This is a genomic window from Pusillimonas noertemannii (assembly GCF_003096595.1).
GTDB lineage: Bacteria > Pseudomonadota > Gammaproteobacteria > Burkholderiales > Burkholderiaceae_B > Pusillimonas > Pusillimonas noertemannii.
On the sequence record NZ_QEKO01000001.1, the window covers coordinates 54373 to 511409 of the forward strand.

At 61.7% G+C, this 457037-nt stretch carries 416 protein-coding genes, 2 tRNA genes, 5 pseudogenes and 1 riboswitch (2 of these 424 only partly in view); of the genes and pseudogenes, 229 read left to right on the forward strand and 194 right to left on the reverse strand.

Annotation, left to right across the window (positions count from 1 at the left end):
• Positions 1 to 2363 carry the 5' portion of an excinuclease ABC subunit UvrA gene (uvrA, locus tag C7440_RS00305; RefSeq protein ID WP_116517010.1) on the reverse strand. Its footprint begins 484 nt before the window's first position, so the window shows 2363 of its 2847 coding nt (coding positions 1-2363); the start codon lies at positions 2361 to 2363; the stop codon falls past the left edge of the window.
• A 164-nt stretch (positions 2364 to 2527) separates the two neighbouring features.
• Between uvrA and C7440_RS00310 the strand changes: the two genes are divergently transcribed.
• Positions 2528 to 3727 carry an MFS transporter gene (locus C7440_RS00310; protein WP_243410792.1) on the forward strand — a complete coding sequence of 400 codons (1200 nt, stop codon included), beginning with the start codon at positions 2528 to 2530 and terminating at the stop codon, positions 3725 to 3727.
• Between the two features lie 17 nt (positions 3728 to 3744).
• On the opposite strand, the gene C7440_RS00315 is transcribed toward C7440_RS00310, so the two are convergent.
• The 3 genes from C7440_RS00315 to C7440_RS00325 form a co-directional block, all read right to left on the reverse strand.
• A complete protein-coding gene (locus C7440_RS00315; RefSeq protein ID WP_116517012.1) occupies positions 3745 to 4698 on the reverse strand; it encodes a helix-turn-helix domain-containing protein in 954 nt (317 codons plus the stop codon).
• Positions 4699 to 4858: 160 nt separating this feature from the next.
• The gene (locus tag C7440_RS00320) at positions 4859 to 5416 is read right to left on the reverse strand and encodes an SRPBCC family protein (RefSeq protein ID WP_116517013.1); all 558 of its coding nucleotides are present in this window, start codon (positions 5414 to 5416) and stop codon (positions 4859 to 4861) included.
• Positions 5417 to 5490: 74 nt separating this feature from the next.
• A complete protein-coding gene (locus C7440_RS00325) occupies positions 5491 to 6615 on the reverse strand; it encodes an FAD-dependent oxidoreductase (RefSeq protein ID WP_116517014.1) in 1125 nt (374 codons plus the stop codon).
• Between the two features lie 358 nt (positions 6616 to 6973).
• Between C7440_RS00325 and C7440_RS00330 the strand changes: the two genes are divergently transcribed.
• The 13 genes from C7440_RS00330 to ssb all read left to right on the forward strand — a co-directional run bounded on the left by C7440_RS00330 (position 6974) and on the right by ssb (position 18654).
• Entirely contained in the window at positions 6974 to 8125 is a 1152-nt protein-coding gene (locus C7440_RS00330) for an alpha/beta hydrolase family protein (protein WP_243410838.1), read from the forward strand.
• Positions 8126 to 8169: 44 nt separating this feature from the next.
• Positions 8170 to 8439, forward strand: coding sequence for a subunit of meta cleavage enzyme (locus C7440_RS00335; protein ID WP_243410794.1), 270 nt, complete (start codon positions 8170 to 8172; stop codon positions 8437 to 8439).
• A complete protein-coding gene (locus C7440_RS00340) occupies positions 8432 to 9262 on the forward strand; it encodes a DODA-type extradiol aromatic ring-opening family dioxygenase (RefSeq protein ID WP_116517017.1) in 831 nt (276 codons plus the stop codon). Before C7440_RS00335 ends, C7440_RS00340 begins: the two co-directional genes overlap by 8 nt.
• A complete protein-coding gene (locus tag C7440_RS00345) occupies positions 9259 to 10035 on the forward strand; it encodes an alpha/beta fold hydrolase (protein WP_116517018.1) in 777 nt (258 codons plus the stop codon). The genes C7440_RS00340 and C7440_RS00345 overlap by 4 nt, the downstream gene beginning before the upstream one ends.
• Before the next feature lie 24 nt (positions 10036 to 10059).
• Entirely contained in the window at positions 10060 to 12411 is a 2352-nt protein-coding gene (locus C7440_RS00350; RefSeq protein WP_116517019.1) for a xanthine dehydrogenase family protein molybdopterin-binding subunit, read from the forward strand.
• Between the two features lie 53 nt (positions 12412 to 12464).
• Positions 12465 to 13376 carry an ABC transporter substrate-binding protein gene (locus C7440_RS00355; RefSeq protein ID WP_116517020.1) on the forward strand — a complete coding sequence of 304 codons (912 nt, stop codon included), beginning with the start codon at positions 12465 to 12467 and terminating at the stop codon, positions 13374 to 13376.
• A gap of 30 nt (positions 13377 to 13406) precedes the next feature.
• On the forward strand, positions 13407 to 13874 hold the full coding sequence (locus C7440_RS00360; protein ID WP_116517021.1) for a (2Fe-2S)-binding protein: 468 nt from the start codon (positions 13407 to 13409) through the stop codon (positions 13872 to 13874).
• 12 nt (positions 13875 to 13886) lie between these two features.
• Positions 13887 to 14684 (forward strand): FAD binding domain-containing protein, encoded by a 798-nt coding sequence (locus tag C7440_RS00365; protein WP_116517022.1) that lies wholly within the window; start codon positions 13887 to 13889, stop codon positions 14682 to 14684.
• A gap of 9 nt (positions 14685 to 14693) precedes the next feature.
• Positions 14694 to 15515: an ABC transporter ATP-binding protein gene (locus tag C7440_RS00370; protein ID WP_116517023.1), complete on the forward strand. Its 822-nt coding sequence runs from the start codon at positions 14694 to 14696 to the stop codon at positions 15513 to 15515.
• Positions 15515 to 16282 (forward strand): ABC transporter permease, encoded by a 768-nt coding sequence (locus C7440_RS00375; RefSeq protein ID WP_116517024.1) that lies wholly within the window; start codon positions 15515 to 15517, stop codon positions 16280 to 16282. The genes C7440_RS00370 and C7440_RS00375 overlap by 1 nt, the downstream gene beginning before the upstream one ends.
• Entirely contained in the window at positions 16237 to 17046 is an 810-nt protein-coding gene (locus tag C7440_RS00380) for an ABC transporter permease (protein ID WP_243410795.1), read from the forward strand. Before C7440_RS00375 ends, C7440_RS00380 begins: the two co-directional genes overlap by 46 nt.
• 9 nt (positions 17047 to 17055) lie before the next feature.
• Positions 17056 to 18024 (forward strand): helix-turn-helix domain-containing protein, encoded by a 969-nt coding sequence (locus tag C7440_RS00385; RefSeq protein ID WP_116517026.1) that lies wholly within the window; start codon positions 17056 to 17058, stop codon positions 18022 to 18024.
• A 138-nt stretch (positions 18025 to 18162) separates the two neighbouring features.
• The gene (gene ssb, locus C7440_RS00390) at positions 18163 to 18654 is read left to right on the forward strand and encodes a single-stranded DNA-binding protein (RefSeq protein WP_116517027.1); all 492 of its coding nucleotides are present in this window, start codon (positions 18163 to 18165) and stop codon (positions 18652 to 18654) included.
• Positions 18655 to 18745: 91 nt separating this feature from the next.
• Here ssb and C7440_RS00395 read toward each other — a convergent pair whose 3' ends face one another.
• On the reverse strand, positions 18746 to 19237 hold the full coding sequence (locus C7440_RS00395; RefSeq protein ID WP_116517028.1) for a DUF2165 family protein: 492 nt from the start codon (positions 19235 to 19237) through the stop codon (positions 18746 to 18748).
• 247 nt (positions 19238 to 19484) lie between these two features.
• On the opposite strand from C7440_RS00395, the gene hmpA reads away from it, so the two are divergent.
• The 3 genes from hmpA to C7440_RS00410 all read left to right on the forward strand — a co-directional run bounded on the left by hmpA (position 19485) and on the right by C7440_RS00410 (position 21886).
• Positions 19485 to 20690: an NO-inducible flavohemoprotein gene (hmpA, locus tag C7440_RS00400; RefSeq protein WP_116517029.1), complete on the forward strand. Its 1206-nt coding sequence runs from the start codon at positions 19485 to 19487 to the stop codon at positions 20688 to 20690.
• Between the two features lie 165 nt (positions 20691 to 20855).
• Positions 20856 to 21278 carry a DUF3597 domain-containing protein gene (locus C7440_RS00405; RefSeq protein WP_017524057.1) on the forward strand — a complete coding sequence of 141 codons (423 nt, stop codon included), beginning with the start codon at positions 20856 to 20858 and terminating at the stop codon, positions 21276 to 21278.
• Positions 21279 to 21292: 14 nt separating this feature from the next.
• Positions 21293 to 21886, forward strand: a complete 594-nt coding sequence (locus C7440_RS00410) for a DUF937 domain-containing protein (RefSeq protein WP_116517030.1) — start codon at positions 21293 to 21295, stop codon at positions 21884 to 21886.
• 131 nt (positions 21887 to 22017) lie between these two features.
• Here the strand turns inward: C7440_RS00410 and C7440_RS00415 are convergent, their stop codons facing one another.
• Positions 22018 to 23406, reverse strand: coding sequence for an amidase (locus tag C7440_RS00415; protein WP_116517031.1), 1389 nt, complete (start codon positions 23404 to 23406; stop codon positions 22018 to 22020).
• A gap of 227 nt (positions 23407 to 23633) precedes the next feature.
• Here C7440_RS00415 and C7440_RS00420 point away from each other — a divergent pair, with 227 nt between their 5' ends.
• The 4 genes from C7440_RS00420 to C7440_RS00435 all read left to right on the forward strand — a co-directional run bounded on the left by C7440_RS00420 (position 23634) and on the right by C7440_RS00435 (position 28509).
• Positions 23634 to 24851: an amino acid ABC transporter substrate-binding protein gene (locus C7440_RS00420; RefSeq protein ID WP_116517032.1), complete on the forward strand. Its 1218-nt coding sequence runs from the start codon at positions 23634 to 23636 to the stop codon at positions 24849 to 24851.
• A 163-nt stretch (positions 24852 to 25014) separates the two neighbouring features.
• Positions 25015 to 25872, forward strand: coding sequence for a branched-chain amino acid ABC transporter permease (locus tag C7440_RS00425; RefSeq protein WP_040548778.1), 858 nt, complete (start codon positions 25015 to 25017; stop codon positions 25870 to 25872).
• A gap of 2 nt (positions 25873 to 25874) precedes the next feature.
• Positions 25875 to 27782 carry a branched-chain amino acid ABC transporter ATP-binding protein/permease gene (locus C7440_RS00430; protein ID WP_017524062.1) on the forward strand — a complete coding sequence of 636 codons (1908 nt, stop codon included), beginning with the start codon at positions 25875 to 25877 and terminating at the stop codon, positions 27780 to 27782.
• Complete coding sequence (locus C7440_RS00435; RefSeq protein ID WP_017524063.1) at positions 27775 to 28509, forward strand: ABC transporter ATP-binding protein; 735 nt, start codon at positions 27775 to 27777, stop codon at positions 28507 to 28509. Before C7440_RS00430 ends, C7440_RS00435 begins: the two co-directional genes overlap by 8 nt.
• A gap of 123 nt (positions 28510 to 28632) precedes the next feature.
• On the opposite strand, the gene C7440_RS00440 is transcribed toward C7440_RS00435, so the two are convergent.
• The gene (locus C7440_RS00440) at positions 28633 to 29571 is read right to left on the reverse strand and encodes a VOC family protein (RefSeq protein WP_017524064.1); all 939 of its coding nucleotides are present in this window, start codon (positions 29569 to 29571) and stop codon (positions 28633 to 28635) included.
• A gap of 65 nt (positions 29572 to 29636) precedes the next feature.
• Complete coding sequence (locus C7440_RS00445) at positions 29637 to 30476, reverse strand: fumarylacetoacetate hydrolase family protein (RefSeq protein WP_017524065.1); 840 nt, start codon at positions 30474 to 30476, stop codon at positions 29637 to 29639.
• A 187-nt stretch (positions 30477 to 30663) separates the two neighbouring features.
• Here C7440_RS00445 and C7440_RS00450 point away from each other — a divergent pair, with 187 nt between their 5' ends.
• Positions 30664 to 31341, forward strand: coding sequence for a GntR family transcriptional regulator (locus C7440_RS00450; protein WP_017524066.1), 678 nt, complete (start codon positions 30664 to 30666; stop codon positions 31339 to 31341).
• A gap of 93 nt (positions 31342 to 31434) precedes the next feature.
• On the opposite strand, the gene C7440_RS00455 is transcribed toward C7440_RS00450, so the two are convergent.
• The 4 genes from C7440_RS00455 to C7440_RS00470 all read right to left on the reverse strand — a co-directional run bounded on the left by C7440_RS00455 (position 31435) and on the right by C7440_RS00470 (position 36460).
• Entirely contained in the window at positions 31435 to 33042 is a 1608-nt protein-coding gene (locus tag C7440_RS00455; RefSeq protein ID WP_116517033.1) for a tannase/feruloyl esterase family alpha/beta hydrolase, read from the reverse strand.
• 299 nt (positions 33043 to 33341) lie between these two features.
• A complete protein-coding gene (locus C7440_RS00460; protein WP_116517034.1) occupies positions 33342 to 34523 on the reverse strand; it encodes an FAD-dependent monooxygenase in 1182 nt (393 codons plus the stop codon).
• Between the two features lie 133 nt (positions 34524 to 34656).
• Positions 34657 to 35685 carry an aromatic ring-hydroxylating dioxygenase subunit alpha gene (locus C7440_RS00465; protein ID WP_116517035.1) on the reverse strand — a complete coding sequence of 343 codons (1029 nt, stop codon included), beginning with the start codon at positions 35683 to 35685 and terminating at the stop codon, positions 34657 to 34659.
• Positions 35686 to 35752: 67 nt separating this feature from the next.
• Positions 35753 to 36460 (reverse strand): TetR/AcrR family transcriptional regulator, encoded by a 708-nt coding sequence (locus tag C7440_RS00470; protein ID WP_116517036.1) that lies wholly within the window; start codon positions 36458 to 36460, stop codon positions 35753 to 35755.
• 232 nt (positions 36461 to 36692) lie between these two features.
• Between C7440_RS00470 and C7440_RS00475 the strand changes: the two genes are divergently transcribed.
• Positions 36693 to 37685, forward strand: coding sequence for an ABC transporter substrate-binding protein (locus C7440_RS00475; RefSeq protein WP_116517037.1), 993 nt, complete (start codon positions 36693 to 36695; stop codon positions 37683 to 37685).
• A 459-nt stretch (positions 37686 to 38144) separates the two neighbouring features.
• Here C7440_RS00475 and ada read toward each other — a convergent pair whose 3' ends face one another.
• The gene (ada, locus tag C7440_RS00480) at positions 38145 to 39236 is read right to left on the reverse strand and encodes a bifunctional DNA-binding transcriptional regulator/O6-methylguanine-DNA methyltransferase Ada (RefSeq protein WP_017524945.1); all 1092 of its coding nucleotides are present in this window, start codon (positions 39234 to 39236) and stop codon (positions 38145 to 38147) included.
• A gap of 166 nt (positions 39237 to 39402) precedes the next feature.
• Here ada and ppc point away from each other — a divergent pair, with 166 nt between their 5' ends.
• A complete protein-coding gene (gene ppc / locus C7440_RS00485) occupies positions 39403 to 42276 on the forward strand; it encodes a phosphoenolpyruvate carboxylase (protein WP_017524944.1) in 2874 nt (957 codons plus the stop codon).
• A gap of 102 nt (positions 42277 to 42378) precedes the next feature.
• Here the strand turns inward: ppc and C7440_RS00490 are convergent, their stop codons facing one another.
• Positions 42379 to 43689: a short-chain fatty acid transporter gene (locus C7440_RS00490; protein WP_017524943.1), complete on the reverse strand. Its 1311-nt coding sequence runs from the start codon at positions 43687 to 43689 to the stop codon at positions 42379 to 42381.
• A gap of 91 nt (positions 43690 to 43780) precedes the next feature.
• Between C7440_RS00490 and C7440_RS00495 the strand changes: the two genes are divergently transcribed.
• A complete protein-coding gene (locus tag C7440_RS00495) occupies positions 43781 to 44341 on the forward strand; it encodes an MgtC/SapB family protein (RefSeq protein ID WP_116517038.1) in 561 nt (186 codons plus the stop codon).
• A gap of 6 nt (positions 44342 to 44347) precedes the next feature.
• Here the strand turns inward: C7440_RS00495 and C7440_RS00500 are convergent, their stop codons facing one another.
• Positions 44348 to 45325, reverse strand: a complete 978-nt coding sequence (locus C7440_RS00500) for a LysR family transcriptional regulator (protein WP_116517039.1) — start codon at positions 45323 to 45325, stop codon at positions 44348 to 44350.
• 114 nt (positions 45326 to 45439) lie between these two features.
• Between C7440_RS00500 and mdcA the strand changes: the two genes are divergently transcribed.
• The 12 genes and pseudogenes from mdcA to C7440_RS00555 all read left to right on the forward strand — a co-directional run bounded on the left by mdcA (position 45440) and on the right by C7440_RS00555 (position 58870).
• A complete protein-coding gene (mdcA, locus tag C7440_RS00505) occupies positions 45440 to 47095 on the forward strand; it encodes a malonate decarboxylase subunit alpha (protein WP_116517040.1) in 1656 nt (551 codons plus the stop codon).
• Between the two features lie 161 nt (positions 47096 to 47256).
• Positions 47257 to 48243 (forward strand): triphosphoribosyl-dephospho-CoA synthase, encoded by a 987-nt coding sequence (locus tag C7440_RS00510; protein ID WP_218940590.1) that lies wholly within the window; start codon positions 47257 to 47259, stop codon positions 48241 to 48243.
• Between the two features lie 49 nt (positions 48244 to 48292).
• Positions 48293 to 48589: a malonate decarboxylase subunit delta gene (locus tag C7440_RS00515; protein WP_017523851.1), complete on the forward strand. Its 297-nt coding sequence runs from the start codon at positions 48293 to 48295 to the stop codon at positions 48587 to 48589.
• A 64-nt stretch (positions 48590 to 48653) separates the two neighbouring features.
• Positions 48654 to 49439 (forward strand): annotated as a pseudogene (locus tag C7440_RS19925) (biotin-independent malonate decarboxylase subunit beta); the annotation flags it as partial.
• Positions 49440 to 49718: 279 nt separating this feature from the next.
• Complete coding sequence (locus C7440_RS20255; RefSeq protein ID WP_306669707.1) at positions 49719 to 50672, forward strand: biotin-independent malonate decarboxylase subunit gamma; 954 nt, start codon at positions 49719 to 49721, stop codon at positions 50670 to 50672.
• A complete protein-coding gene (locus C7440_RS00525; RefSeq protein WP_116517043.1) occupies positions 50672 to 51703 on the forward strand; it encodes a phosphoribosyl-dephospho-CoA transferase MdcG domain-containing protein in 1032 nt (343 codons plus the stop codon). Before C7440_RS20255 ends, C7440_RS00525 begins: the two co-directional genes overlap by 1 nt.
• Complete coding sequence (mdcH, locus tag C7440_RS00530) at positions 51703 to 52632, forward strand: malonate decarboxylase subunit epsilon (RefSeq protein ID WP_116517044.1); 930 nt, start codon at positions 51703 to 51705, stop codon at positions 52630 to 52632. Before C7440_RS00525 ends, mdcH begins: the two co-directional genes overlap by 1 nt.
• An 84-nt stretch (positions 52633 to 52716) precedes the next feature.
• Positions 52717 to 53772, forward strand: a complete 1056-nt coding sequence (locus C7440_RS00535) for an XdhC family protein (protein WP_017523847.1) — start codon at positions 52717 to 52719, stop codon at positions 53770 to 53772.
• Between the two features lie 385 nt (positions 53773 to 54157).
• The gene (locus tag C7440_RS00540; protein WP_116517045.1) at positions 54158 to 55327 is read left to right on the forward strand and encodes an ABC transporter substrate-binding protein; all 1170 of its coding nucleotides are present in this window, start codon (positions 54158 to 54160) and stop codon (positions 55325 to 55327) included.
• A gap of 110 nt (positions 55328 to 55437) precedes the next feature.
• A complete protein-coding gene (locus C7440_RS00545) occupies positions 55438 to 57357 on the forward strand; it encodes an ABC transporter permease (RefSeq protein WP_116517046.1) in 1920 nt (639 codons plus the stop codon).
• Positions 57354 to 58133 (forward strand): ABC transporter ATP-binding protein, encoded by a 780-nt coding sequence (locus tag C7440_RS00550; protein WP_017523844.1) that lies wholly within the window; start codon positions 57354 to 57356, stop codon positions 58131 to 58133. Before C7440_RS00545 ends, C7440_RS00550 begins: the two co-directional genes overlap by 4 nt.
• Entirely contained in the window at positions 58133 to 58870 is a 738-nt protein-coding gene (locus tag C7440_RS00555; RefSeq protein WP_017523843.1) for an ABC transporter ATP-binding protein, read from the forward strand. Before C7440_RS00550 ends, C7440_RS00555 begins: the two co-directional genes overlap by 1 nt.
• Positions 58871 to 59000: 130 nt before the next feature.
• Here the strand turns inward: C7440_RS00555 and C7440_RS00560 are convergent, their stop codons facing one another.
• Positions 59001 to 59681, reverse strand: a complete 681-nt coding sequence (locus C7440_RS00560) for a 2OG-Fe(II) oxygenase (RefSeq protein ID WP_116517047.1) — start codon at positions 59679 to 59681, stop codon at positions 59001 to 59003.
• Positions 59682 to 59838: 157 nt separating this feature from the next.
• On the opposite strand from C7440_RS00560, the gene C7440_RS20150 reads away from it, so the two are divergent.
• Positions 59839 to 59961: a hypothetical protein gene (locus C7440_RS20150; protein WP_017523841.1), complete on the forward strand. Its 123-nt coding sequence runs from the start codon at positions 59839 to 59841 to the stop codon at positions 59959 to 59961.
• 142 nt (positions 59962 to 60103) lie between these two features.
• A complete protein-coding gene (ddpX, locus tag C7440_RS00565; RefSeq protein ID WP_116517048.1) occupies positions 60104 to 60673 on the forward strand; it encodes a D-alanyl-D-alanine dipeptidase in 570 nt (189 codons plus the stop codon).
• A gap of 62 nt (positions 60674 to 60735) precedes the next feature.
• Here the strand turns inward: ddpX and C7440_RS00570 are convergent, their stop codons facing one another.
• Both C7440_RS00570 and C7440_RS00575 read right to left on the reverse strand, forming a co-directional pair.
• Entirely contained in the window at positions 60736 to 61434 is a 699-nt protein-coding gene (locus C7440_RS00570) for a LuxR C-terminal-related transcriptional regulator (protein WP_116517049.1), read from the reverse strand.
• The gene (locus C7440_RS00575; RefSeq protein ID WP_116517050.1) at positions 61431 to 63575 is read right to left on the reverse strand and encodes a sensor histidine kinase; all 2145 of its coding nucleotides are present in this window, start codon (positions 63573 to 63575) and stop codon (positions 61431 to 61433) included. Before C7440_RS00575 ends, C7440_RS00570 begins: the two co-directional genes overlap by 4 nt.
• A gap of 150 nt (positions 63576 to 63725) precedes the next feature.
• Between C7440_RS00575 and C7440_RS00580 the strand changes: the two genes are divergently transcribed.
• Positions 63726 to 66062, forward strand: coding sequence for an autotransporter domain-containing protein (locus tag C7440_RS00580; RefSeq protein ID WP_133244239.1), 2337 nt, complete (start codon positions 63726 to 63728; stop codon positions 66060 to 66062).
• Between the two features lie 9 nt (positions 66063 to 66071).
• Here the strand turns inward: C7440_RS00580 and C7440_RS00585 are convergent, their stop codons facing one another.
• The 3 genes from C7440_RS00585 to C7440_RS00595 all read right to left on the reverse strand — a co-directional run bounded on the left by C7440_RS00585 (position 66072) and on the right by C7440_RS00595 (position 69678).
• Complete coding sequence (locus tag C7440_RS00585) at positions 66072 to 67340, reverse strand: putative Na+/H+ antiporter (protein WP_116517052.1); 1269 nt, start codon at positions 67338 to 67340, stop codon at positions 66072 to 66074.
• 76 nt (positions 67341 to 67416) lie between these two features.
• Entirely contained in the window at positions 67417 to 68367 is a 951-nt protein-coding gene (gene ubiA / locus C7440_RS00590; RefSeq protein WP_116517053.1) for a 4-hydroxybenzoate octaprenyltransferase, read from the reverse strand.
• Between the two features lie 9 nt (positions 68368 to 68376).
• Positions 68377 to 69678 carry an aminotransferase-like domain-containing protein gene (locus C7440_RS00595; RefSeq protein ID WP_116517054.1) on the reverse strand — a complete coding sequence of 434 codons (1302 nt, stop codon included), beginning with the start codon at positions 69676 to 69678 and terminating at the stop codon, positions 68377 to 68379.
• 434 nt (positions 69679 to 70112) lie between these two features.
• Here C7440_RS00595 and C7440_RS00600 point away from each other — a divergent pair, with 434 nt between their 5' ends.
• The 3 genes from C7440_RS00600 to C7440_RS00610 all read left to right on the forward strand — a co-directional run bounded on the left by C7440_RS00600 (position 70113) and on the right by C7440_RS00610 (position 73209).
• Positions 70113 to 70442, forward strand: coding sequence for an FmdB family zinc ribbon protein (locus tag C7440_RS00600; protein ID WP_116517932.1), 330 nt, complete (start codon positions 70113 to 70115; stop codon positions 70440 to 70442).
• Between the two features lie 107 nt (positions 70443 to 70549).
• On the forward strand, positions 70550 to 72340 hold the full coding sequence (gene aspS / locus C7440_RS00605; RefSeq protein WP_116517055.1) for an aspartate--tRNA ligase: 1791 nt from the start codon (positions 70550 to 70552) through the stop codon (positions 72338 to 72340).
• Positions 72341 to 72357: 17 nt separating this feature from the next.
• Positions 72358 to 73209: an endonuclease/exonuclease/phosphatase family protein gene (locus C7440_RS00610; protein WP_017523823.1), complete on the forward strand. Its 852-nt coding sequence runs from the start codon at positions 72358 to 72360 to the stop codon at positions 73207 to 73209.
• On the opposite strand, the gene C7440_RS00615 is transcribed toward C7440_RS00610, so the two are convergent.
• Both C7440_RS00615 and C7440_RS00620 read right to left on the reverse strand, forming a co-directional pair.
• Positions 73206 to 74591 (reverse strand): MFS transporter, encoded by a 1386-nt coding sequence (locus C7440_RS00615; RefSeq protein WP_116517056.1) that lies wholly within the window; start codon positions 74589 to 74591, stop codon positions 73206 to 73208. The two genes, C7440_RS00610 and C7440_RS00615, sit on opposite strands and share 4 nt — an antisense overlap.
• Positions 74588 to 75613, reverse strand: a complete 1026-nt coding sequence (locus C7440_RS00620; protein WP_116517057.1) for a LysR family transcriptional regulator — start codon at positions 75611 to 75613, stop codon at positions 74588 to 74590. Before C7440_RS00620 ends, C7440_RS00615 begins: the two co-directional genes overlap by 4 nt.
• A gap of 143 nt (positions 75614 to 75756) precedes the next feature.
• Between C7440_RS00620 and C7440_RS00625 the strand changes: the two genes are divergently transcribed.
• The 9 genes from C7440_RS00625 (at position 75757) to C7440_RS00665 (ending at position 86087) form a co-directional block, all read left to right on the forward strand.
• Positions 75757 to 76797, forward strand: a complete 1041-nt coding sequence (locus C7440_RS00625) for an aromatic ring-hydroxylating oxygenase subunit alpha (RefSeq protein ID WP_116517058.1) — start codon at positions 75757 to 75759, stop codon at positions 76795 to 76797.
• The gene (locus C7440_RS00630) at positions 76794 to 77555 is read left to right on the forward strand and encodes an SDR family NAD(P)-dependent oxidoreductase (protein ID WP_116517059.1); all 762 of its coding nucleotides are present in this window, start codon (positions 76794 to 76796) and stop codon (positions 77553 to 77555) included. Before C7440_RS00625 ends, C7440_RS00630 begins: the two co-directional genes overlap by 4 nt.
• 8 nt (positions 77556 to 77563) lie before the next feature.
• Positions 77564 to 79039, forward strand: a complete 1476-nt coding sequence (locus C7440_RS00635; RefSeq protein ID WP_243410796.1) for an aldehyde dehydrogenase family protein — start codon at positions 77564 to 77566, stop codon at positions 79037 to 79039.
• 71 nt (positions 79040 to 79110) lie between these two features.
• A complete protein-coding gene (locus C7440_RS00640) occupies positions 79111 to 80166 on the forward strand; it encodes an ABC transporter substrate-binding protein (protein WP_017523818.1) in 1056 nt (351 codons plus the stop codon).
• A 139-nt stretch (positions 80167 to 80305) separates the two neighbouring features.
• Positions 80306 to 81535, forward strand: a complete 1230-nt coding sequence (gene clsB, locus C7440_RS00645; RefSeq protein ID WP_116517061.1) for a cardiolipin synthase ClsB — start codon at positions 80306 to 80308, stop codon at positions 81533 to 81535.
• A 170-nt stretch (positions 81536 to 81705) separates the two neighbouring features.
• Positions 81706 to 84123, forward strand: coding sequence for a 3-hydroxyacyl-CoA dehydrogenase/enoyl-CoA hydratase family protein (locus C7440_RS00650; RefSeq protein ID WP_116517062.1), 2418 nt, complete (start codon positions 81706 to 81708; stop codon positions 84121 to 84123).
• A 28-nt stretch (positions 84124 to 84151) separates the two neighbouring features.
• On the forward strand, positions 84152 to 85348 hold the full coding sequence (locus tag C7440_RS00655) for an acetyl-CoA C-acyltransferase (protein WP_116517063.1): 1197 nt from the start codon (positions 84152 to 84154) through the stop codon (positions 85346 to 85348).
• A 107-nt stretch (positions 85349 to 85455) separates the two neighbouring features.
• Positions 85456 to 85698, forward strand: coding sequence for an antitoxin (locus C7440_RS00660; RefSeq protein WP_116517064.1), 243 nt, complete (start codon positions 85456 to 85458; stop codon positions 85696 to 85698).
• On the forward strand, positions 85695 to 86087 hold the full coding sequence (locus C7440_RS00665; RefSeq protein ID WP_116517065.1) for a type II toxin-antitoxin system VapC family toxin: 393 nt from the start codon (positions 85695 to 85697) through the stop codon (positions 86085 to 86087). Before C7440_RS00660 ends, C7440_RS00665 begins: the two co-directional genes overlap by 4 nt.
• An 8-nt stretch (positions 86088 to 86095) precedes the next feature.
• Here the strand turns inward: C7440_RS00665 and C7440_RS00670 are convergent, their stop codons facing one another.
• Genes C7440_RS00670 through C7440_RS00695 form a run of 6 tightly spaced genes read right to left on the reverse strand, consistent with a single transcriptional unit; the run spans position 86096 to position 91183 of the window.
• Complete coding sequence (locus C7440_RS00670; protein WP_116517066.1) at positions 86096 to 86866, reverse strand: ABC transporter permease; 771 nt, start codon at positions 86864 to 86866, stop codon at positions 86096 to 86098.
• Positions 86863 to 87627: an ABC transporter permease gene (locus C7440_RS00675; protein WP_116517067.1), complete on the reverse strand. Its 765-nt coding sequence runs from the start codon at positions 87625 to 87627 to the stop codon at positions 86863 to 86865. The genes C7440_RS00670 and C7440_RS00675 overlap by 4 nt, the downstream gene beginning before the upstream one ends.
• A gap of 1 nt (position 87628) precedes the next feature.
• Positions 87629 to 88393: an ABC transporter ATP-binding protein gene (locus C7440_RS00680; RefSeq protein WP_116517068.1), complete on the reverse strand. Its 765-nt coding sequence runs from the start codon at positions 88391 to 88393 to the stop codon at positions 87629 to 87631.
• A 7-nt stretch (positions 88394 to 88400) separates the two neighbouring features.
• The gene (locus tag C7440_RS00685; protein WP_116517069.1) at positions 88401 to 89342 is read right to left on the reverse strand and encodes an ABC transporter substrate-binding protein; all 942 of its coding nucleotides are present in this window, start codon (positions 89340 to 89342) and stop codon (positions 88401 to 88403) included.
• Positions 89343 to 89375: 33 nt separating this feature from the next.
• Positions 89376 to 90158, reverse strand: a complete 783-nt coding sequence (locus C7440_RS00690; RefSeq protein ID WP_116517070.1) for a cyclase family protein — start codon at positions 90156 to 90158, stop codon at positions 89376 to 89378.
• A 32-nt stretch (positions 90159 to 90190) separates the two neighbouring features.
• Complete coding sequence (locus C7440_RS00695) at positions 90191 to 91183, reverse strand: fumarylacetoacetate hydrolase family protein (RefSeq protein WP_116517071.1); 993 nt, start codon at positions 91181 to 91183, stop codon at positions 90191 to 90193.
• A 266-nt stretch (positions 91184 to 91449) separates the two neighbouring features.
• Between C7440_RS00695 and C7440_RS00700 the strand changes: the two genes are divergently transcribed.
• Together C7440_RS00700 and C7440_RS00705 are read left to right on the forward strand one after the other, a co-directional pair.
• On the forward strand, positions 91450 to 92370 hold the full coding sequence (locus C7440_RS00700) for a LysR family transcriptional regulator (RefSeq protein ID WP_017523808.1): 921 nt from the start codon (positions 91450 to 91452) through the stop codon (positions 92368 to 92370).
• 163 nt (positions 92371 to 92533) lie between these two features.
• Positions 92534 to 92959, forward strand: coding sequence for a GlcG/HbpS family heme-binding protein (locus C7440_RS00705; protein WP_165832395.1), 426 nt, complete (start codon positions 92534 to 92536; stop codon positions 92957 to 92959).
• A gap of 182 nt (positions 92960 to 93141) precedes the next feature.
• Here C7440_RS00705 and C7440_RS00710 read toward each other — a convergent pair whose 3' ends face one another.
• The 5 genes from C7440_RS00710 to C7440_RS00730 all read right to left on the reverse strand — a co-directional run bounded on the left by C7440_RS00710 (position 93142) and on the right by C7440_RS00730 (position 100109).
• Positions 93142 to 94389, reverse strand: coding sequence for an amidohydrolase family protein (locus tag C7440_RS00710; RefSeq protein ID WP_116517073.1), 1248 nt, complete (start codon positions 94387 to 94389; stop codon positions 93142 to 93144).
• Positions 94390 to 94592: 203 nt separating this feature from the next.
• On the reverse strand, positions 94593 to 95519 hold the full coding sequence (locus C7440_RS00715) for an ABC transporter substrate-binding protein (protein WP_116517074.1): 927 nt from the start codon (positions 95517 to 95519) through the stop codon (positions 94593 to 94595).
• Between the two features lie 43 nt (positions 95520 to 95562).
• Positions 95563 to 97302 carry a CocE/NonD family hydrolase gene (locus tag C7440_RS00720; RefSeq protein WP_116517075.1) on the reverse strand — a complete coding sequence of 580 codons (1740 nt, stop codon included), beginning with the start codon at positions 97300 to 97302 and terminating at the stop codon, positions 95563 to 95565.
• 123 nt (positions 97303 to 97425) lie between these two features.
• Entirely contained in the window at positions 97426 to 98550 is a 1125-nt protein-coding gene (locus tag C7440_RS00725) for an amidohydrolase family protein (protein WP_116517076.1), read from the reverse strand.
• A 152-nt stretch (positions 98551 to 98702) separates the two neighbouring features.
• The gene (locus tag C7440_RS00730) at positions 98703 to 100109 is read right to left on the reverse strand and encodes a 3-deoxy-D-arabino-heptulosonate 7-phosphate synthase (protein ID WP_116517077.1); all 1407 of its coding nucleotides are present in this window, start codon (positions 100107 to 100109) and stop codon (positions 98703 to 98705) included.
• Between the two features lie 92 nt (positions 100110 to 100201).
• Here C7440_RS00730 and glcF point away from each other — a divergent pair, with 92 nt between their 5' ends.
• Positions 100202 to 101638, forward strand: coding sequence for a glycolate oxidase subunit GlcF (glcF, locus tag C7440_RS00735; protein ID WP_116517078.1), 1437 nt, complete (start codon positions 100202 to 100204; stop codon positions 101636 to 101638).
• Positions 101639 to 101657: 19 nt separating this feature from the next.
• On the forward strand, positions 101658 to 103202 hold the full coding sequence (locus tag C7440_RS00740) for an FAD-binding oxidoreductase (protein ID WP_116517079.1): 1545 nt from the start codon (positions 101658 to 101660) through the stop codon (positions 103200 to 103202).
• Here the strand turns inward: C7440_RS00740 and C7440_RS00745 are convergent.
• Together C7440_RS00745 and C7440_RS00750 are read right to left on the reverse strand one after the other, a co-directional pair.
• Positions 103169 to 104116: a helix-turn-helix domain-containing protein gene (locus C7440_RS00745; RefSeq protein ID WP_116517080.1), complete on the reverse strand. Its 948-nt coding sequence runs from the start codon at positions 104114 to 104116 to the stop codon at positions 103169 to 103171. The two genes, C7440_RS00740 and C7440_RS00745, sit on opposite strands and share 34 nt — an antisense overlap.
• Before the next feature lie 125 nt (positions 104117 to 104241).
• Positions 104242 to 105264, reverse strand: a complete 1023-nt coding sequence (locus C7440_RS00750) for an LLM class flavin-dependent oxidoreductase (protein WP_116517081.1) — start codon at positions 105262 to 105264, stop codon at positions 104242 to 104244.
• A gap of 215 nt (positions 105265 to 105479) precedes the next feature.
• Between C7440_RS00750 and C7440_RS00755 the strand changes: the two genes are divergently transcribed.
• Complete coding sequence (locus tag C7440_RS00755; RefSeq protein WP_116517082.1) at positions 105480 to 107009, forward strand: FAD-dependent monooxygenase; 1530 nt, start codon at positions 105480 to 105482, stop codon at positions 107007 to 107009.
• A 317-nt stretch (positions 107010 to 107326) separates the two neighbouring features.
• On the opposite strand, the gene C7440_RS00760 is transcribed toward C7440_RS00755, so the two are convergent.
• Together C7440_RS00760 and C7440_RS00765 are read right to left on the reverse strand one after the other, a co-directional pair.
• Positions 107327 to 107590, reverse strand: coding sequence for a Txe/YoeB family addiction module toxin (locus tag C7440_RS00760; protein WP_116517933.1), 264 nt, complete (start codon positions 107588 to 107590; stop codon positions 107327 to 107329).
• On the reverse strand, positions 107587 to 107832 hold the full coding sequence (locus C7440_RS00765) for a type II toxin-antitoxin system Phd/YefM family antitoxin (protein ID WP_116517083.1): 246 nt from the start codon (positions 107830 to 107832) through the stop codon (positions 107587 to 107589). The genes C7440_RS00760 and C7440_RS00765 overlap by 4 nt, the downstream gene beginning before the upstream one ends.
• A gap of 281 nt (positions 107833 to 108113) precedes the next feature.
• On the opposite strand from C7440_RS00765, the gene C7440_RS00770 reads away from it, so the two are divergent.
• Positions 108114 to 112190 carry an AAA family ATPase gene (locus tag C7440_RS00770; RefSeq protein WP_116517084.1) on the forward strand — a complete coding sequence of 1359 codons (4077 nt, stop codon included), beginning with the start codon at positions 108114 to 108116 and terminating at the stop codon, positions 112188 to 112190.
• Positions 112191 to 112404: 214 nt separating this feature from the next.
• Here the strand turns inward: C7440_RS00770 and C7440_RS00775 are convergent, their stop codons facing one another.
• From C7440_RS00775 to C7440_RS19935, 3 genes are all read right to left on the reverse strand, one after another.
• Complete coding sequence (locus tag C7440_RS00775) at positions 112405 to 118257, reverse strand: DUF3320 domain-containing protein (protein WP_116517085.1); 5853 nt, start codon at positions 118255 to 118257, stop codon at positions 112405 to 112407.
• Positions 118258 to 118497: 240 nt separating this feature from the next.
• Positions 118498 to 119112 (reverse strand): ABC transporter ATP-binding protein, encoded by a 615-nt coding sequence (locus tag C7440_RS00780; protein WP_116517086.1) that lies wholly within the window; start codon positions 119110 to 119112, stop codon positions 118498 to 118500.
• Between the two features lie 731 nt (positions 119113 to 119843).
• Positions 119844 to 120386 (reverse strand): hypothetical protein, encoded by a 543-nt coding sequence (locus C7440_RS19935; protein WP_207775362.1) that lies wholly within the window; start codon positions 120384 to 120386, stop codon positions 119844 to 119846.
• Positions 120387 to 120849: 463 nt separating this feature from the next.
• On the opposite strand from C7440_RS19935, the pseudogene C7440_RS00790 reads away from it, so the two are divergent.
• From C7440_RS00790 to C7440_RS00840, 12 genes and pseudogenes are all read left to right on the forward strand, one after another.
• A pseudogene (locus C7440_RS00790) lies at positions 120850 to 121599 on the forward strand (DUF3348 family protein); the annotation flags it as partial.
• Between the two features lie 3 nt (positions 121600 to 121602).
• The gene (locus C7440_RS20260; protein WP_423814294.1) at positions 121603 to 121956 is read left to right on the forward strand and encodes a DUF3348 family protein; all 354 of its coding nucleotides are present in this window, start codon (positions 121603 to 121605) and stop codon (positions 121954 to 121956) included.
• A 22-nt stretch (positions 121957 to 121978) separates the two neighbouring features.
• Positions 121979 to 124801, forward strand: coding sequence for a DUF802 domain-containing protein (locus C7440_RS00795; protein ID WP_116517088.1), 2823 nt, complete (start codon positions 121979 to 121981; stop codon positions 124799 to 124801).
• Positions 124798 to 125433: pseudogene (locus C7440_RS00800) on the forward strand (OmpA family protein); the annotation flags it as partial. The gene C7440_RS00795 and the pseudogene C7440_RS00800, both read left to right, overlap by 4 nt.
• Before the next feature lie 40 nt (positions 125434 to 125473).
• On the forward strand, positions 125474 to 126085 hold the full coding sequence (locus C7440_RS00805) for a DUF2894 domain-containing protein (RefSeq protein ID WP_243410797.1): 612 nt from the start codon (positions 125474 to 125476) through the stop codon (positions 126083 to 126085).
• Between the two features lie 294 nt (positions 126086 to 126379).
• On the forward strand, positions 126380 to 127459 hold the full coding sequence (locus C7440_RS00810) for an NAD/NADP-dependent octopine/nopaline dehydrogenase family protein (RefSeq protein ID WP_116517090.1): 1080 nt from the start codon (positions 126380 to 126382) through the stop codon (positions 127457 to 127459).
• On the forward strand, positions 127456 to 128454 hold the full coding sequence (locus C7440_RS00815; protein WP_116517091.1) for a 3-hydroxybutyryl-CoA dehydrogenase: 999 nt from the start codon (positions 127456 to 127458) through the stop codon (positions 128452 to 128454). The genes C7440_RS00810 and C7440_RS00815 overlap by 4 nt, the downstream gene beginning before the upstream one ends.
• Before the next feature lie 3 nt (positions 128455 to 128457).
• The gene (locus tag C7440_RS00820; RefSeq protein WP_116517092.1) at positions 128458 to 129441 is read left to right on the forward strand and encodes an ABC transporter substrate-binding protein; all 984 of its coding nucleotides are present in this window, start codon (positions 128458 to 128460) and stop codon (positions 129439 to 129441) included.
• A gap of 13 nt (positions 129442 to 129454) precedes the next feature.
• Positions 129455 to 130219 carry an ABC transporter ATP-binding protein gene (locus C7440_RS00825; RefSeq protein ID WP_116517093.1) on the forward strand — a complete coding sequence of 255 codons (765 nt, stop codon included), beginning with the start codon at positions 129455 to 129457 and terminating at the stop codon, positions 130217 to 130219.
• Between the two features lie 17 nt (positions 130220 to 130236).
• The gene (locus tag C7440_RS00830) at positions 130237 to 131013 is read left to right on the forward strand and encodes an ABC transporter permease (protein WP_243410798.1); all 777 of its coding nucleotides are present in this window, start codon (positions 130237 to 130239) and stop codon (positions 131011 to 131013) included.
• Positions 131014 to 131026: 13 nt separating this feature from the next.
• On the forward strand, positions 131027 to 131836 hold the full coding sequence (locus tag C7440_RS00835) for an ABC transporter permease (RefSeq protein ID WP_243410799.1): 810 nt from the start codon (positions 131027 to 131029) through the stop codon (positions 131834 to 131836).
• 48 nt (positions 131837 to 131884) lie between these two features.
• Positions 131885 to 132382 (forward strand): MarR family winged helix-turn-helix transcriptional regulator, encoded by a 498-nt coding sequence (locus C7440_RS00840; protein WP_017523782.1) that lies wholly within the window; start codon positions 131885 to 131887, stop codon positions 132380 to 132382.
• 31 nt (positions 132383 to 132413) lie between these two features.
• Here the strand turns inward: C7440_RS00840 and C7440_RS00845 are convergent, their stop codons facing one another.
• The 7 genes from C7440_RS00845 to C7440_RS00875 form a co-directional block, all read right to left on the reverse strand.
• Positions 132414 to 133280, reverse strand: coding sequence for an alpha/beta fold hydrolase (locus tag C7440_RS00845; protein WP_116517096.1), 867 nt, complete (start codon positions 133278 to 133280; stop codon positions 132414 to 132416).
• A gap of 32 nt (positions 133281 to 133312) precedes the next feature.
• Positions 133313 to 134149 carry an ABC transporter permease gene (locus C7440_RS00850; RefSeq protein ID WP_116517097.1) on the reverse strand — a complete coding sequence of 279 codons (837 nt, stop codon included), beginning with the start codon at positions 134147 to 134149 and terminating at the stop codon, positions 133313 to 133315.
• 2 nt (positions 134150 to 134151) lie between these two features.
• Positions 134152 to 134931, reverse strand: coding sequence for an ABC transporter ATP-binding protein (locus C7440_RS00855; protein WP_116517098.1), 780 nt, complete (start codon positions 134929 to 134931; stop codon positions 134152 to 134154).
• Positions 134931 to 135968, reverse strand: a complete 1038-nt coding sequence (locus tag C7440_RS00860) for an ABC transporter substrate-binding protein (protein WP_243410800.1) — start codon at positions 135966 to 135968, stop codon at positions 134931 to 134933. The genes C7440_RS00855 and C7440_RS00860 overlap by 1 nt, the downstream gene beginning before the upstream one ends.
• A gap of 111 nt (positions 135969 to 136079) precedes the next feature.
• Complete coding sequence (locus C7440_RS00865) at positions 136080 to 136763, reverse strand: RraA family protein (protein ID WP_116517099.1); 684 nt, start codon at positions 136761 to 136763, stop codon at positions 136080 to 136082.
• Positions 136764 to 136777: 14 nt separating this feature from the next.
• On the reverse strand, positions 136778 to 137563 hold the full coding sequence (locus C7440_RS00870) for an SDR family oxidoreductase (protein WP_116517100.1): 786 nt from the start codon (positions 137561 to 137563) through the stop codon (positions 136778 to 136780).
• A 14-nt stretch (positions 137564 to 137577) separates the two neighbouring features.
• Positions 137578 to 138393, reverse strand: coding sequence for an aspartate dehydrogenase (locus tag C7440_RS00875; RefSeq protein ID WP_116517101.1), 816 nt, complete (start codon positions 138391 to 138393; stop codon positions 137578 to 137580).
• A 174-nt stretch (positions 138394 to 138567) separates the two neighbouring features.
• Between C7440_RS00875 and C7440_RS00880 the strand changes: the two genes are divergently transcribed.
• Positions 138568 to 139533, forward strand: coding sequence for a LysR substrate-binding domain-containing protein (locus C7440_RS00880; protein ID WP_116517102.1), 966 nt, complete (start codon positions 138568 to 138570; stop codon positions 139531 to 139533).
• A gap of 87 nt (positions 139534 to 139620) precedes the next feature.
• Here the strand turns inward: C7440_RS00880 and C7440_RS00885 are convergent, their stop codons facing one another.
• On the reverse strand, positions 139621 to 140589 hold the full coding sequence (locus tag C7440_RS00885; protein ID WP_116517103.1) for a VOC family protein: 969 nt from the start codon (positions 140587 to 140589) through the stop codon (positions 139621 to 139623).
• 255 nt (positions 140590 to 140844) lie between these two features.
• Between C7440_RS00885 and C7440_RS00890 the strand changes: the two genes are divergently transcribed.
• From C7440_RS00890 to rfbC (C7440_RS00900), 3 genes are all read left to right on the forward strand, one after another.
• The gene (locus C7440_RS00890) at positions 140845 to 141174 is read left to right on the forward strand and encodes a YkgJ family cysteine cluster protein (protein ID WP_116517104.1); all 330 of its coding nucleotides are present in this window, start codon (positions 140845 to 140847) and stop codon (positions 141172 to 141174) included.
• Positions 141171 to 141869 (forward strand): DUF2238 domain-containing protein, encoded by a 699-nt coding sequence (locus C7440_RS00895; protein WP_116517105.1) that lies wholly within the window; start codon positions 141171 to 141173, stop codon positions 141867 to 141869. The genes C7440_RS00890 and C7440_RS00895 overlap by 4 nt, the downstream gene beginning before the upstream one ends.
• Positions 141870 to 142060: 191 nt before the next feature.
• Positions 142061 to 142627: a dTDP-4-dehydrorhamnose 3,5-epimerase gene (gene rfbC, locus C7440_RS00900; protein ID WP_207775363.1), complete on the forward strand. Its 567-nt coding sequence runs from the start codon at positions 142061 to 142063 to the stop codon at positions 142625 to 142627.
• Positions 142628 to 142701: 74 nt separating this feature from the next.
• On the opposite strand, the gene C7440_RS00905 is transcribed toward rfbC (C7440_RS00900), so the two are convergent.
• Positions 142702 to 143025 carry a type II toxin-antitoxin system RelE/ParE family toxin gene (locus C7440_RS00905; protein ID WP_116517107.1) on the reverse strand — a complete coding sequence of 108 codons (324 nt, stop codon included), beginning with the start codon at positions 143023 to 143025 and terminating at the stop codon, positions 142702 to 142704.
• Between the two features lie 19 nt (positions 143026 to 143044).
• Positions 143045 to 143275 carry a ribbon-helix-helix domain-containing protein gene (locus C7440_RS00910; protein WP_116517108.1) on the reverse strand — a complete coding sequence of 77 codons (231 nt, stop codon included), beginning with the start codon at positions 143273 to 143275 and terminating at the stop codon, positions 143045 to 143047.
• A gap of 75 nt (positions 143276 to 143350) precedes the next feature.
• Between C7440_RS00910 and rfbD (C7440_RS00915) the strand changes: the two genes are divergently transcribed.
• From rfbD (C7440_RS00915) to rfbB (C7440_RS00925), 3 genes are all read left to right on the forward strand, one after another.
• The gene (rfbD, locus tag C7440_RS00915; protein WP_116517109.1) at positions 143351 to 144496 is read left to right on the forward strand and encodes a dTDP-4-dehydrorhamnose reductase; all 1146 of its coding nucleotides are present in this window, start codon (positions 143351 to 143353) and stop codon (positions 144494 to 144496) included.
• Between the two features lie 169 nt (positions 144497 to 144665).
• On the forward strand, positions 144666 to 146033 hold the full coding sequence (locus C7440_RS00920) for a chloride channel protein (RefSeq protein WP_207775364.1): 1368 nt from the start codon (positions 144666 to 144668) through the stop codon (positions 146031 to 146033).
• Positions 146030 to 147058, forward strand: a complete 1029-nt coding sequence (rfbB, locus tag C7440_RS00925) for a dTDP-glucose 4,6-dehydratase (protein WP_116517110.1) — start codon at positions 146030 to 146032, stop codon at positions 147056 to 147058. Before C7440_RS00920 ends, rfbB (C7440_RS00925) begins: the two co-directional genes overlap by 4 nt.
• A gap of 38 nt (positions 147059 to 147096) precedes the next feature.
• Here the strand turns inward: rfbB (C7440_RS00925) and C7440_RS00930 are convergent, their stop codons facing one another.
• Positions 147097 to 147843, reverse strand: coding sequence for a TrmB family transcriptional regulator (locus tag C7440_RS00930; protein WP_116517111.1), 747 nt, complete (start codon positions 147841 to 147843; stop codon positions 147097 to 147099).
• 347 nt (positions 147844 to 148190) lie between these two features.
• Here C7440_RS00930 and C7440_RS00935 point away from each other — a divergent pair, with 347 nt between their 5' ends.
• The 6 genes from C7440_RS00935 to C7440_RS00960 all read left to right on the forward strand — a co-directional run bounded on the left by C7440_RS00935 (position 148191) and on the right by C7440_RS00960 (position 153631).
• A complete protein-coding gene (locus tag C7440_RS00935; protein WP_116517112.1) occupies positions 148191 to 149153 on the forward strand; it encodes a carbon-nitrogen hydrolase family protein in 963 nt (320 codons plus the stop codon).
• Positions 149143 to 149712 (forward strand): TRAP transporter small permease, encoded by a 570-nt coding sequence (locus tag C7440_RS00940; protein ID WP_116517113.1) that lies wholly within the window; start codon positions 149143 to 149145, stop codon positions 149710 to 149712. Before C7440_RS00935 ends, C7440_RS00940 begins: the two co-directional genes overlap by 11 nt.
• The gene (locus C7440_RS00945) at positions 149709 to 150989 is read left to right on the forward strand and encodes a TRAP transporter large permease (protein ID WP_116517114.1); all 1281 of its coding nucleotides are present in this window, start codon (positions 149709 to 149711) and stop codon (positions 150987 to 150989) included. Before C7440_RS00940 ends, C7440_RS00945 begins: the two co-directional genes overlap by 4 nt.
• A 58-nt stretch (positions 150990 to 151047) precedes the next feature.
• On the forward strand, positions 151048 to 152091 hold the full coding sequence (locus C7440_RS00950; protein WP_116517115.1) for a TRAP transporter substrate-binding protein: 1044 nt from the start codon (positions 151048 to 151050) through the stop codon (positions 152089 to 152091).
• Between the two features lie 42 nt (positions 152092 to 152133).
• Positions 152134 to 153156: a carbon-nitrogen hydrolase family protein gene (locus C7440_RS00955; protein ID WP_116517116.1), complete on the forward strand. Its 1023-nt coding sequence runs from the start codon at positions 152134 to 152136 to the stop codon at positions 153154 to 153156.
• Between the two features lie 64 nt (positions 153157 to 153220).
• Positions 153221 to 153631 carry a hypothetical protein gene (locus C7440_RS00960; RefSeq protein WP_116517117.1) on the forward strand — a complete coding sequence of 137 codons (411 nt, stop codon included), beginning with the start codon at positions 153221 to 153223 and terminating at the stop codon, positions 153629 to 153631.
• 17 nt (positions 153632 to 153648) lie between these two features.
• Here C7440_RS00960 and C7440_RS00965 read toward each other — a convergent pair whose 3' ends face one another.
• The 6 genes from C7440_RS00965 to C7440_RS00990 form a co-directional block, all read right to left on the reverse strand.
• On the reverse strand, positions 153649 to 154029 hold the full coding sequence (locus C7440_RS00965; protein ID WP_116517118.1) for a helix-turn-helix domain-containing protein: 381 nt from the start codon (positions 154027 to 154029) through the stop codon (positions 153649 to 153651).
• A gap of 2 nt (positions 154030 to 154031) precedes the next feature.
• A complete protein-coding gene (locus tag C7440_RS00970) occupies positions 154032 to 154334 on the reverse strand; it encodes a type II toxin-antitoxin system HigB family toxin (protein WP_116517119.1) in 303 nt (100 codons plus the stop codon).
• Between the two features lie 244 nt (positions 154335 to 154578).
• Positions 154579 to 154992, reverse strand: a complete 414-nt coding sequence (locus C7440_RS00975) for a VOC family protein (RefSeq protein ID WP_116517120.1) — start codon at positions 154990 to 154992, stop codon at positions 154579 to 154581.
• A 40-nt stretch (positions 154993 to 155032) separates the two neighbouring features.
• A complete protein-coding gene (locus C7440_RS00980) occupies positions 155033 to 156202 on the reverse strand; it encodes an enolase C-terminal domain-like protein (protein ID WP_116517121.1) in 1170 nt (389 codons plus the stop codon).
• Positions 156203 to 156223: 21 nt separating this feature from the next.
• Entirely contained in the window at positions 156224 to 156739 is a 516-nt protein-coding gene (locus C7440_RS00985) for an aromatic-ring-hydroxylating dioxygenase subunit beta (protein WP_116517122.1), read from the reverse strand.
• Positions 156736 to 158055 carry an aromatic ring-hydroxylating oxygenase subunit alpha gene (locus tag C7440_RS00990; protein ID WP_116517123.1) on the reverse strand — a complete coding sequence of 440 codons (1320 nt, stop codon included), beginning with the start codon at positions 158053 to 158055 and terminating at the stop codon, positions 156736 to 156738. Before C7440_RS00990 ends, C7440_RS00985 begins: the two co-directional genes overlap by 4 nt.
• Positions 158056 to 158232: 177 nt before the next feature.
• On the opposite strand from C7440_RS00990, the gene C7440_RS00995 reads away from it, so the two are divergent.
• From C7440_RS00995 to C7440_RS01020, 6 genes are all read left to right on the forward strand, one after another.
• Positions 158233 to 158826, forward strand: coding sequence for a TetR/AcrR family transcriptional regulator (locus tag C7440_RS00995; protein ID WP_116517124.1), 594 nt, complete (start codon positions 158233 to 158235; stop codon positions 158824 to 158826).
• 270 nt (positions 158827 to 159096) lie between these two features.
• Positions 159097 to 159558, forward strand: a complete 462-nt coding sequence (locus C7440_RS01000) for an SRPBCC family protein (protein WP_116517125.1) — start codon at positions 159097 to 159099, stop codon at positions 159556 to 159558.
• Between the two features lie 48 nt (positions 159559 to 159606).
• A complete protein-coding gene (locus C7440_RS01005; protein WP_116517126.1) occupies positions 159607 to 160782 on the forward strand; it encodes an ABC transporter substrate-binding protein in 1176 nt (391 codons plus the stop codon).
• 18 nt (positions 160783 to 160800) lie between these two features.
• Positions 160801 to 161676: an FAD binding domain-containing protein gene (locus C7440_RS01010; RefSeq protein WP_116517127.1), complete on the forward strand. Its 876-nt coding sequence runs from the start codon at positions 160801 to 160803 to the stop codon at positions 161674 to 161676.
• The gene (locus C7440_RS01015) at positions 161666 to 162148 is read left to right on the forward strand and encodes a (2Fe-2S)-binding protein (RefSeq protein ID WP_116517128.1); all 483 of its coding nucleotides are present in this window, start codon (positions 161666 to 161668) and stop codon (positions 162146 to 162148) included. Before C7440_RS01010 ends, C7440_RS01015 begins: the two co-directional genes overlap by 11 nt.
• Positions 162145 to 164526: a xanthine dehydrogenase family protein molybdopterin-binding subunit gene (locus tag C7440_RS01020; RefSeq protein ID WP_116517129.1), complete on the forward strand. Its 2382-nt coding sequence runs from the start codon at positions 162145 to 162147 to the stop codon at positions 164524 to 164526. The genes C7440_RS01015 and C7440_RS01020 overlap by 4 nt, the downstream gene beginning before the upstream one ends.
• A gap of 68 nt (positions 164527 to 164594) precedes the next feature.
• Here C7440_RS01020 and C7440_RS01025 read toward each other — a convergent pair whose 3' ends face one another.
• A complete protein-coding gene (locus C7440_RS01025; RefSeq protein ID WP_116517130.1) occupies positions 164595 to 165401 on the reverse strand; it encodes a helix-turn-helix domain-containing protein in 807 nt (268 codons plus the stop codon).
• A 166-nt stretch (positions 165402 to 165567) separates the two neighbouring features.
• Here C7440_RS01025 and C7440_RS01030 point away from each other — a divergent pair, with 166 nt between their 5' ends.
• From C7440_RS01030 to C7440_RS01065, 8 genes are all read left to right on the forward strand, one after another.
• A complete protein-coding gene (locus tag C7440_RS01030; RefSeq protein ID WP_116517131.1) occupies positions 165568 to 167871 on the forward strand; it encodes a xanthine dehydrogenase family protein molybdopterin-binding subunit in 2304 nt (767 codons plus the stop codon).
• Positions 167858 to 168733 (forward strand): FAD binding domain-containing protein, encoded by an 876-nt coding sequence (locus C7440_RS01035; RefSeq protein ID WP_116517132.1) that lies wholly within the window; start codon positions 167858 to 167860, stop codon positions 168731 to 168733. The genes C7440_RS01030 and C7440_RS01035 overlap by 14 nt, the downstream gene beginning before the upstream one ends.
• A 1-nt stretch (position 168734) precedes the next feature.
• Positions 168735 to 169211 (forward strand): (2Fe-2S)-binding protein, encoded by a 477-nt coding sequence (locus C7440_RS01040; protein WP_116517133.1) that lies wholly within the window; start codon positions 168735 to 168737, stop codon positions 169209 to 169211.
• Entirely contained in the window at positions 169201 to 169764 is a 564-nt protein-coding gene (locus tag C7440_RS01045) for an SRPBCC family protein (RefSeq protein ID WP_116517134.1), read from the forward strand. Before C7440_RS01040 ends, C7440_RS01045 begins: the two co-directional genes overlap by 11 nt.
• 43 nt (positions 169765 to 169807) lie before the next feature.
• Entirely contained in the window at positions 169808 to 170296 is a 489-nt protein-coding gene (locus tag C7440_RS19995) for a TRAP transporter small permease (RefSeq protein ID WP_133244240.1), read from the forward strand.
• Positions 170293 to 171576 carry a TRAP transporter large permease gene (locus tag C7440_RS01055; RefSeq protein WP_243410841.1) on the forward strand — a complete coding sequence of 428 codons (1284 nt, stop codon included), beginning with the start codon at positions 170293 to 170295 and terminating at the stop codon, positions 171574 to 171576. Before C7440_RS19995 ends, C7440_RS01055 begins: the two co-directional genes overlap by 4 nt.
• A gap of 87 nt (positions 171577 to 171663) precedes the next feature.
• Complete coding sequence (locus C7440_RS01060; protein ID WP_165832396.1) at positions 171664 to 172689, forward strand: TRAP transporter substrate-binding protein; 1026 nt, start codon at positions 171664 to 171666, stop codon at positions 172687 to 172689.
• 37 nt (positions 172690 to 172726) lie between these two features.
• Positions 172727 to 173101, forward strand: coding sequence for a VOC family protein (locus C7440_RS01065; protein ID WP_116517138.1), 375 nt, complete (start codon positions 172727 to 172729; stop codon positions 173099 to 173101).
• Positions 173102 to 173168: 67 nt separating this feature from the next.
• Here C7440_RS01065 and C7440_RS01070 read toward each other — a convergent pair whose 3' ends face one another.
• Genes C7440_RS01070 through C7440_RS01080 form a run of 3 tightly spaced genes read right to left on the reverse strand, consistent with a single transcriptional unit; the run spans position 173169 to position 175002 of the window.
• On the reverse strand, positions 173169 to 174023 hold the full coding sequence (locus tag C7440_RS01070) for an alpha/beta hydrolase (protein ID WP_165832397.1): 855 nt from the start codon (positions 174021 to 174023) through the stop codon (positions 173169 to 173171).
• Positions 174024 to 174066: 43 nt separating this feature from the next.
• Positions 174067 to 174669 carry a hypothetical protein gene (locus tag C7440_RS01075; protein ID WP_116517140.1) on the reverse strand — a complete coding sequence of 201 codons (603 nt, stop codon included), beginning with the start codon at positions 174667 to 174669 and terminating at the stop codon, positions 174067 to 174069.
• Positions 174670 to 174714: 45 nt separating this feature from the next.
• Entirely contained in the window at positions 174715 to 175002 is a 288-nt protein-coding gene (locus C7440_RS01080) for a helix-turn-helix domain-containing protein (RefSeq protein WP_207775365.1), read from the reverse strand.
• A 642-nt stretch (positions 175003 to 175644) separates the two neighbouring features.
• Here C7440_RS01080 and C7440_RS01085 point away from each other — a divergent pair.
• From C7440_RS01085 to C7440_RS01095, 3 genes are read left to right on the forward strand one after another with little or no spacing between them, the layout of a single operon-like run.
• Positions 175645 to 177087 (forward strand): CHASE2 domain-containing protein, encoded by a 1443-nt coding sequence (locus C7440_RS01085; RefSeq protein ID WP_116517142.1) that lies wholly within the window; start codon positions 175645 to 175647, stop codon positions 177085 to 177087.
• Between the two features lie 10 nt (positions 177088 to 177097).
• Positions 177098 to 177460 (forward strand): hypothetical protein, encoded by a 363-nt coding sequence (locus tag C7440_RS01090; protein ID WP_133244241.1) that lies wholly within the window; start codon positions 177098 to 177100, stop codon positions 177458 to 177460.
• Between the two features lie 2 nt (positions 177461 to 177462).
• On the forward strand, positions 177463 to 178995 hold the full coding sequence (locus tag C7440_RS01095) for a M48 family metallopeptidase (protein ID WP_116517144.1): 1533 nt from the start codon (positions 177463 to 177465) through the stop codon (positions 178993 to 178995).
• A 21-nt stretch (positions 178996 to 179016) separates the two neighbouring features.
• Here C7440_RS01095 and C7440_RS01100 read toward each other — a convergent pair whose 3' ends face one another.
• Positions 179017 to 179391, reverse strand: coding sequence for an HVO_A0114 family putative DNA-binding protein (locus C7440_RS01100; protein ID WP_116517145.1), 375 nt, complete (start codon positions 179389 to 179391; stop codon positions 179017 to 179019).
• Positions 179388 to 179723: a toxin-antitoxin system TumE family protein gene (locus C7440_RS01105; RefSeq protein ID WP_306669708.1), complete on the reverse strand. Its 336-nt coding sequence runs from the start codon at positions 179721 to 179723 to the stop codon at positions 179388 to 179390. The genes C7440_RS01100 and C7440_RS01105 overlap by 4 nt, the downstream gene beginning before the upstream one ends.
• 204 nt (positions 179724 to 179927) lie before the next feature.
• On the opposite strand from C7440_RS01105, the gene C7440_RS01110 reads away from it, so the two are divergent.
• Positions 179928 to 181094: a hypothetical protein gene (locus tag C7440_RS01110; protein WP_133244242.1), complete on the forward strand. Its 1167-nt coding sequence runs from the start codon at positions 179928 to 179930 to the stop codon at positions 181092 to 181094.
• 20 nt (positions 181095 to 181114) lie between these two features.
• On the opposite strand, the gene C7440_RS01115 is transcribed toward C7440_RS01110, so the two are convergent.
• The gene (locus C7440_RS01115) at positions 181115 to 182125 is read right to left on the reverse strand and encodes an Rpn family recombination-promoting nuclease/putative transposase (protein WP_165832398.1); all 1011 of its coding nucleotides are present in this window, start codon (positions 182123 to 182125) and stop codon (positions 181115 to 181117) included.
• Between the two features lie 572 nt (positions 182126 to 182697).
• Between C7440_RS01115 and C7440_RS01120 the strand changes: the two genes are divergently transcribed.
• Together C7440_RS01120 and C7440_RS01125 are read left to right on the forward strand one after the other, a co-directional pair.
• Positions 182698 to 184554, forward strand: coding sequence for a sensor histidine kinase (locus tag C7440_RS01120; RefSeq protein ID WP_165832399.1), 1857 nt, complete (start codon positions 182698 to 182700; stop codon positions 184552 to 184554).
• Positions 184551 to 185459 (forward strand): response regulator, encoded by a 909-nt coding sequence (locus tag C7440_RS01125; RefSeq protein ID WP_207775366.1) that lies wholly within the window; start codon positions 184551 to 184553, stop codon positions 185457 to 185459. Before C7440_RS01120 ends, C7440_RS01125 begins: the two co-directional genes overlap by 4 nt.
• Positions 185460 to 185510: 51 nt before the next feature.
• On the opposite strand, the gene C7440_RS01130 is transcribed toward C7440_RS01125, so the two are convergent.
• Entirely contained in the window at positions 185511 to 186635 is a 1125-nt protein-coding gene (locus C7440_RS01130) for a linear amide C-N hydrolase (RefSeq protein WP_116517149.1), read from the reverse strand.
• A gap of 248 nt (positions 186636 to 186883) precedes the next feature.
• On the opposite strand from C7440_RS01130, the gene C7440_RS01135 reads away from it, so the two are divergent.
• Positions 186884 to 193918 carry an autotransporter outer membrane beta-barrel domain-containing protein gene (locus C7440_RS01135; protein ID WP_116517150.1) on the forward strand — a complete coding sequence of 2345 codons (7035 nt, stop codon included), beginning with the start codon at positions 186884 to 186886 and terminating at the stop codon, positions 193916 to 193918.
• Positions 193919 to 194109: 191 nt separating this feature from the next.
• Here the strand turns inward: C7440_RS01135 and C7440_RS01140 are convergent, their stop codons facing one another.
• The 4 genes from C7440_RS01140 to pgi form a co-directional block, all read right to left on the reverse strand.
• Positions 194110 to 195060, reverse strand: coding sequence for an Rpn family recombination-promoting nuclease/putative transposase (locus C7440_RS01140; RefSeq protein WP_116517151.1), 951 nt, complete (start codon positions 195058 to 195060; stop codon positions 194110 to 194112).
• Positions 195061 to 195885: 825 nt separating this feature from the next.
• Positions 195886 to 196782, reverse strand: coding sequence for a hypothetical protein (locus tag C7440_RS01150; RefSeq protein ID WP_116517153.1), 897 nt, complete (start codon positions 196780 to 196782; stop codon positions 195886 to 195888).
• Between the two features lie 397 nt (positions 196783 to 197179).
• A complete protein-coding gene (locus C7440_RS01155) occupies positions 197180 to 197377 on the reverse strand; it encodes a hypothetical protein (protein WP_116517154.1) in 198 nt (65 codons plus the stop codon).
• 101 nt (positions 197378 to 197478) lie between these two features.
• Positions 197479 to 199026 carry a glucose-6-phosphate isomerase gene (pgi, locus tag C7440_RS01160; RefSeq protein ID WP_116517155.1) on the reverse strand — a complete coding sequence of 516 codons (1548 nt, stop codon included), beginning with the start codon at positions 199024 to 199026 and terminating at the stop codon, positions 197479 to 197481.
• 505 nt (positions 199027 to 199531) lie between these two features.
• On the opposite strand from pgi, the gene C7440_RS01165 reads away from it, so the two are divergent.
• The gene (locus C7440_RS01165; protein WP_165832400.1) at positions 199532 to 202504 is read left to right on the forward strand and encodes a phosphoethanolamine transferase; all 2973 of its coding nucleotides are present in this window, start codon (positions 199532 to 199534) and stop codon (positions 202502 to 202504) included.
• 126 nt (positions 202505 to 202630) lie between these two features.
• On the opposite strand, the gene C7440_RS01170 is transcribed toward C7440_RS01165, so the two are convergent.
• Positions 202631 to 204178, reverse strand: a complete 1548-nt coding sequence (locus C7440_RS01170; RefSeq protein ID WP_116517157.1) for an IS3 family transposase — start codon at positions 204176 to 204178, stop codon at positions 202631 to 202633.
• A 69-nt stretch (positions 204179 to 204247) separates the two neighbouring features.
• Here C7440_RS01170 and tnpC point away from each other — a divergent pair.
• Positions 204248 to 204787, forward strand: a pseudogene (gene tnpC, locus C7440_RS01175) (IS66 family transposase); the annotation flags it as partial.
• Between the two features lie 67 nt (positions 204788 to 204854).
• Here the strand turns inward: tnpC and C7440_RS01180 are convergent.
• A complete protein-coding gene (locus C7440_RS01180) occupies positions 204855 to 206048 on the reverse strand; it encodes an O-antigen ligase family protein (RefSeq protein ID WP_165832401.1) in 1194 nt (397 codons plus the stop codon).
• A gap of 338 nt (positions 206049 to 206386) precedes the next feature.
• Between C7440_RS01180 and C7440_RS01185 the strand changes: the two genes are divergently transcribed.
• On the forward strand, positions 206387 to 207682 hold the full coding sequence (locus tag C7440_RS01185) for an exopolysaccharide biosynthesis polyprenyl glycosylphosphotransferase (RefSeq protein WP_207775367.1): 1296 nt from the start codon (positions 206387 to 206389) through the stop codon (positions 207680 to 207682).
• A gap of 92 nt (positions 207683 to 207774) precedes the next feature.
• Here the strand turns inward: C7440_RS01185 and C7440_RS19690 are convergent, their stop codons facing one another.
• The 11 genes from C7440_RS19690 to C7440_RS01235 all read right to left on the reverse strand — a co-directional run bounded on the left by C7440_RS19690 (position 207775) and on the right by C7440_RS01235 (position 218990).
• Positions 207775 to 208773, reverse strand: coding sequence for a WaaS/CpsH family glycosyltransferase (locus C7440_RS19690; RefSeq protein WP_133244244.1), 999 nt, complete (start codon positions 208771 to 208773; stop codon positions 207775 to 207777).
• On the reverse strand, positions 208770 to 209327 hold the full coding sequence (locus tag C7440_RS01190; RefSeq protein WP_116517939.1) for a serine O-acetyltransferase: 558 nt from the start codon (positions 209325 to 209327) through the stop codon (positions 208770 to 208772). Before C7440_RS01190 ends, C7440_RS19690 begins: the two co-directional genes overlap by 4 nt.
• A gap of 25 nt (positions 209328 to 209352) precedes the next feature.
• Entirely contained in the window at positions 209353 to 210483 is a 1131-nt protein-coding gene (locus tag C7440_RS01195) for an NAD-dependent epimerase/dehydratase family protein (RefSeq protein ID WP_116517160.1), read from the reverse strand.
• A gap of 19 nt (positions 210484 to 210502) precedes the next feature.
• The gene (locus C7440_RS01200; RefSeq protein WP_116517161.1) at positions 210503 to 211741 is read right to left on the reverse strand and encodes a glycosyl transferase; all 1239 of its coding nucleotides are present in this window, start codon (positions 211739 to 211741) and stop codon (positions 210503 to 210505) included.
• 29 nt (positions 211742 to 211770) lie between these two features.
• On the reverse strand, positions 211771 to 212943 hold the full coding sequence (locus C7440_RS01205) for an O-antigen polymerase (protein ID WP_165832402.1): 1173 nt from the start codon (positions 212941 to 212943) through the stop codon (positions 211771 to 211773).
• Between the two features lies 1 nt (position 212944).
• Positions 212945 to 214210, reverse strand: a complete 1266-nt coding sequence (locus tag C7440_RS01210; protein ID WP_116517163.1) for a flippase — start codon at positions 214208 to 214210, stop codon at positions 212945 to 212947.
• A gap of 78 nt (positions 214211 to 214288) precedes the next feature.
• Positions 214289 to 214834 carry a dTDP-4-dehydrorhamnose 3,5-epimerase gene (rfbC, locus tag C7440_RS01215; protein WP_116517164.1) on the reverse strand — a complete coding sequence of 182 codons (546 nt, stop codon included), beginning with the start codon at positions 214832 to 214834 and terminating at the stop codon, positions 214289 to 214291.
• 2 nt (positions 214835 to 214836) lie between these two features.
• The gene (rfbA, locus tag C7440_RS01220; RefSeq protein WP_116517165.1) at positions 214837 to 215724 is read right to left on the reverse strand and encodes a glucose-1-phosphate thymidylyltransferase RfbA; all 888 of its coding nucleotides are present in this window, start codon (positions 215722 to 215724) and stop codon (positions 214837 to 214839) included.
• Positions 215725 to 215726: 2 nt separating this feature from the next.
• Positions 215727 to 216608, reverse strand: a complete 882-nt coding sequence (rfbD, locus tag C7440_RS01225) for a dTDP-4-dehydrorhamnose reductase (RefSeq protein ID WP_116517166.1) — start codon at positions 216606 to 216608, stop codon at positions 215727 to 215729.
• Positions 216605 to 217687 carry a dTDP-glucose 4,6-dehydratase gene (gene rfbB, locus C7440_RS01230; protein ID WP_116517167.1) on the reverse strand — a complete coding sequence of 361 codons (1083 nt, stop codon included), beginning with the start codon at positions 217685 to 217687 and terminating at the stop codon, positions 216605 to 216607. Before rfbB (C7440_RS01230) ends, rfbD (C7440_RS01225) begins: the two co-directional genes overlap by 4 nt.
• A gap of 208 nt (positions 217688 to 217895) precedes the next feature.
• Positions 217896 to 218990, reverse strand: coding sequence for a Wzz/FepE/Etk N-terminal domain-containing protein (locus tag C7440_RS01235; RefSeq protein ID WP_116517168.1), 1095 nt, complete (start codon positions 218988 to 218990; stop codon positions 217896 to 217898).
• A 322-nt stretch (positions 218991 to 219312) separates the two neighbouring features.
• Between C7440_RS01235 and C7440_RS20000 the strand changes: the two genes are divergently transcribed.
• On the forward strand, positions 219313 to 219501 hold the full coding sequence (locus C7440_RS20000; RefSeq protein ID WP_180064369.1) for a hypothetical protein: 189 nt from the start codon (positions 219313 to 219315) through the stop codon (positions 219499 to 219501).
• An 18-nt stretch (positions 219502 to 219519) separates the two neighbouring features.
• Positions 219520 to 219642, forward strand: a complete 123-nt coding sequence (locus C7440_RS20005) for a BrnA antitoxin family protein (RefSeq protein ID WP_116517169.1) — start codon at positions 219520 to 219522, stop codon at positions 219640 to 219642.
• Between the two features lie 281 nt (positions 219643 to 219923).
• Here C7440_RS20005 and C7440_RS20155 read toward each other — a convergent pair whose 3' ends face one another.
• On the reverse strand, positions 219924 to 220049 hold the full coding sequence (locus C7440_RS20155) for a hypothetical protein (protein ID WP_257215297.1): 126 nt from the start codon (positions 220047 to 220049) through the stop codon (positions 219924 to 219926).
• 305 nt (positions 220050 to 220354) lie between these two features.
• Here C7440_RS20155 and C7440_RS01250 point away from each other — a divergent pair, with 305 nt between their 5' ends.
• The 6 genes from C7440_RS01250 (at position 220355) to C7440_RS01280 (ending at position 225726) form a co-directional block, all read left to right on the forward strand.
• Positions 220355 to 221482, forward strand: a complete 1128-nt coding sequence (locus C7440_RS01250) for a glycosyltransferase family 4 protein (RefSeq protein WP_116517170.1) — start codon at positions 220355 to 220357, stop codon at positions 221480 to 221482.
• 62 nt (positions 221483 to 221544) lie between these two features.
• Positions 221545 to 221910, forward strand: coding sequence for a helix-turn-helix domain-containing protein (locus C7440_RS01255; protein WP_116517171.1), 366 nt, complete (start codon positions 221545 to 221547; stop codon positions 221908 to 221910).
• Entirely contained in the window at positions 221907 to 223172 is a 1266-nt protein-coding gene (locus tag C7440_RS01260; RefSeq protein WP_116517172.1) for a type II toxin-antitoxin system HipA family toxin, read from the forward strand. Before C7440_RS01255 ends, C7440_RS01260 begins: the two co-directional genes overlap by 4 nt.
• A 270-nt stretch (positions 223173 to 223442) precedes the next feature.
• Entirely contained in the window at positions 223443 to 223766 is a 324-nt protein-coding gene (locus C7440_RS19940; RefSeq protein WP_371743449.1) for a BrnA antitoxin family protein, read from the forward strand.
• A gap of 79 nt (positions 223767 to 223845) precedes the next feature.
• A complete protein-coding gene (locus C7440_RS20160) occupies positions 223846 to 223989 on the forward strand; it encodes a toxin-antitoxin system HicB family antitoxin (RefSeq protein WP_279305852.1) in 144 nt (47 codons plus the stop codon).
• Positions 223990 to 224118: 129 nt separating this feature from the next.
• Entirely contained in the window at positions 224119 to 225726 is a 1608-nt protein-coding gene (locus tag C7440_RS01280) for a Fic family protein (protein ID WP_116517174.1), read from the forward strand.
• Between the two features lie 57 nt (positions 225727 to 225783).
• Here the strand turns inward: C7440_RS01280 and C7440_RS01285 are convergent, their stop codons facing one another.
• A complete protein-coding gene (locus C7440_RS01285; protein WP_116517175.1) occupies positions 225784 to 226716 on the reverse strand; it encodes a LysR family transcriptional regulator in 933 nt (310 codons plus the stop codon).
• A 145-nt stretch (positions 226717 to 226861) separates the two neighbouring features.
• Here C7440_RS01285 and C7440_RS01290 point away from each other — a divergent pair, with 145 nt between their 5' ends.
• Both C7440_RS01290 and C7440_RS01295 read left to right on the forward strand, forming a co-directional pair.
• The gene (locus C7440_RS01290) at positions 226862 to 228067 is read left to right on the forward strand and encodes a thiolase family protein (protein WP_116517176.1); all 1206 of its coding nucleotides are present in this window, start codon (positions 226862 to 226864) and stop codon (positions 228065 to 228067) included.
• On the forward strand, positions 228064 to 229599 hold the full coding sequence (locus C7440_RS01295) for a long-chain-fatty-acid--CoA ligase (RefSeq protein ID WP_116517177.1): 1536 nt from the start codon (positions 228064 to 228066) through the stop codon (positions 229597 to 229599). The genes C7440_RS01290 and C7440_RS01295 overlap by 4 nt, the downstream gene beginning before the upstream one ends.
• Before the next feature lie 95 nt (positions 229600 to 229694).
• Here C7440_RS01295 and C7440_RS01300 read toward each other — a convergent pair whose 3' ends face one another.
• Together C7440_RS01300 and C7440_RS01305 are read right to left on the reverse strand one after the other, a co-directional pair.
• Positions 229695 to 230180 carry an RES family NAD+ phosphorylase gene (locus C7440_RS01300; RefSeq protein ID WP_116517178.1) on the reverse strand — a complete coding sequence of 162 codons (486 nt, stop codon included), beginning with the start codon at positions 230178 to 230180 and terminating at the stop codon, positions 229695 to 229697.
• Positions 230177 to 230755 (reverse strand): antitoxin Xre-like helix-turn-helix domain-containing protein, encoded by a 579-nt coding sequence (locus C7440_RS01305; protein ID WP_157787580.1) that lies wholly within the window; start codon positions 230753 to 230755, stop codon positions 230177 to 230179. The genes C7440_RS01300 and C7440_RS01305 overlap by 4 nt, the downstream gene beginning before the upstream one ends.
• Positions 230756 to 230990: 235 nt before the next feature.
• Here C7440_RS01305 and C7440_RS01310 point away from each other — a divergent pair, with 235 nt between their 5' ends.
• Both C7440_RS01310 and C7440_RS01315 read left to right on the forward strand, forming a co-directional pair.
• Positions 230991 to 231545: a peptidase associated/transthyretin-like domain-containing protein gene (locus C7440_RS01310; RefSeq protein WP_116517180.1), complete on the forward strand. Its 555-nt coding sequence runs from the start codon at positions 230991 to 230993 to the stop codon at positions 231543 to 231545.
• A gap of 486 nt (positions 231546 to 232031) precedes the next feature.
• On the forward strand, positions 232032 to 234911 hold the full coding sequence (locus C7440_RS01315; protein WP_165832403.1) for an autotransporter outer membrane beta-barrel domain-containing protein: 2880 nt from the start codon (positions 232032 to 232034) through the stop codon (positions 234909 to 234911).
• A gap of 60 nt (positions 234912 to 234971) precedes the next feature.
• On the opposite strand, the gene C7440_RS01320 is transcribed toward C7440_RS01315, so the two are convergent.
• The 10 genes from C7440_RS01320 to C7440_RS01365 form a co-directional block, all read right to left on the reverse strand.
• Positions 234972 to 235325 carry an HVO_A0114 family putative DNA-binding protein gene (locus tag C7440_RS01320; protein ID WP_116517182.1) on the reverse strand — a complete coding sequence of 118 codons (354 nt, stop codon included), beginning with the start codon at positions 235323 to 235325 and terminating at the stop codon, positions 234972 to 234974.
• Positions 235326 to 235335: 10 nt separating this feature from the next.
• The gene (locus tag C7440_RS01325) at positions 235336 to 235668 is read right to left on the reverse strand and encodes a toxin-antitoxin system TumE family protein (protein ID WP_116517183.1); all 333 of its coding nucleotides are present in this window, start codon (positions 235666 to 235668) and stop codon (positions 235336 to 235338) included.
• 142 nt (positions 235669 to 235810) lie between these two features.
• Positions 235811 to 236113: a copper-binding protein gene (locus tag C7440_RS01330; protein ID WP_116517184.1), complete on the reverse strand. Its 303-nt coding sequence runs from the start codon at positions 236111 to 236113 to the stop codon at positions 235811 to 235813.
• A gap of 64 nt (positions 236114 to 236177) precedes the next feature.
• The gene (locus tag C7440_RS01335; protein ID WP_116517185.1) at positions 236178 to 236480 is read right to left on the reverse strand and encodes a helix-turn-helix domain-containing protein; all 303 of its coding nucleotides are present in this window, start codon (positions 236478 to 236480) and stop codon (positions 236178 to 236180) included.
• A complete protein-coding gene (locus C7440_RS01340; protein WP_116517941.1) occupies positions 236464 to 236847 on the reverse strand; it encodes a type II toxin-antitoxin system RelE/ParE family toxin in 384 nt (127 codons plus the stop codon). The genes C7440_RS01335 and C7440_RS01340 overlap by 17 nt, the downstream gene beginning before the upstream one ends.
• Positions 236848 to 237022: 175 nt before the next feature.
• A complete protein-coding gene (gene hslU / locus C7440_RS01345) occupies positions 237023 to 238354 on the reverse strand; it encodes an ATP-dependent protease ATPase subunit HslU (RefSeq protein ID WP_116517186.1) in 1332 nt (443 codons plus the stop codon).
• A 162-nt stretch (positions 238355 to 238516) separates the two neighbouring features.
• A complete protein-coding gene (gene hslV / locus C7440_RS01350; RefSeq protein WP_017524833.1) occupies positions 238517 to 239050 on the reverse strand; it encodes an ATP-dependent protease subunit HslV in 534 nt (177 codons plus the stop codon).
• Positions 239051 to 239469: 419 nt separating this feature from the next.
• Positions 239470 to 239913 carry an RNA polymerase-binding protein DksA gene (gene dksA / locus C7440_RS01355; RefSeq protein ID WP_040549157.1) on the reverse strand — a complete coding sequence of 148 codons (444 nt, stop codon included), beginning with the start codon at positions 239911 to 239913 and terminating at the stop codon, positions 239470 to 239472.
• 59 nt (positions 239914 to 239972) lie between these two features.
• Positions 239973 to 241082 (reverse strand): CobW family GTP-binding protein, encoded by a 1110-nt coding sequence (locus C7440_RS01360; RefSeq protein ID WP_116517187.1) that lies wholly within the window; start codon positions 241080 to 241082, stop codon positions 239973 to 239975.
• A 194-nt stretch (positions 241083 to 241276) separates the two neighbouring features.
• Positions 241277 to 241786, reverse strand: a complete 510-nt coding sequence (locus tag C7440_RS01365) for a Fur family transcriptional regulator (RefSeq protein WP_116517188.1) — start codon at positions 241784 to 241786, stop codon at positions 241277 to 241279.
• Between the two features lie 78 nt (positions 241787 to 241864).
• On the opposite strand from C7440_RS01365, the gene C7440_RS19770 reads away from it, so the two are divergent.
• The 4 genes from C7440_RS19770 (at position 241865) to C7440_RS01380 (ending at position 244872) form a co-directional block, all read left to right on the forward strand.
• Positions 241865 to 242011: a hypothetical protein gene (locus tag C7440_RS19770; protein WP_165832404.1), complete on the forward strand. Its 147-nt coding sequence runs from the start codon at positions 241865 to 241867 to the stop codon at positions 242009 to 242011.
• Positions 242012 to 242017: 6 nt separating this feature from the next.
• Positions 242018 to 242737, forward strand: a complete 720-nt coding sequence (aztA, locus tag C7440_RS01370; protein ID WP_116517189.1) for a zinc ABC transporter ATP-binding protein AztA — start codon at positions 242018 to 242020, stop codon at positions 242735 to 242737.
• A 94-nt stretch (positions 242738 to 242831) separates the two neighbouring features.
• A complete protein-coding gene (locus C7440_RS01375; protein WP_116517190.1) occupies positions 242832 to 243731 on the forward strand; it encodes a metal ABC transporter permease in 900 nt (299 codons plus the stop codon).
• Positions 243732 to 243816: 85 nt separating this feature from the next.
• On the forward strand, positions 243817 to 244872 hold the full coding sequence (locus tag C7440_RS01380) for a metal ABC transporter solute-binding protein, Zn/Mn family (RefSeq protein WP_017524825.1): 1056 nt from the start codon (positions 243817 to 243819) through the stop codon (positions 244870 to 244872).
• A gap of 14 nt (positions 244873 to 244886) precedes the next feature.
• Here the strand turns inward: C7440_RS01380 and xerC are convergent, their stop codons facing one another.
• From xerC to C7440_RS01405, 5 genes are all read right to left on the reverse strand, one after another.
• Positions 244887 to 245876: a tyrosine recombinase XerC gene (gene xerC / locus C7440_RS01385; protein WP_116517191.1), complete on the reverse strand. Its 990-nt coding sequence runs from the start codon at positions 245874 to 245876 to the stop codon at positions 244887 to 244889.
• 107 nt (positions 245877 to 245983) lie between these two features.
• Positions 245984 to 246670, reverse strand: coding sequence for a DUF484 family protein (locus C7440_RS01390; protein ID WP_116517192.1), 687 nt, complete (start codon positions 246668 to 246670; stop codon positions 245984 to 245986).
• On the reverse strand, positions 246667 to 247560 hold the full coding sequence (gene dapF / locus C7440_RS01395; RefSeq protein WP_116517193.1) for a diaminopimelate epimerase: 894 nt from the start codon (positions 247558 to 247560) through the stop codon (positions 246667 to 246669). Before dapF ends, C7440_RS01390 begins: the two co-directional genes overlap by 4 nt.
• Before the next feature lie 82 nt (positions 247561 to 247642).
• Positions 247643 to 248533, reverse strand: coding sequence for a lysophospholipid acyltransferase family protein (locus C7440_RS01400; RefSeq protein ID WP_116517194.1), 891 nt, complete (start codon positions 248531 to 248533; stop codon positions 247643 to 247645).
• A 13-nt stretch (positions 248534 to 248546) separates the two neighbouring features.
• Positions 248547 to 249425, reverse strand: coding sequence for a lysophospholipid acyltransferase family protein (locus tag C7440_RS01405; RefSeq protein ID WP_116517195.1), 879 nt, complete (start codon positions 249423 to 249425; stop codon positions 248547 to 248549).
• 242 nt (positions 249426 to 249667) lie between these two features.
• On the opposite strand from C7440_RS01405, the gene metK reads away from it, so the two are divergent.
• The 6 genes from metK (at position 249668) to metF (ending at position 255319) form a co-directional block, all read left to right on the forward strand.
• On the forward strand, positions 249668 to 250834 hold the full coding sequence (metK, locus tag C7440_RS01410; protein ID WP_116517196.1) for a methionine adenosyltransferase: 1167 nt from the start codon (positions 249668 to 249670) through the stop codon (positions 250832 to 250834).
• A complete protein-coding gene (locus C7440_RS01415; RefSeq protein WP_026068001.1) occupies positions 250834 to 251031 on the forward strand; it encodes a DUF1289 domain-containing protein in 198 nt (65 codons plus the stop codon). The genes metK and C7440_RS01415 overlap by 1 nt, the downstream gene beginning before the upstream one ends.
• A 126-nt stretch (positions 251032 to 251157) precedes the next feature.
• A complete protein-coding gene (locus C7440_RS01420) occupies positions 251158 to 252390 on the forward strand; it encodes a CynX/NimT family MFS transporter (protein WP_116517197.1) in 1233 nt (410 codons plus the stop codon).
• 90 nt (positions 252391 to 252480) lie between these two features.
• A riboswitch (S-adenosyl-L-homocysteine riboswitch) is annotated at positions 252481 to 252579 on the forward strand.
• Between the two features lie 71 nt (positions 252580 to 252650).
• Positions 252651 to 254069 (forward strand): adenosylhomocysteinase, encoded by a 1419-nt coding sequence (ahcY, locus tag C7440_RS01425; RefSeq protein ID WP_116517198.1) that lies wholly within the window; start codon positions 252651 to 252653, stop codon positions 254067 to 254069.
• Between the two features lie 68 nt (positions 254070 to 254137).
• A complete protein-coding gene (locus C7440_RS01430; protein WP_116517199.1) occupies positions 254138 to 254473 on the forward strand; it encodes a phage holin family protein in 336 nt (111 codons plus the stop codon).
• Complete coding sequence (gene metF, locus C7440_RS01435) at positions 254474 to 255319, forward strand: methylenetetrahydrofolate reductase [NAD(P)H] (protein ID WP_116517200.1); 846 nt, start codon at positions 254474 to 254476, stop codon at positions 255317 to 255319.
• A 170-nt stretch (positions 255320 to 255489) separates the two neighbouring features.
• Here metF and C7440_RS01440 read toward each other — a convergent pair whose 3' ends face one another.
• A complete protein-coding gene (locus C7440_RS01440; RefSeq protein WP_116517201.1) occupies positions 255490 to 256131 on the reverse strand; it encodes a 5-formyltetrahydrofolate cyclo-ligase in 642 nt (213 codons plus the stop codon).
• A 75-nt stretch (positions 256132 to 256206) separates the two neighbouring features.
• Here C7440_RS01440 and C7440_RS01445 point away from each other — a divergent pair, with 75 nt between their 5' ends.
• The 3 genes from C7440_RS01445 (at position 256207) to C7440_RS01455 (ending at position 260017) form a co-directional block, all read left to right on the forward strand.
• Positions 256207 to 258300 carry a lytic transglycosylase domain-containing protein gene (locus tag C7440_RS01445; protein ID WP_116517202.1) on the forward strand — a complete coding sequence of 698 codons (2094 nt, stop codon included), beginning with the start codon at positions 256207 to 256209 and terminating at the stop codon, positions 258298 to 258300.
• A 17-nt stretch (positions 258301 to 258317) separates the two neighbouring features.
• The gene (locus C7440_RS01450; protein WP_116517203.1) at positions 258318 to 259466 is read left to right on the forward strand and encodes a tRNA nucleotidyltransferase/poly(A) polymerase-related protein; all 1149 of its coding nucleotides are present in this window, start codon (positions 258318 to 258320) and stop codon (positions 259464 to 259466) included.
• 155 nt (positions 259467 to 259621) lie between these two features.
• On the forward strand, positions 259622 to 260017 hold the full coding sequence (locus C7440_RS01455; RefSeq protein WP_116517204.1) for a RidA family protein: 396 nt from the start codon (positions 259622 to 259624) through the stop codon (positions 260015 to 260017).
• Positions 260018 to 260186: 169 nt separating this feature from the next.
• Here the strand turns inward: C7440_RS01455 and C7440_RS01465 are convergent, their stop codons facing one another.
• The 9 genes from C7440_RS01465 to C7440_RS01505 form a co-directional block, all read right to left on the reverse strand.
• A complete protein-coding gene (locus C7440_RS01465) occupies positions 260187 to 260552 on the reverse strand; it encodes a hypothetical protein (RefSeq protein ID WP_116517205.1) in 366 nt (121 codons plus the stop codon).
• A gap of 58 nt (positions 260553 to 260610) precedes the next feature.
• Positions 260611 to 261450 carry an IclR family transcriptional regulator gene (locus C7440_RS01470; protein WP_165832405.1) on the reverse strand — a complete coding sequence of 280 codons (840 nt, stop codon included), beginning with the start codon at positions 261448 to 261450 and terminating at the stop codon, positions 260611 to 260613.
• Between the two features lie 84 nt (positions 261451 to 261534).
• Positions 261535 to 262443 carry a fumarylacetoacetate hydrolase family protein gene (locus C7440_RS01475; RefSeq protein WP_165832406.1) on the reverse strand — a complete coding sequence of 303 codons (909 nt, stop codon included), beginning with the start codon at positions 262441 to 262443 and terminating at the stop codon, positions 261535 to 261537.
• A 34-nt stretch (positions 262444 to 262477) separates the two neighbouring features.
• The gene (locus C7440_RS01480; RefSeq protein ID WP_116517208.1) at positions 262478 to 264211 is read right to left on the reverse strand and encodes a hydantoinase B/oxoprolinase family protein; all 1734 of its coding nucleotides are present in this window, start codon (positions 264209 to 264211) and stop codon (positions 262478 to 262480) included.
• On the reverse strand, positions 264208 to 266304 hold the full coding sequence (locus C7440_RS01485; RefSeq protein ID WP_116517209.1) for a hydantoinase/oxoprolinase family protein: 2097 nt from the start codon (positions 266302 to 266304) through the stop codon (positions 264208 to 264210). The genes C7440_RS01480 and C7440_RS01485 overlap by 4 nt, the downstream gene beginning before the upstream one ends.
• 100 nt (positions 266305 to 266404) lie before the next feature.
• Positions 266405 to 267826 carry an MFS transporter gene (locus C7440_RS01490; RefSeq protein WP_165832407.1) on the reverse strand — a complete coding sequence of 474 codons (1422 nt, stop codon included), beginning with the start codon at positions 267824 to 267826 and terminating at the stop codon, positions 266405 to 266407.
• A 185-nt stretch (positions 267827 to 268011) separates the two neighbouring features.
• Positions 268012 to 268947 (reverse strand): DMT family transporter, encoded by a 936-nt coding sequence (locus C7440_RS01495; protein ID WP_116517211.1) that lies wholly within the window; start codon positions 268945 to 268947, stop codon positions 268012 to 268014.
• Positions 268948 to 269075: 128 nt separating this feature from the next.
• The gene (locus C7440_RS01500; protein WP_116517212.1) at positions 269076 to 270308 is read right to left on the reverse strand and encodes a class I SAM-dependent methyltransferase; all 1233 of its coding nucleotides are present in this window, start codon (positions 270306 to 270308) and stop codon (positions 269076 to 269078) included.
• Between the two features lie 12 nt (positions 270309 to 270320).
• The gene (locus C7440_RS01505) at positions 270321 to 270512 is read right to left on the reverse strand and encodes a hypothetical protein (RefSeq protein ID WP_017522464.1); all 192 of its coding nucleotides are present in this window, start codon (positions 270510 to 270512) and stop codon (positions 270321 to 270323) included.
• 292 nt (positions 270513 to 270804) lie between these two features.
• Here C7440_RS01505 and C7440_RS01510 point away from each other — a divergent pair, with 292 nt between their 5' ends.
• Positions 270805 to 271302, forward strand: a complete 498-nt coding sequence (locus C7440_RS01510) for a RidA family protein (protein ID WP_165832408.1) — start codon at positions 270805 to 270807, stop codon at positions 271300 to 271302.
• Between the two features lie 179 nt (positions 271303 to 271481).
• Here the strand turns inward: C7440_RS01510 and C7440_RS01515 are convergent, their stop codons facing one another.
• Positions 271482 to 273296, reverse strand: coding sequence for a DEAD/DEAH box helicase (locus tag C7440_RS01515; RefSeq protein WP_116517214.1), 1815 nt, complete (start codon positions 273294 to 273296; stop codon positions 271482 to 271484).
• A gap of 390 nt (positions 273297 to 273686) precedes the next feature.
• A complete protein-coding gene (locus tag C7440_RS01520; RefSeq protein ID WP_116517215.1) occupies positions 273687 to 274649 on the reverse strand; it encodes a LysR substrate-binding domain-containing protein in 963 nt (320 codons plus the stop codon).
• A gap of 114 nt (positions 274650 to 274763) precedes the next feature.
• Between C7440_RS01520 and C7440_RS01525 the strand changes: the two genes are divergently transcribed.
• Both C7440_RS01525 and C7440_RS01530 read left to right on the forward strand, forming a co-directional pair.
• Entirely contained in the window at positions 274764 to 275915 is a 1152-nt protein-coding gene (locus C7440_RS01525) for an ABC transporter substrate-binding protein (protein ID WP_165832409.1), read from the forward strand.
• A gap of 52 nt (positions 275916 to 275967) precedes the next feature.
• On the forward strand, positions 275968 to 276288 hold the full coding sequence (locus C7440_RS01530; RefSeq protein ID WP_116517217.1) for an antibiotic biosynthesis monooxygenase family protein: 321 nt from the start codon (positions 275968 to 275970) through the stop codon (positions 276286 to 276288).
• A 32-nt stretch (positions 276289 to 276320) separates the two neighbouring features.
• Here C7440_RS01530 and C7440_RS01535 read toward each other — a convergent pair whose 3' ends face one another.
• The 9 genes from C7440_RS01535 to C7440_RS01575 form a co-directional block, all read right to left on the reverse strand.
• Positions 276321 to 276773 (reverse strand): HIT family protein, encoded by a 453-nt coding sequence (locus C7440_RS01535; RefSeq protein WP_116517218.1) that lies wholly within the window; start codon positions 276771 to 276773, stop codon positions 276321 to 276323.
• Entirely contained in the window at positions 276773 to 277090 is a 318-nt protein-coding gene (locus C7440_RS01540) for a helix-turn-helix domain-containing transcriptional regulator (RefSeq protein WP_116517219.1), read from the reverse strand. Before C7440_RS01540 ends, C7440_RS01535 begins: the two co-directional genes overlap by 1 nt.
• Entirely contained in the window at positions 277080 to 277418 is a 339-nt protein-coding gene (locus tag C7440_RS01545) for a type II toxin-antitoxin system RelE/ParE family toxin (protein WP_116517220.1), read from the reverse strand. The genes C7440_RS01540 and C7440_RS01545 overlap by 11 nt, the downstream gene beginning before the upstream one ends.
• Before the next feature lie 173 nt (positions 277419 to 277591).
• Positions 277592 to 278380 (reverse strand): indole-3-glycerol phosphate synthase TrpC, encoded by a 789-nt coding sequence (gene trpC, locus C7440_RS01550; RefSeq protein WP_017522458.1) that lies wholly within the window; start codon positions 278378 to 278380, stop codon positions 277592 to 277594.
• Between the two features lie 118 nt (positions 278381 to 278498).
• Positions 278499 to 279524, reverse strand: a complete 1026-nt coding sequence (gene trpD / locus C7440_RS01555; protein ID WP_116517221.1) for an anthranilate phosphoribosyltransferase — start codon at positions 279522 to 279524, stop codon at positions 278499 to 278501.
• Positions 279525 to 279542: 18 nt separating this feature from the next.
• Complete coding sequence (locus tag C7440_RS01560; protein ID WP_040547910.1) at positions 279543 to 280109, reverse strand: anthranilate synthase component II; 567 nt, start codon at positions 280107 to 280109, stop codon at positions 279543 to 279545.
• Between the two features lie 2 nt (positions 280110 to 280111).
• Positions 280112 to 280294: a hypothetical protein gene (locus C7440_RS01565; RefSeq protein WP_116517222.1), complete on the reverse strand. Its 183-nt coding sequence runs from the start codon at positions 280292 to 280294 to the stop codon at positions 280112 to 280114.
• A 434-nt stretch (positions 280295 to 280728) separates the two neighbouring features.
• Positions 280729 to 281898 carry an ABC transporter substrate-binding protein gene (locus tag C7440_RS01570; RefSeq protein WP_116517223.1) on the reverse strand — a complete coding sequence of 390 codons (1170 nt, stop codon included), beginning with the start codon at positions 281896 to 281898 and terminating at the stop codon, positions 280729 to 280731.
• The gene (locus C7440_RS01575) at positions 281895 to 282146 is read right to left on the reverse strand and encodes a hypothetical protein (protein ID WP_116517224.1); all 252 of its coding nucleotides are present in this window, start codon (positions 282144 to 282146) and stop codon (positions 281895 to 281897) included. The genes C7440_RS01570 and C7440_RS01575 overlap by 4 nt, the downstream gene beginning before the upstream one ends.
• 27 nt (positions 282147 to 282173) lie before the next feature.
• On the opposite strand from C7440_RS01575, the gene C7440_RS01580 reads away from it, so the two are divergent.
• Both C7440_RS01580 and C7440_RS01585 read left to right on the forward strand, forming a co-directional pair.
• Entirely contained in the window at positions 282174 to 283301 is a 1128-nt protein-coding gene (locus tag C7440_RS01580; protein WP_116517942.1) for a cupin domain-containing protein, read from the forward strand.
• A gap of 137 nt (positions 283302 to 283438) precedes the next feature.
• Positions 283439 to 284473: an AraC family transcriptional regulator gene (locus C7440_RS01585; RefSeq protein WP_165832410.1), complete on the forward strand. Its 1035-nt coding sequence runs from the start codon at positions 283439 to 283441 to the stop codon at positions 284471 to 284473.
• A 15-nt stretch (positions 284474 to 284488) separates the two neighbouring features.
• Here C7440_RS01585 and C7440_RS01590 read toward each other — a convergent pair whose 3' ends face one another.
• From C7440_RS01590 to C7440_RS01610, 5 genes are read right to left on the reverse strand one after another with little or no spacing between them, the layout of a single operon-like run.
• Positions 284489 to 285199 carry an ABC transporter ATP-binding protein gene (locus C7440_RS01590; RefSeq protein ID WP_116517226.1) on the reverse strand — a complete coding sequence of 237 codons (711 nt, stop codon included), beginning with the start codon at positions 285197 to 285199 and terminating at the stop codon, positions 284489 to 284491.
• Positions 285199 to 285984, reverse strand: a complete 786-nt coding sequence (locus C7440_RS01595) for an ABC transporter ATP-binding protein (protein WP_116517227.1) — start codon at positions 285982 to 285984, stop codon at positions 285199 to 285201. Before C7440_RS01595 ends, C7440_RS01590 begins: the two co-directional genes overlap by 1 nt.
• Positions 285941 to 286939 carry a branched-chain amino acid ABC transporter permease gene (locus tag C7440_RS01600; RefSeq protein ID WP_017522450.1) on the reverse strand — a complete coding sequence of 333 codons (999 nt, stop codon included), beginning with the start codon at positions 286937 to 286939 and terminating at the stop codon, positions 285941 to 285943. Before C7440_RS01600 ends, C7440_RS01595 begins: the two co-directional genes overlap by 44 nt.
• Complete coding sequence (locus tag C7440_RS01605; RefSeq protein ID WP_116517228.1) at positions 286936 to 287817, reverse strand: branched-chain amino acid ABC transporter permease; 882 nt, start codon at positions 287815 to 287817, stop codon at positions 286936 to 286938. Before C7440_RS01605 ends, C7440_RS01600 begins: the two co-directional genes overlap by 4 nt.
• Positions 287818 to 289101, reverse strand: coding sequence for an ABC transporter substrate-binding protein (locus tag C7440_RS01610; protein ID WP_116517229.1), 1284 nt, complete (start codon positions 289099 to 289101; stop codon positions 287818 to 287820). It abuts the gene before it with no gap.
• Between the two features lie 362 nt (positions 289102 to 289463).
• On the opposite strand from C7440_RS01610, the gene C7440_RS01615 reads away from it, so the two are divergent.
• Positions 289464 to 290288 carry a sterol desaturase family protein gene (locus tag C7440_RS01615; protein WP_116517230.1) on the forward strand — a complete coding sequence of 275 codons (825 nt, stop codon included), beginning with the start codon at positions 289464 to 289466 and terminating at the stop codon, positions 290286 to 290288.
• Positions 290289 to 290412: 124 nt separating this feature from the next.
• Here the strand turns inward: C7440_RS01615 and C7440_RS01620 are convergent, their stop codons facing one another.
• Positions 290413 to 291171, reverse strand: a complete 759-nt coding sequence (locus tag C7440_RS01620; RefSeq protein WP_116517231.1) for a GntR family transcriptional regulator — start codon at positions 291169 to 291171, stop codon at positions 290413 to 290415.
• 120 nt (positions 291172 to 291291) lie between these two features.
• Between C7440_RS01620 and C7440_RS01625 the strand changes: the two genes are divergently transcribed.
• A complete protein-coding gene (locus C7440_RS01625; RefSeq protein WP_116517232.1) occupies positions 291292 to 292545 on the forward strand; it encodes an iron-containing alcohol dehydrogenase in 1254 nt (417 codons plus the stop codon).
• A gap of 905 nt (positions 292546 to 293450) precedes the next feature.
• Here the strand turns inward: C7440_RS01625 and trpE are convergent.
• The 3 genes from trpE to rpe form a co-directional block, all read right to left on the reverse strand.
• Positions 293451 to 294971 (reverse strand): anthranilate synthase component I, encoded by a 1521-nt coding sequence (gene trpE / locus C7440_RS01630; protein WP_116517233.1) that lies wholly within the window; start codon positions 294969 to 294971, stop codon positions 293451 to 293453.
• Positions 294972 to 295219: 248 nt separating this feature from the next.
• Positions 295220 to 295888 (reverse strand): phosphoglycolate phosphatase, encoded by a 669-nt coding sequence (locus tag C7440_RS01635; RefSeq protein ID WP_017525505.1) that lies wholly within the window; start codon positions 295886 to 295888, stop codon positions 295220 to 295222.
• Between the two features lie 134 nt (positions 295889 to 296022).
• Positions 296023 to 296724, reverse strand: coding sequence for a ribulose-phosphate 3-epimerase (gene rpe, locus C7440_RS01640; protein ID WP_116517234.1), 702 nt, complete (start codon positions 296722 to 296724; stop codon positions 296023 to 296025).
• A 115-nt stretch (positions 296725 to 296839) separates the two neighbouring features.
• On the opposite strand from rpe, the gene apaG reads away from it, so the two are divergent.
• From apaG to C7440_RS20020, 4 genes are all read left to right on the forward strand, one after another.
• Entirely contained in the window at positions 296840 to 297214 is a 375-nt protein-coding gene (gene apaG, locus C7440_RS01645; protein ID WP_017525507.1) for a Co2+/Mg2+ efflux protein ApaG, read from the forward strand.
• 74 nt (positions 297215 to 297288) lie between these two features.
• Positions 297289 to 298596 carry a murein transglycosylase A gene (gene mltA / locus C7440_RS01650; protein ID WP_116517235.1) on the forward strand — a complete coding sequence of 436 codons (1308 nt, stop codon included), beginning with the start codon at positions 297289 to 297291 and terminating at the stop codon, positions 298594 to 298596.
• Complete coding sequence (locus C7440_RS01655; RefSeq protein WP_165832411.1) at positions 298593 to 299774, forward strand: FAD-dependent monooxygenase; 1182 nt, start codon at positions 298593 to 298595, stop codon at positions 299772 to 299774. Before mltA ends, C7440_RS01655 begins: the two co-directional genes overlap by 4 nt.
• Positions 299775 to 300023: 249 nt before the next feature.
• A complete protein-coding gene (locus tag C7440_RS20020) occupies positions 300024 to 301106 on the forward strand; it encodes a DsbC family protein (RefSeq protein WP_243410804.1) in 1083 nt (360 codons plus the stop codon).
• Between the two features lie 316 nt (positions 301107 to 301422).
• Here C7440_RS20020 and C7440_RS01665 read toward each other — a convergent pair whose 3' ends face one another.
• Positions 301423 to 302115, reverse strand: coding sequence for a TetR/AcrR family transcriptional regulator (locus C7440_RS01665; protein WP_116517237.1), 693 nt, complete (start codon positions 302113 to 302115; stop codon positions 301423 to 301425).
• Between the two features lie 212 nt (positions 302116 to 302327).
• On the opposite strand from C7440_RS01665, the gene C7440_RS01670 reads away from it, so the two are divergent.
• Entirely contained in the window at positions 302328 to 303419 is a 1092-nt protein-coding gene (locus tag C7440_RS01670) for an aromatic ring-hydroxylating oxygenase subunit alpha (protein WP_116517238.1), read from the forward strand.
• A 111-nt stretch (positions 303420 to 303530) separates the two neighbouring features.
• Entirely contained in the window at positions 303531 to 304637 is a 1107-nt protein-coding gene (locus C7440_RS01675; protein WP_218940612.1) for an ABC transporter substrate-binding protein, read from the forward strand.
• Between the two features lie 563 nt (positions 304638 to 305200).
• Here C7440_RS01675 and C7440_RS01680 read toward each other — a convergent pair.
• The gene (locus tag C7440_RS01680; RefSeq protein ID WP_116517240.1) at positions 305201 to 306127 is read right to left on the reverse strand and encodes a LysR family transcriptional regulator; all 927 of its coding nucleotides are present in this window, start codon (positions 306125 to 306127) and stop codon (positions 305201 to 305203) included.
• A 336-nt stretch (positions 306128 to 306463) separates the two neighbouring features.
• Between C7440_RS01680 and C7440_RS01685 the strand changes: the two genes are divergently transcribed.
• From C7440_RS01685 to C7440_RS01750, 14 genes and pseudogenes are all read left to right on the forward strand, one after another.
• Positions 306464 to 307453, forward strand: a complete 990-nt coding sequence (locus C7440_RS01685; protein WP_116517241.1) for a 2Fe-2S iron-sulfur cluster-binding protein — start codon at positions 306464 to 306466, stop codon at positions 307451 to 307453.
• Positions 307454 to 307518: 65 nt separating this feature from the next.
• Positions 307519 to 308781, forward strand: coding sequence for an aromatic ring-hydroxylating dioxygenase subunit alpha (locus tag C7440_RS01690; protein ID WP_116517242.1), 1263 nt, complete (start codon positions 307519 to 307521; stop codon positions 308779 to 308781).
• A gap of 6 nt (positions 308782 to 308787) precedes the next feature.
• Complete coding sequence (locus C7440_RS01695; protein WP_017524096.1) at positions 308788 to 309258, forward strand: aromatic-ring-hydroxylating dioxygenase subunit beta; 471 nt, start codon at positions 308788 to 308790, stop codon at positions 309256 to 309258.
• Between the two features lie 46 nt (positions 309259 to 309304).
• Positions 309305 to 309616, forward strand: a complete 312-nt coding sequence (locus C7440_RS01700; protein WP_017524097.1) for a non-heme iron oxygenase ferredoxin subunit — start codon at positions 309305 to 309307, stop codon at positions 309614 to 309616.
• A gap of 102 nt (positions 309617 to 309718) precedes the next feature.
• Positions 309719 to 310636 carry a branched-chain amino acid ABC transporter permease gene (locus tag C7440_RS01705; protein WP_116517243.1) on the forward strand — a complete coding sequence of 306 codons (918 nt, stop codon included), beginning with the start codon at positions 309719 to 309721 and terminating at the stop codon, positions 310634 to 310636.
• The gene (locus tag C7440_RS01710; protein WP_116517244.1) at positions 310636 to 311643 is read left to right on the forward strand and encodes a branched-chain amino acid ABC transporter permease; all 1008 of its coding nucleotides are present in this window, start codon (positions 310636 to 310638) and stop codon (positions 311641 to 311643) included. Before C7440_RS01705 ends, C7440_RS01710 begins: the two co-directional genes overlap by 1 nt.
• Positions 311640 to 312395, forward strand: a complete 756-nt coding sequence (locus tag C7440_RS01715) for an ABC transporter ATP-binding protein (protein ID WP_116517245.1) — start codon at positions 311640 to 311642, stop codon at positions 312393 to 312395. Before C7440_RS01710 ends, C7440_RS01715 begins: the two co-directional genes overlap by 4 nt.
• 5 nt (positions 312396 to 312400) lie before the next feature.
• A complete protein-coding gene (locus tag C7440_RS01720; protein WP_116517246.1) occupies positions 312401 to 313117 on the forward strand; it encodes an ABC transporter ATP-binding protein in 717 nt (238 codons plus the stop codon).
• A 75-nt stretch (positions 313118 to 313192) separates the two neighbouring features.
• Positions 313193 to 314095 carry a LysR family transcriptional regulator gene (locus C7440_RS01725; RefSeq protein ID WP_116517247.1) on the forward strand — a complete coding sequence of 301 codons (903 nt, stop codon included), beginning with the start codon at positions 313193 to 313195 and terminating at the stop codon, positions 314093 to 314095.
• Between the two features lie 88 nt (positions 314096 to 314183).
• Positions 314184 to 315107: pseudogene (locus tag C7440_RS01730) on the forward strand (NAD(P)-dependent oxidoreductase); the annotation flags it as partial.
• A 66-nt stretch (positions 315108 to 315173) separates the two neighbouring features.
• Positions 315174 to 316103: a VOC family protein gene (locus C7440_RS01735; RefSeq protein ID WP_116517249.1), complete on the forward strand. Its 930-nt coding sequence runs from the start codon at positions 315174 to 315176 to the stop codon at positions 316101 to 316103.
• 81 nt (positions 316104 to 316184) lie between these two features.
• Entirely contained in the window at positions 316185 to 316562 is a 378-nt protein-coding gene (locus tag C7440_RS01740) for a YciI family protein (RefSeq protein ID WP_017524105.1), read from the forward strand.
• 15 nt (positions 316563 to 316577) lie between these two features.
• Entirely contained in the window at positions 316578 to 317516 is a 939-nt protein-coding gene (locus C7440_RS01745) for a fumarylacetoacetate hydrolase family protein (protein ID WP_116517250.1), read from the forward strand.
• 93 nt (positions 317517 to 317609) lie between these two features.
• Positions 317610 to 318782: an ABC transporter substrate-binding protein gene (locus C7440_RS01750; protein ID WP_116517251.1), complete on the forward strand. Its 1173-nt coding sequence runs from the start codon at positions 317610 to 317612 to the stop codon at positions 318780 to 318782.
• Between the two features lie 112 nt (positions 318783 to 318894).
• Here C7440_RS01750 and C7440_RS01755 read toward each other — a convergent pair whose 3' ends face one another.
• Positions 318895 to 319656: a GntR family transcriptional regulator gene (locus C7440_RS01755; RefSeq protein ID WP_243410805.1), complete on the reverse strand. Its 762-nt coding sequence runs from the start codon at positions 319654 to 319656 to the stop codon at positions 318895 to 318897.
• 334 nt (positions 319657 to 319990) lie between these two features.
• Between C7440_RS01755 and C7440_RS01760 the strand changes: the two genes are divergently transcribed.
• From C7440_RS01760 to C7440_RS01770, 3 genes are all read left to right on the forward strand, one after another.
• Entirely contained in the window at positions 319991 to 321319 is a 1329-nt protein-coding gene (locus C7440_RS01760; protein WP_017524109.1) for an aromatic ring-hydroxylating dioxygenase subunit alpha, read from the forward strand.
• A 9-nt stretch (positions 321320 to 321328) separates the two neighbouring features.
• A complete protein-coding gene (locus tag C7440_RS01765) occupies positions 321329 to 322777 on the forward strand; it encodes a glutamine synthetase family protein (RefSeq protein ID WP_116517253.1) in 1449 nt (482 codons plus the stop codon).
• Between the two features lie 216 nt (positions 322778 to 322993).
• The gene (locus C7440_RS01770) at positions 322994 to 323707 is read left to right on the forward strand and encodes a type 1 glutamine amidotransferase (protein WP_165832412.1); all 714 of its coding nucleotides are present in this window, start codon (positions 322994 to 322996) and stop codon (positions 323705 to 323707) included.
• A 644-nt stretch (positions 323708 to 324351) separates the two neighbouring features.
• Here the strand turns inward: C7440_RS01770 and C7440_RS01775 are convergent.
• Complete coding sequence (locus tag C7440_RS01775; protein ID WP_116517255.1) at positions 324352 to 324918, reverse strand: NADPH-dependent FMN reductase; 567 nt, start codon at positions 324916 to 324918, stop codon at positions 324352 to 324354.
• Positions 324919 to 325112: 194 nt separating this feature from the next.
• Here C7440_RS01775 and C7440_RS01780 point away from each other — a divergent pair, with 194 nt between their 5' ends.
• Positions 325113 to 325511, forward strand: coding sequence for a nuclear transport factor 2 family protein (locus C7440_RS01780; protein WP_116517256.1), 399 nt, complete (start codon positions 325113 to 325115; stop codon positions 325509 to 325511).
• 98 nt (positions 325512 to 325609) lie between these two features.
• Positions 325610 to 327448: a phosphoenolpyruvate carboxykinase (GTP) gene (locus C7440_RS01785; protein ID WP_116517257.1), complete on the forward strand. Its 1839-nt coding sequence runs from the start codon at positions 325610 to 325612 to the stop codon at positions 327446 to 327448.
• 281 nt (positions 327449 to 327729) lie between these two features.
• Here the strand turns inward: C7440_RS01785 and C7440_RS01790 are convergent, their stop codons facing one another.
• The 5 genes from C7440_RS01790 to C7440_RS01810 all read right to left on the reverse strand — a co-directional run bounded on the left by C7440_RS01790 (position 327730) and on the right by C7440_RS01810 (position 332799).
• Positions 327730 to 328794, reverse strand: coding sequence for a maleylacetate reductase (locus tag C7440_RS01790; protein WP_116517258.1), 1065 nt, complete (start codon positions 328792 to 328794; stop codon positions 327730 to 327732).
• Positions 328795 to 328869: 75 nt separating this feature from the next.
• Positions 328870 to 329724: an intradiol ring-cleavage dioxygenase gene (locus tag C7440_RS01795; protein WP_116517259.1), complete on the reverse strand. Its 855-nt coding sequence runs from the start codon at positions 329722 to 329724 to the stop codon at positions 328870 to 328872.
• Between the two features lie 9 nt (positions 329725 to 329733).
• Positions 329734 to 331419: an FAD-dependent oxidoreductase gene (locus tag C7440_RS01800; protein ID WP_243410806.1), complete on the reverse strand. Its 1686-nt coding sequence runs from the start codon at positions 331417 to 331419 to the stop codon at positions 329734 to 329736.
• 137 nt (positions 331420 to 331556) lie between these two features.
• Positions 331557 to 332078: a MarR family winged helix-turn-helix transcriptional regulator gene (locus C7440_RS01805; protein WP_116517261.1), complete on the reverse strand. Its 522-nt coding sequence runs from the start codon at positions 332076 to 332078 to the stop codon at positions 331557 to 331559.
• Between the two features lie 76 nt (positions 332079 to 332154).
• Positions 332155 to 332799 (reverse strand): nuclear transport factor 2 family protein, encoded by a 645-nt coding sequence (locus C7440_RS01810; protein ID WP_116517262.1) that lies wholly within the window; start codon positions 332797 to 332799, stop codon positions 332155 to 332157.
• Between the two features lie 328 nt (positions 332800 to 333127).
• On the opposite strand from C7440_RS01810, the gene C7440_RS01815 reads away from it, so the two are divergent.
• The 6 genes from C7440_RS01815 (at position 333128) to C7440_RS01840 (ending at position 338141) form a co-directional block, all read left to right on the forward strand.
• Complete coding sequence (locus tag C7440_RS01815; RefSeq protein ID WP_116517263.1) at positions 333128 to 333922, forward strand: isochorismatase family protein; 795 nt, start codon at positions 333128 to 333130, stop codon at positions 333920 to 333922.
• Positions 333906 to 334544 (forward strand): isochorismatase family protein, encoded by a 639-nt coding sequence (locus tag C7440_RS01820; protein WP_243410807.1) that lies wholly within the window; start codon positions 333906 to 333908, stop codon positions 334542 to 334544. The genes C7440_RS01815 and C7440_RS01820 overlap by 17 nt, the downstream gene beginning before the upstream one ends.
• A 61-nt stretch (positions 334545 to 334605) precedes the next feature.
• Positions 334606 to 335643 carry an ABC transporter substrate-binding protein gene (locus tag C7440_RS01825; protein ID WP_116517264.1) on the forward strand — a complete coding sequence of 346 codons (1038 nt, stop codon included), beginning with the start codon at positions 334606 to 334608 and terminating at the stop codon, positions 335641 to 335643.
• On the forward strand, positions 335640 to 336485 hold the full coding sequence (locus C7440_RS01830) for an ABC transporter ATP-binding protein (RefSeq protein WP_218940594.1): 846 nt from the start codon (positions 335640 to 335642) through the stop codon (positions 336483 to 336485). The genes C7440_RS01825 and C7440_RS01830 overlap by 4 nt, the downstream gene beginning before the upstream one ends.
• Positions 336482 to 337237 carry an ABC transporter permease gene (locus C7440_RS01835; protein WP_116517265.1) on the forward strand — a complete coding sequence of 252 codons (756 nt, stop codon included), beginning with the start codon at positions 336482 to 336484 and terminating at the stop codon, positions 337235 to 337237. Before C7440_RS01830 ends, C7440_RS01835 begins: the two co-directional genes overlap by 4 nt.
• Before the next feature lie 31 nt (positions 337238 to 337268).
• Positions 337269 to 338141 carry a polysaccharide deacetylase family protein gene (locus C7440_RS01840; RefSeq protein ID WP_116517266.1) on the forward strand — a complete coding sequence of 291 codons (873 nt, stop codon included), beginning with the start codon at positions 337269 to 337271 and terminating at the stop codon, positions 338139 to 338141.
• 63 nt (positions 338142 to 338204) lie between these two features.
• Here the strand turns inward: C7440_RS01840 and C7440_RS01845 are convergent, their stop codons facing one another.
• Positions 338205 to 339374 carry an ABC transporter substrate-binding protein gene (locus C7440_RS01845; protein WP_165832413.1) on the reverse strand — a complete coding sequence of 390 codons (1170 nt, stop codon included), beginning with the start codon at positions 339372 to 339374 and terminating at the stop codon, positions 338205 to 338207.
• Positions 339375 to 339734: 360 nt separating this feature from the next.
• On the reverse strand, positions 339735 to 340073 hold the full coding sequence (locus tag C7440_RS01850; protein WP_017524127.1) for a hypothetical protein: 339 nt from the start codon (positions 340071 to 340073) through the stop codon (positions 339735 to 339737).
• Positions 340074 to 340517: 444 nt separating this feature from the next.
• On the opposite strand from C7440_RS01850, the gene ggt reads away from it, so the two are divergent.
• From ggt to C7440_RS01870, 4 genes are all read left to right on the forward strand, one after another.
• Positions 340518 to 342248: a gamma-glutamyltransferase gene (gene ggt / locus C7440_RS01855; protein ID WP_116517946.1), complete on the forward strand. Its 1731-nt coding sequence runs from the start codon at positions 340518 to 340520 to the stop codon at positions 342246 to 342248.
• 158 nt (positions 342249 to 342406) lie between these two features.
• Positions 342407 to 343147 (forward strand): amino acid ABC transporter permease, encoded by a 741-nt coding sequence (locus C7440_RS01860; protein ID WP_116517268.1) that lies wholly within the window; start codon positions 342407 to 342409, stop codon positions 343145 to 343147.
• Between the two features lie 10 nt (positions 343148 to 343157).
• On the forward strand, positions 343158 to 343847 hold the full coding sequence (locus C7440_RS01865) for an amino acid ABC transporter permease (protein WP_017524136.1): 690 nt from the start codon (positions 343158 to 343160) through the stop codon (positions 343845 to 343847).
• A 17-nt stretch (positions 343848 to 343864) separates the two neighbouring features.
• Positions 343865 to 344602: an amino acid ABC transporter ATP-binding protein gene (locus tag C7440_RS01870; protein ID WP_017524137.1), complete on the forward strand. Its 738-nt coding sequence runs from the start codon at positions 343865 to 343867 to the stop codon at positions 344600 to 344602.
• Positions 344603 to 344915: 313 nt separating this feature from the next.
• Here the strand turns inward: C7440_RS01870 and C7440_RS01875 are convergent, their stop codons facing one another.
• The 4 genes from C7440_RS01875 to C7440_RS01890 form a co-directional block, all read right to left on the reverse strand.
• Complete coding sequence (locus tag C7440_RS01875) at positions 344916 to 345920, reverse strand: SDR family oxidoreductase (RefSeq protein WP_017524138.1); 1005 nt, start codon at positions 345918 to 345920, stop codon at positions 344916 to 344918.
• Positions 345921 to 346064: 144 nt separating this feature from the next.
• Positions 346065 to 347609 carry an FAD-dependent oxidoreductase gene (locus tag C7440_RS01880; protein ID WP_116517269.1) on the reverse strand — a complete coding sequence of 515 codons (1545 nt, stop codon included), beginning with the start codon at positions 347607 to 347609 and terminating at the stop codon, positions 346065 to 346067.
• 167 nt (positions 347610 to 347776) lie between these two features.
• Positions 347777 to 348934 carry an FUSC family protein gene (locus C7440_RS01885; protein ID WP_116517270.1) on the reverse strand — a complete coding sequence of 386 codons (1158 nt, stop codon included), beginning with the start codon at positions 348932 to 348934 and terminating at the stop codon, positions 347777 to 347779.
• Between the two features lie 131 nt (positions 348935 to 349065).
• Positions 349066 to 350091, reverse strand: a complete 1026-nt coding sequence (locus tag C7440_RS01890; protein ID WP_017524141.1) for a Bug family tripartite tricarboxylate transporter substrate binding protein — start codon at positions 350089 to 350091, stop codon at positions 349066 to 349068.
• 95 nt (positions 350092 to 350186) lie between these two features.
• Here C7440_RS01890 and C7440_RS01895 point away from each other — a divergent pair, with 95 nt between their 5' ends.
• Positions 350187 to 351062 (forward strand): EamA family transporter, encoded by an 876-nt coding sequence (locus tag C7440_RS01895; protein WP_017524142.1) that lies wholly within the window; start codon positions 350187 to 350189, stop codon positions 351060 to 351062.
• A gap of 128 nt (positions 351063 to 351190) precedes the next feature.
• On the opposite strand, the gene C7440_RS01900 is transcribed toward C7440_RS01895, so the two are convergent.
• A complete protein-coding gene (locus C7440_RS01900; protein ID WP_116517271.1) occupies positions 351191 to 351544 on the reverse strand; it encodes a DUF1428 domain-containing protein in 354 nt (117 codons plus the stop codon).
• Positions 351545 to 351697: 153 nt separating this feature from the next.
• Here C7440_RS01900 and C7440_RS01905 point away from each other — a divergent pair, with 153 nt between their 5' ends.
• Positions 351698 to 352141, forward strand: a complete 444-nt coding sequence (locus tag C7440_RS01905) for a MarR family winged helix-turn-helix transcriptional regulator (protein WP_116517272.1) — start codon at positions 351698 to 351700, stop codon at positions 352139 to 352141.
• Between the two features lie 30 nt (positions 352142 to 352171).
• Here the strand turns inward: C7440_RS01905 and C7440_RS01910 are convergent, their stop codons facing one another.
• The 3 genes from C7440_RS01910 to C7440_RS01920 all read right to left on the reverse strand — a co-directional run bounded on the left by C7440_RS01910 (position 352172) and on the right by C7440_RS01920 (position 355035).
• Positions 352172 to 352882, reverse strand: a complete 711-nt coding sequence (locus C7440_RS01910) for a tellurite resistance TerB family protein (protein WP_116517273.1) — start codon at positions 352880 to 352882, stop codon at positions 352172 to 352174.
• A 163-nt stretch (positions 352883 to 353045) separates the two neighbouring features.
• Positions 353046 to 353954 carry a DMT family transporter gene (locus C7440_RS01915; protein ID WP_116517274.1) on the reverse strand — a complete coding sequence of 303 codons (909 nt, stop codon included), beginning with the start codon at positions 353952 to 353954 and terminating at the stop codon, positions 353046 to 353048.
• A 13-nt stretch (positions 353955 to 353967) separates the two neighbouring features.
• Complete coding sequence (locus C7440_RS01920) at positions 353968 to 355035, reverse strand: ligand-gated ion channel (protein ID WP_116517275.1); 1068 nt, start codon at positions 355033 to 355035, stop codon at positions 353968 to 353970.
• A gap of 262 nt (positions 355036 to 355297) precedes the next feature.
• On the opposite strand from C7440_RS01920, the gene C7440_RS01925 reads away from it, so the two are divergent.
• From C7440_RS01925 to C7440_RS01940, 4 genes are all read left to right on the forward strand, one after another.
• Positions 355298 to 356320, forward strand: coding sequence for a 3-hydroxyacyl-CoA dehydrogenase NAD-binding domain-containing protein (locus C7440_RS01925; protein ID WP_116517276.1), 1023 nt, complete (start codon positions 355298 to 355300; stop codon positions 356318 to 356320).
• On the forward strand, positions 356317 to 357138 hold the full coding sequence (locus C7440_RS01930; protein WP_116517277.1) for a crotonase/enoyl-CoA hydratase family protein: 822 nt from the start codon (positions 356317 to 356319) through the stop codon (positions 357136 to 357138). Before C7440_RS01925 ends, C7440_RS01930 begins: the two co-directional genes overlap by 4 nt.
• Positions 357139 to 357169: 31 nt before the next feature.
• Complete coding sequence (locus C7440_RS01935) at positions 357170 to 358342, forward strand: acyl-CoA dehydrogenase family protein (protein WP_133244245.1); 1173 nt, start codon at positions 357170 to 357172, stop codon at positions 358340 to 358342.
• Positions 358343 to 358512: 170 nt separating this feature from the next.
• Positions 358513 to 359649: an ABC transporter substrate-binding protein gene (locus C7440_RS01940; protein WP_017524150.1), complete on the forward strand. Its 1137-nt coding sequence runs from the start codon at positions 358513 to 358515 to the stop codon at positions 359647 to 359649.
• 22 nt (positions 359650 to 359671) lie between these two features.
• Here the strand turns inward: C7440_RS01940 and C7440_RS01945 are convergent, their stop codons facing one another.
• From C7440_RS01945 to C7440_RS01975, 7 genes are all read right to left on the reverse strand, one after another.
• Entirely contained in the window at positions 359672 to 360682 is a 1011-nt protein-coding gene (locus tag C7440_RS01945) for an acyltransferase (RefSeq protein WP_017524151.1), read from the reverse strand.
• Between the two features lie 209 nt (positions 360683 to 360891).
• On the reverse strand, positions 360892 to 362052 hold the full coding sequence (locus C7440_RS01950; protein ID WP_116517279.1) for a CaiB/BaiF CoA transferase family protein: 1161 nt from the start codon (positions 362050 to 362052) through the stop codon (positions 360892 to 360894).
• 48 nt (positions 362053 to 362100) lie between these two features.
• Positions 362101 to 362517 (reverse strand): PaaI family thioesterase, encoded by a 417-nt coding sequence (locus C7440_RS01955; RefSeq protein ID WP_116517280.1) that lies wholly within the window; start codon positions 362515 to 362517, stop codon positions 362101 to 362103.
• Between the two features lie 19 nt (positions 362518 to 362536).
• Complete coding sequence (locus C7440_RS01960; RefSeq protein ID WP_116517281.1) at positions 362537 to 363712, reverse strand: M20 aminoacylase family protein; 1176 nt, start codon at positions 363710 to 363712, stop codon at positions 362537 to 362539.
• The gene (locus tag C7440_RS01965; protein WP_116517282.1) at positions 363709 to 364569 is read right to left on the reverse strand and encodes a VOC family protein; all 861 of its coding nucleotides are present in this window, start codon (positions 364567 to 364569) and stop codon (positions 363709 to 363711) included. Before C7440_RS01965 ends, C7440_RS01960 begins: the two co-directional genes overlap by 4 nt.
• Positions 364566 to 366380 carry an AMP-binding protein gene (locus tag C7440_RS01970; protein WP_116517283.1) on the reverse strand — a complete coding sequence of 605 codons (1815 nt, stop codon included), beginning with the start codon at positions 366378 to 366380 and terminating at the stop codon, positions 364566 to 364568. Before C7440_RS01970 ends, C7440_RS01965 begins: the two co-directional genes overlap by 4 nt.
• A gap of 3 nt (positions 366381 to 366383) precedes the next feature.
• Positions 366384 to 367391 carry a quinone oxidoreductase family protein gene (locus C7440_RS01975; protein WP_017524157.1) on the reverse strand — a complete coding sequence of 336 codons (1008 nt, stop codon included), beginning with the start codon at positions 367389 to 367391 and terminating at the stop codon, positions 366384 to 366386.
• A 166-nt stretch (positions 367392 to 367557) separates the two neighbouring features.
• On the opposite strand from C7440_RS01975, the gene C7440_RS01980 reads away from it, so the two are divergent.
• Genes C7440_RS01980 through C7440_RS02000 form a run of 5 tightly spaced genes read left to right on the forward strand, consistent with a single transcriptional unit; the run spans position 367558 to position 371901 of the window.
• Entirely contained in the window at positions 367558 to 368535 is a 978-nt protein-coding gene (locus tag C7440_RS01980; protein ID WP_116517284.1) for an ABC transporter substrate-binding protein, read from the forward strand.
• A gap of 17 nt (positions 368536 to 368552) precedes the next feature.
• Positions 368553 to 369329 (forward strand): ABC transporter ATP-binding protein, encoded by a 777-nt coding sequence (locus tag C7440_RS01985; RefSeq protein WP_165832472.1) that lies wholly within the window; start codon positions 368553 to 368555, stop codon positions 369327 to 369329.
• A gap of 4 nt (positions 369330 to 369333) precedes the next feature.
• Positions 369334 to 370236, forward strand: a complete 903-nt coding sequence (locus tag C7440_RS01990; protein WP_017524160.1) for an ABC transporter permease — start codon at positions 369334 to 369336, stop codon at positions 370234 to 370236.
• Entirely contained in the window at positions 370236 to 370994 is a 759-nt protein-coding gene (locus C7440_RS01995; protein WP_017524161.1) for an aspartate/glutamate racemase family protein, read from the forward strand. The genes C7440_RS01990 and C7440_RS01995 overlap by 1 nt, the downstream gene beginning before the upstream one ends.
• A gap of 25 nt (positions 370995 to 371019) precedes the next feature.
• Entirely contained in the window at positions 371020 to 371901 is an 882-nt protein-coding gene (locus C7440_RS02000) for an IclR family transcriptional regulator (RefSeq protein WP_017524162.1), read from the forward strand.
• Here C7440_RS02000 and metC read toward each other — a convergent pair.
• Entirely contained in the window at positions 371894 to 373087 is a 1194-nt protein-coding gene (gene metC / locus C7440_RS02005; protein WP_040548871.1) for a cystathionine beta-lyase, read from the reverse strand. The genes C7440_RS02000 and metC overlap by 8 nt on opposite strands.
• A gap of 224 nt (positions 373088 to 373311) precedes the next feature.
• Between metC and C7440_RS02010 the strand changes: the two genes are divergently transcribed.
• Positions 373312 to 373779, forward strand: a complete 468-nt coding sequence (locus tag C7440_RS02010) for an Lrp/AsnC family transcriptional regulator (RefSeq protein WP_017524164.1) — start codon at positions 373312 to 373314, stop codon at positions 373777 to 373779.
• 74 nt (positions 373780 to 373853) lie between these two features.
• On the opposite strand, the gene C7440_RS02015 is transcribed toward C7440_RS02010, so the two are convergent.
• Together C7440_RS02015 and C7440_RS02020 are read right to left on the reverse strand one after the other, a co-directional pair.
• Positions 373854 to 374312: a hypothetical protein gene (locus tag C7440_RS02015; RefSeq protein ID WP_116517286.1), complete on the reverse strand. Its 459-nt coding sequence runs from the start codon at positions 374310 to 374312 to the stop codon at positions 373854 to 373856.
• A 32-nt stretch (positions 374313 to 374344) separates the two neighbouring features.
• Positions 374345 to 376333: a S8 family serine peptidase gene (locus tag C7440_RS02020; RefSeq protein WP_116517287.1), complete on the reverse strand. Its 1989-nt coding sequence runs from the start codon at positions 376331 to 376333 to the stop codon at positions 374345 to 374347.
• Positions 376334 to 376616: 283 nt separating this feature from the next.
• Here C7440_RS02020 and C7440_RS19775 point away from each other — a divergent pair, with 283 nt between their 5' ends.
• Positions 376617 to 376784 (forward strand): hypothetical protein, encoded by a 168-nt coding sequence (locus tag C7440_RS19775; protein ID WP_157787563.1) that lies wholly within the window; start codon positions 376617 to 376619, stop codon positions 376782 to 376784.
• On the opposite strand, the gene C7440_RS02025 is transcribed toward C7440_RS19775, so the two are convergent.
• On the reverse strand, positions 376766 to 377407 hold the full coding sequence (locus C7440_RS02025) for a DJ-1/PfpI family protein (RefSeq protein ID WP_017524168.1): 642 nt from the start codon (positions 377405 to 377407) through the stop codon (positions 376766 to 376768). The two genes, C7440_RS19775 and C7440_RS02025, sit on opposite strands and share 19 nt — an antisense overlap.
• Before the next feature lie 127 nt (positions 377408 to 377534).
• Between C7440_RS02025 and C7440_RS02030 the strand changes: the two genes are divergently transcribed.
• Together C7440_RS02030 and C7440_RS02035 are read left to right on the forward strand one after the other, a co-directional pair.
• Positions 377535 to 378002, forward strand: a complete 468-nt coding sequence (locus C7440_RS02030) for a cupin domain-containing protein (RefSeq protein ID WP_017524169.1) — start codon at positions 377535 to 377537, stop codon at positions 378000 to 378002.
• A 149-nt stretch (positions 378003 to 378151) separates the two neighbouring features.
• Positions 378152 to 379516 carry an MFS transporter gene (locus C7440_RS02035; RefSeq protein ID WP_017524170.1) on the forward strand — a complete coding sequence of 455 codons (1365 nt, stop codon included), beginning with the start codon at positions 378152 to 378154 and terminating at the stop codon, positions 379514 to 379516.
• 90 nt (positions 379517 to 379606) lie between these two features.
• On the opposite strand, the gene C7440_RS02040 is transcribed toward C7440_RS02035, so the two are convergent.
• Positions 379607 to 380245 (reverse strand): helix-turn-helix domain-containing protein, encoded by a 639-nt coding sequence (locus C7440_RS02040; RefSeq protein WP_017524171.1) that lies wholly within the window; start codon positions 380243 to 380245, stop codon positions 379607 to 379609.
• Positions 380246 to 380279: 34 nt separating this feature from the next.
• Positions 380280 to 380930, reverse strand: coding sequence for a cysteine hydrolase family protein (locus C7440_RS02045; protein ID WP_116517288.1), 651 nt, complete (start codon positions 380928 to 380930; stop codon positions 380280 to 380282).
• 134 nt (positions 380931 to 381064) lie between these two features.
• Here C7440_RS02045 and C7440_RS02050 point away from each other — a divergent pair, with 134 nt between their 5' ends.
• From C7440_RS02050 to C7440_RS02060, 3 genes are all read left to right on the forward strand, one after another.
• Complete coding sequence (locus C7440_RS02050; RefSeq protein ID WP_116517289.1) at positions 381065 to 382018, forward strand: helix-turn-helix domain-containing protein; 954 nt, start codon at positions 381065 to 381067, stop codon at positions 382016 to 382018.
• Positions 382019 to 382130: 112 nt separating this feature from the next.
• On the forward strand, positions 382131 to 384092 hold the full coding sequence (locus C7440_RS02055) for a DUF4139 domain-containing protein (RefSeq protein WP_165832415.1): 1962 nt from the start codon (positions 382131 to 382133) through the stop codon (positions 384090 to 384092).
• A gap of 232 nt (positions 384093 to 384324) precedes the next feature.
• On the forward strand, positions 384325 to 385770 hold the full coding sequence (locus C7440_RS02060; RefSeq protein ID WP_116517291.1) for an NAD-dependent succinate-semialdehyde dehydrogenase: 1446 nt from the start codon (positions 384325 to 384327) through the stop codon (positions 385768 to 385770).
• Between the two features lie 32 nt (positions 385771 to 385802).
• Here C7440_RS02060 and C7440_RS02065 read toward each other — a convergent pair whose 3' ends face one another.
• Positions 385803 to 387152 (reverse strand): MATE family efflux transporter, encoded by a 1350-nt coding sequence (locus C7440_RS02065; protein ID WP_116517292.1) that lies wholly within the window; start codon positions 387150 to 387152, stop codon positions 385803 to 385805.
• Between the two features lie 111 nt (positions 387153 to 387263).
• On the opposite strand from C7440_RS02065, the gene C7440_RS19695 reads away from it, so the two are divergent.
• Positions 387264 to 388286, forward strand: coding sequence for a helix-turn-helix domain-containing protein (locus C7440_RS19695; RefSeq protein ID WP_165832416.1), 1023 nt, complete (start codon positions 387264 to 387266; stop codon positions 388284 to 388286).
• Here the strand turns inward: C7440_RS19695 and C7440_RS02080 are convergent, their stop codons facing one another.
• Entirely contained in the window at positions 388287 to 389156 is an 870-nt protein-coding gene (locus C7440_RS02080) for a VOC family protein (protein WP_017523596.1), read from the reverse strand. It lies immediately after the preceding gene.
• 200 nt (positions 389157 to 389356) lie between these two features.
• On the opposite strand from C7440_RS02080, the gene C7440_RS02085 reads away from it, so the two are divergent.
• The 12 genes from C7440_RS02085 to C7440_RS02140 all read left to right on the forward strand — a co-directional run bounded on the left by C7440_RS02085 (position 389357) and on the right by C7440_RS02140 (position 403445).
• The gene (locus tag C7440_RS02085; protein WP_116517293.1) at positions 389357 to 390835 is read left to right on the forward strand and encodes a carboxylesterase/lipase family protein; all 1479 of its coding nucleotides are present in this window, start codon (positions 389357 to 389359) and stop codon (positions 390833 to 390835) included.
• On the forward strand, positions 390832 to 392424 hold the full coding sequence (locus C7440_RS02090; protein WP_165832417.1) for an amidohydrolase family protein: 1593 nt from the start codon (positions 390832 to 390834) through the stop codon (positions 392422 to 392424). The genes C7440_RS02085 and C7440_RS02090 overlap by 4 nt, the downstream gene beginning before the upstream one ends.
• 94 nt (positions 392425 to 392518) lie before the next feature.
• Positions 392519 to 393742 (forward strand): ABC transporter substrate-binding protein, encoded by a 1224-nt coding sequence (locus C7440_RS02095; RefSeq protein ID WP_165832418.1) that lies wholly within the window; start codon positions 392519 to 392521, stop codon positions 393740 to 393742.
• 21 nt (positions 393743 to 393763) lie between these two features.
• A complete protein-coding gene (locus C7440_RS02100; protein ID WP_017523600.1) occupies positions 393764 to 394618 on the forward strand; it encodes a branched-chain amino acid ABC transporter permease in 855 nt (284 codons plus the stop codon).
• A complete protein-coding gene (locus C7440_RS02105) occupies positions 394611 to 395576 on the forward strand; it encodes a branched-chain amino acid ABC transporter permease (RefSeq protein ID WP_165832419.1) in 966 nt (321 codons plus the stop codon). Before C7440_RS02100 ends, C7440_RS02105 begins: the two co-directional genes overlap by 8 nt.
• The gene (locus C7440_RS02110; RefSeq protein WP_017523602.1) at positions 395573 to 396322 is read left to right on the forward strand and encodes an ABC transporter ATP-binding protein; all 750 of its coding nucleotides are present in this window, start codon (positions 395573 to 395575) and stop codon (positions 396320 to 396322) included. The genes C7440_RS02105 and C7440_RS02110 overlap by 4 nt, the downstream gene beginning before the upstream one ends.
• Positions 396319 to 397047, forward strand: a complete 729-nt coding sequence (locus C7440_RS02115) for an ABC transporter ATP-binding protein (RefSeq protein WP_116517296.1) — start codon at positions 396319 to 396321, stop codon at positions 397045 to 397047. Before C7440_RS02110 ends, C7440_RS02115 begins: the two co-directional genes overlap by 4 nt.
• Before the next feature lie 6 nt (positions 397048 to 397053).
• Positions 397054 to 397956 carry an MBL fold metallo-hydrolase gene (locus C7440_RS02120; protein WP_116517297.1) on the forward strand — a complete coding sequence of 301 codons (903 nt, stop codon included), beginning with the start codon at positions 397054 to 397056 and terminating at the stop codon, positions 397954 to 397956.
• A gap of 154 nt (positions 397957 to 398110) precedes the next feature.
• Positions 398111 to 398614 carry an RNA polymerase sigma factor gene (locus C7440_RS02125; RefSeq protein ID WP_116517298.1) on the forward strand — a complete coding sequence of 168 codons (504 nt, stop codon included), beginning with the start codon at positions 398111 to 398113 and terminating at the stop codon, positions 398612 to 398614.
• A gap of 87 nt (positions 398615 to 398701) precedes the next feature.
• Entirely contained in the window at positions 398702 to 399694 is a 993-nt protein-coding gene (locus tag C7440_RS02130) for a FecR family protein (RefSeq protein WP_116517299.1), read from the forward strand.
• Between the two features lie 184 nt (positions 399695 to 399878).
• The gene (locus C7440_RS02135; protein ID WP_243410808.1) at positions 399879 to 402284 is read left to right on the forward strand and encodes a TonB-dependent receptor; all 2406 of its coding nucleotides are present in this window, start codon (positions 399879 to 399881) and stop codon (positions 402282 to 402284) included.
• A 3-nt stretch (positions 402285 to 402287) separates the two neighbouring features.
• On the forward strand, positions 402288 to 403445 hold the full coding sequence (locus C7440_RS02140; RefSeq protein WP_207775368.1) for a PepSY-associated TM helix domain-containing protein: 1158 nt from the start codon (positions 402288 to 402290) through the stop codon (positions 403443 to 403445).
• On the opposite strand, the gene C7440_RS02145 is transcribed toward C7440_RS02140, so the two are convergent.
• The 5 genes from C7440_RS02145 to vapB all read right to left on the reverse strand — a co-directional run bounded on the left by C7440_RS02145 (position 403442) and on the right by vapB (position 407453).
• Positions 403442 to 403918, reverse strand: a complete 477-nt coding sequence (locus tag C7440_RS02145; RefSeq protein WP_116517301.1) for a YkgJ family cysteine cluster protein — start codon at positions 403916 to 403918, stop codon at positions 403442 to 403444. The two genes, C7440_RS02140 and C7440_RS02145, sit on opposite strands and share 4 nt — an antisense overlap.
• Positions 403919 to 404052: 134 nt before the next feature.
• Positions 404053 to 405291, reverse strand: a complete 1239-nt coding sequence (locus tag C7440_RS02150) for an MFS transporter (RefSeq protein WP_116517302.1) — start codon at positions 405289 to 405291, stop codon at positions 404053 to 404055.
• 148 nt (positions 405292 to 405439) lie between these two features.
• On the reverse strand, positions 405440 to 406576 hold the full coding sequence (locus C7440_RS02155) for a cupin domain-containing protein (protein WP_116517303.1): 1137 nt from the start codon (positions 406574 to 406576) through the stop codon (positions 405440 to 405442).
• Between the two features lie 239 nt (positions 406577 to 406815).
• Positions 406816 to 407220 (reverse strand): type II toxin-antitoxin system tRNA(fMet)-specific endonuclease VapC, encoded by a 405-nt coding sequence (gene vapC, locus C7440_RS02160; protein ID WP_116517304.1) that lies wholly within the window; start codon positions 407218 to 407220, stop codon positions 406816 to 406818.
• Positions 407220 to 407453 carry a type II toxin-antitoxin system VapB family antitoxin gene (vapB, locus tag C7440_RS02165; RefSeq protein ID WP_116517305.1) on the reverse strand — a complete coding sequence of 78 codons (234 nt, stop codon included), beginning with the start codon at positions 407451 to 407453 and terminating at the stop codon, positions 407220 to 407222. Before vapB ends, vapC begins: the two co-directional genes overlap by 1 nt.
• A 245-nt stretch (positions 407454 to 407698) precedes the next feature.
• On the opposite strand from vapB, the gene C7440_RS02170 reads away from it, so the two are divergent.
• On the forward strand, positions 407699 to 409282 hold the full coding sequence (locus C7440_RS02170; RefSeq protein WP_116517306.1) for a sensor domain-containing diguanylate cyclase: 1584 nt from the start codon (positions 407699 to 407701) through the stop codon (positions 409280 to 409282).
• A 178-nt stretch (positions 409283 to 409460) separates the two neighbouring features.
• Here C7440_RS02170 and C7440_RS02175 read toward each other — a convergent pair.
• Positions 409461 to 409536: transfer RNA gene (locus tag C7440_RS02175), tRNA-Phe, on the reverse strand.
• A gap of 251 nt (positions 409537 to 409787) precedes the next feature.
• Between C7440_RS02175 and hemA the strand changes: the two genes are divergently transcribed.
• From hemA to C7440_RS02200, 5 genes are all read left to right on the forward strand, one after another.
• Positions 409788 to 411062 (forward strand): glutamyl-tRNA reductase, encoded by a 1275-nt coding sequence (gene hemA, locus C7440_RS02180; protein WP_116517307.1) that lies wholly within the window; start codon positions 409788 to 409790, stop codon positions 411060 to 411062.
• Between the two features lie 60 nt (positions 411063 to 411122).
• Positions 411123 to 412202, forward strand: coding sequence for a peptide chain release factor 1 (gene prfA, locus C7440_RS02185; protein ID WP_026067773.1), 1080 nt, complete (start codon positions 411123 to 411125; stop codon positions 412200 to 412202).
• 28 nt (positions 412203 to 412230) lie between these two features.
• A complete protein-coding gene (gene prmC, locus C7440_RS02190) occupies positions 412231 to 413118 on the forward strand; it encodes a peptide chain release factor N(5)-glutamine methyltransferase (protein WP_116517308.1) in 888 nt (295 codons plus the stop codon).
• A 97-nt stretch (positions 413119 to 413215) separates the two neighbouring features.
• Entirely contained in the window at positions 413216 to 413548 is a 333-nt protein-coding gene (gene grxD, locus C7440_RS02195; protein WP_026067775.1) for a Grx4 family monothiol glutaredoxin, read from the forward strand.
• A gap of 9 nt (positions 413549 to 413557) precedes the next feature.
• Complete coding sequence (locus C7440_RS02200; RefSeq protein ID WP_017523618.1) at positions 413558 to 414142, forward strand: UbiX family flavin prenyltransferase; 585 nt, start codon at positions 413558 to 413560, stop codon at positions 414140 to 414142.
• Positions 414143 to 414277: 135 nt separating this feature from the next.
• Here C7440_RS02200 and ttcA read toward each other — a convergent pair whose 3' ends face one another.
• Positions 414278 to 415330, reverse strand: coding sequence for a tRNA 2-thiocytidine(32) synthetase TtcA (gene ttcA, locus C7440_RS02205; RefSeq protein WP_243410809.1), 1053 nt, complete (start codon positions 415328 to 415330; stop codon positions 414278 to 414280).
• A 45-nt stretch (positions 415331 to 415375) separates the two neighbouring features.
• On the reverse strand, positions 415376 to 415735 hold the full coding sequence (gene folB / locus C7440_RS02210) for a dihydroneopterin aldolase (protein ID WP_116517950.1): 360 nt from the start codon (positions 415733 to 415735) through the stop codon (positions 415376 to 415378).
• A 55-nt stretch (positions 415736 to 415790) separates the two neighbouring features.
• Here folB and C7440_RS02215 point away from each other — a divergent pair, with 55 nt between their 5' ends.
• A complete protein-coding gene (locus tag C7440_RS02215; protein WP_243410810.1) occupies positions 415791 to 416714 on the forward strand; it encodes an NAD(P)/FAD-dependent oxidoreductase in 924 nt (307 codons plus the stop codon).
• A 27-nt stretch (positions 416715 to 416741) separates the two neighbouring features.
• Here the strand turns inward: C7440_RS02215 and C7440_RS02220 are convergent, their stop codons facing one another.
• Positions 416742 to 418508 (reverse strand): M61 family metallopeptidase, encoded by a 1767-nt coding sequence (locus C7440_RS02220; protein WP_116517311.1) that lies wholly within the window; start codon positions 418506 to 418508, stop codon positions 416742 to 416744.
• Positions 418509 to 418540: 32 nt separating this feature from the next.
• On the opposite strand from C7440_RS02220, the gene C7440_RS02225 reads away from it, so the two are divergent.
• From C7440_RS02225 to C7440_RS02270, 10 genes are all read left to right on the forward strand, one after another.
• Positions 418541 to 419317, forward strand: a complete 777-nt coding sequence (locus tag C7440_RS02225; RefSeq protein ID WP_116517312.1) for an enoyl-CoA hydratase — start codon at positions 418541 to 418543, stop codon at positions 419315 to 419317.
• 372 nt (positions 419318 to 419689) lie between these two features.
• A complete protein-coding gene (locus tag C7440_RS02230) occupies positions 419690 to 420154 on the forward strand; it encodes an ATP synthase subunit I (RefSeq protein ID WP_116517313.1) in 465 nt (154 codons plus the stop codon).
• A gap of 80 nt (positions 420155 to 420234) precedes the next feature.
• Positions 420235 to 421119, forward strand: coding sequence for a F0F1 ATP synthase subunit A (gene atpB, locus C7440_RS02235; protein ID WP_116517314.1), 885 nt, complete (start codon positions 420235 to 420237; stop codon positions 421117 to 421119).
• Positions 421120 to 421230: 111 nt separating this feature from the next.
• Complete coding sequence (gene atpE, locus C7440_RS02240) at positions 421231 to 421473, forward strand: F0F1 ATP synthase subunit C (protein ID WP_017523626.1); 243 nt, start codon at positions 421231 to 421233, stop codon at positions 421471 to 421473.
• A gap of 132 nt (positions 421474 to 421605) precedes the next feature.
• Entirely contained in the window at positions 421606 to 422076 is a 471-nt protein-coding gene (locus tag C7440_RS02245; protein WP_116517315.1) for a F0F1 ATP synthase subunit B, read from the forward strand.
• A gap of 15 nt (positions 422077 to 422091) precedes the next feature.
• On the forward strand, positions 422092 to 422631 hold the full coding sequence (locus tag C7440_RS02250) for a F0F1 ATP synthase subunit delta (protein ID WP_017523628.1): 540 nt from the start codon (positions 422092 to 422094) through the stop codon (positions 422629 to 422631).
• Positions 422632 to 422666: 35 nt separating this feature from the next.
• Entirely contained in the window at positions 422667 to 424208 is a 1542-nt protein-coding gene (gene atpA, locus C7440_RS02255; protein ID WP_116517316.1) for a F0F1 ATP synthase subunit alpha, read from the forward strand.
• A 100-nt stretch (positions 424209 to 424308) separates the two neighbouring features.
• Entirely contained in the window at positions 424309 to 425220 is a 912-nt protein-coding gene (gene atpG, locus C7440_RS02260; RefSeq protein WP_116517317.1) for a F0F1 ATP synthase subunit gamma, read from the forward strand.
• A gap of 49 nt (positions 425221 to 425269) precedes the next feature.
• Positions 425270 to 426688, forward strand: a complete 1419-nt coding sequence (gene atpD, locus C7440_RS02265) for a F0F1 ATP synthase subunit beta (protein WP_116517318.1) — start codon at positions 425270 to 425272, stop codon at positions 426686 to 426688.
• A 12-nt stretch (positions 426689 to 426700) separates the two neighbouring features.
• Positions 426701 to 427123 (forward strand): F0F1 ATP synthase subunit epsilon, encoded by a 423-nt coding sequence (locus tag C7440_RS02270; RefSeq protein WP_017523632.1) that lies wholly within the window; start codon positions 426701 to 426703, stop codon positions 427121 to 427123.
• Positions 427124 to 427214: 91 nt separating this feature from the next.
• Here the strand turns inward: C7440_RS02270 and C7440_RS02275 are convergent, their stop codons facing one another.
• From C7440_RS02275 to C7440_RS02350, 16 genes are all read right to left on the reverse strand, one after another.
• Positions 427215 to 427607: a RidA family protein gene (locus tag C7440_RS02275; RefSeq protein ID WP_116517319.1), complete on the reverse strand. Its 393-nt coding sequence runs from the start codon at positions 427605 to 427607 to the stop codon at positions 427215 to 427217.
• 36 nt (positions 427608 to 427643) lie between these two features.
• On the reverse strand, positions 427644 to 428297 hold the full coding sequence (locus C7440_RS02280) for an SRPBCC family protein (protein WP_116517320.1): 654 nt from the start codon (positions 428295 to 428297) through the stop codon (positions 427644 to 427646).
• Between the two features lie 3 nt (positions 428298 to 428300).
• Complete coding sequence (locus C7440_RS02285) at positions 428301 to 428795, reverse strand: (2Fe-2S)-binding protein (RefSeq protein ID WP_116517321.1); 495 nt, start codon at positions 428793 to 428795, stop codon at positions 428301 to 428303.
• Positions 428792 to 431104 carry a xanthine dehydrogenase family protein molybdopterin-binding subunit gene (locus C7440_RS02290; RefSeq protein WP_116517322.1) on the reverse strand — a complete coding sequence of 771 codons (2313 nt, stop codon included), beginning with the start codon at positions 431102 to 431104 and terminating at the stop codon, positions 428792 to 428794. Before C7440_RS02290 ends, C7440_RS02285 begins: the two co-directional genes overlap by 4 nt.
• Positions 431091 to 431978 carry an FAD binding domain-containing protein gene (locus tag C7440_RS02295; RefSeq protein WP_116517323.1) on the reverse strand — a complete coding sequence of 296 codons (888 nt, stop codon included), beginning with the start codon at positions 431976 to 431978 and terminating at the stop codon, positions 431091 to 431093. The genes C7440_RS02290 and C7440_RS02295 overlap by 14 nt, the downstream gene beginning before the upstream one ends.
• Entirely contained in the window at positions 431975 to 432850 is an 876-nt protein-coding gene (locus C7440_RS02300; protein ID WP_116517324.1) for an alpha/beta fold hydrolase, read from the reverse strand. The genes C7440_RS02295 and C7440_RS02300 overlap by 4 nt, the downstream gene beginning before the upstream one ends.
• A gap of 50 nt (positions 432851 to 432900) precedes the next feature.
• Positions 432901 to 433656 (reverse strand): ABC transporter substrate-binding protein, encoded by a 756-nt coding sequence (locus C7440_RS02305; protein ID WP_116517325.1) that lies wholly within the window; start codon positions 433654 to 433656, stop codon positions 432901 to 432903.
• Positions 433657 to 433704: 48 nt separating this feature from the next.
• Entirely contained in the window at positions 433705 to 434790 is a 1086-nt protein-coding gene (locus C7440_RS02310; RefSeq protein ID WP_116517326.1) for an aromatic ring-hydroxylating oxygenase subunit alpha, read from the reverse strand.
• Between the two features lie 30 nt (positions 434791 to 434820).
• On the reverse strand, positions 434821 to 435525 hold the full coding sequence (locus tag C7440_RS02315) for an ABC transporter ATP-binding protein (protein WP_017523641.1): 705 nt from the start codon (positions 435523 to 435525) through the stop codon (positions 434821 to 434823).
• Complete coding sequence (locus tag C7440_RS02320) at positions 435518 to 436312, reverse strand: ABC transporter ATP-binding protein (RefSeq protein ID WP_116517327.1); 795 nt, start codon at positions 436310 to 436312, stop codon at positions 435518 to 435520. The genes C7440_RS02315 and C7440_RS02320 overlap by 8 nt, the downstream gene beginning before the upstream one ends.
• Positions 436305 to 437279, reverse strand: a complete 975-nt coding sequence (locus C7440_RS02325) for a branched-chain amino acid ABC transporter permease (protein ID WP_116517328.1) — start codon at positions 437277 to 437279, stop codon at positions 436305 to 436307. Before C7440_RS02325 ends, C7440_RS02320 begins: the two co-directional genes overlap by 8 nt.
• On the reverse strand, positions 437276 to 438148 hold the full coding sequence (locus C7440_RS02330) for a branched-chain amino acid ABC transporter permease (protein ID WP_116517329.1): 873 nt from the start codon (positions 438146 to 438148) through the stop codon (positions 437276 to 437278). The genes C7440_RS02325 and C7440_RS02330 overlap by 4 nt, the downstream gene beginning before the upstream one ends.
• Positions 438148 to 439332, reverse strand: coding sequence for an ABC transporter substrate-binding protein (locus C7440_RS02335; protein ID WP_116517330.1), 1185 nt, complete (start codon positions 439330 to 439332; stop codon positions 438148 to 438150). The genes C7440_RS02330 and C7440_RS02335 overlap by 1 nt, the downstream gene beginning before the upstream one ends.
• A 108-nt stretch (positions 439333 to 439440) precedes the next feature.
• Positions 439441 to 440634: an FAD-dependent monooxygenase gene (locus tag C7440_RS02340; RefSeq protein WP_116517331.1), complete on the reverse strand. Its 1194-nt coding sequence runs from the start codon at positions 440632 to 440634 to the stop codon at positions 439441 to 439443.
• Positions 440635 to 440762: 128 nt separating this feature from the next.
• Positions 440763 to 441809, reverse strand: coding sequence for a gentisate 1,2-dioxygenase (gtdA, locus tag C7440_RS02345; RefSeq protein ID WP_116517332.1), 1047 nt, complete (start codon positions 441807 to 441809; stop codon positions 440763 to 440765).
• Positions 441810 to 441832: 23 nt separating this feature from the next.
• A complete protein-coding gene (locus tag C7440_RS02350) occupies positions 441833 to 442690 on the reverse strand; it encodes a fumarylacetoacetate hydrolase family protein (RefSeq protein ID WP_116517333.1) in 858 nt (285 codons plus the stop codon).
• Between the two features lie 106 nt (positions 442691 to 442796).
• Between C7440_RS02350 and C7440_RS02355 the strand changes: the two genes are divergently transcribed.
• The 5 genes from C7440_RS02355 (at position 442797) to C7440_RS02375 (ending at position 450307) form a co-directional block, all read left to right on the forward strand.
• The gene (locus tag C7440_RS02355) at positions 442797 to 443744 is read left to right on the forward strand and encodes a LysR family transcriptional regulator (protein WP_116517334.1); all 948 of its coding nucleotides are present in this window, start codon (positions 442797 to 442799) and stop codon (positions 443742 to 443744) included.
• 143 nt (positions 443745 to 443887) lie between these two features.
• On the forward strand, positions 443888 to 444694 hold the full coding sequence (locus C7440_RS02360) for a hypothetical protein (RefSeq protein ID WP_165832420.1): 807 nt from the start codon (positions 443888 to 443890) through the stop codon (positions 444692 to 444694).
• Positions 444695 to 444724: 30 nt separating this feature from the next.
• Entirely contained in the window at positions 444725 to 445795 is a 1071-nt protein-coding gene (hemE, locus tag C7440_RS02365; RefSeq protein ID WP_017523651.1) for a uroporphyrinogen decarboxylase, read from the forward strand.
• Between the two features lie 319 nt (positions 445796 to 446114).
• Positions 446115 to 448226, forward strand: a complete 2112-nt coding sequence (locus tag C7440_RS02370) for a primosomal protein N' (protein ID WP_180064381.1) — start codon at positions 446115 to 446117, stop codon at positions 448224 to 448226.
• Positions 448226 to 450307: a UvrD-helicase domain-containing protein gene (locus tag C7440_RS02375; RefSeq protein WP_180064370.1), complete on the forward strand. Its 2082-nt coding sequence runs from the start codon at positions 448226 to 448228 to the stop codon at positions 450305 to 450307. Before C7440_RS02370 ends, C7440_RS02375 begins: the two co-directional genes overlap by 1 nt.
• Before the next feature lie 154 nt (positions 450308 to 450461).
• On the opposite strand, the gene C7440_RS02380 is transcribed toward C7440_RS02375, so the two are convergent.
• Positions 450462 to 450680 carry a hypothetical protein gene (locus C7440_RS02380; RefSeq protein ID WP_017523654.1) on the reverse strand — a complete coding sequence of 73 codons (219 nt, stop codon included), beginning with the start codon at positions 450678 to 450680 and terminating at the stop codon, positions 450462 to 450464.
• Positions 450681 to 450901: 221 nt separating this feature from the next.
• Here C7440_RS02380 and C7440_RS02385 point away from each other — a divergent pair, with 221 nt between their 5' ends.
• Positions 450902 to 452437, forward strand: coding sequence for a 3-hydroxyacyl-CoA dehydrogenase (locus tag C7440_RS02385; RefSeq protein WP_116517337.1), 1536 nt, complete (start codon positions 450902 to 450904; stop codon positions 452435 to 452437).
• 222 nt (positions 452438 to 452659) lie between these two features.
• Here the strand turns inward: C7440_RS02385 and C7440_RS02390 are convergent, their stop codons facing one another.
• Positions 452660 to 453610, reverse strand: coding sequence for a c-type cytochrome (locus C7440_RS02390; RefSeq protein ID WP_116517338.1), 951 nt, complete (start codon positions 453608 to 453610; stop codon positions 452660 to 452662).
• Positions 453611 to 453791: 181 nt separating this feature from the next.
• Between C7440_RS02390 and C7440_RS02395 the strand changes: the two genes are divergently transcribed.
• Positions 453792 to 453866, forward strand: a tRNA-Arg gene (locus C7440_RS02395).
• Positions 453867 to 453958: 92 nt separating this feature from the next.
• On the opposite strand, the gene C7440_RS02400 is transcribed toward C7440_RS02395, so the two are convergent.
• Positions 453959 to 457037 carry the 3' portion of an autotransporter outer membrane beta-barrel domain-containing protein gene (locus tag C7440_RS02400; protein WP_116517339.1) on the reverse strand. 3482 nt of this gene lie beyond the right edge of the window, so only the last 3079 of its 6561 coding nucleotides appear in the window; its start codon lies off the right edge, out of view; the stop codon is at positions 453959 to 453961.

Sequence of the window (457037 nt, forward strand, 5' to 3'; positions counted from 1 at the left end):
CCCCTGTAGCGGATGTCGAGGGTTTCGCGGTTGTAGCGCTTGCCCCCGCAGACATCGCAGGGCACGTACATATCGGGCAGGAAGTGCATTTCGACCTTGACCACGCCGTCGCCCTGGCAGGCCTCGCAGCGGCCGCCCTTTACGTTGAACGAGAAGCGGCCCGGGTCATAGCCGCGCGTGCGTGCCTCGGGCACGCCCGCGAACAGCTCGCGTATGGGCGTGAACATGCCGGTATAGGTGGCCGGATTGCTGCGCGGCGTGCGGCCGATGGGGCTTTGGTCGACGCTGATGATCTTGTCGAAGGCCGAGAGCCCTTCCATGGCCTCGTAGGGGGCCGGCTCAGCCTGGCTGCGGTGCAGTTCGTGCGAGACCGCGGTGGCCAGCGTGTCGTTGATCAGGGTGGACTTGCCCGAGCCCGACACTCCGGTGATGCACACCAGGCGTCCGGCCGGGATGGCCAGGTCGACGGATTTCAGGTTGTTGCCCGTGCAGCCCTTGATGCGCAGCCAGTGCGTGTCAGGCGCGATGAGCCGGCGCTTGGGAATTTCGATGCTTAGCCTGCCGCTGAGGTATTGCCCGGTCAGCGACTCGGGGTTGTCCTCGAGGGTGTCGGGCGCGCCCTGGGCAACCACCTGGCCGCCGTGCTCGCCGGCGCCGGGCCCCATGTCGACGACGAAGTCGGCCGAGCGGATCATGTCTTCGTCATGCTCGACCACGATGACGCTGTTGCCCAGATCGCGCAGGTGCTGCAGGGTTTCGATAAGGCGGTCGTTGTCGCGCTGGTGCAGCCCGATAGAGGGCTCGTCCAGCACGTACATCACCCCGGTCAGCCCCGAGCCGATCTGGCTGGCCAGTCGGATGCGCTGCGCCTCGCCGCCCGAGATCGTGTCCGCGCTGCGGTCGAGCGACAGGTAGTTGAGCCCGACATTGTTCAGGAACTGAAGGCGCGCCTCGATTTCGCGCGTGATGCGGTTGGCCACTTCCTTCTTGGCGCCGCTCAGCTCCAGCTCCTGGAACCACTTGAGGCAGGCCGCCAGCGACAGCGCCTCGACTTCATAGATGGCCCGGCCGCGGCGTTGCTGGGTGCCGGGCTCGTCGCCGATGAGCACATTGCGGGCTTCGACGCGCAAGCGCGACCCTTCGCAGGCCGGACAGGTCTTTGTATGGCGGAACTTGCCCAGTTCTTCGCGCACCGCGCTGGAGTCCGTCTCGCGCCAGCGCCGCTCGAGATTGGGAATGACGCCTTCGAAGGGATGCTTCTTGACCGTGCTGCGCCCCTTTTCGTTCAGGTACAGAAAGGCGATGTCTTCTTCGCCCGATCCGTACAGCACACATTGCTGCACGGCTTCGGCCAGTTCATTGAAGGGCGTGTCCAGGTCGAAGTCGTAATGGGCCGCCAGGCTGCTGAGCAGGGAATGGGTAAAGGCATTGCGGCGGTCCCAGCCGCTGATCGCGCCGCTGGCCAGGCTGAGCTCGGGGAAGGCGACCACGCGCTTGGGGTCGAAAAAGTCGACGTGGCCCAGGCCGTCGCAGCTGGGGCAGGCGCCCACCGGGTTGTTGAAGCTGAACAGGCGCGGCTCGAGCTCGGGCAGGCTGTGATGGCACAGGGGGCAGGCGTAGCGGCTGGAGAAGGCCAGTTCTTCGCCCGAATCCATATTGAGCGCAATGGCCCTGCCGTCGGCAAGCCCAAGGGCGGTTTCGAAGCTTTCGGCCAGGCGCTGCCGGCTTTCCGGCTTGATGCGCAGGCGATCCACGACGACGTCCAGGTCGTGCTTCTCGGTTTTCTTCAGGGGCGGGACACGGTCGATTTCAAGCATTTCGCCGTCGACGCGCAGGCGCACGAAGCCCTGGGCCTGCAGGCCGGCGAACTCGTCCTCGAAGCTGCCCTTGCGCGCCCGCGCCAGCGGCGCAAGAATGGCCAGCCGCGTGCTGGCGGCCCAGTTCATGGCCTGGTCCACCATCTGGCTGACGCTTTGCGCCTGCAGCGGCAAGCCGTGGTCGGGGCAGTAGGGCGTGCCCACCCGCGCATACAGCAGGCGCAGGTAGTCGTGGATTTCGGTAATGGTGCCCACGGTGGAGCGCGGATTGTGGCCGGCGGACTTCTGTTCGATGGAAATCGCCGGCGACAACCCCTCTATCAGGTCTACGTCGGGCTTGTCCATCAGCTGCAGGAACTGCCGGGCGTAGGCGGAAAGGCTCTCGACATAGCGCCTTTGGCCTTCGGCATACAGCGTGTCGAAGGCCAGCGACGACTTGCCCGAGCCCGACAAACCCGTGACCACCACGAGCTTGTGGCGCGGCAGGTCGACCGAAATGTTCTTCAGGTTGTGCGTACGGGCGCCCCGGATGCGAATCGCTTCCATCAGGTTCAAGTCTTTCAAAGGCCAACTTGTTACTATAGCGCGCCGAGCCAATTCGCGTGGCCCGCATGAACCGGATAGAGGCGTTAAGGGGGGCGTCAGGCCTGATTTCGCAGGCTTGTTTATACTTGACGGCTATGTCCAGCAACCCCCTTTCGTCGGGAACGATGCAACCCGCCAAACTGAAACTCACCCCCACCGAGCGGCGCGCCAGCCTCATGCTTTCGCTGCTGTTCGCCTCGCGCATGCTGGGGCTGTTCCTGCTTACTCCCATCTTTGCCGTTGCGGCGCTGTCGGTGCCCGGGGGCGATGACGCCGCCAAGGTCGGCATCGCGCTGGGCGCCTACGGCCTGACCCAGGCCTTTTTGCAGATTCCGCTGGGCATGGCCTCTGACCGCTATGGCCGCCGCGCCGTCATCGTATTCGGCATGCTGCTGTTTACGGCGGGCGGCATCATGTGCGCTCTGGCCAGCGACATCAACTGGATCATCGCGGGCCGTGTGGTGCAGGGGCTGGGCGCCGTCTCGGCCGCCATCACCGCCTGGATCGCCGACGCCACCCGCCCCGAGGTGCGCACCCGCGCCATGGCCATGGTGGGCGGCTCAATAGGTATCTCGTTTGCGGCTTCGCTGGTGCTTTCCCCCCTGCTGGTGGGCGAGTTCGGGCTTTCGGGCCTGTTCTGGGCCATCAGCCTGCTGGGCTTCGTCTGTCTGTTCATTGCCGTGGCCCTTGTGCCCTCGGCGCCCCGCGTCGAAAAACCCATCGTCCAGGCCAGGCCGCGCGACGTATTGCGGCATGCCGGCCTGCTGCGCCTGAATTTCGGCGTGTTCTGCCTGCATTTCATCCTGATGGCGCTGTTCATGGTGGCGCCGGGCCTGCTTTCCAGGCTGGGCGGCTACGATTCGGCCCACCTGTGGGAAGTCTACCTGCCGGTGATATTGCTGTCGTTCATATTGATGGTGCCAGCCGTGTTCTACACCGAGACCCGGCGCGTGCACAAGGTGGCCCTAGAGGTCGCCGTGGCGGGCCTGGCCGTGGTGCTGGCCCTGATGCCGCTGGCCAGCCACAACTTCTACACCCTGGTCGTGCTGCTGGTGGGCTTTTTCATTGCCTTCAACATTCTCGAGGCCCTGCAGCCCTCGCTGGTGTCGCGCGTTGCCCCGGTCGAGTACAAGGGCCTGGCCCTGGGCTTCTACAATACGGCCCAGTCGCTGGGCGTGTTTGCCGGCGCAACGCTGGGGGGCGTGATCAGCGCGCAGGGAGACACCAGCAAGGTGTTCCTGCTGGCCGCGGCGCTGGCCTTCGTGTGGTTCCTGACCGCGCGGGGCTTTCGCTCGGGGCCTTCGGGGCAAGAGGCGGGTGGCTGAGGGCCAGGCTTCGCCATTCAACCAGGCATCGTCGCCCGGCACTCTCTTGGGGTTTGTTTATAGGCGGCCTTGAAGACGCGGCTGAAATGCGCCGTATCCGAGAAGCCCCAGTCGTAGGCGATTTCACTGATGGACTTGTTGCGCAGGACCGGCGACATGATTTGCCTTCGGCATTGCTCCAGCCGTTGGGCCCATACCCATTTCATCAGGCTCATCGACTCGTCTTCGAACAGTTGATACACGTATCGGGTCGACAACCCCACTCCTTGGGCAATGGACGTTGCGTTCAGCGAAGGGTCATGCAGGTTCGCTTGTATGAAAGACAGTATTTTGCTTTTGTGAAAGGCGTTCATCCTGCTTGGGCCGACGCCGTCGAATTGCTCCTGGGATAGCAGCACCGTGGAGACCAGCTGCGGAAAAATGGAGGACAGGGGCGGGAGCGCCTGGGGCTTCAGGCTGGGGGCCAAGGAAAACAACTCGTCAAGCATGACGCGCAGCAGGGCGGCGGCGCCGGCTTTGCCGTCGATGCGGGTGGCGGTGAGCTTGGAAACATGGGGCACGTGCTCCAGTAATGCCCGGCGCGGTACATACATGGAGTACACATGGGTCGTACTGGACTCGAGCCTGAAAGGGCTGCTGGGATCAAAAATGAAGATATCGCCCGGTTGGGTGACGCATTCGCGATCCGCTTGCTTCAGATGGGTTTCCCCCTGCTTTTGTACCGAGACGAAAACCGCAGTTGATGGGGTGGGAGCGGATTCGGAACAAGAGGCGATGTGCGGTGTGAATTCCAGAGAAGAAAGGCTTAGGCTCGGACCATTGTAGGTAGTGATATTGCCATGTAACGGCCGGGTGTCGACGGCCCGATAATTGAAGTTGACGGCGAACAGCTTTTCCATCTTGTTTTCAAATACCTGGCAGGTATCGGCCCAGGGGGTCTCCTGGCTGGAAAACGTGAATTTATTGAGCATTGTCTTCCTCGGGCGGGTTACCGCCTGTCGAGGCGGTTTACACGTTTTTGCCTAAGGGAGCCCGCAGTTTTTTTGGCTGTCGCTTGAGTCTCCCCGACGAACTGTACCGTAGAGTATTTCAGGGAAATTCCATTTATCCATAAGGGTTTACGACAGTTCTTCATTTTTTCTTCCGGAACAGCCGCAGCCACCACTGCCTGAATCGCGCCGGAAGGCTGGGTTTGGCTTCGTTGGCGGCTGGCGGACTGGCCTGGACCGACTGCAGAGGTTCGCCCACCGGCTGCAGGGCCTTCTCGAAGTTGGAAAAAAACTCGGCCGCCATCCGCTGTGCAGCCATGTCCACCAATCGCTGGCCAATTTGCGCAATTTTTCCGCCCACCGTTGCCGTAGCGGTGTAATGCAGGATGGTGGTGTCTGGATCCTGAGGCTTCAACAGAACTGTAGCGGCCCCCTTGCCATGGCCCGCCGCGCCGCCCTGGCCTTCAAACTGTATGGTGTACGACTTGGGCGGCTGCAAATCTGATAGCTGCAGTTTTCCCTTGAATCTGGCCTTTACAGGCCCTATGGCTGCAAGAATTTGCAGCTCGTAGCGGTTGGCTTCCACAAGGGTCAGTGTTTCGCAGCCCGGAATGCAGGCTTGCAGGATGGCGGTATCGTTCAGTGCATCCCATACTTGTTGAAGCGGTGCGGAAAGGGTTTGTTCATTGGTCAGTTGCATAGTGGATTCGATGGTTGTGGCTTGAATGATGCGTTTGGCCGGTGGGATTCGGCGTCTTTCAACGCCCCGCAAGCCTAGATTGGGTCGGCCAATGCGATGAGCGACTCTTCGACGAGTTGAGTTTGATCAGAGGCAGGGGCGCCGCGTTGTTCCCGCCGACCAATTTCCATGGAGTTCTCTACGACCAGGCGACAGCGGTTGTAGCGTCGGCCCATGAAGCCTTCGAACAGGCTGGCTGCATCGGCGTGCCTGGCAGCCTCCTGGCCCAGCACCAAGGCGTCTTCAACCGCCATGCCCGCACCGGAGGCGAGATGGGGAGTGGTGGGGTGGGCAGCGTCGCCAATCAGCAGGCACCGGCCGACATGCCAGGGTTTGGGCAGAAAGAACGCTTCCAGAGGACGCATGACAATGCGAGACCGAGGGCCCAGACTCTTTCGTATGTGTTCCAGGGGCCCCCCATATCCTTCCAGCAGTGTGGCGAGCTTCCCCGGCAATGCCTCATCGGGCAAATGCGGTGGGCGCGGCGTGGTCTGCAACAAGAACATGTACATTTCGGTCTTGGAGACGGGACTGAGCCCGACCTTTACTTTTCCGCCGAGGAAAAAGGTTCTGCGCTCGATGGATGGCGGGCGCGGCGCGACCAGCCGCCAGCAGGTCTGCCCGGTATATTCGGGCTGAGGCGCGTTGGGCAGAATCAGGTTGCGGACGCGAGAGAACAGGCCGTCGGCACCAATTGCAATTTCATAGCTGCCCGACGTACCGTCGGAAAAACTGACATCGATTCGATCATCGCCCGACGCCAGCGTTTCGACGGTGACGCCGAGCCGCACCCGTATGGGACACCGCTTTACCCTGTCCGAGAGAATGCGGTGCAGCACAGGGCGCATGATTCCTCCGCAGCCAGGCAGGTTCCCTGCGCCGGCGCTTGGTGTGGGCACGAGATCGATGGGCTCTCCTTCGACATTGCAGATCTGTATTCCATTGCCGGTATAGGCGTGCTGCACGACCTCGTCGAGTATGCCCAGCCCTTGAAATGCGCGGAGCGTAGGCCCAGTGATGGTGATGCCGGCGCCGTAGACGCGCCAATAAGGATCCAGGTCGATCAAGTCCACCTCGAACCCTGCGTTATGCAACTCCAATGCAGCGGACATGCCCGCGATGCCTCCCCCTACTATCAGGGCCGTTCTGATACGTGTCATGTGCCTCTCTTCATCGGTTATTGGCGGCTTTGCGTCGATTGAGCGTATTAAGTCGGCAAGCCCGGGGACGCGTCAACAGGAGAGGGAGGCTTTCGCGCAATGGATCAAAAGATGGTGCGCGCAGGAGCAAATGAAGCGGCTTCAGCGATGGTTTCGGGCTTGGACGAAAGTGTCTTGAGCTTGCCGTCTGGAACGACAGACAAGTGGGGTGCGCAACCAGTCAAAAGATTGTGCGGAACGGGCACAGCATGATCGAAGAGGGCTCCCTATGATGACCAAACGTAATGCCGTGCAACGGCAGCCCGAGGCTCCCGGCCACGGCTGCGCAACAAGAGTCATGGAGACAAGAGTGAACGACATGCTGAAAGGCGCCAAGGTGTCAGGCCGTCCCAAGTCCCTGCAGGAAGCCAAGGAATGGATGTTGGCGAAGCTGGCTGCGCGCAACCACCCGATGAACGCATTGCCGGCGGATGAAGGGATTGAGTGGATACAGGGTGTTCCCGGGCTGGACGGTGAATCTTGGGGCAGCTACTGGGAACAGTTGGGTGCGCAGGTGAGCCTGCAGGCCGATGTCGCGGAGCAGGGCGGCGATGGGCGCCTGGCGTCGGCCCTTTATCAGAAAGCAAGCGGTCTTTATTTCATGGGCCGCTTTCCCTGCCCAAACCATCCTGCCAAGCAGCGTTGCGCGGCTGCCGAGCGGCAAGCCTACATTCAAGGGGCGCGGCATTGGAAAGAGCCGATACGAAGAGTCGTGATTCCCTTCCGGGGTCGCGAAGCGGAGGGCAAGGAAATTGTGCTTCTCGTGCGCATGCCCGCCGGTGTCGAGCGTCCGCCCGTCGTGGTGATGTGGGGGGGCGTGGATGCGTACAAAGAGCAGATGACTGCGGCATCGGACGCATTTCTTGCGCAAGGCGTGGCAACGGTAGCGATGGACAATGCCGGCACAGGCGAGTCACCCGTGCGGGGCGTGCCTGATGCTGAGCGGCAGTTCATCGCGGCGTTCGATTGGGTAGAGCGGCAGGCAGAGTTCCGGGGCGCGCGGGTAGGCTGTCTGGGACGCTCTTTTGGGGGGTATTGGGCCACCAAGCTCGCCCATCTCATGCCCGAGCGTCTTGCCGGCTGCGTGAACTGGGGCGGTGGCGCCCACCATATGTTCCAGCCAGAGTGGGTCGAGGCCTCACGATATCCGGACAGCTATCTTATGGAACTGGTTGAAACCCGCTCTTTGATGCTGGGGGCGACGGACGACAGTGAGTATCTGGGCGGTTTCAAACGTTTGTCCCTGTTGGACCAGGGTGTACTGGAGCAGCCGTGCGCACCTTTGCTGCTGGTGAATGGCAAGGAAGACCGACAGTGTCCGGTCGAGGACATATCGCTGCTGATCGGAAGCGGTTCGCCCAAGACGGTGCGCTTGTTTCCGGGGGGGCACATGGGTTTGACGCCGCAAACGCTGCCGACGATTGTCGACTGGCTATGCAAGCAGGTCAAGGGACAGGGTGTCAGGTCATGACACGAAACTGGCGCCATCCCGTTCCTACCCCCGATTGCTACGCCATGAGCCGCATTCTTTATGACATTCATCATCATGAAAGTGATTTGGAGCGATACAAAGCGGATCCGGATCAATACATGGCGAGCTCCCCGTTGTCGGCACGATTGAAAGCCGCGATACGCGATAACGATATCGGGGCGATGTACCTGGAGGGCGTGAACCCCTTGTTGCTTCGTGCGCATTGCCTGGGACTGAGAATACCCGAGAGCGAGTTCGTTGCGTCACTGCGGGCGATCGAGCATGTTGTGCAAGAGGAGAACGACCATGGCTGAAGTCGTAGGCGTGTATGCAACGAGCCATACCCCGGTCATGCTGAACTTCCCCAACGCTATCCCCGATGCGGACCGCAAGGAGATTTTCGACGCCTTTGCGACAGTCGGAGACGAGCTTCGCGCACTGCGGCCGGATGCGGTGGTGATCATCTCCGATGACCATGTCCATAATTTCTTCCTGAACAATTTACCCGCATTCTGCATCGGAGCCACCGACTTTTACCCGACACCGGTAGAGCACTGGCTGAAGGCGGAAAAGCGGGTTCTCGCCGGGCATGGATCTTTAGGGGCCTATCTGGTGACGATGGCCTTGCAGGAAGGGTTCGACCCGGCATTATCGATGGACCTGACGCTTGACCACGGTGTGCTGACCCCATTGGAACTTGCTGGAATCGCCGGCGAGGTCGCTGTCGTGCCCATTCTGGTCAATTGCGTGCAGCCTCCGTTGCCGACCATGAGCCGCGCTTTGCAGTGGGGCAGATTTCTGGCCAAGGCCTTGCGCAGTTTCCCGGAAGACCTGCGTATCGCAGTTCTTGCAACAGGGGGGCTGAGCCATGATATTTCTACGCCTCGCATGGGCATGGTCAACGAGGACTTCGACCGGAAGTTTCTGGCGCTTCTGGCTGGCGGAGATGACGCAGCGCTGGTCGATTATGCCGCCGGGCATGTCGATGAGGCCGGAAACGGCGCCGAAGAGGTTCGTACCTGGTTGATTGCGCATGGCGCGGCTCGAGGTGTATTCGAGCAAATCTACTACAAGCCCATGCCCGATTGGTACACAGGCATAGGTTTGGGGCGTTGGGCGTTGCAGGAGAAGGCATGACACGTTGTTCGTATCACACCGTAGGCCCCGCCGATGGCCAAGCTGTCGTGTTGTTGCATGCCATCGCGACCGACAGCAACTTATGGTCGGCGCAGGTTCCCGTCTGGGCCACTGCCTTTCGTCTGGTCTGCGTGGATTTGCCCGGCCATGGCGGCAGCCCCGATATCGATGCCGACCTGGACCTGGACGGATATGCGGATTGCGTCCTCGATGTGCTTGACGAGCTGCATATAGACACTGCTTCTCTAGTGGGCCTGTCCTTGGGCGGAATGGTTGCGCAGGCGTTTGCACTGAAGTATCCGGCTCGGGTTCGATCGCTGGTGCTTGCGCATACCAGTGCGCGCACAGTCGAGGTAGTGAAAGGAATCTGGAGCGGACGCATTGCGCGCTTCGAGCGGGAAGGCATGGCCGCCCAGGTCATGCCTACGCTCGAGCGCTGGTTTACGCGGTCATTTGCCGAAGCGTCGCCGTTGACGCTTGCTTGGTTATCCGAACAGATACTGCGCACGACGAACAAGGGTTATTTGTCGGCCATAAGAGCAATTCAGGGCCTGGATCACCTGGACAAGCTTGCCGCTATCGAGGTGCCGACGCTGGTGGTCGCCGGCGAAGAGGATTCATCCGTACCTCCCGCTGCCGCGGCGCAGATCGCGGAGCGGATGGCCAACGCGAAAATGCTGGTGCTGGCGGGTGCCGCCCACCTGGGAAATCTTGAACGGCCGGTCGAGTTCACCGAAGCGGTCGGGGCCTTCCTGCGCCAGGCGTCGCGTTAACCCATACCAAGAAAGGAGACAGACATGAACGATGCGAACCATCAGGGCCTTACCGGTATCGGGCAACCATTGAGCAGAACCGAGGACAAGCGATTTTTAACGGGGAAGGGCCGGTATGTCGACGATATCAGGCGTCAGGGCGCGGCGCATGGCGTTGCGCTGCTGTCCCCGTATGCTCATGCCCGCATTCTTTCCATCGACGCAAGCCAGGCTGAGTCCGCGCCTGGGGTGCTGTGTGTACTGAAGGGCGATGATGCATTGCATGACGGACTGGGCGGAATGCCGCCGCTGTTCATGCCCGAAGATGCCGGAGGGCCCAAGGGGTATCGCACTGCGCGTCCACTGTTGGCTCAAGGCAAGGTTCGTTTCGTGGGAGACAGGGTGGCTTTCGTGGTGGCCGAGACGGCGGCGCAGGCCCGTGACGCCTGTGAGCTGATCATGGTGGATTACGAACCTCTCGACGCCGTCGTGCATCTTGACGATGCGGTGGCCGAGGGAGCCCCGCTGGTCTGGGACGAGGCGCCCGCCAATAAATGTTGCATGGTGATGTTCGGCGACGAGGCCGCCGTGGAAAAAGCATTTCTCGAGGCGGCGCATAAAGTATCCATACGGCTTGAAAGCAACCGGATAAGCGCAAATTCCCTGGAACCCAGAGCCGCCCTGGGCGAGTATGACCCGCTGGAAGATTTCTATACGTTGCATACCAGTTCACAGAATCCGCATGGTGCTCGAACCATGCTTTGCGCCAGCGTGTTTCATATTTCCGAGAGCCAGATGCGTGTCGTGTCGCCCGATGTGGGCGGGGGCTTTGGCATGAAGGCGGATCCCTATCCAGAGGATGGCCTGGTGTTGTGGGCGGCGCGGCGCACAGGCAGGCCGGTCAGGTGGACGGCGACACGCAGCGAAAGCCTTCAGGGTGACACGCATGGACGAGACCAGGTGGTGCATGCGGACATGGCGCTTGACCCCGACGGAGGGATATTGGGCATACGCGTGCGCTCCAGGCACGGGTTCGGCGCGTTCGTGGTGTCGGCGGCGGTGGCGCCCCTGACCTTCGCGATGCGTTTTGTACCCAGTGTTTACGCCGTCAAAGCATATCACGCCGTCAACGAGGGCGTCTTTACCAACGCTTCGCCCACCGGGCCTTACCGGGGGGCGGGGCGGCCCGAGGCAACCTATCTCATTGAGCGCCTGCTTGACCGGGCGGCCACCGAGATTGGCATGGACGCCTACGAAATCCGCCGCCGCAACCTTATCCGCCCCGACCAGTTGCCGTACGCCACCCATACGGGCTTCGTGTATGACAGCGGCGATTTCTTCCATGCGCTCGATGAATGCACGGCGCGCTCCGACGTGGCAGGCTACGCGCAGCGAAAAGCGGAATCTGAAAGGAAGGGGCTGTTGCGTGGCCGGGGCATCGGCATGTTCATCGAGCAGGGGGGCATATTCAACGATCAGATGACCATACGCTTCAGCCCCAGCGGCCATGTGACCATACTTTCGGGGCTTCATTCTCATGGGCAGAGCCACGCCACCGTGTTTCCGCAGCTGGTTTCAGAGTGGCTGGGGGTTCCCTACGGCTTGATCAGGTATGTGCAGGGCGACACAGACAAGGTGTCGTTCGGGCGGGGCACCTACGCCGCCCGTTCTTCCATGATTGGCGGATGCGCCCTGCGCCTGGCTGCAGATGAAATCATCCAGAAGGTCCGTCCTGCCGCCGCCATGCAGTTGGGTGTGGGGCCCGACTCCCTGCTCTATGAGAACGGATTCTTCCAGATACAAGATGGTGAAAAACGCATTGCCCTGTCCGACGCGGCCAAGGCGTTTTTCATCAAGGCGGGGCCTTTGTCGAAATTCGGCGTAGGCCTCGAGGCGACGGGCACATGGAGCGCGGATGCGCCGAACTTCCCCAACGGCTGCCATATATGCGAGGTGGAAGTCGACCCCGAAACCGGCGTTGTGCGGATAGACCGGTACAACGCGGTCGATGATGTCGGAATCGCCCTGAACCCGCTTGTATGCGAAGGGCAGATGCACGGGGCGATCGCACAAGGCCTGGGGCAGGCGCTGCTCGAGCACGTGGTGTACGACCGTGATTCAGGCCAGTTGCTGACCGGCAGCCTGATGGACTACGGAATGCCCCGTGCCGATGACATGCCGCCCTTGAACCTGCAGCTTCTTGAGATTCCAAGTACGACGAACCCCTTGGGCGTAAAGGGAGTGGCCGAGTCAGGAACCATTGCGGCGCCTCCCACCATTATCAATGCGGTGATCGACGCCCTGAGGCCTTTGGGAGTCGAGCATCTGGACATGCCTGCGACACCGCTGAAAGTATGGCAGGCGATTCAATCAGCCAAGCAATCCCGGGCTGCTTGAGCGTTGCTGTTGTAAGCACAGTAGAAATATAACCATCAACGGAGACATCAATCATGAAAAAAATCATCAATTGGATTATCGCCATCGCGGGGTTTACCGCGGGTGTATCAAGTGCCCAGCCCGTGCCTGTGGCGGTAGGCTATCCGCCGGCGGCCGACTGGCTGCCGGCGCTGGTGGCCAAGGATACGGGAATCTTTGAAAAGCATGGGCTGGATGTCTCTTTATCCAAAATTGCCATTGTGTCCAACATTCCTGCGGCAATCATGTCGGGCAGCCTGAACATCGGGGCGACGACTCCGACGGTGCTGATCGACACTTCGACGTCCGGCCTTGACCTTGTTGCGGTGGCCGGCGCGACTCGTTTCGTCAAGGATCCCGCCATATTCAGCGTCGTTGCGCGCGAGGGTGTCGAAGTCAAGACAGCCAAGGATCTCGAGGGCAAGCGGGTTGGCGTGCCCGGCATCCGCAGCGTGGCGGACGTACTGTTCAGGAAATGGCTGATCGACAAAGGCGCGGATATGTCGAAGGTTGCCATTGTCGAGGCCTCGTTTCCCCAGATGAAAGACCTGCTCAAGGCGGGGACGATAGATGCCGTGCCGGTTCTCGAGCCATTCCGTTCCGCGATTCTTTCGGACAACACGGGCTATCGGGTCTCCGACTATATCGCGGAGGTCAATGAGGACATTCTTGGTGTGGTATGGGCGGGCAGCCGTAAATGGCTGGATGCGAATCCCACGGTCGTTCCCGCTTTTCGGCTGTCGTTGGCCGAGGCGTTGGATTTCATTCGTGACAATCCCGAGAAGGCGCGCGAGATCGAGAAAAAATACCTTGGGTTCACGACGCAGCTGAAAGTGCCGTACTCGTTAACCCTGAATCCCGCCGAATTCGATATTTACGCGAACATGTTCAAAGAGGTAGGGTTCGTGGATAAGGCCGCCGATACTTCCGGGCTGATTTATCGCTAAGCGAAATCCCTCAGACTAAAAGGAAGAACCATGCAGGTTTCACTGATTGTTAACGGGCGTTCAATTACGCAAGATGTCGAAGAGCGTACGCTGCTGTCTGATCTGCTGCGCGACGGCTTGGGACTGACAGGAACTCATCGAGGCTGCGACACGGCCCAGTGTGGCGCTTGCACCGTGCATGTCGATGGGCGGGCGGTGAAATCCTGCAATCTTCTGGCTTTGCAGGTCCAGGGATGCGAGATACTGACCATAGAGGGCCTGGCGGAAGCGGACGGAACCCTGCATCCGATGCAAGAGGCTTTCAAAGAATGCCATGGCTTGCAATGCGGGTTTTGCTCCCCTGGCATGGTGATGTCCGCCATTGACTTGCTGCGTCGAACGCCCCATCCAAGCGAAACAGAGATTCGCGAGGGCCTCGAAGGCAATATTTGCCGCTGCACGGGGTATGTGAATATTGTGCGTGCCGTGCAACACGCCTCTGCCCGGATGGAAACATAGGAGGTATCGGACATGTATTCATTCAGCTACCATCGTGCCGCCGATGTCGAAGACGTGCGTGCGCACCTTAACAACGGGTCTGACTCCAAACTATTGGGCGGAGGCCAAACCTTGCTGGCTTCCTTGAAGCTGCGCCTTGCCCAGCCCGATTGCCTGGTCGACCTGGCCGGCCTCCCCGAGCTGCGGGGCATACGGCAGGCGGACGGAAAGTTGCTGGTGGGGGCAATGACAGCTCATGCGGCGGTCGCGTCCAGCACGGAGGTCAAGGGGGCCATTCCCGCCTTGTCGTATCTGGCGGGCCAGATCGGCGACCCCATGGTTCGCAATTGCGGAACCTTGGGCGGATCATTGGCCAACAATGATCCGGCTGCCGATTATCCGGCGGCGGTGCTGGGTTTAGGCGCCGTAATAGTCACCGACCGTCGCCGCATCGCCGCGGATGAATTCTTCCTTGGCATGTTCGAAACAGCGCTCGAGGCGGATGAACTGATCGTGCGCGTTGAGTTTCCAATGGCGGAATGCGCCGGCTATATCAAGTTCAAGCATCCCGCTTCGCGTTTTGCGTTGGTAGGAGTGTTTGTTGCGAAAACGGTGGCGGGGGTACGGGTTGCCGTCACGGGGGCGGGCTCCGTCGTGTTCCGCGTACACGCAATGGAAGAGGCGTTAACGCGTCGTTTCGACCCGGAAGCGATTGCGCATATTCGCCTGGACGAGGCGGACATGAACAGCGACCTTCATGCGACGGCGGCCTATCGTGCGCATCTAGTCAATGTACTGGCCCGCAGGGCAGTGCGGGCAGCGCTCAACTAGGAAGCAAACATGCTCCATAAGGATAATTGTCACACCAGCAGCGAAGTGGGCCATGCAGTGCATGACGAGCCCGCGATTCAAGTCGAGCGCCTGGCAATGGCGTTCGGCGAGGGGCCGGCGCGGCGCACAATTATTGATGGCTTGAGCTTGACGGTGGCTCGAGGCGAGTTCCTGTGCATTGTCGGCGCTTCAGGCTGCGGCAAGACGACCTTGCTCCGGCTATTGGCCGGACTCGCCCGTCCTACCGAGGGCCGCATCGATTTTCATGGCAAACCGGTTAATGGGCCGTCCCGAGAGCGCGCCATCGTGTTTCAGGATTACGGCCGCGCCTTGCTGCCTTGGCGCACAGTGGGCGGCAATATCGCCTTGGCGCTCGAAACCTGCAAGGTGCCGAAGGTCGAGCATGCCGAGCGCGTGAAGCAATTGGCGGAAACCATGGGGTTGTCGCATGCCGTCAATCATTACCCGAGCCAGTTGTCCGGAGGCATGCAGCAACGGGTGCAGATTGCGCGTTGCCTGGCGCAGAATCCCACTCTCTTGCTGATGGACGAGCCTTTCGGGGCTCTGGACGCCATTACGCGGCAGGGGCTGCAGGACGAAGTGGCACGCCTGGCCCAGGTTCATGGCACCACGGTTGTCTTCATCACCCATGATCTCGAAGAAGCCATCTACCTCGGAGATCGGGTGGTCGTTCTGGCTGCCAATCCGGGCCGCATATTGCGGGATATCCCCGTTGATGTGCCGCGTCCCAGGCATCAATTGACTACGCGTGAAGATCAGAAGTTCCTGGCCTTGCGCCATGAGATCTTTGGCTTGCTGGAGGGTCACTGATGGGAAAAAGATGGCTTGGCGCAGTCATTCCCGTCGGGGTGCTGGTGTTGTGGGAGGCCGCCTGGCATATCGAGAATGTGCGCATGGAATCCCTTTCCCGGCCGTGGGACGTCGGGTTGGCCTTGTTTCACGGCCTGGCGGGCGGCGAGTTTCTCATCGCCACGGCTGAAACCTTCCAGGCAGCGTTATTGGGGTTTGCGATTGCAGCCGTAATTGGCTTGGTTGCGGGAGTCGTCCTGGGGCTGCTGCCATGGCTCGAAAGCGTGGTCGGGCCGTCTATCGACGCCATGCGTCCGGTGCCTTCGGTGGCTCTCATTCCCCTCACACTGATGATCTTCGGCTTTGGCGTGCGCATGGAGGCGGCCGTGGTGGCGTTCGCATGCCTTTGGCCCATACTCATCGTGACCATTTCCGCGGTTCGAGGCATTGACACGGCCTTGCTCAATGTTGCCCGTGTACTTGAAATGTCGACCTATGAACGCATGGTGAAGATCATTCTTCCCGCGGCGCTCAGCCGTATCGCGGTCGGGCTGCAGCTTGCCCTGGCCATATCGCTGGTCGTCGCTGTGACGGTCGAGATCGTCCTCAACCCCAGGGGGCTTGGACACGGCATGATGTCCGCGCAGCAAGCAATGAGATTCGATCAAATGTATGCGCAATTGTTATGGATTGGGGCAGTAGGCTGGGGTCTTAGCTATGGCAGCCAGGTGCTGCTCGACAGATGGTCGCCGGCCTGTCGAGCCGACCGCGCCAAGGAGCGATCATGACAAGAAACAGACGCTGGTTGAGCCGGTTCGGGGCAATCATTTTCGCCCTCTTTCTATTGGCCGTTTGGCAAATCCTTGCTGCACTCGAAGTCATTTCGCCTTTGTTCTTCCCATCCCCTTTGCGCACTCTTTCCGAACTCTGGTCACAGATCACAAGCGGCCGGATCTGGACTCCATTTTCGTCCACCGTGGTTCGCATGGTGTACGGCTGGCTCGCCGCATCATTGCTGGGCGTGGTGCTGGGCGCCCTGATCGCAGGTTCCAGATTCAGCAAGCTGCTGCTGGCGCCCATGCTTGAGTTCATCCGTCCAATGCCGGCATCGGCGATCATCCCGGTTGCCATATTGGCGTTCGGGCTAAGCAATCGGATGTCCACGGCAGTGATCGCGTTTGGTTCCATCTGGCCGGTGCTGCTGGCGGCTATCCAGGGGTTTTCAACCGTCGAGCCGCGGCTGTATGAAATGGCCGATGCCATGCGCATGTCCGCCTGGGATCGTTTCCGAAAGGTGTCGTTGCCGGGCGCCATGCCCGATATTCTCGCCGGCGCGCGCGTGGGCCTGGCTGTTGCGCTGATTCTTGCGGTGGTCACGGAAATGCAGGCTTCCCTTCCGGGGCTGGGGCAAAGCATACTTATGGCGCAGCGTTCGTTTCGTACGCCCGAGCTGTATGCGGGCGTGATAATGTTGGGGGCCATCGGGTTTGGCGCGTCGATGCTGTTGCAGTGGGTAGAGCGCCGCCTGTTGAGATGGCGGTCTGCTCAGTGAGGCCACGTTATGACTCAATTGCAGAATCAGGATATCGAAGGCAGGCAATATAACGCTCAATGTCCCTTAAGATTCCAGCAAGACATGGAAAAAATGTTTTCCGTCGGTCTTGTCGTTCGTTCAGAAGACGAAAACCCCTTCCAGGCGCAGGTTTCAGCGTATCGCGGGCGCAACTTGCGTTTTGCTGCCTTGCGCTTTTCACCTCATTCCACCTCATCGTTGGCGGTGGGCCCTCGTTCGAATCGTTTGCTGGTGACCTTGCAAAAAGAGGGTGTGGCGTTGGTCCAGCAAGATGGGCGAGAGTGCCGAGTAGAGGCCGGCGACATCTTCATGATCGATCCGCAGCGCAAATTCTTCATCGAAACGGGTGAAATCCTGACCCATTCGGTATACATGGAGCCCGAGGTGCTGCGAAATCTCTTGCCCGACTTCGATAGTTATACGGCGCGGGTCATCGACGGGCGCCACGGCACCGGGGCGTTGTTCAGCGGCATGCTGGACGGAATGTTTGGCTTGGCTCCCACATTGAATGAAGACACCGCCGATCGAATCGCCGAGTCGCTCCCCTATGTATTCTCTGCTGCGCTAAGCGGTCTTTCACTTGGGCAGCCCATGTCCCCGTCCCGCCTGAAGCAACTGCATAAGCAGAGGATCCAGCGGTACATACGGGACAATCTGCGCGACAGCGACCTTTCGGCATCCGGCATCGCCTCGGCCGTGAATTTGTCTACGCGGTATGTCTACGAGCTGTTTTCGGATGAAGAAGAGCCCTTGATGAAGCGCGTATGGAGCAGCCGGCTCGAGCGTTGCCGGGCCGAGCTTGCCTCCCCAGCCGCGGCGGGGCGTTCCATTGGCGAAATTGCCTATTATTGGGGTTTCAACGACGTGGCGCATTTCAGCCGGGCATTTCGCAAGGCCTACGGCGCTTCTCCTCGCGATTATCGCTACGATCAGACAAAGGGGTTTGGTAGTATGTAGACTGATATCGATACGCCCAAAGGGGCGGATTTTCGGGTATGGGCAAATTCGGCACGCGTAGTTGTGCCCGGAGGGCCCGAAACCACGACAAAATCGTCGATAATAGCGACAACGTGAATTCAAGTTAGGGATACTGTCATGGCCTCAGTCAACAAAGTCATACTCGTCGGCAACCTTGGGCGCGATCCCGAGGTGCGCTACAGCCCCGATGGGGCCGCCATCTGCAATGTCTCCATTGCCACCACTTCGCAATGGAAGGACAAAAGCAGCGGCGAGCGCCGCGAAGAAACCGAATGGCACCGCGTGGTGTTCTACAACCGCCTGGCCGAGATCGCGGGCGAATACCTGCGCAAGGGCCGCTCGGTCTATGTCGAAGGCCGGCTCAAAACGCGCAAGTGGCAAGACAAAGACACCGGCGCCGACCGCTACAGCACTGAAATCGTGGCCGACCAGATGCAGATGCTGGGCGGGCGCGGCGAGGGTTCCGGCGACGCTCCCATGGGCGGCGGAGACTACGGTTCTTCGGCCCCGCAGCGCAGCCAGCGTCCGCCGCAGCAGCAGCGCCCGGCCGCGCCGCAGGCCGCCCCGGCGGCCAACCTGGCCGACATGGACGACGACATTCCGTTCTAAGCCAGGCTGTTGTATAGGGCAGAAAAAGGCCAAGTGATGGTTTTCACTTGGCCTTTTTCATGCTCTTAGCCTGCGGCGACAGGCCGGGGCTTCAGGCATCGTCGTCGCGTTGCACCAGGTAGATCAGCACCACGCCTATCGTTATGAAGAAGCGGAACGCGTCGGGAACGCCATTCCACTGCTGGGACATCCACATTCCGAACCATTCGCCGCCTATCGACATGAAGCCCACCTGCCACACCAGGAAGCCCAGCGTCAGGCCGGCAATGGCGATGTTCTTTGCGCGGTTGAATTCCGCCCCGGGCGCGCGCACGTTGCCCAGCAGGCGCCCTGCGCCCCACCAGCACAATATTGCCGTGAGGGTTTCCAGCGCGATGATGATGATATAGGCCGCGTGATGCAGGAATACCGAGTCGATGGCGCGGTACTTGATCGTGGCGGTGGGGAAGATCGTGTCCATCAGCAGCACGTGATGCACGAAGGCGAAATTGCTGCCGTAGTCGGTGATGTTGCCAAAGGCGACCAGCGATGCGAACAGGGCGATGGAGGCGACGAGCAGGATTTTCGAGTAGCGGATGAGCATTTTTGGCCTCTGCAAAAAGTGAGGGGGGCGAGCCCCTCGAAGTATGCCCCAGCCCGCCCGCGCTGCAAAGTTTGATCTAGATCAAGGCCCGGTCAAAAACCCCATTTGAAGATATATTTTATTGGTATCATTTGGCCTGTCCGACGTAACGGACCAGGCGGAATATCGCCAGGCCGGCGCTGGATGCCGGTTGAATCGTTTTTTTTGAATTTAAAGATACATTTCAAATGTATCAAATGGAGCAAGCATGTTGTCTGCCGAAGCCCGCCCGTATATTGAAGCGAGCGTTCCCGTCCTGCGCGAGCATGGCGTTACCATCACCCGTACGTTCTACAAGAATATGTTCGCCGAACATCCCGAGCTGACGAACATCTTCAACATGGGCAACCAGGCCAACGGCGCCCAGCAGCAGTCGCTGGCGGCCGCCGTATTCGCCTATGCGGCCAATATCGACAACCCGGACGCGCTGGCGCCCGTGGTCAGCCGCATCGTCCACAAGCACGCTTCGGTGGGCATCGCCGCCCAGCATTACCCCATAGTGGGCCGGCACCTTCTGGGCGCCATCCAGGAAACCCTGGGCGAGGCCGCGTCCCCCGAGCTGCTTTCCGCCTGGGGCGAAGCCTACGGCATGCTGGCCGACGCTTTCATCGCCGAGGAAAAGCGGTTGTACGAGGCCGCCCAGATGCAGCCCGGCTATATGCGCGAGATGCGCGTGGTGTCGGTAAGGGACGAGAGCAGCGAGGTGCGCTCTTTCGTGCTGACGAGCGCCGATGGGTCTGTGCTGCGCTCTTTTGTTCCGGGCCAGTACGTCAGCGTGGCGGTGGTGCTGCCCAGCGGCCAGCGCCAATTGCGCCAGTACAGCCTGTCGGACGCGCCCGGCAATAACCAGGTGCGCATTTCGGTCAAGCGCGAAGCGCCGGGCGCAGAGACGCCGGCGGGCGTGGTTTCCAACTGGCTGCATGACAATGTGAAGGAGGGAGACCTGCTTCGCGTGACCCCGCCTTTTGGCGACTTCAATCCTGATACCGAAGGCGACGGCCCCATCGTGCTGCTTTCGGCGGGCGTGGGCGTAACGCCGATGATCTCGGCCCTGAACCGCATCGTCCAGGTGAACCCCGGCCGCAAGGTGATCTTTGCCCACGCTGCGCGCAGCTCGGCCTTCCATGCACACCGCAAGGACCTGGCCCGGGCGCAAGAGGCCATGCCGCAGCTTGAGGTCGTGACCTTCTACGAAACGCTGTCTGAAGGCGAAGCCGACGATTCGCAAGTGCACGAAGGACGCATGCAGGTCTCGCTGCTTCCCGAATGGGACCGTGCCGTTGCCAAGGTGTATATGTGCGGGCCGGTGGGCTTCATGCAGGCGCAGTGGCGCGACTTGGTGGCCGAGGGCGTGCCGCCCGCCCGCATCCACCGCGAGGTGTTCGGCCCTGACCTGCTGGACACGCTGCAGTAAGCAGGCGGCAGCACCCCTGGGCATTGTTCGACTTCCGCTTGCCGAACGATGCCCATGTAATCAGTTGTCAAGAAAGGTAAAGCCCTCTCCGGCGGCTGTGCTTTGAGCGCAAGCCGAGCCGTATACTCCAAATCGTTTCCGGCAACTTTTCCCGAGGAGTATGGCATGGGTTTCTTCAGCAAGATTCTTGACAAACTGGGCCTTGGCGACGCCAAGGCGGCTCCCGCCGCAGGCCAGGGCGTGGACCAAGGCGCAGCTGCCACGCAGGCCGGCACCACGGCCGCTCCCGCAGCCGCGGCGGCGGCATCCGCCCCTTCGGGCGCAGTGCCCGTCACTGATGTCGTGGCCCAGCTTGAGCAAAAAGCGGCCGCCAATCCGCAGAAGCTCAACTGGCGCACGTCCATCGTCGACCTGCTCAAGCTGCTCGACCTGGACAGCAGCCTGGCCGCGCGCAAAGAACTGGCAACCGAGCTGGGCTGCCCGGCCGAGCTCATGGCTGATTCCGCGCAGATGAACATGTGGCTGCACAAGGCCGTCCTGGCCCGCATTGCCGAAAACGGCGGCAACATTCCCCCCGATTTGCTCTGACCACGGAGGTCGACATGGGCGTTTCAGATCCTATTGCACAGACGCCGGAGTTCCAGGCCATGGCCGGCCGCTTAGGCCTCAGCAACGAGCAGGCGGCAAGCGCCGCCGATGCGTTGTTGCCGGCCATTATGGGCGGCTTCAAGAACCAGATGCAGGGCGGGGCAGGCGCTGGCGGCAGCCTGGGCGCGATGCTGGGCATGCTTGGTGGCAGCGGCCTGTTTGGCGGCGCGCAAGAAGAGCAGGCCCTGGATGCTGATCGCGGCAACGAGGTGCTGGGCCAGATTTTCGGCTCCAAGGACGTCAGCCGGGCGGTAGCCCAGGACGCTTCCACGCGAACCGGGCTGGATTCCTCTCTGCTGAAGCAGATGTTGCCCATACTGGTGTCGATCGTTACCGCCTATATGGCCCGCCAGGGCCAGGGCGGCTCCAATGCGGCGCAGGCGCCGTCGGGCGGCCTGGGCGGCATGCTGGGCGGTCTTCTTGGCGGGGGCGCGACGCAGCAGCAGGGCTCCAGCCCGCTGTCGGGCCTTGCTGCCATGCTTGATTCCAACGGCGATGGCAATGCGCTGGACGACATCATGCGCATGGCCGGAAAGACCTTGCGCTAGCCGCAGCCCGCTCGACGGGGCCAACCGCCGCGGGCAAGCCGCCCGCGGCCCCGCCCCTTGCCTCTGCACAAGCTGTTTCCAGCGGCTGTCGGAGGCTTTCAGCAAGCCCCCGCCTGCCGGCCTTGGCCAGTTCAGGCCTGCTCCCACGCCCGGCCCATCTGAAGCACAGGCCAGTCGGCGCCGGGCCGGCCGATGATCTGCAGCCCGGCCGGCAAGCCCTCGGCGTTGAAGCCGGCCGGCACGGCAAGCGCCGGGCAACCGACAAGCGAAGGCAATATCGTGACCTCCATCCAGCGATGGTAGGTGTCCATTGGACGCCCGCCGACTTCGCGCGGCCAGTTGATTTCGACATCGAAGGGAAAGACCTGGGTGGCGGGCAGAACCAGGAAATCCACCTTCTCGAAGGCCTGGACGACGGCGCGGTACAGGCTCGAACGGGCCAGCGAGGCGCCATACAGGCGCGCAGCCGGCATGTCCAGGCCTTGCTCGATTTCCCAGATGGCTTCGGGCTTGAGCTGTGTGCGGCGCTTGGGGTCGGCATAATGCACGCCCAGCGCGCCCGCCAGCAGGTAATGGCGCCATGTCAACCAGGTGTCCCACATCTGCTCGGGTGAAAAGGGCGCGGCAACTGACTCGACCCGGGCGCCCAGGGCATCGAACTTCTTCAGTGCCTGCTCGCACAGTTCAAGCACGCCGGGGTCGAAGGCCAGGTGGCCCCCCAGGTCGCCCAGCCAGCCGATTCGGCAGCCCTTGAAATCCCTTTCCAGCCCTTCGTCGGGCAGCGCTGCACGCATGGAGAGCGGGTCGTTCTCGAGATGGCCCGCCTGCGTGCGCAGCAGCATGGCCAGATCGGCGACATTGCGGGCCATGGGACCTTCGGTGGCCAGCTGCTGGCAGAAGAGATCGGGCGTGCCCGAGGGCACGCGTCCATGCGAAGGGCGCATGCCGTACACATTGTTGAACGCCGCCGGATTGCGCAGCGAGCCCATCATGTCGCTGCCGTCGGCCACCGGCAGCAGGTTCAAGGCCAGGGCCGCCGCGGCCCCGCCGCTGGAGCCGCCGGCGGTAAGGCGCGGGTCGAGCGCGTTGCGCGTGGGGCCGAAGAGGCTGTTGTAGGTTTGAGAGCCCAGGGCGAACTCGGGTACGTTGGTTCTGCCGATGAAGATGGCGCCCGCGGCGCGCATGCGCGCAATGGCCGGCGCATCGGCCTGGGGCAGGAAATTCCGCAGCAGCGGCGAACCATAGGTGGTAAGCAGGCCGCGCACCAGGGTGACGTCCTTGGGTGCTTGCGGCATGCCGTGCATCCATCCAAGGTACTGGCCGCGGGCCAGTAATTCGTCGTATTCTTTGGCTACGTTCAGCAATTCATCTTGCGGACGCAGCGAAACGATGGCGTTCACTGCCGGGTTGGCTTCTTCAATGCGGCGCAGGTACGCCCCCATTGTTTCCTGGCAGCTCAGCTTCTTTTCGCGTATGGCCCGCGACAAAGACAAGGCATCAAGTTCGGTAATGTCGGCCATGCTCGTATTCCATGTTGCGGGCTTTGCGTTATGCATGGAAACCCTGATTTCCTTTTCATCCTGACAATATATACTTTTGACAAGATTGTATATTTTGGTGCGGCTTGTCAATATAAGAAACACATGGCGCCCGCCGCATCCGGTACCTGACACAACGAAGCCGCCAGAGCTTCGCCGCTTTGAACAACGACTAATCGAAAGCAAGGCATTCCAACCAGGAGACAAACATGACGATCGATCGACGTGCCTTTATGGCCGCACTCAGCGCAATGGGCGCGGGGGCGCTCGTACCCACCGCTTTTGCGCAATCGGGCGGCAAGCCCTCGGGCGACCCCGTGCGCATTGGCGGCACGCTGGCCCTGACGGGCCCGCTGGCATCCACCGGTCTTGTGCACAAGCTTACCGGCGAAATCTATGTAGACAACCTCAACAAGCGCGGCGGCCTGCTTGGTCGCCCGGTCGAGTGGGTGCTTAAAGACGACCAGTCCAAGCCCGACGTGGCGCGCACGTTGTACGAGCAGCTCATCACCTCCGACAAGGTCGACCTGCTGATCGGGCCCTATGCCACCGGCAACATTCTTTCGGCAATGGGCGTGGCCCAGCGCTATAAAAAGATGCTGGTCCACCATACCTTCGGCATTCCCAAGCTGGCCAAGTACGAATGGCAGTTTCCCGCCTGGTCGTTGGGGCCCAACCCCGACATCACCACGCCCGAGCTCGTGTTCGACATGATGGCGCAGTCCCAGCATCCGCCCAAGCGCATCGCCATTGTCACCAGCAAGTTTCCCTCGGTGCACTTTGTGTCGATGGGCGCGCGCGAAGTCGCCAAGCAAAAAGGCCTCGAAGAAGTGCTGTTCCTCGAATGGGATTTCGGCAATCGCGACTACGCTCCCATTGCCGGCCGCATCAAAGAGGCCGATCCCGACTTCCTGTTTGTAGGCTGCCTGGGCCTCGAGGGCGCCCAGCTACTCGACGCGCTCAAGAAAATCGACTACCGGCCGCGCAACCACTTTCACCTGTACCCGGCGCCGGGGCCCATGGTCAAGTCGCCCGACGCCGATGGCGCGCTGGCGATCACCATCTTCGAATCGCATTCTCCCTTTACCGACAATCCGGTTGCCGCCGAGTTCGTCGAGCAGTTCCGCGAGCGCGCCACCAAAGCCAACCTGCCCGAAACCTCCGTTGAAACTCAGGCGGCCGCATCGTTCTCGGCCTGGCAGATCATCGAAGCCGCGGTGGCCGCAAACAAATCGCTCGAAGACGAAAAGCTGGCCACCTGGCTGCGGGCCAACACGGTCGATTCCATCCAGGGCAAGCTGCGCTTCAACGAGCAAGGCAACTTCGGCGACAACCTCGGGCGCGTCAAGCAGGTGCAGAACGGCCAGTGGCTTACCGTCTGGCCCAAAGACTGGGCGGCTCCGGGCGCCACGCTCAAGACTTCTTGATGGCAAGCAACACCGCCATGCCGGCCCTTGGCCCGCATGGCGTCCGGATCGGGGCACGGGCGCAGCCTGCGGGGGCTGCTCCGTGTCATGGTCCACCCCCAAGCGGGGGCATTCCTGCCTTGAAGCCGCCCGGCGGCCAAAAAAATTCATGTTTGCATAGCTGATGAATCTACCAAGCTCCACTTTATTGGCCCAATCCATTCTGGCGGGCATCTTCACCGGCGCGCTGTATGGGCTTCTTGGGCTTGGGCTGAGCCTTTCCTGGGGGCTGCTGCGCCAGATCAACCTGGCGCACTTTGCCCTGGCCTTCCTGGGCGCCTATCTTACCTACCAGTTCGCCAGCTACGGCGGCGTGGACCCCATGCTGACGCTGCTGATGATCGTGCCGCTTTTCTTCGTGCTTGGCGTCGCCGTGCATTGGGTGCTGGCGCGATTCAAGGTTACGCCGTTCAATTCGCTGCTGATCACCTTCGGCCTGACCATCATCATCGAGGCCCTGCTGCAATGGATCTGGACCGCCGACTACCGGCGGCTCGATTCCAGCTATGCCGAACACCGCTACCGCATCGGCGAGCTGTTCCTGCCCTTGCCCGAGCTCATCACGCTGGGCCTTAGCGTGGCCATTTCGGTGGCCATCTGGCTGGCGCTCAAGCGCAGCGACCTGGGCAAGGCACTGCGCGCGGCGGCCGAAGACGCGCCCATCGCCGCCGCCTTCGGCATCAACCAGCGGGCGCTGGCCCTGATGCTTTCGGGCCTGAACGCCTCGCTGGCCGGCATCGCCGGCGTATGCATCGCGCTCAGCTTCACCCTGGCGCCGTCGCAGATATACACCTGGATAGGGGTGGTGTTCGCCGCGGTCATGCTGGGCGGCCTGGGCCGGCCCATGGGGCCGCTTATCGCGGGCTGCATCATCGGCGTCTCCGAGGCCGTTACCATGGCGGTCGCATCGCCCTCATGGGCGCCGCTGGTGTCGTTTTCGCTGCTCATACTCGTACTGCTCGTGCGTCCAGGAAGGGCCTGATCATGCGCCGCTCCATCATTCTTGTGCTGTTGGCCGGCGTCATGCTGGCCGTCGTGCCCTACCTGGGTCTGCCGGCCTTCTACGAATCAGTGCTGTACCTGATCTTTCATTGGGTGGCGCTGGCCACTTCCTGGAACATATTGTCGGGCTACTCGGGCTATTTTTCATTTGGCCATGGCGCGTTCTACGGCATAGGCATGTACACCACGGCTACGCTTACCAGCCAGTTCGACATGCCCTTCCTGTGGACGCTTCCGCTGGCGGGCCTGTTTGCCGCGCTGTTCGGCGCCGTGCTGGGCGTGGTGTCGTTCCGGGTCAAGGCGGTGCGGGGCGAGCTCTTCGCGCTGCTTACGCTGGCCGCCACCTTTGTGGTGGCCACCATCGTGCTCAATACGCCCATCGACGGCGGGCAGGGCGTGTATCTTAGCGCCGTGCCCATGCCCGAGTTCGGCCCTTCGCCTTCCGGAACCTTTTATCTGCTGGCGCTGGCCGCCGCCGTGGCCACCATCGTTATCGCGCTCGTCATCTACTACGCCCGCTTCGGCCTTGGCCTGTTCGCCATTCACGACGACGAAGACGTAGCCGAGGTAATGGGCGTGCCCACCTTCAGGTACAAGGTGGCGGCCTTTGCGCTGTCCTGCGCCCTGGCCGGCGTGGTGGGGGGCATACAGGCGATGTTCGTGTCGTATGTCACCACGGGCGACGTCTTCACCGTGGCCATGCCGCTTACCGTGGTGCTGATGAGCGTGCTGGGGGGCACGCGGCACTGGCTGGGCCCCGCCGTGGGCGCGCTGGTCATCACGGTGCTGCTGTACAGCTTTACCGCCGGCGACAGCGCCGTGCTGGGCAAGGTGGCCATGGGCGTCATTCTGGTGGGCGTCATCCTGTTCATGCCCGAGGGCATCCTGGGCCAGGCGCTCAAGTACTTCGGCCGCAAGCCGCAAGACAAGGCGGCGGTGGTCTCGCTGCCTCCATCGGCCCTCAATGAACAGGCGCGGGCCGATGCCGCCAGGCAAGCCGACCAAACTGCGGCCCATCAGTCCGGTTCGCCCGTGCCTGCAGAGGCCTCCTTGGATACGCGTGTGCTGCCTGCGAGCCGAGGCGGCCTGCCCGGGGCGGATATCCCGGCGTCGTCCGGCGAGCCGCTGCTTGTCGCGCGCGACGTCGCCAAGTCGTTTCGCGGCGTCAAGGCGCTGAAGGGCGTCAGCCTCGAAGTGCGGCGCGGCGAAATCCTTGGACTGCTGGGGCCCAACGGCTCGGGCAAGTCCACCTTCATCAACGTGGCCAGCGGGCATTTCCCCGCCACCTCGGGCAGCATCGTGTTCCGCGGCCAGGAACTGGTCGGCATCAACGCCCACCGCATCGCCCGCTGCGGCGTTTCGCGCACCTACCAGATACCCAGGCCCTTCGCCCACCTTACAGTGCTTGAAAACGTGGCCCTGCCGGCCATGTTCGGGGGGCAACTGGTCGAGCGCAGGCAGGCCGAAGAAGACGCCTGGCGCTGGCTCGAGTTCACGGGCCTGGCGGCGCGCGCTCACGTACTGCCCGAAGACCTCAACCTGCACCAGCGCAAGTTCCTCGAGTTTGCCCGTGCCCTGGCCGCCCAGCCCCAGCTGCTGATGCTCGATGAAGTGCTGTCTGGCCTTACGCCCGCCGAGATCGACGAAGCCGTGGCCCTGATACAGCGCATACGCGCGCAAGGCACCACCATCCTGTTCGTCGAGCACGTCATGCGCGCGGTCATGGCGCTGTGCGACCGCATCGTCATTTTCAATCAAGGAGAAGTCCTGGCCGAAGGGCCGCCGGCCGAAGTCATGGCGCGCCCCGACGTGGTGTCCGCTTACCTGGGCAAGCCCATCGACGAAGGCCGAGATTCCTCCAACGCTACCGGAGCTCCCGCCCATGCTTGAGGCCCAGACCATCCGCGTGGCCTACGGCGCGGCAACCGCCCTGTGGGACGTTTCTCTCGATGTCGGCGCGGGCGAATTGCTGTGCGTGGTAGGCCCCAACAGCGCCGGAAAGACCACCCTCATCAACGCCATCGCGGGCCTGAACCGCATCAGCGCGGGCAAGCTGTTGTTCGACGGCAAGGATATCTCCCGCCTGCCGCCGCATCGCTTCTGCGCGGCGGGCATTGCGCTGGTGCCCGAGGGGCGGCGCCTGTTCACCGAAATGACGGTGCGCGAGAACCTCGAGCTGGGCAGCTACATCGGCCCGGCCCGCGCGCATCGTGCCGATTCGCTCGACCGCGTCTGCGCCCTGTTTCCGGCCCTGGTGCCCAAGCTCGAAGACCCGGCGGGTTCCCTGTCGGGCGGCCAGCAGCAGATGGTGGCCATCGGCCGGGCCCTGATGGCCAGGCCGCGCCTGTTGCTGCTTGATGAACCCTCGCTGGGCCTGGCGCCCAGCATCGTGCTCGACATGTTCCGTGTCATACGCGAGATCCACGCCGAGGGCATGGCGGTGCTGCTGGTAGAGCAGAACGTCACCATGGCGCTGCAGGTGGCCCAGCGGGCCGCCGTGCTTGAAGAAGGGCGCATCGTGGCTTCGGGCACGCCCGACGAACTGCTGGCCCGCCCGGAACTGCGGCGGGCCTATCTGGGGCTGGAAACCGAAGAGGCGGCTCACAGCGGCCTATAGCGCAGGGCCCGCCACGCAAGAACGTGGCACGTGGCAAGGCCATGCCTGTTCGGGGCGTGCCGGCGCCGGGGGCTTTCAAAGGGCGAAAAAGGCCGTGGAAGCGGCCTTTTCAGTTTGGGTGCATCAGGCCTGGACAGGGGCCTCGGTGTTGAAGATGAAGTCGCTGGGCACGTCGGGGCCCCACAGATACATCGAGTCTTCAGGCGGGTAGTCGCCCGCAGCCCAGGGCTTGTCGGCCGAAACATAATCGATGTCGGCCGAGTATTCTGAAAACGAGCCCCAGGGGTCTTGCACGTAGTGGAAATAATTGGAACCCAGTACATGGCGGCCTGTGCCCCAGCCGTGCTTGTAGCCCACGTCGTTCATCTGGCTGGCGCCGCGGCCCACGTCGTCAAGCGAGGCGACATCCCACGAGCAATGGTGCCACCCCTTGGCGGAGCTTTTGGCGAAGGCCAGCAAATGGTGGTCGCAGCCGTGCGGCGCATGGGTGAAGGCGATGATGTCCAGCGATTTGTCCGACAGCCGCAGGCCGACGGCATCGCCGTAGAACTGCACGGCGCGCAGTACGTCGGGCGTGAACAGCAGCACGTGGGACAGCCGCCGCGGCCGAACTGTTTTGCCTTCAGAGCGCGCATGGGCGCCGCGCTGGTTTGCGTCGGCAACAGGAACATGAAAGGGGGCCTTGCCGGTGGGCATGGTTCGCGGGCCTTCCTTGACCTGCACCAGATTGCCGTCGGGGTCATGAAACCAGATGCCCTCGGCGTTCTTGTGCGGCGAGGGCCGGTCGAAATCGGCGCCCGCCGCGCGTGCCTGGGCCTCGATGGCCGGCAGCTCGCCTTCAAAGCAGGCAAGGCTCAGGTAAGCCAGGGATTTATGGTCGGAGGCCAGCAGCCGGCCCCAGCGATGATTGTCGGCCGCCCGCATCTGGATTTCGTTGCCGCCGCGTTCGATCTGCAGGCCGAAGTTTCCGAAGAAATGTTCGGCCTGGTCCAGAGAGGGCACGTTGAGGGCGAAGTGGTCGATGGAATGGATGGCCGTGGTGCCGACGGGTTGAGCTGACATGTCTTCCTCCGTGCGTCGGAAAGAGGGGGCCTGTATGTAATGGGTTTCGGCCCCCTTGGGTTGTATTACGCTTCGTCTTTGATGGGGTTGCGCAGCGTGCCCAGTTTTTCGACCGTGACCTCGCAGACGTCGCCGCCGCGCATCAGCAGCTTGGGATCGCGCGCCCAGCCGATGCCGGCCGGCGTGCCCGAAACGATGACGTCGCCGGCCTCGAGGGTGATGGCTTCGCTGATGATGGAAATAAGAGTGGCCACGTCGAAGATCATGTCGGCGGTGCTGGCCGACTGAACCACCTTGCCGTTGAGGCGGGTTTCGATCTTGAGGCCCTTGGCGCCCGCGGGCAGTTCGTCGGCGGTGACCAGGTCGGGGCCGAAGCCGCCGGTGCCGTCGAAGTTCTTGCCCACTGTCCATTGGGGCGCCTTGAACTGGTATTCGCGTATGGAGCCGTCATTGAAAATGGAATAGCCGGCCACGCAATCGAGGGCGTTCTCTTTGGAGATATAGCGGCCGCCCTTGCCCAGCACCACGGCTACTTCGCCTTCGTAGTCGAGCGAGTCGGACAGTTTGGAGCGGATGATGGGCTGGTCGTGCGCCACCAGGCTGGTATGCAGGCGCAGGAACAACGTGGGATAGTCGGGCTGTTCGTAAGGGCTTTCGGCCGTGTGGTCGGCGTAGTTCAGGCCGACACAGATGATTTTGGTGGGCCGGGAAAGCGGCGGCAGCAGGCGGGCGTCGGCCGCCTTGACGGTTTGCGTTGCCTTGCGGCCCTTGGCGTAGCTGGCCAGGTCGGTGCCGGCGGCCAGCAGGGATTCCAGGCTTTCGGCGCCGATGACGTCGATGTCGCCTTGCTGGTTGCGCACGCCCAGGGCGGGCTTGCCGTTGAGTTCAATGGATACGTACCGCATGAAGACCCCTTTTCTTATGAGAACAGCTTCTGGTGGATGAGAAATTGAGAAATGCCGATGCGACAAATCCTATTCCAAAATATATACAAAATCAAGTTTTGTAGATTAATTTTGCGGGCATGGTTAAAATAGCCCCCATCCGCCCTGTGGCCGTGCCAGGGGCCTTCGACTTGATCCCAGAACCGAATTGAGCTCCGATCCCACTACCGCCCGCACCACGGCCTCGTCCTTGCAGTTCGCCATACGGCAAGACCTCATCAATGGCGTGTTTCCGGCCGGCGCCAAGCTGCGCATACGCGAACTGGCCGAGCGCTACGACGTCGGCACCATTCCGTTGCGCGAGGCCTTGTCGCGCCTGTGCAATACCGGCTTCATCGACGCCATCGACCAGAAGGGCTTTCGCGTCTCAGACGTATCCGAAGACGAGTTGCTCGACATCACCCGCACGCGCCAGCAGCTTGAATCGCTGGCCCTGCGCGAGGCCATCTCGCGCTGCGACGGCGCCTGGGAAGGCCGGGTGCTGGCCGCGTATCACCAGTTGAAGCGCCTGCCGCTGCATCTGCAGGGCCCCGGCAAAGACATCAACCCCGAATGGGAGCGCGCGCACGACGCCTTTCACGAAACGCTGATATCAGGTTGCGAGTCGAAGTGGCTCAAGCGCTTTTGCGCCACCATGCGCGAGCAAACGGCCCGCTACCGGGCCTTGTCGGCGGGCATCGGCCACGCCGAGCAGCGCGATGTCGACGCCGAGCACGCGGCCATTGTCGACGCCATCGTGCAGCGCAACGCCGATCGCGCCTGTCAGTTGCTGTCGGACCATTTTGCGTCAACCACCCGATTGGTGGCGCGGCTGTTGCAGGAATAAAAGTCGGCGTAGCGTCTGTCGGCTGTGCGTGTATCGTGATTCGGGCCGGATCCTGCGCAACCAGGATCCGGCCCGGCTTGAATCAAGACGCGCTCAGCTTGCTACGCAGGCGAAGCTCTCTGCTTTGGTTTCGTCGCCGCCCATATAGCGCGGGAAGAGCGGATACTGGCATGCCGGCCGTTGGGATGAAGGCTCGGTTGCGCCCTGTTCGAAATGAGAGCCGATGAGCTGTTCGGGCGCCTTCCCCGTTTCGACCCAGTCGTCGATGACTCCGACAAAGTCGATTTCTCCTGCGCCTGGGCCGTCCAGGTTGTGGCCTATTCCCGGGGAAGTCACGAAGCGGACGAACTCGCTGTATTCTATCTTGCCCAAAGCCTCTTCGACGGACTTCAGATAGTCGACGGTTCTGTAAAGGGAAACGCAAGTGTCGCTCAGACCGTACCACACAAGCAGTTTTCCGCCGTTTGCATGGAAGGCCGATAGATCCGGATTGGTGGCATCCAACTCTTTGGCCAGTCGCATGTACTCTGCCTGATAAAGCGTCGGATCATGGCTCATGAGCGTTGCATCGGGATCATTTTCGACGACTCTGGCGGCTTCGTCGCCCACCATGTAATCAAAGGATGCGGGTTCCTCGAACGAGCGGCCGAACAGATATGAGGCCCAGTCGGAGGTCGAGGCGCCACCGCGTCCAAAGCGGGGGTAACCTCGCTGGCCTTGTGTGAATTCGACGGACAGTTCTTTGTCTGCGTAAACGAGACGTATGGTTTCGATCTGGCCGGCGGTCAGGCAGCTGTCGTTGCTTGCACCCGTGCACAGCAGTTCGTCAGGCACGTAGTTGCACGCCTCGACGTTTCCGATGATGCCGTCTTCCAGCCCGTCCAGACCGTCGCAGGCGCGTGTTTCCGCTTCGGCGTAGAGTTTGATCTGCGCAGCGTTCAACCAGTTGTCGCGGTTGCTGAAGATATGCTTCATCAGGACGCCGCCGACGTTGACTTCGTGAGCCTGCTGGCTGATCGCGGGTTCTAAAGCAACGATGCCGTGATAGTCTTCTGGGAACATCTGAGCTGCTGCCAGACCTGAGCGGCCGCCGTTCGACTGACCGATCATATAGCGGTGTGTCGGTTCCTTCTTGAAGAAATCCTGGGCTACTTGCACGCCGACCTGCAGTGCCAGGTGGTTGGCCATATAGCCGTGATTTTTTAGCGCATCATCATCGACCGCCCATTCGAACCCTTGGGATTGGTGGCCCGAGTCTGAGCTGATCCGAACGAACTTATTGGCTGCAGGCATGGTGAATGCCTGGATATAGCCTTCGTCTGTGGGAATGAATCCGTCGAAAGCCCCACCCCCAACTGTCAGCGTTTTCCCGTTCCAGTCTTCGAACTCGGGCAGTTCTACGGCCCAAAGTATGGTGGATGTGTCCGAGGTGACGATTTCGCCGCGGACAATGCATGCCTCGGTCATGTTTCCTGTTGCGGCGCGGATCTCGGTAGAGGTGACCTTGGCGCCGTTGGGCAGTGAGTCGGACGTATAGCTGGGGCACGCCTGTGCCAGAGGCAGCGGCGTCTTAGAGTCTTTGTCATTTCCACTGCTGCCGCCGCATGCGGCCAGGCCAAGCAATACTCCTGTTCCAATGGTGGTCGCCAGGCTTTTACATATCCAGCCACGCCTGTCTGTACCAGTTCTGTGCTGATGCATGCTGTCTCCTTCCCTGAGGGGAGCTAATTTATAGTTTGGTTTTATTTCTTACGTGCAACTATAGTTGCACGCATGCGTAGTGTTAACCAGATAAACAATATTAAGAACCAGGGATTACCCGAACGCAGGCGGTCGTAGTTGATATGGACGCATAGCCGACACAGGGCGCCGCCGCATGACAAGGGGGCGCTACCGGCGTCAAGTTCGCACACGAGCAAGGAGATGTCGCGGCGCACAGATGTGCGTGCCCCGAGGTGTGATTCGAGGCGGTAAAAGAAGGGAGCTTGCTTTGGTGGCGGCTAGATAGCCCGCTCCTCTTCCCGCAGCGCCTGCAGCCGCGCGTAGAAATTGTCCACATGGGCCTGGGCGGTGTCGCGCATGGCCGCATTGCGGGCCTTGCAGCTTTCGGGGTCTTCGACCGCGCCCGCTTCGCCGACCTGGCGCGAGGCGTCTTGCACGAACTTGCACATGGGGTGGCGGCGTTCGCCGAAGCGCCGCAGCAGTTCGGGCACGCTGGGCGCGGTTTCGTCCAGCATGCGGCCCAGCACCACGGCGTCCTCGATGACCATGGCGCCGCCCTGGCCCATGAAGGGGGTGGATGCATGGGCGGCATCGCCGATTAACAGGGCGCGCCCCTGGTTCCAGGGCAGGGGCGCGGCCACCTCTTCCACCACGGTGTACAGCACTTCGGTTTCCGGCGAGACCTCGTCCAGGAAGCGGCGCACGGGCCCGCCGAATTCTGCGAACTTCTCGCGCATGGTCGCGGGCCAGTCTTCGCGCGCATACCAGTGTTCTTGGGGCTCGGGAACCGTGCCGAAGATATAGAGCTTGTCGTCGCTGATGGGCATGATGCCCAGCCGCTTGCCCACCCCCATCATCATGATCTTCGCCTCCACGTCGGCGGGCCGTTGATGCACGCTGCGCCATACCCCGAAGCCGGTGTTGCGGGGCTGGATGGTGGGGTACAGAAGGCCCCGCAGCTGCGAGCGTATGCCGTCGGCGCCGATGACCAGGTCGTACTCGCCGCTGCCGCCGTCAGACAGGACGGCGTGCGCGGCCTGTTCTTCGGATCCCACGTCCAGGTCGGCTAGGGTGGTGCCCAGCTTTATGCCGACGCCCAGCGCCTCTAGCCGGGTGGCGAGAATGCGGTGGATTTCGGCGCGCTTGATGCCCAGGATGGGCGGCACGTTTCCTCCGATAGAGGGGTAGTAGACGTCGACGATGGGCTCGCCCAGATGGTCCAGATAGATGTTCTTGCCGTCGCCTATGCCGAAGCCCGAGGCAAGAATCTCGTCCAGTACGCCCACTTCGCGTAGCGCTGCCAGCCCGTTGCTGTACACGAAGATGCCCGAGCTCTGAAAGCGCCATTCGTCCTGCTTGTCTACAAGGGTAACGGCGACGCCGCGGCTGGCCAGCGTGATGGCGGCGGAGCATCCGGCGATACCGGCGCCGCTGATGAGGGCATTCTTGATCTGGGGCATGATGGGGTGCGTCTGCGCGATGGATGGATAGTGGATAAAACGGCAACAGGCGTTGAGCGACAGGCCCCGGTGTGTTGGGCGGCAAGGGGAGCCTGCCGGTTAATGAAGCCGGCTCAATGAAGCCGACTTCGGGTTACGAAACGGATTCTGCCTGCACCGGCTCGTGGCCGCGGAGTTCGGCCGCCTCCAGCCGGGCCAGGATCTTGTGCGCCGCGGTCACGGCCTTGTCGGCCTTCAGCGCCATGTCGGGCGCGCCGCCCGTAAGGGCCTTCATGGTCTGCTGGGCTTCGGCGATTTCAACGTCTTCGCTGTGTACCTGGCGCGCGCCTTCATCCAGCTTTTGCGTGAGCGCTTCGTCGTCGATGCGGAAGTTTCGCGCCATGGCGATGAAGTAGTGATGCGAAGCCTCGGTTTCGGGTGTGATGAAGTGATCGGCGCGAAGGTCGACCTGGGCCTCGTCGTTTTCATTGCGGGCCAGCACATTGACGAAGCAGGGCGGCCGCCACTCGGCCAGCTGGGTGCGGTCGATGGGCTCCTTCAGCTCGCGCCAGGCCTTGTGGGCCGGGGCCTGCATGGTGTTCTTGAATACCCGCCGCGTGCTGACGTAGGCGTCTTCCACGGTAACCTGCAGCGGGTCGCCCTCGAGGCGCCTGGAGTCGAAGCCTATGGAATCGGCATGCAGGAAGGCCACGTGCGACAGGTCGAGCAGGTTATCGTTCATCAGCACATGGGCGCTTTTTACATGGAAATACTGGGCGATGTCGCCGTTCCAGCCTTCGTCTTCACGCCATGGCAGGCTGGGCAGGCTTGCGGCATCGGCCAGCGCGTGTTCGCCGGGCCAGATCCAGACCAGGCCGTAGCGCTCGGTACAGGGATAGCTCTTGATATGCGCCCGTGGCGGGATGACGTCTTGCGAGGGAATGTGCGTGCAGCGGCCTTGTGCATTGAACTCCATGCCATGGTAGCGGCAGCGCAGCACCTTGCCGTCGACCGAGCCCATCGACAGCGGCGCCTGCCGGTGCGGACACACATTGCGCAGCATGGCGACGCTGCCGTCGTCCTGGCGGAATATAACCACGGGTTCGCCGCAGATAATGCGCCCCAGGGGCTCGGAACCCAACTCGCGGCTGGTGCAGGCCACGTACCAATAGTTCTTCAGCATGCTTTCATCCCCGCCGTTGAAACGGCGTTCAAGGCCATGTTGCTCGATTAATTCACGATAGAGTGAATTATTGACCCTTGCGCCGGCCTTTGTCAATGCCGGTGGGGGCGGCGGGATCTGGGGCCGAGATGCCGTGCAGGATAAGGTCTGTCACGAAGGAGACGTAGCGCGACTTGAGTTCATCGATGTCGGCGTTTTCGCCAAAAAGCTCATGCAGCAAGGGCTTGGCTGAGACAAAGAATTCGGTCAGGCCGATCATGGCGACATGAAGCAGGCGCGGATCGATGGGCCGTATGGGTCGCGAAGGCTGGTCGTGCAGCATCGAGACGGTAAGCCGCATGCCCCGGGTGGCGATGCGGCCCAGCAGGTCTTCGCCGTCGCCGTCGTTGCCCTGGCCGTAGATCTTGTCCAGCACCAGCCTATGGAAATGGGGGTTGGACTGGATGACGCCGATCATGCTTTGCAGGCGTCCGGCCAGTTTTTCTTCTAGCGGAGCGCTGCTTTCCATCGTGGCGCGGGCTGATTCCTGCCCCCGGTCGACCAGTTGCTTCACCACTTCGCGCAGCAGATTGTCTTTGTTGCCGAAGTAGTAGCGAATAAGCGCGGGATGGACGCCGGCCCGCGCCGCCACGCCCGCCAGGGTAAGGGTTTCGGGCGACGAGACGCGCAGCTCTTCGACGGCCGCCGCCAGCAGGGCTTCGCGCCCCACCGTGCCTTCGGCGTCGGGGCGGCCCTTGGTTCGGGCCTTGGTTTTTCTGGTCGTTGCTGCGCTCATGATCGGAATGTCGGGTATTGGGCGCCGCCTTTTAGACAGTGTGGCTGCCCTTTTAGTGTTAACAGGCCCTAGGGGTTTACACGGAAGATGACGTATTGTCGGCTCGATGGCATAGACTCGCAAATATTATCTCCATATAATTCTCGCTCGAACGAATTAAATATGGAAGCTGTGATTCGACAGGCAGCATACGAAAAGCAGCCCGAAACAGAGCACTCATACGGGGACACATATGAAGAACATCAAGCGCACATTGGGCCGCTTCCTGAAGGCGACCGTCCTGGCGTCCGCGGCGGCCGTAGGCAGCGTCCAGGCCCAGGAAAAACCGGTTGAAATCACCTATTTATTGCCCGCTCCGGCGAATGCCATTGCCTTCGCGCCCTTGATGCTGGCCCAGCACAAGAACTACTATGCCGACGCCGGGCTGCAGGTCAAGTTCGTCTCGGTCAAGGGCGGGGCGGACGTCGGCAAGCAGCTGGGGGCGGGCAACGGCCAGCTGGGCGGCGCCCTGGGCGACACCCCCATCATCCTGCGTCAGAACGGCATTCCCGTAAAAGGCGTGGCGCTGCTGGGCGGCAAGGCCTTGCACCAGCTCGTAACGCGTGCCGACCGCCACATCGACAACCCCGCCGACCTGAAGGGCAAGACCATTACGGTCATGTCCTATCAAGACACCTCTTTCTTTGCCACCCTGGCCGTACTGGCCAAGGGCGGCCTTACGCGCGAAGACGCCAACGTCCAGGCGGCCGGCCCCACCGGAATCTGGCAACTGGTGGCAAACGGCAACGCCGACGGCATGGTCGGCGCCCCCGAAATGGGCGCCGTGGCCGAAGAGGCCGGCACCGAGCTCAAGTGGCAGTCAACCGGCGACTTCTTCCCCGGCATGGCCCAGGCCGTGCTGGCTTCCGAAGACATGATCAAGCAAAACCCCGAGGTCATACGCAAATTCGTCGCCGCCACCCTCAAGTCGCTGGCCGAAGTGCGCGACGACCCCGAAGCAGCCGCCAAGGCCTACATCGAGGCCCAGCCCGTCTACAAAGGCCGCGAGGAACTTGTCAGCAAGGTCATGGCCTACTACGCCAAGAACGTCTACCCCGGCCAGAAAGTGCTGGGCCAGTTCAACCCCGAGCGCGTGGCGGCCCTGCAAGAGTTCTATCTTCAGCAAGGCATCATCGACAAGAAGCTCGACGTGAACGACGTCTTCACCAACGAGTTCGTGCAATAAAAGGCGCTCGCAAAATTACCTGCGGCGCCCCGGCCTCATAGGCCCAGGCGCCACGGCCATGCGGTCCTCAAACGCAAGGGGAGATCGAAACTCGGCACCAGTATCGGGTGCCAAACGCTCGCTTAAGCTCCAAGGCAGCAAATTGCAGAAGCATCCAGGGCAAGGGGCGGGGCAGCCTTTTTCAGTCCGTCCAGCGTGCGCCGAATTTCTCTGCTTGGGTCGGGGGCTTTCGGCGCCAGCCTGTCTGAATCCCGAAGCGCGTAGCGCTGAGGTTGAGTTCTGCCGCCGCCCGGCCCAAGCAGAGAAATTCGGGAAGCCCGAAGGGCCGCATGATGCGGACTGAAAAAGGCTGCCCCGCCCCTTGACCGGGTCAAGAACTTGCACGCTCGAGGTGCCAAAGTAACGGGAAAGCGCTCATCCCTAACGCCACCTTCCGCAGTCCCTCGCCCAGCCAATAACTCAAGCCTCCGCCTCCCTCCGCAGCAACTCCCGCTTGCGCTCCACCCCCCACCGATACCCGGTAAGATCCCCATCCCGCCGCACCACCCGATGGCAGGGAATCGCCACCGCAATCGCATTCGCCCCGCAGGCCCGCCCCACGGCCCGCACCGCATTGGGCGCCCCGATGCGTCGCGCAATATCACTGTAGCTGGCCGTGTCGCCGGCCGGTATCTCGCGCAACGCCTGCCACACCCTTTGCTGGAACGCCGTGCCTCGTATGTCCAGAGGCAGGTCCAGTCCGATAGACGGCGCCTCGACAAAACCCACCACGCGGGCCACCATTGCCTCGTACTCCGCATCGCCGCCCACCAGCTCCGCCTTCGGGAACCGGTCTTGCAGATCGCGCACCAGAAAATCAGGATCATCGTCGATGAGTATGGCGCAGATGCCCCGCTGGCTGCTGGCCACCAGGATCGCGCCCAGCGAGCACTGCGCCACCGCAAAGCGGATCACCGAACCCGCGCCGCCACCGCGATACTCGCCGGGACGCATGCCCAGCAGGCTTTCCGAGGCCTCGTAGAACCGGCTGCTGGAATTGAACCCCGCATCGAACAGCGCGCGCGTAACCGAGGCATCGGGCCGCGCAAGCTGTTCGCGCAGCTTGCGGCCCCGATGGGCGGCTGCATAGGCTTTGGGCGTCAGCCCCGTCTGGGCCTTGAACACCCTGTGGAAATGGAAGGGGCTCAGGCCAGCCTGCCGCGCCAGCATTTCCAGCGTGGGCGGCGTCTCGGCCGACTCGATCGCTTGGCAGGCCCGGGCGATCAACAAGGCGCGCTGGTCGCGTTCGCCGGGAGTCGGCTCGCCGCTGCGGCGGCTGGCCCGGTAGCCGGCGGCTTCCGCCTGTGCCGGCAAAGAAAAAAACTCGACGTTCTCGCGCCTGGGCCGCCGGCCCGGCGCGCCCGGCCGGGCATACACCCCGGTGCTGCGCACCGCGTAGACGAAGTGCGCATCCGCATTCGCGTCGCGCTCAACCACGGCGCGCCAGCGGGCTTCGTCGGTGGCATAGGCGCTGCGGGTGGGGTTGGCGGGTTTCATGGCGATGTGTTCCATGGCTGTGGGCTCTTGGCCGGAGAAAGACACAGCTCAAGAGTAGTACAAGAAATCGAACAGGGATTCCGGATTCTTGCGGTCCAATTCGGGGGCCGCAAGGTCAATCCTGCTAAAGTTGTGGGCTGTGTCAGGCAACAATATTCCAAAACAAAACCAGGACGGGTTCATGAGACAGGTTTCGCCAGTTGGGTCATTCTTCGCCGATTCAGACGTTCCGCCGCTGCGCGCCTATGTGCGGCTGCTGGGCCGGACACTGGGCGAAGCCATCAAAGAATGCGAGGGCCAGCGGGCCTTCGACGTGGTCGAGAAGCTGCGGCAGGTGGCGGTGCGGCTGCGGCGCGAAGGCAATGTGCGCGACGGCCGCGCACTGGAACGCCAGATCGCCCGCCTGACCGACGACCAGGCCACCCAGACCGCGCGCGCCTTTGGATATTTCCTGCATCTTTCCAATATTGCCGAAGACCGCGACCAGATACAGCGCCGCCGCCGCCAGGAGCTCGCCTCGCATGCGCCGGGCCGGGGCAGCCTTCAGCATACTCTGGACGTGCTGCGCGGCCACGGCGTAGGCAAGGCGCGCATACGCCGCTATCTTGAAACCGCCGTCATCGCGCCCGTGCTCACGGCCCACCCCACCGAGGTACAGCGCAAAAGCACCCTGGACCTGCATCGCGCCATTGCCGAGCAGCTGGCCTTGTGCGACGAGGCGCTCACCGAAGCCGAAAGGATGCGCGTCAGGCAGCGCCTTACAGGCCTGGTGGCCACACTGTGGCAAACCCGCATGCTGCGCCAACAAAAGCTTACGGTGCTCGACGAGATCGACAATGCGCTGTCTTATTACCGCAGCACCTTCCTCGATGCCATTCCGCGCCTGTACCAGGATTTTGCCGACCGGCTGCAGCCGGCGCGCCGTTCCGTGTTCGACGTCGATGCGCGCATGCTGCCGCCTTTCCTGCGCATGGGCAGCTGGATAGGGGGCGATCGCGACGGCAATCCCAACGTCGATGCCGCCGCCCTCGAGCAGGCGCTGCTGAAGCAAAGCGCATGCGCCATGGAGCATTACCTGGCCGAGATCAAGGTGCTGGGCACCGAACTGTCGCTGTCACAGTCGCTGGCCAAGCCCTCGGCCGCCTTGCAGGAACTGGCCGGCCAAAGCGGCGACACTTCCGCGCACCGAAGCGACGAGCCCTACCGGCGGGCCTGCATCCACATCTATGCGCGCCTGGCCGCCACGGCGCAGGCCCTGCTGGGACGCTCGCTGGCGTTGTTTCCCACCTACGCGGCGCCTGCCTACGAGGGCCCCGAAGCGCTGCTGCACGACCTGGACGCCATGGCGCAATCGCTGCGGGCCCAGCACGGCGCGCTCATTGCCCGCCTGCGCCTTGATGGCCTGCGCCAGGCGGTGGCGGTATTCGGCTTCCACCTGGCCACCCTCGACTTGCGGCAAAGCTCGGACGTGAACGAACGGGTGGTGGCCGAACTGCTGCGGGCGGCGGGCACCAAGCATGGCGGCAAGGCCGTGGACTACGCCCGGCTGGACGAAACCGCCAGAATCGAACTGCTGCGCCAGGAAATCCGCCAGCCCCGGCCGCTGGTGTCGCCGTGGCTGCGTTATTCAGACGAAACCGAGAAAGAGCTTGCTATATGGCGCATGGCCGCCCAGTGCCGCCGCCGCTTCGGCGAGCGCTCCATTGGGCAGGCCATTGTGTCGCACACCGAAACGCTCAGCGACCTGCTCGAAGTATTGCTGCTGCAGCAGGAAACAGGCGTTTGCGCGCCACCCGGCCAGGCCCGCCACGACGACGGCGGCGGCCTGATGGTGGTGCCGCTTTTCGAGACCATCCCTGACCTGGAGCGCGGGCCCGAGATCATGGACGAGTGGCTGGGCCTGCCCGAAGTGGCCGAGCGCGTGCGGCGCGACCAGGCGGGCGTGCAGGAAGTGATGCTGGGCTATTCCGACAGCAACAAGGACGGCGGCTACCTTACGTCCAACTGGACGCTGTACTGCGCCGAGCGGCGGCTGGTCGAGGTGTTCAAGGCGCGGCGCACCCGGCTGCGCCTGTTCCACGGCCGTGGCGGCTCGGTGGGCCGCGGCGGCGGCTCCAGCTTCGACGCCATCGTGGCCCAGCCGCCCGGCACCGTCAACGGCCAGATACGCCTTACCGAACAAGGCGAGGTCATCCAGGCCAAGTACAAGGACGTCGAGGTGGGCAGCAGCCACCTCGAGTTGCTGGTGGCGGCCACGCTCGAGGCCAGCCTGACGCCTTCGCGCACCTTCGCCCATGCCGAAGAAGACTATATGGCCCGTTTCGGGGGCGGCATGCATCACATGTCGGACCTGGCCCAGGGCGCCTATCGCAGCCTGGTCTATGAAACCCCCGGCTTTGCCGAATACTTCTTTTCCGCCACGCCCATTCTCGAGATCGCGGGCCTGAACATCGGCTCGCGACCCGCCGCCCGCAAGCCCGGCCAGAAGATCGAAGACCTGCGCGCCATTCCCTGGGGATTTTCATGGGCCCAATGCCGTCTGCTGCTGCCGGGCTGGTACGGCATGGGCACGGCCTTGTCGCACTATGTCGAGCACGGCTGCGAAGGCGCGCCCGCGGGCGCCGAACAGCGGTTGGAGCTTTTGCGCGACATGGCCCGCTCGTGGCCGTTCTTTCGCACCTTGCTGTCCAACATGGAGCAGGTGTTGGCCAAGGTCGACCTCAGCATTGCCGGCCGCTATGCCGACCTGGTGCCTCAGAAGGCGCTGCGCGAGCGCATATTCGGCCGCATCCAGGCCGAGTTCGACCTGACGGTGGAGATGTTCAAGGCAGTGGCCGGCCATGAGCTGCTGGCCCATGACGAGGCACTGCGCGCCGCGCTTGACGAGCGCTTCGCCTATGTCGACCCGCTCAATCGATTGCAGGTCGAACTGCTGCGGCGCCTGCGCGGCAACACGCGGCGCCGTCGCAGTACCGAGGCGGTCGAAAGCGAGATCCAGAGTGGGATTCACCTGACCATAAACGGAATCGCCGCGGGCTTGCGCAACTCGGGCTAGGCGGGCAAATGGCGTGGCCCCGGCTGCGACCGGGCAGGGGCGGGACCACGTTTGCCGACATTGCAGGAAGGTTCTTCGTACGTACAGGAAGGTACGCGGAACTTACAGGAAGGTCAGGCCCAGCGAGATGATCACGCCCGAGACGAACAGCTGGATCAGGCAGTAGCCCATGATGTCCTTGGCCTTCAGCCCGGCGATGGCCAGCACGGGCAGGGCCCAGAAGGGCTGCAGCATATTGGTCCATCCGTCGCCCCAGGCCACGGCCATGGCCGCGCGCGGCATGTCGGCGCCCAGTGCTTGCGCCGAGGCAATCACCACGGGGCTTTGCACCGCCCACTGTCCGCCGCCCGAAGGCACGAAGATGTTGACCAGGCCCGCGCTCATGAAGGTCCAGAAGGCCAGCGTTTTGTCGGTGGCCAGGGATACTATCCATTCCGACAGCGTGGCGGCCAGGCCGGATTCGATCATGATGGCCATGATGCCGGCGTAGAAGGGAAACTGGATCACAATGCCGGCGCCGCCTCGTATGGCCTGGTTCAGGCTGTGCAAGAAATGTCGCGGTGTGCCATGCAACAGGCCCGCCAGCATCAAGAAAGAAAAATTGATGATGTTCAGGTTGAGGGTTCCGCTGCTGATGACGAAGTAGTGGAACATATAGGCCAGGCCCGCAAGGCCGATGACCAGGGCCAGGAGCCGGCTGTTCTCGAGCTTGTCCGCGGGCCGGTCGTTGGTGCTCTCTGCTTCATCCTCTTCGGCCAGCAGCGCGGGGTCGACATAGACGCTTTCTTCGGGGCGCGGAAGCATCAGGCGGTTGACCAGGGGCACGGCGACGAACAGCGCGATGACGATGGCGACGTTGAACAGCGCAAATATGGTGTCCGAAGTGGGAATGATGCCGATCTGGTCTTGCGAGAAATGGCCCTCTGTCGCGATGGTAAGGGGCACCGAGCCCGAGAGTCCGCCATGCCAGACCAGAAAGCCCGAGTACGCGCTGGCCACCAGCAGCCGGTAATCGACGCGCACTTGTCGGGCAAGCTCTTTGGCGAACAGCGCGCCGATGACCAGGCCGAAGCCCCAGTTGATCCAGCTTGCCGCCAGGGCAACGACGCTGACGAGGATGATGGCGCTTCCGGCGCCCCGCGCCAGCCGCGCCAGGCGGGTCAGCAGCCGGCGGATGGGCGGCGTGCTGGCCAGCATGTGGCCAGTAAGCAGCACCAGCAGCATCTGCATGGTGAAGCTGAGCAGCCCCCAGAAGCCGTCGCCCCAGATCTGGATGATCTGCATGGGGCTTTGCTGTTCTACCAGCATGGCCGCAAGCGCCGCTACAATGGTCAGCAGCAGTACAAAAATATACGGATCGGGCAGATATCGTTCTACGAGCTTGACCGAACCCCGGGTAATGGCATGGAACATCTTGCTTCTCCTATAAGCTTGCTTTTCCCGTCGCGCTGAATGCTGATCCAGCCCGACGGGGGGCGTCACATTGAAGGAACTCTTCCTCATTATGCACGACGCGTTCGCGACCATCTGGGTTACGATTGTTCAAGAGTTCTCCGACGTCGCCGACCTGGCCGATGCCACCCGCATCATGGTGCGCTTGTTGATGGCCGTGCTGCTGGGCGGGCTCATCGGCTACGAGCGCGAACAGCAGCGCAAGGCGGCCGGCCTGCGCACCCACATGCTGGTGGCCCTGGGGGCCGCGGTGTTCGTGCTGGCCCCTGCCGAAAGCGGCATGGAAATCGCCGACATGAGCCGTGTACTGCAGGGCGTGGTGGCCGGCATCGGCTTCCTGGGGGCGGGCGCCATCATTAAGCTCGACCAGGCCGGCATCATCAAGGGGCTGACTACGGCGGCCTCCATCTGGATGGCCGCCGCCATCGGCATCACTGTGGGCCTGGGCCGCGAAACCACCGCCATCATGGCCACGGCGCTGGCCTTGTTCATTCTGATTGTGCTGCGCTGGGCCGAAGACAACCGTCAGGGCCGCGACGAGCCCTCGGCATCCGGTCGCGGCGAACAGGCCAAGAGCGCATGGAAAGAGGGCCCGGCAGAGAAGGACCGCTAAGGCCGATCAGCAACGAGCCGTATCGGCGGGCGGATTGGGTGGCCGATCTTGGCGCACGCCGTCTCGGTGCCGATCGTTCCTCAAACCGTACGCTTTGCATTCCGCGGCCAGCGCCTGAAGATTTGGGTCGTGCTCGCGGCTGCCGGGCAGCATCAGGGCGATGCGCTGGCGCGAACGATAGCGGGGCTGCAGCGTCTTCAGGCAGACCCGGTCGCTGAAGGCCGCCACCCGCCCGGGCAGCAGGCTGCAGCCCATGCCCTGGCCCACAAGATTGATCAGCGAAAAAATATCGCCCACCTGCATCGCCACGTCGGGCTCGTAGCCGGCCAGCCTGAAGGTGTTCATAAAGCTTTCCGAGGTAACGAAACCGGCGCCCAGCATGACGAATTTTTCATTGCGGGCCGTGGCCAGGTCGATGTCTTTCGTGGCCGAGGCATAGCGCGACCCGGCCGGTGCGGCAAAGTACAGGGCGTCTTCGAACATCGGTACCGAGAGCAGGCCGGGGTGTTCGGGTGGTTCATTGGCGCCCACGATAATGGCGTCGAGCCTGCCGTTCTGCAGCGATTCGATCAAGCCCCGGCTCGAGTCCATGGAAAGGTCCACGTGCAGCTCGGGCCGGCGCAGCTTCAGGCCGATGATGACCTGCGGAATGCAGTGCAGGGTAAGCGAATAAAGCGAGCCGATGCGCAGCCGCGGCGTGTTGACGCCGGCCATGTCCCGCACTTTTTCCAGCCCCTGGCGGCATTCGTCCAGGCAGCGCCGCGCATGGCCGGCAAAGGCGTAGGCGGTGTCCAGCGGCTGCAGGTTGCGGCCTTCGCGGCGAAACAGCGGGCAGCCTACCGCGTCTTCCAGCGTATGCAGGGCGCGGTGCACGCTGACCGTGCTCAGTTCCATTTCTTCGGCGACGCGCGCCAGGTTGCCCAGGCGCATGAAGGCCAGGAAGATGTCGAGCTTGCGCAGGGTCAGGGTGTCTTGCGGGTTCATGCGGCCTCCGGCCTTAATTATTAGCATAAGCGTAATGAATATGCCATCAGCTTGATTGATGCCGGCCGCTTCCGCAACTAAGGTGGGAGTCTGCCGATTCTTTAAGAAGCCGTCATGAATACCCTGCCTGAAACGCGCTGGAACCGGCGCGCCATCGAAAAGCAGCGCCGCCTTGCCCGCGTGGCAGGCCTGGCCCGGGGCGCGGTGTTGCCCACCCACAGCATCACCCAGGCCCTGCAGCAGCTGTTGAACCCCGGCGACCGCGTGGTGCTCGAGGGCAACAACCAGAAGCAGGCCGACTTCCTGGCGCGCTCGCTGGCGCGCGCCGACCCTGGTGTGCTGCACGACTTGCACCTGATCATGCCCAGCGTCAGCCTGCCCCAGCATCTCGACCTTTTCGAGCGCGGCATTGCGCGGCGGCTGGACTTTTCCTTTGCCGGCGCGCAAAGCCTGCGCATCTCGCAGCTGCTGCAAGACGGCCGGCTCGAGATCGGCGCCATCCACACCTATGCCGAGCTCTACGCCAGACTGTATGTGGACCTGATTCCCGACGTGGTGCTGGTGGCGGGCTATATGGCCGACCGCCAGGGCAACCTGTACACAGGCCCCAGCACCGAAGACACGCCGGTCCTGGTCGAGGCGGCCGCCTTTCGCAACGGCATCGTCATTGCCCAGGTGAACCAGGTGGTGGACGATCCGGGCGAACTGCCGCGCGTCGACGTGCCGGGGTCGTGGATCGATTTCGTGGTGCAGGCCGACCGGCCCTTCTTCATCGAACCCCTGTTTACCCGCGACCCGCGCCTGATCAAGCCCGTGCACGTGCTGATGGCCATGATGGCCCTGCGCGGCATCTACGAGCGGCACGAGGTGCGCTCGCTGAACCACGGCATCGGCTTCAACACCGCTGCCATCGAGCTCATTTTGCCCACCTACGGCGAAAAGCTGGGGCTGAAGGGCCGTATCTGCCGCAATTGGGCGCTTAATCCGCACCCCACCCTCATTCCCGCCATTGAATCGGGTTGGGTCGAAAGCGTGCATTGCTTCGGGGGCGAATCGGGCATGGAAGACTATGTGGCGGCGCGCCCCGACGTCTTCTTCACGGGGGCCGACGGCTCCATGCGCTCCAATCGCCTGCTGTGCCAGCTGGCGGGCCAGTACGCCGTCGATCTTTTCATCGGCTCCACCCTGCAGATGGATGGCCAGGCCAATTCCTCCACGGTCACCAAAGGGCGGCTTACCGGCTTTGGCGGCGCGCCCAACATGGGACACGACCCGGGCGGTCGGCGCCACGCCACGCCGGCCTGGCTGAGCCTTGTCGAAGGGCAGGACGGCCTGGCCAGGGGACGCAAGCTTGTGGTGCAGATGGTAGAGACCTTTCAAGAGGGCGGCCGGCCCACCTTCGTCGAAACGCTCGATGCCGTGCAGGTGGGGCAAGACACCGGCATGCCGCTGGCGCCCGTCATGATCTATGGCGACGACGTGACCCATGTATTGAGCGAAGAGGGCATTGCCTACCTGTACAAGGCGCGCTCGCTCGATGAACGCAAGGCGATGCTTGCCGCTGTTGCGGGCGTTACGCCCACGGGCATGCGCAGCGATGCCGCCCAGGTGCGCCGCATGCGCAGCGAGGGGCTGGTCGCCTTCCCCGAAGACCTTGGCGTGCGCCGGGCCGAGGCCAGCCGTTCCCTGCTGGCGGCCAAGAGCGTGGCCGATCTGGTCGAATGGTCGGGCGGGCTTTATAAGCCGCCGGCCCGATTCCGGAGCTGGTGATGGACGGCATTTTTCGTTCCGAACCGTGGGGGGATGGCACTATTACCAATCGGGTGGCCCCCAAGGAACGCCATGTGCATAGGGCACTTCCCACCGGGGTGCATTTGGAATCGCGCCCATCGATGCCTTCTTCGGCACAGCGGATAAGGTTCCATGCCCGCATGGATTCCGCTGGGTCGACAGAGCGGTGGGCGCGCGTGCTGGCCGATGCCGCGGTGCGCGCACTGGTCGAAGAAGCGGCGCTGTCGCCCAAGCCCGGCCTGGCCGACAGTCGGGGCGGCGGCGCGCATGATGACCTCAGCTTCGCCTTGATGTGCCGCTCGGCCCATGTTCTGCACCCATTTTTCGTGGCCATGGCCCGGGCAGGTTCATGCGAAGTCTCGCTGCAGGCCCTGCGTGAACGCCTAGGCTTGCTGGGACGCTCGGCCGAGGCGGCCATGCTGGACGCGACAGGGGGCGTGAATACCCATAGGGGCGCCATCTGGGCGCTGGGCCTGCTGCTTGCGGCCGCGGGGCGGGGGGGCGACATCTCCGCACAGGTTCTGGCCGCGCGGGCCGGTGCGATCGCGCGCTGCGAAGACCCGGCTGCGCCCACCTGCACCGGCAACAAAGGCGAGGCCGCACGCCGCCGCTATGGGGTGGGCGGCGCCAAGGCCCAGGCCCAGGCGGGTTTCCCGCAGGTGGTGCGCGCCGCGCTGCCGCAGCTTCGTCGGTCGCGACGGCTCGGGGCCAGCGAAGACGCCGGCCGATTGGACGCCTTGCTGGCCATCATGGCCGGCCTGGACGACACCTGCCTGCTGTCGCGCGGCGGCAGGCAGGGCCTGGCCGGCATGCAGGCCAGGGCCGCGGGGGTGCTGTCCGCCGGCGGAGCCGGCACCGCCGAGGGGCAGCGTGCGCTGCGGCGCTTGAATGACTACGCGCTGGCCTGGCGGTTGTCGCCGGGCGGCGCGGCCGACCTGCTGGCGGCGGCATTGTTCCTGGATGGCCTGGAGCGCGGCAGGGATGGCGCCTTGGTTCATGCCGACTCATGGGCAAGCGACCCGGGCAATACTGAAGCGTGTCGGCCGGGCGGGGCTGGAAACTGGCGTGCGCGTGCGGCAGAGCGCGGGTGCCAGAGCGTTGGGTTGCTTCAAGAACCCAGCCGGTAAAGCAGTGCGGCGGGTTGTCATCAAGAAGGACATCGGATCAGGAGAAGCCATGGAAACCATCTCATTCAGTTACGCCGCCCAAGGGGCCGCAAAGGGCAGGGCCATTGCCGGTGTCGTGGCCTCGGGCGACTTGCAGGTGCTGCTCGAGCCGGCCGCTGGGCGCACCGAGATTCGCATCACCACTTCCGTGGACGGCAAGGCGGCCGTATGGTCGGCCGTGCTCGACCGTCTCTTTGCCTCGGCCGCCCTGCCCGCGGCGCGCATCGACATCGACGACTGCGGCGCCACGCCCGGGGTGGTGCGCCTGCGCATCGAACAGGCCTTCGAAGAGGCGGGGGCGGCATGAGCCCTTTCCGAAGCGAGCGCGCCGCAGCCGGTGCTATCGTGCGCCAGACACAAAAGGTATCGACATGACTTCATCGCTATTGCAGCGGGAAAGCTTCATCGAGCTGGACGCGCGGGCGCGGGCCCTGGCCTTGCTCGATGCGCACAGCGCCCGCGAACTGCTCGACCCCTTCGACCGCATCAAGTCGCCCTGGCTGCCCCGGCAAGGCATCGTGGCCCAGGCCGACGACGGTGTAGTGGTGTTCAAGGGCCGTATCGATGGCCGGCCCGCCGTGGTGCTGGCGATAGACGGCGCCTACCAGGGCGGCAGCATGGGCGAGGTGGGCGGGGCCAAGATTGCCGCCGCGCTCGAGCTGGCTGTAGAGGACAACCGGCGCGGCGTGCCCACCTGCGCGGTGCTGCTGCTGGAAACCGGCGGGGTCAGGCTGCAAGAGGCCAACCTGGGCCTGGCGGCCATTGCCGACATCCATGCCGCTATGATCGAATTGCGCCGCCACCAGCCGGTGGTGGGCATTATTGCGGGCCCGGTCGGCTGCTATGGCGGCATGGGCATTGCCGCCGGGCTGTGCAGCTACCTCATCGTCACCCGCGAGGCCCGGCTGGGTTTGAACGGCCCCGCCGTCATCGAGCAAGAGGCCGGCATCGACGAACTCGACTCCCACGACAAACCCTTTATCTGGAGCCTGACGGGCGGCGAGCAGCGCCATGCCCAGGGCCTGGCCGACGAATTCGCCGCCGACGACGTGGTCCAGGTGCGTGAGCGGCTGCTCGGTTGCCTGCGGCGCGGCTTGCCCTCCATTCATCGCAGCCAGCAGTGTTCCGGGTTCGTCCACATGCTGGCGGGTATCGAGCCTGTACCCGTGCCCGAACCGGCCGAAATGCGCAGCATGGTACGCGCCGCCCGGGGCGCCGCGCCGGCCCGGTCGGGGGCGGCGGCTCCCTCCGCCTCGCAACGCTCACCGTCAAGCCCTGGGCGGGAAACAAGAGGAAGCGCGGCAGACGCCGTGGGGCAGGCCATTGCACGGGGGCGGGCACGAGATCCGGTCTCTGGACACGAGACGGAACACGGCGAAGGGGAGCCAGCTGTACGGACAACGGGTCAGCCGTTCGAACAAGCATCGAGGCAAGCGATGGAGCAAGCCGCGTCGCGTGGCGCGGCCTGGCTGGGCGGCCTGACGGACAATGCGCCGGCGCTTGCGGGCTTTCCCGCCACGGTGCGCATTGTCGACGCCCCGCTGGGCAATGAGCAGGCGCGCTACATTGCCGTCGTGCCCGATGAAGCCAATCGCTTTCCTCGCGTGCGCAATGGCGAGATGGGGCTGGAAGAGGGCTGGCACCTGGCCCGGGCCATCAGGCAGTGGTGCGAGCGCGATCTGACCGGCGCCGGCCGAGCCTCTGGCGGGGCAACGCCTGTGGATACCGGCGGGGGTGCTACGGCTGTGGGCGTTGGAAAAGACGCTATGGCTATGAGCGCTGGCGAGGGCCCTACGGCTGGTGGGGGTGCTGGCAAGAGCGCTACGGATGCGGCGCTGCGGCCCATCGTCGCCGTGCTGGACGTGCCCAGCCAGGCATACGGCCGGCTCGAGGAAGGCCTGGGCCTGCACCAGGCGCTGGCGGCCGTTGTCGACGCCGCCGCCCAGGCCCGGCTTGCCGGCCACCCCTTCATCGGGTTGATCGTGGGCAAGGCCATATCGGGCGGCTTTCTTGCCTTGGGCTGCCAGGCCAACCGCCTGATCGCCCTGCGCGACCCGGGCGTGCAGGTGCATGCCATGGGCAAGGCCTCGGCCGCGCGCATCACCCAGCGCACCGTCGAGCAGTTGGAGACCCTGGCGGCCGCCGTTCCCCCCATGGCCTACGACATCGATAGCTACGCCGGTCTGGGCATGTTGTGGCAAACCATGCAGGCCCGGAACGCCGATCAGCCCACGGTCGAAGACCTGGCCGCCGCCAGGGTCTTGCTGTGCGAGGCTGTGGCTGACATACGCGCCGATGCCAGGCGCGATCTCTCCAGCCGTCTGGGCGCGGAAAACCGCAGCGCTTCGAGCCGCGTCCGGGAGCGCATGCGCGAGCTTTGGGGCGAGTGATGGGGGGCCTGACGCGGCGTTCGCGCACTCAGGATCAGTTGGGCGCGGCGTCTTCCGGTACCGCGACTTGCGCCGATCAGCTGGATGTAGCTTTTCCCGGCGCTGCGCCTTGCGCCGATCCGCATGGCTTTCGTCCGCACGATCTCATCTGGGTGGCCGAGCCGGCCGCCTTGCGCTGGCGCGGCAACTTGCCCGAGTGGTGTGCATACTGGCTGCAATGCGGCGCCCCCACCCCCGTCGTGCTGCGCCGCGAAAATACAGGCGACCCGGACCTGCTGCCCGTCGGCATACGAGGCGTCCATCGCCACCAGCGCCAGGCCGCCTACCTGGAACGGCATGCCGTCGCGCGCATTCTGCCGCCCGAGCAACTCGTTCGCTCAATCAAAATGATGGATGGCACGGGCACGGGCACGGGCACGGGCACGGGCACGGTCGGGCAGGCGCATCAGTCCAGGCAAGAGAGTGGGGCGCCGGAGTGGCTTCCCGGCACAGAACTGTCTGTCATCTTGCACAGTCTCTTGTCGGTCATGAGCGATATCGGCCTGCCCTGGGGGCCAACCGGCAGCCTGGGGTTCGCGCTGGCCACTGGCCTGACGGCGCTGCATGAAGGCAGCGACATCGACCTTCTTGTACGCGCGCCGGCGCCCTTGAGCCAGGATCAGGTCCGTGCATTGGCGGCCCTCGTAGAAGGCTCGGTGCGCCCCATCGACATGCAGATCGACACCGGTTTCGGCGGCTTCGCATTCAAGGAATGGGTAGCCTGTGATCCGGAACGGGCGGGTCGTGGTGCACGGCGACCAGGCAGTGAGCCACGGCGTGTGCTGCTGAAAACCGGCGCGGGTCCCATCCTCGTCCATGATCCGTGGCGGCGGGTGCCCATTGATCGCCAAATAACGAAACAGCCCTGGCCCGTGCCTACAAGTGATTTCGGCAAGGCGGAATCCGAGGACCCATTCGAGCAAGAAGAGGCTGCTTTGGCCAATGCGGGGCAGATGGCTGTAAACACCGGCGATCCGTCGCGGAGCGCTTGATGAGCGTGTTTTTCACTTTCCCCGGGCAGGGTTCGCAGCGTGCGGGCATGTTGAATCGGCTGGCCACCTTGCCCGAGGCGCGGCCCGCCATCCAGGCGGCCAGCCAGGCCTTGGGCGAAGACATGCTCGCATGGGACAGCCCGGATGCCCTGCGTTCCACCGTTGCCGCACAGATCTGCCTGCTGGCCGCCGGCGTGGCCATGGCTGCCGTGCTGGCCGCGCGCGACGCCCAGCCCGATATGGTGGCCGGATTGTCCATAGGCGCATATCCCGCCGCCGTGGTGGCCGGCGTGCTGGTTTACGAAGACGCCGTGCGCCTCGTCCATTTGCGCGCCACCCTCATGCAGCGGCGCTTTCCGTCGGGCTATGGCATGACGGCCATCAGCGGCCTGCCGGCAGACGCCCTGCAAGCGCTCATCGATGCAGTGCATAGCCCCGGCGAGCCGGTGTATCTGGCCAATTTCAACGCCCCCGCGCAACTCGTGATTTCCGGCAGCGATGCCGCCCTTGCGAAAGTGGCCGCGCTGGCCTTGGCCAAGGGGGCGGCCCGGGCCACACGCATCGACATCGCCGTGCCCTCGCACTGCCCCTTGCTGGATGAAGACGCCCTTGTCCTGCAACAGGCGTTTGACGAAGTGGCCGTGCACAACCCGCAACTGGAATACCTTAGCGCCAGCCGTGCCCGCGTGTTGCGGGACGGCCGCGAAATCGCCCATGACCTGGCATTCAATATGGCGCGGCCGGTGCTGTGGCACGATACCGTGCGGCTGGCCTGGGAGCGCGGCGCGCGCCTGGCGCTGGAAATGCCCAGCGGCTCGGTATTGAGCGGGCTGACCGCGCCCGTGTTTGCCGGCGGCAGGGTCGCCTGCAGCGACAACCACCGCCCCGACAGCCTGGCCGCTCTGGTCCGCCGCACGCGCCAGTTGTAACGTGTATTCGCCGCGGCGGGGCGCAAAACATGCCTCGCGGCCCGGAAGCTCTTATACTTAAAGAGAAATATACCGGTTACCGCCATGGACAATCTCGATCTCGTCGTTCTACGCACTCTGCGCGATTGGCGCCACAAAGGCCGCCGCGCCTTGCTGGCCACCGTTGTTCGCACCTGGGGCTCTTCCCCGCGCCCCATAGGCTCCATCATGGCCTTGTGCGAAGACGGAACCGTGGTGGGCTCCGTTTCGGGCGGCTGCATCGAAGACGACCTTATCTACCGCTTCACCCACGCCTATTCCGGCAAGGGCGAAGGCGGCGACATCCCGCAGGGCGCCCCCCAGCTTCTGAAGTACGGCATCCGTGCCGACGAGGCCCACCGCTTCGGCCTGCCCTGTGGCGGCACCCTGGAACTGCTGCTTGAGTTCGACCCCGAGCCCCAGCCTTTAAGCGAGCTGGTCGCCCAGCTTGAAAACGGCAAGCTCATGCAGCGCGAGGTGCGGCTGGCCGATGGCCACGTTTCGCTGCGCATGGCCGAGCAGCCCTCTGATCTCAGCATTTCCGACACTGTGCTGCTGAACAACTTCGGTCCCGAGTACCGCATGCTGCTTATCGGCGCCGGCCAGCTTACCGAGTACCTGGCCACCATGGCGCTTTTCAATGGGTTCACCGTTACGGTGTGCGATCCGCGCGAAGAGTACCGGGGCAACTGGTCTGTTGCGGGCGCCGAACTTACCGCCGAAATGCCCGACGACGTGGTGCGCGAATTCCGCGCCGATCGCCGCTCGGCCATCATCGCGCTTACGCACGATCCCAAGCTCGACGACCTGGCCCTGCTCGAGGCTCTTGAAACCGAGGCCTTCTACATCGGCGCCATCGGTTCGCGCAGCAACAACAACCTGCGGCGCGAGCGCCTTATCGAGTATTTCGACCAGACCGAAGAGTCGCTGGCCCGCCTGCGCGGCCCCATAGGCATATTCATCGGCAGCAAAACCCCCTCTGAAATCGCTGTCAGCATCATGGCCGAAGTACTGGCCGTAAAGAACGGCGTTACCTTGCCGCGCGACATGGACGTGGCCGCCGCCAAGAACAGCATGGGAGTGCCGCCCAACGACACCGACCTGGTGTGCTCCATCGGCTAAAGCCGCGCCTTCGGGCGCGGCTTTTTTTGGCTATGCCATGTCGTCCGCCTGTGTTTCGCACCCGGCCTCGATCTGGTGCTTTCCCTGGTGCGCATCCAAGGAAGCGCACCATATCGGCACAAATATTACATATAGTTACAGCCAACACAAAAAAAACCTGAATATAAGGGCTTACCCACATTGCGCCCTCCAAAATATTCCCTTAGTATTTTTCCAACAATTTAGTGACCACTACATTTAAATTAAGTGTTGGCTACATTTTTTAGGGCGGAATCGCGCTGGGCGCCCACCCAATAACAAGCAACCTACATCACAAGGCACGTCCTGGGAGACACCTATGAAGTCATGGAAATTTTTAGCCGTCGCCGCGGCTGTATCGATCGGAATGGCAAGCCTGGCGGGGCAAGCCCAGGCCAAAGACGACGACGTCATCCTCATCGGCGAGATCAACAGCTACAAGGCCCTGCCGGCCAATATGGGTCCGTATAAAAAGGGCTGGGAACTGGCCCAAGAGCAAATCAACGCGGCCGGGGGCGTGCTGGGTAAAAAACTTGAAACCATTTTCCGCGACGACAACGCCAACGCGGGCGAGGCGGTGCGCATTGCCGAAGAACTCGTCTCGCGCGAAGAGGTCGACTTCCTTACTGGTGTAACCCTGTCGCACGTGGGTCTGGCCGTGGCCGACTACGCCAAGCAGCGCAAGATCTTCTTCCTGGCCTCGGGGCCGCTGTCCGACAAGGTCATCTGGCAGAACGGCAACCGCTACACCTATCGCATGCGCTACGGCACCCACCAGTTGTCGGCATCGGTGGCGCCCGCCGCCGCCAAGCTCAACAAAAAGCGCTGGGCGCTCATCTACCCCAACTACGAATACGGCCAGGCCGCCGTCGAGGCGTTCAAGGCCGAGCTCAAAAAGCTGCAGCCCGACGTCGAGTTCGTGGCCGAGCAGGCTCCGCCTTTCGGCAAGCTCGACGCCGGCCCGGTCGTGCAGGCGCTTGAAGACGCCAAGCCCGATGCCATCTTCAATGTGCTGTTCGGACCCGACCTGACCAAGTTCGCACGTGAAGGCAAGACCCGCGGCCTGTTCAAAGACCGCGAAGTCGTCAGCCTGCTTACCGGCGAGCCCGAGTATCTCGATCCGCTGCGCAGCGACGCGCCCGACGGCTGGATCGTTACGGGCTATCCCTACACCAGCATCGACACGCCCGAGCACAACGCCTTCAAGAAGGCCTATGAAGACAAGTACGGCGAGTATCCGCGCCTGAACTCGGTCGTGGCCTATGCCACGGTCAAGGCCATCGCGGCAGGCATTGAAAAAGCCGGCTCGACCGATACCGAAGCCCTCATCAAGGCCTTCAAGGGCCTGGAGTTCGACTCGCCCTTCGGCCATCACCATTTCCGCGAAATCGACAACCAGTCCACTTTCGGGCTGCACGTGGGCCGCCTGGTCAACAAAGACGGCAAGAAAGGCTCCATGCCTACGGGCGAATACTTCGACGGCGGCGATCTGCTGCCCAGCGATGACGTAGTCAAGACGCTGCGCAAGGTCGACTGACGCAGCAGGCCGCGGCCACGCGGCCTTGAATTCAAGAACGGCAAATACGCCGGCCCGCGGGCCGGCGGTCCCGCCGTCTCTGGCTTTATCCTTACCTATAGCGGGTCGTCATGGACATCTCCGGTTTCATCGTACAGCTGCTCAACGGCCTGGCCGGCGCTTCGTCGCTATTCCTGGTCGCCGCGGGCCTGTCACTTATCTTCGGTGTCACGCGCATCGTCAACTTCGCCCACGGGTCGTTCTACATGGTCGGCATCTATGTCGCCTATTCGCTCGTGCTCACGTTTGAAGACAGCCTGGGTTTCTGGCCCGCCATATTGCTCGCCGCCATCGTGGTGGGCTTATTGGGCGCCCTGATCGAAATGCTGCTGCTGCGCCGCATCTACCATGCGCCCGAACTCTTCCAACTGCTGGCCACCTTTGCCATCGCCCTGGTGCTGCGCGACGTGGTGCTGTGGTACTGGGGCCCCGAAGAATTGCTGGGCCCCAGGGCCCCCGGCCTCGAAGGCGCCATCGAGATACTGGGCCGGCAGTTTCCCACCTACGATCTCTTCCTGATCGCCGCCGGCCCCGTGGTGCTGGGCCTGCTGTGGCTGCTGCTTACCCGTACGCACTGGGGCACCCTGGTGCGCGCCGCCACGCAAGACCGCGGCATGGTCAGCGCCCTGGGCGTCAACCAGGCCTGGCTCTTTACCGCCGTGTTCGCCCTGGGGGCTTTCCTGGCGGCCCTGGGCGGCGCCCTGCAACTGCCGCGCGAGCCGGCCAACCTCGAAATGGACATCCACATCATCGGCGCCGCCTTCGTCATCGTGGTGGTGGGCGGTATGGGCTCTATTCCGGGCGCTTATGTCGCGGCGCTGCTCATTGCCCAGCTCAAGGCCATCTGTGTATGGCTTGGTGTCGTCGAGATCCTGGGCGTCAGCGTCTCGTTCACCAAGCTCACCCTGGTCGTCGAGTTCCTGGTCATGGCGGTGGTGCTCATCCTTCGCCCCTGGGGCCTGTTCGGCCGGCCGCAACCGGTGGGCCACAAGGGACATCATGGCGAGAAGCCCATGGTTCCGGCCAGCATGCGCTTCAAGATAGGCGTGGGTATCTTCGCGCTGTTCCTGGTGGTGCTGCCGCTGCTTACCGTCGATTCGCCCTACATTACTGTGCTGCTCATCGACCTGCTGGTCGCCTCACTGTTCGCCGTCAGCCTGCACTTCATCATGGGTCCGGGCGGCATGCACTCGTTCGGCCACGCGGCGTACTTCGGGCTGGGGGCCTATGGCGCCGCCCTGCTGGTGCGCCACCTGGGCCTGCCCATGGAGATCACGCTGGTCCTGGCGCCGCTGGTCGCGGCCGTGGGCGCCTTCATCTACGGCTGGTTCTGCGTGCGTCTTTCAGGCGTATACCTGGCGATGCTTACCCTGGCCGTGGCGCAGATTACCTGGGCCATCGTCTTCCAGTGGGACGACTTCACCGGCGGCAGCAACGGCCTTACGGGTGTCTGGCCATCGGCCTGGCTGTCCGACAAGACCGTGTACTACTACCTGACCCTGGTCCTGGTCATAGCCGGCATCTTGTGGCTGCGGCGCGTGCTGTTCTCGCCCTTCGGCTACGCCATGCGGGCCGGACGCGATTCCTTCCTGCGCGCCGACGCCATCGGCATCAACGTCAAGCGCATCCACTGGTACGGCTTCATCCTGGCCGGCGCGGTCGCAGGCCTGGCGGGTGCGCTGTTCGCCTTCTCCAAGGGCAGCATCGCGCCTGAAACCCTGCACGTGAACAAGTCCATCGACGGCCTGGTCATGGTGCTGCTGGGCGGCATGCAAACCCTGGTCGGTCCAGTGGTCGGGGCGGTGTCGTTCACCTGGCTGCATGACACGGTGGCTCGTAACACCGACTTCTGGCGCGCCATGCTGGGCGGCATCATTCTTCTGCTTGTGCTGCTCTTCCCCCAAGGCATTGCCGGCACCATCAAACAGCTATACGACAGCCTTGCCAGCAAGAAGGCCGATCATTTGGGCGCGAAAGGAGTTCAACTATGAGCCTGCTCAAAGTAAGCGGACTGGGCAAATCGTTCGGCGGCGTCAAGGCCGTGGACGAAATCAGCTTCGACCTGGCGGCGGGCGAGCTGCTGGCCCTCATCGGCCCCAACGGCGCCGGCAAGTCGACCACCTTCAATATGGTCAATGGCCAGCTGCGCGCCGACCGCGGTTCCATCAAGCTTGACGGCCACGAGCTCATCGGCCTGCCTCCGCGCAGCATCTGGAAGCTGGGCGTGGGCCGCACCTTCCAGATCGCCGAGACTTTCGGCTCGCTGACGGTCGTCGAGAACGTGCAGATGGCCCTGCTCTCTGCCGACGGCAAGCTGCTGGCCACTTGGCGCAAGGCCGCGGGCCACAAGCGCGACGAAGCCGTCGAACTGCTCGACAAAGTGGGCATGGCCCAGCAGGCCGACCGGCCCTGTGCCGACCTGGCCTACGGCGACGTGAAGCGGGTAGAGCTGGCCATCGCCATTGCCAACAACCCCAAGCTGCTGCTCATGGACGAGCCCACCGCCGGCATGGCGCCCAAAGAGCGCAACGAGCTCATGGCGCTTACCAAGAAGTTGGTGGTCGAGCGCAGCATGGCCGTGCTGTTCACCGAGCACAGCATGGACGTGGTGTTCGCCTACGCCGACCGCATGATCGTGCTGGCGCGCGGCAGGCTCATCGCCGAAGGCAAGCCGCTTGAAATCCGCGACCATCCCAAGGTGCAAGAGGTCTATTTCGGCAGCGGCAAGACATTCGAGAAAAAAGCGGCAGACAAGGAGCTTGCATAATGAACACGGCGACGCAGACACTGCTGGATGCCAAGGGCCTGCGGGCCTGGTACGGCGCCGCCCAGATCCTGTTCGACCTTGACCTGCAGGTGGGGCGAGGCGAAGTCGTGGCCCTGATGGGCCGCAACGGCGCCGGCAAATCCACCACCCTCAAGGCCATCATGGGCATGCTCGACAAGCGGCGCGGCGACATCACCTTCCTGGGGCACGACATCTCGCGCAGCGAGCCCTACCACGCCGCCCGCCTGGGCCTGGCCTTCGTTCCCGAAGACCGCCGCGTCTTCACCGACCTTACCGTCATGGAGAACCTGGCGGTGGGCCGCCAGCCCGCGCGCCAGTGGTCTGATGGCAAGGGCGCGCCCGAATGGACGCCCGAACGCCTGTTCAAGCTGTTTCCCAACCTGGGCGAAATGCCGCAGCGGCCCGGTGGGCGCATGAGCGGCGGCGAGCAGCAGATGCTTACCGTGGCGCGAGCCCTTATGGGCAACCCCTACCTGGTGCTGCTTGATGAACCCTCCGAGGGCGTGGCCCCCGTCATCGTCGAGCAGATGGCCAACATGATCCTCGAGCTCAAGGCCAGCGGGGTCAGCATCTTGCTGTCCGAGCAGAACATGCATTTTGCCGAGTTGGTCTCCGACAGGGCCTACGTGCTTGAAAAAGGCCAGATCCGCTATCATGCCACCATGCAAGAGCTGGCCGACAACGACGAAGTACGCCGCGCTTATCTCAGCGTGTAGCCGGCGGGCAGCCGGCCAAGCCGCGGCGGGCGCTGTCTTGAAGCATCCCGCCCCTGCAACGGGGCCAGGCCGCCGCTGTTAAAGGCGCAGCGCATCGCTGCGGCCGCCGCCAGCGGGAAAGCCGCGCTGCTCACAGCGGGGCGTCGTCCCGGAACCATCCTGTGAGGCTCCAGCGCACGCGGCGGGCGGGCAGCACTTCATGCGGAACGCGGTCGCTCAGGAACAGCGCCAGCCGGCCCGACTCGGGCAACACCTTTGCCTCCAAAGCGGCGTTGGGCCCGGGATCAGGCTGGCGGTCGCCGCCGGATGGCGCGGGCGCATCGCGTCCAGGCTCGCCATCTCCTGTTTCAGGCCCATACAGGCACAGTTCGCCGCCGTCTTCCGCCTTCCAGTCCTCGTTCAAATACAGCACCAACGAAACCTTGCGCGCGCTCGTTCCACCGTGCTGGTCCATGTGCCGGGCATAGCCTCGGCCTGGTTCATAGCGCGCAAAATGAAATTCCTGCCCACGCAGGCTCAGGAAAAAATGCCGGTTCAGTTCCTGGCGCAGCGCATCGGTCCAGGCCAGGAACTCGGCGCAGGGAGGAAAGGGCGTGTTGTCGTCAATCCAGCAAATGGCGTCGCCCCGTATGTCGGGGTCGCGCACCAGCCCCGCTTGCCGGCCTATGGATGCGGGCTTGAAAAAACCCTGCTGCCACAACTGATGGGCGTGGTTGCGCAATGCCTGTGCTAGAGAGGGGGGAACGATGCGGTCGCTGACCGCCCAGCCGCGTTCTTCGAGCGACTGGAAAAGCACATCTTGAAAGCCCATCGGGTTTTATGCGCCTAAAGTCGAAATTGTGGCACAGAAACCGCCATCTCCAGAGCGCTTTCTGCGCCGGAAAGGCCCGCTGTTGCAAAGGGGCGCCATTGCGATGCCGATGGCGTTAACATAGCCGCATGTCCAAGCTTGAAAGTGCTCCTACGGTATGACCTCCGGTGAAATCATCGTCCTGCTGATCTTCGTGGTCGGCCTGGCCTGTTCCCTGACTCTTTTTTCCTGGCTCATCAGGCTGCTGCGCCGCGATGCCAAGAAAACGCGAGATTCCTGACATGGGGAAGCAGGCGGGCGGGCAGTGCGACACGGCGCTGCACGCTCAGACCGGTGCGCAGCTGCTGCCCGCCGACGCGGCGACCGAGTCTCGGCCAGCTTCTGATACAGGAAGCGCCGGCGTGAAGCGGACACCATCTCACTTGTCCCCCGCTGGCTTGGTCACGATCGATCCGGCCGAGTACCTGGTCGAGGTCGACCTGGCCTACGCCGGTTCCAATAATTTCGTGTGCCTGCCCATCTACGCCGCCGATGCGCCCTGCATGCTGCGCGCAGACGCGGCCGCCTGCCTGAAGCGCGCCGCCCTTGCCGCCCGGCGGGCGGGGCTGAGCCTGAAGATACTCGACGCCTATCGCCCGCCCGCGGCGCAAGAAGTGTTATGGCGCATATGCCCCGACCCCGCCTATGTGGCTGATCCGGCCCAGGGCTCCAACCATAGCCGCGGCGTGGCGGTGGACGTGACGCTGCTGGGTGATGACGGAACAGCACTGGACATGGGCACCGGCTTCGATGATATGCGCGAGCTGTCGCACCACGACCGGCCCGACCTGCCCGCCGCCGTCCAGCGTAATCGCCACCTGCTTCTGGGCATCATGTTGCAGGCCGGATTCGTTTCCCTGCCCACCGAGTGGTGGCATTATGAATTGCCGGGGGCGTCGGCGTATCCTTTGTTGGACGAAGCGGGAGTCTTGTTGATCGACAGGCGTTTATAGGCCGCTTTGCAGTACAAATTACGCAGGTCGTCAAGCGCCACGGGTATCGAAGGCCTGGGCTTTCATTTCCCTCGACGTTTTGAGCCTTGGCGATCAACGTCTGTTCTGGTCTTCTTTGTCTGCCCCGGTACCAGCCCCAGCATCGTGGCATGCCACGATGCCTCTGCGCGCGACGAGATTCCCAGCTTGCGGTAGACTGACTTGATGTGTGTCGCCACCGTATTGACCGACAGGGAAAGCTGTTCGGAGACATCCAGGTTTCTCATGCCGCGGCTGATCAGGGCGAGGACCTCTCTTTCGCGATCGGTCAGGTCTTCCTCGGGCGCGGCAGCTGGTCCGGTCAGCTGGAAATGCGCCATGATGCGGCGGGCGATGGCGGGCGAGAGGGCGGGAACGCCTTCGGACAGTTGGGCCAGTTGCCGAATGATCATGTCGGCCGGCTGTTCCTTCAGGAGATACCCGTTGGCGCCCGCCGAGAGCGCGGCAACGATATGGGCGTCATCGCCCATCACGGTTGTGACCACGCACAGCGTGTCCGCGTTCTGACGGCGTAACGCGCGCAGCACGTCGATTCCCGAGCCGTCCGGCAGCTTGAGGTCGATCAGCGCCACGGCGTAATCGTGACGCGAGGCGAACGCAAGACCGGACTGCACGGTCGCCGCTACGTCAATCTCTGGCGACGTGGGGAACGCTGCCTGGGCTATGCCATACAGCCACCTGCGTGCTTCGGCCAAGTCCTCGATAATCAAGGTTCTGCTCATCCGACCTCGCTCTCGTGCAGTGGGAAGCGGACGCGAACACGCAATCCGGGCAACGCATCCTCGACGACAAACGTACCCTGCAAAGCCAACATGCGAACCTGAACATTGTGCAAGCCATTGCCGTTACTCTGTCTGTCATCCGGCAGGCCGCGGCCGTCGTCACTCACGTCGAGGCTAATCGTCTCATCTTCTACCCTGACTTTCACGCACACCTTCCCCGCTCCCGAATGCCTGATTGCATTGCTGATGACTTCGCGCAGGACGGATCGCAGGGAATGTGCGACATTCGGGGCGAGCACGATTTCGCCGGCCTCGCACATATCCTGCCAGTCGAATCCTATCCCCGCCGCCGCCAGCCGTTCTGCCGCCTCGACCTTCAGATCGGCAAGCAGTTCATCGATGCTCTTGCCGCCTTGCGCGGCATTGTTGACGATATCGCGCAGGTCTGAGATGGTTTCACGGATCAGCGTGTCCTTGCGTTCACGGGTTTCGCTGTGAAGCGCGGACAGTAATTGTGCGCCCAAGTTGTCGTGCATGTCGCGCGCGATCCGCATTCGTTCCTCTGTCGCGCCTTTCTCGTGCGCCTCCCGGCTGGTAATCGCATGGGCAAGCATCGCGCAGATCTCTCCGGCAAGGCGCCTGTCCCGGGGGCTGAACAACCGTCGGCCCGAATGCGCATAGGACAGTTTGAGCGGGGCAAGGCCCGCAATACTGGGAAGCACTAACGACAAACCATCCGCGACAATCGTCGGTGTGTCCGGAGCATCCGTTATTTTCTTGGAAACTTGCAGCGGGCGAAAGGCATCTTTCAGCACTTGCCGCCAGCGGGTTGCTCGTGCGCCGCCCATCGCCAGCGCGACGTCCACGATCCGGCCGAAAAGCTCCTCGCGGTCAACTTCCCGCCGGAGCATCAACCGCCTTGCCAACCAGTCGCGGCAAGGCAGGTAAACAAGCGCCACGGCCAGCAGCGACACGGCGAAGGCAGCTGGGCGGTCCAACGTCACGAACGAGATCAACAGCGCGTCGAAAATGATGAGCAGCACCATTGCGCCGAAATAAGTGAGTATCGAAAAGGCCCAGTCCTCCAGTTCGAACAGGCGGTAGCGCGCGACGCCTGCTGCAACGCCCAGGAACAGCACCCCGAAAAGGACAAAAGCATACCCCTGTGAAACCGAAGGCTGTATACCGAAGAGGTTGGGCATGAGGACAATGGTGACGAAGGTGCCTGCGCAGAGGCCGACCGCAAGGGCGAACCACCTGACCGCAGCCCGCGCGGCCGGATCGTGTCGACTGGCCTTGTATTGCAGAAATGCGCCCAACAGGATTGCGATCATGAGGATCACTGTCGGTAGGTGATACCCTTCGGCGGGGCCGGAAAAGCCGGTCCAGCCCGTATCCATCGCCCAGATTGCGCCGTAGACAACAGGCATCAGCCACAGAGCGCGAACTGGAACCAGCCGGCGCGGATAGATTAGAAACAGGGATGCCATGGCCACGCCGAAAGCGAGCGCGCCGAAATGGTTGATGGCCGAGAGCGCGCGGAACAGCCAACCCGTCAGGGCGACTTCGCGCGATGAATAAATCGCCGCGGCCACGGCGGCGGCGAAGATGCCCAGGCCCGCGCCAGCAAGCAGCCTGGCTGCAAGCTCCTCTCGACGCAGGCTCCATACCCAGGCTCCCACCATCAAGCTGAAAACCCCAGTCACGATCTGTACCCAAAACGCCGGCGGAAGGCTGGCGACAGGACGACGGAGTGCGGGCGTCACCCCATGCGGGGCGGATGCGCCGCTGGTTTCAAGTATGACGTTCGGCCCCAGAAGAGCGGCATGGAGTTGGCTTTGTCGTTCGAAAAAGAGACCCAGCGCGGCATAGCTTTCGGCTACGTCGGGTTCCTCTACCAGGTCATTGGCCTGGAGTACGATGCCGCCGATTTTTGCCAGCGACGACCCGGGCGCCAGTGTCTTTGCAGGGCCATTCGAGGTGGTCTGGCCGACCCGCGCAAAGCCGGACTCTGTGTCCGCCACAAGTTTGACGCCAAGCCAAGGCTGGTTCAGAACAATAAACAGCGCGGCGGATGCGACAGCAAGGCAAATTATCGCCGTTAGCACGAGGATCGTGAAAGGGGTCAGACTTTTTAGCATCTACTTGGCGTCTCCGTGCGCGTTTTTTCTTGGTGTTATACAGCAGACGCACCCCCAATGTCCCTCACCTGTTCAGAGGATACCGCATGATGGCTTGCTTCAGTAGACTTGCGGTCGGTTCAATGGATTCACTGCAAAGGGAGCTACGCAATGAGAATAAAGAAGTATAAGCGGCTACTTCAACCTACTGCCTTGGCGTCTTTCTCGCTGATGGCGGCGCCGGCTTTTGCCCAGACGGCCCGTATCGAACAGGGAGTGACGCCCGCACAAGTCATCCGCGACTATTATGGCGACAATGATCCCGATGATGACGAGTTTTCTTCCAGCCTGGTCAATGCCGTATCCATCGGCGGCATGTCGGCCGATGGCGGCGCCTTCGTCGGCTCGGTGTTCCGCAGCTATTCCAAAAGTATCTATAGCGGCTTCGTCTGGACGGCGGATGGCGGCGTCAAGCCGGTGGGTGATCGTGACCCGAACGCGCCGCTTGACGGGAGCCAATACTATACTGCTACGGGCATATCCGCCGACGGCAGCGTCATCGTCGGCAAGGCCGCGCCCGGCATATCGGGCGGGGCAGCTGGTCAGCATGCATACCGCTGGACAGCCGACGGCTTCGTGCCTCTTGGTTCGCTTGACGGTAACTCCAATCCGTTTTCCGAGGCGACTGCGGTTTCCGGCGATGGAAAGGTCATCGTCGGTTATGTCGGCGCAACCGCCGGCGAGGCTTTCCGCTGGACCGAAGACGACGGGATGCAAAGTCTCGGCTGGCTTGAAGGCCGCGACAGCTACGGCAACGACAAGGCTCTGGCGGCTTCCTACGACGGTTCGGTGATCGTCGGATCGGCTTTGTCAAGCACCGATAAATTCCAGGCGTTCCGCTGGACTGAAGATACCGGCATGGTGGCACTGCCGACGCTTGCAGCATCTTCGGCAGCGCAAAATACCGCGACCGCGACCGGCGTTTCCTGGGACGGAACTATCGTGGCCGGCCATTCGCGACTGGGATATGCAAATCAGGCGGTACGCTGGGTCGATGGCGAGATTTTCTCGCTGGGCGGGCTGGATGGAGCCTCTAGTGCCCCCCTGTCCGTGGCGAATGGAATCTCCGGCAACGGTCAAGTGATCGTGGGCGATATAGGCGGCGGTAGTACCGCCCATGGCTTTCACTGGACAGAAAAAGACGGGATGCTGACCGTCGAAGACTGGCTGCGGGACAGCGGTGCGACGATTGTGGGGAGTCACCCGGGCGAGCCGGACCGATCGGATATTACCGCTAGCGCCAACGCCACCAATGAGGACGGTTCGGTCGTCGTCGGCCAGACGCGGAGTGGCGAGGTCTATATTGCGCGTGGCAAGGGGACAGGAGACACCACTGGCGGCGGTACAGGCGGTACAGGCGGTACAGGCGGTACAGATGGTACAGGAGGTACAGGAGGTACAGGAGGCAGCGGCACAGGGGGCAGCGGTACCGGCGGCAACGGTACCGGCGGCAGCGGCACGGGCGGTAGTGGCACGGGCGGTAGTGGCGCAGGCGGCCCCAGCGCGGGCGGTGTTGGCCTCATCACTCTTAAAGAGTTGGGAACCAGCCTTAGCGTAGCCGGGGCAGCCAATACCTCGGTCGTCAATGGCCTGGGACTGATCGCCAATGGGGCAGGTTCGCGTCCTCTCGACCGGCGCGTGTCCGAAGGGAAGTTCACGATGTGGGTCGGCGGTGATTGGGGCCGCGATGATCATGGCAATCGTGACGGCAAGCTCGGCCTGGGCGAAATAGGCATCGGCTACAACTTTGGCTCCGTGCAATTGAATGGAGTCGCCGGCTATACCCAGCTCCGCCAGAACACGCTCCTGGGCGGCGCGACCGACGTTCGCGCAGGCTATGCCAAATTCGAGTTGCTGGGGCGGCTCACGGGAAGCCAGGACAGCGGTCTGTGGGGCATCATCACGGGCACGGGCCTGTGGGGCAATACTACCGTTACCCGCAACTATCGCGTCAATGGCGGGCTGGTCGACAGCTCGGCAGGCAAGACGGATGTAAGCGGATATGGCATTCGCGGGCGCCTGCAGTGGGAGAACGCAGTCAGATATATTTCGCCGTATGCCGAGATCTCCTATGCACACACCTGCCTCGGCGCGTACACGGAATCAGGAGGCGCCTTCGCAGCGACGTTCGACAAATTATGCGACGACAGCACCGAGGCCCGCTACGGATTGGATGCCAAGTTCCCGGTGACCGGACAGTTCCGCCTGATTGGCACGCTTGAGGGTGTACATCGTTTCGAACGCAGTGGACGGAACGTCACCGGTCAGGTGGTGGGGCTTGGCGCATTCGATCTGGGCGGCTCGGACTACGAGCAGGACTGGCTGCGGGTCGGTGCGGGCGTTGAGGTCGACCTCCTTGGAGCGACGCTATCGGTAATGGGCAATGCCACTACAAAAGGAGAGTCGTCCAACGCATGGGTTGCCGCCAATTTGCGCCTGGCGTTCTGAACAAGGCACTCAAAACGAATTCGGCAGCAAGAACATGAAGGCCGCCACCAGTGTGGGTACGGCCGCCGACATCAGCAGCTTCAGGGGCGAGATGGCGCCGTCGGGAAAGCAGCCCTTCAATATCGCAAAGCCCGCCGGGTTGGGGGCATTTGCAATCACCGTCAGGCCTCCGCCGGTTACCGCGCCTGCCACCAGCATGTAGCGCCACAGGTCGCTGGTGCCTTCCACCAGCGAGCCCAGATAGGTAAGGGCGGCATTGTCGGTAACCGCCGTAAGCGCCGTGGCGCCCCAGAACAGCACGGTGGGCGAAAGCCCGCCCAGCAGGTCTTGCAGCCACCACTGCTGCAGCCCGCCCAGCACCACCAGCCCCGCCAGGAAGAAGCCCACCATCAGGCCCTCTTTGATCATCAGCCTGTCCTGGTAGCGCGAATACGCGTGCGCATAGCCGATGAACATCATCAGCAGGCCCAGGAAGACCACCGGATGATGGGCGCCGAGCACGATGCCGACGAGCACCGCCAGATGGATGGCGATGACGCTGAACGGCGTGGCGGCGCGGCGTGTTTCCGGCGCACCGCCGATGTCGCCCGACAGCAGGTATTTGCGGCAGATGAGGGTAAGCACGGCGGCGTTGATAAAGACCGCCGCCACCGCGCGCCAGCCGAAGTGGGTTGCCATGTAGGCGGAATCCCAGCCGAAGGTCTGCGCCACCATCAGCACCGGCGGCGCGGCATAGGCGGTAAGCACACCGCCGATGGAGATATTGACGAACAGCACGCCCAGCGTCAGGTACTTGAAGCCGACCTGCTCGGGCTTGTGGAAGTAGGCGTCGCGCAGCAGCAGGGCGGCCAGGGTCATGGCTGCCGGCTCGGTAATGAAGGAGCCGGCCAGCGGCACGATGGACATGGTGACGAAGAAGGTGGAAAGCTCGTTGCGCAAAGGCAGCGCCCGCGACAGCGCACGCACCATCATGCCCACAAGGTCGAGGATGGGCCGGCTGGCCGCCACCACCATGATGGCGAACACAAAGGCGGGCTCGGTGAAGTTGCGCGTGTCCAGGTAGGTGACGGCTTCATGCGTACCCGCCACCAGGCCGAAGATAATGATGAGCACAAAAGCCCATACACCGAACACCGCCTCGACCTCTGAAAGCAGATGCCAAAGACCGGAATGGGGGCCATTGCGATTGGCCAGGCGCGCGAACACGGGCACCGAAAAAGTGTGCACGATGGCGATGGCAAAGAGGGCGGTGGCAATCAGTTCGACAAGACCTGGCATAGTATTTATTTTCCAGCGGCAAGCGCGTTGCGCCTGCCTGGCTGTGTAAGCGAATGGTTGAGCGCGGCAGGCGCCATTATAAAAGCGTGCCCAGCAGGGTGGCGACAATAAGCATCACGCCCGCCGTCATGTTCGAGCGGAACAGCATGAAGTTGCGGTCGGGGCGCGCAAGGTCGAAGACCATCATCTGCCAGACGAAATGGGCGCCGATAAGGGCCAGCACCACAAAGTAGCCGGCGTGATGGCCCAGGGCCAGGCCGCCGTAAAGCCACAGGGCGAAGGTGGCGACGTAGAAGCCGCTGATCCACAGCTTGCCGTGCTCGGCAAAGCGCATGGCGGTGGATTTCACGCCCACCTTCAGGTCGTCGCGCACGTCTACATAGGCGTAGATGGAGTCATAGCCCACCTGCCACAGCACGGCGCCCACCCACATGGCCACAGCGGCCAGCGGTATGTGGTTTTGCGTATCGGACCACGCCATCAGCATGCCCCAGTTGAAGCCTATGCCCAGTACGATCTGCGGCCAATATGTAAAGCGCTTGCACAGCGGGTAGATGATGACGATGGGCACCAGCGCCACCGCCATCCAGCGGCTGTACTCATTGATGGCGAACAGCAGCAGGGCGCAGACGGCAAACTGCCCGAACAGAAAATACAGCGCATTGCGCAGCGTGATCTGGCCGCTGGTAAGCGGGCGAAAGCGCGTGCGTTCCACTTGGTGGTCGAGGTCGCGGTCGAAGATGTCGTTCAGCGTGCAGCCGATGCCGCGCATCAGCAGGGCGCCCAGTGAAAAAATGAACAGCCGCCACAGCGTGGGCCAGCCTTCGGCCGCCTGCACCAGCGCGGCGAGACAGGGCAGCAGCGTCAGCCAGGTGCCCACGGGCCTGTCCAGGCGGCATAGCCGCGCATACGGCCCCCACGACCTGGGCAGCCAGCGCTCCACCCAGTCGTCGTGGCGCATGTCGGACAGGTCGGGCAGGGGTCTGGGGGTTTGCTGGTCGGACGGTGGTGGCTGCATGGACGACATAAAGAAAAACTACAACGCCTGCGAACGGGCGGCTGCGGTAGTGCTCTCGGCGCCGGCAACAATGGCCCCAGGCACCGATTCCGCTGCTTCGGGCTTGACCGCCGTAGCGGCGCTGGTGGTTGCGTGGCTTTCGGCGATGAGCCGGCCCAAGATGGCGATGCCTTCGCGTATGCGGGCCTCGGGCACCGTAACAAAGCTGAGGCGCAGCGTATTGTGCCGGGCTTCGTCGGCGAAGAAGGGCGCGCCGGGCACAAAGGCCACGTTCTGCGCAACGGCGCGCGCCAGCAGTTCGTGCGCGTCGATGTGCTGTGGCAGTGTCACCCAGATGAACATACCGCCTTCGGGCTGCGTCCAGCTTGCCGTGGACGGAAAATGCGCCTGCATGGCTTCGAGCATGTAGCCGCACTGCTTGCGATAGATTTCGCGCACCGCGGGTAGGTGCTCGTCGAGAAAGCCGTCTTTGATCGTTTCGTACACGGCCATCTGCGTAAGCGTGGATGTGTGCAGGTCGGTGGCCTGCTTGATCTGCACCAGCTTGCTGATGATGGGGGCGGGCGCAACAATGTAGCCCAGCCGCAGCCCCGGCGCCAACACCTTCGAGAACGAGCCCAGCCGAACCACGGTTGCGCCGGCCTGGCGGCCCAGGGCCAGCAGGCTGGGCAGGGCCTCGCCCGCATAGCGCAAGTCGCCGTAGGGGTCGTCTTCGACGACGGGTACGCCCGCCTCGGCGCAGCGCTGCACCAATGCCTGGCGGCGCTCGAGTGTCAGCGTGCGGCCCGTGGGGTTCTGGAAGTTGGGCAGGGCGTAGATGAAGCGCGCATCGCGGACGCGCTCGTCGGTAAGCCCGGCCGGAATCAGCCCGCCTTCATCGGTGGGCACGGTAACGTAATTGGGTTCGTACAAAGAAAAGGACTGCAGCGCGCCCAGATAGCTGGGCGCCTCGACCAGCACATTGCTGCCCGGGTCGATGAACAGCTTGCCCAGCAGGTCGAGCGCCTGCTGCGAACCCGAGACGATCAGGACCTCTTCAGTGCCCACCTGCCCCGCGCCGCGGCGCTGCATGTCGCTCGCCACCCATTCACGCAAGGGGGTGTAGCCTTCGGTAGGGCCATATTGCAGCGCCGTGCGCCCATTCTGCCCCAGCACCCGGTCAAAGGCCGCGTTCATGTCGCGCAGGGGGAAACCCACCGGCGCCGGCAGGCCGCCCGCGAAAGAAATGATTTCGGGGCGTTCGGTAACCTTCAGGATTTCACGGATGGTGGAACTGGTGATTTTTTCTGCGCGCTGCGAGAACGTGTAGGGGGTGGGCATTGAGAAAGGTCCGAAAAAAGAGCGATCCAACCGCTTAGAATACTGCAGAACGCCGCGCGGCGCATGCCCGGCGGCCTTTGTGCCATATACGATTGCGGCCACAAGGGCGAAGCATGTGCCGGCGCCGGGCAGCCGCCGGCGCAGATGCCCCGCCCTTGAATTCGGACACGTCGAACCCCATCTATATAGCCGTTGCCGGCTTGAGCTGTGTGCCGCCGGCCAACGCGGCGCTGCGTTCAGCACTGGTCGAACCCGGCCGCCTTCCCGGTGAAAAACGGCAAAAACAGCTAAAATCACGCGTTATCCGTGATTTTCATAGTCTGATTCGGCCTATTTTTCTCCCCAGAGGGGGCTGCGCCGAAGCCTTGCCGCGCGCACTGCCCAAGCAGGCAGCCAGCGGCTTGCCTTGGATTATTTTTTCTTGGGATTTTTCCGTGCCTATCTATGCGTACAAGTGCAGCGCTTGCGGTCATGCGCAAGACGTCCTGCAAAAAATGTCCGACCCCGTTCTTACCGATTGCCCCGAATGCGGCCAAAGCACCTATGCCAAGCAGGTTACCGCCGCCGGCTTTCAATTGAAGGGTTCGGGTTGGTATGTGACTGATTTCCGCGACGGCGGCAAGAAAGCCGGGTCCTCGTCCTCGGGCGAGTCTTCCAGTTCTTCGTCTGCTTCATCGTCCGGCCCGTCGCCGGCTTCGTCCGACACGGCAGCGGCGGCCAAGCCCGCCGACACTTCTTCTTCGTCCACGGCGGCCGCCACCTGAGCCCGCCCGGGGCCTCGCTGGCGCCCCTGGCGCGCAGCACCGGCAGCCAGGGCGGCCGGTGCGGGCCCCACCGACATTTACCGACTCAACAAACGGAGCACTCCTTCATGCGTACCTGCTACACCGGCGAGGTCAGTCGAGAACAACTGGACCAGACAGTCACTTTGTTTGGCTGGGTGCATCGGCGCCGCGACCATGGCGGCGTCATATTCATCGACCTGCGTGACCGGGCCGGCCTGGCGCAGGTGGTGGTAGACCCGGACAACGTCGAAGCCTTCGCTACGGCTGAGCGCATCCGCAACGAGTACTGCCTGCGCATTACCGGCCTGGTGCGCCTGCGCCCCGAAGGCACCAGCAATGCCGAGCTGGCCTCCGGTGAAATCGAGATCCTGTGCCGCGAGATCGAGATCCTGAACACGTCGGTGACGCCCCCGTTCCAGCTTGACGACGACAATCTCTCGGAAACCACGCGCCTTACGCATCGCGTGCTCGACCTGCGCCGCCCGCAGATGCAGCAGAACCTGATGCTGCGCTATCGCGTCTCGATCGAAGTGCGCAAATACCTCGACAGCCTGGGCTTCATCGACATCGAGACCCCCATGCTGACGAAAAGCACGCCCGAAGGCGCGCGCGACTACCTCGTGCCCTCGCGCGTGAACCCGGGCGAGTTCTTCGCCCTGCCGCAATCGCCGCAGCTGTTCAAGCAGATGCTGATGGTCGCCGGCTTCGATCGCTACTACCAGATCACCAAGTGCTTCCGCGACGAAGACCTGCGCGCCGACCGCCAGCCTGAATTCACCCAGATCGACTGCGAAACCTCCTTCCTGAACGAAGTCGAGATCCGCGCCATCTTCGAAGGCATGCTGCGCCACGTATTCAGCGCTGTGCAGGGGGTTGAACTGCCTGCGGCCTTCCCCACCATGACTTGGGAAGAAGCCATGCGCCGCTTCGGCTCCGACAAGCCCGACCTGCGCGTCAAGCTCGAGTTCGTTGACGTGTCCGACCTGATGTCCGACGTTGACTTCAAGGTGTTCTCGGCTCCCGCCAACGACCCGGCCTGCCGGGTGGTGGCGCTACGCGTTCCGGGCGGAGCCGCCATGCCCCGCAGCGAAATCGACGCCTACACCAAGTTCGTCGGCATCTATGGCGCCAAGGGCCTGGCCTACATCAAGGTCAACGACGCAGCGTCCGTCCCCGAGGGCCTGCAGTCGCCCATCGTGAAGAACATCCACACCCAGGCGCTGACCCAGCTTATCGAGCGCACCGGCGCGCAAAGCGGCGACCTCATATTCTTTGGCGCCGACAAGACCAAGGTCGTGAACGACGCCATCGGCGCCCTTCGCGTGCGCATCGGCCATAGCGATTTCGGCAAAGAGCACGGCCTGTTCGAGGCCGGCTGGCAGCCGCTGTGGGTCATCGACTTCCCCATGTTCGAGTACGACGAGCAGGAAGGCCGCTACTTCGCGGCCCACCACCCCTTCACCAGCCCCAAAGACGGGCACGAAGAACTGCTCGAGACCGAACCCGCGCGCGCCCTGGCCAAGGCCTATGACATCGTGCTCAATGGCTGGGAAATCGGCGGCGGCTCGGTGCGTATCCATCGCGCCGACGTGCAGAGCAAGGTGTTCCAGGCGCTCAACATCGGCGCCGACGAGGCGCGCGAAAAATTCGGCTTCCTGCTCGATGCCCTGCAGTATGGCGCGCCGCCGCACGGCGGGGTGGCCTTTGGCCTCGATCGCCTGGTTACCATGATGGCCGGCGCCGAAAGCATTCGCGACGTCATCGCCTTCCCCAAGACCCAGCGTGCACAAGACCTGCTGACCCACGCGCCTTCTTCGGTCGACGAAAAACAGTTGCGAGAGCTGCACATCCGACTGCGTTCGCCCGAGGTAAAATAGGCCCCAAAGGGGGGGCAATGTCGATCCTTCGCATCGTCAGCTATAACATCCACAAGGGCCGGTCGGCGATCGGTTCTCGTGAATCCTTGTCGCAATTGCGCCTGGGCCTGTACGGCTTGCATCCCGACCTGCTGTTTCTACAAGAAGTGCAGGGCCGCAACGAGCGCGAAAGCATTCTGCACGCCCAGCACGAATCGCTGGGCGCGGCGCTGGGCATGGATTACTGCTACGGCTGCAACGCCATCCGTCCCCAGACCGATCACGGCAATGCGCTGCTTTCGCGCTACGACATCCTCAGCTACGAAAACCAAGACATCTCCGACCACAAGCTCGAGCAGCGCGGGCTACTGCACGCCACCATCATGGTCGACGAAACCCAGGTGCATTGCCTGGTGGTTCACCTGGGCCTGTTCGCCGGTGGGCGCACCCGCCAGATCATGGCCCTGGTCGAGCGCATCAAGCGCATGGTGCCCGCCGGCGCGCCCATGATCATCGCCGGCGATTTCAACGACTGGACCAACCGCCTGGCCCCGCTGTTCGTGCAGCAGCTTGGCTTGTACGAAGTGTTTGCAGTGTCGCCGCAGGGCCTGGCCACGCGTTCCATGCCGCTGCATCACACGGTAAGGCGGCTGGGCCGTGGCTTGCGCAGCCGCTCGGGGCTTGCGGGCTCGGTGCACGAGCTGGGCATCAATGGCCTGGCCCGCATGACCCCGCCGCCGCGCACTTTCCCTTCAGCCTTCCCGTGGCTGCGCCTCGACCGCATCTACCAGCGCGGCTTCGCCGTGCGCAAGGCCCGCGTGCTACACGGCACGCCGTGGCGGCAATTGTCCGACCACTCGCCCATATTCGCCGAGCTTGAACTGCCTTAGTCCACTGGGTCCGAACGCCGCTGGCCTTCGTGCAGTGCCTGTTTCAAGTTGGCGAAAATAACGGTAGAGGCCAGGGTTACCGATCCCAGCAGGACAAAGGTCAATTGAAAGGCCTCCACGGCGTCCATGCCGGCGTTCGAGAAGAGCTTGACCAGCGTCCCTCCCGCCGCCGCCCCCAGCCCCACGGCAAGCATTTGCACCATTGAGAACATGCCGTTGCCGCTGCTAGCGAATTTTGCGGGCAGGCCCTGCAGCGTCACGCTGTTCATGGCGCCGTTCTGCATGGAATTGAAAGCGCCAAACACAGACAATAAGCCCAGGAGCAGCCAAGACGGGGTTCCAGTGCCTATAGTGGCGAAAGCAATGATGGATAGGCCTGCGCATACGGTGTTCGCCATAAGAAAACGGCCGTAGCCATGCCGGCCTATCAGCAAGGGAATCATGCGTTTGACGGCCATCGAGGCTGCCGCAATGGGCAGCATCATCAGGCCGGACTGCAAGGGGCTGTAGCCCAGTTCCGTCTGGAAGAGCAGGGGAATCAGAAAGAATACCGCGCTGCCTCCGAGGCGGGCCGCCAGGTTGCCCGCCAGGCCGATCGAGAAAGCCCTTTCCCGAAACAGGGACAAGGGGAACAGGGGATGAGCCTTGCGGCGTGCAAGCTGCACGTAGAGCCAGATCGAGGCGGCGCTGCAGGCAAGCAGTATCGCCACCCGCCACGCCTCATACCTGCCGCCGTCCAGCGCCATGGAAAACGCCACCATGCCGCATGAAAGCAGCGCGAAGCCCGGGACGTCGAAGGGTGTCGCCCGAAGCGCTTGTGCCTCGCGCGGCAGAAAGAGCAGCACCGCCGCGCCGCATGCCAGCCCGATGGGAAGATTGATCAGAAAGATCCAGTGCCACGAGATCGATTGCGACAGCCAGCCACCCAGCAGGGGGCCCAGCAATATGCCCGCCTGGCCCGATATGGATGCCAGCGTGATGGCGGGCAAGTACATATCGCGCGGGAAGTTTCGCAAAATGACCAGGCGGCCGATGGGGAGTAGCATCGATCCCCCCAACCCCTGTATGACCCGCGATGCGATCAATTCGCTCAGGGTCGTCGACATGGCGCACAGCAGGGAACCCAACGCGAAAACAAGTATGGACAGGAAGTAGATCTTGCGCGTGCCGTAACGGTCTCCCAGCCAGCCCGACGCGGGCGTCAGCACGGCCATGGTGAAAGAATAGACAATGATGACCGGCTGGAGATCCAGTGGCCGCTCACGCAGGCTTCGCGCCATCGCGGGAAGGGCGGTGGTGACGATGGTCGTATCCAGCGTTTGCATGAAGAAGCCCGCCGAAATGACCCATAGTATTGCGGTAAGCGATAAGTCGGGCCTCACGCTTGGGGCTGCAGTATGCCGGAAAGATGGTCGGCCGCGACAGGGCTTGCCAATGGACCCAATTGTTCGAACAGCCTTTCCTGTATTGAAGCCAGCAGTTCAGCAAGGCCTTGCTCGTTGGCTTCGGAGAAGCGTCGTTCGGTACGCACCATGTAAAGCGTGCGCGTAAGTGGCGGGTCGACGATGCGGTGTGCTTTCAACATGCCTGTGCGAAGCTCGGGAAAAGCCAGGCCATAAGGCAGGATGCTGGCGACGGCATGATCGGCGATGAGTATCTTCAATGCCTGGGGCGACTGAACCTGGAAGGCGACATGCGGTTGCAGGCCCAGCGGACGCGCGGCGGATTCGATGATGTGGCGCACGCCGTCGTGCCGCAGCGGCAGCGTAAGCTGGCTCTGCAGCACATGCGCGAGAGTGATCGTTTCGGTAATGTCGGACGAAGTGCTTACGGGTTGTGCGCCGGATTCATTTGCCGTGACGAACAGAAGCTGTTCCTGCAGCCATGGGCTGCGGGTCAGACCTGGCGTATCAGGTACTTCGTGAGCCAAGAGCATGTCGAGTTCGCCTCGTTTGAGCGCATCCAGCAGCACCGAGCTGGTTTCTTCCACCAGACGCAGCATGACATGGGGCATGGCGGCATGGGCCCGCGCCAGCATGTCCGAGGCAGCCAGATGCACCACGCTTGGCGACATGCCGAGGGTCAGCGTTTCTTTCTGGTCGGCTTGCAGGGCGGCGATGTCCTGCACGGTGCGCGAAACCAGATCGAGTACCTGGCGCGCGCGTTCGTAGAGCACTTCTCCGGCTGGTGTAGCCGTGACGCCGCGTGAATGCCGGTGAAGCAGTGTCGTGCCGAGCTCTTGCTCGAGCTGGCGCATCTGCGAGCCCAGGGCGGGTTGCGCAACGTACAGCTGCTCAGCCGCGCGCGTCATGCTGCCGAGGTCGACGATGCTTACGAAATACTGGAACTGCCTGAGCGAGGGAATATGCGCCTCCGGAAAGGGTACGCGTACGCGCCGGACCAAACAAAACGCTTGGACAGGCAGAAGTAAATGCTTCTGGACCCATATATATGATATGAATATTATAGCCGCAGAGGCATTTGCCGGACCGTCTGCAGCCGCTCCGAAGTGCCGGATTCATTGTGATTCGATCATCGGAGGTTGACATGTTTGTCCGAAACGCATGGTATGTCGCGGCGACTCGGCAGGAAGTAAGTGATAAGCCCCTGGCGCGTACCCTGCTGAACGAGCCTGTGGTTTTGTTCTTGAACGGCCAGGCCGAAATATGCGCGCTGGAGGATCGGTGCTGCCACAGGGGCGCGCCCCTGTCGCTGGGCGAGGTCACGTCGGCGGGCGTGCGCTGTGGATACCATGGCATGGAGTTTGATCGCAGCGGCCGTTGTGTGGACATTCCGGGCCAAGAGCGCATTCCCGCCCGGGCTGCCGTCAGGTCCTATCCCGTGGTCGCCAAGGGCGACTACGTATGGATATGGATGGGAGCCGCGGACAAGGCCGATGCGGCCGACATTGTCGACTACCCTCCGGAAGGAGACGGCTGGCCGTGCGCCAACGACATGCTGCACCTGAAGGCCAGCTACATCATGGTGCTCGAGAACCTGATGGATCTGTCGCATCTTTCGTACCTGCACCGGACCAGCATAGGTAGCTCCGAGAACGACAGTGCAAAGGCCAGCATAGACGTGCGGCGCACCGATCGCGGCATGCGCTTCCTGCGGGTCATGCGCAACGCCGATGCGCCCGCTAACTGGACCAAGCGCTACCCAACCGGCCCGAAGGTCGACCGCTGGTCCGATTTCGAATATGTGGCGCCCAGCACCATCAAGCAATACAGCGGTGGCGTCAATGCGGGCGAATACGATGCAGGGGTTCGCGAAGGGGCCCACCTGGTACGTACATTGCACGCTGTCACGCCGGAAACCGAGAAATCCTGTTTCTACTTCTTCAACAAGGCCGACGGCTATGCCCGGTTCGAGCCCCCCGGCACTGAACGCACCTGGAAATCAACCACCGATGTCTTCAAGGAGGACGCGTTCATGCTCGAACAGCAGCAGTTGCGGATGGAAAACTTCGACGAGGGCAGGTTGATGGACATCAACACAGATGTAGCGCGCGTCCAGATGATACGCGTCCTGAAGGAAAGGCTGAGCCAGGAACAACCTTCTCAAGAGATGGCGGGCGCGAAATGAAGAACGGGGGAAGATTACAGGGACGGGTCGCTGTGGTTACAGGGGCGGCGCAAGGAATAGGGGCGCAATACGCGCGTGCCTTGGCCGCCGAAGGAGCATCGGTCGTGGTGTCCGACGTGCTGGACGCGGGCCCGGTGGCTGCGCAAATCAATGAAGGGGGTGGCAGGGCGTTGGCCGTGGCTTGCGACGTGACCGACGCCCAGGCGGTATTGGCCATGGTGAATGCCGCAGTGGCCAGGTTCGGCCGCCTGGACATACTGGTCAACAACGCGGCGCTGTTCGGCACTGTCTCACGCAAGCGCTTCGAAGATATCACGTCGGCCGAATGGGACCGGATGATGTCGGTGAACGTGCGGGGCGCGTTCGAGTGCGTCAAGGCGGTAGTGCCGGCCATGCGCGAACGCAAGTACGGCAAGATCGTCAATATTGCCTCGGGGACAGTATTCAAGGGCCAGACCATGCTGCTGCATTATGTGACCTCGAAAGGAGCCATCGTCGCCATGTCGCGCAGCCTGGCGCGCGAGTTGGGCGATGACGGCATCCGCGTCAATACCTTGGCCCCGGGCCTGGTGATGAGCGAGAATGTGCGCAGCAACTGGTCCGCCGACAAGGTAAGGGGCACGGTGGATTCCCGCGCCATCAAGCGAGAGGCCTTGCCCGAAGACATGTGCGGCACCCTCATCTATCTGTGCTCTTCCGAAAGTGATTTTGTCACGGGGCAAGTGCTGGTGGTTGACGGCGGCGCCGTGATGCACTGATGGGGGGCATGATGAAAGAAGCCTCACCCATGCAGCTTCCCATGTTGATCGATGGGCAGGCCGTTTCTTCGGATTCGGTGTTGCCGGTGCGTGATCCGGGCAGGTTGGACGACATAGTCGGCCTGGTCGCGCAAGGCACGGCGCAGCATGTCGACAAAGCGGTGGGCGCGGCGCTCGTCGCATTCCGGTCCTGGCGCAAGGTGGCAACTGCTCAGCGTGTTCAGTACTTGCTGGAGGCAGCCGAAAAACTGGATGCCATTGCGCCCGACCTGGCCGTCACCTTGGTACGCGAGCAGGGTATGCTGCTTAGGGAGACTCAGCGCGACGTGCGCAATGGCGCACGTGCCTTGCGCGAGGCGGCCGGCATGGCGGAAGACTTTCTGCGTGCCGAGCAGTACGAGGACGACGAGGCGCTGGTCCGTGTGGAAAAGGTGCCGCGCGGCGTAGTGGCCGCCTTGGTACCCTGGAATGCGCCCATGGGTTTGGCCATGGGTAAAGTGGGGCCGGCGCTGGCTACAGGCAACACCATCGTCGTTAAGCCGTCCGAGTTCGCGCCCCTTGGCGTCTCGCAGGCACTCATGGCGGTGGCGGCCTGCCTGCCGCCCGGTGTCGTGAACGTGTTGCATGGCGATGCGCAGGTGGGCGCCGCCTTGGTGCGCCATCCGCAGGTGCGCAAGGTCTCGTTCACGGGGGGCACGCGCACCGGCCGCGCCGTGATGGCGGCGGCGGCCGAAACCATCAAGAACATCGGCCTGGAGCTCGGCGGAAACGATCCGGCCATCGTCCTGGACGACGCTGATCCCGATGTGGTGGTGCCCGAGATCGTCAAGGGCGTGTTTCCCCGATCGGGACAGGTGTGCTACGCCATAAAACGCGTCTATGTTCCCAGAAAACTGATGCCTTCCGTGCTTGATGCCTTTGTGGGCATTGTCGGCCGCTACCGGGTGGGCCATGGCCTGGATCCCCGTGCCACATTCGGCCCCGTCAACAACCGCCCCCAGTTCGACATTGTGCGAGGCCTGATCGAACGCAGCCGTCAGGCCGGCGCAAAGGTGTACGAGCTGGGCACCGCGCTGGACCCGGACAGCTGGAACAATGGTTTCTACATGCTGCCTACCGTGGTGGCGGGCCTCGATGCCGGCGCCGAGCTGGTGGTAAGCGAACAGTTCGGACCGGTGATCCCGCTCGTTGCCTATGACGGCCTGGAGCAGGCCTTGCAGATGGCCAACGACACCGAATTCGGCCTGGCGTCCTCCATATGGACCGGCGACCCAGAGCGGGGGCTGGAGCTGGCCAGCCAGATCGAGGCGGGCGTCACCTTCGTCAACAGCCATGGGCGTACCGCCCTGGGCGACCGCCACATGCCGTTTGGCGGCATCAAGCAAAGCGGCATCGGCAGGGTGCGCACCCAGGTCGGTTTGTCCGAGTACATCGAATACCACGCGATCAGCATGCGCAGGCAGGTAAGTGGCGAGAGAGCATGAAAGGAGTTCGCCATGGGTGCCGAATGGATACGGCACTGTCGTCCAAAAACAATCTTCAAGGAAAAAGGAAAATGTTCAAATCACGCGTTAAATCCTGTTTGGCCACCATCGCCGCCGTGGTGGGCCTGGGCCTGGCCGCCGAGGCGTCTGCCGCTCAGGCGAACCTGGCGCAGTTGGCGGCGCTGCAAGGGGACACCCGCCAACAGTCTCTGGTGGATGGCGCGAAGAAAGAGGGCGAAGTGACGATTTATTTCGCCCATCCAAGCATACGGGCCATCGCCACCGCCTTCACCGAAAAGTACGGCATCAAGGTCAATCAATGGCGTTCGGGGTCGGAAGGTCTTCTGCAACGTGTCATGTCCGAGTCGCGCGGGGGCAAATACAGCGTCGACCTGGTAGAGAACAATGCGCCCGAAATGGAGGCCCTGCACCGCGAGAGCCTGCTGCAGCGCATGGAGTCCCCGCTTATGGCCCACCTGATGCCCGAGGCGGTGCCCGCTCATAAGGAATGGGTCGGCATATCCATTGACATGTTCGTGCTGGGATACAACACCCAGAAGATCAAGAAGGAAGAGCTCCCCACCTCCTGGCACGACTTGCTGGACCCGAAGTGGAAGGGAATGCTGGGTGTCGAGGCCGAGGACCACGCCTGGTTCTCCTACGTGCTGCAGCAGTTGGGTAAAGAAGAGGGCAGCGCACTGTTCCGTAAAATGGTGGCGACCAACGATATCGTGGTTCGCAAAGGGCATTCGCTGCTGGCCCAGACCGTGGCTTCCGCCGAGACACCCCTGGCGTTCAGCCTGTACAGTTGGGGGGCGGACCAGCTCAAGGACAAGGGTGCGCCCATAGAGCGTTTCAATATCGGCCAGCCTATCGCCCATTTTCAGGGCCTGGGCGTGATGAAAGAGGCCCCGCATCCCCATGCCGCGGTGCTGTTCTACGATTTCGTGCTCTCTGATGGGCAAAAAATCATTTCAGACTGGCATGCCATTGCCACGCACCGGGATTATGACCAGGATCAGAAGAAAGTGCCCATCCAGTTCATTGATCCGGTTACGGCCATGGACTTGAATGAAGAGAGGCTGCGCGTCTTCGAGGACATCTTTGTAAAGAGATCGGCCCAGTAGTCGCGGCAGGGATCTTCCTGCACTATGTCGCCCGGCCGCCGCCATTGCCGGGCTGCATGATTCGGCCCTTGCCATTCTAAATGGCCGGCGTTATGGCAAAATCGGCCCTAACCAAGGTTGATGGCAAGGCGGAATAGTCATGGCGCGCAAAGGGTCTCGCCTCGTCTGGCGTGACGGGAACTGCATCGAGCTGCTCGAGAACGGCGGCGAGTTCTTTCCTGCGCTGTGCAGCGACATAGACCAGGCGCAGGCCAGCGTTCATCTTGAAACCTACATCTTCAACCTCGACGACACCGGCCGCAAGGTGCTGGAGCATCTGCGCGCCGCCTGCCAGCGGGGCGTCAAGGTGCGTGTCGTCATCGACGGCTTCGGCAGCTACGAGAACGCCCCCGAAATCGCCCGCCAGCTCGAGGAAATGGGCGCGCAGGTGCGCATCTATCGGCCCGAGCCGGCCGGCCTGGGCCGCTTTCGTTTCCGGCTGAGCCGGCTGCGCCGCCTGCATCGCAAGGTTACCGTGGTGGACAGCCGCATCGGCTTCGTGGGCGGCATCAACATCATCGACGATCTAGAAGACGTGCCCGACGACGGCCAGGGACCCAAGCCGCGCTTCGACTTTGCCGTGCGGGTGCGCGGGCCCATTGTGCAAGACCTGGCCAAGGCACAGGGCCTTCTGTGGGTGCGCATGGCATGGCGCCGGCGCGATGACTGGGGCGAGTTCTACGAGCGCATCAAGGGCTGGCGCCAGCGCCGCGCCCGCGCTCTGGCCGAGGCCCAGCCCCGCTTCGAGCCTGGCATGCGCGCCACCGTCTTGCTGCGCGACAACCTGCGCTTCCGGCAGACCATCGAGAACGTCTACATCCATGCCCTGGAAACGGCCACGCACGACGCCCTGATCGCCAACTCGTACTTCTTTCCCGGCCGGCGCCTGAAGGCTGCGTTGCGCCGCGCGGCCCAGCGCGGCGTGCGGGTAAGGCTGCTGCTGCAGGGCAGGGCCGAGTACGCTCTGCAGTACCGGGCCTGCCGCAGCATGTACCAAAGGGTTCTTGCCGGCGGCATCGAGATTTATGAATACCAGCCCAGCTATCTGCACGCCAAGGTGGCCGTCATCGACGGCTGCGCCATGGTGGGCTCATCGAACATGGATCCGTTCAGCCTGCTGCTGGCACGCGAAACAAACGTCTTCATCAGCGACGAGGGCTTTGCGGCCGAGTTGAAGGACGCCCTGGAGCGCGAGCTGGCCAACAGCTGCAACCGGGTCACGGAAGAGACCAATGCCCGCCACTCGTGGCTGGACAGGGTGTGCGACGATGTATCGCATTTCCTGCTGAAGATAGGCGTGGCCCTTACCGGGCATGCGTCGGAATATTGATCGGCGGTTCAAGACCCGCGACGGGAACAGGGGCCAGCGGGTGAGCAGGGGGTCGCGCGTGCAGGGGCGGGCGGCAAATAAAGGTAATGCCACAAAGCGTTGCAGGTCGAACTGCGCTTCGCGTACTACACTAAAGCCATCCATTCCCCAGCTTGAACGGAGCGACGTCCATGCAAACCAGTCATTCAGGCCAGTTTCATATCCGCAAAGTAGCTGTATGTGGCGCGGGTGTCATGGGGGCGCAGATTGCGGCCCATTGCGTGAACGCCGGCGTGCCCGTGGTGCTGTTCGACCTGCCCGCCAAGCAGGGCGACCCCAACGGCATCGTCCACAAGGCCATTGCCATGCTGCGCAAGGCCAGCCCCGCGCCCCTGGGCGCGCCCGCCCTGGCCGAGCTTATTGAGCCGGCCAACTATCAAGACGACCTGCACCGCCTGGCCGAGTGCGACCTTGTCATCGAGGCCATTGCCGAGCGCATGGACTGGAAGCACGACCTGTACAAGAAGCTGGCGCCCACCATCAAGCCGGGCGCCATCGTGGCCAGCAACACCTCGGGTCTTTCCATTACCCAGCTGGGGCAGGCGCTGCCAGAATCGCTACGCTCGCGCTTTTGCGGCGTGCACTTCTTCAACCCGCCGCGCTATATGCCGCTGGTCGAGCTGATTCCCACCGCCGATACGCAGCCGGCCCTGCTCGACCAGCTTGAAACCTTTCTTACTTCGCGGCTGGGCAAGGGCGTGGTGCGCGCCAAAGATACGCCCAACTTCATCGGCAACCGCATCGGCGTGTTCGGCATTCTGTCGGTATTCGCGCAGGCCCAGAAGTTCGGCCTCAGCTACGAGCAGGTCGACGAGCTTACCGGCACCCGCCTGGGCCGGGCCAAGTCGGGCACTTTCCGCACGGCCGACGTGGTGGGGCTCGACACACTGGCCCACGTCATCCGCACCATGCAAGACCAATTGCCCAACGATCCCTTTCACAAGGTGTTTGCCATGCCGCCGGTGCTGGAGGCCCTTATCGAAAAGGGTGCGCTGGGCCAGAAGACCGGCGCGGGCTTCTATCGCAAGGAAGGCAAGGCCATACTGCGGCTCGATCCCGAAAAAGGCGAGTACGTGCCGGCCGATGCCAAGGTCGATGAAGAAGTGGCGGCCCTGCTGGCCGAGCGCGACCCCGTCAATCGCCTGCGAGGCCTGCACGAGTCGCAGCATCCGCAAGCCCAGTTCGTGTGGGCCGTACTGCGCGACACTTTCCATTACAGCGCTTTCCATCTGGCCGACATCGCCGATACGGCCCGGCAGGTCGATCAGGCCATGATCTGGGGCTTCGGCCACAGCCAGGGTCCGTTTGAACTCTGGCAGTCGGCGGGCTGGCGCGAAGTGGCGCAGTTCATCGCCGACGACATCGAAAGCGGCAAGGCGATCGCTTCGGCCCCGCTGCCCGACTGGGTCTTCAACGGGCCGGTCGACCAGGCGCAGGGCGTGCACACCGCCAAGGGTTCATGGAACCCGGCCGCCCAGGCCTTCGAGCCGCGCAGCGCGCTGCCGGTGTATCAGCGGCAGGTGGGTGCACCCCGTCTGGTGGGCGAGGCCAGCAGCCTGGGCGAAGACGTGGTGTTCGAAGACGATGCAGTCAAATGCTGGACCTTGCCCGCGCCGCATCCCACAGACGTGCTCATCGTGTCGTTCAAGAGCAAGATGCACACTCTCAGCCCCGAGGTGATGAAGGGCGTCGAGCATGCCGTGGACCTCGCCGAGGGCTCTTTCAGCGCCCTGGTGGTGGGCCAGCTTGCCGACCCCTTCTCGGCCGGTGCCGACCTGAAGTCCATGCTGCCCCTGTTCGCCTCGGGCGGCCCCAAGGCGGTTGAGCCGGTCGAGCGCGCCATGCAGGAAATGGTGCTGCGCCTGCGCTATGCCCAGGTGCCCGTGGTGGCCGCCCTGGCCGGCATGGCCCTGGGCGGCGGCTGCGAGCTGGCCCTGCACTGCGCGCGGCGGGTAGCGCATTTCGAGACCTATATGGGGCTGGTGGAATCGGGTCTGGGTCTGGTGCCGGGCGCCGGCGGCCTTACCTGGAGCGCCCGCCGGGCGGCCGAACTGCAGGCCGAGGGCGCGCCCGACGCGCCCCTGCTGGCCTATCTCAAGCGCTTTGCCTTCCCCATTGCGCAGGCCACCGTTTCCACCTCGGCTCTCAATGCGCGCGAGATCGGCTTTCTTCTGCCGTCCGACCCCATCGTGATGAATCGCAACGAGCTGCTGTACGTGGCGGTGCGCGAAGCCCATGTGCTGGCCGAGGCGGGCTGGCGCGCCCCCATGCCCCTGCCTTTTCCCGTGGCCGGGCGCGACGGCATCGCCACCTTGAAGGGCCAGCTCGTGAACATGCGCGTGGGCGGCTACATTTCAGAACATGACTTCCATGTGGCCTCTACCATCGCCCATGTGATGTGTGGCGGCGATCTCGACCCCGGCGAGCGCGTCGACGAAGGCTGGATGCTGGCGCGCGAGCGCGAGGCCTTCCTGGGGCTGCTGGCCCATCCCAAGACCCAGGAGCGCATCATGGGTTTTGTAAAGACCGGCAAGCCGGTGCGCAACTGAGCCTGTTGACCGTCGACGGAGACACAAGATGACCACACTGCAACAAGCGTATATCGTCGCCGCAACCCGCAGCCCCATCGGCAAGGCGCCGCGCGGCACCCTGGCGCACTACCGCCCGGACGACCTGCTGGCGACCGTGCTGCAAGGCGTGCTGGCGCAGGCGCCCGGGCTGGACCCGGCCGCGGTCGAAGACGTGATCGTGGGCTGCGCCATTCCAGAGGGCCCGCAGGGCTTCAACGTGGCGCGCCTGGGGCTGCTGCTGGCCGGCCTGCCCGACACCGTGCCGGGCGCCACGGTGAACCGCTTCTGCGCATCGGGCCTGACCGCCCTGGCCATGGCCGCCGACCGCATCCGGGTGGGCGAGGCCGACGTCATGATCGCGGCGGGCACCGAGTCCATGAGCCAAGTGCCCATCTTCGGCGTCACCACCACCTTCAGCCCGCGCATCTTCGAGCGCGATGAAAACCTCGGCATCGCTTACGGCATGGGCCAGACTGCCGAGCAGGTGGCCGAGCAATGGAAGGTGTCGCGCGAAGACCAGGACGCCTTCGCCCTGCAGTCGCACCAGCGCGCCCTGGCCGCGCAAAAGGCGGGCGAATTCAACGACGAGATTCTGCCTATCGAGGTCATGCGGCGCACCCCCAACCTGGCTTCCGAGCAGGTGGTGGAAACCCGCAAGAATTTTTCCCTGGACGAAGGCCCGCGGCCCGACACCAGCATGGAGGCCCTGGCCAAGCTCAAGCCCGTGTTCGCGGCCAAGGGCAGCGTCACCGCCGGCAACAGCTCGCAGATGTCCGACGGCGCCGGCGCCCTGCTGGTGGTGTCCGAGCGTGCCCTCAAGACGCACAAGCTGACACCGCTGGCGCGCTTCGTCTCGTTTGCCGTGCGCGGCGTGCCGCCGCAGATCATGGGCATAGGGCCCAAGTTCGCCATACCTGAAGTGCTGCAGCGCGCCGGCCTGAAGCTGGACCAGATGGGCTGGATAGAGCTGAACGAGGCCTTCGCCGCCCAGTCGCTGGCGGTCATCCGCGATCTCAACCTGAATCCCCAGGTGGTCAACCCCATGGGCGGCGCCATCGCCCTGGGCCACCCCCTGGGCGCCACCGGTGCCATCCGTTCCGCTACGGTGGTGCATGCGCTGCAGCGGCACAAGCTCGATTACGGAATGGTGACGATGTGCGTGGGCACCGGCATGGGCGCGGCGGGGATATTCGAGCGGGTGTAGCGGCCTAGCGGTTTTTGCGGCAGGGCGATTCCATCGCTCCCGCCTTGTGCATGAGCACTTGTCGATGGTATATTCTTTTGATATATACCATCTTGATGGAGGCTTCCATGGATACCGCCAAGGTTTTTTGGTCGGGCCGTTCCCAGGCGGTCCGCCTGCCCAAGGATTTCCGTTTCGACACCGATGAAGTTCGCATTCGGCGCCATGGAAGCGCTGTCATTCTTGAACCGATCGTTAAAGACTGGACGTGGCTTGACGACATCATCGGGCCGGTCGACCAAGATTTTGAATCGGCTGTTGCCGAGCGTATGCCGCAGCAAGAGCGCCCCGATCTGGACACTTTCAAGTGAAGTACTTGCTTGACACCAATGCCGTGATCGCACTTCTTAAAGGGCATCCGGGGTTTCTAGCCCGATTGCGCCGGCACCGGCCCGCAGATTTTGCAATGCCCTCCATTGTGGTGCATGAGCTTTTCTATGGCGCATACAAGGGGCGGCAAGTTGCACGGAACCTCGAGCGGGTGCAGGCATTGCAGTTTCAAGTGCTCGACTTCGACCGCGAAGATGCGCAGCGGGCAGGAGAACTGAGGGCTCTTTTAAGCGCAGCGGGCACGCCCATAGGTCCTTACGACGTCTTGATCGCCGGGCAGGCCTGGGCGCGCGGCCTGACGCTGATTACCCACAACATGCGCGAGTTCCGGCGTATAGCCCATATACGGGTTGAAGACTGGGAAGCCTGAGCGTCGTTCTACGGCCTTTGCCAGCGCAGCAGCTTTTTCTCGGCCAGAGCCAGCAGCGCGTTGGCGGCAAAGCCTATGGCGCCCAGCAGCACCACGCCTGCAAACAGTTCACTGGCCCGGAACGAGCGGGCGGCCAGCAGCACGGCCTGGCCCAGACCCGACTGCGAGGCGATCATTTCCCCGACCACGGCGATAATCAGCGACACCGTCATCGACAGCCGCATGCCGGCCAGGATGTCGGGCATGGCGCTGGGCAGGGCGATCTTCCAGCTGAACATGGTGCGCGACATCTGCAGGGCGTCGGCCACTTCGCGCAGCCGGGGCTGCACGGTGGCAAAGCCGTGCACCGTGGCCAGCAGCACGGGCCACATCGAGCCGAAGGCCACCACGAACAGCACCATCGAGGCATTCAGGCCAAATATGGAAATGGCCAGCGGCATGATGGCCGAGGCCGGCAGGGGCCGGATGAATTCCAGCGTGGGCTGCAGCCAGGCGCGGGCCGTGGCCGAGATGCCTATCATGGCGCCCAGGGCTATGCCGAACAACGAAGCCAGCAGCCAGCCCAGCAGCATGCGGTTGATGGTGTCCACGCTGTTGCCGACCAGGGCGCCGTCGAGCAGGCCCTCTTTCAGGCTGGCCAGGGTGGCTTCGGGCGTGGGCAGAAACACCTTGCTGACCCATTCCTGGTGGCTGGCCAGCCACCACAGGGCCATGATGGCCAGAAACACCAGCAGTGATTCGACCACGTCGGTTGCCTGGATGCGAGGGCGCGCGTTCATGGCCGGCCTCCCATGCGTTGGGACATGCGTCGCTGCAGCAGCAGGGCCAGCTCATTGATGGCATAGCCCACAATGCCTATCCAGAACAGCCAGGCCAGCATCAGGGCGGGCTCCATACTTTGCTGAGCGATCATGATGGCATAGCCCATGCCATGCGGGTTGGCTACGATCTCTACGGTAACCGCCACCACCAGCGCAATGGCCACCCCCTGGCGCAGCGCGACGAATAGCCGGGGCAGCATGGAGGGCAGGGTAATCTTCCATACCTGCTGAAAATAAGACAGCTGCAGGGCTTGCGAAACTTCGAGCAATATGGGTTCGACCTGCCGCGCCGCGGCCTGGGTCAGGATAAGAATCGGCCAGAAGGTGGCAAAGGCCACGACGCTCACTTCCATGCTGACGCCAAAGCCGAAGATCAGCATGGCCAATGGAATAAGCGCCACGGATGGTATGGGGCGAAACACTTCTATGGAAAAGAAGCTCATGCGGGCGGCGCGGGGCGACAGGCCCAGCACAATGCCAAGCTCCGCGCCCGCCACGAAGGCCAGGGCCAGGCCTATGCCTGCCGACATGAGGGTAAAGCCGGTGGCCGAAAGTATGTCGCCCTGGAACAGCGCATCGACGAACGCCCGCACCGCCGCCGAGGGCGGCGCCAGGGTATCGCTGTAGGCGGCGACGCGGCGTGTATAGAGTTCGAACGCGCCGATCAGAATGGCCGGAAACACAAAGGGGCGCAGCCAGCGAAGCAGAGTGGCCAGCATCTTAATCGTGCCCCAGGTAGTGGTACAGGTCGCGGCGCGGGCGCAGGAAATCGGGATGTTCCTTGGTAGAGAGCTGGTCGCGCGGATGCGGAATGGTCACGTCGATGACCGCCGCCAGGCTGGGCTGCTGGGGCGTGGGATTGCTGCGCAAGGCGATCACCCTGTCGCCCAGGTAGATGGCTTCTTCCAGGTCATGGGTTACGAACAGCACGGTCAGGCCCTGCTCGCGCACCAGGCGCAGCAGCTCGTCCTGCAGGCTTTCGCGCGTCATGGCGTCCAGCGCGCCGAAGGGCTCGTCCATCATCAGCAGCTCGGGTTCTTGCGCCAGGCAGCGGGCAATCTGCACGCGCTGCTGCATGCCGCCCGACAGCTGGGTGGGAAACTTGCCGGCATGCGCCGCCAGGCCCACGGTTTCAAGCACCTTGGAGATTCTTGCAGCCCGTTGGCCGGCGGGCACGCCGGCCGCTTCCAACGCCAGGCTGATGTTGCCTTCGACGGTGCGCCAGGGCAGCAGGGCGCGGCCGTAATCCTGGAAGACAAAGGCGACCTCGCGCGAGGGGCCGGTAATGACCTTGCCCTGCCGGCTGACAGAACCGCCCGAAGGCGTCACGAAACCGGCCGCCGCCCGCAACAGGGTCGTCTTGCCGCAGCCCGAGGGGCCGATGATGGAAATGAATTCACCCTTTTCCACCTCGAACCGGGTGGGCGAAAGAATTTCGCGTCCACCCAGGTGAATCGTGACGTCGTTGAAGCTGAGGATGGGCATGAGGCGGCTACGAAATAATCAGCTTGGAAAGATCGGGCTTGCTCTTGAGCATGTCTTGTTCGGCCATGGTTTCCACCCAATGGTTCAGCTGCTCGACCGTAATCGAGGGGCTGGGCGGATTGATCTCCATGGTAGCCAATACCGGCGGGGGCAGCTTGATGTACTTGCCCAGCTGTTCGCGCACGGCCTTGTCATTGGCGGCATCGGCCACGAACTCGGCGCTTTGGGCGATGGCTTGCTGGAAGGCCTTGACTTCTTTCGGGTGGGCTTCGGCCCAGTCGCGGCGCGTGACGAAGACCAGCGTGGGCATGCCCTCGGGCAGTTCGGCCAGAAAGTGCGACACAAGGCGGCCGCTGCCGCTGGAGACGATGCGTCCCATGAAAGGGTCGACCGTGACCACGCCGTCGATCGAGCCGCCGCGCAGCAAATCGTTGTGCTGCGGAAAGGCCGCCTCGACGAACTTCACCTTGGTGTCGTCGACGCCGTTCTGGCGCAACCACTTGCGGAAGGCGACGTGCAGCAGGGCGCCCAGGCCCGGCGCGCCGATGGTCTTGCCCACACAGTCTTGCGCGGTCTTGATGCCGCTGGCTTCGGTTGCCACGAAGCCAGCGCCGGTCGTGCCCTTGGAAAGCTGCGCCGCGCCCGCTATCACCACATGGTCCAGGCCGCCGTCGACCGACTGCAGGAACACCGAGGGTGTTTCCAGGGCGACCGTAAGCGATCCGGACTGGATGGCGGGCGGCAGCGAGGGGTTCAAGGGTATGAAGCGCGGCACGACATCCAGGCCCAGCTTGCCGAAGTAGCCTTGCTCGACGGCGCTGAACAGGTAGGCGGCGTCGGACACGGTGGTATAGCCCACCGAAACATCGGTGTTGGCAAACACGCGGCCGGGCAGGCCGGCACTGGCCAGCAGGGCGGCGGCGGTACCCAGGAATTCTCTACGTTTCATGGTGTCTCCAGTGGATTTATATGGAATGGGAGTTCAGTCGAAAATGGCCACGGCGCGGGTCCACCCGGCCGAAGCACCGCGAATCTTGTGCGGAAAGCAGCTAATGATAAAACCGTCGGCAGGCAAGGCCTCGAGGTTGTGCAGCTTCTCAAGGTGGCAGTAGCCGATGTCGCGCCCCGCCTTGTGGCCTTCCCACAAAAGGCTTGTGTCGCCGGTTTCGGCGAACTTCTTGGCGGTGTACGAAAAGGGCGCGTCCCAGCTCCAGGCGTCGGTGCCGGTAAGGCGCACGCCGCGCTCCAGCAGGTACATGGTGGCCTCGTAGCCCATGCCGCAGCCCGTGTTCACATAGTCGTCATGGCCATAGCGCGAGCCGGCCCGCGTATTCACCACCACGATCTCCAGCGGCGCAAGCGTGTGGCCGATACGCTTGAGTTCGGCTTCCACATCGGCGGCGGTAACCACATAGCCGTCGGGAAGATGTCTGAAATCAAGCTTTACGCCGGGCTGGAAGCACCATTCCAGCGGCACCTGGTCGATGGTGATCGAAGGCTTGGCCTCGCCCGTCTTGCCGTCCATGGTCGAGTGAAAATGCCAGGGGGCGTCAAGGTGGGTGCCGCTGTGCGTGGTCAGGCGCACCCATTCGGCGGCGGCGGCCTCGCCGTCGGGAAAGTCCTCGGGCCTGGTGCCGGGCAGCAGGTGGGTGAACTCTTCGATGGTGTCCTTGTGGGTCTGGTATTCGATCCGCGGCGCCAGCGGCGGCGGGTCGGACAAGACGTCGTTCTCGAGGTAGATGGAAAGGTCTACGAAGCGGCGCATGGGTTTCTTCAGGTTGAATGGGTTAACAGGCCCTAGACCGTGGGGGCGGGCGCCTTGACGATGCGCTGGTCGATGACGCCGAAGGGCGCCGAGCCGTCGGCGGCGGTGGCCTGCATGCGCACGCGGTCGCCGAAGTGCATGAAAGGCGTCGTTGATTTGCCCTTTTCGATCAGTTCGATGGCGCGGCGCTCGGCGATGCAGGCCGAGCCCGCGGCGCGGTCCGCGTTCGAGACCGTGCCCGAGCCGATGACGGTGCCGGCGGAAAGCTTGCGGGTCAGTGCGGCATGCGCAATCAGGCGGTCAAAGCCGAAGTTCATCTCGGCCCCGTTGGGGTGGCCGAACCACTGGCCGTTGTAGTCGATGTGCAGCGGCAGTTTCACGCGCGCGTCTTCCCAGGCCGGGCCCAGCTCGTCGGGCGTGACGGCCACCGGGGCAAAGCTGGAAGAGGGCTTGGCGTGCAGGAAACCGAAGCCGGTGCGCATTTCGCGCGGCCCAAAGCCGCGCAGGCTCACGTCGTTGATCTGCACCACAAGCGCGATGCGCCGCAGCGCCAGCTCGGGCGGGCAAGCCATGGGCACCTGCTGCACGATTACACCGAACTCGCCTTCGAAGTCGATGCCGTGGGCTTCGTCGGGCAGCGGAATGTCTTCGCTGGCGCCCAGGAAGTCGTCGGATGCCCCCTGGTACATGACGGGAATAGTGTCCATGTCGGGAATCGGGTCAGTGTTGAATGCCTTTTCCATCAGGCGACCGTGGTTCAGGAAGGCCGAAGCGTCGCACCATTGCGGCGCGCGCGGCAGGGGGGCGGCGGCCTGCGCGGGGTCGAAATCGAAGGCATCTTGAGCCTGGCCCGCATTCAAGGCCTGGTACAACTGACGCAGCAAGGGCTCGCAGCGGCTCCAGTCCTGCAGCGCGGCCAACAGGTTCGGCGCGATGGCCGAAGCTTCGGTGGCCCGCTCCAGATCGCGCGAAACCACGACCAGGCGGCCGTCCAGGGTGTCGTTCTTCAGTGTTGCCAGTTTCATTGTCCGAGCCTTTGCAAGCGAAGCCTTTGCCATTGCGGAAGCAACGCAGGGTAGCTGTTGCCCCTGCTGCCAGGAAACGCGGGTACCGGCCCCTCGGGCGCGAGCACCGTCTCCTGCTTATATTTGATCGTTGCCCTGGATAGTAGGAAATTGGCGTCTCGAGCGGAAATCGATTTTGCCGATAGCAGGTATTGGGCGGCCGGGCGCCGCCCTGCTATATCATCGAACCCTAAGACATATAAATTCACTCCGAGGGAATCCGGGTCATGCGCTACCAGCGAATCGATCTCAATCTGCTCGTGGCGCTCGATATTCTGCTGGCCGAGCGCAACGTTACGCGCGCCGCCGAGCGCCTGCACATCACGCAGTCCGCCGCCAGCGGCGTGCTTTCCAGGCTGCGCGATTATTTCGAAGACCCCCTGCTGGTGCAGGTGGGCCGCGACATGCGGCTTACGCCCCTGGCCGAAAGCCTGGTCGACCAGGTGCGCGACATTATCGTTCGCATCGACAGCACCATGGCCGCGCGACCCGAGTTCGACCCGGGCGAGGCCCAGCGCCACTTCGTCATCATCGCCTCCGACTACGTGTCGCGGGTGCTGATGGCCGACGTACTGCAGCGCATCAGCGCACTGGCGCCGGCCATTACCTTCGAGCTGCGGCCCACCTCGCCGCTGATGGTGCGCGACATCGAACAGGGCAGGGTCGACCTGCTTATCACCCCCGCCCATCTTGTCAGCGCCGATCATCCCAGCACGCCGCTGTTCGACGACACCTATACCGTCGTGGCGTGGGACCAGAACCCGATTTGCAAAAAAGGCCTTACCCTCGACACCTACCATTCGGCCGGCCACGTGGCGTATCGCTATGGCCGGGGCGGAAACCCCTGGTTCGAGCAGTGGTATGCCAACCAGCATGCGGAAACACGCCGGGTCGAGGTGATTACGCACGACTTCAACCTGATCTCGCGCTTTGTCATCGGTACGAACCGGCTTGCAACCGTGCAGACCCGCCTGGCGACGCAGTTCGAAGAGTCCATGCCCGTGCGCCTGTTTCCGCTTCCCATGAATACGCCGCGCCTGGTCGAGGTGCTGCAATGGCACAAGTACCGCGAAACCGATCCGGGCTGTATGTGGCTGCGCGAGCAGATCATAGAAACCGCCCGCCAGTTGCCTGTCATTTCTGATTGACGCCAACAGGGTGTTGCGAGTCGGCGGGCGGATTCATCGTTGCGGCAGCGCTTCGCAAAGGCCGTGAAGCCAGGGAGAAGCGATAAATCCATGTGGAAGGCGCAAACCCAAGAGGAAGCGTTGGACCCAGAACATGAACTTTGTCTTTTTTCAGGAGCAAAAAATGAGCAAACTCACCTTGGCGCAGGCCAACCAGATCATCGCTTCGGCCCTCGAGAACGCACGTTCCAAGGGCTACAAGCCCATGGCCGTCGTGGTCATCGACGAACACGGCAACACCCGCGCCGTGCAGCGCGATGATGGCGCCAGCATGTTCCGCATAGACATTGCCACGGGCAAGGCCTGGGGGGCGGTGGCCATGGGTTCATCCAGCCGTTCCCTGGCCGAGCGCGCCGCCGGCAACCCCAACTTCTTTGGCGCCCTGGCCTCGACCAGCGGCGGAAAGTTCCTGCCCCAGCCGGGCGCGGTGCTCATCAAGAACGCGCAGGGCGAGATCGTGGGCGCGGTGGGCGCCAGCGGCGGCACCGGAGATGAAGACGAAGAGATCTGCATCCACGGCGTCAACGCCGCGGGTCTGGACCACGCCTGATTCTCTTATGGGCGCATCGGGACTCTTTGTCCATCTCGCGGGATTTCAATAGAGCCCTGAGAGACGCCTATTGGCAAGCCTGCTTAAGCCAATAGGCGCCGGGCAATTCTCGTCACTCATGGGATTCCCTTCGCCGGCATAGCCGGGGTGCTTGACGGCGGCTCTACGCCTAGCAGTTGAGATCAGACGTTGGTGTGCGCGGCCGCCGGCGCCTTGTGGAAGCGGCCGTCCTTCATGATGGCCAATAGGCGCCGCTTGTCCTGCAAAATGGTGATGTCCTGCGTCGGGTCGCCGTTCACCAGCAGAATATCGGCCAGATAACCGGGCTTGACCAGGCCCAGCTCCGTTCCCATGCCCATAATCTGCCCGCCCAGCGCCGTGGCCGCGTGCAGCACCTCTGCAGGCGTATAGCCGAACAGCCGCACGAACAGTTCAAGGTCCCAGGCATTGCGGCCTGTGGGGTTATAGGGGAACCCGTAGTCGCCGCCCGGCAGCACCCGCACGCCGCGGCGCTTCAGCTCCGGCACCAGCTTTTGCTGCCGCTCGATTGTTTCGGCCGCAAAGCGCTTCATCTGGCCCAGGTCGACATTGCCGAAGGGCGTTGCATCCACCAGCGCCTGCATCATGCCCACCGCCGGCGCCATGAAGATCTCGTCGCGCCTTGCCTCCAGCATGTCCAACGCCTCTTCGTCGGCGAACGAACAGTGGTAGATCACCCGAAACCCGTTGCGCGCCGCCATCTTCACCGCTTCGGCCGCCTGCGCATGCGCGCAAAGCCACACACCCGACTCGCGTGCCTGTTCACCCGCCGCGCGGGCTTCTTCCTCGGTATAAAGCAGCTGCTGCGACGTACCCGGAACCAGCGTGTCTTGCCCCGAAAGCAAGAACTTCACCGACTTGGCGCCGATGCGCGCGCATTCCTTGACGAACTCGCGTATGGCTTCCGGCCCGCTGCCGTGGTCTTCCACATGGCCGGTGGAAAGCGCCTCGGGGCTGGGCGGTTCGCGTTCGATGGAAGAAGGCACCAGCCGCGGTCCGGGCAGGCCGCCGTCTTCAATATGCCGATACAGCGCGGCCTCGATCAGCTTGCTTAGCGAGCCGGCCGAGTAGGCGCTGGTATAGCCGTGATCGAGCAGAATACGGGCGTTGCGGGCGGTGCCCAGCACCAGCTCTTCGATCGGCAGCGACATGCCGGGCACAAAGCGCTCCACCGACGTGGGCCAGGAAAGATGGGCGTGCGCTTCGACCAGGCCCGGCATCAGCGTGGCGCCCTTGCCATCAATGATCTGATCGTTTTCTTTTGCAATGGATGCTTTGCCGGCCACGGCCACCTGCTCGATTCGGTTCTTTTTCACACGAACCTGGCCATCGAAAACGGGCGTGCCGCTGCCGTCAAAAATATGGACGTTGGTAAAGGTAATGGCTTGCACGAGGTCTCCCTAAACACTGTTTGCTTGAAGTTTAGGAAGGGCGGACAAAGAGCGGAAACCGTTTTTGGCGATACCTGCTATTTCCGAACGGGTGCCGGGTTCGCAGCAGGGGGCGTCGCCCGCCACCAGAGAGATGGGTTGTGGCGGAGCCCCGCGTGCGTTTCGCGTTCCGGGAAGGCGTCTTGGCGTTGTTCCGGCTTCCGCTACTTTGCGATGATCGCCCCGGCGTCAGGCTTGGCCCTGATCAGCTCCATGCCGTGCATGGTGTCGATCCAGAACGACAGCTGCTCGGGGCTTGCCTCAGCGCTTAGACGCGGAGTGGGTATGGAAGCCAGAACCGGTGCGGGCAGCTTGATGTACTTGGCAAGGTCTTCGCGCGCCGCTTCCGGATTGGCCTTCGTGAACTCGATCGCTTCGGCGATGGCGGCACGAAACTGGCCAACGGCGGCCTGATTGGCTTCTGCCCACTTGCGTGTGGTGGCATAGAAGACGCCGGACGTGTTCTCGGGAAGGAAGGCCGGAAAATAGGCCAGCACTCTTGCATTGCCCGCTTTTACCGCCCGGGGCAGGAAGGGGTCGGCGCTTACGCCCGCGTCGATCGTTCCGTTCTTGAGCAGATCACCCGTTTGAGGAAAATTGACCTCGACGAAATTCACCTTCCCGGTGTCGATGCCCTGGTCGGCTATCCATTTGCGGGCCAGCACATACAGCGAGCCGCCGATGGAAGGCACCCCCACTTTCTTGCCGACCAGGTCTTCGGGCTTGTGAATCTCCGATGGCGCCCCGGCAAGCAAGCCGAAGTTCTCGTCCGTCTTGGCGGTTACGCTGGTTCCCGCAACGGCGACCAGATCGAGTCCGCCATCTATGCCTAGCAGCATATTGGTGGGCGGCAGGGTGGCCATCTGCAGCGAGCCTCCCTGCAGGCCGGGAGCCAATGCGCCGCCGGCCACCTGCTGGAAGGTGACATCCAGGCCGTGCTTCTTGAAGAAGCCTCTTTCCTGGGCCACGAATGAGGCCAGGTAATCGGCCACCCCCGTGTGCCCGAGGGTTATCTTGGTTTGGGCGTGGGCGCCCGATGTTGCGGCAAATGTGAACGCCAGGGCGCAGCACGCCTTCTTGATCCAATGCATGAGGGTCTCCTTGAGTGGTATGAATGCTTTCTGGTTGGGGGCATCAAGCCGGAATTACGGGCAGCAGCAGATGCAACGGATGGTCTTCGCCCGAGTGGATCGTGATCGTGCCGTCGAAGACCTCTGCGGGCCTGTCTTGCGGATCGTCATGCAGGTGCAGCGAGCAGCCGCGCATTTCTATTCCGCCGTACGTTCGCGGCATCGGACCAGGCAGGCCGTGGTCGAAGTCTTGCCCCGCCACTGTCAGGGCAAGCCGCCATCCACGGGGCAGCACGATGGAAGTCGGCCAGATCTCTATGTCCAGTTCATAGATTTCGCCCGGCGTCAGCGGCTGGGCTTCGTCATGAGCGTGATAGGGGCGGTAGGGCAGCGATTTCCCTGCGTCGAGCTTGCGGTGCGAGGCCCGCAGCCATCCATAGGCCACCGGGTTATTGGGGTCGGAGGCGCCCGTAAAGAGCGCCTCCCGGCCGTGCGGGCCAAAGGCGCGCAAGGTCAGGAAGAGGTCCGCGTCGGCGGTGCTGGAGGACACGAACAGCTTCGCCGCCACGGGCCCCGTCAATTCCAGCTCTGTTTTTTGAGGCTCCGTCCAGAACGTGATGCCTGGCGAGAAGCCGCGGTAGTGCGCGCTGGCCGGCCCCGGAGGTACCTCGCGCAAGGTCTTGCCCGAGGCATCCAGATAGTGGCGCGTCCATTGGGTGCGGGCCAAAGGCCATTCCTGCTCTTCGCGTTTGATGAAGCGGTCGGGATGGCGCACATTGAGCTGGACGGGCGCCGTTTTCTCCCATCCGTTGTCTTCGCCCTTCAGGAAGTGATCGAAGAACTTGCGCATCATTGCGCGGCCTTCCCGCGTGTAGTATTCGGTCCAGTGCTCGTAGCCGTGCATTTCCAGCCACTTCTGCCTTGAGCCCGCCCGTTGATAGCCCTCGGTATTGCCCCTTAGATGCAAGCCCAGGCCGCCCCAGTTTCCGCGGGACAAAACGGGCACCTCGATGTTCTCCAGCGCCGGGGTGCGTTGCCTGAAGTAGTCGTCGTCAAGCGTATGGGCCCGCTGTTCGGCGGGCAGGTCGGCAATGCGGGCCGCCAGGGCCTCGGGCGGCTCGGTCTGGGGGCCGGCTATCAGCTCGCCGGTGTTGGGGTTGCTTTTGCCGCGTTCGCCCAGCCCGTTCTGTACTGCCGACACCTGCACCGGGTACCAGCGTATCCAGAACGTGCACAATATGCCCCCGTGACGTACGGCGTCGCGATAGAAGTCGGCCGCGCCCTCGAACGGGCAGATTGCGGCAAGGTGCTTGGGCCGTGTGGCCGCTACTTGCCACTGGTTCATGGCGTAGTACGAGATGCCGGTCAGGCCCACCTTGCCATTGCTCCAGCTTTGCGTGCCCGCCCACTCGATGCAGTCGTGGAAATCCTGGGTTTCCCGCGGGGACAGCACGTCGATGCGGCCGGGGGAACGCCCCGCTCCACGGGAATCGACGCGAATACAGACGTAGCCGTATTCACGCGTCCAGATTTCAGGGTCGGGCGTTTCCCAGGCCTGGTATTTGTTTGACGAATCCGCGAGCGCCTCGGGGTGGTCGCGTTCCAGGGCATTCCATGCAAAGGCATAGCCCGTCTGGAAAGGCAGGCCCTTGGCATAAGGGCCGTGGGTCATGAGCATGGGGTACCTGCCCTCGCCCAGCGGCCGATAAACATCGGCCCGCAGCACGGCGCCGTCGTCCATGGTGATGGGAACATCCCAGTCAATGGCCATGCCGTCGCGTACTTCCGTCTTGAAGTCGTTCACGTCTCCTCCAGAATGCGTCGATAGGACTGCTTATTTCTTTGCTCGAATCCTAGCCAGCATTCTGGGGATGGTGAAATCGTTTCTCGCGATACCTCGTATTTTTCTGTGCCGGGGGGCTCCGGCTCAAGCCTTTTTCACTGCGCGGTACTGGAGCGCCTGATCGATGTTCAGCCCCAGCAGATGACAGGCGTTGCCGCCCAGGATGCGGGCTTTCTCTTCATCGGAAAGCCCCTCCACACTGTCCACGAGACGGTGCAACTGATAGTCGCCCATGTCGAAGGGGTAGTCGGTGCCGGCTACGACCTGGCCCGCTCCCACGCGCTCGATCAGGTGGCGCAGTGAAACCGGGTCGTAAACCAGGGTGTCGAACCAGATGTTGTGCAGGTGGCCGGAGGGCGGCAGTGCCGGCGCAGAGGCCTCGGGGCGTACGCGCCATGCATGGTCGCTGCGGCCGCTGTAGGCCGGCAAGTAACCGCCGCCATGAGCGGCGACCAGCTTCAAGCCGGGATGTCGATCCAGTGTGCCGCTGAATATCAACGACGACAGCGCGATCGTCGTTTCCAGGGGCTGGCCTATGCTGTTGGCAAGATAGTATTGATCGATGCGGCTTCCCAGGCTTGTGCCGAAGGGGTGTATGAACACCACGCAACCCAGCTCTTCCGCTTTGGCCCAGAAGGGCTGAAGCGACGCATCGGCCAGTTCCCGCCCTGCGACCTGGGTCGATATTTCCACCCCCTTGAGGCCCAGTTCGCGTACCGCGTATTCCAGCTGCCGCGGCGCCAGCTCTGCATGTTGTGCCGCGACATTGCCCAAGCCGCACAGCCTTTCGGGATGCTGCTCGCAGAGGGCGGCGATGGATTCGTTCTGCAGGCGCACGAGCTCGATCGCAAGCTCTGGGTCGGCCCAGTAATAATATTGCGAAGGCGAGGGGCTTATTACCTGGACGTCAACGCCCATCGATTCCATGTCGGCAAGACGCATGTCAAGGTCGACCAGGCGGCGGCCCGCCGCCGGCAGCATTACCCGCTTGTTGTGCTCTACCGAAACAGCCCCCATGCCCAGCGCCTGTTCCTGAAGTTCAGCCGTCTTCTCGGGTCGGTCGTTCGTCATTGCTTCTATAGCCGGCACAATCACGTGGCAATGCATGTCCACGGTCAGCGGACGTTTATCCGGGTCGGCCCAGACCTTTGCGCTGGGCTGGGAAGGGCAGTTGGGCGGGCAGGCATCGCTGCAGGTATGCAGTTTCATCGCTTTGTCTCTTGGATGCCTGGCGCGGGCCGCTGCCGCATCGAGTTGATCGTACGCGGCCGGCACGGCGCCACCAGGCAGGTTCTTGTGCGTGGTTTGCCCAAGTGTAGGAAGGGTTGGCGGCCAGCGGAAACCGTTTTTGGCGATACCAGCTATCGATTCCTGATGGCGGCCATCAGGTCGTCCGCATGAACCATCAGTTCCCGCACCTGATGCAGCGCCTGGTACTGATGCAGCACGCCACGCCATTGGGAAGATTCCAGCAAGTCGTGCCAGATGGGCAGCAGCTCTTGTGGGCTGGCATCGTGCCCTTGTGCCAGCTTGTTGGCGAATTCCAGGCTGGCCTGCGCGGATAGCAACTGCATCCGGCTGGCCGGGCTGAGCAGGCGAGGGTTGGCTTCGGCGGGCGCGTCGCAAAAATAGAGTACGGTGCGCTTGAGCGGATCGGTGTTCTTGGCGTCGGCCGTGCCCATGGCTGCGGCCTCAACCGCCTTCAGTGCCGAAAGCGAAGCCCCGCGCAGGCGCACCGCTTCTTGCGTGGTTTCGAAAGTATAGATTGTGTCGCCATCGGCCTGCGACAACAGGCGCAGGCCGCGCAGCAATCGCGGAAGGTCGGTCGTGGCCGCCTCCACAGATGCCTTGGCCTCGACCAGCAAGAGCACATCCCAGCTTCCTTCGCCACTTTCCGCCCTGCGCAGCAACACCGCGTCCCATTCGCTTTTCGCGCGTTCGGCGTTGGTGGACAAGGAAGCGGGCACTCGCAGTGAGGTGACGACGTGATATGAGCCGGCGCTGCCTTCTTCCCTATCAAGCTTTTGGGCCAGCGCCTGAAGCGCTTGCATCGCCAGGTTTTCCACTTCCGCGCCTCGCTGCCGCGAAGCTGTGCCCTGTGTGGCGGCGCCGGCGCTTCCAGGGCGCGGCCCATTCCGGTCGCGTAGCGACAGGTATCGCTGGACCAGTGCGTCGGGCTCCAGTTCCTTCAGGCGCTGAAGGCGGTCCAGTGCCGCTTCACCACGTATGCGAGCGATGCCGCGCGCCAACGGCGGGTCGACAACAATATCAGGCAGTTCAAGAACTGCTCGCGTTGCGTCCGCCAACTGTTTCCATGCTGCCGAAAACGCCAGCTCATGCAAAAGGGCCAAGGCCTTCGCTTGCTGATCGGACGAAGCCCGCGCCTGCTTGGCGGGATGCGCCACCGCATTGACTGCCGAGCGAACCGCGCGGCGGTCCTGGTCGGCGCGAGCCAGCAATGACGCGTACTCGCGGACATGCGCGGCCCGGTGTTGCAGCACCATGGCCTGGAAGGCCGGGTCTCCCTGCTCCGGCCGCATGGCATCGCGGATCATGAGAGAGAGCGCTTCCAGGAAAGCTAGCCTGGAAATTTCATCGGGAGTCTCGCCCCGCGCCAGGGCCGCGCGGGCTTGCTCAATGGCGACAGCCAGGGCTGTGGCGGGGTTGTCGCCTTCCGGAAGCGGGAATAGGTCTGGTACAGACGGCACGCGGTAGCGGCGCGCGACGCTTCGAAGTATTTCGTCGAGTACTGGCGGGCGCACTGCCATTGCGCAATTCCCCAAGAAGAGAGCGTCAATCTCCAAGAGTATGGCCGCGGGATTGGCGATGATGAAAGTATATAGAACCCCCCGCTTTCAAGATGAAAACCAGTTTTACGGAAATTCAGCTGGCCCGGCCCGACATTGCCGAGGCCGACAAGATATTGGGCACCTGCCAGCACTTCGGCTTTTGCACCTCTGGCTGTCCCACCTATACCTTGCTGCATGATGAAAACGACGGCCCGCGAGGCCGCATCGACCTCATCAAGGAAATGCTGGAGCAGGGCGGCAGCCCCTCGCCTGAAACCGTCGGGTATATCGACCGATGCCTCTCTTGCATGTCGTGCATGACGACCTGCGCGGTCAAGGTCGACTACATGCACCTGGTGGACATCGGGCGCGCCTATATCGAAGAGAATTATCGGCGGCCATGGCGCGAAAGGCTTGTTCGAGGCGTGCTGGGCTACGCCCTGCCCAGGCCCGGGCTGTTCAAAATCATGCTGGGCGCCGGCCGGCTGGCCACGCGATTCGAAAAGTGGGTGCCGCCCTCGCTGCGCCACATGACTCGGTTGGTTCCCGCCGCTTCTCAAGGAGCAGCGGCTTCAAGGGCCTCGTGTACTGTGTACCCTGCCCGGGCCGAGAGGCGCTGGCGTGTCGCCATGCTGGCTGGCTGCGTGCAACCAGTGTTGTCGCCGCATATCAACGACGCCACCATTCGGGTACTGACGCGAATGGGCTGTGAGGTGGTGGTTCCTCCCTTGGCCGGCTGCTGCGGATCGTTGAACCTACACATGGGCAAGCGCGACGCCGCCCTGCGGTTCGCGGCCGCCAACATACGCGCATGGCTTGCCGAGATGGACGGCCAGGGCCTGGACGCCATTGTCGTCAACGCCTCGGGTTGCGGCACTACGGTCAAGGATTACGGCCATATGTTCAGCGGGGATGCGGAACTGGCGGAAGCGGCGCGGCGTGTTTCGAGCATTGCGGTCGATATTTCCGAATGGCTGCAGCGCATCGAGGCCGATGCGGCTATTGAAGCTGATGCTGCTGAAGAAGCGCAGCTGCCTCCTTATATAGTGGCATACCACGACGCCTGTTCACTGCGCAATGCGCAGAAGGTAACGGTGCAGCCCAGGGCCTTGCTGCGCAAGGCGGGCTTCCAGGTGGTGGATGTGGCCGAGTCCCACTTCTGCTGCGGCTCCGCAGGTACGTACAACATGCTCCAGCCCCGGCTTGCGCAGCAGCTGGGCACGCGCAAGGCCGCCAATATCGAACCTGTTCGGCCGCAGATCATCGCCGCGGGAAACATCGGCTGCATCAGCCAGATCCGCTTGTACAGCGGTATACCCATCGTGCACACGGTAGAGCTTCTGGACTGGGCCCACGGCGGGCCGGTGCCGCCCGCCTTGCAGGGCGTGAGTCTGGAGACGCCTGAGCCGCTGGCGCCAGAGCCCAAACAGACAAGCACCACGCAAGCCCCTATCCACATGCATCAAGACGCCGGCTCACCAGACGACAACGAAGTGGGCGTCTGGTGAACCCTAAGGAGGAAGACAAATGAGCAGCAATATTTCAGCTTTTCTTGACGCGGCCTCGACCGCCCTGGGCAAGGAATGGGTCGACCAGCGGCCCGAAACAATAAAACGCTATGGCGAACATACCCTGCCGGGCGCCGAGCGCCCACCGGCCGCGGTGCTGTTCCCGGAATCAACCCAGCAGGTGCAAAACATCGTGCGCGCCGCCAACCAGCATGGCGTGCAGCTGTATCCCATCAGCACGGGCAACAATATCGGCCTGGGCTCTCGGGCGCCGGTCAGGCCGGGGCAGGTGATTGTCGACCTTGGCTACCGCATGAACCGCATCCTCGAGGTGAATGAGGAGACCTGCTTCGCCGAGGTGCAGCCCGGCGTCAGCTTCCAGATGCTGCACGATGAACTGGTTCGCCGGGGCGACAAGCTGATGGTGTCTGCCACCTCGGGGCCGCCTCATGGCGGCATCCTGGGCAACGCCATGGACCGGGGCGCTGGGTACGGCCCTTACTTCGACCATTTCGGCATGCTGTGCGGCATGGAGGTGGTGCTGGGCAATGGCGATATCGTGCGCACCGGCGACGGCAGCCTGGAGGGCGACAATCTGGTTAACTGGCATGTGTCGAAGTATTCCTTCGGCCCGGCCCTGGACGGCCTGTTCGCGCAGTCGAACTTCGGCATCGTTACGCGGGCCGCCATCTGGCTCATGCCGCGTCCTCCTGCCGCAAGATCATTCCACTTCGTCTTTCCAGACGATGACGACATTGGCGAGATCATCGACCTGTGCCGCCCGATGAAGCTTTCAAACTTCGTGCCGACGCTGTTCCGCATTTCGAATGACCTGTACGCCATGGCGCCGGAAGACCAGAACTGGGAATACCTGCAAGGCAGCAAGCTGGCTTTCTCGCTCGAGGGCAGAAAGGCCTTGCAGCAGAAGCATGGCCTGGGCGCCTGGCAGGTTTCGGGCATGTTCTACGGGGCTTCCGACGCCGCCATCGAGCCTTCCATCCAGCGCGTAAAAGCGCATTTCGAGCGCAGCGGCAAGGCGCGCTACGTCAGCCACGACGAGGCCCTGGGCATTCCGGCCCTGAACATCGCCGTCGACGCTATGAGCGGGCGGCCAAGCGCCAACGAACTGGGCATGCTGCAGTGGCGGCCCGGCAGCGGGAACTCGTGGTTTCTGCCCGGCACGCCCATGGTGGGCCGCCAGGCCCTGGAGCTTGACCGCCTGGGCCGGGAAATCTATGCCAGGCACGGCATGGACTACATCATCATGCATGTGGCTTCGGCGCGGTTCACCCGCGGCCTGCACGTGCTGGTGTGGAACAAAGACGACGCCGACGAGAACGCCCGCGCGGACGCCTGCTACAAAGAACTGGCCCACGAGTTCGCCAAGCGCGGGGTCGGTGTGGGCCGCGCCCCGGCAGACTATCACGAGCTGCACATGGGCATGCTGATGCCTTCCCTGCAAAAGGCGTTCGGCGAAATCAAGAACGCGCTCGACCCCAATGGCGTCATTGCCCAGGGCAAATACGGAATCTACGGGGCGGGCGAGCCTGCCGAAGCCCGGTAGGCCGAGGGGCTCATCCCGTAGGCGCGCTTGAACAGATGGTTGAAGTGCGAGATGTCGTTGAAGCCGCTATGGTAGGCAACGTCGGAGACCGACAAAGAAGCAGAGGCCCTGAGCTTTGCCGCCGCCGCCGAAAGCCGCGCCTCGGTGATGAGCTTGGTAAAGCTGGTGTCCATGTCCTGCAATTCCTTTTGCAGCAGGCGCGATGATATATTCAGGCCTGCCGCCGCTCGCGCCAGCGAAATGTCGGGATTGGGGGCGATTGTTCGCAAATGCTGCTCGATGGCGCGGCGTCGCAGCTGCCTGGAATCGACAGCGTCCACCCCCTCGTGCGCCGCACTGATCCTCAGCAGATTGCACAGGTTCTCGGCAAGCAGCGGCAGCTCGTGCACGTTGATCGTGCTGCCCGTATCGGCGATCTCTTCCAGATAGGCAAGCAGCATATTTGCCAGCCCGCCTTGCGGCGTAAAAGAAAGAGGGCGTCCGGCAACAAGGGCGGGCAGGGCGGTTTCAACAGCATGAACCGGCAGCTTGGCCACCATGCGCCTTACGTTCTGTGAAAACAGCACGCTCATTGGCCTGCGTCCATCCACAATGGCCAGGCTGCCGGGCATAAGACAGATCGACGTTCCCGCTTGCTCGATGACGGCCTGGCCTTCCAGCTGCCAGCTAAGGAGATAGCCCGCCCCGCCCGAATTGGCGTAGGTTTCGCGGCTGCACGACACCTTGTGCGGCGTGCTCCAGAAACGGGTGCAGCTGACGTCCCCATATCGGCGGCCCGCAATATACGCCCGAAAAGGAGCGGAGCCCGGGCCGCTGACCGACACGTTATGGATCATCTTGCGCACGATGTCTTGCCACGCGTTGCTGCCGCCCCGCAGGGCGGGAACATGGGCCGACAGGGCGATTTCCTCCATGAGGTGCTCCTAAGATGTAACGGCACGCGGGTGGGCGAACTCTGGACTACGATCTCAATGTAGATCAGCACCCGGTGGCTTGTCCATCAAGATCAGCGACGAGGTTATCGCTTCGGTAGGCCCGGTCAGCGCCATCCAAGCGCCGGCGCAACGTGCGTCAAGATCGCCTCGATTACGTGCGCGTTGTAATCTACGCCAAGCTGGTTCGGAACCGTCAGCAGAAGGGTGTCGGCCTCTGCGATAGCTTCATCCTTCTTCAACTGCTCGACAAGCACATCCGGCTCGGCCGCATAGCTGCGCCCGAACACCGCGCGTGTCTTCTCATCAATGAAGCCCAACTGGTCTTCGCTTTGCCCTGAACGACCGAAGTAGGCCCGGTCCTGGTCATTCACCAGCGCGAAAATGCTGCGGCTGACCGAAACGCGCGGCTCTCGCGTGTGGCCCGCCTCTTTCCATGCCGCCCTGTACGCCCGAATCTGCGCCGCCTGTTGAACATGAAAAGCCTCGCCCGTTTCGTCGTCCTTGAGCGTTGAGCTTTGCAGGTTCATGCCCAGCTTCGCCGTCCAGACGGCCGTGGCGTTAGAGCTCGAACCCCACCAGATGCGATCGCGCAGCCCTTCCGAATGCGGTTCAATGCGCAGAAGGCCCGGCGGATTCGGAAACATCGGCCGAGGGCTGGGTTCCGCAAACCCTTCGCCCCGCAGCAGGTTCAGAAAGATTTCCGCATGCTGGCGCCCCATGTCCGAAGCGTCCTGCCCTTCGGCCGGTTCATACCCGAAGTAGCGCCAGCCATCGATCACCTGCTCGGGCGAGCCCCGGCTGATTCCCAGCTGCAAGCGCCCACCCGCAATAAGATCCGCCGCCCCGGCGTCTTCCACCATATAGCAAGGGTTCTCATAGCGCATGTCGATCACCCCGGTGCCGATCTCAATGCGCCGTGTCTTCGTGCCCACCGCAGCAAGCAGCGGGAAGGGAGAAGCCAATTGCCGCGCGAAGTGATGGACCCGAAAATACGCCCCGTCCAGCCCGAGTTCCTCGGCGGCTACGGCAAGGTCTATGGATTGCAGAAGCGCATCGGATGCCGAGCGTGTTTGCGATTGGGGGGAAGGCGTCCAGTGGCCGAAGGAGAGGAAACCGAGTTTTTTCATCGTAGGGCGACCTGTAGGTTTTGCGGGCGTTCGTGCCGCGCGTGGTTCGCGCGGCTGCGGGTGTTGTCAATGCTACGATTCTAGTGCTTTCGTCGCCGAATACGTTGTCTAAAGAATGGGCCTCCAGAAAAGCCAGAGACCATGCTGAAACTCTGATTGACAGCCAAGCCACATCCCCATTAAATGACTTCAAGGCCATTTAATGGAGATAACCCATGGCGCACGTTGCTGATGTCCTTATCTCGGGCGCCGGGCCTACCGGTCTGGTTCATGCTCTGTGGCTCACCCGGCAGGGGGTGAGCGTAAGAGTCATCGACAAGCTCGATAAGCCGGTTAAGGCCTCACGCGCCATGGCGGTGCAAGCACGCACCCTGGAGCTATATCGGCAAATCGGCCTGGCCGATGCGGTGGCGGCGACTGGCCATCCTATTCCCACGATGAACCTATGGGTGAAAGGGCAGCGCCGGGCCCGCTTGCCCTTTGCGGAGGCGGGCGCCGATGTCACCCCTTATCCCTTCATCTTGAGCTACCCGCAAGACGAGCATGAGCGCCTTCTGATCGAAAAGCTGCAATCTATGGGGGTTGAGGTAGAGCGTCAGACCGAGCTTGTCTCGTTTGAAGCCAAGCCCGACCATGTTCTGTCCAGGCTCAAGAAGGCCGATGGTCCCGAAGAGGTTTTCAAGTCGGCCTATCTGTGTGCCTGCGACGGCGCCAAGTCGACCATTCGTCACCAGCTTGGCACCGACTTCGAGGGGGGGACCTACAAGCAGGTCTTTTATGTGGCCGACGTGAAGCTTAGCGGGCTGGAACCCGCAGGCGAAGCACACATTGCCTTGGATAACGCCGACTTCGTGGCCGTGCTGTCTTATGGTCGTTCGGGCTTGAGCCGCTTGATTGGCGTGGTAAGCGATGCCGACCCCGACACGCTCGGCTTTGAAGACGTGAGCCACCGCGCCATTGACGGGCTAGGCGTGAAGATCGAACAGGTCAATTGGTTCTCGACGTATCGCGTGCACCATCGGGTTACCGACAATTTCAGGCACGGGCGAGTGTTCTTGCTGGGTGATGCGGCCCACATCCACAGCCCGGTCGGCGGCCAGGGCATGAATACCGGCATTGCCGACGCAATCAACCTGGCCTGGAAACTTACAGCGGTTCTCAAGGGGCAGGCAGACGATGCGCTGCTCGAAACCTATAACCAAGAGCGCCGGGCGTTTGCAAACACCCTGGTGGAGACCACCGACCGAGTCTTCACGTTCGTAACGGCCGAGAGCAATTTTGCCGACTTCGTGCGCACGCGAATTGCCCCCGTCGTGGCCGGCTTGGCTTACCTTGTCGAGGGCGTGCGGGAAATGATGTTCAGGATCGTTTCGCAGACCACCTTGAACTATCAGGAAAGCGCATTAAGTGCGGGCACGGCTGGAAAGATAGAAGGGGGCGACCGTCTTCCGTGGGTGGAGGTAGGCGGCGTAGACAACTTCGGGCCGCTGTCACACATTGAGTGGCAAGCACATGTCTATGGCACTGCGTCACCCGGCCTCAAAGCATGGGGCCAGCGTCGCGGCATTCCTGTCCATGAGTTCGAGTGGCACGACAAACATGGCCAAGCAGGGCTCGCGCGCGACGCCGTCTATTTGCTCCGACCCGACACCTATGTGGCCTTGGCCGAGCCCCATGCATCCGTCGAAGCCTTGGACCAATACCTGCAGTCGCGCGCTTTAGTTACCAAATACTTCGTTCAATGAGTTCGCGTCGAGCAAGGCCAGTGACCACGTTTTCAGGTCTTCCGGTGTGGCGTTTTCAAGCCGCTGTTGAACAGATTCGGGCAGCGGGCCGAGCTTATCCCAGTCGCCCTAGTCGCGCCCAAGGCGCTGCAATAATGCCCTGGATAACCCACGCACGATGGCGGGGCTTCAGTTCAACGGCTGCGTTCGTGATGCTTGGCCGCAAGCTGCTTCGAGTTGCATTCTCCGTCTGGCGCAGCCAAAAGCCCTTCGATGCAGAGCAATTTATGCGAAATACCGCTTGCGCCCAACTATAGAATCTCAGACTGTCAGACTCGCTACTCGTAATGCGTCCACATTCTCAAAACACGGACGATACGTTCCTGGACGAACACCTCATACACCAATCGATGCTGGATATTGATTCTGCGGGAATAGGCGCCAGAGAGGTCACCGACCAGCTTTTCGTAAGGCGGAGGGTTCTGCAACGGGTCAGCCTCCAGTATTCCAATCAGTGCTTGCACTTTGGTCTTGAAGCCAGCCGCAGCAACCTTTTTCGCATCCTTGAGCGCTGCATTTGCGTAGACAACCTGCCAAGTCACCAATCAAGCTCCTTGGCACTACTCTCCAGGGGTTCCGCCATCCCTTTCTTGATGGAGTCGCGCATGCCTGGTATGGAGGCCAGATACAGAGTTTCCTGGATGGCATCCCAATCTGCCTCGGAGATGAGCACCGCGCTCGAACGCTTGCCGGCAATTCGAATCGGCTGGTGAGACTCGGCTGTTTGGTCGATAAGGCGATAGAGGTTGGCACGCGCCTCGGTCGCAGTCATTGTGGTGGACATAGGACATCTCCTAAATACACTTACATCGTACGTTTTTGCGTACGCTTAGTCAAGCCCCATGTTACTTACCAGAAGCCGACCCTGAGCGGTCATTGACAAAGGGATTTCAACTTTTCCCCTGTCGTCACAGGGGCTTAAATGGGCACCCAAGAATGATCCATATCGCTTCAGTCCCAAGATGAGGGATGTAATAGCGGAGACATCGGCCATACTGGGCGCAAGGAACCTAGAACCACTGGTAGGATATGCTGAAAATGGCTATTTAGCGTGTACTAAGCGCAATGAAGAAGCAGAACATTTTCACATCCGGAACGGATAGCCTCATCCCGCAGGGGGACGCTGCCCGTCAAGCTATAGATTCCCTCCGCGGGTATGTCTATCAAGTCACTGCAGCCGCACTCGCTTGGCTTGACGTCGAGGCAACATCAAAGATTTTCCTCGAAGTGGCCGAGGATTACGCTGTCGTCGCCGCAGACGCCATCAGAGCTGTCCAGGTCAAAGATACTCAAGCGTCAGGAAATGTCACGCTCAATACAGAAAGCGTACGCGATGCGATCGCAAGCTTCGTCACGCTGACGGCTCTGAACCATGATGCGGATGTGCATCTCAGGTACTTCACGACGTCGGAGATCGGCACGGAAAAAGCACGGCAGGATCGCCCGGGCGGCGCCCCCGGACTCATGTACTGGCGAAGCGTTGCGAAAGGGGCCGACGCAACGCCGCTTCGCGAAATACTCGATAGCGACAAGTTTTCCGATCCGGTGCGCGAGTTCGTCAGGTTCCGAGGGGACGACGAGCTCCGCCGTGACCTGTTTCGTAAGATCCATTGGGATTGCGGGAAACCTGATCTGACTTCGTTGCGCAAAGAATTCCAAGATCGTCTCGTCGTCGTTGGCCGCGATACCTTCGGTATTCCCGCACCGCACGCACTGCGGATCTCGAGCCTGCTCATTCACCACGTTCTTGAAAAGAGCATCGGAAGCTCCGCCGTCGACCGGGTGCTCACGCGCGCCGACCTCATTTCTGTCATCGATCATGCTTCTAGGGTATCCGTCCCAATAGCGATGCTGGGGACCCTGGCCAATACATCGTCAGGGCTACTGGCTCAGATGGTGGACGGCGCCGACGCCGGATTGCCTGTCACCGTCGGTCTCCCAGTCTGGCTAGCCGATGGCTCCGATCTGCCCACGGCCAAACGGGCAGTACAGCGTCCGGAAGTCGAAAAAGCGATCGAAGACAGGCTGCGAACATGCGGCGCCTGCTTCGTGGCAGGCGCGAGTGGAGTCGGGAAATCGTCGGTATCGCGGGCGGTCGCCGAAAGAGTTGGCAAGAACTACTTCATCGTGGATTTCCGCGACGCCGGTGCCGAAGAGACGCGGGGCCGCCTGGACACCCTGCTGTCACGCCTGGGCGGAATACGTGCGCAGGTCATCATTCTCGATGACCTGAACCAATTCAACGATCCGGGTCTCGCAAGCTTGGCCGGGCGAGTTTTCGAAGCATTGGGTCGGCGAGATATCGCGGTAATCGCGACCTCGTATGCCATACCGACGCCGAAAGCGCTATCCTCCGTAGGCCAGGATCCGGGTTCCACGATTGATTGTCCCTACTTCTCCGAAGAGGAGTCGGCGAGTTTGGTGGGGTTGCATGGCGGCGACCCCAATCTTTGGGGGAAGCTCGCTCACGTGAGCGGCGCATTCGGCCATCCGCAACTGGTGCATGCGTTCATCGCCGGTGTGGCCGCCCGCGGATGGCCTCGTTCCGAGATTCCGGCCATCATCAATGCAGGATTGTCCACTGGGGACATCACGGCCGAACGCGAGGCTGCGCGCCGTTCGCTCATCTCGGTTCTTCCGGAGAGCAGCAGAAACCTGCTCTATCGATTGAGTATGGCGATAGGCAGCTTCAACCGCACCGCCGCATTGAGTATTGCCGCCGCACCACCACCGATCGCACAGGCTGGGGAAGCCCTGGATGCCCTGATCGGGCCTTGGGTTGAAACTACGGGGCGCGACAGCTATCGCGTCTCTCCGTTGGCTGGGCAATCTGGGAAGGACATGCTCCTGCCCGAGGAACAGCAGGCGATTCACCGTGCAATTGCGTCGCAGCTCATGTCGGGAGGTTCGGTCGACGCCAGAGATGTCGACAAGATCATCCTGCACGCCATGCTGGGCAAGAACGAGCCTGTGTTGGCATCCCTAACGTTCAAGCTCCTGACCGCGGACAATCAGGTAATCAGCTTCCTTGCTGAGAACCTCACGCTACTGAGGTTGTTTGATGCCGAAAAACCTATCTATTCGGACAACATCTACATGTCGACGGCGTTGCGGCTGGTGCAGTTCAAGGTTTTCGCTGCGGGGAAAGAGAAGGGGCCTATCGAGCCATATGTCCGCGCCCTGCTGAGGGAGTCCGGGCAGATGGAGCTTGAAGCCCGTGAGATGTTTCAGATAATAATCCTCGGCACGGTTCTCGGGACAATGGGGGTCGCCAATCATCTCGAAAACTGGATCGAACTTCTCTTGCGATTTCATGCCATTTCAAGCGGCAACGAGTTCTCAAGCAAGTTGCTCGCCGACGTAGAAGCGAAGCCAGGGACGGACAATAGGAGCGTCGGGATGTTGTTTGCCATAGGTAGCTCGAACCTGACCGCCGTTGCGAAACTTGAACATGTGTTCGACCAGTTGGACCAGCTTGAACCAGAGCAACGAGAAATGCTTCTGCGACCGGTCGGAGAAGTCACGTCCGATTACGCCGTGCTAGTTAACAGCCCGTGGGTGACGGAGCAGCACAACGGGCTTGATGCACTCGATGCCGCCGAGCGTTACCGGAGGATGGCTGTACGGACCTCCACGTGGGGATTTCGTCGGATAACCATCCAGTGCAGGATTGCACAAGCCGTCATGCTGGACGAGTACGCCGATGACTTCAAGGGCGCGTTAAAGGTACTCGATGAGGCGGCGGCCGAGAGCGGCGATGACGTACTTATCGATAGAGCACGAGCGAAAATTTACTGGCGGGCACAGGATCACGAGCGCGCGCTTTTCATTCTTCGCGGAATTGCCGAAGTAGTGGGGAAGGATAACAACGTTGAGCGGGCGTTCGCATTGCGGGAGGCGGCGATAAGTGCGGCGAACTGCGATGATTGGGCGCAAGCAGAAGAGTGGTTCCTTGAAAGCAAGATTTCGGCATCAGCAGCGGAACTGCCGGACATGCAGGCGATGTCCGTTGGTCTTGGTGCGGATGCAGCGGTCGCAGCGTTCAAGGCCGGACAAACCGAGCGATGTCTCAGGGGCTTGGCCGATGCGCTGGTTGCGCTTGGCGGAATCAAACCGGAGGCTTCGCTTAAATGTGTTCACTGCCACCATCTGGTGCGGCATACGATATTGTGGCTGCAGTCCCAACTGGAAGGAAGGGAGGTAATGCTCGGCAACGAGCCTCTCTCCATGCGGCCGGGGATTTGCAGCAACCCCGAACCGGCAAAGGAGATAGCGGAACGCCCGCTGGGATCGCTCGACATTGCTTGGTACATGCTTGCAGAGTCCGAACTGATGAGTCGCACGAACGTCGGCATCCTGGATGGCCTTTCTGCGAGTCTCAATGAGGGATCGATTCCAATGCTGGAGATGAGCCTTCGATCGAGGCGTTTGGGGATCGAGATCGAAGACAGGAATCCAGTCGGTTTCACGCACCACCTGCTTGGTCATGTCGAAGGGATGGCATATTTGTCAAATCATGCGCAGGAACTCAGGCGTCAATCGAATCTGCTGAATCCGGCGCGCGCAGCTATCCCGGTGCTCGCGCCAGGTGGTGTCCAGCCGGCCTTTGTTCCTTTCATCAATGATGCCGTGTACGCTTACGCAATTTCATGCGCATGCAGGCAGACGCCGGAATCCCTGCTGGAGTTGACTGTAGCGCTAGACGCGCATTTTGGCCAGGGAGTGATAGGTGTGGAGGTCTTCTCACGCACTAGTTCCGGCGGCGACAGATCGGCCATCGCGTCGTTCGAAGATGCCCTAATCGATTCCGTCTCTACGTTTCGGCATGGTGTTCATGCGACGCCCCTGGAGTACTGCGTCGCGGGCCTGCGGTTCCTGCAACAGGCACAGCGCTCAAGTTTCAGAGCCAGTCTCGTTCCGATCATTGCCGCATGGCAGCGAAATGCGTGGGAAAGGATCGTGGTTTCAGAAAAATTTCAGTTGTATCAACCATATAGGACTGTTCCAGCGATTGAAATCTCACTTTCCTCGGAGTTGAATAATGAAAGATTTCTTTGTTCGCTAATTCTTGCAGGCGCTGATGCCACTAAAGTGGTGATACCACATAATGTTCGTACACGGTTCGAGGAAATGATTGGTTGATTGCGAACTGCGTCGAACCTTATGCGAACGTCAGCTTCTGGCCGAACGCGGTCATTGTTTAGGGTGAAAAACAGGACTGGAACGCATCTAACAATCCTTGCCGTCTACTAAATGGTCTGAGCGGCAAGCGTTTCTGTGCAAGCCCAACCTGAGCCACTTTCCGCACGAAAGCCGTCGTTGCTGACAGCTACGCGGCCCTGTTCAGATGCGATACTTACTCCGATGACTGAAGATCCGTTGTATTAGCCCGCCACTCACGGCATGCGTTCAGGTACGCTCTCGTATCCTGGGTCAGTCGAGCAATGCCGATCAATCTTGAGAGCTCTAGTACTGGGTCTTCCGAAGCCTCTATGCGTGCCGTATGCTGATCTTCGACCCACGCGATCTCGGTACGCGATATCTCCCGAACAGTTCGTTCGCCAAGGCCTTTGAAAGGTACTCGGTTGGTGAGCGAGCCTTTAATCCAAAGAAATTGGGTGCTGCCCTCAATCGAGGTGTCCCACAGATGACGCATAGACAAAATCCGTTTTCGTATGCGACTGCCTGTCCGTTGCCAGCCATGCGCTTGGGCAATGCGACGGGCAAGACTCTGTTTGGATATGGGAGAGTTTGACGCAAGTAAATGACGAATCAACTGGGTCAGTGTGTCGTCGTAAGAGGAGTCAAAGAATCGATCCGGGTCAGCAGTAATAGAAGCCGGGTGAGTTGTCGATATAACGACATCTGCTACGGAAGCATACATAGGCCTACTTTGCGCTTCTTCTTCTTCTTCTTCTGACTCTTCTTTTGTATTCGCCTCAACGGGCATTGGCGTTTCTACGTCTGGAGCGAATGTTTCCTCGTGGTTAAGTTCGGGCTCCGATACCTGCGTGCAGGCCCTCTGCTCTCGATCTTGAGCCAGAGCTGTACGTAGAGCAGTATCTGTCCTCTCGGCTGCTGTGGCAGGGTTGCGGAACCAGTCTGTTGACCAAATTCTTAGCACTCGCCACCCTAGCCCTTCTAGAACTGCTTGACGGATGCGGTCACGGTCACGAGCTGTAGCAGAACTGTGGTAGGTTGCGCCGTCGCATTCAACGCCCGCCAGCCAGGCGCCTGCGTAGTCGGGATGGCGTATGCCCAGGTCTATCCGGAAGCCCGAGATTCCTATCTGAGTGTGCACTTCCCATCCTTTTTGGATCAGCGCCTCGCGCACCGACGCTTCAAAGGGCGAGTCCACACCTCCTAACGAACCCGAGTCTTGAGCGGCAAGTGCAATTGATCCCCTGTTAGCGAAATCGAGGAACGCCTTGAAATCCTTGACGCCCCTGGCACCCGTTCGGTTCAGATCTATCTGGTCAGCAGTGATTGAGCTGAACACGTGAAGCTCAGAGCGTGCCCGCGTTACTGCAACGTTAAGGCGTTTTTCCCCTCCGTCTAAATTTAACGCGCCGAAGTTCATCGAAAGTTTACCGCTAGAGTCAGCACCAAAGGTCGTCGAGAACAGGATGACATCGCGTTCATCGCCTTGGATATTCTCAAGATTCTTAACGATGATTGGTTCTTCGCGATCATCGGAGAAAAACCACTCAAACGAAGGGTTTGCTTTCCTTTCCGCGTCCAGAAGATCCAGGATCAGGGTCTGTTGTTGCGCATTGAATGTGATTACCCCCAATGTAAGCCGTTGCGACTCCGGCAGTTGCAACCATTCGGTGAGTTTTGTTCGGACCAGCGTGACTACTGCGCGCGCCTCGTCCGGATTTGTCCGTCCTTGGCCACGCATGTAGGTACCGTCAATACTATGAAGTTGCAACGCATTTCCAGAAGCGTTGGGAGAAGGGAAGGTTACGAGCCCACCATCATAATAATTGTGGTTGGAGAATGCGATGAGAGCTTCATCACGGCTCCGATAGTGCCAGCTCAGCCGATGCGTAGGTATGCCTGAGGCTGTGACCTCGTCCAAGATCGACGGCATATCTTTCTCGAACTCCGCGATTTCCTGGCTGTCGCCTTCTCCGTCGTCGTTGCGGCCAAAAAAATTTGTTGGTGGAAGCTGTTTAGGATCCCCTACGATGATGGCTTGACGCCCACGTGCGATAGCGCCAACAGCGTCCCAGGTCGAGATTTGGGACGCCTCGTCGAAAATTACGAGATCAAACTGTGCCTGTCCTGGTGGTAGGTATTGGGCAACGGAGAGGGGCGACATCAGAACACACGGTACCAATTTTGCGAAGGTGTTCGGCATTTCAGAGATAAGGTTCCGGATGGCTGCTGAGGGTCTCTGAAGTCCAAGCTGATGGCGTAGAAAGCCAAGTTCGGATCGACGGGGCACGCTATCTACGGATGGCAGGTCGTTACCGAGCCGACGCATGACCTCATTGGAAGCCAGTTCAGCCATGGCTCGATCAAGCTCACGGAACCGTTCGATAAGCGCTTCATGTTCCCAGTGTGCAAAGCTACGCAAGGTGCTTGAGGCATCCATGGCCAACCTGAGCCACCATGTCATGTATGCACGCTCAAAGGCCATGGCGGTGTCCGAAATGGCTTCACCCGCTTCTAGCGCCTGCACCAAAGGCGAAAGGCCGACAGCTTCGGCACGCTGCTTGGATGACAACCATTTTAGCCAGTCCGCCAGTCTGTCGCTATGGGAATCCAGCCCCACTAATTGGGCTTCTGCATGTTGCCCATTTTCGAGATTCTTGCCTCCCGCAGCGGTAAACTCCTCCTGTTTCAGGGCCAGGCTTCTAAGCGCACTATCGAGTCGTTGAAGGAGCGGTTTCATCGCTCCGCCGTCAGGCTGGATGAGGTCGCCCCGTTGTTCAGCGATGCGTGCTGGCATGATTCCGGACCGGGCAACCAATTCCTCAAAGCTCAAGTAGGAATTAGCGCTTTCCAGCGTATCATTGAGCTGCCCGATGTCTGTTTTTTCACCGGCAAAGGATGCGAGGTTCGCCAAGGGTGAAGCCTGAATGCGCAACTGTGCAGCCAATAAGCTGCGAAGTGCCGGAACGTCAGTCTTTGGATCTACGAGTTTACTTGTGCTGTAAGTGCGTAGCAGTTTTTCAACCTTGCTCTGTGCGAATGATTTGAGTACCCAGAGCTTGGTTTCCGCCTCGCGCCATTGCAGTTCGAGTGCCTCCAGCGGCATCGTTGCAATTACCCGATCTTCATACTCTCCCTTCATTTGGCTACGAGCGGCGCTGCATTGGGCCAGCGCGTCTTCCAATGGCGATATTGCGGATCGCAGTTCATCCGGATTCTTTAATACAGCTGGATCAATCGCAGGTTTTCCCAATCGCATTGTAGGTAGAAGATCGAACACGGCCCAGATTTCTGGCTGCACTTCTGAGCAACCAAATGATGTGCCCAGCGCTTCGCGGGCGGAGTGAACCTCCCGTAACGCGATCTTCAGTTGTCGTGCTGTTTCGAGAAGCCTATCTTGCCATGCGTATGACCACTCTCCTGGACAGATTAAGGACAAGGGGCCGTTGGCGGGCAGGTCGGCAACAATGGCGTGTCGCTGACCTAATTCAATTGCCAACGCTCGCAGCTGGTTCCAACTATGTGTGTCGTGGCAGTCCTTGTCGGCAAAGCTGAGAGTGAAAGGCACTGGGCCGCTTACCGCGCGCCCTATGGCTTGAAAAATACTGAATCCCTGTAGTCCCGGCCTGTGAAGCGCTTCGACGTAATCGTTGAGCTGATCACGGGTCATACGCACATCGTCCGTTACCTGGATCCAGGCCTGAGCGAATGAGGTACTTGAGCGTTGCCATGATCGGCCAAGTTGTTGGAGAACTACCTTACGATCCGCTTTATTGGAGTGAAGTTCGAGAACGGCGGACCCCAAGCCTTGACGTTCCAAGCGTCGATGAACGACGTCCAATGCAGCCGATTTCTCCGCAACAAATAGGACTGTCCGTCCTCGCGCTAATTGGTCGGCGATAATATTTGTAATAGTCTGGCTCTTTCCAGTTCCGGGCGGTCCGATCAAGACAAAGTCGCGTCGCTCTGCGGCGGCGACCACCGCGGCGAGTTGCGAACTGTCCGCCGGGAGCGGAGCCAGGATATCGGCGGGTGAATGCTTATGATCGATTTCTTCCGGGCGCGGCATAGGATTTCGTGCGCCGTCAAATTCCTCTGTAGGATTGTCGACCAAGTGCTTGACTAAAGGGCTCTCTCGTAAACTATCGGTTCGATCAACTAGATCTTTCCACATCAAATACTTTGCGAACGAAAAAGTAGAGAGCGCACACTCCTCCAAGACTTCAAAACCGGACACATCTCGAACTCGGCGACGTACGATTTCGAGAATGAGAGGAATATCTAGCCCTCGCTCATCGTGCGGCAGTTCTCCCTCCAACTCTGGAATACGGAGTTCGAAATCGCGTTTAAGGAGTTCCAGAAGCGTTGCGTTGATCCGGACTTCGTCTTCAAGCTGCGTTAGGCGGAATTCGGACTGTGCAGAACGTCGTTCCAGTTTCGCAGGTATGAGCAATAGGGGCGCGCGGTAATTTCGTGCTTCTCCTTCGGTTCGTTTCCATCTCAGGAAACCAATAGCTAGAAATAGGGTGTTCGTTCCCCCTTCTTGCACGTCGCTACGCGCTTTCCTATACAGCTCAGTCAGGCGATTTCCCATCTCGCGCGCAGTCAGCGGTACAGCGACTTGACCTTTGGCTAGAGCGTCTCGAGCCAGGCTCACTTCGATTTCCCGAGCTTGTTGCTGCGTAACGTCACGCCCTGAAATCGCCTTTTCATCTTTGAGAGCGAGCAAACGAAATGCCTTACCCTCAGCCAACTGGTCCTCGAGTGCGGACACATCAGGGCAGGTGATGAACACCGACAGTTTGGTTTCCTTGAAGTTGAGCAGTTTGTTGGCCAAAGAAAGATCAAGCAGTTTGCGTTGCCATCTTTCAATTCTTCCTAATGCGGTTGAAGGAGTCGTTTCAACGATGTCGCCCGGCAGATGTCCAAGATCCAAGGGACGGGGCAGGGCAGCGGGCGCGGAAGCGTCGGGCAATTCTTCTACGGCGATAGGTTCGCGATGGCTGGCGAGCGGGCGGATGCGTGCTGCTCGTGCTCGGTTGATGTCGATCGCCTTTTCAAACTCGGTCTCGTTCGCCTCGGAGAGCCTCTCGCGACCGGCTTCTACGGCCTGTTCAAAACCAATACTGGGGCGTTTTGTCAGCAGAGTCGTTTCCAGCGCTATGAACTCGCGGGCCGCAGCCGCCTTGCGAACTGCGATGACATCCGGCTCTATCAGCTTGCCAAAATCGTTGTTGGTTAACCAGACTCCGACCCACGCATGGCCTCGGGAGAATAGAACGGATGCGTGCAGGCCCGCAGCCTCGAATGCAGCGGCAAGTAGCAACGTGGTATCTAGGCAGGTAGCGAGGCCCTCAGCCACGATACGTTCAGGATCTCGTATCTTCTGTCCAGAGCGCTCAAACGAGGCGGGGGGAACGGCATATGCCAGGTTTAGCGCCGTTGCCGCCGACCAGATGGCTCCGGCGATCATCCATACGCGCTGGGGATCGTTCGATTGGTATCCCTCCATCGAACCAGAGTGCCCTGCGGCATCCAATAACGACGATGCTTCTTTTAATAATCGCGCTACCTGCGGTTGATTCGGAGAAACGAACGCCGCAAGGATGTTTTCCATGTCGGCAAGACCGCCCCATTCGTCTCTAGCAAGTAGCTCAATGGGATCTCGCTCACACTGAATCTGATCATCGCCAATTCTGAGCAAAAACTCGAGCTGTCCGATTTCGGCCTCATCAATACCACCAAGAATAGTCGTATCAAGGGGTGTAGCTAGGTCGTTTAATTCGACGTGCTCTCCGGGCCGAATACGGTCGATTTGCCAGATTTTCTCTCGCAATACTGCGGGATTTGCACGGAGCGTCAGCGAAACATTGGTTGCCGCAACGTCACCGTTGTTGCGAATGCAGAGCGAGTGCAGCACAGATGCGTTGTTTTGTGCCATTGCGAAGTTGATCTTCGCATTGACACGCTTCTCTAGCGCAAGGATGGATTTCGGTGGCTCCGGTGTCAGCGAGTTGACAACGGTCGCGCTGTTCTGCTTATCTTGCATGTCTCGGCCTGGTGAATTCTTGGCTTGCTTAGGATGTTCGGAAAGCGTCTCGGGTTCAGATTCGAACTAGAAGCTTGGAACGACTACAGCCTAGTGGCGTAATACATCTCTTGCCAAGAATGAAATTCTCACAAATGGGTATGGTTTAACACATTTTGAGAAAAATTCGGCGAACATCTACCTTGGCAGCCCGTCGCGGTACTGGGGTAGTGATCAACTTAATGTGAAGGCTAATTGCTCTTAGCCCAATTCCCCAACATCAACCATACCCGCCCCACATGCCTCCACCAATTCATGATCATGGCAGGCAAACAGCACAACTCGGTCTTGCCCCCACACCTTGAACTGCTCAGCAAGCACTGCACAAGCCGTTGTATCCAGCCCATTACTTGGCCCATCGGCGACGATGACAGCTGGGTTGCCCAAAGCAGCGGCGGTTAGGTATACCTTGCGGCGTGTGCCTTTGGACATCTGTTCGAAGCGCTTGTCCAGGTGCGGTTCCAGGCCCATTCGATAACCGAAGTCGAACGCGGTAGCGTCAACGGTTGTGTTCTTTTCCGCGGCCGCCTGCTCAAGCAGTTCGCGCCCTGTCATCATGGGAAACGCCAGGCAATCGTCGGGAACGTAGGCTACGCGGGTTTTGGCTTGCTGAGGTGTTTTTATTAGCGAATGTCCATCGATCCAGACATCCCCCTCGGTGGGAGCCGTAACGCCGGCGATGATGTCCAGCAGGGTGGATTTCCCGGTGCTGTGTTCTTCGCATAGCGCAAAGCAGCCGGGCTGGAAGGTGTGCGTCAGCCCTTGGAATACGATGTGGTCGCCGTAGCGTTTGGTGAGGTTTTGAATGCGTAGCATGCCGGAAGTGTACGCTCGATTCTCTCTTTCTTGCTCATTGGCGATCAGTCGCCGAACACTTCATCCAATCGGCCTTCGGTAAGCCCTTCCATCTTCCATTGATGCGTCCAGGACCGAGAATGTTCAGCGAGCATGCTCTTGATCTCCAGTAAGTCGTCAATCGTGCTTACCTATTGCCGCTGCAAAAAACCGGCGAAATGGGCATGACGGCGCAAAGTGGTTTGAACAGCATTGCAGATGGTAGACGGCATCGTGTTCTCCGCAGAATATGCTTTTAATTCAACGATAACGTTTTGAGGCTGGATGCTGTCTCGCGTCACGAGCACGTCTGCACGGATTCGGCCGTGTGGGGACTCGATAGTTTTCTCATGGTGGGCAGCAAGGCCAAGCTCGCGGAGTATTCGCGCAAGCCGGCGGCCGATTCCAACTGGGTCGTTGGTCACAATCTCGTACCAGCTCCGTGCTGCTGCTGCTCGTTGAGACTCCCGCTCTCGAAGTGGAGAATAAACCTCTGGATTCCATTGTCCAGAAAGTATTGAAACGAGATGAGTGTTCGCGAAGCGGTTCAAATACGACTTGTGCAATGATGCGGTACTGCTCTCCAGATGTTTACATAGAGGATGCAAGTCTGCGACCGAAATCGGCACAAGTCGCATGTCGAAATATAGCCTAGCGCGGTTATATTCGCGTAGAGGTAATTGGCGTTGATCATCTGCGTTCAGTTGACGATATCAAGCGTTCCAATCCAGTTTATAGCCTTGCCGAGTGTCGGTAAATTGCTGAATGCGCTGAATTCGTAGTCCGTCTGAAACGGGCCAAAGCATTAGCACTTGATACGTAGACAAATCATGTAACGATCGCATATAGGCGAATAAACGTTCGCCTGCTACCTCAATCGCATCGCCGAGCGAATCTTCCCCATTGGCAATGTTTCGAAGATCGTTTTCAAGAATCTCAAAGTCTGCCAGATCTTTTTCTTGGTTATGAAACCGAAATGTCTCTTCGATGATCTGAGGCCACACTTCAGTCGGCGGGCCGAAAAGTTCGAAATCTGACGAGACAAGAATGCGTCGATTCCTTGACGTTGCATTTGCGAGAAGCGCTTGAAATTCTTGGCTTGTTGTTAGCCAAAGGAACAACACTGGAAATGACCTCAATTCCCCACGATCTAGCAAAGATAGTGTTTCCACAAATGCAGTTGGAATGCCTCCACGCTCGGCGACTGTTTCTTCGTATTGATCCACGACAGCGATCAGAAGTTGCTTGTCGTTCATGGATCGGCGAAGGACTTGCAACTCATGCTCCAGCGCAGAGCGACTTTCGATAGCTTCGCGAGATACAGTGGCGACACGCGCTTCGGGAAGATGGGTTGCGAGCTCTAAAGCCGCTGAGCTTTTACCTGTTCCACTCCGCCCGAATATTGGTAGGAATCGAATACCTCCACTCACCTGCATACTTTGATAGGAGTGCTGCACCAATTCAATGAGCGGTCCGTTGGGCCGTAACCGTCCACGAAATGCAAGGTCTAGATCCTCATATCTGGATGGCAATCGGGGTACTTGCAGAGAGTTCATGAGTGATTAGTGATTTTTAGAATCTTTTATTTACGTTTCGTGTAAGTTTAGAACTTATAACCAAGTCGTACAACACAACTCGGCCACCTAGTGCTTCAGTCCCTCCTAATACCCTCACCGTGTAAAATCATCCGTTTTCGACGCAGCCAGCATGGTTACAAAAATGCCGCGGCGTACGAGCTTTAGTGGTCCGGCGCTCGTGCGCCTGCTTTCTCGTCTGGGGCAGGTCGAGGTGACGGAGCCTCGGCAGTCGCCCGCGGCCCGGCTGGATGAATGGCTGGGGTGGACGGAGTCGATCGTGTTGTCGACGGTGCTGAATGCCGCCGCGCCGGACTCGGCGGGGCGGGCCGGTACCAAGGCTGGCAGGGGATCGGACGCGACCCCTGATCAGGGGCGTCCTCTGGATGCTCATACTGTCAAGGACTCGGGTGAATTCAAGGGTTCAGGCGCAGGTTCGGCCCGTGCGAGCCAGGGCTCTGGCAAGATCACAGAAGTCCACGCCGGTGCGGCCGACAACCCAAACGACGTCATCGACGACGTGGAGTTCGCCGTTGCGGAATGCGCGAAGGTGCGCGATGCGCTGGAGCAGGCCATTTCGGTAACGCTGTCTCCGCCGGCGCCGGCTTCGGCCCAGCAGCGCAGGCAATATCTGGGCGCGCCGAAGGCGCTGGTGGATGTGGATTTTCCGTCGTATCGCCGGCGCTATTCCATGCTTCAGCAGAAGATGGAAACGAGCATCGCGGCCCTGCGGGGGCGCCTGCGGGCCTTGCTGTCCGCCCGGGGGCCAGAGATGGCGCAGCTGGCGGCGGTGGATGGGGCGATGGAGCAGGCAATGGTGGAGCATGAGCTGCGTCTGCTGGCCAGTATTCCAAACCTGCTCGAGCAGCGTTTCCGGCAATTGGCCCAGGAAGGGCTGATGAAAGAGCCCGCGGGGACGTTGCGAGCCCCACTCCCGGCGAGTTTGCCTGCGGCAGGCACTTCGGGTGGAACCAGTAGAACGTTGGATGAGAAATCGGAGCCGCAAGGTTCGCTGGCGCCGAAAACTGCGGCGCCTGGCTCCGAGTCCGAGCTCCAGCAAGGAAAACAGGGCGAGTCACGTCGAGTCAGCTCACTGCAAGCGCAATTACGCCAGGCCGCCAAGAAGCCCGACCTGGAGCCCGGCCCTTGGCTCGACACGTTCCGCGAGGATATGCGCAGCGTGCTGCTGGCAGAGCTTGACCTTCGCCTGCAGCCCATAGAGGGTTTGCTTTGTGCCTTGCGCGCTCAGTGATAATTTCAATAGAAAAAACCTTATGAACCGAGTCTTATATTTCCTGGTATTCGCAGTAGGCCTTGCAGTAGCGTGCTGGGTGGGGCTGGGCTATGTGGGCCTGAACCCGCTGGCATTGGCCATTACTGCGGTGATTGCACTGGTTTATATCGCGGGGGCGCTGGAGCTTTACCGTTACCAGCAGGCCACGGGCACCTTGCAGCGGGCGCTTGCGGGGCTTGCGCAGGCGCCGGCCAGCCTTGCGGAATGGGTCTTGAACCTGGATGCGAGCTTGCGCGATGCGGTGCGCCTGCGGGTAGAGGGCGAACGGGTCGGGCTGCCCGGGCCTTCGCTTACGCCTTATCTGGTGGGGCTGCTGGTCTTGCTCGGCATGCTGGGCACTTTCCTGGGCATGGTGGCTACGCTGCGCGGCACGGGGCTGGCGCTTGAAAGCGCGACAGACCTGCAGGCGATCCGCGCCTCGCTGGCGGCGCCGGTGAAGGGGCTTGGGTTCGCCTTTGGCACGTCGGTGGCGGGCGTGGCCACGTCGGCGATGCTGGGTTTGCTGTCTGCGCTGTGCCGGCGCGACCGGGCGCGCGTGGTGCGTGATCTGGACATGCATGCGGCGACGACGCTGCGTGTCTATTCGCAGGCGCATCAGCGCGAGGAAAGCTTCAGGCTGATGCAGCAGCAGTCGCAGGCGCTGCCACTGGTGGCCGATCGCCTTCAGGCCTTGATGTCGGCGATGGAGCAGCACAGCCAGGTGCTGACCGAGAAGCTGGCGGCAAGCCAGAACGAACTGCACGCCAAGAACGAGGCGAGCCAATCGGCGCTGGAGCGCCAGGGCCAGATGTTGAGCGAACGCCTGGCCGAGGGGCAAGAGGCGTTCCATGCCAAGACGGAACTTGCCTACTCGAAGCTGCTGGCTTCGGCCGAGCAGGTGCATTCGAACCTGGCCACGTCGACCGAGGCGGTGTATGCGCGGCTGGCGACTTCGGTGGAAGAGTCCTTGAAGAACAGCCTGGCGGAAGGGGCGCGGGCAACGGGCCTGGCGATTCAGCCGGCGGTGGAATCCACGTTTGCGAACCTGGCGCGCGAAAATGCGGCCTTGCAGGAAAGCATCCGAAATTCGGTGCGGCAGCAGCTCGAGGCGCTATCCGGCCAGTTCGAGCAGTCCGCCGCCCGGAACGAACAGGCCATGGCCAATATGGCGAGCCTATGGACAGAGGCGCTGGCCGAGCACAAGCAGGTAAGCGAGTCGCTGGTAAATGAGCAGCGCCGGATCAGCGAATCTTTGATCCAAGAAACCCAGCGCGCCAATGAAGCGATGCTGAAGACGCAGCAGGAAGTGGGCACGACGCTGATCAACGAGCACAAGCTTGCCGGAGAATCTCTTGTAAAGGAACAGCGGCTGGCGGCAGAGTCGTTGGTCAACGAGCAGCGCCTCGTCGGCGAGACTCTGGTCAAAGAGCACAAGCATGCCGGCGAGACGCTTGTAAGCGAACAACGCGCCGCGGGCGAGTCCCTGGTGCAAGAGCAGCGCCAGGCGATTCAAGCGCTCATTCAAGAGCAGCAGCAGGCCGCGGAAGGGTTCGCTCAAACTCAGCAAAGCTCCCATGAGTCTCTTATCAAGACCCAGCAAGAAGCCAGTGAATCTCTAATCAGAACGCAGCAGGAGGCTGGCGAGTCTCTCGTCAAGGCCCAGCAAGAGGCCGGAGATTCCATCACGAAGGCCCAGCAAGAAATGGGCGATTCAATCACGAAGACCCAGCAGCTTATGGGCGAGGCCTTCATCAAGGAACAGCAAGGCGCGCGCGAATCGCTCGTCAACGAACTGCGCAGCTCGCTCGAGGCGTTTACGCAGAAATTCGAGCAACGCTCGGCCTCTATGGTCGATGCCGTCTCGGGCCGCTTGGGCGAGGTGGCCGCCCGCGTGACGGAAGGCTGGAACGAAGCGCTTTCCCGCCAGCAAAGCACCGGCGAGAAACTGGCGCAAGACAACCAGCAGGCGCTTGCATCGGCGGTGGCGGCGCTGGAGCGGCAGGCTGCATCGCTGCTAAGCACGATGGGCGAGTCGAACACCGAACTGAAAACCGCATTGGCCTCGCAAGACAAGGAACGCCTGTCCGCCTGGTCCAATGCCTTCAGCGCGCTTACCGACACGCTGCGCGACGAATGGCAAAAAACCTCCGACGCCACAGGGCTGCGCCAGAAGGAAATCTGCGACACGCTGGCCCGCACGGCCGACGACATTGCCAAGCAGGCACGCGAACATTCCACTGGCACCATCGCTGAAATCGAGCGCCTGGTGCAAGCCGCCTCGGAAGCGCCCAAGGTGGCAGCGGAAGTGGTGGCCGAGGTGCGAGACAAGCTTTCAGACAGCATGGCCCGCGACAACGCGATGCTTGAAGAACGCGGCCGCATGCTTGAAACGCTTTCCACCTTGCTGGACGCGGTCAACCACGCTTCGAACGAGCAGCGCACGGCGGTGGACGCCTTGCTGTCCAGCTCGTCCGACCTGCTCGACCGCATTGGCACGCAGGTGGCCGACAAGGTCGAGGCCGAGGCCGGCAAGCTGGGCCAGGCCGCTACGCAAGTGGGCGATAGCGCGATTGAAATCGCGGGCCTGGGCGAGGTCTTTGGCCAGGCGGTGCAGCAGTTCAGCGAATCGAATTCCTCGCTGGTGGAGCACTTGCAGCGTGTCGAAGAAACGCTCGAGAAATCCATTGCGCGCAGCGACGACCAGCTTGCCTACTATGTGGCGCAGGCGCGCGAGGTCATCGACCTGAGCATGCTGTCGCAAAAGCAGATTATTGAAGAGCTGCAGCATCTGGGCGGCTCGCGTTCCGGCAAGGCGAAGGCATGAGAGAAGACGTCGACGCCAGTGTTGAGCCGAGCGCGCCGATCTGGCCTGTTTTCGGCGACCTGATGTCGGTGCTGCTGGGCGCTTTCGTGCTGGTGCTGGTGGGCGTCATCGCCATGCAGCTGCAGCTTTCCAACCGGCTGCAGGAAGAGATTCAGCAGCGCCAGGAAGAAACGCAGCGCCGCCAGACGCTCGAGCAGGCCTTGGCGCAGCCGCTGGCCGAAGGGCGGGTAACGCTGGTGGACGGCCGCATCGGCATCAGCGGCAGCGTGCTGTTTGCGCTGAATTCGGCCCAGCTGCAGGACGAGGGGCGCGAAGTGCTGCTGTCGCTGGTCGAGCCGCTGTCAGAGTACCTGCATGCCAACGACCAGGCGCTGATGGTCAGCGGCTTTACCGACGACCAGGCCATTCATGGCGACAACCGGCGCTTTGCCGACAATTGGGAGCTCTCGGCCCAGCGAGCGCTTACCGTCACGCGCGCTCTTATCGACGCCGGCATTCCCGCTTCGAAAGTATTCGCCGCCGCCTTCGGCTCCGAGCAGCCCATCAGCTCGAACGCCGACGAAGCCGGCCGCGCCCGCAACCGGCGCGTCGAGATCTCGCCTGTTCCCCGGCCTTCGCTGACCGCTCAAGCCTCGCCGGATGAACTGGCGCTGGCCAAGGCCGAATCGCCGCATGGTCGCGCCGAGGCAGAGTCGCTTCCAGCAGCTACCCCGCCGGCACCGCCTGCGCAAGGGGCGAACCGGCCTGGGCAGAATCCGCAAGGCGATCCGGGCCGGCAAGGTGAGGCTCGGCGAGCGCAGCAAGAGCGGGCAAAGTCGCATGGCCAGCAATAACAATTCCAGCCCAAAGCAGGTCAGTCCCCTGGCTGGCCAGCTGGCCCACCTGGCCGAGCAGGCGCCGCACAAGTACGCCGGCAAGCCGCCCGGTAGCACCTTGAACGACGAACTGCCCGAGGTCGACTATTTCCAGAAGACCTGGTCGCGGCTAAGCACCGGCCTGCGGCTGCAGCAGTCGCAGCGCCAGGTGCCCGAGAACGCGGGCCCGCTGAACTCCAGCCATCTCATCCACCGCTCTCTGCTGCTGATGCAAGAGCGCTCGCCCGGCTACCTGCAGCATTTTCTTTCCTACATCGACACGCTGTCGTGGATGGAGCAATTGACCGCCGACACTACTTTGCCGCCCGCCAAGCCCTCGGTCAGAAACCCCGCCAAGCCGCCGGCCAAGTCAGCTGCCAAGACGCCGGCTCGAACCGCGGCAAAGAAGGCTCCCCGCAAGGCGCGCTAGTTCGCCGAACCTCCGCGTCCAGATCGAAACGGTGGGTTTTGTGGCCCGTCCGGAGCCGGCCCACTGTTTCAACCTCCTTCGCGATCACTCGACGAGGCGTGCCGCCTTTTCTCCACCCCTTATAAGGGAAATCCCCAGACAATTCCCCATTGCAAGCCGCCCCCTGTTTCCTTTAGTGTATGTAGGTATATGCAAGTGCATAGATAAATACAACGACGCATCGAGCGGTCTGTTTGGGTTTTATCGAGGCGTCGTTGCAGGGCCGGGGCACCGGCCTTTCAACGGAGGCAGGGCATGGAAATTGCGGTATTGGGGGGCGGCCACGGGTGCTACGCGGCGGCGGCCGACTTAAGCGAGCAGGGCCACAGCATACGTCTATGGCGGCGCGACGCGGCGGCCCTGAAGCCGGTGCTCGATTCGTCGACCATCTATCTGAAGGACGACCACGGCGAAAGCGCGGTCATCATCGACCAGGTCACGACCGATATCGGCGAGGCGGTGAAGGGCGCAGAGCTCATCCTCATTCCTTCCCCGGCCACGGCGCAGCTGGACATCGCCCGCGCGCTGGCTCCCCATCTGCAAGACGGCCAGGTGGTATACCTGCCGCCCGGCACCTTCGGCAGCTACATCATGAGCGAAGCCGTGCGCCAGCTGGGCTGCACGGCCAACGTCTCATGGGCCGAAACGGGCACCTTGCCCTGGCTGGCGCGCAAGCACGGCCCCAACACGGTGGCCATTACCATGCGCGCCACGCGCCTGCCCACGGGGGTGTACCCGGCCCGTAATGCCGACCACGCCATGCAGGTCATCGGCCAGGCCTTCCCCTGCATCGAACCCTGCGAAGACGCGCTTTCGGGCGCGCTGATGAATGCCGGCCCCATCATCCACCCGCCGCTCATCATGATGAACGCCGCGCCGCTGCAGCATTTCCCCGAGTGGGACATCCACAACGAGGGCACGCAGCCCGCCGTGCGCACGGTAACCACCAAGCTCGACAACGAACGCATCGCCATCCGCGAGGCTATCGGCTACCAGGCGGCGCACTTCCCGCTTTCCGACCATTACGAGAACGATCAGTGGATGTACGGCGACTCGCACAAAAAGCTGGTCGACAGCGGCGACTGGCGCGAACACATCGATCTTCATACCCACCGCTACATGATCGAAGACACCGTAATGGGCCTGGCCCTGCTGGCCTCGGCGGCCGACTGGGTGGGCTGCGACGCCCCCGTGGCCAAGGGTCTGCTGGCCATCGCCGGCGGCATTTTGGGCAAAGACCTGCGCCAGGGCGAGCGCACGCTGGGCGCGCTGGGGCTCGACAAGCTCTCGGTCGAAGAAATGCGCCAGATGCTGTTGCAGGGTAAATCGGCATGAGCACACCCGCCATCGTCGCCCTGGGCGCCGGCCGCATGGGCCGGGGCATTGCGTTGGCCTACGCCATGCGCGGCCACAGGGTGGCCATCGTCGACTTCAAGCCGCGCAATCAAGAAGCCTTCCAGGCACTGCACGAAAGCGTCTTCCACGAGCTGCGGCTGACCCTTGAGCAACTGGCTGAACTCGAGCTCTTCCCGGTCGAAGAGACCGAAAGCCACCTGAAGAACATATTGCTGCACCCGTTGGACGAAGCCCCCGCCATACTGGCCGGCGCCGAAATCATCTTCGAAGGCGTGCCCGAAACGCCAGAAGCCAAGCGCGACGCGCTTACCCGCCTGGGCGAGCTGGCCGGCCCGCAAGCGCTTATCGCTTCCACCACATCCACCATGCTGGCCTCCGACCTGGCCCCCATGGTCAGCAACCCACAGCGCTTCATGAACGCACACTGGCTCAACCCGGCCTACATCATTCCGCTGGTTGAAGTCAGCCCGCACCCTGGCAGCGACCCGAAAGCTGTAGACCGCCTGGTGCAAAGCCTGGAAAGCATAGGCAAAGTGCCGGTGCGCTGCGCCTGCAGTCCCGGCTACATCGTGCCGCGCCTGCAGTCTCTGGTCATGAACGAGGCCGCGCGCATGGTCGAAGAGGGCGTGGCCACGGCCGAGCAGATAGACCTGGCCACGCGCCACGGCCTGGGTTTTCGCTTCGCCGCCATCGGCGTACTGGAATTCATCGATTACGGCGGAAACGACATTCTTTATCACGCCAACAACTATCTTGCCAAAAACCTCGACGCAAACCGCTATGCCATGCCCGACATTGTTCGCCGGTACATGGATGAAGGCAAAGTGGGCTTGCGGTCGGCAAGCGGATTTCATTCGTACGAGGGGCTGGACCTTGAAGCGTACCGGCGCGATGTGCTGGCTCGAACCCTGGGCATGCTCAGGCATTTCGGCCTGGACAAAAGCGCCAATTCCAACGACGAGAAAGGAAACTAGACAATGAACAAGATCATGCAGGCGTTGTTGATATCGGCGGGCGCGGCGGCGGTCATGGCCCCGGCCCTGGCTCAAGACGTGCCCACCATTCGTGTCGGCTGGACGATACCGGCCGAAGAAGCCAAGTACTTGATGATGAAGCGCCCGGAGATGTTCCCCGACCTGGGCAAGAAGTACAAGATCGAGTGGTCGCAGTTCCAGGGCACCTCGCCCATGGTGCAGGCCATGCGCGCAGGCGTGCTCGATTGTTCCACCATGGCGCCGCTTTCCATGGCGCAGGGCTATATAGAAAGCGGCCTTGAAAGCTATATCGTGGCGCAGCACGTGCACGAGGAAAAAGGCTATTTCTCGCCCTACTGGGCGGTGAAGAAAGACGGATCCATCAAGAGCGCGGCCGATCTCAAGGGCAAGGTCATAGGCACCAATGCCTATGGCTCGGGCGTGTACTTCCAGATGCTGCTGTGGCTCAAGAATAACGGCATCGACCCCGAAAAAGACGTGAAGATCGTTGAAACCGGCTTCCCCGCCTCGGCCGACGCCATACGCTCGGGCCGTGTCGACGCGGGCCCGCTGGTGCAGCCCTTTGCGCTGCTGGCCGAAGAAAAGGGCGACATCCGCAAGCTGTTTGCGCTGTCGGAAGTGCAGTCGCCCACGGTGCAGATCTTCGAAGGCTGCAGCAAAGCCTATGCCGACAAGAACCCCGAGGTGGTCAAGGCCTACGTCAAAGACCTGCAACTGGCCATGAGCAAGCTGCTTGAAGACCGCAGCCTGGCGGTGGCCGTGGCTTCTGAAATCACCCGCGCGCCCAAAGAGCTGCTGGACAAATACCTGTTCACCGAGAAAGACTTCGCCCACGCGCCCGACATGAAGCCCAACCTGAAGTCCATACAGGAAACCATAGACCTGCAGCACAAGGCCGGCTTCCTGGCCAAGCCTGTCGACGTCTCCAACTTCGTGCGCGAAGACATCATGGCACCCATCAAATAATGCAGGTTCCGCAATGATCGCCATCGAGCAACTGGGAAAGACCTTTCAAACCGCGCGCGGCACCGAGCACACGGCCATCCGCGACATCTCGCTGCAGGTTCCAGAGGGGCAGTTCATGTCCATACTGGGCCCCAGCGGGTGCGGCAAGAGCACGCTGCTGTACATAGTGGGCGGCTTCGAGCAGGCCACCACGGGCAGCGTGAAGGTCGATGGACGAGTCATCAACGCACCGGGCCCCGACCGGGGCTCGGTGTTCCAGGAATACGCCTTGTTCCCCTGGAAAACCGTGCTTAGCAACGTGGCCTATGGCCTGCGCGAGCAGGGCGTGCCCAAGGCCCAGGCCGAAGAAAAAGCCATGCTGTGGCTCGACAAGGTCAAGCTCAAGGACTACGCCCATTTCTACCCGCGCGAGCTTTCCGGCGGCATGCGCCAGCGCGCGGCCATCGCCCGAACACTGGCTTACGAGCCGGCCATCCTGCTCATGGACGAACCCTTCGGCGCGCTCGACGCCCACACCCGCCTCAAGCTGCAGACAGGCTTGCTGGGCCTGTGGGAACAATTGAAGAACACCGTGCTGTTCGTCACCCATGGCGTTGAAGAAGCCGTCTACCTGTCAGACCGCGTGGTGGTGCTTAGCGGCACGCCCGGCACCGTGCGCGAGATCGTCGACATCGACCTGCCGCGCCCTCGCGTGCGCTCTGAATTGCTGCGCAACTCGCGCTACCAGGAATACGTCATCCACCTCGAAAGCCTGCTGGTGGCAGAGGCCGCGGCATGAGTTCGGCGGCCAAGCCCATGCGTTGGTATCACAGCCCCGCACTGGCCTTTCTGGCGGCGGTGCTGCTGGTGGGCGTGCTGTGGGGCGTGCTTTCAAGCGTAATGAACTTCAGTTCTTTCCCCGGCCCCATTACCGCCCTGAAAGAACTGCCCACCATCGTGCTAGACCCAAACGCCGTATGGGCCATTGCGCAGTCGGTGGGCCGCATGTTTGCCGGCTATGCCTGGGCGCTGCTGTTCGCCATTCCGCTGGGGCTGGCCATGGGCCGCAGCCAGGCCATGTACGATATTTTCTACCCCCTGGTGTCGCTGGCCTACCCCATGCCCAAGGCCGCGCTCATGCCCATCTTGATGTTGTGGTTCGGCCTGGGAAGCTTTTCAAAAATACTGGTCATTGCCATGGGCGTGAGCCTGCCCGTGCTGTTCCACAGCTACCAGGGCGCCTGCCGCATTGAAAAGAAACTGGTCTGGACGGCCCAGGCCATGGGCATGGGCCCCGTAAAGCGGCTGTTCCGCATCGTGCTGCCCGCCGCCTTGCCCGAAATACTGATCGGCTGCCGGGTGGGCGTGGTCATGGCATTGATCGTCATGGTGTCCTCTGAAATGATCGCGCGCCAAGAGGGCGTGGGCAACCTGCTGTTCACCTCGATGGACATGGCCCAGTACGCCACCGTCTACGCTGTCATTCTCATCCTGGCGGTCATGGGCTTTGTGCTCGACTGGCTGTTCGAGCGCGTGCGGCGCTATCTGACACATTGGGCCGAATCCTCCGGCGGCGGCTCTTCGCTGCATTGATATAAAGGTATTCATGAACCGGCAATCATCCCTTGCACGCAGCGTCATGCCGGCCGGCCCGCGTGGCATGGTCCAGTGGCGGCGCCTTTCGGCCTGCAAGCGCCTGTTGTCGCCCATTGCCGCGCTGCTGATATGGGAACTGGTCTGCCGCCTGGGCTGGATCGAGCCCCAGCTGCTGCCGGCGCCCACCTCTATTACGGCGCGCATGGTCGAGCTGGCCTCGGCGGCCGAGTTCTGGCAGCACTTCGGCATTACCTTGTACCGGCTGGTCGTGGGCCTGGTCATTGCCGTCGCGCTGGGCGTGGTGCTGGGCCTGGCCGCCCAGCTTTCGCGGCTGGGCGCCGCCGTGCTCGACGCCCTGGTGCGTCTGCTCGCGCCCATTCCCAAAATTGCCTTGTACCCCGCCTTCATCCTGATACTGGGTTTCGAGAACACCTCGAAAATCGCCCTGATCGTGGCCGACGCCCTGTTCCCGGTATTGATGGCCACCTGGGCCGCCTCGCGCAGCGTAGACCAGAAGCTCATCTGGTCGGCGCGCGCTGCCGGCACCAGCCGGGCCGCCTGCCTGTGGAAGGTCACCTTGCCCGCCATCGTGCCCACCGTGCTGGCCGGCGTGCGGGTGGCCGGCGTCATCGCCTGCGTCGTCGTCTTCCTGGCTGAAATGATCGCTTCCACCGACGGCCTGGGCCACATGCTTACCGTCGCTGCGCGCGCCTACCGCACCCTGGACATGTTCGTGCCCCTGGTGTGGATCTGCGCACTGGGCCTGGCGCTGAACAGCCTCATAGGGTTCATCCAGCGAAGGGTCGATCACTCGGGGTGATAGCATTCGTTGCGGGAAAACGAACAAGCAAAGGAAAAAAGGGCGGAAATGGATGCGGCCAAGATCAAACCTTTAACGCGGCGCGAGCCTGAAGACGGGGCCCCGCCCTACCTGGGCCACGACACATTCATGCCCTATGTGTTGAACCAGACCACCGCGGCCCTGAATGCCGACTTCCAGCAGGTGCTGCGCAGCGAGGGCATGACCCTGCTGCATTGGCGCGTGCTGGCCTTTCTGACCGAAACAGACGGCCTGGGCGTAAGCGCCCTGGGCCGCTTCACCGGCGTGGACCAAGCCACGCTTTCGCGCGCGCTTACTGTCATGGAAAAGGCCGGCTACGTAGCGCGCCTGCCCAATCCCGAAGACAACCGAATGGTCGCCATCAAGATCATGCCCGCCGGCAAGGCCCAGTTTCGCCACGTGCTGCCCCTGGCCTGGGAAATCTATGTGCGCGCCGTGCATGGCCTAAGCATGGACGAGCAGGAAACCCTGCACTACCTGCTGAACCGCATACGCGAGAACATGACAGCGCCGCGCAGCGAATAGTGCGACGCAGCGGGCGGTCTGCGCCGCGGCATCAAGCTGAGGGCGCCGTCTGCCTGTCGTGCACGCCGGAAGCCGGCGGATACACGCCTTCGCGCGCCAGAAAGCCCTTGAGCAGTTCATTGAACACCCGCGGCTGCTCCAGATAGGGGCCATGGCCTGTTTCGGGAATTTCCTTATACAGCGCGGGCTGCAGGATCTCGCGGCAGCGATGCCCCACATTCACCGGCACCGCCTTGTCTTCCAGGCCCCATATCACCGCGGTTGAATGCCGGCGATCGTCCATGGCGGCCAGTTGCCCGCCGATGACGTCGTCGTCGATGCCGTCGCGGATGTAATCGGCAATGCACGCAAACGCCTCGTGCGCGCCCGGCGAGTTGTTGATGCGCCATTCTTCCTCGATCCAGGCGGGCGTTACCAGGCCCGGGTCGAACAGCACGGTGCGCAGCTTGCGCTCTATGCCTTCGCGGCTAACCGTGCCGAAGCGCGATGAGATTGCCGCCCGGGCTTCTTCGCCCATGGGCACGATGCCCAGCGTGCCCACCAGGGCCAGCGCCCCCACCTGCTGGGGCGAGCGGCATGCCATTGTGGCGGCAATGTAGCCGCCCAGCGATGTGCCAACCAAAGCGTAATGCTCGGCACCGATCTGCTGAAGAATCGCGGCCAGCCAGTCGGCGCAACGGGGCACGCTGAACGGCGCGATATTTGCCTTGCCGGCAAAGCCGTGGCCCGGAAGGTCGATGGCTATGCAGCGGTAGCCGGCCGCGGCAAGGGGCTTGAGGTTATTGCGCCAGCGGTCGGCCCGCGCGCCCAGGCCGTGTATGAAGACCAGGGCGGGCCCGGCGCCCGCCTCGAGCACGCGGGTCTGGATGCCGTACGCGGCGCATGGATACTGGATCATCGATGCATTTCCTTGAGTGAACCCGCCATCGGTCAATGTGCCACGCCGGCGTGGCCTTGGGCAGCGGGCGCGCGCTGGGGGTTTGCCGCCTGCTGCTTGTGGCCGCGATGCGAGGGATGCCAGGGGATAAGATAGCGTTCTACCAGGTCGATGGCATAGAACAAGATGGCGCCCAGCACACCCAGAAGCACGATGCACACGAAAACCTGGGTGGTGTCGAACGTGCCTTGCGCCGCCAGTATGGTGCTGCCCAGCCCCTTGTTGCCGGCGATGAACTCGCCCACCACCGTGCCCACCAGGGCCAGCGATATGCTGACTTTCATGCCCGAAAGCAGGCTGGGCAGGGCCTGCGGAAAACGCAGCTTCCACAGAATGCGCTTTTGAGGCGCGCGCATGGCGCGGGCCATGTTGATCAGCTCGGGGTCGATAGAGCGCAGGCCCAGCACCGTGCCTATCACGATGGGAAAGATGGCGATGCTTATGACCACCGCCATCTTCGAGATGGCGCCCGTGCCGAACCAGATGACGAACAGCGGCGCCAGGGCCACCTTTGGCAGGCTGTTCAGTCCCACGAGCAGCGTATACAGCGTGCGCTCGAGCCAGACCGAACGGATGATGCCGATGGAAAGAACCAGGCCCCCCAGCACAGCCAGCCCGAACCCGCCCAGTGATACCCATAGCGTGGACAAGGAGTTGGCAAAATAGAACTGGGGTTTTTCAAGGAACTCTTGCAGCACCGTATGGGGCGAGGGAACCAGGAACTTGGGCAAATCGAAGAGCCACACGCACAGGGCCCACAGCACGATGCAGCCCAGGATGACCGCCGCGAAAGTGCGAGCGGCCTCTGTCGCCTGCCAAATGCGTAACATGCCTATTCTCCTTTGAAGATGCCGACCCGCTTGAACAGGGCCTGCAGCTCGATGACATACTCGCCGAACTGGGTCGAGCCACGGGTGGAAAGGGTTCGGGGCCGGGGCAGATCGATGGTCATGTCTTCGATCACGCGGGCCGGGTTGCGGGACATGACGATGACCCTGTCCGACAGGAACACGGCTTCCTGGATGCTGTGGGTGACGAACAGCAGCGTCTTCTGCGACTGCAGCCAGATATGCTGCAGTTCGATGTTGAGCTCGTCGCGGGTCATGGCGTCAAGGGCACCGAAGGGCTCGTCCATGAGCAGCAGCCTGGGGTTGCCCACCAGGGCGCGGCAGATGGCGGCGCGCTGGCGCATGCCGCCCGACAGCTCCCAGGGATGGTGGTGCTCGAAGCCCTTCAGGCCGAACAGTTCGAGCAGGCGCAGCGCCTCTTTGCGCGCGATGCTTTCGTCAAGCTCCAGGAACTCGGCGGTGATCATCACGTTTTCGAGCACGGTGCGCCAGTCGACCAGCAGGTCGCGCTGGAACACCATGCCCAGCCCGTTGGGCGGGCCGTCCAGCACTTCGCCGTCGAAACGGATTTGCCCGCAAGTGCCCGATTCCAGGCCCGCCACGCACTTGAGCAATGTGCTCTTGCCACAGCCGCTGGGCCCCAGGATGCTGACGAACTGGCCTTCTTCGATGCCCAGGTTCACGCTTTCCAGGGCATGGACGTCGCCCCGGGGCGAAGGATAGACCTTGGTGAATTCAGAGATGTCCAGATAGGTGCTCATCATCAGCTTTCCCCTTTGTCGGCGGCGGCGGGCATCAGGTCGTTGGTGTACAGATCTTCCAGCTTGACGCTGCCCACGTCGATTCCGGCTTCTTTCATGGACTTGAGCGCCGCCGTCCAGTCTGCCTCGGACTGCCAGCCTATGCGCTTGCCTTTTGTCGCCTCGGTGAAGAACAGGGGGCGGTTCATGTCGAGCTGGCCCTTCAACGAGACCGGATCCAGGTTTACGCCCGGGCGCTGCTTGATCATGGCCTGCACGGCTTCGTCTTCGTGGCCGTTCCAGATGTATTCCCAGGCTTCTATTTGCACCTTGTTGAACTTCTCGAGCATTTCGCGGCGTTCTTTCAGGGTCTTTTCCGTGGCGATCAGGCCATAGCTGGGGAAGTGGATGCCATAGTCGGCCATGCGTATCGTCTTGGCCGGCCGCGCCTTTTCAAGCAGCGGTACCTGGTGGGGCGCAACCGACATGAAGCCGTCGGCGTCGCCGGAGCTATACAGGCCGGCCATGGCGGAAGGGGCCACCATGGTGATGTCGACCGACTTGCGGTCCAGCCCGCCCTTGGCCAGGAAGCTGTCGATGAAGGGCGCCCAGGGGCTGGCGGTGAAGCACAGGATCTTCTTGCCCTTGAGGTCGGCCAGGGTGTTGATATTGGAGTCGCGCGGCACCATCACCGCAAGGTCCGACCCGCGCAGGTAGCCCGCGAACGACTTCAGGGGCAGGCCCTTGTCGCGCGCGGCCACCAGCAGCCCCAGCTGCACCTGGCCGATGTCGGCCTGGCCCGCCGCCACCAGCTGGATCGTATTCAGCGAGCCGCTGCCGTCCTGAATGGTGACGTCAAGGCCTTCGCGCTCGAACCAGCCTTTTTCCTTGGCCAGGTACATGGCCGTATGAAACCCTAGGGGCGAAAAATCGAGCCGAACCGTTACTTTTTCAAGTGCGTGCGTTGCGCCCGAAGCGGCGATCATGGCGGCGCCCGCCAGCGTGGCGAATGCGGAACGGATGAGCATGCCTCCGCGTTTTCTATTTTGAATGCTTGTCATGTTTCCTCCTGGTGGTTTGGTATGGACATGCCGCGGCATGTCCATGCGTTCTGCACTACATAGGGTCAAAACTCCTTGCTGCTCGATGGTGATGCAAATTCATTCGCTGCTTCAAACGTGGCCGTATTCGGCCAGGGCCTCGGCAAGGGTAAGCCCTTTCTGCAGTTCGGCCCGTATTGTTTCTTCTTTTTGTGTAAGCGCCTCGGCTTCGGCCAACACCTGCTCGACCACCGCCTGCGGGATCACGATGGCACCGTCCTCGTCCGCCAGGATGAAGTCGCCCGGGTTGACCTGCACCAGCGGGGTGGTGGCGCCGCGCATGTAGACGGGCACTTGGCAGCCGGTGACCTTCCAGCGTCCGATCGACTGCACGGGGGTGCGATAGCGGGCATAGACAGGAAAATTCTGCGCGCCTATCCAGCGCACGTCGCGCACGCCGCCGTCCACCAGGGCGCCCAGGCAGCCCCTTTCCTTCATGCCGATGGCGATCAGTTCGCCGAAGTAGCAGATGCCGTGGCCGTCGCCGCTCCATACGCTGATATCGCCTTCCGAAAGGCCCTGGCAGGCCTTCATTTTCTCGGCGTCGCCGCCAAGCTCGTAAGGCGTCATTTGCCCGCGGATGGTGTAGGCCCAGCCGGCGATGCGGCCGGCGGTATGCGGGTAGGGCAGGAAGTCGGGCGAAAGGCCCTGGTCCATATAGCCCAGGGTGTCCAGCACGTCTGCCACGTTGGAGGTGTCGACGCGCTGGTAGCGGGTGCGGATGTCGTTGCGCTGTTCAGCCGTGAAACTGACCATGATTGAAAATCTCCTTAGATGCTGGGAATGAGGCCGCCATCGATGCGGATGACCGAGCCGGTAAGGTACGAGGCCTGGGTGCTGGCCAGGAAGGCGACGACGTCGCCGTATTCCTGCACGCGCCCATAGCGCCCCACGGGAATGGTGTTAGTGCTTTCCTGTATTACTTGTTCAAGCGGCTTTTTCTCTCTTTCGGCGCGGGCTTCGTCCAGCTGCTGGATACGGGCCGTGGCGATGCGCCCGGGCAGCACGATGTTGGCGGTGATGCCGTCGCGGGCCACCTCTTTGGCCAGTGTCTTGGACCAGCCTACCAGGGCCAGGCGCAGCGCATTTGATACGCCCAGGTTGGGTATGGGTATGACCACGCCGGAAGAAGTGCTGGTAATGATGCGGCCCCAGCCTTGGGCACGCATGCCCGGCAGCACCAGGTCGGTAAGGTGCATCAGGCTCAGCACCATCGAGCGAAAGTGCTTCTCCCAGGTTTCGCTGGGCACGCCCGAAGCCGCGGAAGGCGGGGGGCCGCCCGAGTTGTTCACCAGGATCTCAACCGGCCCCAGGCGCGACTGTAGCGTTTCTACGTGCGCTTCCAGTTCGTCCAGCTTGCCCAGGTCCAAGTCGAGCGGCATGGCTTGCCCGCCGGCTTCCTGTATGGCCTGCACAGTGCGCTGGGCCGATGGCTGGTGCACGTCGGCCACGACGACCCGCGCGCCTTCTTTGGCCAGGGACAGGGCAATGGCGCCCCCCAGGCCTCCTCCAGCGCCGGTGACCAGCGCGACTTTTCCTTCGATGCCGAAATTCATGTGGCCAGGCCTCCTTAAGTGCCGATCTTCACGGGGGCGCCGAGCTTGCGCAGCAGCGCGATGGCGCTGCGGGCCGTGATCAGCCCCGTCTTGGGGTTCTCGGATGGAATGTTCTCTATCGTCATGTTGAAGCTGGCCGTGTCGGCGTCTACTTCAATATGGTGGGTGTTGCGCGTAACGGTGGGGTCGGCCCAGACTTCCAGCATGGTGTGGTCGGGCCCCACGCCCGCCAGCGACAGCGCCACGGATACGTTCAGGTTGGCCGGAAAGCCTTTTGCCGCTTCGCGGGCCGTGCCTGAAAATATCTTGGTGGGACACGTTATGGTGCCCACGTCGATGCCGTTCTCGACAAGAAACGGCGCGCCGGCCAGGCCCCGCAATGGCTTGCGCGTGGTCATGCGCACGGAATGGATGGTGCCTTCGGCCGCCGCGACCACGGCGTCGAGGCCTATCAGGGCGCCGGTGGGCACCAGTATCGAACCGCCGTTGTCGATGGCGGTTTGCCGCAGCTCGGGGTGGGCCAGCAGGGCACCCACCGAAAGCACCACCAGCTTCTTTCCAGCCGCAAGCACCGGCGCGGCGATCTGCGGCAACAGTTCGGACGGCGCGCATTCGACGATCACGTCGGCGTGGTCGGCCAGCTCATCAAGCGACACGACGGGCACGGCGCGCTCGAGCTGCCCGACGAATTCCGCCGCCTTTTCTTTGTTCTTGGCTGATACTGCGGTAAGCACCAATCCCGGAATGCCCTTGTCCAGTTCCGTGGCAATGACCTTGCCCACTGCGCCCAGGCCGGCGATTGCTACTCGCGACTCAGAAACTACTGCCATGTCAGTCCCTCTTTAAATTATTGGCATCTCACGCCTGCCTTGCGGCCGTTTCGTGAGCCTTGGCCTTCACTTTATGGGACCGGTTTGCACCGGACAAACGATTTGAATGAGCTATATGCATGAGATAAACTCAAGAGTCGATTTGCAGCCTGCTTTATCGCCACCAGGAAAGCCATGCGACGTGTTCTTCCCTCGATGATTGCTCTTAGCGCTTTCGAAGCCGCGGGCCGGCTGGGCAGTTTTTCTGCCGCGGCGGAAGAGCTCTTCGTCACGCAGGGCGCCATCAGCCGGCAGATACGCGGGCTTGAAGAATACCTGGGCACCAAGCTGTTCATACGGCTTACCCGGCGCGTGGAACTTACGCCGGCGGGCGAAATGTATTTGCGCGAAATCCAGCAGGCGCTCGACCACGTCGAGCGGGCAACCGTCAATTTCAAAACGCGAGAAAGCCGCCATTCCATACTTACCATCAGTGTGTTGCCGTCGGTGGCTTCGTTCTGGCTGATGTCGCGGCTCGACAGCTTCACCCAGCAGAACCCCAGCATCGAAACCCGCATCCTTACTTCCATACGGGCGGTCGACCTGCAGTCCAACGAGGCCGACGTCGCTATCCGGGTGGGTGCCCTGCCGGGCAAAATCTACGACGCGCGCCAGCCGCGCATCGATCTCGATATGGTCTCCAACTGGCGCGGCGTCAATGCCGAGCCCTTGTTCGACGACGTGCTGGTTCCGGTCGTTTCCCCCAAGCTTCTTGATCCTTTCGGCCCTGTAAACGAGCCCGCCGACCTGTTGCGGTTACCCCTCATTCATACCGCCAGCAGGACCCACGCATGGCGCGACTGGCTTGGCATATACGGTCTGCACGAACCGCCGGGTAAAGAAAGAATCGAGTATGGGCATTTCTTCATGGCCATCGAGGCGGCCCGCAAGGGTCAGGGCGTTGCCCTGGTGCCCAGCATATTGCTCTCGCGCTTCAGTCCTGAAGAACTCGTGACGCCGCTGCGGTCCGACACGCCCAGTGCCGGTTCTTATTATTTATTGATGCTTGCCGACCGGGCCCGCGAGCCGCAATGCGCCGCATTTTGTTCGTGGATCAAAGAGCAGGCCGCGCAGGTGCAGGCGGCGGGCGTAGAGGCCTAGTAGAGCAGCCGGCGGGCCGCGGCTACGACAAAGCACAGACCCCGCCGTGGCGTGCGCCACGGCGGGGTCTGTGTCCGCAAAGGGTGCCTACAGCAGATAAAGTGCTTCTTGCAGGTCGATGCCCTTCAATTGGGAAGGGTCCCACTGGCGATTCACATAGAACTGCAGGCGGATGCCATCGGGGTCAAGAATGCACACCGTGCGCCGGGCGGGGTGGTTGACCTCGCGCTCGAGCGCGATGCCGTTTTCCGCCATTTTCTTCAGGGCGCGGTCGAGCTCGCTTTCGTCTTTTACCTCGATACCCACGTGATGCATGCCCTGCGGCGTGCCGGCGGGCCTGCGGAAAAGCGAGAGGCCTTCGGTGCTGACCGTGCCGCGCAAAACGCAGTATTCGCTGCCGCGGTCGCCCACATAGGGGGTTAGCCCGATAAGCTCGGTGTAGTAGTCGTACAGGTTTTCGTAGTCGTCTGCCACAAAGCCGGCATGGGTAACCCGGCGCGCCCGGAAGACCGAGCTGGGCACGACGTGTATGGGCGGGTTATTGGGGTAGAGGCGCTCGCTAAGCGGTTCGTTCGTTACGCCGGGAATCCACTCGGGCTTTACCTTCTCGAACACGCCATGGCGCGCAGTGCGCCAGTCTTCGACCACGTCGGCATAGACCTCAACCGCGTTGCCTTCCGGGTCGAGCTTATACAAAGAGTGCGCCACGTCGTGGTCTTGGGTGGACATGAACTTGACCCCCGCGCCCACCGCCTGGTTGTAGCCCTTGACCAGGTCGACCTCGTTCTCGACCTCGAAGGCGATGTGGTTCAGGCCGGGCTGTTGGTTCTTCTGCGCATAGTGGCTGCTTACGTCTGTCAGGCCCAGGTCGTGATAAGTGTTGCCGTTGCTGACGAAACTGGCGCGGTTGTCCGGCTGCCGGTATACCTCTTCCAGCCCGACGATGTCCTGGTAGAACTCGGCGGCGCGTTCATAACTGCTTACGAATAAGTTGACATGGCCAAGTCGGCGCGGCTGAAAAAACCTGACCCCGGCCTGTTTCTCGATTTGTCCCACCGTATTCTCTCCTTGAAATATGCAATGCCCAGCCTATAAGAAGGGCCCGGCAGCTTAAGAAACCAGTTATTGGTTCGAGCCCAATGTAGGGCAGTCGGAGGAACATGGACAAGCGATTTATCAGGCCGCCATGCATGAACAAAACTCAATCGTTCAATGTGCAGGCGACGTCATCGCGCATGGCGCAGGCGCCTTTACGCATAAACTATGCATACTTAAGCCATTGGCAAACTGGTTTCAACCAAAGAGATGCAAATGCAGTGTCGTGACCGCTGCGGTGCTTGCTGTACGGCGCCGTCCATTTCAAGTCCTATCCCGGGAATGCCTGCAGGCAAGCCCGCGGGCGTTCGGTGTATTCAGCTTGACGAGCACGAACGGTGCAAGATTTTTGGGCACCCCGAAAGGCCGGCGGTCTGCCTCTCGCTTCAACCGAGCGCCGACATGTGTGGCAGCAGCCGAGAGCACGCCATGCAGTGGCTTGGCCACATGGAGTCGGAAACGGCGCCAAGCCACCAATCTGAAAGGCGGCAGGCAAGCGGCAAGAAAGCGAGGTTGCCCCGCGCAGACATATACTGCGGCAGATGAATGCCCAACCTTCTACTTCGACACTTCCCGGACGCGGAGTGCGTATCGCCGCCCTGGCCTACCTGGTCCTTTGGGTGGCCCTGGGCGTTTCGCCTTCCGACCGCGGCACCTGGCTGCTCGAGAATGCCCTGGTAGTAGGTCTGCTGGCCGTGCTGTGGTTCTCGCGGCGCACGTTCCGGTTTTCCGATGCCTCGCTGTACCTGATACTGCTTTTCCTGGCACTGCATGCCGTGGGCTCGCACTACACCTATTCCGACGTGCCCTACGACGCCTGGTGGCAATCGCTTACCGGCCATAGCCTGAACGAAGCCTTGGGCTGGAAGCGCAATCATTTCGACCGTCTGGTGCATTTCAGCTATGGCCTGCTGCTGGCCTACCCCATACGGGAATTCGTCCTGCGGGTTGTCGAGGTTCGAGGCTTCTGGGGCTATTTCCTGCCGCTGGACGTAACGCTAAGCACCTCGGCCCTGTACGAGCTTGTAGAGTGGGGCGCCGCCGAGATGTTCGGGGGCGACCTGGGCATACACTACCTGGGCACGCAGGGTGACGTATGGGATTCGCACAAGGACATGGCCCTGGCCGCCTTGGGCGCGCTCATCGCAGTGATAATCATCGCCTGCATCAACCGGCGCCTGAAGCACGACCCGGCGTGGGAATGGTCGAACAGGATGAAAGCCGCTCAGAAATCAAGCTGATGCGCAGAAATACCAAGCGCCGCGGCGATTTTCTCGCGCGTGGCCTTGCGGATGCGTAAATCCACGGGTACGAGCATTCATGGATGCTCGAGCCACTCCTGGTCTAAACTGCTTCATGCTGCTGTTGCCGGCTTCAACGTCCATTCCATCCGGCCCTGCGCCGGACCAACATTTTGTTTACAGGCATGCCCATGCCCCTTCAACTTCTAGACACCGCCTTCCCTGACATCAAGCTCATTGCCTTGCGGCAGTTTGCCGACGAGCGCGGGTATTTCATCGAGCACTTCCGGGCACAGCAGTACCAGGACCTGCCGGGGCAGAACGGTGCTTTCGTGCAAGACAATTTCTCGCATTCGAAACGCGATGTGCTGCGCGGCCTGCATTTTCAGAACCCGAACGGGCAGGGCAAGCTGGTGCGAGCGGTGCAGGGCAGCGTCTACGACATCACGGTGGACGTGCGGGCCGATTCACCCACCTTCGGGCAGTGGCAGGCGCTTGTTCTAAGCAGCGAAGAGCCCCGGCACTTATGGATTCCGCCCGGCTATGCGCACGGTTTTCTGGTGCTTTCAGAGCAGGCCCTGGTGGAATACAAGTGCACCGACTACTACACCCCGCAAAGCGAGGCCTGCCTGCGCTGGAACGACCCCAACCTGGGCATAGACTGGCCCTGCGAGGCGCCGCTGCTTTCCGACAAAGACCGCAACGGCCAAACACTTAAAGAGTTGCTGGAAGCCGGCCGCTGTCCCGCCGCAAACTAGGGGCGAGTAAACGGTCGGAGTGTGTATGCTTGCTATCCGATTGAACGTTCGGTGCAAATGAGGAGCGCGCTTGGTTATGTGGTCGAATGCATCCAAGAGGGAATATCGCGCTGTTGGTGCAGAACGCGCCAAATTTCAATGTGCTCCGCAGTCTCAATGTAAAAGATGAGATGAGGAAACCGCTTCAGCGGCCATGTTCGCAAATCCGGCATATTAAGTTCGTAGGCATATCGTAAAGAGCCCGACAATGGATGCTTGCCAATATGGGCATATGCTTTTTCAAGGGCGTCGATAAACGCGTGAGCAATGCGCGGAGAGGCGTTTTGCAGGTAGTAGCCGAGGCTCTCATCAATGTCTTCGAGCGCCTTGGCTCTTTGAAGAATGGGTTTCTTCGCCACAGCCTGTCAAATGCTCGTCTTATGATTCGTTGACTTGTTGGCGCAGGCGGGAAAAATAGTGTGTGTCTGCCTCGGGCCCCAATGCAGAGGTGGCGCCTTCGAGCAAAAGCGAACGAAGCTGCTGCCGATCTTGTTCTTTGCGGATCAATTCGCGCAGGTATTCGCTGCTGGTGCTATAGCCGCGCTGGCGAACTTGTTCGTCGACAAAGCCTTTCAGCGATTCGGGAAGGGAAATATTCATTGTGCTCATAATTCGAGCCTAGCCGATCTTGGCAAAAATTGGCAATAGTGCCAGGTGACATTTATCATACTGCAACGGGAAGAAATGAAAATAAATGTCCTCATCACCGGCGCCCACGGGCAACTGGGCCGCAGCCTGCAGAAGATGAAACCGCCTCATTGGGCGGTAACGGCATTGGGCTCGAAGCAGCTGGACATCACCGATGCGCAGGCCGTGCAGGAACAGGTCAGGGCGTTGCGCCCTGCGCTGATCATCAACGCTGCGGCCTATAACGCGGTGGATCGAGCCGAGCAAGAGCGCGAGCGCGCCTTTGCCGTCAATGCCCAGGGGCCCTTGAACCTTGCCCGCGCGGCCAACGAGGCGGGCGCCCGCCTGGTGCACGTTTCATCCGACTATGTATTCGACGGCCACAGCCGGCAGCCCTACGACGAGCAGGCTAAACCGAACCCCCTTAACGCCTATGGCGAATCCAAGCTGCAGGGCGAAAAATGGCTGTTGCGCGAGCAGCCGCATGCGTGGGTGCTGCGCACCGCCTGGGTCTTCAGCGCTGAGGGACAGAACTTTGTCGCGGCGATGCTGAAGGCGGCACAGCAGGGCCGGCCGCTGCGCGTGGTGGACGACCAGACCGGCGCGCCCACTTTTGCGGGCGATCTGGCCCAGGCCATTATCGCGCTGGCGGGCCTTGCCATGGCGGAACCTCGAAGCCGCGCGGCAGCTGGTGGCCCTGCGGCAGATGGCAGCCGCAGGGAAGGGGGGCTGGGCCCTCAACGCGTCCCTCATCCGGCGGGAGGCGTCTACCATTACAGCGGCTCAACCGCGCTGACGCGCTACGAATTTGCCCGCGCCATATTCCAGGCGGCTAACGTCGTGGCGGCAGACCCAGCCGGGACGGCACGGGCAGCAGGGGCAGTAGACCCAACCGGGACAGCATGGGCAGCAGGGGCAGTAGACCCAGCAGGCACAGGGGAATTGCAAGCGGCCCAGCCGTCAACCTCCAGCGGCGATCACCCGAGCGGCGGTCACCCGGGTGGAGAGAGCGCCGCGCGAACCCAGCAGCGCGATTATCTCGATATGCTTAGCCCCATTCCCTCTAGCGATTACCCCAGCGCCACCGTGCGCCCCAAGTATTCGGTGCTGAGCTGCAGCAAGATGGCCGCCCTGGGCATTCCCCCAAAGCCGCTGGCGGAAAGCCTGCCAGGCGTGGTGCGAGCGCTGATGGCAAGCCGCTAGCGCCACGACATTCCCAAGGGCATGCGTTGTCCGAACGAACTGCCCATGTATTTCGCACCGCGCTCGACCTCGCCCTGGCACCGTCCTCGCCCTCGCGTTCCCCGCTGCCACAAACGGGGGGCGGTAAAATCCCTTCACGCCCTTTAACCCGCAACCTTGACGGAACCGCATGCGACTGCCGCGCTTCAACCTTGTCGAGCCCCTCGTCATGCTGGCGACGGTGGTGCAGTGGCTGGTGCTGGCGACCCTTGCGGGCGTGGTGGTGGGAAGCGGCACCAGCCTTTTCCTGCACGGGCTGTTCTTTTTCATCGACAGCACCGCCTCGATACCCTTGTGGTTCCAGATGGTGCTGCTGCCCTTGGGCGGGCTGGCGAACGGCCTGCTGCTGTACTACGGCTACAGGCTGAACAAGACCGGCCTGAAAGATTCCGTCATCCAGGCGGTGCACAGCCAGTCGGGCAAAATGCCTTTCAAGACCCTGGCCATCAAGCCCATTGCGGCCATCATCACCCTGGCCTCGGGCGGCTCCGCCGGCAAAGAGGGGCCTTGCTCGCACCTGGGCGCTTCGCTGGCCGCGGGCATCGGCCGGACGCTGGGCCTGAACGCCGAATTGCAGAAGCGCATTGTGGCCTGCGGCGTCAGCGCCGGTTTCGCCAGCGTGTTCGGCACCCCCCTGGCCGGGGCCATCTATGGCGTCGAGGTGCTGGCCATAGGCCGCATCCGGCACGACTTCCTCTTTCCGGCCATCGTGGCCGGCGTAGTGTCGTACCAGGTCAGCCAGTGGTGGGGCGTGCCCTACACCTTCTACAGCCTGCTTGCGCTGCCCGAATTTTCGGAGTGGCTCTTTCTGAAGACCGTTGCCATCGGCGTGCTATGCGGCGTGGTGGCCTGGGTGTTCGTCGACGCCATCGCCGTTGCGCGCAAGGGCTTCGCCCGGCTGCAGCATCGGTTTTCGCTATGGCCGCCCTTGACGCCGCTGATAGGCGGCCTGCTGCTCGCGGCGCTGATACTTATCATTCCCACCGACTACCTGGGCCTGAGCCTGCCCATGATGGATGCTGCCCTGGAGGGCGAGCCCATGCCCTACCTGGGCTTCTTGTGGAAGACCCTGCTGGTGGCCATTACCCTGGGCTCGGGGTTCTACGGCGGCATCGTTACGCCGCAATTCGTTATTGGCGCCATTGCCGGCAACGCCTTTGCGCCCATGCTGGGCATCGACCCCGCGCTGGGCGCCGCGGTGGGACTGGTGGCCGTGGTGGCCTCAGCCTCGAACACCCCCATCGCCGCCATATTGATGGGCGTCGAACTGTTCGGCGGCACGCTGGGCACCGCCTACATAGCCGGCGCCGGCATTGCAGCGTATCTCATCATCGGGCATCGCAGCGTGTATCCGGACCAGCTCATCGCTTATTCCAAGACTTCGTGGATGCGGATTCGGCCCGACATGCCGCTGGGGCAAGAGAAAGTCTATCTTTCATATGGCCTGTTGCGCTGGCTGAGCACGCGCAGGCAGCGGAAAGGGCGGCGCCACTTATGAAATTGCTTATCACCGGCGGCGCCGGCTTCATCGGCTCGGCGCTGGTCCGGCACCTTATCAGCCATACCGGCGATGAAGTCGTCAACGTCGACAAGCTGACGTACGCCGGCAGCAAGCAAGCGCTGGCGCAGGTCTTGGCCAGCCCGCGCCATGTGTTCGAGCAGGTGGACATCTGCAACCGCAGCGAGCTGGACCGCATCTTTGCCCAACACCAGCCCCAGGCCGTCATGCACCTGGCAGCCGAGTCGCATGTGGATAGATCCATACACGGCCCCGACGCCTTCATACACAGCAATGTGGTGGGCACCTACACCTTGCTCGAGGCTGCGCGCCAATACTGGCAGGCCCTGCCGGCCGCAAGGCAAGGCGCCTTTCGCTTCCTGCACGTTTCCACCGACGAAGTCTATGGCGACCTTGGGGACAGCAGCGCCTCGTTCACCGAAGAAACCGCCTACGCGCCCAGCTCGCCCTATTCAGCCACCAAGGCGGCGTCGGACCATCTGGCGCACGCCTGGCGCCGCACCTACGGCCTGCCTGTGTTGACCAGCCACTGCACCAACAACTACGGCCCTTACCAGTTTCCCGAAAAGCTGATCCCGCGCATGATACTGAACGCCGTGCAGGGTCAGCCCTTGCCCTTGTATGGCCACGGCCGTCACGTGCGCGACTGGCTCTATGTGGACGACCACGTCCGCGCCCTGCGCATCATTCTCGAGCGGGGCGGGGTGGGCCAGACCTACAATGTCGGCGCCCACAACCCGCGGCAGAACATCGACGTCGTGCGCGCGGTATGCCGCCTGCTGGACGAATTGCACCCTCAAAGCCGCCCCACCGGCCCCTACGGCACGCCTGTTTCACACGAACACCTGATCACCCACGTGGAAGACCGCCCCGGCCACGACCTGCGCTACGCACTTGACGCCGGCAAGCTTCAGCGGGAACTGGGCTGGCAGCCGCAGGAAAGTTTCGAGTCCGGGTTAAGGAAGACGGTGGAGTGGTTTTTGCAGCGGCCTCGGATGCAATAGCCTGCCGCTGGTCTTTTTGCCGCATACGGGCTCGGCGTTCAGCCCGCCGGCCGGCTTAGCTCCCATATGGCATTGAAAAGCGTGCGCTGCATGGTGGCGAATTCAACGCTGTCGATGATCAGGCCGTAGTTTTCTTTCTTTGATGAAATAAGGCAGACGCGCTGGTCGTAGATGAAGGTGGTCATCGACAGCACCATGTGCGGGGGGCAATAGCGCAGGCTGCGCATTAGGTCGGGGCTGGAGGGCCATATGGGCTCGACGTCTTTTTGCTCGGATCGAATCACGTTCAGCCAGATGCCGTGCTTGATGCGGTCTTCGATATAGAGATCCATCTCTTCTTTTCCCGGCGTCTGCATCAGCTCTTCCATCGAAAGTATGCCATGCATGACTTTCGGCTCGCCGGTAGTGGTAAGGGTGTCGCGCAGGGCCGTGCGTATCCCTTCGATGCCTTCATAAAAGCGGATCTGGGGCTTGCCCTTGGCGCGGTTATACATCGAGCGAAGCTGGGGCATAAGCTGGTCAAGCATCTGCCGCCGTCCTTCCAGCCGTTCAAGCAACACGGTGGGATCTTGGGCCTCGACATACCGTTTCCCGTGCCGATGATGCAATACGACCAGCCCTTCCTGTTCAAGGCGGCTTAGCGCGTCGTAAGCGGTGGTGCGAACCAGGCCGGCGCGCGCAGCCACATCGGCAATGGGCGCCTCGCCCAACTCGATCGCCGCGGTATAGAGCTTGTAGAGGCTGCCCGTAATGCCGATGGTGGCCAGTTTCTTGGCGATGTCCATAGATTGCTTCCTGAAGGAGGTGAATCCAAAAGTGTATTGCGGAATGTGTCGCTTGCCCCATGGGCGGCGCACCAGCACCGACACCTATGATTTGTCGGAATTATCGGACAAAAATATCCAATTTGGCTCGAATGCCGCTCGTGGGAATGAGAATATACCGATGTAGAAAATCCGCGAAATCGATATAAAGCCATAAAATTCGGAAATTTACCTTAAATTCGGCCTAATTTTCCTTAAATAATAATTTTCGTCATATAGATAAAGCCCGCTAATGCGGGTATACCCCAGTTACTGTTTTGTATCAATTGTCTAATAATTACGACAAACAAGATTTCAGTGAACGGAATATGAAAGTTGGCGTGATACAAGCTGGGGGCGTGCCCTTCGACACCCCGGCCACTTTGGCACGGGTCGAGCAATGGGTTGCGCGGGCCGGGGCCGAAGCTTGCGAGCTGGTGCTGTTTCCCGAGGCGTTTCTTGGCGGCTATCCCAAAGGCGATGGTTTTGGCGTAGCCGTGGGTGTGCGTACCGAAAAAGGGCGCGACGATTTCGCCCGCTATTTTGCTACCTCTATCCAGGTGCCGGGCCCTGAAACCCAGCGCATATCGCGCGCGGCCCAGCAAGCCAAGGCCTTCGTCGTTATCGGCGTGATTGAGCGCGAGCTGGGTACCCTGTATTGCACCGTGCTGTACTTCGGGCCCGACGGCGTCTTGCTGGGCAGGCATCGCAAGCTTATGCCCACCGCGGGCGAGCGTGTAGTGTGGGGCTATGGCGACGGCTCAACCCTGCCGGTGTTCGATACGCCCATCGGCAAGATGGGGGCTGTCATTTGCTGGGAAAACTACATGCCGATGCTGCGCATGGCTATGTATGCCAAGAACATAGCCCTGTATTGCGCGCCCACGGCCGACGACAGGCCCACCTGGCTGCCCACCGTGCAGCACATCGCCCGTGAGGGCCGCTGCTATGTGCTTTCAAGCTGCCAGGTATTGCGGCGCAACGATTTTCCCGCCGATTACGACTGCGTCATTACTCAAGACCCCGACGCCTTGTTGATGCGTGGCGGCAGCGTCATCGTCGATCCGCTCGGAAACATCTTGGCCGGCCCTGTCTTTGACGAAGAAACCTTGCTTACGGCCGAGCTGGATGCCGCGCAAATCGCGCGCGGCAAGCTTGACTTCGATGCGGCGGGCAACTATGCCCGCCCCGACGTCTTTCAACTGCAGGTGAACGAAACCCCCTTGTCGGCGGTTGCGTTCACCGATCGCGACACTACAGTTTCCCTACCTGGAGCACTTCATGACAACTGATCACGCCGACACCTCGCCCAGCGCGTTGGGCAAGGCGGTAAACGGCTTTATGTTTCTGCTGGCGCAGATCGCCTCAATTTGTTTTGCTGCGGCCTTGGTCATCAATTTTGCCAACGTCGTCGGCCGCTATGTGTTTCATGCCCCCATTTTCTGGGCGGAAGAAATCACCATCGTTCTGATCATCTGGGCGGTGTGCCTGATGTCGTTTCGCCTGACATTGCGTGGCGAACATCTGGTCACCGACATTCTGCGCCCTTACCTGCCTGTTTCAATGCAAAAAGTGCTGGTCACCTTTACTACCCTTGTCGGCATGGCGCTAAGCATATTCATCGTGTATTACGCGTTTAAGGTCGTCGACCTGGTGCATCGCCTGGGACAGGTTACCGTCGTGGCCGAAATGCCCAAGTCGGTTGCCTATGGGTCCATACTGGTGTGCTTCGTGCTGGCCGTGGCCGGCGCGGCGTTGCGCATCGGCAATCTTCTTAAGGGAGACCGCCGTGCCTTGTCGCCCCACGATACGCTCGACGTGCCTGAAGTGGCCGAAGCGAGGGCAGCATGAGTCTATCCCTTGCCTTGGCGGTAGTGCCCGCCGTCACGCTGATATTCGGGCTGCCCATCTATCTGGTGCTGCTCGCCAGTTCGGCCGTTGCCATTCTTATGTATATGAATGTGCCGGCCACGGTCATTCCCCAGATCATGTTCGGCGGCCTCGACAAGTTCGCATTGCTGGCCGTGCCGTTCTTTATTTTCGCGGGCGACATCATGGCGCGCGGCGGAGTGTCACGCCGCATTGTCGATTGCATTCTGGCCTTGTTTGGCCGGCAGCGCGCCGCCAGGCCCATTACCACCATCGCGGCTAGCGAATTCTTCGGCGCCGTCTCGGGCAGCAGCCCGGCCACGGTGGCCGCCGTAGGCAAGCTGATGTACCCCAGCCTGCGCGAAGGGGGGTACGGCGAGAAATTCTCTCTGGGCCTGATCACATCGGCTGGCGGTATTGCCAGCGTCATGCCTCCGAGCATACTCATGATTCTGTATGGCGCCTCGGCCGAAGAATCGGTGGCCGAGCTGTTTGCCGCGGGCGTCATTCCTGCTTTGCTGCTGGGGTTTGCCACCGTTCTTTATATCTTGTGGTATGCGCGCAAGGTGCCCAAAGCACAGGAGATAAAGCGCAGTGGCTCTGAAACACTTCGCCTGGTCATGGGTGCGCTGCCGGCACTGGGTACACCCGTGGTCATCCTGGGCGGCATCTACAGCGGCATTTTCTCGCCCACCGAATCAGCAGGTGTGGCGGGCATCTATGGCATTCTCGTTACGCGCTTCATCTATCGTGAGCTTTCCTGGAAAGAACTGTGGAGCGTGGTCGAGAGTTCCACACGCCTAACTGCCCAGATACTTATCGTGGTGGCGGCGTCGGGTGTGTTCTCGTGGGTGCTTACCACCAGCGGCGTGCCTCAGCAGGTAGTCGAGTTTGTGGGTTCCAGCAGCGAAAGCTATTGGTCGACCCTGATCGTCATCAATATCTTCCTGCTTATCGTGGGCTGCCTTATCGACCCGATTTCCGCAATTGTATTGCTCACTCCCATCTTGCTGCCCATTGTGCAGCATCTGGGAATCGATCTGGTCCACTTCGGGGTCATCATGGCGGTAAACCTCAGCATCGGCATGTTCACGCCGCCTTTCGGGCTGAACATCTTTACCTCGCACGCCTTGTTCGGCGCCCGCATGTCAACCATTTGCGCCGGCCTAGTGCCATTCATTCTCTTGCAGGTTTCGGTTCTGTTCTTGATTACGTTCATACCGTGGCTGTCGCTGGTCGGGGCAGGCTGGGTTAAATGATCGGCATTGAATCGCATGATGCCGTGTTCTTACACTAAAAACAGATAGGAAGATCGTTATGTCGAATTTCATTCAAAAGAAGGCACAGAAGCTTTCGGTTTCAACCATCGCAGGCGCTTTCAGCCTGGCCGCCGTATGTGCCCTGGGCCTGGTCGGCAACACTGCCATGGCCAAAGAGTACAAAATGAAACTGGCCACGGCCACCGTCAACGACGTGCAGACCGAGGCCATCAAGAAGCTGGCCAAGCGTATTGAAGAGCGCAGTGAAGGCCGCATCAAGACCGAGCTTTATCCCGCCGCGCAGTTGGGTTCGAACACGCGCATGATCGAAGGCCTGCAGTTCGGCACCATCGAGTTCTACACTGGTCCCGCCGCCTACCTGGTGGGGGTTGATTCCCGCTATCAGGCCATGGACGTACCCGGTGTGTTCAAAGATGCCCGCCACGCCCAGCGCACGTTCAGCGACCCAGAGTTCCGCGACTACTTCATGGCCATCGGCGAAAGCAAGGGCCTGGTCGGCCTGGGTATGTACATCTACGGCAACACGGCCTTTACCACAGCATTCGAAGGCAAGACGCTGGCCGACTTTGAAGGAAAGAAGGTTCGTGTTCTGGCTTCGCGCATCGAGCGCAAGGGTGCTGAACTGATGGGTGCCACCGCCGTGCCGGTGGACTTCAGCGAGATGGTCACCGCGCTTCAGCAAGGCACCATCGATGGCATCAAGAGCTCGCCTCCCGCTTTTACCTCGCTCAAGCTCTACAACATCGTCGACAACATCACCGCCACTGAAGACGGCGTGATGGGCGAAGTGATGCTGGCCAGCAAAATGTGGTGGGATACCCTTCCCGACGACCTCAAGACCATCATCAAGGAAGAGGCCGTTGCGCTCGAACCCGAACTGTACGACTTCGTACTGCAGGATCAAGCCAAGGCCTACAAGACTTGGCAAGAGCAGGGCGGCAATGTGTTCCAGCTGCCCGAAGAAGAGCGCAGCAAGCTGCTTGAGGACATGAAGCAGGCCACGATCGAGTTGATGGCCGAGAACAAGGCCAACGCCGAAGTCATGGATCTGACTCTTAAGGTCGCCGAGCGAGTTAAGTAAGCTTGCAGGCGCATATACTCTCGTTGTAGCAGGATGGATAGCATGATCAACTTACCTCAAGTGAAAGTGGCCGCGGTACAGGCTGCCCCCGTATTCCTCGATACCGACGCCACCATCGACAAGGCGTGCGCGATCATCGCCGAAGCGGCCCGCAATGGCGCGCAGTTGGTCGCCTTTCCCGAGGTGTTCGTATCAGGCTATCCATACTGGAGCTGGATCATGTCGCCGGTACAAGGAAGCCCCTGGTTCGACAAACTATGCCGCAGCGCCGTCGAAGTGCCCGGCCCCGAGATACAGCGCGTGGCGCATGCTGCCAAACAGCACGGCGTGCATGTGGTTATTGGCGTGAACGAGCGCAACCCTGCCGGCATTGCCACGGTGTACAACACCATGGTGTTCATCGGCCCCGACGGCAAGCTGCTGGGCCGCCACCGCAAGCTCGTGCCCACCTGGGCCGAAAAGCTCACTTGGACCAACGGCGACGGTTCGTCACTGCGTGTGTACGATACCGCCATCGGAAAGCTGGGTGGCCTGGCTTGCGGTGAGAACACCAATACATTGGCGCGTTTCAGTCTGCTGGCACAGGGCGAGTTGTTGCATGTGGCGTCGTATATCTCGCTGCCTGTAGCACCGCCCGACTACGACATGGCCGAGGCCATCAAGGTACGTGGCATGGCCCATAGTTTCGAGGGCAAGGTCTTTACGGTTATTTCGTGTTCCACCGTCAGCGAAGAAATCATCCAGGCCATGTCGGCTGAAGTGCCCGAGTCCGAAGCCATGCTCCGACGCAAGAACAGCGCGTTCTCGGGCGTTATCGGGCCTGATGGACGCGTGGTGGGCGAGCCTTTGATCGACGACGAAGGCATTGTGTACGCAGACGCCGACCTTTCACGATGCCTTCAGCCTCGCCAGATGCACGACATTATCGGGCACTACAACCGCTTCGACATTTTTGACCTAAGGGTCAACCGGCGCCCGCAGCAGGCCGCGCAGTTCCTGAACGACGCGCAAGAGCCCGAAAACCTGAATCTCGAAGAGTCTGAACCGGATCCCGCGTTTCTCTGACCTACACTATGGGCATGACATTACGCGCTGTAGCGCTTAAATCAAGAAAACCACAATTCTTGCCATGCCCAACCCGCCTCCCATCTTCGAACGCAAGAAACCCGCGAAGCGCCAGAGCTCGCTGGTCTGGATCTTCGAGCGGTTCGAGTTCGACCCAGGCTATATGCGCTCGCGCATGTTCGGCTGCGAAACGGCGTATATCGACGGCATGCTTTGCCTGGGCGTCATCGATCGGGGCGCCGAGCCCTGGAGCGGGCTGCTGGTGTGCACCTCGCACGAGCACCATGCCGCGCTGATGGAAGAAATGCCCGCCCTGAACCCGCACGGGGTGCTGGGAAAATGGCTTTACATATCGCAGGAAGATGCGGCGTTCGAAGATACGGCGGACAGGCTGGCGGAACTGGTGCTGGCCCGCGACCCGCGCGTGGGCATCGAGCCCAAAGGGCGCCGCCGAGCTCGGCGGGGTAACGCGTAAGTAGTTCGAAGCACTAATCAGGTGGGTTCCTGCGTGATAGACGCCCGTATCAAGCTCTCGGCGGGAATTCCCAATTGTTGATGCAACTTGCGAATCATCGGCAAAGTTAGCGGGCGCTTTCTGTTCAATACTTCGTAAACACGGTTTCGCCTGCCTATCATGGGCTCAAGGTCTTTTGCCGTGAGGCCGCCTTGCTCCATGCGAAACTTGATTGCTTCAACCGGGTCGGGAAGATCGATGGGAAAATGCTTGGCCTCGTAGGCTTGCACCAATGTAGTCAGTACATCCAGGCGATCACCCTCTGAAGTGCCGAGTTCAGGGTCGCTTTGCATGAGCCGGGAAATTTCTTTAAGCGTGTTTTTGTAGTCGCTATCAGTATGAATTGGACGGATGTCCATAGCTACTCCATTTCAACAGTGTCGGCGTCGACCTTGTCGTATTCGGCATGTGTGCCAATGAATTTCACATAGACGATACCCAGTCGATATGCGATAGAGGCTATTAGACGGTAGTCGTTGCCTCTGATATTAAATACAACGCGCCGACTCTTCAGGATGCTGGCATTTCGAAACTGAGCCTTGATATCGGCTGGTTGTGTCCAATGCGCCTGGGTTGTTTGGTCGAGCCAAATCTTAATGGGCTGTTCAGCCTTTGGGTGCAGGGCCCAAAACTGACGCAGTATGCGGGTTGAAATCACTCGCATGAATAATATTAGTCCCAAATTGGGACATTCGCAAGGGCCACTGTTTGAGCAAGCGGCTTACGTTAGAGGGAGGGCGGGATTGAGCGAAAGCGTCGGCTCATTGTTGGATAGTACGGACGCTTCTGCCGGGACGACAAGATCGGAAAGTACGTGACTTACTTTCCAGTCGAGCCCAAGGGCAAAGGCCGGCGCACGCGCGGCGAAGCCTAGCGGTGCAGCTGGGCTGGGCGTAGGGTGGCGGGGCTCAGGCCTGCGACTTGTGCTTTTTTACGATTGTCCAAGGGTGTTCGGAAACATCAAAGACCACGCCGAAGGGGTCCTTGAACTTGGATTCGGCGTCAACGCCGGGGTAGGTGTCGGGAATCTTCAGAAAGAAGCTGCCGCCTTCCGACTTGATCTTGTCGGCGGTGGCGTCTTCGTTGTCGACGACGAAGCCGATATGGTGAATGCCCGCCCAGTCGGGGCCATTGATCTGGCCGCCCTTTCCGTCTGGAAAATTCAGCAAGGTCAGATTGACGGTGCCGTCCGAGAGCATGACGGCATTGCCGATGGGCGAGGTCGCTTCGGCCACACGCTCGAGTTCGAGGGCGGTTTCATAGAACGAGGCGGCGCGCTCCAGGTCGGGCACTTGAATCGCAACATGTCTTAATTTGGCCATGTCAGGCTCCTAAAGGGAATATGCAAGCACAAATGCGTCGTCATGGAATCATTTCTGTGAAAAGACGCTGCAGGCCGGGCATGTGCTCTAGCCCGACACCGGGTTTGTCGCCAAGCTGCAGGTAGCCGTCCACCACACGATAGTCATTGGGGTAGGGCCCCAGCAAGGGGTGGGCCGGAGCGGTTTCATGCCCGCCCAGCCCCAGGCCGGCGGCGGCATGGGCCGCCAGCAGGTGGCCGGCGTGCGGAATACAGGCGCTCTTGTTCCAGCCCAGCGTGGCCATCAGCTCGATGATCCGGGTGTACTCGACTATGCCGTAGCCAAGGGAAATGTCCACATTGAGCATGTCGCGGCCGGGCCGCAGGCCGCCGTAGCGCAGCAGATTGCGCGTGTCGGCCAGCGAAAACAGGTTCTCGCCAGTGGAGACGGGCGTCTGCGAGTGCCGGGCGCAGTGGGCCAGCAATTGGTAGTCAAGCGCCTCGACCGGCTCTTCAAGCCAGGCCAGGCCATACGGCTGCAGGGCCTCGAGCCAGGGCAGGGCGTTGTGCTCGGCAAGACAGCCGTTGAAGTCGACAGACAAGGCCGAGGCGTTGTCGCCCAGGGTGCGGATGACGGCTTCGATGCGCTGCTGGTCTTCGGCGATGCTCAGGGCGCCGGTCTTGATCTTGAAGCGGCGGTAGCCTTGGTCTTGATAGCGGGCAATTTCGTCGGCAAGGCCCTTTGCCCCCACGCCGGGGCGGTAATGGCCCCCGCTGGCGTAGATGGCCGTGCGCGACGGCTGCCGCGCGCCCGGAAAGCGCTCATTCAGTAGCGCCCAGAGCGGCTTGTGTTCTATCTTGGCCTGAAGATCCCAGGCCGCGGCGTCCAGCAGCCCCACGGCGCCGGCCCGCTCGCCGTGGCCCCCGGCCTTTTCATTTTTCATCATCAGCGCCCACAGCTTGAAGGGGTCGATGCCTGCGCCGGCGGCGGCGCCGTAGCTTTCGGGGCTGGCCTGCAGAATGCGGGGTATGAAGCGCTCTTGCAGCAGGGCGCCATGTCCGTATCGCCCGATGGAATCAAACGCCAGGCCCACCAGCGGCTTGCCGTTGCGCAACTGGTCGGAGACCAGCACCACTGCGCTGGCTGTCATGGTGTCGAAGCTGATGCCGGCATTGCTCATGCCCGAGGCCAGGCTGACAGTCCGCTCGATGATGTTGACAATGCGTGCCATGGATAGCTTTGCGCCCCGGGTCTACATCAAGCTCATGAATGCGCTGTGCACGGTGTCACAGTCGACCAGGTCGATGCGCTTCGAGGCGATTTTCAGCCCTGCCGGCGTATCGCGCAGCACGTGGCGGCACTGGGCCGAGAACAGTCGCCGCACTTCTTCGCGGCACTCGTGAACGAAAGCAGTGGAATAGACTTGCAGGTCGTCGCTGCGCCCAGGCTCGGCGTCGAGAATGATATTGCCGATGATGCGCGTGCTGCGGGGCGGCGCCATGGTCTGGTAGGTGCGCGGGTCGCTCAGCCGCCGTACCCGCATGGAAAGCAGGTCTTTGTTGTCGTAGATGATGGAAGGAATGTTCAACGGGTCTGTCTGGCCCGGGGTGGCGGGTATCCAGTAGATGGCGTCTTCGGTGAACAGATCAAGCCATTCGGTGAAGCGACCCTGGTCCAGCAGCCGGGCTTCGCAATACAGAAACTGCTGTACCCGCACAAGGCCGGCGTTGCCGGTTTCGCAGTCCAGATCCTGGGTAATGTCGTTCATGCATGCGCTCCGTCTGTCATGTAGCCCAGCCAGGCCTTGAACTGCGACCTGATCGGCGCCTCGGTGGCGGCCGATATGGTTCCGCCGCCTGGAAATGGCTTGTCCAGGTCTGCGCCGCGGCTCATGTCTATCCAGGCTTCATCGTCGCTGCCGCTTAGCCCTGTATTGCAGCGTTCAAAAATGGCGGCGTCGTCGCCGTAGATCATGGAGGCGGGCGAGCTGAGGTTGGTGAGGAAGCGCACCGCCCGATGGTAGATCTGCTCGGGGGCGCCCACCAGCCTGAAGCAGCGCGACACGACTAGTGTGCGATCGGGGGCCACGGGGTAGACCATACGCAATTGGTGATACTGCGCGTTGATGCTCAGGTTGGGGTAGACAAGGTTGTTGAAGCGGTCGAGGTTCAGTATTTGGCTGGCGCGCTCTTCGCCATACGCCTGCTTCATAATCGCCTCGTACTCGTCTCGAACCGGATCAGATTCTTTCCGTGCCAGCAGGCGGCTTCGATAGATGCCGTCCATATAGCTGTGGCCGCCCGGCAGGGCCACGAGCTCTATGCCTTCCCATTCTTTCTTGGTAAAGGCGTTTCCCTGCAGCATTTCGCGGGTCTGGCCGTCGTCGAACGGGGTGGGTTCGGCCTGGTGCTGGCGCGCCGTCATTACCGAAGAGCTATGCACCACGCCCGGATGTATGGTGTCGTTGGCGTTTTCATGATGCATCTTCCAGTTGGCCTTGAACTCGAGCCGAAAGGCCGTATCGGAAAGTTCAAGCTGCCCCACGGGCGAGCGATCGACCAGATTGTCGATGGCGCCGCGCATGGGGCCAAGAAAATCTGCCAGCGAAGGCCCGTTTTCGCTCAGGCTTGCAAAAATGAAGCCGCGATAGCTGTCGACGCGCGGCGCGCGCGCAAGCGAATTGCGGGGCGATTCCATGTCGAAACCCGCCGGATAGCTTTGCCGGTGAGGCACCCCCCGCAGCGTGCCCTGCAGGTCGAACATCCATTGGTGGTAGCCACAGACCATGCGCGAGGTGTTGCCCTGGTGCTCGTTGCAGAGCGTGGCGCCCCGGTGCGTACAGCGGTTTTGCAGCACGTTGAGCTGGCCGTGTTCGTCGCGCGTGACAAGGTAGTCATACGTGCCCAGCCTGGTCCTGACGAAGTCTCCGGCCTTGCGCAACTGGCTTTCGTGCGCCACATACAGCCACACTTTGCCAAAGATGCGCTCCATCTCGAGATCGAAGACGGCCTGGTCGGTATAAACGCTTCTATGGACGGTGGACGGGGTGACCAGCGCTTTGATGGTGTCGACACTGAGTGCCATGAGATTCTCCAGCCATCGCGTGAATAATAAGTGTTATTCTGTTTTGAAAGGATGCGGGGTGTCAATGGTGTTTGCTTCCGCGTACGTGTAAACACTAATGCGACGCAAGGTAGAATGGGATGCCGCTCTGTATCGCGGGGGCGGAAGTTGATGGACCGCTAAAAGGAAAACCACGGAATGGCGCAAATAAAGAAGCGTGAGGTGCGGGATGCGATCCTGGTCTCCGCGTTCGACTTGTTCTGCCGAAAAGGGTACACGGCCACCACCATGGCCGAAGTGGCCCGCCAGGCCGAGGTCAACATCGGTACGCTGTATGTGTACTTTGATTCCAAGCTTGCCATACTGTATGCGTTGTACCGCCCCTGGCAGGAAGAACAGCTGCGCAACCTGGCCGAGTCGGTTCGAAAGATGCGTTCGCCGGCGATGCGCCTGCGTCGGCTTTTCACCGGGCTCTGGGCCGACATACCCGCGGCCGACCATTCCTTTGCAAACACGCTGATGGAGGCGCTTCCCGCGTCTCCGGCCGACGCCGGAAAGCAAGACAACCTGCTCGAAGATGTCGAGGTGTTCCTTACCGAGCTGCTGAAGGAAATCTTACCAGAGCATCGCCATTGCCTGCTGCGCGGCGGCCTGCTCTCGCACCTGATCTGGATGGCGTTTGACGGCTACACCATCAACAGCCGCCTGCGCGATCTTCGAGACATTTCAGCAACGGCCGATCTGTTCAGCGACCTGCTGATGGGGGTAGAGCCGCAAGACGCGGCTTCATAAGAGCCGCTACTCCCTTCTAAATTACATTCTTTTTTGGCCCGTTTCAACGTAGGCGGGCGACAGCAAACAACGGCCCCGGAAGGGGCCTTTTTGTTGTGCATTCTTTAGGGATTACCCGTAAAAAAAGGGAGTTTGCAGGGTTATCACTGATGATTTCAGGGTCTTTCCGGCGTCGCCGCCGTTGACAGCCTTCATGGTTGAATCCAGTATGGCACTTAGTTTTGAAATGAGAAATTGATTCAAGCAGAGTGACTCAAGGGATGTATAACCATGGAAATGTCTAGCGAACGGCTCATCGAGGCTCCCCCGGGGGCCGTCTGGAAAGCGTTGAACGACCTTGAAACGCTGCGAACCTGTATTACAGGCTGCGAACGCATCCAGGAAAAAGAGCCCGACATCTACGACGTCGCCATGTCGGTCAAGATCGGGCCGGTCAATGCCAAGTTCAAAGGCCAGCTGTCGCTGCTGGACGTTCAAGAGCCAACCGCTTACACCATACGCTTCGAAGGCCAGGGGGGCGTGGCCGGCTTCGCCAAGGGTTCTGCCACCGTGCATCTTCAGCCCCAGGAAGACGAGAACCAAACCATGCTGTGCTACAGCGCCTCGGCCCAGGTCGGCGGCAAGCTGGCGCAGCTGGGTTCGCGTCTGATCGACAGCGCCGCAAAGAAGATGGCCGACGACTTCTTCGACAAATTCACTTCATCGTTTTCAGCCGATACAGAGCAGGCTTAGCAGCAGAGCGGTATTCCTTCAATAAAATCCTCCATGAAAGGGGCAGGCATGAAAAAGTGGAAATTCTCCAGGCAGGTGATTGCAGCTGTTTCAGGCGTGTTGTTGATATCTACGGGGGCCATGGCCGAACTGAAAGTCGGGTTCTCGGGTCCGCTTTCGGGTTCGCAGGCTGTGGTGGGGCAAGACCAGCTGGACGGCTTCCTGCTGGGCGTTGCCATGCGCGGAGGCAAGCTGGGGGACCAGAAGGTGGAGGTCATTACCGCCGACGACCAGCTCAAGCCAGAAGTGGGCGTGCAGATTGTGCGGCAGTTCACCCAGCGGGATCGCGTCGATGCGATTGTGGGGTTGGGCTACTCTAATATCGTGGTCGCCAACCTGCCCCGACTTAAAGAATCGGGTGTGGTGGCCATTGCAACCGGTGCGGGGCCCTCGCAGATGGCGGGCTCCGATTGCGGCTCCAATGTGTTCTCTGTTTCGTTCCAGAACGACGGCTTCGGAGAAGCAATTGGCAAGCTGATGCAAGACCGCGGCTACAAGAACGTGTATTTGATGGCGCCCAATTACCAGGCGGGCAAGGACATGCTGGTGGGCTTCAAGCGTTTCTACAAGGGCGATATTGCCGCCGAGGTATACACCCAGGTAGGCCAAACCGATTATTCGGCCGAGATCACCCAATTGCAGGCCTCGGGCGCCGACGCCCTCTTCATGTTCTATACCGGAGGCATGGGTGTCAATTTTACGAAGCAGCTCAGCCAGGCGGGCGTCATCGGCAAGCTGCCTGTGTATTCCACGTTTACCGTCGATGGAGCCAACCTGCCGGCGATACAGGGCGCAGCCGTGGGCGTGGTCAGCGCCAATATGTGGGATTCAACCCTGGACAACCCGGCCAATAAAGCATTCATAAAAGCCTTCCAGGAAAAGTACAATCGCCTGCCCAGCGCATACGCCGCGAACGGTTACGACGCAGCCGCCATACTTGACGTTGCTGTTACCAAGATGCAAGGCAAAGTGGACGATCGCGCCGCATTCGCCAAAGCGGTGCATGATGCGGGCGCGCAGATCAAGTCGGTGCGGGGGCCATTCCGGTTCAATAACAATAATTTCCCCATCCAGAACTACTATGCTTTCGAGATCGTGGAAGATCAAGGCAGCTATAAAAGCAAGCTGATCGCCACCCCATTGGTCGAGCACGAAGACGTCTACGCCAAGTCGTGTCCATTGTAGAAAGAGGGTGAATCCGGCATGAAGGCCCCCGACTTCCAGTACTGCTGTCCCCAAACCATCGACGAAGTCTGCGAACTGCTGCAAAGTCATGGGTCCGACGCTCGCATACTGGCGGGGGGCCAAAGTCTTGTGCCCGCGATGAACCTGCGCCTGTCGTCGGCAGAGTTGCTTATAGACATCAATCGGGTCGAGGCGCTAGAGGGAATTTCACTTTCAGAAGACGGCACCTATGTCCGGGTGGGGGCGCTGGCCCGGCACGCGCAGGTGGCCGCATCAGCTCTTATCGCCAAGCATGTGCCGCTGGTGCACAACGCCATGAAGTACGTGGCCCACCCGGCCATACGCAATCGCGGCACCTGTTGCGGCAGCCTGGCACTGGCCGACCCCTCGGCCGAGATGCCCGCGTGCGCCGTTACGCTGAACGCCACGCTGGTGCTTCAAAGCAAGCAAGACGGCGTTCGCGAAGTGCCGGCGCGTGAATTCTTCTTCGGCCTTTACGATACGGCCCGCCGCGACGACGAGATACTGATCGAGGTGCGCTGGCCTTGTCGTACGGCCGGTTCGCTAAGCGGCTTTGACGAGCTTAGCCGCCGGCATGGTGATTTCGCGATGGTCGGCATTGCGGTCCAGGGCCGCATGGCCAGTGGTTTGATCGACGATCTGTCCCTTGTCACGTTCGGCACGGGGCCGGTTCCCCGATTGTCTGCACGGGCGGGCGAGCTGGCGCAAGGGCAGCGGCCTACCCCGCAACTGGCGCAAGAGCTGGCCGTAGCCGCCGCCGGCGAGCTCGACCCCGACGAAGTCGCCGAAATCGAGATCCGGCGCTACCAGGCAACCGCCCTGGCGCGCAGGGTGCTGTCCAAAATGTTCCAGGAGGCCGACGATGCGGGCTAGCCAAGTGCAGGAGATCACCATAACGATCAACGGCGAACGCGCCGCGTACAGCGTGCCTGTCCGCCGCAACCTGGTCGATTTCCTTCGCCACGACGTCGGCCTTACCGGGTCTCATGTGGGGTGCGAGGCCGGAATCTGCGGCGCTTGCAATGTGCGGGTCGACGGGGTGGTGGTGCGCGGCTGCCTGATGTTTGCCGTGCAGGCCGATGGCCGGGCCGTGGACACCATCGAGGGTATTACAGCCAGTGGCGAGGCCGCAGAACTGCAGCAGGCCTTCATAGAGCGCAATGCGTTGCAGTGCGGCTACTGCACTCCGGGCATGCTGATGACGGGGCTGGAACTCGTCAATTCGGGCAGGCCAGTAAGCCGGGAAGAAATCCGCGAAGAGCTGTCTGGAAATTTCTGCCGCTGCACGGGTTATCACGCCATCGTGGACGCCATTGGGCAAGTTGTGGAGCGCAGCCGAAAATGACGGAACGAATCAAGTTCGCGGACGAGGTCGCCACCTATTCCGAAGGCCTGGTGGGCAAATCGGTGCCCCGGCAGACGGCCCGCCGGCTGGCGACAGGCCGCGGCCGCTATCTGGACGATATCGACGCTGGCGTTCCGTATCACGTCGCCTTCTACCGCAGCCCCTATGCGCGTGCGCGATTCACTGTGGGCGATCTAAGCGCCGCGCAGAAAATGCCCGGCGTGATGCGGATCGTAACCGGGGTCGATCTCTCTGCCGTTTGCGCGCCGTGGGTCACGCGCCTGGAGATGTTGCCCGAGCACGTGTCGGCGCCGCAGCATCCATTGGCGATCGACGAAGTGTATTGGCAAGGCGAGCCGGTAATCGCCGTTGTGGCCAAGACGCGCGCCCAGGCCGAAGACGCGCTGGATGTGATCGAGATCGACTGGGATGATCTTGAGCCGGTGGTCGATGCGGCCCAGGCCCTGTCGCCGGATTCTCCGCTGGCTCACCCGCAATTGCCCAGCAATCTAGCGCTGGACCGCGAGATCAGGCGAGGGGATTCCGCCTTGGTGTTCGGCCAGGCGGCATGTGTTGTAAAGCACAGGTTCTCGTTTGGACGCCAGACCGGCGTACCCCTGGAGGCGCGCGGTGTCGTCGCCCGCTACGACCCCCGCACCGAAGAGCTAGTCGTGTACCAGTCGCATCAATCGCCGTTCCAGATGCAAGAGGTCTACGCCAAGCAATTGTCCATGCCCTTGTCGCGCGTGCGTGTCCTGTGCCCGGACGTCGGCGGCGCCTTCGGCATCAAGCTGCACGCCTATCCCGACGAAATGGCGGCGGTGGCGATCGCGCGCTTGCTGGCGGTACCCATCAAGTATCAAGCGGACAGGCTCGAGTCGTTCGTCAGCGACGCCCATGCGCGGGAAGCCATCGCCACGGCCGAGCTGGCGCTTGACGAAGAGGGCCGGATACTTGGTTTGCGCTTCGATGCGCTGTTCACTTTTGGCGCAGTGTCCCTGTACCCGCGCAGCAGCGTGGGCGAGGCCTTGCAAGTGCTCGAGATGTGCGGCCTGGCCTATAACGTTCCCGCCCTGCACGGGCGCGTGCGCGGCGCCTTTGTCAACAAGGTTCCCACCGGCGCCTACCGTGCCGTGGGCCAGCCGCTTGCCTCGGCGATTATCGAACAGCTGCTTGACAACGCGGCTGCCAGCCTGGGCATGGACCGCATGGAGATCCGCCGCAAGAACTACATCGTCGACGCGGATCTTGGCGGGGAAGGCGATAAGAGGCTGCGCGGGCTGTCGCTTCATAAATGCCTGGACGCGCTCAAGGAAGACATGGGCTATGGTCGGTTGCGCCAGAGGCAGGACGAGCTGCGCAAGCTCGGCGTATACCGAGGTATCGGCTTGTGTACCTTCATCGAGCAGACGGGCGTGGGGGCGGGGCTGTATGGCCGCAATGGCGTGCCGGTGGCGGGAAAAGAAAGCGTGCGGCTGCAGCTGGGCGCTTCGGGCGAGATCACCTGCTCTACCAGCGCTTCGGAAAGCGGCCAGGGGGCGCATACGGGCCTGGCGCAGATTATTGCCGATGGCCTTGGCTGCCCCATGGATTCCATTTTTGTGCGTAGCGGAGACACCCTGGTCGATCCTACGGGCGGCGGCGCATGGGCCTCTCGCGGCATTGCACTGGGCGGCGAGGCGGCGCACCGCGCGGCAAAGCAGTTGCGGGCCAATGTGCTGTCGATCGTAGCCGCGTGGAAGTCGATGGAAGCCGCCGAGCTTGAAATAGACCACGGTGTGGTGTCATTGACGAACGGAGAAGTGATCTGCTCTTTGCAGCAGGTGGCCCGGCTTGCGCACTATGATTCAACGCAGATTCCCCTGGCGGAAATTCCCTCCTTAAGCATAGAGTGCAGCTACTCGCCGTTTGAAAAGCCCTACTTCATGGCCAATGGCATCCAGGCGGCCGAGGTCGAGATCGACATCGAAACCGGACAGGTCAAGGTGCTTGATTTCTGGGTGGTCGAAGACTGCGGCACCGTCATCAACCCCTTATTGGTCGACGAGCAGATCCGGGGTGGAGTCGTGCAGGGCATAGGCGCGGCATTGTTCGAACACTGCATTTACAGCGACACCGGGCAGATGTCCAACGCCTCGCTGGCCGACTACCTGGTGCCGATGGCTTCTGAAATGCCCGACATCCATGTCTCCCACGTGACCACGCCGGAAAAAGAAACCGGCATCGGCGCCAAAGGGGTGGGCGAGGCGGGAACGGTGGGCTCCATCGGGGCGATCTGGTCGGCGGTGAACGATGCCTTAAGGCCATTGGAGGCAGCCGCCGAAAACCAGCCGTTCACGCCTGATGTCATTTTGTCGGCCATCTTGCGCAAGGCGTAAGCGCTGTTCCCCGACATTGGCTGGCGCTGCGCAGCCAACAGAAGGGTGGGTGCGTCAGTGTGTGGGGCTCATCGTAGAGTCTCAAACTCAAAGCGCGACGCCTGCAGCTGATTCTGAATGGCCGACGCCGTGTTTTGCAGGCGTTTCAGATGTGCGGCAACTATCTCTCGCTCATTGACGATTCCGTACAGCCATGCACAGGCCAATGTAGCCACGATCCGTCCATTGCAGAAAATGGGGACGGCAATAGCTTCGAAGCGTTCGGGAGAATCTCCTTCCACCTCGGATGCATCGCGTTTGGCATAGCCTAAACGTTGGGCATCGGATATGAATCGGCGGACGGCCTCTGGTTGTGACGCCACCCTATTTATCAATTGGGTGGAACGGGACAATTCCCCCAGAATCTCGTTTCTTTCTTCATCGCTGCAAAAAGCCAAGTAGCATCTGCCCAAGGAAGAAATGAGCATCAGTGGCCTGATGCCAAGCGCCCGGTAATTGGCCGCCAGACCATTCATGTGCTGCCTGGGGTTCAAGATGAGCATGCTGGTTCCGTAACGCACTGCTATTTCTATCGGCCATAGAGTTTGCCGCTGCAGAGCTGCCCGAAAGGGTCCCGCGATTGCGCTAAATTGCGCACGCCAGTCGTCCGGAGCGTAGCTGTCGCCGGCCTCGGAACGAAGCACATACCGGTGTTCGACCTCGTGTCGCTCGATCCAGCCTTCTTCTTGCAGTGTTCTGAGGATTCTCAGCAGTGTCGCTTTTGGCAGGCGTGTATGCCGGTGAAGTTCTCCGAGACTGGCGGCCGAAGAACTTTTCAAGGCACGAATTACCTCCAGGCCTCTACGCAAGGATTCTATCGATTTCACACCGCTCATTCGGCTCCTTGAACATGGTGGTTCACACAGTGAAATTATACGTTCTTAACTTGAAATCGCGGTGATAGATTGAACTCCTTGTTGGAAGGAGGCAAGTGAGAACACTATGAACACAACAACTCAAGACGAGTTGGAAACCTTGGGCGGATCGACTGGTCTTTCAAGCATGGCGCAATCTCAAGCGCCGCGGGTTGGCATGGAGATTCCGCAGGTCTCGGCCGTAGAAAAAGTCTCCGGGCGCGCAATATATGCCGGCGACATTCAATTCCAGGGCATGTTGCATGCGAAGGTGTTGCGCAGTCCGTATCCTCACGCTCGAATCGTAAAAATCGACACGTCGGCCGCGGCCCAACTGCCTGGCGTCAAAGCGGTACTGACGGGCGCCGACACGCCCGAAGGCTGTTGGGGCGTTCCTCGCAAAGAACACCGTGTACTGGCGGTGGGTAAAGTACGTTTCGTCGGTGAAGAGGTAGCCGTAGTTGTTGCGGTAGACGAGCATACGGCTCAAAGCGCCGTGGATCTCATCCGGGTCGAGTACGAAGAACTTCCGGCGCTTACATGCTGTGAAGACGCACTGGCGGAAGGGGCTCCGGAAATCCATGAGGGCACTGCCAACCGCTCGAAAGAAGTGCACATAGTGCGTGGAGACGTCGATGCTGCGTTCGAGCGGGCAGCCGTGATTCATGAGGCGGTGTACGACGTTCCGTCCCAGTATCAGGGGTATCTTGAGCCGATGGCGACCGTTGCTTGGGCCGGTGGCGATGGAAGGTTGACCGTCTGGACATCCACTCAATCGGTTTTCATGGCGCGAACCCGTATGGCCGATGCCCTGAACCGCCCCGTATCAAGCATTCGTGTCATACAGGCGACGACTGGTGGCGGGTTCGGGGCCAAAATTGTCGAAGAATGCAATAGCGTCATCGCCGCGTTCGCCGCTACCAAAGTGAGCCGTCCCGTGCGTCTCGTAAACAGCCGTCTGGAGGATTTCCTGGGCTGCCGCATGGCGGTGCCAGAGCGGATCTGGCTGAAGATGGGTGTTGACACGAATGGCAAGATTGTCGCCAAAGATGTCCGCATCACGGCCGAGTGCGGCGCTTATGCGGGGCTTTCTCCTCACATCATGGTGGTGAGCGCGCAACGAAGCGACAACATGCATCGTCTGGAAAACGTTCGTACGCATGCACAGACGGTCTATACCAACAATCCGCCTCGCGGCGCGCTTCGCGGATTCGGCGGCCAGCAAATCAATTTCGCGGTCAATAGCCATTTGGCGGTGTTGGCCGAGAAGTTGGGTATGGATCTTCGCGAAATCCATCGGAGCAATGCGATCCGCAAGGGTGACACCAGTGTGCATGGATGGACATTTGGCAGTGCCGGCTACATCGAATGTCTGGATCAAGTGTGCGAAGCCATAGATTGGGAAAATCGTGATCGGGCCAGATTGCGGGGTGGCGAGCGCAAACGCGGATTCGGCATTGCACCGGCGGTGCACGTAAGCGGCAATCGTCAGCTGGGCAATTGGGACGGATCGACGGTTACATTGAAAATCAATGAAGACGGCCGGGCTTTGGTCCGTTCCGGCGAGTGCGACGCAGGCCAGGGGTCGGCGACGATGTTCGCGCAACTTTGCGCGATAGAACTGGGTATCCCTGTCGATCACATTACAGTGATGGCCCCTGATACGGACTCAGCGCCTTACGCAATCGGTTCCATCGCCTCGCGGGTCACTATCAACGGCGGCAACGCAATGATCCGCGCTGCGCGCCAAGCCAAGGACCAACTGCTGCAGGCCGCCGCGCAGAAGCTGGAGGTCGACATTGCAGACTTGGAATGGAAAGAGGGGCGCATCCATGTCCGCGAAAAAGTCGATGGCTCACTGTCGATATCCGAAGCGGTAGCCTGCCATATATACAGGCATGGGGGCAGTGGCGTTGAGGTCCAGGCGACATATGATCCGCCCACTGTCATGATGAACAAGGACCATTATGGCAACGTCGCGCCAGGCTACTCGTTTTCAGCCTGGGGGGTACAAGTAGAGGTCGACACCGAGACGGGGCAGGTCGAGCTGATGCAAGTGGTTGTCAGCGACGACTGCGGCAAGGCGCTGAATCCCCTGACTCTGCATGGGCAGTCCGCCGGTGCTGCCGCCCAGTCAATTGGTTGGGCCCTGTATGAAAACCTGCAGTATGAAGACGGCAGGTTGATGAACGGAAATTTTGCCGATTACACCATGCCTACCGCGCACTCCTTGCCGCGCATTGAATGCGGCCTGATAGAGTCGAACGAGCCAAATGGGCCGTACGGTGCAAAAGGGGGCAGCGAAACAGTAATCATCCCCGGCGCGGCGGCCATCGCGCAGGCTGTCTACGATGCAATAGGCGTGCGATTCACCACGCTTCCCATAACGCCCGAGGCAGTGCTAGAGGCTTTGGACCGAAAAAACAAGGGGACAGGCCATGCATGCGTTTGATTTCTTCAGGCCCGGCTCATTGGAAGAGGCCGTTGAAGCGTTGGCGAATTATGGTGACGAAAGTCGTGTAATTGCGGGTGGAACAGCGCTGATGCTGGCGCTTCGCCAACGCTTGCTGCAGCCGCAATGCCTGATATCGGTTGAAGGTTTAGAGGCCATGCGCGGCATCGACTGGGACCTGCGTCGCGGTCTCCGGATCGGCGCCTTGACCTTGCACAACGAAGTGGCGGCCTCGAAGCTGGTGAAGGCTCATTATCCGATGCTGGCTGAGCTGGCAAAGCACATGGCCAACCCTCAGGTCCGCAACCGGGGAACTTTGGGAGGAAACCTGTGTTACGCCGATCCGGCCACCGATCCGCCCACAGCGCTATTGGCGCTCGACGCGCGTGTCGTGCTGCATAGTGTGCGCGGAAGCCGTGAGCTTCCCGTGTCGGAGTTCCTGGTCGATTACTACACCACGGCCATCGAGCCCGACGAACTGCTGGTCGAGGTACTGATTCCGCCTCCGGGCAGTTTTGCCGCAGGCGGTTATACGCGTTTCCTGAAGACCGCAGCCGAACATCGACCTTTGGCCACCATCGCCGTATCGGCCGATCGCAATGGCCGTATATGCCAGGCCATTCGCATCGCGGTTGGCGCAACCACACCCGTACCGATGAGGCTGTCCAATGCCGAGCAGCATCTTTCCGGTCAAGAAATGAATGCGTCGCTGATAGGCGAGGCGGCTGCCATCATAGCCGTCGACATCGACGCCTTGGATGATTCCAGGGGCGAAGAATGGTACCGCCGCCGCATGACCGAAGTGATCGCGCGTCGGACGCTGGCCCGGGTATTTGATATTGAAATTGAGGCGGAGAAATAGCATGAGCCAGCATGTATTGAATATTGAAGTCAACAAGGAGCGGGTTCAGATCGAAGTGCGGGCTCATCGCCTTCTGTCGGAACTGTTGCGTGACGACTTGCACTTGACGGGAACCAAGCGCGGCTGCGAAACGGGAACATGCGGAGCTTGCTCTGTGATGATCAACGGAAAATTGGTCAAAGCATGCCTTCTGCTGGCCGTACAGGTCGATGCTGCCAGCATCACCACGATCGAGGGGCTCGGAAGCGGCGACACCCTTCATCCCTTGCAGCGAAGCTTTGCGGAATGCGGCGGCTTGCAATGTGGGTACTGCACACCGGGCATGATCATGACGGCCAAGTCGCTGCTGGAGGAAAACCCTAGTCCGACCGAAGAAGAGGTGCGCGAAGGCCTTGGAGCGAATCTTTGCCGCTGCACCGGCTACAACGGCATCGTTGATGCGGTACTGCACGCGTCGGAGGTGATGCGTGGATCTTGAGAAGAGCATAACGCTGCCTGCGTCTCCTGAAGAAATATGGGGGCTGTTGTTGGATCCCAATGTGATGTGCCGATGCGTTCCAGGCATGCAAAGCGTCGACGTTGTCAGTCCGACCGAATACAAAGCACAGATCAAGGTGAAGATTTCCTTCATCACGGCCAAGTTCAATATCAGAACCCTGATCGTCGAGCGGGACGAACCGCATTATTTGAAGACAGAGGGTTCGGGAGACGACGCGTCAGTAGTGAGCTCTTTCCGACAAACCAGCGAAATGTTCCTCGAGAATCTGGACGACGGCCAAACACGCATGCGCATTTCGGTCCGCATCGAGTTGCTGGGGCGTTTGGGAACCTTCGGCCTGAACGTCATGAAAACCAAGGCCGACCGCATGTGGGACGAGTTCGGCGCAAACCTTTTGCAGCTGTTGCAGGTAGGGGCGTCTACGTGTGAAAGTGATTCCGTCGAGGAAACGTGCAGCGAAGGGGATGCCAGCAGCCAGGTTGCCGGCAAGCAGGGAAAATGGTGGCGTAGTTGGAGAAAAGAGCAATCATAGGCTCAACCGATAAAAACATTAAGAAGCTTCAAGGGAGACAAAATTGAAATCAATAGACAGGGTGGTTGCCTGGGTTACGTCGGGCCTGCATTTCGTCGCAACATTGATGCTCGTGGGTATTGTCGTCGTGAACGCCGCCAATGTGATCGGACGCTATATATTCAATCGTCCAGCAGAGACGGCTGACGAGCTGATGATATTCATGCTGACCATCGCTGTGTTTCTTTGTTTGCCGCGTTGTACCAACGAAGATGCGCACATCAGGATGAATCTGCTGCGGGACCGGATAAGCGGCAAAGCGCGGAAGGTGTGGGACTTGCTGCTGGAACTGCTTCACTTCGGCCTGGCGGCGTTCGTGGTGTATGTGGGCGCGCCTTCAGTGGCCCAGCTTTTTTCATGGGGCCAGGTCAGCGAGGCCGCAAAAATACCCATGTGGATCGTGCACAGTGTCATTCCATTAGGGTTTGCTCTGGCCTGCGTCATCATCTTGCTGAGCATCGTGCGATTGCTGCGCGGCTGGGGGCGGCCATGATCGTTGATGTCTTGGTATTCTTCGGGCTGCCCCTTACTTTACTTATTCTTGGCGCGCCCATTTACGCGGCGATCTTTGCCAGTGGGCTTACCGCTTTGCTGCTTGTTCCCAATGCGCCGATTCATGCGGTGCAAAGCGTCTTGTTCGGCTCGCTCAATAATTTTTCGCTGCTGGCGATTCCGTTGTTCGTGCTTGCCGGAGACCTCATGGCGCAAGGCGGCTTGGCGAAGCGGCTGGTTTCCTGGGCTTTGGCCGGTGTGGGCGGCGTCCGCGGATCGCTGCCTTTGGCGGCCGTGGCTTCGGCAACTACCTTTGGCGCGATGAGCGGTTCCGCCAGCGCCTGCCTGGCCGCGGTAGGGCGCATTATGTATCCCGACCTACGCAAGGCGGGTTACAGCGAAGGGTACTCGGGTGCATTGCTGGCTTCGACGGCGGTCATAGGGGCCGTGATTCCACCTTCAATCCCCATGATCATTTATGGCGTGGTCGCCCAGCAATCCATCCCTGATCTGTTCCTCGCGGGCGTATTGCCCGGTCTATTGATAGCACTCGTGATTGGCGTGTACGTATGGATGAAGGCGCGCCATGAAAAGCAGAACGTGCTTGCCACGGGTGAAAGACCCAGCTTTCTACGCGAGACAAAAGAGGCCAGCTGGTCTCTTGCTGCGCCTGTAGTCATTCTAGGGGGTATCTATGGGGGCATCTTTACACCCACCGAAGCGGCAGGAGTAGCCGTAATTTATTCGATGCTCGTATCACGATACATATATAAAGAGCTCACTTGGCGGGACATGTGGCGTATCACTTCGGAATCGATGTATTTGGTGGGGCGCCTGATCGTGATCTTTGCCGCGGCGGGTCTTTATGCCTGGGCTCTTACCGTAAGCGGCCTGGCCCAGAAATTGGGAACGACGGTTACCGAATGGCAGTTGGCGACATGGCAGCTGCTGCTGATTTTCAACGTACTGATGTTGATCGTGGGCGCCTTCCTGGACCCTCCGCCCGCGCTGCTTATTCTCACTCCCGTGTTCTTTCCGATATTCCAGGCGGCCGGCGTCGACCCGATCCACTTGGGCCTGATCATGGTCGTGAACTTGTCCATGGGTATGTTTACGCCACCCATCGGCGTCAATCTGTTCATCGCGAACGTTCTGTTCAAGATAGACATCGGCGTCTTGTATCGAAGCGTATTGCCCTTCGTGGCGCTGTACGTCGCGATCCTCATGATTCTTACATATGTGCCCGAAATAACACTTTTTGCGCTTCATGCATTCAAGTAGCAACCGGCGGTTCAATCAGGCCGGGCTTTCACCCAGCTCGAGCCCGGCCCGATGGCAATACACATCAATATTACAAAGGAGACATCCATGAATTTCAAAGCACGATTCTTTCGCTTCGCATTGCAGACGCTGCTGTTGCCGGCAGGCTTGTGTATTGCGTTTAGTTCCCAGGCAAAAGACCCCGCCTATGTCGTGCGGCTTGGGTCGCCCACCATGAACGACACCGTGCATCATTGGATGAAGCTGTTCAAAGAGGGCGTGGAGAAGCGTACGGAAGGCGAGATGCGCATCGACTTATTTCCCGCCAGTCAACTGGGGCCAATTCAGCGGCAGATCGAGGCGGTTCAGTTTGGCGCCCAAGAGATGTACACGATTCCCCCCGAGTTTCTCGCCGGAATCGACAAGCGCTTTATGGTGGTGTCGGCCCCGCTCATGTTCGAAGATTTGGAACACGGATTCCGAACGGTTCAAGATCCCGAATTCTCGAAGTTCATGTTTGAACTGGGCGCCAACAAGGGCATTATCGGAATCAGCATGTTCTGTGCCGATCCCACGTCGTATACGTTCACTGAACCGCTGCAAACATACAAAGACGCAGAAGGCCGCAAGGTCCGAATTTTTGCCAGCGACATGGAGCGCGAGACTATCCATCGGCTTGGCGCGACAGGCGTACCGATGTCTCTGGGCGAAGTGTTGCCGGCCCTGCAGCAGGGTGTCATAGACGGAGCGCGAACTACAGTCAGCATTTTCAATGCCTTCAAGTTCTATGGTTCGGCCAAGTATTTGCTGAAGACCGAAGAGTCGATGGTGTGTCCGCTGCAGTTTGTAAGCCGCCGATGGTTCGAGTCGCTGCCGCAAGACCTGCAAAAGATTCTTCTTGAAGAAGCCAAGGCAGCCGATATTGCAACACACCAATTTGCACTTGGCTTTCTTGCGGACAACTACAAAAGTTGGGTCGACAACGGCGGCGTGATCGTTGAACTGAATCCTGAGCAACGCGAAGAAATGAGGGCGAAATTGGAAGACGTTGGTAAAACAGTGGCAGACAAAGACCCGGCTACCGCCAAGGCGTACAGCCAGTTGCGAGCAATCGCCGACCGCACACGCCAATGATGGCGAACATGTCATTCATCAAACAGGAGCCTTCGGCATGGCGAAGCTACGACATATTGCGCTAAGCGTACAAAACCTCGAAGCCGCATCACGCTTCTATCAAGAGGTGTTCGGTCTTGAAAAAGTCGGAGAAGAGACGTTGGAGTCGGGCTCGGGCGTCTACCTGACTGACGGCGTGGTCAATCTGGCCTTGCTGAAGCTTAAAGGTACCGACTTCGTCGGTACGCACCATTTTGGTTTCATTGTCGACGATACCGATGCAATGGGTGAGCGCATCAAAGGCGCCGGAGGCGAGTTTTTCTTCAGCATGGGCCAGTCGGGCCGCAGCAATGCCGAACTGAAATACAAAGATCCACAAGGGATTGTGTTTGATATTTCAGAAACCGGGTGGGACGGCAACACGTGTATTTGATGCACGGCTTCATGTCTGCTTGCTTCTTGCCGACGACATAAGTTTCCAGGCCGTTGGTCGGCGCGTTTCAGGTGCCGATCAATTCCATAAAGGCCTTGGCCATCAGGCCGTCGGCCGTGGCGAACGTGGTCAGGATCTCGAAGTGATTCAGGCCGGGGCCCACCAATGTGCGTGGGCTTAAGCCTTCGTCTTGCAGCTTGGCCACATATTCATCATGCTGGCGAATGAACTCGGGGGACTCGAGTTCGCCGCGTACGAGCAGCATCTTCAGCTTGCGATTCACGGCGTGGCGAATGGGGCTTAGGGCGAACACTTCCAGCGGTTCCAGCTTCAGGTATTCGCGCCGCTTCGAGTACGCAACAGGCTCAAGATCGTAGATTCCGCTGCATAGCATTACGCTTTGAACCAGCCCCGGAGCATGAGGCAGAAGCGCGTTCCAGTCCAGCCCTGCCAGGCATGCCGCCAGATGCGAGCCCGAAGAGTGGCTGGCCAGGTGGATTCGGGCCCCGGCGCCGAAAGTGGCGTGATGATGGCTTATCCATGAAATGGCCGCGACAAGCTGATTCAACATGGGGAACAAACGGCCGCCCGTTGCCGGCGTGTTGTCGAAGTTCAGCGACACGTAGTTCAAGCCCTGCCGGGTAAGCCATTGGGCCGGGAAGGTGTAGTCTTGGGCCAGGCCGTCTTTCCATCCGCCGCCGTGTATGAATACGACTATGTCCTGGTCGGGACTGCGGGGCTTGAACCAGCAGCCGTATTCCGACGGGCCCTGGCCATACTGAAACCGCTCGCCGCCAAGCTCTGTCTCGACACGCCGGCTTTCTTCGGTGTACCAGCGCACGACTTCGCGCGCATTGGCCGCATACAGCGCCTGGTTATACCTTCGTTCAATCTCCGCGACACTAAGTGTTTTCCAGCTCATTGCCATTAAGGCTCCTTATCTGCGCCGGGGCGTTCCGGGTGGCTTAACGCAAAAACTCAAACAGGCTGATGATCCACACAACCTGCACCAGCAAGGCCAGGTACACCAGCGCGATCTGGTATTTTTCCGATCTGATGAACAGCGCGGCGGTGGTGCCGGCGATGAACAAGCCCTGGCGCACGGGGTAGTCCCAGCCGTAAAGTTCCAGGTAATAGTCTTTGCCCTTCAGCAGGGTGTCGACCACATCGAGCACGAACAGCACCAGCAGGCCGCTGTAGAACCATTTGCGCCGCGCTTGGAAGTAGCCCCGGTAGCCGTTGTATTCGTCGATATGGTCGGGGAAAAGCATGGCGGCCAGCACCGCGAAAATGCCGGCATAAATAATAAGAAAGAAATACGCGGCAAACGACCAGGACTGTATCTTTGCCAGCGAAAACTCGAACCACCAGAAGTGGATGATGAACAGCAGTACAAAAACCACCCAGGCCATATGCACCGAGTAGGGGCGCTCGCGCCCGGGGTGTTGCACGAAGCGTGTCATGCCCGTAACCAGCCTGGAAACGCTTATGCCCAGGATCATGCCGATGATGATGCGGATATGGACAAAGGTTTCGTGCGCGTTGGCGATGCTGGGAACGTCGTTCATGCGTAGGCGGTGTCCTCGGTGCAATCATGAAGTGCAAGGGGAATTCTACTCGTCTTTACCATATTGTTCGTCATAGGATGCCGGAGTAAGAGCCTCGGGGGACAGGTCTTCAGTACGTTGCAGCAACGTGGAAAAAGGGACGAACTCAACCCAGGCCACCACATCAAAATATTCGGCAATTCGTTGCAGCATCGCCATGGAGTATTTTCCGTAAGTCATGCTTTCCAGGCGTGCAATGGCTCCTTGCTTGGTTCCAATGCGCTCGGCCAGCTCGGCTTGCGAGAGGCCGGCTTTTTCTCGCATAAGGCGGATCTGAATCGCTATGCGTGTCATGGCGTTTTCTTGTGCCATGGACGTGCGATAAGCTCTGGACCGTAGCCGTTCAAGGCGCTTTCCGAACCTAGTCGATTTCGATTTCACGGAATCGGATTTCATATATGCCTTTGCAATCAGGGTTCTGATGCCAAGCAAGTTTCCTGGCGTGTGGATCAACCCACATGCGGGGCGGTTGGTCTCTTAAATAGAGGGCACGTGCGTCGGCTGCAGCTTGGCCTGCAGGTTCAAGGGAGTAGTAGGCACTTGACCAGGCCCCTTCGCTCGTGCGCGGATCTATCCACTCAAAAATGCGGAATCGCAATCGACCACCTCATATTAACACATATTTGTGATAACGAGCGAAATGCCGGCTATTGTCAGTCAAACAGTATGGGCACTTCTCCTGCCGCAGCAAGCCTGGAAAGTACGCATCTACCCCTCGTGCTTCGTCGAAAAATAACTATTTCCAGATGTTTTGATTATTCTGCAAAAGTTTCGTAATATCGTGCGCTGGCGAGTAGGCGGCGGGAGGCCGCGAAGGCACATGTTTCGCGCGAGCAGTACGAATCAAAAGACTAGCGGTAACGGCAGCGGTAGCAACGGCAGCCGTTCCGCAAACAGCATCCGAAGCACCCGAGCGCGGCGCTCGCAGGGGGTGCAATGAAGCGGTTCTGGGCGTACGTGCTGCTGATCATGGCGTTCGCGCACCTGACGCTGAACTATTCACCGTTGGGGCTTAGCAACCGGGCCGACAAATACCTGCAAGACCTTTTCAACACGTATGCCGGCAGCATGGTCTACGGCGCGCCGCAGGAAGACATTACGGTACTGCTGCTTACGGACGAGGCACTGGAAACGCACCAGCGCGGGCACTGGCCGGCCAGCTACGATTTCCATGGCAAGGTGCTGAACACACTGCTTCATGAAAAGCCCAGGGCTGTTTTCATCGATTTCCTTTGGGTGAGCCGGCGGCCTGAAGCGGCCACTCACGGCCCACGCGACGGCGACTATCTCATCAAGGTTCTGCAGCGCTATAAAAGCGCCGGCATTCCCGTGTATCTGGCCTGGACGCCCGCGGTAAAGCAGAACTGGCCCGAACTGGAACAAGGATTGGCCAGGCCCGTGGGGGCCGAGCTGGACATCGACCCGGTGGACTTTGTTTCCCGAACGTATCCGGCCGCTGTCGGTGCCGACATGCAGACACCGGCTTTCCGGATCGCGCAAGATCTCCGGCCCGGCCTGTTCCCGCAGAAGCCGACCGAACCGATGGATGTCTTCTGGGGCACCTCGCCCAACGAGAAGAACAAGTGGATGAAGGCCAAGAAGCACGAAACCGGCCTGGTGGACACGGCTCTTGATGGCTTTTCAGGCGTGAAGACACCTGTTCCGTTCAACACCACCTTGTACGTGCGCGACCTGCTGCACCAGGTGGCCGAAACGCGGGAGAAGGTGCGGGAACAGGCGGCCGCCCTTATGAAGGACAAGATCGTTCTGTACGGCGCCAACCTTACAGGGGTGAATGACCTGATCTTCACGCCCACCCGGGACATTCTGCCAGGCGTATACCTGCACGCCATGGCGCTGGACAACCTGCTGCATTGGGGGCCCGAGTACAAATCGGCCCTGGGCTCAGGCCTGCTGGCGAACAAGTGGTGGCATGCCTTGTGGAACCTGTTGATTGTGCTGCCTGTGGCCCTGCTGCTGGCGCTGTTCCACCGGCGGCCAGGCCATGACACACCCGGCGGCCCCGAGGCGGGCAAGGCCGGCGAAGGCGCGGCAAAGCCGACCCTTCGATCGTGCCTGGACCTGCCGCGGGCATGGCGAACGAGAATCTGGGCTCTTTTCGACCGGCACAGGGTGCTTGGCAAGCTGTGCATCATGCTCACCCTGGCTTGCTGGTTCGCCGTGTGGGGGGCCGTCGAATTCTTCTACTTCAACATCTCGGCCGGCACGGTGGCCGGCTACCTGGCGTTCTTAACCCTGGGTTTTTTTCTGGACAAGATCGGCATGGTCGACTGGCTTATCGACAGCATGTTCATGCGGATCAGAAATGCCTGCGGGCGGCTTGCACGCGCGCCAAGGCGTCATCAACCACGAGCATAGGAACAAGCTTATGAAACGGGACATCAAGAGGTTTGGGCTGGCACTGGCGATAGCGGCCTTGTGCCATTCCGCGGCGGCCGCGGACCTGAAGATCTCCGCCCTGGCCGCGGATTCCACAGAACTTGATCTGTTCAGTCCCGCCGCCGACGGCGCCTACATTAAAAGCGTGGACCAGTCGGCGCTGAAGTTTCCCATTGCGATTCTCGAAGACCGCAATGGCGGCTTTGTCGTCAGGCTCGACGGCAAGAAGTACTATGTGAACGCCTCTGACGTGGTCGCGAACAATGCCTACGACGTAACGGCCGGTTGCGACAATACATTTACCACCGAGCTTGTTGGTGCAACGCGCGGCATAGCGGGCAAGGGGTGTTGAACATGCATCGACTGCTGTTTGCATGCGCTGCGGCCATTCTGTTGTCGGGTTGCGAAACCCTGGGCACCACCCCGCGCTGGATGCCCATGGCGTTGAACAACGACACCCCCTATCTGCAGCAGCTGACGCCCGAGAAGGCCAAGGCGCCTTCGGACGACGGCGATGTCCAGGAAGACGTCCGAAAAATGCAAAGCCTGGGCCTGGGGCTGGTGTATCACCCAGAACTTGAGCAACTTTTGAATGATGAGTTGCAGCGCATCAAAGACGCATCGGGCTTTGCCCAGGTTCCCGGCCGAGTCTTCATTCTGGCCTCGCCAACGATGAATGCGTTGACCACGGACGAAGGCAATATCTACGTACCCATCGGCATGCTGATGGACATCCAAAGCATGGACGAAGTCGATGCCCTGCTGGCGCACGAGTTCGCTCATACCGTCTTGTCGCACACCGACACCGACATGCTGAAGGAAATCCAGAAAAAGGGCACCGCCGCCTACGCCATGGTCAATCGGCTGGGCATGGACGCCGGCAACGCCGACAGCGTCGCCCGTCGCATACGCAACGGTGTTGCGCTGTACATGGCCACTGAGAAAGTCATCAGTCCCACCTGGAGCCGCACGCAGGAAACCGACGCGGACAAGCTCGGCGTCGACTTCCTGGTGCAGGCCGGCCGCAACGTAAATGGCATGACGGCTTTGCTGGGCCGGTTGGACCAGTGGGACAAGATCAACGCCAAATTGCGCGAAAATGACAAGCCCAAGCAAAGCATGCTGGTGGCGGCTGCAAGCAGCCAGTTCGCCCAGAATGAATGGCAGGCCCTGTTCATACAAGCGCTCGATCCGGTCGGCCGGCAGATCGAAGACGGCATTGCCCAGGCCGGCCACACCCATTTGGGCCCCGAAGAGCGGCTGAACGACGTCAACGAATACGTACGCGTGCATTATCGCAAGGCGGCGCGCCCCGCCGTGGACAGCAAGACCTGGCGCAAAGTGGCCCACAGCCAGAAAAGCAAGCGCCTGGCCCAAAGCGTGGCGCAGTCGCACACTGCCTTCCGTTCGGTCAGCCAGGGCAAAAGCAGCGCCGCAAGCAACGCACTGGCAAAGGCCAGGCATCGTGACGTAAACGGCCAGACCTTCTATCAGCTTGCCCTGGCCACGGTGGCCGAAGACCGGGGGCGCAGCAAGGAGGTGCTTGCCCTGGCCGATGCCTCGGCCGCCAACGCCTACCCCTCGTATCGCCTGCAGGTCATGGCACAGCAAGCCAAGGCGCGCCAAGCCGGAGGCAAGGCCGACAGTGCAGAGCTGAAAGCCCTGTATGAGCAATTCGACGTGTACGGCCGCCCTGCGGAGTTCTACTACGACCTGATCCGGCTTGCAGACACAACGGACAACGTGGGCCTTAAGGTAGAGCTGGCCGTGCGCTGCCAGGCCGCCTACTTTGGTGACGCCAATGCGTGCTCATCGGGCCAAAAGCAGGCCGAAGCCAAGCAGGAAACTGGGCTGGTCGACGGCTTGCTGGGTATTTTTGGAAAGTAGGGCTTGTGTAGTATGGGGTAATTACGCAAGCTCAAGCTGCGGCGTCAGGTGCATGTCTACATGGATATCATCGAAAGGGCACAGCAGGGCGCCGCTTTCGGTTTTTTCAAGCAGACCAAGTGCGACCAGGACCTGAGCGTCTTCATGGACGCGCTTTACGCCTCGCTCGAGTCGCCGAGCCAGTTCGCGTACCCCTACAACGCCGCTGCCCATCATCTCTCGAATCATGTCCCAGCGGCGCTCGGTAAGTTGACCGAAAAACGCCGCAGGCGATTCAAAGTTGAGGCTTTCGCCTTGGTATTTTCCAGTGGCCGTCGCGGCCTTGGCGCGCGTTCCTGCTGCGCGTAGCGCCACCTGCCAGTTTTGCCCGGTTGAAATTGTGAGTGTGCGCTTCATAGCTGCCCCCTTCGCTTCTCAACTTCAGCGATGAAGTCTTCAATCAATCGTTCGATGCCACGGAAGTGGTAAGGAAATTCCGCACCATCCAGATGCATGTGATCGCCCTTATTCCGTTCATTATCAAAGCCGACAACGCGTTCGCCGTTGCGGATATAGACCAGCCGATACTTGAAACCGTGGGTTGTGGGAGGTATGGATTCTGGGACTTTCCAGATTTTTAGCTGCAAGATAGCTCCGTTCCGTGCCACAGTCTTGTGGTCAAGAAGCAACTGGGCTTTCATGTTGTCAAGTATGACTACGCTATCGTTTGTTGTCAAGAGCGACAACATTGGAGCGAATGTGGGAGGGGTGAATAGGCGGGGCCATGACATCTCCATGAAGAGTGACAAGATCATATGGCCATACTGTACGTAGCCGGCGGCCGCACAGCTATCAAGAAACGCAAAAATATCCTACGGCAAGCGCTGCACTACTATTGCGGCTGCACCCTCGCCCCGCGACGGAAAAATGAATCTTCAGGCACCGTATTAGACATGAAGAAGCAAACAAAGGAAGAGATGGAATCCCCAGCAGAAGAGCCCAAAACACCCTTCCCCCCATGGGCCACGGTAAAACTGAAGCCCGCGGTTTCGCTGGCGATCGTCGCACACGCCATCGCCGCGTTCATTCTGTTCTTCTATTTGAAGCTGATAGGCTGGCCGGAGCTGCTGCAGGCCTCCATTACTTCTGAAAAAGGCCTGGCGCTCATCCTGATCTTCCTGGCCATTACCGTGGTTGCGGTGGCCATTATTTTCTACAGCGCCTCGTACTGCCTGTTCATGGCCTCGAGCCTGTTCAGCAACCCCAAAGACATGCCGGCCAGCCATTGGGTGCAGGTACTGTGCATACACGTAGCCTGGCTGATATTGCTGGGGCTGACCCTTTGGGGCAGCATGATCGATGCAGACCCCGGCAACGTATTTTGGGAGCGGGCCTTGCGCTGGTGCGCCGACCACCTGAGCTTGCTGATGGGCGTCTTTCTAGCGCTTGGCGTGGCGCTGTCGGTCATTACCTATAGGGTTAAGCACAGGTACAGACGGCGCACCAAACAAGAACTGGCTGTTCATGCACTATTTGGCTTCTTGGTGGCTTTTTCGTCGGTGCTTTCCACCTTGATCGTGTGGATGGCCATAAAGCTTCAAGGCTCTGGCTTGCCGCAGAACACGCCGTGGCAGGCGGTATACCTGACATTTGCGCTTACCCTGCCCAGCATTTTCATTGGCATGGTGCAGCTAAGCATCTATAAAAGCACGGGCAACATCAACAAAGCCTTAAGCGCTGCCGGGCTTATCGCCATGGTCATCCTGGTAAGCCTGTTCTCCTTGCTTCCCCGATACACGGCGTTTCCCATTACCATGGCGGCATTGCGATCGGTAGGGGTCTATTCCACAGAGCCCGCCACGTTTCAACTGCTTGATATAAAGCAGCGAGACATATACCAGGGCCTGGGGTTCAAACACCAAGGCGAGCCCCTGCAGGCGGGGTCCGATGTATATTTCGAAGGCTATGTACGATACCGGTTTGCAGACGTGCTGCTGCTTTGCACAAGCAGCTTTGATCCGCTGCAGGGCGATCTGGAAGAAGAGCTGAAAAAGAAAGGGAAGGGCTGCATTCTGACTGAGAAGGGAGAAGTCAGGCGCGTGCAGTGGGCGGGTGAGTAGTTGGTGCTTCACCCGCTTCGCTAGTGATCACCAAACACTTCATCCAACGAGTTGGCTTCGAGCAAGGCAAGCGACCACGTTTGCAGGTTTTCCGGGGTGGCGTTTTTCAGCCGTTGTTGAACAGATTCAGGCAATGGGCCGAATTTGCGAGTGAGCAGGCTATGCAGCATTTCTGCCTGGCCTTCTTTCCGTCCTTCTTTCCGTCCTTCTTTCCGCCCCTCGTGAAGCCCGAGTTCACGTCCTTCTTTGCGGCCCTCGGCAAGCCCCTCCATCTTCCATTGATGCGTCCAGGACCGAGAATGTTCAGCGAGCATGTTCTTGATCTCCAGTAAGTTGTCGATTTGCGGCATATCGATGTCGGGCAGTGAGCGCGGAAGCAGCACGTACCGCGTCCAGCTGGCGAAGGCGCGCCGTACGATGGGGTCGGCCTTGGTGTAGTTATACACTTTTTGGATCAGGTCTTCCACGTCGTGTAGGCCGCGATTATGTTCCAGCCGAAACAGCAGCGCCGCCAGATTGTTCTGGGGCAGCTTCCCCGATGCGACCAACGCGCCTTCATCCACCAGCAGGTACTGCAGCTGGGGCAGAAACCGCCGGAGACCCTGGGGAATGGCCCCGATTAGATCAGAGATATTAAGAACAGCATTCCAGCGTGGCACACCGCTGTAGATCACAATTGGCAACACCATGGGCAGCGGTTCGCCAGGCTTGATCAGCTTGCGTGCCAGCAACGCCTCGTACAGCAGCCCCAGATATGTGAGTATGCGCAGCGCCATGTAGAAGTCGATGGTGGACTGATGTTCGATCATTAGCAACAGGAATACGTCGCGCCCGTCCAGCCTGGGCAGGCGCCAGACGATGTCTCCCTGCCGCTGGCGCAGTTTGTCGCTGATGTAATCTGTGGGCAGGGGCTCGAGCCGATCCCAATCGACCAGGTTTTGCCAGGACGCCCTAACAATACCCTGGAACAAGCCGCGCACGATGGCCGGGTTGCTGAATAGCTGGCGATAGCTGGCGTCGTGTTTGTTCACGCATGCGCTCCGAAAGGAGTTGGCGATACGTGAACTGTATGGCGAGGAAGTTTTACTCGGGGCGTCGGGTGAATGGATTTGTCTTACGGAGAAGTACGGAGGCAAGTTTCGTTAAAGTAGAACAGCGAAGTTGGATAAGGGCGCACGCAGCCTCAAAAGTGTGCAAAAATTTCCAAAATGTGTCGGTATTAAGTCGCCCGAATCTTCAGTCATCGTTGACCATCAAACGTCTTTCAATATTCGGCTTATCAGTCCGTCGGCTCGGGCTCCGCGGATTGGCGATCTGCTGACCGCGGTAGCGGAAGAAACAGAAAGGGAATAATTTTTTGGTGATAGATAGCGCGAGTTCGGCTGGAAATGATGTTTTCCGCGGTGGCCCGTTCCATCCGAGTCTCAGCGTATATTTCAGACGGCTAGGGGCACGGTCTGAACACCTTGCCCTAGATGCTGCCAGCGCCCTGCTTCTCTGGCTCTCCATGGAGGCTTCCAGGGCGTCAATCCGCCGGCTTGCCGCAGCCGCTTGTCTACTATTGCTTCTGTGCGTCGGTTCAGCGGCCAGCGCCCAAAGCTATTTGGGCCAGGACATTCCATTGCGCTGGTACGAAGACAAGTCCGCCGCGCTCGATATCGAAGGGTTCACGGCCCTGCCGGCCGATGCGCTTGCGGAACAGCGGAGCATATTGTCGATCGGCTATACGAAGTCGCCAATATGGCTGGCGTTCTCCCTGCCCGCAAGTTTGTTCCAGGCGGAGAGCCGCTGGCTGCAGCTCGGACCCAATTTTCTCGACGACGTCACGCTCTATTATCGTCCGTCCGCCGGCGGCCGGGCCTGGTCGATCCACCGCTGGGGCGATATGTGGCCCGATGCGCGCGGCGATATCGATTACCGGTTTCCGGTGTTCGAGTTGCCGCCGCCGTCAGGCGCGCCGGGCTATGACGTCGTGGTCCGGGTGCGAAGCACCAGCGCCATACTGCTGGATGGATCCCTTTGGGCGCCGCAAGCGTTCTTAAAGGAGGCTGCGCGCGAGACGGCATTCTGGAGCTTTTACTTCGGCCTGGCCGCGCTTTCGACCGCCCTGGCGGTATTCATGGCCTTTTTCCTGCGCCGCCCGCTCGCCTGGGCGCTGTGCGCTTTTTCTCTTACCTATTGGCTGGTTGCCTGCATTCAGGGCTATGTCGACTGGTTGTTCGGCGGACGCGGGCTGCATCTGCAGCATTACCTCACCGGAATACTGACTCTGCTGGCCTACACGAGCCTGCTTTGGGTCACGACGGAGGCGCTGAACCTGCGGGAACGCCGGCCGGGCCTACATCGCTTGATGATGGCGGCGATAGGTCTGAGCCTGTTGCTGCCGCTCAGCATCCCCCTCGATTTTTACGATGTGGCCATCAATATCCAGGGCGTGCTGTGCATCTCCACCGCCCTGATCCTTGCGGTGGGCGCGTGGACCATCTGGCACGAAGAGCACGATGTCATGGCGCTGGTGCTGGGCGTGATGCCGATACTGTACGTCGCCGCCGGGCTGGTGGCGCTGATGTCGCTCTTTGGCTGGATTCCCTACGACAAGCATATCTATGGGATCTGGCAGTACGTGGTAATGGTCAACATGCTGACCGTACTGGGCTGGGCCGCTTATCGCATCTGGTACGAGGCGCGGGAAATGCAGGAAAAGCGGCAGCTGGCGAGCGAATTGAGGCTGGAGCGCGAGGCCAGCTTCCATCAGCGCCAGTTCATCGGCATGGTGTCCCACGAGTTTCGCAACCCATTGGCCGTGATCACTCACGCCATGGAGAACCTGCAGCTGCCTTCCGTTTCAGAGAAGCAGCGAAGGCGCCGCTACCAAAGCATTCGGCGGGCGACGCATCGGCTTGTACAGCTGACCGACAATTGCCTGGCCGACTCCCGTCTCTATGCGGATGGCTTGCAGCTTCAGATAGATACCATCGACCTGCTCGGAGTGGTTCGCTCCGCGGCCGAAATCGTTGACGGTTCAGCGGACCATCGCTGGCGGCTGACCGTGCAAGGGCTAGGTGTGGGCGAGTGGACGGCGCGGCGGATACCGGTGCTGGCCGATGCCGCCATGCTGCGCATCGCCGTATCGAACGTCCTGGACAATGCGGTGAAGTACAGCGAAAGGGGCTACGTCGACATCGACGTGGCTTTCAGGAATGAGTTTGCCGTGGTCGGTATTCGGGATCGCGGTCCCGGCATTCCAAAGGAAGACGCCGCATTGATTTTTGAACGCCATCGCAGGCGGCGGGCGTCGCCCGCGGCGGGTCACGATCCCGGAGGCACCGGCCTTGGCCTTTACGTCGCAAGGCAAATCGTCCAGGCGCATGGCGGTGAACTGGTACTTGTCGGCAGCGGGCCCGAAGGCAGCTATTTTGAGTTGTCCGTCCCTCAATCGGGCGGAGGCCCCGTGCCATGATTCGACGAAGCGAAATACGAATCGCCGTTTTGGAAGACAACCTGGACCTTCAAGAGGAACTGGTCTTTTTCTTCGAGGCAAAGGGGTATAGGGTGTGGGGCGAACGCAGCGCGGAAGCCTTCTGGAAACGCCTGCACGCCAACCCGGTGGACATCGCGCTGCTCGATATCGGCCTGCCGGGAGAAGATGGGCTCAGTGTGCTGGAGTACTTGCGCGGACTTGGCCCCTACGGCCTGATAGTAATGAGCGCGCGCGGCAGCCGGCAGGACAGGTTGCGGGGGATGGAAGCGGGCGCGGATGCTTATCTCGTAAAGCCGGTGAACTTCGCCGATTTGGTTCTGGCCATTGATCAGTTATGGCAAAAGCTGAGGCTGCGGACATCGGACACCGACACCTCCGCATCGGCGGAGCCCGCTTTACTACCCGGCTTGCATGCCCTGGAAGGGCCGCCGGACAGGCAGGCCGAGGCCGCGGCGCTGCCCGGCGCCGCGCCCAAAGGGGACGCCGCGGAAGAGGGGGCGGATCGGCTCTCGCTTGAAGCCGCTTTGCGGCAGAGGGTCGTAGCCTTCATCGAGCAGAACATCCATCGGCCGGAACTCTCTCCGCGCTCCATTAGCCGCCGTTTCAACGTGTCCCGGTCGCATCTGTACCGGGCGTTTGCCTCCGACGGAGGGGTGGCGAAGTTTCTGCGCGACAAGCGGCTCGACGCCGCCGCGCGGGAGTTGACGCGGGCGCACAGCCCGGCCATTTCAATTGCCGAGCTCGCCCACAGGCTGGGCTTTTCCAGCGGCAACCAGTTCCTGCGGGCTTTCCGCAACCGGTTCGGCATCACGCCAAGCCAGGCGAGAGAGCAGGGTGCCGTGCCAGATCCCCAATTGGCCGACGCGCCGCGCCGCGCCAACTGAATGAAAGCGCCCGGCCGCTCGAGGCCGGGCGCAGGCTTCCGGGATGACGCCTCAGGGTTTTGCCGCGAGCAGGGACGGCGGCGTCAGTTGCGGCTTCAGCTCGATGCTGAGGACTTCTTTCGCATCGAGATCGACCGTCTTCAGGTCGATGCCGCGCAGAACGGGGTCGTCATAGGTCTTGACGTAATAGCTGCGGTTGGACAGATCGGCCACGCTGGACCATTGCGTATATTCGAGCGGCTCGCTGCCCTGATCCTTGTCGCGCACCCAGCCCTTCGGGATATCGAAATTATTGACGATGTGCTCGGCCAGGCGCACGCTTTGCGGCCCGCTGGCTACGGGTTCGGCGGACAGCGTGTACCCGAGCGCTCGCACGAACCGGGAGGGCGGCGTGCCGTCGCCGGGTATGCCCAGCAGGCCCGAGCCCTGGCCCAACGGCGGGATGGTGACGCCGCCCACCTTGAGAGGCGGCGCATTCACGCTGGAGAGCTTCACGTAGTTGCTCAGGTTGGTCAGGTGCCAGTCGAAGGACGGCGAATTAGTCATCACGCCCAGCGGGTTGTCATAGACCTTCAGCTTGCCGTCGATCGGCTCGATCACAAGCGATGCCCCAGTCGCATCATGCAGGGTGTAGTGCAGCGGCGGGGCGATCTTCAACGCTTCCTGGATCACATTGATCACGGCGACATCGGAAAGGGCGGCCTTGACTTCCGCGACCGTGGCATGGTTCGTCAACGCCCACGTCAGGAAGTCCCACGGAGCCAGGGACTTGGCGGGGTCGGCCTTGGCCGGGTCCGCATAGCCGGCATAGCCCGGAAAATAAAGCACGCCGCCCGCCAGGCCTTTTTCGTTCATGCCGTCTACCAGCGCGGTCAGGCCGAGCGCGTTGAGCCCGACCGCGGCGTACTTGCCGGTCCAGCTCATGGCGGGCTTTCCGTCAGGCCCGGTCGAAGAGAGCTTGTATGCGCGCGGAATGACCATGGCGCGCGACTCGAGCTCAAAGCCGAACTCCATGGTGCGGCCGTAGACGGCGCCGCCATCGGTGCTGCGGATCAGGAAGCTCGTGCAGGCCGATGCCCACTGCGGCGCCAGTAACGTGGCGGCCAGCACGGCCGCCGCTGTTTTGCGTGCGGCAGGCCGCCACGAAAATGTAAGAGATGGTGCAATACGAGGCATTTGGCTTGACTCCTTTTTTTCTTCCATTTGGCACGCACCAGAGTAACTGGGCCGCACGGGCCAATGTCGCCGCAGCGTCTCATTTATATCGGCGTATCGTCTCAAACCGTTGGTTTTCGATCGTTCCCATGCGATGAACGCCAGACCCGACGATAAACTGCGAACCCGGAACTGGCGCCATGCAGCGCCCTCCGGCGCCTACAGGCCCGGAGCAAAATCCCGCCGTGAGTACGTACAGGAGAACGTCGATGGGGTCCAAGAAAAACGGCATAGCGTCCTTTGCCTATTTGGCTGTGCTCAGCGCGGCGCCGGGCGCCGCTCAGGCGCATTGCAGCATCTCGGGCGCCACCGAGACCTGCAGCGGCAGTGTGACCGGCGGCGCCATCGTCCACAGCCAGAACGAGGTGCATACGCTCACGGTCTCCGGACTAGCCAACACCATCGATGCAGCCGACAGCACGGACGCGGGCAAAAAGAACGGCCCTGTCATCTTCCTGCGCGATCCCGGCGGGGTGACGCCCGCGCCTTCCGACTGGAAGGATTCCAATCGAAACGGCCAAGCCGGCATCGATGGCGCCGCGGGCAGCGCTCTTGCCGCGGCCGTCAGCCTCGACACGGGGTACTGGCTTACAGGACAGAGCGGCATCTGGCTCCAGTCTTATGGCTGGACCGGCAGCAAGGCCCACGAGGCCCAGCATACGGACAAGCATGCAACCGGCGGCAAGGGCGGCGACGGCGGCAAGGGCGGCGATCTGTCGCTCATCGCGTCATCGAAGGGCGGGGGCAAGCCGGCGTCGCCGATCAAAGCCGGCGGGACCGATGCGGCTTCGACAGGCCTGCTCTTGGCTTCGGTGGGAGGCGATGGCGGCGCCGGCGGCTGGGCCGATTCGCACGGCGGGCTCAAAGATGCGCAAGGCGGCGCGGGCGGGCACGGCGGAGCCGCCGGGAAGGTCTCGGCGCAATTGCTGGATGGCCATGCGCTGAGCTATTCAGGCGCTGGCGTGGGCATCGCCGTCACGGCGCAGGGCGGCAACGGCGGAGCGGGCGGATACGGACAGGTTGATGGCCTCGACGCTGACTCGTCCTATGGCGGCACGGGCGGCGCGGGCGGCAGTGGTGGGGCGATCAACCTCGCGGCCACGTCCGCCGTCAGCACGGTCGTCACCTCCGGGGTGGCCGGCATTGCCCTGCAGAGCCTCGGGGGCGACGGCGGCGCCGGGGGGGCGGGCAAAGGCGGGCACGACCACGCGGGCGATGGAGGGGACTCGGGCAGCGGCGGCGACATCAGCGCGGATTTATCCGTGAACGTGTCCACGAGCGGGCCGCAAAGCGGCTACGGCGTGTATGTCAAAAGCGCTGGCGGCTTCGCGGGCGACAGCGGCGGCGATTCCGGCGGCATCAAGAATCATCCCGGCAATCCGGGCGAGCCCGGCCAGGCGGGCAGCATCACGCTCGGCCTGACGTCCTCGCGCATCGGCACCAGCAACGCCGAGGCGGACGGCATCCTGGTCCAGAGCGTCGGCGGAATGGGCGGCAACGGCGGCGACAGCTCGGGCCTGTTCTCTTATGGCAGCAAGGGCGGCAGCGGAGGCGCCGGCGCCTCCGCTACGGTGACGCTGGACAAGACCACGGTCCGGACCGGCGGCGACCACGCCGCAGCCTTGCTAGTACAAAGCATCGGGGGCGCGGGCGGCAAGGCCGGCAAGGCGTCCGGCATCAGCGCGCTGGCGGCCGCGGCCGGCGCAGGCGGCACCGGCGGGGCCGTGACCGTTGCGCTTAACGGCAGCACATTGCAAACCACTGGCTCGCATTCAATGGGCGTGCTCGTTCAAAGCATCGGCGGAGGCGGCGGCAGTTCGGGCGCTGCCGATGGCGTCTATGCGGTCGGCGGCAGCGGCGGCCTGGGCGGCGCCGCCGGCGCCGTCGGCCTGACGGCAGACGGCGCCCAAATCACCACCCAGGGCGACAATGCGGTCGGCGTCAGCCTTCAGAGCATCGGCGCGGGAGGCGGTGAATCCCACTCGCCGAAGGGCGCGGTGGCCCTTGGGCAAGACGGCGGGGGCGGTGGCAACGGCTCCACCGCCACCTACGCGAGCCAGGCTGCCGGGTTAACCGTTTCGACCTCGGGCGACCTGTCTGATGCCATACTGGTCCAGTCCGTGGGAGGCGGCGGTGGCCGTGGTGGCAGCACCTTCGAGGCGCTGCCCGGCTTTTCCCATGAAATCGGCTCATCGGGAGGCGGCGGCGGATCGGCCGGGGACGTCAACTACACCGGCTCCGGCAACGACGTCATCTCGACAACGGGCGACCTGGCGCGCGGCCTCGTGCTTCAAAGCATAGGAGGGGGCGGCGGCAGCGGCGGCAATATCGTCAAGATCAGCGCGCTCCTCACCTTCAACAGCGCCTCGGGTTCGACTTCAGACAGCGCGACGCAACACCATGGCGGAACCGTCACCGCGAACTCCGCCGGCCGGATCACCACCACAGGCGACGGCTCAACCGGCATTCTCGCTCAAAGCCTGGGCGGCGGCGGCGGGTCGGCGGGCGACAATTTGTCCATTTCCGTCGGTATCGACATTGGCCAGACGCAAGGCGCCAGCGGACAGGCCGGCGGCCATGGCGGCACGCTTGATGTAACCTCGAGCGCCGACGTTTCCACCAGCGGCGCCGATGCCGACGGCATTCTGATCCAATCGATCGGCGGGGGCGGCGGCCATTCCAGCAACGTCGTCAAAACCGTCGCCGGCCTTTCGATGCCGGGTCTGAGCTCGCACCAGGGCGCGAGCGGCGGCGCAGGCGGCGACGGCTATGATGCCAGCCTGGCATCCACGGGCGCCGTCACCACGCAGGGCGACAATGCGCTTGGCGTGGCCGCCCAAAGCATCGCCGGCGGGGGAGGCAAGGCAGGCAACATCATATCGTCCACCGCCGGCCTGGACCTCGGCAATGCGACGCTGGGCCAATCGGGCGGCTCGGGCGGCAAGGCGGGGAAGGTCTCCCTTTTGAACCAGGGCAATGTCAGCACGGCGGGCGACCTGGCCGGCGCGGTCTTTGCCCAGAGTCTCGGCGGCGGGGGCGGCCATGGAGGGCTGACGGTCAACGGCGACGTATCGATTGTCTCGGTCAGCCTCACACAGGGAGGCGACGGCGGCGCGGGAGGCGCGGGCGGCGCGGTCTCGGTCGACAACAGCGGGTCGCTGGTGACTCTCGGCGGCGGAGCCACGGGCATTTTCGCGCAGAGCCTGGGCGGGGGCGGCGGCGCCAGCGGGACGACGGTCCATGGAGGCCTCAGCGTCGTGTCCTTGTCCGGCAACGTGGGCGGCGACGGCGGCGAGGGCGGGTCCGCTTCGACCGTCGCGGTCAGCAATGCGGGCAAGGTCGGCACTTCTGGCGACCAGGCGACAGGCATCTTTGCGCAGAGCCTGGGCGGCAGCGGCGGCAAGGCCGGCACGCTGGTCAACGGCACCGCGACGGGCGGAGAGTTTTCGGGCGCTTTGATCCTGTCCGTCGGCGGCGCCGGCGGCAAGGGCGGCAGCGCCTCGGATGTGACTGTTACCCAACTGGCCGGAGCCGAGATCTCCACTACGGGCTACAACGCGAACGGCATCACCGCGCAATCGACTGGCGGCGACGGCGGCAGCGGCGGTGATGTGTATTCCGGCGACGCGGCGGTGTCCGAAAGCGGCTCGCTGAGCGTCAATGTCAGCGTCGGCGGAGACGGTGGAGACGCCGGCAAGGCCGGCAAGGCAAGTGTCCAGAACGCCGGCCGCATCAGCACCACGGGCGCTTATTCGGACGCGATCTTCGCGCAATCCATCGGCGGCAATGGCGGGGACGCCGGGTCGAGCTACGCGCTCACGGCCGGCCTGAGCGGCGGCGCCAGTCTCGAATCCACGATTACGGTGGGGGGCAGCGGCGGTTCCGGGGCCGTTGCCTCCGACGTGGAAGTGAACAATTCCGGCGTCCTGTCCACGACCGGCGGCAACGCGGCGGGCATCTATGCGCAGTCGACCGGCGGCAATGGCGGCGTGGGCGGCCATGGCGTCGCTTTCCTGGGCGATTTCGAAGCAACCAAGGAGAATTATCTTTCCCTCAAGGCTGACGTCGAGGTCGGCGGCGCCGGGGGCACGGGCAGCCACGCGGGCTCGGTCAGCGTGACCAACAGCGGGGGTATCACCACGGCTGCCGACACATCCGCCGGCATCTGGGCCCAGTCAGCCGGTGGGGGAGGCGGCGATGGCGGCAATGCCGGCGCCTATTCGCTGGGATATCTTGCCAACCTGGCCGACGGCGGCGAGGAGCCCGAGAAGAAAGGGTTCTCCCTAAGCGTAACGGTGGGCGGCGGAGGTGGCGGCGGCGGCAACGGCGATACGGTGAACGTATCCAACACGCACACCATCGCCACGTCGGGCGCGGCGTCCTACGGCATCTTCGCCCAGAGCCTGGGCGGGGGCGGCGGCAGCGGCGGCAATGGCAGTCCAGGGCTGGAGGGCTGGATCGCGGACGTCTACGAAGACTACGAAAAACTGAACCAGTGGAAGGAAGTCTACGAACAATACAAGAAGCTGACGAAGAAGGACTGGAAGGGCCTGTTCCTGGAGGGCTTTTCGGTGGACGTCGGCGGCAGCGCGGGCGGCACCGGCGACGGCGGCGACGTCACCGTGGCCAATAGCGGCACCATCGCCACCACCGGCGCCTCGGCGACGGGGATCTACGCGCAGTCGACGGGCGGAGGCGGCGGAACCGGCGGCGACGGCTCGCAAGGCATGCTCACCTCGGTCACCGTCAGCGGTTCGGGCGGCGGTGGCGGCAAGGGTGGCGTGATCACGGTCGACAACCAGGGCGCCATCCAGACTTCGGGCGAAGGGGCGATGGGCGTTTATGCTCAGTCCCTTGGCGGCGGCGGAGGCTCGGCCGGCGACGTGGAAGGCACCATCGTGACCAACATCGAGGGCCTCGATCAGATTCTGGGATACAACATTTTCGGCTCCACCGGAGGCAGCACGGGCGACGGCGGCGATGGCGGCGACGTCAGCATCAAGAGCTCCGGTTCAATCATCACCACCGGCGTCAACGCGCATGGGATCTGGGCGCAATCCGTCGGCGGCGGAGGCGGAGCCGCCTCCTCCTATGGCAATGGCGCGGGCGACAACGGCGTCGGCAGCGATGGCCTGGAGGGCAGCAGCGGCCGCGTCTCGGCCAATGTCGCCGGCACCATAGACGTGCGCGGCGACGGCGCGCACGGCATCTTCCTGCAAAGCGCTTCGGGCGTGGGCGACAGCAGCCACGCCGGAGGCGTCGACATGACCGTCTCTGGTTCGGTGACGGCCGGCGGCGCCAATGCGCGGGCGATCCTGGCGCAGGCCGCCTCCTACGCCGCGGACGCGTCCACCAACGACCCGTCGGCCGCGACCGTGCAGATCACCGTCGACAAGGGCGCCACGGTGGCGACCACGAACCCGGCCGCCTATGAAACCATCGCTATCAAGGGCGGCCGCACCGTCATGGGAACGTCGGGCTTCGAAGTTTCCAACCGGCTCTACAATTCCGGCGTCCTCACCAGCGCCAATCCCGCATCAGCGGTGCTCGCCACCGACGACGCGGCCGGGCTGCTCGTGCACAACATGGGCTTGATGAGCGGTTCCGTCTCCGCTGGGAGCAAGAATGCGGTTCACTTCTACAATGACGAGAGCGGCGTCTTCGCACTGGGAACGCAGGTCAACCTGGGCACCAACAGCGGCACGTTCCTGCAGAACGGCGGCGTGGTGTCGGCCAGTGGGCCGGGCCTCGTGGGCGCTTCGACGGTGACGACCGGACGCTTCGTCCAGAACAGCGCGGGCGCGATCCAGGTGGACCTGAGCAAAGCCAATGCGCAGACCGCCTTGACCGGAGACCAGATCGTGGTGGACGTGGGCGGCAGTGGCGGCGGCGCCGTTGCCCTGGCCGGTTCGGTCAAGCCCTATTGGGTCGGCGGCACAAGTTTCGTGTCGGGCGACACCGGCGACTTCGGCATATTGAACACGGCCCACGGGCAAGCCATCGACAGCACCGGCCTGGCCATTGCAAACAGCGCGGCCGCGGCCTACTCGCTCAAGAGCACCAACGACGGATCAGGCATCAAGGGCCAGTACACCATCGACTATACCGGCGCGGCCAGCGGGGTGAGCCTGGGCGACAATGAACTGAGCTTTGCGGATTACTTCAGCGCCGGCATGGCGGCGATGCCGCGCGAGGAAGCCATGACGGATACCCCCCGCGCGATGTCCCTGCTTGCAACCGAGTTCCTGAACACGATGAGCGGCGAGGACCTGGCCCGGGCCTATGGCGAGCACATGCTCGACGAAAGCGTCATCGGCGTGGCAAGGGCCATGTCGACGTCCCACGCGCTGCATTCGCTTCTGCAGAGTTGCCCCAACCTCGATCGTCATGCGGCCGGAGCGGCATTCCTTCGCCAGCGTGAGTGCGCCTGGGTCCAGTTGAAGGGCGGCAAGTACCGCCAGGATGCGACCGGCTCGATGCCCGGTTTCGACGAATCGGTTGCAGGCGTTTCCGGCGCGGTGCAGAAGCGGGTCGGCAACGGCACGTTCGTCGAACTGGGCGGCAGCCTGGAAAAAGTCGATGTGCGCGGCGGAAATTTCTCCGATGACGGCCATCGCGTCGGAATCGGTGTCGCCGTCAAGCGCGAACTCGGCATCTTCACGCTCTCGTCCACCTTGGGCGCGGGCTATTACCGCTTCGACAAGCAGCGCGCTTATTCCTTCGGCGGCGACCGGCATCGGGCTACGGCGGACACCCGCGGCACCTTCATTACCGCCGAAGCGCGCGTCTCCGCGCTGCTGCCGCGGGACAATTTCTACTTCAAGCCGGCCCTCGCCCTGTCGGCGACCCGGCTGCGCCAGGACGGGTATTCGGAAAGCGGTGCCGGCCCTTTGAACTGGCAAGTGGACAGCATCTCGAAAACCGCGGTCGCGCTGCACCCCTCGTTTGAATTGGGCTATGCCTTCGACCTGTCCGACCGTCCGGCGGTCGCCTATCTGCGCGCCGGACTGACATCCATGCTGAGCAACACCGGGATAGGCGTGACGTCCAGGCTGGTGGATGACGGCGCGACCTTGGGCGACCTGACAGTCAATTCCGACACCGACCGACACCAGTTCGAATTGACGGCTGGCGTGGACCTGGACCTGGGGCGCAACCTTTCATTGTCCATACAGGGACAGACGGCGCTGTCCAAGAACGCCACCAACTACGGCGGATACGCCCGCGTGAGGTATCGCTTCTAGGATCCCGAAAACCGCTGCACCCAATAAGCCGTAGAAGCATCATGCCCCGCCGCATCCTTGGGCTTGGTGCCAGATAATTCTTCGGTAATACCCTGCGCCAGCACCTTCCCCTACTCCACGCCCCATTGGCCCAGCATTTTCATCGGCATGGCGCAGTGGGCGGGTGAGTAGTTGGTGCTTCACCCGCTTCGCTAGTGATCGCCAAACACCTCATCCAGCGAGTTGGCCTCGAGCAGGGCGAGCGACCACGTTTGCAGGTTTTCCGGGGTGGCGTTTTCCAGCCGCTGTGGAACAGATTCAGGCAACGGGCCGAATTTGCGAGTGAGTAGGCTATGCAGCATTTCCGCTTGGCCTTCTTTCCGGCCCTCGGCAAGCCCTTCCATCTTCCATTGATGCGTCCAGGACCGAGAATGTTCAGCGAGCATGTTCTTGATCTCCAGTAAATCGTTGATCTGCGGCATATCGACATCGGGCAGTGAGCGCGGAAGCAGCACGTACCGCGTCCAGCTGGCGAAGGCGCGCCGTACGAGTGGGTCGGCCTTGGTGTAGTTATACACTTTTTGAATCAGGTCTTCCACGTCATGAAGACCGCGGTTATGCTCCATGCGAAACAGCAGCGCTGCCAGGTTGTTCTCGGGCAGTTTGCCAGAAGCGACCAACGCGCCTTCATCCACCAGCAGGTATTGCAGTTGGGGCAGAAACCGGCGCAACCCCTGTGGAATAGTTCCAATTAGGTCAGACACATTCAGCGCCGCATTCCAGCGTGGCACACCGCTGTAGATCACAATAGGCAACACCATGGGTAGCGGTTCGCCGGGTTTGATAAGTTTGCGTGCCAGCAAAGCTTCGTACAGCAGCCCCAAGTACGTGAGGATGCGCAGTGCCATATAGAAGTCGACGGTGGACTGATGCTCGATCATCAGCAACAGGAACACATCGCGCCCGTCCAGCCGGGGCAGACGCCAGACGATGTCTCCCTGCCGCTGGCGTAGTTTGTTGCTGATGTAGTCGGTGGGCAGGGGTTCGAGCCGATCCCAATCGACCAGGTCCTGCCAGGGCGCTCTGACAATGCCCTGGAACAAGCCGCGCACGATGGCGGGATTGCTGAACAGCAAACGATAGCTGGCGTCGTGTTTGTTCACGCATGCGCTCCGATGGGAGTTGGCGATACGTGAACTGTAGGATTGAAGGCCGCTGCCGGGACCGCTTAGTGAATGGATTTATCTTGCGGGAAAGTACGCATATCTGCTGCATTGCCCCTCAAGTAAGAGCGCCGGCAGCCTCGACCAATTCTCCCAACTCTGGATTAACGGTGCGATGGCAGATTTCTCGAATCTTCTTTAGCCGTGCATCGCGGAATGTTATGTAGATCTCGGCGCTGAACTCAAGCTTGGTTGGGCAGTCACTGTATTCCTTCAATAAAAGATGCTTGTCGATAGGAACCCCGGCCTCTTTCAAACGCGTGAAATAATTGTCTGGCAGTTCAGCACGTTTGCGGACGTTGTCGGTGGCGCCTACGAAACGATAGTTGCCCAGGGTGTTTATTTACGTCCCGGGAAATTGCAGTTTCGTGCTGAGCGCATGCCGAGGATAGATATGGTCTATGTGAGGCTCATTTCCTCTTGACTTCACATCAAACAGGGAAGCGCCCAACTGGTACCGTGGAGGTGCCTTTGCCTGCTAATTGTCATATTGATGATGGGCGGCTACGCACAATACATAACGGCGTCGAGTGCGCCGGAACTGCCGGCCAATCGAGCCGCAGCGAGCCCTGAAATTCCGCAGTTCGACTCGCCGGACTGGGACCCGCTGGCCTAGGCCTATATTGATTTGGCATTCCTGTATGCTCAATGCCGGGTGAGACACTAGGCCGTGGTTGAGGGGTGGCCACTTCGGCCGGCTCAACATAGCGGGGCTGGCATGCGAGCGGTTCCATAATGAAATGAGGGCTTCGACTAGAGCGCACTTCATAGCTCAGCATCAAGAGCAATTCTTCGTATTGTGACCGGCGTTTTTATGTGGGCGCCCGTTTCTTCGTCTTTGACCACGAAGCGGACGCGAACCGTCGCAAGTCTAGTATCGCCGGGTTTGAGATCCACAACTTCAGCTTTGTAGCGCGGGTTTTCAAACTCGACGAATAAGTTGGGCGCAACTCGCATCGGTACTCTTGTGAGTAGCGTCCATACACCTTCTTTATTGGGAGGGTAGAGCCCTGGCCCCTGTTCGATCATTGCTTCGATGTGTTCGGCGCACATCTCAGAACGATCGGGAGATGCCTCTACTGCGGCATTGACGTCGTTGGCATACATTGCACGCTTAAAGCGTAGAAAGATCTCTGGCTCCGTCACCATCTGGTGAGGCAACCCCTCCTTGGGGCGAAGTGTCGTGAAGACCATATCAGGTATCCCTGCGGGTACCAAGCTGGGGTCTTCTTGCGACACCGTCCAGCCAAGCGCGTATAGGCCTTCAACTCCAAATCGTCCACACTCACCATTCAATGGCTCATGTGCTGCAGGCATAACCCAGAATGTGAAGAGTAAACGGCTCTCGCCGAACTCGGCTTCCCCGACCCAGTCTTCAGACTTCCTGGTTGAGCTATCGAGCAGGGCGACTTGGGGAACTGAATACCCAATTATCGGTATTGGCTCGCAAAGGTCCATCAAGCAGGGGATGTAGCGGACCTGCCGGTCGCTAAAGTGATAATTGATTCGCCCGCTTGTGTGAATTGTTATTTCCTTCGTCTTAGGTTCGCGTGTATCTCGCTTGTACACGGTGTCGGCGCGCCCTTCTTTCTGAGCCCAAGTGAATCCTTCTTCGCTTTCGCCATCGCGCACCAAAATGAGCTTGATAGACCCCTCATCCATGACTTTTACCGACGCTAGATGCCGACACGAGTCTTTATCTTTCAACAGAAGCCTTGGCATGGGACTTAACCTTAATGAGCGGAAATGATGGTGTCGCTAGTCTGACGGCTATTTCCTGTAGCAGCAAGGATTCGAGCTCATCTGGTAACAGGTATTGAAAGTCCATAAAGCATGTCAAATACTAGAAATCGCCGTCAATGGAGTCAACGCCTTACGCACACCCAATACATGACAACGTATTAGACAGGCTGGGCCTAAATCAATAATTAAGTCAAGCAGCTAGGGCCCTTTTTGAACTCCTTGACCGACTAGGTGATCCCGCCTTCGGATAGCCTCTGTAACTGGGTCGGGAGAGTCAGGCCCGTGCAATGGTTAGCAGAACAAGCGCACTCATGCTCTAGCGAGTTTTTTGTGCGCTTGTAGGATGAATATGTTGAATAGACTTTGCCGCCTGTATTACGCGGGCCCTTCCTTCGGGGGACTCGAGATTGATGCGAACGCTGCCGTCACGGTTGATAACGATGGACGGATCTTGCTCCTTGCGGCCCCTGAAGGCGTTCTTCACCGCTTTGAGGAAGATAGAGAGTTCGGACATGGTCGATTTCCAGCACACTACACAAGTCGAATTATGGGGTATTCGTCTCAATATGCAATTGCGGAAAGTGCGTAGCCTGTACCGCCATGCATGGAGCCGCACTACCCCCCAAACCTCTCCACCCAATAAGCCGTAGAAGCATCATGCCCAGCCGCATCCTTGGGCTTGGCGCCAGACAATTCTTCCGTAATACCCTGCGCCAACACCTTCCCGTACTCCACACCCCATTGGTCGAACGGGTTAATGCCCCACACCACCCCCTGCACGAACACCTTGTGTTCATACAAGGCCAGCAGGGCGCCCAGGGTGTAGGGGGTTAGCTTGGGCAGCACGATAAGGTTAGAGGGCCGGCCGCCCGGGTGGACGCGGTGCTTGGCCAGCCATTCGGCCTTTTCCTGGGGAAGGCCGCTTGCCAGGCATTCCTTCAGGGCCTCTTCGTACGACTTGCCCTGCAGCAGGGCCTCGCGCTGGGCCAGGCAGTTGGCCAGCAGGCTGCGATGGTGCTCGGGCCAGTGGTGCCCGGCCTCTTGGCATACAATGAAATCCACCGGCGCGCCGTCGCTGCTTTGGTGCAGCCACTGGAAGAAAGTGTGCTGGGCATCGGTGCCCGGCATGCCCCATACCGCCGGGCCGGTGGCCACGTGCACGGGGTCGCCGTCCAGGTCCACCGACTTGCCCAATGATTCCATCTCAAGCTGCTGCAAGTAAGGTACCAGGTTGGCCAGACGAAAATCATAAGGCGCGATGTTCAACGAGGCATAGCCCAGCGCATTGCGGTTCACTATGCCGGCCAGCGCCATTTGTATGGGGGCGTTCTTTTCAAAGGGTGCACTGGCAAAGTGCATGTCCATGGCCGCGGCGCCGGCATGCATGCCGGCCACCACGTCAGAGCCCACCGCCAGTGCGGTGGTCAGCCCCACCGAAGACCACAGCGAAAAGCGGCCGCCCACCCAGTCCCACAGGCGGAATATCTGCGAATCGCGCGCCCCCCAGGCCTTGGCCAGATCGGGGCAGGCCGTAACCACCATCAGGTTCTCGTAGGGGTCTTCCACACCCGCATTGCGCTGCCATTCAATGGCGCGCCGCCCATTCTGCAAGGTTTCAGCCGTGGTGAACGACTTCGAGGCGAGCACGATAAGCGTGTCGTGGGGGTTAAGTCCGGCCAGAGCGCCCTCGATGGCGTGGCCGTCGATACTGGCCGCAAAGCGCACCTGGCGCCACATGCCCGCATAGCCAAAGGCCCCCACCGTAAGCCGTACCCCCCAGTCACTGCCGCCAATACCGATGTGGACGATGTTGCGCCAGCGGCGCTCCGAGTCGGCTTTGCGGATGAACTCGTTCATGCGCTGACGCTCGGCGGCCACGGCCTCTACGGGGGCGGGAGCGCGCAGCATGGTGTGCCACGCGGCGCGTTCTTCAGTGTTGTTGATGGATTGGCCGGAGAGGAGCTTGTCGCGGTAGAGATTGAAGTGGCGGGCACTAAGTAACGCTTCAGCAGATTTGATCAAAAGGGGGGAGGTAACCTGACCTGTAAAGTCTAGAGCAAGCCCCGCTGCATCGAATAGGCGTAAATCGTTTGGGTGAACAGACGCTGATTGGCCAGCTTTGATGAAAGCTTCCCATTCAGAGGTTTGATCCAAGGCAGACATAAGCGGAGTGGATAGAGCGCTAATCACAGGCGCCTCCAATGTTATTAGCGTAATTTCAAGGCAATTGTAACTGGCATTGAATCCAAAGAGGGCTTGTCCAAGCCGCCGCTGACAGAGGTGCGAAGGGAAAGGCTATAAACCACCGTCTAGCAATAATATACCTACCGTCGTCACTTCGGAGATGCGACTGTACTTACTCTTGTGCGTTAAATAGACCTACGGTTCAACGTCGGAAAAAGCAGCCCTATTTCTCTCCAACCCTAGCATTAATCGGAGCAAGAAGCCCCCTTCGATTAGACGAAATCCTTTGTGTAATGCTGCTTCGAGGACGGCGTCAACCGGCCAGCCTGCGTAAAGCCCCAATACCGAATCACGGATGTGATTTTAAGTATGGACGCTGCGGTCATCCCTCAAGTACTCGAAGGCCCAACTATATTGCTCAGCGAAGCCATGGATACTGTTTGTAGGCCACTCATGCGCTTTTATCTCTCGTATGAGAATGTGCTTGACCGAAGCGCATTTGTTAAACTGTGCCACTTTCTTGACAGAGTTAAAGGTTCACTTTCTTATGACGGTTCGCCGCGCTTTCTTGACCCTCGCAGTGGCTGTCTGCATATTTGCTCTATATTTTGCTGTCCAACCATTGGGGCCGGGATACGAGCAATTGGACCGGAGTTCATACTCGGCTACCGCCATAGGTATAAATGCCGAAAATCAATGGTCTGAGTTCGTTGATGATAAGCAGGGGATCTTATTCGTTCACCCCGGTGAAATTGAGCCTGTATTAGTTAAATTGAGATTTGCTAGTTCGGGTAACGCTGTACTTACTTTCTTCATTCGAGAAGGAGGACAGCTTGGAAACATCAAATTTACCCTTCGGCACAACGGCGAGTTAATTGGGTCGCATGAGGTTATCTATGACCATTCTCCAACTACTGTCGGTCTAAAAATTGCATCGGGCGATATTGTAGAAATTGAAGCCGAAAAAAATGGAATCACCGCTCAAGATTGGGGGCAAATAAGGATTGAGCAGCGCTCAGCAATCTTTACCTTAGAGGAAGTTTTAGTGCCCCTGTTGTGGGCATTCTTAGCATTCTACTTAGCGTCAAAAAGACATCTAACAGTTGTCGTTAACGCGTATCTAATATTTCTTATATACATTGTCGCCGACAAACTGACATTTGGCCTCCTAGATTTCCGAAATATTAGTGCTTATAGTGCGTTAGCCATTAGTCTCACATTCATCTTCGTTTGGGTGTATCAAGAGTTATATTGGGCTCGCCGTTTTCGACTCGCAGCAGCGCTGAGCTTTTTTTTAGCGTTGATTTTATATGTTGTACCTGTCACTTATATTATTTACTACCTCAATTTTCATGAGAGTATAGATAAGTCTATATTATTTGCGATCTTTCAGACAAATCTCACTGAAACAATAGAGTATTTACATGATTTCGTCTCGCCATTATGGCTGTGGGGGGCGATGATAACTGCCCTCGCAATTGGTTTTCTTTTGCTAAGCCACGAAAAGCGAGTGCCAACAGTTTTTGAACGCTCATTATTATTATTCTTAATCGTCACATTCGCAGTCCCCACATTGATTTCTGTGGATGCACTGCGCCTACCCCATTTCACATTCCGGACGGCGGCAGAATATCATAGAGAATTATCAGCATTTCGTGCGATTCAAGAAAGCCGCGCAGCGGGAATAGATAATTTAACAGCTGCCAAAGACCATAATGATGAAATCCACATAGTTGTAATCGGTGAGTCCTTGAACAGGCGGCATATGGGGCTATATGGCTATTTTAGGGAAACAACACCTTCGCTTACGAGGCTGCGTAAGAGTGGAGAGCTTATTGTCTACGAGAACGCTTTCAGTAGTCACACTCATACAATGCAGGTGCTTTCTCAGGCACTAACCGAAGCAAATCAATTCAATCATCGAAGTTATTTTGAATCATCCTCGCTAATAGATGTACTGAAAGCTGCGGACGTGAATACAGTTTGGCTCACAAACCAAAACTTACTGGGTGCCTGGGACAATATGGTCTCAGTCATTGCTAACACGGCAGACCAATTAGTGGGAATAAACCGTGCAATCGGGACAACCGTTGCTACAGATACTTGGGATGCTGAACTGTTGCCTCCTATAGCGGATGCATTGCATCCCAAGACTAAACAAAGTCAAGTCATTTTTGTGCATCTTATGGGGAGCCACAGCAACTATTGCAGCCGATTCCCTGAAGAGTATCAAGACTACACCGAGCCATTACCAAGAGGGATCGCAGGCAGCAGCATTGATCACCAACCTAAACTCGCCCAAAGCCTAAATTGTTATGACAATAGTGTGTTGTACAACGATTATGTGGTGAACCGTATTATTTCATTGCTTCGAGAAAGCGGGACCGTCGGGAGCGTCACTTATTTTTCCGATCACGGTGATGACGTCATGGCACAGCTCGGCCACAACTCAACCAAGTTTACGTTCGATATGGCGGCGATTCCATTAATGTTTTGGTTGTCTGACTCTTATATCGAGCGCTACCCGCTTAAATACAAGTATCTTAATCAACACAGTGCGAAGCTGTTTACCAACGACTTACTTTTCGACACATTGCTGGGTGTAATTGACGTTCGAAGTGACAAGCGGCAGGAGAAGTTCGACCTCTCTAGTGAAGCGTTTCATTTAGAAGAGTCAAAAGCCTCTACGCTACACGGGAAGATACCTCTATTCAATGATGCGAACTATATATGGTGGCAAAGGTTTAATCGCGAAAGCTTAGCAGACATTGAACAGGACGAGCGTGTCATTCCACACCGAGTTAACTCAATAGGCAAGTTGCATGACATTTGGGCTGCAGGTTACCGCTCCTTCGAAGTAGATGTCATCTTTAATTTAAATGAATCAAGCGGATTTCGAATCGGCCACGAGAGTGCCACTTCAGGCTTGCCTTTCGAGGCATATCTTGATTCTATAAATGTTAGCGAAGTCAGGAAAATTTGGTTTGACCTGAAGAATTTGACGGCCGAGAATTACCAGGAGGTTCTTGCAGCATTGCAGTCTCTCGATGACCGCTACGCCCTCAAAGACCGTCTCATTCTTGAATCAAGTACTACAGGAGACTGGTTTAAGATCTTTCGAGAGGAGGGATGGCATACTTCTTATTACACTCCGACTGACAGGATCGTCGAACTGCTTGCCAGAAACAATATAAGCGAGTTGAACGAGTTGGCCCAGCAAATAGCAGCGCAAGTAGAGGTACAGAATGTGGCGGCTGTCTCGTTTGATCATCGTGGCTACTCTTTTATCAAGCAATATTTAGAATCTAAATTAGCGAAAGATGTTGTTTATCATTCGTGGGTCGGGCCTGCTATCAGCACAAGTGAGTTCTTGAAAAAGTTGAGTCAAACTCCTATTTATTTAGATAAGAGAGTGCGAACGGTATTGATACCATTTCATTCGCCGTTTCATTTATGATTTAATGTCGCCAATAGCGTCTTGACAGGGGATCCGAGAGCCGAGTTTAGCTAAGGGCTGAACGCACCTATGTATTGACCCAGTGATTTCCTGCTCAGGGGGGATGCGGACGTTTTCTTAGACTGTTTATGTAGGCATTAACCCCAACGCTTGGCGATACTCAATGGGACTACGCCCACCAAGCGATAGTTTAATTCGATGCTCGTTGTACCAGCGGATATAACCGTCAATCTGTTCCATGAAGTCTTGCAACTGAACATCCCGCCAGTTTCTCGGATAGATCAGTTCGGTCTTCAGACGTCCAAAGAATCCCTCGCAAGCGGCGTTATCTGGCGAACACCCCTTCTTGGACATTGAGCGCACCAGTTTGGCATTGTCAGTACGACGAATCCACTCAGGCCAACGGTAATGCGCACCTCTGTCCGAATGGATGACGGGATGCTCACCTGGTTGTAGTGTCTGCACGGCTTGATCCAGCATAGTGTTGACGAGATCCGCGTCTGGGCGAGTACCGATAGTCCAGGCCACCACCAGCCCATCAAAGCAGTCTACGACCGGTGAGACGTAAACCTTTCCTGCGGGGATGTGAATCTCCGTCAAATCGGTCAACCATTTCGTATTCGGTGCGCAGGCATGAAAGTCACGGCTCAGGAGGTTTGGCACCGCAGGCGTGGGCTCGCCCGCATATGCAGAAAAACGTTGCCGGCGAGGCGTTTGCACCGTCAGCGATTCCTCGGCCATTAAGCGGCGCACGACTTTCTCCGACAAACGCACACCTTGACGCCGCAGGGCTTTGTCGATGCGCCGGTAGCCATAGCAGCAGTAGTTCTCATCGAAGAGGTTTCGGATAGCGGCACGCACTTTCGCGTACTTATCCGGCAGCGTCTGTCGCAGCCGTTGATAGAAATACGTACTGCGCGCGAGCCTCAGGCTTTGTAGGAGCTGAGTAAGGGGATAGAGTTCTTTGAGGGCATCAACCACTGTCGCTTTTTCCCGGCTTGTCAGCCCGAGGAGGTTGATGCCCGCGTCTTTTTTTATGAGCTCACTCGCCTTCTCCAGGATGTCGCGCTCCAGGCGAAGCTTGCGGACTTGCGCTTCCAAATCAATCAATTCCCTATGTAGGTCAGCGCGTTGCTGTTCTAGCGGAACCGTATCTGTTCTTTTAGGCATGGGTTTCAGAGGGGCGTAGCCAAGTAGCTGATGATGCCAACTATATAACGTTTCCCGAGTCACACCGATGGTATCTGCTACCTCTCTCGCTGAGCCGGAGCGTGTATTCAACGCGATGATGGCCTGCTGCTTCGTGGCACGAGGCCGCGGCATATTGTGCGGGGTACTGCTGCCCGTGATGGTCCGCTTAAACTCGGGACGCAATTCACCGATCCAAGCACGCAGCGTCTCTCGGCTCGGATAGCCTAGGCATCGGATCGTGTGAATAAGACTATGACCTTGTTCGACGTAGTGATCCACTGCCCGGTGCTTTTGTTCATCCGTATACCGGCGCTTTACCCGCTGATAGCCTTTGCGAAGATCTCGATGTTGTTCGAACTCTGCGCACCAGGCCTTGAGCGAACTCTTGTTGGAATAACCTAGCTGACGTAACGTGGCATTCATCCGACGTCCGAGCTTCAAGTACAGCTTTACAGCACGCAGCCGATCCTCATGTGAATACATGAACTACTCCCAGAAGTAGTCCAAGATTTTGTCCGCACCCCCAACTGAGCAGGTTCCGCTGGGTCATTACATGCCCGACGCAAGTTCTTCGAGCTGCACGCCTCCAGCAAGAGCCAGTTGGCCGAACAAGCCCTGCAATATATCGGCCAGCTCTATGAGATTGAGCGGCAGGCCAAAGACTTACCCGCTGAGGATCGAAGGCGAATACGCCAAGAACAGGCCAGGCCACTGGCCGACACCTTGCAGCAGTGGATGTTGATGCAGCGCCAGCGGGTGCCCGAAGGATCCGCCACGGCCAAAGCCGTGGACTACAGCTTAAAACGCTGGGGTGCGCTCACACGCTACTTGGACGATGGGCAGTTGCCCATCGATAACAACCGCATCGAACAACAGATTCGACCCGTTGCCGTGGGCCGTAACAACTGGCTGTTCGCTGGCTCCTTGCGGGCGGGAAAACGCGCGGCGGTGGTGATGACGCTGATCCAGTCAGCCAAGCTCAATGGGCACGACCCGTATGCGTACCTGAAGGATCTGCTCACGCGCCTGCCGACACAACCGGCAAGCCGCATTGATGAGCTCTTGCCGCACAACTGGGTGCCAACGATTTAAGTAGTTAACCGCGTTAACTCATAAAGATGGGTTCACCGGACGCTTACGGTTTTACTATTGCCAGAGCTTAATCTACTTTTCGGGGTTCTGATAACACCATGAGCCACGCTATCATTGCAGTATAGAATCCGATAGTATTCATGCGCCGGAACATTGTCTCCGTTAATCCGAAGAATAAGAAACCTAGACAGACAGCTAACCCCATTGCTGCAGCCGCCTTTGATTGGAAAGAGGCTTCTGTCTTGAATAGTCTCGGCAAAAAGTAGGTGCAAGGCGCAGCATAAATAAGCAATAGACCAAGTAGGCCCGGGAAACCGAAACCAGCGAACATTAACATCAGATCACTGTGCGGCTCACCAAAATACTCGTCAACTACGTGTTGGCCTGTTAAGCCCTTTGGGATGGCGACATCTTGCAAATAGTCAATGAACTTGCCCCCGTCGCCAAGCCCAACCCAAGGTTTGCTAGCTCCTGCGTCGATAGCCGAACGCCATAGTTGAAGCCGTATGCACATGGAGTTGTATTCGATTTTATTTTCATCGTGGCACGCTTGTACTTCTTCTATGCCCTGAGTTATACGCTCCATGAGCGCGCCGTTAGTTAAAGTTGCGACTACAAAAACCGCCGCAGCCAAAGTGAACCACGCAACGGAACGTGCAGGCCGACGCATACCGGAAAATAAGAGCATGGCTAGCACAGTGAATATTGGTAGGCCCAGCAGGCCAGTACGAGTTTGGGCAGTGAAAAAGCCCCCGAACGCTGCTAGCGCCGCCAATACTTTTATGCTGGTTTCCAATTTAATATAGTGTGTAAGTCGCCATTGGATAGAGTAGAGCGAAATCGCTCCCAAAAGCAGCATGATGCTTGTATAGGTGGTAAGGATTAAACCTGGAGTCACAGGGCGGGCATGAACATTCAGTGTGAGCCATAGTAAAATTCCTGACGACACGAAGCTCGCAATGTACACTCCCCAGGCAGCCTGTCGTAACGAAAGTCTTTCGATATGCCCTAAAGCCAATAACAAGACCCATAAACCAAGGAAAAAGCGTAGTGCTCCTTCGCTATTTGCTCCAGCCCATTCCCCATAATATAAAGACGACGAGGCTACAGCCAGAAAAAGTACACTGTAGCTAACAATCAGCCCTCGATACGCCTGAGTTCGCCTCCATGCTTCAGCAAAACCGTGGCGGGAGAGAAGAATTAAGCTGGCCGCGATTAGCCCATAAAATACTCCGCTTGGAAGGGAGTAGCTAGTAAGCAACGTTATTGGTAGCAGTGTATAAAGGGCCACTATCAGTAGAGATAACATAGTTTCTGAAAACAAGATGACAAAGTTTTTGGGCAAAGTTGGAGTTCACTCGACGAGGGTGGACGATTACTGAATCTTAAACGTAGGGATTGACGACTGTCCCCTTTACATAAGGCGAGTTAACAACTTTCGACATTCTTCTCCAAGAGGGCAAGTGTCTCACCTTCATAATGTGTGTAGCGGCCGTTTATAATTGCGGTGGATTAAATATTACCCTTTTAATTTTCTACTCGACATCAAGGGCTAATCGGGCGTGTTGAAAGAAGGCACCGGGCCCCTTTGAAGACGAGTTGCTCATTCCCAATTTATTAGATATGAAGTCCCTACGCGCCAGACGTTTCAAAAGATTTTACGAGCAAATATTTTTGTCACGTTTATTCGCCTTATTATCTGGCTGGTTATTCTCTGTAGCATTACCAGCATTATTATATTGGGGGCCGAGTGTCCTACATAATGTAAACTCCGGCCAAAGAACAGCTCTGCTTGCTACCTCTATTGCCTTTGTGCTCTCGCATTTTAGTACTAAATACATCCTGGTAAATTATCCGGGCGGTCAATCACAAGGGTTAATTTTTACCCAAGTGCTGATGTGTTATGGAACATTAATTATTGGTACGTTATTGCTTCGGACGGAGGTATCTAGAGCCCTATTAGTTGCAAGCGGCGTAGCGGCTTTATTGTGGGTTCACATAGAATATATTACGACAAGGGCTTATTTTCGCCCAAAGTTCGCAATTATCCCGGGAGGATTTGCGGACGAGGTATTAGCTCTACCTGATTGTGATGCGAGACTTCTTGCATGCTTAGATTTACAGGGAGTACGATACGACGGCATCGTTGCTGATTTTGAGAGAATCGATAGAGATGCGGAGCGTTTTCTTACCACCTGTGCACTGACCAACGTGCCGGTTTATAACGCTAAAAGTGTTTATGAAACTCTGAGTGGCCGAGTGAAGATCGACAAAATGTCTGAAAACAATATCGGCTCACTGTTGCCGTCTACAGCTTACGAGCTAACAAAATCGTTAATAGATTGGACGATTGTCGTTATAACTTTACCGATAGTTCTACCTTTGAGTGTCCTCACTGCTTGCCTTATACGCCTCGAAAGTCCAGGGCCGGCAATCTATAAACAAGACAGAGTGGGAAGGGGGAACCGGGTGTTTACAATATACAAATTTCGCAGTATGCGATTTGACAGGAACGCTACCGAGCAATTTGCAGGACAGGATGATCCTCGCGTTACTCGCGTGGGACGAATTATTCGGAAGCTTAGAATAGACGAGGTACCTCAGTTTTTTAACGTGTTAAAGGGCGAAATGAGCCTAATCGGCCCCAGGCCTGAGCAGCCAAGCTTTGTGCAAGAGTTCGATAAAAAAATACCGTTTTATAGTTACCGCCATGTGGTTAAGCCAGGGATCACTGGATGGGCCCAGGTGCGGCACGGATACGCAGCGGGGAGTGATGAGACACGCGTAAAAATCGAGCACGATTTTTACTACATTAAAAACTGTTCACTATCCTTGGATTTTTTTATTATATTTTTAACCTTCAGGACCATGTTAACGGGATTTGGCGCGCGGTAGTGCTTCCGTCTCGCGCGAAATATTCCCCCTATCTTAGCTAGCCGATAACCGGCGAATGTCGGATACGATAAATCGGACTGAGGGGTTTATTATCATTTACAGGATATTTGTAATATCTGATCTAGCCAGCCAGCGATACTGTACTTTCCATAAATCTCGGCAGGGAGATCGTTATAATGTGTACGTAGAAATGAATCCGGTATTACAGGATTGTTTCGATCAATTATGCAGATATTATTCTCCGAAAAAAATTCATAATTGGAAATCTGGCTATTTGTGGTTATCAACTTTTTACCAGCTCCCAAAGCTTCAAATGTTCTGATTGTGAGCCCTGTTTGAGCATAATGCTCAACGTCTAGAATAATTTTTGAACGCTCGAAGACATTTTTTACAGCCTCTTTGCTCAGTGGCTGAAAGTGAAATTCGTTAATCGCTGCTCGTCTGAACTCCGGTTTAAATATTTTGTAAAGGTAAAACACCCATTTCGCCTGAAGGAAGAGATACGCATAAAAGCTGACCTTTCCCCTAGTGCGTTTCAACACCGTACTTATTACTTTATATCGGTCAGTATGAGCAGTTCCAACGAAGCTGATGTCATAATCAGGAGCATAATCATCCTGTCTTGAAAAGGCTGTAGAAAAAAATAATGGCCTAAAATTTATGGAATACTTGTGAGCATCTTCTGGGTCAAAGGTAAAACAGGAATCAAAAAACTCTAAATTTCCTATTATTTTCTTCCGATTTCTAAACGAATCCCAAGCGTAAAGTACAAACGTAGCATTCGGGAACGCTCTTTTCCAGTGTTTCAGAGTGGATTCAGAAAGAGTTTGTCCGTTGATCACGAATATTAAGTCATAAGTCTCCCTATTAAATTCTTTTAGCTTCTTCCTGTAATAAAAGTCGGCAAATACAATAGTAGAATCACGCCAGACTTTAGTGATCGCCTTCACTAATGGCGACGCAAACGGACGGTCTAGAATGAAATCAACTTGGGCTCCACGGCGTTTTAATTCAGCTGAAATTTCTTTTTCATAGCCAAAAAAACCTGGCGCCATTAATAATACTGACTTATTTAGCAAGTGAGTATTCAAGCTTTGTCATCCAAAAACTTAAGTATTTTAGCGGGAACACCGCCCACTACGGCGGATTGGGGCACCGAGGTAACTACAACGGCGTTTGCTCCAATTTGTGCATTGTCGTGAATCGTAACTCCGCCCAGAATCTTTGCGCCAGCCCCGATCACGACGTCGTTGCCAATTGTAGGTCTGTGCTCGCTGTCAAAAGCAAAGCTCAAGCTTTTCGCGCCCAGAGTCACGCCTTGGTATATAACTGCATTTCGTCCAATTTCGTATGCCCCTATAACTGTTCCTTGAGTATGTGCTAAAAATAGTCCAGGGCCAATCCTACAGTCCATGGCGATTTCCAACCCAAAAAATAGATAATTGGCCAGGGAGAAGAGGTGAGAAAGAAAGCGAAGAGGAGTTTTTCTGAAGTAAAAGGCGCAGCGATATAAGAAGACTGGCAGAGACCTCGGAGAAAGAGCCTTTAAATAAATTCCTTTCCTTTTATGAGGAGGAGAGGCGGAGGGCTGAAACAGCGCTTCTTTTCGTACCAAGTCGCTATAGACAAGGTCCCAGAAACGCATGGGGTTCTCATTGTTCATCGTTATATTAATTCATTAAATTGCGCTTTTTCAGTTCTTTGTTTGCGTTGTCAAGTCCATCATGAGGAAGGGGTTGGGACATTACCCAGCGCCCAAAATCTCTTAAACCTTCCTCAAGGCTAACTTTCGGCGAGTAGCCCAAATCGCTTTCGAATTGTGAAATGTCAGCGTAGCAATGGCGTATGTCGCCTATCCGATACTCCCCAGTTACGTGGGGCTGATGCATACCGTCTAGTATACGTACGAGCATGGTAGCGATTTCCATAACGGATGTCGGAATGCCCGATCCAACGTTATAAATCTGGCTCCCTCTCGAATCGCAGTCTATACAAAGGCGAATCGCATTAGCGACGTCTGAAACATGGACGAAGTCCCGGGTTTCTTGGCCGTCTTCAAAAATGGGCAAAGACAACCCGCGTCGAATGCGCGTAGAAAAGATAGATAGGATGCCGGTATAAGGATTATTTAATGATTGCCCTGCGCCATACACGTTTTGGAAACGCAAGATCGACGTGTCGATTCCCAAAGCCGACGACGCAATTCGTATCAAGTCTTCTTGTGCGTACTTGGTAGCTGCATAAATAGATGCGGCATTAGGGGGGGCTAGCGTAGGAGTAGCAACTGAAATTAGCCTTCTAGAGCAATGAGGGCAGGTTGGATCCCACTCATGAGACCTCAATTGTTCTATGGTACGGGCGCCAGGATAAACGACGCCGTGCGATACGCATTTATATGCTCCTTCACCATAAATGGAGCGGGAGGATGCAAGGATGATCCTACGAACTCTATTCTTGTTATTTGCCAAAGTGTCCAAAATGTTCGCTGTGGCTTGAGTATTAACGGCGTTGTACCGTGCTATTTGATACATTGACTGAGCCGTTCCCGTCTCTGCAGCTAGGTGAACTATAACGTCGGCATTAGTGAGAGCAGATAAGTATACTGATGGATGCTCCGCGCTGCACCGAATAAAGTCTACTTGCGAAAAAGGCACTAATGTTTCGGAAATAGCTGGAAAATCGCCATGAATCTGAGGGCTCAAGTTATCGACAATAGTTATCTTATATTGTCCTGTCGGGCTTAGTAGGCGCACCAGAGACGCGCCTATAAACCCAAGTCCACCCGTAATTAATATGTTCATACAGCTCTACTCCATAGCTTCATTGACCAGAAGCGTTGCGCTCGTCTTTAAAGATTTCGCCTTGATTACGTAATGAAGAAATATAGCCCATAAATCTCATTAGATTGAAATACCTGTCAGGTCCGAGGAGGCGAAGCGCAAGTCTGAGTGAGCGCAATATCACTTTGTATTGCCAGCCATGGGCATGGAGATCTTTGAATGTGTGACGTACGCTAGCCGCGTCATCTTTTATCATCAAGCCGTTGGCTTCTGCAAATCGCCGTACGCTTCCGTTAGTGAGAAAGGGATTGCGAACATCCCCAAATCTTGATTCTTTAAGTGCCGAATACAATCGTCGTAGCGCCGGGCAGATGTACCGGCCGTCTTCAAAGTAGTCAAAACTATAGAGACTCCCCTCATACGCTTGGATGGAAAAGGACATAAGCTTTTGGGCGTAGCCCTCGGCCAAAGAAATAAAATCCGGGCGACTACCGGGTGGATAACGATCTTGCTTCTTGGCAATGCGGGCTGGATTAGCAGTGTCAAAAGAACTGAAGTGTATAAAATACAGTGGAAACTGCTCGTTTATTACCCATTCACCAGCAATTAGCGACAAGTGCCTCTCATGCAGGTTCCAGAAAGCTACATTGAGACCTACATCATGCAGAACCTGTAAGTTCGGAAAGTAGGATGGGGCTAGATTTACCCACTTTTGATCTACGGCTAGACCCGATTGCGGCTCATAAAAGCCAAAGTGAAGGCAACGGTCAGACCACCAACTCAAGAAGGCTCGTGCTTCATCTGTTCTCGATACTCCTATAAAACCTAGGTTGAAGGTGCCGAAACGCATAAATTCCAAGTCGTCAGGCTTGCAACCATCTAAGATAGGAGTATTGCAATGCGGCGTCACTACGATTGGTGCCTTCTTGAGGGCAGTAAATACCGGATCTAGACGAGCAAAAATCTCGATGTCAGGATCTAGATATACGACGCAACTGTGTTGATCCAGCAGCTTAGCCATCGCAGCGGGTTTGACATTAGTGTTCAGCTCGATCACGTCAAACGCGAATGCAGCTTGGTAAAAATTGGGGATATTCAAGTCTTCTACCCACACCACGCGTAGGCCTTCAGGAAGCTCCAGTTGAAGCTCGGCTTTCTTGTCAACCAAAACTACATAGAAGGTATGGTCGGGATGATATTTCACATACGATTCGAAAAGAACTAGGGCTTTGGCGAGATAATTGAGAGAGCAGATCGTTAATGCGGCAATATTATCCATAGACTTTATGAGCACATTTAAAGAAAAAGTTAGGCCTGGGGGCTAGAGTAAAAACTCTTCAGCAGGCTGTGGAAAATGTAATGAAGTGTGGGTGGAATCCAAAGAAGAATCCAGAACCCCATCGAGGAGAAATATGCATCCTCAAATACCGACATCATTAGAGGATATAGAGATAAGGAGAAAAAATACCATACAGTGGGAGAGCTGCTGTAGGTCTGCAGGCGAAATAAATAACTATGAAAAATCCCTAGGAGGCTCATGATCGTGGCTACGCCCAGCGCTCCAAGATCATTGTGTATCGGGTATAAAATAGTGTAAGTGTTGCAAAATACAGGCACTTCCGTAAAAGGGTAAAGCGGAGGTTTTGCCGGTATATGAAAGTCCAAGATAGTATTGATGAGGTTTCTTAAGGGGTTCGGAATGAGCAAGCCATTGTCGAAATATTGGTTTCCTGAAACGATATAGTCGTTAAAGCATCCAAGGCTACTCAGTAAATATACCTTTGCATTCCACTCCAACATTCCAAGAATAGTATCTGCGCTTTCAGCCCCCTTTTTGAAAATTAAAGCTAGCAAAAAGAATATACAGACGAACCCAATTCCAGCCGTTAGCACCGTTCGAATCGATACTATGCGCTGCCGATAGAATAGCGTGATAGTGCTGATGAAGAACAGCAGGAGGTATAGTCTCCCTGTGGTGGCAACGGCTGAGAGAAGCCCAACCAAGAATATTAGCGCTATTACCCAACGTGAAAAACGGCGGGCATACGCAAGTAAATAAATACAAAGCCCGACACCGAAATAGAACACTCGTAACGGGCCTGAGAAGTCGCGTGGACCTAAAAAATCTAAAATAACCGCGAGTCTAATGGAGGACGGAGTCAAATTATGATCTGTTGCAACAGATAAGGCGTGGAGAAATTCAAGCCCACTAAGACACGCAACCGCGATATAAATCGGAAACACGAGCGTCGCGAAGAGACGTATTGAATCGAGGCCGAACTTATCGAGAGACTCGCGCTTGATTGACACTACAGGAATGTGGGAGCCAACGGTCCCACCAATGAAAAATGCTACTACAGCGAGGAGTACAAGAGCCCAAGTTGTTGTCGCAAATTGGTCAAATCCCGCCCCCAAGATGAAATAACCGAGCCCTTGCGCAGTCCAAAGGAAGATGAATAGAAAGCGTGGCTCAAACAACACCTCATTTTCTCCGACTGTGTAAATAGAAAAGGCCCAGGCAGTCGATGAGAGCTCTTAAAGCCCATCCAATTGCTGCCCCTTCCAATCCAATAGTCTTGATCGAATAATATAATAGGGGTACGTATATAAGTAGTTCAGCGACATGCAATATAGCGGTTGGCCGAGCTAGGCCTCGAGAATGTAGCGCGGTAAATGGAATGTAGGCTATACCATTTATAAATACTCCCGCCGCCAAAATGGCAGCGATCCTCCATGACTTGTCTGCGAACTCCGTGGAGATAAAATATTCCATGAGCGGATACGAGACTAAACTTGCCGCGACACAAATGGTGCCCATTAGTGCTGCGGTTACTATCAAGCCTTGGTGGTAAGTGCGTTTGGCAGTGGCTGAATCGTTTAAATGGTGTTTAGCCAGACGAGGTAGCAGAGCTGAGCCGATCGCCGCTGGTAGGATTAGGAGCCTGGCTAAGAATTCAAACGGAAGCGTGTAATAAGCAACAACACCTGCGCCTAAGAGAAAAGAAATTATAAATCTGTCTATATTTACTAGAATAGGACTAATTAGATTGCTAACAGTCATCCACGTGCCGAAAGAGAATAAGCGCTTAAGCATTTCTCGATTGGTGCGCGTGAAAAAAAAATTTCCGCTCGGTAGCCTTAGTGCAAGTAGAAGGTATATAACACAGCTCAATAACCGTGCCGATATGAGTAAAACGGTGACTCCAACTAAATTTGGCCCAAACACAAAGATGCCTAGTGCCGGAAAGAGGAATATTGAAACACCGAGAAAGATCTTAGCTAAATTACTAGAAAAAAACCTTTCATAGGCTTCCAGCGCTCCTCGAAAGCTCGAGCTTAACGTGGCGAGAGGAATGCCGGCTGCAGCAATGAGTAGACTATTAAATGTTTCGCGCTGGAACTCTACAGAGACATTCAGAACTGTGTACGCCAGAGGGTAAGCTGTCACTAGCAGCAACACGGAGCCAGCGAGCCCTGTGAACAAAGTGAGTAGAACCCCTAGTTTTATGATCCCCGGGACTTCTTCTTTGTTGCCGCCAATTAGCGATTGTGCAACTTGCTGTGTGAGCGCTCGCCCCATGCCGAGGTCGAAGAGGCTGAAATAACCAATGACCGCCCACAATAGAGTTAGGATGCCGAAGCGCTCTACCCCCAACTTGCTCGTCATATAAGGAATAGTCGCCGCGCCGACCAGTAAAGGTAGGCCTGCGCCAGTAAGATTCCATATCGTATTTCTACTCAGCGACATTCGTTCCCCACTGACATCGGAGACTTCTTAAGTTCGCTTTTTATCGGTTTCATTTCGAGGAAAAGAGAAATGGATTGACTATGAGAAGATATCCGCCGTAGCCAAGGGGGGGGCCATTCCATCTTTTTCTGAGAGGATGATGTCGTCCATAATTGGCCATTGGATCCCAATCTGAGGGTCATTCCACAGGACACTCCTCTCATACTCAGGCGCCCAATAGTCCGTCGTCTTGTACAGAAATTCTGCAGAATCACTTAATACTTGGAAGCCGTGAGCGAATCCGGGGGGAATCCAGAACTGATGCTTGTTCTCGTCAGACAAAATAGTACCGAACCATTTGCCAAATGTCCTGGAACTACGCCTGAGATCTACCGCGACGTCGAATACTTCTCCTTTTACAACCCGCACCAACTTGCCTTGAGCTTGCCGAATTTGATAATGGAGGCCCCTTATCACACCTCGGGACGACTGAGAGTGGTTGTCCTGTACAAAGCTAATCGATGCGCCCACATGTTTCTCGAACGATCGTTGATTAAAACTTTCAAAAAAAAACCCGCGATGATCTCCGTGTACTTTTGGAACAAAGATTAATGCATCAGCTAACGGAGTATTCAAAACATTCATAATTAAGCGTTCCTTTTCAAGAGTCCCAAGAGAAACTGCCCATATCCGGTTTTGCTCAGACCTTGTGCTTGGGACTCGAGTTGGTTGTCCGTAATCCAGCCTGCGCGCCAAGCGATCTCTTCTAGGCATGCGACTTTTAATCCTTGACGATGCTCAATCGTATGGACAAATTGACCTGCTTCCAGTAATGATTCATGAGTCCCTGTGTCCAACCAGGCAAATCCGCGTCCCAACAACTCCACGTTTAATTCGTCTTGCAGGAGATAATGCTTGTTGACATCCGTAATCTCGAGTTCGCCCCGCGAGGACGGTCGAATAGTTTTTGCTATATCAACCACCTGTTCGTCGTAAAAATAGAGTCCTGTGACAGCGTAATTTGATTTTGGAGTAGTAGGTTTTTCTTCGAGGCTCTTTACCCTACCGCTCTCATCGAATTCGACGACGCCAAAGCGCTCTGGATCCCGGACATGGTACCCAAATATACTGGCCCCAGATACGCGCTCATTGGCGGAAGCTAGCCGGGCTGAAAAGTTTTGCCCATAGAAAATGTTATCTCCAAGAATGAGGCAACTGGGAAATCCATTAATAAACTTTTCTCCTATAAGGAACGCTTGCGCCAATCCGTCTGGTGACGGTTGCTCCGCATATGTAATATTGAGACCGAACCGATGTCCATCGCCTAATAAATTCACATAACCGTTCAGATCGCTCGGTGTTGAGATAATTAAAACCTCTTGAATACCTGCAAGCATGAGCACAGACAAGGGATAGTAAATCATGGGTTTGTCATAGATGGGCAACAGTTGTTTAGATACCCCCAAGGTGATGGGATGAAGCCGAGTGCCCGAGCCACCTGCAAGAATCAAGCCTTTTCGATTGTTGATGCTCATTTCTATAAAATCTCAGTCAGTAAACGCGAAACTCCGTCTTGCCAGTGCGGAAGCTGGAGCGAAAAAGTCTTCTGCAAGCGTTGTGTATTTAAGCGTGAATTCAGAGGACGTAGTGCCTCTGTAGGATACTCATTCGTCGTAGTAGGATTAAGTTGGGTTGTTACGCGCCGATCACTATTCGTACGCGCGTAGTCGATAATAAAGCGTGCGTATTCGTACCAAGAAACTTCGCCTGCAGCCGTTAGATGGTAAGTGCCATTTGATATCGAACGATTTGCTGATGTATGCAGAATGAATGCCGTGACATCTGCGATAAGTTCCGCGCCTGTCGGCGCGCCGAATTGGTCATTGATTACGCGCAGCTCCTCTTTCTCTTCCGCTAGCCTCAAAATTGTTTTCGCGAAATTACTTCCTAAAGCGCCATAAACCCAGCTGGTACGTAGAATTACGTATCGGGCAGAGCTACTCTTTACTTCTTCCTCCCCTAGCAATTTCGTGAGGCCATATACATTTAAGGGGCTCGTAGGGGCGTCTTCTGTACGAGGCAGGGAACCAGTCCCGTCAAAAACATAATCGGTTGAGTAATGAATCAATAGAGCATCTATACGTGCTGCTTCACGTGCCAAGACGCCCGGTGCGAGGGCATTTACCTTATGAGCTAAGTCATATTCTCGTTCTGCTCTATCAACCGCAGTGTATGCGGCTGCATTTATGATAACGTCCGGCGAGATAGCGCGAACGGTAGTTGCTAGTCCAGACAAATCCGTCAAGTCGCCACAGGTAGGGGAAGATCGATCTAACGCAATCACTGGGCCTAAAGGTGCAAGTGATCGTTGCAATTCCCAGCCAACTTGCCCGTTCTTTCCCAATAATAGTATTTTCATTCGGCAGAGCCCCGAGATGCGTAATTATTAATCAGCCACTGTGTGTATGAACCATCTTTCACGTTCTGAACCCAAGCGGAATTACATAAGTACCATTCGACTGTCTTTCGAATCCCCGTCTCAAATGTTTCTTGCGGGGTCCAGCCCAGATCGCGTTGTATTTTCGTGGCGTCAATGGCATATCTCACGTCATGCCCAGGCCTATCTTTGACATAGACAATTAAGTCAGCGTATTTAGAAGATTCTGTAGATCGTCGGGGAGCTAATTCATCCAATAATGCGCAAATCGTATTGACCACATCAATGTTGCGTTTTTCATTATGCCCGCCAATATTATATGTCTCCCCCACCTGGCCTTCGGTTACGACAGTATGGAGTGCACGGGCATGATCCTCAACATATAGCCAGTCTCTCACTTGATGTCCATCGCCGTATACAGGTAGTTCTTTCCCCTCCAGCGCATTGAGTATGACCAAGGGGATCAACTTTTCGGGAAAGTGGTATGGTCCGTAGTTATTTGAACAGTTCGTAATTAGTATGGGGAGCCCGTATGTTCTGTGCCATGCGCGTACTAAGTGATCGGAACTCGCTTTACTGGCTGAGTAAGGTGAGCTTGGCGCATATGGTGTGCTTTCCACGAAGAGTGTGTGGGCATCCTCCAGATCTCCATAGACTTCGTCCGTTGAAACGTGATGAAAGCGGAAAACTCGTTTCCTTTCTGCATTCATTTGAAGCCAGTAATAACGGGCAGCTTCTAATAAGGTGTATGTTCCGAGGATATTTGTCTCTATAAACGCCGCCGGACCACTGATAGATCTATCGACGTGAGACTCGGCTGCTAGATGCATGATCACATCAGGTTGGTGTCGCCTTAGCAGTTCGTCCATCTTCGCGCGGTCACAGATATCTGCGTGCTCAAACGTGTAGCGTTCGTCCTGCGCTACAGAGGCTATCGATTCCAGATTGCCCGCGTAGGTAAGTTTATCGACATTCACTACAAAGTCTTTGGTATTGGCAATAATGTGCCGAATTAGAGCAGAGCCGATAAAGCCAGCTCCTCCAGTTACTAAAATTTTCATTAAGTCCTCATTTGAACAAAAGCGACTACCGTGCATATAAGAGGCTAACGCTTAGACTAACGTTCATATATTTAATTTAATCGACGTTATATTGGCATTGCCGCATGCGCACTCAATCCGTGGAACGGTACAGGCTTTAAGCAAAAAGCCGCGTGACGCACAATTAACACATCAAGGCAAATCTACCGAAGTATATTTGGGTGCCAATTTATTTAGAGTCGCGTACTAAGCGAAAAACTAGCGCAATAAATATGCCTAGCACAGCTCCTAGGATTAAGCCGAGGGCTATGAGTAGAGCCTTTTGCGGTTTAAATGGTTCTTGGGGTTCAATCGCCTCCCTGTCGATCATAGCAACGGAAAGAAGTGTGGGGTTTAAGTCAACATCACGAATTAGCGCCAATTTTTTAAGTAAGTTCGGAAGCTCGGTAATATAAGCATCGTCGCTTTCCCGATGCTTTAATTGTTCAAGTTCCGAGCGTAATGCTTTGGATCCCCGCATATAAAGAGCGTTTCCATTCATAAGCGTCTCAGATTCAGTTCGATTCCCAATCGTTACTACAGGTGCCCCCAAGGGGGGGTCGACGAGTCCAATAGACTCCGCGATGGTCAAAGCCTCTTCCAGTCTAATAATGCGATTTCTTTTTGTTGTCGTGGCAATTTCACGTAGTGTCGATATTTGGTTTTCCAGGCTCTGTTCCCGTATTTTCAGCTGACTAGCAAGGCCGCTTAACAAATCTTCCCGGGCGGACTGGATTGCTAATTCGACATAGCTATCAGCCCATTTGGCAATTACTTTAGGATTATGCCCCTCTAAAGTTAATCGTGCTTCATAGTCATTATCTCGAAGATTTGGTAATTCAACATTGAGTTGTCTGGTAAGCCGCTTCCAAGCCCGTTCCTTATCGCCTTCAGTGGCATTTTTTGCTTGGGCAGGGAGATAATACTGATCGAAGAAAAGTTGACGAATCGTATTGGAGTTTAAATAGCGCAAGAAGACTTTATATGCTTCCGTTGAGGTTAACGGCTCGATACCGGGAGAAGCCACCCCATCCACCGTGCCACTAATAGCCACTCCCGTAAGCTGACTGGCTAGGTTATAACTTGCTAGACCACTGGGAGAGGGAGGTAATATCTGCACCGCAGTCTGATATATAGGAGGTGTCAAAAATGCATACAAAGCTGTCGCACCCGTGACGAGTACTATTACGAGCGCGATGAGTGCCTTCGAAGCATATAATGTTCTAAAGAAGCCGCGTAAATCGATTTCTTTAAGGGAATTGGAAGCGTCGCTGTTTACTGCCACGGAATACTCCAGAAACTCTATGTGAAAGCTCGGCGGGAGGTATCGCCTAGCGAAATGGTGTCAATTATACGAAGTTGAAATTTGTGGGCTACCTTCGAAGTGTACTGGATGTGTCGAATTGAAATTCCTTTACGTTGTCAACGAAACTTGAATGTGACTCACTTTTCAACTTAGCATTCGAGCATGTGTCTCCAGAATTTCTTTCTTTGTTAGAGTTTCGTCAATTCAACGACGATGAGGTGGTATTACTCATCCTCGTGTACACCAAGGCTGAGCGGGAAACAGTGTCAGTCATAGACATTCAGCATGTGTGTGGGAAATCGTGAAAATCCTGAGGCAGCTTGCTATAGATAAGATTGCGGCGGCTATCGAAGCCGACGCGGGGTATGCGCTGCCAAGCCTGCGTGAATCCCTGGCCCTGGCCCAGGCCAAGGTGGAGAGCTTTGCCCAAGTGCATACGTCGGAACTCATGGTTGCGCGTCGACGCGGGCGTCCGGCAGGCAGTAAGTAGGCCGTTACGAAGGGAGCGATCAAGATCCGCTTGGATGCAGACGTGGTGACTGCGCTGCGTGCCAGCGGAAACGGCTGGCAGACTCGAATTAACGACACGCTGCGGGCGGCATTGGCTTTGAGCGGGGCGCTGGAGAAGTAGGTGGGTGGGCCCCTATGGCCATCATCACTCCACACACTCCCTAGCCGCCTTCAACACCACCTTCATCAACGGATTCACCATCGTCTCCATCTGTTCAATAGCGCCGATCGGGTAATGTGCCGGCAGGTGTCAATCTAGCATCAAGGCTACTTTTCCAACTCGCATAGGCCACGTTCTTGGGCCGTATGGACAGTAGCTCGGAATGGTTCAGCATCTCTATGGTGGCAAACACCGATGTCGTTTCCACATCTACTTGTGGTTCGCCTGTAGAGGCTTGCCAGCTATGAGGTCACCATGTGGTAGATGGCGCCTTGGTAGGCAAGCAGCATCCAGATGCTGCGCTGTAGCAGGGCGGCGCGTTCGGCGGGCCGGGCTTTGAGCAGCGGTGTGGCGCGTGCCGCAGACAATGGCTTGACCAACGCATCTAGATACCTGGGGGGATCGAACCTTTACCGATGCTATTATCCGAGATATCGAGGGAGCGGGTGATATACAGCCTGGCCCAAACCGGTTTGTCCCGATAGCGGGGGCGGGCGGTTTGATGATGCCACCACCAACTATGACAACAATGGCAGGGTGGCGGTATGGGGGTGGCAAGCTGCCCCTCGGTGCTTAAGATAATAATTATTCAGGCCTGACCTAGCTTGCCGAAGGCAAGTACTTGGCACGGTCACGAAATGTTCGCGGCGGTTTGCGCTCTTGGTGCGTTCTGATGGCTAAAAAAATACTCATAACCGACATACATCATGGCAATGGCGGGGGCCATGTCACATATATTCTCAATCTGCTCCATGGCTTGAAGGGACGGTATGACCTGACCTTGGCCGCGCCCCCCACGGGCCGGCTCTATAAGCATGCACAGGCCATAGAGGGCATTCGGGTGCTGCCTGGTCTATATACCTCTCGTCCTCTGGCGCTTATTGTAGAAGTGCGGCGCCTAAGACGGTTCTTGAAGCATGAGCGGTTCGATGTCGTGCATGTTAATGGCGGGGCAGATCATCGTCATGTCATGTTCGCCCGGCTTGGTCTGCGCCACCGGCCGGCTATTGTCTGGACGAAGCACAATACCAATGCGGTCAGCAGTTTTGGCCATAGATTGCGGGCGGCACTGGGCACCGATATTTCCATTGCCGCTAGTGAGTTCGTAGGGCAGCAATTGCTCGCCTCTTCTTACAGCCGAAAGCCAATTCACGTTATACGCAACGGCATCAGCCCGGCGTTCTTTTGTTCGGTCGATCCAAAAGAGCGATACCAGGCCCGGCAAGCATTGTTTGGTCCTGTGCCCGACGATGCAGTTGTTTTTGGAAGCACCGGCGGTACGGATCTTGATAAGGGCTGGATGCTGTTGCTGCAAGCTGCTTCGACTCTTCCTGTTGAGCTTCGCGAGCGTATTCGCGTGGTCGTAGCCGGAGACCCACCTTCTGAACGGGTTATGGCACAAGTGCGGGGGTTGGGGCTTGAAGAGCGGCAGGTGGTGTTCCCGGGGCTGGTGGCGGATGTGCGCGGCATCTTGTCTGCCTGTGATGTCGGTTTCGTGCTGTCGTATCGCGAGGCTTCCTCGTATGCGTGCTGTGAAGCCATGGCGATGGGCTTGCCCGCGCTCGTATCAAATGCAGGGGGGCTTCCCGAGAATTTGCGTGAAGGTATCGATGGCTGGGTCGTTCCAGTGGGTAATGTGCAGGCGCTTGCACAGCGCCTGCGGGCGATACTTGATGAGAGCCCGGCGGCGCTTACCGCCAAGGGTGCGTCTGCTCGGGCCAGAGTTGAGGCTCTTTTTTCTACCCGCTCTTTTTTGGAGCGTACAGAGCAGGTGTATCGTGCTGCTTGTCAGAATGTGTAGCCGCTAATCTAATTTTAAGCTATTATGGACGAAATTGATTCATATTGTCCATAATAGCGAAAATGCCGCGCAAGCCACCAATCGTTTTTCCTCAAGAGCAGCGCCTGCTCTCTGCACTGGGAGAGCGGCTGCGCCTTGCCCGCAAGCGACGCCAACTAAGCAATGCCGTCGTAGCCCAGCGGGCTGGAATTTCCAGAACCACTTTGTACAAGGTCGAGGCGGGCGATCCTGGCGCTACGCTGGGATCTTATGTCCGGGTTCTGGCCGTGCTTGGCCTTGAGGACGACCTCAATCAACTTGGGGCCGACGATAGGGTCGGCCGAAAATTGCAGGATCTGGCGCTTGAGCCGACTCCCAAGCGCCACACGGCCACCCATGCCAAAGCGGTCAAGCCCTCGTCAGCCTCAAGCAATGAGGAACCCGCATGAGCACACAGGACAACACCTTGGAGGTCTGGTTGAACGATGACCTCGGCCCTGCATGTCTAGTCGGCGCACTCGCTCACGATCGTGGCCAGATCCGCTTCTATTACGAACGCGCTTGGTTGCAAGACCCTCGCGCCTTCGCGCTGGACCCCGACCTCTCGCTGGACGAACATCCCTTCTTTCCAAAACCGGAGCTAGGCAACTTCGGCATTTTCTTGGACTCATCGCCCGACCGTTGGGGACAAACCCTGATGAAACGGCGCGAGGCGCTGCAGGCCAAAGATGAGAAACGTCCTCCTCGTACGCTATATACCTGGGACTTCCTCATCGGCGTGCAAGATCACACCCGCCAGGGTGCGCTACGCTTTCGCCGGCCAGGTACAGAAGTATTTCTTGGGGACGAGAAAATGGCGGCTCCACCGGTAACGACGCTGCGAGAGCTGGAAGCCGTGGCCTACCAGCTCAGCAACCGGCGTATCGACGACCTCGATGCGCTGCGCAAGTGGCTCACCGTACTCGTTGCACCTGGTGCGTCATTGGGTGGGGCAAGGCCAAAGGCCAACTTTACCGAAGCCGACGGCTCACTCTGGATCGGCAAGTTCCCTGCCAGGGATGATGATCGAGACGTTGGAGCTTGGGAATATGTCGTTCACCAACTCGCCCAAAAAGCCGGGATAGACGTACCGCCTGCGAGGCTGATCAAGCTCAACAACGACTTTCACACTTTCTGCGTACAGAGGTTCGATCGCGTGAATGGTGCGCGACGCTTCTATGCCTCGGCAATGACTCTGCTCCGGAAGACCCAAAGCGAAGGCACGAGCTACCTGGAATTGGCGCAGTTCATTCGAGCTCAGGGCGATGCCGAGCATGCGGACGCAGACCTGGAACAGCTATTCCGGCGCGTAGCGTTCAACGTCGCCGTTGGTAACCGCGATGACCACCTTCGCAATCACGGGTTTGTGCTGGGCAAGACGGGGTGGAGGCTCGCACCAGCGTTTGACGTCAATCCGAATATCGACAAGGCCGAGCATGTGTTGAACATTGATGATGTCGACAACCGGCCTAGCCTGAAAACCGTGTTGAACACGGCCGCTTTTTATGGGCTCGATGATGAGCGAGGTCAGCAAATTGCGGATGAGATAGTCGCAGTTGTCAAACACTGGCAAGATACTGCTCGTCGGATGCGGATTAGCAATGCGGATATTGATTTGACCACGGGGGCGTTCTCGGCGCACATGACATACCAGGTCGGCGGAAGACAGTGAACATGTTGGTTTGTGTGTCGAGTTTCCTTCTTTGTCTTGGTTCGCGTCTACGCCAGAAGATGCATTGGCGGAGGCCCGTAAGCCGGTAGTTGCCGAAATGGGCGTTTCTGTCCCGCTGCCCCCCACGAGGCGGAGTTTTCTCTATTGTTGTAGACTTAGTAGCTAATCTTTATTAGATTATTTATTGGGGGTACAGTAAATTTCTTCGTACGCCAAGGCTGAGCAGGAAACGGTGTCAGTCACAGACATTCAGCATGCGCGGAGGAAATCGTGAAAACCTTGAAGAAGCTCGATATAAATAAGGTAGCGACGGCTATCGAAGCCGATGTGGGGAATGCGCTGCCAGGCCTGCGTGAATCGCTGGCCCAGGCCAAGGCGGGGGAATTCGCCCAAGTGCATACGCCGGAACAGATGGTTGCACGTCGACGCGGGCGTCCGGCAGGCAGTAAGCAGGCCGTTACGAAGGAGGCCGTCAAGATCCGCTTGGATGCAGACGTGCTGGCTGCGTTGCGTGCCAGCGGAGACGGCTGGCAGACTCGAATCAACGACACGCTGCGGGCGTCATTGGCTTTGAGCGGGGCGCTGGAAAAGTAAGCACAGCATCCTTAAATTGGCGGGAATCCGCAAGCTGGTTTTGGACGCGGTGCAAGAGCTTCAGAGCGGGCAGGAACCCGTGCCGGAGCCTTTTGCCGATAGAACGTATAGCGGTCAATTCCGCGTCAGGGTGACACCGGAAGTGCATCGCAAGCTTGCAATGCAAGCCGCGGAAGCCGGCGTCAGTATGAATCTTCTGGCCAGTTCGAAACTGGCAATGTAAGGCCACGGTAAAAATTAAATTTAGTCAAAAAATAGCTTTCATAATTAATTTTATGCAAGCATAATCGAATTCATTGCCTTTTCCAGCACGTCATCTACGCTTCTGCGGCAACAGCACCCGGAAAGACCTATGAGCGACCTTCCCAGCGACCCTATTGGCGCGGCGTGGCTAGCCCAGGCGTATGAACTACGTCCAATCGGGCGTATGCCCGTACACAGCCAGATCGGCGGGCGGCGGGCCACCCAAATTAGGGACCATGACAGACTGGAAACCTATCAGGAGGCCATGCGTCCCGCGCCCGAGCCCGCGGCGCACCTTCAATTCCACTTGCGCCACGAGGTGCCGCATCTAGAGTTCCTGTCTCGCCTGTTCGCCAAGACTGGCCCCGCCTTCGTTCAAGCTTGGATTGATGCCGAACCGACCGGGCAGTATGCCCGCCGGGCTGCCTTTCTGTATGAGTGGTTAAGCGGACACTCTTTACAGGTACCTGCACGCCTCGGCGGCAATTATGCCGATGCCATCGATGACGGCAAGCTGATAGCGGCTTCGGCTGATCGCATCGTAAAAGTGCCGCGCTGGCGCATCAATGACAACTTACCGGGTACACGATACTTTTGTCCGACCATTGTCAAGACGGATGCAACGATCCAGGCCATGGCCTTGGATGTACCGCAACTCTTTCAGCGCTTGGCTGATGAGTTCGGCGAAGATCTGCTGCAACGCGCCGCCGTATGGATGACACTGCGTGAAAGCAGGGCCAGTTTTGCCATTGAGGGTGAAGCGGACCGCGCCAGCCGCATCGAACGATTCGCCGAGGTCATGGCCCGAAGAACGGGCCACGGCGACAGTCCCTTGAACGACACTGCGCTTACGCAACTACAAAGCGAGATACTGGGCAAGCGCACGACGCTCAGCCATTTCGGCTTGCGCCAGTCGCCCGTCTTTGTAGGCGAAACGGTGCACTATCAGGATGTGGTGCATTATGTAGCGCCACCGGCAGATGACGTCGCGGCCATGCTGGAAGGCCTTCGCGTGTTCCTTGAACGCACTCAAGGGCAGTCACCTGTCATGCGTGCCGCCGTAGCTGCTTTCGGCTTCGTCTACATTCATCCACTGGCGGATGGCAATGGACGCGTACATCGTTTTCTGATCAACGACACATTGCGGCGCGATGACGCGGTACCCGAGCCGGTAATTCTCCCCGTATCAGCGGTCATCACCGACGATTCCGGAGAGCGCCGCAATTATGATCGCGTGCTGGACGAGATATCCAAGCCCCTGATGCAAGAGGCGAGTGAACATATAACGTTCACACCCAGGCATGCCACTTATCCGGACGGCGTCGTCTCCAACTTCGAATTCAACGGAAATGAGCAGATCCGTCCCCTGTGGCGCTATCTTGATTTAGGTCCGCACGTCGTCTACCTGTCCAACATCGTCAAACGCACTTTGACAGAACAGATGCGCGAGCAGTCACGCTATCTGCGCAGCCACGGGCGCGCTCGCCTGGCGCTCAAAGAGGTGGTCGAAATGCCTGACCAGCAGGCAGACCGTGTCCTTCGATCCATTGAGCAAAACAAGGGTGAGCTGAGCAATGCACTGGCCAAGCAAATGCCTGTGCTGAGTGAGCCCGGGGTATGGGCGGAGATCATCGAAGCCGTATCGCAAGCTTTCCAAGAAGACCTGCCCACCGATAGTCATATCCTCGACCGCCACCGCGCTCCACGTTACCCATGAAATTGCCGCTGACCCCGATACCGCCAGTTCGAAACTGGCAATGTAAGGCTTGGGTTATTACACACATTCCCTAGCCGCCTCCAGCACCCCCTTCATCACCGGGTTCACCATCGCCTCTTTCCTATAAATAATCCCGATCGGATAATGCGCCGGCAAATCCCCATCCGGTAGCAAAGCCACCTTGCCCAGCTCCGCATACGCCTGGGCCACGTTCTTGGGCAGTATGGACAGTAGCTCGGAATGGTTCAGCATCTCTATGGTGGCAAACACCGATGTCGTCTCCACCTCTACCTGTGGTTCACTGATGCCGTGGCTGGCCAGCCACGAGGCCACCATGTGGTAGATGGCGCCCTGGCGGGCGGGCAGCATCCAGGTGCTGCGCTGTAGCAGGGCGGCGCGGTCGGCGGGGCGGGCTTTGAGCAGCGGGTGGCGGGTGCCGCAGACAATGGCTGTCTCTTCGTTGTACAGGGCCTCGTGGCGCAGGTCGGGGGTCAGCATGTCCATGACGATGCGGCCAAAGATGCAGTCGATGTCGCCGCTGGAAAGCTGCTGCAGCAGGGGCGGGTCTATGGCTTCGGTAATGGAAACGTGCAGGCCGGGCCAGCGTTTTTGCAGGGCCAGATAAAGGCGGGGCAGGAATTCGGGCACGGCCACGGGGTATACGCCTATGCGCAGGCGGCCGGCGGCGCCCTGGCGGGTGGAAAGCAGCTCGGCGTGGGTGGCGTGCATTTCGGCCAGCAGCACGCCGGCGCGCCGGGTAAGGGCCAGGCCGGCGGGGGTGGGGGCAAGGCCGCGGCGGTTGCGGGTGAACAGGGTGGTTTCGAAGATATGCTCGATTTCCCTAAGCAGCTTGCTGGCGGTGGGCTGGGCCATGTGCAGGGTTTTGGCGGCGCGGCCCAGGTTGGGGTCGCGGCCAAGCGAGTCCAGCAGCGCCAGGTGGCGCAATCGCAGGCGGCCGATCAGGCGCTGGAAGTCGGGAAGCTGGGGCATGTGGCATTCCAATAGGGCATTACAGAGCGCGTTTAATTCATGATTATCTTATTCCATAATTTTGGCTGGCCTTTTAACATCGGGTGAAACGCCCGGCGTGGTTTGCCGGGCCCTGGCACCATTTTTGGAAATAAAGAGGAGCACCATGTCGAACATCGCCATTCCCTACGGGGCATATTGGTCTACGCCTTTTGTGCGCTGGCAGGGCAGTTTTGCGCACTTGCACAGCCTGAAGTTTGCGGCCCACGTGGCCAAGGGGGCTTTGCAGAAGCGCAAGCTGGACGTTGGCGTGTTCGATCATGCGGCGCTGGGTCTTTCTGTGCCGCAAAAGGGTGTGTTTTACGGCATGCCCTGGCTGGCGGCGCAGCTGGGTTCTGAAAGCCTAACGGGCCCTACCATCAGCCAGGCCTGCGCCACGGGCGTGCGCTTGATTCAGTCGGTGGCTTCCACCCTGCGCGAGGGCGATGCCACGGTGGCGCTGGCGCTGGCGGCTGATCGCGTTTCGAACGGGCCGCACGTCTACTATCCGGCGCCCGACGGCCCCGGCGGCACGGGCGAGCACGAGAACTGGGTGCTCGACAACTTCAATTGCGACCCGAACACGGGCTGCAACATGCTTAAAACGGCCGAGAATGTGGCGGCCGAGCATGGCTTGACGACGCAGCAGCAAAATGAGCTTACCTTGCTGCGCTACCAGCAGTATGAAGAAGCCCTCAAAGACGACAGCGCTTTCTTGAAGCGCTTTATGGATCTGCCCTTCAGCGTGCCTGATGCCCGCTTCAAGCGCGAAAAGGCGGTGCTGCAGGGCGACGAGGGCATTTTCCCCACGTCGGCCGAAGGGCTGGCCAAGCTGAAGCCGGTCATGGAAGGGGGCACGGTAACCTTTGGCGGGCAAACCCACCCGGCCGACGGCAATGCGGGCATGGTGCTTACCACGCCCGAACGCGCGGCTGAGCTTTCGCGCGACCGCAAGGTGGGCATACGCCTGGTTTCGTTTGGGCAGTCGCGGGTGCGGGCGGGCTTCATGCCGGCTGCGCCGGGGCCGGCCGCGCAGCGGGCGCTGGCGGCGGCGGGGCTCAAGGCCGGCGACCTGGCGGCCATTAAAACGCACAACCCCTTTATTGTTAACGACCTGGTCATGTCCAAAGAGCTGGGCATCGACGCGCGCAAGATGAACCGCTTTGGTTGCTCGCTGGTGTGGGGTCATCCGCAGGCGCCCATGGGCATACGTGGGGTAATCGAACTGATTGAAGAGCTGGTTATCACCGGCGGCGGCTATGGCTTGTTCGTGGGCTGCGCGGCAGGCGATTCGGCCATGGCCGTTATCGTGAAGGTGCAAGACGAATCATGAGCACTTATGCCATGCCGCATGTGTGGCCCACGGTGGTGCACATGCTGGACGATGCTGCGCGTCGTGCGCCCCAGCATACAGCCCTGGTGTGCGGGGCCGAGCAGTTCAATTACCGGCAGTATGCGGCCTGCGTTGCGGGCCTGGCGGCCGAGTTGCGCCAGGCGGGCCTGGGCGCGGGCGAGCGCGTGGTGGTCTTCATGGCCAACTCGCCCGACGTGGCCATTGCCATTTTTGGGGTGCAGGCGGCGGGGGCGCAGGTTGTGCCGATGAATTCGGCCTATACGGCCAGCGAGCTGAAGCAGGTGCTTGAAAACGCCGATGCGCGCGGCATTATCTACGACGAGGCGGCCTCGGCCGTGGTGAACGAGGTGGCCTCGGGCTTTGCGCTGCGCTATTGCATAGGCTCGGGACCGGGGGCGCAGCGTCTTGTGCGCTGGGCGGGCCAGCCTGAGCTGGCCGATGCGCTGCCGCTGCCTTCGCCGAGCGAGCCGGCCATCTTGCAGTACACGGGCGGCACCACGGGGGTGCCCAAGGGCGTAAGCCTGCTGCATGCGGCGGTGTCGGCCAATATCAGCCAGCGCGAGGCGCTGGTGCCCACGCGTGCGGGGCAAGAGCGCGTGCTGGCGATTACGCCGCTGTTTCATTCGTATTCCATGGCCATGGGGCTGTACCTGGCGGTGTATGCGCGCAGCACGCTGGTTATCTTGCCGCGCTATCGGCCCGATACGGTGCTGGAAGCCATTGCCCGCGAGCGCATTACGCTGATGCTGGGCAGCCCCACCATTTTTACGGGCCTGATGGGTTTTGAAGGCTTTGCGCAGGCCGACTTGAACTCTTTGCGCCTGTGCGCCTCGGGCTCGGCGGCGCTACCCGAAGAAACGCTGCGCCGCTGGGAGGCCGCCACGGGCTGCGCGGTGTGCGAAGGGTATGGCCAGACGGAAGCCGGGCCTGTCATTGCCTTCAACCCCCTGAACGGTGTGCGCAAGTCGGGCACCGTGGGCGTGCCCGCGCCCGAGACCGAGGTGCAGATCGTTGACGTGCATGACGGCGACAAGGTGCTGCCCCAGGGCGAAGTGGGCGAGATCCGTGTACGCGGTCCCCAACTGATGACAGGCTACTATGGCCGGCCGCAGGAAACGGCCGACGCCCTGCGCGGGGGCTGGCTATACACGGGCGACATCGGGCAGCTGGACGAAGAAGGCTACCTGACCATCTGCGACCGCAAGAAGGAAATGGCCATCGTCAGCGGCTACAACGTGTACCCGCGCGAAGTGGAAGAAGCCCTGTTCCGCCACCCCGGTGTGCGCGAAGCCGCGGTCATTGGCGTGCCCGACGACTACCGGGGCGAGGTGCTGGTGGCCCATGTGGTGGCAGACGCGGGGGTAACGCAAGAAACACTGGCCGGCTTCCTGGCCGAACGCTTGGTGAAGTACAAATGGCCCTCGGTCATACACCTGGTCGATTCGCTGCCGCGCACGGGGGTGGGGAAGATAGACAAGAAGGTGTTGCGGGCTATGGCGGGGAAGGGGTAGGCGAGGCCGTTAACGCGGCACCGGCAGTGGTACGTGTGCCGTCAGCACTTTGGTTGCTGTCATGTTGCGTTCCCCATTTATTAGCCGAGTGTGATTCAGCGCGTCAATCGCCCATCAAACGTCCATTTGCGCAATTTCTTCACGTTGAGTTTTCGGGTGTCTTGGTGGGCGGGGTTGATAAGTATGTTCATCTCTTCCGGAACAATCACCGAGGGCACCAGCATAAGGGCCGTCTTTTTCTGAGCCAGCCATTTTTCGCCCGCGTCCAGACTGACCTTGCCCGCAGGAGAAGCATCCCATCCAACATGCTTTGCGGCACCGAAGACTGTCCTGCGCTGCCAGATGCTGGCGGGAATATCGATTTGAACCAGGTAGCGGTTCAAGGGCAGAGTGCCAAGTTCGAGATGGACGACAGATTCAAGACAAGCCAGGGCGATGCTGCCTGCCGAGTACACGACAGCGCTTCCTGGCTTGTTCCATCGGCCCCCGGTAATACGGGCCCCTTCGCCCTGCATGTCGTCGGCCGTGTAGGTGGGCGTGTCAGAGGCGATGCGCCAAACTGTCACGACGCTGTCGCTCATACGTAGGCGCCGCTTTGAGCGGTGGCCAGCAGACGGGAAAGCAGTTCTCGGCCTTCGGCGGTGCCCATCAGTTCGGAAGGGGTTCGGCCCCCCAGTGCCGCCAGCGGCTTGTCGACCCATTCGTCAAACCAGAGCGCCGCGTCGAAACCTTGGGGGTCGCCTGATTCTTCAACCATGGTTTCTATCTGGCCGATGAGTTTGGCGGCGGAAACCACGCGTTCGCTTTGATCTGAGTTAAGAAGTTCGCCTTTTTGGATTTTGCGGTCGACAGTGGTAACCGGCAAGCCCATCATCTGGCCAAGGCGCTCTTTAGAGCGGCGCATGGCCTGGGCAATGGAAGCGAAGGTTTCAGGCCTGACGCCTGCTTCAATCAGCCGGATGCGTTCAAGCGGCTCCATTTGATAGATATCGCTGAAGCTGACAGCGCTGCGTCGGGACGGCCGCTTATGGGCCTTTCGAGCCGCGTTTGGGGTTTCATCAGCCAACTCGGGATAGGCGTTGGGGTCGTCGAACCCCGGCTGTGTTTTGCCTTTATGGGGTCGTGAGCGTGACTGGAATCCGCTTGGGAGTGACATAGATCCTCCATATGAGTTTATATGATACCCCATTTGGGGGTGTGGATGAGGCTTTGCTCTAGCCCCTCAATCTCTTGGTGGGCGGGAACGTCAACTGCTGGGTACCGTACACGCAGCTGTGCAAGCTGCGTTTCGTCGCGATGCTCTGCGTTGCACATTACACGAGAGAAGCGTCTACTGTTAGTTTGGGTATGCTGAAAACAGCACGCATCCACAACGTTCCAGGAGAAGAATCATGAAAAAACCATTCATTCAGTCTCCCATGCTGTTCGACCGCGCACGGGCTGTGCCTGTGCCGTCCAGGCACCTGTCTTCACCTGCCTCATCCCGTGCTGAAAGCCGCATGCGGCTGGCCTGGGCGGCAACCTTGCTGGCGGCCGCCGGCCTGTTATGCGCCGGCCTGGCCGGCACGGCGCACGCCCAGCTTCCGCCGGTTGAAACGGCCCAGGGCATTGAATACGTAAGCGGCGGCATAGGCTCGGACGATTCGGCGGCCTTTAAGGCGGCCAAGTCCAGCTACCCGCTGGCGCTTACCTTTGCTGCGGTGGGCGAAGATGGCTCTACGCCCTATGTGGCCGATGTGCGGCTGGAAATTGCCAATGAGCAGGGCGAAAGCGTGCTTTCGCTGCCCTCTGTAGGGCCTTACCTGCTGGCCAAGCTGCAGCCCGGCACCTACACCGTGCGCGCCACTTACAAGGGCATTACGCAGACCGAGCAGGTGAAGGTAGGAGGCCCCGGCAGTGTCGACGTGCGCATTGCGTGGAAGCGGCCCGCCGTGGGGCCGGATTGATTGAATGACAATGGAAAATTAATAATAAGTCAGTTTATATATCAAAATATTACATTCTTGCCTATACTGCCTCCGCATGGGCATTTTTAGCCCATGCGGAAATTACTTGCTGTCGTTCGTTTGTTCTTGGGAATTCCTAATTTCAAGGAGAGATGCATGGCCGGGCAATTTATAGGCAATAAGAATCAAGGATTGGAGGCCGGGGGTACGGCGTCTGAGCACGATGAAGCGGGGCCGGGTCGGCGGCCAAGGCCGCGGCAAAGCGGCTCCGAGGCTGGGCGCGGCGGGCAGGGGCTGCCGTGGGGAATGGTTGCCGGGTATGGCCGGTGGCTGGCGCGGGGGTTTGGCGGGCTTAGCGAACGCGGGCCGGCAAGCGGCAAGGGAAGGTGGGCTTATCATCCACCGCCGTGGCGACGATGGCTGGGTGTTGTGGCTTTCGTGGCAGTCATGGCGGGCATGACGATGGGGGCGAAGAGTTGGGCGCAGATGGCATCTGCGCCCTTTGTGTTTGAGGGCGAGGTGCTGCGCATCGAGACGCCGGGCTGGAAGTCTAGCGGCGATTACCTGGTGGACGCCTCGGCCTATATCGACGTGGCACAAGGCATCGATGCCCACATCAGCGGCAATATCGGCGCGGCCTACGGCTCGCGCAACGGCCTGTACAAGCTGGGCGGCGGCATGCTGCGGCTTTCGGGCGCCAACTCTTACATGGGCAGCACGCGGCTGCTGCAGGGCGGCCTGCATGTGGACGGCCCTCAGGTGTTCGGCATTTGGGGCGGCATCGAGGCCCTGCGCGGCACCGTGCTGGAATACTCGGCGGGGGTAGAGATGGCGCGGCCTCTTGCGTTCAGCCCGCTCGAGCTTGCCGACTACCTGGCCCCCGGGCGATATACCGATGTGGCTCCGCCTGCGGGCTTGGAGCAGGCGGTAGGCTGGAAGGTGAGCAGTGGCCGGGCGGTGCATTCGGGCCTGCTGCAGGGCAGCGCGCCTTTTGTGAAGCTGGGTCAGGGCTTGCTGGACATTACCGGCGACGCCATGGCCTACATCGGCTCGGCGCGGGTGGCGCAAGGTGCGCTGGCCATCAACGAGATTTTCTCGGGCTCGGTGAATGTGGGCGCGGGTGCGCGCCTGCAGGGCACGGGTTCGGTGGGTGCGGTGCATGTGGAGCCGGGCGGGACGCTGGCGCCGGGCAATGGTTCGAAGCCGCGCGATGATGCGTGGCTGGGCAATGTCCCGGGGCAGGCCGCCACTGGCTACGACGATGATGCGCGCTTCATGCATCGCACGAGCGCAAACGGCATGCGCGCCATGAACGCCATGAACGCCATGAGCGGCATGAGCGGCATGAGCGGCATGAGCGGCGGCTCGGGCTCCGTGGCCGGCGTGGGAGTGCTAAACATTGCAGGAGACATTCACTTCGACCCGGGCAGCCGGTTCGAGGTGCAGGCCCTGGCCACGGGCGAATCTGATTCCGTATGGGCCGGCGGCAAGGCCCTGCTCGACGGCCAGGTAGCGGTGCTGGCCCACAATGGCTTGTGGCAGGCCAGTACTTCGTACGAGATCTTGTCGGCGCAGGGCGGGCTCGAGGGCTCCAGGTTCGACTCGGTAACGACTGACCTGGCTTTCTTGACGCCCAGTCTTTCATATGGCGACAACACCGTAAAGCTGGCCCTGGTGCGCAACGACCTGCCCATTGAAGACGTGGGCGAGACGCCGGACGAAGAAGAGGTGGGCAAGGTTATTGATGAGGACGCGCCTCCGGGCCCTGATACGCCGCCCTCGGCCGTGGACCCTGAAACGCCCAAGCCGCCTGACGATGTGGCGGATGGCGGTGGCGTCGGCAAGGAGCCGCCCAAGGCCAACCCCGATTTGAACGGCGGCATAGTCGGGCAGGACAAGGATTCCGCCCGCCTGGCGCTGCAACAATTGACCGGCAGCTGGAACGCCTCGGTGCTGTCCAGCGTATGGGACGACAGCCGCTTTATGCGCGAAGCCGTGCTGCGCAGGTCGATGGCGATGTCGGCATCGCGGGTGCGTGGCCTGGCGTCGACGCTATTAGCCAGGCAGGCAACGCCGGTTTCTTCCGCTGTACCGATGCATGCTGCTGATACAGATCATGAATCGGCTACCCCGGCTAGATCGGCCGAGCCGGTTGGTGCGGCGTCGGTATGGGGGTCGGCAGCACCTGCCGTTGGGGTGCTGGTGCGAGCGCCGCTTGCAGCCCCGACATTGACGCCATGGGCCGAAGCATTCAGCTCCGATCAGGTTCGCGATGCAAAGAACGGCATATCGGGCGATACGCGACGCCTGCATGGGTTCATGCTGGGCGTTGCCGCCGCCGTGAATGCCTCCTGGCATGCGGGCGCTTTCTTTGGAGCCCAGCGAAGCCGGTTGGATCGCCAACAAGGCCTGGCGCATGCCGAGATCGAGTCCACACACGCGGGATGGCACCTGGCGGGGGCGGTGGCCGGCGTGCGTGTGGCCTTGGGCGCGGCGCGTTCATGGCACCGACTCAAGACCAGCCGTCTCATCAACGCCGGCACCCTGCGCGACGCCCTGGGCGCGCGCTATCGCGGAAACACCACGCAGGTGTTCGGCGAGGCGGAATGGCCGTTGTTTGAACGAGTGTGGTGGCCGACGAAGACAAGCGGCACCGCGGGTGGCCTGACGAAGACAAGTGGTGCTGTGGGTGGCCTGACGAAGACAAGTGGTGCTGTGGGTGGGCCGACGGAGTCAAACGGCACTGTGGCTGGGCTGATGAAGACGGGCGGCGTGGACGCCGGGTCAACACGCGCGGCAGCGGCAGAGCAGGGTTTCGTGCCGAAGGGCCTGTATCGTATAAGCGTGGCGCCGTTCGCCCAACTGGCGTGGGTGCGTGCCGGGCTGGATGGCTTTGTCGAGGCGGGCGGCCCGGCGGCTTTGAATATGCGGCCAGCTGCCATGGCGGCTTGGCTGACCACTTTAGGCATTAGGGTTGAAGCCGGCGTGCATTCATTCTCGTTCACTGCGGCGGATTCTTCCTCCGACGTGTCAAGCGGCTCTTCGGCCGGCCTAAGCACGGGGTCTTCCGCTGGCTCGCCTAGAAGGCCCGGCGGGGCCGCAAGCTCGGCGAAGGTCTATGCCCAATTGGCCTGGCATTACGCCGGCCGCGGCCATGTCGAATCGACCCAGTCATTTCGCGACAGCGCCACGCAAACCCTGTTCACCTCGCAAGGCCTGGCGCCCGAAAGACGGTCATGGTCGATGCAACTGGGGCTGGACGTTGGCGTGGGCAAGGCAAGCAAGGTGGGCTTTGCCTACCTTGGCCGCTACGGCCCCGGCCTGCGCGACCAGGGCATAGGCGGCTGGGCCAGAATTGCGTTCTAGGCGCCAGGCTTTAGCGCTATGCGGCCATGATCCCGACCTCTTGAGCACCAGGCTTTAGCGCTACGCAGCGATGATCCGGAACTCGGTTGCGTTGGCTATTGGACGCACCTGCTTGTTCTCGCGCTTGAGGTCGACGATGCCGTAGTTGGACATGGTTTTCAGTGTGCGCGAGAGGTTGCTTGGCTTTCTGCCTGTGGTTGCCGCCAAGGCTGCAATGGACTCTGGTTTGGTTTCCGTGATGACCTTCAGCAGGGCGCGATTGTCGTCGCTAAGCACCTCTGCCAGAGACCGCATCGAGGTAAACCACACCTTCGGTTCACCCGCCTTGGATTTGTGGTCGCCGCGAGCGATGGCCAGCACCCGCTCGCGGATTTTCTCTTGCGGCATGATCCCGATCACAATTGATTTCGTCATCGCTTGTCCTTCAGCAGAACGCGATCACGTCTGCAAAAAAATCACTAAGCAGTTGCTGCACGCTTTGGAACTCATAGGGCACGCCTTTATCGGTTGCGTGACGGTGCTTATGATCGTAGGCAAGAATGCGCCCAGCGTACTTGTACCTCTTGGGAGGCTTGATGGCATGTGCATTGTCATATCCAAGAATTCGCCGCCCATAGGGTTCATGCAACGTCAATGAGTAGCGAACCCCGTGTGGAATTGCCTCGGAAGCTTCTACGCGCCAGGCTTCCAGCTTGATCCAATATCCGCCTTCTTGGTCGAGTATTGAGCCGTCGAGGTCAAGAAGCGTGTCAATCACAGGGGGGGGTCGTGTTTTGATTTTAACATATCACCTGTTGATAGCAATAGGCTATGCACCAACCGAGCCCAGCCTGTTGCCGAGCAATGTTGAAAGGCGTTGTGGAGCCCTACATTACTCTTTGACTACACGTGGCGGCAGCCTATTTGGAGATTTTTGTCACGACGTAGCGCTTGCCGTCGCGCTTGGCGGTGAAGGTGATTTTGTCGCCGGGTTGTATGCCGCGCAGCAGCGTGGGGTCGGCCCGGTACACCAGCGACATGGCGGGCAGCTCGAGGTCGGCGATGGCGCCGTGCTTGATAGTGATCTTGCCTTCGTCGGCATTGACGCGCCGCACTTCGCCCGAGGCCTGAGCCTCTTGCGCGTGGGCGGGCGCCACACAAGCGACAGCGCCGACAAGGCCGGCCAGCACGGCCGGTACGAGACTGGATTGCTTATAAGACATGCTGTGCTCCTGAATTGCTTGTCTTAATAATACCGCGCCAATGCTACGGGCTTCTTGCCGGGTGTTACAAGATGGCTTGCAGGCCTTTGTCGGCAATAACGTTCAGCAGCTTAAGCGCCGGCCCGGTGGGCCGGGTTTCGCCTTGTTCCCATTTGCGGATGGTGGAGGCCGTAGTGTGCAAATGGTGCGCAAATACGGGCTGGCTGAAATTGAGCTTGATGCGCAATTGCTTGATGTCGGCGGCGTTGAAATGACGCACGGGTCGAGGACACAGTGCATCGAACCGACGCATGGTTACTTTGCTGATCGCGCCGGCTCGTTCAAGCGCGGTCAAGTCATCGCGCAGTGACTCAATGAGTTTGCTCATCGCAATTCACCTTTATTAGTACACCTACGTTCAACGCTTGAAATAAAGCTTCATGATCCAGGTTTAGAAGTATTTTCCCGGCATATTGCAGGGCTCTTATTTCATCGCGTGTGATATTGGTTCTGTCATTCTTCGAGAAGCCAAACAGAAAGATATAGCGATTACCAAGGCGAGCAGACAGAAGTAGGCGATAGCCAGCGCTTTTTCCACCGCCGGGGCGGGCAACACGCTTCTTATAAAGACCGCCGCCCAAGTCGGCATCAATTAAGCCGCTTTCCAATTCTGTAGCGGCCTGACACAAGGCCGAGTCGGGCAGTTGCTCGTGCCGCTGCCACTGTTGGAAGGCCTTTCGCTTATAGACCTGCATATCGTCACACCTCAACATTGTACCCGTAAAGGGTATAGTTTCAAGCATCATGAATTGATGCTGGAGCAACTGATTGAGGATAGGGCGGGACGCCGTGAATGTCTTGATAACCGGAGCGTTATGTCCTTGACGGAAAGCCGGCTGGATCAGAGCTTAATGCCCGCAGCAAATAAAGCTACAGCACATACCTCGCCAGGTCTTCGCTGCTTGCAGCCTCTTCGAGCTTGTCGTTCACATACGCCGCGTCGATGGTGACGGTTTGGCCGCTGTTGGCGGTGGCGTCGAAGGAAAGGTCTTCCAGCAGCTTTTCCATAACGGTGTACAGGCGGCGGGCGCCGATGTTCTCGGTGCGCTCGTTCACGTTGAAGGCCAGCTCGGCCAGGCGGCGGACGCCTTCTTGGGTGAACTCCAGGTTGACGTCTTCTGTGGCCATCAGCGCGCTGTACTGCTTGGTCAGCGAGGCGTCGGTATCGCACAGGATGCGCACGAAGTCATCGGCGGTAAGCGAGTCGAGTTCCACGCGAATGGGGAAGCGGCCCTGAAGCTCGGGGATCAGGTCGGAAGGCTTGGAAAGATGGAATGCGCCCGAGGCGATGAACAGGATGTGGTCGGTGCGCACGACGCCGTATTTGGTGTTGACGGTGGTGCCTTCGACCAGGGGCAGCAGGTCGCGCTGCACGCCCTGGCGCGAAACCTCGCCGCTGCCCCCTTCTTGCCGGGTGGTGATCTTATCTATCTCGTCCAGAAAGACAATGCCGTTCTGCTCGGCGTTGTTCACGGCCACGGTGCGCAGGTCTTCTTCATTGACGCGGCGCGAGGCCTCTTCTTCGACCAGCAGCTTGAAGGCTTCCTTCACCGTCAGCTTGCGGCTCTTGGTTTTTTCACGGCCCAGGCCGGCGAACATGCCTTTCAGCTGTTCGGTCATTTCTTCCATGCCGGGGGGCGCCATGATCTCCATCTGGGGCATGGGCTGGGCGATGTCGATCTCGATCTCGGTGTCGTCCAGGCGGCCTTCGCGCAGGCGCTTGCGGAAGGTCTGGCGGGTGCTGGTTTCTTCACGGTCGGGTTCGCCGCGGGCATTGCGGGCGGGCGGAATCAGCACGTCGAGGATGCGGTCTTCGGCGGCGTCTTCGGCCTGGGTGCGCACGCGGCGCATTTCGATCTCGCGGGTTTGCTTGATGGAGATCTCGACCAGGTCGCGGATGATGGTGTCGACGTCGCGGCCCACGTAGCCCACTTCGGTGAACTTGGTGGCCTCGATCTTGATGAAGGGCGCGTTGGCGAGCTTGGCCAGGCGGCGCGCGATCTCGGTCTTGCCGACACCGGTGGGCCCGATCATGAGGATGTTCTTGGGAACGATCTCGTTGCGCAAGGGGGCGGGCACCTGCTGGCGGCGCCAGCGGTTGCGTAGCGCGACGGCGACGGAACGCTTGGCGCGGTTCTGGCCGACGATGTTCTTGTCGAGTTCGGAGACGATTTCTCCGGGGGTCATATTGGTAGCGGACATGGCGTGGGCTTTAAATGGGGTTGTTCGCGGAACGGCATCTCTTGGGCCCGAGGTTCGGCCACCTCGGCGGTGACCGGCCCCTGGCGCTTGAATCGGCGCTGTCGGGCGTGGCGGCTTCGCAGCCCCGGCCTGTCGGGACCGGACGGGCCAGGCTAGCGGGGTCTACAACGTTTCGACGATGTGATTCTGGTTGGTGTAGATGCACAGGTCGCCGGCGATCTCGAGCGATTTCTTGACGATCTCGGCCGGCGGCAGGTCGGTGTGCTGCAGCAGGGCCAGGGCGGCCGCCTGGGCGTAGGCGCCGCCCGAGCCGATGGCGGCCAGGCCGTGCTCGGGCTCCAGCACGTCGCCATTGCCGGTAAGCACCAGCGAATGCTCGCGGTCGGCCACGATAAGCATGGCTTCGAGCCTGCGCAGCACGCGGTCGGTGCGCCAGTCGCGGGTAAGCTCCACCGCGGCGCGCATCAGGTTGCCCTGGTGTTTTTCAAGCTTGGCCTCGAAGCGCTCTTGCAGGGTGAAGGCATCGGCCGTGGCGCCGGCAAAGCCGGCCAGCACTTTATCGTGGTACAGGCGGCGTATTTTGCGCGCCGTGCCCTTGAAGACGATGTTGCCCAGGGTGACCTGCCCGTCGCCGCCAATGGCGACCTGGTCGCCGCGCCGCGCGCAGATGATGGTGGTAGCGTGAAATTGTTCCATGGATTCTTCCTTTGAATTCCATAGATAGGGGCGTCCGGAGGAAATTCAAGGTGGGCCCGTGGGATTTTGTCCTGACGGATCGCGATGGCGGTGGAGGAAGAGGGCCGGGCGTCCAGCCCAGCGCGCGCAGCGTGTGCGCCACGGCAATGGCGACCGGAGTCTTTCATCTACCGCCCACCACCAGAGGAGAGGGAGAAGGACGCGGGGAGGCAGGAACGCGGTAACGCGAAGAAGCGGGAGAAGCGGGAGAAGCGGGAGAAGCGGGAAAAGGGGGAAAAGGGGGAAAAGGGGGAAAAGGGGGAAAAGGGGGAAAAGGGGGAAAAGGGGGAGAAGTGGAAGGACAGCGTGTGGAAACGGGCAGGGACGGAAAAGCCCGCCCCGGGGGTCTGGGCCGGGGGCGGGTTGCCGGGCGGCGAGGATCAGTCGCCGTACAGCTTCTGGCGCATTTCGCGGCGTTCTTGCGCCTCGAGAGACAGGGTGGCCGTGGGACGGGCCAGCAGGCGCTGCAGGCCGATGGGCTCGCCGGTTTCTTCGCACCAGCCGTATTCGCCCGAATCGATCAGGGCCAGCGATTGCTGCACCTTTTTCAGAAGCTTGCGCTCGCGGTCGCGCGTGCGAAGCTCGAGCGCGTGCTCTTCTTCGATGGTGGCGCGGTCGGCCGGGTCGGGCACGAACTGGGTTTCGCGCAGGTTCTCGGTGGTGGTGTCGGCATTGGCCAGAATCTCTTGTTCGAGTTCTTTCAGGCGATTGCGAAAGAACTCGAGCTGAGCTGCGTTCATGTAGTCGGACTCGGGCATTGCCAGGAGTTCTTTTTCCGTGAGCAGATGGCCCGGGGATTTAGTGGCTGACGTCTTTGTGGCCATGGTCTACCTCTTTTAGTAGTGTCGAGTCGGCTCTGGTAACGCGAGCAAACCGTTGTCGGTTATTGGATCAGGCAGTGTTCCAACCCTTGGGTGAAGATGTCCTCGGGAAGTTTTCGGCCGATGAATACCATCTTAGTGTTGGGTTTTTCGTTGGCAAGCCAGGGTTTGCCCGGCTCGGCGCCCATCATCATGTGCACGCCCTGGAACAGCAGGCGGCGCTTGCTGCCTTTTACATACAGGATACCCTTGTAGCGGAGAAGATCTTCGCCATACACCTGGACGACACCGCCCAGGAAGTCTTCGAGGCGTTCTGGATCAAAGGGCCGGTTCGAACGGAACACGAAGGCGCCGATTTCATCGTTGTGATGATGGTGGCCGTGATCGTGATGCGCGTGGCCGCAGTTGGGGCCGCAATCGTCTTCGTGCTCGTGTTCGTCGTGGCCGTGTTCGTGGTGGTTGTGCTCGTGCCCGTGGTCGTGTGCGGCATCGGGATGCTCTTCGGCCAGGAACTCGGGGTCGATGTCGAGTATGGTGTTCAGGTTGAAGCCGCTTACGTCGAGCAGCGACTTGATGTCGGCTTCGCCGAAGTGCACGGCGGTGATGGGCGCGCGCGGGTTGATCTGCACCAGCCTTGAACGCAGCGCCTGATAGTCGGCTTCGTTCACGAGGTCTTTCTTGGAAACCAGGATGACGTCGGCAAAGCCCACTTGCTTCTGGGCTTCTTCTTGCTTGTCGAGGGTTTCCATGCCGTGCTTGGCGTCGACCACGGTTACCACGGCATCGAGCCGGTAGTACTGGGCGATGTCGTCGTCCATGAAAAAGGTCTGGCACACGGGGCCGGGGTTGGCCATGCCGGTGGTTTCAAGGATGACGCGGTCGAACTTGATGCTGCCGGCTTCGCGCTGCTGGCGCAGGTCGGACAGCGCGCGCTGCAGGTCGCCGCGTATGGTGCAGCACACGCAGCCGTTGCTGAGCTCGATGATCTGTTCGTCGCGCTCTTGAACCAGAAGCTCGTTGTCGATGCTTTCGGGTCCGAACTCGTTTTCGATGACGGCGATTTTCTGACCGTGGTTTTCGGTCAGTATGCGCTTGAGCAGCGTTGTCTTGCCCGCGCCCAGAAAGCCGGTAAGTATGGTAACCGGAACCATTTTGTCTAGACCTGATGCCATCGTTATGCTCGCTTTCGCGGCATGCGAACTGCAAGGCGGCGCTCAAACAGTGCGACTACACCAGGTAATTCCATACCGCGCAAAAAATCGTACAACGTGCGATTACAGCACAGCCTGCCGGGAAGAGCAAACCTTGGGCCCAGGCGGCTTGTGGCTGGGGAAAACCCTTGTGGCTCAGGGGTTTGCGCTTTGGCCTAGTGCGAATGCCGGTGGCCGGGAAGGTGTTCGCCCCTGGCGCGGGCCTGTGCGTGGCAGGCATTGCACAGGGCGCGTAGCTCGGTTTCGTGGTTGGCCAGGACAAAACCGGCCGAGGCCACTTTGCGGGCGAGCTGGCGGCTTAGCTGCGGATCGCTGAACTCGGCCACGGCGCCGCAGTTGGTGCAGATGACGAGCAGGTCATGCGGCTCGCCGCCGGCGTCGAGGCAGGCCGACCAGGCGTTGACGGCGTCGAGGCGGTGGATAAGGCCTTCTTCGATCAGGAAGTCGAGCGCGCGGTACACCGTGGGCGGCGCCGCGCCCGGCTGCACGCGGCGGATTTCCTCGAGCAGTTCATAGGCCTTTACGCTGCGGCCCTGCTCGAGCAGTATTTCGAGCACCTTGCGGCGAATGGGCGTAAGGCGCCTGCCGCGCTCGCGGCACAGGTTCTCGGCGGTGTCCAACTGGGCCGCAACCGAGACGGGTGTCGAGGTCTTGTTTCCGGACATGGCTGCGAAGGCTGCTATGAGGTTTATATGGAAATGTTATAACATAACGGATTCTGCCAGGAATCGATTCCATTCTACATGCCGCGCTCTGCTTTGTTTCCACGCCGCGCTAAAGCCTACCGAGGGTCGGCCGTGCTGGCCTCTTCGTGGGGGCGGGCGCTGCGCGTGCTGGTGGCGGTGGTGTTTCTGTGGGGCCTTACTGGCTGGGCCATGGGTTGGTGGTAAGCAAAGATGGCCGCTCCGCCTGTCATTGAACTGGACGATGTCTCGCTGGGCTGGCGCGGGCGCATCGCGGTGCGCGGGGTAAGCGGCGCATTCCGGCGCGGGTCGCTGACGGCGGTGGTGGGGCCCAATGGGGCGGGCAAGTCCACCTTGCTCAAGGGCATCGTGGGCCTGCTCAATCCGCTTAAAGGACATATTCGTTTGGCGGATGATCCGCGCCGCGACCTGGCCTTTTTGCCCCAGGCAAACGAGTTGGACCGCAGCTTTCCCATTACGGTCTACGATCTTGTGGCCATGGGCGCCTGGCGCCGCGTGGGCGCCTGGCGCCGTTTTGCGGGCGAAGAGCACGAGCGCGTCGAGCATGCGCTGGAAGCGGTGGGCCTTTCTGATTTCCGCAACCGCATCATCGGTACGCTGTCGGGCGGGCAGCTGCAGCGCGCGCTGTTTGCCCGCCTGGTGCTGCACGATGCGCGCACACTGCTGTTGGATGAACCCTTTGCCGCCATCGACCGCGACACGACGGAAGACCTGATGCGCCTGCTGGCCGCATGGCACGAAGAGGGACGCACGGTGATCGTGGTGCTGCACGACCAGGAGATGGTGCGGGCCCGCTTTCCCGAGGCGCTGCTGATGGCCGGCCAGGCCGTGGCATGGGGGCCGACGGAATCGGTGCTTACGCTCGAGAACCTGCACCTGGCCCGGCATTTGTGCGCGGGAGATTATTTATGATTCATGCGCGGCGCGGCCCTGCTCTCGACGACTGCCCGGCCGGGCTTGGCGGCCTGCAGTCTTTGGCGGCGCCATGGCATACCGGGGGCGGCTCATGAGCTGGGCCATGGACTGGCTGTGGGCGCCCTTTATCGACTACGGCTTCATGCGTCGGGGGCTGGCGGGGTCGCTGGCGCTGGCGTTCGCGGCCGGGCCGCTGGGGGTGTTCCTGGTGCTGCGCCGCATGAGCCTGATGGGCGACGCCATGGCGCATGCCATCTTGCCCGGCGTGGCGGTGGGTTTCCTGACGGCGGGGCTGTCGCTTAGCGCGATGACGATAGGCGGCATGGTCACGGGCATTGTGGTGGCCATGCTGGCCGGCCTGGTGGCGCGCGTGACGCCCCTGCGCGAGGACGCCAGCTTTGCGTCCTTCTACCTGATTTCGCTGGGCCTGGGTGTATTGCTGGTGTCGCTGCGCGGTTCGAACATGGACCTGATCCACGTTCTGTTCGGCACGGTGCTGGGCCTGGACGATTCGGCCCTGCTGCTGGTTACGGCCAGCGCCAGCGTGACGCTGCCGGCGCTGGCCCTGATCTATCGGCCGCTGGTGCTGGAGTGCCTTGACCCAGGCTTCCTGCGGGTCGAGCGCGGCCGGGGCTCGGTCATCCACATGGTTTTCCTGCTGTTGCTGGTGATGACGCTGGTGTCGGGATTCCAGGTTCTGGGCACTTTGATGGTGGTGGGCATTATGATGCTGCCGGCCACGGCCGCACGGTTCTGGATGCGCACGGCGGGGCGGCAGATGATGCTGGCGGCGGCCATTGGCTCGGTCTCTTCGTATGCGGGCTTGCTGATCTCTTTTCATACCAACGCGCCCGCATCTTCCGCTATTATCCTCTCCGCGGGATGTATCTACATACTTTCCATTGTCCTAGGGCCGTATGGCGGGTTGTTGCAGGCGGCGCGCCAGGCGTATGCTCGACGACGACGCCTGTCCCGTTCCTTGTCCTCATAAACCGCGGTCGCGCCGGCGGATTTCGGCGCGTTTATTTCCGGAAAAATTGACCATGTTGGTTCGAATGATGTCTAGCAGTGGCGTTATGCGTGGCTGTCGGCTTCTGGCGACCCTCTTCCTTGGCGCCCTGGGCATCAGCGCGTGGGTCTCGCCGGCCGCTTCGGCCGCGGCTGAGCCGATGCCCGTGGTGGCCAGTTTTTCGGTGCTGGGCGACATGGTGGCGGAAATCGGCGGCGATCACGTGAAGCTTACGACCATCATCGGGCTGGGGGGCGATGCACATTCTTTCGAGCCTACGCCGGAACACGTACGCGCATTGTCCGAGGCGCGCGTGCTGGTGGTGAATGGGCTGGGCTTCGAGGCCTGGCTGCCGCGCCTGCTGGCCGCTTCGAACTTCCAGGGACAGCAGGTGGTGGCTTCGCGCGGCATCGAGCCGCGGCGGCTGCTTGCAAGCCATGCAGTTGATACGGGGGCCGCCCAAGCGGGCCAAAGCCATGGCCATGCGGGCCATGATCATGCGGCGGATGCGGGGGCCGCCCAAGGGGGAGCCGCACAAGCGGGCGCCGGCCAGGCGGGGCAGGGCCAGGCCGGGCATCAGCACGAAGGCGACATCGACCCGCATGCCTGGCAGAGCCTGGCCAACGGCATGATCTACGCGCGCAACATCGCCGAGGGCCTGGCCAAGGCCGACCCGGCCAATGCGGCCGATTACCTGGCCCGCGCGAATCGCTATATTGAAGAAATGAAGAAGCTGGACGCCGAGGTGCGTTTGGCGCTGGGGCAGATTGCGAAGGACAAGCGCAAGGTGGTCGTGCCGCACGATTCGCTGGGCTATTTCGGGCGCGACTACGGTATTGAGTTCATTCCCATCATGGGCATCTCGAGCCAGGCCGAGGCGTCGGCACGCAATGTGGCGGCGATCGTTGACCAGGTGCGCGCCGTGGGCGGCGCGGCGATTTTTCTTGAGGGCTCGGCCAATCCGAAGATGGCCGAGCAGATTGCCCGCGAGACGGGGGCAACGGTTGGCGGGGTGCTGTACGCCGATACGCTCAGCGAGCCGGATCAGCCGGCGGGCACCTACCTGGGCATGTTCAAGTGGAATGCGGGGCAACTGATCTACGCGCTGCGGCCTGCGCGCTGAGCGTGCGGTGGGGCTTAGTCGTGCTTGCGTCCCGCGCGCGGGTGCGCCTGGTCGTATGCTTTCGCTAAATGCTGGAAATCGAGCTTGGTGTAGATCTGCGTGGTCGAGATGTTGGAATGGCCCAGCAGCTCTTGCACGGCGCGCAGGTCTTGGGCCGATTGCAATAGGTGACTGGCGAAGCTGTGGCGCAGGCTGTGCGGGTGTACGTTGACAGGCAGGCCGGCCAGGGTGGCAAGCTGGTTCAGCTGGCGTTGCACCACGCGCGGCGAAATTCGTTTGCCGCGCGCGCCCAGGAACAGGGCGGCATAGGTGTCGGGGTCGGTTTCGGGCGAGCAGCCGCCTTGCAGTTTGGAGCGTTCTTGCAGCCAGCGGCTCAGGGCCTGGGTGGCCTTGCCGCCCAGGGGCACGCTGCGCTTCTTGCCGCCCTTGCCCAGTATGGTGGCTTCGCTTTCTTCAAGCTGTATCCAGCTTTGCGATTCGTATTTGCCGCTGCGCAGGTAACGCCAGTCAAGGCTGACAAGCTCTGCCAGGCGCAGCCCGCTTGAATACAGCACTTCGAACATGGCCTGGTCGCGGCATTCTACGGGGGTCTTGGGCTCGGGCAGGCCTGGGCGGTCGAGCAGTACCTGGGCCTGTTCCACAGAGAGGGCCTTGGGCAGGCTGCGCGGGGCCCGTGGGGCGCGTACGCCGGCGGCGGGGTTGTGGGCCATGCCGGCATGGGGCGCCCACCACCTGAAGAAGCCGCGCCAGGCCGCCAGGGCTCGGGCGAGGCTGCGGGGCTGCAGGCCCTGGGCATGCAGGCGCGCCACCGATTGGCGAATATGGTTCTCGGTGTAGCTGTGCAGTTCAGTGCCGGGGTGCAGCTTGACCAGGTGCTGCAGGTCTTGGCGGTAGCCTTGCAGGGTGTGGCCGGAATAGCGGCGGTTGGCCCGCAGGTATTCCAGCCATTGCTCCATGGGCCGCGGCAGGGGCGTCGAGCCCGGGTCGGCGCTATGCGTGGTCATAAGGCGGCTTATAAGTGCCCGCAGCGGCTTTGTGTGCGTTCATGCGCTGACCCTTTGCGTGCTGGCGGAACGGCCCCAGGGTATGGAGGCGGCTGTTCCAGTGTGTACTAGGCCGTTTCGGGCTCGGTGCGCGCGGGGGCGCGCAGGCGGCACAGGCTGGCGCTGGCCAGATCGTTGATGGTGCTTAGGAAGTCGGTGGCCATGTCTGCCGTAAAGCGCTCGGGGTCTTCAGAGCCCAGCACCAGCAGGCCTATGGGCTGGCTGGAATCGGCGGGGCGTAGCGCGACGATGGCCAGCGAAGCGGGCGGGGTGCCCAGCCAGCCGGCGGCCTCTTGGCCACGCATGGGGCCGCAGTAGGGCGTGACCAGCTCCTGGGCGTATTGGCGGATGCTGTCGGTAACGTCTTGATTGAACTCGCTGTCGGCCAGGGCGGGAAGATTCCACAGGCGCAGGGCGATGGCCTGCAGGTCGAACAGGTCGCCCAGGCTGCGCACGATGTGGCCCGGAAGCTGAGTGGCGTCGTTTTCGGACAGCATGCGGCAGCACCAGGCCATGAGGGTCTTGCTTATTTTTTCGTTGCCGGCGGCATTGTGTATAAGGCCCGACAGCTTCCACTCAAGATCTTTGGTCTTGGCGCGCAGAGTCATTATCTGGCGCTCGCCCAGCGAGATGGCGCGTGTTTCGTGGGGATGGGGCACCCGCATGTTGGCGAACAGGTCGGCGTGCTGCTGGAAGAACTCGGGGTTGGCCTGCAGGAACTGGGCGACGTCGTCGGCGGTGAGGCTGGTGCTCATGACTGGGATGCTTCCTTGAGTGAGTTCGAATTTGTAAGGGCGTCGATGTCGACCTGGCCCGAGAAGACGCTGACGGCCGGGCCGCTCATGTTCAGCTGTGTGCCGTTCCAGGCGATGGTCAGCGGCCCACCCCGAGTATGGACCAGCACCGGGCTGTCGAGCAAGCCGCGCCGTATGCCGGCCACAGCGGCGGCGCAGGCGCCGGTGCCGCAGGCCAGGGTTTCGCCGGCGCCGCGTTCGTACACGCGCAGCTTGATGGAGTTGCGGTTCAGCACCTGCATGTAGCCGGCGTTGACGCGATGGGCAAAGCGCGGGTGCGATTCGATCTGCGGGCCGGTGCGCGCCACGGGCGCGGCGTCGACGTCTTCCACAAGCTGTACGGCATGGGGGTTCGAGATGGCCACGAGCGAGAGCTCGACGGTTTCATTGTTTTGCAGGGGCAGCGACCACAGGGTGTCTTCACCGAAGGGGCGCGAGGCCAGGTCCTGGGTGTCGAAGGCCACATCGGCGGGTTCGAAGCGCGTGCCGCCCATGTCGACCGTGACTTCGCCGGTGGGCGATTCGGTAAGGGTGATGAGGCCGGTGCAGATCTCGGCGCGCAAAGGGTTGCGGCGCGAAAGGCCCTGGTCGTGCACGAAGCGCACGAAGCAGCGCGCGCCGTTGCCGCAATGCTCTACTTCGCCGCCGTCGGCGTTGAAGACGCGGTAGCGGAAATCGGCCTCGGGGTGCTGGGGCGGTTCGACCAGCAGTATCTGGTCGGCGCCCACGCCAAAATGCCGGTCGGCCAGCGCACGCGCCCGCTCGGGGGTCATTTCTATGGATTGGCGCACGCCGTCCAGCACGACAAAGTCGTTGCCGGCGCCCTGCATTTTGGTGAAGTTCCAGATCATGATTTGTTGAGCGGCGTGAGGGGAAGCTTATATGTGAAGCGTACAACAATTGTGTTGTTGTGTTAGCAGCAATCGTTGAAGGTCAATACGGCCGTTCCTGGCCGGGGGGGCGGGTCTTGAAGCGCCTGTGCACCCAATAATATTGCGTGGGGTCGGGCTCTACCCAGGATTCGATCAGCTTGTTCAGGCGCGCGGTGGCGTCTTCGAGCGACTGTTCGCCGGGGAAGTCGGCAATGGGCGGCATGACTTCGACATGATAGCCGCCCGTCTCGATATCAAGACGGCTGACGATGGGCACCACGGCGGCCTGCCAGGTCTTGGCGATTTGCGCGGTGGTCAGCAGGGTGGCGGCGGGCACGCCGAAGAAGGGCACGAAGGCGGCGCCTTCGGTGCCCCAGTCCATGTCGGGCAGGTAGTACACGGGCACGCCGTTGCGCAGCTGGCGGATCAGGCCGCGCACGCCGTCGCGGCGGCTGATCAGGTGCACGGTGTTGAAGCGCCCGCGTCCTTCGCGCACCAAAGTGTCGACGTCGGCGTCGCTTTGCGGCGTGTACAGGGTGGCCGAGGTTTCAAGAAACAGGGTCAGGCGGGTGGCGGCGGCGTCCAGGCCTATGAAGTGCGGCGCCAGCAAGATGATGGGCTGCCTGGCGTCGAGCAGGGCCTGCAGGTGCTCCAGCCCTTCGATGGAAATGGTTTGCTCGATGCGCTTGCGCGTGCCGAACCACAGCAGGCCGCGGTCTACCACCGACTGGGCCAGCAGCTGGAAGTGCCGGCGCAGCCAGGCTTCGCGCTGTTCGGGGCTGTGCCGCGGAAAGCAGAGTTCGAGGTTGGTGCGCACGATGTGCGCGCGCGAGCCCAGTATGCGGGGCGCCAGCCAGCCCAGCGCCCGCCCCCAGCGCAGCCGCGTGGCGGTACCGCAGCGCCCGAAGTACGAGAACACGGCGGTAAGCAGGCCTTTCTTGTTGAATTTCATGCGGCGTTGCCCCTTAACCCGCCGCGCCGGGCGCATCGGCCACGTTGACCATTTCGGGCGGGGGAGGCGCCCCGGCCGGGGTCTTGTAGCGGTTGTAGCTCCATAGATATTGCTCGGGAAAGCGGCGTATGAGGCTTTCCATTGTTTGATTGATTAGCGTGGCCTGCTGAAGCGGGTCGGTGGGGAAGGGGCTGGGCAGGCGCAGGTAATGGATGCGCCAGCCTTTGCCGCGCGGCAGGCGCTCGCCCGCCGTCAGAATGACCGCCACGCCGGTTTGCGCGGCCAGCTTGCCGGCCAGTGTCATGGTGTAGGCCGAGCGGCCGAAAAAGGGCGCCCATACGCCCTCGCCCTGGGCGGGGGCCTGGTCGGGCAGCATGCCCACGGCTTCGCCTCGCTTGAGCGCGCGCACGAATTCGCGCACGCCTTGCATGGTGGCGGGCACGGCACGCAGGGCCGAGGTGTTGCGGGCGCTTTCCATGACGGGCGCCAGGATCTCTTTGCGCGGGGGACGGAACATGACGGTGATGGGGCCGTGCAATGTCTGGTAGCGGCCGGCGATTTCAAAGCAGCCTAGGTGGGGGGTAAGGTAGAGTATGCCCTTGCCCTCGGCCAGGGCCTGCTCGACCACCGCGTTGTCATCGCTGCTTGTCCTGGCTAGGCTTTGCTCGCTGCGCAGCCATACCTTTGGAAGCTCCATGATCATGGCGCCGGCCTCGGCGGCCGCGCGCCCGGCAAAGGCCGGATCGCTGTAGCCGGCCTGGCGCGCATTGCTTTGTATGCGCTGGCGGTATTTGCCCGGCTTGGCGTAGGCTATGCGCCCCGCCAGGCGGCCGACCGCGTGCAGCAGAGGCAGCGGCAGCCACGCCAGGAAACGGAATACGGTCAGGAGCATGAAAAGCTTATAACCCTTTTACAAGTATTGAGAACAGGCCCAAGGCCGTATTTTCGCTTAAAATGCCAGTCATCGCTGAGTTAACCGACAACTTGCGGAGCGATAACGGCATGGGCTTGCCCGCGCCGTTCAAATACCGCTAAAGCGTCGCGCCCACATAGCAAGCCAGTCCAAGCCTTAGGGTGCAACGCGTTTCGTTCAACTTCAACGAGCCGCTTGCCGGCTCATAGGACGCAATCGCTGTGGTAACCAATAAAGATTTCCTCTTTACTTCCGAATCGGTCTCCGAAGGCCATCCCGACAAAGTCGCCGACCAGATCTCCGACTCCATCCTCGACGCCATCCTGGCGCAAGACCCGTATGCGCGGGTTGCCGCCGAAACCCTGACCAACACGGGCCTGGTGGTGCTGGCAGGTGAAATCACCACCACCGCCAATGTGGATTACATCCAGGTGGCGCGCGACACGATCAAGCGCATCGGCTACGACAACACCGACTACGGCATCGACTACAAGGGCTGCGCGGTGCTGGTGGCGTACGACAAGCAATCGCCCGACATCGCCCAGGGCGTCGACCGCAACCCCGAGGCCAATATGGACCAGGGCGCGGGCGACCAGGGCCTGATGTTCGGCTACGCCTGCGATGAAACGCCCGACCTCATGCCCGCGGCCATCTGGTATTCGCACCGCCTGGTGCAGCGCCAGAGCGAACTGCGCAAAGACGGCCGCCTGCCCTGGCTGCGCCCCGACGCCAAGTCGCAGGTTACCTTCCGCTATGTCGATGGCAAACCGGTCGAGGTCGATACGGTGGTGCTTTCCACCCAGCATTCGCCCGATATTTCGCAGGCCGACATCCGCGAAGCGGTTATTGAAGAAATCATCAAGCCCAGCTTCCCCGATGGCCTGCTTACCGCCAAGACCAAGTTCATGATCAACCCCACGGGTATTTTCGTGATCGGCGGCCCGCAAGGCGATTGCGGCCTTACAGGGCGCAAGATCATCGTCGACACCTACGGCGGCGCATGCCCGCACGGCGGCGGGGCGTTCTCGGGCAAAGATCCTTCCAAGGTCGACCGCTCGGCGGCCTATGCGGCGCGCTATGTGGCCAAGAACATTGTGGCGGCGGGCCTGGCGCGCCAGTGCCAGGTGCAGATCAGCTACGCCATCGGCGTGGCCGAGCCCATCAATATCACGGTCAACACCAACGGTACGGGCGTCATCTCTGACGACCAGATCTCCATGCTGGTGCGCGAGCATTTCGACCTGCGCCCCAAGGGCATTATCAATATGCTCGACCTGCTGCGTCCCATCTACGGCAAAACGGCGGCATACGGCCACTTCGGCCGCGCCGAGCCCGAGTTCTCGTGGGAAGCCACCGATAAGGTGCAGGTTCTTAAAAAGGCCGCGTAATGTCCGACCCGTCGTACAACCCGGACGAGCGCGATTCGCCCTGCGTGGCGGTGTGCTCGACGTTGTACGACGACGTCTGCCGGGGCTGCGGACGCACGGTGATGGAAGTGGCCAACTGGGTGTTTTTCTCTGAAGAAGAAAAGCGGGCGGTCTGGAAGCGGATCACCAGTGAGGGGTATCCGAGGCGTAATAATTGAGGGCCGACTTTCTTGGCCAAGAGCCTTATTCAGCTTACACCAAGCTGTCTGCACCCCAGCGTGTGCCGCACCAATATGTGGCACACTTCGTGGCTGGAGAAAGCTGAAGAAAGAGGGACCAGGCCCATGCTCGACAATTCGTCAGAGGCCAATAGCCAGAAAGCCGCCAAGCCACAGCCGCCCGCCCACGAGCGCGGCAAGAAGGGCCTGGCGCAGGCGCTGCTGCTGATCACGATCGTGTACGTGGCGATGAACCTGCGGGCGGCGCTTATCAGCGTGGGGCCTGTCATTGATTCCATCGGCACGAGTCTGGGGCTGTCGGCGACGGCGCTGGGGGTGCTGATTACGCTTCCGGTGCTGTGCTTTGGTGTGTTTGCGCCGTTTGCGCCGCGCCTGCTAAAGCTGCAGTCGGCCGAGCGCCTTATTTTGTTCAGCCTGCTCTTGCTGACGGGCGGCATTGTATTGCGCAGCAACCTGGGGTCGCCGGGCCTGTTCGTGGGCACTTTCCTGCTGGGGCTGGCCATCAGCATGGTCATGGTGCTTTTGCCGGGCATCATCAAGCGCCACTTTCCTGTGAATGCGGGGTTGATGATGGGCCTGTATTCCACCGCCCTGGCGGCGGGGGCGGCCACGGCGGCGGGGGTTACCGTGCCCATGGAGCAATGGCTGGGCGACTGGCGCCTTTCACTGGGGTTCTGGGCCATTCCTGCCGTGCTGGCCGCGCTGGTCTGGGTGCCGCAGGTTCGCGGCGAGCCGGCCTTCAGCGCCCGGCGGCCGGTGGCGGTGCCCCGCCTGCGCAGCAACTGGCTGGCCTGGCAGGTAACGCTTTTCATGGGCACGCAGGGGGCCATCGCCTATTGCATCTTCGGTTGGCTGCCGCTGATACTGATCGATCGCGGGCTTAGCTCGCTGGATGCGGGCTTTGTGCTGGCCACGCTCATGAGCATCCAACTTACCACCTCTATTACGGGGCCATGGATCGCCACGCGCGGGCGCGACCAGCGGCCGGCCATTTTTGTATTCATGGCGCTGGTGGGGGCGGGCTTTCTGGGCCTGGTTTATGGGTCGACCAGCGCCGTCTACATTTGGGCGGGAGTGTTCGGGCTGGGGTTTGGCGGCATGTTTGCCGTGGCGATGGCGCTGCTGGTGCTGCGTTCGCCCAACCCGCAGGTGGCGGCGGCGATATCGGGCATGTCGCAGGGGGTGGGCTATATGATCGCCGCCGTGGCGCCGCTTATCGTCGGCATTTTGCACGAATACACGGGCAACTGGGACGCCGTGGCGGCGTTCATGATGTTGCTGATCCTGGGGGCGATGTGGTCGGGCCTGCTGGCGGGCCGGGCGCGCTTTATTGAATAAGGCGGCATGCGCGGGCCCATGGCCCGGCGCTCGACTGACGCCGCAGAATCGCTTGGCCGGCACATTAAATCGGCTACAATTAACCCACTTCTTCCTGAGGAGCGCTGCGACGGGCGCAGGCGGGCCAAGCTGGCGTTCGCTGCCCCGCTAGGCTCAGGAACCATCAGCATTCAACGGCGCTCATCATCTCCCGCATGCGGGCGAAGATGAGCCAAGCCGTTCCGGCCTCTTTGTCCTGCACGGGTTTACTGGGAATCTCCATGAACACTGTTGCCGACACCACTTTCTCTGATTGCATCGTTGCCGATATCTCGCTGGCCGACTGGGGCCGCCGCGAAATCGCCATTGCCGAAACCGAAATGCCGGGCCTGATGGCCACCCGCGAAGAATACGCCGCCGCCCAGCCCTTGAAGGGCGCGCGCATTGCGGGCAGCCTGCACATGACCATCCAGACCGCCGTCCTCATCGAGACCCTGGTGGCGCTGGGCGCCGAAGTGCGCTGGGCTTCGTGCAATATCTTCTCTACCCAAGACCACGCCGCCGCGGCCATCGCGGCCAGCGGCACGCCGGTGTTCGCCATCAAGGGCGAAACGCTTGAAGACTACTGGCAGTACACGCACAAGATCTTCGAATGGCCCGAAGACCGCCACGCCAACATGATTCTCGACGACGGCGGCGACGCCACGCTGCTGCTGCACCTGGGCGCGCGCGCCGAGCAAGACGCCTCGGTGCTGGCCAAGCCCGGCAGCGAAGAAGAGCGCGTATTGTTCGCCGCCATCAAGGCCAAGCTGGCCGAAGACCCCAAGTGGTATTCCACCCGCCTGGCCGAGATCAAGGGCGTTACCGAAGAAACCACCACGGGCGTGCACCGCCTGTATCAGATGTCCAAAAAGGGCGAGCTGGCCTTTCCGGCCATCAACGTCAACGATTCGGTAACCAAGTCCAAGTTCGACAACCTGTATGGCTGCCGCGAATCGCTGGTCGACGGCATCAAGCGCGCCACCGATGTCATAGTGGCCGGCAAGGTTGCCGTGGTGTGCGGCTTTGGCGACGTGGGCAAGGGCTGCGCGCAGGCGCTGGCCGCGCTGCGCGCCCAAGTGTGGGTGACCGAAGTCGACCCCATCTGCGCCCTGCAGGCATCGATGGAAGGCTACAAGGTGGTTACGCTTGACGAGGCCGCCGACAAGGCCGACATTTTCGTTACCGCCACGGGCAACTACCACGTCATTACGCGCCAGCACATGGAGCGCATGAAAGACCAGGCCATTATCTGCAACATCGGCCACTTCGATAACGAAATCGACGTTGCCGGCGTTGAAGACCTGCAATGGGAAGAGATCAAGCCCCAGGTCGACCACATCATCTTCCCCGACGGCAAGCGCGTCATCCTGCTGGCCAAGGGCCGCCTGGTGAACCTGGGCTGCGCCACGGGCCACCCCTCGTTCGTGATGTCGGCTTCGTTCACCAACCAGACCATTGCGCAGATCGAGCTCTTTACGCGGGGCGATGCCTACGCCAAGGGCCAGGTCTACGTGCTGCCCAAGCATCTTGATGAAAAAGTGGCGCGCCTGCACCTGAAGAAGCTGGGCGTGCACCTTACCGAGCTTAGCCAAGAGCAGGCCGACTACATCAATGTGCCTGTGGCAGGCCCCTTCAAGCCCGACCATTACCGCTACTAAGCTGTTCAACCGCCGGGCGGGCGCGCCTGCTTGCGCGCCGCCAGCGCCCGGCCTACAGGAGCTCGACCATGGAAATTCTGCTTATCTGGATCTTGAACGCGGTTGCTTTGCTGATCGTCGCCTACATATTGCCAGGCATCACGGTGGCCTCTTTCTGGTCGGCGCTGATCGCGGCGCTGGTGCTGGGCCTGCTCAACACGCTGGTCAAGCCGGTGCTTATCCTGCTGACCCTGCCGGTAACGATCGTCACGCTGGGCTTGTTCCTGCTGGTCATCAATGCGCTGGTGTTCTGGTTCGCTGGTTCGGTGCTGAAGGGCTTCCATGTAAACGGCTTCTGGTGGGCGATGCTGGGCGCGCTGGTGTACAGCATTATTTCCGGCCTGCTTTCTCGAGTGATCGCCTAAATGAGTTCTCTGGTCAGTTTAGAGTTCTTTCCCCCGCGCGATAACGCGGCGCAAGAAAAACTCATCCGTTCGGCCAAGCAGCTGCAGGCGCTGCAGCCGGGCTACGTCAGTGTTACGTTCGGCGCCGGCGGCTCTACCCGCGCGGGCACGGCCGACGCGGTGGCCATCATGCAGAAGCTGGGCTTCGATGCCGCGCCGCACTTGTCGTGCATCGGCGCCTCGGCGCAAGACCTGGCCGACATCCTGCAGGCCTACAAGCGGCAGGGCGTGCGGCGCATCGTGGCGCTGCGCGGCGACCTGCCGTCGGGCATGGGCGGCGACACCGGCGAATTCCACTACGCCAGCCAGCTGGTGCGCTTCATACGCGAAACCACCGGCGACTGGTTCCACATCGAGGTGGCGGCCTACCCCGAGATGCACCCGCAGGCGCGCAATGCGGCGGCCGATCTGGGGCATTTTGTTGAAAAGGTGCAGGCCGGCGCGAACAGCGCCATCACGCAATATTTCTTCAATGCCGACGCCTATTTCAGCTTTGTCGAGCAGGCGGCGGCGCGCGGGGTGGGCGTGCCCATTGTGCCGGGTATCATGCCCATTACCAACAGTGCGCAGCTGCTGCGATTTTCAGATATGTGCGGCGCCGAAGTGCCGCGCTGGATACGGCAGCGCCTGGCCGAATTCGGCGACGACAAGGCTTCTATCCGCGCCTTCGGCGAAGAGGTGGTCAGCCGCCTGTGCCAGACCCTGCTCGACCAGGGGGCGCCCGGCCTGCACTTTTACACGCTGAACAACGCCGACACCACCCTGGCGATTACGCGCAACCTCAATATTTCGGTTGAAGCGGCCTGATAGCCGCGTCTGCAGATCAGTATCGCCAACGCCGGCTCATGCCGGCGTTGGTGCTTGGGGGGCGCCGGCTTGCGGGCTGGCCTGAGCAGCGCGGGTTGAGCGCCGCTGCGAAAAAACGGGCGGTGCGCGTGGGCTCGGGCGCGGTCGGCTGCTCGGCGCGGTCGGGCTGCTCAGGCGCGGTCGAGCAGCTTGGGGGCGGGGACGGGCCAGCCTTTGTCGGTAAGAATGGCATCAAGCCGGAAGTCGTGCGGGGCCGGCTGGTAGTCGGTGCCGGAAAGATCGCCGCAGGCCCAGGCGATGCCCAGGCTGACAAAGCGGTGGCCCTGGTCGCGCAGCGCGGCCAGGGTGCGGTCGTAGTGCCCCTTGCCGTAGCCGACGCGGTCGCCCTGGCGGGTGAAGCCCAGGGTGGGCACCAGGATGATGTCGGGCGCCGGCGCCTGGGGGCCTTGCGGTTCTTCAATGCCGAAGGCGCCCTTGACCATGGGCGTATCGGGTGTCCATAGCCGGAACTGCAGCGGCGCGTCGTCGCCGGTTACCACGGGCAGTGAAACGGTGATGCCTTCTTCTTCGACCAGTTGGGAAAGCAGGGGACGCAGATCGGGCTCTTGCTCAAGCGACCAGAAGGCCGCGATATGCTTGGGAACGGGCTTGCCGGCCTCGGCCAGCTCGGCGCGCGAAGTGGCCAGCCAGGTAAACAGGCGGCCGCGCATCAGCAGGGCGCCGCGCCGCGTGTCCGTGGGGTTCTGCGCCGCCCGAAGCTGTTTCAGTTTCGTCCGCAAGGCGGCGGATTTATTCTCTATACTGTTGCTCATGACGGTTTCTGGCGGAGTTCGGCAAGTATGTTGGTAAAGGGTCAACGGTATCAGAAATCCCGGAACATTTCCGGCATGCGCGGGCTGCCCGCCCTGGGCGCGTGGCTGGCCTTGTTCGGCGGGCTTACGGGTTGTGCGGGCGCCGAGGCGCCCGCCGCTTCGGCAGCCCAATCCCCTGTGCTTGCACAGGCGGCGGTAACGCCCGCGCCCCAGTTGTCGCCGTCCGCCGCGGCGGCTGCCCCGGGCGCAGCCTCGGGCACTGTCAGCATGGCGCCTTCCGCGCCGAGGGTTCCGCCGCAAATCGCCGAGCAGGCGCTGGTAGACGCCCGCGAAGCCATGCAAAAAAAGCAGTGGTCGCGGCTTGACGATCTGATACCCACCGCCAGCGCCACGCCGCTGGTCGGCTCGTACGCGCAATACTGGGCCTTGCGCCAGCGCGTCAACAACCCCACGCTGCCCATTCCCCAGGCCGAGCTTCAGCAGTTCATGGCCACCAACTCTGACGATTATCTTGCCGACCGCATCAAGGCCGACTGGATCGTGGCCGCGGCGCGCGCCGGCGATTACGCCACGGTGAACCAGCTGGGGCCGGTCGTGAACAGCAACGCCTCGGTCGACTGCTCCCGCCTCATGGCCCAGCACCTTACCGGCCAGGCCGTAACCGAGCGGCAGGCCATCGAGGCCTTCGAGCCGGTAAGCGCCTGCTGGAGCATGCTCGACCAGCTTGTAGAGCACAAGGTGGTGGGCTGGGGCGCCCTGCAGTTCGAGCTGCGCGCCATTCTTGAAACCAGCAAAACGGGCAATGCCCAGCGCATGGCCGCCCTGATGTTCGACGGCGCGCACATGCGCTCGTATGCCGCGCTGATGAAAGACCCGCGCAAATGGCTGGGCACGCAAAAGGCGCCCGCCACGCGCGAGCAGCGCGAGCTCGTCACGCTGGCGCTGTCGCGTCTGGCGCGCGGCAAAGACCGCGTCGAGGCCGAATCCTATATTGAAAAGAACTGGGCCACCAAGGTGGCTCGGCAAGACATGCAATGGGTGTGGGGGCAGTTTGGCCTGATCGCCGCCCTGAATGTCGAAGCGCAGGCAGTGCGCTGGTACCGCCGTTCGGGCTCGGCACCCATGACCGACTACAACCACGCCTGGGAGGTCCGCTCTGAACTCAGGCAAACCCCCATCAACTGGAAGGAAGTCGACCGCGCCATACTCAAGATGACGGCCGAGCAGCAGGCCGAGCCCGTGTGGGTGTACTGGCGCGGGCGGGCCATGGCCGGGCAGGGCGACAGCGGCACCGCCCGCAAGTTCTACGCCTCGCTGCGCAACGAGCTCAGCTTCTACGGCCAGCTGGCGGTCGAAGAGCTGGGCGAGCCGTTAAGCCTGCCCCCCGCGCCCGTGCCCGTTACCCAGGCCGAATTCGACCAGGCCCAGGCCAACCCCGACCTGCAGCGCGCCATCAAGCTGTTCCGCCTGGGCTGGCGCCCCGAAGCAGTGCCCGAATGGAACTTCGCCTTGCGTGGCATGAACGACCGCCAGTTGCGCGCCGCGGCCGAGCTGGCGCGCTACGAGCAGATCTACGACCGCGTGGTGAACACCTCTTTGCGCACCAAAGACGAAATCGACTTTTCCCAGCGCTTCGTGGCGCCGTTCGAGGGCCGCGTTACCGAAAAGGCCCGCCTGATCGACCTTGACCCGGCCTGGGTGTACGGCCTTATCCGGCAAGAGTCGCGCTTTATCACCGACGCCCGCTCGCACGTGGGGGCGTCGGGCCTGATGCAGCTCATGCCCGCCACGGCGCGCTGGGTCGCCAAGAAAATCGGCATGACCGACTTCACCCCCTCTTCGGTCAACGACTTCGACACCAACACCATATTGGGCACCAGCTATCTCGATATGGTGCTGCAGAAGCTCGATGGCTCGCAGTTGCTGGCCACGGCCGGGTACAACGCGGGTCCGGGGCGGCCGGTGCAATGGCGCTCCAAGCTTACCGGCACGGTCGAGGGCGCCGTGTTCGCCGAAACCATACCGTTTACCGAAACTCGCCTGTACGTGAAGCACGTCATGTCCAACGCGGTCTACTACTCCATGATGTTCACCGGGCAATCGCAATCGCTCAAGCAGCGCCTGGGCACGGTTTCGCCGCAGGCGGCGCGTCAGGTGGCGCTGCCCTGACGGCGGCGCTTGTGCGTATGGATCCGGCCATACAGGGGCTGAAGGTCTACGTGGTGGGCGGCGCCGTGCGCGACGAACTGCTGGGCCAGCCCGCAGGTGATCGCGACTGGGTGGTGGTGGGCAGCACGCCCGAAGAAATGGCCGCCCGGGGCTTCTTGCCGGTGGGCGGTGATTTCCCCGTGTTCCTGCACCCGGTCAGCAAAGAAGAATACGCCCTGGCGCGCACCGAGCGTAAATCGGGCCGGGGCTACAAGGGCTTTACCTTTCATACCGGCCCCGACGTTACCCTTGAAGACGACCTGCGCCGCCGCGATCTTACTGTCAACGCCATTGCCCGGGCGCCCGACGGCAGCCTGGTCGACCCCTGGAGCGGCCGCCGCGACATCGAGCAAAAGGTGCTGCGCCACGTGGGCGAGGCGTTTGCCGAAGACCCGGTGCGCCTGCTGCGGCTGGCCCGCTTTGCGGCGCGCTTCGGCGCGTTTTCCATAGCCCCTGAAACCATGGCGCTGTGCCGCCGCCTTGTCGATGAAGGCGAGGTCGACGCCCTGGTGCCCGAGCGTGTCTGGCGCGAAGTGGCCAAGGGCCTGCAAACCGGCAGCCCCGCCCGCATGTTCCAGGTATTGCAGCAGGCGGGCGCGCTGCAGCGCGTAATGCCCGGCCTGGTGTTCGATGAAGAAATCGCTGGCCAGCTGCAGTGCGCCGTCGACGCCGGCTTGACACTGCCGCAGCGCTTCGCCCTGCTGTGCCGCAAGTCGCCCGACCCCGAGCACATCGGCCGCCACGTGCGCGCACCCAGCGAGTGCATAGACTACGCCCGGCTGCTGCCGGCGTTGGTCGAGGCCTTGCAGGAGCTGGCTGAACATGGCGATTCAGCACGCGCGCCGCGCTCTGAGGGCGAAGCGCCTTCGCCGGACGCGACGCATGGGGGCGTAGAAGCCTGGCTCGACCTGATCGAACGCAACGACGGCCTGCGCAAGCCGCAGCGCTTTGTGAACTTGCTGCAGGCGGCGCAGTGCGTGGCCCGGCATGTAGACATCCCCGCCTGGCGCCGGCGCCTGGACGCCGTGCGCGCCATCGATGCCGGCGCCGTGGCCAAGGAGGCAGGCGGCAAGCCCGAGAAGATCAAGGCCGCGCTAAGGCAGGTGCGGCTGGATGCCTTGAGCTGAAGACACCAGGCGCAGCGCATGGGCTTGCGAGCCTTTTTCGGCCCCGGCTTATCGGCGCAGCGCCCGGGCTTGCAAAAAGAGCCAAGCTGGGCTTAGATGCCTATCTATGCTTCCAACCATAATTCATAACGTTCATAACGCCCAAGGAGACAGCCGTGGCACGAAAACTCATCAATCCTTCCCAGCTGCACCCGGCGCCGGGCTTCAGCCACATTACTGTGGCCGAGCCAGGCACCATGGCCTATATTGCCGGGCAGGTTGCGCTGGCCCCTGATTTCTCGGTGGTTGGCGGCGACGACCTGGGGGCGCAAACCCAGGCGGCCATGCGCAATGTCGAGCTGGCGCTGAAGGCTGTGAATGCTTCGTGGGAAGACGTTGTCCGCCGCACCATCTATACGCTTCATCCCACCGAGTACGAGGTGATTACGGCAGCGATCGAAGAGGTTCAGCAAAGCACAGAGCATCCGGCCCAGACCATTATCGGCGTAACGGGCCTGGCGGTGCCGGGGTTGCTGATTGAAATCGAAGTGACTGTTCGGCTGCCTGGCTAAGTGGTGGTGGGCGCTACGCCATAGCCGCTATTCCAGTACGCGGACACGCCTCTGAACCGGGAAGAAGCGCACAAGATAGCGTTCATGCCTTTAGTTGAGACCGGGCCCGTTCCTGGGCCGATCTTCTCGGCACTGACCGAGAAGCATCGCTAGCCGGCAAAGCTGCCCTTTAAAACCGGGAGCCCGATTGCATGTTTTCCAGCAGATCCGCGACGTCGTTCTTCAGCCTGTCGAGCAGAAGATCGGAAAGCGTGCCCTCCCGCTCCAGCGAAAGCAGCCAGGCAGGTAGCCCGCGTGGCTGCCCGCACGTGTAGTCGTTGATCGCCGCGCTCAAGGGAGCCAGCCCCTCGTTTTGATATTTGTCGGCCAGGTAATCGAGCAAGTCCAGTTCCAGCACGCTGCTGTTCATGGTGAACATGCCGCCGCCGCAGCACCGGCACGACATGCCGTGCCACATGTTCTTGCCTGCGGTGCTCCATAGCCGTTGAATGCGTTTGTCAAGCTCGGTGGAGCGGGGTTCGTGCCGGTCTGCCATGTTCGTCTTCCTCATGCCCGTCCTGGCACGCTACGGCGGGCCGATCCAACCCTGGCGCCTATGGAGGATTCGTGCCTGGCGCCGGGGCGTCCATGTCCAGGCCGCACTCTCTTTGGAGCATGTTGCGTGCCGCTACCAATTGGCCAGCCACCTGCTCTTTGCGCTTGTCGCCGGCCTTGCCGGGCGGCAGGACAGCGGTTATCACGCATAATGGGTCGCTCGGCTTGCGCAGAACTGCCATCACGCCCACCGTGCCGGGCAGCACGGCGTCCCGGGTCCAGTAGATCTCGTTGGCGCGTATGTCGGCGCACACTTGCGCGAGGCTGGCCTCGGAGGGGAAAGTCAACCCGTCCGCCTTGGCCGCAGTTCGCTCTTTGCGCAGCAGCGCGGCGGTGCGCGCCGCCGGCAAATGAGCCAGGAAGACGCGTCCCGTGCCCGAGTGCACCAGCGGCAGCGCGGCACCCACCCTGGGGACGGCGGGGGGCGGTGGCGAGCCGAGCTCCAGGCGTACCAGCGTCGGGCCGATGTCTGTCCAGATGTATAGCGCCACGGTGCTGTGTGTGGTGGCCGTGATGGCGCCCACCACTTCCTGGGCGCTGCTCATGGCATCGTGGCGGTTCAGAGCGGACAGGCCGATGCGCAATGCTGTAGCGCCCAGGTCGTACATGCCGGTGATGACAGATTGCTTGACCATGCCGTAACGGGTCAGTGTGACCAGGTAGCGGTGCAGCTTGCTTGGAATCAGGCCTGTCTTGCGGGACAGCTCGCTGAGCCCGATGGCCGAGCCTTCCTGGGCGATGATGTCGAGCACTTCCATCGCGGTCTCGACGGTTTGTATGCCGACGGGCTCCCCCTTCTTGCGTTTGGGCCGCCCGCGTGCGATTGCAGAACTGATCATCTGTGAATATCCGGGTTGGAGGAATGGGCCCATTGTAATGGCGCGCCGCTTGTTTCATTTCACATGTACCCGGATCGAATAGAGTCATGAGATGGTGTTGACCAGCTCGCCCAGATCCCCGATCTGGACGCGCACGACGTCGCCGGATTTCAGGAATTCCCCCGTCTCGGCGCCTGGGCCTGCAGGTGTGCCGGTCAGGATCACGTCGCCGGGATGCAGCGTCAAGCGGTTGGACAGATAGGCGATCTGTTCCGCGGCGGTGAAGATCATGTTGCCGGTGGACGAGTTCTGCCTGAGCGTGTTGTTGACCCACAGCCGAATGGGCAGGTCCTGCACGTCCGACACGTCGTCCATGGGCATCAGCCAGGGCCCCATGGGGCAGGAGCCGTCGAAACTCTTGTGGCCTATCCAGTCGTATCTGAAGGGTGAACTGATGTCTTGCTTTTCGCGCAACATGTAATCGCGTGCGGAGAGATCATTGGCGTTGGCGACGGCGGCAATGCATTCCAGCGCGTTGTCCTGCGTCAGGCCCCTGCTGCGTACTCCAACCACGAGGGCCAGCTCGGCCTCCCAGTCCAGCTTGGTGGAATCCAGGCGGATTTTCTCGCCGGTTCCCACTACGCTGGCCGGGGACTTGATGAAGAACCAGGGTTTCTGGCCACTTGCCTGGGGGTTGGTGTCCAGCTTCACTCCCGTGGCTCGAGCCATGTTCTCGACGTGGTCCTTGTAGTTGGCGCCCACGCAGTAAATGACGGGAGGGCGGGGGATCGGTGCGGCGAGCCGTGCTTCGGCCAGTGGCAGGCCACCTGCGGGGCCGGTCTTGGCGAAGGCGGCCAGCTTGGGGCGAGCTTCGCGCCATTGTTCGAGCACGTCCATTGTCGACCGCATGGCAGGATCGTTCAGTGCCTGGGCAACGGGGAAAATGCGGTCGCCGACAAGTATGCCCGCGACGATGCCGTTTTCGGCGTGGTAGCTCAATAGCTTGTATGTCATGTCTCTGCTCCTGAGTGAGTTTATGTGCGGTGTCTCAGGCGTCGGCCAGGTTGATGTCGATCCGCTCGGCGGCGCCCGTTTTGGCGTCGATGGCGACACCATAGTCGCGTCGCGCGGCCTCTGGGCTTATGTAGCCTTCAGCCACGTCGAAGGCAACCTTTTCGACGGGCCGTTCGCGCGGGTCGCCGTATCCGCCGCCGCCTCCCGAGCGCAATGCCAGGGCATCGCCCTTTTTCAGGCGTTGGTGGGCGACCTTGGCGTTGGGCAGGTTGTCCTGCCATGTTCCGTCGACCCGGATACCGACGGAGTTGCCCGCGGCTTCCCGGCCGCCGTCCAGCCCCCAAGGCCGACAATGAGCACGTTCGATCGAGGTGTTGAAGGACAGGGGGGCCAGCGCTCGCACCACCAGTTCGGCGCCCAGTCCGCCTCGGTGGCGGCCGGCACCGCCGCTGTCCTGGCGCAGTGCGTATTTCTCGACCAGTATCGGATACTTGGCTTCGATCTGCTCGGAGGGGCTGTTGTGGGTATCGCCGTCATTGATGCAGACCGTCACCGAGACGCCGTCTTCGGTAGATTTGGCTCCCCAGCCGCCGCCGAGCGGCCCGATGCTGGCAATGAAGAAACGGCCGTCCTTGGGTGACAGGCCATGCAGGGTGGCCACGACGAGGTCAGCGTGGTGCCCGGCGATGACGTGGTCGGGCAGGGCGGGGGCCATCGCCTTGAAGATGGTGTCGATGACGGTCATGGGAAAGGTCATCCACCAGCGCATGGGCGCCGGCCGCGTGGCGCTGATGACGCTGCCTTCGGGCATGATCACTTTCAATGAACGGAAGCTGCCATCGTTGACTGGATACCATTGCGGTGTCGTCAGGCATTTATAGGCTACCTGGGCGCAGGCGATACCGGTCGTGACGCCCGAGTTATAGAACCCCCCCACCTGTCTGCTGACGTCCGACAGGTCGATGGTGACCAGGCCCTGCTTCACTTCTACGCGCACGCGTATGGGAATGGGCACGCCCTCGTTGACGCCGTCGTCGTCCATGTAGGACTCGGCTTCATAGGTGCCGTCGGGAATCTTGACCGCAGCCGCCCGCGCCGCTGCGTCGGTATGGTCCATGATGGTGTCGATGGCGGCCAGAACCTCGTTCTTGCCATAGCGTTCGACCAGCTCCAGGAAGCGCCGCTCGCCGGTCGTCACGGCCGTGATCTGGGCCCGCAGGTCTCCCATGGCCAGGTCGGGCAGCCTGACGTTGATTGCGATGATGTCCAGTAGATCCTGGTTGACCACGCCGGCGCTCTGGTACTTGAGGATGGGTATCTGCAGGCCTTCGGAATAGATGTCGGTGGTGACATGGCCCATGGAGCCGCCGATGTCCAGCCAGTGCGCCATGCAGCAGGTAAACGCCACGAGTTCGCCCTGGTGGAAGATGGGCAGCGTGAACGTGACGTGGTTCAGGTGGCTGCCCGTGATGTAAGCATCGTTGGTGACGAGAATGTCGCCGGGATGGATATTCTCGATGCCGAAATGGCGGATCTTCGCCTTGATGGTCTCGGACATGCCGCGTATGAACATGGGCAGGCCCAGGCCTATGGACACGGTCTCTCCTTCGGCCGTGAAGAGGCCCACAGTGAAATCCAGGGCTTCGTAAATGATCATGTTGTAGGCCGTGCGCATGAGATTGGTCTTCATCTCTTCCGTGACGGCCAGCACCCCATTGCGCACCAGTTCGACGGTGATGGGGTCGACATTGCGCGTTTCCACGGTCATTGCTGCTCTCCAATTGTGATGTCCAGGTTGCCGAAGGTGTCGACCAAAAGGTGGTCGGCCGGCCACACGACGGTGGTCGAGGCATGCTCTTCGATTAGTGCGGGACCGTCGATGCGATTGCCGCTTTCCAGAAGCCTGCGGTCGTAGATGGGCGTGTCCAGGAAGCCCCCCGAGCCGAAGAAGACTTTCTTGCGTCGGACCAGCGCCGACTTCGCGCTTTGCCCGCTTTCTTCCTCGCACCTGTCCTGGGGCGGCCTGGGCATTTTGCCGACCGCCGATATCCTGACGCTGACGATCTGGGCCGATTCCTGCGGCGCGCAGGTTCCATATCGCTGCAGGTGGACGTCGTCGAAAGCGCGCTTGATGGCATCGGTATCACGGCCCTCGAAGTACGACCGTGGCAATTCCACCGTGACTGCATGCTCCTGCCCGACGTAGCGCATGTCTGCGAACCGCTTGATCTCGGTGGACTGCGGCCGCGTCGCCGAGGACGCGATGGCGTCCAGGCCCTCTTGCTCCATGTCGCGATACAGCGCCTCGATGCTTTCCAGCGATTCGCAGGAAAGCGGCTGGAAGCAGGAGCGGACATAGTCGTAGCGCAAGTCGCTGAACAGCATGCCATAGGCCGAGAAGTGGCCCGGCGAGAAGGGAATGATGACGCGCCGTATGCCGAGTTCGCGGGCGATGGCCGACGCATGCAGGGGGCCGGCCCCGCCGTATACGATCATGGTGAATGCGCCGGCGTCCAGCCCTCTTTCCGTGGTGACGCCCTTGACGGCGTAGGACATGGCCGTGGCGGCAATGCGCAGTATCCCGTCGGCGGCCGCCATGGTGTCCAGGCCCAGCGGCTCGGCGATATGCTGCTGTACGGCCCGGGTGGCGGCAGCCTCGTCCAGCTTCATGCTGCCGCCCAGGAAATGGTTGGGGTCCAGCCGGCCCAGGAGCAGGTTGGCGTCCGTGACGGTGGGCTGCTCTCCGCCCCGTCCATAGCAGGCGGGGCCAGGCATGGAGCCCGCGCTCCGCGGTCCGACGCGCATCGCACCGCCTTCGCTCAGCGCCGCGATGCTGCCGCCGCCGGTGCCGACCTCGAAGATGTCGATCATGGGTATTTGGATGGGCAGGGCTCTGGCATAGCCGCCGATGAGGGCGCTGCCGGTGGTCAGCGGCACGCCGGAGTTGATGACGCCCGCTTTGGCCGTGGTGCCCCCCATGTCGAAAGCGATGGCATGGCTCAGGCCCAGTTGAGCGCAGACCGCCTGGGCGCCGATGACCCCGGCCGCCGGACCCGATTCCAGCATGCGTACGCAATGCTGCCTGGCTTCGGCCACTGGGTACAGTCCGCCGGTTGACTGCACGGTATAGAAATTGCCGCCGAAGCCGCTGCTTTCCAGATGGGATTCCAGCAGACCGAGATAGGATTGGACGCGGGGCCCCACATAGGCATTGGCGGCCACCGTGGAGGCGCGCTCGAACTCGCGGTACTCCTTGGACAGCTCATGGGATGCGGTAACGAAGACATCGGGAAGCTCTGCCTGCAGGATCTGCTTCACACGCTTTTCGTGGGCGTCGTTGCTGTACGAGTGGAGCAGGATTACGGCAACGGCTTCTATGCCGCGCGTTTTCAGGTCGCGCGCGATATCACGCACGCGTTCCTCATTCAGCGTCTTGTGCACTGTGCCGTCGGCCAGCAGGCGTTCTTCCACCTCGAACCGCAACGAGCGCTGGACCAGCGGTTCGTGTTTGGAGAAATACAGGTTGTAGGCATCGGGGCGATTTATCCGGCCGATCTCATAGATGTCGCGAAAGCCTTCGGTTACGAGCAGGGCGGTGTGCGCACCGCTGCGCTCCAGCAGGGTGTTGATGACGATGGTGGAGCCATGCAGGAAGAGTTCGGCGTCCTTGAACTGGACTCCGGCAATGTCCAGCGTGTCCTGGATGCCCTGCACCAGGTTGTCGTGCGTGGAAAGCGATTTGCCGAACAGCAGTTGCCTGCCGGCATCGTCAAAGGCGGCCAGATCCGTGAACGTGCCGCCGATGTCGACGGCCAGCCTCAGACGTCGCGGCGCTTGATGGGTTGGGATATTGATGCTCATTGTGCCGTTGAAATGAATAGGCCCATATCCGTTGTCTCCCTATGGGCCGGGTTGAAGACTGCCTAGGCCGGAGCGGGCCTGCCTGAACGGTGTTCCAGGACTATGACGCGATCTCGTCCAACGCCCGGCCCTTGGTTTCCAGCCCCAACGTCAGGACGGCCAGGCCGCCCAGGATGGCGGCGCCTCCGAACAGGACGAACACCGCATGGATGCTGGCATGGGTAAGCAGAGCGCCGACGATGACCGGCCCGATGATGGAGCCTATGCGCAGCCATGCGCTGGCCGCGCCAGCGCCGGTGGCGCGTATGCGCGTGGGATAGATCTCGGGCGCGTACACATAGAGCCCGCCAAGCAGGAAGGTGATGAACATCAGGCTGATGGACGCATACACCATGACCTGGAACGCCGGCAGGGCCGTGCCGACATAGGCCATGTACAGCATGGGAACGGCAGAGCCGAAGAAGCCCAGCATGAACGTGAGACGCCGCCCGATGTAGTCGATCAGCAAAACGCCGATGAAGATGGCGATGAAGCCCACGGCGTTGCTGATCATGCCATAGCGCAGCGCTGTTTCCACAGGCAACTGGTACTCCGTGCGGTAAAGCGTGGGCATCCACGCGATGAGCCCGTAGCCGGTCAGCGAGGTGCAGCATGCGATGATCCAGACGCCCACGGTACGCGCCGCCAGGCCGTCATTGAACAGCTGGCCGAAGGAGGGGCGCTTGCGCAGCGGAGGGGTAACCACTTCGAGCGGGGGCAGCTTGGCGCGCGCTTCGCTGGACAGGCGGTTTTCCATCTGGGTAACGATGCGGTCCGCCTCGCGGATCTGGCCGTTCGCCGCCAGCCAACGCGGCGATTCCGGCGCCAAGCGGGGCAGGATGGCGGCAAGGATGATAGGCAGCGAACCAACGACGAACATGGATTGCCAGCCGTACTTGGGAATGATCCACACAGCGATGAGGCCGGTAACCATCGTGCCCAGCGCAAAGCCCGACTGCAGTGTGAAGATGATGCGTCCGCGGTTCTTGGCGGGGCTGAGTTCGTTCATGTAGGTGGCGGCCACGGGTACTTCTCCGCCCAGGCCGATGCCCTGCATGAAACGGAACACCAAGAATATCCCCAGGCCCCAGGCGAATACCGAACTGAAGCTGAAAAGCGCGATGATCACCAGGGAGACTCGGAAGGTGGGCAGGCGTCCGAACCGCTCGGCGGCCGACCCCATCAGTAGCGCGCCGATGAATTGGCCCAGATAGCCGACGGAAATCAGCAGCCCCACCTCGCCGGGTGTCATGTTCCACAGCACCACCAGCACCGGAAGCACGAATGCAATGGTGACGGCATCGAATGCGTCGAATAGGTGCCCCGTCGCCACGGTGGCCAGAACCTTTCCGTGCCAGCGAGAAAACGGCAGCCGCTCTAGCCGGGCGGATATCAGTGCAAGCTCGCGGCGGGCCTCGGCCTTGTCGTCTAGGGCCGCTTCGGCGGCTTGGCTGCTGCCGTCCGCCACTAATGTCTTCTCCATCCTTTCCTCCAATAAATGAAATATTTCACTATTTGTGGTGGGGCATGCCGTGACAGTTGAACGAATGCGGCCATCATCCTGTCGTGGCATTGCGCCCGCTTTGGACGTTATCGCCTTCTATCGCCTTTTTGTGAAATATTTCACTTTATAGTGAAAGACGGGGGAGCGATTTACTGTCGGCGATTCTATAGACTTTTTTTGGGCGGTGCAAGAATTTGCCGTATCCATGAATACCCGCTGACCAGCACAATTCCCACGGCCACCAGCACGGCGCCGAACAGGAAGCTGGGGTCGAGCGGCTCGTTCAGCAGCCACACGCCGAAGAAGATTCCGAACAGCGGAGTCATGAAAGAGAACACGCCCAGGCGCGAGGCGAGGTATTTGCGCAGCAGCCAGAACCACGCCAGGAAGCTGAAGAAGGCAACGACGATGCACTGGAACAGCACGCTGCTTATGGCCAGCGTGGTGGGCCGGAAGCCCAACTGGCCCGATGCGGCGGCCGAGCCGAACAAGATGATGAAGCCGCCCACCAATTGATACAGCAGGGTCTTGGTGGCCGAGGCATGAGAAAGCCGCGAGCAGCGGACGACGACGGTGGTGGCGCCCCATGCAATGCCGGCCAGCAGGCCCAGGAAGTCGCCCAGCAGCATATTGCTGGCGTTGGGCGTGGACTCGCCGGCTTCGCGCCCGGTAAGCGCGACGACTATGCCTATGAAGGCCACCAGAATGCCGAACCATTGGGCCGCTGCCAGTTTTTCTTCGGGCAGCCTCCAGTGAAGGCCGATGGCGGCGATGAAGGGGGCGCAGTACAGGAAGACCGCCATGTGCGAGGCGGTGGTAAAGCGCAGGCCTTCGCCCAGGAAGATGAACTCAAGGCCGAACAGCACACCCACCAGCAGGCCGGGCCGCCAGCTGCCGTCGGCCAGATCCAGAGGTTCGCGGCGCCATGCCATCAGCAGCGACACCAGCACGGCGGCCACGCCCGAGCGTATGGCCAGCTGCAGCATGGGCGCCACGTCGACGGCGGCGGCCTTGATGGCAATCTGCTGGAAGGCCCAGATCATGCACAGCACGGCCATCATGCCAAAGGCCAGGCCGTCTATTCCCTTGCGTTCCTGCATCTCCCTTCCCTTTGCCGTCTTGTGTCCGCTGCGGCGCTTGGCTTTCTTTGCATCGGCATGGCGAATGCATGCCGATGCCGCTGCTGTGTTCTCTGTGTAAAGCGTTTTATGTATGTAAAGCGGCGAACCTAGAGCCGATCGCGCCTGTCGCCGCTGGTGAACCCCATGAGGGGCACATCCAGGCCTCGGCCCACGGCCATGACCTTGAACAGCTCGCCCATCTCGGCTTCGGACAGCAGTTTCTGCACCGGCCCCACCACCTTGGCGTAGCCGGCGGCGTCGTGCGGGTCGAGGCCGGTAAGGATCTCGATCAGCCCGGCGTTCATCAGGAAGCGCGCCTGCGAAGTGTAGCCCAGGATTTCCAGGCCGCCTTCGAGGGCGGCGTCGGCCATGGCGGTGAAGTCGACGTGGGTGGTGATGTCTTGCAGGCCGGGGTAAAGCAGGGGGTCGGCATGGGCGTGATGGCGGAAGTGGCACATCAGCGTGCCTTCGGCGCGCTGGGGATGGTAGAACTCGCGCTGCGGGAAGCCGTAATCGATCAGCAGGGCGGCGCCCTTTTTAAGCCAGGTGCCCAACTGCCGCATCCAGGCTTCGGCTTGGACGTTGACTTCAGAGCGGTAGCCGGGCAGCGGCGGCATGCGGCGCGACATCAGCGCCTGCAGATGCTCGTCGGCCGGGCGCCCGACCAGATTGAAGCGCGGCGGTTCGCTGCTTTCGGCGGGAGCGTCTGCGCCTGCCTGTTGCGCGGCGGCGTTTTCAAGGCCGACGCCCAGCTCGAGCAGGTTGCCGGCGTCGTCCCAGCTGAACAGGGCGGCCGGCATGGCGTCCAGCACCTCGTTGGCGATCACGCAGCCCTTGAAGTCGCTGGGCAGCGCCTTGAGCCATTGCACATTGGCGTGCAGGCTGCCCAGCCGCTGCTGCTGCCGCTCGCGCAGTTCAGGCGAGACCTCGAGAATCTGGTATTGGGGACGTATGTCGAGCAGATTGAGGGCCGGGATGAGCGCGGCGGCCAGGGCCCCCGTGCCCGCGCCCACTTCAAGCACGTTCTTGGTGCCGCTGGCGGCCAGTATCTGCGCGACCTGGCCGGCCAGCGCCTGGCCGAAGAGGGGCGTAAGCTCGGGACCGGTGGTGAAGTCGCCTTCGGGCGCCTCGCTACCGAACTTGGTGCTGCCGGCCGCATAGTAGCCCAGGCCCGGCGCATACAGCGCGTGGTGCATCCATTCTTCAAAAGGCATGAAGCCGCCCTCGGAACCCTGTATGCGGTAGGCGAGATAGTCTTGCATGGCCCGCAGATGCGAGGCCGAATCGATGTCCAGCGAAGGAAGGCCGGCCGGAGCGGAGGTGTTTCGTGCCATATTCATCGTCGTAGTGCGTCAGTTGCCGTTGCTGCGTTCTTGGGGTTGCTGTTCGCCTTTCTTCAGGATGCGCAGCGAGTTCACCATGGCGGCAAGGAAGGCGACCAGCAGGGCCACCATTGCCGCCACCACGAAGTTGTCAAGCACAAACCATAACGGAATCGCCAGAATGGCGGCCAGGAACAAGGGGCGGTTGGCGAGTTGTCTCATGGGGTAGTCGATAGACGTGTTGCCATAACCCCTAGTATAGGAGCCGGCGCGAGCGCTGTCCCGGCAGGGGGTATTTTTGTAACTGGTTTGGTGGTTGGCTAGCCGAGGCGCGTTAGGAAGAGCGCTTGTAACGGTGCATGGGCTTACGGCCTTTGCCATGCCGGCGTGCGGGGGCAGGGGCCCGAAGGCCCCTGGGGGCCAAAGCTGGGCTTTGCTGGCGCTCATTGTTATGCTTGCCGTGGGGGCGGTATTGTGCAAAAAGGGCTTGTGTACTACGAAAGGAGGGGACGGAATGCGTGCTTACAAAAAATGCATGCTCGGCATTTTCGCGGTGGGCGCAATGACTGCGGCAACGGTGGGCTACGCGCGCGACGAGCTGGTGAAACAGCACTATAACTACAGCGAGTGGACCAAGGGCCGCTTTGCCGAGGCTGTGGTGGTCGAAGGCGCGAAGGATGCGCGCCTGATCTATCTTGCGGGCATTGGCGCTGAAGAGGCAGAGGGCAAGCCCGGCGAAATCCGGGCGCCGAATGACATTGCGGGCCAGTGCGCCTATGCGTTCGAGAAAATCGACCTGGCGCTGAAGCGCAATGAAGCCAATGCCGACGACATCGTGAAGATGACGGTTTATCTTACCTCCGCCGATTTCATTCCCGCGTTCTCGAAGTGCAGGGACGCCTATTTTGAAAAGACGGGTGCGCGGCTGCCGGCCGAGACGCTGCTGATCATCAGCCGCCTGGCCTGGCCCGACATGCTTCTTGAAGTGGACATCAACGCTGTTGCCCGGTAGGTGGCGCCGGCTATGTCCGCGCTTGTTCCTCTATTGACGGCCGCCCTCGGCTTGATGGCAGCGTTTCCCTGGCGTGGTGAACGAGTGTTCCGCCCATGAAAAAACCCCGGAAAGCTGAAGAGGCCTTCAACTTTCCGGGGTTTGCTTAATCGGCTGTCTTAGCGGGCCGATCTTTGCTGTTAGGCGAAGTCGCTGCGGCGTGCGGGGCTTTTGCCGTGGCCGGCGGGTTTGCCGCCGAAGCTGGGGCGGGCGCTGCGGCTGCCGAAGCCTTCCTTGGCGGGGCCGTGGCCGGGCTTGCCGGCGTGGCCCGAGCGGGCGGCGTGGGGCTTGGCCGAGGTCCAGCGTTCGCCGTTGCCCTTGGGGCCGCGGGCTTCTTTGTGCTCGAAGCCGCTGCGTTCGCTGCGGCCCTTGTAGCCGTCGGCAGAGCCGAAGCGATCGTCAGGGCGCCGCGCGGGGCGTCCGCCGTCGGCGCGGCCTTCGTACGCAGGCTTGTCGCCGAAGCGGGGCTTGCCTTCGTACGCAGGCTTGTCGCTGAAACGAGGCTTGCCCGCGTAGGCGGGGCGCTCGTCAAAGCGCGGCTTGCCGGCGAAGCCGGAGCGCTCTTCGAATCGGGAATTTCCGGCGTGCTCGGGGCGCTCGTCGAAGCGGGGCTTGCCTGCATAGCCAGCGCGTTCTTCGAAGCGGGGCTTGCCGCCGAACGAGGAGCCTTCTTCATGGCGCGATTTGCCCGCATAGCCGGGCTTGTCGCCGAAGCCGCCACGACCCTTGTAGCCGTTGCCGCCCTTGCCGCCGAAGCCGCCACCAAAGCCTTTGCCGCCTTTACCCTTGCGGTCGGTATAGGTGGGGCGCACTGTCTTGGTGGGCTCGAGTCCCTCGATCACATTGGCCGGAATCGGCTGGCCGATGAAGTGCTCGATGCGGCGGATCTTGTGGCGCTCGGAGTGGGTCGCCAGGGTGAAGGCCAGGCCGCTGTTGCCGGCGCGTCCGGTGCGTCCGATGCGGTGGGTGTAGTCTTCGGGCTGCATCGGCAGGTCGTAGTTGATGGCGTGGCTGATGCCTTGCACGTCGATGCCGCGTGCGGCCACGTCGGTGGCGACCAGCACCTGCAGGCGGCGCTTTTGCAGCAGGCCCAGGGTGCGGGTGCGCTGCCGCTGGTTCATGTCGCCATGCAGCGATGCGGCCGAGAAGCCCTGGTCGGCCAGGCGGTTGGCCAGGTCGTCCGCGCCGCGCTTGGTGGCGGTGAAGACGATGGCCTGGTCAAGGTTGGTGTCGCGCAGCAGGTGGTCGAGCAGGCGCAGCTTGTGGCCGGCGTCGTCGGCGTACAGCAAGCTTTGCGTAATGTTGTCGTGCTTTTGCTTGTGGCCCGACACTTCGATGCGCAGCGGCTCATTCAGCATGTCGCGCGCAAGCTTGGCGATGGTGCCGTCCAGGGTGGCCGAGAACAACAGGGTCTGGCGGTCGGCGGGCGTGGCGGCAACAATGGTCTCGATGTCTTCGATGAAGCCCATGTCGAGCATGCGGTCGGCTTCGTCCAGCACCAGGGTCTGCACGGTGGAAAGATTGACGCGGCGCGCCTGAAGGTGGTCGATAAGGCGGCCGGGAGTGGCCACCAGCACGTCGACGCGGCGCGACAGCGCCTTCAACTGGGCGCCGTAGGGCATGCCGCCCACCACGACGGCGGTGCGCAGGTCGGGAATGTGGGCGCCATAGGCCTTGGTGGCGTCGGCCACCTGCATGGCCAGTTCGCGGGTGGGGGTCAGAACCAGCACCTGCACGCCGCGGCCCTTGTTGGCGGGCATGCCGGCGATGCGGTTAAGGGCGGGCAGCATGAAGGCTGCGGTCTTGCCGCTGCCGGTCTGGGCCGAGACCATCAGGTCCTGGCCTTGCAGGGCCTTGGGAATGGCGGCTTCCTGGACGGGCGTGGGCGAAGTAAAGCCTGCTTTGACAAGCGCAGACAACAGTTTGGGATCGAGACCCAGGGTTTCGAAAGACATAAGATACCTTTGCCGAACGAACGGCACACTTAGCGGGGGGCGATTGGATAAGAGCCCGGAGCGCTGGTTGATTGGAGCATCGTGCCGACCGAATCAACCTAAAAGTGCGGCGCTGTAATGAACGCGGCGAAAGGCTCGGGGGTCAGGGAGCGATGGTGTTCGGCATGGGTGCTGAAGGTTCAGTCAACTGCTATGACACAGCGATGCGCTGTATGAAAATGCCGACACATGATTAATGCAGTGCCAGAATTATACGGGTAAAGAAGCATTAGGGAAAGCCCTAGGTTGGGCGGATGTTCAGAATGTTGCAATAAAGCTATTAACCAACGATGACTGGTATGTATCCGCGGCTCTTGCCATGAGGCTTGAAATTTCCACTGTCGTCCGGTTTTAGTACGATCGGCAGGCTGCCGCCTTTCGAACGGCTTCCAGATAAGCGGATGTGGCGGCATTGAGCGGTATGTCAGCGGCAGTGATGATGCACACTGGATGTAATGAGGTGGACAAGGGCAGGGGGAGTATCGCCAGTTGCCCCGATTTGACGAATCGCTCTGCCACTCCTTTGGGAATTGCGGACAGCATGTTGGTTTGGCTGACGACCCCCAGAATGGTCATGATCGAGGCGGTCTGCACTGCGACTCTCGGCGCATTGGCCGAGAAGGCGGCAAGCCCCGACGCGACCAGGCCATAAAGCGGGGCGAAAGACGATGGTAATGCCCAATCGTAAGCATTGAGTTCCTCGGCGCTCCATGCATTGCTGTCTGCCAATGGATGGCGGGGGCGGCTCACGACCACTGTGGGCTCTTCGAAAAGGATCTCGGAAGTGACCGCGCGCAACGCTGGCTGAGCGGTTAGCCTACCCACCACACAGTCGAGCAAGCCTTGCTGCAGCATGGGCATCAAGGTATCTTCCAGGCCCTCATGCAAACAAACTTCAATTTGGCTGCCCGTGTTGCGCAATAGTGCAATCGCGTCGGGGACGAGCGACGACGCGACCACCGGGAAGACACCCACCCGTACGCGCCCCGCCCGCCCTGATTGAAGGGCGCCGATCTCGACTTGAGCGGCATCCATGTCGGACAAAGCCTTCAGTGCCCAGTGCAGCAATACTTCGCCTTCGGACGTGGTTGTGACGCCGTGTGCGTTGCGCTCGAAGAGCTTTGTCTCGAATATTGACTCGATCTCTGTCAGCAGCTTGCTGGCGGCAGGCTGCGTGACGAACAGATCTTGAGCCGCCTGCCGGATGTTCTGACGCCGGGCCAGCGCTTCGATAAATACCAGATGGCGCATGCGTAGGCGAGAGCGCACCCGGTTCAGAGGGGCATGATGGGCGGGCGGTTCGGCGCGGCTCATGGCATTGTGCGTCCTTTAGTTATACATGTATGTAATTTCGTTTTGAGACGTCCACGGCGGGCAGGTATCTCTATCATATCAATGACATTACTACAACTACCAGGAGACGCCCCCATGGCTGGTTTCGCTAAATCGTCCTTACTATTGTTTTGCTCCGTCTTTGCGCTTGCGGCGATGCAGCCCGCCCGAGGTGATATCACCGTAGGCGTGATCGTCAGCGCCACAGGCGGCGCTGCCTCGCAAGGTATACCTGAAAAGAAGCTGATAGAAATGCTGCCGGCCACTCTTGGGGGAGAACCCTCGAGGTACGTGATACTGGACGACGCAACGGACCCTGCCCTTGCCGCACGGAATGCCCGAAAGCTAACCTCGGAAGAGCATGTCGACGTGCTGATAGCTGCCTCCAACACGCCTTCTGCGGTGGTTATCGCGGGGATTGCGCAGGAAAGCAAGACACCCCATGTCTCTATGGCGCCCGTCGTACCGACGGAAGTGCAGTTTCCATGGGTGTTCGTTGTACCTCAGCCTACCGGGCTCATGGTAGACGCGATACTGGAAGACATGAAGAAAAATGGAGTTAAAAATGTAGGCTACATCGGCTATTCGGATTCTTGGGGCGACTTGGTTTACAAGCACCTGACCACCCGGGCGGACGAATACGGAATCAAGGTGCTCAACAACGAGCGCTTCGCACGAACAGACAGTTCGGCGGTGGCGCAAATTTTGAAATCGATGGCACTAAAGCCGGACGCCATGTTAATTGGCGCTACAGGCACGCCGGCCACTCTGCCGCACCTTACCTTGGTTGACCGCGGATACAAAGGAAAAATCTATCACACCCATGGCGTTGTCAATAACGATTTCTTGCGCGTGGGCGGCAAGGGTGTGGAGGGGGCTTTGGCTCCCATCGGTCCGGTTGTGGTGCATAAAGACCTGGACGACTCCAATCCTATAAAGAAACTGTCTGCCGACTTCATCGCTCAGTATTCGTCTTCTTACGGAGGGGGGCCTGTCAATGCTTTCGCAACTTGGGCATACGATGCGTACTTATTGGTGGATAAGGCGGCTGGCGTGGCCTTGAAGTCAGCCAAACCGGGTACTGAAGAGTTTCGGCTGGCTCTGCGTGACGCGCTCGAGCGTGATACTGCGGGTTTGGTGGGATTGAACGGCATCTACGACATCGACGCGTCGAACCACAATGGGTTGGACGAGCGGGCCCGCGTGATGGTGGAAGTTCAGGACAGCCAATGGAGGCTGCTCAAGTGATGCCGGGCTGGTGACGTGCCGCCTTCCATGATGTTGAACGAGGAGAATTTAGATGTTGGTCTGTTTGATTGAATTTGGAACCGCTCCCGGCAAGGAAGAGCAGAACCGGGCATTGGTGAAGGAGCTATTGGTCGAAGCCAGAACCATTGACGGGTTCATTTCGAAAGAAAGCTTCACCAGCCGCGATACGCCGGGCAAGGTGATTACGCTTTCGTATTGGAAAGACGCTGACTCGCTGCGCGCCTGGATGCGTAATGCGGAACACCGCAAGGCCATTCCCTTGGGTAAAAAAGAGCTGTTCACGCACTACACGATACAGATAGCGGAGATCACCTCCGACAGAACATGGACTAAGCCCGACAACGCGGACTGAGCCGTTATTGACGGCAAGTTTTTTATCGTGCGTTATAGCGTGCCCAGCGCCGTGCGCAGCGCGGCATGATAGGCGGGCAGCAGGCCTTCCTGCTGTTCATGAAACCCCTGCCAGGCCAGTTGCTGCTCGGGGCTGCGCTGCCGGGGCGCGGCCCAGACGGCATCGGGGAAGTGCGTGTCGAGGGGCCAGCGCGGTATCACGTGCCAATGCAGGTGCGGCACCTGGTTGCCGAACTGCGCCAGGTTTACCTTGAGCGGCGCCAGCTCGTTGCGCATTACAGTTTCAACCAGCCATACGGCGTCCATCAGGTGCTGGCGCTGGGGCGCATCCAGGTCGGTCATCTCGGTAATGTGCTGGTTCCAGATGACGCGGGTGTAGCCCGGAAAGCCGGCGTCGGGCACATGGATGACGCGCAGCTGCGCGTTGCGCCAGATTTCGTTCAAACCGTCGGCCGGCTGGCAGAGGGGGCAGGGGGCGTTTTGCATTATTTTGTTTGAATCGGTGCAAGGGGGCCAAGGGGTTGGATGGCGAGTCGCAAGCCCATGGCTCTGAGGATTGCCGTCAGGCTATTGAGCCCCGGATTGCCTGTGGGCGAGAGGGTGCGATATAGCTGGGTGGGGTTCAGATTAGCCTGCTTCGCCACGGCTTGTACGCCCCCAAACGCTTGCGCAAGTTGGCGCAATACGATCAGGAGCTCGCCGTGGTCGCCATCTTCGAGAATGCCGTTGATGACGTCAAGAGCAAGAGTTGGATCGTTGGCATAAAGCTCGGCCATGGCTTCATCATGGAGTTTACTTTTCATCTTCGCCTCTTGATAGCCATTCGGTCCAGTAAAACACGGCTTGGTCAATATCGAGTTGCTGTGTGCGCTTGGTGCCTGCGCATAGCAGCAGTACGACGCGTTTTTCCGAATGGGCGTAGTACACCCGGTAGCCGGGTCCGGCATCGATTCGCAGTTCCCACACGCCGTTGCGACAGAACTTGTGATCGCCGAAGTTGCCGAGTTCGATGCGGGCAATACGGCGAATGATGGCCACTTTGGCCTGGCGGTCGCGCAGTCGTTTTAGCCACTCGATGTAAAGATCTTTCTGCCCGCACGGGGTCAGATAATGTTCGATCCGGTATTCCATTTTCGTTTATTGACGAATTTTGGTCAATAGCTGGTTGCAACCACCGTAGTGTTCATCGGTGGCTGACGATGGAATCGGTCGAATCGTTAAATGGTCATTGGGGGAAAACCCCGAAATCGGCGTTCACAATACTTGCTTGTAAACGCCGGTGGCGTGGCGGCGCGCTGACGAAATTAGAAAAACAGCTCTCGCAGGGCCTTGCCGGGTTCTTCGGCGCGCATGAAGCGTTCGCCCACCAGGAAGGCGTGCACGCCATGCGAGCGCATGAGGTCGACGTCTTCGCGGGCCAGGATGGCGCTTTCGGTGACCACGCGCTTGCCTTCGGGAATGAGAGGCAGCAGGTCGATGGTGTTCTGCAGCGAAATCTCGAAGGTGCGCAGGTTACGGTTGTTGATGCCGATGAGCGGTGTCCTGAGCTGCAGGGCGGCGTCGAGTTCGTCGCGGTCGTGCACTTCGACCAGCACGTCCATGTCCAGCTCGAGCGCCAGGCTTTCCAGCTCTTTGAGCTGGTCGAGGCTTAGCGCGGCGACGATCAGCAGCACGCAGTCGGCCCCCAGGGCGCGGGCATGGGCGATCTGGTAGGGATCAATCATGAAATCCTTGCGCAGCACGGGCAGCGAGCACGCGGCGCGCGCCTGGCGCAGATAGTCGTAGGAGCCCTGGAAGAACTTGACGTCGGTAAGCACCGACAGGCAGGCGGCGCCATGGGCGGCGTACGAGCAGGCGATGTCCGCGGGATTGAAGTTTTCGCGGATGACGCCCTTGGAGGGCGAGGCTTTTTTTACCTCGGCGATGACGCCGGGCTTGCCTTGGCTGATCTTGTCTTCGATGGCGCGGATGAAGCCGCGCACGTCCTTGCGGCTTTTGGCTTCGCGCAGCACGTCGGATTCACTGCGCATCTGGCGCGCGGCGGCAACCTCGGATTTTTTTGTGGCAAGGATTTTTTCCAGTATGTCGTTCATCGGTGTTCTCCGGGGGCGGCATATTCACCAAAGGGCGGCCGCTTTGCTCATGCAGCAGCGGCAGGCCCGTTGATGGCAGGGCAGGCTGGTCGGGCGCCTGCCCGATGGGGCAATTAGATTACAGTTTTTGGGTGAATGCCGCGAACTCTTCGAGTTTGGCGCGGGCGGCTCCGCTGGCTAAGGTTTCAAATGCTAGCTTCAAGCCCTCTTGTATGGAATCGGCCTTATTGCCGGCGTAGATCGCCAGGCCGGCATTGAAGCCTACGATATCACGAGCGGCGCCCGGTACGTTATCCAGGGCTTCCTTGATAAGCTGGGCCGATTCCTCCCGGTTCTCGACCTTGAGCGAACGGTTTGAAACCATGGCCATGCCGAAATCTTCGGGGTGGATCTCGTATTCGCTGACCTGGCCGTTCTTCAGTTCGCCGACCAGGGTGGGTGCGCCCAGCGAGGCCTCGTCCATGCCGTCCTTGCCGTGCACGATCAGCACATGCTTGGAGCCCAGGCGCTGCAGCACCCGCACCTGGATGCCCACCAGGTCGGAGTGGAACACGCCCATCAACTGGTTGGCGGCATTGGCGGGGTTGGTCAGCGGCCCCAGGATGTTGAAGATGGTCTTGACGGCCAGTTCCTTGCGCAGCGAGGCCACGTTCTTCATGGCGCCGTGATGGGCGGGGGCGAACATGAAGCCGATGCCGGTCTGTTCGATGCATTCATTGATCTGTTCGGGCAACAGGTCTATCTTGATGCCCAGTTGCTCGACCACGTCGGCGCTGCCCGAGGACGACGAGGCGCTGCGCCCGCCATGTTTGGCGATCTTGGCGCCGGCGGCGGCAGCCACGAACATGGCGGCGGTGGAGATATTGAAGGTCTTGCTGCCGTCTCCGCCGGTGCCGCACATGTCCAGCAGCTCGTCGGGGTTCTGCGTAGGCACCTGCAGGGCGAATTCGCGCATCACCTGCGCGGCGGCCGTGATTTCGCCTATGGTCTCTTTCTTTACGCGCAGGCCCATGATCAGGGCCGAGGCGATTTGCGGCGACATCTCGCCGCGCATCAGCATGCGCATCAGGTGCAGCATTTCTTCGTGGAAGATTTCGCGGTGCTCGATGCAGCGCGCCAGGGCGTCGGGTAGGGAGATCGTCATGAGAATTCCTTGTTTTTTTCAGATGTTCAGGAAGTTGCGCAGCAGGGCGTGGCCGTGCTCGCTGAGTATCGATTCGGGGTGGAACTGCACGCCGTAGACGGGCAGGGTCTTGTGGCGCACGCCCATGATTTCGCCATCGTCGCTTTCGGCGGTGATTTCCAGGCAGTCGGGCATGGATTCGCGCTCGATCGCCAGCGAGTGGTAGCGCGTAACGGTATAGGGCGAGGGCAGGCCGGCGAATACGTCGGTGCCGCCATGGGTAATGGGCGAGGTCTTGCCGTGCATCTGCCGGCCTGCGCGCACGATGCGCCCGCCAAAGGCCGCGCCTATGGACTGATGCCCCAGGCACACGCCCAATATGGGCAGCTTGCCGGCAAAGGCCTGGATCAATTCAACGGAAATCCCGGCTTCGGCCGGCGAGCAGGGGCCGGGCGAGACGCAGATGCGGTCGGGCCCCATCTGGGCGATTTCCTGCACTGTGGTCTGGTCGTTGCGCAGCACCGTCACCTCTTCGCCCAGTTCGCCGAAATACTGGACGAGGTTATAGGTGAACGAGTCGTAGTTGTCGAGCATCAGCAGTTTCATGGTCAGGCCTTGATTCGGGGTGGCTGAACCGCCCGCGCAAAGCGCGCCGGGGCGGCCGGAAGAACGGGAATCAAGCTGATGCGCCATCGCTGCGCAAGCCCGGACGCGCCCAGGGGCGAGCCGCCGCGGATCGAATGCGAGCCGAATGCCTGGCGAGTTGCGAATGCGATGGAAAGACGGGACATCGGTGTAGCTCCTTGCTTGGAGCCGCCGTGCCGGGGTGCGTGTTTGCTGCCTTCTGACTTGAACTTGCCTACCGGTACGGCGGCAAGTTGCGGTTTTTAACCGCGACGACATGCCGCTTCCTATTGGAAGCGCCACCACGTGGTGATGTTGCAGGTCGAGAAAGAAAGTGTCATGGCTGGGTGCTTGGTGTTGCCGGATTCGAGCGGAAATACCCGAAAGGCAGCGCAAGTTTACATGATTGTCCGCGCGTTCGTCTAGAGGGCAGCCGCCCTGGACCTCGGATATGAGCCGGGCGAGCGCTGCCGGGGGGGCGAGAAGCAGCCGTGACGGCAGCCTGCTGCGGAAAAAGCGCGGGCCCGGACGAAACCGGCCCACGCCCTGAGGCCCTTTGTGGCTTTGCGCCGGCGGCGTGCCGGCGCAAAGCGGGGCAGTCTTACTGCTTGCCCGGATCCTTGAAGTTGGCGACTTTGTCGATTTCGACGTTCTGCAGCTTGCCGTCGACGCGCTCTACCTTGCGGATATAGACATTTTGAATGATGTCGCGGGTTTCGGGGTCGATCTGTATGGGGCCGCGCGGGCTTTCCCATTGGGTGCCCTTGGCCGCCTTCATGAAGACGTCGCCGCTTGCGTCGCCCTGGGTGCGGGCCAGCACGTCGTAGATCAGGTGCATGCCGTCATATCCGGCCACCGACATGAAGTTGGGCCGCTTGTCTGGGTAGGCCTTGTAATAGGCTTGCGTATAGGCCTTGTTCAGGGCCGAGTCATGAGCCTCGGAATAATGCATGGAGTTGATCACGCCCACGGCCGGCTCGCCCATGGCGTCCAGCACGTCTTCGTCGGTCAGGTCGCCGGTGGCGATGAGCTTGATGCCGGCATCGGCCAGCCCGCGCTCTTTATAGCCTTTCAGGAAGGACACGCCCTGTTCGCCGGCAGGCACGAACAGGAACACGGCATCGGCCTTCGAGTCTTTGACCCGCTGCAGGAAGGGAGAGAAATCGGGGTTTTGCAAGGGCGTGCGGACCTGGCCGACGATTTCCCCGCCCGCTTCGGTGAAGGTCTTGATGAACTGTTTTTCCGCATCGTGCCCGGGGCCGAAGTCGGCCACCACGGTGTATACCTTCTTGATGCCGTTCTTGGCGGCCCACGAGGCGATGGGCGCCGTGGTTTGCGGCAGCGTCATCGAGACGCGCAGCAGGTAGGGCGATTTTGTCGTAATCGACGACGTGGCGGCATTCATGACGATGGTGGGAATCTTGGCCTGGGTCGATACGGGCGCCACGGCGAAGGCCGACGGGGTAAGTCCGAAGCCGGCCAGGATGTCCACCTTGTCCTGCACGATCAGCTCTTGCGCCGAGCGCTTGCTGACTTCGGGGGCGACGCCGGTGTCGTCCTTGACGATAAGCACGACCTTGCGGTCGCCTATCTTGTCGCCGTGCTCCTGGATATACAGCCTGGCCCCGTTCAGAATCTGCTGCCCGTAGGAAGAGAAGGGGCCCGACATGGGCAGTACCATGCCGATCTTCAGGTCTGCCGCCTGGCCGGCTGCCGCGGCGCCGAGCAGGGCCGCTGCGAGCCCTAGTTGTACACCTAGCTTGAATTTCATTTGAACGCTCCTCGGTAGTAGTGCGTGCCCGGCCCACTGCTGCGCCGGGCGCCGCCCGTGTTTTTGTAAATGGTAAGGAAGGCTGACTTTCCATTTAAAAAGTAAAGCAGCCTGACTAATTTGTCAAGATTGTCCTTTTGCGGATGAAGTCCGGCCCGAAGCGGATAGATGGCTGGGGGCGGATTCGATACCTTTTCCATATGGGCCGGCCGCGCGGAATGCAATGAATGCGCGATCAGGCCCCGCATGGATTTGCCTGGAAGGAGGACACCATCATGTCGAACGTTGCTTATGATGCCTACCGCGAGGACGTCGCGGGCCGCGCCAATGTGCAGGACACCCCCGAACTGCTGGAGTACTACGGCGAGCTGGAGCGGCTGGGCACCGCCGCGCTGTGGACCGTGGCCAACAAGATCGAGCCCTGGCAGCCCAAGTCGCAGTCGGTGCCGATGATCTGGCGCTATCGCGAGCTGCGCGAGCACGTGCTGCGCTCAGTCTCGCTCGTGTCGCCCGAGAAGGCGGGGCGCCGGGTCATCTACCTGGACAATCCGGGGCGCCGCGACGTGGCGGCGGCGGTCGGCTGGCTGTATTCGGGATTGCAGGTCATGCACCCGGGCGAGGCGGCCTCGGCGCACTGGCATTCTTCGTCGGCGCTGCGCTTTATCATGGAAGGCGCCGGAGCCTACACCATCGTGAACGGCCACAAGATGACGCTGGGCGCCAATGACTTTGTCATTACGCCCAACGGCTGCTGGCACGAGCACGGGGTAGAGGAAGGCGGCCTGCCCTGCATCTGGCAAGATGGCCTGGACATTCCCCTGGCCAATGCCATGGAGGCGGGCTTTTTCGGCGTGCATCCCGACCTGCACCAGGCTGTTGGCCATCCGGTCGACGATTCGGTGGGCATCTGGGGCGCGCCGGGCCTGCGCCCGCAGGACGCCAGGTGGAGCGCCCCGTATTCGCCGCTGTTCAAGTACCAATGGGAGCCCACCTACGAGGCGCTGCTGAACTATGCCGGGGCGGCCGAGGCCAACCCCTACGATTGCCACTTGATGAACTACACCAACCCGGCAACGGGCGGCCATGTCATGTCGACCATGGGCGCCAGCATGCAGCTTCTGCTGCCGGGCTTCGCGGGCAAGGCCCATCGCCATACGGGCAGCTTCCTGTACCAGGTGGCCAAGGGCAGCGGCTATTCCATCATCGACGGCAGGCGTTTTGACTGGCGCGAGCACGACATCTTCTGTGTGCCTTCATGGGCCTGGCACGAGCATGTGAACGCCTCGCAGACCGAGGACGCCTGCCTGTTCTGCTTCAACGACCTGCCGGCCATCGAGGCCATGGGCTTTTATCGCGAAGAAGCGCTGGCCGACAATGGCGGCCGGCAGCCCGTGATGGCGTGATCGGTCTCCCTCCCGGCGCTATACTGGTTCAATATAAGAGCTTGGATAGACAAGCTTGAACCTGGTCCGGCATGCTTTGCGCATGCCGGTTGGGCGCCGGCCGCGGGCCGCGTCTCACAAGAGCGGGGAGGCCGCACATGGCCCACACAATGGCGGGATGGACTCGATCCCTCCTTGCGCAACACGTGCTGCTTGCATCGCAAGATGTCGACGAGGTGCGCGCCCGCATTGCCGAACTCCTTAACGACCACGAACTCGAGCCGCGCGGCTCGACGCTGGCCGCGCGCCTGAACGGGGTGCAGGCCGGCGCGCTGGGCCTGTGGATGCTCGAGTACGGCGAGGCGGTCACGGTCGAGGAAACCCGGCCCGGCGGCGACTTCGTGCTGGTGCAGTTGCCGCTTTCAGGGTCGGTGGGCATCGAATGCGAAGAGGGCCGTTTTACGGTCAGTCCGGGCAGCGGGCTGGTAATGCCGTCGAACGTGTCCCACCGCCTCGACTGGGAGGCGGGCGCTTCGCAGATTATTCTCAAGGTGCCGCTGGCGCGCCTGTTGCTTGAATACGAAGGCCTGACGGGCAGCCGCCCGGGCGGGCCGCTGCGCTTCAACCGCAAGATCGAGCTTGGCGCCACGGATGGCGAGCAATGGAGCGCGCTGATGCGCTATTTTTGCGAGCAGCTGGCCCACCCGTCGCCACTGGGGTGGCTGAAGGCACGGATGGCCGAAGAGGCACTGATGCGTCATCTGCTGTGCGCGCAATCGGTTTCCCTGCACGAGCACTATCTGGGCGATGAAGGCAGCCAAGCGCCCAGGCGGCTGCAGCGCGCCCGGTCGTTCATGGAGGCGAATCTGCAAGAAGAGGTTTCCGTGGGCGATATTGCGCGGCATAGCGGAGCCAGCGTAAGAAGCCTGTCGCGGATGTGCCGGATGCAGTATGGGGTCAGCCCCATGCAGTTGTTGCGCGACATGCGGCTGGACAAGGTGCGTGCCGAGCTTGCCGCCGCTTCGGCGGATGCGAGCGTGTCTGAAGTGGCGTTGCGGTGGGGACTGGCGCATCTGGGACGGTTTGCCGCTTCATATAGGCAGCGGTTCGGCGAGGCGCCTCATGAAACGCTGGCGGCGGGGCGGCAGCGGGCTCGCAGCGTGCCCCACATTACAGGAGCGGCATCGGAGTGATCAACGGGCCGGAGCTTAGCCCGTTCCGGTGATGATCTTCATGGTTTCGGGGTGCTGGGTGGCTTCGTCCAGCGTGCCGTGGAAGACGATTTCGCCGCGCTCGATGACGTAGATGCGGTCGGCGAAACTGGGCAGGTGGTAGAAGTTGGATTCGGCCAGCAGCACCGAACGCCCCTGGCGCAGGATTTCGCGCAGGCCGTCGCTGATGGTGGGCAAAATGGCGGGCGACAGGCCTTCGAAGGCTTCGTCGAGGATGAGCATTTCGGGGTCCAGCGCGATGGCGCGGGCGATGGAAACCATTTTGCGCTCGCCGCCCGAGAGCTGCTGGCCGCCCCGGTGCAAGTACTGCTTGAGCTTGGGAAATATGTTGTAGGCGACCTGTATGCGCTCGTCGGCGCCTTTGGCGGTTTTGCGGGTCCAGGTGGGCAGGGCGATATTGTCTTCGACGGTCAGGTCGCCAAAGACGTCGCTGCCCTCGGGGGTGTAGCCCAGGCCCAGGTCGGCCATGGCATAGGTGGGCAGGCCGCGCAGGTTCTTGGATTTCCAGCGGATGTCGCCACTGTCGAGCTTTTGATAGCCCATGATGCTGCGCAGGGTGGTGGTCTTGCCGGCGCCGTTGCGGCCCACCAGGCATACGAGCTCGCCGGGGGCGACCGAAAGCGAAACTTCATGCAGCACCTGGTTGCCCAGCAGCGTGACAGATACTTTGTTGAGTTCGAGCGACATCAGTGGTTTCCTTTGCCGACGACGATGGACAGCACTTCTTCGTTCTTGAAGAACTCTTCGGCGGGCGAATCGGCGATTTTTGCGCCGTCTTGCATGGCTACGATGCGTGTGGAATAGCGCGAGACCAGGTCCATGTCGTGCTCGACCAGCATAATGGCCCCGACGTTCATTCTTTCGGCTGCGGCCAGCAGGGTTTCCATAATGCCGTATTTGTCGGCGGTGGAGACGCCGGCGGTGGGTTCGTCCAGCAGCAGCACCTTGGGGTGCAGGGCCAGGGCGCTGGCCACGTCGAGCAGCTTGCGCTTGCCGTGCGGCAGGGCGGAAGACAGGACGTCGAGCGAGGTGTGCAGGCCGAAGGCCCGGGCGGTGTCTTCGACGATCTTCCCGATGGTGTCGTTGCGGCGGAAGTTCTGCATCATGCGCCAGCGCAACCCGCCATACGAACTGGCCGCCACCGCCAGGGTTTCCCGCACGGTAAGGTCGGGAAAGATATTGACCAGTTGGAAGGCGCGCGCCAGGCCCTGGGTGGAAAGCTTGACGATGTCATTGTCGGCCAGCTTGTTGCCCAGGAAGAAGACCTCGCCGGTGGTGGGCGGAAACAAGCCGGTAAGGGTGTTGACCAGGGTGGTCTTGCCGGCGCCGTTGGGCCCGACGATGGAGACGATTTCGCCCTTGCCCACGCTTAGCGACACATTGCGCAGGGCGATGAAATCACCATAGCGCATGGAGACGTCGCGCGCTTCAAGCAGTGGATCGCGCTGGGCGGCGTTGCCTTGCGTCAGCATGGGCTTTGCCCTCCTTTTTGAGTTTGAGGCGGCGCAGGCCGCCCAGGATTCCGCCCGGAAGCGCGATGACGATCAGCGCCAGCGCCAGGCCCACGAAGAAGCGCCAGTACTGGGTTTCGGCCATGAGCTGGTCTTGCACCAGTATCATTACCAGCGAACCCACGGCGGGCCCCAGGAACTGCTGGTAGCCGCCCAGAATGGTCATGAAGACCAGGTGGCCCGAGTGCGTCCAGTATGAAAGCTCGGGGTCGGCCAGGCCGGTGAGCACGCCCAGCATGACGCCGCCGATGGCGCCATAAACAGCCGAGACGATGAAGGCCACCGTGCGCACCCAGCGCACCCGCACGCCCAGGTACAGGGCCTTTACGGGGTTGTCGCGCGAGGCGGTAAGGTGCAGCCCGTAGGGCGAGCGCACCAGGCGCCACATGATATAGCCCAGCACCACCAGCAGGATGAGGCAGTAGTAGTAGAAGGGGCCGGTAAGAAAGCCGGTTTTGTTGTACATGTCGAGTTCCATGCCCAGCAGGGTGGGCCGCGGCACGCGCATGCCGCTTTCGCCGCCCGTAAGGTGGTAGAACTTGAACAGTATGGAATGCAGCAGCATGCCGAAGGAAAGCGTAAGCACTCCGAAGAAGATGCCGGTGAAGCGGCTGGCCACCAGCGCCAGCGGGATGGAAAGGCAAAGGGCCGCCACGATGGCCACCGCCAGCATGATCTCGAACGAGGCAATGCCCAGAATGGAGTACGAGGCCGCCGCCGCGTAGGCGCCGGCGGCGACGAACATGGCGTGGCCGAAGGAAAGCTGGCCGCCGTAGCCGAACAGCAGGTTGAAGCCCAGCAGGATGATGGAGTAGGCAAAGAACGGTATGAGCACCGTCAGGAAGTACGCGGGCAGCACCAGCGGGGCGGCGGCCAGGGCCGCCAGGCAAACGACCAGCAGGATTCTAGACATCATGTTGCGATCCTTCCATACAGACCCGATGGTTTCCAGATGAGCATGCCGATGACGATGACGTAGATGGCCAGGGTGTCGACCTCTGGATAGGTGAACACGGCCAGTGTGCTGAGCAGGCCCACGATGACGGCGCCGACGGCGGCGCCCTTCATGCTGCCCAGGCCGCCTATGACCACCACGGCAAATGCCTTGACGATGAGCTCGACACCCATTTCAAGCGAGGCGACGCCGGTGGGGATGACCAGGGCGCCGCCCACGGTGCCCAGGGCCGTGCCCAGTGTGAACACCAGCAGGAACACCTTGGACACATTGATGCCCATGGCGGCGCTGGTTTCGTGGTTTTCGGCCGTGGCGCGCAGGATCTTGCCCGTGGCCGTGCGCCCCAGGAAGTAGGCCATGCCGGCGGCGACGACGATGGCCAGCACGATGACCATGACGTTGTAAAGCGGCATGGTGACGCCGAACAGGTTGATCGAGCCGTAGATCATGGCCAGGCTGCCCAGCTGCTTGGGGTCGGCGCCCCAGAAGAAGCGGATGATGTCCTGGATCATGAGAACCAGGGCGAAGGTAAGCACCAGCTGGAAGGACTCAGGCCGGCGATAGATGAGGCGCAGCACGCGCTCCATGGGTATGCCGACCAGGCCGATGATCAGGCCGCCCGCCAGCAAGGCCAGCGGGAACAGATAGGGCGGCAGCCCCTGCGACATCGCCCAGGTGGTGAAGGTGATGCCGAAGTAGGCGCCCAGCGCATACACCGAGCCACAGGCCAGGTTGATGATGCGCTGCACGCCGAAGATGAGCTGCAGCCCGGCCGCCACCAGGAACAGCACGGCGGCCTGGAACAGGCCCGCCAGGATGACGTTGGTCAGAAAATTCACCTAGATCTCCCATTGCTTTGCTTCGAGCCATTTCCAGAAGTCGTCTTCGGCCTTGGGTTTTTGCAATTGGTCTGAGTAGATGCTGGTGATGTCGGTGATGGTGGCGAAATCGTAGTCGTTGTTGTTGGTGGACAGGCCCTGGTGGAACATCTGCTGGGCGATGTGGTCGGGGCGCATGCTGCCTTTGCCGCCCAGCGACTCGACCTCGATGCCGGACATGGCCTGGGCGATTTCTTTGGTGGAGGGCCAGGAGCCGCCCTTGGCGGACAGGGCCTTTTCAACGCCGGCCTTGTAGACCTCCATCGAGAAGTAGGCGCGGTCGGCTTCCCAGCTGGGATAGTCGTTGAACTTGTCGTGATACCAGGCCACGAACTCTTTCTGCAGCGGGCTTGCCTGCGGATGGTCGAAGTACATGGTGTTGTGGCCGCAGATGGCGCCCTCGGGCATGAACTCTTTTTTGAGCGAGGTATGCTGCCACCCGGCGGCCGGCAGCACGAAGCGGGTTTCTTCGGTAAGGCCGGCGGCATGGGCCTGTTTCATGAAGACGGGCAGGTCGGCGAACAGCAGGGCCGAGTAGATGAGGTCGGGCTTGGCCGCGCGCAGGGCGGCCACGTTGGAGGTAAGGTCGAGGTTGCCGATCTTGGACCACTGCTCGGTGACCACCTCGTACTCGATGCCGTACTTTTTAAGCAGGGCCTGGAACGCCGCCCACACGTTGCGGCCGTAGGAGTAGTCGGGGTTCATGCCCGCGATGCGCACGAACTTGCCCTTGTAGTGCTTGATGGCCAGCAGCGAGGCCATGACGGCCTCGCACTCGTTGTCGGTGCTGCGGAACACGTATTTGGGCGCCGGCATGGTTTCGTTGACGCCGTCTTGCGTGGTGCCGTCCCAGAACACGGTAATGACTTCGCTGTCTTCGGCGGCGGGGGCCAGCGCCAGGCTGGCGCCGGTGGACACGATGCCCTGCACACAGTCGACTTCTTCGCGCAGCACGAGACGGCGGAAGCGCTCGATGGTTTCTTTGGGGCTGGTTTCTTCTTCGATGACCAGCTCGACCTTGCGGCCGCCGATGCCGCCGTTGGCATTGATGCGTTCGGCCGCCCATTGCGCGCCGCGAAGGCCGGTTTCGCCGATGGTGCCGGCCACGCCGCCGCGCGGCGCCAGGATGCCGATGCGCAGGGGTTTGTCTTTGGCGATGGCCGGGAACCCCATGAGGCCCAGTGTGGCGCCCAGGCCGGCGGCCTGGATGAGGCTTCTGCGTTTCTTCGACGTCGGTGTAGTCATGTGTCTCCCCGGTTGGTGTTATGCGGACATTGCGACGTAGTGCTGCGAAAAGCATTGGCAATGCTAACGCATCAGAAGTATTTCACGGTCAACAATACATGAATATCACTGATATACACAGCAGGAAAACCCTTAGCGCGGGAAGGTAATTGTAACTATCTGGATATATAAACAATACCAATTGACCCATCATTCGGATGCATCTAATATATCAGTAATGTTTCACTAGGGCGGAGTGCTCGCCCCATACTGAACGTGAAGCGTCCCGGTGCAAGACCTGTCAACACAAGAACAGTGCGGCGCCTTTTTGGGTGCCGGCAGGCCGGGGCTTCGATTCAATGGATACACGACGGGAGACAGTCATGAAGATCCAAGAAAGGCAGATGAAGTTCCGCGAGGAATACAAGGCCAACATCAGCCCCTACTACAACGGCATCGTGCACATCACGGTCATGTACGCGGCCGGCATCGCGGCCATCTGGTACTGTGTGTCGCAGCTTCAGAACGCCCGCTGGGAATGGCTGCTGGTCATTCCGGTATTTTTGCTGGGCAACCTGTTCGAATGGTTTATGCACACTTATGTAATGCACAAGCGCATCAATGTGTTCGGCTTGCGTGCCATCTACCAGCGCCATACGCGCGAGCATCACCAGTACTTCACCGACCAATTGGCCACCATCGACGGCCCGCGCGAATTCCGCATCGTGTTCTTCCCGTGGCGCCTGCTGCTTATCCTGGGCGTGGCGGGCACGGTGTTCGGCTACATCGCCTCGCTCATCTTCAACCCCAACGCGGGCTATATCGTGTTCATCACCATGGTGGGCATGTATCTCAACTACGAAACCTTCCATTACTGCTGCCACGTGCACGAGAACTGGTTCGTGCGCAACATGCCCTTCATCAACACCATCCGCAGGCACCACACGGCCCACCACAACATGGGCATCATGATGAAGTACAACATGAACCTGACCTTTCCCATCGCCGACTGGCTCATGGGTACTTCAGACTTGCGTCGCGGCCTGCTGGGCCACCTGTTCAACGGCTATAGCGATAAGCACATCAAGGAAGAACTCAAGCCCATCATCAGCCGCTTCCGCGACGAGGCCTCGGTTACGCTCGACGGCCCGGTGCTGACGCCCGACGAAGAGGCCACGCTGGCCAAGGCCCTGGCCGCCCGCGGCTGACCGGGCCGCGGGCGTGGCGGCCGCCGCTGCTGAACGACAGATGCACGCCCCAGGTTCGGACGCGCATTGCGCATGCAGCTATGAGGGCGGTGTACGCCTTGGATGCCCGAGTGCGCCAGGCGGCTTAGAAGTCGTAGGTAAGAGTGGACTTGGCGAAGGCCTCGATGTTGTCCAGCAGCTTGTCCAGCGCATGGCCCGCGGCGTCGACGTCGCCCTTGCCGATGGCGTCGGACACCGCCGCGTGCAGCTGGGCGGTTTCAGAAAGATCGGCCACGTGCTTGTAGTGGCAGTACCAGAAGCGGCGCGACAGGCCGTGCATCAGCCGCATGGCGCCTTCCGAGAACTCATTGCGCGCCGCGATCAGCGACAGTTCGTTGAACTGCTTGTCGGCGCGAATGAAGGTGATGTCGTCGTTTTCGTCGGCCGAGCGCAGGAAGGCGTCGCGCAGATGGAAAAAGGTTTCGCGTTCTTCGGGAGTGGCCCGGCGGGCGGCGCTGCGGCAGATCAGGCGCTCGACTTCGCGCCGGGTTTCAAGCAGGCGAAGCTGCTTGCGAAGGTCGATCTGGGGCACCAGCAGGCCGCGCTGGGGCAGCACCTGCAGCAGATGTTCGCGCGCCAGGCGCTGAATGGCCTCGCGTATGGGGGTGCGGCCGATGTTGAGCATATTGCTCAGGGTCAGCTCGGAAACCGCCGTGCCGGGTGGAATGCGCAGCGTGACGATGGCTTCTTCAAGCCGTTCGTACGCAATGTCGGTGAGGGTGCGCTTGGGTTCGGCCACATTGAGCTCGTCGGGCACCGCCGAGATCTGCGGCGCTTTGGCGGCCGCGGGCTTGCGCGCCGGTTTACGGATTGCGGATGTTTTTTTTGCAGAGGAACGATTCATTAGGCGCGGGGCGCTTTGGCCGGCTTGTATTTGCGGTGCCTGGGGCGCCGGAGCGGCCCAGAGGGCTGACTGTTGATTAATATATCACTTGTATGGAAGATGTTCCACGGGGAGTTGTCCATGAGAAGCAATGATGTGATTCATTTTTGCCCGCCTGCGCGGGTGGTCATCGGCTGCGGCAGCCGCGCCCAGTTGCCGGGGCTGCTGCAGCGGCTGGGCTATCGCCGCGGCGTGCTGGTCACCGACGCTTACTTTACCGGCCATACGCCCTGGGTGCGCGAATATGTGCAGGCGGCCCAAGCCTGTGGGATCGAGACGGTGGTATACGACGGGGGCATGCCCGACCCCACCACGACGCTGTGCGACGCCGCCACGCGGCAGCTGCTCGAGCAACTGGGCCAAGTACGGCCCGACCATGTCGTTGCCTTGGGCGGGGGCAGCAATATCGACCTTGCCAAGGCCTTGTGCCTGACGCTGGTGGATGGTTCCCCCATCAAGGATTTTGTGGGCGCCATGCCGCAGGCGCCGCGCTGCCTGCCTTTGGTGGCGGTGCCCACCACGGCCGGCACGGGCTCAGAGGCCACGCCGGGCGCCATACTGGTCGATCCCGAGAACGCCACCAAGGTCGCGGTCATGGATAACCAGCTGCGTCCGGTGATTGCGCTGATCGACCCCGAGTTCACCTATTCTTGCCCGCCCAAGGTAACGGCCGACGCGGGCATCGATGCGCTGACGCATGCGGTCGAGTCCTACCTTACGCTGGATTGCTTCGAGTTCGACCGCCAGGGCAATCCCGATCCCGGCTACAGCGGCCGTTCCACGCTGACCATGTCTTTTGCGCGCGAGGCGATCAGCCTGTGCGCGCGCTTCCTGCTGCGGGCCTATGCCGATGGCGGCGATAAAGAGGCGCGCATAGGCATGGCCTACGCCAGCCATTATGCGGCGCTTTCCTACGGCAGTTCGGGTTTGAATGCGGTGCACGGCATTGCGTACGCGGTGGCGGGCCTTACGCATAAGTCGCATGGCAGCACGAATGCGGTGATGCTGCCTTATGTGCTGGACGAGCTCGCCTCGGTGCGCCGGGCCGAGATGCTGGATGTGGCGCGCATTTTCGGCATCGACGACGCGGATGAGGATGCGGCGGTGGGAAGGCTGCCAATGCTTGTTCGCGATATTGTGGCGAAGCTGGGCATACCGGCTACGCTGGCCGAATTCGGCATTGGGCGTGAGCAGTTGCCTGAGCTGTTGAAGGACGCTTTGCAGGTGACCCGGCTGGCCAGTGCATTTCCTGTTGCTGATGTGCCTGCTGCGTATGCGAGGATTATTGAACGGGCGTTCGAGGGGCGGTTTCTGCACGAGGGTGCACTGCTTTGATTTTGAAGAGGTGCTAGCCGGCTCCTGCATTGTCTTATAAGTGCGAGGTTGTTTGCCTTTTCCCGTTCTTGCGCTGTCTCTTGGACATGGGGCTGCTATTCCTGCCCCGTTCCTTTGCTTTCTTCTGGAATGAGATGCTGAGGGTTCAAGCTCTACCCGCGCTTTGCTGCGAGGATGCTGGTTCTTGATTCGTTCTTACGTTTTGCTGCAAGGCCGTTGGCTCTTAATCCGTTCATGCGCCTGACGGATAAGAAGTTTGCCTCCTTGCGCCACGTCTGCGTTTGGTTCGTGATGGTGTTGGTCCTAAACCCGTTCCTGCGCTGCGGGGTATGTCTGTGCCGGACGGAGGCAGTCGTCCCTTCGGGCCCGCCTGTCCGCATCGTCCGGGCCTTCGCCCTCCCTTCTGCGGCGCCTGGCTCGACAGCCAACGCCCGGCCCAGACATACCCCGCATCACAGGAACTGCATCGGAGTAAATGGCCGCTCGTCTTGCGAGGCGCGGGGGTGAGCTCACAGCCTGCTTGCGAGGCACGGGTTTAGGGCAGAGTGTGTCAAACCAAGAAATCCCAGGACGCCACAAACCAAGACACCGAGAGGCGTGCTGCGGGGCCATATTTTGGGCGACGTTGAGCAAGCCGAGTGGCCTGTTGTTTTTGGGGAGGCAAGCGAGCGCCTGTTTGAGCGGGCAAGCTTGGCGCAGCATGCTGCGCCGCCCGCGAGTTCGCGAGCGCCCCAAAAACAATAGGACGCGAGGGAAGCCGGCAAAGCCGGCCGCAGCTCTCCGGCGCCCAAAATATGGCCCCGCAGCGCGCCGGTTTAGAACTCAGAAGCGACCTTCCGCCCCGCAGTACGCCGGTTTAAGACTCAGAAACGACCTTCCAATCTGCAGCGCGCTGAGTCAAAGACTCAAATAGGCTCATCCAGCCCAAACTGCACTTTTTCAGCCGCACGCAAAACAGCCCGTGCCTTGGCCTCGGTTTCCTGCCATTCCTTTTCAGGATCCGAATCGGCCACAATGCCGGCCGCCGCCTGCACGTACAGCATGCCGTTCTTCACGATGCCCGTGCGTATCGCAATGGCCACGTCCATCTCGCCGCTGTAGCTCAGGTAGCCCGCCGCACCGCCGTAGACGCCGCGGCGCACCGGTTCGAGCTCGTCGATGATTTCCATCGCCCGCACCTTCGGCGCCCCCGTAAGTGTGCCGGCCGGGAAGGTAGCGCGCAGCACGTCCATATTGCTCATGCCTTCGTTCAGCGTGCCGCTGACATTCGACACCAGGTGCATCACGTGCGAATAGCGTTCGATCGTCATCGTGTCGGTCACCTCGACCGTGCCCGTCTGCGCCACGCGGCCCACGTCGTTGCGGGCCAGGTCTATTAGCATCACATGTTCGGCGCGCTCTTTCGGGTCGGCCTGCAGTTCCTCGGCAAGCTGGGCGTCTTGCTCGGGCGTGCCGCCGCGCTTGCGGGTGCCGGCCAGGGGGCGGATGGTGATCTGTGTTTTCTCGCGGTCCGCTTCCGTGATCGTTTCCTGGCGCACCAGGATCTCGGGCGAGGAGCCCACTACGTGGAAGTCGTCGAAATCCCAGTAGTACATATAGGGCGAAGGGTTCAGCGAACGCAGCGAGCGGTACAGCGACAGGGGAGAGTCGCGATAGGGCTTGGCGATGACCTGACCCACCTGCACCTGCATCAGGTCGCCGGCCGCAATATATTCTTTGGCCTTGAGCACCGCGGCAATGTAGTCTTCTTTCTTGAAGTCGCGGTGGCTTTCCGTTTGCAGGCTGGCATAGGCGTAGGGTATGACGACCGGCGTGCGCAGCTTCTGGCGCAGGTCTTTGAGACGCTGGCGGGCCTGGGCGTAGGCCTCGGGTTCGCGCGGGTCGACGTACACGATCAGGTAGCTGCGGCCGGCCAGGTTGTCGACCACCGCGAATTCGTCCACGTGCAGCAGCATGATGTCGGGTGTAGCCGAGTCGGGGCCGCCCGGGTAGGGCTTGGTGGCGGGGCCCAGGCGCGGCTCGATGTGGCGCACCGTGTCGTAGCCGAAGTATCCGGCCAGCCCGCCCGCAAAGCGCGGCATGCCGGGGCGCAGGGCCACCTTGAAGCGCTGCTGGTAGGCTTCGATGAAGGCCAGCGGGTCGCCCTCGTGGGTTTCGACCACTTGGCCCTTTTGCACCACTTCGGTCACCGTGCCGCTGGCGCGGATCACCGTCTTGGCGGGCAGGCCGATGAACGAATAGCGTCCGAAGCGCTCGCCGCCCACCACCGATTCAAGCAGGCAGCTGTTGCGTCCGCCTTCCGGGCCGGCGTAGGCCAGCTTCAGGTAGATGGAAAGCGGGGTGTCGAGATCGGCGTAGGTCTCGGCGATGAGGGGGATGCGGTTGTACCCCTGCGCGGCCAATGCGTTGAATTCGATTTCTGTCATGCTGTTCTCGGTGTGTAGGTGAGAGGCACCGCCGGACCGCAATTAAAAAAGCCCGGCTGGCGAGGCTTCGGGCTTTGCTTTGCTTAGACCGCGACGCGCAAGTTACGGAAACCCCGCGCGCCGGGAAAAACTGCCGCTACCCGGAGCACACACGCCACCAGCGCCAATAGGCGCCGACTTGTGCATGTTGTGCAAGGGTAGTGACCATGAATATTGAAATACCGTGCGGTAAAAAAGGCGGACCTGCCTTACTGCCGCAAGGCCCAATGAGCCGCCTCATCGATGGTTGCAACTATAGCATCCGCATCCAGGTTTTGCACTCCCTGGCCTTCGTTGTAGCCGTAGGGCACGGCCACGACCGCCATGCCCGCCGCGCGCGCGGCCTGCACGTCGTTGCGCGAATCGCCGATGACCAGCGTATTTTGCGGTTGCGCCTCAAGCAGCTGGCAGGCGTGTTCCAGCGGCATGGGGTCGGGCTTCTTGCGGGCACAGGTATCGCCGCTGACGGCATGCTCGAAAAAGCCCGCCAGGCCGGTGCGTACAAGCAGGGGCTCGGTGAACTCACCGGGCTTGTTGGTGACCACGGCCATCTTCAGGCCTTGTTCGCGAAATGATTTCAGCCCGTCGAGCACGCCGTCGTAGACCACGGTCTTGTCGCCGTTGATGGCGTGGTAGTACTGGTAGAACAGTTCCATGCCTTGCGACAGGCGGTCGGGCTCGATGGTTTCGTCCAGGCTGTCGGTAAGGGCCCGGCGCACCAGCACTTCGCTGCCCTTGCCCACATAGGTGGCCACCACGTCTTGGCGCAGCGGCCGCTGGTGCATTTGCATGCGCATGGCGTTGACCGCATCGGTCAGGTCGGGAATAGTGTTCAGCAATGTGCCGTCCAGGTCGAACAGGACAGAAGTGAAACGCATGGCAACTCCGAATGCAAGGGGCCCGGGCTGCGCCGCGGGCCTGCCGCAGCTGGGCGGCTGTTGTTTTTGCCGGGCACCCGACCGGGGTGCGCCTGGCCGGGGCGCCGAACCCCGGGGCGGCCCGGCGGGAAAAATCAGGTAGAGATGGTTTCGGCCCGGGCGAGCTCGGCGCGCATGGCGTCGATGACCGCCTTGTAGTCGGGCTTGCCGAAGATGGCCGAGCCGGCGACAAAGGTGTCGGCGCCGGCCGCGCGGATTTCGGCGATGTTTTCCACCTTGACCCCGCCGTCGATCTCGAGGGCGATGGGGCGGCCGCCGTTGTTCTGCCACAGGTCGATGCGCTGGCGGGCCTGGCGCAGCTTGCGCAAGGTGGCGGGAATGAAACTTTGGCCGCCATAGCCCGGGTTGACCGACATGAGCAATATGACGTCGAGCTTGTCCATGACGTAATCAAGATGGTGCAGCGGGGTGGCCGGGTTGAACACCAGGCCGGCCTTGCAGCCCTGCTCTTTGATCAGCGCCAGCGTGCGGTCGGGGTGGCGCGATGCCTCGGGATGAAAAGTGATGATGTCGGCGCCGGCCTTGGCAAACTGCGGGATCAGGGCGTCTACCGGCTCGACCATCAGGTGCACGTCGATGGGCGCGGTGGTGTGGGGGCGCAGGGCCTCGCACACCATGGGGCCGACGGTAAGATTGGGCACATAATGGTTGTCCATGACATCAAGGTGTATCCAGTCGGCCCCGGCGGCGACCACATTGCGCACTTCTTCGCCCAGGCGGGCGAAGTCGGCGGCCAGCAGGCTGGGGGCGATTCGGGTAACGGGTGCGGTGGTCATGAGCGTAAACTAGATCCGTGTTCAACTACGATAAAGGTCATCCAGTGCCATTATTGCAGTTTGGCGTCGACTTGGCTGGCGCTTGCCGGCGCGGCGCCTTGTTTCGGAACCCCACATGAAGCCCTACGACATCTCGGTCAACGTGACCCCGCAGTATCTGCCCGAACAATCCGAGCCCAACCAAGAGCAGTTCATGTTCGCCTATACGGTGCGCATCACCAACAATGGCGAACAGGCGGTGCAGGTCATCAGCCGGCATTGGGTCATTACCGATGCCGAACAGAAAGTGCAAGAGGTTCGCGGCCTGGGCGTGGTGGGCCAGCAGCCCCTGCTGGGCCCCGGAGAAACATTCGAATACACCAGCGGTTGTCCGCTTTCCACGCCTTTCGGTACCATGCGGGGCACATACCATTGTGTCGGCGATAATGGCATACCGTTCGAGGTGCCCATCGCCGAATTCGTGCTGGCCATGCCTCGTACCCTGCATTAGAGTCAACAGGCCCCAGGCCTGGGCCGCCCCCGCCGCGGGCGGCGGCCGTCCAAAGTTTTTCGCTCCGGAGCCCTATGAGTCTCAGTCGCACTCGCACCCAGACCCTGCTTTCCCTTTCCCTGCTGGCATTCCTGGCGGCGTGCAGCACGGTGCCGCCCGAACCCGGCGAGCCGGGCGCGCCGGGCTCGCCTGAGCAGCCCGCCGTCGACATCGGCTTGCAGCCGCTGACGGTGCCGCCGCTGGCCTCGCTGCCCGAGACACCGCCGCGCGTGCTCGAGGGCAAGTTCGTGCCGGTGGGCTGGGGGGCCTTGCCGGGCTGGCAGAACGATGACCTTGGCCAGGTCTGGAAGGCCTTCATCAACAATTGCAAGGGTCTGATGCGGCCGGTATCGGGCTCGCTGGCCATGCCGGCCCGCTCGGCGCCGCGCGCCTGGCAGCCGGTATGCGCCGCGGCCCAGCAGGCGGGGCTTTCCGCCGATGCGGGCACTGCCCAGGTGCGAGGCTTTCTCGAAGCGCAGCTGCAGCCGTGGCGCCTGGCCGATGCGGCCGGCAAGCCCGCCAAGAATACGGTCACGGGCTATTACGAACCGCTGATCCGCGCTTCGCGCAAGCGTTCGGGCCAATACCAGTGGCCGCTTTACGCGCCGCCCGACGACCTGCTTACGGTCGACCTGGGCACGGTCTACCCCGAACTGGCCGGCAAGCGCATTCGCGGCAAGCTGCAGGGCAAGCGCGTGGTGCCTTACGACACCCGTGCGCAAATTGCGGGGTCTGAAAACCAGCCGCCCGTCATTGTGTGGGCCGACGACCCGGTCGAGGCCTTCTTCCTGCAAATCCAGGGGTCGGGACGCGCCCAGCTTGAAGACGGCAGCATGATCCGGCTGGCTTATGCCGACCACAATGGCAGGCCGTATGCATCCATCGGAAAATGGCTGGCCGAAAAGGGCGAGATGTCCCTGGCGCAGACGTCCATGCAGAACATCAAGGCCTGGGCGCAGCGCAATCCGGCGCGGGTGCAAGAGATGCTCAACGCCAATCCGGCCATGGTGTTCTTTCGCGAAGAAAAAATCGTCGATCCGCAACTGGGGCCCAAGGGGGCCTACGGCATTCCGCTGATCGGCGAGCGCGCTGTCGCCATCGACACGCGCTTCGTGCCCCTGGGCGCGCCGGTGTACCTGGCCACCCAGTATCCGGCCTCGAACCAGCCGCTGCGGCGCCTGATGTTCGCGCAAGACACCGGCGCGGCCATCAAGGGCGCGGCGCGCACCGACTTCTACTGGGGCTTCGGCGACGAGGCGGGCGCCAAGGCCGGCCGCATGAAGCAAACCGGCGAGATGTGGGTGTTGTGGCCCAAGGGGGCCGGGGCGCCGGCGGCGCGATGAGCACCGGCCAGATCCTTGTTTGCGGTACCGGCATAGTCGGCCTGGCTGCCGCGCTGGGCCTGGCCCGCGACGGGCAGAAGGCCGCACTGCTGGGGCCGCGCAAGCCGCCCGAGCCTGCCCGGCCCGACATCTATTTTCCCCGCGTCTATGCCCTGTCGCCCGAAAGCAGGCGCTTTCTGGGCGAGCTGGGCGTATGGGGCATGCTCGACATGGCCCGCGTCACGCCCGTGGAATCCATGCAGGTGTACGGCGATGCCAGCGGCCACGTGGCCTTGCGGGCCTGGCAGGCGGTGCAGTCGGAAATGGCCTGGATCATCGAATCAAGCGAGCTCGAGCGCGTGCTGCACCAGGCGGTGCAGGTGTTCGGCATTGCCTGGCACGAAGACCGCTTCGCGGCGCTGCAGAACAAGGCGGTGCTGACAGAATCGGGCCGCGTCCTGCCCGCGGCGCTGGTCATCGGCGCCGACGGCGCCCAGTCGCCGGTACGCCAGGCGGCGGGCATTGCGCATCAGTCCAGGCCTTATCACCAGACAGGCCTGGTCACCCACCTTACCGCCGAGCTGCCGCACGGCAATGCGGCCATGCAGTGGTTTACTTCGGACGGCGTGGTGGCCCTGCTGCCCATGCCCGACACATCAGAAGGCCATCAGGTCTCGCTGGTGTGGTCCATGGCCGAAGAACAGGCCAAGACGCTGCAATCGCTGCCGCAGGCAGAGCGCGACGCCCGCCTGCAGGCGGGCCTGCTGGCCGTCACGGGCGGCGCACTGGGGCGCCTGACGGTGCGCAGCGGCGTGCACGGCTTTCCCCTTTTCCTCGAGCGCAGCGACATGGTTGCGCCGGGCGTGGCGCTGGCGGGCGATGCGGCGCATCGCGTGCATCCGCTGGCGGGCCAGGGGCTCAATCTTGGCCTGGGCGACGTGGCGCAGCTGCTGGGCACGCTGCGCGCCAGGCCGCGCGGCTGCGAGCCCGGCCAGCTCAACTTGCTGCGCCGCTACCGGCGGGCGCGGGCCGAACCGGTGCTGGCCATGGGCCTGGTCACCGACGGCCTGCATCGCCTGTTTGCCTCGCACAGCGCTCCGGTGGTCATGGCACGCAATGCGGGCATGCAACTGGTCGACCGCATTCCCTTCATCAAGCGCCGCCTGATCAGCGGGGCGTCGGGCCAGAAGCCCTGGTAGCCATTGCGGCGGCCCGCCGGCCGGGCGCTGCTGTTTGAAAATAAAAGAATAAAAAGGTGGTCGACTCCGGCGCCATCTGGTAAAACACGTCGCTATCCGAGGGATCTGGGCGGCCGGACCGGCCGCGATCTGCGGGGGCTGATCGTCGAAGGCCGCTGTCAGGGGTTGCGGACGGATTCTGTTAAGGTCTGTGCAAGGGCTCGGTTAAGATTCAGGGCGAGATTCAAGAGTTGAGACGAAGGTTTACTTATGATTTTTGACATAGCGAACAGGCTTGGCGCGGTGGCCGTGGCGGCGGGCTGCATTCTGGGGCCGGCCGTGGCGCAGGCTCAGGCGGCCAACGAGGCGGCCGGGCAGAAGAGCGAGGCGGCGGCACAGCAGGCCGAGCAAGCTGCAGAAACGCAAGCGCCGCAAGCGCCGCAAGCGGCCGCACCGAACGCTGAATCTTCCGGCGTGGCCGATGACAAGGCCGCGGGGCAGGGCGAAACGGCAGCAGGTTCCAACGCATCGCAATCGGGCACACAGAATGATGCGGCCAGTGCCGGCGATGCGTCAGCAAAGGCCGCGGCGCCGGCTTCTGTTGCGGCCGAAGGCGCCAACGCCGGCGAAGGCGCTGCAGCGCAGGGCGGCGAGGCGGCGGAAGCCCCGGCGCAGCTTTCCCGCGAAGAAATCGCGGTGCGCGTGAAAGCGGCGTTCGAGAAGGAGTTCCCCGGCATTTCGCTCGACAGCGTCAAGCCGACGCGCTTTGCCGATATCTACGAACTGCGCATCGGTTCCGACTTGCTCTATACGAATGCAGGAGTCGAGTACGTGCTGCAAGGCTCGCTGATCGATGCGCGCAACAAAGAAGACCTGACGGCAAAAAGCCTGGACGAACTGACGAGGGTGGCCTTTGATTCGCTGCCGCTCGAGTCGGCCATCAAGCAGGTAAAGGGCGATGGCTCGCGCAAGATGGTGGTGTTCGAGGACCCGAACTGCGGCTATTGCAAGCGGCTGCACCAGACGCTCGAGGGCATGGACAACTTCACGGTGTATACGCTGCTGTTTCCCATCCTCTCGCCTGATTCGACGGTAAAGGCGCGCAACATCTGGTGCGCGGGCGACCGTGCGCAGGCATGGCGCAATGTCATGCTGAAGAATCAGGCGCCGCCGAATGCGCAGTGCGAGACGCCCATCGAGGCGAACCTTGCCCTGGGCCGCAAGCTGCTGGTGCGGGGCACGCCGGCGATCATCTTCGAGGACGGCAGCCGGGTGAACGGCGCCTTGCCGAAGGACGCGCTCGAGGCGCGGCTGGATGCCGCGACGGTAGCGGCGGCGGCTGTGAAGGGGTGAAGTTGCTTCTTGCGATGAGGTGACGCTGCTTTTGATATCTTCCAATGCTCTTCAACGCAAGCCGCCGGAGGCGGGGTCTCTTTCGGCGGGCGTCGGAGGGCGCCGCGGGCTACCGAAGGCAGCGTGGGGGCAGTCGGCGAAAGCTGTCTGAGCTCCGAAGCGCGCAGCGCTGAGGGCGAGTTCTTTCGCCGCCCACGCGTACGAGGTAGACGCGGGTAGTCCGGCAAAGCCGGACCGCCCGACCGCCCGCCGAAAGAGACCCCGCCTCCGGCGGCGCTCAAGAACTCAAATAGCCAGACAACAAAAAAAAGCCAGCCTAGTCTTTCGCCCGACCCGCTTTGGTGCCCGCGCCCTTGAGCGGGAACTGCTCATCGATGATCTTGACCCATTCCTTCAGCAGCGTCTGATAATACGCATCGTCGTGCTGCCAGATGCGGTTCACTGCCATGCCGCGCGTCATGTTCAGCGTAAGGTTCAGAATGGTGCGCGCCTGCTTGGGCGTATAGCCCGCCTTCTTGAACACCTCGAGCCACAGCGCATTGGTCGTCTGGCGGTAGTATTCCATCACGGGCTTGATGCGGTTCATCAGCTCTTCGTCGGTGCGCGCCACCATGATGACTTCCATCGCCGCCAGATAGGGCCAGTCGAAATACACACTGAGACTGTCCGAGATAAACCCCTCGATCGGCTTCTTTACCGCCTCGGCCGTGCGGGCGATGCGCTGGCCGCGCACAATGCATTCGTCGTAGACGGCGCTGGTGGCGGCCACCACCAGTTCGGCCTTGTTGGCGTAGTGGTGCATCAGCGCCCCATTGGACAGGCCCGCGGTGCTGGCTACTTCTTTCGTGGTCAGGCCGTTGTAGCCGCGGCGCATCAATACATCGATGGTGGCGCTTAGCAGGCGCTCTTTGGCGTCGCGGCTGCGATCTTCTTGCGAGCGTCTTGGCGCTCGCTTGGCGGGAGCCCGCGCCGCCGGGACCCCGGCGGCGGGTGCGTTGGAAAGAGTCATGGCGTTTATAGGGATGTTCTTTTGTGTACATCAGGGCCGATGCAAAGGCCCCGAGGCCGTGAGGGCGACCCTTGGCGCGGTCGCCCCATTATATCTTCGATATCCGTATTTACCCGGATTCTGGCACATAAAAACAAACCGCGCACTCTGTTTGTGATAAATTTCACCCAACGAGATTCATAAAGCACCGACCTCATTTGAAGGAGACAGTCATGGCCTTTGTCAAGAACGCCTGGTACGTTGCCTGTTGGACCGACGACGTCAAGCAAGGCGAAATGTTCCATCGCCAGCTGCTGGGCGAACCGGTGGTTTTCTACCGCAAGTCGGATGGCGAGCTGGTGGCCCTGCAAGACCGTTGCCCGCACCGCTTCATCCCGCTGCATCTGGGCAAGATCGTGAACGACGCGGTCGAGTGCGCCTACCACGGCCTGCAATTCGACTGCAGCGGCAAGTGCGTGAAGAACCCGCACGGCGAGGGCAAGATACCCGCCGCGGCCAAGGTGCGCAGCTACCCCGCCTACGACAAGCACACCATGGTGTGGATCTGGATGGGCGACGAGCCCGCCGACCCGGCCACCATTCCCGACTACAGTGTTCTGGACGCCGAAGCGGGCTACAAGACCAGCGGGGGCTACCTGCACATGGAGGCCGCCTACGAGCTGATGGGCGAGAACCTGCTCGACCTCAGCCACATTACTTATCTGCACGACGGCTACCTGGGCAGCCCCGAACAGGTGGGCGCGGACCAGACGCTGGAGCAGGACGGCGATTGCATCCAGTGCAACCGCTGGATGCCCAATGTGTCGGTGCCCGGCATCTTCGACATGATCTACCGCCAGGACGGCAAGCCGGTGGACATGTGGACGAACATGCGCTGGATTCCACCCAGCTGCTTCCTGCTGGATTCGGGCGTGCACGAGCCGGGCGGCCAGCGCGCCGACCACGGCTGGTATTACGGTATCCACATCCTTACGCCCGAAACCGAACGCAGCACGCACTATCACTTTGCGGCGGCCATGCCCTCGGGCACGAATCTGTCGCCGGAAGACGACGCGAAGTTCCGCAAGATGCGGCGCCATGCGTTCGAAGTGCAGGACAAGCCCATTATCGACGCGCAGCAGCAGGCGATTGGCGATGCCGATTTCTGGGATCTCGGCCCCGTGCTGCTTACGGTGGACGCGGGCCCGGTGCGCATGCGCCGCACGCTAGAGCGTATGGTCGGCGAAGAGCAGAAGCGCAAGGCCGCCAAGGCGGCTCCGCAAAAGAGCCATGCCGATGAGCGCGAGCCGGCGGCGGCAGGCTAGGCAGAAAAGTTGCATCAATAAACACACACTATCCAGGAGACAAATGTGAAAGACGCTTTACGTAGTGCGTTGGCGGCCTCTGCCCTGACGCTGGCCTTCTGTTCACCCTCGATGGCGCAAGAACCGATCAAGATCGGTTTTGTGGGCACGCTTTCGGGCCCCACGGCGGCGGTGGGCCAGGAGCAGCTGGACGGGTTCAAGCTGTTCCTGGACGCGAACGGCGGCAAGCTGGGCGGGGTACCCATCGAGCTGCTGCAGGAAGACAGCCAGATGAAGCCCGACACGGCCCGCCAGGTGGTGCGCAGCCTGGTCGAGCGGGAAAAGGTACCCATCATCACGGGGGTTTCGTTCTCGAACGAGATGCTGGCCATTCATAAATACATCACCGATAAAGAGGTGTTTCTGGTGGGCTCGAACGCCGGCCCGTCGCAGATCGCCGGCAAGCAGTGCTCGCCCTATCAGTTCATTACGTCGTGGCAGGGCGACCAGGCCGCCGAGGCGGTGGGCCAATATGCGCAAGAGAAGGGGCTGAAGAATATTGTGGTGCTGGCGCCCAATTACCAGGCGGGCAAAGATATCGTGCAGGGCTTCAAGCGCTATTACAAAGAGCCCCTGGCCGACGAGATCTACACGGCGCTGACGCAACTGGATTTTTCGGCCGAGATCTCGCAGGTGGTGGCGGCCCAGCCCGATGCGGTGTTTGCGTTCTTCCCGGGCGGCCTGGGCGTGGCGTTTGCGAAGCAGTATGCGCAGGCGGGCCTGATGGACAAGATTCCGCTGTTGTCCACTTTCGTGACGGATGCTTTGTCGCTGCCGGCCATCGGCGACAGCGCGCTGGGCATCATCAGCGGCGGTTTTTGGGCGCCCGATTTCGACAATGCGCAAAGCCGCAAGTTCGTGGAGGCTTTCGAGGCGAAGTACAAGCGCATTCCGTCCAATTATGCGGCGCAAAGCTATGATGCGGCGCTGTTGCTGGATTCGGCGATTGCCAAGGTGAATGGCAATGTGGAAGACAAGAAGGCGTTCATGGCGGCTTTGAAGGCAGCTGATTTCGACTCGGTGCGGGGCGATTTCAGTTTTGGAAACAATGGCTTTCCTGTGCAGGGGATGCATGTGATGGAAGTGGTCAAGGATGCGCAGGGGCGCTTGAACCTGAAGACGATTGCTACGCCGTTCAAGAAGTACCAGGATGCGTATCACGAGCAGTGCGAGCTTTGATGGGGCCCGCTTGTAGAGTGGTTTTTAATCGAGTCCTTTAGCCGGTGAAGGGGCGGGGTGCACCTTATTGGGCCGGATCATGCGGTCCCGCTTCGCGGGACTTCCCGAATTTTCCTTATTCGATCGGGCGGCGGCAGAACTCAACCTCAGCGCTACGCGCTTCGGGATTCGAACAGGCTGTCGCCGAATGCCCCCGACCAAATAAGGAAAATTCGGCGCATGCTCGACGGCCCAATAAGGTGCACCCCGCCCCTTCACCTAAGAATGGGGTTGATTGAGATATTCCAACGCTCTGTAACGCAAGCCGTCGGTGGTGGGGTTGCTTCCGGCGGGCGTCGGAGGGCGCCGCGGGCTACCGAAGGGAGCGTGGGGGCAGTCGGCGAAAGCATGTCTGAGCTCCGAAGCGCGTAGCGCTGAGGGCGAGTTCTTTCGCCGCCCACGCGTACGAGGTAGACGCGGGAAGTCCGGCGAAGCCGGACCGCCCGACCGCCCGCCGGAAGCAGCCCCACCACCGACGGCGCTTAAGAACCCCAAGCAGCAGCTTGCAAACTTAAACACAAAGCCTAAGCCCCGCGTTCGGGCACATTCAACGACGTGGAAAACAGCTCGAAAATCAGCTGGCGCAGCCACTGGTTGCCCGGTTCTTTGTGGAACTTGGCGTGCCAGAACAGGTTGATGCCGATCTGGGGCAGTTCCACCGGGTGATCCACATAGCGCAGCCCGAAGGGCTCGGCGCAGCGGCGGGCGTAGCGTTCGGGCACCGTTGCGATCATCTCGGTCGAGGCCAGGATGTGCCCGATGGCCACGAAGTGCGGCACCAGCAGGCGCACGCGGCGGGTTTCCTCGGCGCTTTCTATGATCTCGTCCATCTTGGCGTGGCCCGTGCCGGCGGAAACCACCACCACGTGGTCGGCCTCGTAGAACTCGCGGCGCGTCACCCGGCGCTTGTCGAGCGCGTGGCCGCGGCGGAACAGACATACATAGCGCTGCATGAACAGCCGCTGCTGGAAGAAATTGGTCTTGAGCCCCGGCAGCAAGCCGATGGCCAGGTCGACGTGGCCGGCCTCCATGTCGTCGCGCAGCCTGTCGGCGTTGCGCACGGTACTGACGGTGACGCCTGGGGCCAGCTCTTCCAGGCGGTCCATCAGGGGCGGAAGCAGTTCGATCTCGCCCAGGTCGGTCATGGCCAGGGTGAAGCGGCGGTCGCTGGTGGCGGGGTCGAAGACGGTCTGGTGAGACAGTGTGCTTTGTATGGTGCTAAGGGCGTAGGCAATGGGCTCGGCCAGTTGCAGGGCGTAGGGCGTGGGCTCCATGCCGCGCGTGGTGCGCAGGAAGAGTTCGTCGTTCAGCAGCACGCGCAGGCGCTTCAGGGCGTTGCTAACCGCGGGCTGGGTCAGGCCCAGCTTGTCGGCGGCGGCCGAAACGCTGCGCTCCATGAGCAGGCGGTTGAAGACGACGAGCAGGTTGAGATCGATGTCCTTGAGGTCCATGGCGGTCTGAGCGTGGAACAGTTAGGTTCGTAAAGCGAAGAAGGGCGGGTTACCCGGAACATGGAATGTTATTCATGCTGTGAATTCAATCCATTCACCATATTCTATATATTTATTGGATTGAGCTACTTATACTGTTTGCAACAGCGCCACAAGCGCTTTGCCGCAAACACCCTTCGCGGCACTCTCAGCCAAAAGCATCCAGGCAGACTTCGCGGGCGCCACAGCGCCATTTACAAAAATCGCGAAGATGCACAGAGACAAAGAACTCAAAAGATATAACGCGCCAAGCCGCCGGCCACGCTGCCGCCCGGGCGCGACAACACGGGTTTATCGATGGAACTGCTAGTACAACCACTGGACCAGGCGCTGCCGTTCGAGTCGGGCGCCAATCTGCTGCAGGCGCTGCGCGACCATAACGTGCCGGTGTCGTACAGCTGCATGGCGGGCCGCTGCGGCACCTGTCGCTGCAAGGTGATAGCGGGCCAGGTGCTGGAGTCGGGCCGCGAGATGAAGCTTACGGGCCTGAACGACGGGCATTACGTGCTGGCCTGCATGAGCGTGCTGACCGAGAGCTGTACCATCGAGATCCCTGAACCGGACGAGGTGGTTACCCACCCGGCCAAGATTCTCAAGGCCAAGGTGGTTGCCATTGAAGACCTGGCGCACGATATCAAGGGCATACGGCTCAAGGCCTCGAAGCCGCTGGAGTTTTCGCCGGGCCAGTATGCCACCCTGCAGTTCACCCCCGAGCACATCCGTCCTTATTCCATGGCGGGCCTGGCCGACGACGACACGCTGGAGTTCCACGTGCGCGTGGTGCCCGACGGCCGGGTCAGCGGCTACGTGGCCAACCAGTTGAAGGTGGGCGACGCGGTGCGCGTCAGCGGCCCGCTGGGCACGGCGTACCTGCGCGTAAAGCACCAGGGCCCCATTCTTTGCGTGGCGGGCGGAACCGGCCTGGCGCCGGTGCTGTCCATTGTGCGCGGCGCCCTGGCGCGCGGCATGCGCAACCCCATCCATGTCTATTTCGGCGCCCGCTCGCCCGTCGACGTGTACAAGGCCGAGGTGCTTGAGCAACTGGCCCGCCAGCACGACAATCTGACTGTGCACATTGTCTTGTCCGCAGGCGGCGAGGCGGGCCCGGCCTGGCGCCAGGGCCTGGTGACCGAAGCGGTCGAGCAAGACTGGCCCCGGCTTGACGGGTTTCGCGCCTATGTGTGCGGCGCGCCGCCCATGGTCGAGGCTGCCACGTTGATGTTCACGCGCAAGGGGCTGGGCATCGAACACATTTATGCCGACGCGTTCTACGCGAGCGGCGATTGATTCACCGGGTGTCTGCGCCCGGCATGCCAGGCGCGGCCCCATTGGTTTCTGCAAAGGAGACTTTCATGAGCAACATGCCTGCAGTTTTCCCTGAAGACCCTGTGTGGCAGGGCGAGGGCACGAGCCGTATTCCCTTCTGGGCATACACCGACGAGGCCCTTTACAAGAAAGAGCTTGAGCGTTTTTTCTATGACAACCACTGGTGCTATGTGGGCCTGGAGGCTGAAGTGCCCGAGCCGGGCGACTTCAAGCGCACGGTCATCGGCGAGCGCTCGGTGATCATGACGCGCGACCTCGATGGCGGCATCAACGTCATTGAAAACGTCTGTGCGCATCGCGGCATGCAGTTCTGTCGCGAGCGTTCGGGCAACAAGAAAGAGCTGGTCTGCCCCTACCATCAATGGAATTACAGCCTGAAGGGCGACCTGCAGGGCGTGCCGTTCCTGCGCGGCGTAAAGCGCGACGGCCAGGTGCAGGGCGGCATGCCCAAAGAATTCAAGACCAAGGAAAACAACCTGAACAAGCTGCGCGTGGCCACGCGCGGCGGGGTGGTGTTCGCCTCGTTCAACCACGAGGTCGAAAGTTTCGAAGACTTTCTGGGCCCCGAGATTCTGGGCTACTTCGACCGCCTGTTCAACGGCCGCAAGCTGAAGATCCTGGGCTACAACCGCCAGCGCATCCCGGGCAACTGGAAGCTGATGCAGGAAAACATCAAAGACCCCTACCACCCGGGCCTGCTGCACACCTGGTTCATCACCTACGGGCTGTGGCGCGCCGACAATAAGTCGTCGCTGCGCATGGACGACAAGCACCGCCATGCCGCCATGATCTCCACCCGCGGCAACGCCCAGGCCAAGAACGAGGTAACCACCGGCGTGACCAGCTTCAAGGAAAGCATGGAGATCAAGGACAAGCGCCTGCTCGACATCGTGCACGAGCCGTGGTGGGGCGAGCCCACCGCCGTCATGATGACGATCTTCCCCAGCGTGATCTTCCAGCAGCAGGTCAACAGCGTTTCGACGCGCCACATCCAGCCCAGCGGCCCCGACGCCTTCGACTTTGTCTGGACGCACTTCGGCTTCGAGGACGACACCCCCGAAATGACCCAGCGGCGCCTGGTGCAGGCCAACCTGTTCGGGCCGGCCGGTTTCGTTTCGGCCGACGACGGCGAGGTGATCGAGTTCTCGCAAAGCGGCTTCGAGCAAAAGCCCTACCACCGCGCGGTGGCCGAGCTGGGCGGCTACGGGGTAGAGGACACCGAGCACATGGTTACGGAAACACTGATACGCGGCATGTACGAGTACTGGCGCAAGGTCATGGAGGTTTGATCGAAGATGGACATGCAGACATATATCAAGCTGACCAATCTTTACGCCGACTACGCGGCGGCGGTGGACGCCGAAGATTGGGAAAAATGGGTGAGCTTCTTCGACGAAGAATGCGAGTACAAGGTGCAGCCGCGCGAAAACCACGAACGCGGCTTCCCGCTGTCGACCATGTGGTTCATCAGCCGCAACATGCTCGAGGACCGCGTCTATGGCATGCGCGAAACACTGTTCCACGACCCGTACTACCAGCGCCACGTGGTGGGCGCGCCGCGCATCATCGGCTTTGAAGACGGCATTATCGAGGCCGAGGCCAATTATGCGGTGTTCCGCACCAAATACGACGGTGCTTCCGTGGTTTTCAATGTGGGCCGCTACATCGACCGTATCCGCGTGGACGGCGACGAACTGAAATTCAAGTCGCGGCACTGCATTTATGACTCGGAAATGATTGCGAATTCGATCATATATCCGATCTAATGAACACTTTTTTAGATCAGGCGAAAAAGGAAAAGGAATAGAGCCAATGGCAAACTGGATTGATGTGCTGTCGCGCGACGACGTGCCCGAGGACGACGTTATCGGGGTAGATGCGGAAGGCCGGCAACTGGCGCTTTACGACGTGGAAGGCGAGATCTACGCTACCGACAACATCTGTACGCACGGGCATGCGCGCCTTTGTGACGGTTTTTTGGAAGATCATGAAATCGAGTGCCCGCTGCATCAGGGCAGGTTCGACGTGCGGACCGGAAAAGCCCTGTGCGAACCCCTGACTCAGGATATTCGAGTATATCCAGTGAAGATAGAAGAAGGTAGAGTATGGGTCGAAATTGACTGACCGCCTGCTGGAAGGCCCTGTTCCGGGCCTTCTTTTCTGAACGGCAGGCAATAATAAAAACAAAAATCCCATACACGACACCCAAATAATAGAGGGCAATGGATGACTACACTTGTTTTATCGCAGCTGCTCAACGGCGTGCAGTACGGCGTGCTGTTGTTTTTGCTGGCTGCGGGCCTGACGCTGGTTTTCGGCATCATGAGCTTTGTGAACCTGACACACGGCTCGCTGTACATGCTGGGGGCCTACTTCGGGGCCACCGCCTACAACCATACCAGTTCGTTCCTGCTGGCCATCGTGGCGGCGGTGGGCGGATGCATTATCGTGGGCATCATCCTCGAGCGAACGGCGGTCTCGCGGCTCTATTCGCGAGACCACCTCGATCATGTGCTGGTGACCTTCGGCCTGCTGCTGTTCTTCAACGAAATGGCGCAGATCATCTGGGGCACTCAGCCCTACTTCCTGCCGGTGCCCTCGTGGCTCGACAGCACGGTCAACCTGTTCGGCATCACCTATCCGTCGTACCGCTTTGCCATCATCGTTGCGGGCCTGCTGGCCGCGGTGGGCTCATATTGGCTCATCCATAAAACGCGCCTGGGCATGCTGATCCGCGCCGGTTCGGTCAACCCGCAGATGATCGGCGCGCTGGGCATCAACATCAAGTTCCTGAACGCCCTGCTGTTCGGCGTGGGCGCCGCGCTGGCCGGCCTGGCCGGCGTCATGGCCGGGCCCATCCTGTCGGTGCAGTCGGGCATGGGCGAGCCGGTGCTGATCACCACGCTGGTGGTCATCGTCATCGGCGGCATCGGTTCGGTCAGCGGTGCCTTCTATGCCGCCCTGGTGGTGGGCATCGTCGACACCCTGGGCCGGGCCTTCCTGCCCATGCTGCTGCGCGAAGTCATGGCGCGCGACCTGGCCAATGCGGCCGGGCCGGCCATTGCTTCAATGCTGATCTATGTGCTGATGGCGGTGGTGCTGGCCATCCGTCCGCAGGGGCTGTTTGCAGGAGCCAAGAAATAATGTCCACAAATCAAAGCAATATCTGGAAGGCCGGCACCCTGGTGCCCCTGGTCATCTTCCTGTTGTTCATCCTGGTGCCCGTGTGGGGCCACTTTACCGACCATAACTTCTACGTCGCCTACTTTGCGCGCATTCTCATCTACGCCATTGCCGTGGTGGCGCTGAACCTGGCGCTGGGCTTTGGCGGCCTGGTCAGCCTGGGGCATGCCCTGTTCATGGGGCTGGGGGCCTACAGCGTGGCGCTGCCGGCTTTCTACGGCATCGACAACGGCTGGGTGCACCTGTTCTTCTGCCTGGCCAGCTGCGCCGTGGCGGGGTTGATTACCGGGGCCATCAGCCTGCGCACCTCGGGCATCGGCTTCATCATGATCACGCTGGCGTTCGCCCAGATGGGCTACTTCCTGTTCGTCAGCCTGAAGCAGTACGGCGGCGACGACGGCACCAGCATCTCGCACACCAGCCAGTTCTTCGGGCTTGACCTGGGCGGGGTGTACGAGGTGTACGTCGTGTCGCTGATCCTGCTCATACTGGCCACGTGGTGGACAGCCCGGTTGCGCGTCTCGCCCTTCGGCATGGTGCTGCGCGGCGCGCGGCAAAATGCGCGGCGCGTGCGGGCGGTGGGCTTTCCGGCCAATCACTACCTGCTGGCCTCGTACGTGCTGTCGGCCATGCTGTGCGGGGTGGCCGGCATGCTGCTGGCCAACCTGAACGCCTTCGCCTCGCCCAGCACGCTGTCCTGGATCATCTCCGGCGACCTGGTGGTCATGCTGGTGTTGGGCGGCATCGGCACCGTGTTCGGCCCGGTGCTGGGCGCGCTGGCCTTCCTGGGCCTCGAGGAAATCCTCAAGATGTTCACCGACCACTGGCTGGCGGTGTTCGGCCTGGTCATCGTGTTCATCGGCCTGCTGGGCAAGGCCGGCATAGCGGGCTTCCTTGAGTCATTCAGCCGCCGCAAGGCGGGCGCTGCCGCGGGCGGCGCCAAACAAGTCAAAGGAGCCAAGGCATGAGCGATTATCTGCTGCGCACCGAATCGCTGGTCAAGCGCTTTGGCGGCCTGCTGGTGACCGATTCGGTCTCCATCGACGTACGCCCGGGCGAACTGCACGCCATCATCGGCCCCAACGGGGCGGGCAAGACCACCCTCATCAACCAGCTCTCGGGCGAACTGGCGGCCAACTCGGGCAGCGTGCTGTTCGCCGGCGAGAACGTCACGGCCCTGGGCATTCACCAGCGGGCGCGGCGCGGGCTGCTGCGCTCATACCAGATCACGTCCATTTTCGAGGGCTTTACCGTGCTCGAAAACACCGTGCTGGCGGCCATGGGCGCCAAAGAGCACGCCTTCCGCTTCTGGAAGCCCATGCTGGCCCGGCAAGACCTGGTGCAGATCGCCAGGCAGGCGCTCGAAGTCACCAGCCTGACCGACCTGGCCGACGCGCCGGCGGCCGAGCTGGCCTACGGCCAGCGTCGCCAGCTCGAGCTGGCCATGGCGCTGGCGGCCCAGCCCAAGGTGCTGCTGCTCGATGAACCCATGGCCGGCATGAGCGCGCAAGAGTCGGCCGGCGTGGTGGCCCTGCTCAAGCGGCTCAAGGGCACGCATACCATTTTGCTGATCGAGCACGACATGGACGCCGTGTTCGCGCTGGCCGACCGTATTACCGTGCTGGTGTACGGCAAGGCCATGTTCTCGGGCACGCCCGACGAAATTCGCAACCATCCGGAGGTCAAGGCGGTGTACCTGGGCGACGAGGCAATAGGATAAGAAACATGACGACACTACTCGAAGTTCGCGACATCCACGCCTCATACGGCCATGCCCAGGCCCTGTTCGGCGTGACGTTCGAGGTCAAGGCCGGCGAGGTCGTGACCCTGCTGGGGCGCAACGGCATGGGCCGCTCTACCACCATCAAGTGCCTGTTCGGGCTGCTGCCGGTGACCCAGGGCGAGATCCTCTTCTGCGACCAGGTGGCCAGCGCCTTGCCCTCGTACAGCATTGCGCGCCTGGGCCTGGGCCTGGTGCCCGAGGGGCGCCAGGTGTTTCCCAACCTTACAGTGGAAGAGAACCTGGTGGCCACGGCCCGCGCCGCGGCCCGCCATGGCGGCACGTCCGAATGGACGCTCAAGCGGGTGTACGATTTTTTCCCGCGCCTGCAAGAGCGCAGCGGCAACCTGGGCGGGCACCTGTCGGGCGGCGAGCAGCAGATGCTGGCCATCGGCCGGGCGCTCATGACCAACCCGCGCCTGCTGGTGCTCGATGAAGCCACCGAGGGCCTGGCGCCCATCATCCGGGCCGAGATCTGGCAGGCGCTGACCGCGCTCAAAGAGCAGGGCATGTCGCAGATTGTCATCGACAAGAACGTGGGGGCGCTGCTGCCGTTTGCCGACCGCCACTATGTGCTCGAAAAAGGCAAAGTGGTCTGGAGTGGCAGCTCTGACGACCTGCGCCAGAACAGCGCCATCGTGCAGCAATACCTGGGCGTTTGATGTGTCTGCCGCCGTCTGCCCGGCCTTTTCCGGGCAAGGCGGCTATTGTCGGCCCAAGGGCGTGGAGGCCAGGGCATGAAAGACCTGAACCTTCTGTATGTGTTCGAGGCCATGTGGCGCGATCGTTCGGTTACGCTGGCCGCCGAGAACCTGGGCCTTACCCAGGCGGCGGTCAGCAGCGCGCTCAAGCGCCTGCGCCAAGAGCATGGCGACAAGATGTTCACCCTGGTGGGCCGGCGCATGGAGCCCACGCCTTATGCGGTGCAGGCTTCGCAGCAACTGCTGACCGCGCTCGACATGATCCGCAAGGCGTCGAACCGCCGCGCGCCTTTCGACCCTTCCACCTCGCGCCGCCTGTTCACCATACGCACGCGCGACGTGGGCGAGGTGGTGTGTTTTCCGCAGATACTGCAAGATGTCGCCGAGGTGGCGCCTTCGATCAGGCTGCGCACCACATTCCAGCCCATAGACGACACCTTGGTGGGCCTGGCCAGCGGCCGCATGGACCTGGCCCTGGGTTTCCTGCCCTCGCTTGAAACCGGCATCCACCGGCGTCCTTTGTTCAAGCAGGATTATGTGTGCGTGGTCCGGAAGGGCCATCCGCTGGCGCGCAGCACCCTGAGCCGCGAGCGTTTTTGCGAGCAAGACCACCTGCTGGTGGAGTATTCGGGCAGCGGCCACCAAGTGATCGAGCGCGGCCTGCTCGATGCCGGCCTGCGCAACCAGATCCGCATCCGGCTGCCGCAGTATCTGTCGGCGCCGCACTTTATCCTGACTTCCGATCTGGTGTGGTGCGCGCCGGCCGCCCTGGCCGAAAAGCTCGCCCGTTACTACCCGCTGGTGCTCAAACCGGTGCCGATTGCCCTGCCCGCGTTCGAAATAGCCTTGTACTGGCACGACCGCTTTCATCGCGACACCGCCAACCAGTGGCTGCGCGATGTGGTCGCCAAGGCGTGCCAGAAAAGCCTGGAAGTATAAATTAAATTAATACTAAGTAATCAACGAATCGCTATGGTTTAATTCTGACCCTGCCCATAGAATCGTTGCATAGAGGAAGGGAAACTTCCCCATGAATGCAAGGAGGCAAACCATGGTCGATTTCCAAACCGTGGGCATGATAGGCATCGGGCAGCTGGGCCTGCCCGTGGCCGGCAATCTCATCCAGGCGGGTTTCAAGGTGGCGGGCTTTCGCCGCAGCAATATGCACGAGTTCACCGAGCTGGGTGGCCGGGCCCTGGGTTCGCCCGCGCAGGTTGCGCGCGAGTCCGATGTCGTCCTGTTGTGCCTGCCCAGCGAATCCGCTTCCCGCCAGGTGCTCGAGGGCCCCGAGGGGCTGCTGGCGGCGCTCGAACCAGGCCAGGTGGTGATCGAAACCGGCACCTACAGCAAGGCGTTCAAGCTGCAGCAGGCCCAGCAGCTTGCGCAGGGGGGCGCGCGGGTGCTCGAGGCCGAGGTCAGCGGCTCTCCGCCCATGGTCAAGGCCCGCAAGGCGGCGCTGTACGTGGGAGGCGAGGCCGATCTGCTCGAGCAATGCCGCCCCATTCTCGAAGCCATCAGTCCCGCGGTCTTCCATCTGGGCGACTACGGCTCGGCGGTGTCCATGAAGCTCATCGCCAATTACCTGCTGGCCATCCACACCCTGGCCGCGGCCGAGGCCATGAACATGGGCGCCCGGGCGGGTTTTGACCCTCGCACCGTGGCCGAGGTCATCCAGAAGGGCGCGGGCGGCTCGGCCATGTTCGGCGTGCGCGCGCCCATGATGGCCGACCGCGCCTTCAGCCCGGCCCCGGGGCCTTTTACCACGCTTGAAAAATACCTTGAACTGGGGCGCGCCATGGCCGACGAGCTCGGCTGCGCCACGCCCATGTTCTCCGCCGCCGAGCCCTATTACCAGCGCGCGCTGGGTGGCGAACTGCGCAACGAAGACATTGCCGCCCTTATCAAGCTGATCGAGGCCGACTCGCGGCCGGGCCAGGGCGGCCAGGGCTAGAAAGGGCGGGGCAGGGCCTGCGAAAGCAGGGCCGCAACGCCACATGTAAACGGAAAAGGACCAACAATGATACGTTCGCTGCTGCACGTGGGCATGATCGTGCCCGACCTTGAAGTGGGGCGCGCCTTCTACGAGCTGTTTGGCCTGCAAGCGCGCGCTAGCGGAAACGACCTGGTGTTTCGCTGCCAGGGCCGCGACCAGGACCAGATACGGCTCATGCAGGGTCCGCGCAAGAAGCTGGCCTATACCTCGCTGGGCACCAACCAGGCCGGCATGGCCGCATTGACCTCCAGCCTGCGCCAGGCGGGCGTGGCCATACAGGGCGCGCCGTTCGACGTGCCCTTTGGCGGCATCTGGTTCCAGGATCCGCATGGCGACTGGCTTAATGTGCAGGTGGCCGAGCCCGCGCCGGCCAGCACCGAAACCCTGCCCCCCGAAATCAATGCTCACGGCAGATACCGCCGCGTGGGTCTCAGGGCCTGCTCGGTTGAAACACGCCACAAAAAGGCCAAGCCCTTGCGGCTGGGCCACCTTATCAAGTTCTCGCCCGATGTACCGCGTTCGGTGCAGTTCTACACCCAGGTGCTGGGCATGAAGGTTTCCGACCAGGCGGGCGACGTCATTGCCTTCCTGCGCGGCGCGGCGGGCGGCGACCACCATATGGTGGCTTTTGCCAAAAGCACGCACACGGGCCTGCATCACGTCAGCTTCGAGGTGGCCGACCTGGATGAAATCGAGATCGGCGCCCAGACCCTGCTGCGGGCCGGGTACCGCGATGCCTTCGGCCTGGGCCGCCATATCGGCGGGTCCAACTACTTCCACTACATTCGCGACCCCTGGGGTAGCCTGGCCGAATACTTCTGGGACATCGACGTCATTCCCGAGGACGACAGCGACTGGCAGCCGCTGGTGGCCGACTCTCCCAAAGATGTGATCGCGGTGTGGGCCGCCTCGCCGCCGCCCGAAGATTTCATTCTCAATTTCGAAGAGGCATAGTGCCAACAGGCCCCAGGGCCCGCCAATACTGAAAGAACCGTCCCTGCCCACAGGCGGGCGGGGCGTCAAAAGGATAGAGCCATGGCTATTCCATCGCAGGCGCAGGCATTGATGCAGGGCATGCTCAAGAAGCCCCTGTATGTGGTGCTGCGCACCCCCGTCGACCTGTCGCGCATCAATGAACTGCTGCCGGCCCATCTTGAATGGGCGGTGCAGTGCGAAAAGCGCGGCGAACTCTTTGCATCGGGGCCCTTCGTGCAGGAAGGCGCCGCGCCGGGGGCGGGGGGCGGCATGTCCATCTTCCGCGCCGATTCCGTTGCCGAGGTCGAGCGCATCTTGTCGGGCGACCCTTTCATCCAGCAGGGCGTGTATGCCGCCGACATCAAGAAATGGATGCTGATGGAAGGCGGCGTCACCGTCACCTTCCGGTTCTCAGACCAATCTTATTTGCTTCGTTGAGCGCGGGAAGTCTTCATGAAATACCAGTTGTTTACCTATAAGGCCGCCGAAGGCAACGCGCGCCCCGGCATCGCGGTCGAGGGCCGCCTGTACGACCTGGGCTCGGCCCTGGGCAGCGAGACCGCGTGGGCATCGGTCGACGACCTGCTGATCGAGTGGGACCGGGCCCGCGGCGTACTCGATGCGCTGGCCGAAAGCCTGGGCGGCGACCCTGCCAGGCAGCGCGCAGCCGCGCTTGCCGAACCAGAGTTCCTGGCGCCGCTGACCCGTTGCGGCGTTGTCTATGCGGCCGGCGCCAATTATCGCGACCACGTCGAAGCCATGGCGCGTGCGATGAACATGAACCTGGTCACCGACCCGAAATCGCAGGGCATCGAGCCCTGGCATTTCATCAAGGCGGGGCAGGCCACCCTGGCGGCGCATCAAGAAGACGTCGCCATGCCCGGCCACACGGCCAAGCTCGACTGGGAGGCCGAGCTGGCCGTGGTGATCGGGCGGCGCGCAAGCCGGGTAGCAATCGAACAGGCGCTCGAGCACGTTGCGGGGTATTCATGCGCCAATGACCTCTCCGCCCGGGACAACCTCAAGCGCGAGGGCGTCGACGACACCTCGCCGTTCAAGTTCGACTGGATAGGCCACAAGTGCTTCAAGGGGGCGTGCCCCATAGGCCCCTTCATCACGCCCGCGCAGTTCGTCGAAACGCCCGAAGACCTGGGCATCAGGCTGTGGCTCAACGACGAACTGAAGCAAGATTCCAACACGAGCAACCATCTGTACAGCGTGGCCGAGCAGATCAGCTACCTGAGCCACAGGCTCGACCTGCTGCCGGGCGACATCTTGCTTACCGGTACGCCGGCGGGCGTGGGCATGGAGTCGGGCACGTTCCTGCAGCGTGGCGACGTGATGCGCGTGTGGATACAAGGGTTGGGCGAACTTGAAACACGCATCGTCTGATCGCGGCGGCGATTCGGGCGCCTTGGGGCCGCTCGCGCGGGTCGGGGCGGGAATGCGGTTTCATCACTATTAAATCAAGACGGGAGACAAATCATGAGAACAAAATTCAAGCTGGCCGCATTGGCGCTTACCCTAGCGGGCACCCTGCCCGCGCTGGCCGCGGCGGACGTAAAGGTGGGCTTCATGGCAACGCTGTCGGGGCCTTCGGCCGCCGTGGGGCAAGACCAGCTCGACGGCTTCCAGCTGGCGCTCGAGCAGCTGGGCGGCAAGCTGGGCGGCGTGCCGGCCACGCTTATTGTGGAAGACGACCATCAAAAGCCAGATACCGCCCTTACCAGCGCGGCCCGCCTTATCGAGCGCGAGAATGTCGACGTTATAGCAGGGCTGACCTTCGCCCACGTGCTCATGGCGCTGCAGCCCACTATCGCGCAGACGCAAGTGCCTTTCATTGGCACGGTGGCCGGGCCCTCGCCCACGGCCGGCAAGCTGTGCAAGCCCAATCTGTTCATCACCTCGTGGCAAAGCGACACCCCGGCCGAGGCCATGGGCAAGTACCTGCAAGATCAGGGCGTGAAGCGGGTCAGCCTGCTTACCCCCAATTTTGTGGGCGGCAAGGACAAGCTCTCGGGTTTCAAGAAAACCTACGAGGGTAAGGTGCTGGACGAAATCTACACGCCGCTGAACCAACTGGATTTCTCGGCCGAACTCACGCAAGTGTCGTCGTCCGACCCTGATGCGGTGTTCATGTTCTACCCGGGGGCGCTGGCCATCAGCTTCGTGCGGCAGTATCGCCAGGCCGGCCTGGCCGACAAGTATCCGCTTTATTCGGCCAACTCCATTGAAGGGGCAGGCGTGGCGGCCATGGGCGAGGCGGTGTTCGGTTCGAAGGTGGTCGACACCTGGACCCCCGGCATTGAAACCCAGCGCTCCAAGGATTTCGTGGCTGCCTACGAGAAGAAATACAACCGCCTGCCGTCGGCCTATGCGGCGTTTTCCTACGATGCCGCCATGCTGCTCGATGCCGCGGTGGCCTCAATGAAGGGCGACGTGTCCGACAAGAAGGCTTTCAATGCGGCCATCAAGAACGCCAAGTTCGAATCGCTGCGTGGCGATTTCCGCTTTGGCAACAACAATTATCCGGTGCAAAGCTATCACGTGTTTGAAATCGTCAAGGGCGACGACGGCAAGGCCCGGTTCAAGACCATCGCCAAAGACGTGCTGAAGGACCAGGCCGATTCCTACGCGGCCGAATGCACGATGAGCTGAGGCCGTGCGCTGCCCTGGCCAGGCCGCCGGGGCGGTATGTGCTTGCAAGGCGGCCCTTATGCGGGGCCGCCTTTGCGTATGGGGCTCAAGGCCCAGGGCCTGTTGGTAGGCTTTATCCCGCCCGCGTTACCAGCCTGATGCCGGGCATGACCTCGGCGGCCAGTTCGGGGTTGCTGGTGGCGTACTCGACGTTCATGCGGGCGATTTCGACGTGTTCTTCGCCCAGGGCCTGCGCGCGCGCGCCCTGGCCGCGCTCGATGGCCTGAACCAGCGCGTGGTGCTGCAGCTGGGCCATTTGCATGGCGCGGGTGCCTTCTTCGTGCGAGGACTGCATGGGCAGCATGGCGCTGGGCGCGGCGAACGGCTGGCCGTTCAGCATGTCCATCATGCGCTGCAGGGTACGGTTGCCGCTGCCCTCGAGAATGAGCTCATGGAAGCGGGCATTGAGTTCCACATACGCCGCATAGTCGTCGAAGTTCATTTGGGGCTTGTTCACGGCTTCGTCGATTTGCTCGAGGCATTCGTGCAATTGGCGCAGAAGCTGCTTGGTGGGCCCGTTTTCGGTAAGCAGCCGGGCGGCATAGCCTTCAAGGACGCCCCGGGTCTGGATGGCGTGCGAGACCTCGGTGGCGGTAAAGCCGCGCATGCGGTAGCCGCCGCTGGACATGGCTTCGATAAGGCCTTCGTATTCGAGCGTGGTAAGGGCCAGGCGCACGGGCGTGCGCGAGGCCTCGAGCCTTTCGGCAAGGGGTATCTCGGCCAGGCGCTCGCCCGGTGCGAAGGCGCCTTTCAGGATGAGGTCGCGCAGCTGGATCAGCACCCGCGACTGCTGTGATTCGGCGATGGGCTTCATGACGTCTCCGTTTGCTGCCATGGATTCTACTGTAACCGGGCAATTGCATGCAATGAAGGGTTTTCGTCCTAGAGTTTTCCCTAATACGAAGAATTTTTATATTTTTCGGATAAAGCGGAAAAAAACGCCTGATTATATGAATAAATAATTGATATTCAATGGTTTTATTTTCTAACCCCAGGCGTGTTTTGTTCAATGAAAAGCCCTGGCCGGCCATGCGGCATGAATACATTCCATTTGACAGAAAGCGGCAAAATCGCAAAACTGTATGCAATAGAACGGGGTGTCGGATGATCTGCCGCGCATGCGGCCACGACTCCCTCATGTTGGACCAACCGCATAGCGAGGAACCCCCATGCTTACTGCAGAACAGAATGATTTCATGACCCGGGTCGGCCCCGGGGCCCCCGCCGGCAAACTGCTGCGCCGCTACTGGCAGCCCGTTGCGCTGGCCGAAGAGCTTGACGGCGTCAAGCCCATGAAGGCCGTGAAGCTGCTGGGCCAGGACATGGTCTTGTTTCGCGACGACAAGGGCCAATTGGGCCTGCTCGACCGTGACTGTCCGCACCGGGGCGCCGACCTGGCTTTCGGCCGCATCGAAGACGGCGGCATCCGATGTGCCTTCCATGGCTGGCTGTTCAATGTAAAGGGCCAGTGCCTGGAGACCCCGGCCGAGCCCGCCAACAGCAAGTTCCACTCCACCATCCAGCAAGGCGCCTACCCCGTGGTCGAGCGTAGCGGCGTCATCTTCGCCTACCTGGGCGAAGGCGAGCCGCCCGCGTTTCCAGACATGGACTGTTTCGTGGCGCCCGACACGCATACCTTTGCCTTCAAGGGCTTGTGGGAATGCAACTGGCTGCAGGCGCTCGAGGTGGGCATCGACCCCGCGCACGCTTCTTACCTGCACCGCTTCTTTGAAGACGAGGACACCTCTGCCAGCTACGGCAAGCAGTTCCGCAGCGCATCGGTCGACTCCGAGATACCCATTACCAAGGTGCTGCGTGAATACGGCCGCCCCACCATCAATGTAGAGCCCACCAACTATGGCATGCGCATGACCTCGCTGCGCGAGCTCAGCGAAGAGTTCACCCACGTGCGCGTGACCAACCTGGTGTTCCCGCAGGCCATCGTCATTCCCATGAGCACTGAAATGACGATCTCGCAGTGGCACGTGCCCGTGGACGACACACATTGCTACTGGTACGCCATCTTCACCAGCTTCACCGAGCCGGTGAACAAAGAGCAGATGCGCGCCCAGCGGCTCGAGCTGTACGAACTGCCCGGCTATACCTCGCGCAAGAACAAGAGCAACCATTACGGTTTCGACGCCAACGAGCAAATGACCGAAACCTACACCGGCATGGGGCACGACATCAACGTGCACGACCAGTGGGCGGTTGAATCGCAGGGCCCCATCCAGGACCGCACCCGCGAACATCTGGCCGCCAGCGACAAGTGCATCTATACCTACCGCCGCATGCTGGTCAAGGCCATCGAAGCCACTTTGGCCGGGGAAGACAAGGCGCCGCTGATGGTGTTGAACCAGGACGAGGCCCGCGAGATTACCGGCCCGGCTTCCATCGACGGCGTGGGGCCGCGCAAACAAGAGAAAGCCTACTGGGTCGAGGCCGATCTCAGGCGCCGCCAGGAATCCGGCTGGGCATCTGAGCGGCTTAGCGCCTAAGGACGAAACATGGCTAGTTTTGTCGAGAAGTACCAGGCCTGGACGCCTGAACAGGCCGGCGCGGCCGAGGAGCTGGCGCGCCGCCTGGAGTCCGGCGAGGTGGACGTGGTGCGCTTCGCCTTTCCCGACCAGCACGGCATCTTGCGCGGCAAGACGCTGGTGGCTTCCGAGGCCATAGGCGCCTTGCGGGGCGGGGTCAACATGACCACCACGCTGTTCGCCAAAGACACCTCGCACATGACGGTGTTTCCGGTGTTTTCGGCCGGCGGCGGTTTTCAGTTCGAAGGCATGCAGGGCGCCGCCGACTTTGTGCTGGTGGCCGACCCTTCTACCTTCCGCATCTTGCCCTGGTCGCCCCGCAGCGGCTGGGTGCTTTGCGATGCCTACATGACCGACGGCCGTCCTGCGCCCCTGGCCACCCGCAGTATTCTGCGCCGCGCGCTGGCCGATCTTGACGAACTTGGCCTGAGCCTTACCGCGGGGCTCGAAGTGGAGTTCCATGTGTTCCGGGTGGAAGACCCGCGCATGGGCCTGCACGACGGCAGCCATCCGGGACAGCCGGGCGTGCCGCCCGAGGTGTCGCTGCTGACCCATGGCTACCAGTACCTGACCGAGCAGCGCTACGACGCCAGCGAAGAGCTGATGGAGCTGCTGCGCACTACGATGCAGGGGCTGAAGCTGCCGGTTCATTCGATGGAAATCGAATTCGGCCCCAGCCAGTTCGAGCTTACCTTCGGGCCCATGCCGGGCATGCTGGCCGCCGACGCCATGGTGCTGGTGCGCAGCGCGGTCAAGCAGGTATGCCAGCGCCATGGCTATCACGCCACCTTCATGTGCCGTCCGCGCATACCCAGCGTGATGTCCAGCGGATGGCATCTGCACCAGTCCTTGTGCGACAAGGCCACGGGCCGCAACCTGTTCATTCCCGAAAACGAAGGGGAAGATCTTTCAGAGCTTGGCCGCCAGTATCTGGCAGGGCTGCTGGCGCACGCCAGTGGCGCGGCGCCGCTGTCCACGCCCACCATCAACGGCTACCGCCGCTACCGCTCGTTCTCGCTGGCCCCCGATCGGGCCAGCTGGGGGCGCGACAACCGCGGGGCGATGCTGCGGGTGCTGGGCGGCGTGGGGCAGGCGGCCACCCGCATCGAGAACCGGGTGGGCGAACCCACGGCCAATCCCTATCTGTATATGGCGTCGCAGGTGTTTTCGGGACTGGACGGCATACGCCGCAAGCTGGTTCCCTGCCCCAGCGCCGACATGCCGTATGAAGACACCACCGAGCCGCTGCCGCGCTCGCTGCCGGCGGCCCTGGATGCGCTGCGCCGCGACGAGTACCTGTGCGAGCAACTGACCCCGCTGTTCGTGAACTATTACTGCCACATCAAAGAGGCCGAGCTTTCCCGCTTCAACCTGGAAGTGACCGAGTGGGAACACCGGGAGTACTTCAGCCTGTTCTGATGCGCACGGTCGATGCCGATATCAGCCTTGCTGCCGGCATCGATCGTGCGCCTCGGCGCATGCTCCGCTGTCCGTGGCGGGGCAATGCCGGGCGTATTCAATAGGGGCGCCGCAGCAGGCGCCCTTCGTACATCGTGGCAGAGCCGCCCTTGCCGACAGGCCGGGTGTTTGCCACGCTTTTGCCGGCGCTTCATCGCCGGGGGAGACACGCTTTCAATGAAACCCATTGCTATTTTCCAGCACACTCATGTTGGCCTGCCCGGCGCGGTTACGTCTGTATTGAACGAGCTGGGGGTTCCCTGGGTGATCGTGCCGGTGATGGACGGGGCGCCCATTCCCGATGATCCGTCGGTGTTCAGCGGGATCATCCTGATGGGAGGCTCGATGGGGGTTAACGACGGGCTGGCCTGGATCGATGAGGAAATCGAGCTGGTGAAGCGGGCCCGCCAGGAAGGCATACCGGTGGCGGGCCATTGCCTGGGCAGCCAGGTGATGGCGGCGGCGTTCGGCGCTGCGGTTGCGCGCGGGCCGGCGATGGAGATTGGCTGGCAGGACGTGAAGCTGGAGCCGGCGCCTGAGGCGGACGAGTGGCTGGGCGAGGGGGCGAAGGAGGTGTTCCAGTGGCACGGCGATGCGTTCAGCCTGCCCGAGGGGGCGAAGCGGCTGGCGGCCAGCGCTCAGCATCCGAACCAGGCTTTTGTGATGGATGATCGTCATCTGGGGATGCAGTTTCATCTTGAGATGACGCCGGAGCTGGTGGACTTATATGTGAAGGCGAACGGAAAGGCGATAGACCGAGAGCTGGCGAAGGGGGCGGCGGCGGTGAACACGCGCGACGAGATCGCGGCCGATCTGGATGCGCGTACTGCGGGTATGCATGAGATGTTGCGGAAGGCTTATGGGCGGTGGGTGAAGGGGCTGAAGGGGTAGCGTTTTTTCGCTGGGTCGGTGCCGTAGCTAGGCCGGTACCGTATAGAGTGAGACTCTTCTCTCTTATTCCCATGCGTTGATCTGGGTTCTTGACCGGTCGAGGGGCGGCATACCCTTTTTGGACATTCTCGAGAGCCTAGTTCTTTAACCGGGCGAGGGGCGACGTGCCCTTTTCCGGATCGACACCCTGCGGCCCTTCGGGCTTCCCGAATTTCTCTGATTGGTCCGGGCGGCGGCAGAACTCAACCTCGTCGCTGCGCGACTCGGGATTCGGACAAGCTGGCGCCGAAAGCCCCCGGTCCAATCAGAGAAATTCGGCGCGGGTGGACGGTCCGGAAAAGGGCACGTCGCCCCTCGCCCTCGCGATGTGGTACATGGTAGATCCGAACGGCATGCCGCCCTTCACTGTACCGGCGTAGTGCATGGCGGATCCGAGCGGCATACTACCCCTTCACTCTACTGGTGTGGTGCATGGTGGATCCGCGCGGCATGTAAGCTGCGAGGTGGGACGGCCCGAAAAGAGCAGGCCGCCCCTCACCCTCGCGATGTGGTACATGGCGGATCTGAACGGCATGCCCCCACTCTACTGGTGTGGTGCATGATAGGTCCACGCGCCATGCAGGTTGCAAGGTGGGGAGAACTGGTCAGGCGCCTTCGACCAGCCGTATCTCGGCGACGAGGTCGTCGATGGCGGCCAGCATGAAGTCGATAGAGGGCTGGTCGGTGAGCTTGCCGTCCTTGACCTTGTCGTTGGCATGGTTGACGACGACCTGGGCGCGGTTCAGGGGGCGGGAGAGGCAGGCGGTGAGGGTTTCGCGTATCTGGACCTGGGCGCGGACGCCGCCGGCGAAGCTGGGGGACGAGGTCATGATGAGGGCGGGCTTGCCCTTCAGGGGGGAGTTCATGCTGGGCCTCGATGCCCAGTCGAGGGCGTTCTTGAGTACGCCTGAGATGCCGTAGTTGTATTCGGGTGAACAAAGGACGAGGCCCTGGCAGTCGCCGATGGCCTGTTTCAGCTTGCGTACTTCGTCGGGGCACAGGTCGCCGTCGAGGTCGGCGTTGTAGGGCGGGATGTCGTGCAGGGGAAAGAGGGGCATGTGGATGTGGCCGGGCAGGGATTCGGCCAATGTCCTGATGACGGCGAGGCTGTTGGAGGCTTTGCGCAGGCTGCCGCACAGGCCGAGCAGCTTGATGGGTTGGGGGGTGGGCATCTTGAAGTCTCCTGGGTGTTGTGGCCCTGACTATAAACAAAAAGTATATTTATGTGGCTCAAGAGTTCAGTGGTTGGACTCGGTAATTGCCCTATAAGAGCAGGGCCAAAGGGAAGTTCAAGGCGGTTTTTGGGCTTTGGCGCTGGTAATGAGGGCGAGGGAGCAGTATCTTTAGGCTTCAAGGGAGACAAGACATGAATATGCAATCTGACGCCGAGCGCCGCCTGTACCAGGCCGACGACGAGCGTTGCCGGGCCATGCTGGCCAATGACCTGGATGCGCTGGCGCGCGTGCTGGCCGACGATGTGATCTATACGCACTCTTCGGCGGTGGTCGACACGAAAGAGCAATATCTGCAGTCGCTGCGCGAGGGCAGCACGCGCTATCTGGCGGCCAGGCGCGAAAGCGCGCAGGTTCGGCTGTATGGCCCAATGGCGATCATGCACGGGCATGTCATCATGCAGATCGAAAGCCATGGCAAGAAAAAAGACCTCAACAATCTGTTCCAGTCGGTGTGGGTGGAACGCGACGGTCAGTGGCTGCTGGTGTCGTGGGCCTCTACGGTGATCCCGCCCGCCGCCAAAACTCTGTAACCGCAGACTCGTTTCGTTGCCCCGCCGGGCTTTATGGCAGCGGCGGGACGATATATAAAGTGGACTGAACATCAGTATCACATACAGGAGACCAGCGTATGAACGCCGCAGCAGTGCCCGAACCCGCCACCAATGTGAATGCGCCCGACTGGGTCAGGCATTCGGCTCTCAAGCAGTGGGTGGGCAAGATCGCCGAGTTGACACAGCCCGACCGCATCGAGTGGTGCGACGGTTCCCAGGAAGAGTACGACAGGTTGTGCGAGATGATGGTGCAGGCCGGCACGCTGCGCCGCCTGAATCCTGAAAAGCGGCCGAATTCCTATCTGGCATGGTCCGATCCTTCCGACGTGGCGCGGGTCGAAGACCGCACGTTCATCTGTTCTCAAAAAGAGGAAGACGCCGGCCCCACCAACAACTGGGTCGATCCGGCCGGCATGCGCGAAACGCTGAACGGGCTGTTCGCGGGCTCCATGCGCGGGCGCACGATGTATGTGATTCCGTTTTCGATGGGACCGCTGGGTTCGCCCATTGCGCACATCGGCGTCGAGCTGACCGATTCGCCCTATGTGGTGGCCAATATGCGCATCATGACGCGCATGGGCCGCAAGGTGTACGACGTGCTGGGCCCCGACGGCGCCTTCGTGCCCTGCGTGCATTCGGTGGGCATGCCCCTGCAGCCGGGCCAGCAAGACGTGGCCTGGCCCTGCAATGAAACCAAATATATTGTGCATTACCCCGAAACCCGCGAGATCTGGTCGTTTGGCTCGGGCTACGGCGGCAATGCGCTGCTGGGCAAAAAATGCTTTGCACTGCGCATCGCCTCGAACATGGGCCGCGACGAGGGCTGGATGGCCGAGCACATGCTGATCCTGGGCGTTACGTCGCCCCGGGGCAGGAAAATGCACGTGGCGGCGGCGTTTCCGTCGGCCTGCGGCAAAACCAATTTCGCCATGCTGATCCCGCCCCAGACGCTTTCGGGCTGGAAGGTCACCACCATCGGCGACGACATTGCCTGGATCAAGCCGGGCGCCGACGGGCGCCTTTATGCCATCAACCCCGAGGCGGGCTATTTTGGGGTGGCGCCGGGCACCAACGAAAAGACCAACTTCAACTGCATGGCTTCGCTGCGCGAGAACGTGCTGTTCACCAATGTGGCGCTGACCGACGACGGCGATGTCTGGTGGGAGGGCAAGGGCCCGGCCCCCGCGCATTGTATCGACTGGCAGGGCAACGACTGGACGCCCGACTCGGGCCGCAAGGCGGCCCACCCCAATGCGCGCTTCACGGTGGCCGCCGACCAGAACCCGGTCATCGACCCTGAATGGGACAACCCTGAGGGCGTGGCGATCGACGCCTTTATTTTCGGCGGCCGGCGCTCTGACACAGTGCCCCTGGTTACCGAGGCGCGCAATTGGGTCGAAGGCGTGTACATGGCCGCGACGCAAGGGTCTGAAACCACGGCCGCGGCCGCGGGCAAGCAGGGCGTGGTGCGCCGCGACCCGTTCGCGATGCTGCCTTTCTGCGGCTACAGCATGGGGGCCTATTTTGCGCACTGGCTCGCGCTGGGCAAGCGGCTCGAGCAGGCCGGCGCAACGCTGCCGCGCATTTTCTATGTGAACTGGTTCCAGACGGATGCCGACGGCAAGTTCATTTGGCCTGGGTTCGGCGAGAACATGCGGGTGCTGAAGTGGATGCTCGAGCGCATCGAAGGCACGGCGCAGGGGCAGGAAAACCTGTTCGGGGTGTCGCCGCGGTATGAGGACATTACCTGGGACGGGCTCGATTTCTCCAGCGAGCAGTTCGAGTCGATCACGGCTATTGACGCAGAGGCCTGGCGCAAAGAGCTGGGTCTGCATGCAGAGCTGTTCGAGAAGCTGCGCAAGCATTTGCCGGCGGAACTGGCCAGCCATCAGGCCCGGCTTAGCGCGCAGTTGTAAGTTTGAGTTCTTGATCCGGGCGAGGGGCGGGGTGCCCTTTGCCGGGCCGCATCCTGCGGTCCCGCTGCGCGGGACTTCCCGAATTTCTCTTGTTCGGTCGGGCGGCGGCAGAACTCAACCTCAGCGCTACGCGCTTCGGGATTCAGACAGGCTGGCGCCGAAAGCCCCCGACCGAACGAGAGAAATTCGGCGCACGCTGGACGGCCCGGCAAAGGGCACCCCGCCCCTCGCCCTGGCGTTGCGTTTGGAGCGAAAGCTCGACGAGATCGAAGTCTGAAGGCTCAGGCCAAGGGCGCCTCGCCGGCCCAGGCGCGGCGGATCAGGGCCCTGATGTCTTTGTCGGTAAGGGGGCGCGGGTTCCAGTAGGGGTTCTTCAGGGCCAGTTCGGTGGCCTTGTCGATGCCCGATTCGGGCATGCCGATGTCTTTCAGTGCACGGGGCGCCTTGATGCGCTCGGCTAGTGCCCACAGGCCTTCGGCCACGTTGTCGGCCTTCAGGGCGCGGGCGGCGCGATGCATGGCCTGGGGGGCTTCGGGCGCGTTGTAGGCGGCGGTGTGCGGCAGCATGATGGCGTGGGTTTCGGCGTGGGGCAGGTCGAAGGTGCCGCCCAGCACGTGGCACAGCTTATGATGCAGGGCCATGCCGGCCGAGCCCAGGCAGATGCCGCAAAGCCAGGCGCCGTATTGCGCCTGGGCGCGGGCCTGGCGGTCTTGAGGGTCGGCGATGACGCCGGGCAGGGCCTGGGCCAGGGCGGCGATGCCTTCTTCGGCCATCAGCGAAACAATGGGGTTGCGGTCTTGCGCATACAGGGCTTCGACGGCATGGGCCATGGCGTTCAGCCCGCTGGTGGCCGACAGGGCCGGCGGCAGCGACAGGGTAAGCGAGACATCGTAGATGACCGTCTTGGGCAGCACCAGCGCATCGCGCAGGGTAGTCTTGATGCCGTTCTCGGTCTGGCCCAGGATGGGCGTCATTTCAGAGCCGGCATAGGTGGTGGGCACGGCGATCTGCGGCAGGCCGGTGCGCAGGGCAATGGCCTTGCCCAGGCCGATGGTGGAACCGCCGCCCAGGCCCACCACGCAGTCGGCCTCGAGCTTCTTTACCTGCTCCATGGCCTGCAGGGTGACTTCCACGGGCGTGTGCATGGTGGCCTGGCTGAAGATGCCCGCGCATTTTTGGCCCAGCACCTTGGCCACTTCGCCTGCCCAGTCGGCCTGGGCGGGGGTGCTCAACACCAATGCCCGCTGCGCGCCCAGCTTTTCGATCTCGGCGGGCAGGGCCGCCAGCTTGCCGTCGCCGAACACGACGCGTGTGGGCAGTGCTTCGTAGATGAATTCGTGTTTCATGTTGGTCTCGCTGCGTGTCGTGTGGCGTGGGCCGCCCGGAGTGAGGCTTTGCCGGGCGGCGGGGGCTGGTATAGCTTAAACCTGTTTGAGGCGGAAATCGTAATGCAGGTAGGCGTAGGGTTCGGTCATGTCGCGGCCGTCGGGCGCCTTGCCGGGCTCGTGCATCTCGTATTCGCGGATGAGCGAGTTTTTGACGCCGAACACCACGTCGCTGTCGAGGTAGGTGTCGCCGTCGGCAAAGACGTGGGTGACGAGCTTCTGGAAGCCGGGGGCCTCGATCATGAAGTGCACGTGGGCGGGCCGGTAGGGGTGGCGGCCCTGGGCCTCGAGCATCTGGCCCACCGGGCCGTCGTCGGGAATGGGATAGGCCGAGGGGCGGACTGTCCAACAGCTGAACTCGCCCTTGCCATTGGTGTGCAGTTCGCCGCGCAAGGCCAGGGAATCAAGGCGCTGCACGTCGTAGAAGCCCTCGGTGTCAGATTGCCACAGATTGACGGAGGCGTTTGCCAGCGGCTTGCCTTCCTGGTCGGAGACGGTGCCGGTGATCAGCATGGGGGTGCCGGGCACGCCTTCGGTGATGTCGCCGCCCAGCTCGTACTGCTTGGCGCCTTCGACGTAGAAGGGGCCGAAGACGGTGGTTTCGGTCACGCCCTCGGGCATGCGGTGATTGATGGCGTCGACCAGCATGGAGATGCCCAGCGCGTCGGAAAGCAGGATGAACTCCTGGCGCTTGTCGTCGCACATATGGCCGGTGCGGGTCAGGAAATCAATGGCGAACTCCCATTCTTCCTGGGTAGGTTCGACTTCGCGCACGAAGTCGTGCAGATGGCGCACCAGCGCTTCGCTGATCTGCTTGATGCGGGGGTTTTTGCTGCCCGCAAAGCGTGAGATGACTTCGTCGGTAAGCGTGTGCTCGTTCAGGTCGCGCATCTGGGTCTCCTAGGCGGTGGTTTTTTGTGTAGTAAGGCTGGAAGCCCGCATGCGGGCGCCCAGCAGGGTTTCGAATATTTGTGCGGCATCGCGGCAGGAATCGCCGCGCCAGGCCACGATCTGGTCGGGCCGTATCAGGGCGAAATCGGACTGGTACAACTCGCGTGCCTGCGGCACATGCACCACGGCCAGCTCTACGCCTTTGTCGCGGGCGGCGCTTGCGAACGGCTGTCCTTCATTATCGGCCCCCATGCACAGCAGCGTCCATTCAAATCCAAAGGCATCGTACAACGAGCGGACGTCGTCCAGCCACATGTGCGGCGGCCGGCCGCCGGGGCAGGCGGTGGCCGTGTATTCGTTGGCCTTGTCGGGCGGCGGCATGCTGCCGTCGGAGACAATGGCGGGAGAGCCGTCGTAGCGTCCGCCGAAGGTGATGCCGGGAATGTTGAACTCGGCGCGGCCATGCGCTGCCATGTGTTCGCCCGCTTCGCGGCGTGCGGCTTCGCCGGCGGGGCTGTTTTCTTCGATTTCGGGTGCGGGCTTGAACAGGCCCAGTGAATCGGCAAAGCCGCGCGCATAGCCCGTGTTGCGTATGGCAAGGGGCTGGCGCTCGGCCTGGTAGGAGTCGAGCAGGGCGGGGCCGGCCTGCCCCTTGATGACGGCGGCCAGCTTCCAGCCCAGGTTGACGGCGTCTTCGACCGCGGTGTTGTAGCCCAGGCCGCCTGTGGGCGTGAACAGGTGGGCGGCGTCGCCGCCCAGGAACACGCGGCCCTTTTGGAAGCCGTTGGACACCAGCGAGTGGCCGGCCGTCCAGGTTCCGTGGGACAGCACCTCGACGGGAATGTCGGCGCCCACGCCGGCCTGGAACATGCGCCGGGCGTCGTCGGCCGTGAGCGTGTTTTCGTCTTCGCCTTCTCTCAGTTGGGTGTGGAAGGCGAACTCGCCCTTGCCGTCGACCGTGGCCATGAAGGCGCGCCGCTCGGGGTTGACGCAGACGTTCATCCAGGCGCGGGCGTGCGGCACCACATCGTAGAAAGCGGGCGCGCGCGCATAGACGGCATACATGCGCCCGCCCATGAAGTCGCGCTTGATGCCGGTTTCGCCGGTATAGCGAAAGCCGAGTTGTTCGCGCGTCATGCTGCGCGGGCCGTCGGCGCCCACCATATAGGCCGCCTCGATGCGGTGCTTGCGGCCGGTTTCGACTTCTTCCACGTCGACAACGACCTTGTCGCCGGCGTCGGCGAAGGCTGCCATGCGCCAGCCGTAGTGGATGCTGATGCCGGGCAGTTGCTGGGCGTGCGTGCGCAGCACCTGCTCGACATACTTCTGCGACACCCGATGGGGCAGCTCGGCCGCGCTCCATGAGCCCGACAGCGAGTGGATGCGCTGCTTGGCCTCGGCCGCCGAGGGCAGGCTGAAGCGCGCCAGCTCGTGGCGGGCAAAGCGCGTGAAGTAGGCGATGTCGGTGGGAAAGTCGTTGGGCAGGCCCAGGTTGCGGATTTCATCGGCGAAGCCCAGGCGCCGATAGTGCTCCATGGTGCGTGCCTGCGTGGCGTTGGCTTGGGGGTTGAAGGCGGTGCTCGGCTTGTCGTCGACAAGCACCGCGCTGATGCCGCGCCGGCCAAGTTCATTGGCGAGCATGAGGCCGCAGGGGCCGCCGCCGATGATGGCGACGGAAGCCTGGTCAGGAAGCATGGGGGTATCTCCGGTGGGGTCCATGCCGATAATGGTAAGGATGCCTGACTATTTTGTCAATGGCCGCGTTGAGCGCGCGACAGATGCCGGCGAGGGCGGGCGCCGTCCCCGCCTTGCCCGAAAGTACGGACCGACGTTCAGTCGGTGCCAGCGCGTTGCGCATAGGTGGACAGGGCCTGTTTCAGCGCCGCGAAGCTGTCGGATCCGAGTTCTCCGGCCATCTCTTGTTCGGCGTTGTGCAGGGCCGAGCCAAAAGCCTCGAGCCAGGCCAGGCCCGCTTTTGAAAAGAAGACGATCTTGGCCCGGCCGTCGGCCGGGTCGGGCCGGCGTTCGACGATGCCGCTGGCCTCGAGCTGGTGGATCAGCTCGCTCATGGATTGCTTGGTGATTCCCGCACGCCTTGCCAGTTCGGTTGCGCGGGTACCGGCCAGGTCGAGATTGCGCGTAACGGTGATGTGGCTTAGCGAAAAGCCGTGGTAGCCGGCGGCGTCCATCTGTCGCAGGATGCCGCTTTCGAAGCGGGCGATGGCGTCATTGAGCAGGCGGCCGACGTTCTCGCGGCGCCAGCTGGGGTCGGAGGCATGCGGCCGATCTGAGTCGGGCAGGGAGCGTGGAGCCGCATTGCGGCTGTTGTTCTTGCGGTCTGTGGTGCTGGACATGAAAAGGACGGGCCTGGTTGAAGACCGGAGTGCGTATTCGGGCGCGGCCCGCTTGGGGCGGCGCCTGGAAGCAATTTTATATGCCGCTGGGAACGGGCGGTTCGTCGAAGGGCGAGTCGGCGCCATCGAGCCACTTCTGGCCACGCTGGTACAGGGCCTGGACGATGGGGCCGGTAAGCTCGGGCATGTCGGGCTTGATCTTGAAGCCCAGCCTTGACTGCAGATAGGCAAGATGGCGATAGCCATGGGGGAACTGCCCCAGCAGATTGGGGTCGAGCTCAAGGCGCGCGGCGGGGTCGAGCAGGTCGATGCGGTCTTTTTCGTAGATGGGCTGGCGCCGCACGATGCGCCACTCGTCCTTGCCCGCAATAGTGCGTTGCTCGAAGAAATCATAGAAGCGGCCGGTGCACAGCACATCGGCGAGCTGGCCGTCGACTTCGGCGCGCTGGCTGATGGTCATCTTGGTCTGCGCAATGGCGCGCCTGCCCTGGAGGTCGACGCTGGCGCCGCCCAGGAAATGCAGGATGGAAACCCCGTTCTCGAAGCCGCGGCGGCTGACCTCTATGAACTGCGAGGCCGGACCCTGGAACCAGGTGGCCGACATCCAGCCGTCGTCGTGCCATACGGTGGCAAAGCGCTCCCAGAAGCCGGCGTCGCGCCATACGGCCCAGTTCTGTACGACTTCGGCGATCTGCAAGCGGTGTTGAAACTGCTGGTCCATGCTGATTTCCTTTCTTGGATGGTACTTGCGGAGGCGGCCGGCGGCCGGCCGTGCAGCGGCCCGTGCGCAGTGGGCTCTGGCTGAAAGCCAGGCGCTGAACGCTGCGGGAAGCAAAGCGAAAGTCATGGTAATGCCGCCTGACTATCGCGTCAACGCGAGTCTGCCTGTCTGGAAACGGGCAGGGCAGGAGTTCGAATCGTCATATTGATGTTCTTATAAGCGGAACAATGTTCTAAAAAAATGGCAAAAATGATTTTTCGCGGATAGAATTGGCAAAAAAAGTAGGTTTGAACAAGTTTGGGGCGAGGAGACGGACATTTTTGTACCCATCAATGAAGCGGCTCGCCTGCTGGGCGTTTCGGCCACCACCCTGCGCCGTCTGGAGCACGACGGCCAGGTCAAGGGCTACGGTCTGCGCGTGTACTACACGCCGGGCGGGCAGCGCCGCTATCTCACCGAAGAGATCGAGCGCTTCTACCTGCATCGGGGGTTCTCGGGCCAGATGGGGGTGGGCGAACGTCCCGCCGTGCTCGCCATAGACTGCATCAACGCGTTCACCAACAAGCAGTCGCCGCTGGGCGGCGACTGGGACAAGGAAATCCAGCAGATCAATCGCATCGTTCAGGCGGCGCACAAGGCTGCATGCCCCGTCATCTACTCGCATTCGTACTACGACGAATCGGATCAGGGCCTGCGCTTGTGGGCAAGGAAGATACGCGGCATAGAGGCCCTGACCATGGACTCGAAAGAGGTGGCCCTCGACTCTCGCATGGCGACACGCAAGTCCGACCTTCACCTGTTCTCCAAATACGTGTCGGTCTATTACCAGACCGGCCTGCTGAAGATGCTGCGCGAGAACGGGTGCGACACCTTGTTCATTTGCGGTTTCTCCACCAGCGCGTCGGTGCGGGCCGTAGCCATGGAATCGCCCCAGTATGGCGTGCGCCCGGTCGTACCGGCCGAAGCGGTGGGGGACCGCGACGATTATGTTCATCGGAGCAATTTGTCCGATATCGAGAAGAAGTTCGCCGATGTCGTGCCCGTTCAGGCCGTCGTCGATTACTTGAACGGCCGTGGCGGCAACGGACGCAAGAAAGGAAGGGATGATGGCAATCTGGGATGACGTGCTCGACGAGCAAGACCGGCAGATGTTTGAAAAGGCCAGGATGGGCGGCAAGGCGCTGCAGGGCAGCAAGCCGGCGCTGGTCATCGTGGACATGACCTACGGCTTCGTCGACAGCCGTTTCCGGCTGGGGCATTCCGAAACGGGGTATCCGGCCGTGCAGGCCACGGCGAGGCTGCTCGAGGCGGCGCGGCGCGTGAAGCTGCCCGTGTTCTATACCCGGGGCGTTACCGAAAGCAGCGCGTCGGGAACGGGACTGTGGAAGGGCGGCGAGGCAAAAAGCGTGGAAGAGAACACCGTCGTCCACGAGATTGCGCCCCTGCCCGAAGAGGTGGTGATCGAAAAGCGGCGTCCCAGCGGCTTCTTCGGCACGAACCTCGTGGACATGCTGATCTTCCACGGCATCGACAGCCTGATCGTCACGGGCCTGACCACCAGCGGCTGCGTGCGCGCCACGGTGGTCGACGCATTCTCGTACAACTATCGCGTTGTCGTGCCGCAGGAATGCGTGGCCGACCGCAGCCAGATCTCGCACAAGGTCGGGCTGATGGACATGAACATGAAGTACGCCAACGTCCAGCCTTTGGCGGATGTGCTGGCTTGGTTGGAAGAAAACCCTTGATCAACCCCCAACGCCAACCCGGGACGGGACGGCACATACTGAATAGAAGAGGAGAGGCATCATGACATTACGGACAGGCAACATCGGCAAGTATCTGGGCTTTGTTGCAGCGGCGCTTGCTGCGCTGGCCATGGCGGGCTGCGACAAGCAGCCGCAGGAGACGGCCTCGGCCACGCAGCCGGCTGCGCAATCTGGCGAGCAGTCTTCCGCGCAGGCCGAAAGCGCCATAGCGCTGAACATCGGAACCCTGAAGATCGCGGCGCTTTCCAACCTGTATGCGGCGGACAGGCTGGGCTACTTCCAGCAAGAGGGCCTGAAGGCGACGTTCTCGCCGATGGGAGGGGGCGCCGAACTGCTGCCCGCGGTCAGCGCCGGCAAGATAGACATTACCTTGAGCATCCCGTCGAACGCCATACAGGCACGCGACAAGGGCTTCGATTTCCAGATGGTCATGCAGAACGAGGTGGCGGCCCAGCAAGGCAGCGACAGCCAGGCGGTTTTCGTCAATAAGGACAGCGGCATAGAAAGCGTGAAAGACCTCAAGGGCAAGCGCATCGCCGTGAACTTCATCGGCAACCAGATGTGGCTCTCCATGGTCGAGGTGTTGAAGGAGAACGGCATAGACAAGAACGAGGTCAGCTTCATCGAGCTGCCGTTTCCGAACATGCAGGACGCGCTGGTCAACAAGCAGGTCGATGCCGTGTTCAACGTCGAGCCCTTTACCTCGCGGATGAAGGCGGCGCCCGAGCTGAAAGTAATTTCCTATGCCGCGGTCGAGGCCCTGCCGGGGCAGCCGGTGGGTACTTTCTGGGCGTCGGGCAAGTGGCTCGAGAACAACCGCGAGGCGGCGGAGAAATTCGTGCGCGCCATGCACAAGGCCAACGAGTATCTGGCCCAGAATCCCGACGAAGCGCGCAAGATGGTTGCCGAGTTCACGGGCCTGAAGCTGGAAGTCGTGGAAAAAATGGGGCCTATCCTCTGGAACAGCAAGGTGGACATGGCCACCTGGCAGCGCCTGCTTGACCTGATGAAAGAGTACAAGCTGATCGATGCCGACATGAAGGCGCAGGAGGTCGTGTATCCGACCGCGATGCAATGAACGAAGCGCATAAGCCAGCCGCCGCGGTGCAGCGCACCTTCCCGCCCGGCGCCGAGTCCAATGACTCTTTCTTGCGGGTGCTGGGCATCCGCAAGGATTTCGGCGAAGGCGGCCAGCGGCGCAACGTACTGTCGGGTGTCGACTTCTCCATACAGCGGGGCAGCTTCGTGTCGCTGCTGGGGGCGTCGGGCTGCGGCAAGTCGACGCTGCTGCAGATTATCGCCGGCCTGCAGCAGGCGGACGGCGGCGCTGTGGAACTGGACGGCCAGCGCATCGAGGCGCCGCCCTTCCAGATGCTTTATCTGTTCCAGCAATACACGAAATCCATTTTTCCGTGGCGCAGTGTCAGGGGCAATATTGCCTTCGGCATGGAAAGCCGTAAAAAGTGGTCCAGGCGGGAAATCCGGCAGCGCTGCGATGAGCTCATACGCCTGGTCGGGCTGGAGGGCTATGGCGACTACTATCCGCGGCAGCTGTCGGGCGGCATGCAGCAGCGCGTGGCCATCGCCCGCGCCCTGGCGTGCGAACCCGATGTGCTATTGATGGACGAACCCTTCAGCGCCGTGGACGCCATGACGCGCTCGTCGCTGCAGGACCTGGTGCTGCAGCTATGGTCCAGCCTGGGCCTGACCATCATTTTCGTGACGCACGACGTGGCCGAGGCCGTTTACCTTTCGGATCGCATCATTGTGCTGCGCAAGTCGCCGCACAACGTGGCGCTGGACATGCGCATCGAACTGCCCTACCCGCGAGACCATCTGCTGACTCCCGAGATGCCGGCGTTTTTGCAATACCGACACCAGCTGTTCCAGGAAATCCACAAGGCGGAGGCGGCACGATGAGAATGGCCAGACTTTGCCGTACGCGGCTGGTGGGGGTTCTGCTGATCGTCTTGCTGGCGATCGGCTGGGAACTGATCGTGCGCACGGGGGTTTCCACATCGCCCTCGGTGCCGCCCATCAGCAGCATCTTCGCCGAATGGGGCAGGCTGATCGTATCCGGCGTGATTCCCAACCAGCTTGGCGCCAGCCTGTACCGCATGTTCATCGCCTACTTCATTGCATCGGCGCTGGGGGTCGGCATAGGCCTGCTCATGGGGTATTTTCGCTTTGTCGACAACCTGCTCGAGCCCTTGGTCGAATTGCTGCGGCCCGTGCCCACGCCGTCGTACATTCCCATCGCCATCTTGCTGCTGGGGCTGGGAACCGAGATGAAGGTCTTCCTGATAGCGGCGGCCACCTTCTTTCCAGTGCTGCTCAATACCTACAGCGGCGTCAAGCAGGTGGACCCGGTGCAGATCGACACCGGCAGGACCTTCTGCCTGAGTTCCGCCGAGATACTCTGGAAGATCATTCTTCCGGCCACCGTGCCGCAGATCTTCACCGGCTTGCGCATCAGCCTGGGAATCGGCCTGATCATGGTGGTGATCTCTGAAATGGTGGCGGCCAACAGCGGCATCGGCTATTTCATTCTGCAGGCCCAGCGCACTTTCGAGGTGTCGCAGATGTACGCGGGCATCTTTACGCTGGGCGTGGTGGGTTATGTGCTGAATTTCATTTTCGTTCGTATCGAAAGAAAAATCGTGCATTGGTAGCGCAACGGCATTTTTCAGGAGACGCTGTTTTATGGAATACCCCGTACAGTACCTGGCCGGCATAGACAGGGCCCCCATACACTGGCCGGACGGCGCCCGCATTGCCGTCAACCTGGTCGTGAACATCGAATACTTCGAACCCGGCGTGCCCGCCACCTCGATCAACCCGGGCTTTGCGGGCTTCGTGCCCGACGTGTACAACCATTCATGGCGCGACTACGGCGTGCGCTCGGGGCTGTGGCGCTTGGCGCGTGTGCTGGACCGGCATGGCATTACCGCGACTGTGGCTTTGAACGCCTTGGTATGCAGGCATTACCCGCGCGTCATCCAGGAACTGGTCCGGCGGCGCTGGGAAATCATGGGCCACGGGCTGACCAACTCACAGATACTGACGAAGCTGGCGCCCGAAGCCGAGAAGCAGGTCATTGCCGAAACCCTTGACATGATCGAGGCGGCCACGGGAACGCGGCCCGAAGGCTGGCTGAGCCCCGCGCTGGCCGAATCATGGGAAACCCCCCGCCTGCTTGAAGAAGCGGGCGTGCGCTATGTATGCGACTGGCTCAACGACGACGAGCCCTACCTTATGGACACGCCCAACGGCACACTGCTTTCCATGCCGTACTCGGGCGAGATCAACGACATCCATTGCTTTCTGCGCGCGGGCTATGACGGGCCGCGCTATTTGCAGTTGCTGAAGGACCAGTTCGATGTGTTGTACGAAGAAGGGGAGCGCAGCGGAACAGTCATGACCATTCCGCTGCATCCTTTCATTGTCGGCCACCCGTTCCGGGCCAAATACCTGGATATGGCGCTGGACCATATGCGAGGCAGGCCCGATGTGTGGTTTGCCACGGGCGGGCAGGTGGCGCAGGCCTATCTGGCGGGCCGCGACGCGGCCGCCTGAAATGAAATCGGCGCCGGCAGGGGATGCCGGCGCCGCACATCAAGGCTTGCAGGCCGCGCGTTTTTACAGGCCCGGGTCTTTTACGTCTTTGAAGGTTTCGAATTCGACGTTGTAGATCTGGCCGTCGACCATTTCAGAGCGGCGAATATAGACGTTTTGCACGATGTCGCGCGTTTCGGGGTCGATGGAGATGGGGCCGCGCGGGCTGGTCCAGCTCATGCCCTTCATGGCCTCGACCAGTTGATCGCCCGTGGCATTGGCGCCGGCTTTTTCAAGCGCGGCGTAGATCAGGTGCATGCCGTCGTAGCCGCCCACCGACATGAAGTTGGGGCGCATGGTGTTGTTGGAGATCTTGCGGAAGGCTGCAACGTACTCTTTGTTTTCGGGCGAGTCGTGGGCGGCCGAATAGTGCTGCGAAGTGACGATGTCGAGCGCTTCGGGGCCCATGCTGGGCAGCAGGTCGTCGTCGAGCACGTCGCCCGTGCCGATAAGCTTGATGCCGGCGTCTTTGAGGCCTTTCTCGGCGAATTGCTTCATGAGAGACGAGCCCGCGCCCGAGGGCACGAAGATGAAGACGGCGTCGGGCTTGCTGTCTTTGACGCGCTGCAGGAAGGGAGCGAAGTCGGGGTTTTGCAGCGGAACGCGCAGGGAGTCGACGATTTCGCCGCCCGCCTTGGTGTACTCTTTGACGAACACTTTTTCAGAGTCGTGGCCAGGGCCGTAGTCGGAGATGAGGGTGGTTACCCGCTTGATGCCCGACTCGGGACGTGCCGCCCACTGGGCCATGGGCTGGACAATTTGCGGCACCGTTTGCGAAGTGCGAACGATGTAAGGCGATTTTTCCATAATGGAAGAGGTGGCTGCGGCCATGACCACCATGGGGGTCTTGGACTGCGTGGCCACGGGTGCGGCGGCAAAGGCCAGCGGCGTCAGGCCGAAGCCAGCCAACACGTTGACCTTTTCTTGCACGACCAGTTCCTGGGCCAGGCGCTTGGTGACTTCAGGAGCCAGGCCGGTGTCGTCTTTGAGAATGACCTGGATCTTGCGGCCGGCGACTTCGTCGCCATGCTGTTGCATGTACAGGCGCGTGGCGGTTTCGATTTGCTTGCCGGTCGAGGCGAAGGGGCCGGTCATGGGCAGGATGAGCCCGATCTTGAAAGGCTCGGCTGCCTGAGCGGATGTGGCTGCGGCCAAAATGCCCGTTGCCAGCACGGTCTTCAATAGGCGTTTCATTGTGTCTTCTCCACAGGTTGTTAGCTATTTGCGCCATCCATGGGCGGATGAACCCTAGTGTCCTGTTTGGCTAATATAAGCACACAATTAATCAAACAGGACACTGCATTTTTCTACAGCACTTGAAATTATGACCGGAGAAAAAATAATTGCACAGGTCCTAACGCATTTTGTCATATTCAGTGTACTTTGTCTCGATGCAATTCTTACAGGTTTCTGAAGAGGCCTGGCCAGCTGGAAGCGAAAGAAAGGCGGCTTGCCCGGCCATGGGGACAAGCCGCCTTACTGATATTGAGTGTTCGGAACGTGGCCAAGGGCGAGCCGGCGGGCGCTACCGCGCGCTAGCCCGCAAATCCCGGATCAGTGGCGATGCCGGTGGTGATGCTTGTGCCCCTTGTAGTGGTTTCTTTTGACGTGACGGTGGGGCGGGCCGCTGTAGTGGTTGCGGCCACGGTTCCAGTCGCGGCCGCGATAGCGGGGCTCTTCGGTAAGGATGTTGCCCAGGAGGCCGCCGGCGGCGGCACCGCCGATGGTATATAGCGGGTCGCCCTGCGAAATGACGGCCCCGGCGGCGGCGCCCAGGCCGGCGCCGATCAGGGTGTTGTCGGTTTTGCGGTCGCGGGCGTTTGCACAGCCGGCCATGGAAAGGGCCAGCAGGCCGACCAGGCCGAAGCGCGCGATATTGGTTCGTATGTTCATGTGAGGCTCCATTCCCATTGCATGATGGGGGAAGCGTAGTCACCGGCTATTCGGCGCGCAAGCCGAAAAAGCCGTTTTGCAGCGTACTGAAACCAATTAGGCCGGTTGGGGCTCGTTTGGTAACTTTTGTGTTTCCGCCAGGGCGGGAAGCGTTAGAAATCGTACAGATTGTGAGCGCGATTCTGAAGCGGATATTTGCGGCTTTTGCCGCGGACTCCGGTCGCATGGCCGTTCTGAGGTTAGCGACGGCAAACTAGCATGCACTATATTGGGGGCAATGTGTTCCGGCGCTGCGTACCGCCGGGACAAAGCGCGAATTATTTGAAAAAGGGGGGAAGGCCGGACATGCGGTTTGGAATAGAGCGGCTTGCAACGACATTGATGCTGACCTGGGCCTGCGGCTTCGGCGCGGTGGCCGGGGCAGCGCAAACAGCCGCTCCCGCGATGCTGTCCCGGGGCCCCGAAGCCCACGGCAACCCGCAGGGAATGCAAGCGCGGCCCGTGTCCGACGAGCACACAAACCCCGAGGGGGGCAGCGGCTATACGGAAAAGGCTTTGGTGCGCGGCGAACATTTCATGATCGCCACGGCCAACCCGCTTGCATCCGAGGCGGGCTACGAAATGCTGCGGCGGGGAGGCAGCGCCGTGGATGCCGCGATCGCCGCGCAACTGGTGTTGAATCTTGTCGAGCCCCAGTCATCGGGCATTGGGGGCGGCGCCTTCATGGTGTACTACAGCCAGGCGGACGACAAGCTCATTGCCTACGATGGGCGCGAGACCGCGCCCATGTCCGCACAATCCGCCCGGTTCATGCACGACGGCCGGCCGCTGCCGTACGGCGCGGCCGTCAACAGCGGCATGTCGGTGGGGGTTCCCGGCGTGTTGCGGGCGGTGGAGCTTGCTCATGGGCAGCATGGCCTGCTGCCCTGGCCCGACCTGTTCCAGCCCGCCATCAATATCGCCGAAAACGGGTTTCCGGTGTCGCGGCGCATGCACATGATGGTCGCCCGCAGCAAGGCCCTGGCCAGGCAGCCCGCGGCAGCGGCCTATTTTTTCGATGATGAGGGCAAGCCCTGGCCGGTGGGGCATGTGCTGAAGAATCCCGAGTTTGCCAAGGTTCTGCGCCTTATCGCAGGGCAGGGCGCGGACGCCTTTTATACAGGCAGTATTGCGCATGATATTGTCGACGCGGTGCGCACGCACGATACGCCCGGCGACCTTGCGCTGGCCGATATGGAGGGCTACGAGGCCAAGCAGCGGCAGGCCTTGTGCGGAGCTTATCGCTCGTATCGGGTTTGCGGCATGCCGCCGCCCAGCTCGGGCGTGCTGGGCATTTTGCAGATGCTGGGCATTCTTGAGCAGTTTCCCATGTCGAGCTATGAGCCGACCAGCCTGCAGGCCGTTCATTATTTTTCAGAGGCTGGGCGTCTGGCCTATGCGGATAGGGATTACTACGTTGCGGACCCGGGTTTTGTCGATGTGCCCGTCAAGGCCCTGATAGACCCAACGTATCTGAAGGCCAGGGCGGCGCTTATCGACGCGGACCGAAGCATGGGCGTTGCGCCGCCGGGCGATCCTGTGTCGCGCCTGGCATCGCTGGGACGCGACAACGCCCTCGAGATTCCGTCCACCAGCCATATCGTTGCGGTGGATGCGCAGGGCAATGTGCTGTCGATGACCACCACGATAGAGTCGGCCTTCGGCAGCAAGATCTTTGTCCATGGCTTCTTGCTGAACAACCAGCTTACCGATTTCTCTCTCAACCCCATGGACCGGCAAGGCCGGCTTGTGGCCAACCGTGTCGAGCCCGGCAAGCGGCCGCGCAGCACCATGGCGCCCGTCATTGTGTTCCGCGAGGGCAAGCCCTACATGGCGGTGGGTTCTCCGGGCGGCAGCGCGATCATGAACTATGTGGCCCAGGCTCTGGTGGGGGTAATGGATTGGAAGCTGGACATACAGCAGGCGATCTCGCTGCCTCATTATGGCAGCCGCAACAGGCAGACCGAGCTTGAGCGGGGCACTTCGCTCGAAGGCCTGGCCCAGCCGTTGCGCGCCATGGGCCACGAAGTGAACCTGCTTGAGTTCCCGAGCGGCCTCCAGGGGATCGTGATCGATGAGCACGGCCTGTCGGGAGGAGCCGACCCGCGCCGCGAGGGCGTGGCGCTGGGCGATTGATGCTGGACGCGAGGCGAGAAAGAATTTACGATAGATGGCTGGCGCAAGTGGATAAGCAGGCGGGCTCGTTGCATGGGTCAACCACGCGGCCTCGCCCGCGCCCGGCCTTTGCCGCCCAGTGCGGCCCTTTTAGCGTTAACAAACCCTAAAGCGTTGCTATGAATTACAACTGGAACTGGATGGTTTTCTGGGACCCTTCGCCGGATGGCACGGGAACCTATCTGTATACGCTGATTCGCGGCGTGTACTGGACGCTGGGGGCTTCGGCCGCTGCCTGGATCATCGCGCTGGCTTTCGGCGTGGTGGTGGGTGTTTTGCGCACGAGCGGCATCGGCTGGCTGCAGCGCGTGTGCGCCGGCTATGTAGAGCTGTTTCGCAACGTGCCGCTGCTGGTGCAGATATTCCTGTGGTACTTCGTAATGCCCGAGGTGGTGCCCGAGTCGCTGGGCAACGCCATCAAGTCGGCCGACCCTACATGGAGCACGTTCTGGACGGCGGTGATTGCGCTGGGGCTGTTTACGTCGGCGCGCATTGCCGAGCAGATACGTGCGGGCATAGAGTCGCTGCCGCGCGGGCAAGGCATGGCGGCCACGGCGCTGGGTCTGACGCGGCCGCAGGCCTACCGCTATGTGCTGCTGCCCATCACGGCGCGCATCATCATGCCCCCGCTGGCCTCTGAAGCCCTGAACCTGATCAAGAACTCGTCGGTGGCCTTTACCATCGGCCTGCTGGAGCTGACCGGCGCCGCGCGCGCCATGCAAGAGTTCACCTTCCAGATATTCGAATCGTTTGCGGCGGCGACGGTGCTGTACCTGATCATCAATATATTGGTGGTTGCCGGCATGCGCCATATAGAACGACGGCTGCAGGTGCCCGGGTACCTGGGCGCGGCAAGGTAGGGGGCGCGCAATGAACGGATTCGATTTCGACACGATCGTGCGCACGGCGCCCTACCTGTTCAAGGTGGGCCTGGTGTTTACCTTGAAGCTTACGTTTCTCTCCACGGTGGGCGCCATCGTGCTGGGCACTTTGCTGGCCATGATGCGCCTGTCGTCCAACCGCTTGCTGTCGGGCGTGGCGGGCACGTATGTGAACCTGATGCGGGCCTTGCCGCTGATCCTGATTATTTTCTGGTTCTATTTCCTGGTGCCCTATATTGTGGGCTGGGTCACGCAGGCAGGCCGGCCCATTGCGGTGGGCGGGTTCACGTCGGCGCTTATCACTTTCGTGCTGTTCGAGGCGGCGTATTTCTGCGAGATCATGCGCGCAGGCATACAGTCCATTCCCAGCGGGCAGGCGGGGGCAGGCTATGCGCTGGGGCTCAACTACTGGCAGGTAATGGGCAAGATCGTGCTGCCGCAGGCCTTCCGCAACATGACGCCCTTGCTGCTGACGCAGATGATCGTGGTGTTCCAGGACACTTCTCTGGTTTATGTACTGTCGCTTACCGACTTTCTCGGGGCGGCCAATAATGTGGCGCAGCGCGACGGGCGGCTGGTGGAGATGTTCGTGTTTGTGGCCGTGGTCTATTTCATTATTTCGTACACGGCGTCGCGCCTCGTGAAGGTTGTCGAGCAGCGCATGGCGATCGCCCGTTAAGGTGCAAGGAGTTTGCAGTGATTGAATTCAAGAATGTGAGCAAGTGGTACGGTTCGTTCCAGGTCCTGAATAACTGCTCGACCTCGGTGAACAAGGGCGAGGTCGTGGTGGTGTGCGGGCCGTCAGGGTCGGGCAAGTCTACGTTGATCAAGACGGCGAATGCGCTGGAGCCATTCCAGGAAGGCGAGATCTGGGTCAACGGGGTTTCGGTGGGGGCGCGCGATACGAACCTGCCGAAGCTGCGTGCGCAGATCGGGATGGTGTTCCAGCACTTTGAGTTGTTTCCGCATTTGTCGGTGATGCGCAATCTTACTTTGGCCCAGGTGAAGGTGCTGGGCCGCAAAGAGGCCGAGGCGCAGCGGCGTGGACGCGAGCTGCTCGAACGCGTGGGGCTAAGCGCGCATGTGGACAAGTTTCCGGGGCAGTTGTCGGGCGGTCAGCAGCAGCGGGTGGCGATTGCCCGGGCGCTGGCGATGGATCCGGTGGCGATGCTGTTCGACGAGCCTACTTCGGCGCTTGACCCCGAGATGGTGAACGAGGTGCTGGACGTGATGGTGGACCTGGCGAGCGAAGGGATGACCATGATGGTGGTGACACACGAGATGGGGTTTGCCCGGAAGGTGGCCGACCGGGTGGTTTTCATGGATGAAGGCGCGATTGTGGAAGACTGCCCCAAGGAAGAGTTTTTTGGAAATCCTGAGGGGCGGTCTGAGCGGGCGAAACAGTTCTTGTCGAAGATACTCTCGCACTCTTGATTTTTGAGCCGTATTGGGTTCTTGAACGCCGCCGGAGGTGGAAAGTCTTTCGGCGGGCGGTCGGGCGGTCCGGCTTTGCCGGACTCCCCGCGTCTACCTCGTACGCGTGGGCGGCGAAAGAACTCGCCCTCAGCGCTACGCGCTTCGGAGCTCAGACAGGCTTTCGCCGAAAGCCCCCACGCTGCCTTCGGTAGCACGCGGCGCCCTCCGACGCCCGCCGAAAGACTTCCCTCCTCCGACGGCTTGCGTTTTTGGCCTGCCAAGATTGGCCCATCACGGGGCCTGCCAAGGCAGGTTAGCGGAGGGGAGGTTGCTACCCCGGCGTGCCAGTCACGGGCAATACGATGCCGGTGATGTAGCTTGAGCATACGGGGGCGGCCAGGAATACATAGGCGGGAGAGAGCTCTTCGGGTTGGGCGGGGCGGCCCAGCTTGGCGCTTTTGCCGAATGATTCCAGTTGTTCGGGCTGGCGGTCGGCGGGGTTCAGGGGGGTCCAGACGGGGCCGGGGGCCACGGCGTTGACGCGTATTTCTTTTTTTGCCAGGTTGGATGCCAGCGACATGGTGAAGGCGTGGATGGCGCCTTTGGTGGTGGAGTAGTCCAGCAGTTCGCCCTGGCCGCGCAGGCCGGTTACAGAGCCGGTGTTGATGATGCTGGAGCCGGGCTTCAGGTGGGGCAAGGCGGCGCGGGCCATGTAGAAGTAGCCGTAGATATTGGTGCGCATGGTCTCGTCGAAGCGTTCGTCGCTGATGTCCTCGAGCGATGCGGCGTGCTCCTGGAAGGCGGCGTTGTTGACGAGGATGTCCAGCTGGCCGAAGGCTTCTACGGTCTGCCTGACTGCGTCGCGGCAGAAGGTGGGGTTCTTTACGTCGCCGGGAATGCAGATGGCGCGCCGGCCTTCGGCTTCGATGTGGCGGCAGGTTTCCCTGGCGTCTTCGTGCTCGTTGAGGTAAATGATGGATACGTTGGCACCCTCGCGGGCGAACAGCACCGCGACGGCACGGCCTATGCCCGAGTCGCCGCCGGTAACAATGGCCGACATGCCGCGCAGTTTTTCGCTGCCCTGGTAGTCGGGCGCCATGAATTGCGGCCGGGGGTCCAGTTGGCTTTCATCGCCGGGTTTTTCAAGTTTCTGGCCGGGCATGGGCGGCTCGGGATGTTCGCGCGGACCGGTCTGCGCGGCTTCCTCCTGTTGCCCCTTTTTCGAGGCATCGGCCTTCTGGCTGTCGCGCCTGTCCTGCTCGTCCTGCAGGCGGCGCTGCTTTTCGGCGGTCTGCTCGGCTTGGGCGCGGTCGTCCTGATGTTTTCCTTGGGTCATGTCTGCTCCTGCATGCAAATGTCTTGGGGTGTTCCCGGAGGCGCCAAGCCGGGGGCAAGTGGCGTGCCTCGTCAGGAAGGCGATGAAGCCCCGTTTCCGGGCACTGCCGCGCTACGCACGTGGCTGGCGCATGCGTGAGGGAATTCATGGCGAGCCGCTCTCTCCATTGGACGGCTCGGGTTCTTCCAGCGGCGAGGTGGCGGGGCCGTGCAATACGGCGCCGTCATGGCCGAAGCGGGAGCCGTGGCAGGGACAGTCCCAGGTCAGGTCGACTTCGTTCCATTCCACAATGCAGCCCATATGGGTACAGACTGCCGAAAGTTCGTGCAGCTTGCCGTCCATGTCGCGGTAGCGCGCGATGCTCTTGCCGTTGGCCCGCAGGACGCGCGCCTCGCCCAGCGGCAGGTGGGACGATGCATCGGAAGAGTTGGGCGCCAGGCGCTCGGCCACGAATTGCTTGGCGGAATTCAGGTTCTCTTTGACGAACTCCGCACCCCCCGCCAGGGGCTTGATTCTCGTGGCATCGAAGAGCCTGGCGCAGGGGTTCTCACGCTGCAGAATCTGGTCGGCGATGAGGCGGGCGGCTACGACGCCATTGGTAATGCCCCAGGCATCGAATCCGGTGGCGACGTAAAGCTGGGGAGTGGAGCCCGAGGCCCGGCCGACGAAGGGCATGCCATCCATGGGCCGGAAGTCTTCGTTCGTCCAGCGATAGGCGGGTTCCGCAATGGAGAAGTGCTTGCGCAGGAACTCCTCCAGGTCGGCGAAGCTCTGCGATAGCCCTTCCGGCTCGCCGGTCTTGTATTCGGGGCCGACGGCGATGATGTGCGGTACGCCTGTGGAGTTGTCGGTTCGAAATGAGTAGGTGGGTTGGCCGGACGTAATGAACATGCCGTCCAGTTCGCAGCCGGCGGGCAGGGGCGCGGCCGCGACGGTGTGGCTGAATGTGAAGGCCTTGGCGAAGAATTTTCCCTCGGGCACGACGGGCAGGTGGGTGGCAATCACCACGTGCCTGGCGGTCACCGTGTGGCCGGCCTCTGTCTTTACGTGCTGCACTTCGCCGTCCTGCTCAACCCCCACGACCCGGCTCATTTCATACAGCTGCGTGGTGGCGGCGACGGCGCGCGCCAGCCCCGTAAGATAGCGCACGGGATTGAACTGGGCCTGGTCGTCAAAGCAAAGCGCCCTGGTGCAGCTTACCGGAGCGGGCATCTCTTTTATCACGCGCGCAGGCAGGCCCAGCATGGCGGCGACCATGGCTTCGTCGTCGATGTCGGAGGCGGATTCGATGCCGTCTGCATACAGATAGGCCGGCTTGCGCTCGAAGGCGCAGTCGATGCGCTCCTTGCCGACCAGCTTGGCGATGTGCTCGATGGCGTCCTGGTTGGCTCCGGCATAGAGCCTGGCGTTTTCTTCTCCAAAATCGCGGATCAGCCGCCCGTAGATCAGGCCGTGCTGGGAGGTGAGCTTGGCGGTGGAGCGGGCGGTTACCTGCGAGGCGGTGCGCAAGGCTTCCAGGACAATGACTTTCTTGCCGGCGCGTGCCAGCTCGTAGGCGGCCGTCAGGCCGACGATGCCGGCGCCCACGACGACGACATCGGTGCGCGCATCGCCGGCCAGGCTCGGGTAGCTTGTGGGCGGGCCGCCCGCGGCGGCTTCCCAGTAGGTCTGTGTCTTGTTTTCGTGCATGGTGCACCTTTTCGGGTTCGGGCCGCAACAGGCGGCCGGACCGGTGCCCAGCAAGTGATATGCCGCAGGCTCCGACGGCCGAACCGCGGCTGTCGCTGAGGGCGCCTGCCGCGAGGCGGGGCGTGCTGCGGGGCTGAACGAAAAACGGAAGAAGGGCCCGCGGCTGCTTAGCGCCGCGCTTCGAGCTTGTTGCGGCGCCTGTTCAGGTAGACGCGGTCGTCGGCGGTGGAAAAGGCCACGGCGAAGACGATGCCGATGGCGGCGCCCACGATGGTGTCCAGCACCCGCTCGACGGGCATATTGCTATCGGCCACGGGTGCCGCCAGGTGGGTCATGAGCAGCGCCATGGGGGTGATGGTGGCCTGGCCCAGGGCGTAGTTGTAGCTGATGATGATTTCGGTAATGAACTGGAAGAGCACGATGGCGACCAGCACCCACCAGAACGAGGGCGATTGGGCCAGCACGGCCCAGGCGATGCAGGCGCCCAGCACGGTGCCCGCCATGCGCTGCAGGGCGCGGTTCATGGTGATGTGCAAGTGGCTGCCCTGCATGACGGCGGTGGCGCCGATGGCGGCCCAGGCAGGGTAGTGCCAGCCCACGGCATGGGCGATGTAGGCGGCCGCGGCTGCGGCGGCGGTGATGCGGCCCGCGGCGATCAACTGGCTTCTGAAGGGGGGCGAATGCGGCGCCGGGGCGGCGGCGGTGCTGACGGGCTGGGCGCGCAGGCGGTCGGTAGCGATGCAGACGACGATGGCCAGGCCCGCGCCCCAGGCGGTGGCCAGGGTGCGTTCCACCACGGTCAGCCAGGTTTCGGCGGGGCCTCCCAGCACGGCGCCCACCGCAAACACGAACAAGGTGGCGCCAGGGCCGCCCAGGCGCCAGTGTGAGACGGCCATGGTGGCCAGGCCTGCCGCAACCGCCAGCACGGCGATCATCACGGACAGCGAAGCGCCGGCATAAGAGATGAGCGAGGGCACGAACACCGCCGCAACGAATAGTGCGGCGCTGATCGAGACGATGCTGCGCCGCCTGCGCATCGAGGCGAATCGCCCGAACAGTGCGGCCAGCGCGCCAAGCGCGGGAAAGCCGACCATGTGCGCCCACGGCGAAAAATGGATGGTGGTCAGTGCGATCAGCACGGTGATGGCCGCCTGCAGCCCCGCTATGGCGGTGTTCTGGATGGAAGGCGGGGGCGCCAGCAGCAGGCTTTCCTGGAACTGGGTGGGGCGCAGCAGGTCGCGCGCCGATCGGCTGCGGCTGGCGCGATGGCGGCGCCGCGGTCGGGGTTTCGAAGAGGGCGGTGGGGTTTGGTCCGTTTGGGTCATGAATGGTCGGCCCGGCGCATGGCGAGATGGGAGCGAAGCCTGTGCGCCAATAATACACCGCGGGATGTCGCGGGCCGCATCGCGGCCGCGGCGCCGGAGCGCTGGCGGCCGACTTTGCGCTGCGCGACCTGCTACAGGCCCAGGCCGGCGATCAGGGCCTTGTGCTCGGCGGTTTCGCGCTGGATGATGGCGCCGAACTCGCCGGGGGTGGTCGCTGTTGGCGTGAAGGACATTTCCGCAAGTGTCTGGCGCACCTCGGGCTCGGACATGATGCGGGCAAGCTCTGCCTGCAGCGCAAGGATGATTTCGTCGGGCGTGCCCGCGGGCGCCAGCAGGCCCAGCCAGGTGGAAAACTGATAGCCGGCCAGGCCCGCCTCGTCCATGGTGGGCACCTCGGGCAGGCTGGGCAGCCTTTCGGGCGTAAGAGTCGCCAGTGCACGCATCGAGCCGCTTTCGATGTGCGGCAGGGCGACGACGGCGGGTGGAAACATCAGTTGCACTTGGCCGCTGGCGACGGCCAGCGCGGCGGGATTCACGCCCCGGTAGGGTATTTGCGTCATCTGGATGCCCGCCCTGCGGCTGAATATTTCGGTGGCGAGATGAACAGAACTGCCGTTTCCGGACGTGGAGTAATTCAGTTCGCCTGGCCGGCCGCGGGCCACTGCGATCAGCTCTTGCACTGTGGCGGCCTGAACCGAGGGGTGGGCCACGATCAAGTGTGGAACCCAGGCAAACAGGGTAACGGGCGCAAGGTCTTTTACGGGGTCGTACGAAAGCTTCTTGATGGTATAGGGCCCCATGGTGTGGCTGCTGCTTGTTGCCACCAGCAGCGTGTAGCCATCGGGCTTGGCGTGGGCCACATGGCTTTCGCCTATGGTGCCCGTGGCGCCGGCGCGGTTCTCGACCACCACGGCCTGGCCCCAGGCATCTTCCAGCTTCTTGGCGATAAGCCGGGCAGGAATGTCGGAGCTGCCCCCCGGCGGAAATGGCACGACGAGCTTGATCGGCCTGGAGGGGTAGTTGGAAGCCGTGGCGGCCAGGGCGCTGAAGGCCGTGAGACAGCCCACCACAAGCAGGGCGGCCATGCCCAGAAACAGGCGGACGGGAAGTTGAAGAAGGAAGCGCAGGCGGGCGGCGGAGCTTGTTTTTGCTTTCATGGATCGAATTTAAACAATGGCGGCTGCCGCGTCCAGCGGGCGCGGCAAGCTTTCTTTTGCCTGGGGCGGTATTATCTCGTTTTCAAGGTAAATACATGTCGTCATCGCGGCTTTCCACCCTTTGGTGGGACGTTTTCATTACTTCGATCGGGCCTATATTGTGGGGAACGACCTATATCGTCACCACCGAGATCCTGCCCCCCGATCGTCCCTTTACCGCCGCGGTGCTGCGCATCATGCCCGCCGGCCTCATTCTTATTCTTTATACCCGCCTTGTGCCGCCGCGCCGGGAATGGGGACGCATGCTCGTCCTGGCGGCGCTGAACCTGGGGTTTTTCCAGGCCATGCTGTTCGTTGCGGCCTACAGGCTGCCGGGCGGGCTGGCTTCGGTGGTGGGGGCCATACAGCCCTTGCTCATCATGGGCATAGTCTGGGCGGCCGACCGCATACGGCCGGCGCAGCTGGCCGTGTGGGCCGCGATCATGGGCGTGGCCGGCATGGGGGCTTTGCTGCTGTCGCCGGGCTCTACCTGGGACCCCATCGGGGTGGCCGCCGCCGCGGCCGGCGCCCTGGGCATGTCGTTCGGCACCTACCTGACGCGCCGCTGGAGCACCAGCCTGCCCATCCTGGCCTTTACCGGCTGGCAGTTGTTCATAGCCGGCATCATGATCGCGCCGGTGGCCCTGCTGTTCGACCCGCCGCTACGATCGGTGACGCTGTTGCAAGCCTCGGGCTATGCCTATCTGTCGCTGGGCGGCGCCCTGCTGGCCTACTTCCTGTGGTTCCGCGGCGTGGCCCGGCTGTCGCCCGTGGCGGTTTCGTCATTGAACCTGCTTAGCCCGGTGACGGCGGTGGTACTGGGCTGGGCGCTGCTGGACCAAAGCATCAAGGGCCTTGCAATGGTGGGCATGGTGGCTGTGCTGGCCAGCATTTTGCTGGTGCAGTGGGCCAGCAGCAGGCGGCTGCCCTGACCTTCGTGCCGGCCGCGGCGTCCGGCCCAACCGGCGCGCCGGTTGCATTCCCGCCGGCGGGCTTTCAGCGGCCAGGCGACAAGGGGGCCATCCCTGAAAGCTGCACGGGCGGCCTGCCCGCGAAACGCTCATACGTCGAGAATGGGCACAAAGCCGCCGAAGATCATGCGTTTTCCGTCGAAGCTCATTTCGTCGCCCATTTCCTTCATGCGCGGATCATTCATCATTTTTTCCTGCACCGCGGTGCGCACCTCTTTGGAGGGATATTCGAACCAGCTGAAGACCACCTTTTCGTCTTCCTTGGCCTGCACCGCGCGGCGGAAGTCGGTGAGCTTCCCGTCGGGAACATCATCCTCCCAGCATTCGACGAAGCGGCTTACGCCGAACTCCTTGAACAGCGGGGCGACCTTGCTGGCCAGGTCCAGATAAGCCTGCTTGTTGGCGGCGGGAACCGCCACGACAAATCCTTCTACGTAATTCATGTAGTGTCTCCTTGGTGGAATAAAAGGGAAAGGCGCCGGCCCTGGCGGGGCATGAGCGCAAGCCCTGATTTACATGGCCCGCATCTTCCGGCGATGCGGGCCGCGCCATCGTCGCTTGACGATAAGCGTTGATATCAACATAATAAGATCACCATGTCAAAGAGAATTTCATTTGATACAACTTTGCAGGTGCGCGACACCTGCCTGTGCCTGCATGCCCAGCGCGCCGCGCGCGCCCTGGCCCGACGCTTCGACGAAGCGCTGCGGCCCGTGGGCCTGACCAACGGCCAGTTTTCCTTGTTGATGTCCCTGAACAGGCCCCAACCACCGGCCATTGCGCCGGTCGCGCAGTTGCTGGCCATGGATCGCACCACACTGACCGCGGCCCTCAAGCCGCTGCAGCGCGACGACCTGGTCGAGATAGAACCCGATCCGGCCGACCGCCGCAGCCGGCTGTTGAAACTGACGGACGAGGGGCACGCCGTTCTGGCCCGCGCCATGCCCATATGGCGCCGGACGCACGCCGAGATCGAGGCTCAACTGGGCGACCTGGACACCGACGCGTTGCGCAAGGGCTTGGGCGTGTTGGGTTCGTAGCGCGGCGGCTGCCGGTTTTATGAGGCTCAGCTACGAAAGGCTGCGCACCTTGGACTCGAGCTCTTCTTTCAAGCCCTGGGGCAGGGGCAGGCGGCGGGCCAGCTCATCCAGGTAGGCTTTTTCCATATAGCTTTGCTCGTCGGCCACCAGCAGGCTGGCCAGGTAAACCTCGGCTGCGGTTTCGGGCGTGGACGCAAGAGCGGCGACGCTGGCGGGGTCGACCGGATTGGCCAGCTGGGCGTCGAACCAGGCCAGGTCTTCGGGGTGGCTGGTGAGCTTGGCGACTTCCTGGTCGAGCAGTTGCCGTTCGTCGTTGCCGATATGGCCGTCGGCCTTGGCCGCCGCGATCATGGCCGCCAGGATGATGCGCGAGTGCTCTTCGAGCTGGCCCGCGGGCAGGGTGGGGGCCGGCAAGGGCTGGGCAGGGGGCGCCACATTGGGCCCTGCGGCGGCGGGCGCTCCGGCGGCGGCCTGGGCGGCCGTTTTCTGCTGCCAGTCTTGATAGGTCTTCAGTGCCACCGCGCCCAGCGCGGCCGCGCCGCCATAGGCGGCGAACTTGCCGCCCATCTTCCGGAATTTCTTGTTGCCCAGAAGCAGCCCAAGGGCGCCGCCCGCCAGTGCGCCGCCCCCAAAGCCGCCCAGCTTGGAGGCGAGCCCATTTTGGGGGGCGGCGGCCTTGGCGTCCTGGACGAGGCCCTGGCCGGATTGAAGGACTTGTTGCAGCAATTGTTGGATGGACATGTATTACCTCGGTTGAATAATGCGGTGCAGTGAGCCGTGGCGCCTGTGGGTGTTGCGCGGCAAGCATCTATCGCAGACCGTTATTGCGCCGCTTGGTTCCATTTCTTAGGGTCGAGGCTGTGTGCACCGCCGTCGTAATATTCATTAATTTAGCCCGGGCCGCTCAAGCCCGGCGCCCCAGCACCAGGACGCCGGCCAGCACAAATGCCGTACCCACCAGCTGCAGCGGCGTGATGGGCTCGTGAAGTATCCAGGCCGCCAGGAACAGCACGGACACGGGGCCGATGAGGCCCAGCTGCGCCGTCATGGGCGCACCGATGCGCGCCACCGCCCACATGATCATGAAGGTGGGCAGCACGGTATTGACCGTGGCGTGGACGAAGGACAGCTGGTACACCGGCCAGGGCTGATACAGGCCTTGCCATGAATGAATCCATAGGAACTGGATGGTGGTGAACACCGTGGAGGCCGACATGGCATAGGCTACCAGGCGGGTGGCGCCGACCTTCTTGATGAGCTCGCCGGAGCCGATCAGGTACAACGAATACGATATGGCGCTCGCCAGCACATAGGCCACGCCCACGACCACGCCGTCGCCGACATGGGTCAGGTCGTTCAGGAACACGAACACCACGCCGCCGTATGAAAGGGCCAGGGCCAGCCACTGGCGCGGCGCAATGGCGCGCTTCAGGTAGAGGGCGCTGATCAGCAGCACGAAGCTGGGCGCCAGGAACAGGACTACGCGCTCGAGGCCGGCCGAAATGGTCTGCAGCCCAAGAAACGACAGGAAGCTGGACAAGTAATAGCCGATGAAGCCCAGCACCACCAGTTGCCACTTCTGGGTGAATGTCAGCTTGGGTATCAAGCCCAGGCGGGCCTTGCGCGCCTGGTACCAGCCCACCGCCAGGAAGAAGGGCAGCGACAGCAGCATGCGAAAGCCGATGATGGTGACGGCGTCGACGTCGGGATAGCGATAGGTAAGCTTGACCACCACGCCCTTGGCCGAGAACAGGACGGCACCCAGAAGCGCCAGGAAGAATCCGGCCCAGAAGGTCTTGTCGCGAGAAATCATTGCAGCCGCGGCATCAGCCAAGCATTACAAAATAGCCCAGCAGCATCACCATGAGATAAAGCAGGGGGTAGACGCGGCGCACCGAAACATTGAAGCGCAGGGCGCGCTGAGCCCCGTATTCGGTATACAGGGCCGCCACGACGCAAGACGACAGCAATGCCAGGCTGAGCATCACGATGGTGCCATTGAAGAGCACGTCGGAAAGCGTCAGGTAGTGCACCACGGGCAGGTCCCTGTTAAGTACGAACTTCAGGGCAATAGTGGTAAGAATAAGCGTGACCATGCCGCCGATGCGCGGCGATGCATACGAAGACTGGCTGACGATGTTCAGCCAGAGCAGGCCCCACGAGGCCAGCGCGATGACCGTCAGCGGCAGAAAAATCTTGTGCAGGCCGTCGACGAAGTCGTGCTCGACCACGATCTGCAGGTCGATCTGGGGAAAGCGCTGTCCAGGCGTGTCGGGGCGCACGGCGGAAGAGGTATTCCATTCGATGCGGCGGGGGTACCAGTTTCCGTGCAGCACGTCGTCGAGTTGCTGCATGTCTTCACTGGGGCTCAGGTGTTCGAGCTTGAACCGCACCTGCGAGTCGCCCATGGCGACGCTCGTGATGTTGAGCCTGAGGCTGAGGTGGCCGAAGGGGAAGTTGGTCAATTCGCCCGTAAACCGGGGGGACCCCGTGAATTTCTGCCGCAGCACCACTGTTCCGTCGGGGTAGATGGCAAGCGAATGCACGTCGCTCGCCGTCAGACCTTTCTCGCCGGTGACGTCCAGAATGGGGTGCCAGATGGTGTCCAGGTATTTTTCCGCCCGCTTGCCCATCCATACCTGCGGGGCCTGCCCGCGGCCGGAGCCGGCGTATGCCAGGCGGGGATCTTTCCATCGTTGGACGAGCAGGGCGGTGATGTCGTAGGTGCCGGTGCCCAGCTGTATGTCGTTGATGTCTTCCAGGTGCAGGTAGGTATGGATGAGGGTGGGTTCGCGCAGGTCGGGCGGGGCGATGTCGGCCCTGGCCGGGGCCAGGGCCCCCAGAAAAAGAAACAACCCGAAAAAAAACTGCATCAACCCGCGGGGCGTCGCCATTCTTTCTACCTTGTCTGTGGTTTGCGGAAATTGTATGCGAGGCGGGACGGGCGCGGAACAGGGTTTCGCATGGGTGTTGCGGCGTGGCCCCAGTAAGCGGGGCGCGCCAGAACCGGTACTGGTTATTCGGCAAATGATTAACCACTATAGAAAAACGGTGCTATGCGAATGCCTGGCGCCTACGTAAACTGAATCAGCCTTCAATGGCCGTTGCGCTTCCTGTTGCTCAGGGGCCCACCGGCAAGCTCCGAGACCTGTTTCAATGATCCGCAAGAACGACAATCACTTTCCGCCGCCGGACGGCGTCGAGCGCATCGCTGTGCTCGGCATGGGCTCGGTGGGCGCCAGCTGGGCGGCCCTGTTCCTGGCTCGCGGGCTGGAAGTGGTGGCGCACGACCCTGCGCCCGGCGCCGAGCAAAGGGCGCGCGACTTCATCGGCCATGCCTGGCCGGCCCTGGTTCAGCTTGGCCATGCGCAACTTGCCGAACCCGACTGGACGCGATTGCGCTTCGTCGATACCGCCGCCCAGGCGGCGCGCGAGGCGCAAGTCATTCAAGAGAACCTACCCGAAAACCCCGAATTGAAGGCATCGGTGCTGGCCGAGGTCGACGCGGCTGCCGAGCCGCACAAAATACTGCTGTCCAGCACGGGGGGCATTCCGCCCACCCGGATGCAGGCCAGTTGCCGTCACCCCGAGCGCCTGGTGGTGCTGCACCCCTTCAATCCCGCCCACCTGATGCCCCTGGTCGAAGTGGTGGGGGGCGAACATACCTTGCCTGAAGTAGCCCAGTGGGCCATGGAGTTCGCCCGCCATCTGGGCAAGCATCCCATCCAGCTGCACACCGAGGCCAGCGGGCACATGACCAACCGGCTGCAGTTTGCGCTGGTGCGCGAGGCCATATCCTGCCTGCTCGAGGGCGTGGCCAGCGCCCGCGACATCGATGCGGCCGTTCGATACGGCCTGGCGCCGCGATGGGCGCTGATGGGCGGGCTCATGACGCTGCACTTGGCCGGCGGGCCCGGCGGCATGCGGGGCATACTCGACCATGCGGGCGCCGCCATACAGCAGTGGTGGCAGCCCGGCCCCGAGCCGCAGCTTACACCCGACGTCATCCGGCAACTGGCCGAGGCGGCGCAAGAGGTTTCGAATGGCCGGCCGGTGGCCGACTGGGTGCAGTGGCGCGACCAGTCGCTGGTCGACGTGCTGAACCTGCAAAACAGAATGGAATCGGCGGCGCCGCATGGCGACGCCGATTCCGGCAAAAAACAGGATGTTTCCCAATGAATGACGCTACCAACCCTTCTTCAAGCGCACCGTGGCCCGCGCCCCTGCCGCCTTGCCTGAGCGTGTCGCGCCGGGGCACCATCGCCATCCTGGCCTTGAACCGCGTCGCCAAGCGCAATGCGCTCAGCGACGAACTGGTGCTTGGCATGCAAACCTTCTTCTCCAGCATTCCTCCGGATGTGCAGGGCGTGGTCATGCATGGCGCCGGCGACGACTTCTGCGCCGGGCTCGATCTCAACGAGCTGAAGGAAACCACCACGGCCGAAAGCTTCGAGACCTCGATCATCGGCCAAAGGCTGAACGACACGATTCAGTTTTGCAAGGTGCCGGTCGTTGCCGTGCTGCATGGCGCGGTCATCGGCGGCGGGCTGGAACTGGCGGCCGCGGCCCACATACGCATTGCGGAAGAGTCGGCCTACTACGCCCTGCCCGAGGGCACCCGGGGCATCTTCCTGGGTTCGGGCGGTTCGGTGCGCCTGCCGCGGCTGATAGGCGCCGCCGCGGTCATGGACATGATGCTTTCCGGCAGGGTGTACGAGGCGCAAGAGGCCCACACCATACTGCGCCTGAGCCAATACCTGGTGGGGCCGGGCGAAGGGCTGGAAAAAGGCGTGGAGCTGGCCGCCAGGATCGCGCGCAACGCGCCGCTGGCCAACTTTGCCATCATCCAGTCCATTCCGCGCATCGTCGAGCAAGATCCGCAGGCGGGCCTGTTCACCGAAATGCTCATGGTTGGTGTTGCGCAGGGCGACGACGAGGCCAAGGCGCGCTTGCGCGACTTCCTCGAGCGCAAGGCCAACAAGGTGCAGCGCGGTTGAAGCGGCGCAGCCGGCTTAAAGGAGCTTACTGGTGAGTCAACAAGCAAAACCATTCGACGTGAACGAAATGCGCGCCGAGGCGGAAGAATTCAGGCACCATCTGGCGCGCTGGGTGGACGAGCGCCTGGCGCCCCAGGCGGCGCGGCTGGACGAGGAAGGCGATTTCGGCCACGAGCTGTTTCGCGAACTGGGCGAACTGGGCTATTACGGGGCCATGTACCCGGAAAGCGCGGGGGGCAGCGGCCTGGCCTATCCCTACACCTGCTTCACCGTGCTGTGCGAAGAACTGGCCCGCGCCTCGGTTTCGTTCGCCGCTTCGGTGTGCATGCAGGGCTCTACCGCCACGCACACCATATTCAAGTGGGGTGGAGCGGCGCTGCATGAAGCCTATCTTGGCCCGGCCTTGCGGGGCGAGAAGATAGGCGCCTTTGCCATCACCGAGCCCAACTCGGGCTCGGACGCCGCGTCGCTGCGCACGCGCGCTACCGCTTGCGAGGGCGGCTTCCGGCTGAACGGCTCAAAAATATTCACCACCAACGGCACGGTGGCCGACTTCATCACCGTGGTGGCCACCACCGACCCTGCCAAGGGCCTGAAGGGGCTGGACCTGTTCCTGGTGCCCACTGATACGCCGGGTTTCTCGGTGGGCCGCAAGCTGGACAAGTTCTCGGTCAGGGCGTCGGACACGGCCGAACTGGTTTTCGATGACGTTTTCGTGCCCCACGATCATCACTTGAACGATGGGCAGGCGTCGGGCTTCTTGAATGCCTACAAGTCGCTGACGGTGGACCGCATCTTCACGGCGGCGCTGGCGCTGGGCAATGGGCGTGCGGCCTACGATGCTGCGCTGGCCTATGCCAAAGAGCGTTCGCAGTTCGGCCAGCCCATCGGCAAGTTTCAGGCGGTGCAGTTCAAGCTGGTCGACATGCTGGCGCTGCTGGAGCAGTCGCGGCTGTATACCTACCACGCGGCCGAGCTGGCAGACCGCGGAGACCCCATCACCACCGAGGCGGCCTTGTCGAAGATCGTGGCCGGCGACGGCTGCAACCAGGTCTGCCAGATGGCCATGTCGATCTTCGGCGGCTATGGGCTGATGAATGAATTTCCGGTGCAGCGCTTCTTGCGCGATGCGTATTTTCCCGTAGTAGGGGGCGGCACCAGCGACATCATGCGCCTGATCGTGGCCCGCCAGCTTGGTTTCTGAGGGTAAGTACGGGTTTCTTAAAGTTGTCTTTTCTTGCAGCATAATGCATATAGTTTAAAGACCCAGCTTCCCACAAGAACGATGGTGCCTGCCGGTCCTGCCTCGAGCAGGGGGCGGCAGGTCACTAAACATTATTTCAAGTCAGCCACTGACACACTCGGAGACAGTCAATGAAAATGAAAAAACAGCTTTTTGCCATGGCGCTTGCGGCCGCCATCCCCTTCTCGGCGGGCGCCGCGGTAAAAGTGGGTGTCATCGTGGGCGCCACGGGGCCCGGCGCCTCGCTGGGCATTCCCTACAAGAACACATTCTCGGTCGTGCCCCAGACCCTGGGGGGCGAGCCCGCGCAGTTCATTATTGTGGACGACGCCACTGACACCACCACGGCGGTCAAGCTGGCGCGCAAGCTCATTGAAGAAGACAAGGTCGACCTGATCATCGGCTCTACCAGCGTGCCCTCGGCCATCGCCGTCGCCGAAGTGGCCTCTGAACTCAAGACGCCGCAGATCTCGCTGTCGCCCACGCCCATCAAGCCGCAAGACAACCCCTGGTCGTACGCCGTGCCCCAGCCCATCAACATCATGATGGGCGCACAGGTTGAGAACATGAAGCAGCACGGCATCAAGACAGTGGGCTACCTGGGCTTTGCCGATTCCTGGGGCGAGCTGGTGCTGTCGGGCCTGAAGGCCACCATTCCCGATGCCGGCATCAAGCTGGTGGCCGAAGAGCGCTACGGGCGCGTCGACACCAGTGTTTCGGGCCAGGTGCTGAAGCTCATCGCCGCCAAGCCCGACGCCGTCGTGCTGGGCGGTTCGGGCACGCCGGGCGCACTGCCCCAGGTCACGCTGCGCGAACGCGGCTACAAGGGTCCCATCTATCACAACCACGGGGTCATCAACAAAGATTTCCTGCGCGTGGGCGGCAAGGCGCTTGAAGACGCCTATGCGCCCACCGGCCCGGTGATGGTGGCCGAGCAGCTGCCCGACAGCAACCCCATCAAGAAGGTCGCCCTCGAGTTCACCAAGGCATACGAGGGCAAATACGGCGAGGGCACGCGCAACGCGTTCGCCGCCTATTCATGGGACGCCTACCTACTGGCCGACAACGCGGTCAAGGGCGCCTTGCAAAAAGCGAAACCCGGCACTCCCGAATTCCGCAGCGCGGTGCGCGAGGCGCTTGAAAACAGCAAAGAAGTCGTCGGCACCCACGGCGTGTACAACATGTCGCCCACCGACCACACCGGCCTGGACAAGCGCGCCGCGGCACTGGTTCAGGTCAAGGACGGCAACTGGAAACTGGTGGAATAACACCGGCCGCTGGCGCACGGCCTTAGGTGATGCGGGCGCCACCCGGAACATGGCGCAGCACGCGTACAAACCCCAGCGAAAGCATGAAGATCGCGACGGCCGCCAGCGGCGTTTGCCACGCCGTGCCCGACGTGGGCAGATACAGGCCGGTGCGCTTGGCGATGTCCAAAAATATGGGGTGTGCCAGGTAGATGCCAAAGGTCAGGGGCGCAATGGCCGGCAGCCGAGGCAGGCTGCGCGCGTTCAGAATAAGCTGGAAGACGGCCAGGGACATCAGCGGCACGGTCAGGCTGAAGGTGTCATAGAAGTAGACATTCAGGGCGTCGGCCGAAGACAGCACGCTGGCGCCGACGGCGGTCAAGGCAATGGTGGCGCACAAGACCAGGCCCGGCCTGGGCAGGCGCAATTCGCCCTCGAACATCATGCGTCCGGCCAGGAAGTAGCTGATGTAGGGCAGGAACCAGGTCAGGAAGAAGCCGTACCCGTCGGCATTCAGCTCGCGGTGCAGGGTCTGCAGTATGGCCAGCACGAATATCGCCAGCACCGCGGCCACGCGCTGGCGGTGCGAGCAGCGCTGGTAGATCGTGCGCAGGTAGGGGGCAAACAAATACAGGCCCGCCAGCATGTACAAATACCAAAGGTGGTAATAGGGGGCGCCGCTGGTGGCCTTGCGCAGCCAGGCGGCCGCATCCATGGGCACGCCGTCCAGGTGGTACATCAGTGCGCCCCACAGCAGGTAGAACACCGACCAGAAGACAATGGCGGGCGCGATGCGCATGGCCCGCCGCTGATAAAAGTTCTTGAACGCTTCGCGCTTGCCGGGGTTCAGCAACAGCGCGCCGCTGATCATCACGAACACCGGCACGCACCAGCGGGTGGCGGCATCGTAGAAGTTGGCCCATTCCCAGTCGGTGGAGCCATAGTCCGAGACACTGGTCAGCGGAAAGGCTGCGCAGTGCAGCAGCACCACGGCCAGGGCGGCCATCCAGCGGGCGGCGTCGAGTTTGTCGTAGTCGGCTTGCTGTACGGGCATGACACCTTTTGAAGAGTGCGGGTGCCTTTACCTTAACAGCCGGTCATGCCATGGACCATGTAAAAGACGGGAAGATGTTTCGGAATGAAAAAAGAGGGGGAAGGGCAGGATCTTTCTTCCCGGGGGCGGCTGCAAGATTCCCTGGGCAAGAAACGGGAGGCCTTTTCGTCGACATGGCGCCCCGCCATTGGATGTTGGCCGGTACGGGCTCAGGCGCCGTCCTGCCAGGCGGGCGGGTCGTCGTGCCCGGTTGCCTGGGCTTCGCGTTGTGGGGCGAAGGCCTTGTCCGCAAGGCGTTGCGCCGGCGCCACCCACAGGCGCGGCGAGCCCTTGGAAGCGGGCGCAGCGCCGGCGGCGCCGCGCAGGCGGAACAGGGGGTGCTCCAGGGCCTCATCCAGCCCAAGAACCGGCGTGACGCAGCAGTCGAGCGGTTCAAGCTTCGCCAGCCACTCGCCGCGCGGCGCGGTGGCGAAGCGGGCGGCCAGCACGGCGCGCACTTCCTGCGAGGCCGGGCTTCCGGGGGCCAGGCCGCGGCTCCAGTGCCGATCGGCCAGTTCGGACAGCTCCAGGCCTTGCACCAACTTTTCCCAGAACTTGGTCTCGAGTGCGCCGACCGCCAGGTACAGATCGTCGGCGCAGCGGTACAGGTTGTAGCAAGGAGCCCCGCCGTTCAGCAGGCCCTGGCCCGCCGGTTCGGCCTCTTGCCCCGCATTGGCCGCCGCCAGGGCCAGCGGATTGGCGCCCAGGGCCGCGTCCACCAGTGCCACGTCCAGATGCACGCCTGCGCCATGAAGGCGGGTGTGCAGCAGCGCAGCAACAATGCCGGTGGCGGCGGCCTGGGCACCCAGCACGTCGGAGAGGGGCAGGCCGGGCAGCACAACCACGCCGTTGCTGTGCGTGACGGGGTGCAGCATGCCCGCCATGGCCAGGTAGTTGATGTCATGGCCGGCGTATTGCGCGTAGGGCCCATGCTGCCCATAGCCGCTGATGGAGCACAGCACCAGGCGGGGGTTGGCGGCCTGCAGGGCGTCCCAGCCCAGCCCCAGGCGGGCCATCGTGCCCGGCCGGAAGCTTTCGACCAGCGCATCGGCTTCGGCGGCCAGTGCCAGCAGGCGCTGGCGGCCTTCCTCTTGCTTGAGGTCGAGCGTGGCGAAGCGCTTGTGCCGGTTCACTGCCTGGAAGGCAAATGAATTGCCGGCGGGCGGGCCCATGTGGCGGGCCGGATCTCCGTGGCTTTCTTCAATCTTGAGTACCTCGGCGCCCAGGTCGGCCAGCTGCTGGGTGGCGGCGGGCCCGGGCAGCAGGCGCGTCAAGTCCAGGATGCGCAGCCCGGACAGCAGGCCCTGGGGCTGGATGCGTGGGGAGGTCATGGTGGCGGAGCCTGTCGAGAAAGTGGATGCCAGAGAGGCCGGCGGCCCTCAGGCGGCCGGGATGCCGAAGCAGCCGCGTCCGACGACGGTAAGGCGCTTCTGTTCGTCAAGGACGTCGACGTCCACGACGCCCACTGTCTTGCCTGCGCGCCGCACCGTGGCCTCGGCAGTCAGCAGACCGCTGGACGGACGCAGGTAGTCGACGCGGAAATTGATGGTGGGCACCGGCGCGCGGCTGCCCATGATCAGGGCGAAGGTGCCAGCGGTGTCGATCAGCGAGGCCACGGCGCCGCCATGGAACTGGGGGCTGCCTGCGCCGCGCTCGAGATCGGAATGCATGGCCATGGTAACGACCAGCTTCCCGGCCTCGGGGTCGGCCTGGACGCAGCGCAGGCCCAGGAAGCGGATGAAGGGCGAGGCGTCGAACCAGGACTGGATTTCGGCTGCGGTCATGGGGGTGGACATAGTGTCTCCTGTACAGGGGTCAGGGGGGAGGCAGGGCGGTCTGCACCAGGGAAACCCAGTAGGCGCAGCCCAGCGGCATGATGGAGTCGTTGAAATCGTAGCCGGGGTTGTGCACCATGCAGCCGCCTTCCTGGCCGGTGCCGTTGCCCAGCCACGCATAGGCGCCCGGGCAGGCCTGCAGCATGAATGCAAAGTCTTCGGCGGCCATCAGGGCCTGGGCGCGGGTAAGCACGTTGCCGGCGCCCACAAGGCGGGTGGCGGCCTCGCGCGCAACGCCGGCCTCGTGTTCGGTATTGACCGTGGGCGGATAGCGGCGATCGTAGCCCAACTCGACGTCGACCCGATGCATGCGGGCGATGCCTTCGCAGATGCGCCGGACCTCGGCCTCGACCGCGCCGCGAACCGTCTCGGAAAAGGCCCGCACCGTGCCGGAAAGACGCGCTTCGTGGGGAAGCACGTTGTGGGTATCGCCGGCATGGAAGGTGGTGATGGAAACGACGGCGGAATCGAGCGGGCTGATGCGGCGGCTGACGATGTCCTGCAAGGCGCAGACTAGGGCCGAGCCCGCCAGCACGGCATCGGTGGCCTCATGCGGAAAGGCGGCGTGCCCGCCCTTGGCGCGGATGCGGATGTCGAGCAGGTCGAAGGAGGCCATCATGGGCCCGGGCATGACGCCGAACGTGCCGGCGGCGATGCCGGGGATATTGTGCATGCCGTACACGGCCTGCATGGGAAAGCGCTCGAACAGGCCTTCTTCGACCATCTGGCGTCCGCCGCCTTCGCCTTCTTCGGCGGGCTGGAAGATGAAATACACCGTGCCGTCGAAGTCGCGGTGCTGCGCCAGATAGCGGGCGGCGCCCAGCAGCATGGTGGTGTGGCCGTCGTGGCCGCAGGCGTGCATCTTGCCGGGCACGCGCGAACGATGGGCAAAGGTGTTGGCTTCGTTGATGGGAAGGGCGTCCATGTCGGCGCGCAGGCCGATGGCGCGCGTGCCGTTGCCGGCGCGCAGCACGCCCACCACGCCGGTGCGGGCGATGCCCTCATGCGTCTCGATGCCCAGCGCCTTGAGCTCGGCCGCCACGATGGATGCGGTGCGCGCCTCTTCGAATGCTGTCTCGGGATGGGCGTGCAGGTCGTGGCGGATGCGTATCAGGTCTTGCTGATAGCCCTCGATGACGGCAAGAGGCGTGTTCATGCGCCCAGTTCCACGAATTCGATCAGGTTGCCGCAGGCGGCGTCGGGGCCTACCAGAATGCGGTCGGGTGTGTTCTGGTGGGCGACCTGATTGGCATCGAGCAAGACATGCAGTCCCGCCAGTGAGCGCACGGCGATGCGGTAGCCGGCAAAGCGGGCATCGGTGCCGGGCTCGGGCGCGAAGCCATAACGTTCTTCAAAGGCCTGCCCGTCGTAGACCACCAGTTCGGTGGCGCCCGGCGATACGGCATGGCCGCCGTTTGCGTCCTGGCGGGCCTGGCGCCCGAAGAGCCTGGCGAAATAGTCGATGGTGGCGGCGGGATCGGAAGACACGGCCAGGCAGGCCAGCATGTGTTGCGCCCCGTTGGGATGTTCGAGCCAGTCTTCGCGCAGGTAAAGCTCGACATTGTGGTACTGGCAGACATTGAAGGGCAGGGGCGCGGGAATGGGCAGCATGACGTCGAACTCCGGCCACACCGAACCCTCGCCGGGAATGACCCATTCGCGGCTGACGTGCGCAGGCGGGGCAAAGGGATAGCCTCGTTCGACCAGGCGGGGCTGGGCGCTGGCGACGTCGCCGCTCATCATGACCATCGACTTGATGCCCTGGCTGCCCGAAAGAACGGGGCGCATGGCCTCGGGCAGGCGGTTCGCGTCGCGTATGGCCATAAGCTCGATGAAGTTGGCGGCGCCGGGCGTGCGGGGACGCATCGGAATGAGGCGATTGACGATGCCCAACGAGGTAATGTCCGAGAGCGGAGTCAGCCTGAAGCCCAGGCGCTGGTAGGCCTGGGCCGCTGCATCCAGGTCGTGCACATAGGTCAGAAGATGGTCGAGTTCGTCGATGTCTTGGCTCATGAGTGGGCTCCTTTGGCAGGGCCCTGCGGGGCCCGCACCTCGTAATGGAAGGGAAATCCGGATAGTGTTTCGGCCACGCCGGCGTGGCGGCCCGCATCGGCCCAGACGCGCACCAGGGTGCCGTGGCGCGGGTCGGCAAGCACCTCGACCCGGGCCTGGGCGGCGGGCAGCTCGCTGTCGAGCAGGGCCTGCAATGTGCGTTGCGCGGCGTCGCGGCGCAGGGCGGTCTTGTCAACCTTGCCCACTCCCGTCAGCGGCATGGCGGGCAGGATGATGAGTTCCTTGGGTATGGCGGCGCGCTCGGGAATCTGCGCGCACAGTTCCAGCAGCTCGGCCTGGTCGCAATGCGCGCCCGGCTTGAGCTGCACATAGGCAATGGGAAGTTCGCCCGCGTAGGCGTCGGGCTTGCCGACGGCCGCCGCCAGGGCCACTGCAGGGTGCCGGTACAGCACGCTTTCTATCATGGCCGGGTCCAGCCCGTGGCCGCCGCGCTTGATGAGGTCTTTGGCGCGGCCGGTGATCCAGACGTAGCCTTCGGCGTCGATGCGCCCCAGGTCGCCGCTGTCCAGCCAGCCGTCCTTGAAGAAGGGCTGCTTTTCGGTAGGCAGGCCCAGGTAGCCGCCGAAGACGCTGGGTCCCTTGATGGCTAGCACGCCGATTTCGTCGGTGGCGCAGTCGCCGGTTTCGCGGCCCTGGCCGTCGACATGCACGGCCTTGACCTGGCAATAAGGCAGGGCCACGCCCACCGAGCCGCCGCGCCGTTCGCCCTGCACGGGCATGGCCGTAACGGCCAGGGTGGCTTCGGTCAGGCCCCACGGTTCGGTCAGAGGGATGTTGAAATGCCGCACCAGCCGGTCGCCGATGGCCACGGGCAGCGCGGCCGCGCCATTGGTCAGAAGGCGCAGTGCCGGCACGCTCGAGGGTTCGGGCATGTCGAGCGCCAGGCGCCCCATGATGGTGGGGGGAGCGGTGAGCACGCTGATCCGCTCGCGTTGCACCAGCTTCCAGATTTCGTCCACGGTGCCGGGGCCGCGATAGCCCGCCGTGCCGGCGATGACGACGCTTGCGCCGCAAGCCAGCGGAAACAGGGCGCTGGCCAGCAGGCCGCCCACATGGAACATGGGCATGGCCGCCAGCACGCGATCGTGCCGCACGTAGCGGTAGGCATAGGCGGAGAACAGGGTGGTAACCGCCAGTTGGTCGGCGGTAAGCGGCACCAGCTTGGGCAGGCCCGTGGTACCCCCGGTGTGAAAAAGCCCCACCATGTCGTCGCCGCGTTGCGGCAGGCGTTCCAGTGGTTCGCCCTGGATCAATTCGGCGGGCTTGACGATACGCGGAGGCCGCCGGCAATGCGCCAGCACGGCGTCCAGCTTGTCATGCACGAGCTCGCCGTCGGCGACCAGTAGTTTGGCGTCGATCGAATCGAGCAAGGCCGCGATTTCAGGGGCGTTCAGATAGCTGTTGACGGGGGCGGCAATGCCCACGGCCTGCGCGGCCAGGACGGTAATGAGCGTGGCCGGCCCGTTGGGTGTCAGGAAGGCCACCCGGTCGCCCGGCCCCACGCCCGCTTCGGCCAGGCGGGCAGCGGCCTGCAGCAATTGCCTGGCCAGCGAGGCGTAGCTGATGTCCTGGGGGATGTCGTCCAGGCGGCCGTTGGGCAGGAAGCGCATGGCCGTGGCCTGGGGTTTTTGCCCAGCGGCGTGCAGCACGAGGTTGGGCAGGTCGCTGGCCGGCAGGCGTTCGCGCCAGGGCACGCGGGCGAACGCCGCCGCGTCGGCGGCGCTGGCAAACGGGGCGGAGGTGTCGATCATGGTTCAGGGCTTGACGATGATCTTTCCGAAGAAGGCGCGCTTTTCGAAGTCGTCGTAGGCGCCCAGGGCGTCGGAGAGCGGCACGACGCGGTCCAGAGCCGGCTTGAGGCGCCCCTGGGCCACCATGTCCACCAGGCTTTGCTGGTCTTCCATGGTCCAGCCGGTGGACCCGATGATGGTCATTTCCGAGGTGAACAGATAGGGGATGTCGGAGACGGCCTTGTAGCCCCCCGTGCCGCCGCAGCACAGCAGGCGGCCGAAGCGCTTGACGCAGCGCATGGAGGGCAGCCAGGTGTCGCCGGCCGTGAAGTTGACCACCACGTCGACACCGCCGCCGCGCAGCAGCGAGCCGGTTTTTTCGCGTATGTAGGCATCGAAGGCGGTTTGCGAATAGTCGATGGTTTCGTCGGCCCCCAGGGTCTGCAGCTTGCGGCATTTTTCTTCGTCGCCGGCGGCGGCAATGACGTGCAGGCCGGCGGCCTTGGCCAGCAGGACGCAGGCATTGCCCACGCCGCCCGAGGCACCCAGGATGAGGACGCGCTCGCCGGCCTGGATCTGGCCGCGAGTGTGCAGCATGCGGTGCGCGGTGCCGTAGGCGCAGGGCAGGGCGGCTGCATCTTCGTCGCTGACGTTGTCGGGCAGGCGCATGAGCTGGCTGGCGCGCACGACGCAGTACTCGGCCATGGCGCCGTTGCGGTTTTCGCCCAGCATGTCGAAGCTGCCCTTGTCCCAATCGACATGGTGGGGCAGGGGCAGCACGCGCTCGCCCACTTTCCAGCCTGTCACACCCTCGCCCAGCTCGGCGATCTCGCCGGCGCAGTCCGAGCCGGTGATGCCGGGCAACTGCACCTTGATGCCCGGCATGCCCCGGCGCGAGAACAGATCGGCGTGGTTGATGCTGGAGGCTCTGACGCGAATCTTGACCCAGCCAGGCAGTACTTCGGGCTCGGGCCTTTCACCATAGCGCATAACGGAAAGGTCGCCATGTTCTTCGAAATAAAGTGCTTTCAACGCCTTGCTCCTCGGTAATTTGTTTATAGGCAAACAAAAGAAAATACTTCTTGATCGCTGCTTCTTGGTTGTATAGTATCCAACATATTTCCTATAGTGCAATGAAAATCGGAAGAGAACAAGTCGGCAGAAACGACTTCACAACCCTTCACCAGGAGACAATTCCATGCGCACTTTTGCCAAAATCGTTGCGGTTGCCGCGCTGGCGGGCAGCGCCTTGCTGCCGGTGCACGCCAAGACATACAAGGTCGCCATCGCAGGCTGGGGGCCGCATCCCACGCTCGACGAAACCATTGCCGGCTTCAAGCAGGGGTTGGCGGAAGAAGGTTTCAAAGAAGGCGAAAACCTGGAGTTCGACGAAAGCAACGTCAACTTCGACCGCTCGCTCATTCCGCAGATGCTGAACAAGCTCGTCAGCGGCAACCCCGACCTCATGGCGACCATCGCCACGCCGGTTTCGCTCACGGCCATCCAGCAGCTGCGTTCGCGCACCTTCCCCATTGTGTTCACCCCCATCGCCGATCCGGTTCATGCCGGCATGGTTTCGGGCTGGGAAAAGGGCGAGAAGCTGCTGACTGGCTCTTCCGTGGCCCTGGACTACGATGCGGTGCTGGGTTTCTTCAAGAAGATCGTGCCCAACCTCAAGCGCCTGGGCGTGCTCTACGACACGGGCGACGACAGCTCTTCGGCGGCGCTCGACGGCATCAAGCCAATTGCCGAGGCCCACGGAATTTCGCTGGTGCTGATCGGCGTGGATAATCCTTCTGAACTGCCGCAGCGCGTGCAATCGGCGGTGGGCCGGGTAGATGCCCTGTATCCCGTCGCCTCGGGCCGCATTCAGCAAGGGGCGGCGGCCATTGCGTCCACCGCCGATCGCGCCAAGCTGCCGGTGCTGACTTCCGTGCCGCAGATGGTCCAGCATCATCAGGCGCTGGCCGCCCTGGCGGTATCGTTCAGGCAATCGGGCGAAGCCGCCGGCCGCATTGCCGCGCGCCTGCTCAAGGGCGAAAGCGCCGAAAGCATCCCGGCCTGGAAGCCCTCTCCCGAAGAGCACCATCCAATGATCAGCGAGGTCAGGCTCAAGGCTCTGGGGCTTACGCTGCCTGAAAGCCTGAAGGACTGCAATTGCGTGGTGTCCGAATGACGGCCATGGCCCAAGCCATGATCAGGCTCGAAGACCTGAGCAAGACCTTCAACGCCGGCACGCCCGACGCCAAGCTGGCCACGCGCGAGGTCTCGCTTCAGGTTCAGGCCGGCGAGTTCGTGGCCATTATCGGCGGCAACGGGGCGGGCAAGAGCACCTTGCTCAACCTCATCGGTGGCGCCATCGCCCCCGACGAAGGCCGCGTCGAAATCGCCGGCATCGATGTCACGGGCCAGCCCGAGCACGTGCGGGCCCGCCAGGCGGCCCGCGTGTTCCAGGACCCGATGATCGGCACCGCGCCCATGCTTACCGTGGAAGAAAACCTGGTTCTGGCAGAGCTTCGCGCACGGGGCCGGGGCTGGCGCGCGGCGCTTACAAGCTCGCGCCGCACGCGCTTCCGGGCCGAGCTGGCCGAGCTGGGCCTGGGTCTTGAAGACCGCCTTACCGCGCGCGCCGGGCTGCTGTCGGGCGGACAACGCCAGGCGCTGGCGCTGGTCATGGCCACGCTCGAGGCGCCCGACGTATTGCTGCTTGACGAGCACACGGCCGCGCTCGACCCGCGCACTTCGGCCACCGTCATGCAGGCTACCCAGCGCCTGGTGTCGGCGCGCCGCCTGACCACCATGATGGTCACCCACAATATGGAGCATGCCCTGCAGTACGGCACCCGCATCGTCATGATGGCCGACGGCGGCGTGCGCGCCGATCTCTCGTCTGAAGACAAGGCGGGCCTGGGCGTGGCCGACCTGGTCAAGCGCTTCCATATTTCCGATGACCGGATGATGCTGAGCTGATCCCATGACAGACATCTTGTATAGCTTCTGGTACCTGGTGCCGGTAACCCTGGTTCAAAGCCTCATGTATGCCACCGTCGCTTTCGGCATCATGATCCCTTTCCGCATTCTCAACTTGCCCGACCTGACCTGCGAAGGCAGCCTGCCCCTGGGCGGCTGCCTTGCCGCTGCGTTCTTGACTGCAGGGTTCAACCCCTATGGGGCGACCGTGCTGGCGGTGCTGGCCGGCGCCCTGGCCGGCGCCATCACCGCATGGCTGCACCTGCGCTTTCGCATCCATTCACTGCTGGCCGGCATACTGGTGTTCACCATGCTCTGGAGCGTGAACCTGCGGGTACTGGGCAAGCCCAATGCGCCCCTGCCGGGCGGGGCCAATATGTTTGACGCCCTGTCGCCCGAAATCCTCGCCTCGAACTGGTTACAGGTGGGCCTGCTGGGCGCCCTGGCGGCGGCCGGCACGCTGGTCCTGATCTGGCTGTTTCGCACCGAGATAGGCCTGTCGATGCGTTGCGTGGGGGTCAACGAAAGACTGGCGCCGGCGCTGGCGATACGGTCGGCCGTGTATATCGTGGGCGGCTTTGCGTTGGCCAATGCCATCGTCGCCTTCGGCGGCGCGCTGCTGGTGCAGCAGCAGGGCTATGCCGACGTCACCATGGGCTTCGGCGTGCTGATCAACGGCCTGGCCGCCCTGATCGTGGGCGAGGCCATCGTGGGCCGGCATACGGTCATACGGCAGATGTGCGCGCCGCTGGTGGGCGCCATCGTGTACTACCAGCTGGTTTCGCTGGGGCTGGCCACAGGCCTGCATCCATCCGACCTGAAGTTCCTGACCGGCCTGTTCGTCATCGTCACCCTGGCCCTGCCCCGCCTGCTGCGGCGCGGCCAGGGCAGTGCGCTGGGCCTGTGATGAATACGCCTGAAACAGCGGCCGCCGTGCGCTGCATCGGTCTGGTGGGCGGCATGAGCTGGGAGTCCAGCGCCCTGTACTACCGGCTGCTCAACCAGGCGGTGCAGCGCGAACTGGGCGGCCTGCACAATGCCGTCAGCATCATGGCGACGCTGGATTTCCAGCTGCTGGCCGATGCGGCCGGGCGCGGCGACTGGAAGCAGGTAGAGGTCCAGATCGGCGGCGCTGCCAGGCAGCTCGAGCAAGGTGGCGCCGACTTCATGCTGCTTACGGCCAACACGGCCCATCAAGTGTTCGACGCCTTGCCCAAGTACACCCGCCTTCCCGCCCTGCACATAGGGGTGCCCGTGGCGCGGGCGCTGAAAGAGGCCGGTCACGCCAGAGTGGGCATCATCGGCACTCGCCACGTCACCGAGTCGTCTTTCTATGCCGACTGGATGAGCCAGCACGCGGGCATCCAGGTCGTGCCGCCCGAGGCGGGCGACAGGCAATGGCTGGACGACGTGATCTTCAGCGAGCTGGCCCGCGGCGCAGTCCGTGCGCAATCGCGCGGCAGGCTGCTGGCCGTCCTTGATAGAATGCAGCGGGCCGGGCTGGATGCCGTCATCGTGGCGTGCACCGAACTGCCGCTGCTGCTAGCGGCCGACGGCCCCGCGCCGGCGCTGCCGTGTCTCGATACGGTGGCCCTGCATGTTGCCATGGCGGTGGATATTGCATTGGGACGTGCACAAATCGCTTGCGGGGAGGGCCCTGCGTAAGCTCGAAGATCAAGGGAGTAGTGGAATGGCTGATGACAATATGCGGGCGGGGCCGGGCGACGTCAAAGAAAAAAAAGGCATCCAGTCGGTCGAGGTCGGCGTGCGCGTCATCGATGCGTTGGCGGGGGCGCCGCACCAACTGCCGCTGCGCGAAATCGGCCGCCTGGCGGGCATCTCGGCCAGCCAGGCCCATCGCTACCTGACAAGTTTCCAGAAAAGCGGGGTGGTGGTGCAGGACGTTGCCACCGGCCACTATGGCCTGGGCACCCGCGTCCTGCGATGGGGAGTGGCCGCCATGAGCCAGACCGATCTCTTCACGCTGTCGTCCGAGGCTCTTGACCGCATCTGCGAGCAGTTCGACATGACCGGCCTGCTGTGTGTCTGGGGCGAATACGGCCCCACCTGTGTGCGGCTCAAGCGCAGTACCTTTCTTACCGGTACCGACCTTGGCCTGGGTTCGGTCTTTCCCCTGATTGCGTCGGCGTCGGGCCTGGTGTTCCTGGCGCACCTGCCGCGCGCCATCACCGAGCCGCTGATCAAGACCGAGCGCGAGCGCGCCCGCAAGCGGGGCGAGCCGCCGGTCGATATGGCGATGATCAGGCAGCGCTGTGAAACCATCCGGCGCGAGGGCTATTCGCTCGGGCTGGGCCATTTTGTGAGCAATATTTCGGCCATGGCGGCGCCCATCCTTGATTACCAGGGAAATGTGTCGGCGGTGATCACCCTGATCTTCCGCGACGACCCGGGCGTCAGCGACCCGCCCGACCGTGCGGCCAGAATCGCCGTGCTGCTGAAGGAAACCCAGGGCGTGTCGCGGTCGGTAGGATGGCAGCCACCGCCCGAGGCCGGTGAGCCCGCCGAAAAAGCGGCTCCGCGGCGCGCGGCGCGCCGTGCCGCCGTCAACTGAACGCCGGTTCGGCCGCGTGCACATAGGCGTCCAGCGCCAAAGAAAGGTCGCGCCACAGGGCTTCGGCATCTTCCAGGCCCGCGTGCAGGCGCAGCAGGGGGCCCTGCTCTCGCCATGGGGCGCTTGTCCGCAGGGGCGGGTCGACCGGCAGGGCCAGGCTTTCATATCCCCCCCACGAAAGGCCGATGCCGAACAAGCGCAGGCTGTCGAATGCCTGCGCCAATGCGCGTTCTTGCGCGGCCATGGGCTGAAGCACCACGCCGAACAGCCCGCTTGAACCCTTGAAATCACGCTTCCAGCAGGCATGGCCCGCGGCGCCCGGCAGGCCCGGGTGCAGCACGTGGCTGACGGCGGGATGTTCCTGCAGGCGCCGGGCCAGCAGCGAGGCGGTTTCCTGGTGGCGCTGAAGGCGCACCGAGAGGGTGCGCAGGCCGCGCAGGGCCAGGTACAGGTCGTCCGGCCCGGCCGTCTGGCCGAAGTCGTGGGCACCCGCCTGCAGCGTGGGCCAGGCGCGCGCATTGGCCGTGGCGGCCCCCAATATGGCGTCGGAATGGCCCGCCAGGTATTTGGTGGCGGCGTGGATGGAGACGTCCACCCCATGTTCAAAAGGCTTGAAGTACAGCGGCGTGGCCCATGTGTTGTCCATCATGACGATGGCCCCTTGCCTGCGGGCGGCCGCCGCGATGGCGGGAATGTCGCCGACCTCGAAAGTTTGCGAGCCCGGCGATTCCACATACACCACACGGGTGTTGGGGCGCAGATACGAAGCAATGGCGACGCCCTCGAGCGGCGGGAAGAAGCTGACTTCCACGCCGAGGCGGGCCAGGGTGCCGCAGGCAAAGGCCCGGGTAGGGCCGTAGACGTTGTCGGTGATCAATACGTGGTCGCCGGGCGACAGGAAGGCCAGCAGCGCATGGGTGCAGGCGGCCAGCCCGGAGGGAAAGACGATTGCGCCGTGCGCGTTTTCCAGTTCGGCCAGCATGTCGGCAAAGGCGCGGGTGGTGGGGGTGCCGAAGCGGGCATAGTGGCCGTAGGGGTTGCCGCCCTCGCGGCTGCGCCGCCAGTCGTCGTATGAGTTCACCAGCAAGGTCGAGGCGCGGCAGGCCGGCGTGTTGACCAGGCCGCCGAAACCGGCCGGCGCACGGCCCGCGTGAATCAGGACAGTATCGTCATGTGAAGTGCTCATGAGAAACATGATAGGCCGCTTCATGCGCAGTTTTATTGCTATTTTCGGCCAGATAAGGGGATAATCAGAAATTATTTTTCTTTTTTCTTGTATTTATAGAAAATATATTTCTATTCGCGCGCTGATAGCTTTTTCATACGGTCGGCTCGTCGAGCCACCTTTCAGGCAACACCATTCTTTGCACAGTATCCGCCGCTCCGCCGGCTCACCCGTCAGGCCCCCCCATGGATAAACTCGATCGCCTCATCCTCGAACAGCTTCAGGCTGATTGCTCGCTGCCCATCAACGACCTGGCCGAGCGCGTGGGCCTCAGCCCCACCGCCTGCTGGCGGCGGGTGCAAAAGCTCGAAGAACGGGGGGTCATCCGGGCCCGCGTGGCATTGCTCGACGGCGTCCGGCTCAATGTAGGGGTAACAGTGTTTGTGGCGGTACGCACCAGCCGGCACGACGCCCGCTGGCTCGAGCAGTTTCACGCGGCGGTATCGACCATACCCGAAGTGGTCGAGCTATACCGAATGTCTGGCGACACCGACTACCTGATGCGGGTGGTGGTGCCCGACGTGGCCGCCTACGACCAGGTATACAAGCGCTTGATACGCATGGCCGAACTGGCCGACGTCAGCTCGAGCTTTGCCATGGAGCAGATCAAGTACACCACGGCGCTGCCGCTGGACTATCTGCCTGATTCGTAAACCGCCGGCACATACTCCAGCCCCTCATCGAAGAGGTCGGACAGTTCGGCTGCGGCGCGCTGGGCCACCAAGAGTCAGTAAGGTACCTGCTTGCTGAACTGCACGGGCAAGCCCACCTTGGCGCCGGGCAGCGCCGCCTTGAGTGCGCGCAAAGCCTCGACCGCCTGGGCGAAATCGGCGTACTTGGCCACCGTGATGTCGGTCGGCTGGAAATGCTGCACCGACACGGGACGAGGCTGGGTTTGTTGAATCACCGCCTGGGCGTCGGCAGGCGCTTCGGACACGACCACCTCGTTGCGGCTGACGCCCACCACGCCTTGCGCATTGAGCAGCAGGGTGTCTTGGCTGCCGGAGTACTGGGGAGGAATGACGCGGACGCGGCTGGAGCCGATCTTGTATTCGGTCAGGGCGCCCCATTCGGCAATCTCGGCTTTGGTGAGCTTCTGTCCCGGCGTCAGGGCGAAGGCCGCACTGCTGGTCAGCGCCAGCGCCATGCCGAACAGTCCGAAGTAGCGTCGAAAACTTTTGTTCATGTTTCAGGTTCCTGGAACGAGGGTGGCACGGGTCATTGCGCAATGATGCGCGTTTCGGCAAGCATTCTGAAGCCGTCCGCATCGGCCGAGGGGCAAGGCGCTGATTCAACGAGCTGATATTTCCCGTCTATGAACTTGACCACCTTGATTGCGATATCGGGATTGCCTGCAATGGCGAAGATCTCCCAGTCGCCTTGCGCCGGCTCGCCGTAGAAGGCGAAGCTGCCCAGGGCATAGTCGGCAAACTCGTTGAGGCCGTCCACCTTGAAATGGTCATTGGGCAGCTTGAGCAGGGACACCGTGCCCGAGGGCGACTTGGCGGCAATGCCCAGGGAACCCAGGCAGACGTTGTCGCCCGACAGGCGGACCTGAAGCTGGTCCACGGTCTGGGCGTCTCCCTTGAATGTGCCCAACGACGTCACCCGCTTATAGGGAAACGCTCCGCTGCGCACATTCGCGTCGCCGAGGTCTTCGTAGTCTTCCTCGTCTTCCGGCGGGTGGTTCTCATGCCAGTAGGCCAGAGGGCTGAACTCGGGTACGAGCACATCGCCGGAACGACTCAGGCTGGGGTTTTTCTTGTATTCGAGCGCGATGGACACTGCTTTCTCGGTGTCCGGCACGCCGAAGCCGTACCAGTTGGAGTGTTCGTGGCCGACGCTGTTCTTTTGCCAGCCCAGGTCCATGGGAATGGCCGTGGCGCCGTCATGGATGTCGGCCGGGCCGCCGACGGTTTCAGTGGGCAGGTTGGTGTTCAGGTCCATCAGGCCCCCGAACGGCATTTCGCCGCCTACCGGGATGTGACGGATGTAGTCGGCATCCACTTTGCGGGCCGAGGCGAGCAGGATGTCGCGCATGTCGCGCCAGGTAAGGTCCGGATTGGCGCTGAGCACCACGGCGACGACGCCCGAGATGGTGGGGGTGGCCGCCGACGTGCCGTTCATGTAGGTGTAATCGCAGTCGGCGTTGTCGGGCTTGCCGTCGCGTTCGGTCTGGCCGCGCTGGAAGGGCGTGTTCGCACCCGTGTTGCTGTAGCCGTGTATGCAGCCGCGTATGTCGGTGCTGAAGATGGTGGGGCCGTCGGTGCCGTCTTCCCCGGCGCCTTCGCCGTAGATGCCTTCGCTGCCGTATTCGCCGCCCATGCCGGTGATCCACACTACTGAGCCGGCGCTGCTGTAGCTGCTGGCACTGCCCTTGGCGTTCAGGGCGGCCACGGTGATGATGTTGGACTCCAGAGTGCCGGTGTCGTTCGCCGGGTTGGTGCAGTCGTAGTAGGGCGCCGCTTGGCCGCAGGCGCCGTGCTCGAACGAATTTCCGGCCGCCTTGATGAACAAGGCCCCCTTGCCGTCGCGCAGTTTCTTCAAGCCACGCAGGGCGGCGGTATCGCCGGGCTCGAGGTCGGATTCATACGAGCTGGCTTCGGTGTCGCCGCCATAGGAGGCATTGAATACATGGGCTTTGCTCGACCACGATGCGCCGCCATACGCGGCGGCTGCCTGGTCCTGCCCATCGAGGAAGTTGGCGCCGCCCAGGTTCGCCAGGGGAGCAATGCCCATGACCCCTTTTTCATTCTGCGCCGCGGCGATGATACCAGCGACGACCGTGCCGTGAGGCGCGTCGTCCGGGTCGGACAAGTCTGGGTAAGGGTCGTCCGTCTTGGTCAGGAAATTCCAGGACATGCTGAAGTCGGCGTTGGGCGAGAGATCTTCGTTGTGCAGATCGACGCCCGAGTCGAGCACCAGCATGTTGACCCCCTGGCCCTTGTAGCCTTGCTTATGCACGGGCTCTACGTTCAGATCGATCCCGTCGCCGAAGGTGTCCGGGAAAGCCTTGAAGTAGCTGTCTTCATAATTCTGGGCCCACTGAAAGGTATACAAGGGCTCGGTCGCGCCCGTCTTGCAGGCATAGGCGCCGGTTTCCACGCAGGCTACGGGCTTGTCTCCGTCCGAACCACTGCCGCCGCATGCGGCGAGCAGTGTGGCGATCAGGGGAAGCAGGCCAAAACGCATTGTCTTTATATTCATGAGTCGTTGACGGTGAGATTGTCAGGCCATGGCAATTGCACATGGATGCATGCCGCTTCCGGTCAGGCGCTGCCCCTGAAGCTTTTCAGCGCCTGATTATAAAAGCAAGCAAAAGAATCAATACGAAATAATTACTGTGTTGGAAACTCGCAAATCGCAGCGGCAGCAGCGGCACGTCGGGTACGCGGGGTGCTGGTCTGGGGCGTCAGCGCGCAGGAAACCGCGATCACGCGGCGAAGCAAGCCGAAGGAACGGTCGACACGCCGCGTGCGAGGCCGCGTGGTTGATCCCCCCTGCCCCCCGGAATCGCCAGGAAGATCACCTCGGCGCCCTGCTCGGACGCCTGCCCAGGTATCCGGGCTATGAATGGCGCATTGCCGGCACCGACCTGATACTTATCGCCGTCGGCTCGATGATTGTCGCTGACATTCTTTATGATGTTTTCGACTGAGCGGCCGCAAGCACCATCGGCATCCGCGCCGCATTGGCCTGCCTGGCCGCGCTGTACTCCATTATTCGCGCTATTTCGTCGGCCGCCTCTTCACCGTATCGTGATTCGATCAGATAAAGGGCGGTGTCGATGCAAAGCGTCACGCCCCCGCCGGTGACAACGGTGCTGTTGTCGACGAGCAAGGCCTCGGTGGCCGCCACTTTGGGATAGCGCCGCTTCAATTCGTCCATCACCGAAGGCTCTGGCGGAATGACCAGGTTCTTGGTGGTCGCGGCCAAGCCGTCGAGCACGCCGGCTTCGGCAAGAATCATGGCCCCCGTGCACACCGAGCAAATCGTGGCGCCGGGCACCCAGCGGCGGATGAAATCAAGAATTTGCGGGTCGCTGGCCGCATCCTTCCAACCGGGGCCCCCCGGCACCAGCAGAACGTCCAGATCCTCGATTTCTTCAAGCATGATATCGGGCATTACCTTTAGCCCATTGGACAACTCTACGGCATTCATGGAGGTGGCCGCGCAGCGATACGACAGCTCGGGCACCACTCTTTTTCCCATTGAAAACACGCCCAGAGGGGCAAGGTCTATGGGCTCGACTCCAGGATAAAGCAAGAAGGTCAGTTGCATTGCGGTTCCTCGTGCACGGTTGGTAGCTGCGAATAGGCATAATCCCTTACTTGCCTACTGGACAACATAATCCTACTATTTGCCTAAAGGGCGATCAATAGGGGTATTTGACCGTTTAGGAGGAATCATGGGTACTCAAGCAAGCGAGCATTTCCACGAGCGTCTGAAGGGAGAACTGGAACCCACGCAAAACGGGTCCGTCTATGTAAGGCCGCAAGACATGGAATGGCGGCCCTCCCAGTTCGAGGGCGTTCAAATCAAGGTGTTGTACGAAAACAAGGAGGCCGGCGAAATGACCTGTCTTCTTAAATGGGAGCCGGGCACCACCCTGCCATTCCATAAACATCCTGAAATTGAACAGAGCTGGGTCATCGAGGGCTCGTTCTCGGATCACGACGGAATCTGCCGGGCGGGCGAGTACGTGTATCGCGTACCCGGCTCCATGCACGAAACACACAGCGCCGAAGGCTGCACCATTCTTGCCATCTACCGCAAGCCCAACATCTTCAGGAACAGCGCCGGGTACGACGTCGAGGACAAGAAGCAGATCAAGACCGATCGCCAGCCTTCGACATTCTCTCCGGCCGCTTCATAGCCACATAGGACAAGCAGAAAAAACACGCCTGTACACAATAGTTGCGGAATCGCTCTTTACCGTTTTATGAGTAGTAGAAGTTTGGCTGCAATGTGCCCCATCGCGCCTGGCGCGATGGATCTTCCTCGCGAGCACTCAACGGAGCGGAAATGGACACTCATTCTGCAAAAGATGGTACTGAAAAGAAGACATCCATACGAACGGTGGCTACGGCAAGCGCCATTGGCACAACGATCGAATGGTACGACTTCCTCATCTACGCCACAGCGGCTTCGCTGGTATTGAATACGCTGTTCTTTCCCACCCATGACCCCCTGGTAGGCAAGCTGCTTTCAATCGGCACCATCGGGGTCGGTTTTTTTGCACGCCCTTTGGGCGCAATCATCTGTAGCCACTTCGGCGACCGGCTGGGGCGCCGGTCGATGCTTATTTTGACACTTTCCAGCATGGGTGTCGCCACCATGCTGATCGGCCTGCTTCCCACATACGAAAGCATCGGCATTGCCGCGCCCATACTTCTGGTCGTATGCCGCCTTATACAGGGCCTGGCCGTTGGCGGCGAATGGGGCGGGGCGGTACTGATGGTGACCGAGCACGCGCCGCCCAACAAAAGAGGGTTCTACGGCAGTATCGTACAGATAGGCTTCCCCCTGGGCATGGCCTTGGGTACTGCGTCGTTCTTCGGCCTGGCTTATCTCAGCGACGAGCAGTTCATGGCGTGGGGCTGGAGGGTGCCCTTCCTGGCCAGCGCCCTGTTGGTTGTGGTGGGCACCTTCATTCGCATGCATATCGACGAAACGCCCGAGTTCAAGCGCAATGCCAGAGAGGGCAAGCTGGTGCGTTTTCCGGTGATCGATGCCATCAAGAACCACCCCAAAGACCTGCTTCTGGGCCTGGGGGCGCGCATCACCGAGATTTCATGGATCTACGTGATCACGATCTTCGGCCTGAGCTACGCCGTGACCAATCTGGGCATATCGCGAAACCTGGTGCTGGGGGCGATCGCCCTGGGCGCGGCCGTAGAGCTTATCACCATCCCGCTTTTTGGCGCGATCTCCGATCGCCTGGGGCGCCGCCCGGTGTACATGCTTGGCTGTGTCGCGGCCATTGCCCTGGCGTTCCCCATTTTCTGGGGTATCGAGACCCGCGATCCCGTCACTGTGATCCTGTCGTTCGTCATCGGGATGTCAGTGGGCCACGGCATTATGTATGGGGTGCAGGCGAGCTTCCTGAGCGAGATGTTTCCCAGCAATCTTCGCTACAGCGGGGCATCGCTGGGGTATCAGCTGGCAGCGCCCATAGGCGGCGGGCTGGTTCCGGTGGCGGCCGCGGCGCTTGTGGGGCTGAGCGCAGGGTCGACCTGGACGGTGTCCTTGCTGATGATCGCCATCGCGGCGGTTACCATGCTGGCCATCTACTACGCCAAAGAAACGGCTCCGGGCGTTGTTGCGGCCAAGAATGCCAATGCCTCACAAGACAAGGCCATGCCGCTGATGAAGAAGGTAACTCACTGACTTCGCCGCCGCGGGGCCCTTGGGCCTCGCACGGCGGGGCGCCGAGGCCGAGCCGGCCCGCCGTGCAGCATGGGCTGCGCCGGCGTTTGCCTAGGCAAGGTTTTCGCGCGAGCTTTCGGGCGAATACATGACAACCAGCGCGGTGGCCTCGCCGGACAAGCTGTGGCCGCGATGCGGCATTCTTGAATCAAAGTGAATCGCATCGCCCGCTTCGAGCACGTACTTTTCCATGCCCACCTGCCATTCGATGCGGCCTGTCAGCACATACAGCATCTCTTCCCCTTCGTGCTGGAAGAAGGTGAACTTGTCGACTTCGGCGGGAAAAGAGAACAGGAAAGGCTGCAGCGCATGGGCCTCGGTGGCGTCGCTTAGGGCGAAGTAATCGTAGCCGAACGCGCTGCCTCCCAGGACTGTGGGCCGTTTTTCAGTGTGCCGCACGATGCTTACGCCTTTGCGCGTGGCATGCCTGGCGCGGGACAGAAAGCTGGAGATGTCGGTGTTCAGCGCCGCGGCCAGCCGCGAAAGCGTCGCAATGGGTGGCACCTTCTTGCCGTTCTCGATGCGGGACAAATAACCTTTGTCGAAACCCGCCTTGCTGGCCAGGCCTTCGAGCGTAAGCCCTTGCGCAAGCCGGTGTTCACGCAAGCGCCGCCCCAACTCGTTGGGGAGCCGTGAGCCCGGCTCGGCATGTGCTGGTTCGATCGGCGCATTGACACTGTTGTTGTCCATGCGCCGATTTTACCCCTGATGCGCCTTTCGCAGCTCAAGCCACGGCGTCATAGGCGCCGCTAAGCGCCAGCAATTCTTGGCAGGTCATCACATGGGCCGTCGAGAAGGCAAGTATGGTTAAGGTGGCCTTGTGCACCTCCTGGGCGGACATGGCGCCGTATCCTACGTCCGGGTAGTCGAAAGTCCCGGTTGCGTCCGACAGAAACACCACCTTATAGTTGTGGAACATGGCGTCGCGCGCGGTCGCATGGCAGCAGTTCTCGGTGGTGGTGCCCGTGATGATTACCGTCTCGATGCCCCATTCGCGCAGGATCAGGTCCAGGTCGGTGGCAAAAAAGGCGCTGTAGCGGTGCTTTTTGATGACATGTTCGCCGGCTTGGGGCGCCAGGGGCTTGTAGATGTCGCCGCCCGCTGTTTCATCCACCAGCGCGCTGCGGTCTGCGATAGGCGGATACAGGTCGTCGTATAGCCCCATGTCGCTGCCGTCGCGGCGATGCACGTGAGCCGTATAGATCACCCGCATGCCTTGGCCGCGGCAGGCCTGCAGGGTTTCGGCCAGGCGCGGCACCATGTCTTGCGCCTGCTGCGACAGCAGCGGCGCGCCGGGTGCTACAAAGTCATTCTGCATGTCGACCACGATAACCACGGTTTTCCTGGGGTCGATTGTGTCGCATTGATAGGGCATGGTTGTCTCCTTGGATTGGTTCGGAAGGGGCAAAGAACTTGCCCGCATGCACCTACTCTATTACGGAGCGCTTTGGCCTGCTTGTCTTGAACCGCCAGTTTTCTTCATCTTCAGCCCGTCTCAAGGAGCCCGGCATGAATGCTTACGATACTGTCAACCCCGGCGATGGTTTTGAACGCTGGCATCATGCAACCTGCCGCAATTATTCGCATACCGAGGCGCAATCCCTCAGCGAACCCGGCTTCAGCGCGAGCGTGGCCGTGCATCGGTTCGGGCGATTGGCGATCAGCCGGAACTCCTCGCTTGTGCCGGGTGCCGGCCAGTGGCGCGTTACCCGCGGGCCATCGGATATCCGCCGCGACCATCGAGACGACTTCTTCCTGTGGATCGGCCGTGGCGGCACTGTCGCCCTCGAACAGCAGGGGCGTGCCGTTACGCTGCAGGCCGGCGACCTCATGCTAATGGACCAGGCCCGGCCGTTCACGCTTACCTTCGGCCAGACTTCGGCCTATACCATTGTCATTGTTTCCCGCGAGCTGATGCAGTCTCACCTGGCCGGGGCGCAGGACATGGTCTCGCGTTGCATCGACGGCCGTTCTCCGCTGGCCAGGCTGGGCGCCAGTCTGGCCGAAGAATGCATGGCGTTAAGCGCTTCGGCCGATCCCGCCTGGCCTCATGAGCGAATCGATACGGCCGCGCTCGACATCTGGAGCAGCGCCATCGGCTCGGCCCTGGCCCGCCCGGAACCCCGGGCCGAGAGGCGCGGCCAGCGCCTGGCGCAAGTCAAGGCGTTTCTTTCCAGCCGCCTCGACGACGCAGACCTGGACGTGGCGTCCATTGCCCGCGAAACCTATATGTCCGACCGCACCCTGCTGCGCTTGTTTGCCGCGGAAGGCACCACGCCCATGCGTTGGCTGTGGGCGGAAAGGCTGCGCGCCAGCCGCCAGGCGCTCGAGCACGGAAGATTCCTGCGCGTTACCGATGCGGCGGTGGCTTTCGGCTTCAAGGATCTTTCCCACTACAGCCGTGTCTTCAAGGCGGCATACGGGCAAAGCCCGCAGCAAGTACTGAAATCGCGTGCGCCATAGGCATGCGCCCGCACATATTTTGAATCCAGTTGTTCCAGGCGCGGTAATCCGTGCCTGGCGCCGGGGCCCGTTGTGTATCATGCCTGCACGGATATGCTCCAGGAGACCCGGAATGCGTTTGGCGGCTGTATTCAAACCAGTGATCACGACTCTTGCCGCGTCGGTCATGGCATGTGGCGGCGGAGCCCTGGCGGCCCAAAGCGGCGACCGCATCACTTCCTTTGTGCTGTCTTCTGGCGGGCTGGCCCAGATCGAGCGCCGGGTAGGCGTCGAAGACCAGCCCTTCGTGCAATTGTCCGTTCCCCTCGAGCAGGTCGACGACGTCCTGAAAAGCCTCGTCGTCCACGACCCCGGCGGCCATGCCACCAGCATCGTGCTCGATGGCGAGGCCCCGGTGCAAGAAGCCTTTTCCCGCTTGCCCTTCGGCCCCGAGGCGCTTTCATCGCCCGCCGAGCTGGCGGCGGCACTGCCGGGCATGCGGGTGCGGGCCTCATCAGGGGGGCGCACGGTGCAGGGCAGGGTACTGGGCGTAGAGCCCGCCCGCGAAGACGAACCCGGCGCCCTGCTGTCGGTCATGACACCGGAAAACCAGGTCCAGGCGCTGCGGCTGGGCGCCGACACGGTGCTCGAGCTTCTGGACGATTCCCTGCAACAGCGCTTGCAGGCGGCGCTTCAGGCCAGCGGGCAGCGCCAGGCCGACACCCGGCGCAGCTTGAACATAGGCCTTGCCGGCAAAGGCGCGCGCGACGTCACGTTCTCTTATGTCGTGGCTGCGCCCGTATGGAAAAGCGCCTATCGCCTGTCCACGGGCGAACAAGACCAGGCCAGGCTTCAGGCCTGGGCCGTGCTCGAGAACGCCAGCGGCCAGGACTGGGACGGCGTCAAGGTGACGCTGGTGTCGGGTGTCCCCGTTACGCTGTCGCAAAAGCTGTATCAACGCTATTGGCATGTCCGCCCCGAGCTTCCCGTGGCGGTCGGTGCAGCCGAGGCGCCGCGCGCCGATACCTCGGCCATGATGGAAGCGGCCGATGCCGTGATGCCCAAGGCTGCTGCGCCGGCACTCAGGTCGTTCGCGGCCGGCAGGGCGGCCCCGCCCGCACCCGCGCCCGAGGCTCCGTCCATGGCGACGGAAGGGCAGACCGATGTGCGCTATGAACTGCCCCGGCCCATCACCGTGGCGGCGGGCCAGACGGCCTCTGTGCCCTTCATCGACGCCCAGGTGCAGGCCGAGCGGGTGTCCGTATTTCAGGCCGATCGTGGCGGCCTTCACCCCGTGGCGGCGGTTTGGCTCAAGAACACCACGCAGGGCAGCCTGCCGCCGGGCATACTTACCGTATACGACGAGCGGGGCGGACATCTGGGCGATGCCCAGCTGCCAGCCATTCCGGTGGGCGAAAGCCGCTTCCTGTATTTCGCCGAAGACGGCAAGGTCGAGGTACGCGCCGAGCAGCATCCGCAAGAGCGCCTGTCCGAACTCAGCATCAGCCAGGGGGTGTTGCGCGCCCAGCGCCTGTTGCGCCGGGAAAGCGTCTATACCATCAAGGGCGCGCCCGATGCGCCGCGTACCGTCATCATCGAGCAGCCGCGCAGGCAGGGCTGGAAGCTCGAATCCGATCAGCTTGCGGGCGAAACAGTCACGCATTACAGGCTGCGCGCAGAGGTGCCCGCGCAGGGCACCGCCACGGTGCGTGCCGTGGCGTCGCGCCAGGAACAGCAGACCGTGGCCCTGGCCGACACCAATGAACAGACCCTGGCGGCATGGAGCGCAAACGCCGCCGACGAGCGCAGCAAGAATGAGTTGCGCCGGCTGGCCGATCTGCGCCGCGAGCTGTCCGACGCCCAGCGCCAGGAGCAGATGCTTGAAGAGCAATTGGGCGAAGCCGCCGAGAACCAGGCGCGCGTGCGCGACAATCTGGCGGCCGTGCCCCCCGATAGCGCCCTGGGCCAGCGCTATCTGGCCGCGCTCGAGAAGGAAGAAGACCATATCGGCACTTTGCGCGAGCGCAGGCAGGCCGCGCAGCAAGAAACCGCCAGCCGGCGCAAGGCGCTTGAAGGGGCGCTGGCCGAACGTTGATGCGAGGCGTTTCCCGGTATCGCCATGGCTGCTTTCTTTGGCGGCTCTGCAGGCCGGATCAGCGCAATTCAAGGCCGTTCCTGTCGTCCGCGGGAATGGCGTGTCTTGCTGCGACAGCGTTATCATCGGAATGATGCCGGCATCCCGAATTCGCCGCCCGCATCCGGCTTCCGTGGCGCCGACGCCCCGCGCCGCTTCCCGACTTCTTGAATACACGTATAGGTAAAACGCCATGAGCAGCCCCGCCTACCCCGATACGCAGCTTCTGATCGCAAACGAATGGGTGGAGGCGGCCAGCGGCAAGACCATCCCGGTGCGCAACCCGGCCACCGGCCAGGCCATCGGCACCGTGGCCCATGCCGGCATTACCGACTTGGACCGGGCCCTGGCCGCAGCGCAAAGCGGCTTCGAGGTCTGGCGCAATGCGTCGGTGTATGAACGCGCCACCGTCATGCGCCGTGCAGCGGCCCTGCTGCGCGAGCGTGCCGAGGACGTCGCCCGCCTGCTGACCCAAGAGAACGGCAAGCCGCTGGCCGAGGCCAGGGGCGAAGTCAATGCCGGCGCCGACATCATCGACTGGTTCGCCGACGAGGGACGTCGCGTATACGGCCGCATCGTGCCGGGCCGCAACGTGGCCGCCCAGCAGTGGGTGCTCAAAGAGCCCGTGGGGCCGGTGGCGGCTTTTACGCCCTGGAACTTTCCGGTCAACCAGATCGTGCGCAAGCTGGGCGCCGCGCTGGCCACCGGCTGCTCATTCCTGTGCAAGGCGCCCGAAGAAACGCCCGCCTCGCCGGCCGCGCTGCTGCGCTGCTTTGTCGATGCCGGCATTCCGCCCGGCGTCGTGGGCCTGGTCTTCGGCGACCCAGCCGAGATTTCAGGCTATCTGATCCCGCATCCGGTCATACGCAAGGTCACGTTCACCGGCTCCACGGCGGTGGGCAAACAACTGGCCGCTCTGGCGGGCCAGCACATGAAGCGCGTCACCATGGAGCTGGGCGGCCACGCGCCCGTCATCGTCGCCGAAGACGCCGACCTCGAGCTGGCTGCCAAGGTGGCCGCCGCTTCCAAGTTCCGCAACGCCGGGCAGGTGTGCATCTCGCCCACCCGCTTCCTGGTCCACGGCAGCGTCGCGGACGAATTCACCAGGGCGCTGGCCCAGTATGCGCAGTCGCTCAAGCTGGGCGACGGGCTGGCCGAAGGCACGACGCTGGGGCCGCTTGCCAACCCGCGCCGCGTCGCGGCCATGGAAAAAATGGTGGCCGACGCCCGCCAGCGCGGCGCGCGCATCCTGACGGGGGGCGAGCGTGTGGGCGAAGCGGGCAACTTCTTTGCGCCCACCATCGTCAGCGAGCTGGCGCTGGAGTCGGATCTGTTCAATGAAGAACCTTTCGGTCCCATCGCCGGCGTGCGCACATTCGACCGCCTCGAAGAAGCCATCGCCGAAGCCAACCGCCTGCCCTACGGCCTGGCGGCCTATGCCTTTACGCGCTCATTCAAGAATGTGCAGCTGCTGTCGAACAAGGTCGAGACCGGCATGCTGTGGATCAACCAGCCCGCGACCCCTTCGGCCGAAATGCCCTTTGGCGGCGTCAAGGATTCGGGCTACGGCACCGAGGGGGGGCCCGAGGCGCTCGAGGCTTATCTCAACACCAAGGCAGTGTCGGTGGTCGGCGCATAGAAGGAAAGCCGCCGCACGCAGGGTAGGGCCGTTCAGCCGGTATGGACGGGCGAACCACTGGGCTCTTCCATCTGCCGATATATGCTCGGCCCTAGCGCCAGCTTCAGCCCCGCCCCGCGCAGGCCGTTGAATATCAGGAACGACAGCCACAGGCCGTGGTTGCCCAGAAGCGGAAGCAGCGCCAGCGACAGCGCCAGGAAGGCGGCCGAGCATCCCAGCATGATGAGCATCAAGGGCTTGGTGCGCGTTGCACCGATGAACACGCCGTCGTACAAATAAGCGGGCATGGAGACCAGGGGTGCCAGCACGGCCCAGACCAGGTACAGGCGGGCCAGGCTGGCGATTTCCGGCTGGTCGGTGAGCAGGCCGATCAGCTGCGTCCCGGCGGAGCTGTAAACCAGCGTATACATCACCGAGCCGATCAGGCCCCACACCATGCAGACGCGAATCACGCGTGCAAGCTGCCGGGCATTGCGCCGCCCCACGGCGGCCCCGGCCAGGGTCTCCGCCGCATGCGCGAAGCCGTCCAGGCCGTACGAGGTAAAGCTTAGAAAGTTCATCAAGATGGCGTTGGCCGCCAGCAGGGCGTCGCCCTGCCTGGCGCCCAGGTGCGTGAACCAGGCGAATGTGGCCAGCAGGCAGGCGGTGCGAATGAAGATGTGGCCGTTGATCTGGACGAGCCGGCGCAAGGCGGTGGGTTCGAAGATCTCGATCCAGCGTATGGCGTCCAGTTGCGGCCGGTAGCTGCGCCATAGCAGTACGGCCCCCACGGCCATGCCGCTGAAGTCGGCCAGCGCCGTGGCGCGGCCGATTCCGCTTACCCCCCAGTCCAGCCCATACACGAAAGCCAGCACCGCGGCCAGGTTGACGATATTGATCAGTATCTGGATGGCCAGCGCAATGCGTACCCGCTGGCAGCCCAGCAGCCAGCCCAGGATGACGTAGTTCGTCAGCGTGAAGGGCGCCGACCAGACCCGGCCGTAGGCATAGAGGCGCGCCTGCTCGGCCGCCTCGTTCGACGCGCCCAGCAGGGCGAGCCCGCCGTTGATCAGGGGGCGCTGCAGCAGCAGTATCAACAGGCCGATGGCAACGGCAAGGAGCACGCCTCGTCCGACCGTCAGCACGATGGACTCGGCCTTGCCCGCGCCGAAATACTGCGCCACCACGCCCGTGGTGCCCATGCGCAGGAAGCCGAACACCCAGAACAGGAGGTTGAAGAACAGGCTGCCCAGTGCCACCCCCGCCAGATGGTGGGCGCCCGGTAGATGGCCGGCGACGGCCGTGTCCACCGCCGACATCAAGGGCTGGGTCAGGTTGGCCAGAATGATGGGAACGGCCAGGTACAGGACCTTTCGGTAGCTGATCGGATGGGCGGAGGTCATGGTGGAGTCGATGGTACGCTATTCCCGGCCGGAACGCCGTTTTGCGGATTAGCGTTATCGCTAGTACCGGATGCCCGGCCAACCCTCCAAAATAATCTTATGGAGACAAACGTGATCATTGGGCCAGACGCCAACCGCCGCCTTTCGCCAGCCCCGGATTCCCCCGGCTTGGCCGACGACGTCATGCAAGGCGGCAATATCGGGCAATATCAGCATCTCATGGCCAGCCGCATCGCAAAAATCGAGGCCAGCCGGCAGCCCTGCCAGGACGATTTCAAATGCCGCGTCACACAGGCCACGGTGGGACAGATACGCATCATGCACATACAGTCCAGCCCGCTCGAACTCATCCGCAGCCCGCGATGCATCGCCTCCGACAGCCACAACGAATACCTGGTCGGGCTCAATCTGTCGGGCGACATGCTGGTCGATCATTATCGCTATCAAACTTCGGTCAAGGCCGCCCAGATGTTCCTGCTCGACAAGGCGGCGCCATACCAGACCACCTTCACCGATGATTCAGACCGCATTATTTTCTCGATTCCGCGCAGGCTGGTCGAGCACCAGCTGCCCGATCCGTCGCGTTACTTCCAGTACACGCCTTCGATCTCCGGCGGGATAGGCGGCCTGGCCTACAGCCATCTTGCGTTGCTGATGAAAGAAAGCCATCAGCTCAACGACGTCACCCGCATGCAGCTCATACAAATGTGCCTCGATCTGGTCGTGCTGTCGTTTCGATCGTTCGACGATGCCCCCATGCGTTCCGCCTACGGCAACGGCAATGTGAGCGTCCTGCTGGCCCGGGTCAAGGCCCATGTGCGTTCCGTCTTGTGCGACCCGGAGCTCACCCCCAGCATGGTGGCCGACAGCATGGGGCTTTCCAAGCGCTACCTGCACAAGCTGTTTTCCGACAGCGGCACCACCTTCGGCGCCTGGGTGCGCGACGAGCGCCTGATGCGCGCCCGAACGCTGCTTGCCGACCCGCGCTTCAACTATCTTTCCATCAAGGAAATCGCCTTCCAGCAGGGCTTTAACGACATTCCCAATTTCAGCCGGCAGTTCAAGGCACAATACCAGCAGACGCCCAGCGAGCTGCGCCAGAACGCCTGCCAGAATGTCATCGCTCCAGGGTGATCATTCCTGAACGAACTCATGCACCACGCCCAGCGCCTGCTCGGCGGGCACGTGGAAGCGGCCTTCGCCTTCCACCACATGAAAGCCCGCCTGCTTCACGAGTTCCCGCGCCTTTGCCAGGTCCTTCACTGAAAAGCTTGCGGCCACGATCGAGGGCGACGGCGAAAAAAGGGAGCCCGGGAAGCGCTTGTTGAGATCGTCGGGGCGGGTGAAGCACAAGGTGCTTACCAGGGGCAGGCTGACTGCCGGCAAACCGTCCTGCTCGATAACCGGCCGGCCGGTAAGGCGTGAGTACTTTTGTGCCATTTCATCGGGTTTGTCGCTGACCAGCAGTAGCCTGGCCAGGCTGGTGGCGCCGTTGGGATGGGTCAGGTAGCGGGGCTGGTGCACGTATTCGGGGTAACGGTGGTGTGCCGCCTGGATCAGGCCCTCGGGGTTGATGTCGCTGTCGAAGTGGACGCAGTCGAACACCGCCGTGCGCACGCCGTCCTGGGTGCCGATGTCCCTTTGCAGGGTAATCACGCCTGAATTCTTGATACTGGTCTGGTCGAGCCGCTTGGCCACCACCGAGGCGTCGCCGCAGCCGAAGCAGATAATGTGGGCGCCCTGGAACTTGTCGATGAACGTCGCCCAGCTCCAGTCGAGTGCGCCCGGGTTTACCACGCCCAGGATCTCGATATAGTTGTTGGGAAACACCGCGCATCGATTCCCCGTGGCCATGGGCCGCACAGGCTCTCCGGGCTTGTTCGAGCCCGAATGCACAGAGAGGGGCGTAAGCTGGAAGCCCAGCCTTTCATACAGCGCCGAGGCTTCGTCCATGTCGCGCACGGCGATGCCCAGATGATTCACGGAATCAATGTCACCCTTCATATTCAGTTCTCCTGGTCTGTTCAACAATGGTGTCTGCAACCTGATGGCCACCATAATCCAAGCGCGAGCCAAGGGCTTGTCTTTCCGTGCAATATCGTTTGTTTTGGCGCCGGGCCGAAAATACAAGTTCTATTGCACTCCCAGGCAAGGGGGCATCGACGGGCATCCATTAAGCTGCTTTTGACCAAGGAGGCCAGAAAATGGATGTGCAAGTTCAGCTTTCGTGCGGGCGCCTGCAGGGCGTCCGGCAAGAGGGGGTGTATCAGTTTTCCGGTGTGCCCTACGCCGAAGATCCCGTCGGAGCCCTGAGGTTCAGGCCTCCTGTTCCCAAGGCGCCCTGGAATGGAATCCTGGACGCCACCCGGCCGTCGGTCGTAGCCCCCCAGGCTGCGTCCCGCCTGGCCGCCGTCATGGGCGAGTTCACAGGCACGCAGGACGAAGCCTGCCTGCAACTGACGATCAGCACACCGGGACTGGACGACAAGAAGCGTCCCGTGCTTGTGTGGCTGCACGGCGGAGGATTCTCCAGCGGTTCGGGGGGCATCGATTGGTACGATGGCCGCGAGCTGGCCAGGCTTGGCGACCTGGTGGTGGTGGGCGTCAACTACCGCCTGGGCGCCCTGGGCTTTCTGGTGGCAGAGGGCGTAAGCGAGGGCAACCTGGGCCTTCTGGACCAGGCCCTGGCGCTGGAATACATTCGCAAGAATGTTGCGTCGTTTGGCGGAGACCCCGGCAACCTGACACTCATGGGCCAGTCGGCCGGCGGCAATTCGATTGCCGCCCTGTTTGCCGGCAAGCACGATGTGTCGGGAGTGCGGCGCGTCATACTGCAAAGCCCCGCCCTGGGCATGGCGCCTCAAACTGCGCGGGCCGCCCGGGCTTCGGGGCACGAATTCCTGAAGGCTCTGGGGCTGTCGCCCGATGCGGCTGACTTGCGTTCCCAGCTGCAGAAGCTGCCGGTTGCCCAGATACTTGCGGCCCAGTCCGAAGTTGCCCGTGGCGGAGCCCGCTACGGGGACACCACTCCGCCCTTCCAACTTTCCCAGGGCGAAGAGGGTGCGACGCAGCAGGATTTTCATCTGAGCGCCGCCGAGGCATTGCAGGGGGTCGATGTGCTGATCGGCATTACCGCCGACGAGGCCCATGCCTTCCTGATGCAGGCGCCCCGCACGCAGATCGTCAGCGCCGAAGAGGTGGCGCATTGCGTGCGCGACATCTACGGTGCGTCGGCGGTGGATTGCCTGTTGCAGATCGAGGCCAGGCATCCCCACGAATATGCAGGCCTGCATTTCAGCCGCCTGATCACCCACGCGGTGTTCGCGCATCCCACCCGCCAGTTTGCGCAGCGCGCCCATCAGTGCGGCAGCAGAACCTATTTCTATATTTTCGACTGGCAGCCCGAGGCTTCGCCCTTCAAAAGCTGTCATTGCCTGGAGCTTCCGTTTGTCTTCGGGCCCTCGGACGCATGGGCGCACGCGCCGATGCTGGGCGGAGGGGACGGCGAGCTGCTTGCCGACATTGCGCGCAAGGTGCAGTCGGCATGGCTTTCCTTCGTGCATGCCGGCGACCCCAGTACCGACTCGCTGCCGCCGTGGCAATGTTTTACCGAGCAAACGCCTTTGGTGATGCACCTGAGCGACTCGCCCCATATGCGGACAGAGGAGCTTTGCCTGCCATGACCACCGCGCCTGTCCCTGCAGCCATTCCGGCCGGGCGGCCGAAGAAGGCCGTCCTCATCAAGAACGCTACGCTCGTCGACCCCTGCGAAGAGACGATGGCGGATTCGGTCCAGGACATACTGATTCTGGATGACGCAATCGCCGCCGTGCAGCCGGGGCTTGATCGGCTGGCGCAAGAGCACCATGCCCAGGTCATCGACGGCGGCCGCTGGCTGGCGCTGCCCGGCCTGGTCAATGCCCATTACCATTCCCACGACGTGCTGCTGAAGGGGCGGTTTGACGTCATGTCGCTCGAGAAATGGGCGTTCCGGGCATTGCCCCGCTTCTTTCCGCCGCGCTCCGACCAGGAGCTGCGCTTGCGGACATTGGTCGGCGCGGCAGAGTGCCTGCGCAGCGGCATCACCACCGTGCAGGACATGCTGAGCCTGTGGCCGCTGACCGCGCATCAGGCCCAGGTCGTTCGCCAGGCCTATCTGGATTCCGGCTTGCGCGTGGTGCTGGGAATTCAAATGGCGGATGTCGGGCCGCTGGATACCATTCCGTTCTTTGCGCAAGGACTGGACGACTCGACGCGCGAGCTGGCAAAGGGCCCCGCGGCGCCGGCGGATATGCCCGACCCGATGGCTGAACTGCAAAGCATTCTGCGCGACAGCCCCGCGGGGCAGGGCGACCTGCTTACCTGGGCCGTATGTCCATCGAGCCCCGAGCGCTGCAGCCGCGAGCTCTTGACGACAATGCGCGATATCGCCCTGAAGCACGGCCTGAGGCTTTTTTCCCATATCGCCATTTCCCGCCTGGAGGCGGTGGCTGCGCAGCAGATCTTCGCCCAATGGGGCGGCTCGCCGGTGCGCTACCTGCAATCCATGGAAGTGCTGGGCCCGCATCTTACGCTGGCCCACGGCGTGTGGCTCAACGCCGATGACCGCCGCATTCTGGCCGAGACCGGCACCCGCATGGTGCTGAACCCCATGAGCAACCTGAAGACCAGAAACGGCATAGCGCAGTTTCAGGGCTATCGGCAGGACGGCATCCACTTCGGCCTGGGCTGCGACAACTGTTCCTGCTCGGATGCGCAGAATATGTTTCAGGCGATGAAGTTCGCCACACTGCTCTCGGGCGTGAACAGCCGCGTGGACAATGGACTGACGGCCCGCGAAGCGATCCATGCCGCCACGATGGGGGGCGCCCGCGCGCTGGGCATGGAAGACCGCATCGGCCGGATATGGCCCGGCTACCGCGCCGACATCACCTTCATCGATAAAGACGACCTCGTCTATAAGCCGCTGAACAATCTCAAGCGCCAGCTGGTGTATGGCGAAGGCGGGCGCGGCGTGGACAGTGTCATGGTCGCCGGCCGCTTCCTGGTGCGCGAAGGCCGGCTGCAGGGCATCGACCAGGCCGTGCTCGAGGCCGAGCTGCTGTCGCTGATGCCGGTGCTGCAGCGCGACGCCGACGCCGCCGAGGCCCGGGCTCGCGCGCTGGACGACGTCATTGCCCAGGTGGAGCAGCGATGCATGGGCATGCCTGTCGGCATGCAGCGCATGGCTTGTGACGCCGCTGAGCCTGATGCGTGCAGGATCAACCGATAGTGCACTACGCGACAAGGGGGGGCTGACGTACGTCTATATACTCAAGTCATTATTAATAAAAGAATTTCGACTATTCCACCATCGGAGAGACATCATGGAACTCAAGTTCAAGGCTTTATGCGCCGCCGTGACACTATCCCTGTTTGGCGCCTCGGGCGCCGCCGCGGAAACCATCAAGGTCGGTGTGCTGTCGCCCAATACCGGGCCCTACGCGGTCATTGGCGAAGACGTCAAGAACGGCTTTCAGCTGTATTTCGACAGTGTCGGCAACAAGGCGGGCGGCGATGACATCAAATTGATATTTGAAGATTCGCAGGCCAAGCCCGACGTCGGCCTGACCAAGGCACAGAAGCTCGTCGAAAGCGACAAGGTCGCCTTTGTGGGCGGCATCGTGTCTTCGAGCGTGGCCTATGCCGTGCGTGACTATCTGGTCGAAAAGAAGGTGCCCCTGCTTGTTTCGGTCTCGAGTGCCGACGGCCTTACCCAGAACCTGGCGGCGCCGAACATCTTCCGCACCAACAGCTCGGGCAGCCAGACCAGCCACCCGATGGGCCAATGGCTGCTCGACCAGGGCTACAAGCGGGTCATCATCGTTGCACCCGGCTATTCGATGGGTTTTGAACAAACCGGCGGCATCGCCCGCGTCTTTACCGAGGGCGGCGGCAAGGTGGTGCAGGCCTTGTACCCGCCTTTGGGTACGACCGACTATGCGCCTTACTTGACGCAGCTCAAAGTGGACGATGCCGATGCCGTCATCGCAGTGTTTGCGGGTTCCGAGGCCATACAGTTCGTGAAGCAGTTCGAAGAGTATGGCCTGAAGGGCGAGATACCGCTTGTCGGCACCAGCCTGCTGACCGACGATCTGATTCTTGAAAAAGAGGGCGACGCCGCGCTTGGCGTCATTACCTCGTCTCATTATTCAAGCCAGGTCGATACGCCCGAGAACAAGGAGTTCGTCGCGGCCTACAAAGAGCGCTACAAGAGGCCTCCCACCTTGTACGCCGAGGCGTCTTATGTGGCGGCAAGAGTCATACACGACGCGCTGGACAAGCAGGGTGGCGACATCGGCAACCAAGAGGCCCTGCTCAAGGCCATATCCGACGTGTCCTTCAAGGCGCCCCGCGGCAATTTCAAGTTCGACGACTACAACAGCCCCATTCACGACATCTACATCCTGAAGGTCGAGCGCACCGAAGACGGCCTGGTCAACAAGCCCTTCCACCGCTATGAAAACATCTCGCAGTTCTATACCTGGACTCCCGAGGAATTCATGAAGCTCCCGCCGTATCGGGACATCGCCGACACTTGGGTCAAGTAACTCAATAAGCTGAAGACCGGTATGGCTTTCTACGCAATCCAGTTTCTCAACGGCCTCTCGCTGGCGATGCTTTTGTTTTTGATTTCGTCGGGCCTGTCGGTGATATTCGGCATGATGAGGATAGTGAATCTGGCTCACGGCTCGTTCTACTTGCTCGGCGGCTATATCGGCCTGACAGTGCTTTCGTGGCTGGGCAATTTCTGGCTGGCCATCCTGGCGGCAGCGATCGTGGTGGGCTTGTTCGGCATCGTGCTGCAGCGCACATTGCTTCGGCGCGTGTCGGACAACGAGCTGGGCCAGGTGTTGATGACTTTCGGCATTTTGCTGATAGTGGCCGACCTGGCCTTGTGGGTCTGGGGTGGCCTGCCCCAGACCCTGTCCAAGCCGAGCTGGCTCAACGGTTCCTTCCGCTATGCCGGTCTGGTGTTTCCGAAATATCGCGTCGCCATGATTCTTCTTGGGCTTGTCGTCGCGGTCCTGATCTGGCTCGTCATCGAGCGCACGCGAATCGGCGCCATCATTCGCGCCGGCGTCGACGACAGCGAGATGGTCCGGGGCATCGGCATCGACATCCGCAAGGCGTTCCTTCTGGTCTTTGGCGCCGGCGCGGCGCTGGCCGGGGTGGCCGGCGTGCTGGGGGGAGCCATGCTGGGCGTGTATCCGGGGGTCGATTTCGACGTGTTGCTGCAGGCCTTTGCCGTGGTGGTCGTGGGAGGCCTGGGCAGCCTGCGCGGGGCCTTCGTGGGCAGCCTGCTCATCGGCTTCAGCGACACGCTGGGCAAAGTGTGGTTCACCGACTTCGCCCTGTTCACCATATTCGTGCCCATGGTCATCATGCTTGTCATCCGTCCTGAAGGGTTGTTCGGCCGTGAGTAAAAACGCTTATACCCAACGGGCCTTGCTGGCCCCCGCGGCCACAGTCCTTCTGTTCGCGATCATCGCCGTGGTGGGCTGGCTATCGCCCTCGTACACCACCGGCCTGCTCATCGACTGCCTCATCTTTTCCATCTTTGCCCTGGGCCTGAACCTGCTGTTGGGCTACACGGGCCTGCCTTCGCTGGGGCATGCCGCATATTTCGGCGTGGGGGCCTACACCGCGGGGCTGATGATACTGCACGTCACGCCCAGCTTCTGGTGGTGCGCCCTGGCGGCCATCGGCGTCAGCCTTGCGTTCGGCGCTTTGTACGGCTTGCTGTCGCTACGCACGTCGGGTGTGTTTTTCCTGATCATCACGCTGGCATTGGGGCAGATCACCTGGGCCATTGCGTTTTCCTGGAGAAGCCTTACGGGCGGCGACGACGGCCTGCGGGGCATCGGCCGCCCGGACCTGGGGCTGGGCCTGTCGCTGCAGAGCAATAACGATTACTTTCTTTTTGCCCTGCTGGCCCTGGCACTTACCCTGTTCGTGGTGCGCCTGATCGTGCGCTCGCCGTTTGGCGCCGCGCTGCGCGGCGACAGCCAGAATCCCGAGCGGCTGGCGGCGCTGGGCTACAACGTGTGGCTGTGCCGATTCCTCAGCTTTGTCATCTCGGCCGGCATCTCGGGCTTTGCCGGAGTGATCTTCGTCTTCTACAAGGGCTTCGTAAGCCCCGAGGCCGTCGGCATCGTCATATCGGCCGAAGTCATGCTGATGGTCATCATTGGCGGGGCGGGCACCTTGCTCGGCCCCATCCTGGGGGCTTTCCTGGTCGTGTATCTGGGGCACTCGGTAAGCAGCCACACCGATCGCTGGATGACCATATTGGGCATTCTGTATGTCGCGGTCGTGCTGTTCGCCCCGCACGGCATCGTCCGCGCCATCGGCAACAAACTGGCTATCAGAAAATCATCATGAGCTCGCACGCCATCCAGGTCGAAAACATTGTCAAGCAGTTCGGCGGCTTGCGGGCGGTGGACGACGTTTCCCTGAGCGTCCCCGTCGGCGAGCGCCATGTATTGCTGGGCCCCAACGGCGCCGGCAAGACCACGCTGTTCAGCATGATAGGGGGGCAGCAGAAGCCTACCTCGGGGCGCGTCACGCTGCTGGGCCGGGATGCCACCCGGCTCAATGCGCACCAGCGTACGCATCTGGGGCTGGGGCGCACTTTCCAGATCACGTCGCTGTTCCAGGACATCACGGTCGAAGAGAACCTGCAGCTTGCGGTCATGGCCTTGTCGCGCTCACGCTTCAATATGCTTCGATCGGTGGAATCGTTCGCCGGCATGATGGATCGCGTCAACGAGCTGCTGGAAACCTGGCGCTTCGGCGCCGACCGCCGACTGCCGGTCAAAGAGCTTTCGTATGGCGACCAGCGCAAGCTCGAGCTGGCCATGGCGGTGGCCAACCAGCCCAAGATCCTGCTGCTCGACGAGCCCACCTCGGGGCTTTCCGCCGCCGAGACCGCAACCGTGGTCGAACTGATCAGGGGGCTGCCGCGCAGCGTTACCGTGCTTCTGGTAGAGCACGACATGGACGTTGCGTTCGAGGTGGCCGACCGCTTCACAATCTTGCACAACGGGAAACTCATCATGTCCGGAACCGAGTCCGAAGTACGCGGCAGCCGGCACATCCAGGAAATCTACTTTGGTGACAGCGCATGAACACCTGGCCTGATGCGTTTTTCAGCGTTGCCGACCTGCACACCTATTATGGCGACAGCTATGTTCTGCAGGGCATCGACCTGCAAGTGCGGCCCGGCGAAGTGCTGGCGGTGCTGGGCAGGAACGGCGTGGGCAAGACCACGCTGGCCAAAAGCATCATGGGCTTCGTCGGCCATCGGCAGGGCGCGATCCATTTGCAGGGGGCCGACATCTCGCGTCACACACCCGAAGCGCGCAGCCGCGCGGGCATTGCCCTGGTTCCCCAGGGAAGGCGCACTTTCAAATCGCTCAGCGTGGCCGAAACGCTGGATCTGGCGGCGCACCTGAAACGTTTCGACCGCGACGGCCTTGCATGGTCGCCGGAAGAAGTCTACGCTGCCTTTCCACGCCTGGCAGAGCGGCGCAACAATCGGGCCGGCAAACTGTCGGGCGGCGAGCAGCAAATGCTGGCGGTTGGGCGGGCGCTGGTCGGCAACCCCAAGCTGCTGGTTCTCGACGAGCCCACCGAAGGGCTCTCGCCCTTGCTGGTTCAAGAACTGCATGCCGTGCTGGGCAAGGTCAAGGCCCGCCGTTCAACGCTTATCCTGATCGAACAGCGGCTAAAATTTGCCCTGGCCCTGGCCGATCGCGTCATCATCCTCAGCAAGGGAAAAGTGGTGTTCGAATCCACCCCCCAAGCGCTTGACGCCGACCCGGACACCAAGCAGCGTTATCTTGGCATATAGGACCTCATGAGCAACCCCATCCGCAAATTCCAGATCGGCGCCGTCCAGGTCGATCTCGTCGTCGAGTCCAGCGGCCCCTTGCTGCATCCGGCCGAGATCTTTCCCGATTCCGATCCGCACACCATTGCCCGGCAGGGCGACTGGCTGTCGTCCAGGCTTTACGATCCGGCCAGCGACCGCCTGGTGATATGCATGCAAAGCTTCCTGCTGCGCAGCGCCGGAAAAATCATCCTGGTGGACACCTGCGTGGGCGACTGCAAGCAAAGGGTCAGGCCCGAGTTCGACGAAGCCCGCTGGAACTGGCTCGATCGCCTTGCGCAGGCGGGTGTTGCACCCGAACAGGTGGACATCGTACTGTCGACCCACCTGCACGTGGATCATATCGGCTGGAATACGCATTGGGCCGACGGGCGCTGGGTGCCCACCTTTCTCAATGCCAGATATCTTTTCGTCGATAAAGAATACGAGTACTGGAGCAACGAAGCGGGCCGCAGCGCGCTGCAGCGCACGGGCGACTATGTCGAAGACAGCGTGCGCCCGATCTTCGAGGCCGGGCTGGCCGAGGTCGTGGGTGTCGGCCACCAGATCGACGGCTCCTTGCGCCTGCTGCATGCGCCGGGACATACCCCCGGCCATGTCTGCATAGAGATCAGCAGCGAAGGCCAGAACGCCATCATCACCGGCGACCTGATGCACCATCCCCTGCAATGCCGTTTCCCCGGCTGGAGCACCCGGTTCTGCTTTGATGCCGGCCAGTCGCGCAAGACCCGGCTCGCCTTCATGGCTGAACATGCGGGGCGGGGCACACTGCTGTTCCCCGCGCATTTCCCCGACCCCACCGCGGGCTATCTCAGGGCGGTCGACGACAAAGACGAGCCGCATTATCGGTACGAGTTCGTCCAGGACTGAAGGCCGCCCGCCAACGCGGCGGGGCGCACGCCTGTGCACCTGAACAGGACGTTAGCACGCCTGCCGAGGCGGGTTTCGCCGCGAGCCTATATCTAAATGAGAATTGTTGTTAATATTCGGGGCTCGATATGTATGCTCGCCGAATTCATCCGTCATGTCTCGTCCGATTGCACCCAAGAAAGGCTGGCTCGCTCACTACAGCGAGCTGTTGGGCCTGTGGGCAAAGCGTTCCAGCACGCCGCAGGATGCCGAAGATGCTGTCCAGGACGCCGCATTGAGCATGCTGGAAGCAAGCAGTTTTGCGCTGCGCGATCATGGGCATTATTTCCGGCGGGTCGCGGTCAACAGGTCCATCAGTATCTACCGGGCTGAACGAGTTCGCGAAACGCAGGCGCTCGACCAGCTTCCAGAGGCATTGCACCCAACGGCTCCCAGTGCGCAAGAGCTATACGAGGCCGGAGAACTGGCCCGGATCATGCTTTCGGCATTGAACGGATTGCCGCAGGCATGCCAGACCGCGTTCAAACTGCGTCAGGCCGAAGGCTTGTCCAATGGGGAGATCGCCCAGCGAATGGGTGTTTCCCGCAATATGGTCGAGCGATATATGATGCGAACTCTGCGTCACCTGCAAGACGAGTTACAAAGAAATGCCCAGTAGCGATTCAGGAGCGCTGCGGTTTCAAGCGTCATATCTTATGAGAAAGTACGTTTTTCTTGCGCCCTCTTTCCAAGGGGGAGCCAAACGATGACCGACCGCATTGACCCTGCAACATTGACAGACAGCCGCGATCTCGCCGCCTATTGGTACGAGCGGATGCACTCTGACGACCTGACGGACGCAGAGCGCGCCGACTTCGGGCAATGGCTGCAGGCCGATGCCGAGAACGCCAGGCACTATCGGCAGGCGCAGCACGTCTGGGAAATGGCGTCTGCCTTGCCCGAACATGAAGTACGCAGCCTGGGCGCGACGAAGCCGGTGGCCAGGGAAAACCCCCGCCGCATGTTCCTGGGCTATGGCCTGGGCCTGGCCTGTAGCGCGGCGCTGGCCCTGGTTGTCGTCGATCCACTGGGCTGGCGAGAGTCTCCGCTTTACGAGGCCGAGTTCACCACCGCACACGGCGAGCGGCGTCAGGTCGCATTGCCCGATGGTTCCGTCTTGCTGATCAACACCGACACCGTGGCCGTGGTCCGGTTTTTTCAAGACCGGCGCCTTGTCCAGCTAGCGAAGGGCGAGGTGCTGTTCCAGGTGAGTGGCTCCGAAGACAAGCCATTTATCGTAGATGTGGACACCGGCACCGTGCGTGTTACCGGAACGCAATTCAACGTGCGTCGCGACGGCCAGTCGTTTGCCGTGGGGGTGCTGCAAGGTTCGGTAGAGGTCAAGACCGGTTCCTGGTGGCGCAGCCGAACCGCCCAGCTTGGGCCAGGCAACGCTGCGCATGCCGACTATGCCGGAGACCTGGCCGTGCGCATGGACGCGGACGTCGACAGCACGGTGGCGTGGCGTGAAGGCAAGGTGGTGTTTCGCGGCACCTCGCTAGCCGAGGCAGTGCAGGAGTTGAATCGCTACGGCGAACAGCGGTTGATCGTGCAAGATCCGCGCGTAGGTCTTTTGAAGATATCCGGTGTATTCGACATTGACGATTCCGGCTCTTTCATGACGGCCCTGCCTCAGATCGTGCCGGTCGTGCTGCGGCCTCGCGTCGATGGCGCAGCGATCGATATCCTGGCGCGGTAGCTTTTGTTGCACCGGTTCCTGTAGTCCGGAAGAAAGCCGCTCGCTGCCTGGTGGCGCGCATGCTTCTCTCTTTAAACAAAAAGTTACAAATTAACGATACGCATTCATTCAGGAGTGGTGGGGGGGCAGGCGTCTTTACTTATGAAGCCCCATCGCCGCAATCTTTTCAAGGATGAACCGAATCGTGAGTAACCGTACTAACCGGGCCATGGCCAAACGGCTGGCCCAGAGTGTTGCGTTGTGCCTGGAACTGGCCGCTTTGGGGGCGTTGCCCGCTTTCCTGCTGGCTGCCCCGCTGAAAGCGCATGCCCAGGACGCCGCTGTGCAGATCAATCTTCCCGCACAGCCGCTGGACGATTCTCTCATTCAGTTGGGGCGGCAGACGTCCCTGCAGTTTTTCTATACGCCTGAAACGGTGGCCGGCCTTCGCGCCCCCGGCGTGGCGGGGCGCATGACCGCGGAGCAGGCGCTGCAGCAGCTATTGGCCGGCACGCCCGTTGAATACCGCCGCTCCGGAAGAAACATCACGCTGTCGAGGCAGGTCAGCGCCACCCAGCTCGAAACGGTGACGGTCGTCGGTAGAGACGGGAGCTTGCCGCCCGTGTATGCCGGAGGGCAAGTGGCGACAGGGGGGCGGATAGGGCTTCTGGGCAACAGGGGATTCCTCGACACCCCGTTCAGCGCGACGCAGTACACCTCGCAATTGATCGAGGACCAGCAGGCGCAGAACATAGGCGACGTGCTGGTGAACGATCCGGCGGTGCGCAACACATACTCCCGCGGCGCGGGCCGCGATGAATTCAACATTCGTGGCTTTACGCTGTTCAACCATGACGTCTCGTTCAACGGTTTGTATGGTGTTGCGCCGCGCAATGCAAGCTCATTGATCGGGGTCGAGCGCGTAGAGGTCCTGCGCGGCCCCAATGCCCTGCTCAACGGCATGGCGCCGTACGGATCGATAGGCGGGTCGATCAACCTGGTGCCCAAGCGCGCCGGCGCCGAGCCGCTCAACCGCCTGACCCTCTCTTATATCGAAGACAGCCAGATCGGCGCCCATGCCGACGTGGCACGCCGCTTTGGCGACGAGCAGCAATTGGGTGTGCGCCTCAATGTGTTGCGCAGCGGCGGCGATATGAACATCGACGGCGCCGGCGAGGATATGGGCGTCGTTGCCTTGGGTGTCGATTACCGGTCAGGCCGGTTCCGCATCGACGGAGATCTGAACTATCAGAACCGGGTCACCGATGCGCGCAGCGGGCTGCTGTTCCCGCCCGCGGCGGGCGTGGAGATTGGCGACGCGCCGAATCCGCGCAACAATTTCTTCCCGTCGTGGACATACTGGAAGGCCAAAGAATGGTCTGGGGCGGTGCGGGCCGAGTATGACCTGGCCCCCGACTGGACAGTGTACGGCGCCCTGGGCGGGCGCAAGCACGATTTCGAAAGCATGCAGGCAAACTGGCTCATGCTTGACGACGCGGGCACGATAGGCGCAAGGCCCAATCGCCTGAGGGAGTCATTGCTTAGCAAAACGGCCGAGGCGGGGCTGCGGGGCAGGTTCCAGACCGGTGCGCTGGTGCACGAGCCCACGCTGTCGGTCAGCGCGCTGGATATCGACTATTCATCCAGGCGGGCCAACTCGGACATCATCCTTTCCAATCTGTATGAACCGGCCGACCTGGCCAAGCCCAGCATCACCCTGCCGGGAGGCCTGGGCAAGACCAGTGAAACGCGCTTGTACAGCGTGGCGCTTGCCGACACGATATCCATGGCCGATGGCCGGGTGCAGCTTACCGTGGGCTTGCGGCACCAGCGCGTGCGGGCCGACAACTTCAATCCCGACACGGGCGACCGGATTTCCGACTACGACAAATCCGCCCTGACGCCCACGGTGGCTCTGGTGGTGAAGCCGACAGAGCGGCTGACACTGTATGGCAATTACATCGAGGGGCTGACCCAGGGCGGCACTGCGCCAGTGGGCGCGGTCAATGCGGGCGAAACGTTTGCCCCGGCCGTCTCCAAGCAGTTCGAGCTGGGCGCCAAATATGATTTCGGCGCGTTTTCCACGACGTTCAGCGCCTTCCAGATCGAACAGCCCAGCGCATTCCTTGACCCGGGCACGCTGCGTTATGTTGAAAATGGCATGCAGCGCAACCGGGGCCTGGAGCTGCTGGCGCAAGGCGAACTGCTTCGTGGCGTGCGCTTGCTGGGCGGTGTGGCCTACACCGACGGGCGCCTGACGCATACCGCCGGAGGGGTGAACGACGGCAACCACGCGCCGGCCGTGCCGCGCCTGCAGTTCAATGCAGCGGCCGAATGGGACACGCCTTTCTTGGACGGCCTGACCCTGTCGCTGCGCATGCTGCGCACCAGCAGCCAGTATGTGGACGTGGCCAATACCCAGACCGTGCCGGGATGGACGCGTTTCGACGTGGGCGCGCGCTATGCATTCAGTGTCGACGGCACGCCGGTTGTGGTGCGGGCCACGATAGAGAACGCGCTGAACAAGCATTACTGGCTTTCAGCCGCCCGCGAAGGGCTGACGGTCGCCGCGCCGCGCACGTTTCTTCTGTCGGTGTCCGCAGAGTTCTAAGGCGTGTCGTCGTCGACCGCGCGCATCAAGGCCTGGTCCGCCATACACAAATGGACCAGCCTGATCTGCATCTTTTTCATATTGATTGTCTCCGTCTCGGGCCTGCCGTTGATCTTCAATGACGAGATCAAAGGCTGGCTGGACGATCATCCGCCTTATGCCGCCGTTGCACCCGATCGGCCGATGCCCGGTCTGGACAGTCTGGTGGATGCCGCGCGGCAACGGTATCCGGGGCACCGGATTACCGGTGTTTTCGTCAGCAGCAAGGAGCCTAAGGTCGTTATTGACATGGCGCCGCTGCGCGAGGGGGCGGCGGGAGAAGCGCCGGCCGGCCATTGGCTTGAATTCGACCAGAGGACCGGGGAGTTACGGCGCGAGTCGAGATCGGTGGCGCAGCCGGGTACCCAGTTCATGACATTGATGCTGCGCTTGCATATCGATCTCTTTGCGCGGCTTCCCGGCCAATTGTTTCTTGGCCTGATGGCACTGTTGTTCGTGGCCGCCGTGGTGTCCGGCACCGTTCTGTACGGCCCCTTCATGAGGAAGATTGAATTCGGCACCGTTCGAGCCGGCCGCTCCTCCCGGCTCCGATGGCTGGACCTGCATAATCTGCTCGGCATCGTCACGATTGCCTGGGCCCTGATGATCGGCGCGACGGGTGCGCTTCACGAACTTGCGGTTCCTCTTTTCCGTTCGTGGGTAAGCACTGACGTAAGGCCGGCGACCGCGCCGTGGAACGGGAAACCGGCTCCGGACCCCATGCATATGGCGTCTGTCCAGGGCGCCTATGATAGCGTGAAAGCGCTACTGCCGGGCAAGGTGGTGGAATCGTTGATGTTTCCCGATGGCAAATACGGGCTGCCGCACCACTACCTGCTCTGGGTGAAGGGCGACTCGCCCCTGACCTCGCACCTGTTTGACGGCGTGCTGGTCGATGTGCGCACCGGCCTGGTAAGCAGCGTCCTTGAAATGCCATGGTACATACGGGTTCTGCAGGTTTCGCGCCCCTTGCACTATGGAGACTTTGCGGGTTTGCCGCTCAAGATCATTTGGGCCATTTTCGACCTCATCACGATTTTCCTTCTTGCCAGCGGCTTGTACCTTTGGGTCTCGCGCCGCAAGGCCGCGCGTCTTCGGCCCCATCACATCAGCCGGGCTTAGGCCGCCACGTCGCCATGTCCCGGCGGCGCCTGGCCGGGGTCCCGGTCGTCGTCGTGCGCGATGTGCGGCAGCGCTGCCAAGCCAAATTTCGCCCGCACCTTCTGGCAGTCGGGATTTGGCGTGCCGTCTTCCTCCCATGCCGGAAAGTCCCGGCACGGAGAGGGGCGCTGTTCGTAAATGGCGCAGTGCGTTCCTTCTTGCCCTACCTCGCCGCGCAGCGCCACACAGCGTTGCCCGCCGTACTCCGTGCCCTTCATACAGGCCCGCAAGGGGCCGACCTGGCTTACCAGATCCGGCGGCACCGTTCCGCCATTTTCGCCTGCGATTTCCCCGCAATAGAACGAGACGCGGAAATGCGCGCAGCACGCACCGCAACTCAGGCAGGGGTTAGTGTGAATGTCGTCGTTGGCGGCCGTGTGGCCGCGCGACGCGGGAAATGCAACCTGCGCAAAGAACATGCGCTTTTTGCTCATGATGGTCGGGCTCGAAAAATCCGGATGCCGATTTTACCCGTTCATTGGTTTGCGCGCGGGGCTCCCAGGGGCGAAGTAGGCCACTGAAATGGCGGATCTCATGCAGAGGCCCTGTTGATGGCTACGCCTGCGTCTCAGGTTTTTCGGAGCAGCAGCGTGCGATTGCGGGTGCCGGGAAGAAGCGCCGTTGCCAGCCCGAGCAAGGGCAGGAAAGACGTCAGCCCGTAGACCCAGACGACGCCGTAATGGTCGGCCAGCAGCCCCAGGCCGGCGGCGCCGATGCCGCTGATACCGAACATCAGGCCGAACATCAGGCCTGAAACCAGGCCCACGCGGCCCGGCGCGGCTTCCTGGGCATAGACGACCAGGGCGGCGAACGCCGAGGACATGACCAGGCCGATCATGACGGCGAGCACGCCCGTCCAGAATAGATTGACATGCGGCAGCGCCAGGGCGAACGGCGCGACGCCAAGGAACGAAATCCAGATGACCGCCTTGCGGCCGATGCGGTCGCCCACGGGGCCGCCTGCAAAAGTGCCCAGGGCGACCGAGCCCAGGAAGAGGAACAGGAAAAGCTGGCTTTGCTGGATGGACAGGTCAAAGCGCTGGATCAGGTAGAAGGTAAAGTAGTTGGTGAAGGAGCCGATGTAGATGAATTTTGCGAACATCAATATGCAGATGACCACGATGGCGCGGATCAGGCGGGAACGGCTCAGGCCTTCCTGCTGATGGCGGGCCAGCCCTTTCAATTGGGCCTGCCCGTGCTTGAGCGTCCATCGGGTCAGGCGGAACAGGACGGCGACGGCGACCAATGCCGCCACCATGAACCAGGCGATGGCGGGTTGCCCGCGGGGAATGACGATGGCTGCCGCAAGCAGGGGCCCCAGGGCCGAACCGGTGTTGCCGCCTACCTGGAAGGTCGATTGCGCGGTGCCGAAGCGTCCGCCCGATGCCAGCCGGGCGACGCGCGAGGCTTCGGGGTGGAAAGTGGCCGAGCCCACGCCCACCACCCCCGCGCCCAGCAGCAGCATGGGGTAGCTGGGCGCGCCGGCCAACAGCGCAATGCCCGCCAGGGTCACCATCATCCCGCAAGGCAGCAGGTAGGGTTTGGGATGCTTGTCTGTGTACAGGCCTATCCAGGGCTGCAGCAATGACGCCGTTACCTGGTAGACCAGCGTGATCATGCCGATCTGGCCGAAGCTGAGCGCAAACTGCGACTTCAGCATGGGGAAGATCGCAGGCAGCATGGCCTGGATCATGTCATTGAGCAGATGCGCAAAGGCCGCTGCGCCAACGACGGCCGCTACAAACTGCCCTTTTGCTGAGCGTGGGCCCGAAGCGCGGGCCGCGCGGGATAAAGCTGCTGTCTTCATGGCGCTATTTTAGGCGGTGGCGAAATCTTGCGGCCGGCACCGCATGTACCGGTGCGGCGGTACTGCACTCATGAAAAATGCCCGTTCGTTTTCGCGAACGGGCATAGGGCAAACCGGCAGGGCACAAGGCGCCCTGCTTTGCGCGGGCTCAGGCCTGCTGGACGACTTCGCTGCGCTGCTGGTGCAGGGCCTCGAAGATGGGCGTGTCGCTGAAGCGGAACAGGTCGAGCGAGGCCTGGCCGGCATCGGCCTTGGCCTGGAAGCTGACCCACGACGGCACGACGAACATGTCGCCGCGGCGCACCTGCCACGAGCGTTCGCCCACCGTTACACAGCCCTCGCCGTCGAACACCTGGAACACCGACGAGCCGACCTCGCGCCGCGCCAGCGTGCTGGCGCCGCCGCGGACGCGGTGCATCTCGGTGCGGATGGTGGGCAGCACGTCGCGGCCGTTGGTTGGGTTGGTGTAGCGCACGGCCGCATGGCCCGGGCTGAGCGTGGCGGCATGGCCTTCGTCTTCCAGGGCCAGCTGCTCGGTGAGCGCGCGGTCGGTGTCCACCCAGCGGTAGGCCAGCAGGGGCGAAGAGGGCGTGGATTCCAACTGCGAGACCGGCCGCAGGCCCGGGTGGCCCCACAGCCGCTCCGAGCGTGAGAACTCCGGCGCGACGCGCTCGGCCTGGCTCAGTTCGTCGCGGCCGAACTCGAAGAACTGCGATTCGGTGTAGTAGGCGAAGGGAATGTCGAGCCCGTCGATCCAGGCCATGGGTTTGCTGGCGGCGTTGTGATGGGCGTGCCAGTTCCAGCCGCCCTGGGGCAGGAAGTCGCCGCGCGACATGCGGACCTCATCGCCGTTGACGACAGTCCACACGCCTTCGCCCTCGACGACGAAGCGGAAGGCGTGCTGGGTGTGGCGGTGCTCGGGGGCGTCTTCGCCGGGCATCAGGTACTGGATGGCGGCCCACAGCGTGGGCGTGGCATAGGGACGCCCGCCCAACGAGGGGTTGGCCAGGGCGATGGCGCGGCGCTCGCCGCCGCGGCCCACGGGCACGATGCGCCCGGCCTCGTCGGCCAGTTCAAGCAGCCGGTCCCAGCGCCACAGGTGGGGGCTGGCCTTGCTGTTCGGCGCAAGCGGCATCAGGCCGCCGATCTCGGTCCAAAGCGGCACCAGCAGCTCTTCTTCGAAGCCGCGGTAGAGTTTTTCCAGCGCGGGCGTGGGCTCGGGCTGGCCGGGCGCGGCCACGGCCGACAGGCGCACGGGAGAGGGAACGGTGTCTATCACGCTCATGATGACCTCTTGTAGTCGGGTTGGGGTGCGGCGAAGTGGATTCAAACCCTGCGCAGGGCAGATCCTGGCCGCAAAATACATTTAAAGCACATACCAATGCGCTTAGCTATATGAATGAAAGTATACAGGCAGGGAAGCGTCGGGAGTTTGACGAAGCTCAATCACGGCGAACAAGAATCACGATACCGGATCGCTTCGACATCTTTGAAGTCTCATACGTATATTCAGGTAAGAGGGTTTTAGACACTAATCCAATTCTCCACTTCGAGCGCTGGCACTCGCTCGAACTCTGACACATTGTTTGTAACCAGTACGAGGCCTTCACTGCGAGCGTGCCCGGCAATATGCAGGTCGTTCACCCCGATGTGTTGGCCCTGTTTTTCAAGGGCGGCGCGGATGGACCCGTAGTGCTGGGCCGCCTTGGCTCCATAGGGCAACACGTCCAGACGACTGCAAAAGTCCTCAATGACGGACAGATTCTCGCTGACGCGGCTACTTTTCTCAGCGCCGTGCAAAAGCTCGGCCAAGGTGATGGACGAGATCGCCATGCGGCTGGCGTTGGCATTGAAGTGGGCAAGCGCTTCGATAGGGCGACGTTTCAAGACATAGATGACGATGTTGGTATCAAGCAAGTAACGCAACATCAGAGCGACTCGCGTTCCGGCTGATCTTGGCTGGCGCGCTCGGGCATGAAATCGTCACTGACGGCAGGGCCGTCCCGAAAAAAGCTGTTCCAGGTTTCGCCAACTGGCGCGATGATGCGCTCATTCCCCCTTACTCGAATACTCACTTTATGCACGCCTTCGGGCAGACGCACGTCCAAGGGAAGCCGAACAGCCTGTGTGCGGTTATTGATAAAGACGGTGCCAACAGACATCTAACTGCTCCTTCAGAATGACTATGTATATAGTCTTAGTATATAGCAAGTTGTTTCCAATCAAGTCCATTGATGTTGTGCAGTATCCGCCCGACTGGTAGGCGGCGCTCCGGCCTGTTGCGGCTGGATTCCTGGCGGCTGGGCGCAATCGTAGAACGGGTGAAGAAGTGTTGACCGAACATTCGGAAGGCAAGCCCGGGCAATTGCTAGAATGGCGACCATTGCCGAACTGACTTCCCTTATCAATGGCCAACATCAATCCGACGGAGGCGTCCAAGTCGTTTTTCCGCATCGACCTACGATGTCTCATCCTGTGCTTGTGTCTGTTCTTCGTGTTTCTGGCCCTGGCCAACAGCCTTCATGCCGCATACAAGGTGCAGCATGGCCTGCTGCTCAGGCATAGCTTCGACACGAACCGCGCCTATGCCGAGAAGCTTGCGCACGCGACGAATTCCTTCTTTGAATCATCCGCCCAGGCACTGCAGGCCGCCGCGTTGGACATTACTGAAACTCGGCTCGATCCTGCCGCCATACAAAATGAGTTCGACCAGCTTGCCAGCATTACCGATGCCTTCGACGCAATCATTGCCGTCGACATATCGGGCAAGATCATCGCCGCCAAACCCAGAAGCGCTTTCTTGAACGCCTTTCTAGAGGCGCCGCAAGCGAGAGAGCTGCTCAACGCGAAAGAAGCCACGGCGATCAGCGGGGCTTTCAAAGGGCCGGGCGACCGCTGGATGAGTATCGTCGCGCATCCGGTTTTTTCATCCGATGGCGGCTATGCAGGGTTTGTAGGCGGCACGGTGCTCTTGCAAAGCGGCAGTGCATTGCAAAGCGCTCTGACCAAGTTGCACTATCAGGAGGGGGCCTACTTCTACATCGTGGATGCAGAGAGAAGGATCGTCTATCACCCGACACAAGGTCTCATCGGTTCCCGATCGGAAGACATGGAATCCGCGCCGGCAGTGCCGCCTGGCGGAAGGGGAACTCAATACATGAGCGGCGTCGAGTCCGATGGCCAGCTTATCAGCTACGCGCCGATACCGTTCGCGGACTGGGGCGTTGTCGCCCAGCGGCCGGTCAAGCTGGCCTTATCCAACATTGATGAACTGTTTTGGCGGACTTTTTATTATTCATTGCCCATATTCATCATCAGCTTGCTGGCCATCGGGTGGCTGTCGCGACTCATTGCGAATCCTTTGCGCCAGTTGGCCGATGTTGCGGCTAATTTGGACAATCGCGCCAACTTCTCGCGCATCCGCTTTATCAAAGGCTGGTACCTCGAAGCGGCCATGATTCGAGAAGGCCTGATGCAGAGTTTTTCGGCGATCGGCAACCGGATGCGCAAACTCCACCGTGAAGGAACGACGGATCCGCTGACCGGCGTCGTCAACCGCAGAGGGCTGGAAACGGCCATCGAGGAACTGATGGAGACGGCGCGGAATGTGGCCGTGGTGATGATAGACGTCGATCACTTCAAAGCGGTCAATGACAAATTTGGCCATGCCGTTGGCGATCAGGTTCTGAAGGCCATTACCGTCTTGATTATGGCTGAAGTACGGAGTGAAGACGTGGTAGCACGCATGGGCGGTGATGAATTCGTCGCCTTACTGCCTGACACGGGACTCGAGTCGGCAAGGCATTTTGCGGAACGACTGCGATCCACCATAGAGCAGACTCGCTTTGACATCATCGGAAATGTGACCATTTCTCTGGGCGTCGCTTGTTATCCTGCGCATGGAGACGACCTTCGCGGCGCGCTGGCTAGGGCAGACGCTGCGCTTTACCGGGCAAAGGCGGTCGGGCGCAACCGCGTGCATCTGGCGTGACGCTTTGAGCCCCTTTCCGACGTCTGGCTCACGGATGTGCTTCTGAATGGCGGGCCAATAGACTTATCGAAATGCAGCTTAGTTCCAGAGATGGGGTTCTGCAGAGTCGACTGTGCCGGATTTCCCGCAAAAGCAAAAGCCCTTGATTCGCAAGGAATCAAGGGCTTTCTATAAACTCTGGTGGCCTGGGGCGGAATCGAACCACCGACACGCGGATTTTCAATCCGCTGCTCTACCGACTGAGCTACCAGGCCAAGAAAGGCGAAATGATACACGAATTTTTGTTAGCCCGCTTGGAACCGGGCAGCCCCTGGGAAAAGAGGGAAGCGCTTAATCGTTGCTGTTTGTCATCCTTCCCCTCCGAGGCGTTTCAGGCTGCGGGAAAGGCGGCAGGAAGAATAGGGATGCCTGCAAAAATCTAGGGTTTTCCCGTAGACATCCTGGGGTTATAATCGTGTTCTGTTGGGCCAACTATGTGCCGCCCGCCCCCAATTGCCTCCAATTTATGTCCGTAGACGTTCTTACCTTCGGCTTGAACCACGTCTCCGCGCCGGTTTCGGTGCGCGAGCGCGTGTCCATGCCGCTCGACGTCCTGCGGCCGGCGCTCGATGGCTTGAAATCGGCGTTTGGTTCCTCGGTGCGCGAGGCGGCCATTTTGTCCACCTGTAACCGCACCGAGATCTATTGTGCGGCCGAGCCGCATGTGTCCGACAAGATCCCGGCCTGGCTGGCCGATTTCAATCGTGTCGAATCGGGCAGCCTGCAGCCCCACCTGTATCGCTACCAGCAGAACGAGGCGGTGCGCCATGCCTTCCGCGTGGCCAGCGGGCTCGATTCCATGGTGCTCGGCGAGCCGCAGATATTGGGCCAGATGAAAGACGCCGTGCGCGCCGCGAACGAAGCCGGCGCCCTGGGCACCTTGCTGCACCAATTGTTCCAGCGCACGTTCTCGGTGGCCAAAGAGGTCCGCTCGCAAACCGCGATTGGCGCGCATTCGGTGTCCATGGCGGCGGCGGCGGTGCGGCTGGCCGAGCGCGTGTTCGGCGACATGACCCAAACCAATGTGCTGTTCGTGGGCGCGGGCGAGATGATCGAACTCTGCGCCACGCACTTTGCGGCGCTCAAGCCGCGCACCATGGTGGTGGCCAATCGCACTATAGAACGGGCCGATGTCCTCGCCTCGCGCTTCACGGCCAAGACCATGAAGCTTACCGACCTGCCCGACCGGCTGGCCGACTTCGACGTCATCGTCTCCTGTACGGCCAGCTCCCTGCCCATCCTCGGGTTGGGGATGGTCGAACGGGCTACGCGCTCGCGGCGCCACAAGCCCATGGTCATGATCGACCTGGCCGTGCCGCGCGACATCGAAACCGAAGTCGGCCGCCTGGCCGACGTATACCTGTATTCGGTCGACGACCTGGGCCGCATGGTGCAAAGCGGCACCGATGCCCGCCGCGCGGCGGTGGTGCAGGCCGAAGCCATCATCGAAACCCGGGTGCAGAACTTCATGCACTGGCTGCAAAACCGCCAGATCGTGCCGGCCATCGTCGACATCCACCAGGCGGCCGACCAAGTGCGGCAGGCCGAGCTTGAAAAAGCCATGCGCCTGCTCGCCCGGGGCGAGGCGCCCGAGGCGGTGCTCGAGCAATTGGCCCATAGCCTTACTCAAAAATACATGCACGGTCCGCTGGCGGCGCTCAACCGCAGCGAAGACACCGAGCGCGAGCAGCTTCTCAATCTGCTGCCGCGCCTGCTGCCCCGCGCCGAACGCCGTCGTTAGCGGTGCCGCCCTGGCCCGTCTGCGCGTTCCTTTCTTCCAAAAACACAACCTCTTCCTCTTATGAAAAGTTCCATGCGCAGCCGGTTGGAGCAGCTTGCTCGCCGGCTGATCGAGATCGATGCCATGCTTGCCGAGCCCGAAATAGCGGGCAATATGGACAAGTTCCGCAAGCTGTCGCGCGAGCGCGCCGAGATCGATCCCGTCGTCCAGGCCTTCAATGAATACGTTCGCACCGAGGCCGACGTCCAGGCGGCGCAAGAGATGATGGCCGACCCCGAGATGAAGGCCATGGCCGAAGAGGAATACCAGCTTGGCAAGGACCGCATCGAGGTGCTTGAAGACGAGCTGCAGATATTGCTGCTGCCGCGCGACCCCGACGACGGGCGCAATGTGTTCCTGGAGATCCGCGCGGGCACGGGCGGCGACGAAAGCGCGCTGTTCGCGGGCGATTTGCTGCGCATGTATAGCCGCTATGCCGAAAGCCAGGGCTGGCGGGTCGAGCTCATGTCCGAAAGCGAATCCGAGGTGGGGGGCTATAAAGAGGTCATCGCCCGCATCGACGGTGATGCGGTGTACGGCCACCTGAAGTTCGAGTCGGGGGCGCATCGGGTGCAGCGCGTGCCCGAGACGGAAACCCAGGGCCGCATCCATACGTCGGCGTGCACGGTGGCCGTGCTGCCGGAAGCCGACGAGCAAAGCGACATCACCATCAACCCATCCGACCTTCGGATCGACACCTTCCGCGCCAGCGGGGCGGGCGGGCAGCACGTGAACAAGACCGACTCGGCGGTTCGCATTACCCACCTGCCCACCGGCCTGGTGGTAGAGTGCCAGGACGACCGTTCGCAGCATCGCAACAAGGACAAGGCCATGCAGGTGCTGGCCGCGCGCCTGAAAGACAAGCAGCAGCAAGAGCAGCAAAGCAAAGAGGCCGCCCAGCGCAAGAGCCTGGTGGGTTCGGGCGACCGGTCCGAGCGCATCCGCACCTACAACTACCCGCAGGGGCGGGTTACCGATCACCGCATCAACCTTACCCTTTACAAGCTGCAGGCCATCATGGAAGGCGACCTGCAGGAACTGACCGGCGCGCTGCGCGCCGAGCACCAGGCCGAGCAGCTGGCCGCCATGGGGGAAGCCTAGGGCGCCGCGGGCGCCAAGGGGCGGCCGCATGAAGACGCAAAAGGGCGATCCTCCGGGCCTGGGCGGCAGCCGGGCGCAAGCCGCGGCGACGGTGCGCGGCTTGCTGGCCGATGGCCGGCTGCCGCGGCTTGAAACGCAGATGCTGCTGCAGCACGTGCTGGGCGTGCCGCGCGCATGGCTCATCGCGCACGACACCGACCCGCTCGACGCGGCGCATGTGCGCCGGTTCGAAGCCTTGCAGGCACAGCGCCTGCAAGGCGAGCCCATGGCCTATCTCGTGGGCTTGCGTGAATTCATGGGCCACTGTTTCAACGTCCGTCCGGGCGTGCTGATTCCGCGCCCCGAGACCGAGCTTCTGGTCGAAACCGCGCTCGCCGAACTGGCGAGCTGCGCTGATGAGCGCCCCCGGGTGCTGGACCTGGGCACGGGCAGCGGCGCCATTGCCGTCTCTGTGGCGCTGGCGCGGCCCGACGCCGAGGTGGTGGCCACCGACCTGAGCGACGAAGCGCTTGGCGTGGCGCGGGGCAACGCGCAGGCGCTGGGCGCGCGGGTCGAATTCCTGCGGGGCAACTGGTTCCAGCCCCTGGCGGGGCAGGCGCCTTTCGACCTCATTGTTTCCAATCCGCCCTATATCCGCAACGACGATCCGCACCTGGTCCAGGGCGACTTGCGTTTCGAGCCCGCCGCGGCATTGACGGATGGCGCAGACGGCCTGGACGCCCTGGCGCACATCGCCGCCCGGGCGCCGCAATGGTTGGCGCCGGGCGGCGTATTGTGGATGGAGCACGGCTACGACCAGTCGGCCGACGTGCGCCGGTTTTTGCTCGAGGCCGGCTTTGAGCAGGTGCGCAGCCTGAGCGACCTGGCCGGAATCGAAAGGATTTCGGGCGGGAAACTGAGGCGCCGGCCCGAATGAAGAGCTTGCCGGCGGCAAGCCGCCCAGGCCGTCGAGGCAAAGCGGATTTTTGGCGGCGACCTATAATGAAGCATATTTCCTGGAGATACTTAACATCATGAGCGAAGTCCAAGATTTCATTCGCGAGACGGTCACCACCCATCCCGTCGTGCTCTTCATGAAGGGCACCGCGCAATTTCCCCAGTGCGGCTTTTCGGGCCGCGCCATCCAGATCCTGAAGGCCTCGGGCGTTACAAAGCTGGTTACGGTCAATGTGCTCGAAGACGAGGAAGTGCGCCAGGGCGTCAAAGAGTACGCCAACTGGCCCACCATCCCCCAGCTTTACGTCAAGGGCGAGTTCCTGGGCGGCTCGGACATCATCGCCGAGATGCATGAAAGCGGTGAGCTGGTCGATGTGCTTAAAGAGGCCGGCGCGGTCGGCGATGAATAAGCGCCCGGCATGAGCGCAAAGCGCCGCCTGGTCGTGGGCGTCACTGGCGCCACCGGCGCCATTTATGCCACACGCCTGTTGCAGGCGGTGCGCAGCGTGGGCGGCATCGAAACGCATCTGGTGGTTTCGCCGCCCGGCGTGCTGAACATCAAGTACGAGCTGGGTCTGGTGCGCCAGCAGGTGTACGACATGGCCGACCATGTGTACAGCTTTCGCGACGTGGGCTCGGCCCTGGCCAGCGGCGGCTTTGCCACCATGGGCATGGTCGTTGTGCCCTGCTCGATGCGCACCCTGTCGGCCGTGGCCCATGGCCTGTCCGACAACCTCATTACCCGCGCGGCCGACGTAACGCTGAAAGAGCGCCGCCGCCTCGTCATGATGGTGCGTGAAACACCGTTCAACCTGGCGCATTTGCGCAATATGACGGCGGTCACCGAAATGGGCGGCATCGTGTTTCCGCCGCTGCCCGCCTTCTACCATCATCCGGCCACCATCGAAGAGATGGTCGACCACACCATCGTGCGGGTGCTGGACCTGTTCGACATCCACATCGAAGGCCCCCGCTGGGAAGGCATGGATCAGCCCGCGGGCTGATCGCTGCAGGGCCCGCATGCGGCCCGGCGCTTCATGCAAGCATTCCAGGCACACAGGCCGAGCCGGAAGGCCGGGCCCCGGGCCGGTTGCCCGGCGGTGGCCGCCAGTGGGCTGCGGCAACGCGGCAGCCGCCGATCAGGCCTTGCGGTCCGCCCGCAGGTCGGTCATGAAGACGACCGGTCGCTTTGCTGCGGCCGGTTTTGTTTCCAGGCCGCCATCCTGGGCGGCCCCGCCGCCGTCTTCATCTTCGAAACCCGCAATCGGGGCATCGAAGTCTTCGGCATCAAAGGCCATGTCGCCGTCTTCGTCGGCCACGCCCGTGGCCTTCAGGCCGGCAAAGTCGAACAGCCGGTTGTCCATCAGGTGCGAGGGCACCACCCGATTCAGCGCCCCGAACACGTTCCACGAGCGGCCGGGCATCTTCTTGTCCCACTCGGCGATCATGCGGTTCATTTCCTGGCGCTTGAGGTTCTCTTGCGAGCCGCACAAGTTGCAGGGAATGATGGGGAACTGCTTGAGGCTGGCGTAGGCGATCAGGTCTTTCTCGGCCACATAGGCCAGCGGGCGTATGACGATGTTCTTGCCGTCATCCGACATCAGCTTGGGCGGCATGGCCTTCATGCGCCCGCCGTAGAACAGGTTCAGGAAGAAAGTGGCCAGGATGTCGTCGCGGTGATGGCCCAGCGCGATCTTGGTGGCACCCAATTCAGAGGCGACGCGGTACAGAATGGCCCGGCGCATGCGCGAGCACAGCGAGCACATCGTCTTGCCTTCCGGAATGACGCGCGTCACCACAGAATAAGTGTCCTGGGTTTCGATATGAAAGGGCACGCCCAGCGATTCCAGGTACTGGGGCAGCACGTGGTCGGGAAAGCCGGGCTGCTTCTGGTCGAGGTTTACCGCGACGATGTCGAACTTGAACGGCGCGCGCGACTGATGCGTCAGCAGGATGTCGAGCAGGCTGTATGAATCCTTGCCGCCCGACAGGCACACCATGACTTTGTCGCCTTCTTCGATCATGTTGAAGTCGGCAATGGCGCGGCCGGTTTCGCGCATCAGGCGCTTGGTCAGCTTGTTGTCGTGGGTGCGCTGGCGACGGTCGCGCAGGGTGCGGGTGGCCGCGTCGGCGGCATGAGCGCCGGCATCGTCCCGGTGCGGGGCCGGCGAGGTAGGGGTGAAGGTGTCCATGGCTTTGGGCCGGCGTGGGGCGCCGGGCAGTGGGGCCGCGTTTGGCTATCGGCTGTGTTCAAGCTCGATGCCCACCGCGGCGCAGTCAGAGAATGCGCTGGGCTTGCTGATGCGGATTTTAACCCGCCGCACCTCGGCGAATTCTTCCAGCAGCCGCTCGGCCACCCGCTCGATCAGGGTTTCCAGCAAATTCACGTGCGCGCGCGTGCATTCGTCGACGATGGTGTTGCGCAGCAGGCGGTAGTCGAGCACGGTCTGGATGTTCTGGTCGTGCACCGGCTGGCTTACGTCGACGTCGAGTTCGGCGTCGATATGCAGGGGCTGGGTGGCGCGAAGCTCGTGCTCAAGTATGCCGATGCGGGCGTCCAGGGCCAGTTGGGTAAAGAATATGCGTCGTGTGGGCATGATGTGCGAGGCTGCAAAAAGAAGGGCGTTGTTGGATGATATAACATTGGCCTCAATGGTAAATAGACTGATGCACGACGAACAGATATACGACGCCATCATCATCGGCGCCGGCGCTGGTGGAGCGTCATGCGCGCTGTGGCTCGCGCGCCTGGGCTTTGCGCCGCTGCTGGTCGAGGCGGGTGCGCAGGTGGGCGGCTTGTGCCTGGCCCACCCGTTTCCCGACGACTGGAACGCATCCCTGCCCGGGCATACGGGCCCCGAGGTGGCCGAGAATTTTGCGATCAGCCTGCGGCGCGCGCAGGTGCCCTTGCTGCTTTCGCAGCCAGTAATGGCCGTCGAGTCGATCAACGGCGGTTTTGCCGTCACTACCCGCGAGGGCGCGTTGCGCGGCCGCCATCTGGTGCTGGCCACCGGCACGCGCGCCCGCACGCTTGCGGACGCCGATGCGGAAACCGCCTCCGACCGGGGGCGCCCCTTTGCGGGAGTGCTGGTGGGGCCGGGCGACCATATCGTGGCCCAGAATTTCAACGGGCTGCGGGTGGCGGTGCTGGGGGGCGGCGACAACGGTTTTGAGAATGCGCTGTATGCCCTGGACCACGGGGCCGAAGAGGCCCATGTTTATGCGCGCACGATCAGGGCGCAGCGCCAGTTCGTGCGGCGCTTGCCCTCGAGCCAGGTGATGCTGGGCGAATACAGGGTCGATCCACGGGCGCGTACGGTGAATGGCCGGGCTTACGATCTCATCATGGTGTTCTACGGCTGGGAGCCCTGCGTGGGGTTTGCCCAGGGCCTGGGGCTGGCGCGCTCTGGGCGGGGGTTCATCGAAACGGACATGGCGACGGCCCAGACCAGTTGCGAGGGCGTCTACGCGGTGGGCGAAGTGGCGCAGCGCTTTCACCCTTGCGTGGTCACGGCCATGGCCGATGGGGTTACGGCGGCCAAGGCGATCCAGGCCCGGATCGAGGCTTTGTCCTAGTGTTCTTTGTCCAGCGCCGTGGGCCGATCATTCCACCGACAGCACGCACTCGCCCTGATCGGGTTCGGCAAGAACCACCTCGAAGGCTCGCAGCTCATCTCTGCGGAACACATGGATGGTTGCCGTTTGCCCCGCCTGGTAGGCCGACAGCAAGCGGTCCAGCCCGCCGTCGCGGCTGACGCGCAGGCCGTCAACGGCGACCAGGGTGTCGCCTGCGGAAAGCCCGCCGCGATGTCCGGCGCCGCCTTCATACACCGTCGCGACCTGCACTTCTTCGTGATTGACGCGAGTGCGGATGTCGAGCGTCGGTATGCTGGAAGAGGCCTTCCAGTTCAGCGCGATGCCCTGGCTGGCAAACAGCGACTCAAGCGGCACATCGTCGCGGCCGTGGGCATAGCGCTGGATGAAGCCCGAGGCGTCGACGCCCGTGGCTTCGAGCACCAGTCCGGCCATGGCGTCTTCGGGCACGCCCTTGCCCTGGCCCTGGTAGAAGCGCCTGCCGTAGCGGCGCCACATCAGCCTCATGACGTCGTCGAGCGACTTGGCGCCTCTGGTTTCGCGGCGGATGAGCATGTCCAGCCCCGCAGCCACCAGCGAACCCTTGGTGTAGTAGCTGACCAGTGCGTTCGGCGAGTTTTCGTCCTGCTTGTAGTAGCGCGTCCAGGCGTCGAAGGAGCTTTCGGCCACCGACTGCTTGTACCGGCCCGGCCCGCGCCGCACGGCGGTGATCGTCTTGGCCAGGCGGGCCAGGTAGGCTTTCTGGTCTATGGCGCCCGAGCGCATCAGCATCAGGTCGTCGTAGTACGAAGTGAACCCCTCGAACACCCAAAGCAGCTGTGTCTGATTCTCGCGCGCGAGATCGTAGGGCGCGAAAGCCGCCGGCTTGATGCGCTTGACGTTCCAGGTATGAAAGTACTCGTGGCTGACCAGGCCCAGGAAGTTCTCGTAGGCTTCGCCGGCGTCGGCGCGGCCCACGGTGGGCAGATCGCGGCGCGAAGCCATCAAGGCGGTGCTGGCGCGATGTTCGAGCCCGCCGTAGCCGTCGCCCACCACCATGGTCATGAATACATAGCGATCAGCCGAATCGAGAAAGGGCGCGCGCAGCGACTCGGGCTCGAACAGGGCGATCTGCGCTTCGCAGATCTTCTTGACGTCGGCGGCGATGCGCTTGATGTCGAGATTGGGCAGGACGCCGGTGAAGACCAGTTCGTGCTCGGCGCCGTGCGCCGTGAAGCGGGCGACCTGGGGCATACCCATCTCGACCGGATGGTCGATGAGTGCGTCATAGTCGGGTGCGGAATACAGCCCGAAGCCATGCCGCCTGGCCGCCGCGGCGCGGCCGCTTGCCAGCGGAAGGCTGGTGTATACCTTCCAGTTGCGGGCGTGCGCGGGCGGGTACAGGTGCAGCAGGCAGGGCGCTCGCTCGTGGCCGGTGGGCGAAAGAAAGACGCTGGTGCCGTTGAAGAAGGCGTGGGTTTCGTCCAGGTGCGCGCCGCGCACGGACAGATCCCAGGCATAGACGATGTATTCCACATGCAGGGGGCCGTTGCAGGGCTCGCACTGCCAGCTGTGGTTGCCGCTTTTGCGCACGGCCACGGGCTTGCCGCCGCTGCGCGCGCTGATGGTCTCGATCTGGCGCGAGAAGTCGCGCACCAGGTAGCTGCCCGGAATCCAGGCGGGCAGGGTCAGTTGCTGGCCGCGCGCATGAGGGCGGGGTATGCGCAGCTCGACGCGAAAACGGTGGCCGGCGGGATCGAAGGGCGTTAGGCTGTAAAGTATGGGTTCTGTTTTCATTCCCCTATATTACTGTGCAAGAGGAAAAGGGCATGACCGAAGCGTTGGTAAAGATCGAGACCCGTGGCAGGGTAGGGCTGCTTACCTTGAACCGTCCCAAGGTATTGAATGCGTTGAACAACCAGGTGGTCGACGAGCTGGCCGAAGCCCTGCGGGCCTTCGACGCCGACGACGGCATCGGCGCCATCGTGATTACCGGCAATGAAAAGGCCTTCGCGGCGGGCGCCGACATCGCCGCCATGAAAGATTGGTCGTACGCCGATGTGTACAGCCAGGATTACCTGGGCCACAACTGGGAATCGCTGCGCCGCATCCGCAAGCCCATCATCGCCGCGGTGTCGGGCTATGCGCTGGGCGGCGGCTGCGAGCTCGCCATGCAATGCGACTTCATCATCGCCGCCGACAACGCGCGTTTTGGCCAGCCCGAAATCAATCTGGGCATCATCCCGGGCTTTGGCGGCACGCAGCGCCTGCCCCGCGCGGTGGGCAAGGCCAAGGCCATGGACATGGTGCTGACCGCGCGCATGATCAAGGCCGACGAGGCAGAGCGCGCGGGCCTGGTGGCGCGCGTGGTGCCGGCCGAAAAACTGCTCGACGAGGCACTGGAAGCCGCACGCGTCATTGCCTCCAAATCGCTGATTTCGGTCATGATGGCCAAAGAGTGCATCAACAGGGCCTACGAAATGCCGCTGAACGAAGGCATGCTGGCCGAGCGCCGCAACTTCCATGCGCTATTCTCCACTGAAGACCAGAAAGAAGGCATGGCCGCCTTCATCGAAAAGCGCGAACCCGACTTCAAGCATCGCTGATCGGCAAGGGCCCGCGAAGATGGCTGCGCGCCCAGGTCGCGGCCGCTCTTCGCCGATTCTTGAGAACCCGTGCGCCGTCGCCCCCGCGGCGCCTGGAAACTGTTGTTTTACAAGCTGACAATTTGCTTACTGCCAAAAAATAAAGTTATACTCTACGAGTTTGACGCAACACGCTTTAGCGATGCTGATTCAAAGCCTTTTTGCCTAGTGGTGGCCTTATGGCTGCCTTACGGTGGCGGGGCGCTGCCCTTGTAGCGGCAGGGCTTTGGCAGGCGAAAGCGGGCTTGAAAAAAGTTGCTTTAAGCGGGTTGGTACGCAGCGGCGAAAGCGGCGGGCGGTATTCCTGCCCACAAGCGAATACGCGGGGAAAGCATGCAAAACAGTGGCGGCGCGCAAGAATCCGGCGCGGGTCGTCCGGGCCCCGATGCAGCCATCGTGCTTAGCGATGCCGACCGCGAGCGGCTCAGGTACAAGGCGGGACGAGGCTTGCTTCGCGCCCTGGCGGCCCAGGCTGCTATGGGTTTGGCGGCAGGCGTTATTTCCTGGCTTGTGGCGGGGGTAGAAGCAGGGGCGTCGGCGCTTATCGGGGCGGGTGCCTATTTCATACCCAATGCGCTTTTCGCGATGCGGCTGCTCATGGGGTTATTAAGCTCCCGGCAAGCCAGTCCGTTCACTTTTTTCATGGGTGAACTCGTCAAGCTGGGTTCCGCAGTATTGCTTTTGGCCTTGGCCGCCTATTTGGGCCAAGGCTGGCTGGTGTGGCCTGCCCTGTTGTTCGGGTTGGTCTGCGTGTTGAAGGGTTATGTGCTGTTGCTGGCGTTTCGCCGCTTGCCATAGCTTGATGGGTATAAAGTTTTCGGGCGTGGCGTTCTGGCGAATGGCGCGTCCTTGTCATAAGTTTACAGGGTAGGGTACCAATGGCTGCTGCTAGCAACGCGTCGTCGCCACAGTCTGATTACATTCAGCATCACCTGGTTCACTTGAACAGTCTGGGTGAAAAGCAGACCGCCATCGCTGATTTCAGCGTCATCAACTACGACTCGCTTTTCTGGTCCATCCTGATGGGCGCCATCGTCATCTTCGTGCTGTGGCGCGCGGCCAGGTCGGCCACGGCGGGAGTGCCCGGGCGCTTCCAGATGGGGGTCGAGATGCTGGTCGGCATGGTGGCCGACGAAGCCAAGTCCATCATCCCCAACGAGACCTCGCGCCGCTTCGTGGCGCCGCTGGCCCTTACCGTATTCCTGTGGGTCATTCTCATGAATACCCTCGACCTGATCCCGGTCGACCTGCTGGGCTGGGTCTTCATCAAGCTGGGCCTGGCGGTCGAGCATCACGATCCTCTTTATTATCACCGCATTCTTCCGACGGCCGACCTGAACGTGCCCATGGGCATGTCGCTGGGCGTGCTGGTGCTTACCCTTTGGTACGGCATCAAGATCAAAGGCGGCGGCGGCTTCGTCAAGGGCCTGTTCACCGCGCCTTTCCACGGGCATGGCGTCGTCGGTCTGCTACTGGTTCCCTTCAATCTGCTTTTGAACCTCATGGAGTACGCCGCCAAAACGGTGTCGCTGGGAATGCGGTTGTTCGGCAACATGTTTGCCGGCGAATTGCTATTCATGCTTATCGCCCTGCTGGGCGGTGCATGGGCCGGATTTAATGGTGCAAGCATCGGCTTGGGTATCGGTCATGTTCTCGCAGGGTCGGTGTGGGCGATTTTCCACATCCTCATCGTCCTGCTCCAGGCCTATATCTTCATGATGCTGTCCCTCGTCTACGTAGGGTTGGCTCACGAAGACCATTGATCGAATTCCGGTCCGGGGTGGCATTCGTCTCGGCCGGGGCGCAAGGTGTTCTTGCAAAGAAGTTTTCTTTTTTGACTTTTTGATTACCAGGTTTTTAACCAAGGAGTTGTTATGACCAACGTTGCTCTCGTTGCTCTGGCTTGCGGTCTTATTGTTGGACTGGGTGCATTCGGCGCCAGTATCGGTATTGCTTTGATGGGTGGCAAGTACCTCGAAGCCTCGGCCCGTCAGCCCGAGCTGATGAACGCCCTGCAAACCAAGATGTTCCTGCTGGCCGGCCTGATCGACGCTGCGTTCCTGATCGGTGTTGGTATCGCCATGCTGTTCGCCTTCGCCAACCCGTTCGTCGGCTAAAGCGACCAAGCCCGCATCAATGCGGGTAAGCAGCCGCTTGGCGCGCTTCGCATACGAGGCGCTGCCGGCGGCTTGGACATGGTGTCATGCAGCGGGGCTGTCTGGCACAAGTGGTATTAAAGGGAAACGACCGTGAATTTAAACGCGACTCTCTTTTTTCAGATGATCGTGTTTTTCGTGTTGGGCTGGTTTACGATGAAATTCGTATGGCCGCCCCTTACGAAGGCAATGGACGATCGCCGTCAGAAGATCGCCGACGGCCTTGCGGCCGCCGAAAAGGGCAAGGCCGACCTCGCCCAGGCGCAAGCGCGCATCAATGTGATCGAAGCTGCGGCCAAGACTGAAAATCATTCTCGCATGCTCGAGGCTGAGAAGCAGGCGGCCGGCATCATCGACGAGGCCCGCCGCGAGGCCGAAGCCGAGAAAGCGCGCATCCTCGCGCAAGCCAAGCAGGACGCCGCCCAAGAGGTCCAGCGTGCCCGCGACGGCCTGCGCGCCGACGTGGCGGTTCTGGCGGTCAAGGGTGCAGAGCAGATCCTCCAGCGCGAGGTCGATGCACAGGCACACGCCGAGCTGCTGGACCAGCTCAAGGCACAATTGTAATCATCAGGGCAGGCAATGGCTGAACTATCGACTATCGCAAGACCCTACGCCGAAGCGCTATTCCAGGCGGCCCGGAACGAAGGCGCCAATCTGGAGTCCTGGTCGGGGCTGCTCAACGAGTTCGCCTCGCTGGCAAAGCTCGAAGACGTACGAGAAGCACTTACCGACCCGCGCCTGAACGACGCCCAGCGCGTCGAGCTGTTTACAGGTCTGGTCAAATCGCCCGTTTCGGCAACGGCTCGCAACTTCATCGAATTGCTGGTCGGCAACGACCGTGTGCTGGTCCTGCCCGAAATCGCCGAGCAGTTCGACCTGCTGAAGAACCAACTCGAAGGTACCGCGCTGGCCGAGATCACCAGCGCCTTCGCGCTGTCCGACGCTCAAGTGCAAGACCTGGTCGCTGCTCTCGAAAAGAAATTCGGCCTCAAACTCAAGCCGGCCGTCACGGTCGACGCCGATCTCATCGGCGGCGTGCGTGTGGTGGTTGGCGACCAAGTACTCGATACTTCTGTGCGGGCCCAGTTGGTCCGCATGCGCGATACGCTGGCCGCCTAGGGCGAGCCGGTCAACAGGATTCCAGGAGTCTGAACATGCAACTTAACCCGTCAGAGATCAGCGAGCTGCTCAAAAGCCGCATCGAAGGCTTGGGCGCGTCCACCGACGTACGTACGCAAGGCACGGTCGTTTCCGTGACCGACGGAATTACCCGCATCCACGGGCTGTCCGACGTGATGCAGGGCGAAATGCTCGAGTTCCCCAACAATGTATATGGTCTTGCGCTCAACCTCGAGCGTGATTCCGTCGGCGCCGTTATTTTGGGCGACTACACCGGCGTTTCCGAAGGCGACACGGTCAAGACCACCGGCCGCATTCTCGAAGTGCCCGTGGGTCCCGAACTGCGCGGCCGCGTGGTCGACGCCCTGGGCGCGCCCATCGACGGCAAGGGCCCGATCAACGCCAAAGAAACCGACATCATCGAAAAGGTTGCGCCCGGCGTGATCGCCCGCCAGTCGGTCGACCAGCCGCTGCAAACCGGCACCAAGGCCATCGACTCGATGGTGCCTATCGGCCGCGGCCAGCGCGAGCTCATCATCGGCGACCGCCAAACCGGTAAAACCGCCGTCGCGATCGACACCATCATCAGCCAGAAAGGCAAGAACGTCACTTGCGTGTACGTGGCCATCGGCCAGAAGGCGTCCACCATCAACAACGTGGTGCGCAAGCTCGAAGAGCACGGCGCCATGGAATACACCATCGTCGTGGCGGCAGCCGCTTCCGATTCGGCCGCCATGCAATACCTGGCCGCTTACTCGGGCTGCACCATGGGCGAGTACTTCCGCGATCGCGGCGAAGACGCCCTCATCGTGTATGACGACCTGACCAAGCAGGCCTGGGCCTATCGCCAGGTGTCGCTGCTGCTGCGCCGTCCTCCCGGCCGCGAAGCCTACCCCGGCGACGTCTTCTACCTGCACTCCCGCCTGCTCGAGCGCGCGGCCCGCGTCAACGCCGACTACGTCGAGCAGTTCACCAAGGGCGCAGTCAAAGGCAAGACGGGCTCGCTGACCGCGCTGCCCATCATCGAAACCCAGGCCGGCGACGTGTCCGCCTTCGTTCCGACCAACGTCATCTCCATTACCGACGGCCAGATCTTCCTGGAAAGCGATCTGTTCAACGCTGGTGTGCGTCCCGCCATCAACGCCGGTATCTCGGTGTCGCGTGTGGGGGGCTCGGCCCAGACCAAGGTCATCAAGAAGCTGTCCGGCGGTATTCGTACCGACCTGGCCCAGTATCGCGAACTGGCCGCCTTCGCGCAGTTTGCCTCCGACCTCGACGACGCCACGCGGCGCCAGCTCGAGCGCGGCAAGCGCGTGGTCGAGCTGCTCAAGCAGCCCCAGTACCAGCCGCTGCAGGTCTGGGAACTGGCCGTCTCGCTGTTCAGCGTTACCAAGGGCTATCTCGACGACCTCGAAGTCGACCAGATCCTGCCCTTCGAGAAGGCGCTGAAAGATTCCCTCAAATCCAAGAACGAAGCCCTGGTGCAGCGTATCGAAGACAAGAAGGAACTGTCCAAGGAAGACGAGGCCGAGCTCGCCGCTGCCATTGAAGATTTCAAGAAGCACGGTGCTTTTTAAGTGATTGGCGAGGACTCCCCGGGCCCGTGCCCCGGTAGTCCAAACGTAATGCGGGCCGGTTTTCATGCCAGCCCGCGACAACGCCCTGACAGGAAGTGCGATGGCCGGAATTAAGGAAATTCGAACCAAGATCAAAAGCGTGCAAAACACGCGGAAGATCACCAAAGCCATGGAGATGGTGGCTGCATCCAAGATGCGCAAGGCGCAAGACAGGATGCGGGCCGGCCGTCCCTATGCAACCAAGGTGCGCGAAATCGCTGCACACCTGATGCAGGCGCATCCCGACTACCATCACGCGTACATGGTTGAACGCAAAGATGTCAAAGCGGTCGGCGTCGTGCTGGTTACCACCGACAAGGGCCTGTGCGGCGGCCTGAACACCAATATCACCCGTCTGGCTCTGTCCCGCCTGAAAGAGTTCGAGCAGAAGGGCATCAAGGTGCAGGCCACGGCGCTGGGCAACAAGGGCCTGGGCTTTCTTACCCGCATCGGCGCAGACCTGGTGTCGCACGAAGTGCAGCTGGGCGATACGCCCAACCTCGAGCGGCTTATCGGCGCCATCAAGGTGCAGCTCGACGACTTCGTCGACGGCAAGATCGACGCCGTGTACCTGGCCACCAACCGCTTCGTCAATACCATGAAGCAGGATCCCAGTTTCATCCGGCTGCTGCCTCTGCCCAGCGGCCTGAGCGATCCCTTCCAGTCCGCCGAAGCAGACAAGGCTCAAGAAGACGCCCAGGTCAAGTCGCAATACGGCTGGGACTACATCTACGAGCCCGATGCAAAATCCGTCATCGACGACCTGTTGCTCCGGTACGTCGAGGGCCTGGTGTATCAGGCCGTGGCTGAAAACATGGCGTCCGAGCAATCGGCCCGCATGGTCGCCATGAAGGCGGCCTCGGACAACGCCAAGAAGATCATCGGCGATCTCGAGCTGGTCTACAACAAGACCCGCCAGGCTGCCATCACGAAAGAAATTTCAGAAATCGTCGGGGGCGCTGCCGCTGTCTAGCAATAGGCAAACAAGGCATCCCGTCAAAGATATTTAGCAAGGACTAAACATGAGCAACGGTACCATCGTTCAGTGCATCGGCGCCGTGGTGGATATTCAGTTCCCCCGCGACAGCATTCCCAACATCTACGACGCGCTCAAGCTCGTCGACGACAGCTCGAAGTTCGCCGAGGCGGGCATCACGTTCGAGGTTCAGCAGCAGCTGGGCGACGGCATCGTCCGCACCATCGCCATGGGTTCGTCCGACGGCCTGCGCCGCGGCATGGCCGTGGCCAACACCGGCGCGCCCATCTCGGTGCCCGTCGGCCAGGGCACCCTGGGCCGCATCATGGACGTCCTGGGCCGCCCCATCGACGAACGGGGCCCCATTCAAAGCGACGAAGTGCGCGCCATTCACCAGGACGCTCCCAAGTTCGACGAACTGTCGCCCTCGGTCGAGCTGCTTGAAACCGGCATCAAGGTTATCGACCTGGTATGCCCCTTCGCCAAGGGCGGCAAGGTCGGCCTGTTCGGCGGCGCCGGCGTGGGCAAGACCGTGAACATGCTCGAGCTCATCAACAACATCGCCAAGGCGCACAGCGGCCTGTCGGTGTTTGCAGGCGTGGGCGAGCGTACCCGTGAAGGCAACGACTTCTACCACGAAATGGCGGAAGCCGGCGTCATCAAGCTCGACAACCTGTCCGAGTCGAAGGTGGCCATGGTGTTCGGCCAGATGAACGAACCTCCCGGCAACCGTCTGCGCGTGGCGCTTTCCGGCCTGACCATGGCCGAGAAGTTCCGCGACGAAGGCCGCGACATCCTGTTCTTCGTCGACAACATCTACCGCTACACCCTGGCCGGTACCGAAGTGTCCGCCCTGCTGGGCCGTATGCCTTCGGCCGTGGGCTACCAGCCTACGCTGGCCGAAGAAATGGGCAAGCTGCAAGAGCGCATCACCTCGACCAAGACCGGTTCGATCACCTCGATCCAGGCCGTGTACGTTCCTGCCGACGACTTGACCGACCCCTCGCCCGCCACCACCTTCCAGCACTTGGACTCCACCGTCGTGCTGTCGCGTGACATCGCCGCCCTGGGTATCTACCCCGCCGTCGATCCGCTCGACTCCACCAGCCGCCAGCTCGACCCGCAAGTCGTGGGCGAAGAGCACTACGCCGTGGCTCGTGGCGTTCAGCAAACGCTGCAGCGCTACAAAGAACTGCGCGACATCATCGCCATTCTGGGCATGGACGAGCTCTCGCCCGAAGACAAGCAGGCCGTGGCCCGCGCTCGCAAGATCCAGCGCTTTCTGTCGCAGCCCTTCCACGTGGCCGAAGTGTTTACCGGCTCGCCCGGCAAGTACGTGCCGCTGACCGAAACGCTGCGCGGCTTCAAGATGATCGTCGAGGGCGAATGCGACACGCTGCCCGAGCAGGCCTTCTACATGGTGGGCTCCATCGACGAAGCCTTCGAGAAAGCCAAGTCAATCTAAAAGGGATCAGTTATGGCCAACCTGCATGTCGACGTCGTCAGCGCAGAAGAATCGATTTTCGCCGGCGAGGCGAAATTCGTGGTGCTGCCTGGCGAGTCGGGCGAACTGGGCATCATGCCCGGGCACACGCCGCTGATTTCACGCATACGGCCGGGTACCGTCAAGATCGTCCTGGCCGATAGCGGCGAAGAGGTCAGCGTATTCGTCGCCGGCGGCATTCTTGAAGTGCAGCCCGGCGGGGTAACGGTATTGTCCGATACGGCCATCCGGGCCGAAGACCTGGACGAAGCCAAGGCCATCAAGGCGCGCGAGCGCGCCGAAGAGGCCCTGCGCAACGCCAAGGACAAAGCCGACATCGCCGTGGTCGAGGCCGAGCTTGCCATGCTGGCGGCACAGGTCGCGGCGGCGCGCAAGCTGTCCAAGATGCGCCGCTAAGCGTTCGCGTCTGGCCGGCCCCGCTCTTGCGGAGCCGTCGCAAGAAAAGCCCCTCTGCCTAGGTAGAGGGGCTTTTTCTTTGGGCTGCGGTTCAGTTTGTGGCGGCGGCCGCGGGCAAAGCCGCGATCATCTGTATTTCAACCAGGCTGCCGTGGTGCAGTTCTGGCACGGGCACCACTGTCCGGGCAGGCTTGTGCTGTTCAAAGAACGAAGCATATACCTCGTTGAAGGCGGGCCAGTTGCCGGTACCGACAATGTAGGCGGTGCATTGCACCACATCGGCAAGGCCGCAGCCCGACCGGGCGAGTATCTTCTTGCTCTGCTCAAGAACCTGCCCGACCTCGGCCTTGAAATCGTCGGGTTGGCGCGTGGCGGGCAGTACGCCCGATAGAAAGACAAAGCCGTCGCACACCACCGCGGGTGAATAGTGGCCTGCGGGTGGATTGGCGGGGTTGTCGATAAGGCGCATAGTGGGTTGTTTCATGTGCGTGGGCCGGAAAAGCCTGGAAGTGGCGAAGGTTCAGGTGGAAAAGGCATACAGGCCCAAGGCGATGGCCAGGACGATGATCGCCGCGGTGGCCCATCGTGCCCCGGGACTGCGCTTCGGGGATGCCTTGGCGGGGGTGTTTACACGGCCAGGGGTGTCGGCTCGGTCTTTGGCATCGGAAGCGTCCGCCCGTACTTGGGCCGGGTGGGCAATGCCGGCATCGGCTTCGCCGGCGCCGGGTTCGGCCACAGGCTCGAGTATGGCCTTGAAGCGAGTAAAGAACTGGTCGGCCATCTTCTTTGCCACGCCGTCGATCAGCCGGGCCCCCACTTGGGCAAGACGGCCGCTTACCGTGGCACCCACCGTGTAGTGCAACACAGTGCCCTCGGGGCTTTCCGACAGATGGACGTTTGCCGTGCCCTTGCCGGAGCCGGCTGCGCCGCCGGAGCCGTCGAACTGCAGTGTGTATGAGCTTGGCGGAGTGATGTCGGACAGCACCAGCTTGCCGGTAAACCGGGCCTTGATCGGCCCCACGGTGGCGGTCATGGCGATCTTGTACTGGTTCTGATCGGTAGCTTCGAAGGTGTCGCAGCCGGGGATGCATTGCTGCAGTATCGTCGGGTCGTTCAATGCAGACCAGACTGTGTCGATGGGCAATGAAAGTGTTTGCTGGCCAGTCAGTTCCATCGGCTATGCCTCTTGTTGTGCGGTGTTGATGCGGCTGGCGGCGAGCCGCACCGCCTGTATGATTTCCGGATACGCGGCGCAGCGGCAAAGATTGCCCGAAAGATGGTTCCGTATCTCGGCTTCAGAGGGGTCGGGGTTGGATTCGAGCAGTTGCTTGCTCATCAGCAGGAAACCCGAGGTGCAAAAACCGCACTGGAACGCGCCGCAGTCGATGAAGGCCTGCTGGATGGGATGCAGGCTGCCGCCGGCATCGAGGCTTTCAACGGTTTGCACGGTGCAGCCGTCAAGCGCCGCGGCCAGGTAAAGGCATCCGCTGACACTCTTGCCGTCGACGATCACGGTGCAACAGCCGCATAGCCCCTGCCCGCAGCTTTCCCGTGCGCCATAAAGCGAGAAGGTGTTGCGCAGGACATCGAGTACCGTGTGGTGGGTTTCAATGACCGCCTGGACCTTCTCGTGGTTGAGCACGAAGTTTATTTGCATGGTGTTGCTGCTCATGGTGTCTCCGGGTTCAGGTGGGGCGCAGACTGGTGCAGTGCGCGGCAGAGTGTTTCGTACTTCATGGGCAGGCTCGTCAGCCGCACGCCCACGGCGTCTTCGATGGCGGCGGCCACCGCCGAGGCGACGCCGTAGCAGCCGGTTTCACCCACGCCTTTCGCGCCGAACGGGCCGTTGTGCTGATATGAATCGACGATCTCGGTATGAATATGGCGGGGCACGTCATGAATGCCGGGAATCTTGTATTCAGCGAAAGAGGCATTGCGCAGCTGGCCCTGGTCGTCGAAATCCATTTCCTCGTACAGGGCGGCCCCCAGCTGCATGATCGCCGCGCCCGACAACTGTGTTTCAACGATGGCGGGGTTAAGGGGCGTGCCAAGGTCGCCCACGTTTTCAAGGCGTACGATGCGGAATTGCCCGGTTTCAGTGTCGACCTCGACCTCGACGCCCGTGGCGCCCACCATCCAGTTGGGTGTGATGTTGGGCGATTGTCCTGTTTGCTTGTCGGGCGAGACATAATCGGGAATGAAGCCGCCCGTGCCGATGATGTTGCCCGCCTGCATGCCATAGCGCTTTACCAGCAGCTTGGCAGCGTCGGGCTTTTCGTCTGGATCCATGCCCAGTTCCTGGGCCAGCGCCTGCATTTTCTGCAAGGCGTCTTCGGCGGCAAGGCGCACCGCGTGGCCCATATGGAAGGTAGACCTCGAGCCCAGCGTAGCCATGTCGTAGGGGGTGACGTCGGTGTCGGGGTGGATTACACGCACCACGGCAGGGTCCAGGCCCAGCACTTCGGCGGCGATCATGGCCAGGACGGTGTCCGAGCCCTGGCCCATGTCTACGGTGCCGGCATGGACGAAGCAGCTTCCGTCCGCCGAAAGGTTCACGATGGCCATCGAGGTGGTGGGCGCCACCAGCGCCTTGTAGCCGATTCCAACGCCGCGTCCCCGGCGGATGGCGTCCGTGCCATGGTCGAAGGGCTTATCCCAGTCCATGCGCTGGGCAAGGCAGTCGAGGGTTTGCACCAGGGCCGCATCTTTCATGACGGTGCTCGTCGCATGGGGCCGTCCGTCGCGCAGCAGGTTGATGCGGCGAAACTCGACCGGGTCGATGCCCAGTTCGCGGGCAATGATGTCGGCCTGGCTTTCGTATGCCCACACCATCTGGGTAATGCCGAAGCCCCGGAATGCGCCGGCCGGCGGCAAGTTGGTGTAGATCTGGTACGAGTCGATGGAAACGTTGTCGATGTCGTAGGGGCCGGCGGCCGTGAACCCCGACTTCTGGGTAACGCGCGGGCCTATGTCGGCAAAGGCGCCGCCGTTCCACCATACCTCGCATTCGCGGCCCGTGATGCGGCCTTCTTTGCTGACCGCCGACTTGATCCGGAAGGTGGTGGCATGCTTTGTAATGGTGTAGAACTGCTCTTCCATGGTAAGCGCGACCCGCACGGGCAGGCGGCTGATCAGGCTGAGGGCGGCGGCAAGCGCCTCGAGCTTGACGTACAGCTTCGCGCCGAAGCCCCCGCCCAGAAGGGCGGTCCGCACCCGCACCCTGCTTTCGGGCCAGCCCAGCAGGCGCGCTACCTCGAGCCGCACGAAAGAGGGGCTTTGCGAGGCGGTGTGTATGGTTATTCCGCCCTCTTTGAGCTCGGCCAGCGACACCATGGGTTCAAGCGGGGTGTGCATGACCTGCTGGGTGCGGAAAGTGTGTTCAAAGACGTGGTCGGCCTGGGCGAACGCCTTCGACACATCGCCGTGGCGAACATGGAAGTCGAGGGCGACGTTGGTTTCTTTTTTTCCGGCCAGATGCTTGAGATCGGGGAAGGTGCCCGCCGGCTTGAGCGCATCATGGACGAATACATTCGACGTGGCGGCCTCTACTTCGTTGAACACCGCCGGCAGTTCTTCGTATTCGACCTGTATCAGGTGCAGGGCTTCTTCGGCGACGTAGGGGTCGCGCGCCAGCACGACGGCCACGGGTTCGCCCACATAGTGCACTTTGTCGATGGCCAGTATGGGCTGGTCGTGAAAGGCGGGGCCGAAATAGGGTTCGGGTATGACACCCAGGATCTCTTGCGAGGTCACTACGGAATGCACGCCTTCAAGTGCTTTTGCCGCTTCGGCGTCGATGGACATGATGCGGCCGTGCGCCACCGTGCTGCGCAAGATCTTGGCATGCAGCATGCCGGGCAGCGCCAGGTTGTGGATGTACTCGGCGCGCCCCGTTACCTTGGAATGGGATTCGACGCGTGGCCGCGAATGCTTCAGCTGGCTCCACTGCGTGGCTTCAGGTTCAAGGTCAATGAGCGTCATGGTCGGCCCCCTTGTTCGATGTATTGATGGCCGCATTTACGGTGCGGCCCAGGTAGATGCTGAGCAGGTGTTTCTTGTAGCCCGCCGAGCCATGCTGGTCGCTTACGATGTCCAGCGCATCGGTCGCCGCCATGCCCACCTGCTTGAGGTGCCCGGCCTCGGCGGCTGCGCCGCGCAGCATGGCCTCGGCCTTTGCCAGGCGCGTCGGCCTGTCGGTCGCGGCCCCCAGCACGACGCTGGCTTCCTGGATGACCTGGCCCTCGAGCCTGAGCGATACGGCCAGGCCCAGCGCGGGCCAGTCGTGGGCAGCACGGGTCGTTACTTTGCTGTATGCGGCACAGGCGCCATCCATGGCGGGCACGACGACCTCGGAAATGAGCTCGTTTCGTTCGAGCACTGTTTCGTAGTAGCCCACGCACAGGTCTTCGACGGCGATCTCGCGGCTGCCCGAAGGGCCGGTGGCGATGACCGTGGCGCCCAGGGCGGACAGGACCGGCGGCATGTCCATGTGCGGATCGGCATGGGCGAGGTTGCCCCCTATGGTTGCCACATTGCGCACCCGCTGGTTTGAAAGCGAGCGGAAGGTTCTTGCAAGCACGGGCCAGCCCGTACGCACCAGGGGCGAGTTCTCGAGCGAGGCCAGGGTTGCCATGCCGCCTATGCGCAGGGCGCCTTTCTGGTCGATTTGAATCTGCCCATGCCGGCCTTCGAGGCGCCGCAGGCTGACCAGCCGCGTGGGCCGCAGCACGCCGGCTTTCATCATGAGCATGACGGCGGTGCCTCCGCCCACCGGACGGATGTCGGGGTCTTCGGGGTCGAGCAGGCTGATCGCCTCATCGAGCGTATGCGGCGTCAAGTATTCGAATGGGATCACTCGGGGTCTCCTTGTGTTTGGGCGGCGGCCTGGCCCTGCTGCGCATCCAGGCCTTCCAGCAATCGTTCCAGCGTGTTGACGATTACGTCGGGTGTCTCGATGGGAGTCAGGTGGCAGGCCTCGGGAATGATCGTGAGCGTGGAGCCCTGGATCGATTCATGCAGGTATCGGGACATTGCGACGGGGGCGGCGTAGTCGTTGGCGCCCACGACGACGGCTGTGGGGGCGCTTACCTGGGCGACTCGGGTGCTTGCATTGAAGCGGCCCAGTGCGCGGCATGCCTCGCCGTAGGCCTCGACGTCATTGGCAAGAAAGGTATCCACGCATTGCCGCAGCAGCTCTGGCTGGTCGGTGCGGAACTGTTCGCTGAACCATCGGGTGGCCTGGAACTGCACCATGCTGTCCAGCCCATCGGTCTTTGCCTTCTGTGCCCGCTTCGACCAGTCGTCGGGCGCGGTGGGTCCATACCACGAGGTGGTGTCGACCAGCCCCAGCGCCGCGGTCATTTCGGGGTGGTCTATGGCAAACTGAAGCGCAACGCAGCCCCCCAGCGAGGCCCCGGCCACAACGGCCTTGCGGTAGCCCAGGGCCTGGAGCACTTCTTTGACGTCTTGCGCGAAAAGCTCGATGGAATAGGGCCCGGGCGGCTTGCCCGACTGGCCATGGCCGCGCACGTCGACGCAAACGACGTGCGCCCTTGCCGCGATGGCCGGGGCGACCAGGCGCCAGAACCGGTGGTCGAGCGCCAGGGAGTGCACCAGCACGACACACTGGCTTGAAGAGGCCTGCCGATAGTGCTGGTAGTGTATGAGGGTGCCATCGCCGACGGCTACTTTGCCGGTCGTGACGCCCGTGCTGTCTGCTGCTGCCATGTTCTTCGTTGCTCCAGGATGGACGGCAGGCGGTCCTGCCGCTTGCTTGCCTACACGGTGCCGGGCGGCGGAATGAACAGCGGCGGCTGGCCGCTGCGCTTGAAGCCGTCGGCGATAAACCCCGACTGCTTGGCCTGCCGCACATATTGCTGCAGGAATGCGGCGGCCAGCGGCCGGCCGCGCGGGCAGCCCACGGCTTGTTCGATCAGGGTGAAGCAGCCGTCCAGCACGCGAAAGCCGCCCTGGCTTTCGGCGAACTGCTCGAGTGGCTGGCGGATACCCGCAGCCACTTCCAGTCCGGCGCCCGAAAACTGCCGCAGGGAGGCCTCGGAGGTTTCAAAACGGACGATTTCGGCCTGTTGCAGGTGGCGGGTAAGGAAGAGGTCGTAGGCCGTGCCTTCCCCGACAGCCACCTTGATCCCTGGCTTGTCGACGTCTTCCTGGCTGCGTATGGATGACGATTCAATGACCATATAGGTGCCTTCGATGTGCACATAGGACTCGGAGTAAAGAATGTCGATGGCGCGCTTGGGGTCTATGGCCAGGAAGGCGATGTCCCAGACATCTTGCATGGCGCATTGCGAGACCTTTCCGGCCGAATCGAATTCTTTGAACTCGACCGGCAGGCCCAGCCTATTGCCAATGTCGCGCGACATGTCCACCGTGACCCCGGCCAGTTGTCCGCTGGCCGGGTCTTTCTGCACCAGAATGGGGTTGCCCAGGTTAAGCGCCACCCGCAGGACTTTGGCCGGGGCAAGCTCGGCGATGGTTTGCCGGTCGGCGTCCAGCTTGCTGCTGTCTTTCATTGCCATACTCTTTCTTTGTAGGGGGTTTCTGAAGGCTGCGCCCAGGCGTTAAACCTCTTCCAGCACAGCGAAGGAATGCTCGGGCACCAGGGGGGGAGGCGCAACGACATAGCGCGAGTCTTCGGCTTCGTGCTTCAGCCGCTGTTCAAGCAGGCGCCGGGCCCGAACCGGGGCTTCGTCAAGCTTGATGGCTACGTTCGGCACAGAAGTATTCATGCGCACCATTTGCTGCTGCTGGATTTCAAGCACCTCTTTGTCTTCGTCGAACGTGGCCGAAGACGCCTTGCGTATGCCTTCGGTAAGCTCGGCGTCGTCCAGCCGGTAGTTGCGCACGAACGCCCAGAAGTAGTGGGTGCTGCCCGGGGATTCGGGCGTAAGCAGGTGCAGCACATGGCCGATGCGCGCTTCGGTACGGTCTTCTTCGACGGGATGCACGCCCACCACCGTAAGATTGATGGAGGGCACGAGGTGTATGGCCGATTGCCAGCGGTTGATGCGGCAGGGGTGGCCGATGACCAGGGCGAAAAAGGGCGGCGCCTCGATATTGGGCATTTCGCGGTGGGCCCGGACCAGGCTATCTTGCTCGACCGTCACCTTGGCGGTGTAGGCGGCAATGGTCTCTTCTTCGTCATTGCCGATGGTGCGGCTGTGCACATAGGTTTCATGGCTGAGGTCGAGCAGATTGTCGTTGAGCAGGGTGTAGTGCGCCTCGATGCGGTGATAGCCTTGGGACGACGCCCATCCGGGGCTGTTGTGCCAATGCACGTCGGGGATCAGGCCGGGGTCGGCCAGCCCGGCATCGCCCATCCAGATCCAGACAAAGCCGTGGCGCGCCTGGACGGGGTATGTGGCAACGCGGGCCGCCGCGGGAATGTTGGTCTGGCCGGGCACCGACGTGCAGGCGCCGTCGGCCGAGAAGCACATGCCGTGGTAGCCGCACTGCATGTCGTCGCCTACCCGCTTGCCTTTCGAAAGCGGCAGCAGGCGGTGCGGGCAGCAATCGTCCATCGCCGAGTAAACGCCCTGCGAGGTGCGATACAGCACCAGGGGAACGTCGAGTATGCGTCTTGAAATGAAGGGCTCGTCGAATTCATGCTCGAAGCCCGCTACGTACCAAGTGTTTCGAATGAACATTTTCTTGTCTCCTTTTAGTGTTGGCCAGCCCTAGACGCTTACGCCCAGCCAGCGATTCAGCAATGCCTGGTCGTGCCTGAGCTCGTGTGCCGGGCCCTGATGCACCACCGTGCCGCGGTCAAGGATTACCGCGCGCTGCGATATGGCCAGAATAAGTTGTGGGTGCTGTTCAACGATGATTACGCTCAAGCCTTCGTTCTTTGTGACGTTTTCGATGCCGCGCAAGACTTCTTCGACGAGTATGGGCGCCAGGCCTTCGGTGGGCTCGTCAAGCAGCAGCAGCCTGGGGTTGAGCACCAGGGCGCGCCCTATGGCAAGCATCTGCTGCTCGCCGCCCGAAAGCTGTGCGCCCATGTTTCCCTTGCGTTCGGCCAGCCTGGGGAAGGTGTCGTAGACCTTGGCCGGCGTCCAGGAGCCTGGCCGCGCCACGGCAGTGAGGTTTTCGTGAACGGTGAGCGACCTGAAAATATTGCGCTCTTGGGGTACCCAGCCTATGCCCGCCCTTGCGCGCACGTGGGGGGCCAGGTGCTCGAGGGGCTGGCCGCCAAGCTGTATCGAACCCTTGTGCCGCCGGGTTACGCCCACTACCGTATTGATCAGCGTCGTCTTGCCCGTGCCGTTGCGGCCCAGCAGCGCGAGTGTTTCGCCCTGGTCGAGCGACAGCGAGACGTCGTTAAGGACGATCGAGTCGGCGTAGCCCGCGTGCAGGCCTTCTATGTTCAGCATGTCAGGCATAGCGCACCTCGCTTTGCGCCGTTTCGTCCGTGCCGGCGCCATGGCCCAGGTAGACCTCTTTGACGCGAGGGTCGTTCGAGACGGTAAGCGGGTCGGCTTCCATCAGCAGAGCGCCGTTCACCAGCACCGTCATGCGATTGGCAAAGCTGAAGACCAGGTCCATGTCGTGTTCGATGAGCAGAATGGACATGTCGGCCGGAAGCGCATTGATGATGGCCAGGATGTCGCTGCGCTCGCTGGCGGGCACGCCCGCCACGGGCTCGTCCAGCAGCAGCACCCGCGGCTCGCAGGCCAGGGCGATGGCGATTTCAAGCTGGCGCCGCTTGCCGTAAGGCAGCTGGCTGGTGGGGCGGCTCATGACGTCGAGCAGGCGAAACTGCTCGAGCAAGGCATGGCATCGTTCGGTGATGTTGCGGTCGGCGCCCAGCAGCCGCCACATCTTGCTTCCCAGGCCGCTGCGTTCGCCCACGACGGCAGCCAGGGTTTCCAGGGGCGTAAGGGTTTCGAACAGCTGGTTGATCTGGAAGGTGCGCACGAGGCCGCGCGCCGATCTTTTGTGCATGGGCAGCGTGGTGATGTCACGGCCGTCGAGGTGAATGGTGCCGCTTGACGGCCGCAAGACCCCCGTCAACAAATTGACGAAGGTCGTCTTGCCCGCCCCGTTGGGGCCTATCAGTGCGTGGCGGGCGCCTTTTTTCAGGTTCAGCGACACATTGTTGGTGGCCAGCAGGCCTCCGAATCGCATGACCAGGCCCGAGGCTGACAGCGCATAGGGTTCTTCAGCCATGGGGGCCTCCTTTGAACCAGGTCCAGGGGCGTATCAGGCGATCGCGTCCGACCCGCATCAGCAGCACCAGGAACACCCCCACCCAGAAGGTCCAGTACTGGGGAGTGAGATCGGACAGCACATGGTGCAGGCCGATGAACACGATTGCGCCGATGACGCCGCCGTATATCCATGCCGTTCCGCCGATGACGACCATCAGCAGCACGTCGGCCGATCTTTCGAACGCGAAGGCATCGAGCGAGGCGAAGTTCATGCTGTGGGTTTGCACCGCCCCGGCCGCCGCCGCGATGGCGCCGGCCAATGTGTAGGCCAGCTTGATGCGCCGGTTGGTGTCGATGCCGATGGAGTAGGCCCGCAGGCGATTGTCGCGTATGACCCGCAGGCTGGTCCCGAACGGCGAGTTGACGATGCGCCGGTAGACAACCAGGAACACCGCCAGCACGGCCAGCGAGTAATAGGCTGCTGTGACGCCGTCGAATGTAAATGGAAACAGCCCCAGAACGGGATCCATGACGACCCCTTGCAGGCCGTCCGCGCCCCCGGTGAGCCAGGTCATGTAGTTGCCGATCTCGAGCAAAATGAGCGACACGCCCAGGGTGACCATGACGACGGTAAGCGCACTGCCCCGCAGAATGGTGTAGCTGCAGACATAGGCGGTAAGGCCGCCCACGCCCATGGCGAAAACCAGCCCCACAATGGGCTCGGGCATGACGAACTTGGCGAAAAGGCCCGCTGCGAAGGCCCCCATGCCGAAGAACGCGGCATGCCCCAGCGACATGATTCCGGCGTATCCAAGGACAAGGTCGAGAGAGATCGCAAACAGGGCCATGATGGCCATCTGGTTGACCAGGAAAGAGCTGCCCGGAAACAATGCCACCACCGCAAGCGGCGCAAGCCACAGAACGGGTTCCCAGAGCTTGACGCGGGTTTTCTCGCGCAGGGCGTCGTGAACGGCGGCGGGCGTCATTTGGCACCTCTTCTGACAAACAGGCCATCGGGGCGCCACAGCAGGATCATGATCATGACCGCATAGACGATGAAGGATCCGAGCTTAGGCATGTAGTACTTGCCCGCGACATCGGCAACGCCCAGTATCAGCGCGGCGAGCAGGGGGCCGGTAAGCGACGAGGTCCCGCCCAGGGCGACCACGATCAGAAAATAGATCATGAACTTGAACGGAAAGGTGGGGTCGAGGCCCAGCACCTCGGCGCCCATGGCGCCCCCCACTCCGGCCAGGCCCGAACCCACGGCAAATGTCGAAAAGAAGATGACATTGACGTTGATGCCCAGCCCGTCGGCCACGCGCTGGTCATCGACCGCGGCGCGCAGCCGGCTTCCGAACCGGGTGCGCGTAAGGATGAACTGCAGCAGTATCGTCAGCACGATACAGACCGCGATGATCAGCAGCCGATAGTGCCCCATGCCCAGCACATGGCCGCCGAACGAAAGCTCGGTGCGGCCGCGCAGCCACTGGGGCAACTGGATGATCTGTTCGCTCGAGCCTATGCTGTAGTCGACGATGGTCATGGCGATGAACGCCAGGCCGATGGAGAAAAGCACCTGGTCGAGGGGCGGCTTGCCGTACATGGGCCGGTACAGGGTGCGCTCGAGAATCGCACCCAGCACCGCGGTAACCACGAAGGCTATCGGCACGCACAGCAGGAAGGGCACGTTCAGGTGCTGCATGAGCAGCACCGTGACGTACCCGCCCGCCATGGCAAAGGCCCCGTGCGCCAGGTTGATGAAGTTCATCAGCCCCAGCGTCACGGAAAGCCCTATTGCCAGTATGAACAGCAGCATCCCGTAGGCGACGCCGTCAAAGAGTATGGTCAGCATTATTTCGTTTCGCCGGCGGCGTTGACGCGTTCAATGACGTCGAACTCGACGTTCTGATATTCGTCTCCGACTTTCTCGACCTTGCGCATGTAGATGTTCTGGATGAAATCGCGCGATTCAGGGTCGAGGGTGACCGGTCCGCGAGGGCTTTCGAACGAAAGGTTCTTCATGGCGTCGACGAAGGCCATGCCCTCGGCCTTGCCATCGGTCTTGCGCAAGGCCTCGTAGATGAGATGCATGCCGTCGTAGCCCGCGACGCCGAAGAAGTTGGGCCGGCTGGTGCCATCGATGCTTTTGTACGTTTCGATGAACTTGCGGTTCATTTCCGAATCGTGCGAGGTGGCGTAGTAATCAGAGGTGATGACGCCCAGCGCGGCGTCGCCGGCCTGGTTCAGGTTGTCGTCGTCGGTGATGGCGCCATGGCCGATAAGGCGTATGCCCGCGGCGGCCAGGCCTCGCTGGCCGTATTGCTTGAGCAGGGCCGCGCCGGGTCCCGAGGGCAGCATGACGAACAGGGCGTCGGGCTTTACGTCGCGAACGCGCTGCAGGAAGGGCGCAAAGTCGGGGTTGCGCATGGGCACCCGGATCTCTTCAAGAATCTTTCCGCCCGCGGCCAGAAAGTATTTTTTGAAAGCCTCTTCGGATTCATACCCGGGCGCGTAGTCGGGTACCAGCGTGACGGCGGTCTTGATGTCGTTTTCGACCGCCCACTGGGCAATGCCCGAGGTTACCTGCGTAATGGTTCCGCTGGAGCGCACCATGTACGGAGACGCCTCGGTATTGGCCTGGGTCTGCGCGGCCATCAGCACCATCGGCGTTTTTGATTGTGTGGCGATGGGAGCCACGGCGAGGGTGATGGGTGTAAGGCCGAAGCCGGCAATGACATCGACGTCGTCATTGACGATCAGTTCTTGCGCCAGCTTTCGCGAGTTGGCGGCGACGCCGTTGTCGTCCTTGAGAATGACCTGTATCTTGCGGCCAGCGACCGTGTCGCCGTGGTCCTTCATGTATGCCTGCACGGCCGAATGAAGCTGGCGTCCGGTAGAGGCGAAGGCGCCGGTCATGGGAACGATCAGGCCGACCTTGAAGGGTTTCTCGGCGGCTTGGATTGCAGGGGCATGCAGGCCGGTGGCGGCGATGGCGAACGCGCACAGTGCCGTGCGCAGAAATAGCCTTTTTTTCATGGCGTTTGTCTCCGTTGTTTTATTTGATGAATCAGGAACTGCTAGGTCAAGGCACACCTCGGTAAGTCTGGATATTGCTGGGGTTTCGTTGCGGTGTTGCGGGTGTGTTCAGTACACCTTTTCTTCGAGCTCAAGGCCACGATACAGCCAGTCGAGCTCCCAGGGAATATCTACGTTTCGCTTGCGTGCCATCTCGTTGCGCAAGAGGCGCTCGCCGTCGGTGGCGTGCATGATGGCGCCGAACAGCCGGGCGGTGGTCACGACACGCGCCGTCCGGTTCAGGCGGCGGCCTTGATAGTCGAGGAACGCCGCATTGACATTCTTGGGCTGGCGTTCAAGCGCGTCGCCAAGCACGACCGCGTCTTCCATGGCCATGATGGCCCCCTGGGCCAGGTATTGCAGCGTTGCATGGGCGGCATCGCCCAGCAGGGTAACGTTGCCGTCGGTCCAGTTGCTGGCGGGCCGCAGGTCGTGCAGCAGCCAGTTCTTGTCCAGAGAGAAATACTTGAGCAGGTCCTGCACTTCGGGGGCGCAGTCGACATAGGCGGCCTTGAGCTCGTCGATGCCCCCGTAGTCGTGTTCCCAGCGCTTGAAGGCGGGGCTTTCGAACGTGGCGACGTTGTTCATAACGGTGCCTCCGCGCAGGCGGTATTGCACAAGATGGCAGCCCGGGCCCGCGTACATGACCATGGAATTTACATATCGCTGGTTGACGATGTCTTCGATGGGTACAAGCCCCCGGTACACCACATGCCCCGTATTGCGCGGGCCGCCGTCGTTGACGATGCGGGCGCGGGTTTTGGAGCGCAGGCCCTCGACGCCGATCATGGCCCGCCCCTGCAGCATCTTGCCATTGGTGCATGTTACGGTAACCCCGTTCGGGCGGTTTTCGTAGCTGTCCACCTCGCCTTCTTCGAAGCTGAAGCAATCCTGCTGCCTGCACGCCTCGATCAGCGCGGCATGCAGGTCGCGCCTGTGCACCACGAAATAGCGGTATTTGTACCGCTCTTGAAAGCTGGCGCCCAGGTCGATGCGGGAAATCTCTTTCGCATCGACGGCATCGACCAGTACGAGGGCATCGGGATAAAAGACCTGGGACTCCAGGCGTTCCATTACGCCCATGCGGTCGAGAATGGCGTGGCCGTTTGGCGCTATCTGGATGCCGTAGCCAATTTCGCCGACCTCTGGAGCACGCTCAAGCACCTTTACTGGAAACCCCTTGCGTGTCAGTGCCAGGGCTGTGCAAAGCCCGCCGATGCCGCCACCGGCGATGATGAACGGTAAAGATTCCTGTGTATCCATAAACGTCTCCAGGGCGGGATGGAAAATTTTGGGTCAAGCCATCCCCTGGGGCGGTACAAGGCCCCATGCAAAAGTATTGGAAAACCCATTTCGGCCGGCTTGCCTGGCCGAAATGTTTACTGGCGAGGCTAGCCGAACTGCTCGCGCCAGAGATCAAGCGCCTGCTGTACGGGTCGATCGGAATAGCTGAACAGCACGGCGTCGCCTTGGTCGGTGATGTCGAAGCGGTGGGGCATCCAGGAAGGGCAGACGAGCACGTCTTTGGGGCCGAATTCAAGGGTACTGTCGCCGACCACGCAGCGGCCGTGGCCTTCAACCACCACGTACACGGTGGAATCGGTGGACCGATAGGGTTTTCCCTGGAACGACTTGGGCATCAGCTGCATGAAGGTGCCCATGGTGGGTATGGCCCAGCCGCCGGTTGCCGGATTGGTGTATTGCAGCTTGAGGCCCCAGCATTCGTGCCATTCATTGTGCTGCTTCATGGTTTCGAGTGCTTCGCGCGTACGCTCGTAGGGGTACCAGAACAGGGGCGATGTTTTCGAACGGGGCTGGTATTGAACCGGCTTCATGGAGTTGCCGAACTCGGCCAGGTTGGCGTGCGCCGTTATGTTCGTGCTTTGGCTCTCTTGGCTGCCTTTTTCCATGAATTGCGCATCGAGCAGCTCTACCAGCGGGACATCGAGCCCGTCGAGCCACACCATGGGTTCATCGCTGGGGTTGCCGTGGTCGTGGAATGTCCAGGAGGGCGTAATGACGAAGTCGCCTACGTTCATGAAGACTTTTTCGCCATTGACCGCCGTGTATGCGCCCGACCCGTGCATGATGAACCGCAGGGCGGATTGAGAGTGGCGATGCGCGGGGGCGATCTCGCCCGGCAGTATCAATTGAAGCCCCGCGTACAGGCTGTGTGTTATGCGAGTCTGGCCGCGCAGGCCGGGGTTCTCGAGTACCAGCACGCGGCGCTCTGCCTCTTGGGCCGATATGAGTTCGCCGGCCTGAAGCAGCCAGGGGAAGGCGGTTTCCCATTTCCAGACATGCGGCAGACAGGGGGTTTTGGGCAAGGGGGTGACCAGGCTGTGCAGGACCTCCCAGAGCGGGGTCATCTGGTCGTTGCTGATCTTCTGATAGAAATGCTCTCGGGCGGCGGTATCTGTTGCGACGGGTGTATCCATTGTGGGGCTCCCCATGGCGTGGTTCAGGCGGACGTGACGGCGACCTGCATGCGGCCGATTTTTTCGAACTCGGCCACGATGGTGTCGCCGGGCTTTACGGGGCCTACGCCTTCAGGCGTACCGGTGTATATGACGTCGCCCGGGTGCAGGGTGTAGAAGCTGGAGGCGTATTCGACCAGTTCGGGTATGTTCAGGACGAGATCGCGCGTATTGGCTTTTTGGCGGGTTTCGCCGTTTACGGTGAGCTGGAAGTCGAGGTTTGTGGCGTCGCCCATTTCGTCGGCGGTGACCATCCAGGGGCCAAGCACGCTATAGCTGTCGACCGATTTGCGCAGGCTGCGTTCTTCGGGGCCGCGTACCGTCATGTCGAGCCCTATGGTGTAGGCCGCGATGTGGTCCCAGGCGTCTTGCTTCTTGATGCCGGTGCCGGGCTTGCCGATGATGATGGCCAGTTCGATTTCGTGGTCGTTGCGGCGGTCGTGATGCCGCACCGACACGGGCTGGCTCGCGCCGATCAGGGAACTGGTGGCCTTGAGAAACAGGCCGATGCGCTGGATTTCAATGACCTGGCTGTTATGGTGGATTTCGGAGTCGGCCCGGGCCTCTTCGAGGTGCTTCAGGTAGTTGACCGGCGCAGCGACCAGTTTTCCGGGGTTGGCCACGGGGCTCAGCAGCTTTACCTGGTCTATTTTTTTGCGGGGAGCGTCGGGCATGAGCTGCCGTGCACGTGCACAGACTTCATCGAGATGCGCGATGAGGGGGTCGTGCCTTGGCAAGGGATAGGTGCTGGCTGGAATGACATCGAGAGCCGTTGTGATGTCCAGTACTTGATCACCCTCTATGACGCCCAGGCGGTCGTCATCAAATCTGCAAAGCTTCATGTTGTCTCCGTTCCTTCAGTTCAGTACCATTGTCTGGTGCAGCACGATGGAGGGGCAATACGCTATTCCAAATAACTGGCATTGCGAATTTAAATGGCGAACAGGCATGGCAGCAACCTCAAAACTGGATCTGTATGATTTCTTGCTCTTGAAAGAAATCCGGGCCGCCCGCAGCATTACCGGGGCCGTGCCGCAAGTCGGCCTCAGCCAGCCCGCCATCAGCATCAGGCTGGGGCACTTGCGGCAGCATTTTGGCGACCCCTTGTTTGTCAGGACCTCTGGCGGGCTGATGTCCACGCCCTTCCTGGAAAGCCTCATGGCCGATATCGAGCACGCCATCAAGCTGCTCAGCCCCGAAGAGAACGCCCGCCGGGTGTTCGACCCGGCAACCTCAACCCGCCGGTTTCGGGTCGGCCTGAGCCACATTGCGCAAATGGTTATGTTGCCCGAGATACTGCGCCAGTTCAAAATGCTGGGACCGGGCCTGCATGTCGATTCCATCGACCTGGACGCCGCTACCGCGGGGCTGCTTGAAAGCGGCCAGCTCGATCTCGCCGTCGGCTATACCTTCGATCTGCACAATGGCTTTTATCAGCAGCGCCTGTTCGCCGAGAACTATTCCTGCATAGTCCGGCAGGCGCATCCGCGCATCGGCAGCACTTTGTCCAAGCAGCAATTCCTCGACGAAGAGCATCTTGCCCTGGTTGCGCCGGCAACAGGCCATTCATTGCTGGACAAGGTGCTCGAAGAGCGGGGCGTCCAGCGCAGGGTCACCGCCAGGGTGTCTTCCTATCTCGGGCTCGAGCAAATACTCGTCTCGACCGACCTGCTTGCGATGGTGCCCTCCCGGCTGGCGCGAACCCTCGCCCTGGGCGAGCGGATCAAGATCCTGGGGCTGCCGTTTCCTTCGCCCACCTATGAAGTACGCCAGTATTGGCACGAGCGCTACCACCACGACTCGGGCAACAGCTGGCTGCGCAAGCTCATCTTCGAAAGCTTCACCAATCTTCCGCCGGTGTTCACCAAACTGGTGGTTACCGCCAATCCGCAGTGAAGCCCGCCGGCCGATAGTCGCGCCGCGGGGCAGGCCCTAGGTACTTTCCGAGTCGATGCAAACGCTAATTGTGGCCACCACCGCGCGTGATTAAGCTTGGTCCATTTTGTTCGGCCACAGCCACACACAAGCGGAGGGTAACCATGAGGGAAAGACTCGATTGCGCCTTGATCGCCACAGTTTGCACCAATGACTGGATACGCCCATGGACGGGCAGGCATTGGTGCGGAAGGCTTTACTTCCACGCCCCGATGCCCAGCATCGACATCAGCCAGCACAATGCGTCAGCCAGCCTGGCCGACAGCGCCATGCTGCTGCGCCGTTTCGATGTCTGCCTGCTGCCGGTCAGCGAACACAGCCTGGCCTGGGCGCGCACCAGCCTGCTTGCGGCGCGCGGGCGCCTTGAAACACCGGTGTTCGCCCTTATCGACCAATTGAAGGCCGCCGCCCTGAACGATCTCTACGAGCTGGGCCTGCACGACTTCGTGCGTACGCCGATGTGCCCCGAAGAGCTGCGTGTGCGCATCGAGCGGCTGCTCGACGAGAAAAAGCCGGCGCTCCACGCTTGGCCGCAGCCGGCCGTCGCCCAGGCCCAGGGCGTCAAGGAACCCACGGGGCCGCATCACGCCGGCCAGGCCCCCGACGAGGCCACGCTGTGCTCGACTATACTTGAGCGTACAGGCCTCGAGCTCGACGCCTACGCCGCGGCCAGCGCCTCGCGCAGCGCCACTTCGCGCGAGTCGTTCCGGGCCGCCAAAAGCAAAATCATAGAACGCTTCGAAACCGCCTATATCAAGGCAGCGCTGGGCCGGCATTCCGGCAACATCGCCATGGCCGCGCGTGCGGCCCAGAAGCATCGCCGCGCGTTCTGGGCGCTTATGCGCAAGTACGACATCGACGCCGCTCCCTATCGGTCCGAGTCGCCCCCCAAACCTTTTGCCGACGGGTAAAATGACCCGCGTATATTTTCGAGGATAGCCGTGTCGTCCCCCACACTGAAAAACGATGTCTTCCTGCGCGCGCTGCTGCGCGAGCCCGTTCCCTACACGCCTTTGTGGCTCATGCGCCAGGCCGGCCGCTATCTGCCCGAATACAACGAAACGCGCGCTCGCGCCGGCTCCTTCCTGGGGCTGGCCCAGAATCCGCAGTACGCATGCGAGGTCACGCTGCAGCCCCTGCAGCGCTTCGACCTCGATGCGGCCATCCTGTTCTCCGACATCCTGACCATACCCCACGCCATGGGGCTGGGCCTTGATTTCGTGGCGGGCGAAGGCCCGCGCTTTGCCAGGCCGGTGCGCACCGAAGAAGACGTGGCCAGGCTGGCGGTGCCCGACATGTCGCAACTGCAATATGTATTCGACGCCGTCTCGCTCGTACGCAAAGAACTCGACGGCAAGGTGCCTCTTATCGGGTTTGCGGGCAGCCCCTGGACCATCGGCTGCTATATGGTCGAAGGGCAGGGCTCCGACGACTACCGCCTTATCAAAAGCATGCTGTATGCGCGGCCCGACCTCCTTCATCGCATGCTCAACATCAACGCCCAGGCCACCAGCCAGTATCTCAATGCGCAGATCCAGGCCGGCGCCCAGGCCGTCATGATCTTCGACAGCTGGGGCGGCGTGCTGGCCGACACCCTGTTCCAGGAATTCTCGCTGGCCTATACCCGGCAGGTCGTCCAGGGCCTTACGCGCGAACGCGAGGGGCGGCGCGTGCCCGTCATCGTATTCACCAAGGGCGGCGGCATGTGGCTCGAAGACATCGCGGCTTCAGGCTGCGACGCGGTCGGCCTCGACTGGACGGTCAATCTTGCCCAGGCGCGCCGCCGCACGCAAGACAAGGTGGCCCTGCAAGGCAATATCGATCCCATGGCCCTGTTTGGCGGAGACGAGGCCATCCGGGCCGAGGCGCGCCGGGTCATCGACGATTTCGGCCCGGTGGGCGAGGGCGGGCATGTGTTCAACCTGGGGCACGGAATCTCCCGCTTCACTCCCCCCGAGGCGGTGGCCAGCCTGGTTGACGAAGTCCACAGCTACAGTCGCGGCAAGCACTGAGTTATTGCATCGAACAAACCGTAAAGGCCCGTTATAACGGGCTCTTTCCGCAAGTTGTGCACAAGTTATATCGCTGTGCAACATTGCCTGAGACTATTAAGTTACATTCTCGTCTATGCCGCATAAGTTACTGTATTTAAACGGAAATTAAAGAAATTGTCGCGGCTTTCTGATGATATTACCGGAAACGCCATTGACTTTTCCCGAGTTGTCACTGTGTTTCTCCCCAAAGTTATCCACAGGCGGGCTGGATAAGCCTGGCAATGTCCCATCCCCTCAACGTTTGCGTGCTCTTCATAAGAATTTACTTTAAGTGTCGATAAGTCCCGCGCCATCCACCGAGCCCGCCGAGCCCGCGTCCTTGCCGGACGTCGGCACCGGTGTGTACTGGGTCAGGGTGGCGCTCGACGTTCCATTGCCGGGACTATTTGATTACCGCGCCGAAGGGCCGCTGCGGGTGGGAACGCGGGTCATCGTTCCTTTCGGGCGCCGCAAGCTGGTCGGCGTCGTCGCCGAAACCGCCGACACGCCGGTCATCGAAGCCCGCCTGGTCAAGCCAGTGGAGCAGGTGCTGGACGATCTGCCGCCCCTGCCTGACGACTGGCTGAGGCTGGCCCGCTTTGCGGCGCAGTACTATCAGCGCCCCCTGGGCGAAGTCATGCTTCCCACCCTGCCTGCCAGCCTGCGCAAGGTGTCGGCCTACCAGGGCAAGCGCTCGGCAGGCGGGCCCGTGAAGCGAAGCGATGCCCGGCAGGGCGCCAAGCCCGTGCCTGTGCAGCCGGCCCCGGTGCCGGTGCTGAACGCGGCCCAGCAGGCCGCGGCCCAGGCCATCTGCGAACTGCAGGGCCATAAAACGGTGCTGCTGCATGGCATTACGGGCAGCGGCAAGACCGAGGTCTACCTGCGCGCCGCCCAGCAGGCCCTGGCTCAAGGCAGGCAGGTGCTGTTTCTGGTGCCCGAAATCAACCTCACGCCGCAGCTCGAACGGTCTCTGCGTTCGCGCCTGGCGGCCATTGCCGAGCCCCATGCCCTGGCTGTGCTTCACAGCGGGCTGGCCGAGGGAGAGCGGCTGCGTGCATGGCTGCGCGCCCAGCGCGGCGAGGCGCGCATCCTGCTGGGCACCCGGCTGGCCATTTTCACGCCCATGCCCGAGCTGGGCCTGGTCATCGTCGACGAAGAGCACGATGCGTCGTACAAACAGCAAGAGGGCCTGCGCTACTCGGCGCGCGACCTGGCCGTATGGCGGGCGCACGACCTTCGCATTCCGGTCGTGCTGGGTTCGGCCACCCCCTCGCTTGAAAGCTGGCATCACGCGCAAAACGGCCATTACCTCAAGCTGTCGCTCACCCACAGGGCGCGCGACGCCGAGCTGCCCTCGGTGCGGCTGGTCGATACGCGCAGGCTGGCCATGCAGCAGGGTTTTTCGCCGCATCTGATCACCGCCATGCAAGAGCGCCTCGAGCGTGGCGAGCAATGCCTGGTCTTCCTGAATCGCCGCGGCTATGCGCCGGTGCTGGCGTGTTCTTCCTGCGGCTGGGTCAGCCAGTGCACGCGCTGCACTGCCTATACGGTGCTGCACCGAGGCAGGGGCGGGCGCAATGCGCTGCACTGCCATCATTGCGGCTACCGCGCGCCGGTGCCGCGCGCCTGCCCCGACTGCGGCGACCAGGACCTGCGTCCCATGGGCCGCGGCACGCAACGGGTCGAAGAACACCTGGCCGAAGAGTTTCCCCAAGCCCGCATTGCGCGCATAGACGCCGACAGCACCCGCCTGAAGGGCAGTGCCGAGGCCTTGTTCGCCAAGGTGCATGCGGGCGAGGTCGACATATTGGTGGGCACGCAGATGGTGGCGAAGGGACACGACTTCGCCAACCTGGGCCTGGTCGGTGTCCTGAATTCCGATTCCATGCTGTTCGCCCAAGACTTCCGCGCGCCCGAGCGCCTGTTTGCCCAGCTGATGCAGGTAGCGGGCCGGGCGGGACGCCATGTCAAGGGCGGGCAGGTCATCATCCAGACCGACTACCCCGAGCAGCCGGTGTACCAGGCCATCACCCGCCACGACTACGCCGGCTTCGCCGAGTATGCGCTGGCCGAGCGCGAGGCCGTGGGGCTTCCACCTTACGCCTACCAGGCGCTGCTTACCGCCGAGTCGCGCGAGTTGCGCATTGCGCTTGATTTCCTGAGCCTGGCACGCGAAGTTGCGCAAGGCGAGCCGCAGTGGTTTCCCATGCTTGACGCCCTCAACCTGTACGACCCGGTGCCCTTGCGGGTGGTGCGGGTTGCCAATATAGAACGCGCGCAACTGCTGGTGGAAAGCGCCAGCCGGCCGGCCCTGCAGGGCTTCCTGGCGGCCTGGATGCAGGCCTTGCCGCAGCTGGCCGCCGAGAAGCGCGTGCGCTGGCAGCTCGAAGTCGACCCGCTGGAAATCTGATGACTCAAGCCACGCCCGCCCCCGGCCACACGCTGGCCAGCGACTTGAACACCCCGCAGCGCATGGCCGCCCTGTATCTTGACGGGCCGTGCCTGGTATTGGCGGGCGCCGGCAGCGGCAAGACCCGGGTCATCACGCAGAAGATCGCCTACCTGCTGCGCGAATGCGGCTACATGGGCAGGCACGTGGTGGCGCTTACCTTTACCAACAAGGCGGCGCGCGAAATGAGCGAGCGGGTCAAGACCCTGGTCGACTCGCGGCTTACCAAGGGGCTGACCATCAGCACCTTCCACTCGCTGGGCGTGCGCTTTTTGCGCGAAGAAGCCCGGCACGCCCGCCTGAAGCCCGAATTCTCCATTCTTGACTCCACCGATGCCATGGGCATCATCCAAGAGCTTCTGGCCACCACCGACAAGGCGCGCCTGCGCAGCGTGCAGCAGACGATATCGCTGTGGAAGAACGCCCTGATGGACCCCGATGCCGCCGAGAAGGCCGCCGCGACTCCCAATGAAGCCGAGGCGGCACGCATCTACCGCAGCTACGACGCCACCCTGGCGGCCTACCAGTCGGTGGATTTCGATGACCTGATCAGGCTGCCCACGGTGCTGATGCAAGGCAACGAGGCGGTGCGCGAGCGCTGGCAGGCCAGGGTGCAGTACCTGCTGGTGGACGAATACCAGGACACCAACGAATGCCAGTATCGCCTGGTGCAGCTGCTTACGGGGCGGCGCGCCATGTTCACGGCGGTGGGCGACGACGACCAGGCCATCTACGCCTGGCGCGGCGCCACGGTCGAGAACCTGGCCAAGCTCACCACCGACTATCCCCAGCTCAAGCTCATCAAGCTCGAGCAGAACTACCGCTCGGTGCAGCGCATATTGTCGGCGGCCAACCAGGTCATCGGGCATAACCCCAATCTGTTCGACAAGAAGCTGTGGTCCGACCTGGGCGTAGGCGAGCCCATACAAGTCACGGCCATGGACACCGACGTCATCGAGGCCGAATCGGTTGCATTGCGCATTTCGGCCGAGCGCTTCGAGCGGCGGGCCGAATGGCGCGACTTTGCCATCTTGTATCGCAGCAACCAGCAGGCCAGGGTGGTGGAGCAGGCCTTGCGCAACCTGCGCATTCCCTACACTTTGTCGGGCGGGCAAAGCTTTTTCGACAAGGCCGAGATACGTGATGTGCTGGCCTATTTGCGCCTTATCGCAAACGACGATGACGACCCGGCCTTCATCCGCGCCGTCACCACCCCCAGAAGGGGCATAGGGCAGGCCACCTTGCAGGCGCTGGGCGAGTTCGCCTCGCAAAAGCAGCTGTCATTGTTCGCGGCCGTGTTCGAGGTTGCGGAAGCCGAGCGCCTGGCCGCCCGCCAGCTCGAGCCCTTGCAGACCTTTGCGGCCTTCATCCAGCAGATCCAGCAGCGGGCCGGCCGCAAGGGAAGCGACCGCGTCTCGCAGGGCGCCGAGCCGGCGGGGCCCCTGCTGGACGAATTGCTGGGCGTCATCCAGTACGAGCGCCATCTTTACGACACCCTGGACGAGCGCGCCGCCCAGACGCGCTGGCAGAACGTGCAGGAACTGGTCGGCTGGCTGAAGCGCAAGGCCGAAGAAGACGATCTGGATCTTTTCGAGCTCGTCCAGCATGTGGCGCTGGTGACCATGCTCGAGCGGGGCGACGAGGATGACCCCGATACCGTCAAGCTTTCCACCCTGCACGCGTCCAAGGGGCTTGAGTACCCGCACGTATATCTTGTAGGGGTCGAAGAGGGCCTGCTGCCCCATATGGGGCGCGACGAAGAGGACGGCGACCCGGCCAAGGCCGCCGAATCGCTGGCCACGCGCATACAAGAAGAACGGCGCCTGATGTATGTGGGCATTACACGGGCACAGCGCACACTGCACCTGACCTGGTGCAAGAAGCGCCGGCGCGCGCGCGAAGACGTGGTGTGCGAACCCTCGCGCTTCATCGACGAAATGGGGCTTTCTTCCGTCAAGCTTCGCGAAGATCCCGAACTGCAGGCGCTGAGCCCCAAGCAGCGCCTGGGCATGCTCAAGGATCTGCTCAACAAGAAGGGGTGACAAGGGCGCAGCGGTGCCCAGGCCTTGCGGAACAAAAAGCCCCCGCGACAAAAAAGCCGGTCCCTTGTGAGGACCGGCTTTCCCGTCCGGCGAACCTTGCTTTATAAGCAGGCGCCGAAAATAAAGCGGATCTGAGCTGCGCTGTACGCTGTACTTAGGCGGCGGTGACCTTGTGGCCTTCCTGGCGTGCGGCGTCCATGTCGGACGAGACCCCGGCCACGAAGGACACGATCTTGTTCTGCACGGCCTTGGCACCGGAGGCGATCCAGCTGAACAGCGAAAGAAGGGGGGCTTCGTTGTAGTAATCGAGTTCCTGGCGCAGCAATTCGCGCTCGAGGGAGTCGGTCAGAATGGCGTTCGGATAGTCGATCATGGCGGTCTCGGAATTAGGTTGGCCCGTGTGTTTTCGAGCAGATGAATGAATTATAGGGTAAACCCTAGTCTTATACAAGACATTTTTTAGGGTTTACCCTTAATTTGACATTCTGTCTCGAGGGAGCAACAAGAGAGCGGCAGCTGCCGCCAAAGGGCGCGGCGCCAATCCGTTTTATCATTGGGGTTTTGTTTTCAATCGGCAGTACGGAGTGGGATGACATGAAGAAGATCGAAACCATAGGAATCGTGGGCGCCGGCGCCATGGGGCGGGGCATTGCCCAGATCGCGGCCCAGGCGGGCCTGCAGGTATTGTTGTACGACCTGAACGAGCAGGCCGTGGCCGCCGCGCGCGACAACCTTGGCCAAACCTGGGAAAAGCTGGCGGGCAAGGGCAAGATCACGGCCGAGGCCGGGCAGGCTGCGCTGGCGCGCATCCAGCCGTGTTCCGATCTGAAGGCGATGTCGGCGGCGCAACTGGTGCTCGAGGCCGTGGTCGAGCGGCTGGACGTCAAGCAGAGTCTCTTCCAGCAGCTCGAGGGCATTGTGGCCGAAGATTGCATCCTGGCCTCCAATACCTCATCGCTGTCCATCACGGCCATCGCCGCCGCATGCTCCAGGCCCGAGCGGGTCGTGGGTTACCACTTCTTCAATCCCGTGCCGCTGATGAAGGTGGTGGAGGTCATAGACGGCCTGCGCACCGACCGGGCCATTGGCGATGCGCTGATGGACCTGGCCCGCGCCATGGGCCATACCGCTGTGCGGGCCAAGGACATGCCCGGCTTCATCGTCAACCATGCGGGGCGCGGCATGAACACCGAGGGGCTGCGGCTGGTGCAAGAGGCGGTGGCGCCCTTCTACCAGGTCGATGCCGTCATGCGCGAGCAGGCCGGGTTCAGGATGGGGCCCTTCGAGCTCATGGACCTGACCGGGCTGGATGTCTCGCATCCGGTCATGGAGTCCGTCTACCAGCAGTTCTACGACGAGCCGCGCTTCCGTCCGTCGCCCATTACGGCGGTGCGCTTTGCGGGCGGCCTGCTGGGCCGCAAGACCAAAGAGGGCTTCTACCAGTATGTGGACGGCGCCAAGCAGGTACCTGACGCACCGGCCGTTCCGGCCTTGCCCGAAGGCATGAAGGTATGGCTGGCCCCTTATCATCCGGTCGGCCACAAGCGGGCCGCTGCGCTGCTCAAAGAGCTGGGCGTGGGCGTCATTGCAACCGACACGCCGCCCGCCGACGCGCTGATCGTGGTCACTCCCTATGGCGAGGACACATCCAGCGTCGTGGCTGAATACCAGCTTGACGGCGAACGCACGGTGGCGCTGGACACCTTCTTCGGCCTGGAGCAGGGCAAGCGGCGCGTCGTCATGTGCTCGCCGGCCACGCTGCCCAAGTGGCGCGATGCGGCCCATGCCCTGCTCGCCTCCGACGGCACGGCGGTTTCGGTCATCGACGATTCAGCCGGCTTCGTGGGCCAGCGCATGATCGCCACCATCGTCAATGTGGCCAGCGATATCGCGCAGCAAACCATTGCCACGCCGGGCGACATCGACCTGGCGGTGTCGCTGGGCCTGGGCTACCCAAGGGGCGGCCCCCTGAGCATGGGCGACTCGCTCGGCGCAGCCCTTATCCTGGACATCCTGCGCAATATGCACCGGGTGACCGGCGATGCGCGCTACCGCGCCAGCCTGTGGCTGCAGCGGCGGGTGCAGCTGGGTCTGCCGCTGACAGCCGAACCGGCCAGCGTCGCGGCTTGACGGGCAAAGCCTTAAAAAGAAAATCGTTCGTGTGAAAACAAGCAGCCCCCCAAGGACTGGATCAATATCCAACCCTTGGGGGGCTGCTTGAATGCTACTGTTTTTTTGCGGGTTACTACTTTTCTGTGGGCGAGGCCCGGCGGCAAGTGACTGGCCAAGTGCGGCGCGGTGATGCGGGGCAGGGCGGGCGTTGAGCCCTGTGCCTTGCCGCCGCAGGCGGACTTATTGCGCCTTACTGACCATGTACTGGACCGCGGCGTGGATTTCTTCGTCGCTGGCCTGAGAGCCGCCGCGCGGAGGCATGGCGCCCTTGCCGTGCAGGGCGATCTCGACCATGGCGTCCATGCCGGTGGCGATAAGAGGGCCCCAGGCGGCTTTGTCGCCCAGCTTGGGTGCACCGGCCACGCCTGCATCGTGGCAGGCAAAGCAGACCGATTTGTAGAGCTTTTCGCCGGCGGGATCGACGGCGGCGGTTTCAGTTGCCGGCGCTGCTTGTTCGGCCTGGGCGGCCGGGGCCTTCTCGGCTTGTTGCGCGGCAGCGGCGTCGCCCGACGCGGCCGCGGCGGGCTGCGGCTGGGTGGGGGCGGGCTGGGCAGGGGCTTCGGCGGAAGCCTTGGCGGCGTCTGCGGCAGCTTCTTCGCCTTCGGCGGCGGGCTCGGCCGGTTCGTCGAACGAGGCGCCGCCCTTGTTGGCCATGTAGACCACGGCGCGCTCTATTTCGAAGTCGCTTAGCGTGGGGTTGCCGCCCTTGGCCGGCATGGCGCCTTTGCCGTGCAGGGCGATCTGCAGCATGCTTTCGTAGCCTTCTTTGATAAGCGGCGCCCAGGCGGCGGTGTCGCCCAGCTTGGGCGCGCCGGCCACGCCGGCCGTATGGCAGGCGCTACAGGTGGATTCGAAGACTTGCTCGCCGGTTTTGAAAACCTTGGGAGCATTGGCGTCGACCAGGGCGAAGCCGGCGACGGGCTTGATGCGCGAGGCGATGGCTTCGGGGGTTTGCGCGTCGGAGCCGGCGGCGGGAATGGCCGAGCTGATGACGAGCCTGATCAAGAGGAAAATAATGATGACCGGGACGATGAAAGCAAGAACGACGGTAACGATTAATTGCTTGGGCGTCTTGATGAGGCCTTCGTGCCCCTCGATGGTTGTTTCGACGTGGTCTTCTGTGTTGTTCATGATCGAGTCCTGCGTTTCCTGGAAAGGAACAAAGCCTTAAGCCCTGTCTTCAAAGCTCTTTATGTTTCAAGGCCCCATGGGGTCTTTGCCCGGGTCGTTGCCCACAAACCGTACGATTATACCGGGACTGCCCGCTGAATGCAGGCTGTCTTCAAAACAGGCTACAATAATGATCTTTGCCGCGCCCGTAGTTCAATGGATAGAATGAGAGTTTCCGAAGCTCTTGATACAGGTTCGATTCCTGTCGGGCGCGCCAGTCAATAAAAAGCAGATAATAAAAAACGCATAATAAAAAGCGGATAAAAAAAAGCAGCCTTGCAAGGCTGCTTTTTTCGTGTGCACGGCCGTTTAGAACGGAATGGCCGCCCGCAGGCTGAGTTCGTGGTTGCGGAAATCGTGCGCCATCTGGGCCTTGTATTCGGCCCGCAACTCGAACTTGTCTTGCGCGAACAGTTGCAGCCCGGCGCCCAGGTTGAACAGGCGGGTGGGCAGCGATGACGACGACCTGAAGGTAATGCCCTGGCCCCCGTTTTCAGAGAAGGTTACGTCGCTGTTCAGCGCTTTGTTGTTGATGAACGTGACGCCCGCCGACACATAGGGACGAAGCCATCCGTATTTGCCCAGGTCGACGCGAGTGCCCGCCTCGATCGCCGGTTCGAACGCAACGCTCCACTCCTTCATTGAAGTGGCCTTCAGCGTTGCGCCGTCTCCGGTAAGGGTGTAGCCCGGCATATAAGTGTGCAGGACGTCCAGGTCGGCGTAGGGCTTGATATACCAGCTGCCCTGCGTTATTTCATAGGCGGCCCGCAACCTGAGGCCGGCTGTCCAGACCTCGTTGGTATTGCTGGCGCTCCAGAGGTCGTGGCCGATCATGAACAGGGAGTTCGAGTCGTAGCTTCCGTAGCCTGCATGCAGCGCCGCGCCCAACAACCATGGGCCGGTCTGGTGCTTGACCGAGAACGAGACGTCGCCGCTGTCGCCGTCGATCGAGGTCAGGCCGTCGCTGGTGTGCATCTTGCTGGTGTTGTAGGCGGCCGTTGCGCCAAAGAACCAGCCGGGACGGATTTCCCATTGGCCGCCCATGCGGTAGCTTCGGCGGTCTTGCGAAAAGCCGTCGCCGTCCGGACCGTCTTTTTGAGTCATGCGCGAGCCGATGATGCGCGACCATACGCATTGGGTCTCGCGCATGGTGACACCGCTGCCGTCGAACAGGGGGCAACTGAAGGCGGCGTTGAGCGACCTGCGCCCCGTCAGCGTCTGGCCCAGGGCCGCCCGGCCGATGTCTTCGGTGGCCGTAAGGCTGTTGATGGTTGCGCTGTACATCTGGGCCGAGTCGATATTGGCCATGTCGGCGAAAAGGCCCGCCACGCCGGTCTCGCTTGTGTCCCAGGCCTGCTGCAGGCTGTTCAGCAAAGAGCGCTCTGTGTCGGTCAGCGTTCCCGGGGCCTTGCCGATGAAATCGGCCGAGGTGGGGGAGATCAAGAGCTTGTTGCCGCTTTGCGAGACCGACCACGAAATGGGACTGGCGGGGCTGGCTCCGGACCTGGCCTGCTTTTTCGTTTCGAGCGTCGAGGCGGACACCACGGCGAAGCTGCCGTCGGGCAGCAATCCGTCGACCGCATGGGGCTTGATGGCCACGCCGTCGACGATGATCTTGGATGCCTGCAGCAGGTCGGCGTTGGGGGCGCCTGCAGGCGCGACGCTGTTGACGTCGACGCGCAGTGTGCCGCCCAATTGGATGTCGGCCGCCTTGACGGTGGCGGTGGCGATGTTTCCGACCCCGCCAATGTCGAACGTTCCGACGTTGCGGAACCTGGCGTTCTTTGAACTGCCGACATTGATGATGCCCCTGTCGCCGCTGATATAGGTGCCCTCAGCCGCGTTCTCGAAGGTGTTGAACTCTGTTGAGCCGCCATAGGCCAGGTCGACGTCGCCGACCAGGGTGCCGAAGTTGAGCAGCGACTCTTCACCGAAAGTGGAGGTGACTGCGTGGCCCGAAAGCGCGCTGATGTGCGAATCGGCACCGATGACAATGCGGTTGTTCTTGCCGCCGTCGACGACGATCGCCGTACCCTCGCCCGAGCCTCCTTGCAGGACGCCTTGATAGTCGACGAGGATGTCGCCGCCGCGGCGGCCCGGATCGAGCGCGCCATCGATCTGCTGGAAACCGCTTTGAGCGAATATGCCATGCGAACCGGCGCCAGCCGTTTTGACTTCGCCTCTCAGGTAGACCCTTATTTCGCCCCCTGTACCCGAGGAGGCGCTGCGTTTGTTCAGGCTGTTCTTGAGTTTTTCCAGGGCGCTGTTGACGGTGTCCTGGTCGTTGCCGAACAGCCTGACGACACTTTGCAGCTCGCCTGGAACCTTGTCGATATTGTCAAGAATGGTGCCCGAGCCGCCCGTCTTGCTTACGATGCCATTGAGTACGGTTGCGGTTTTCTCGAGCGCGGCGCGAACCGTGCCGTCGGTCTTGAGCGCATCGCTTATCTTGCCGCCACCGCCGCCCAGCGACTGGGCGAAGACGCCGTGGGCCTTGGCTCCTGTTGTCTGGATGGCGACGTTGCTGACCCCGGGGCCTCCGATCTCTATGTACCCACCGTTGCCGCTGGAGCCCCCGCTGCCGCCCAGCACGGGCAATGTCCAGCCTTGCAGCACCGAAGCGCCGCCATAGCCCCCGCCCCCGCCGATCGACTGGGCGAAGACCGCGCTTGCATGGTCGCCGCTTGTCTGGATCGAGGCATTGTTGTTGAAGTGGATGAAAACATTGCCACCGTTGCCCGCGGCCCCGCCGTTGCCACCATAGGAGACGGCGTACCTGACGCCGCCGGGGCTGCCTGCCGCGTTGGAAATTCCACCGCCGCCGCCTATGGATTGCGCCAGGATGCCGAATGCGGCCGCGCCCGAGGTTGCGATGGCGCCGCCATGGACGACATGAACCGTGTTGCCGTCGCCCGAAGACCCTCCGGAGCCGCCAAGCGTGAAGCTTCCGGACTTGGATGAAGGCTTCTTGTCGGCCGATTCGGTGGAAGCGGCCGGTATTTTCTCGATGCCCACGGCCTTCAGGAGCTCTTTCATCGTGCCGCTTGAAACGGCCTTTTCGTCTGGAGCGGACGGAGCGTCGGCATTGCTGTCGGGAGCGCTCATCATGAACGCGCCGCCTCCACCGCCGATGCTTTGCGCCACGATTGCGTGCGCTTCATCGCCGCGTGTCTGGATCTTGGCGCTGTTGACCACTTTGACTCGCCCGCCGTATGCGCCTGTTCCCCCGTTGCCTCCGGCGGTGAAGTTGAGGACGAGGTTCTTGTTGTCGCTGCTGAGCGCGCCGACGCCGATGCCTCCGCCGCCGCCCACAGATTGGGCGAACAAGCCATAGGAAGCTTCGCCGTAGGTGTTGATCGAGCCGAGGTTGGTCACTTCGACGTAGCCG

Excerpts from the sequence above, each read along its gene's own strand:
- C7440_RS00980 (WP_116517121.1), bottom strand. The coding sequence starts at position 156,202 with ATGGCACGCATTGTCAACATCATCGAGCGGACTGTCAGCCTGGCCTCG.
- C7440_RS02170 (WP_116517306.1), top strand. The coding sequence starts at position 407,699 with ATGGCCAACATCAATCCGACGGAGGCGTCCAAGTCGTTTTTCCGCATC.
- C7440_RS01790 (WP_116517258.1), bottom strand. The coding sequence starts at position 328,794 with ATGAAACACGAATTCATCTACGAAGCACTGCCCACACGCGTCGTGTTC.
- C7440_RS01710 (WP_116517244.1), top strand. The coding sequence starts at position 310,636 with ATGTCCACAAATCAAAGCAATATCTGGAAGGCCGGCACCCTGGTGCCC.
- C7440_RS01880 (WP_116517269.1), bottom strand. The coding sequence starts at position 347,609 with ATGCACGAAAACAAGACACAGACCTACTGGGAAGCCGCCGCGGGCGGC.
- C7440_RS00325 (WP_116517014.1), bottom strand. The coding sequence starts at position 6,615 with ATGACACGTATCAGAACGGCCCTGATAGTAGGGGGAGGCATCGCGGGC.
- C7440_RS02220 (WP_116517311.1), bottom strand. The coding sequence starts at position 418,508 with ATGAAAACAGAACCCATACTTTACAGCCTAACGCCCTTCGATCCCGCC.
- C7440_RS00840 (WP_017523782.1), top strand. The coding sequence starts at position 131,885 with ATGGATGCGGCCAAGATCAAACCTTTAACGCGGCGCGAGCCTGAAGAC.
- C7440_RS01985 (WP_165832472.1), top strand. The coding sequence starts at position 368,553 with ATGATCAGGCTCGAAGACCTGAGCAAGACCTTCAACGCCGGCACGCCC.
- C7440_RS01780 (WP_116517256.1), top strand. The coding sequence starts at position 325,113 with ATGAATATGCAATCTGACGCCGAGCGCCGCCTGTACCAGGCCGACGAC.
- C7440_RS01300 (WP_116517178.1), bottom strand. The coding sequence starts at position 230,180 with ATGAGCGACAGCGTCGTGACAGTTTGGCGCATCGCCTCTGACACGCCC.
- C7440_RS02275 (WP_116517319.1), bottom strand. The coding sequence starts at position 427,607 with ATGAAACAACCCACTATGCGCCTTATCGACAACCCCGCCAATCCACCC.
- mdcH (WP_116517044.1), top strand. The coding sequence starts at position 51,703 with ATGAGCGTGTTTTTCACTTTCCCCGGGCAGGGTTCGCAGCGTGCGGGC.
- C7440_RS01990 (WP_017524160.1), top strand. The coding sequence starts at position 369,334 with ATGACAGACATCTTGTATAGCTTCTGGTACCTGGTGCCGGTAACCCTG.
- C7440_RS00810 (WP_116517090.1), top strand. The coding sequence starts at position 126,380 with ATGGAAATTGCGGTATTGGGGGGCGGCCACGGGTGCTACGCGGCGGCG.
- C7440_RS01970 (WP_116517283.1), bottom strand. The coding sequence starts at position 366,380 with ATGATCGACACCTCCGCCCCGTTTGCCAGCGCCGCCGACGCGGCGGCG.
- C7440_RS00535 (WP_017523847.1), top strand. The coding sequence starts at position 52,717 with ATGGACAATCTCGATCTCGTCGTTCTACGCACTCTGCGCGATTGGCGC.
- C7440_RS01820 (WP_243410807.1), top strand. The coding sequence starts at position 333,906 with ATGGCAATCTGGGATGACGTGCTCGACGAGCAAGACCGGCAGATGTTT.
- atpG (WP_116517317.1), top strand. The coding sequence starts at position 424,309 with ATGGCCGGAATTAAGGAAATTCGAACCAAGATCAAAAGCGTGCAAAAC.
- C7440_RS00320 (WP_116517013.1), bottom strand. The coding sequence starts at position 5,416 with ATGCAACTGACCAATGAACAAACCCTTTCCGCACCGCTTCAACAAGTA.
- C7440_RS00970 (WP_116517119.1), bottom strand. The coding sequence starts at position 154,334 with ATGCGAGTGATTTCAACCCGCATACTGCGTCAGTTTTGGGCCCTGCAC.
- C7440_RS00350 (WP_116517019.1), top strand. The coding sequence starts at position 10,060 with ATGAACGATGCGAACCATCAGGGCCTTACCGGTATCGGGCAACCATTG.
- C7440_RS01405 (WP_116517195.1), bottom strand. The coding sequence starts at position 249,425 with ATGCTCCTGACCGTATTCCGTTTCCTGGCGTGGCTGCCGCTGCCTCTG.
- C7440_RS01620 (WP_116517231.1), bottom strand. The coding sequence starts at position 291,171 with ATGAATCGTTCCTCTGCAAAAAAAACATCCGCAATCCGTAAACCGGCG.
- C7440_RS01085 (WP_116517142.1), top strand. The coding sequence starts at position 175,645 with ATGAAGCGGTTCTGGGCGTACGTGCTGCTGATCATGGCGTTCGCGCAC.
- C7440_RS01360 (WP_116517187.1), bottom strand. The coding sequence starts at position 241,082 with ATGGCATCAGGTCTAGACAAAATGGTTCCGGTTACCATACTTACCGGC.
- C7440_RS01005 (WP_116517126.1), top strand. The coding sequence starts at position 159,607 with ATGAAAAAGTGGAAATTCTCCAGGCAGGTGATTGCAGCTGTTTCAGGC.
- C7440_RS01495 (WP_116517211.1), bottom strand. The coding sequence starts at position 268,947 with ATGCAGGAACGCAAGGGAATAGACGGCCTGGCCTTTGGCATGATGGCC.
- vapC (WP_116517304.1), bottom strand. The coding sequence starts at position 407,220 with ATGTTGCGTTACTTGCTTGATACCAACATCGTCATCTATGTCTTGAAA.
- C7440_RS02290 (WP_116517322.1), bottom strand. The coding sequence starts at position 431,104 with ATGACGCTCATTGACCTTGAACCTGAAGCCACGCAGTGGAGCCAGCTG.
- C7440_RS02035 (WP_017524170.1), top strand. The coding sequence starts at position 378,152 with ATGGACACTCATTCTGCAAAAGATGGTACTGAAAAGAAGACATCCATA.
- C7440_RS02085 (WP_116517293.1), top strand. The coding sequence starts at position 389,357 with ATGGATGTGCAAGTTCAGCTTTCGTGCGGGCGCCTGCAGGGCGTCCGG.
- C7440_RS01770 (WP_165832412.1), top strand. The coding sequence starts at position 322,994 with ATGAAACCCATTGCTATTTTCCAGCACACTCATGTTGGCCTGCCCGGC.
- C7440_RS02270 (WP_017523632.1), top strand. The coding sequence starts at position 426,701 with ATGGCCAACCTGCATGTCGACGTCGTCAGCGCAGAAGAATCGATTTTC.
- C7440_RS00730 (WP_116517077.1), bottom strand. The coding sequence starts at position 100,109 with ATGGCAGTGCGCCCGCCAGTACTCGACGAAATACTTCGAAGCGTCGCG.
- C7440_RS19935 (WP_207775362.1), bottom strand. The coding sequence starts at position 120,386 with ATGAACGACAAGCAACTTCTGATCGCTGTCGTGGATCAATACGAAGAA.
- C7440_RS02385 (WP_116517337.1), top strand. The coding sequence starts at position 450,902 with ATGAAGAAGATCGAAACCATAGGAATCGTGGGCGCCGGCGCCATGGGG.
- C7440_RS00560 (WP_116517047.1), bottom strand. The coding sequence starts at position 59,681 with ATGGGCTTTCAAGATGTGCTTTTCCAGTCGCTCGAAGAACGCGGCTGG.
- C7440_RS00610 (WP_017523823.1), top strand. The coding sequence starts at position 72,358 with ATGTCGATCCTTCGCATCGTCAGCTATAACATCCACAAGGGCCGGTCG.
- atpE (WP_017523626.1), top strand. The coding sequence starts at position 421,231 with ATGACCAACGTTGCTCTCGTTGCTCTGGCTTGCGGTCTTATTGTTGGA.
- C7440_RS00395 (WP_116517028.1), bottom strand. The coding sequence starts at position 19,237 with ATGCTCATCCGCTACTCGAAAATCCTGCTCGTCGCCTCCATCGCCCTG.
- C7440_RS00700 (WP_017523808.1), top strand. The coding sequence starts at position 91,450 with ATGCGCTACCAGCGAATCGATCTCAATCTGCTCGTGGCGCTCGATATT.
- C7440_RS00830 (WP_243410798.1), top strand. The coding sequence starts at position 130,237 with ATGCGTTGGTATCACAGCCCCGCACTGGCCTTTCTGGCGGCGGTGCTG.
- C7440_RS01900 (WP_116517271.1), bottom strand. The coding sequence starts at position 351,544 with ATGAATTACGTAGAAGGATTTGTCGTGGCGGTTCCCGCCGCCAACAAG.
- C7440_RS01415 (WP_026068001.1), top strand. The coding sequence starts at position 250,834 with ATGTCCGACCCGTCGTACAACCCGGACGAGCGCGATTCGCCCTGCGTG.
- C7440_RS00630 (WP_116517059.1), top strand. The coding sequence starts at position 76,794 with ATGAAGAACGGGGGAAGATTACAGGGACGGGTCGCTGTGGTTACAGGG.
- C7440_RS01075 (WP_116517140.1), bottom strand. The coding sequence starts at position 174,669 with ATGAACGACGTTCCCAGCATCGCCAACGCGCACGAAACCTTTGTCCAT.
- C7440_RS01735 (WP_116517249.1), top strand. The coding sequence starts at position 315,174 with ATGATACGTTCGCTGCTGCACGTGGGCATGATCGTGCCCGACCTTGAA.
- C7440_RS01135 (WP_116517150.1), top strand. The coding sequence starts at position 186,884 with ATGGGGTCCAAGAAAAACGGCATAGCGTCCTTTGCCTATTTGGCTGTG.
- trpD (WP_116517221.1), bottom strand. The coding sequence starts at position 279,524 with ATGACGATCTCCCTACCCGACGCCCTGGCGCGCTGCATCGAGCACCGC.
- C7440_RS00650 (WP_116517062.1), top strand. The coding sequence starts at position 81,706 with ATGCAAACCAGTCATTCAGGCCAGTTTCATATCCGCAAAGTAGCTGTA.
- C7440_RS01280 (WP_116517174.1), top strand. The coding sequence starts at position 224,119 with ATGAGCGACCTTCCCAGCGACCCTATTGGCGCGGCGTGGCTAGCCCAG.
- C7440_RS01615 (WP_116517230.1), top strand. The coding sequence starts at position 289,464 with ATGAAGATCCAAGAAAGGCAGATGAAGTTCCGCGAGGAATACAAGGCC.
- C7440_RS00995 (WP_116517124.1), top strand. The coding sequence starts at position 158,233 with ATGGCGCAAATAAAGAAGCGTGAGGTGCGGGATGCGATCCTGGTCTCC.
- C7440_RS01365 (WP_116517188.1), bottom strand. The coding sequence starts at position 241,786 with ATGTCCGGAAACAAGACCTCGACACCCGTCTCGGTTGCGGCCCAGTTG.
- C7440_RS20260 (WP_423814294.1), top strand. The coding sequence starts at position 121,603 with ATGAAAGAGCCCGCGGGGACGTTGCGAGCCCCACTCCCGGCGAGTTTG.
- C7440_RS20255 (WP_306669707.1), top strand. The coding sequence starts at position 49,719 with ATGGAGCAAGCCGCGTCGCGTGGCGCGGCCTGGCTGGGCGGCCTGACG.
- C7440_RS00365 (WP_116517022.1), top strand. The coding sequence starts at position 13,887 with ATGTATTCATTCAGCTACCATCGTGCCGCCGATGTCGAAGACGTGCGT.
- C7440_RS01805 (WP_116517261.1), bottom strand. The coding sequence starts at position 332,078 with ATGTCCAGCACCACAGACCGCAAGAACAACAGCCGCAATGCGGCTCCA.
- C7440_RS00990 (WP_116517123.1), bottom strand. The coding sequence starts at position 158,055 with ATGGCACTCAGTGTCGACACCATCAAAGCGCTGGTCACCCCGTCCACC.
- C7440_RS01060 (WP_165832396.1), top strand. The coding sequence starts at position 171,664 with ATGAATTTCAAAGCACGATTCTTTCGCTTCGCATTGCAGACGCTGCTG.
- C7440_RS00660 (WP_116517064.1), top strand. The coding sequence starts at position 85,456 with ATGGATACCGCCAAGGTTTTTTGGTCGGGCCGTTCCCAGGCGGTCCGC.
- C7440_RS01745 (WP_116517250.1), top strand. The coding sequence starts at position 316,578 with ATGAAATACCAGTTGTTTACCTATAAGGCCGCCGAAGGCAACGCGCGC.
- ssb (WP_116517027.1), top strand. The coding sequence starts at position 18,163 with ATGGCCTCAGTCAACAAAGTCATACTCGTCGGCAACCTTGGGCGCGAT.
- hmpA (WP_116517029.1), top strand. The coding sequence starts at position 19,485 with ATGTTGTCTGCCGAAGCCCGCCCGTATATTGAAGCGAGCGTTCCCGTC.
- C7440_RS00460 (WP_116517034.1), bottom strand. The coding sequence starts at position 34,523 with ATGCCCCAGATCAAGAATGCCCTCATCAGCGGCGCCGGTATCGCCGGA.
- C7440_RS02340 (WP_116517331.1), bottom strand. The coding sequence starts at position 440,634 with ATGGATACACAGGAATCTTTACCGTTCATCATCGCCGGTGGCGGCATC.
- C7440_RS01255 (WP_116517171.1), top strand. The coding sequence starts at position 221,545 with ATGCCGCGCAAGCCACCAATCGTTTTTCCTCAAGAGCAGCGCCTGCTC.
- C7440_RS00340 (WP_116517017.1), top strand. The coding sequence starts at position 8,432 with ATGGCTGAAGTCGTAGGCGTGTATGCAACGAGCCATACCCCGGTCATG.
- C7440_RS01420 (WP_116517197.1), top strand. The coding sequence starts at position 251,158 with ATGCTCGACAATTCGTCAGAGGCCAATAGCCAGAAAGCCGCCAAGCCA.
- C7440_RS00690 (WP_116517070.1), bottom strand. The coding sequence starts at position 90,158 with ATGCGCCGCTTCGTAGACCTTTCCATCTACCTCGAGAACGACGTCTTG.
- C7440_RS00725 (WP_116517076.1), bottom strand. The coding sequence starts at position 98,550 with ATGAAACTGCATACCTGCAGCGATGCCTGCCCGCCCAACTGCCCTTCC.
- C7440_RS01520 (WP_116517215.1), bottom strand. The coding sequence starts at position 274,649 with ATGAGCCGCGCCGAACCGCCCGCCCATCATGCCCCTCTGAACCGGGTG.
- C7440_RS00575 (WP_116517050.1), bottom strand. The coding sequence starts at position 63,575 with ATGCTAAAAAGTCTGACCCCTTTCACGATCCTCGTGCTAACGGCGATA.
- C7440_RS00770 (WP_116517084.1), top strand. The coding sequence starts at position 108,114 with ATGAAGAAGCAGAACATTTTCACATCCGGAACGGATAGCCTCATCCCG.
- C7440_RS01915 (WP_116517274.1), bottom strand. The coding sequence starts at position 353,954 with ATGATTTCTCGCGACAAGACCTTCTGGGCCGGATTCTTCCTGGCGCTT.
- rfbC (WP_207775363.1), top strand. The coding sequence starts at position 142,061 with ATGCCCCTTCAACTTCTAGACACCGCCTTCCCTGACATCAAGCTCATT.
- C7440_RS02010 (WP_017524164.1), top strand. The coding sequence starts at position 373,312 with ATGGATAAACTCGATCGCCTCATCCTCGAACAGCTTCAGGCTGATTGC.
- C7440_RS00335 (WP_243410794.1), top strand. The coding sequence starts at position 8,170 with ATGAGCCGCATTCTTTATGACATTCATCATCATGAAAGTGATTTGGAG.
- C7440_RS01000 (WP_116517125.1), top strand. The coding sequence starts at position 159,097 with ATGGAAATGTCTAGCGAACGGCTCATCGAGGCTCCCCCGGGGGCCGTC.
- C7440_RS01100 (WP_116517145.1), bottom strand. The coding sequence starts at position 179,391 with ATGAAGCGCACACTCACAATTTCAACCGGGCAAAACTGGCAGGTGGCG.
- C7440_RS01890 (WP_017524141.1), bottom strand. The coding sequence starts at position 350,091 with ATGAAAGCAAAAACAAGCTCCGCCGCCCGCCTGCGCTTCCTTCTTCAA.
- C7440_RS01210 (WP_116517163.1), bottom strand. The coding sequence starts at position 214,210 with ATGTCGCTGAGTAGAAATACGATATGGAATCTTACTGGCGCAGGCCTA.
- ahcY (WP_116517198.1), top strand. The coding sequence starts at position 252,651 with ATGAACACTGTTGCCGACACCACTTTCTCTGATTGCATCGTTGCCGAT.
- C7440_RS00945 (WP_116517114.1), top strand. The coding sequence starts at position 149,709 with ATGAGTCTATCCCTTGCCTTGGCGGTAGTGCCCGCCGTCACGCTGATA.
- rfbC (WP_116517164.1), bottom strand. The coding sequence starts at position 214,834 with ATGAATGTTTTGAATACTCCGTTAGCTGATGCATTAATCTTTGTTCCA.
- C7440_RS01480 (WP_116517208.1), bottom strand. The coding sequence starts at position 264,211 with ATGACCGTGGAAACGCGCAATGTCGACCCCATCACCGTCGAACTGGTG.
- C7440_RS00715 (WP_116517074.1), bottom strand. The coding sequence starts at position 95,519 with ATGCATTGGATCAAGAAGGCGTGCTGCGCCCTGGCGTTCACATTTGCC.
- C7440_RS02130 (WP_116517299.1), top strand. The coding sequence starts at position 398,702 with ATGACCGACCGCATTGACCCTGCAACATTGACAGACAGCCGCGATCTC.
- C7440_RS00495 (WP_116517038.1), top strand. The coding sequence starts at position 43,781 with ATGCACGACGCGTTCGCGACCATCTGGGTTACGATTGTTCAAGAGTTC.
- C7440_RS00805 (WP_243410797.1), top strand. The coding sequence starts at position 125,474 with ATGGTCGCGCCGAGGCAGAGTCGCTTCCAGCAGCTACCCCGCCGGCAC.
- C7440_RS01940 (WP_017524150.1), top strand. The coding sequence starts at position 358,513 with ATGAAAATGAAAAAACAGCTTTTTGCCATGGCGCTTGCGGCCGCCATC.
- C7440_RS01865 (WP_017524136.1), top strand. The coding sequence starts at position 343,158 with ATGAACGGATTCGATTTCGACACGATCGTGCGCACGGCGCCCTACCTG.
- C7440_RS01800 (WP_243410806.1), bottom strand. The coding sequence starts at position 331,419 with ATGCTTCCTGACCAGGCTTCCGTCGCCATCATCGGCGGCGGCCCCTGC.
- C7440_RS00825 (WP_116517093.1), top strand. The coding sequence starts at position 129,455 with ATGATCGCCATCGAGCAACTGGGAAAGACCTTTCAAACCGCGCGCGGC.
- C7440_RS20020 (WP_243410804.1), top strand. The coding sequence starts at position 300,024 with ATGATTTTTGACATAGCGAACAGGCTTGGCGCGGTGGCCGTGGCGGCG.
- aztA (WP_116517189.1), top strand. The coding sequence starts at position 242,018 with ATGGCCGCTCCGCCTGTCATTGAACTGGACGATGTCTCGCTGGGCTGG.
- C7440_RS00910 (WP_116517108.1), bottom strand. The coding sequence starts at position 143,275 with ATGAGCACAATGAATATTTCCCTTCCCGAATCGCTGAAAGGCTTTGTC.
- C7440_RS00850 (WP_116517097.1), bottom strand. The coding sequence starts at position 134,149 with ATGTTACGCATTTGGCAGGCGACAGAGGCCGCTCGCACTTTCGCGGCG.
- trpC (WP_017522458.1), bottom strand. The coding sequence starts at position 278,380 with ATGAACGACATACTGGAAAAAATCCTTGCCACAAAAAAATCCGAGGTT.
- C7440_RS00345 (WP_116517018.1), top strand. The coding sequence starts at position 9,259 with ATGACACGTTGTTCGTATCACACCGTAGGCCCCGCCGATGGCCAAGCT.
- C7440_RS01690 (WP_116517242.1), top strand. The coding sequence starts at position 307,519 with ATGAGCAACATGCCTGCAGTTTTCCCTGAAGACCCTGTGTGGCAGGGC.
- C7440_RS00330 (WP_243410838.1), top strand. The coding sequence starts at position 6,974 with ATGCTGAAAGGCGCCAAGGTGTCAGGCCGTCCCAAGTCCCTGCAGGAA.
- C7440_RS01785 (WP_116517257.1), top strand. The coding sequence starts at position 325,610 with ATGAACGCCGCAGCAGTGCCCGAACCCGCCACCAATGTGAATGCGCCC.
- C7440_RS01485 (WP_116517209.1), bottom strand. The coding sequence starts at position 266,304 with ATGAGCATCAATATCCCAACCCATCAAGCGCCGCGACGTCTGAGGCTG.
- C7440_RS01070 (WP_165832397.1), bottom strand. The coding sequence starts at position 174,023 with ATGAGCTGGAAAACACTTAGTGTCGCGGAGATTGAACGAAGGTATAAC.
- C7440_RS01490 (WP_165832407.1), bottom strand. The coding sequence starts at position 267,826 with ATGGAGAAGACATTAGTGGCGGACGGCAGCAGCCAAGCCGCCGAAGCG.
- C7440_RS00950 (WP_116517115.1), top strand. The coding sequence starts at position 151,048 with ATGTCGAATTTCATTCAAAAGAAGGCACAGAAGCTTTCGGTTTCAACC.
- C7440_RS00430 (WP_017524062.1), top strand. The coding sequence starts at position 25,875 with ATGCGCCGCTCCATCATTCTTGTGCTGTTGGCCGGCGTCATGCTGGCC.
- C7440_RS02330 (WP_116517329.1), bottom strand. The coding sequence starts at position 438,148 with ATGCTGACCATACTCTTTGACGGCGTCGCCTACGGGATGCTGCTGTTC.
- C7440_RS00510 (WP_218940590.1), top strand. The coding sequence starts at position 47,257 with ATGGATTCCGCTGGGTCGACAGAGCGGTGGGCGCGCGTGCTGGCCGAT.
- C7440_RS01845 (WP_165832413.1), bottom strand. The coding sequence starts at position 339,374 with ATGAAACGCCTATTGAAGACCGTGCTGGCAACGGGCATTTTGGCCGCA.
- C7440_RS02090 (WP_165832417.1), top strand. The coding sequence starts at position 390,832 with ATGACCACCGCGCCTGTCCCTGCAGCCATTCCGGCCGGGCGGCCGAAG.
- C7440_RS01670 (WP_116517238.1), top strand. The coding sequence starts at position 302,328 with ATGGCCTTTGTCAAGAACGCCTGGTACGTTGCCTGTTGGACCGACGAC.
- hslV (WP_017524833.1), bottom strand. The coding sequence starts at position 239,050 with ATGGAACAATTTCACGCTACCACCATCATCTGCGCGCGGCGCGGCGAC.
- C7440_RS00985 (WP_116517122.1), bottom strand. The coding sequence starts at position 156,739 with ATGAACGACATTACCCAGGATCTGGACTGCGAAACCGGCAACGCCGGC.
- C7440_RS00640 (WP_017523818.1), top strand. The coding sequence starts at position 79,111 with ATGTTCAAATCACGCGTTAAATCCTGTTTGGCCACCATCGCCGCCGTG.
- C7440_RS19770 (WP_165832404.1), top strand. The coding sequence starts at position 241,865 with ATGCCGCGCTCTGCTTTGTTTCCACGCCGCGCTAAAGCCTACCGAGGG.
- hemA (WP_116517307.1), top strand. The coding sequence starts at position 409,788 with ATGTCCGTAGACGTTCTTACCTTCGGCTTGAACCACGTCTCCGCGCCG.
- C7440_RS00490 (WP_017524943.1), bottom strand. The coding sequence starts at position 43,689 with ATGTTCCATGCCATTACCCGGGGTTCGGTCAAGCTCGTAGAACGATAT.
- C7440_RS01500 (WP_116517212.1), bottom strand. The coding sequence starts at position 270,308 with ATGAATATGGCACGAAACACCTCCGCTCCGGCCGGCCTTCCTTCGCTG.
- C7440_RS01825 (WP_116517264.1), top strand. The coding sequence starts at position 334,606 with ATGACATTACGGACAGGCAACATCGGCAAGTATCTGGGCTTTGTTGCA.
- C7440_RS01945 (WP_017524151.1), bottom strand. The coding sequence starts at position 360,682 with ATGCCCGTACAGCAAGCCGACTACGACAAACTCGACGCCGCCCGCTGG.
- C7440_RS00765 (WP_116517083.1), bottom strand. The coding sequence starts at position 107,832 with ATGTCCACCACAATGACTGCGACCGAGGCGCGTGCCAACCTCTATCGC.
- C7440_RS00875 (WP_116517101.1), bottom strand. The coding sequence starts at position 138,393 with ATGGCAGTAGTTTCTGAGTCGCGAGTAGCAATCGCCGGCCTGGGCGCA.
- C7440_RS02325 (WP_116517328.1), bottom strand. The coding sequence starts at position 437,279 with ATGACGCCCGCCGCCGTTCACGACGCCCTGCGCGAGAAAACCCGCGTC.
- C7440_RS02285 (WP_116517321.1), bottom strand. The coding sequence starts at position 428,795 with ATGAGCAGCAACACCATGCAAATAAACTTCGTGCTCAACCACGAGAAG.
- metF (WP_116517200.1), top strand. The coding sequence starts at position 254,474 with ATGAGTTCTCTGGTCAGTTTAGAGTTCTTTCCCCCGCGCGATAACGCG.
- C7440_RS02015 (WP_116517286.1), bottom strand. The coding sequence starts at position 374,312 with ATGAACAAAAGTTTTCGACGCTACTTCGGACTGTTCGGCATGGCGCTG.
- C7440_RS02155 (WP_116517303.1), bottom strand. The coding sequence starts at position 406,576 with ATGAGCGTGATAGACACCGTTCCCTCTCCCGTGCGCCTGTCGGCCGTG.
- C7440_RS01470 (WP_165832405.1), bottom strand. The coding sequence starts at position 261,450 with ATGATCAGTTCTGCAATCGCACGCGGGCGGCCCAAACGCAAGAAGGGG.
- C7440_RS00855 (WP_116517098.1), bottom strand. The coding sequence starts at position 134,931 with ATGATGAGCACCTATCTGGACATCTCTGAATTCACCAAGGTCTATCCT.
- C7440_RS00960 (WP_116517117.1), top strand. The coding sequence starts at position 153,221 with ATGCCCAACCCGCCTCCCATCTTCGAACGCAAGAAACCCGCGAAGCGC.
- C7440_RS01535 (WP_116517218.1), bottom strand. The coding sequence starts at position 276,773 with ATGCAAAACGCCCCCTGCCCCCTCTGCCAGCCGGCCGACGGTTTGAAC.
- C7440_RS00410 (WP_116517030.1), top strand. The coding sequence starts at position 21,293 with ATGGGCGTTTCAGATCCTATTGCACAGACGCCGGAGTTCCAGGCCATG.
- C7440_RS01340 (WP_116517941.1), bottom strand. The coding sequence starts at position 236,847 with ATGCAGGTCTATAAGCGAAAGGCCTTCCAACAGTGGCAGCGGCACGAG.
- C7440_RS01130 (WP_116517149.1), bottom strand. The coding sequence starts at position 186,635 with ATGCCTCGTATTGCACCATCTCTTACATTTTCGTGGCGGCCTGCCGCA.
- C7440_RS00425 (WP_040548778.1), top strand. The coding sequence starts at position 25,015 with ATGAATCTACCAAGCTCCACTTTATTGGCCCAATCCATTCTGGCGGGC.
- C7440_RS01655 (WP_165832411.1), top strand. The coding sequence starts at position 298,593 with ATGAGCACCGGCCAGATCCTTGTTTGCGGTACCGGCATAGTCGGCCTG.
- C7440_RS01150 (WP_116517153.1), bottom strand. The coding sequence starts at position 196,782 with ATGGATGAGGGGTCTATCAAGCTCATTTTGGTGCGCGATGGCGAAAGC.
- C7440_RS01750 (WP_116517251.1), top strand. The coding sequence starts at position 317,610 with ATGAGAACAAAATTCAAGCTGGCCGCATTGGCGCTTACCCTAGCGGGC.
- C7440_RS02350 (WP_116517333.1), bottom strand. The coding sequence starts at position 442,690 with ATGAAGCTTTGCAGATTTGATGACGACCGCCTGGGCGTCATAGAGGGT.
- C7440_RS00655 (WP_116517063.1), top strand. The coding sequence starts at position 84,152 with ATGACCACACTGCAACAAGCGTATATCGTCGCCGCAACCCGCAGCCCC.
- C7440_RS02100 (WP_017523600.1), top strand. The coding sequence starts at position 393,764 with ATGGCTTTCTACGCAATCCAGTTTCTCAACGGCCTCTCGCTGGCGATG.
- C7440_RS00955 (WP_116517116.1), top strand. The coding sequence starts at position 152,134 with ATGATCAACTTACCTCAAGTGAAAGTGGCCGCGGTACAGGCTGCCCCC.
- C7440_RS01430 (WP_116517199.1), top strand. The coding sequence starts at position 254,138 with ATGGAAATTCTGCTTATCTGGATCTTGAACGCGGTTGCTTTGCTGATC.
- C7440_RS00755 (WP_116517082.1), top strand. The coding sequence starts at position 105,480 with ATGGCGCACGTTGCTGATGTCCTTATCTCGGGCGCCGGGCCTACCGGT.
- ggt (WP_116517946.1), top strand. The coding sequence starts at position 340,518 with ATGCTGTCCCGGGGCCCCGAAGCCCACGGCAACCCGCAGGGAATGCAA.
- C7440_RS01250 (WP_116517170.1), top strand. The coding sequence starts at position 220,355 with ATGGCTAAAAAAATACTCATAACCGACATACATCATGGCAATGGCGGG.
- C7440_RS01830 (WP_218940594.1), top strand. The coding sequence starts at position 335,640 with ATGAACGAAGCGCATAAGCCAGCCGCCGCGGTGCAGCGCACCTTCCCG.
- C7440_RS02125 (WP_116517298.1), top strand. The coding sequence starts at position 398,111 with ATGTCTCGTCCGATTGCACCCAAGAAAGGCTGGCTCGCTCACTACAGC.
- C7440_RS01695 (WP_017524096.1), top strand. The coding sequence starts at position 308,788 with ATGGACATGCAGACATATATCAAGCTGACCAATCTTTACGCCGACTAC.
- C7440_RS01810 (WP_116517262.1), bottom strand. The coding sequence starts at position 332,799 with ATGGACCAGCAGTTTCAACACCGCTTGCAGATCGCCGAAGTCGTACAG.
- C7440_RS00745 (WP_116517080.1), bottom strand. The coding sequence starts at position 104,116 with ATGGAGGAAATCGCCCTGTCGGCCCATGTTCCCGCCCTGCGGGGCGGC.
- C7440_RS00470 (WP_116517036.1), bottom strand. The coding sequence starts at position 36,460 with ATGAGCGCAGCAACGACCAGAAAAACCAAGGCCCGAACCAAGGGCCGC.
- C7440_RS01895 (WP_017524142.1), top strand. The coding sequence starts at position 350,187 with ATGTCGTCATCGCGGCTTTCCACCCTTTGGTGGGACGTTTTCATTACT.
- C7440_RS01965 (WP_116517282.1), bottom strand. The coding sequence starts at position 364,569 with ATGAGCCAAGACATCGACGAACTCGACCATCTTCTGACCTATGTGCAC.
- C7440_RS00375 (WP_116517024.1), top strand. The coding sequence starts at position 15,515 with ATGGGAAAAAGATGGCTTGGCGCAGTCATTCCCGTCGGGGTGCTGGTG.
- C7440_RS01170 (WP_116517157.1), bottom strand. The coding sequence starts at position 204,178 with ATGTATTCACATGAGGATCGGCTGCGTGCTGTAAAGCTGTACTTGAAG.
- C7440_RS00795 (WP_116517088.1), top strand. The coding sequence starts at position 121,979 with ATGAACCGAGTCTTATATTTCCTGGTATTCGCAGTAGGCCTTGCAGTA.
- C7440_RS01905 (WP_116517272.1), top strand. The coding sequence starts at position 351,698 with ATGTCAAAGAGAATTTCATTTGATACAACTTTGCAGGTGCGCGACACC.
- C7440_RS01400 (WP_116517194.1), bottom strand. The coding sequence starts at position 248,533 with ATGAAATTCAACAAGAAAGGCCTGCTTACCGCCGTGTTCTCGTACTTC.
- C7440_RS00545 (WP_116517046.1), top strand. The coding sequence starts at position 55,438 with ATGGACATCTCCGGTTTCATCGTACAGCTGCTCAACGGCCTGGCCGGC.
- C7440_RS01950 (WP_116517279.1), bottom strand. The coding sequence starts at position 362,052 with ATGACCTCCCCACGCATCCAGCCCCAGGGCCTGCTGTCCGGGCTGCGC.
- rfbD (WP_116517166.1), bottom strand. The coding sequence starts at position 216,608 with ATGAAAATACTATTATTGGGAAAGAACGGGCAAGTTGGCTGGGAATTG.
- C7440_RS01110 (WP_133244242.1), top strand. The coding sequence starts at position 179,928 with ATGAAGAAGCAAACAAAGGAAGAGATGGAATCCCCAGCAGAAGAGCCC.
- C7440_RS01505 (WP_017522464.1), bottom strand. The coding sequence starts at position 270,512 with ATGAGACAACTCGCCAACCGCCCCTTGTTCCTGGCCGCCATTCTGGCG.
- C7440_RS00675 (WP_116517067.1), bottom strand. The coding sequence starts at position 87,627 with ATGCTGGCCACTCTGCTTCGCTGGCTGCGCCCCTTTGTGTTTCCGGCC.
- C7440_RS02320 (WP_116517327.1), bottom strand. The coding sequence starts at position 436,312 with ATGGCTGAAGAACCCTATGCGCTGTCAGCCTCGGGCCTGGTCATGCGA.
- C7440_RS01030 (WP_116517131.1), top strand. The coding sequence starts at position 165,568 with ATGGCGCAATCTCAAGCGCCGCGGGTTGGCATGGAGATTCCGCAGGTC.
- C7440_RS00500 (WP_116517039.1), bottom strand. The coding sequence starts at position 45,325 with ATGAACCCGCAAGACACCCTGACCCTGCGCAAGCTCGACATCTTCCTG.
- rfbB (WP_116517110.1), top strand. The coding sequence starts at position 146,030 with ATGAAATTGCTTATCACCGGCGGCGCCGGCTTCATCGGCTCGGCGCTG.
- C7440_RS01195 (WP_116517160.1), bottom strand. The coding sequence starts at position 210,483 with ATGAACATATTAATTACGGGTGGACTTGGGTTTATAGGCGCGTCTCTG.
- C7440_RS00435 (WP_017524063.1), top strand. The coding sequence starts at position 27,775 with ATGCTTGAGGCCCAGACCATCCGCGTGGCCTACGGCGCGGCAACCGCC.
- C7440_RS00860 (WP_243410800.1), bottom strand. The coding sequence starts at position 135,968 with ATGACAAGCATTCAAAATAGAAAACGCGGAGGCATGCTCATCCGTTCC.
- C7440_RS01515 (WP_116517214.1), bottom strand. The coding sequence starts at position 273,296 with ATGTCTTTCGAAACCCTGGGTCTCGATCCCAAACTGTTGTCTGCGCTT.
- C7440_RS01930 (WP_116517277.1), top strand. The coding sequence starts at position 356,317 with ATGAATGACGCTACCAACCCTTCTTCAAGCGCACCGTGGCCCGCGCCC.
- aspS (WP_116517055.1), top strand. The coding sequence starts at position 70,550 with ATGCGTACCTGCTACACCGGCGAGGTCAGTCGAGAACAACTGGACCAG.
- C7440_RS02115 (WP_116517296.1), top strand. The coding sequence starts at position 396,319 with ATGAACACCTGGCCTGATGCGTTTTTCAGCGTTGCCGACCTGCACACC.
- C7440_RS02025 (WP_017524168.1), bottom strand. The coding sequence starts at position 377,407 with ATGCAACTGACCTTCTTGCTTTATCCTGGAGTCGAGCCCATAGACCTT.
- C7440_RS02390 (WP_116517338.1), bottom strand. The coding sequence starts at position 453,610 with ATGAACAACACAGAAGACCACGTCGAAACAACCATCGAGGGGCACGAA.
- C7440_RS01570 (WP_116517223.1), bottom strand. The coding sequence starts at position 281,898 with ATGAAATTCAAGCTAGGTGTACAACTAGGGCTCGCAGCGGCCCTGCTC.
- C7440_RS01105 (WP_306669708.1), bottom strand. The coding sequence starts at position 179,723 with ATGTTGTCGCTCTTGACAACAAACGATAGCGTAGTCATACTTGACAAC.
- C7440_RS00420 (WP_116517032.1), top strand. The coding sequence starts at position 23,634 with ATGACGATCGATCGACGTGCCTTTATGGCCGCACTCAGCGCAATGGGC.
- C7440_RS00580 (WP_133244239.1), top strand. The coding sequence starts at position 63,726 with ATGAGAATAAAGAAGTATAAGCGGCTACTTCAACCTACTGCCTTGGCG.
- C7440_RS02040 (WP_017524171.1), bottom strand. The coding sequence starts at position 380,245 with ATGGACAACAACAGTGTCAATGCGCCGATCGAACCAGCACATGCCGAG.
- C7440_RS00455 (WP_116517033.1), bottom strand. The coding sequence starts at position 33,042 with ATGCATCAGCACAGAACTGGTACAGACAGGCGTGGCTGGATATGTAAA.
- trpE (WP_116517233.1), bottom strand. The coding sequence starts at position 294,971 with ATGACAGAAATCGAATTCAACGCATTGGCCGCGCAGGGGTACAACCGC.
- C7440_RS00570 (WP_116517049.1), bottom strand. The coding sequence starts at position 61,434 with ATGAGCAGAACCTTGATTATCGAGGACTTGGCCGAAGCACGCAGGTGG.
- C7440_RS01920 (WP_116517275.1), bottom strand. The coding sequence starts at position 355,035 with ATGGCGACGCCCCGCGGGTTGATGCAGTTTTTTTTCGGGTTGTTTCTT.
- C7440_RS01320 (WP_116517182.1), bottom strand. The coding sequence starts at position 235,325 with ATGACGAAATCAATTGTGATCGGGATCATGCCGCAAGAGAAAATCCGC.
- C7440_RS00315 (WP_116517012.1), bottom strand. The coding sequence starts at position 4,698 with ATGCTCAATAAATTCACGTTTTCCAGCCAGGAGACCCCCTGGGCCGAT.
- C7440_RS00415 (WP_116517031.1), bottom strand. The coding sequence starts at position 23,406 with ATGGCCGACATTACCGAACTTGATGCCTTGTCTTTGTCGCGGGCCATA.
- C7440_RS01125 (WP_207775366.1), top strand. The coding sequence starts at position 184,551 with ATGATTCGACGAAGCGAAATACGAATCGCCGTTTTGGAAGACAACCTG.
- C7440_RS01980 (WP_116517284.1), top strand. The coding sequence starts at position 367,558 with ATGCGCACTTTTGCCAAAATCGTTGCGGTTGCCGCGCTGGCGGGCAGC.
- prmC (WP_116517308.1), top strand. The coding sequence starts at position 412,231 with ATGAAGACGCAAAAGGGCGATCCTCCGGGCCTGGGCGGCAGCCGGGCG.
- C7440_RS02375 (WP_180064370.1), top strand. The coding sequence starts at position 448,226 with ATGACTCAAGCCACGCCCGCCCCCGGCCACACGCTGGCCAGCGACTTG.
- C7440_RS00935 (WP_116517112.1), top strand. The coding sequence starts at position 148,191 with ATGAAAGTTGGCGTGATACAAGCTGGGGGCGTGCCCTTCGACACCCCG.
- C7440_RS01755 (WP_243410805.1), bottom strand. The coding sequence starts at position 319,656 with ATGGCAGCAAACGGAGACGTCATGAAGCCCATCGCCGAATCACAGCAG.
- C7440_RS01025 (WP_116517130.1), bottom strand. The coding sequence starts at position 165,401 with ATGAGCGGTGTGAAATCGATAGAATCCTTGCGTAGAGGCCTGGAGGTA.
- C7440_RS01725 (WP_116517247.1), top strand. The coding sequence starts at position 313,193 with ATGAAAGACCTGAACCTTCTGTATGTGTTCGAGGCCATGTGGCGCGAT.
- C7440_RS02050 (WP_116517289.1), top strand. The coding sequence starts at position 381,065 with ATGAATGCTTACGATACTGTCAACCCCGGCGATGGTTTTGAACGCTGG.
- C7440_RS00835 (WP_243410799.1), top strand. The coding sequence starts at position 131,027 with ATGAACCGGCAATCATCCCTTGCACGCAGCGTCATGCCGGCCGGCCCG.
- C7440_RS01580 (WP_116517942.1), top strand. The coding sequence starts at position 282,174 with ATGTCGAACGTTGCTTATGATGCCTACCGCGAGGACGTCGCGGGCCGC.
- C7440_RS01310 (WP_116517180.1), top strand. The coding sequence starts at position 230,991 with ATGAAAAAACCATTCATTCAGTCTCCCATGCTGTTCGACCGCGCACGG.
- C7440_RS01635 (WP_017525505.1), bottom strand. The coding sequence starts at position 295,888 with ATGCGTTTCACTTCTGTCCTGTTCGACCTGGACGGCACATTGCTGAAC.
- C7440_RS01040 (WP_116517133.1), top strand. The coding sequence starts at position 168,735 with ATGAGCCAGCATGTATTGAATATTGAAGTCAACAAGGAGCGGGTTCAG.
- C7440_RS00405 (WP_017524057.1), top strand. The coding sequence starts at position 20,856 with ATGGGTTTCTTCAGCAAGATTCTTGACAAACTGGGCCTTGGCGACGCC.
- C7440_RS01295 (WP_116517177.1), top strand. The coding sequence starts at position 228,064 with ATGAGCACTTATGCCATGCCGCATGTGTGGCCCACGGTGGTGCACATG.
- C7440_RS02200 (WP_017523618.1), top strand. The coding sequence starts at position 413,558 with ATGAGCGCAAAGCGCCGCCTGGTCGTGGGCGTCACTGGCGCCACCGGC.
- C7440_RS00540 (WP_116517045.1), top strand. The coding sequence starts at position 54,158 with ATGGCAAGCCTGGCGGGGCAAGCCCAGGCCAAAGACGACGACGTCATC.
- C7440_RS20150 (WP_017523841.1), top strand. The coding sequence starts at position 59,839 with ATGACCTCCGGTGAAATCATCGTCCTGCTGATCTTCGTGGTCGGCCTG.
- C7440_RS01765 (WP_116517253.1), top strand. The coding sequence starts at position 321,329 with ATGGCTAGTTTTGTCGAGAAGTACCAGGCCTGGACGCCTGAACAGGCC.
- C7440_RS01960 (WP_116517281.1), bottom strand. The coding sequence starts at position 363,712 with ATGAACACGCCTCTTGCCGTCATCGAGGGCTATCAGCAAGACCTGATA.
- C7440_RS01335 (WP_116517185.1), bottom strand. The coding sequence starts at position 236,480 with ATGAGCAAACTCATTGAGTCACTGCGCGATGACTTGACCGCGCTTGAA.
- C7440_RS01200 (WP_116517161.1), bottom strand. The coding sequence starts at position 211,741 with ATGGATAATATTGCCGCATTAACGATCTGCTCTCTCAATTATCTCGCC.
- C7440_RS00585 (WP_116517052.1), bottom strand. The coding sequence starts at position 67,340 with ATGCCAGGTCTTGTCGAACTGATTGCCACCGCCCTCTTTGCCATCGCC.
- C7440_RS01155 (WP_116517154.1), bottom strand. The coding sequence starts at position 197,377 with ATGTCCGAACTCTCTATCTTCCTCAAAGCGGTGAAGAACGCCTTCAGG.
- C7440_RS01035 (WP_116517132.1), top strand. The coding sequence starts at position 167,858 with ATGCATGCGTTTGATTTCTTCAGGCCCGGCTCATTGGAAGAGGCCGTT.
- atpB (WP_116517314.1), top strand. The coding sequence starts at position 420,235 with ATGGCTGCTGCTAGCAACGCGTCGTCGCCACAGTCTGATTACATTCAG.
- C7440_RS01860 (WP_116517268.1), top strand. The coding sequence starts at position 342,407 with ATGAATTACAACTGGAACTGGATGGTTTTCTGGGACCCTTCGCCGGAT.
- C7440_RS01705 (WP_116517243.1), top strand. The coding sequence starts at position 309,719 with ATGACTACACTTGTTTTATCGCAGCTGCTCAACGGCGTGCAGTACGGC.
- C7440_RS00595 (WP_116517054.1), bottom strand. The coding sequence starts at position 69,678 with ATGCCCACCCCCTACACGTTCTCGCAGCGCGCAGAAAAAATCACCAGT.
- dksA (WP_040549157.1), bottom strand. The coding sequence starts at position 239,913 with ATGGCCACAAAGACGTCAGCCACTAAATCCCCGGGCCATCTGCTCACG.
- C7440_RS00555 (WP_017523843.1), top strand. The coding sequence starts at position 58,133 with ATGAACACGGCGACGCAGACACTGCTGGATGCCAAGGGCCTGCGGGCC.
- C7440_RS00780 (WP_116517086.1), bottom strand. The coding sequence starts at position 119,112 with ATGCTACGCATTCAAAACCTCACCAAACGCTACGGCGACCACATCGTA.
- C7440_RS01475 (WP_165832406.1), bottom strand. The coding sequence starts at position 262,443 with ATGACATACAAGCTATTGAGCTACCACGCCGAAAACGGCATCGTCGCG.
- C7440_RS00685 (WP_116517069.1), bottom strand. The coding sequence starts at position 89,342 with ATGAAACGTAGAGAATTCCTGGGTACCGCCGCCGCCCTGCTGGCCAGT.
- C7440_RS02225 (WP_116517312.1), top strand. The coding sequence starts at position 418,541 with ATGACCGAAGCGTTGGTAAAGATCGAGACCCGTGGCAGGGTAGGGCTG.
- C7440_RS01775 (WP_116517255.1), bottom strand. The coding sequence starts at position 324,918 with ATGCCCACCCCCCAACCCATCAAGCTGCTCGGCCTGTGCGGCAGCCTG.
- C7440_RS02230 (WP_116517313.1), top strand. The coding sequence starts at position 419,690 with ATGCAAAACAGTGGCGGCGCGCAAGAATCCGGCGCGGGTCGTCCGGGC.
- C7440_RS01330 (WP_116517184.1), bottom strand. The coding sequence starts at position 236,113 with ATGTCTTATAAGCAATCCAGTCTCGTACCGGCCGTGCTGGCCGGCCTT.
- C7440_RS01995 (WP_017524161.1), top strand. The coding sequence starts at position 370,236 with ATGAATACGCCTGAAACAGCGGCCGCCGTGCGCTGCATCGGTCTGGTG.
- C7440_RS01440 (WP_116517201.1), bottom strand. The coding sequence starts at position 256,131 with ATGAGCAACAGTATAGAGAATAAATCCGCCGCCTTGCGGACGAAACTG.
- C7440_RS02305 (WP_116517325.1), bottom strand. The coding sequence starts at position 433,656 with ATGAAAGACAGCAGCAAGCTGGACGCCGACCGGCAAACCATCGCCGAG.
- C7440_RS02250 (WP_017523628.1), top strand. The coding sequence starts at position 422,092 with ATGGCTGAACTATCGACTATCGCAAGACCCTACGCCGAAGCGCTATTC.
- C7440_RS01665 (WP_116517237.1), bottom strand. The coding sequence starts at position 302,115 with ATGACTCTTTCCAACGCACCCGCCGCCGGGGTCCCGGCGGCGCGGGCT.
- C7440_RS01065 (WP_116517138.1), top strand. The coding sequence starts at position 172,727 with ATGGCGAAGCTACGACATATTGCGCTAAGCGTACAAAACCTCGAAGCC.
- C7440_RS01375 (WP_116517190.1), top strand. The coding sequence starts at position 242,832 with ATGAGCTGGGCCATGGACTGGCTGTGGGCGCCCTTTATCGACTACGGC.
- apaG (WP_017525507.1), top strand. The coding sequence starts at position 296,840 with ATGAAGCCCTACGACATCTCGGTCAACGTGACCCCGCAGTATCTGCCC.
- C7440_RS00845 (WP_116517096.1), bottom strand. The coding sequence starts at position 133,280 with ATGATCCAGTATCCATGCGCCGCGTACGGCATCCAGACCCGCGTGCTC.
- C7440_RS01675 (WP_218940612.1), top strand. The coding sequence starts at position 303,531 with ATGGCGCAAGAACCGATCAAGATCGGTTTTGTGGGCACGCTTTCGGGC.
- C7440_RS02110 (WP_017523602.1), top strand. The coding sequence starts at position 395,573 with ATGAGCTCGCACGCCATCCAGGTCGAAAACATTGTCAAGCAGTTCGGC.
- xerC (WP_116517191.1), bottom strand. The coding sequence starts at position 245,876 with ATGACCACGCATAGCGCCGACCCGGGCTCGACGCCCCTGCCGCGGCCC.
- C7440_RS02060 (WP_116517291.1), top strand. The coding sequence starts at position 384,325 with ATGAGCAGCCCCGCCTACCCCGATACGCAGCTTCTGATCGCAAACGAA.
- C7440_RS01585 (WP_165832410.1), top strand. The coding sequence starts at position 283,439 with ATGGCCCACACAATGGCGGGATGGACTCGATCCCTCCTTGCGCAACAC.
- rpe (WP_116517234.1), bottom strand. The coding sequence starts at position 296,724 with ATGACCACCGCACCCGTTACCCGAATCGCCCCCAGCCTGCTGGCCGCC.
- C7440_RS00445 (WP_017524065.1), bottom strand. The coding sequence starts at position 30,476 with ATGCGGTACGTATCCATTGAACTCAACGGCAAGCCCGCCCTGGGCGTG.
- C7440_RS01955 (WP_116517280.1), bottom strand. The coding sequence starts at position 362,517 with ATGTCCACCCCCATGACCGCAGCCGAAATCCAGTCCTGGTTCGACGCC.
- rfbA (WP_116517165.1), bottom strand. The coding sequence starts at position 215,724 with ATGAGCATCAACAATCGAAAAGGCTTGATTCTTGCAGGTGGCTCGGGC.
- C7440_RS02045 (WP_116517288.1), bottom strand. The coding sequence starts at position 380,930 with ATGCCCTATCAATGCGACACAATCGACCCCAGGAAAACCGTGGTTATC.
- C7440_RS00920 (WP_207775364.1), top strand. The coding sequence starts at position 144,666 with ATGCGACTGCCGCGCTTCAACCTTGTCGAGCCCCTCGTCATGCTGGCG.
- C7440_RS01530 (WP_116517217.1), top strand. The coding sequence starts at position 275,968 with ATGTTGGTCTGTTTGATTGAATTTGGAACCGCTCCCGGCAAGGAAGAG.
- C7440_RS00380 (WP_243410795.1), top strand. The coding sequence starts at position 16,237 with ATGGTCGCCGGCCTGTCGAGCCGACCGCGCCAAGGAGCGATCATGACA.
- C7440_RS01020 (WP_116517129.1), top strand. The coding sequence starts at position 162,145 with ATGACGGAACGAATCAAGTTCGCGGACGAGGTCGCCACCTATTCCGAA.
- C7440_RS02335 (WP_116517330.1), bottom strand. The coding sequence starts at position 439,332 with ATGAAAAAAAGGCTATTTCTGCGCACGGCACTGTGCGCGTTCGCCATC.
- clsB (WP_116517061.1), top strand. The coding sequence starts at position 80,306 with ATGGCGCGCAAAGGGTCTCGCCTCGTCTGGCGTGACGGGAACTGCATC.
- C7440_RS01595 (WP_116517227.1), bottom strand. The coding sequence starts at position 285,984 with ATGCTGACGCAAGGCAACGCCGCCCAGCGCGATCCACTGCTTGAAGCG.
- metC (WP_040548871.1), bottom strand. The coding sequence starts at position 373,087 with ATGAGCACTTCACATGACGATACTGTCCTGATTCACGCGGGCCGTGCG.
- C7440_RS01545 (WP_116517220.1), bottom strand. The coding sequence starts at position 277,418 with ATGGAATACCGGATCGAACATTATCTGACCCCGTGCGGGCAGAAAGAT.
- C7440_RS01590 (WP_116517226.1), bottom strand. The coding sequence starts at position 285,199 with ATGTCGCTCGAACTCAACAAAGTATCTGTCACGCTGCTGGGCAACCAG.
- C7440_RS00695 (WP_116517071.1), bottom strand. The coding sequence starts at position 91,183 with ATGAAACTGGCAACACTGAAGAACGACACCCTGGACGGCCGCCTGGTC.
- C7440_RS02380 (WP_017523654.1), bottom strand. The coding sequence starts at position 450,680 with ATGATCGACTATCCGAACGCCATTCTGACCGACTCCCTCGAGCGCGAA.
- C7440_RS01600 (WP_017522450.1), bottom strand. The coding sequence starts at position 286,939 with ATGATGTCTAGAATCCTGCTGGTCGTTTGCCTGGCGGCCCTGGCCGCC.
- C7440_RS01285 (WP_116517175.1), bottom strand. The coding sequence starts at position 226,716 with ATGCCCCAGCTTCCCGACTTCCAGCGCCTGATCGGCCGCCTGCGATTG.
- C7440_RS00890 (WP_116517104.1), top strand. The coding sequence starts at position 140,845 with ATGCAGTGTCGTGACCGCTGCGGTGCTTGCTGTACGGCGCCGTCCATT.
- C7440_RS00310 (WP_243410792.1), top strand. The coding sequence starts at position 2,528 with ATGCAACCCGCCAAACTGAAACTCACCCCCACCGAGCGGCGCGCCAGC.
- C7440_RS01760 (WP_017524109.1), top strand. The coding sequence starts at position 319,991 with ATGCTTACTGCAGAACAGAATGATTTCATGACCCGGGTCGGCCCCGGG.
- C7440_RS02030 (WP_017524169.1), top strand. The coding sequence starts at position 377,535 with ATGGGTACTCAAGCAAGCGAGCATTTCCACGAGCGTCTGAAGGGAGAA.
- C7440_RS02315 (WP_017523641.1), bottom strand. The coding sequence starts at position 435,525 with ATGCCTGACATGCTGAACATAGAAGGCCTGCACGCGGGCTACGCCGAC.
- C7440_RS00465 (WP_116517035.1), bottom strand. The coding sequence starts at position 35,685 with ATGCTGAAGAACTATTGGTACGTGGCCTGCACCAGCCGCGAGTTGGGT.
- C7440_RS01190 (WP_116517939.1), bottom strand. The coding sequence starts at position 209,327 with ATGCGTTTCTGGGACCTTGTCTATAGCGACTTGGTACGAAAAGAAGCG.
- C7440_RS00385 (WP_116517026.1), top strand. The coding sequence starts at position 17,056 with ATGACTCAATTGCAGAATCAGGATATCGAAGGCAGGCAATATAACGCT.
- C7440_RS01925 (WP_116517276.1), top strand. The coding sequence starts at position 355,298 with ATGATCCGCAAGAACGACAATCACTTTCCGCCGCCGGACGGCGTCGAG.
- C7440_RS01260 (WP_116517172.1), top strand. The coding sequence starts at position 221,907 with ATGAGCACACAGGACAACACCTTGGAGGTCTGGTTGAACGATGACCTC.
- C7440_RS02360 (WP_165832420.1), top strand. The coding sequence starts at position 443,888 with ATGAGGGAAAGACTCGATTGCGCCTTGATCGCCACAGTTTGCACCAAT.
- folB (WP_116517950.1), bottom strand. The coding sequence starts at position 415,735 with ATGCCCACACGACGCATATTCTTTACCCAACTGGCCCTGGACGCCCGC.
- C7440_RS01540 (WP_116517219.1), bottom strand. The coding sequence starts at position 277,090 with ATGAAAAGTAAACTCCATGATGAAGCCATGGCCGAGCTTTATGCCAAC.
- C7440_RS00680 (WP_116517068.1), bottom strand. The coding sequence starts at position 88,393 with ATGCCCATCCTCAGCTTCAACGACGTCACGATTCACCTGGGTGGACGC.
- C7440_RS01850 (WP_017524127.1), bottom strand. The coding sequence starts at position 340,073 with ATGAACATACGAACCAATATCGCGCGCTTCGGCCTGGTCGGCCTGCTG.
- prfA (WP_026067773.1), top strand. The coding sequence starts at position 411,123 with ATGAAAAGTTCCATGCGCAGCCGGTTGGAGCAGCTTGCTCGCCGGCTG.
- C7440_RS01510 (WP_165832408.1), top strand. The coding sequence starts at position 270,805 with ATGCGTGCTTACAAAAAATGCATGCTCGGCATTTTCGCGGTGGGCGCA.
- C7440_RS00635 (WP_243410796.1), top strand. The coding sequence starts at position 77,564 with ATGATGAAAGAAGCCTCACCCATGCAGCTTCCCATGTTGATCGATGGG.
- C7440_RS01290 (WP_116517176.1), top strand. The coding sequence starts at position 226,862 with ATGTCGAACATCGCCATTCCCTACGGGGCATATTGGTCTACGCCTTTT.
- C7440_RS01055 (WP_243410841.1), top strand. The coding sequence starts at position 170,293 with ATGATCGTTGATGTCTTGGTATTCTTCGGGCTGCCCCTTACTTTACTT.
- C7440_RS01625 (WP_116517232.1), top strand. The coding sequence starts at position 291,292 with ATGAGAAGCAATGATGTGATTCATTTTTGCCCGCCTGCGCGGGTGGTC.
- C7440_RS01560 (WP_040547910.1), bottom strand. The coding sequence starts at position 280,109 with ATGAAACTGCTGATGCTCGACAACTACGACTCGTTCACCTATAACCTC.
- C7440_RS01610 (WP_116517229.1), bottom strand. The coding sequence starts at position 289,101 with ATGACTACACCGACGTCGAAGAAACGCAGAAGCCTCATCCAGGCCGCC.
- C7440_RS00975 (WP_116517120.1), bottom strand. The coding sequence starts at position 154,992 with ATGGCCAAATTAAGACATGTTGCGATTCAAGTGCCCGACCTGGAGCGC.
- C7440_RS01450 (WP_116517203.1), top strand. The coding sequence starts at position 258,318 with ATGGATCCGGCCATACAGGGGCTGAAGGTCTACGTGGTGGGCGGCGCC.
- C7440_RS00440 (WP_017524064.1), bottom strand. The coding sequence starts at position 29,571 with ATGTCAGCTCAACCCGTCGGCACCACGGCCATCCATTCCATCGACCAC.
- C7440_RS01090 (WP_133244241.1), top strand. The coding sequence starts at position 177,098 with ATGAAACGGGACATCAAGAGGTTTGGGCTGGCACTGGCGATAGCGGCC.
- C7440_RS02215 (WP_243410810.1), top strand. The coding sequence starts at position 415,791 with ATGGTAAATAGACTGATGCACGACGAACAGATATACGACGCCATCATC.
- C7440_RS02055 (WP_165832415.1), top strand. The coding sequence starts at position 382,131 with ATGCGTTTGGCGGCTGTATTCAAACCAGTGATCACGACTCTTGCCGCG.
- C7440_RS01010 (WP_116517127.1), top strand. The coding sequence starts at position 160,801 with ATGAAGGCCCCCGACTTCCAGTACTGCTGTCCCCAAACCATCGACGAA.
- C7440_RS00820 (WP_116517092.1), top strand. The coding sequence starts at position 128,458 with ATGAACAAGATCATGCAGGCGTTGTTGATATCGGCGGGCGCGGCGGCG.
- C7440_RS01080 (WP_207775365.1), bottom strand. The coding sequence starts at position 175,002 with ATGACACGCATAGCGATTCAGATCCGCCTTATGCGAGAAAAAGCCGGC.
- hslU (WP_116517186.1), bottom strand. The coding sequence starts at position 238,354 with ATGTCCGCTACCAATATGACCCCCGGAGAAATCGTCTCCGAACTCGAC.
- C7440_RS01095 (WP_116517144.1), top strand. The coding sequence starts at position 177,463 with ATGCATCGACTGCTGTTTGCATGCGCTGCGGCCATTCTGTTGTCGGGT.
- glcF (WP_116517078.1), top strand. The coding sequence starts at position 100,202 with ATGAAAACCAGTTTTACGGAAATTCAGCTGGCCCGGCCCGACATTGCC.
- C7440_RS00895 (WP_116517105.1), top strand. The coding sequence starts at position 141,171 with ATGAATGCCCAACCTTCTACTTCGACACTTCCCGGACGCGGAGTGCGT.
- C7440_RS02080 (WP_017523596.1), bottom strand. The coding sequence starts at position 389,156 with ATGAAGGGTGACATTGATTCCGTGAATCATCTGGGCATCGCCGTGCGC.
- C7440_RS01015 (WP_116517128.1), top strand. The coding sequence starts at position 161,666 with ATGCGGGCTAGCCAAGTGCAGGAGATCACCATAACGATCAACGGCGAA.
- C7440_RS01465 (WP_116517205.1), bottom strand. The coding sequence starts at position 260,552 with ATGGCAGACCGGCACGAACCCCGCTCCACCGAGCTTGACAAACGCATT.
- C7440_RS02095 (WP_165832418.1), top strand. The coding sequence starts at position 392,519 with ATGGAACTCAAGTTCAAGGCTTTATGCGCCGCCGTGACACTATCCCTG.
- C7440_RS01835 (WP_116517265.1), top strand. The coding sequence starts at position 336,482 with ATGAGAATGGCCAGACTTTGCCGTACGCGGCTGGTGGGGGTTCTGCTG.
- vapB (WP_116517305.1), bottom strand. The coding sequence starts at position 407,453 with ATGTCTGTTGGCACCGTCTTTATCAATAACCGCACACAGGCTGTTCGG.
- C7440_RS01315 (WP_165832403.1), top strand. The coding sequence starts at position 232,032 with ATGGCATCTGCGCCCTTTGTGTTTGAGGGCGAGGTGCTGCGCATCGAG.
- C7440_RS00930 (WP_116517111.1), bottom strand. The coding sequence starts at position 147,843 with ATGGACATCGCCAAGAAACTGGCCACCATCGGCATTACGGGCAGCCTC.
- C7440_RS02120 (WP_116517297.1), top strand. The coding sequence starts at position 397,054 with ATGAGCAACCCCATCCGCAAATTCCAGATCGGCGCCGTCCAGGTCGAT.
- C7440_RS00880 (WP_116517102.1), top strand. The coding sequence starts at position 138,568 with ATGCGACGTGTTCTTCCCTCGATGATTGCTCTTAGCGCTTTCGAAGCC.
- C7440_RS00865 (WP_116517099.1), bottom strand. The coding sequence starts at position 136,763 with ATGGTCAGTTTCACGGCTGAACAGCGCAACGACATCCGCACCCGCTAC.
- ppc (WP_017524944.1), top strand. The coding sequence starts at position 39,403 with ATGAGACAGGTTTCGCCAGTTGGGTCATTCTTCGCCGATTCAGACGTT.
- C7440_RS00965 (WP_116517118.1), bottom strand. The coding sequence starts at position 154,029 with ATGGACATCCGTCCAATTCATACTGATAGCGACTACAAAAACACGCTT.
- C7440_RS01305 (WP_157787580.1), bottom strand. The coding sequence starts at position 230,755 with ATGTCACTCCCAAGCGGATTCCAGTCACGCTCACGACCCCATAAAGGC.
- C7440_RS00815 (WP_116517091.1), top strand. The coding sequence starts at position 127,456 with ATGAGCACACCCGCCATCGTCGCCCTGGGCGCCGGCCGCATGGGCCGG.
- C7440_RS01685 (WP_116517241.1), top strand. The coding sequence starts at position 306,464 with ATGGAACTGCTAGTACAACCACTGGACCAGGCGCTGCCGTTCGAGTCG.
- C7440_RS02065 (WP_116517292.1), bottom strand. The coding sequence starts at position 387,152 with ATGACCTCCGCCCATCCGATCAGCTACCGAAAGGTCCTGTACCTGGCC.
- C7440_RS01565 (WP_116517222.1), bottom strand. The coding sequence starts at position 280,294 with ATGTCCCGTCTTTCCATCGCATTCGCAACTCGCCAGGCATTCGGCTCG.
- C7440_RS02150 (WP_116517302.1), bottom strand. The coding sequence starts at position 405,291 with ATGAAGACAGCAGCTTTATCCCGCGCGGCCCGCGCTTCGGGCCCACGC.
- C7440_RS02300 (WP_116517324.1), bottom strand. The coding sequence starts at position 432,850 with ATGGCAGCAGCAGACAGCACGGGCGTCACGACCGGCAAAGTAGCCGTC.
- gtdA (WP_116517332.1), bottom strand. The coding sequence starts at position 441,809 with ATGGATACACCCGTCGCAACAGATACCGCCGCCCGAGAGCATTTCTAT.
- C7440_RS01910 (WP_116517273.1), bottom strand. The coding sequence starts at position 352,882 with ATGTCCATCCAACAATTGCTGCAACAAGTCCTTCAATCCGGCCAGGGC.
- C7440_RS02355 (WP_116517334.1), top strand. The coding sequence starts at position 442,797 with ATGGCAGCAACCTCAAAACTGGATCTGTATGATTTCTTGCTCTTGAAA.
- C7440_RS00705 (WP_165832395.1), top strand. The coding sequence starts at position 92,534 with ATGAGCAAACTCACCTTGGCGCAGGCCAACCAGATCATCGCTTCGGCC.
- C7440_RS01740 (WP_017524105.1), top strand. The coding sequence starts at position 316,185 with ATGGCTATTCCATCGCAGGCGCAGGCATTGATGCAGGGCATGCTCAAG.
- C7440_RS01575 (WP_116517224.1), bottom strand. The coding sequence starts at position 282,146 with ATGCGGGGCCTGATCGCGCATTCATTGCATTCCGCGCGGCCGGCCCAT.
- atpA (WP_116517316.1), top strand. The coding sequence starts at position 422,667 with ATGCAACTTAACCCGTCAGAGATCAGCGAGCTGCTCAAAAGCCGCATC.
- C7440_RS02145 (WP_116517301.1), bottom strand. The coding sequence starts at position 403,918 with ATGAGCAAAAAGCGCATGTTCTTTGCGCAGGTTGCATTTCCCGCGTCG.
- C7440_RS00370 (WP_116517023.1), top strand. The coding sequence starts at position 14,694 with ATGCTCCATAAGGATAATTGTCACACCAGCAGCGAAGTGGGCCATGCA.
- C7440_RS00355 (WP_116517020.1), top strand. The coding sequence starts at position 12,465 with ATGAAAAAAATCATCAATTGGATTATCGCCATCGCGGGGTTTACCGCG.
- C7440_RS00750 (WP_116517081.1), bottom strand. The coding sequence starts at position 105,264 with ATGAAAAAACTCGGTTTCCTCTCCTTCGGCCACTGGACGCCTTCCCCC.
- ubiA (WP_116517053.1), bottom strand. The coding sequence starts at position 68,367 with ATGTCGTCCATGCAGCCACCACCGTCCGACCAGCAAACCCCCAGACCC.
- C7440_RS01715 (WP_116517245.1), top strand. The coding sequence starts at position 311,640 with ATGAGCGATTATCTGCTGCGCACCGAATCGCTGGTCAAGCGCTTTGGC.
- C7440_RS01875 (WP_017524138.1), bottom strand. The coding sequence starts at position 345,920 with ATGACCCAAGGAAAACATCAGGACGACCGCGCCCAAGCCGAGCAGACC.
- C7440_RS01445 (WP_116517202.1), top strand. The coding sequence starts at position 256,207 with ATGCGCGGGCTGCCCGCCCTGGGCGCGTGGCTGGCCTTGTTCGGCGGG.
- grxD (WP_026067775.1), top strand. The coding sequence starts at position 413,216 with ATGAGCGAAGTCCAAGATTTCATTCGCGAGACGGTCACCACCCATCCC.
- C7440_RS01700 (WP_017524097.1), top strand. The coding sequence starts at position 309,305 with ATGGCAAACTGGATTGATGTGCTGTCGCGCGACGACGTGCCCGAGGAC.
- ada (WP_017524945.1), bottom strand. The coding sequence starts at position 39,236 with ATGGAACACATCGCCATGAAACCCGCCAACCCCACCCGCAGCGCCTAT.
- C7440_RS01720 (WP_116517246.1), top strand. The coding sequence starts at position 312,401 with ATGACGACACTACTCGAAGTTCGCGACATCCACGCCTCATACGGCCAT.
- C7440_RS01840 (WP_116517266.1), top strand. The coding sequence starts at position 337,269 with ATGGAATACCCCGTACAGTACCTGGCCGGCATAGACAGGGCCCCCATA.
- C7440_RS00475 (WP_116517037.1), top strand. The coding sequence starts at position 36,693 with ATGAAGAACATCAAGCGCACATTGGGCCGCTTCCTGAAGGCGACCGTC.
- C7440_RS00940 (WP_116517113.1), top strand. The coding sequence starts at position 149,143 with ATGACAACTGATCACGCCGACACCTCGCCCAGCGCGTTGGGCAAGGCG.
- C7440_RS00525 (WP_116517043.1), top strand. The coding sequence starts at position 50,672 with ATGGGGGGCCTGACGCGGCGTTCGCGCACTCAGGATCAGTTGGGCGCG.
- C7440_RS01795 (WP_116517259.1), bottom strand. The coding sequence starts at position 329,724 with ATGCGCGACCTGAACGAGCACACGCTTACCGACGAAGTCATCTCACGC.
- C7440_RS00870 (WP_116517100.1), bottom strand. The coding sequence starts at position 137,563 with ATGAATTTCGGCATCGAAGGAAAAGTCGCGCTGGTCACCGGCGCTGGA.
- C7440_RS01680 (WP_116517240.1), bottom strand. The coding sequence starts at position 306,127 with ATGGACCTCAAGGACATCGATCTCAACCTGCTCGTCGTCTTCAACCGC.
- C7440_RS00360 (WP_116517021.1), top strand. The coding sequence starts at position 13,407 with ATGCAGGTTTCACTGATTGTTAACGGGCGTTCAATTACGCAAGATGTC.
- C7440_RS02310 (WP_116517326.1), bottom strand. The coding sequence starts at position 434,790 with ATGTTCATTCGAAACACTTGGTACGTAGCGGGCTTCGAGCATGAATTC.
- atpD (WP_116517318.1), top strand. The coding sequence starts at position 425,270 with ATGAGCAACGGTACCATCGTTCAGTGCATCGGCGCCGTGGTGGATATT.
- mltA (WP_116517235.1), top strand. The coding sequence starts at position 297,289 with ATGAGTCTCAGTCGCACTCGCACCCAGACCCTGCTTTCCCTTTCCCTG.
- rfbB (WP_116517167.1), bottom strand. The coding sequence starts at position 217,687 with ATGAAAATTTTAGTAACTGGAGGAGCTGGCTTTATCGGCTCTGCTCTA.
- C7440_RS02280 (WP_116517320.1), bottom strand. The coding sequence starts at position 428,297 with ATGGAACTGACTGGCCAGCAAACACTTTCATTGCCCATCGACACAGTC.
- mdcA (WP_116517040.1), top strand. The coding sequence starts at position 45,440 with ATGAATACCCTGCCTGAAACGCGCTGGAACCGGCGCGCCATCGAAAAG.
- dapF (WP_116517193.1), bottom strand. The coding sequence starts at position 247,560 with ATGATCTGGAACTTCACCAAAATGCAGGGCGCCGGCAACGACTTTGTC.
- C7440_RS02020 (WP_116517287.1), bottom strand. The coding sequence starts at position 376,333 with ATGAATATAAAGACAATGCGTTTTGGCCTGCTTCCCCTGATCGCCACA.
- C7440_RS00625 (WP_116517058.1), top strand. The coding sequence starts at position 75,757 with ATGTTTGTCCGAAACGCATGGTATGTCGCGGCGACTCGGCAGGAAGTA.
- C7440_RS00775 (WP_116517085.1), bottom strand. The coding sequence starts at position 118,257 with ATGCAAGATAAGCAGAACAGCGCGACCGTTGTCAACTCGCTGACACCG.
- C7440_RS00670 (WP_116517066.1), bottom strand. The coding sequence starts at position 86,866 with ATGAACGCGCGCCCTCGCATCCAGGCAACCGACGTGGTCGAATCACTG.
- C7440_RS01885 (WP_116517270.1), bottom strand. The coding sequence starts at position 348,934 with ATGACCCAAACGGACCAAACCCCACCGCCCTCTTCGAAACCCCGACCG.
- C7440_RS01380 (WP_017524825.1), top strand. The coding sequence starts at position 243,817 with ATGCGTGGCTGTCGGCTTCTGGCGACCCTCTTCCTTGGCGCCCTGGGC.
- rfbD (WP_116517109.1), top strand. The coding sequence starts at position 143,351 with ATGAAAATAAATGTCCTCATCACCGGCGCCCACGGGCAACTGGGCCGC.
- C7440_RS01525 (WP_165832409.1), top strand. The coding sequence starts at position 274,764 with ATGGCTGGTTTCGCTAAATCGTCCTTACTATTGTTTTGCTCCGTCTTT.
- C7440_RS01390 (WP_116517192.1), bottom strand. The coding sequence starts at position 246,670 with ATGAGCACCAGCCTCACCGCCGACGACGTCGCCCAGTTCCTGCAGGCC.
- C7440_RS00515 (WP_017523851.1), top strand. The coding sequence starts at position 48,293 with ATGGAAACCATCTCATTCAGTTACGCCGCCCAAGGGGCCGCAAAGGGC.
- ttcA (WP_243410809.1), bottom strand. The coding sequence starts at position 415,330 with ATGGACACCTTCACCCCTACCTCGCCGGCCCCGCACCGGGACGATGCC.
- C7440_RS02000 (WP_017524162.1), top strand. The coding sequence starts at position 371,020 with ATGGCTGATGACAATATGCGGGCGGGGCCGGGCGACGTCAAAGAAAAA.
- pgi (WP_116517155.1), bottom strand. The coding sequence starts at position 199,026 with ATGTCTGCCTTGGATCAAACCTCTGAATGGGAAGCTTTCATCAAAGCT.
- C7440_RS00550 (WP_017523844.1), top strand. The coding sequence starts at position 57,354 with ATGAGCCTGCTCAAAGTAAGCGGACTGGGCAAATCGTTCGGCGGCGTC.
- C7440_RS00740 (WP_116517079.1), top strand. The coding sequence starts at position 101,658 with ATGAGCAGCAATATTTCAGCTTTTCTTGACGCGGCCTCGACCGCCCTG.